The organism is Solidesulfovibrio sp. DCME (genome assembly GCF_049995385.1).
Taxonomy (GTDB): Bacteria; Desulfobacterota; Desulfovibrionia; order Desulfovibrionales; family Desulfovibrionaceae; genus Solidesulfovibrio.
In genome coordinates this window covers 4,183,605-4,636,715 of sequence record NZ_CP188261.1, presented here as the reverse complement: position 1 = coordinate 4,636,715, position 453,111 = coordinate 4,183,605, and the positions used below count along the sequence as shown (strand labels likewise).

401 protein-coding genes, 5 tRNA genes and 4 pseudogenes (2 of these 410 running past the window's edge) are annotated in these 453,111 nt (G+C 67.8%); 208 read left to right on the top strand and 202 right to left on the bottom strand.

Annotated elements, in window-relative coordinates; genetic code table 11:
- The 23 genes from ACP59X_RS20530 to ACP59X_RS20420 form a co-directional block, all read left to right on the top strand.
- A protein-coding gene (locus tag ACP59X_RS20530) for a phage major capsid protein (RefSeq protein WP_428562105.1) crosses the window boundary here: on the top strand, positions 1-429 show its final stretch. 543 nt of this gene lie to the left of the window's left edge; 429 of the gene's 972 nt are visible here — the last part of the coding sequence; the start codon falls outside the window, past its left edge; the stop codon is at positions 427-429.
- Between the two features lie 43 nt (positions 430-472).
- Positions 473-1,192 carry a hypothetical protein gene (locus tag ACP59X_RS20525; RefSeq protein WP_428562103.1) on the top strand — a complete coding sequence of 240 codons (720 nt, stop codon included), beginning with the start codon at positions 473-475 and terminating at the stop codon, positions 1,190-1,192.
- A gap of 49 nt (positions 1,193-1,241) precedes the next feature.
- Positions 1,242-1,973 carry a phage adaptor protein gene (locus ACP59X_RS20520; RefSeq protein ID WP_428562101.1) on the top strand — a complete coding sequence of 244 codons (732 nt, stop codon included), beginning with the start codon at positions 1,242-1,244 and terminating at the stop codon, positions 1,971-1,973.
- On the top strand, positions 1,970-2,878 hold the full coding sequence (locus tag ACP59X_RS20515; RefSeq protein ID WP_428562099.1) for a hypothetical protein: 909 nt from the start codon (positions 1,970-1,972) through the stop codon (positions 2,876-2,878). Before ACP59X_RS20520 ends, ACP59X_RS20515 begins: the two co-directional genes overlap by 4 nt.
- 39 nt (positions 2,879-2,917) lie before the next feature.
- Positions 2,918-3,376 (top strand): hypothetical protein, encoded by a 459-nt coding sequence (locus tag ACP59X_RS20510; RefSeq protein ID WP_428562097.1) that lies wholly within the window; start codon positions 2,918-2,920, stop codon positions 3,374-3,376.
- Between the two features lie 90 nt (positions 3,377-3,466).
- Entirely contained in the window at positions 3,467-4,030 is a 564-nt protein-coding gene (locus ACP59X_RS20505; RefSeq protein ID WP_428562095.1) for a hypothetical protein, read from the top strand.
- A 10-nt stretch (positions 4,031-4,040) separates the two neighbouring features.
- Positions 4,041-4,706, top strand: a complete 666-nt coding sequence (locus ACP59X_RS20500) for a hypothetical protein (protein ID WP_428562093.1) — start codon at positions 4,041-4,043, stop codon at positions 4,704-4,706.
- A 215-nt stretch (positions 4,707-4,921) separates the two neighbouring features.
- Positions 4,922-6,565, top strand: coding sequence for a transglutaminase domain-containing protein (locus ACP59X_RS20495; protein WP_428562091.1), 1,644 nt, complete (start codon positions 4,922-4,924; stop codon positions 6,563-6,565).
- Positions 6,562-7,029, top strand: a complete 468-nt coding sequence (locus ACP59X_RS20490) for a hypothetical protein (protein ID WP_428562089.1) — start codon at positions 6,562-6,564, stop codon at positions 7,027-7,029. Before ACP59X_RS20495 ends, ACP59X_RS20490 begins: the two co-directional genes overlap by 4 nt.
- A complete protein-coding gene (locus ACP59X_RS20485; protein WP_428562087.1) occupies positions 7,026-8,453 on the top strand; it encodes a hypothetical protein in 1,428 nt (475 codons plus the stop codon). Before ACP59X_RS20490 ends, ACP59X_RS20485 begins: the two co-directional genes overlap by 4 nt.
- The gene (locus ACP59X_RS20480; protein WP_428562085.1) at positions 8,450-10,369 is read left to right on the top strand and encodes a hypothetical protein; all 1,920 of its coding nucleotides are present in this window, start codon (positions 8,450-8,452) and stop codon (positions 10,367-10,369) included. Before ACP59X_RS20485 ends, ACP59X_RS20480 begins: the two co-directional genes overlap by 4 nt.
- Positions 10,370-10,470: 101 nt before the next feature.
- Complete coding sequence (locus ACP59X_RS20475) at positions 10,471-10,890, top strand: hypothetical protein (RefSeq protein WP_428562083.1); 420 nt, start codon at positions 10,471-10,473, stop codon at positions 10,888-10,890.
- 2 nt (positions 10,891-10,892) lie between these two features.
- Positions 10,893-11,396 (top strand): hypothetical protein, encoded by a 504-nt coding sequence (locus ACP59X_RS20470; RefSeq protein WP_428562081.1) that lies wholly within the window; start codon positions 10,893-10,895, stop codon positions 11,394-11,396.
- Between the two features lie 10 nt (positions 11,397-11,406).
- Entirely contained in the window at positions 11,407-11,700 is a 294-nt protein-coding gene (locus ACP59X_RS20465; RefSeq protein ID WP_428562079.1) for a hypothetical protein, read from the top strand.
- A gap of 9 nt (positions 11,701-11,709) precedes the next feature.
- A complete protein-coding gene (locus ACP59X_RS20460; protein WP_428562077.1) occupies positions 11,710-13,254 on the top strand; it encodes a hypothetical protein in 1,545 nt (514 codons plus the stop codon).
- A gap of 8 nt (positions 13,255-13,262) precedes the next feature.
- A complete protein-coding gene (locus tag ACP59X_RS20455; RefSeq protein ID WP_428562075.1) occupies positions 13,263-13,808 on the top strand; it encodes a hypothetical protein in 546 nt (181 codons plus the stop codon).
- Positions 13,809-13,984: 176 nt separating this feature from the next.
- Entirely contained in the window at positions 13,985-15,184 is a 1,200-nt protein-coding gene (locus tag ACP59X_RS20450) for an HD domain-containing phosphohydrolase (RefSeq protein WP_428562073.1), read from the top strand.
- Between the two features lie 42 nt (positions 15,185-15,226).
- A complete protein-coding gene (locus tag ACP59X_RS20445; protein ID WP_428562071.1) occupies positions 15,227-16,042 on the top strand; it encodes a tetratricopeptide repeat protein in 816 nt (271 codons plus the stop codon).
- 30 nt (positions 16,043-16,072) lie between these two features.
- Positions 16,073-16,882: a hypothetical protein gene (locus tag ACP59X_RS20440; RefSeq protein WP_428562069.1), complete on the top strand. Its 810-nt coding sequence runs from the start codon at positions 16,073-16,075 to the stop codon at positions 16,880-16,882.
- Positions 16,879-18,483, top strand: a complete 1,605-nt coding sequence (locus ACP59X_RS20435; protein ID WP_428562067.1) for a PAS domain-containing protein — start codon at positions 16,879-16,881, stop codon at positions 18,481-18,483. Before ACP59X_RS20440 ends, ACP59X_RS20435 begins: the two co-directional genes overlap by 4 nt.
- A gap of 30 nt (positions 18,484-18,513) precedes the next feature.
- The gene (locus ACP59X_RS20430; RefSeq protein WP_428562063.1) at positions 18,514-19,725 is read left to right on the top strand and encodes an HD domain-containing phosphohydrolase; all 1,212 of its coding nucleotides are present in this window, start codon (positions 18,514-18,516) and stop codon (positions 19,723-19,725) included.
- Positions 19,726-19,741: 16 nt separating this feature from the next.
- Positions 19,742-21,112, top strand: a complete 1,371-nt coding sequence (locus ACP59X_RS20425) for a tetratricopeptide repeat protein (protein ID WP_428562061.1) — start codon at positions 19,742-19,744, stop codon at positions 21,110-21,112.
- A gap of 13 nt (positions 21,113-21,125) precedes the next feature.
- Positions 21,126-22,598 (top strand): SPOR domain-containing protein, encoded by a 1,473-nt coding sequence (locus tag ACP59X_RS20420; RefSeq protein ID WP_428562059.1) that lies wholly within the window; start codon positions 21,126-21,128, stop codon positions 22,596-22,598.
- A 182-nt stretch (positions 22,599-22,780) separates the two neighbouring features.
- On the opposite strand, the gene ACP59X_RS20415 is transcribed toward ACP59X_RS20420, so the two are convergent.
- Positions 22,781-23,329, bottom strand: coding sequence for a hypothetical protein (locus ACP59X_RS20415; RefSeq protein WP_428562057.1), 549 nt, complete (start codon positions 23,327-23,329; stop codon positions 22,781-22,783).
- A 36-nt stretch (positions 23,330-23,365) separates the two neighbouring features.
- Entirely contained in the window at positions 23,366-24,163 is a 798-nt protein-coding gene (locus ACP59X_RS20410) for a DsbA family protein (RefSeq protein ID WP_428562055.1), read from the bottom strand.
- A gap of 192 nt (positions 24,164-24,355) precedes the next feature.
- Here ACP59X_RS20410 and ACP59X_RS20405 point away from each other — a divergent pair, with 192 nt between their 5' ends.
- Both ACP59X_RS20405 and ACP59X_RS20400 read left to right on the top strand, forming a co-directional pair.
- Entirely contained in the window at positions 24,356-24,643 is a 288-nt protein-coding gene (locus tag ACP59X_RS20405; RefSeq protein ID WP_428562053.1) for a c-type cytochrome, read from the top strand.
- Between the two features lie 72 nt (positions 24,644-24,715).
- Positions 24,716-25,672 carry a lysylphosphatidylglycerol synthase transmembrane domain-containing protein gene (locus tag ACP59X_RS20400; protein ID WP_428562051.1) on the top strand — a complete coding sequence of 319 codons (957 nt, stop codon included), beginning with the start codon at positions 24,716-24,718 and terminating at the stop codon, positions 25,670-25,672.
- Between the two features lie 258 nt (positions 25,673-25,930).
- Here the strand turns inward: ACP59X_RS20400 and ACP59X_RS20395 are convergent, their stop codons facing one another.
- The 3 genes from ACP59X_RS20395 to ACP59X_RS20385 form a co-directional block, all read right to left on the bottom strand.
- Positions 25,931-27,001, bottom strand: coding sequence for a hypothetical protein (locus ACP59X_RS20395; protein WP_428562049.1), 1,071 nt, complete (start codon positions 26,999-27,001; stop codon positions 25,931-25,933).
- A 394-nt stretch (positions 27,002-27,395) separates the two neighbouring features.
- Complete coding sequence (locus ACP59X_RS20390) at positions 27,396-28,664, bottom strand: HD domain-containing phosphohydrolase (RefSeq protein WP_428562047.1); 1,269 nt, start codon at positions 28,662-28,664, stop codon at positions 27,396-27,398.
- Between the two features lie 32 nt (positions 28,665-28,696).
- Positions 28,697-29,542 (bottom strand): PilZ domain-containing protein, encoded by an 846-nt coding sequence (locus ACP59X_RS20385; protein WP_428562045.1) that lies wholly within the window; start codon positions 29,540-29,542, stop codon positions 28,697-28,699.
- A gap of 209 nt (positions 29,543-29,751) precedes the next feature.
- Between ACP59X_RS20385 and ACP59X_RS20380 the strand changes: the two genes are divergently transcribed.
- The 4 genes from ACP59X_RS20380 (at position 29,752) to ACP59X_RS20365 (ending at position 33,223) form a co-directional block, all read left to right on the top strand.
- The gene (locus ACP59X_RS20380; protein ID WP_428562043.1) at positions 29,752-30,402 is read left to right on the top strand and encodes a GDSL-type esterase/lipase family protein; all 651 of its coding nucleotides are present in this window, start codon (positions 29,752-29,754) and stop codon (positions 30,400-30,402) included.
- Between the two features lie 154 nt (positions 30,403-30,556).
- Complete coding sequence (locus tag ACP59X_RS20375) at positions 30,557-31,120, top strand: EF-hand domain-containing protein (RefSeq protein WP_428562041.1); 564 nt, start codon at positions 30,557-30,559, stop codon at positions 31,118-31,120.
- A 235-nt stretch (positions 31,121-31,355) separates the two neighbouring features.
- Positions 31,356-32,774 (top strand): sigma-54-dependent transcriptional regulator, encoded by a 1,419-nt coding sequence (locus ACP59X_RS20370; protein WP_428562039.1) that lies wholly within the window; start codon positions 31,356-31,358, stop codon positions 32,772-32,774.
- A gap of 119 nt (positions 32,775-32,893) precedes the next feature.
- Positions 32,894-33,223, top strand: a complete 330-nt coding sequence (locus ACP59X_RS20365; protein ID WP_428562037.1) for a hypothetical protein — start codon at positions 32,894-32,896, stop codon at positions 33,221-33,223.
- 7 nt (positions 33,224-33,230) lie between these two features.
- Here ACP59X_RS20365 and ACP59X_RS20360 read toward each other — a convergent pair whose 3' ends face one another.
- Entirely contained in the window at positions 33,231-34,214 is a 984-nt protein-coding gene (locus tag ACP59X_RS20360; RefSeq protein ID WP_428562035.1) for a lytic murein transglycosylase, read from the bottom strand.
- 372 nt (positions 34,215-34,586) lie between these two features.
- On the opposite strand from ACP59X_RS20360, the gene ACP59X_RS20355 reads away from it, so the two are divergent.
- Together ACP59X_RS20355 and ACP59X_RS20350 are read left to right on the top strand one after the other, a co-directional pair.
- Entirely contained in the window at positions 34,587-34,844 is a 258-nt protein-coding gene (locus tag ACP59X_RS20355) for a hypothetical protein (RefSeq protein ID WP_428562033.1), read from the top strand.
- A 233-nt stretch (positions 34,845-35,077) separates the two neighbouring features.
- Positions 35,078-38,557 (top strand): PAS domain S-box protein, encoded by a 3,480-nt coding sequence (locus tag ACP59X_RS20350; RefSeq protein ID WP_428562031.1) that lies wholly within the window; start codon positions 35,078-35,080, stop codon positions 38,555-38,557.
- 9 nt (positions 38,558-38,566) lie between these two features.
- Here the strand turns inward: ACP59X_RS20350 and ACP59X_RS20345 are convergent, their stop codons facing one another.
- The 9 genes from ACP59X_RS20345 to ACP59X_RS20305 all read right to left on the bottom strand — a co-directional run bounded on the left by ACP59X_RS20345 (position 38,567) and on the right by ACP59X_RS20305 (position 50,200).
- Positions 38,567-40,201, bottom strand: coding sequence for a phosphate signaling complex PhoU family protein (locus ACP59X_RS20345; RefSeq protein WP_428562029.1), 1,635 nt, complete (start codon positions 40,199-40,201; stop codon positions 38,567-38,569).
- Positions 40,202-40,205: 4 nt separating this feature from the next.
- Positions 40,206-40,502, bottom strand: coding sequence for an amphi-Trp domain-containing protein (locus ACP59X_RS20340; RefSeq protein ID WP_428562027.1), 297 nt, complete (start codon positions 40,500-40,502; stop codon positions 40,206-40,208).
- 72 nt (positions 40,503-40,574) lie between these two features.
- The gene (locus tag ACP59X_RS20335) at positions 40,575-41,774 is read right to left on the bottom strand and encodes a hypothetical protein (protein ID WP_428562025.1); all 1,200 of its coding nucleotides are present in this window, start codon (positions 41,772-41,774) and stop codon (positions 40,575-40,577) included.
- Entirely contained in the window at positions 41,767-42,369 is a 603-nt protein-coding gene (locus tag ACP59X_RS20330; RefSeq protein WP_428562023.1) for a GAK system XXXCH domain-containing protein, read from the bottom strand. The genes ACP59X_RS20335 and ACP59X_RS20330 overlap by 8 nt, the downstream gene beginning before the upstream one ends.
- 96 nt (positions 42,370-42,465) lie before the next feature.
- Complete coding sequence (locus tag ACP59X_RS20325; RefSeq protein ID WP_428562021.1) at positions 42,466-45,660, bottom strand: ATP-binding protein; 3,195 nt, start codon at positions 45,658-45,660, stop codon at positions 42,466-42,468.
- A gap of 317 nt (positions 45,661-45,977) precedes the next feature.
- The gene (locus tag ACP59X_RS20320) at positions 45,978-47,183 is read right to left on the bottom strand and encodes a PhoH family protein (protein ID WP_428562019.1); all 1,206 of its coding nucleotides are present in this window, start codon (positions 47,181-47,183) and stop codon (positions 45,978-45,980) included.
- Positions 47,184-47,529: 346 nt separating this feature from the next.
- On the bottom strand, positions 47,530-48,408 hold the full coding sequence (gene pstA / locus ACP59X_RS20315) for a phosphate ABC transporter permease PstA (protein WP_428562017.1): 879 nt from the start codon (positions 48,406-48,408) through the stop codon (positions 47,530-47,532).
- An 18-nt stretch (positions 48,409-48,426) separates the two neighbouring features.
- Positions 48,427-49,320 (bottom strand): phosphate ABC transporter permease subunit PstC, encoded by an 894-nt coding sequence (gene pstC / locus ACP59X_RS20310; protein WP_428562015.1) that lies wholly within the window; start codon positions 49,318-49,320, stop codon positions 48,427-48,429.
- A 76-nt stretch (positions 49,321-49,396) separates the two neighbouring features.
- Positions 49,397-50,200: a phosphate ABC transporter substrate-binding protein gene (locus tag ACP59X_RS20305; RefSeq protein ID WP_428562013.1), complete on the bottom strand. Its 804-nt coding sequence runs from the start codon at positions 50,198-50,200 to the stop codon at positions 49,397-49,399.
- A gap of 291 nt (positions 50,201-50,491) precedes the next feature.
- On the opposite strand from ACP59X_RS20305, the gene rpe reads away from it, so the two are divergent.
- The 4 genes from rpe to fcl are packed head-to-tail and all read left to right on the top strand — an operon-like array spanning position 50,492 to position 54,475.
- Entirely contained in the window at positions 50,492-51,166 is a 675-nt protein-coding gene (gene rpe, locus ACP59X_RS20300) for a ribulose-phosphate 3-epimerase (protein ID WP_428562011.1), read from the top strand.
- The gene (locus ACP59X_RS20295) at positions 51,129-53,153 is read left to right on the top strand and encodes a PAS domain-containing hybrid sensor histidine kinase/response regulator (RefSeq protein ID WP_428562009.1); all 2,025 of its coding nucleotides are present in this window, start codon (positions 51,129-51,131) and stop codon (positions 53,151-53,153) included. The genes rpe and ACP59X_RS20295 overlap by 38 nt, the downstream gene beginning before the upstream one ends.
- Positions 53,140-53,481: an Hpt domain-containing protein gene (locus ACP59X_RS20290; protein WP_428562007.1), complete on the top strand. Its 342-nt coding sequence runs from the start codon at positions 53,140-53,142 to the stop codon at positions 53,479-53,481. Before ACP59X_RS20295 ends, ACP59X_RS20290 begins: the two co-directional genes overlap by 14 nt.
- A 34-nt stretch (positions 53,482-53,515) precedes the next feature.
- A complete protein-coding gene (gene fcl, locus ACP59X_RS20285) occupies positions 53,516-54,475 on the top strand; it encodes a GDP-L-fucose synthase (protein ID WP_428562005.1) in 960 nt (319 codons plus the stop codon).
- A 689-nt stretch (positions 54,476-55,164) separates the two neighbouring features.
- Here fcl and ACP59X_RS20280 read toward each other — a convergent pair.
- Positions 55,165-56,493 (bottom strand): sigma-54 interaction domain-containing protein, encoded by a 1,329-nt coding sequence (locus tag ACP59X_RS20280; protein WP_428562003.1) that lies wholly within the window; start codon positions 56,491-56,493, stop codon positions 55,165-55,167.
- A 135-nt stretch (positions 56,494-56,628) separates the two neighbouring features.
- Between ACP59X_RS20280 and ACP59X_RS20275 the strand changes: the two genes are divergently transcribed.
- The 3 genes from ACP59X_RS20275 to ACP59X_RS20265 all read left to right on the top strand — a co-directional run bounded on the left by ACP59X_RS20275 (position 56,629) and on the right by ACP59X_RS20265 (position 59,090).
- Positions 56,629-57,408: a hypothetical protein gene (locus tag ACP59X_RS20275; RefSeq protein WP_428562001.1), complete on the top strand. Its 780-nt coding sequence runs from the start codon at positions 56,629-56,631 to the stop codon at positions 57,406-57,408.
- Between the two features lie 88 nt (positions 57,409-57,496).
- Positions 57,497-58,147, top strand: a complete 651-nt coding sequence (locus ACP59X_RS20270) for a Crp/Fnr family transcriptional regulator (protein ID WP_428561999.1) — start codon at positions 57,497-57,499, stop codon at positions 58,145-58,147.
- A 280-nt stretch (positions 58,148-58,427) separates the two neighbouring features.
- Positions 58,428-59,090, top strand: a complete 663-nt coding sequence (locus ACP59X_RS20265) for an anaerobic carbon-monoxide dehydrogenase catalytic subunit (RefSeq protein ID WP_428561997.1) — start codon at positions 58,428-58,430, stop codon at positions 59,088-59,090.
- 75 nt (positions 59,091-59,165) lie between these two features.
- On the opposite strand, the gene ACP59X_RS20260 is transcribed toward ACP59X_RS20265, so the two are convergent.
- Complete coding sequence (locus ACP59X_RS20260) at positions 59,166-60,458, bottom strand: diguanylate cyclase (RefSeq protein ID WP_428561995.1); 1,293 nt, start codon at positions 60,456-60,458, stop codon at positions 59,166-59,168.
- A 2-nt stretch (positions 60,459-60,460) separates the two neighbouring features.
- The gene (locus tag ACP59X_RS20255) at positions 60,461-63,790 is read right to left on the bottom strand and encodes a PAS domain S-box protein (RefSeq protein ID WP_428561993.1); all 3,330 of its coding nucleotides are present in this window, start codon (positions 63,788-63,790) and stop codon (positions 60,461-60,463) included.
- A 268-nt stretch (positions 63,791-64,058) separates the two neighbouring features.
- Here ACP59X_RS20255 and ACP59X_RS20250 point away from each other — a divergent pair, with 268 nt between their 5' ends.
- A complete protein-coding gene (locus ACP59X_RS20250) occupies positions 64,059-64,832 on the top strand; it encodes a tetratricopeptide repeat protein (protein WP_428561991.1) in 774 nt (257 codons plus the stop codon).
- Between the two features lie 51 nt (positions 64,833-64,883).
- On the opposite strand, the gene murI is transcribed toward ACP59X_RS20250, so the two are convergent.
- The 4 genes from murI to ACP59X_RS20230 all read right to left on the bottom strand — a co-directional run bounded on the left by murI (position 64,884) and on the right by ACP59X_RS20230 (position 70,489).
- Positions 64,884-65,690 (bottom strand): glutamate racemase, encoded by an 807-nt coding sequence (gene murI / locus ACP59X_RS20245; protein WP_428561989.1) that lies wholly within the window; start codon positions 65,688-65,690, stop codon positions 64,884-64,886.
- A 79-nt stretch (positions 65,691-65,769) separates the two neighbouring features.
- Complete coding sequence (locus ACP59X_RS20240) at positions 65,770-66,246, bottom strand: EVE domain-containing protein (protein WP_428561987.1); 477 nt, start codon at positions 66,244-66,246, stop codon at positions 65,770-65,772.
- 13 nt (positions 66,247-66,259) lie between these two features.
- Positions 66,260-66,469 carry a hypothetical protein gene (locus ACP59X_RS20235; protein WP_428561985.1) on the bottom strand — a complete coding sequence of 70 codons (210 nt, stop codon included), beginning with the start codon at positions 66,467-66,469 and terminating at the stop codon, positions 66,260-66,262.
- Positions 66,470-66,502: 33 nt separating this feature from the next.
- The gene (locus tag ACP59X_RS20230) at positions 66,503-70,489 is read right to left on the bottom strand and encodes a PAS domain S-box protein (RefSeq protein ID WP_428561983.1); all 3,987 of its coding nucleotides are present in this window, start codon (positions 70,487-70,489) and stop codon (positions 66,503-66,505) included.
- A gap of 235 nt (positions 70,490-70,724) precedes the next feature.
- Here ACP59X_RS20230 and ACP59X_RS20225 point away from each other — a divergent pair, with 235 nt between their 5' ends.
- From ACP59X_RS20225 to ACP59X_RS20200, 6 genes are all read left to right on the top strand, one after another.
- The gene (locus tag ACP59X_RS20225; protein WP_428561981.1) at positions 70,725-72,371 is read left to right on the top strand and encodes a thiamine pyrophosphate-binding protein; all 1,647 of its coding nucleotides are present in this window, start codon (positions 70,725-70,727) and stop codon (positions 72,369-72,371) included.
- Positions 72,372-72,755: 384 nt separating this feature from the next.
- Positions 72,756-73,694, top strand: a complete 939-nt coding sequence (locus ACP59X_RS20220; RefSeq protein ID WP_428561979.1) for a Tll0287-like domain-containing protein — start codon at positions 72,756-72,758, stop codon at positions 73,692-73,694.
- A 49-nt stretch (positions 73,695-73,743) separates the two neighbouring features.
- Positions 73,744-74,547 carry a split-Soret cytochrome c gene (locus ACP59X_RS20215; protein WP_428561977.1) on the top strand — a complete coding sequence of 268 codons (804 nt, stop codon included), beginning with the start codon at positions 73,744-73,746 and terminating at the stop codon, positions 74,545-74,547.
- An 849-nt stretch (positions 74,548-75,396) separates the two neighbouring features.
- A complete protein-coding gene (locus tag ACP59X_RS20210) occupies positions 75,397-75,903 on the top strand; it encodes an NADH-quinone oxidoreductase subunit NuoE family protein (protein WP_428561975.1) in 507 nt (168 codons plus the stop codon).
- Positions 75,903-77,795 carry an NADH-ubiquinone oxidoreductase-F iron-sulfur binding region domain-containing protein gene (locus ACP59X_RS20205; protein WP_428561973.1) on the top strand — a complete coding sequence of 631 codons (1,893 nt, stop codon included), beginning with the start codon at positions 75,903-75,905 and terminating at the stop codon, positions 77,793-77,795. Before ACP59X_RS20210 ends, ACP59X_RS20205 begins: the two co-directional genes overlap by 1 nt.
- A gap of 2 nt (positions 77,796-77,797) precedes the next feature.
- Complete coding sequence (locus ACP59X_RS20200) at positions 77,798-79,870, top strand: [FeFe] hydrogenase, group A (protein WP_428561971.1); 2,073 nt, start codon at positions 77,798-77,800, stop codon at positions 79,868-79,870.
- A gap of 169 nt (positions 79,871-80,039) precedes the next feature.
- Here the strand turns inward: ACP59X_RS20200 and ACP59X_RS20195 are convergent, their stop codons facing one another.
- The 6 genes from ACP59X_RS20195 to ACP59X_RS20170 form a co-directional block, all read right to left on the bottom strand.
- Complete coding sequence (locus ACP59X_RS20195; protein WP_428561969.1) at positions 80,040-81,716, bottom strand: ABC1 kinase family protein; 1,677 nt, start codon at positions 81,714-81,716, stop codon at positions 80,040-80,042.
- A gap of 12 nt (positions 81,717-81,728) precedes the next feature.
- On the bottom strand, positions 81,729-82,610 hold the full coding sequence (gene folD / locus ACP59X_RS20190; protein ID WP_428561967.1) for a bifunctional methylenetetrahydrofolate dehydrogenase/methenyltetrahydrofolate cyclohydrolase FolD: 882 nt from the start codon (positions 82,608-82,610) through the stop codon (positions 81,729-81,731).
- Positions 82,611-82,806: 196 nt separating this feature from the next.
- Positions 82,807-84,114 carry a phosphopyruvate hydratase gene (gene eno / locus ACP59X_RS20185; RefSeq protein WP_428561965.1) on the bottom strand — a complete coding sequence of 436 codons (1,308 nt, stop codon included), beginning with the start codon at positions 84,112-84,114 and terminating at the stop codon, positions 82,807-82,809.
- A gap of 180 nt (positions 84,115-84,294) precedes the next feature.
- On the bottom strand, positions 84,295-85,023 hold the full coding sequence (locus ACP59X_RS20180; RefSeq protein ID WP_428561963.1) for a tetratricopeptide repeat protein: 729 nt from the start codon (positions 85,021-85,023) through the stop codon (positions 84,295-84,297).
- A 79-nt stretch (positions 85,024-85,102) separates the two neighbouring features.
- A complete protein-coding gene (locus ACP59X_RS20175; protein ID WP_428561961.1) occupies positions 85,103-85,912 on the bottom strand; it encodes a type III pantothenate kinase in 810 nt (269 codons plus the stop codon).
- A 9-nt stretch (positions 85,913-85,921) separates the two neighbouring features.
- The gene (locus tag ACP59X_RS20170; RefSeq protein WP_428561959.1) at positions 85,922-86,512 is read right to left on the bottom strand and encodes an arylesterase; all 591 of its coding nucleotides are present in this window, start codon (positions 86,510-86,512) and stop codon (positions 85,922-85,924) included.
- Between the two features lie 133 nt (positions 86,513-86,645).
- Between ACP59X_RS20170 and ACP59X_RS20165 the strand changes: the two genes are divergently transcribed.
- From ACP59X_RS20165 to rnhA, 3 genes are read left to right on the top strand one after another with little or no spacing between them, the layout of a single operon-like run.
- Entirely contained in the window at positions 86,646-87,314 is a 669-nt protein-coding gene (locus tag ACP59X_RS20165) for an ABC transporter ATP-binding protein (RefSeq protein ID WP_428569982.1), read from the top strand.
- Positions 87,311-87,832: a TPM domain-containing protein gene (locus ACP59X_RS20160; protein ID WP_428561957.1), complete on the top strand. Its 522-nt coding sequence runs from the start codon at positions 87,311-87,313 to the stop codon at positions 87,830-87,832. The genes ACP59X_RS20165 and ACP59X_RS20160 overlap by 4 nt, the downstream gene beginning before the upstream one ends.
- Positions 87,825-88,304, top strand: coding sequence for a ribonuclease HI (rnhA, locus tag ACP59X_RS20155; RefSeq protein WP_428561955.1), 480 nt, complete (start codon positions 87,825-87,827; stop codon positions 88,302-88,304). The genes ACP59X_RS20160 and rnhA overlap by 8 nt, the downstream gene beginning before the upstream one ends.
- Positions 88,305-88,494: 190 nt before the next feature.
- On the opposite strand, the gene ACP59X_RS20150 is transcribed toward rnhA, so the two are convergent.
- From ACP59X_RS20150 to ACP59X_RS20130, 5 genes are all read right to left on the bottom strand, one after another.
- On the bottom strand, positions 88,495-89,247 hold the full coding sequence (locus ACP59X_RS20150; protein ID WP_428561953.1) for an SDR family NAD(P)-dependent oxidoreductase: 753 nt from the start codon (positions 89,245-89,247) through the stop codon (positions 88,495-88,497).
- 96 nt (positions 89,248-89,343) lie between these two features.
- Positions 89,344-90,360 carry a glycosyltransferase family protein gene (locus ACP59X_RS20145; protein WP_428561951.1) on the bottom strand — a complete coding sequence of 339 codons (1,017 nt, stop codon included), beginning with the start codon at positions 90,358-90,360 and terminating at the stop codon, positions 89,344-89,346.
- A gap of 21 nt (positions 90,361-90,381) precedes the next feature.
- Positions 90,382-91,593, bottom strand: coding sequence for a rhamnosyltransferase WsaF family glycosyltransferase (locus ACP59X_RS20140; RefSeq protein ID WP_428561949.1), 1,212 nt, complete (start codon positions 91,591-91,593; stop codon positions 90,382-90,384).
- 108 nt (positions 91,594-91,701) lie between these two features.
- On the bottom strand, positions 91,702-92,844 hold the full coding sequence (locus tag ACP59X_RS20135) for an HD-GYP domain-containing protein (RefSeq protein ID WP_428561947.1): 1,143 nt from the start codon (positions 92,842-92,844) through the stop codon (positions 91,702-91,704).
- The gene (locus tag ACP59X_RS20130; protein ID WP_428561945.1) at positions 92,841-95,537 is read right to left on the bottom strand and encodes a bifunctional acetate--CoA ligase family protein/GNAT family N-acetyltransferase; all 2,697 of its coding nucleotides are present in this window, start codon (positions 95,535-95,537) and stop codon (positions 92,841-92,843) included. Before ACP59X_RS20130 ends, ACP59X_RS20135 begins: the two co-directional genes overlap by 4 nt.
- Before the next feature lie 227 nt (positions 95,538-95,764).
- Between ACP59X_RS20130 and ACP59X_RS20125 the strand changes: the two genes are divergently transcribed.
- A complete protein-coding gene (locus ACP59X_RS20125) occupies positions 95,765-96,562 on the top strand; it encodes an enoyl-CoA hydratase/isomerase family protein (protein WP_428561943.1) in 798 nt (265 codons plus the stop codon).
- A gap of 113 nt (positions 96,563-96,675) precedes the next feature.
- A complete protein-coding gene (locus ACP59X_RS20120; RefSeq protein WP_428561941.1) occupies positions 96,676-98,064 on the top strand; it encodes a M14 family metallopeptidase in 1,389 nt (462 codons plus the stop codon).
- A gap of 851 nt (positions 98,065-98,915) precedes the next feature.
- Here ACP59X_RS20120 and ACP59X_RS20115 read toward each other — a convergent pair.
- Genes ACP59X_RS20115 through cbiE form a run of 3 tightly spaced genes read right to left on the bottom strand, consistent with a single transcriptional unit; the run spans position 98,916 to position 101,332 of the window.
- Positions 98,916-99,314 carry a secondary thiamine-phosphate synthase enzyme YjbQ gene (locus ACP59X_RS20115; RefSeq protein ID WP_428561939.1) on the bottom strand — a complete coding sequence of 133 codons (399 nt, stop codon included), beginning with the start codon at positions 99,312-99,314 and terminating at the stop codon, positions 98,916-98,918.
- Positions 99,315-99,324: 10 nt separating this feature from the next.
- Complete coding sequence (cobM, locus tag ACP59X_RS20110) at positions 99,325-100,110, bottom strand: precorrin-4 C(11)-methyltransferase (protein ID WP_428561937.1); 786 nt, start codon at positions 100,108-100,110, stop codon at positions 99,325-99,327.
- Complete coding sequence (cbiE, locus tag ACP59X_RS20105) at positions 100,103-101,332, bottom strand: precorrin-6y C5,15-methyltransferase (decarboxylating) subunit CbiE (RefSeq protein ID WP_428561935.1); 1,230 nt, start codon at positions 101,330-101,332, stop codon at positions 100,103-100,105. The genes cobM and cbiE overlap by 8 nt, the downstream gene beginning before the upstream one ends.
- Positions 101,333-101,519: 187 nt before the next feature.
- Between cbiE and ACP59X_RS20100 the strand changes: the two genes are divergently transcribed.
- Entirely contained in the window at positions 101,520-102,221 is a 702-nt protein-coding gene (locus tag ACP59X_RS20100) for a hypothetical protein (RefSeq protein ID WP_428561933.1), read from the top strand.
- Here the strand turns inward: ACP59X_RS20100 and cbiD are convergent.
- Genes cbiD through ACP59X_RS20085 form a run of 3 tightly spaced genes read right to left on the bottom strand, consistent with a single transcriptional unit; the run spans position 102,184 to position 105,812 of the window.
- Positions 102,184-103,299 carry a cobalt-precorrin-5B (C(1))-methyltransferase CbiD gene (gene cbiD, locus ACP59X_RS20095; protein ID WP_428561931.1) on the bottom strand — a complete coding sequence of 372 codons (1,116 nt, stop codon included), beginning with the start codon at positions 103,297-103,299 and terminating at the stop codon, positions 102,184-102,186. The genes ACP59X_RS20100 and cbiD overlap by 38 nt on opposite strands.
- Complete coding sequence (locus ACP59X_RS20090) at positions 103,296-104,780, bottom strand: cobyrinate a,c-diamide synthase (RefSeq protein WP_428561929.1); 1,485 nt, start codon at positions 104,778-104,780, stop codon at positions 103,296-103,298. The genes cbiD and ACP59X_RS20090 overlap by 4 nt, the downstream gene beginning before the upstream one ends.
- 39 nt (positions 104,781-104,819) lie before the next feature.
- A complete protein-coding gene (locus ACP59X_RS20085; protein ID WP_428561927.1) occupies positions 104,820-105,812 on the bottom strand; it encodes an NAD(P)H-dependent glycerol-3-phosphate dehydrogenase in 993 nt (330 codons plus the stop codon).
- A gap of 133 nt (positions 105,813-105,945) precedes the next feature.
- On the opposite strand from ACP59X_RS20085, the gene ahbB reads away from it, so the two are divergent.
- From ahbB to ACP59X_RS20070, 3 genes are all read left to right on the top strand, one after another.
- Positions 105,946-106,434, top strand: a complete 489-nt coding sequence (ahbB, locus tag ACP59X_RS20080) for a siroheme decarboxylase subunit beta (RefSeq protein ID WP_428561925.1) — start codon at positions 105,946-105,948, stop codon at positions 106,432-106,434.
- Between the two features lie 154 nt (positions 106,435-106,588).
- Positions 106,589-106,867 (top strand): phasin family protein, encoded by a 279-nt coding sequence (locus ACP59X_RS20075; RefSeq protein ID WP_428561923.1) that lies wholly within the window; start codon positions 106,589-106,591, stop codon positions 106,865-106,867.
- Positions 106,867-108,417 carry an ABC1 kinase family protein gene (locus ACP59X_RS20070; RefSeq protein ID WP_428561921.1) on the top strand — a complete coding sequence of 517 codons (1,551 nt, stop codon included), beginning with the start codon at positions 106,867-106,869 and terminating at the stop codon, positions 108,415-108,417. Before ACP59X_RS20075 ends, ACP59X_RS20070 begins: the two co-directional genes overlap by 1 nt.
- A gap of 750 nt (positions 108,418-109,167) precedes the next feature.
- Here the strand turns inward: ACP59X_RS20070 and ACP59X_RS20065 are convergent.
- Entirely contained in the window at positions 109,168-109,650 is a 483-nt protein-coding gene (locus ACP59X_RS20065) for a hypothetical protein (protein WP_428561919.1), read from the bottom strand.
- A 222-nt stretch (positions 109,651-109,872) separates the two neighbouring features.
- Between ACP59X_RS20065 and ACP59X_RS20060 the strand changes: the two genes are divergently transcribed.
- The 8 genes from ACP59X_RS20060 to ACP59X_RS20025 all read left to right on the top strand — a co-directional run bounded on the left by ACP59X_RS20060 (position 109,873) and on the right by ACP59X_RS20025 (position 118,000).
- Positions 109,873-111,018, top strand: coding sequence for an ABC transporter substrate-binding protein (locus ACP59X_RS20060; protein ID WP_428561917.1), 1,146 nt, complete (start codon positions 109,873-109,875; stop codon positions 111,016-111,018).
- Between the two features lie 156 nt (positions 111,019-111,174).
- The gene (locus ACP59X_RS20055; protein ID WP_428561915.1) at positions 111,175-112,317 is read left to right on the top strand and encodes an ABC transporter substrate-binding protein; all 1,143 of its coding nucleotides are present in this window, start codon (positions 111,175-111,177) and stop codon (positions 112,315-112,317) included.
- Between the two features lie 11 nt (positions 112,318-112,328).
- Complete coding sequence (locus ACP59X_RS20050; RefSeq protein ID WP_428569979.1) at positions 112,329-113,204, top strand: branched-chain amino acid ABC transporter permease; 876 nt, start codon at positions 112,329-112,331, stop codon at positions 113,202-113,204.
- Positions 113,201-114,175, top strand: a complete 975-nt coding sequence (locus tag ACP59X_RS20045) for a branched-chain amino acid ABC transporter permease (protein WP_428561913.1) — start codon at positions 113,201-113,203, stop codon at positions 114,173-114,175. Before ACP59X_RS20050 ends, ACP59X_RS20045 begins: the two co-directional genes overlap by 4 nt.
- A complete protein-coding gene (locus ACP59X_RS20040; protein WP_428561911.1) occupies positions 114,172-114,951 on the top strand; it encodes an ABC transporter ATP-binding protein in 780 nt (259 codons plus the stop codon). The genes ACP59X_RS20045 and ACP59X_RS20040 overlap by 4 nt, the downstream gene beginning before the upstream one ends.
- A 445-nt stretch (positions 114,952-115,396) precedes the next feature.
- Complete coding sequence (locus ACP59X_RS20035; RefSeq protein WP_428561909.1) at positions 115,397-116,116, top strand: ABC transporter ATP-binding protein; 720 nt, start codon at positions 115,397-115,399, stop codon at positions 116,114-116,116.
- A 19-nt stretch (positions 116,117-116,135) separates the two neighbouring features.
- Entirely contained in the window at positions 116,136-117,449 is a 1,314-nt protein-coding gene (locus tag ACP59X_RS20030; protein WP_428561907.1) for a phenylacetate--CoA ligase family protein, read from the top strand.
- A 161-nt stretch (positions 117,450-117,610) separates the two neighbouring features.
- Positions 117,611-118,000 (top strand): gamma-glutamylcyclotransferase family protein, encoded by a 390-nt coding sequence (locus ACP59X_RS20025; RefSeq protein WP_428561905.1) that lies wholly within the window; start codon positions 117,611-117,613, stop codon positions 117,998-118,000.
- Here ACP59X_RS20025 and ACP59X_RS20020 read toward each other — a convergent pair.
- A complete protein-coding gene (locus tag ACP59X_RS20020; RefSeq protein WP_428561903.1) occupies positions 117,987-118,154 on the bottom strand; it encodes a hypothetical protein in 168 nt (55 codons plus the stop codon). The genes ACP59X_RS20025 and ACP59X_RS20020 overlap by 14 nt on opposite strands.
- Before the next feature lie 227 nt (positions 118,155-118,381).
- Here ACP59X_RS20020 and ACP59X_RS20015 point away from each other — a divergent pair, with 227 nt between their 5' ends.
- The 3 genes from ACP59X_RS20015 to ACP59X_RS20005 all read left to right on the top strand — a co-directional run bounded on the left by ACP59X_RS20015 (position 118,382) and on the right by ACP59X_RS20005 (position 123,081).
- Positions 118,382-119,785, top strand: a complete 1,404-nt coding sequence (locus ACP59X_RS20015; RefSeq protein WP_428561901.1) for a DUF1800 domain-containing protein — start codon at positions 118,382-118,384, stop codon at positions 119,783-119,785.
- 197 nt (positions 119,786-119,982) lie between these two features.
- Positions 119,983-121,245 carry a DUF1501 domain-containing protein gene (locus ACP59X_RS20010; RefSeq protein WP_428561899.1) on the top strand — a complete coding sequence of 421 codons (1,263 nt, stop codon included), beginning with the start codon at positions 119,983-119,985 and terminating at the stop codon, positions 121,243-121,245.
- Between the two features lie 87 nt (positions 121,246-121,332).
- The gene (locus ACP59X_RS20005) at positions 121,333-123,081 is read left to right on the top strand and encodes a diguanylate cyclase (RefSeq protein ID WP_428561897.1); all 1,749 of its coding nucleotides are present in this window, start codon (positions 121,333-121,335) and stop codon (positions 123,079-123,081) included.
- 421 nt (positions 123,082-123,502) lie between these two features.
- On the opposite strand, the gene ACP59X_RS20000 is transcribed toward ACP59X_RS20005, so the two are convergent.
- From ACP59X_RS20000 to hcp, 3 genes are all read right to left on the bottom strand, one after another.
- Positions 123,503-123,820 carry a cupin domain-containing protein gene (locus tag ACP59X_RS20000; RefSeq protein WP_428561895.1) on the bottom strand — a complete coding sequence of 106 codons (318 nt, stop codon included), beginning with the start codon at positions 123,818-123,820 and terminating at the stop codon, positions 123,503-123,505.
- Between the two features lie 97 nt (positions 123,821-123,917).
- On the bottom strand, positions 123,918-124,679 hold the full coding sequence (locus ACP59X_RS19995) for an ATP-binding protein (RefSeq protein ID WP_428561893.1): 762 nt from the start codon (positions 124,677-124,679) through the stop codon (positions 123,918-123,920).
- 58 nt (positions 124,680-124,737) lie between these two features.
- Positions 124,738-126,354 (bottom strand): hydroxylamine reductase, encoded by a 1,617-nt coding sequence (hcp, locus tag ACP59X_RS19990; RefSeq protein ID WP_428561891.1) that lies wholly within the window; start codon positions 126,352-126,354, stop codon positions 124,738-124,740.
- Between the two features lie 544 nt (positions 126,355-126,898).
- Between hcp and ACP59X_RS19985 the strand changes: the two genes are divergently transcribed.
- The 3 genes from ACP59X_RS19985 to ACP59X_RS19975 all read left to right on the top strand — a co-directional run bounded on the left by ACP59X_RS19985 (position 126,899) and on the right by ACP59X_RS19975 (position 132,201).
- Complete coding sequence (locus ACP59X_RS19985) at positions 126,899-128,878, top strand: methyl-accepting chemotaxis protein (protein ID WP_428561889.1); 1,980 nt, start codon at positions 126,899-126,901, stop codon at positions 128,876-128,878.
- 105 nt (positions 128,879-128,983) lie between these two features.
- A complete protein-coding gene (locus ACP59X_RS19980; RefSeq protein WP_428561887.1) occupies positions 128,984-132,034 on the top strand; it encodes a radical SAM protein in 3,051 nt (1,016 codons plus the stop codon).
- A 17-nt stretch (positions 132,035-132,051) separates the two neighbouring features.
- Complete coding sequence (locus tag ACP59X_RS19975; protein WP_428561885.1) at positions 132,052-132,201, top strand: hypothetical protein; 150 nt, start codon at positions 132,052-132,054, stop codon at positions 132,199-132,201.
- A gap of 6 nt (positions 132,202-132,207) precedes the next feature.
- Here the strand turns inward: ACP59X_RS19975 and ACP59X_RS19970 are convergent, their stop codons facing one another.
- Together ACP59X_RS19970 and ACP59X_RS19965 are read right to left on the bottom strand one after the other, a co-directional pair.
- Positions 132,208-133,518 carry a 4Fe-4S binding protein gene (locus tag ACP59X_RS19970; protein ID WP_428561883.1) on the bottom strand — a complete coding sequence of 437 codons (1,311 nt, stop codon included), beginning with the start codon at positions 133,516-133,518 and terminating at the stop codon, positions 132,208-132,210.
- Complete coding sequence (locus ACP59X_RS19965) at positions 133,515-134,144, bottom strand: 4Fe-4S dicluster domain-containing protein (protein WP_428561881.1); 630 nt, start codon at positions 134,142-134,144, stop codon at positions 133,515-133,517. The genes ACP59X_RS19970 and ACP59X_RS19965 overlap by 4 nt, the downstream gene beginning before the upstream one ends.
- Positions 134,145-134,232: 88 nt before the next feature.
- On the opposite strand from ACP59X_RS19965, the gene ACP59X_RS19960 reads away from it, so the two are divergent.
- Entirely contained in the window at positions 134,233-134,955 is a 723-nt protein-coding gene (locus ACP59X_RS19960) for a Crp/Fnr family transcriptional regulator (protein WP_428561879.1), read from the top strand.
- 606 nt (positions 134,956-135,561) lie between these two features.
- Here the strand turns inward: ACP59X_RS19960 and tmk are convergent.
- Both tmk and ACP59X_RS19950 read right to left on the bottom strand, forming a co-directional pair.
- Positions 135,562-136,197, bottom strand: coding sequence for a dTMP kinase (gene tmk, locus ACP59X_RS19955; RefSeq protein ID WP_428561877.1), 636 nt, complete (start codon positions 136,195-136,197; stop codon positions 135,562-135,564).
- Complete coding sequence (locus ACP59X_RS19950) at positions 136,173-137,201, bottom strand: 3'-5' exoribonuclease YhaM family protein (RefSeq protein ID WP_428561875.1); 1,029 nt, start codon at positions 137,199-137,201, stop codon at positions 136,173-136,175. The genes tmk and ACP59X_RS19950 overlap by 25 nt, the downstream gene beginning before the upstream one ends.
- A gap of 125 nt (positions 137,202-137,326) precedes the next feature.
- Here ACP59X_RS19950 and surE point away from each other — a divergent pair, with 125 nt between their 5' ends.
- The 3 genes from surE (at position 137,327) to ACP59X_RS19935 (ending at position 139,867) form a co-directional block, all read left to right on the top strand.
- Positions 137,327-138,094 (top strand): 5'/3'-nucleotidase SurE, encoded by a 768-nt coding sequence (gene surE, locus ACP59X_RS19945; RefSeq protein ID WP_428561873.1) that lies wholly within the window; start codon positions 137,327-137,329, stop codon positions 138,092-138,094.
- 173 nt (positions 138,095-138,267) lie between these two features.
- Entirely contained in the window at positions 138,268-139,233 is a 966-nt protein-coding gene (locus ACP59X_RS19940) for a diguanylate cyclase (RefSeq protein WP_428561871.1), read from the top strand.
- 139 nt (positions 139,234-139,372) lie between these two features.
- A complete protein-coding gene (locus ACP59X_RS19935; RefSeq protein ID WP_428561869.1) occupies positions 139,373-139,867 on the top strand; it encodes a hypothetical protein in 495 nt (164 codons plus the stop codon).
- A gap of 42 nt (positions 139,868-139,909) precedes the next feature.
- Here the strand turns inward: ACP59X_RS19935 and motA are convergent, their stop codons facing one another.
- From motA to ACP59X_RS19910, 5 genes are all read right to left on the bottom strand, one after another.
- Positions 139,910-140,776 carry a flagellar motor stator protein MotA gene (motA, locus tag ACP59X_RS19930; protein ID WP_428561867.1) on the bottom strand — a complete coding sequence of 289 codons (867 nt, stop codon included), beginning with the start codon at positions 140,774-140,776 and terminating at the stop codon, positions 139,910-139,912.
- A 24-nt stretch (positions 140,777-140,800) separates the two neighbouring features.
- Complete coding sequence (locus ACP59X_RS19925) at positions 140,801-141,823, bottom strand: flagellar motor protein MotB (RefSeq protein ID WP_428561865.1); 1,023 nt, start codon at positions 141,821-141,823, stop codon at positions 140,801-140,803.
- Between the two features lie 224 nt (positions 141,824-142,047).
- Positions 142,048-142,335: a 50S ribosomal protein L27 gene (gene rpmA, locus ACP59X_RS19920; RefSeq protein WP_428561863.1), complete on the bottom strand. Its 288-nt coding sequence runs from the start codon at positions 142,333-142,335 to the stop codon at positions 142,048-142,050.
- A gap of 27 nt (positions 142,336-142,362) precedes the next feature.
- Complete coding sequence (rplU, locus tag ACP59X_RS19915) at positions 142,363-142,671, bottom strand: 50S ribosomal protein L21 (protein ID WP_428561861.1); 309 nt, start codon at positions 142,669-142,671, stop codon at positions 142,363-142,365.
- A gap of 32 nt (positions 142,672-142,703) precedes the next feature.
- Positions 142,704-143,600, bottom strand: a complete 897-nt coding sequence (locus ACP59X_RS19910) for a PHP domain-containing protein (protein ID WP_428561859.1) — start codon at positions 143,598-143,600, stop codon at positions 142,704-142,706.
- A 101-nt stretch (positions 143,601-143,701) separates the two neighbouring features.
- Here ACP59X_RS19910 and ACP59X_RS19905 point away from each other — a divergent pair, with 101 nt between their 5' ends.
- The 4 genes from ACP59X_RS19905 to ACP59X_RS19890 all read left to right on the top strand — a co-directional run bounded on the left by ACP59X_RS19905 (position 143,702) and on the right by ACP59X_RS19890 (position 147,055).
- Positions 143,702-143,905 (top strand): Trm112 family protein, encoded by a 204-nt coding sequence (locus tag ACP59X_RS19905; protein WP_323429511.1) that lies wholly within the window; start codon positions 143,702-143,704, stop codon positions 143,903-143,905.
- A 13-nt stretch (positions 143,906-143,918) separates the two neighbouring features.
- Positions 143,919-144,344 (top strand): Hsp20/alpha crystallin family protein, encoded by a 426-nt coding sequence (locus ACP59X_RS19900; RefSeq protein WP_428561856.1) that lies wholly within the window; start codon positions 143,919-143,921, stop codon positions 144,342-144,344.
- A gap of 46 nt (positions 144,345-144,390) precedes the next feature.
- Positions 144,391-145,752, top strand: coding sequence for a trypsin-like peptidase domain-containing protein (locus ACP59X_RS19895; RefSeq protein ID WP_428561854.1), 1,362 nt, complete (start codon positions 144,391-144,393; stop codon positions 145,750-145,752).
- A 541-nt stretch (positions 145,753-146,293) separates the two neighbouring features.
- On the top strand, positions 146,294-147,055 hold the full coding sequence (locus ACP59X_RS19890) for a hypothetical protein (protein WP_428561852.1): 762 nt from the start codon (positions 146,294-146,296) through the stop codon (positions 147,053-147,055).
- Positions 147,056-147,080: 25 nt separating this feature from the next.
- On the opposite strand, the gene ACP59X_RS19885 is transcribed toward ACP59X_RS19890, so the two are convergent.
- Positions 147,081-148,031 (bottom strand): glycosyltransferase family 2 protein, encoded by a 951-nt coding sequence (locus tag ACP59X_RS19885; protein WP_428561850.1) that lies wholly within the window; start codon positions 148,029-148,031, stop codon positions 147,081-147,083.
- Between the two features lie 397 nt (positions 148,032-148,428).
- On the opposite strand from ACP59X_RS19885, the gene ACP59X_RS19880 reads away from it, so the two are divergent.
- The 7 genes from ACP59X_RS19880 to corA all read left to right on the top strand — a co-directional run bounded on the left by ACP59X_RS19880 (position 148,429) and on the right by corA (position 153,683).
- Positions 148,429-148,617: a ferredoxin gene (locus tag ACP59X_RS19880; RefSeq protein ID WP_428561848.1), complete on the top strand. Its 189-nt coding sequence runs from the start codon at positions 148,429-148,431 to the stop codon at positions 148,615-148,617.
- 116 nt (positions 148,618-148,733) lie between these two features.
- The gene (locus ACP59X_RS19875) at positions 148,734-149,561 is read left to right on the top strand and encodes a CxxCxxCC domain-containing protein (protein WP_428561846.1); all 828 of its coding nucleotides are present in this window, start codon (positions 148,734-148,736) and stop codon (positions 149,559-149,561) included.
- Between the two features lie 10 nt (positions 149,562-149,571).
- On the top strand, positions 149,572-149,931 hold the full coding sequence (locus ACP59X_RS19870) for a hypothetical protein (protein ID WP_428561844.1): 360 nt from the start codon (positions 149,572-149,574) through the stop codon (positions 149,929-149,931).
- A 17-nt stretch (positions 149,932-149,948) separates the two neighbouring features.
- Positions 149,949-150,578: a tetratricopeptide repeat protein gene (locus tag ACP59X_RS19865; RefSeq protein ID WP_428561842.1), complete on the top strand. Its 630-nt coding sequence runs from the start codon at positions 149,949-149,951 to the stop codon at positions 150,576-150,578.
- Between the two features lie 91 nt (positions 150,579-150,669).
- The gene (locus ACP59X_RS19860) at positions 150,670-151,374 is read left to right on the top strand and encodes a DVU0298 family protein (RefSeq protein WP_428561840.1); all 705 of its coding nucleotides are present in this window, start codon (positions 150,670-150,672) and stop codon (positions 151,372-151,374) included.
- A gap of 64 nt (positions 151,375-151,438) precedes the next feature.
- Positions 151,439-151,864, top strand: a complete 426-nt coding sequence (locus ACP59X_RS19855) for a hypothetical protein (RefSeq protein WP_428561838.1) — start codon at positions 151,439-151,441, stop codon at positions 151,862-151,864.
- Between the two features lie 736 nt (positions 151,865-152,600).
- Entirely contained in the window at positions 152,601-153,683 is a 1,083-nt protein-coding gene (gene corA, locus ACP59X_RS19850) for a magnesium/cobalt transporter CorA (RefSeq protein ID WP_428561836.1), read from the top strand.
- A 22-nt stretch (positions 153,684-153,705) separates the two neighbouring features.
- Here the strand turns inward: corA and ACP59X_RS19845 are convergent, their stop codons facing one another.
- The gene (locus ACP59X_RS19845; protein ID WP_428561834.1) at positions 153,706-154,917 is read right to left on the bottom strand and encodes a hypothetical protein; all 1,212 of its coding nucleotides are present in this window, start codon (positions 154,915-154,917) and stop codon (positions 153,706-153,708) included.
- 397 nt (positions 154,918-155,314) lie between these two features.
- On the opposite strand from ACP59X_RS19845, the gene ACP59X_RS19840 reads away from it, so the two are divergent.
- The 10 genes from ACP59X_RS19840 (at position 155,315) to ACP59X_RS19795 (ending at position 163,054) form a co-directional block, all read left to right on the top strand.
- A complete protein-coding gene (locus ACP59X_RS19840) occupies positions 155,315-155,764 on the top strand; it encodes a hypothetical protein (protein WP_428561832.1) in 450 nt (149 codons plus the stop codon).
- A gap of 46 nt (positions 155,765-155,810) precedes the next feature.
- Positions 155,811-156,350, top strand: a complete 540-nt coding sequence (locus ACP59X_RS19835) for a hypothetical protein (RefSeq protein ID WP_428561830.1) — start codon at positions 155,811-155,813, stop codon at positions 156,348-156,350.
- Between the two features lie 137 nt (positions 156,351-156,487).
- A complete protein-coding gene (locus ACP59X_RS19830; RefSeq protein ID WP_428561828.1) occupies positions 156,488-157,420 on the top strand; it encodes an exopolyphosphatase in 933 nt (310 codons plus the stop codon).
- 23 nt (positions 157,421-157,443) lie between these two features.
- Positions 157,444-158,547 carry a tRNA preQ1(34) S-adenosylmethionine ribosyltransferase-isomerase QueA gene (queA, locus tag ACP59X_RS19825; protein WP_428561826.1) on the top strand — a complete coding sequence of 368 codons (1,104 nt, stop codon included), beginning with the start codon at positions 157,444-157,446 and terminating at the stop codon, positions 158,545-158,547.
- A gap of 110 nt (positions 158,548-158,657) precedes the next feature.
- A complete protein-coding gene (locus ACP59X_RS19820; protein WP_428561824.1) occupies positions 158,658-158,897 on the top strand; it encodes an indolepyruvate ferredoxin oxidoreductase subunit alpha in 240 nt (79 codons plus the stop codon).
- Positions 158,897-159,958, top strand: a complete 1,062-nt coding sequence (locus tag ACP59X_RS19815) for a 3-methyl-2-oxobutanoate dehydrogenase subunit VorB (RefSeq protein WP_428561822.1) — start codon at positions 158,897-158,899, stop codon at positions 159,956-159,958. Before ACP59X_RS19820 ends, ACP59X_RS19815 begins: the two co-directional genes overlap by 1 nt.
- A complete protein-coding gene (locus tag ACP59X_RS19810) occupies positions 159,959-160,729 on the top strand; it encodes a thiamine pyrophosphate-dependent enzyme (RefSeq protein WP_428561820.1) in 771 nt (256 codons plus the stop codon).
- Positions 160,730-160,733: 4 nt separating this feature from the next.
- Positions 160,734-161,279 (top strand): 2-oxoacid:acceptor oxidoreductase family protein, encoded by a 546-nt coding sequence (locus ACP59X_RS19805; protein ID WP_428561818.1) that lies wholly within the window; start codon positions 160,734-160,736, stop codon positions 161,277-161,279.
- 289 nt (positions 161,280-161,568) lie between these two features.
- Positions 161,569-162,384: a shikimate dehydrogenase gene (gene aroE, locus ACP59X_RS19800; RefSeq protein ID WP_428561816.1), complete on the top strand. Its 816-nt coding sequence runs from the start codon at positions 161,569-161,571 to the stop codon at positions 162,382-162,384.
- 175 nt (positions 162,385-162,559) lie between these two features.
- On the top strand, positions 162,560-163,054 hold the full coding sequence (locus tag ACP59X_RS19795) for a DUF1499 domain-containing protein (RefSeq protein ID WP_428561814.1): 495 nt from the start codon (positions 162,560-162,562) through the stop codon (positions 163,052-163,054).
- Between the two features lie 316 nt (positions 163,055-163,370).
- On the opposite strand, the gene ACP59X_RS19790 is transcribed toward ACP59X_RS19795, so the two are convergent.
- On the bottom strand, positions 163,371-165,386 hold the full coding sequence (locus tag ACP59X_RS19790; protein ID WP_428561812.1) for a LysM peptidoglycan-binding domain-containing protein: 2,016 nt from the start codon (positions 165,384-165,386) through the stop codon (positions 163,371-163,373).
- A gap of 358 nt (positions 165,387-165,744) precedes the next feature.
- Between ACP59X_RS19790 and ACP59X_RS19785 the strand changes: the two genes are divergently transcribed.
- Complete coding sequence (locus ACP59X_RS19785) at positions 165,745-166,566, top strand: TrmH family RNA methyltransferase (RefSeq protein ID WP_428561810.1); 822 nt, start codon at positions 165,745-165,747, stop codon at positions 166,564-166,566.
- Here the strand turns inward: ACP59X_RS19785 and ACP59X_RS19780 are convergent.
- The 3 genes from ACP59X_RS19780 to ACP59X_RS19770 all read right to left on the bottom strand — a co-directional run bounded on the left by ACP59X_RS19780 (position 166,523) and on the right by ACP59X_RS19770 (position 170,815).
- Complete coding sequence (locus ACP59X_RS19780) at positions 166,523-167,596, bottom strand: RluA family pseudouridine synthase (RefSeq protein WP_428561808.1); 1,074 nt, start codon at positions 167,594-167,596, stop codon at positions 166,523-166,525. The genes ACP59X_RS19785 and ACP59X_RS19780 overlap by 44 nt on opposite strands.
- A 183-nt stretch (positions 167,597-167,779) precedes the next feature.
- Complete coding sequence (locus tag ACP59X_RS19775; RefSeq protein WP_428561806.1) at positions 167,780-168,949, bottom strand: ABC transporter substrate-binding protein; 1,170 nt, start codon at positions 168,947-168,949, stop codon at positions 167,780-167,782.
- Positions 168,950-169,216: 267 nt separating this feature from the next.
- On the bottom strand, positions 169,217-170,815 hold the full coding sequence (locus tag ACP59X_RS19770; protein WP_428561804.1) for an alpha-L-arabinofuranosidase: 1,599 nt from the start codon (positions 170,813-170,815) through the stop codon (positions 169,217-169,219).
- Positions 170,816-171,117: 302 nt separating this feature from the next.
- Between ACP59X_RS19770 and ACP59X_RS19765 the strand changes: the two genes are divergently transcribed.
- From ACP59X_RS19765 to ACP59X_RS19755, 3 genes are all read left to right on the top strand, one after another.
- Positions 171,118-172,782: an FG-GAP repeat domain-containing protein gene (locus tag ACP59X_RS19765; RefSeq protein ID WP_428561802.1), complete on the top strand. Its 1,665-nt coding sequence runs from the start codon at positions 171,118-171,120 to the stop codon at positions 172,780-172,782.
- Between the two features lie 91 nt (positions 172,783-172,873).
- Positions 172,874-173,743 (top strand): branched-chain amino acid ABC transporter permease, encoded by an 870-nt coding sequence (locus tag ACP59X_RS19760; RefSeq protein ID WP_428561800.1) that lies wholly within the window; start codon positions 172,874-172,876, stop codon positions 173,741-173,743.
- 2 nt (positions 173,744-173,745) lie between these two features.
- A complete protein-coding gene (locus tag ACP59X_RS19755; protein WP_428561798.1) occupies positions 173,746-174,654 on the top strand; it encodes a branched-chain amino acid ABC transporter permease in 909 nt (302 codons plus the stop codon).
- Positions 174,655-174,786: 132 nt separating this feature from the next.
- On the opposite strand, the gene ACP59X_RS19750 is transcribed toward ACP59X_RS19755, so the two are convergent.
- Positions 174,787-176,013 carry a YibE/F family protein gene (locus ACP59X_RS19750; protein WP_428561796.1) on the bottom strand — a complete coding sequence of 409 codons (1,227 nt, stop codon included), beginning with the start codon at positions 176,011-176,013 and terminating at the stop codon, positions 174,787-174,789.
- Positions 176,014-176,201: 188 nt separating this feature from the next.
- Positions 176,202-177,773, bottom strand: a complete 1,572-nt coding sequence (locus ACP59X_RS19745) for an alkaline phosphatase (RefSeq protein WP_428561794.1) — start codon at positions 177,771-177,773, stop codon at positions 176,202-176,204.
- Positions 177,774-177,942: 169 nt separating this feature from the next.
- On the opposite strand from ACP59X_RS19745, the gene ACP59X_RS19740 reads away from it, so the two are divergent.
- On the top strand, positions 177,943-179,109 hold the full coding sequence (locus ACP59X_RS19740) for a trans-sulfuration enzyme family protein (protein ID WP_428561792.1): 1,167 nt from the start codon (positions 177,943-177,945) through the stop codon (positions 179,107-179,109).
- A gap of 7 nt (positions 179,110-179,116) precedes the next feature.
- Here ACP59X_RS19740 and ACP59X_RS19735 read toward each other — a convergent pair whose 3' ends face one another.
- Entirely contained in the window at positions 179,117-179,305 is a 189-nt protein-coding gene (locus tag ACP59X_RS19735) for a hypothetical protein (protein WP_428561790.1), read from the bottom strand.
- A gap of 437 nt (positions 179,306-179,742) precedes the next feature.
- Here ACP59X_RS19735 and ACP59X_RS19730 point away from each other — a divergent pair, with 437 nt between their 5' ends.
- The 5 genes from ACP59X_RS19730 (at position 179,743) to rbr (ending at position 183,194) form a co-directional block, all read left to right on the top strand.
- Positions 179,743-180,654, top strand: coding sequence for a hypothetical protein (locus ACP59X_RS19730; RefSeq protein ID WP_428561788.1), 912 nt, complete (start codon positions 179,743-179,745; stop codon positions 180,652-180,654).
- A 223-nt stretch (positions 180,655-180,877) separates the two neighbouring features.
- On the top strand, positions 180,878-181,465 hold the full coding sequence (locus ACP59X_RS19725) for a peroxiredoxin family protein (protein WP_428561786.1): 588 nt from the start codon (positions 180,878-180,880) through the stop codon (positions 181,463-181,465).
- A gap of 159 nt (positions 181,466-181,624) precedes the next feature.
- Positions 181,625-182,233 carry a redoxin domain-containing protein gene (locus tag ACP59X_RS19720; protein ID WP_428561784.1) on the top strand — a complete coding sequence of 203 codons (609 nt, stop codon included), beginning with the start codon at positions 181,625-181,627 and terminating at the stop codon, positions 182,231-182,233.
- A gap of 44 nt (positions 182,234-182,277) precedes the next feature.
- Positions 182,278-182,595, top strand: coding sequence for a carboxymuconolactone decarboxylase family protein (locus tag ACP59X_RS19715; protein WP_428561782.1), 318 nt, complete (start codon positions 182,278-182,280; stop codon positions 182,593-182,595).
- 23 nt (positions 182,596-182,618) lie between these two features.
- Complete coding sequence (gene rbr / locus ACP59X_RS19710; protein ID WP_428561780.1) at positions 182,619-183,194, top strand: rubrerythrin; 576 nt, start codon at positions 182,619-182,621, stop codon at positions 183,192-183,194.
- A 199-nt stretch (positions 183,195-183,393) separates the two neighbouring features.
- On the opposite strand, the gene ACP59X_RS19705 is transcribed toward rbr, so the two are convergent.
- The 3 genes from ACP59X_RS19705 to ACP59X_RS19695 all read right to left on the bottom strand — a co-directional run bounded on the left by ACP59X_RS19705 (position 183,394) and on the right by ACP59X_RS19695 (position 185,214).
- Positions 183,394-183,891: a hypothetical protein gene (locus tag ACP59X_RS19705; RefSeq protein ID WP_428561778.1), complete on the bottom strand. Its 498-nt coding sequence runs from the start codon at positions 183,889-183,891 to the stop codon at positions 183,394-183,396.
- Positions 183,878-184,858 carry a 4Fe-4S dicluster domain-containing protein gene (locus tag ACP59X_RS19700; protein WP_428561776.1) on the bottom strand — a complete coding sequence of 327 codons (981 nt, stop codon included), beginning with the start codon at positions 184,856-184,858 and terminating at the stop codon, positions 183,878-183,880. Before ACP59X_RS19700 ends, ACP59X_RS19705 begins: the two co-directional genes overlap by 14 nt.
- 80 nt (positions 184,859-184,938) lie before the next feature.
- On the bottom strand, positions 184,939-185,214 hold the full coding sequence (locus tag ACP59X_RS19695) for a cysteine-rich small domain-containing protein (RefSeq protein WP_428561774.1): 276 nt from the start codon (positions 185,212-185,214) through the stop codon (positions 184,939-184,941).
- Positions 185,215-185,298: 84 nt separating this feature from the next.
- Between ACP59X_RS19695 and ACP59X_RS19690 the strand changes: the two genes are divergently transcribed.
- The 5 genes from ACP59X_RS19690 to ACP59X_RS19670 all read left to right on the top strand — a co-directional run bounded on the left by ACP59X_RS19690 (position 185,299) and on the right by ACP59X_RS19670 (position 191,140).
- Complete coding sequence (locus tag ACP59X_RS19690; RefSeq protein ID WP_428561772.1) at positions 185,299-186,612, top strand: VgrG-related protein; 1,314 nt, start codon at positions 185,299-185,301, stop codon at positions 186,610-186,612.
- 100 nt (positions 186,613-186,712) lie between these two features.
- Positions 186,713-188,062, top strand: coding sequence for a PP2C family protein-serine/threonine phosphatase (locus ACP59X_RS19685; RefSeq protein ID WP_428561770.1), 1,350 nt, complete (start codon positions 186,713-186,715; stop codon positions 188,060-188,062).
- The gene (locus tag ACP59X_RS19680; protein WP_428561768.1) at positions 188,059-189,168 is read left to right on the top strand and encodes a LysM peptidoglycan-binding domain-containing protein; all 1,110 of its coding nucleotides are present in this window, start codon (positions 188,059-188,061) and stop codon (positions 189,166-189,168) included. Before ACP59X_RS19685 ends, ACP59X_RS19680 begins: the two co-directional genes overlap by 4 nt.
- Before the next feature lie 83 nt (positions 189,169-189,251).
- Positions 189,252-190,487, top strand: coding sequence for an HD-GYP domain-containing protein (locus ACP59X_RS19675; protein WP_428561766.1), 1,236 nt, complete (start codon positions 189,252-189,254; stop codon positions 190,485-190,487).
- Positions 190,488-190,546: 59 nt separating this feature from the next.
- Complete coding sequence (locus ACP59X_RS19670) at positions 190,547-191,140, top strand: hypothetical protein (RefSeq protein ID WP_428561764.1); 594 nt, start codon at positions 190,547-190,549, stop codon at positions 191,138-191,140.
- Between the two features lie 61 nt (positions 191,141-191,201).
- On the opposite strand, the gene pgl is transcribed toward ACP59X_RS19670, so the two are convergent.
- The 8 genes from pgl to ACP59X_RS19630 form a co-directional block, all read right to left on the bottom strand.
- Positions 191,202-191,921, bottom strand: coding sequence for a 6-phosphogluconolactonase (gene pgl / locus ACP59X_RS19665; protein ID WP_428561762.1), 720 nt, complete (start codon positions 191,919-191,921; stop codon positions 191,202-191,204).
- The gene (gene zwf / locus ACP59X_RS19660) at positions 191,918-193,462 is read right to left on the bottom strand and encodes a glucose-6-phosphate dehydrogenase (RefSeq protein ID WP_428561760.1); all 1,545 of its coding nucleotides are present in this window, start codon (positions 193,460-193,462) and stop codon (positions 191,918-191,920) included. Before zwf ends, pgl begins: the two co-directional genes overlap by 4 nt.
- Positions 193,462-194,379: a phosphogluconate dehydrogenase (NAD(+)-dependent, decarboxylating) gene (gene gnd, locus ACP59X_RS19655; RefSeq protein WP_428561758.1), complete on the bottom strand. Its 918-nt coding sequence runs from the start codon at positions 194,377-194,379 to the stop codon at positions 193,462-193,464. The genes zwf and gnd overlap by 1 nt, the downstream gene beginning before the upstream one ends.
- Before the next feature lie 12 nt (positions 194,380-194,391).
- Positions 194,392-195,108, bottom strand: a complete 717-nt coding sequence (locus tag ACP59X_RS19650; protein WP_428561756.1) for a TVP38/TMEM64 family protein — start codon at positions 195,106-195,108, stop codon at positions 194,392-194,394.
- A gap of 9 nt (positions 195,109-195,117) precedes the next feature.
- Positions 195,118-196,470, bottom strand: coding sequence for a deoxyribodipyrimidine photo-lyase (locus ACP59X_RS19645; protein ID WP_428561754.1), 1,353 nt, complete (start codon positions 196,468-196,470; stop codon positions 195,118-195,120).
- A gap of 136 nt (positions 196,471-196,606) precedes the next feature.
- Positions 196,607-198,439, bottom strand: a complete 1,833-nt coding sequence (locus ACP59X_RS19640; RefSeq protein WP_428561752.1) for an alpha-amylase family glycosyl hydrolase — start codon at positions 198,437-198,439, stop codon at positions 196,607-196,609.
- A 266-nt stretch (positions 198,440-198,705) separates the two neighbouring features.
- Positions 198,706-199,497, bottom strand: a complete 792-nt coding sequence (gene mazG / locus ACP59X_RS19635; RefSeq protein ID WP_428561750.1) for a nucleoside triphosphate pyrophosphohydrolase — start codon at positions 199,495-199,497, stop codon at positions 198,706-198,708.
- Positions 199,494-200,276: a CvpA family protein gene (locus tag ACP59X_RS19630; RefSeq protein WP_428561748.1), complete on the bottom strand. Its 783-nt coding sequence runs from the start codon at positions 200,274-200,276 to the stop codon at positions 199,494-199,496. The genes mazG and ACP59X_RS19630 overlap by 4 nt, the downstream gene beginning before the upstream one ends.
- A gap of 156 nt (positions 200,277-200,432) precedes the next feature.
- Between ACP59X_RS19630 and ACP59X_RS19625 the strand changes: the two genes are divergently transcribed.
- Positions 200,433-201,551 carry an AAA family ATPase gene (locus ACP59X_RS19625; RefSeq protein ID WP_428561746.1) on the top strand — a complete coding sequence of 373 codons (1,119 nt, stop codon included), beginning with the start codon at positions 200,433-200,435 and terminating at the stop codon, positions 201,549-201,551.
- 196 nt (positions 201,552-201,747) lie between these two features.
- Here the strand turns inward: ACP59X_RS19625 and ribD are convergent, their stop codons facing one another.
- Complete coding sequence (gene ribD / locus ACP59X_RS19620) at positions 201,748-202,896, bottom strand: bifunctional diaminohydroxyphosphoribosylaminopyrimidine deaminase/5-amino-6-(5-phosphoribosylamino)uracil reductase RibD (RefSeq protein ID WP_428561743.1); 1,149 nt, start codon at positions 202,894-202,896, stop codon at positions 201,748-201,750.
- Positions 202,886-203,347, bottom strand: coding sequence for a deoxycytidylate deaminase (locus ACP59X_RS19615; RefSeq protein ID WP_428561741.1), 462 nt, complete (start codon positions 203,345-203,347; stop codon positions 202,886-202,888). Before ACP59X_RS19615 ends, ribD begins: the two co-directional genes overlap by 11 nt.
- Before the next feature lie 242 nt (positions 203,348-203,589).
- Between ACP59X_RS19615 and ACP59X_RS19610 the strand changes: the two genes are divergently transcribed.
- The 6 genes from ACP59X_RS19610 to cyoE all read left to right on the top strand — a co-directional run bounded on the left by ACP59X_RS19610 (position 203,590) and on the right by cyoE (position 209,114).
- Complete coding sequence (locus tag ACP59X_RS19610) at positions 203,590-204,219, top strand: hypothetical protein (protein ID WP_428561739.1); 630 nt, start codon at positions 203,590-203,592, stop codon at positions 204,217-204,219.
- 52 nt (positions 204,220-204,271) lie between these two features.
- Positions 204,272-205,186, top strand: a complete 915-nt coding sequence (gene cyoA, locus ACP59X_RS19605; protein WP_428561737.1) for a ubiquinol oxidase subunit II — start codon at positions 204,272-204,274, stop codon at positions 205,184-205,186.
- Positions 205,187-205,207: 21 nt separating this feature from the next.
- On the top strand, positions 205,208-207,175 hold the full coding sequence (cyoB, locus tag ACP59X_RS19600; RefSeq protein ID WP_428561735.1) for a cytochrome o ubiquinol oxidase subunit I: 1,968 nt from the start codon (positions 205,208-205,210) through the stop codon (positions 207,173-207,175).
- 121 nt (positions 207,176-207,296) lie between these two features.
- Positions 207,297-207,914 (top strand): cytochrome o ubiquinol oxidase subunit III, encoded by a 618-nt coding sequence (gene cyoC, locus ACP59X_RS19595; RefSeq protein ID WP_428561733.1) that lies wholly within the window; start codon positions 207,297-207,299, stop codon positions 207,912-207,914.
- Position 207,915: 1 nt separating this feature from the next.
- Positions 207,916-208,236, top strand: a complete 321-nt coding sequence (gene cyoD / locus ACP59X_RS19590; RefSeq protein ID WP_428561731.1) for a cytochrome o ubiquinol oxidase subunit IV — start codon at positions 207,916-207,918, stop codon at positions 208,234-208,236.
- 11 nt (positions 208,237-208,247) lie between these two features.
- Positions 208,248-209,114 (top strand): heme o synthase, encoded by an 867-nt coding sequence (cyoE, locus tag ACP59X_RS19585; RefSeq protein ID WP_428561729.1) that lies wholly within the window; start codon positions 208,248-208,250, stop codon positions 209,112-209,114.
- A 90-nt stretch (positions 209,115-209,204) separates the two neighbouring features.
- Here cyoE and ACP59X_RS19580 read toward each other — a convergent pair whose 3' ends face one another.
- From ACP59X_RS19580 to ACP59X_RS19540, 9 genes are all read right to left on the bottom strand, one after another.
- Positions 209,205-209,573 carry a carboxymuconolactone decarboxylase family protein gene (locus tag ACP59X_RS19580; RefSeq protein ID WP_428561727.1) on the bottom strand — a complete coding sequence of 123 codons (369 nt, stop codon included), beginning with the start codon at positions 209,571-209,573 and terminating at the stop codon, positions 209,205-209,207.
- 192 nt (positions 209,574-209,765) lie between these two features.
- Positions 209,766-210,965: a threonine ammonia-lyase gene (locus ACP59X_RS19575; protein ID WP_428561725.1), complete on the bottom strand. Its 1,200-nt coding sequence runs from the start codon at positions 210,963-210,965 to the stop codon at positions 209,766-209,768.
- Positions 210,966-210,993: 28 nt separating this feature from the next.
- Positions 210,994-211,488 (bottom strand): asparaginase domain-containing protein, encoded by a 495-nt coding sequence (locus ACP59X_RS19570; RefSeq protein ID WP_428561723.1) that lies wholly within the window; start codon positions 211,486-211,488, stop codon positions 210,994-210,996.
- Between the two features lie 358 nt (positions 211,489-211,846).
- Entirely contained in the window at positions 211,847-212,551 is a 705-nt protein-coding gene (locus ACP59X_RS19565; RefSeq protein ID WP_428561721.1) for an ABC transporter ATP-binding protein, read from the bottom strand.
- Positions 212,544-213,329 carry an ABC transporter ATP-binding protein gene (locus tag ACP59X_RS19560; RefSeq protein WP_428561719.1) on the bottom strand — a complete coding sequence of 262 codons (786 nt, stop codon included), beginning with the start codon at positions 213,327-213,329 and terminating at the stop codon, positions 212,544-212,546. Before ACP59X_RS19560 ends, ACP59X_RS19565 begins: the two co-directional genes overlap by 8 nt.
- Positions 213,329-214,366: a branched-chain amino acid ABC transporter permease gene (locus tag ACP59X_RS19555; protein ID WP_428569974.1), complete on the bottom strand. Its 1,038-nt coding sequence runs from the start codon at positions 214,364-214,366 to the stop codon at positions 213,329-213,331. Before ACP59X_RS19555 ends, ACP59X_RS19560 begins: the two co-directional genes overlap by 1 nt.
- On the bottom strand, positions 214,363-215,256 hold the full coding sequence (locus ACP59X_RS19550) for a branched-chain amino acid ABC transporter permease (protein ID WP_428561717.1): 894 nt from the start codon (positions 215,254-215,256) through the stop codon (positions 214,363-214,365). Before ACP59X_RS19550 ends, ACP59X_RS19555 begins: the two co-directional genes overlap by 4 nt.
- Positions 215,257-215,361: 105 nt before the next feature.
- Positions 215,362-216,495 carry an ABC transporter substrate-binding protein gene (locus tag ACP59X_RS19545; protein ID WP_428561715.1) on the bottom strand — a complete coding sequence of 378 codons (1,134 nt, stop codon included), beginning with the start codon at positions 216,493-216,495 and terminating at the stop codon, positions 215,362-215,364.
- Between the two features lie 52 nt (positions 216,496-216,547).
- Entirely contained in the window at positions 216,548-217,315 is a 768-nt protein-coding gene (locus ACP59X_RS19540) for an IclR family transcriptional regulator (protein ID WP_428561713.1), read from the bottom strand.
- A gap of 549 nt (positions 217,316-217,864) precedes the next feature.
- Here ACP59X_RS19540 and ACP59X_RS19535 point away from each other — a divergent pair.
- From ACP59X_RS19535 to ACP59X_RS19525, 3 genes are all read left to right on the top strand, one after another.
- Positions 217,865-219,664 (top strand): hypothetical protein, encoded by a 1,800-nt coding sequence (locus ACP59X_RS19535; protein ID WP_428561711.1) that lies wholly within the window; start codon positions 217,865-217,867, stop codon positions 219,662-219,664.
- Between the two features lie 505 nt (positions 219,665-220,169).
- Positions 220,170-221,492, top strand: a complete 1,323-nt coding sequence (locus ACP59X_RS19530; protein WP_428561709.1) for an anaerobic sulfatase maturase — start codon at positions 220,170-220,172, stop codon at positions 221,490-221,492.
- 20 nt (positions 221,493-221,512) lie between these two features.
- A complete protein-coding gene (locus tag ACP59X_RS19525; protein ID WP_428561707.1) occupies positions 221,513-223,192 on the top strand; it encodes a sulfatase family protein in 1,680 nt (559 codons plus the stop codon).
- A gap of 163 nt (positions 223,193-223,355) precedes the next feature.
- Here the strand turns inward: ACP59X_RS19525 and ACP59X_RS19520 are convergent, their stop codons facing one another.
- A complete protein-coding gene (locus tag ACP59X_RS19520; protein WP_428561705.1) occupies positions 223,356-224,282 on the bottom strand; it encodes an AraC family transcriptional regulator in 927 nt (308 codons plus the stop codon).
- A gap of 345 nt (positions 224,283-224,627) precedes the next feature.
- Between ACP59X_RS19520 and ACP59X_RS19515 the strand changes: the two genes are divergently transcribed.
- From ACP59X_RS19515 to ACP59X_RS19490, 6 genes are all read left to right on the top strand, one after another.
- Positions 224,628-225,254 (top strand): (2Fe-2S)-binding protein, encoded by a 627-nt coding sequence (locus ACP59X_RS19515; protein ID WP_428561703.1) that lies wholly within the window; start codon positions 224,628-224,630, stop codon positions 225,252-225,254.
- A gap of 4 nt (positions 225,255-225,258) precedes the next feature.
- Complete coding sequence (locus ACP59X_RS19510) at positions 225,259-227,751, top strand: xanthine dehydrogenase family protein molybdopterin-binding subunit (RefSeq protein ID WP_428561701.1); 2,493 nt, start codon at positions 225,259-225,261, stop codon at positions 227,749-227,751.
- A gap of 45 nt (positions 227,752-227,796) precedes the next feature.
- Positions 227,797-228,798, top strand: a complete 1,002-nt coding sequence (locus tag ACP59X_RS19505; RefSeq protein WP_428561699.1) for an FAD binding domain-containing protein — start codon at positions 227,797-227,799, stop codon at positions 228,796-228,798.
- The gene (locus ACP59X_RS19500) at positions 228,795-229,640 is read left to right on the top strand and encodes a cytochrome b/b6 domain-containing protein (protein WP_428561697.1); all 846 of its coding nucleotides are present in this window, start codon (positions 228,795-228,797) and stop codon (positions 229,638-229,640) included. Before ACP59X_RS19505 ends, ACP59X_RS19500 begins: the two co-directional genes overlap by 4 nt.
- Complete coding sequence (locus ACP59X_RS19495; RefSeq protein WP_428561695.1) at positions 229,637-230,053, top strand: hypothetical protein; 417 nt, start codon at positions 229,637-229,639, stop codon at positions 230,051-230,053. The genes ACP59X_RS19500 and ACP59X_RS19495 overlap by 4 nt, the downstream gene beginning before the upstream one ends.
- Positions 230,054-230,259: 206 nt before the next feature.
- Positions 230,260-231,078 carry an acyl-CoA dehydratase activase gene (locus ACP59X_RS19490; RefSeq protein ID WP_428561693.1) on the top strand — a complete coding sequence of 273 codons (819 nt, stop codon included), beginning with the start codon at positions 230,260-230,262 and terminating at the stop codon, positions 231,076-231,078.
- On the opposite strand, the gene purT is transcribed toward ACP59X_RS19490, so the two are convergent.
- Complete coding sequence (gene purT, locus ACP59X_RS19485) at positions 231,068-232,249, bottom strand: formate-dependent phosphoribosylglycinamide formyltransferase (protein WP_428561691.1); 1,182 nt, start codon at positions 232,247-232,249, stop codon at positions 231,068-231,070. The genes ACP59X_RS19490 and purT overlap by 11 nt on opposite strands.
- 325 nt (positions 232,250-232,574) lie before the next feature.
- Here purT and ACP59X_RS19480 point away from each other — a divergent pair, with 325 nt between their 5' ends.
- Positions 232,575-234,818 carry a diguanylate cyclase domain-containing protein gene (locus ACP59X_RS19480; RefSeq protein WP_428561688.1) on the top strand — a complete coding sequence of 748 codons (2,244 nt, stop codon included), beginning with the start codon at positions 232,575-232,577 and terminating at the stop codon, positions 234,816-234,818.
- An 84-nt stretch (positions 234,819-234,902) separates the two neighbouring features.
- On the opposite strand, the gene ACP59X_RS19475 is transcribed toward ACP59X_RS19480, so the two are convergent.
- From ACP59X_RS19475 to ACP59X_RS19435, 9 genes and pseudogenes are all read right to left on the bottom strand, one after another.
- Positions 234,903-236,903, bottom strand: a complete 2,001-nt coding sequence (locus ACP59X_RS19475; protein WP_428561685.1) for a glycosyltransferase family 39 protein — start codon at positions 236,901-236,903, stop codon at positions 234,903-234,905.
- 258 nt (positions 236,904-237,161) lie between these two features.
- The gene (locus ACP59X_RS19470; RefSeq protein ID WP_428561682.1) at positions 237,162-237,551 is read right to left on the bottom strand and encodes a PaaI family thioesterase; all 390 of its coding nucleotides are present in this window, start codon (positions 237,549-237,551) and stop codon (positions 237,162-237,164) included.
- Positions 237,552-237,745: 194 nt separating this feature from the next.
- Entirely contained in the window at positions 237,746-237,919 is a 174-nt protein-coding gene (locus ACP59X_RS19465) for a Flp family type IVb pilin (protein WP_428561679.1), read from the bottom strand.
- 411 nt (positions 237,920-238,330) lie between these two features.
- Positions 238,331-238,504 carry a Flp family type IVb pilin gene (locus ACP59X_RS19460; RefSeq protein ID WP_428561676.1) on the bottom strand — a complete coding sequence of 58 codons (174 nt, stop codon included), beginning with the start codon at positions 238,502-238,504 and terminating at the stop codon, positions 238,331-238,333.
- Positions 238,505-238,901: 397 nt separating this feature from the next.
- Positions 238,902-239,075 carry a Flp family type IVb pilin gene (locus ACP59X_RS19455; protein WP_428561676.1) on the bottom strand — a complete coding sequence of 58 codons (174 nt, stop codon included), beginning with the start codon at positions 239,073-239,075 and terminating at the stop codon, positions 238,902-238,904.
- 201 nt (positions 239,076-239,276) lie between these two features.
- Positions 239,277-241,466 (bottom strand): hypothetical protein, encoded by a 2,190-nt coding sequence (locus tag ACP59X_RS19450; protein ID WP_428561673.1) that lies wholly within the window; start codon positions 241,464-241,466, stop codon positions 239,277-239,279.
- Between the two features lie 9 nt (positions 241,467-241,475).
- Positions 241,476-242,813 (bottom strand): ArsB/NhaD family transporter, encoded by a 1,338-nt coding sequence (locus ACP59X_RS19445; RefSeq protein ID WP_428561670.1) that lies wholly within the window; start codon positions 242,811-242,813, stop codon positions 241,476-241,478.
- A gap of 6 nt (positions 242,814-242,819) precedes the next feature.
- Positions 242,820-243,281 carry a CBS domain-containing protein gene (locus ACP59X_RS19440; RefSeq protein WP_428561667.1) on the bottom strand — a complete coding sequence of 154 codons (462 nt, stop codon included), beginning with the start codon at positions 243,279-243,281 and terminating at the stop codon, positions 242,820-242,822.
- A 141-nt stretch (positions 243,282-243,422) separates the two neighbouring features.
- A pseudogene (locus ACP59X_RS19435) lies at positions 243,423-243,569 on the bottom strand (IS1595-like element ISPlba3 family transposase); the annotation flags it as partial.
- Between the two features lie 362 nt (positions 243,570-243,931).
- Between ACP59X_RS19435 and ACP59X_RS19430 the strand changes: the two are divergent.
- Complete coding sequence (locus tag ACP59X_RS19430) at positions 243,932-246,355, top strand: BACON domain-containing protein (protein ID WP_428561665.1); 2,424 nt, start codon at positions 243,932-243,934, stop codon at positions 246,353-246,355.
- Between the two features lie 296 nt (positions 246,356-246,651).
- Here ACP59X_RS19430 and ACP59X_RS19425 read toward each other — a convergent pair whose 3' ends face one another.
- Positions 246,652-247,641 carry a 2-hydroxyacid dehydrogenase gene (locus ACP59X_RS19425; RefSeq protein WP_428561662.1) on the bottom strand — a complete coding sequence of 330 codons (990 nt, stop codon included), beginning with the start codon at positions 247,639-247,641 and terminating at the stop codon, positions 246,652-246,654.
- Between the two features lie 41 nt (positions 247,642-247,682).
- A complete protein-coding gene (locus ACP59X_RS19420) occupies positions 247,683-249,431 on the bottom strand; it encodes a hypothetical protein (RefSeq protein WP_428561659.1) in 1,749 nt (582 codons plus the stop codon).
- A 1,116-nt stretch (positions 249,432-250,547) separates the two neighbouring features.
- On the opposite strand from ACP59X_RS19420, the gene ACP59X_RS19415 reads away from it, so the two are divergent.
- The gene (locus ACP59X_RS19415; RefSeq protein ID WP_428561657.1) at positions 250,548-251,402 is read left to right on the top strand and encodes a zinc metalloprotease HtpX; all 855 of its coding nucleotides are present in this window, start codon (positions 250,548-250,550) and stop codon (positions 251,400-251,402) included.
- Between the two features lie 180 nt (positions 251,403-251,582).
- Here the strand turns inward: ACP59X_RS19415 and ACP59X_RS19410 are convergent, their stop codons facing one another.
- From ACP59X_RS19410 to ACP59X_RS19400, 3 genes are all read right to left on the bottom strand, one after another.
- A complete protein-coding gene (locus ACP59X_RS19410; protein ID WP_428561654.1) occupies positions 251,583-252,164 on the bottom strand; it encodes an NYN domain-containing protein in 582 nt (193 codons plus the stop codon).
- Positions 252,165-252,661: 497 nt separating this feature from the next.
- Positions 252,662-253,285, bottom strand: coding sequence for a class I SAM-dependent methyltransferase (locus ACP59X_RS19405; protein ID WP_428561652.1), 624 nt, complete (start codon positions 253,283-253,285; stop codon positions 252,662-252,664).
- 44 nt (positions 253,286-253,329) lie between these two features.
- A complete protein-coding gene (locus tag ACP59X_RS19400; RefSeq protein WP_428561649.1) occupies positions 253,330-254,394 on the bottom strand; it encodes an ABC transporter substrate-binding protein in 1,065 nt (354 codons plus the stop codon).
- Positions 254,395-255,032: 638 nt separating this feature from the next.
- Here ACP59X_RS19400 and ACP59X_RS19395 point away from each other — a divergent pair.
- A complete protein-coding gene (locus ACP59X_RS19395) occupies positions 255,033-256,511 on the top strand; it encodes an outer membrane homotrimeric porin (protein ID WP_428561647.1) in 1,479 nt (492 codons plus the stop codon).
- Between the two features lie 225 nt (positions 256,512-256,736).
- On the opposite strand, the gene ACP59X_RS19390 is transcribed toward ACP59X_RS19395, so the two are convergent.
- From ACP59X_RS19390 to ACP59X_RS19380, 3 genes are all read right to left on the bottom strand, one after another.
- Complete coding sequence (locus tag ACP59X_RS19390) at positions 256,737-257,048, bottom strand: RNA recognition motif domain-containing protein (protein ID WP_428561645.1); 312 nt, start codon at positions 257,046-257,048, stop codon at positions 256,737-256,739.
- A 193-nt stretch (positions 257,049-257,241) separates the two neighbouring features.
- A complete protein-coding gene (locus tag ACP59X_RS19385; protein WP_428561643.1) occupies positions 257,242-257,607 on the bottom strand; it encodes a DNA alkylation repair protein in 366 nt (121 codons plus the stop codon).
- Positions 257,608-257,648: 41 nt separating this feature from the next.
- On the bottom strand, positions 257,649-258,602 hold the full coding sequence (locus tag ACP59X_RS19380; protein WP_428561640.1) for a hypothetical protein: 954 nt from the start codon (positions 258,600-258,602) through the stop codon (positions 257,649-257,651).
- 123 nt (positions 258,603-258,725) lie between these two features.
- Between ACP59X_RS19380 and ACP59X_RS19375 the strand changes: the two genes are divergently transcribed.
- Positions 258,726-258,801: transfer RNA gene (locus tag ACP59X_RS19375), tRNA-Lys, on the top strand.
- A gap of 11 nt (positions 258,802-258,812) precedes the next feature.
- Positions 258,813-258,888, top strand: a tRNA-Glu gene (locus ACP59X_RS19370).
- Between the two features lie 169 nt (positions 258,889-259,057).
- Here the strand turns inward: ACP59X_RS19370 and ACP59X_RS19365 are convergent.
- Genes ACP59X_RS19365 through ACP59X_RS19345 form a run of 5 tightly spaced genes read right to left on the bottom strand, consistent with a single transcriptional unit; the run spans position 259,058 to position 264,693 of the window.
- Positions 259,058-260,170, bottom strand: a complete 1,113-nt coding sequence (locus tag ACP59X_RS19365) for an ABC transporter permease (RefSeq protein ID WP_428561637.1) — start codon at positions 260,168-260,170, stop codon at positions 259,058-259,060.
- Positions 260,167-261,294: an ABC transporter permease gene (locus ACP59X_RS19360; protein ID WP_428561635.1), complete on the bottom strand. Its 1,128-nt coding sequence runs from the start codon at positions 261,292-261,294 to the stop codon at positions 260,167-260,169. Before ACP59X_RS19360 ends, ACP59X_RS19365 begins: the two co-directional genes overlap by 4 nt.
- Positions 261,291-263,033, bottom strand: coding sequence for an ATP-binding cassette domain-containing protein (locus ACP59X_RS19355; protein ID WP_428561632.1), 1,743 nt, complete (start codon positions 263,031-263,033; stop codon positions 261,291-261,293). Before ACP59X_RS19355 ends, ACP59X_RS19360 begins: the two co-directional genes overlap by 4 nt.
- A complete protein-coding gene (gene hlyD, locus ACP59X_RS19350) occupies positions 263,030-264,031 on the bottom strand; it encodes a secretion protein HlyD (protein ID WP_428561629.1) in 1,002 nt (333 codons plus the stop codon). Before hlyD ends, ACP59X_RS19355 begins: the two co-directional genes overlap by 4 nt.
- A complete protein-coding gene (locus ACP59X_RS19345) occupies positions 264,028-264,693 on the bottom strand; it encodes a CerR family C-terminal domain-containing protein (protein WP_428561626.1) in 666 nt (221 codons plus the stop codon). The genes hlyD and ACP59X_RS19345 overlap by 4 nt, the downstream gene beginning before the upstream one ends.
- A gap of 310 nt (positions 264,694-265,003) precedes the next feature.
- On the opposite strand from ACP59X_RS19345, the gene ACP59X_RS19340 reads away from it, so the two are divergent.
- The gene (locus ACP59X_RS19340) at positions 265,004-266,116 is read left to right on the top strand and encodes a carboxylesterase family protein (protein ID WP_428569971.1); all 1,113 of its coding nucleotides are present in this window, start codon (positions 265,004-265,006) and stop codon (positions 266,114-266,116) included.
- The gene (locus ACP59X_RS19335; RefSeq protein ID WP_428569968.1) at positions 266,059-266,691 is read left to right on the top strand and encodes a carboxylesterase family protein; all 633 of its coding nucleotides are present in this window, start codon (positions 266,059-266,061) and stop codon (positions 266,689-266,691) included. The genes ACP59X_RS19340 and ACP59X_RS19335 overlap by 58 nt, the downstream gene beginning before the upstream one ends.
- A gap of 88 nt (positions 266,692-266,779) precedes the next feature.
- Here ACP59X_RS19335 and ACP59X_RS19330 read toward each other — a convergent pair whose 3' ends face one another.
- The 6 genes from ACP59X_RS19330 to ACP59X_RS19305 form a co-directional block, all read right to left on the bottom strand.
- Positions 266,780-268,612 carry a radical SAM protein gene (locus ACP59X_RS19330; RefSeq protein ID WP_428561623.1) on the bottom strand — a complete coding sequence of 611 codons (1,833 nt, stop codon included), beginning with the start codon at positions 268,610-268,612 and terminating at the stop codon, positions 266,780-266,782.
- A gap of 13 nt (positions 268,613-268,625) precedes the next feature.
- Positions 268,626-269,432 (bottom strand): ABC transporter ATP-binding protein, encoded by an 807-nt coding sequence (locus tag ACP59X_RS19325; RefSeq protein ID WP_428561620.1) that lies wholly within the window; start codon positions 269,430-269,432, stop codon positions 268,626-268,628.
- A gap of 1 nt (position 269,433) precedes the next feature.
- On the bottom strand, positions 269,434-270,432 hold the full coding sequence (locus ACP59X_RS19320; RefSeq protein ID WP_428561618.1) for a FecCD family ABC transporter permease: 999 nt from the start codon (positions 270,430-270,432) through the stop codon (positions 269,434-269,436).
- A gap of 47 nt (positions 270,433-270,479) precedes the next feature.
- Entirely contained in the window at positions 270,480-271,541 is a 1,062-nt protein-coding gene (locus tag ACP59X_RS19315; RefSeq protein ID WP_428561615.1) for an ABC transporter substrate-binding protein, read from the bottom strand.
- A 391-nt stretch (positions 271,542-271,932) separates the two neighbouring features.
- Positions 271,933-272,676, bottom strand: coding sequence for a sulfite exporter TauE/SafE family protein (locus ACP59X_RS19310; protein ID WP_428561614.1), 744 nt, complete (start codon positions 272,674-272,676; stop codon positions 271,933-271,935).
- A gap of 7 nt (positions 272,677-272,683) precedes the next feature.
- On the bottom strand, positions 272,684-273,739 hold the full coding sequence (locus ACP59X_RS19305) for an Ldh family oxidoreductase (RefSeq protein WP_428561612.1): 1,056 nt from the start codon (positions 273,737-273,739) through the stop codon (positions 272,684-272,686).
- A 560-nt stretch (positions 273,740-274,299) separates the two neighbouring features.
- Between ACP59X_RS19305 and ACP59X_RS19300 the strand changes: the two genes are divergently transcribed.
- The 4 genes from ACP59X_RS19300 (at position 274,300) to ACP59X_RS19285 (ending at position 279,897) form a co-directional block, all read left to right on the top strand.
- Positions 274,300-275,160 carry an NAD(P)-dependent oxidoreductase gene (locus ACP59X_RS19300; RefSeq protein WP_428561609.1) on the top strand — a complete coding sequence of 287 codons (861 nt, stop codon included), beginning with the start codon at positions 274,300-274,302 and terminating at the stop codon, positions 275,158-275,160.
- Positions 275,161-275,226: 66 nt separating this feature from the next.
- On the top strand, positions 275,227-276,681 hold the full coding sequence (locus ACP59X_RS19295) for an NAD-dependent succinate-semialdehyde dehydrogenase (protein WP_428561606.1): 1,455 nt from the start codon (positions 275,227-275,229) through the stop codon (positions 276,679-276,681).
- Positions 276,682-276,950: 269 nt separating this feature from the next.
- Entirely contained in the window at positions 276,951-278,219 is a 1,269-nt protein-coding gene (gene larAH5 / locus ACP59X_RS19290; protein ID WP_428561604.1) for a nickel-dependent malate racemase, LarAH5 family, read from the top strand.
- 127 nt (positions 278,220-278,346) lie between these two features.
- The gene (locus tag ACP59X_RS19285; RefSeq protein ID WP_428561601.1) at positions 278,347-279,897 is read left to right on the top strand and encodes a sigma 54-interacting transcriptional regulator; all 1,551 of its coding nucleotides are present in this window, start codon (positions 278,347-278,349) and stop codon (positions 279,895-279,897) included.
- 24 nt (positions 279,898-279,921) lie between these two features.
- Here ACP59X_RS19285 and ACP59X_RS19280 read toward each other — a convergent pair whose 3' ends face one another.
- The 7 genes from ACP59X_RS19280 to ACP59X_RS19250 all read right to left on the bottom strand — a co-directional run bounded on the left by ACP59X_RS19280 (position 279,922) and on the right by ACP59X_RS19250 (position 286,159).
- Complete coding sequence (locus ACP59X_RS19280; protein WP_428561598.1) at positions 279,922-280,887, bottom strand: methyl-accepting chemotaxis protein; 966 nt, start codon at positions 280,885-280,887, stop codon at positions 279,922-279,924.
- 146 nt (positions 280,888-281,033) lie between these two features.
- On the bottom strand, positions 281,034-281,813 hold the full coding sequence (locus ACP59X_RS19275; protein ID WP_428561596.1) for an SDR family NAD(P)-dependent oxidoreductase: 780 nt from the start codon (positions 281,811-281,813) through the stop codon (positions 281,034-281,036).
- A 28-nt stretch (positions 281,814-281,841) separates the two neighbouring features.
- Positions 281,842-282,615 carry an ABC transporter ATP-binding protein gene (locus tag ACP59X_RS19270; RefSeq protein WP_428561593.1) on the bottom strand — a complete coding sequence of 258 codons (774 nt, stop codon included), beginning with the start codon at positions 282,613-282,615 and terminating at the stop codon, positions 281,842-281,844.
- Between the two features lie 10 nt (positions 282,616-282,625).
- The gene (locus ACP59X_RS19265; RefSeq protein ID WP_428561591.1) at positions 282,626-283,390 is read right to left on the bottom strand and encodes an ABC transporter ATP-binding protein; all 765 of its coding nucleotides are present in this window, start codon (positions 283,388-283,390) and stop codon (positions 282,626-282,628) included.
- The gene (locus ACP59X_RS19260; RefSeq protein ID WP_428561588.1) at positions 283,369-284,154 is read right to left on the bottom strand and encodes an ABC transporter permease; all 786 of its coding nucleotides are present in this window, start codon (positions 284,152-284,154) and stop codon (positions 283,369-283,371) included. The genes ACP59X_RS19265 and ACP59X_RS19260 overlap by 22 nt, the downstream gene beginning before the upstream one ends.
- Positions 284,151-285,029 carry an ABC transporter permease gene (locus ACP59X_RS19255; RefSeq protein ID WP_428561586.1) on the bottom strand — a complete coding sequence of 293 codons (879 nt, stop codon included), beginning with the start codon at positions 285,027-285,029 and terminating at the stop codon, positions 284,151-284,153. Before ACP59X_RS19255 ends, ACP59X_RS19260 begins: the two co-directional genes overlap by 4 nt.
- Before the next feature lie 68 nt (positions 285,030-285,097).
- Complete coding sequence (locus tag ACP59X_RS19250) at positions 285,098-286,159, bottom strand: ABC transporter substrate-binding protein (protein ID WP_428561583.1); 1,062 nt, start codon at positions 286,157-286,159, stop codon at positions 285,098-285,100.
- Between the two features lie 917 nt (positions 286,160-287,076).
- Here ACP59X_RS19250 and ACP59X_RS19245 point away from each other — a divergent pair.
- The 4 genes from ACP59X_RS19245 to ACP59X_RS19230 all read left to right on the top strand — a co-directional run bounded on the left by ACP59X_RS19245 (position 287,077) and on the right by ACP59X_RS19230 (position 291,471).
- Entirely contained in the window at positions 287,077-287,361 is a 285-nt protein-coding gene (locus tag ACP59X_RS19245) for a UxaA family hydrolase (RefSeq protein ID WP_428561580.1), read from the top strand.
- 2 nt (positions 287,362-287,363) lie between these two features.
- Positions 287,364-288,524 carry a UxaA family hydrolase gene (locus ACP59X_RS19240; protein WP_428561578.1) on the top strand — a complete coding sequence of 387 codons (1,161 nt, stop codon included), beginning with the start codon at positions 287,364-287,366 and terminating at the stop codon, positions 288,522-288,524.
- Positions 288,525-288,650: 126 nt separating this feature from the next.
- The gene (locus ACP59X_RS19235) at positions 288,651-289,712 is read left to right on the top strand and encodes an inositol monophosphatase family protein (protein WP_428561575.1); all 1,062 of its coding nucleotides are present in this window, start codon (positions 288,651-288,653) and stop codon (positions 289,710-289,712) included.
- Between the two features lie 427 nt (positions 289,713-290,139).
- A complete protein-coding gene (locus tag ACP59X_RS19230; protein ID WP_428561572.1) occupies positions 290,140-291,471 on the top strand; it encodes an MFS transporter in 1,332 nt (443 codons plus the stop codon).
- Between the two features lie 25 nt (positions 291,472-291,496).
- Here the strand turns inward: ACP59X_RS19230 and ACP59X_RS19225 are convergent, their stop codons facing one another.
- On the bottom strand, positions 291,497-294,604 hold the full coding sequence (locus ACP59X_RS19225; RefSeq protein ID WP_428561569.1) for a hypothetical protein: 3,108 nt from the start codon (positions 294,602-294,604) through the stop codon (positions 291,497-291,499).
- Between the two features lie 334 nt (positions 294,605-294,938).
- Between ACP59X_RS19225 and ACP59X_RS19220 the strand changes: the two genes are divergently transcribed.
- The 3 genes from ACP59X_RS19220 to ACP59X_RS19210 all read left to right on the top strand — a co-directional run bounded on the left by ACP59X_RS19220 (position 294,939) and on the right by ACP59X_RS19210 (position 298,243).
- Positions 294,939-295,313: a hypothetical protein gene (locus ACP59X_RS19220; RefSeq protein WP_428561567.1), complete on the top strand. Its 375-nt coding sequence runs from the start codon at positions 294,939-294,941 to the stop codon at positions 295,311-295,313.
- Between the two features lie 5 nt (positions 295,314-295,318).
- Positions 295,319-296,470: an NADH:flavin oxidoreductase gene (locus ACP59X_RS19215; protein WP_428561564.1), complete on the top strand. Its 1,152-nt coding sequence runs from the start codon at positions 295,319-295,321 to the stop codon at positions 296,468-296,470.
- Positions 296,471-296,626: 156 nt separating this feature from the next.
- Positions 296,627-298,243, top strand: coding sequence for a C10 family peptidase (locus ACP59X_RS19210; RefSeq protein WP_428561562.1), 1,617 nt, complete (start codon positions 296,627-296,629; stop codon positions 298,241-298,243).
- Here the strand turns inward: ACP59X_RS19210 and ACP59X_RS19205 are convergent.
- From ACP59X_RS19205 to ACP59X_RS19175, 7 genes are all read right to left on the bottom strand, one after another.
- Positions 298,222-298,770, bottom strand: a complete 549-nt coding sequence (locus ACP59X_RS19205; protein WP_428561559.1) for a hypothetical protein — start codon at positions 298,768-298,770, stop codon at positions 298,222-298,224. The two genes, ACP59X_RS19210 and ACP59X_RS19205, sit on opposite strands and share 22 nt — an antisense overlap.
- Before the next feature lie 2 nt (positions 298,771-298,772).
- Positions 298,773-299,210 carry a hypothetical protein gene (locus tag ACP59X_RS19200; RefSeq protein ID WP_428561556.1) on the bottom strand — a complete coding sequence of 146 codons (438 nt, stop codon included), beginning with the start codon at positions 299,208-299,210 and terminating at the stop codon, positions 298,773-298,775.
- 330 nt (positions 299,211-299,540) lie between these two features.
- Positions 299,541-301,829, bottom strand: coding sequence for a response regulator (locus tag ACP59X_RS19195; protein ID WP_428561554.1), 2,289 nt, complete (start codon positions 301,827-301,829; stop codon positions 299,541-299,543).
- A gap of 16 nt (positions 301,830-301,845) precedes the next feature.
- The gene (locus ACP59X_RS19190) at positions 301,846-302,667 is read right to left on the bottom strand and encodes a substrate-binding periplasmic protein (RefSeq protein WP_428561552.1); all 822 of its coding nucleotides are present in this window, start codon (positions 302,665-302,667) and stop codon (positions 301,846-301,848) included.
- A 91-nt stretch (positions 302,668-302,758) separates the two neighbouring features.
- The gene (locus ACP59X_RS19185) at positions 302,759-303,958 is read right to left on the bottom strand and encodes an iron-containing alcohol dehydrogenase (RefSeq protein ID WP_428561550.1); all 1,200 of its coding nucleotides are present in this window, start codon (positions 303,956-303,958) and stop codon (positions 302,759-302,761) included.
- A 387-nt stretch (positions 303,959-304,345) separates the two neighbouring features.
- Positions 304,346-305,563, bottom strand: coding sequence for a bifunctional nucleoside/nucleotide kinase/histidine phosphatase family protein (locus ACP59X_RS19180; RefSeq protein ID WP_428561547.1), 1,218 nt, complete (start codon positions 305,561-305,563; stop codon positions 304,346-304,348).
- Positions 305,564-307,543 carry a peptidase U32 family protein gene (locus tag ACP59X_RS19175; protein WP_428561545.1) on the bottom strand — a complete coding sequence of 660 codons (1,980 nt, stop codon included), beginning with the start codon at positions 307,541-307,543 and terminating at the stop codon, positions 305,564-305,566.
- A gap of 445 nt (positions 307,544-307,988) precedes the next feature.
- Here ACP59X_RS19175 and ACP59X_RS19170 point away from each other — a divergent pair, with 445 nt between their 5' ends.
- Positions 307,989-308,858: a sensor domain-containing diguanylate cyclase gene (locus ACP59X_RS19170; RefSeq protein ID WP_428561543.1), complete on the top strand. Its 870-nt coding sequence runs from the start codon at positions 307,989-307,991 to the stop codon at positions 308,856-308,858.
- A 54-nt stretch (positions 308,859-308,912) separates the two neighbouring features.
- Here ACP59X_RS19170 and ACP59X_RS19165 read toward each other — a convergent pair whose 3' ends face one another.
- Together ACP59X_RS19165 and ACP59X_RS19160 are read right to left on the bottom strand one after the other, a co-directional pair.
- A complete protein-coding gene (locus tag ACP59X_RS19165) occupies positions 308,913-309,524 on the bottom strand; it encodes a flavodoxin family protein (protein ID WP_428561540.1) in 612 nt (203 codons plus the stop codon).
- Positions 309,525-309,579: 55 nt separating this feature from the next.
- Entirely contained in the window at positions 309,580-310,146 is a 567-nt protein-coding gene (locus tag ACP59X_RS19160; protein ID WP_428561537.1) for a TetR/AcrR family transcriptional regulator, read from the bottom strand.
- A gap of 151 nt (positions 310,147-310,297) precedes the next feature.
- Between ACP59X_RS19160 and ACP59X_RS19155 the strand changes: the two genes are divergently transcribed.
- From ACP59X_RS19155 to ACP59X_RS19110, 10 genes are all read left to right on the top strand, one after another.
- Positions 310,298-311,485, top strand: coding sequence for a pyridoxal phosphate-dependent aminotransferase (locus ACP59X_RS19155; protein ID WP_428561533.1), 1,188 nt, complete (start codon positions 310,298-310,300; stop codon positions 311,483-311,485).
- Positions 311,486-311,635: 150 nt separating this feature from the next.
- Positions 311,636-311,932, top strand: coding sequence for an RNA recognition motif domain-containing protein (locus ACP59X_RS19150; RefSeq protein ID WP_428561531.1), 297 nt, complete (start codon positions 311,636-311,638; stop codon positions 311,930-311,932).
- A 161-nt stretch (positions 311,933-312,093) separates the two neighbouring features.
- Entirely contained in the window at positions 312,094-313,629 is a 1,536-nt protein-coding gene (gene ffh, locus ACP59X_RS19145) for a signal recognition particle protein (RefSeq protein WP_428561528.1), read from the top strand.
- 61 nt (positions 313,630-313,690) lie between these two features.
- Complete coding sequence (gene rpsP, locus ACP59X_RS19140; protein ID WP_029457454.1) at positions 313,691-313,930, top strand: 30S ribosomal protein S16; 240 nt, start codon at positions 313,691-313,693, stop codon at positions 313,928-313,930.
- 146 nt (positions 313,931-314,076) lie between these two features.
- Entirely contained in the window at positions 314,077-314,310 is a 234-nt protein-coding gene (locus ACP59X_RS19135) for a KH domain-containing protein (RefSeq protein ID WP_342464714.1), read from the top strand.
- 46 nt (positions 314,311-314,356) lie between these two features.
- Positions 314,357-314,908 (top strand): ribosome maturation factor RimM, encoded by a 552-nt coding sequence (gene rimM, locus ACP59X_RS19130; RefSeq protein ID WP_428561524.1) that lies wholly within the window; start codon positions 314,357-314,359, stop codon positions 314,906-314,908.
- Positions 314,909-315,261: 353 nt separating this feature from the next.
- On the top strand, positions 315,262-316,539 hold the full coding sequence (gene trmD / locus ACP59X_RS19125; protein ID WP_428561521.1) for a tRNA (guanosine(37)-N1)-methyltransferase TrmD: 1,278 nt from the start codon (positions 315,262-315,264) through the stop codon (positions 316,537-316,539).
- 78 nt (positions 316,540-316,617) lie between these two features.
- Positions 316,618-316,971 (top strand): 50S ribosomal protein L19, encoded by a 354-nt coding sequence (gene rplS / locus ACP59X_RS19120; protein ID WP_428561519.1) that lies wholly within the window; start codon positions 316,618-316,620, stop codon positions 316,969-316,971.
- 99 nt (positions 316,972-317,070) lie between these two features.
- On the top strand, positions 317,071-317,706 hold the full coding sequence (locus tag ACP59X_RS19115; RefSeq protein ID WP_428561516.1) for a ribonuclease HII: 636 nt from the start codon (positions 317,071-317,073) through the stop codon (positions 317,704-317,706).
- A 142-nt stretch (positions 317,707-317,848) separates the two neighbouring features.
- Positions 317,849-318,250, top strand: a complete 402-nt coding sequence (locus tag ACP59X_RS19110; protein WP_428561514.1) for a YraN family protein — start codon at positions 317,849-317,851, stop codon at positions 318,248-318,250.
- A 129-nt stretch (positions 318,251-318,379) separates the two neighbouring features.
- On the opposite strand, the gene ACP59X_RS19105 is transcribed toward ACP59X_RS19110, so the two are convergent.
- Positions 318,380-318,814, bottom strand: coding sequence for a hypothetical protein (locus ACP59X_RS19105; protein ID WP_428561511.1), 435 nt, complete (start codon positions 318,812-318,814; stop codon positions 318,380-318,382).
- Between the two features lie 146 nt (positions 318,815-318,960).
- Here ACP59X_RS19105 and ACP59X_RS19100 point away from each other — a divergent pair.
- Positions 318,961-319,036: transfer RNA gene (locus tag ACP59X_RS19100), tRNA-Phe, on the top strand.
- A 199-nt stretch (positions 319,037-319,235) separates the two neighbouring features.
- On the top strand, positions 319,236-319,469 hold the full coding sequence (locus ACP59X_RS19095; RefSeq protein ID WP_428561508.1) for a hypothetical protein: 234 nt from the start codon (positions 319,236-319,238) through the stop codon (positions 319,467-319,469).
- A 301-nt stretch (positions 319,470-319,770) separates the two neighbouring features.
- Here the strand turns inward: ACP59X_RS19095 and ACP59X_RS19090 are convergent, their stop codons facing one another.
- The 13 genes from ACP59X_RS19090 to ACP59X_RS19030 all read right to left on the bottom strand — a co-directional run bounded on the left by ACP59X_RS19090 (position 319,771) and on the right by ACP59X_RS19030 (position 327,626).
- On the bottom strand, positions 319,771-320,979 hold the full coding sequence (locus tag ACP59X_RS19090) for an IS256 family transposase (RefSeq protein ID WP_428558936.1): 1,209 nt from the start codon (positions 320,977-320,979) through the stop codon (positions 319,771-319,773).
- Between the two features lie 123 nt (positions 320,980-321,102).
- Positions 321,103-321,636, bottom strand: coding sequence for a hypothetical protein (locus ACP59X_RS19085; RefSeq protein ID WP_428561506.1), 534 nt, complete (start codon positions 321,634-321,636; stop codon positions 321,103-321,105).
- The gene (locus tag ACP59X_RS19080; RefSeq protein ID WP_428561503.1) at positions 321,633-321,830 is read right to left on the bottom strand and encodes a hypothetical protein; all 198 of its coding nucleotides are present in this window, start codon (positions 321,828-321,830) and stop codon (positions 321,633-321,635) included. Before ACP59X_RS19080 ends, ACP59X_RS19085 begins: the two co-directional genes overlap by 4 nt.
- 74 nt (positions 321,831-321,904) lie before the next feature.
- Complete coding sequence (locus tag ACP59X_RS19075; protein WP_323427486.1) at positions 321,905-322,120, bottom strand: helix-turn-helix domain-containing protein; 216 nt, start codon at positions 322,118-322,120, stop codon at positions 321,905-321,907.
- 559 nt (positions 322,121-322,679) lie between these two features.
- On the bottom strand, positions 322,680-322,889 hold the full coding sequence (locus ACP59X_RS19070) for a hypothetical protein (RefSeq protein WP_428561499.1): 210 nt from the start codon (positions 322,887-322,889) through the stop codon (positions 322,680-322,682).
- A gap of 21 nt (positions 322,890-322,910) precedes the next feature.
- The gene (locus ACP59X_RS19065; RefSeq protein WP_428561496.1) at positions 322,911-323,207 is read right to left on the bottom strand and encodes a hypothetical protein; all 297 of its coding nucleotides are present in this window, start codon (positions 323,205-323,207) and stop codon (positions 322,911-322,913) included.
- Positions 323,200-323,436: a hypothetical protein gene (locus ACP59X_RS19060; RefSeq protein ID WP_428561494.1), complete on the bottom strand. Its 237-nt coding sequence runs from the start codon at positions 323,434-323,436 to the stop codon at positions 323,200-323,202. The genes ACP59X_RS19065 and ACP59X_RS19060 overlap by 8 nt, the downstream gene beginning before the upstream one ends.
- Positions 323,433-323,888 carry a DUF5681 domain-containing protein gene (locus tag ACP59X_RS19055; protein WP_428561491.1) on the bottom strand — a complete coding sequence of 152 codons (456 nt, stop codon included), beginning with the start codon at positions 323,886-323,888 and terminating at the stop codon, positions 323,433-323,435. The genes ACP59X_RS19060 and ACP59X_RS19055 overlap by 4 nt, the downstream gene beginning before the upstream one ends.
- 10 nt (positions 323,889-323,898) lie before the next feature.
- Complete coding sequence (locus ACP59X_RS19050; RefSeq protein ID WP_428561488.1) at positions 323,899-324,375, bottom strand: ERCC4 domain-containing protein; 477 nt, start codon at positions 324,373-324,375, stop codon at positions 323,899-323,901.
- 128 nt (positions 324,376-324,503) lie between these two features.
- Positions 324,504-326,240 carry a toprim domain-containing protein gene (locus tag ACP59X_RS19045; RefSeq protein WP_428561486.1) on the bottom strand — a complete coding sequence of 579 codons (1,737 nt, stop codon included), beginning with the start codon at positions 326,238-326,240 and terminating at the stop codon, positions 324,504-324,506.
- Positions 326,237-326,908 (bottom strand): hypothetical protein, encoded by a 672-nt coding sequence (locus ACP59X_RS19040; RefSeq protein ID WP_428561484.1) that lies wholly within the window; start codon positions 326,906-326,908, stop codon positions 326,237-326,239. The genes ACP59X_RS19045 and ACP59X_RS19040 overlap by 4 nt, the downstream gene beginning before the upstream one ends.
- Positions 326,909-327,172: 264 nt before the next feature.
- A complete protein-coding gene (locus tag ACP59X_RS19035; protein ID WP_428561481.1) occupies positions 327,173-327,397 on the bottom strand; it encodes a hypothetical protein in 225 nt (74 codons plus the stop codon).
- On the bottom strand, positions 327,390-327,626 hold the full coding sequence (locus ACP59X_RS19030; protein ID WP_428561479.1) for a hypothetical protein: 237 nt from the start codon (positions 327,624-327,626) through the stop codon (positions 327,390-327,392). The genes ACP59X_RS19035 and ACP59X_RS19030 overlap by 8 nt, the downstream gene beginning before the upstream one ends.
- 244 nt (positions 327,627-327,870) lie before the next feature.
- Between ACP59X_RS19030 and ACP59X_RS19025 the strand changes: the two genes are divergently transcribed.
- The 4 genes from ACP59X_RS19025 (at position 327,871) to ACP59X_RS19010 (ending at position 329,352) form a co-directional block, all read left to right on the top strand.
- Positions 327,871-328,116 (top strand): hypothetical protein, encoded by a 246-nt coding sequence (locus ACP59X_RS19025; protein WP_428561477.1) that lies wholly within the window; start codon positions 327,871-327,873, stop codon positions 328,114-328,116.
- A 9-nt stretch (positions 328,117-328,125) separates the two neighbouring features.
- On the top strand, positions 328,126-328,572 hold the full coding sequence (locus tag ACP59X_RS19020) for a type II toxin-antitoxin system HicB family antitoxin (protein WP_428561475.1): 447 nt from the start codon (positions 328,126-328,128) through the stop codon (positions 328,570-328,572).
- A 78-nt stretch (positions 328,573-328,650) separates the two neighbouring features.
- Positions 328,651-329,007 (top strand): helix-turn-helix domain-containing protein, encoded by a 357-nt coding sequence (locus tag ACP59X_RS19015; protein ID WP_428561473.1) that lies wholly within the window; start codon positions 328,651-328,653, stop codon positions 329,005-329,007.
- Between the two features lie 3 nt (positions 329,008-329,010).
- Positions 329,011-329,352 (top strand): hypothetical protein, encoded by a 342-nt coding sequence (locus tag ACP59X_RS19010; protein ID WP_428561471.1) that lies wholly within the window; start codon positions 329,011-329,013, stop codon positions 329,350-329,352.
- A gap of 204 nt (positions 329,353-329,556) precedes the next feature.
- On the opposite strand, the gene ACP59X_RS19005 is transcribed toward ACP59X_RS19010, so the two are convergent.
- Positions 329,557-330,762, bottom strand: a complete 1,206-nt coding sequence (locus ACP59X_RS19005) for a tyrosine-type recombinase/integrase (protein WP_428561468.1) — start codon at positions 330,760-330,762, stop codon at positions 329,557-329,559.
- A 617-nt stretch (positions 330,763-331,379) separates the two neighbouring features.
- Between ACP59X_RS19005 and ACP59X_RS19000 the strand changes: the two genes are divergently transcribed.
- From ACP59X_RS19000 to traI, 3 genes are all read left to right on the top strand, one after another.
- Complete coding sequence (locus ACP59X_RS19000; RefSeq protein ID WP_428561466.1) at positions 331,380-331,937, top strand: hypothetical protein; 558 nt, start codon at positions 331,380-331,382, stop codon at positions 331,935-331,937.
- A 605-nt stretch (positions 331,938-332,542) separates the two neighbouring features.
- Positions 332,543-332,872: a plasmid mobilization protein gene (locus ACP59X_RS18995; RefSeq protein ID WP_428561463.1), complete on the top strand. Its 330-nt coding sequence runs from the start codon at positions 332,543-332,545 to the stop codon at positions 332,870-332,872.
- A gap of 19 nt (positions 332,873-332,891) precedes the next feature.
- Positions 332,892-334,145, top strand: a complete 1,254-nt coding sequence (traI, locus tag ACP59X_RS18990) for a TraI/MobA(P) family conjugative relaxase (RefSeq protein WP_428561461.1) — start codon at positions 332,892-332,894, stop codon at positions 334,143-334,145.
- 43 nt (positions 334,146-334,188) lie between these two features.
- Here the strand turns inward: traI and ACP59X_RS18985 are convergent, their stop codons facing one another.
- On the bottom strand, positions 334,189-335,241 hold the full coding sequence (locus ACP59X_RS18985) for a Fic family protein (RefSeq protein ID WP_428561459.1): 1,053 nt from the start codon (positions 335,239-335,241) through the stop codon (positions 334,189-334,191).
- 245 nt (positions 335,242-335,486) lie between these two features.
- On the opposite strand from ACP59X_RS18985, the gene ACP59X_RS18980 reads away from it, so the two are divergent.
- Positions 335,487-336,622 (top strand): IS3 family transposase gene (locus ACP59X_RS18980; RefSeq protein ID WP_428561456.1). Its coding sequence is split into 2 segments (ribosomal slippage): positions 335,487-335,762 and positions 335,765-336,622, totalling 1,134 coding nucleotides; the frame shifts between segments, so codons are not numbered across the junction.
- A 19-nt stretch (positions 336,623-336,641) separates the two neighbouring features.
- Here ACP59X_RS18980 and ACP59X_RS18975 read toward each other — a convergent pair.
- Genes ACP59X_RS18975 through ACP59X_RS18960 form a run of 4 tightly spaced genes read right to left on the bottom strand, consistent with a single transcriptional unit; the run spans position 336,642 to position 340,763 of the window.
- Positions 336,642-338,081, bottom strand: a complete 1,440-nt coding sequence (locus ACP59X_RS18975) for a zincin-like metallopeptidase domain-containing protein (protein ID WP_428561454.1) — start codon at positions 338,079-338,081, stop codon at positions 336,642-336,644.
- The gene (locus ACP59X_RS18970; RefSeq protein WP_428561451.1) at positions 338,071-338,259 is read right to left on the bottom strand and encodes a hypothetical protein; all 189 of its coding nucleotides are present in this window, start codon (positions 338,257-338,259) and stop codon (positions 338,071-338,073) included. Before ACP59X_RS18970 ends, ACP59X_RS18975 begins: the two co-directional genes overlap by 11 nt.
- A 1-nt stretch (position 338,260) precedes the next feature.
- Positions 338,261-338,788 (bottom strand): conjugative transfer signal peptidase TraF, encoded by a 528-nt coding sequence (traF, locus tag ACP59X_RS18965; protein WP_428561448.1) that lies wholly within the window; start codon positions 338,786-338,788, stop codon positions 338,261-338,263.
- Entirely contained in the window at positions 338,763-340,763 is a 2,001-nt protein-coding gene (locus ACP59X_RS18960) for a type IV secretory system conjugative DNA transfer family protein (RefSeq protein WP_428561445.1), read from the bottom strand. The genes traF and ACP59X_RS18960 overlap by 26 nt, the downstream gene beginning before the upstream one ends.
- 77 nt (positions 340,764-340,840) lie before the next feature.
- Here ACP59X_RS18960 and ACP59X_RS18955 point away from each other — a divergent pair, with 77 nt between their 5' ends.
- A complete protein-coding gene (locus tag ACP59X_RS18955; protein WP_428561443.1) occupies positions 340,841-341,095 on the top strand; it encodes a type II toxin-antitoxin system HicA family toxin in 255 nt (84 codons plus the stop codon).
- Positions 341,092-341,433, top strand: a complete 342-nt coding sequence (locus tag ACP59X_RS18950; protein WP_428561441.1) for a type II toxin-antitoxin system HicB family antitoxin — start codon at positions 341,092-341,094, stop codon at positions 341,431-341,433. Before ACP59X_RS18955 ends, ACP59X_RS18950 begins: the two co-directional genes overlap by 4 nt.
- A gap of 13 nt (positions 341,434-341,446) precedes the next feature.
- Here the strand turns inward: ACP59X_RS18950 and ACP59X_RS18945 are convergent, their stop codons facing one another.
- Genes ACP59X_RS18945 through trbG form a run of 3 tightly spaced genes read right to left on the bottom strand, consistent with a single transcriptional unit; the run spans position 341,447 to position 344,085 of the window.
- Positions 341,447-342,688 (bottom strand): TrbI/VirB10 family protein, encoded by a 1,242-nt coding sequence (locus ACP59X_RS18945; RefSeq protein WP_428561439.1) that lies wholly within the window; start codon positions 342,686-342,688, stop codon positions 341,447-341,449.
- Positions 342,689-342,712: 24 nt separating this feature from the next.
- Positions 342,713-343,195 carry a hypothetical protein gene (locus ACP59X_RS18940; RefSeq protein WP_428561437.1) on the bottom strand — a complete coding sequence of 161 codons (483 nt, stop codon included), beginning with the start codon at positions 343,193-343,195 and terminating at the stop codon, positions 342,713-342,715.
- A complete protein-coding gene (gene trbG, locus ACP59X_RS18935) occupies positions 343,195-344,085 on the bottom strand; it encodes a P-type conjugative transfer protein TrbG (protein ID WP_428561434.1) in 891 nt (296 codons plus the stop codon). Before trbG ends, ACP59X_RS18940 begins: the two co-directional genes overlap by 1 nt.
- A 104-nt stretch (positions 344,086-344,189) precedes the next feature.
- Here trbG and ACP59X_RS18930 point away from each other — a divergent pair.
- A protein-coding gene (locus tag ACP59X_RS18930; protein ID WP_428561431.1) for an IS3 family transposase occupies positions 344,190-345,325 on the top strand; the annotation gives its coding sequence in 2 pieces (ribosomal slippage) (positions 344,190-344,465 and positions 344,468-345,325; 1,134 coding nt in all).
- Between the two features lie 59 nt (positions 345,326-345,384).
- Here the strand turns inward: ACP59X_RS18930 and ACP59X_RS18925 are convergent.
- The 5 genes from ACP59X_RS18925 to ACP59X_RS18905 form a co-directional block, all read right to left on the bottom strand.
- Entirely contained in the window at positions 345,385-346,254 is an 870-nt protein-coding gene (locus tag ACP59X_RS18925) for a tyrosine-type recombinase/integrase (RefSeq protein WP_428561428.1), read from the bottom strand.
- 508 nt (positions 346,255-346,762) lie between these two features.
- Positions 346,763-348,241 (bottom strand): hypothetical protein, encoded by a 1,479-nt coding sequence (locus ACP59X_RS18920; protein WP_428561426.1) that lies wholly within the window; start codon positions 348,239-348,241, stop codon positions 346,763-346,765.
- A gap of 936 nt (positions 348,242-349,177) precedes the next feature.
- Positions 349,178-350,197: a GSU2403 family nucleotidyltransferase fold protein gene (locus ACP59X_RS18915; RefSeq protein ID WP_428561424.1), complete on the bottom strand. Its 1,020-nt coding sequence runs from the start codon at positions 350,195-350,197 to the stop codon at positions 349,178-349,180.
- Between the two features lie 100 nt (positions 350,198-350,297).
- Complete coding sequence (locus tag ACP59X_RS18910) at positions 350,298-350,543, bottom strand: helix-turn-helix domain-containing transcriptional regulator (RefSeq protein WP_428561421.1); 246 nt, start codon at positions 350,541-350,543, stop codon at positions 350,298-350,300.
- Positions 350,540-350,728 carry a type II toxin-antitoxin system RelE/ParE family toxin gene (locus ACP59X_RS18905; RefSeq protein WP_428569966.1) on the bottom strand — a complete coding sequence of 63 codons (189 nt, stop codon included), beginning with the start codon at positions 350,726-350,728 and terminating at the stop codon, positions 350,540-350,542. The genes ACP59X_RS18910 and ACP59X_RS18905 overlap by 4 nt, the downstream gene beginning before the upstream one ends.
- A gap of 525 nt (positions 350,729-351,253) precedes the next feature.
- On the opposite strand from ACP59X_RS18905, the gene ACP59X_RS18900 reads away from it, so the two are divergent.
- From ACP59X_RS18900 to ACP59X_RS18890, 3 genes and pseudogenes are all read left to right on the top strand, one after another.
- Entirely contained in the window at positions 351,254-351,808 is a 555-nt protein-coding gene (locus tag ACP59X_RS18900; RefSeq protein ID WP_428561419.1) for a hypothetical protein, read from the top strand.
- Positions 351,809-351,845: 37 nt separating this feature from the next.
- Positions 351,846-353,054 (top strand): IS256 family transposase, encoded by a 1,209-nt coding sequence (locus tag ACP59X_RS18895; protein ID WP_428558936.1) that lies wholly within the window; start codon positions 351,846-351,848, stop codon positions 353,052-353,054.
- 58 nt (positions 353,055-353,112) lie between these two features.
- A pseudogene (locus ACP59X_RS18890) lies at positions 353,113-354,027 on the top strand (reverse transcriptase domain-containing protein); the annotation flags it as partial.
- 257 nt (positions 354,028-354,284) lie between these two features.
- Here ACP59X_RS18890 and ACP59X_RS18885 read toward each other — a convergent pair.
- Together ACP59X_RS18885 and ACP59X_RS18880 are read right to left on the bottom strand one after the other, a co-directional pair.
- On the bottom strand, positions 354,285-355,514 hold the full coding sequence (locus ACP59X_RS18885; protein ID WP_428561417.1) for a tyrosine-type recombinase/integrase: 1,230 nt from the start codon (positions 355,512-355,514) through the stop codon (positions 354,285-354,287).
- Positions 355,515-356,226: 712 nt separating this feature from the next.
- Positions 356,227-357,780 carry a B12-binding domain-containing radical SAM protein gene (locus ACP59X_RS18880; RefSeq protein ID WP_428561415.1) on the bottom strand — a complete coding sequence of 518 codons (1,554 nt, stop codon included), beginning with the start codon at positions 357,778-357,780 and terminating at the stop codon, positions 356,227-356,229.
- A 471-nt stretch (positions 357,781-358,251) separates the two neighbouring features.
- Here ACP59X_RS18880 and ACP59X_RS18875 point away from each other — a divergent pair, with 471 nt between their 5' ends.
- The gene (locus tag ACP59X_RS18875) at positions 358,252-358,734 is read left to right on the top strand and encodes an ATP-binding protein (RefSeq protein ID WP_428561412.1); all 483 of its coding nucleotides are present in this window, start codon (positions 358,252-358,254) and stop codon (positions 358,732-358,734) included.
- Here the strand turns inward: ACP59X_RS18875 and ACP59X_RS18870 are convergent.
- The 3 genes from ACP59X_RS18870 to ACP59X_RS18860 all read right to left on the bottom strand — a co-directional run bounded on the left by ACP59X_RS18870 (position 358,700) and on the right by ACP59X_RS18860 (position 361,878).
- Positions 358,700-360,280 (bottom strand): MSMEG_0568 family radical SAM protein, encoded by a 1,581-nt coding sequence (locus ACP59X_RS18870; protein WP_428561410.1) that lies wholly within the window; start codon positions 360,278-360,280, stop codon positions 358,700-358,702. The genes ACP59X_RS18875 and ACP59X_RS18870 overlap by 35 nt on opposite strands.
- Positions 360,281-360,485: 205 nt before the next feature.
- Positions 360,486-361,355, bottom strand: a complete 870-nt coding sequence (locus ACP59X_RS18865; protein ID WP_428561408.1) for an amidohydrolase family protein — start codon at positions 361,353-361,355, stop codon at positions 360,486-360,488.
- A 37-nt stretch (positions 361,356-361,392) separates the two neighbouring features.
- Complete coding sequence (locus ACP59X_RS18860) at positions 361,393-361,878, bottom strand: MSMEG_0572/Sll0783 family nitrogen starvation response protein (protein WP_428561405.1); 486 nt, start codon at positions 361,876-361,878, stop codon at positions 361,393-361,395.
- A 439-nt stretch (positions 361,879-362,317) separates the two neighbouring features.
- On the opposite strand from ACP59X_RS18860, the gene ACP59X_RS18855 reads away from it, so the two are divergent.
- The 4 genes and pseudogenes from ACP59X_RS18855 (at position 362,318) to ACP59X_RS18840 (ending at position 364,179) form a co-directional block, all read left to right on the top strand.
- Positions 362,318-363,385, top strand: a complete 1,068-nt coding sequence (locus tag ACP59X_RS18855) for a beta-ketoacyl-ACP synthase 3 (RefSeq protein WP_428561403.1) — start codon at positions 362,318-362,320, stop codon at positions 363,383-363,385.
- Between the two features lie 77 nt (positions 363,386-363,462).
- Positions 363,463-363,813 carry a hypothetical protein gene (locus ACP59X_RS18850; protein ID WP_428561401.1) on the top strand — a complete coding sequence of 117 codons (351 nt, stop codon included), beginning with the start codon at positions 363,463-363,465 and terminating at the stop codon, positions 363,811-363,813.
- Positions 363,803-363,961: pseudogene (locus tag ACP59X_RS18845) on the top strand (4Fe-4S binding protein); the annotation flags it as partial. The gene ACP59X_RS18850 and the pseudogene ACP59X_RS18845, both read left to right, overlap by 11 nt.
- A gap of 80 nt (positions 363,962-364,041) precedes the next feature.
- On the top strand, positions 364,042-364,179 hold the full coding sequence (locus ACP59X_RS18840; RefSeq protein ID WP_428561398.1) for an LrgB family protein: 138 nt from the start codon (positions 364,042-364,044) through the stop codon (positions 364,177-364,179).
- On the opposite strand, the gene ACP59X_RS18835 is transcribed toward ACP59X_RS18840, so the two are convergent.
- The 20 genes from ACP59X_RS18835 to ACP59X_RS18740 form a co-directional block, all read right to left on the bottom strand.
- Positions 364,176-365,810, bottom strand: coding sequence for a sigma-54-dependent Fis family transcriptional regulator (locus tag ACP59X_RS18835; protein WP_428561395.1), 1,635 nt, complete (start codon positions 365,808-365,810; stop codon positions 364,176-364,178). The genes ACP59X_RS18840 and ACP59X_RS18835 overlap by 4 nt on opposite strands.
- 130 nt (positions 365,811-365,940) lie before the next feature.
- Positions 365,941-366,705, bottom strand: coding sequence for an ABC transporter ATP-binding protein (locus ACP59X_RS18830; RefSeq protein ID WP_428561392.1), 765 nt, complete (start codon positions 366,703-366,705; stop codon positions 365,941-365,943).
- A 2-nt stretch (positions 366,706-366,707) separates the two neighbouring features.
- The gene (locus ACP59X_RS18825; protein WP_428561390.1) at positions 366,708-367,463 is read right to left on the bottom strand and encodes an ABC transporter permease; all 756 of its coding nucleotides are present in this window, start codon (positions 367,461-367,463) and stop codon (positions 366,708-366,710) included.
- Positions 367,460-368,458, bottom strand: coding sequence for an ABC transporter substrate-binding protein (locus ACP59X_RS18820; protein WP_428561388.1), 999 nt, complete (start codon positions 368,456-368,458; stop codon positions 367,460-367,462). Before ACP59X_RS18820 ends, ACP59X_RS18825 begins: the two co-directional genes overlap by 4 nt.
- A complete protein-coding gene (locus ACP59X_RS18815; RefSeq protein WP_428561386.1) occupies positions 368,455-369,243 on the bottom strand; it encodes a hypothetical protein in 789 nt (262 codons plus the stop codon). Before ACP59X_RS18815 ends, ACP59X_RS18820 begins: the two co-directional genes overlap by 4 nt.
- A complete protein-coding gene (locus ACP59X_RS18810; RefSeq protein WP_428561383.1) occupies positions 369,240-370,208 on the bottom strand; it encodes a sll0787 family AIR synthase-like protein in 969 nt (322 codons plus the stop codon). The genes ACP59X_RS18815 and ACP59X_RS18810 overlap by 4 nt, the downstream gene beginning before the upstream one ends.
- Positions 370,193-371,116: an oxamate carbamoyltransferase subunit AllH family protein gene (locus tag ACP59X_RS18805; RefSeq protein ID WP_428561381.1), complete on the bottom strand. Its 924-nt coding sequence runs from the start codon at positions 371,114-371,116 to the stop codon at positions 370,193-370,195. The genes ACP59X_RS18810 and ACP59X_RS18805 overlap by 16 nt, the downstream gene beginning before the upstream one ends.
- Positions 371,113-372,297: a (Fe-S)-binding protein gene (locus tag ACP59X_RS18800; protein ID WP_428561378.1), complete on the bottom strand. Its 1,185-nt coding sequence runs from the start codon at positions 372,295-372,297 to the stop codon at positions 371,113-371,115. Before ACP59X_RS18800 ends, ACP59X_RS18805 begins: the two co-directional genes overlap by 4 nt.
- 18 nt (positions 372,298-372,315) lie before the next feature.
- Entirely contained in the window at positions 372,316-373,794 is a 1,479-nt protein-coding gene (locus ACP59X_RS18795) for an FAD-binding oxidoreductase (RefSeq protein ID WP_428561375.1), read from the bottom strand.
- The gene (gene fdrA, locus ACP59X_RS18790; protein WP_428561373.1) at positions 373,791-375,305 is read right to left on the bottom strand and encodes an acyl-CoA synthetase FdrA; all 1,515 of its coding nucleotides are present in this window, start codon (positions 375,303-375,305) and stop codon (positions 373,791-373,793) included. The genes ACP59X_RS18795 and fdrA overlap by 4 nt, the downstream gene beginning before the upstream one ends.
- Positions 375,306-375,336: 31 nt before the next feature.
- Positions 375,337-376,281: a carbamate kinase gene (gene arcC / locus ACP59X_RS18785; RefSeq protein ID WP_428561371.1), complete on the bottom strand. Its 945-nt coding sequence runs from the start codon at positions 376,279-376,281 to the stop codon at positions 375,337-375,339.
- Between the two features lie 31 nt (positions 376,282-376,312).
- Complete coding sequence (locus tag ACP59X_RS18780; RefSeq protein ID WP_428561368.1) at positions 376,313-377,713, bottom strand: YlbE family protein; 1,401 nt, start codon at positions 377,711-377,713, stop codon at positions 376,313-376,315.
- Positions 377,714-378,196: 483 nt separating this feature from the next.
- Positions 378,197-378,739: a DUF6790 family protein gene (locus ACP59X_RS18775; RefSeq protein ID WP_428561365.1), complete on the bottom strand. Its 543-nt coding sequence runs from the start codon at positions 378,737-378,739 to the stop codon at positions 378,197-378,199.
- A 40-nt stretch (positions 378,740-378,779) separates the two neighbouring features.
- Positions 378,780-380,075, bottom strand: a complete 1,296-nt coding sequence (locus ACP59X_RS18770) for an amidohydrolase (RefSeq protein ID WP_428561363.1) — start codon at positions 380,073-380,075, stop codon at positions 378,780-378,782.
- 76 nt (positions 380,076-380,151) lie between these two features.
- Positions 380,152-381,702: a DUF1254 domain-containing protein gene (locus ACP59X_RS18765; protein WP_428561360.1), complete on the bottom strand. Its 1,551-nt coding sequence runs from the start codon at positions 381,700-381,702 to the stop codon at positions 380,152-380,154.
- 77 nt (positions 381,703-381,779) lie between these two features.
- A complete protein-coding gene (locus ACP59X_RS18760; RefSeq protein WP_428561357.1) occupies positions 381,780-384,275 on the bottom strand; it encodes an arylsulfatase in 2,496 nt (831 codons plus the stop codon).
- 81 nt (positions 384,276-384,356) lie between these two features.
- On the bottom strand, positions 384,357-385,088 hold the full coding sequence (locus tag ACP59X_RS18755; protein WP_428561355.1) for a DUF6515 family protein: 732 nt from the start codon (positions 385,086-385,088) through the stop codon (positions 384,357-384,359).
- A gap of 12 nt (positions 385,089-385,100) precedes the next feature.
- Positions 385,101-385,865, bottom strand: a complete 765-nt coding sequence (locus ACP59X_RS18750) for a DUF2092 domain-containing protein (protein WP_428561353.1) — start codon at positions 385,863-385,865, stop codon at positions 385,101-385,103.
- A 133-nt stretch (positions 385,866-385,998) separates the two neighbouring features.
- A complete protein-coding gene (locus ACP59X_RS18745; RefSeq protein WP_428561351.1) occupies positions 385,999-386,784 on the bottom strand; it encodes a hypothetical protein in 786 nt (261 codons plus the stop codon).
- Between the two features lie 229 nt (positions 386,785-387,013).
- Entirely contained in the window at positions 387,014-388,021 is a 1,008-nt protein-coding gene (locus ACP59X_RS18740; RefSeq protein ID WP_428561349.1) for an AraC family transcriptional regulator, read from the bottom strand.
- 165 nt (positions 388,022-388,186) lie between these two features.
- Between ACP59X_RS18740 and ACP59X_RS18735 the strand changes: the two genes are divergently transcribed.
- Positions 388,187-388,507: a hypothetical protein gene (locus tag ACP59X_RS18735; RefSeq protein WP_428561347.1), complete on the top strand. Its 321-nt coding sequence runs from the start codon at positions 388,187-388,189 to the stop codon at positions 388,505-388,507.
- Positions 388,508-388,703: 196 nt separating this feature from the next.
- Here ACP59X_RS18735 and ACP59X_RS18730 read toward each other — a convergent pair whose 3' ends face one another.
- Positions 388,704-389,777 (bottom strand): hypothetical protein, encoded by a 1,074-nt coding sequence (locus ACP59X_RS18730; RefSeq protein ID WP_428561344.1) that lies wholly within the window; start codon positions 389,775-389,777, stop codon positions 388,704-388,706.
- Between the two features lie 437 nt (positions 389,778-390,214).
- On the opposite strand from ACP59X_RS18730, the gene ACP59X_RS18725 reads away from it, so the two are divergent.
- The 3 genes from ACP59X_RS18725 (at position 390,215) to ACP59X_RS18715 (ending at position 395,923) form a co-directional block, all read left to right on the top strand.
- Positions 390,215-392,176: a sigma-54-dependent Fis family transcriptional regulator gene (locus ACP59X_RS18725; protein ID WP_428561342.1), complete on the top strand. Its 1,962-nt coding sequence runs from the start codon at positions 390,215-390,217 to the stop codon at positions 392,174-392,176.
- Positions 392,177-392,793: 617 nt separating this feature from the next.
- The gene (locus ACP59X_RS18720) at positions 392,794-393,975 is read left to right on the top strand and encodes an iron-containing alcohol dehydrogenase (protein WP_428561340.1); all 1,182 of its coding nucleotides are present in this window, start codon (positions 392,794-392,796) and stop codon (positions 393,973-393,975) included.
- Between the two features lie 457 nt (positions 393,976-394,432).
- Complete coding sequence (locus ACP59X_RS18715; protein WP_428561337.1) at positions 394,433-395,923, top strand: outer membrane homotrimeric porin; 1,491 nt, start codon at positions 394,433-394,435, stop codon at positions 395,921-395,923.
- A 107-nt stretch (positions 395,924-396,030) separates the two neighbouring features.
- Here ACP59X_RS18715 and ACP59X_RS18710 read toward each other — a convergent pair whose 3' ends face one another.
- On the bottom strand, positions 396,031-396,240 hold the full coding sequence (locus ACP59X_RS18710; RefSeq protein WP_428561334.1) for a hypothetical protein: 210 nt from the start codon (positions 396,238-396,240) through the stop codon (positions 396,031-396,033).
- 152 nt (positions 396,241-396,392) lie between these two features.
- The gene (locus tag ACP59X_RS18705; protein WP_428561331.1) at positions 396,393-402,824 is read right to left on the bottom strand and encodes a PAS domain-containing protein; all 6,432 of its coding nucleotides are present in this window, start codon (positions 402,822-402,824) and stop codon (positions 396,393-396,395) included.
- A gap of 367 nt (positions 402,825-403,191) precedes the next feature.
- Here ACP59X_RS18705 and ACP59X_RS18700 point away from each other — a divergent pair, with 367 nt between their 5' ends.
- A complete protein-coding gene (locus tag ACP59X_RS18700; protein ID WP_428561329.1) occupies positions 403,192-403,509 on the top strand; it encodes a hypothetical protein in 318 nt (105 codons plus the stop codon).
- Positions 403,510-404,548: 1,039 nt separating this feature from the next.
- Here the strand turns inward: ACP59X_RS18700 and ACP59X_RS18695 are convergent.
- A tRNA-Met gene (locus ACP59X_RS18695) sits at positions 404,549-404,625 on the bottom strand.
- Positions 404,626-405,062: 437 nt separating this feature from the next.
- On the opposite strand from ACP59X_RS18695, the gene rpmH reads away from it, so the two are divergent.
- The 6 genes and pseudogenes from rpmH to ACP59X_RS18665 all read left to right on the top strand — a co-directional run bounded on the left by rpmH (position 405,063) and on the right by ACP59X_RS18665 (position 410,191).
- Positions 405,063-405,200, top strand: a complete 138-nt coding sequence (gene rpmH / locus ACP59X_RS18690; RefSeq protein ID WP_009107569.1) for a 50S ribosomal protein L34 — start codon at positions 405,063-405,065, stop codon at positions 405,198-405,200.
- 62 nt (positions 405,201-405,262) lie between these two features.
- Positions 405,263-405,574: pseudogene (gene rnpA, locus ACP59X_RS18685) on the top strand (ribonuclease P protein component); the annotation flags it as partial.
- A 4-nt stretch (positions 405,575-405,578) separates the two neighbouring features.
- Positions 405,579-405,965, top strand: a complete 387-nt coding sequence (gene yidD, locus ACP59X_RS18680; protein ID WP_428561327.1) for a membrane protein insertion efficiency factor YidD — start codon at positions 405,579-405,581, stop codon at positions 405,963-405,965.
- Positions 405,871-407,469 carry a membrane protein insertase YidC gene (gene yidC / locus ACP59X_RS18675; RefSeq protein WP_428561325.1) on the top strand — a complete coding sequence of 533 codons (1,599 nt, stop codon included), beginning with the start codon at positions 405,871-405,873 and terminating at the stop codon, positions 407,467-407,469. Before yidD ends, yidC begins: the two co-directional genes overlap by 95 nt.
- A gap of 64 nt (positions 407,470-407,533) precedes the next feature.
- Positions 407,534-408,658: an RNA-binding cell elongation regulator Jag/EloR gene (jag, locus tag ACP59X_RS18670; RefSeq protein WP_428561322.1), complete on the top strand. Its 1,125-nt coding sequence runs from the start codon at positions 407,534-407,536 to the stop codon at positions 408,656-408,658.
- A gap of 636 nt (positions 408,659-409,294) precedes the next feature.
- Positions 409,295-410,191, top strand: a complete 897-nt coding sequence (locus ACP59X_RS18665) for a DMT family transporter (protein WP_428561320.1) — start codon at positions 409,295-409,297, stop codon at positions 410,189-410,191.
- An 81-nt stretch (positions 410,192-410,272) separates the two neighbouring features.
- On the opposite strand, the gene ACP59X_RS18660 is transcribed toward ACP59X_RS18665, so the two are convergent.
- Positions 410,273-411,094 (bottom strand): alpha/beta fold hydrolase, encoded by an 822-nt coding sequence (locus ACP59X_RS18660; protein ID WP_428561318.1) that lies wholly within the window; start codon positions 411,092-411,094, stop codon positions 410,273-410,275.
- 243 nt (positions 411,095-411,337) lie between these two features.
- Between ACP59X_RS18660 and ACP59X_RS18655 the strand changes: the two genes are divergently transcribed.
- Both ACP59X_RS18655 and ACP59X_RS18650 read left to right on the top strand, forming a co-directional pair.
- On the top strand, positions 411,338-411,649 hold the full coding sequence (locus tag ACP59X_RS18655) for a MerR family transcriptional regulator (protein WP_428561316.1): 312 nt from the start codon (positions 411,338-411,340) through the stop codon (positions 411,647-411,649).
- A 527-nt stretch (positions 411,650-412,176) separates the two neighbouring features.
- The gene (locus ACP59X_RS18650) at positions 412,177-414,357 is read left to right on the top strand and encodes a glutamine synthetase III family protein (RefSeq protein ID WP_428561314.1); all 2,181 of its coding nucleotides are present in this window, start codon (positions 412,177-412,179) and stop codon (positions 414,355-414,357) included.
- A gap of 245 nt (positions 414,358-414,602) precedes the next feature.
- Here the strand turns inward: ACP59X_RS18650 and ACP59X_RS18645 are convergent, their stop codons facing one another.
- Both ACP59X_RS18645 and ACP59X_RS18640 read right to left on the bottom strand, forming a co-directional pair.
- Positions 414,603-415,988 (bottom strand): LysM peptidoglycan-binding domain-containing protein, encoded by a 1,386-nt coding sequence (locus ACP59X_RS18645; RefSeq protein ID WP_428561312.1) that lies wholly within the window; start codon positions 415,986-415,988, stop codon positions 414,603-414,605.
- 638 nt (positions 415,989-416,626) lie between these two features.
- A complete protein-coding gene (locus ACP59X_RS18640; protein WP_428561310.1) occupies positions 416,627-419,140 on the bottom strand; it encodes a heavy metal translocating P-type ATPase in 2,514 nt (837 codons plus the stop codon).
- A 121-nt stretch (positions 419,141-419,261) separates the two neighbouring features.
- On the opposite strand from ACP59X_RS18640, the gene ACP59X_RS18635 reads away from it, so the two are divergent.
- Positions 419,262-419,627, top strand: coding sequence for a hypothetical protein (locus ACP59X_RS18635; protein WP_428561307.1), 366 nt, complete (start codon positions 419,262-419,264; stop codon positions 419,625-419,627).
- 114 nt (positions 419,628-419,741) lie between these two features.
- Here ACP59X_RS18635 and ACP59X_RS18630 read toward each other — a convergent pair.
- Positions 419,742-419,819: transfer RNA gene (locus ACP59X_RS18630), tRNA-Pro, on the bottom strand.
- 166 nt (positions 419,820-419,985) lie between these two features.
- On the opposite strand from ACP59X_RS18630, the gene ACP59X_RS18625 reads away from it, so the two are divergent.
- The 19 genes from ACP59X_RS18625 to ACP59X_RS18535 all read left to right on the top strand — a co-directional run bounded on the left by ACP59X_RS18625 (position 419,986) and on the right by ACP59X_RS18535 (position 442,317).
- Positions 419,986-421,086 (top strand): protein-glutamate methylesterase/protein-glutamine glutaminase, encoded by a 1,101-nt coding sequence (locus ACP59X_RS18625; RefSeq protein WP_428561305.1) that lies wholly within the window; start codon positions 419,986-419,988, stop codon positions 421,084-421,086.
- 31 nt (positions 421,087-421,117) lie between these two features.
- The gene (locus ACP59X_RS18620) at positions 421,118-423,040 is read left to right on the top strand and encodes a HEAT repeat domain-containing protein (RefSeq protein WP_428561303.1); all 1,923 of its coding nucleotides are present in this window, start codon (positions 421,118-421,120) and stop codon (positions 423,038-423,040) included.
- A 4-nt stretch (positions 423,041-423,044) separates the two neighbouring features.
- Positions 423,045-423,923 carry a CheR family methyltransferase gene (locus tag ACP59X_RS18615; protein ID WP_428561301.1) on the top strand — a complete coding sequence of 293 codons (879 nt, stop codon included), beginning with the start codon at positions 423,045-423,047 and terminating at the stop codon, positions 423,921-423,923.
- Between the two features lie 40 nt (positions 423,924-423,963).
- On the top strand, positions 423,964-424,731 hold the full coding sequence (locus ACP59X_RS18610; RefSeq protein WP_428561298.1) for a ParA family protein: 768 nt from the start codon (positions 423,964-423,966) through the stop codon (positions 424,729-424,731).
- Positions 424,728-425,429, top strand: coding sequence for a chemotaxis protein CheW (locus tag ACP59X_RS18605; protein WP_428561295.1), 702 nt, complete (start codon positions 424,728-424,730; stop codon positions 425,427-425,429). Before ACP59X_RS18610 ends, ACP59X_RS18605 begins: the two co-directional genes overlap by 4 nt.
- Positions 425,430-425,442: 13 nt before the next feature.
- On the top strand, positions 425,443-425,811 hold the full coding sequence (locus ACP59X_RS18600; protein ID WP_323426499.1) for a response regulator: 369 nt from the start codon (positions 425,443-425,445) through the stop codon (positions 425,809-425,811).
- Between the two features lie 34 nt (positions 425,812-425,845).
- Complete coding sequence (locus ACP59X_RS18595; RefSeq protein ID WP_428561292.1) at positions 425,846-428,950, top strand: chemotaxis protein CheA; 3,105 nt, start codon at positions 425,846-425,848, stop codon at positions 428,948-428,950.
- A 34-nt stretch (positions 428,951-428,984) separates the two neighbouring features.
- The gene (locus ACP59X_RS18590) at positions 428,985-429,989 is read left to right on the top strand and encodes a zinc-binding alcohol dehydrogenase family protein (protein WP_428561290.1); all 1,005 of its coding nucleotides are present in this window, start codon (positions 428,985-428,987) and stop codon (positions 429,987-429,989) included.
- A 239-nt stretch (positions 429,990-430,228) separates the two neighbouring features.
- Positions 430,229-432,607: a glycosyltransferase family 39 protein gene (locus ACP59X_RS18585; RefSeq protein ID WP_428561287.1), complete on the top strand. Its 2,379-nt coding sequence runs from the start codon at positions 430,229-430,231 to the stop codon at positions 432,605-432,607.
- 105 nt (positions 432,608-432,712) lie between these two features.
- A complete protein-coding gene (locus tag ACP59X_RS18580) occupies positions 432,713-433,189 on the top strand; it encodes an acyltransferase (RefSeq protein ID WP_428561284.1) in 477 nt (158 codons plus the stop codon).
- A gap of 61 nt (positions 433,190-433,250) precedes the next feature.
- Positions 433,251-434,270, top strand: a complete 1,020-nt coding sequence (locus ACP59X_RS18575; RefSeq protein ID WP_428561282.1) for a Gfo/Idh/MocA family protein — start codon at positions 433,251-433,253, stop codon at positions 434,268-434,270.
- Entirely contained in the window at positions 434,267-435,376 is a 1,110-nt protein-coding gene (locus ACP59X_RS18570; RefSeq protein ID WP_428561280.1) for a DegT/DnrJ/EryC1/StrS family aminotransferase, read from the top strand. The genes ACP59X_RS18575 and ACP59X_RS18570 overlap by 4 nt, the downstream gene beginning before the upstream one ends.
- The gene (locus ACP59X_RS18565) at positions 435,373-436,416 is read left to right on the top strand and encodes a GDP-mannose 4,6-dehydratase (RefSeq protein WP_428561277.1); all 1,044 of its coding nucleotides are present in this window, start codon (positions 435,373-435,375) and stop codon (positions 436,414-436,416) included. Before ACP59X_RS18570 ends, ACP59X_RS18565 begins: the two co-directional genes overlap by 4 nt.
- Complete coding sequence (locus ACP59X_RS18560; protein WP_428561275.1) at positions 436,416-437,666, top strand: DegT/DnrJ/EryC1/StrS family aminotransferase; 1,251 nt, start codon at positions 436,416-436,418, stop codon at positions 437,664-437,666. Before ACP59X_RS18565 ends, ACP59X_RS18560 begins: the two co-directional genes overlap by 1 nt.
- A gap of 228 nt (positions 437,667-437,894) precedes the next feature.
- Positions 437,895-438,581: a flavin reductase family protein gene (locus ACP59X_RS18555; protein WP_428561272.1), complete on the top strand. Its 687-nt coding sequence runs from the start codon at positions 437,895-437,897 to the stop codon at positions 438,579-438,581.
- A gap of 10 nt (positions 438,582-438,591) precedes the next feature.
- The gene (locus tag ACP59X_RS18550; protein ID WP_428561270.1) at positions 438,592-439,347 is read left to right on the top strand and encodes a sulfotransferase family protein; all 756 of its coding nucleotides are present in this window, start codon (positions 438,592-438,594) and stop codon (positions 439,345-439,347) included.
- Complete coding sequence (locus ACP59X_RS18545) at positions 439,341-440,354, top strand: glycosyltransferase family 2 protein (protein ID WP_428561268.1); 1,014 nt, start codon at positions 439,341-439,343, stop codon at positions 440,352-440,354. Before ACP59X_RS18550 ends, ACP59X_RS18545 begins: the two co-directional genes overlap by 7 nt.
- Positions 440,355-440,416: 62 nt before the next feature.
- A complete protein-coding gene (locus ACP59X_RS18540) occupies positions 440,417-441,178 on the top strand; it encodes an SAM-dependent methyltransferase (protein WP_428561266.1) in 762 nt (253 codons plus the stop codon).
- Positions 441,175-442,317, top strand: a complete 1,143-nt coding sequence (locus ACP59X_RS18535) for a polysaccharide deacetylase family protein (RefSeq protein WP_428561263.1) — start codon at positions 441,175-441,177, stop codon at positions 442,315-442,317. The genes ACP59X_RS18540 and ACP59X_RS18535 overlap by 4 nt, the downstream gene beginning before the upstream one ends.
- A gap of 242 nt (positions 442,318-442,559) precedes the next feature.
- Here the strand turns inward: ACP59X_RS18535 and ACP59X_RS18530 are convergent, their stop codons facing one another.
- From ACP59X_RS18530 to ACP59X_RS18485, 10 genes are all read right to left on the bottom strand, one after another.
- Complete coding sequence (locus ACP59X_RS18530) at positions 442,560-442,805, bottom strand: hypothetical protein (RefSeq protein ID WP_428561261.1); 246 nt, start codon at positions 442,803-442,805, stop codon at positions 442,560-442,562.
- Positions 442,806-443,098: 293 nt separating this feature from the next.
- Positions 443,099-444,175 carry a 2,3-butanediol dehydrogenase gene (locus ACP59X_RS18525; protein ID WP_428561258.1) on the bottom strand — a complete coding sequence of 359 codons (1,077 nt, stop codon included), beginning with the start codon at positions 444,173-444,175 and terminating at the stop codon, positions 443,099-443,101.
- 75 nt (positions 444,176-444,250) lie between these two features.
- On the bottom strand, positions 444,251-445,057 hold the full coding sequence (locus ACP59X_RS18520; protein WP_428561256.1) for a sulfide-dependent adenosine diphosphate thiazole synthase: 807 nt from the start codon (positions 445,055-445,057) through the stop codon (positions 444,251-444,253).
- Between the two features lie 60 nt (positions 445,058-445,117).
- Complete coding sequence (locus ACP59X_RS18515) at positions 445,118-446,251, bottom strand: radical SAM protein (RefSeq protein ID WP_428561254.1); 1,134 nt, start codon at positions 446,249-446,251, stop codon at positions 445,118-445,120.
- A 59-nt stretch (positions 446,252-446,310) separates the two neighbouring features.
- On the bottom strand, positions 446,311-447,255 hold the full coding sequence (locus ACP59X_RS18510) for a radical SAM protein (protein ID WP_428561252.1): 945 nt from the start codon (positions 447,253-447,255) through the stop codon (positions 446,311-446,313).
- On the bottom strand, positions 447,242-448,306 hold the full coding sequence (locus ACP59X_RS18505; RefSeq protein WP_428561250.1) for a geranylgeranyl reductase family protein: 1,065 nt from the start codon (positions 448,304-448,306) through the stop codon (positions 447,242-447,244). Before ACP59X_RS18505 ends, ACP59X_RS18510 begins: the two co-directional genes overlap by 14 nt.
- An 8-nt stretch (positions 448,307-448,314) precedes the next feature.
- A complete protein-coding gene (locus ACP59X_RS18500; protein WP_428561248.1) occupies positions 448,315-449,880 on the bottom strand; it encodes a lipoate--protein ligase family protein in 1,566 nt (521 codons plus the stop codon).
- A gap of 27 nt (positions 449,881-449,907) precedes the next feature.
- A complete protein-coding gene (locus ACP59X_RS18495; RefSeq protein WP_428561246.1) occupies positions 449,908-451,095 on the bottom strand; it encodes a (Fe-S)-binding protein in 1,188 nt (395 codons plus the stop codon).
- A 1-nt stretch (position 451,096) separates the two neighbouring features.
- The gene (locus ACP59X_RS18490) at positions 451,097-451,522 is read right to left on the bottom strand and encodes a glycine cleavage system protein H (protein ID WP_428561244.1); all 426 of its coding nucleotides are present in this window, start codon (positions 451,520-451,522) and stop codon (positions 451,097-451,099) included.
- Between the two features lie 84 nt (positions 451,523-451,606).
- Positions 451,607-453,111, bottom strand: the 3' portion of a protein-coding gene (locus ACP59X_RS18485; RefSeq protein WP_428561242.1) for a cytochrome c3 family protein. It continues 334 nt past the right edge of the window; the window shows 1,505 of its 1,839 coding nt (coding positions 335-1,839); its start codon lies off the right edge, out of view; it ends in the stop codon at positions 451,607-451,609.

Here is a 453,111-nt window from a genome sequence, read left to right as displayed (position 1 = left end):
ACCGACGCCACGTCCGAGGCCGTGAGCCTCGAGGTGCTCCAGGAACTGCGCAGCGCCGCGAAAGTCTCCGACGGCCGGGACGGCAAGCCCAACATCGCCGTCACCACCGAGACCCTCTACAACAAGGTCTCCCGCATCCTCCAGGTGCAGCAGCGTTTCGTGACCGACGATGGCGTCTTGAGCGCCGGCTTCACCCACCTGGTCTACGAAGGCATGATCGTGGCCGCCGACGACTATTGCCCGGCCGGGTGCCTCTTTGCCGTCAACACCAACTACCTGGGTTTCGCCGTGCACCAAAACGGCTTCTTCGCCCGCCAGCCCTGGGTCGACCTGGCCGGCCCGGCCGGTCGCTCCATGAAGATCCTCTGGCACGGCAACCTCATCTGCTCCAACCGCAAGGCCCACGCCTGCCATTCGAACCTGTCCTAGGCCGCAACGAAACCACCGCAATCCGCCCAACTTGGAGGACACGATGGCCCAGCCCATGAAACTCTCCTTCACCCAGGACGTGACCGAAACCTCGCCGGCCAAGCGCGAGGCCGTAGGCGCCCTGCGCATCACCGCCGACGGCCGCAAGTTCCGCTACGCCAAGGCCGGTTCCACGGCCATAAGCGCCGGCAGCCTCGGCATGGCCCCGGCGGCCGTTTCCAGCCACCAGAACCTGGCCGCCACCCCGGCGGCCGTCGGCGACCGGGTGCTGTCCCTGACCGTGGGCGCCACGGCCGTGGCCGAAAACGCCTACGAGGACGGCTACCTGCAGGTGGCCGACGCGGCCGGCAAGGGCCGGCAGTGCCGCATCCTGTCCAATACCGCCTGCGCCGCCGGCGGCACGGTGGTGCTCACGCTGGCCGAGCCCCTGCGCGTCGCCCTGACCACGGCCTCCAAGGTGTCCCTTGTGCCCTCGCCCTGGGGCGGGGTGGCGGCCTCGGCCACGGAGGAGAACCTGCCGGTCGGCGTCGCCCCCTGCGACGTGCCGGCCGGGCACTACTTCTTCGCCCAGACCGGCGGCGTGGCCTGCTGCCTGGCCGCCGGCACGGCGCCGGTTGGCAGCATGCTCGTGCCCGGGGCCACGGCCGGCAGCGTCACGGCCATGAACGCCAGCCTGGACATCGACCAGCCCGTGGCCGGCGTGGCCTTTGCCGCCGCCTTCACCGACGGCCATTGCCAGCCCTGCTTCCTGACCCTGGACTAGCCCCCGCATCGGGAAACCGCTGCCAACGACACGGACGACGGAGGAACTCATGGCCCAGGCGCAATGCTTTCTGCCCCGGACGGCGGCCGAAGGAGCCCGCAACGCCTGCGACGACACCCTGGCCGGGCTTGTGGCCGAGGTGTCGGGCATCGTGGACGACCCGGCGGTTGGCGAACCGGAAATCGTCCGGGCGCTGTGGCGGGGGTTACTCGCCGCCAGCGCCGCCACCCGCCTGCCGGCGCTGGCCGACTGCGCGCAGCTCTCCTTCGGACCGGGACAGGAGTCCGCCGCGCTGCCGGCGGACCTGCAGCACGGCCCCACGGATGCCTTCCTCCTCCCCGGGCACGGCCGGATACGGCTTTTGCCGGATCCGGCCGCGCTGCGGCGGATGGCGGGCCAGGCCAGGGCCGGCCGGACCCGTTTCGCCGCCGCCGGGGCGGGGCGCCTCCATGTCTGGCCCGTGCCCGGGCAGGCCCTGGACATCGCCGTGGGCTACCACCGCCTGCCCGATGCCCTGGTCGCGGCGTCCGACAAACCGTCCTGCCTGCCGCCGCACCTGGTCGGCCGGCTCCTGGTGGGCTTTGCCTGCCGCGACCTCTTCGAACGCCTGGAAGAGGGCGCCGACGGCAAGAAACCGCAAACCCGGGCTTACGGCGCCCGGTTCGAGGCCGCCCTGGCCGAACTGGTCGGACTCTACGGGCCGGCCGTGACCCAGGACGAGGCAGTGGACATCGCGGCCGGCCCGGGTGGGCCGTGGGCCGGCGGCGGGGTCTGGCCGTGAGCGCCGCCTGCCGGTTGCACCGCTGCCTGGGGCTTGGCGCATCGGCCTCGCCCCTGGGCCTGGCCTGCGATCCGGCCAAGGGCACCTACGCCCTGGCCGAGGCCGTCAACGTGGACGTCCGCGACGGGCGTATCCTGCGCCGGCCGGGCCTGCGCCGGCTGGGGGAGGGGGGCTACACCGGCCTTTTCTCCCACGACGGCAGGCTCTACGGCGCCCGGGACGGCGCCATCCTGGCCATCCCGGCCCAGGGTGAGCCGATGGTGCTGCGCGACGGCCTGACCCCGGGCGCCCCGGTGGCCTTCCTGGGCGTGGGCGAGACGGTCTACTTCGCCAACGGCTTCGAAACGGGGTGCCTGCGCGACGGCGCGGCCCTGCCCTGGGGCGGCGGCGTCTGGCCCGGCCCGGACAGGGCCGGCCGCTACGTTCCGCCGCCGGCCGGGCATTTGCTCGCCTGGCATGCCGGCCGCGTTTGGATCGCCGACGGGGCGGTCGTGCGCTTCACCGAGGGCGCGGGCCTCACCGACTGGGTCGATTCCCTGGCCGGCTACCTGCCGCCGGCCACGGGCAAGGTGCGCCTGTTGCGGGCGATCGCCGCCGGCCTGCTCGTCGGCGACGCGACCGGGGTGACGCTGGCCCGGGGAAACGATCCCCAAACCATGACCTTCGAACGGGTCTGCCCGGTGCCGCCCCTGCCGGGCAGCGACGTGTCGCTGCCGGCCGGCCGCCGCGAGGCCGTGGCCGGCCGGGAACTGGCCGGTCAGGCCGCCGTCTGGGCCGGGGCCGACGGCGTCTACCTGGGCCTGGCCTCGGGACGGGTCGTGCGCCTGGCCGTTGCCAACATCCCGGCCGGCCAGGCCCGGGCCGTGGCCACGGGCAACCGCTATCAGCTCTTCGTGCGCCCCTAGGGCGCGTTCCGTAACCCTCTTGCCGCAAGGAGCGCCAGCATGGCCCTTCGCCTTTCCACCGGTCTTCGCAACAAGCTGCTTGGCACCGAAGGTTTCCAAACCATCATGCAACACGGCGTGATCCGCATCTTCCCGGGCGTGCAGCCCTCCAGCGCCGACGATGCCGAGGGCGCGACCCACCTGCTCGAAATCACCGTCTCCTCCGGCACCTTCACGCCGGGCACGGCCACAAACGGCCTCAACTTCGCCACCCCGGCCAGCGGCTCCTGCGCCAAGTCCTCCTCGGAGGTCTGGTCCGGGGCGGCCGCGGCCACCGGCACCGCCGGCTGGTTCCGCTTCTACGCCAACGACCGGACCACCGGCGCCGACACCAGCCACGCCCGCTTCGACGGTTCGGTTTCCACCTCCGGCGCCCAGCTCAACATGTCGAGCACCGCCATCACCGCCGGCGCCACCACCACCATCGACAGTTTCATCGTCACCATGCCCGCTTCGTAAGCCCAGCCGACCGTTCGGTCGCGGCGGAACCGGCACCTTCCCGGTTCCGCCGCCGGTGGCGCGCAAACGTTCAAGCCGGCGGGAGAGGCCATGCCCGACATCTACCCCCTTGCCATGCACTGCCGCTTCGAAGGCTTTCCGGCCCGCATCCGGGTCACCTGCGGCCAGGCCTTTGCCGAGGCCCGGGCCACGCCCTATTCCTTCGGCAGCCGCGTCGACCTCGTCCGCACGCCCCAAAGCGGGGTCTTGGCCGGCACGCTCACCCCGGGCCAGGCCCTGCCCGCCCTGGAGATGATCTACAGCGATACCGGCGCGGACGACGCTTTCGACCTCAAGGTCGCCCATTACGGCTACGGCCGCTTCTACCTGGCCCATGCCGGCGACGCCTCCTACACCCTGGCCGTCATCAAGGGCCTGCGGGTCGAGGCGACGGGCATCCGCCGTTCCTTCGAGACCGTGGATGTCTGGGACACCCTGGTCCCGGCGGAAGCGGACCTCACGGACCTTTCGGAGCTGCCCGACGCCGTGATCCTCCAGGACGACGACGGCACCAAGCGCACGAGCATCACCCTGTTCGTCGGCGACATGCCCACAGGCGGCCTCATCGTCACCGGGCGGCTCCAGCTCGGCGGCCAAGCCGCTCTCCAGCTCTAGGAGGCCCGCCATGACAAGCTATACCATCTACCATCAGACCGCCGCCGGGCTTGTGCCCGTGGTCCCCGACGCCGCCGATCCCCAACTCTACCGCGACCTGCTGTTGACCCGGCGCCTGGGCGATGTCTTCGGCCACGTGCCGGCCGAAGCCGACGGCCTGGTCATGACGCGCGGCGAGGTCTTCTATTCCACCCTGGGCGTGGACGAGGCCTGGGGCGTGCGCAACCTCATGATCGGCAACGGCGACCTGGACAACGCCTGTTGGGCGCCCGATCCGCGCAACGCCGTGCCCGAATACGTGGGCGTGCGTTTTGCCGCGCCGCTTCAGGCCACGGGCTTCCAGTTCGCCTCCAACGCCTCCATCTCCGATTCCTGCCCCTACAAGGCCGCGCCCTGCGGCCATCCCACCAGCTTTAGCCTGCAAGGCTCCAATGACGAGGAGACCTGGACGCCGCTTTTGGCCATGACGGACTTTACCGGCATGCGCGTGACCTTTACCAGCCCCTATCCGGCCGAGAACTGTTCGTGGTGGGACGACGGCGTATTTTTGTCCGACCGCATGGACATCGCCGACCCCCACTATTTCCTGGCCTACCGCTTGGTGGTTTCGGCCTTCAAGCCCGACATCTACGGCAACTATAACATCTCGGAACTGGTGCTCTACGGCACGTTCTAGCGTGTTTCCCAACGCATCGATCATGGAAGGCACAGGTGACGCCATGCCAAGCAACAATACCGCTGCCCGCGACGTCCCCCCCCTGGTGAGGCCGCAAACCGGCGACGACCCGCAGCCCGAGGCGGCAACGCACGCGGCGGCTGCGGCCCGCCCCGGGCGCGTCAGCCCGTTCGCCACGGCCCGCTGGGTCTGCGTCGCCCCGGGAAGGAGCGCCCATGCCCGCCCTTGAAGACTACATTTACGCCATGGAGGCCCTGCTCGAGGAGGCCTTGACCGCCTCGGGGCTGGCCGTCCTCGCCTGGGATGTCGCCGGCAGCGGCACCTGCGGCGTGACGACGCTGGAGGACGGGCTGGCCCTGCCCCTGCCGGAAATCGCGGGCATCGGGGACTGTCGCCCGGTTGGCACCTGTCCGTTGCCCTTGCCCGAGGCCATGGCCGCCACGGTTATGTGGCATCCGGCCTGGGGCACGCCGCTGTTTCCCTTGCCACAGGCCGCGGGCCAGGCTTCCCCGGCCATCCGCGTCCAGGCCGCCCTGATCCCGCTTTTCACCGTGGCCAGGGCCGGGGCGGCCGGATCGCTCGCCCTCGGGACCCTGTCGGCGGCGGCGATCAGCACCTTGGACCGCACCGGCGAGGCGGTGTGCCTTTGGCCGGCCGCAACGGCCACGGGCTATACCTGCGGCCTGGACAGCCCCGTGACCAACGCCACGGGTTCGGACGCGGTGGTGGGGCTTTTGTGCCAAGGCGACGCCGAGCTGGCCGGACTGGCCGTTGCCTGGGCCGGTTCGGCCGTTGGTGGCGATGCCGTGGCCGCCAGGCTCCTGGCCGCCGTGGCCGGTGCCGTGACCTATGTGGCCGAGGGCGACGGCGAGGACCGCTGGGCCTGCGCCCTGGCCACCGCCGCCATAGGAAGCGGCGACTGCGAGGACGGGGCGTTGCTGCTCCACGGCCTGCTGCTCGCCGCCGGGGTGGCCGCCGACCGCCTGGTCACGGCCTTTGGCCGGGTGGGCCTGGACAAGGCCGGCCATGCCTGGGTGGGCTACCGGCGCGAAAGCGACGGCGCCTGGGTTGCCCTGGATTGGACCCTGGGCACGCTCCAGGGGCCGGTGTCCGGCCTGCCGGTCCTTGGCGAATCGGCCTATTACGCCCTGGTCGACTATGCCCTGACCGCCGGGGCCTTTTTCACGGTGCGCCAAAGCGCGGCCGACTTCTTCGCCCGAAGCGAGGCCGGTTTTGCCCTGCCGTCGCTGTCCGTGGAGGCCGTGGCCAGCCTTGGCGCTCGGGGAAGCGCCAGCCTGGGCACGGGCTGGCTGGCCTGCGCCGCGGTCGGGGCTCCCGTGGGGCAATGCCGGCTGCCGGGGCTCAGGATGGCCGGCTCGGCCGGTTCGGCCCGAGGCGAGGGGGACTGGCCGGCCTTTTGGGCCTCGGCGTCGGCCGGGGCCGTGGCGGGGCTGGCGGCGCCGGTGTGGCGGGGAAGCGGCACGGCGGCGGGCGGGGGATCGGGCTTCGCGCGGTTGTCGCGCCCGGGCCTTGGCGGCGCGGCCCGCGTGGCCTGTCTGGTTGCCGGGTGTGCCTCCCTGGCCGCCTGGCGCGGCCAGGCCCGGGCCACGGCCGGGGCCTTGGCCGGGGCCGGTTGCCGGCTGCCCCGGCCGGTGGCCCGGCTCTGCGGGCTTGGCGGCGCGTTGGCCGATGGGCGGCTGCTGGCCCGGGTGCCCGTTTGCCAGGGGCTGGCCTTGCCCGAAGCCATGGCCGCCGCCCTGGCCCTGACCGCCTCCCTGACGGCGCGGGCCGAGGCGGACGTAGCCGGGGACGGGCAAGCCTTTGTCTTCGATCACGCCGCCGGGGAGGAATGGCGATGAGCACGGCGGGCTTTTCCCTGGAACTGGAAAGCGGCGCCCTGGCGACGTGCCGTGGCCTGCCCGGTGGGGCCGCCTGTGTCCACGACGGCGCGGTGTTTCTCGCCGACGCGGACGGGCTCTACCGGGTGGGCGGGGACGACGATGCCGGCGAGCCCATTGCCGTGCGCATCGCCCTGCCACCCACCGACGGCGGGCTGCCGGGTCCCAAGCGCCTGGTGGCTGTCGCGGTCGAGGGGTTTTGGGAAGGCGAAATCGCGGTTGCGGCGGCAAGCGACGAGGGCAGCGAACTGGCCGGCACCCTCGGGCCCGTGGGCAGCCGGGAGGCGGCCGGACGTGGCCTGGCCCGGCTCGGTCGGGGGCGCGGCAACGCCTGGCGGGTGACGCTTGCGGCCACGGACGGTGCGGCCCTGGATATCGGCGCCATAAGCCTCCTTTTGACGCCCCTGGACCGGAGGCGGCCGTGAACGGGGACTTCCGGCCCACGGTGCGGCTGCGCCTGACGGGCGAGCCGGAGGCTTTCGAGGACTTTTCGCGCCTGCGCGGCCTGGCCCTGCGGGAACTCGAAGCCATGCGCCTGGACAATGTCTACGATCTGTCGGTCTATACCCGGGAGGTGCGCCTTCCCGGCGGCGAACGCATCGTCTGTCGCCGCACGGGCAGCCTCGACTGTGTGGACATCGTGGCCGCGCCGCGCCGCGCGAGCCCGGTTGGGCCGCCTTCCCGGCCGGCGACGCGGCCGCAGCGGGAGGGCCTGTTCTACGCCATCCCGGACTGCCTGGCCCGCTACGAAGGACTGTACAGCCTGGAAAATGCCGTCACCGACGGCGACCTGGCCGGCTGGACCATGGGCCTGGGCAACGACGTGACCATCCTGTCCGCCGCCGAGGCCGGGCTGCCCGAGCCGGAGAACCTGCCCGAGGCCGGCATCGCCCGTGACCGGGGGGTGTTCGTGTTGCCGGGCGGCGCGGGTTCGGGGCTGCTTTTCGGGCGCGACCACATCCCGGACGCGGCGCCTTTTTCCGTCAGCTGCCTGGTGCGGCTGCACGCCGCCCTGGAGTACGACTACACCTACGACGACCGCGATGTGCAAAACCCCGTCCGGGCCTATTTCCTGCAAAGCGCGGACGGCGACACCTACACCTGGGACTGTCCGGGGAGCATCTCGCCGCTGCTGGGGTTTTGCTCGCCGCATCTCCACCCGGGCTGGTCGGCCGCGCTCACCTATCCCTGGGCGCCCTGGAACGAGGATTACGCCGCCCATACCGAAACCGTCACCGGCGTGCGGCGCGTGGAAACGGCCTGCGACGGCGCGCCGAAACTGGCCGGCCAGGCCTACCGCGACGCGCGCGGGGCGGACTACCCCAATCCCGACGGCTGCATCATCGGCCTGCAGGCGGCCGGGCTGTTCGTTTGTAACGGCAACCGGCTGCTCGGGGCACGGCTGTCAAATTTCGAGAGCCAGTTCGGCTACTCCCCGGCCGTCAGCGACCCCCTCGGCTACGGTATTTGGCACCATGTGGTCATGACCCACGCGGCGGACGGCGCGGTCCGGCTCTACCTGGCCGCCGCCGATGCCGCCGAGGCCACCATTTACGCCGGCAGCCAGCCCCTGTGCGCCATGGACGCGGACTGCGACTTCCAAAAAAGCGGGCACAACGCCTGGACGTTGCGCCTTGGCCGCTCGGGCGAGGCCATCGGCGCCTTTCGCATGAATCCGGTGATGGACGTGGCCCTGCCCCGGTTTTTCCACTACGCCCTTTCCCCGGCCCAGGCCTATCTGCTGCAACTCGAGGCCTTGACCGGGCTTTTCGTGGCCGATGACCCCGAGGCGGCCCAGGCCGCCGCCCTGGGCCTGACCCCTGTCACCATCGCCAAGGAGGCCTCATGAGCGATTCCACCGGTGCGGCCGGCATTGTCCGCAACAAGTTCGACACGGCCCAGAACTACGCCAACGAGGCCTGGTATGCGGCCATCGCCTTCCTGGACCGCCTGGGCGGCGTGGCCAAGCTCACCTATCCGTCCGTGGAGCTGCCGGAGCTGCCCGATACGCCGCAATACGCCGGCCTGCCCGACGCGCCGGCCCTGACCGGCGTGGACCTGGACCAGGTCGCGGCGCCGGCGCTGCCGGAACTGGCCAGCGCCGCCCTGGACGGCTTCGCGGTGCCGGCATTCGCGGTGCTGCCGCCGGAGATCGTCCTGCCCGGGGAGCCGGACCTGGTCTGGCCCGACGGCCCCGGGGCGGCGCCGAACCTGGCCGAGGTCGAAACACCGCCCGATCCGGCCATCGTGTTGCCCGAACCGCCGGTGTTCGATCCCGTGGCCATCCCGGAGCTGCCCGGGCCCATCACCCCGACCTTCGAGGGCGAGCGGCCGCCCCTGCCCGAGCTTGTCGCCCCGGGCAACCTGTTCGTCCTGCCCCGGGTCGGGGAGTACGGGTCGAGCCTGCGCCAGGCCTTGTCCGAACGCCTGGAAAACGAGGTGCGGGGCGGCGGGGCCGGGCATGGCGAGCAACTGGAGGAAGCCTTGTGGTCCCGGGCCAGCAAGCGCCTGGAGGACGAGCTGGCCAGGCGGCTTAAGGAGCTTGGCGACGGCTTCGCCGCCCGGGGCACGGCCGCCCTGTCCGGCCCCCTGGCCGACGCCTTGCGCCAGGCCTATGCCGATCACGCTGACAAGGTGGCCGCCGGCAACCTGGACATCCTGGTCAAGGAGGCCGACCTGGCCGCCGCGTCGGGCCAGGCCGCCGTGACGGGCGCCTTGGCCCTGGAGGCGCAGGGGATCGAACTGTTCAACCAGACCGCCGCCCGGGCTTTCGAAGGGGCCAAGGCCCTGGCCCAGTACGGTTACGAGGCCCTGGCCGCCGAAGTGGCCGTGCACAACGCCCAGCTCGCCCGCTACCAGGCCGACGCGGCCGTGTTCGAGGCCCGCATCCGGGCGGCCCTGTCCGACCTCGAGGCCTACAAGGCCCGGCTGGAAGGGGCGCGGCTGTCGGGCGAGGCCCAAAAACGCGCGGCCGACCTGTACCTGGCCCAATTGTCCGGCGCCTCCACCCTGGTTGCCCTGTACAAGGCCCGCATGGAGGGGGCGGCGGCCAAGGCGGCCCTGGGCCGCGACCGGGTGAGCGCCTACGAGGCCCAGGTCCAGGCCTACGTGGCTGCGGTCAACGCCAACACCGTCCGCTACAACGCCCAGGCCGCGGCCATGGCCGGCCAGGAGGCCAAGGCCCGCGTCTTTGCCGAACAGGTCCGGGCCTACGGTGCCCAGGTGGACGCGGCCAAGGCGGCGGCCGAAACCGCCCTGGCCGTGTCCGGCGAGGAAAACCGGGTGCGCCTGGAGGCCCACAAGGCCGATGTGGCGCGGTTCGAGGCCGAACTGGCCCAGGCCCGGGCCAAGGCCGAAACACTCCTCAAGGGCAGGGAGCTGTCCCTGCGCGCCTACGAAGCCGGGCTGGCCGTGCGGCGCGACGAGGCCCAGTTGCGCTCCAAGGATCACGCGGCCCAACTGGATGCCTACCTCAAGTCCGCCGAGGTCTCCATCAAGGAGGCCGACATGCTGCTGCAAAACTCCCTGGGCGAACTGCGCCTGGAGGCGGAAAAGATCCGCTCCGGCGCCCAAGTCTCGGCCCAGATGGCGGCCAGTGCCCTCAGTTCCGTCAACGCTTCGGCCCAGATCGGCTACAGCGAGTCCATCGGCCAGCGCACCAATACGAACACCTCGGAATCCACCCAGCGCTCGGTCAGCGAAAGCACGGCCAAGTCCAGCGGGTTCCGCGAAAGCTACAACCACAACTACAATTACAAGGTCTAGCCGGCCGCCCGCGCCCGGGCGGCAGGCCGTGGCCGGCCTTTCCCTGCGCCGCAGCGCGCCCGTCCCCTTGGAACACCAACGTGCAGCATACGGGAGGAACCATGGCCAATTGCATCTACAGCGCCTTCAAGGAAGGCCTCGGCAGCGGCGTCTTCGCCCTGGGCAGCGACACGCTCAAGTGCGCCCTGCTCACCGGCGCCTACACCCCGGATACGGCCCATGCGGTCTGGGCCGATGTCGCGGCCCACGAGGCCTCGGGCACGGGCTACGTGTCCGGCGGGGCGGCCCTTGGCGGCGTGAGCTGGGGGGTGTCCGGCGCCACGGCCGTGCTCGACGCCGCCGACCCGTCCTGGCTCGCGGCCACGGTCACGGCCCGCTACGCCGCAGTCTACGCCGCCAAGACGGCCGGCGGCCGGACCAACCCCCTGGTGTGCCTGCTCGACTTCGGCGCGGACAAGGGGGTCGTGGGCGGCACCTTCTCGGTCGTGTTCGACGCGGCCGGCATCCTGGTCCTGGAGTAGCCATGGCCAGGCCATGGGTGGATGCGGCCGCGGCCTGGACCGAGGCAACGCCCGGATTCGGTTCGAGCGATGTGGCGGCCGGGGTGTCGGCTTGCCGGGCCGGCCTTGGGGCCTTCGCCCCGCTGACGGGCGCGGCGGTGACCGGCCTGGCCTGCCGCCTGGGCGCGGCGGCGGCCGGGCCAGGCGGGCTGGCGGCTGTTGTGGCGACGGCGGGCCGGGCGACGGCGTACCCGGCCGTTGGAAACGGCGCGGGACGGGCCTTGGCCGGGGGCAGTGCCGCATCCGCGCGCCTGGGCGGTGCTGCCGGGGCGGTTGCCGCACCTGTTCGGACCCAGGCAAGCCTGTCCGCCTGCGCCCTGGCCGGCCTGGTCCGGGACGGGTTGGCCGGGACGGGCCTGCGCGAGGTGGTGCGGCTTTTCTCGCCCCTCGCCACGCGGCTTTGCCTGGCAAGCCCCGTGCGGGCTGCCGTTTCGCTTTCTTCCCTTGTGGAAACCGAACAGACCTGAGGCAACCATCATGACGGAAATCTACCAAGGCGACACGGGGCTCGAAATCCTCGTCGACTGCGGCTGCGACATTGCCGGGGCCGGAAGTCCGGGCCTGCTGGTGCGCACGCCATCGGGCGCGGTGCGCCGCTTCTCCGGGGCATTGGCCGCTCGCGACGGCGTGACGCGCTTGATCCGCTACGTCACCCAACCCGGCGACCTGGCCGAAGCCGGCGTCTACCGCATCCAGGCATCCCTGACCCTGGGCGACTGGTCGGGGCTTGGCAAAACCGCGCGGCTGACCGTCCGGCCGCGCTTCAATTAGGAGGAGAGCATGCAAGCCAGTTATGTCAGCGCCGCCTCCTTCACCGTCGCCGGCGACCAGACGGCCGTGTTCGCCGCCGGCCTGCGCATCCAGGCCGACTGCGGCGCGGACGGGGTGCGCTACGGAACGGTGGCGTCCTCGTCGAGCTATGCCTCGGCCACGGATGTGACCACCGTGACCATGACCCTGGACGGCGCCGGGCTGACCGCCGGCCTGACGGCCGAGCTCCACGGCAACGACCTGCCGGCCTCGCTGTGCCACCACGGCCACGCCGGCCCGGCCGACGGCGGGACGGTGGCCCACGGTACGCTTTCCGGCGCCGGAACGAACAGCCACGCCGCCCTCGATGCGTTTGTGGCTTCCAAGGCCGCCGCCTCCGGCCTGGCCAGCCTCGACGCCGCGGCCCTGGTCGTCCAGAACCCGGCCAATGCCACGGCCACGCCGGCGGCCGGGAAAATCCCCATTGCCAGCGCCTCGGGCTGGCTCACGTCCTGGATCGAGGCCGCGTCCACGGCCGTGGCCGGCATCGTCGAGTTGGCGACAAACGCCATCGCCTTGGCCGGCATGGACACGGCCAAGGCAATCACGGCGGCGGCTTTGTGGTACGTGCTGACTTTGGCCACAAGGTTGCGCATTTCGACCAATACCACCATCTGCGTCGCCACGACCGGCAGCGACACGACCGGCGACGGCTCGGCGGGGGCGCCCTACGCCAGCATCGCCAAGGCGTTGTCCAGTATTGCCGCGAAAGCGATCGACGACGGCGTGGTGGTCACCATCCAGTGCGCGGACGGCACCTACACGATCAACAGTACGGTACTGCTCGGTCATCCCGACCTGGACAAGATTCAAATCCTGGGAAACATTTCGGCGGAAACGACCGTATCGATATCAGCCATCGATACCACGGCAAAGACCATCACCGTGGCGGGCGACTACACCGCAACGCTGCTGGTCGGCGATGTCTTCGGCGTGACGGGGAGCTCCACGGCAAACACCAATGGCGCGTATAAAGCCACGTCCGTCTCCTATGCCGACGGCTATACCACCATCGGCTGCTCCGGCGACACGGTCGCTTCGGCGACGGTCGGCGGCGGCAGCCTGGTCATCAAGCCGTGCAACCGTTGCCTGCTCAATTTCACGGGCAGCCACGGCTTCACGTTCGCCAGCCCGCATGCCCTGTATGGACTCCGTGGCTTTCGAATCGTCGGTACGTCGTCATACCGTGGCATCTACTCGTCGAAAGCAGGATTCTCGACAGTGGGGAGTCGTGTAGTCCTTGAAGGATGGGGGCGAGGCATTTTTATTGGGGCTGGAAGTGTTTTTGATTTAACGACAGTCTATTTTTACAACACGGAATATGGCGCCGTTTGCTATAGTGCCATAGTAAATCTCAACGCCTCCTGTGTCTTCTCAAAATGCACGACGGCAATATCGCAATACAGGAGCAACACGAGCCTAGTCTCCAGTCCGGTTTTCCGCGAGGTGACCACGAACTATTCGCCCGCGCTCAATACGGTCGGCAACGGTAACGCCTACATCACAAACGCATAGGTCACGCCATGAAAATAGTCATTGCCACGGACGGATTGGTGAGGGCGACGCACGGCGACGCCCAATATATATCCGGCGTCCCCGGGTATGCCGGCTGCCTTGCCCTCACCGTGCCTGACAGCATGCCGGTGGAGATCGGGCAGGCCTGGTCGGTGTCGCTGACGGACGCCGTAACGGCGCGCGTGGCCGAGGCGGCGGCGGCCTGCGATGCGATCCTGGCCCCGCTGGCCGCCCGGTTCGGCGTCTACGAGCGCGACACCTGGCCGGCGCAACTGGCCGAGGCGCGGGCACTGCTGGCCGATCCGACGCTGGCCGACCTGCCGGCGGACACGACCGGCTGGGTGGACCCGATCCCGACCATTCGCACCATCACGGCCGTCACGGGCGAGGAGCTGGGGGGATTTGCGGCGGCGGTGGTCAAAAACAACGACGACTGGCTGCGCGTCACGGCCCATGTGGCCGGCCAGCGCCAGGCGGCCGTGGCCAGGCTCAAGGCCTGCGCCACGCTTGGGGCCGTGTTGGGGGTTTCCCTGGACTTCACCTTGCCGTCCTAGAAGGCTCGGGCGACTGGCCCGTTGACCTCTGTCCGGGTCCGTGGCGCAGGCCTTGAGCCTGGCCACGGGCCTTTTTCTTTGGCTGGGCACGGGTGCTTGCCTGGGGGTGTTGCCTTGAAAAAAGGGCGGCCATGGCCTAGGGAACACGTACGGCCGGTCCCGGCCAGGGGGCTTGCGTGGAAAAACCGCGTATCATGTTCGTCGACGACGACCAGGAGATCCTGGCCTCCTACACGCGCGCCCTGCGCAAGCGCTACGACGTGCAGGTGGCCGCCGGCCCCGAGTTGGGCCTGGACATGCTGGGCACAGGCCCCGAGGTGGCGGTGGTGGTCTCGGACCTGCGCATGCCGGGCATGGACGGCGTGGAATTCCTCGGCCGGGTGCGCGAGTTGCGGCCGGACGTGGTGCGCATGCTGCTGACGGGCTTCGCCGACATCGCCGTGGCCATGGCCGCCATCAACAAAAGCAAGATCTTCAGCTTTCTGACCAAACCCTGCCCCGTGGAGGACCTCGAGGAGGCGCTGGCCGCGGGCTTGCGCCAATACCAGCTCCAGGCCGCCGAGAAGGAGCTGTTGCGCGGCACCGTGCGCGGCACCATCAAGCTGCTGACCAACCTGCTCGAGATGGTCAGCCCGGAGGCGTTCGGCAAATCCTCCCGGGTCAAGCGACTGGCCATGGAACTGGGCACCTACCTGGGCATGGAGGACCTCTGGCGCCTGGAACTGGCGGCCATGCTGTCCCAGATCGGCTGCGCCGCCCTGCCGGCCGAGACCCTGCGCAAGGCCTACCGGGGCGAGCCCCTGCCCGGGGACAAGGCCTACGAATTCGCCATGCACCCCAAGATCGCCGCCGACCTCGTCTCCAACATCCCGCGCCTGCGCGAGGTGGCCGAGATCATCGGCTACCAGGAGAAGCGCTTCGACGGCGGCGGCCTGCCCCCGGACGGGGCCAAGGGCGAGCGCATCCCGCTGGGGGCGCGCATCCTCAAGGTGGCCCTGGATTTCGACACCCTGGAGGCCCATTACCAGCACCGGCGCGCCTCGGACAATCCCGTGTTCGAGAGCCTGTCGCGCATGCGGGACCGCGCGGGCTGGTACGACCCCCACATCCTGGACGCCCTGGAATCCCTGGCCGCGGTGCCCGACGGCTACAAGCCGCGCCTGGCCCTGGCCCGGGAACTGGCCCCGGGCATGCTGCTCGACCAGGACGTGACGGACCTCGGCGGGGAATTGGCCCTGGGCCGGGGACTCGAACTCAACGCCCTGTCCATCCGCCGGCTGCTCGACCTGGGGAACCTGACCGGCGGGACGGCGCGCTGGCGCGTGCTCGTGCCGCCGGCCGAGCGGCTGGCCTTCGCCAGGATGCTGGACGGTTAGCCCCGGCGCCGTTGCCACGACAACCCGAATCAGGCGTGCATCATGGAAGACGCTCCAGCCACGGACAACGAGGCCGCACAGCGGGCGGGGGAACGCTTCAAGGGCGTCTTTTCCACTCAAAGCCAGGCCGTCATCGGTTTCGGCACGACTCGGCGCAAGGTCAAACAGAACATCTTCGTGTTCGCCGAGGAACAGGCCGACGGCTCGTTTACGGTGCGCAACCTCAACAAGCACTTCATTCCCTCGGGCAGGCCCAGGCTCGTGACCAAGGACGAGTTGCTGGCCAGCTTTCTGCCCGAGCCGGACCTGTATCTCAACAAGGTCGTGCCCATGATGCGCCAGGTCCGTGAGGCCGTGGACGTGGCCGACCAGCACCGGGCACAGGGCGAGCACATGTCCGCCGAATTCGAATACAAAAACGCCCTGCGCGTGGACGAGGAACACATCCGGGCCACCTTCGGCCTGGGGCTGACCTACCTCGACCGGGGCGAGCTCGACAACGCCAACCTGGTGTGCCGGCGCATCATCACCCTGGAGTCGGCCTTCGGCGAGGAGCACAAGCACCTTTTCAACGAATTCGGCATCAAAATGCGCAAGCACGGCATGTACCCCCAGGCCTTGCGCTACTATTTCAAGGCCTACCGCCTGACCAAGGGCGACGAGAACCTGCACTACAACATCGCCAGGACCTACTACGAAAAGGGCAAGCTCAAACTGGCCAGGAAATTCCTGGAGATGGCCCAGGGCATCAATCCCGGCCTGAGCGAAGCCACCGGCTTGCTGCGTGCCATCGAGAAGAAAGAGGCCGAAACCGAGGCCGACGCCAGGCCGCTTGCACCACAGCGGTTTCAGTGGTGAGGCCCGGGCAGCCGGGCAAAGAGGGGAGCCATGAGCTTTTTGGGGCGATTTCTGGTGGAGCAGGGCGCCGTCAGCCAGGCGCAACTCGAGGAAGGCCTGCGCTATCAGGGTGAAAACAACCGCCGCATCGGCGAGGTGGCCATGGACCGGGGCGTGCTCACCGCCGAGCAGGTGCTGGCCATCCGCGACCGCCAACAGGAAGACCACCGGCTTTTTGGCGACATCGCCGTGGGGGATCGCCGCATGAGCCGCCGGACCCTGGACGAGCTCCTGTTTTTCCAGAAGGTCCATCATGTCTACCTCGGCGAGGCCCTGCTGCTGCTTGGCCATCTCGACCGGGACCGCTACCGGGAGCTCATGGGCCGCTACGGCGTCCTGCGCGAACAGGGACGGGTGGAGCTGCGCTATCTGCAGGAGTATTTCGCCGAAAACAGGGTGGCCGAGCTTTTTTTCACCGCCCTGTCCCGGGCGGTGGGGCGCCTGTCCGGCCAGGCCCTGCAACCGGCCGGGATCGGCCAGGTTTTTGACTGGCCCCGGGGCCGCGAAACGGCGGTCATCACGGGCCGGGTGCTCGGCTGCCGCGAACTGGCCGCGGCCGTGGGCCTCGACGCCGCGCTGGCCGCCCGCCTGGCCGGGGAGCCGGGCGGGGCCGACGTGTTCGAGACGACCCTGCGCTATTTCGGCGACATGCTCCCGGATGCCGGCCTGCGCCTGGCCGAGGCGCGCCTCGATCGGCCCGGGCGGTTCGGCCATCCCCCCGAGCAGTGCCTGTTTGTGCGGGGGCTGACCCCCCACGGGGAAGCGGCCGTGGTGTTCCGGATGGGGGAGGACGCGGTATGAGCCCGGCCGAAGGGGGCGACGCGGCCGGGGACCTGGCCCCCTATCTGCGGGCCCTGTTCGAGGCCGTGGACGTGGGGGTGTGCCTGCTGGACGCAAGCGGCCGGCCGGTTGCCGCCAACCCGGCCACGGCCCGCCTGTTCGGGGCGGCGGGCTGCGCGGGCGTTGGGGAGCACCCGGGCGGCCCGTGCGGCATCTGCCCGGTCCGGGAGGCCCTGGCCCAGGGGCGGGCCCTGGCCCGGGAAGCCTGCCTTGACGGCCCGGACGGGACGGCGCGCCATATCGAGAGCACTTGCTACCCCTTGTCCGACGCCGCCGGTGGTTTGATCGGCGCGGCCGCCATCAGCCGGGACGTGACCCCCCGCGTTGCCGCCCGGCGGGAAAGGGAGCTGGTCAACCAGGACATCGAGACACTGCTCGGCTCCATCCGCTCCATCCTGGTGAGCCTGGACGGCGAAAACCGCGTGCGCCGCTTCAACGCCAGCGCCGAGGCCGCCTTCGGCCTGGCCGCCGACACGGTCCTGGGCCGGGATTTTTTCGAGCTCGACATCGCCTGGGAAGGGCCGTGCGTGCGGGAAGCCCTGGCCGCGAGCCGGGAGTCGCTGCGCCCCGCCCGGGTGGACGAGGTGCGCTGCCGGCTCGCGGACGGCAGCGAGCGGCTGCTGGGCTTTACGGTCAACCCCGTGGCCGGGGCGAGAGGCCCGGCCGGCCTGCTCATCCTCGGCCAGGACCTCTCCGGCATCAAGGCCCGGGAGCTCAAGGTCCTGCACGAGCGCCGCATGCAGGCCATGGGCCAGCTGGCCTCGGGCATCGCCCACGAGATCAATACCCCCATCCAGTACGTGGGCTACAATGCCGGCTTCCTCGACGAGGCCTTCGACGACCTGCTGGCCCTGCTGGCCGCCCATGCCGACCTGGCCCGGGCCGTGGCGGCGGGGCCGGGCCCGGACCTGGAGGCGGCCCTGCGCCGGGTGCGCGACACCGAAGCGGCCATCGACCTGGGCTACCTGCGCGAAGAGATCCCCTCGGCCATCGCCAACACCCGCAAGGGCATCCGGCAGGTGTCCGAGATCGTGGCGGCCATGCGTCAGATGTCCCATCCCGGCACGGGCGAGCCGCTTTTTTTCGACCTCAACGCCGCCGCCCGCGACATCGTCACCATCACCCGCAACGCCTGGAAACATGTGGCCGAAGTGGATTTAGACCTCGCCCCGGACCTACCTTTGGTGTACGGTCTGCCCCACGAGGTGTCGCAGGTCCTGCTCAACGTGGTCTTAAACGCCGCCCAGGCGGTGGAGGACGGGCTGGCCCGGGGCGAACTGGCCCGCGGGCGCATCGCTATCGCCACCACGCTTGCCCAGGGAAACGTGGTGATATCGGTGGCCGACAACGGCCCGGGCATCGAACCGGCCGATGCCGGGCGCATCTTCGACCCCTTTTTCACCACCAAGGCCGCGGGCAAGGGCACAGGCCAGGGCCTGGCCATCAGCAACGCCATCATGGCCCGCCACGGCGGTTCCATCGACTTCACCAGCCGGCCGGGGGAAGGGGCCGTGTTTTTCATCCGGTTCCCGGTCGCGGAAGCCGGCCAAAACAAGCCGTGACGGGGCTGACGCGTCAGGGGTTGCGGACGCATGGGCGCAAAATACAAAATACTGTTCGTGGACGACGACGCGGAACTGGTCGCGGCGCTCAAGCGCGCGGTGCGGCGCAAATATGTCGTGGATGTGGCCGTGGGCCCCATCCGGGCGCTGGAGGCCGTCACCGAGCGCGGCCCCTACGCGGCGGTCGTGGCGGATTTGCGCATGCCGGGCCTGGACGGCATGGATTTTTTCGTCCGCCTGCGGCGGGTCTGCCCGGATACGGCCCGCATCATGCTGACCGGCTACGCCGATCTGCCCACGGCCATGGAAGCCATCAACGCGGCCGGGGTCTTCCGCTTCCTGTCCAAGCCCTGCGCCGAGGACGCCCTGGAGGAGGCCCTGGCCGCCGGCGTGGCCCAGTATCAGCAGGCCACGGCGGAAAAGGAATTCCTCAAGGCCGCCCTTCGCGGCATCATCAAGGTGCTCACCGACCTGCTGGCCCTGCAAAACCCCGAGGCCATGGGCCGGGCGAACCGGGTGCGGCGGCTGGTTATGGACATGGCCCGCAGCCTCGAGGCGCCGGAGCAATGGCGCATCGAACTGGCCGTCACCCTGTCCCAGCTCGGCGCCCTGGTCATGCCCGAAGCCATGTTCGCCGCCTTGCGCACCGAGGGCGACCTGGCCGGGGACCGGGCCGAGCTGTTTCGCCGCCATCCGGCCATCGGCGCGGACCTGCTGGCGAGCATCCCCAGGCTCGACGAGGTGGCCGACATCATCCGCCACCAGGAGCGCCCGTTTTCCGGCGAAGGCGAAGGCCCGAGCGGCCCGGACATCCCCCTGGGCTCGCGGCTGCTCAAGGCGGCCCTGGACTATGACCGGCTGCTGACCGCCGGGGCGGGGCGCGAGGCGGCCCTGGAGGCCATGCGGGCCAGGGAAGGGGTGTACGATCCCGAGGTCTTCGAACTGCTGCGGGTCATGGCCGGCTCGCGCGAGGGGTATGCCCCCCTGGAGACGCCGCTTTCCTGCTTGACGGCGGGCATGATCCTGGAAGAGGACATCCGTTTGGTCACGGGCGAGAAGGCGGCCGCGGCCGGACAGATGGTGGATGCGGGGCTTCTGGCGCGTTTGCGGGAACTCGGACCCTGCCGGCCGGAGACGCTGCGGGTGCTGGCCCCGGCCGGCGAGGAGCCGGCTTGCGGCCTCGTCGACCCCGAATTGCTGGCGCTGCTGCGCCGGGTGAGAAACGCGTCGCCCCTCGGGTGACGGCTGCGGGCGGGCCATGTCCAACAACATCGCGCGGGTGAGGGCCGAGCAGGCGGCCAAGCGCTACGAGCGCATCGTCATCGACTATTTCGCCGAGGGCGGCATGGCCGTGGCGGCCACGGACGACGAGAGCTTTTCCCGCCTGGTCAAGTTCACCCTGGGGGGGCTTCGGGTGGACGTGAAGGCGGCCTTTCGCGAAACCGCCGACTACGACGAGCTGGTGGCCTTCGCCAACAAGGTCTGCCAACGGGTCAGCGCGCCGCTGTTGCTTTTCATCGAGCGGCGCATCCGCAAGGCCACCTGCATCAAGCCCGTCAAGGTGCTCAAGACCTTTTACGGCGACCGGGTGCGGCTGATCGTGGCCGGCACGGAGATGTCGCGCGACGAGCTGGTGCTGACCCACGAAATCGGCGCCGACAGCTGCATCACCAAGCCCATCTCGGCCAATGCCCTGGTCGAGAAGATGGCCTTCGCCGTCAAGCCCAACAACCAGCTCGGCGTGCTGCTCGACCGGGCGGCGGAACTCATCGCCGCCGGCGACCTCGACCAGGCCGAACGGGTGACGGCCAAGGCCTTCGAGATCAAGCCCGACAGCCTCAAATGCCACCTGCTCATGGGCGACGCCTCCCGGAAACGCGGGGACTTCGCCGCGGCGGAAAAACACTACCTGGCCGCGGCCAAGGCGGAGAAGCTCTACATCGAGCCGTTGCAGCGCCTGGTTGGGCTGTGCCAGGAAGCCGGCGAGTTCGACCGGCGCCTGGCCTACCTGACCCGCCTGGACACGCTTTCGCCGCTCAATTTCGAGCGCAAGGTGGAGATCGGCGGCCTGCACCTGGCCAAGGGCGACTCGGACACGGCCAGGACCTATTTCGAGGAGGCCCGGCGCGTGGTCACCCGGGTGGCCTCGGACATGGTCAGCGATTCCCTCATGGAGATCGTCCGGGTCATCGGCGAAAAGGACCAGGAAATGGCCCTGCGCTTCGTCACAGAGGCCATCGCGGCCAAGGGCGAGGCCCTGGGCCAGGGCGACCTGTGGCTTTTCAACGACCGGGGCATCCTGCTGCGCCGCCAGGGGCTGTGGGCGCAGGCCGTGGACAACTACCGCAAGGCCTTGGAGATCGCCCCCGACGACCCGGGCATCCTCTACAACATCGGCGTGGCCCACGCCGAGGGCAAGCAGTTCGACATCGCCCTGCAGCATTTCGAGCGCGCCCTGGCCGTGGAGCCCAATCTGGCCCGCCAGGCCCCGTCCGTGGCCTACAACATCGCCACGGCCCACCACCGCTGCCGCAACCTGGACCAGGCCCGGGCTTTCCTCGGCATCGCCCTGGAACTCGACCCCGGCTACGAAGCGGCCCGGCGCATGCTCGACTATCTCACCGAGTGAGCCCCCACGCCCCATGTTCGCCCTCGCTTGCGCGCGCCGCCTTGTCGCGGCCGGCCTGATCCTGGCCGCCCTGGCCTGCCCCGGCCCTGCCCGCGCCGTGGTCCGGGCCGTTGCCCCGCCCGGGCCGACCGGCGAGGCCGGGCCGGTGGGCGGCGTTTTCGAGGCCTGCGGGGCATTGTCCGTGGAACCGGGGCTGGTCCAGCCCTGGCCCGGGGCCAAGGCCGTGCGGCTGGGCGAGGCGGTCCTGCCCACGGACAAGGGCCTGGGCTGCCGTTTCGTCCTGCCGGGCAAGCCCGGCGGCCTCCCCGTCGCGGTCGAGGCCCGGCTGACACGGCCGTCGGCGCTCGGCGACGAGCCGGCCGTGGACCGCTGGTTCGTGCCGGCCCGGCGCGGCGAGGCGGCGGTTGCGGCCTATGCGTTTTCGCCCTCGGGCTCGCCCGTGCCCGGGGCGTGGCGGCTGGAACTCGTGGCGGACGGTGCGCCGCTGGGTGCCTGGACGTTCGTCGTGCCGCCGCCGGCTGTCGGGGCCGAGGCCGGGGGCGTGGCCGCCGCCGCGCCGCTTGCGCCTGGGGCGGCCACGGCAGCGCCCGGGGGAGGCAAGCCGGCAGCGCCCGAGGGCAGGGGGATACCGCCCGAGGCCGTGACGGCACCACCCGAGGGGCTGGCCGCCGCGCCCGGACCGCAACCCAAGGAACGGCCGGTTCCGCCGGCCCAAACGCCTCCCCTGGCCCCGGCCAAGGCCGCATCGGCCCAGGCCGGAGACGACACCGCCGTGTCCTTGGCCGAGGCCGCACCGCCGGCGGCACGGGGCGCGACCGGGGCCGCGCCCGCCGCCAGGGCCGAGCCGGCATCGGCCGGAGGCGAGAACACCGCCGGCCGCAAGGCGGCAGGGTCCGAGACGGGCAAGAGCGCCGTCCAGGGCCGCGAAGCGGTTCCGGGCGCAACCGGAAGCCCCGTTGGGGCGGGCCGCGAAACGGCCACGACCGGCAGCGCCGCCGCCAAGTCCGAAACAGCCGCAACAGGCAGTGCCGCCGCCAAAGGCGAAACGGCCGCAACAGGCAGTGCCGCCAGCAAACGCGAAACGGCCACGGTCGGCAGTCCCGCCGCCAAGCATGAAACGGCCGCGACTGGCAATGCCGCCACGTCCCGAGATACCGCCACGGCCAAAGGCCGGGAGCCGGCCAAGGGCCGGGAACCGGCGCAAGGCCGACAGCCGGCCAAGGGCTTCGTTGCCCTGCAAACGGGCCTGTTCGCCGACGCCGGCAATGCCGCTGCCCAGGCCGCCAAGCTGCGGGCCCGGGGCATGCCGGCCTGTCTGGTCGAGGAGGGGGGGGGCGCCGGCACACGGCACCGGGTGCTGGCCGGCCGGTTCGGCGACAAACGGGCTGCCCTGGCCGCCCGCGCGGCCGTGGGCGCGGCCGTCGGGGTCACGCCGCTGATCGTCGCGGTGGATGCCGCCACGGCCGCCCGGCTGCGTTGCCACTAAGCCGCAAACGCCCGGTGCTGCGACGGGCAAGCCGCGCTGTCGCGGCCGCAACGGGTGTTTCCGGTGGGCCGGCGCAGTCCGTGGCGGCCCGGGCGCAACAGCCGCATCCACACATGCCGCGCCACGGTGGGCAGGCAACCCGCGCCGCCTCGGGCGCAACCCGTCGTCAGGAGGGGGCTGGCTTACTTGTGAAAATGGGCCAGGAGCTTGTTGAGGTCGTACAAGAGGGTGGTCAGGCGGACCAGGTAGCCTTCGTAGAGTTGCTGCACGTCCACGGAGGAGCCGAGCGCCATTTCCTGATTGCGGGCGGTCAGGAAGTAGACCATGTTGTTTAAGAAGGTGATGATGTTCTTGCAGCGGCTATAGAGGTAGTTGTTGAGTTCCTTGTCCTCGTAGTTGCCGTGCTTGAGCGAGATATAGAGCAGGTCGATGAGGTTGTTGAGGCTGGTCGTCACCTTCTGGTGGGTGTCGAACAGGAAGCGCAGCTTCTTGTATTCCAGGCTGTCCTTGTTTTTTTCGTAGGCCTGCAACAGTTCCAGGATCCGCCCTTCCGCCGGGCGGCTTTCATCGTAGTAGCGGACGACATCGTCCATCATGGCGACGAGGGTGGCCTCGTCGATGGCCTGGTCGGTTGCGGCCGCCGGGTCTTCGGCCGCAGCCGCGACCGGGGACACGAGGCCGGTTGCGGCCACAAGGACGACTATCGCAACGAGGCGCGGCAATGGCAGCATGGCGGTACCACGAGCGAACGGGGCGCGGTCGTCCCGTTACGGCTTCTTTTTGTTGCAGGTGTCGCAGGGGGCTTCCTCGCCGCCGCCCCGGGAAACCTGGCGCAATACGTCCTCGAATTCGCCGATGGGTGCCGCGCCGCGCACGGACACGCCATTTATGACAAACGTCGGCGTCCCTTCGATGCCAAACGCCCTGGCCTCGGCCACGTCGTCGTCGATGCGCTTGGCCAGGGCCGGGTCCTTGAGGTCCTTTTTGAGGCGCGGCACGTTGGCCCCGAGCTTGACGGCCAGGGCGTACAGGGCCGGTTCGCCGGCCTGCTCGACCTCGCGCTGGGCCGCGAAGACCGCGTCGTGGAAGGCGAAGGCCAGCTGCGGGTCCTGGGCGGCCAGGGCCTCGTAGAGCAGCGCCGTCTGCCGGGACAGGTCGTCGGTGGCGTAATGCTTGAAAAGCACGCGCACCGAGTCGGGGTGGCGGGCCATGAAGTCCTTGAGTGTCTTGGCGCCCTGGGCGCAGTAGGGGCACAGGAAGTCGGAGTAGACCACGATCAGGGTCTGGGCGCCCGCCGGCCCGCGTACGGCCCGGGCCGGGTCCACGGCCGGCGTCAGGGGCTTTTTGAGTTCCTCGGCCTGTTTGGCCTGGCGCTGGGCGTCCTGGTTTTCCTGTTGGCCGGCGACCACCAGGGCGAAGAGTTCGCCTTTGCGCTCGGACAGGGCGTCGAGGACCATGTCGGGGTGTTCCCGCAGGGTCTGGCGCACGGACTGGTCCGAAGCGGTGGGGGCGCAGGCGAAAAGGAGCAGGCTGACGGACAGGGCGGCAAGAATGCGGGGCGGCATGGGGCGTTCCTTTGGCAAAAGCGGATGTCCTCGACTGAAGAACCTACCTTGGGCAGGGTGAATTGCAACAAAAATCTCGCCAATGCAAGGGAAGTTCCCCGGGAGGATTGCCTTTTTTTCAGGCTGGGGTAGCATGGAGGCTGGCTTCGCCGCATGGGGCGGCGGGATGCACCGTGACGCCAAGGAGAGAGCATGAAACGTATCGCGACGGTTTTTTGCGCACTGGTCCTGTGCGCCGTGGCCGCGGCCGCCGTGGCCGCCGGCGACGCGGCCAAGGGCGAGGCCCTGGCCAAGGGCTGCGCCTGCCATAAGAGCAAGGGCGACCTCAACGGCGTGGACGCCGCGACCTTGACGGCCAAAATGCTGGCCTACAAGGACGGCAAGGGCGAAAACAAGGCCATGATCGCCATCATGCAAAAACAGTCTCCCGAAAATATCGACGATCTCGCCGCCTATTACGCCTCGCTCCCCAAAAAGTAACCCCGCCCTTGCTTCCCGCCGGGAAAAAGGCCATGGCCAAGGCGCCAAACCCTTTTTCCCGGCGGAGTCTCCATGCGCGCACGCCTGTCCTTGTTCCTTCGCCTGGCCCTCACCGGGGGCTGCCTGGCCTACGCCCTGTGGGGGGTGGACCTGGCTGGGCTCGCCCATGCCCTGGGCGCGTTTCGGGCCGGGCCCGTGATCGTTTATACCGCCTTGGGCCTGCTGGTGGTGGTCCTGCCGGGGTTGCGGCTGCGCTACCTCATGGCCGGGGCCGTCGGCCCGGTCACGGGCGTGTGGGCCTGCCTGATCGGGCTGGCCCTCAACAACGTCCTGCCGGCCAGGCTTGGCGAGATGGCCAAGGCCTTCTACCTGCGCAAGGAAAGCGGCGCCTCCCTGGGGCGGGCCTTGGAGGCGGTTTTCTGGGAGCGGTTTTTCGACCTCAACGCCCTGCTTGTCCTGGGCGCGGCCGTGGCGGCGCTCATGGGCCAGGGGCTGGTGCTCTTTCCGCTGCTGGCGCTTGTGGGCGGGGTCTGGTGTTTTCTGCTGCTGCTGCGGCTGCGCCCGGGCGCGGCGCACGGCCTGCTGCGGCTTGTGCCCATGGAGCGGCTGCGGCTTTTCGGCGCCGAGATGCTCGGGCTTTTGCAGGCCAACCTCCGCTTGGGTTTTCTTTGCCGCTTGGGGCTGTGGACCGGCGCGGCCTGGAGCGGCTACCTCGTCCTCTATGGCGTGGGCCTGTGCTGGATGGCCGGGCTGCCCGTGGATGCGCGCCTGGTGCTGACGGTTTTCGCCGTGGCCACGCTGGGGTTCGCCCTGCCGGGCGCGCCCGGGGGCATGGGCGTGTACGAGGCCTCCATGGTGCTGGCCCTGGGCTGGTTCGGCGTGGACCGGGACCGGGCCTTTGCCGTGGCCCTGGCCATGCACCTGCTCCAGTACATTCCCGTGACCGCGACCGGCCTGTGGCGGCTGGGGGCCAGCGGCCTGCGCCTTGACGAACTGCGCGGCCGGGCGTCGCCGGATGCCAAAGGTTGAGTTGTCAATTGGCGTAGGCGAACACCTGTCGCCGCTACAGTCAAGAACGATTTTGTTATAAGTTAGCTTTTTTAATGGAGTTTACTTTCAGACGATTTTGTCTCTCTGGAGATACGGCAGTCAGGTTCTTGTGACGTCCGTTCGGCTAGACGAGCAATTCACATATCTTGCCCCAACCATCCGATGAAAACGATTCTCGGTCAGGGCACGTCTTTTCCTTCTGGGCGTAGGTAGGCTGCAGTCCCTCAAAAGGTTGGGTTAATTCTCCTTGGTGGGCTTATAGCCAACTGTTCTATAAAATTTATGGTTGAAATAGTAGTGTCCGTGTACATCATTGCCAATAAAAGCACTCTCCGAATGGGAGGAGCTTCTACATAAATACTCAGGGGTATCCTTTTGCTCTGACCCGTCCAGCCTGCTGTAACTGCAGCCATTGGTGCAGGGTTCTGGTGAAGGGCAAAGGCAGTTTTCGTAGTTTTCAATGGTGTAATCGAAATGGCATCTGGTATTGCGCAGCAAATCATTTTGGTAACGATTTATGCCATTTCTTTTGTTGTATGCATCTTTTGAACAATCAAGTTGTCCGGATTTTGAACATGCATAAGTGGCTATCGCTGCTTGTAGTAGGTCGAATGCGCCGTTTATTGCCTTGCCGATGTTTTCAGTGCAGCTTATATGCGTCGGATTTTGTTCGCACAAGAAGTCTCCTGTAGGGAGTTCGAGGAACGCGTCGCACATAGTGTTCCAGTTGATGAGACCGTTATTCTTTTCGCATTGTTTTTTCCACTCTTCGTAATCGTCCGGTCCTGCTGCAACAACGTCGTTGCGTTGACGATGGTCTGTAGGGGTTTGGGGATAATTTGACTTGGCCGAAGCACTCGCAGTCATTGGAATATTGAAAACTGTCCACACGTCATTGTCTGCTCTCGTCGAAAAAACCTTTTTGACGATCTTCATTTCGCTATCATATTCCATTACCAGTGTTGAGTCTCCGTCAAATGCTATTTGGATTTTATTTCCAGTGATGAGTCCGCCTGTGAGATTTGCCTTTAGATTGTTGCCGTTGCTGTTTGTAAGATAAAACTGAAAACTGTTTCCGGAAGCGCAGCTGCCGTCGCTAGATTTTGATCCAGTTGCGTATGCCAAAGATGTATTTTTCTCTATGTACAATATATCGCTGTTATCAAAAACATAAGTAGCTGGTGCTTCTTGTTTTGTTGTGATTACCGGTGTTAATAAAAGCATGTCGAGGTCGTCGTTGGAAAAAGATTTTGAAGAGAAGCAATGAACCAGCATGACTGCAAGAACCATAACTCGAATAGTGTTCACCGTCACCTCCGTGTGTATGCTCTGCTATGATTTCTTGGTTCTGTCGCTATAGTGGGCTAAGCAGCTAGCATTGTGAGGGGAAAGGACGCCAGTGGTGTAGCTAGTATTATAATGAATTGTAACGTGTCTTCAATAGCTTGACGCATAAAATGCGCTCGCAGTCGCGTTTCCGCAAGAGAAATGGCAGTTGTTTTCTTATGGAGTCTTTCGCAGAAACTCGGCTGGAATACTGGTGCAGCCTCCTTCGTTTGGCTCAGTCAACAAGTTGAGCTTCATTCGCGGTGTCTAAGATGGCACTAGCCATCACTAAGCTCTGTATTAACGCCGCTTTGATAATTTATATTATAAAAATTTTTTATTAGATACTTCAGGCTGGGCCAAATGTCAATCTGCACTAGGCTTCCCGGTCAGGATACCTGGCCCGGATGGCCAGGATGACGTCGTGGATGGAGAAAAACGCCGCCACCGCCAGCGGGTCGAACTGGCCGCCGGCCTGGCGGTGCAGTTCTTCCAAGGCCTGGTCGTCGCCAAACGGCGGCTTGTAGATGCGCCGGCTGGTCAGGGCGTCGTAGACGTCGGCCACGGCCGTGATCCTGGCCGGCAGGGGGATGTCTTCCCCGGCCAGGGGCGGCCCGCCGGCCGGCACGTCGGCCGCGGCTGACCCGCCGGGGTAGCCCGTGCCGTCGAAGCGCTGGTGGTGGTGCAGGGCCACGTCGCGGGCCCAGGCGTGGACTTCGCTGACGGGATTGTTAAACAGCGAGGCCCCGAGCTCCGTGTGGCGCTGCATGACGGCGTATTCCTCGGCCGTCAGGCGCCCGGGCTTTTTGAGGATGGCGTCGCTCACACCCACCTTGCCCACGTCGTGGAGCATGGCCGCCACGCGCATCATGGCCTTGCGGCGCTTGAGTTCCCGCTCGGGCAGCCCCGCCCCCCGCTGCATGGCATGGTAGATTTCGGCGGCAAAGGCGCCGACCCGCTTGACGTGGGCGCCGGTTTCGCAGGGGTCGCGCAACTCGGCCATGCTGCACATGCGCAGGATGAAATCCTCGGTCACGATGCCGGTCTCGATGACCGCCGCCGCCTGGTCCGCTAAAAGGGACAGGGCGTCCACGTCGTGGCGGCCGAACACGGCCGGTGCGCCCGCCGCCGTCGCCGGGTTGATGATCTGGAGCACGGCGATGACTCGCCCCCGGCTGGAGGTGATGGGCAGGGAGAGCACGGCCCGGGTGCGGTAGCCGGTGCGGGCGTCGAAGGAGGCGTTAAATCGCACGGGATGGCCCGGGGGCAGGGCGTGGGCGTCATCGATGACCAGGGGCTGGTTGGCCACGGCGGTATACCCGGCCAGGGAGTCGCCGTTTATGGGCAGCCGGGCGGTCAGGTAGACCTGGCGGGCGATGTCGCGGTCCGAAAACAGGCTGTCGTTGTGCACGTAGCTGAAAACGAGGCTGTCGCCCTCGACCAGGAAGATGGTGCCGGAGTCGGCCCGGACCAGTTGCCGGGCTTCCAGCAGCAGGCGGTCGAGAATGCCGTCCAGGCTGCGCAGTTCCCGCAGCCCCTTGATGATGGCCAGGATGCGCTCCACCGTCGGGCCGGACCCGGCCGAGCCCGGGCCGGGGGGGCGACCCGGGGCGCCCGGGGTGTCGGTTGCCGGCTTTTCGTCCATATCCGAGCCATTATCGCCTCGGTAACGGGCCGTCAACGATGGAGATCGACGGATTTGGCCCGCCGCTTGTCCAGGTCCCAATGGAAAAAGATTTCCATGAGTCCTGGGATGATGTGGCCCTGCACGGGTTGCCAGCGGATCTTGCCGGCCTGGTGATCGAGCTGGCCGCTGGCCAGAAATTCCAGGCCGAGCAGCCTGTCGCCGGACAGGTCGTCCCGGGACAGGTGGCGCACCCGGGCCACGATCCAGAAATCGTGCTCCCCGGGCAGGCGCGGCTCGTTGAGTTCGAGATGGACCACCACCCGTTGCCCCTTGGGCAGCTCCAGGGGGCGTTGGCGCAAAAGGGCCGCGCGCAGGGCCAGGCGCAGGCCGCCGGCCGAGATGTCGGCCAGCCGGGCCTGGCCGGAACGGAAATCGACGTCGCGCAGGCTCGGTGCGTTCAAGGTGAAGCCCTCGCCCTTGTCGTAGCGCCATAAAAAGGCCGACTTGACCTGCCCCGATTCCGGTTCCAGGCGCAGGCTCTTGCGGCGTTGGCCGAAGACCAGGGCCCGGGGTTCGTCCAGGACGAGCCGGGCCGTGCCGGCGCGGCCGGGGGCGGCCTCGCGGATGCGGCTGTCGAAGGTGTAGAAGGTCTCTTCGGCCTGGCCGCGCCGCAGCTTGACCCGGAAAAAGCCCGTCACCGGCAGGCCCGCCCAATGGGGGCCGCAGGCGGCCTTGCCGACGCTTTCCAGCATCAGGCCGCGGCTGGAGGACTCCAGGATGGCGCACAGGAGTTCGCCAAGGCCGGTAATGGGTTCGGGCAGGGCCAAGAAACAGCGGGCTCGCTGGGCGATGGCTTCCTCCATGAGGCGGCGGGACGTCTTGGCATGCGCGTTCATGGGGTCTCGGGGGGGCGCGGCCGGTCGGGGCGGCGGTTGGGGTTGCGGGTCGGGGCGGTGTTTTCCAGGGCCGGCCCGCCCGGTGCCCTCGGGCGGCGGCCAGCGGCCGCGTGGTACCGGACACTTTTCAATCCCGGCCGGCCGTGCTATCCCGCGCTTGGCTCACGGGAGGCACGGGGGCCGGATTGTTCGCGCAAGGAGAGGGAGAAATGGTTTCGGCATGGTTTCGGATCGGCGTCGTTTCGGCGGCGCTTCTTTTTTTGGCCGCCGGGGAGGCTTGGGCCAAAACGGTTTTCCTGGGTGGCAGCCAGACGGCTGGCTGGAAATACGTAGGCGGCTTTTCCGAGGTGGTCAATAAGGCGGCCGTCAGTAATACCACAACAAAGATATTGAAAAGCCTGAATTCCGTGATCGCCCTGAAGCCGGAGAAGGTCTTCATCCTGGAAGGGATCAACGAAATATGGAGCCCCAACGCCAGCATCCTTTCGCGCTACCGCGAGATACTGCGGCGCATCCACCAGGGGTCGCCCAAGACGGTCGTTTTTGTGCAGAGCGTGCTGCCCGTGGTCAACAGGCCCGATCTGTCCAACGACAAGATCCGTGAGCTCAACGACGGCCTGCGGGCCTTGTGCGCCGAGCTGCCGGGCTGCGTCTACATCGACCTGTTCGGGCATTTCGCCGTGGCCGGCGCGCTCAACGAATCCCTGACCACCGACGGCGTGCACCTGCGCCCGGACGGCTACAAGCTGTGGCACGCGCTCATCGAGAAGTACGTCAGCCTGCCCAACGAGGAGTTGCTGCGGCCCGAGATCCTGGCCGGCCTGGCCGGCCAGCCGGGGGCGGCGCCCACGGCCAACTGAGGCATCGCTGCAACGTGACCGGAAGGCGGGCTTGTCCCGCCTTTTTTTTGGTGTTCGCCGCAAAACGGCTGCCCAAGTTCCCGCGGCTGTGCTAGCCTGGCCCTACGGTACAACCATCCGAAAACGATGCAACCATCCGAAGGAGGGCTCCCCGATGAAGCGCGCGCTCATGGCCTTGGTGGCGATTTTGATCCTCGGTTTGGCCGGAAACGCTTTTGCCTGGAAAAAACCACCCTTTGGCAATGTGGACAAAAACCACGACGGATTCATTGTGTTCGAGGAGATCGTTGTCTTCAACAACGGCCTGACCCTGGAGCAGTTCGCCATCCTGGACATCAACAAGGACGGCAAGATCGACAAGGCCGAGTACGCGGCCATGGGCAAGGCCAGGGCCTATGCGGGCAAGCGGGTGAAGAAGGCCTGGTGGAAATGCTCGGGCCGGGCCGGCATGGAACTGTACATGCGGGGAACGGATCTGCTCCTGGCCGGCAAAAACGCCGAGGCGGACGTCCTTTTGCGCCAGGCCGTGACCATGCCGCTTTGCGTCGACTATTTGAGCTTTGCCTACTACAATCTGGGGGTGGCCTGCATGCGCCTGGGCGACGACGCCTGCGCCAGGGCCAACCTGGAAAAGGCCCGGGCGCTCAACGTCAACAACGTGGTCCCGGAAAACGACTTCGGCCTTTCCGGCACGCCACGCAAGGCGGGCAAACCGTAAGCCGCGCCCCCGTGTGGCCAAGGCCTTGGCGTTCGTTGGAAGAAGCAACCCGTCCGGTGCGTTGTCCCTGAAGGGCGGTTGCCTGGCCGTGCCGGGAGGCGACAGGGCGGCGACGTCGCGAGGCGGGGGCGTGTCGGCCGCCCCCGCCGGCCCGCGCCCTTGACAGGCCGGCCCGCGATGCGCATGCACGAGGGCATGGCGGCGCCCACGGCGCCGGCGACCGTGGAGGCCAGACGTGGGCAACGTGCTCATCATCGACGACGACCAAAGCATACGCGACGCCCTGGCCCGGGTGGTGACGCGCCTGGGCCACGTGCCGGACACCGCCGCCACCCTGGCCGAGGGCCTGCGCCGGGCCGGGGACCGCGAGGTGGACGTGGTCTTTCTCGACGTGCGCATGCCCGACGGCAACGGCCTCGACGCCATCGGCGACATCCGGCGCGCGCCCTCGAGCCCCGAAGTCATCGTCATCACCGGCTGGGGCGACCCGGACGGGGCCGAGCGGGCCATGCGCCAGGGGGCTTGGGACTATATCGAGAAGCCGCCCACGGTCAAAACCATGACCACGCCCCTGGTCAGCGCCATGGAGCATCGGCGCCAGGGCCGGGCGGCCCGGGAGGCCGGCGGGCCGTTCCGCTTCGCCGGCATCGCCGGCGGCAACCCCAAGCGGGCCCACTGCCTGGAACAGGCGGCCAAGGCCGCGCCAAGCGATGTCAACGTCCTGCTCACCGGCCCCACGGGCGTGGGCAAGGAGCTTTTCGCCCGGGCCATCCACGACAACAGCCCCAGGCGCGGCAAGGCCTTCGTGGTGGTGGACTGCGCCGCCCTGCCGTCGGGCATCGTGGAAAGCGTGCTGTTCGGCTCGGAAAAGGGCGTCTACACCGGCGCCGACCGCCGGCGCGAGGGCGTGCTGCTGCGGGCCCACGAAGGGACGCTGTTTCTCGACGAAGTGGCCGAGATGCCCCTTTCGGTGCAAAAGGCCTTTTTGCGCGTGCTTCAGGAGCGGCGGGTGCGGCCCGTCGGGGGGCTCGAGGAGGCGCCCTGCCATTTTCGGCTGGTTGCGGCCACCAACCAGGATCTGGTGGCCATGGCCGCCGAGGGGCTTTTCCGGGAGGATTTGCTGTTTCGCCTCCAGGGCGTGGGCATCGAGCTGCCGCCCCTGTCCGGCCACATCGAGGACATCCTGGATTTCGCCGCCCATTTCGCCACCGAGGCGGCCCACCGGATCGGCCTTGCCGCTAGGCCCTTTTCCGAGGATTTTTCCCGGGCGCTTCTGGCCTATCCCTGGCCGGGCAACGTGCGCGAGCTCAAAAACACCCTGGAAGGGGCGGTGGCCCTGGCCGGGGGCGACGACGTGCTGCTGCCCGTGCATCTGCCGCTGCACATCCGGGTCTGCGCGGCCCGCAACCGGGTGACCGGCCGGGCCGGAGCCGGCGGCCGGGAGGACGGGCCCGGCGAGGGGGCCTGGCTCTCCCTGGACGCCTTGCCCCGCTTCCGGGATTTCCGCGACCAGGGCGAGGCCCGTTACCTGCGGGCCCTGGCCGAGCGTTTTTCCGGCGACGTGGGCCGCATGCTCGAAGTGTCGGGGCTGTCGCGCTCGCGCCTGTACGCGCTGCTCAAAAAACACGGCATCGCCGGCGTGCGGGCCTCGTAAATCGGGGGCAGCCGCCGGCCGGGCTAAAGATGGCCGGTCCCGGGGTCGAAAGGGATGGAAAGGGGGTGGCGCGTAACCGGCACGGTGCCGGCCGCGTCGCCGGCCTCCGGGGCGGCTGTGTGAAGTACTTGGTCATCCTCGCCGGCATCATCTGCCTGGTGGTCTACATCTTCCTGGGCGGCCCCAGGCTCGCCCAGGGCGACGTGCCCGAGACCAACCGCCGCGAACGCGTTTGGGAGCGCATCGCCAGCCTGGAGGCGCAACGCCAGGACATGCTCATCCGGGCCAATGGCCGGCTGGGCGGGCCTCCCCGCCGGGGCTGCGCGCCTCGCCCCGGGGCCTATGCCACCGGCTATTTCGCCGGGTTCGGCCAGGGCTATTTCGAAGGCAGCTTCCTGGCCGAGGGCCGCCGGCCCGATCCGCTGTTTTTCCCCGTCCCCAATCCGTAGCCGCCGGCTAGTTCTTCGCCGCCTTTTTGCCCCTGCCCGGACTTCTTGCCGGCGCGCTCCCTTCCCGTTGGGCCTTGATCCGATCGGCCACGGCCAGGACGGCCAGGACGTAGAGGTCGCTGTGGTTGTAGGCGTAGACCACGGCCCGGGTCTCTTCCTCGGTCATGCCGGGCTTCCAGCCGTGGCCGCGCAGGTAGCTGGCCACGCTGACGATGGCGTCGGCCGGGCAGAACAGGTCCACCACCCCGTCGCCGTCGGCGTCGACGCCGTAGCGCAGGGCGTTGGTGGGCATGAACTGGCAGATGCCGACGGCGCCGTAGATGGAGCCGGGAATGCTGCCGGGCTGGCGGTTCTTGGCACCGGCGTAGCGCACGAGCGCGGTCAGTTCGCGAAAGGCCCACTCGGCCCGGTCGGCGGCGGCGGTGGCGGCGAAGTCGCGCCGGGCCGGGTCGCCGGTCAGGCTGCGCATGAAGGGTGCTATGTCCTCCAGGCGCGAGGACCGGGCGAGGCTGGCCAGGACGCTTAAGGCGTCGCGGTCGCCGAGGTAGGCGCCAAGGCGGGTCTCGACCACCAAAAAGGCGGCCACCAGTTCCGCGGGCGGGCCGTATTCGCGGCTGGCCTTGTCGAAGGCGGCCCGGTTTTGCCCCACGAAGCGCACGGCCTCGGCGATGACCGCCGGGGCGAGCAGATGGCGGTAATTGCTTTGCTCCAGGGTCTTGCGGCTGGGCTTGGGGCGCGGCTCGAATTCCTTTTTCACCATGGCGTCGACCTTGCGGGCCATGATTTCCGGGGAATACGTCAGGGCGCCCGGGGCGAACAGGCGATCGAGCAGGGCTCGGTTCAAGCCTTCGGCGGCCAGCCGGTCCACCAGGGGCCGCCAGCCAGGGTCCACGGCCGGGGTGGCCGGGGCGGCCCGCAGCGGGGCCGGCCCAAGCAGGCAACACAGGCACAGCGCCACCAGGGCCGGAAAGGGAACGAGGATGTTGCGCATGTCTTCTCGCACTCGTGTCGCTTCTCCGCGCGGGGACGGCGGGCCGTCGCGGGGAAACGGATGACGCGGTTGTTGTCCGTGAGGGACGGCGGCAGGGTTGCCTGGGCCGACACTAGCGTCATGGCCGCGGCCCGGCAAGATGCCTGGCGGCGGCGGGACCGGCGGCCTTGCCGGGCTGTCGCGTCCGGCTTGCCCAAGCGATGGGACGTGAAAACGGGATGTTGGCGGGCAGGTATGTGTCAGGCGGCAGCCGGCGAGGGCCTCTTGCTTTTTTTGGCCGGGGCTTCTTGAAATACGGTTCGGCTTTGCTATAGTGCCGCCACAGGTGGTTTGGACGTTCGTCTGTTCGAAAAAACGCTGAGGAGGTCTCTTATGAAAAAGAAAATGCTCACGTTTTTGGGGGCCGTCGCCTGCGCCTGGACACTGGCCTTCGCCACGACCCCGGCCATGGCGGGGACGGCCGCGAATGTGGCGACCTCATGGGGGCTTACAACCACGCTTGAAGAGAACTTCAATTTCGGCAACCCGGCCAGCACCAGCGACGCCAAGCTGCCGACCCAGGTGCAGACGGCCATCGATCTGGGAACCCTGGCGGCCTATTTCAATGCCGCCCTGCTGTTCGGCTTCTAACCGGCGCGTCCGTCCATCCAAAAAAGCCCTCGCCCTGAGGCGGGGGCTTTTTTGATGGACGTCGTGGGGCGGTCAGCCGGCGAGGCCGGGGTGGGAGGCGATTTTGGCCTGGGCGTCTTGCGGTCGCCTGGGCATGCGGGTACAAAAGGGAGACACGGGGAAATCGTTTCCTCCCTGCGGCGAGCGCGGGCGCACGGCGCGAGCGCCGGATAGCCTCGAAGGATGCGGCCGTTATGATCCATGGCCTTGGACAAAGGGCCAAACTGTTGGTTTTGGCGTTGTTGGTGGCCTCGGTGCTCGTCGTGCCTGTATCCTGGCTGTTGTGGCGCCTGGAGGCCAGGCGTTTCGACGAAAACCGCCGGGCCGAGGTCAGCGCCCATCTCGGCGACATCCGGCTGTCCCTGCGGGCGGCCCTGGACGCCCGTCTGGCCTTCCTGCATGCCCTGGCCGCCTTTGCCGCCAGCGACCCCGAGGTGACCCGCCAGGCCTTCGCCGCCTTCGCCGCGAGCCTCATCGAGGGCGTGCCGGGCATCCGTTCCCTGCAACTGGCCCGGGACGGCGTGGTCAGCCACGTCTTTCCGGAAACGGGCAATGACGGGATCCTCGGCCTGAACCTGGTCCGGGACCTGCCGCCGGGCCAGCGCCAACCCTTGCGCGAAGCCCTCGAACACGGCCGCGTCGTGGTCACCGGCCCCGTGGACCTGCTCCAGGGGGGCCAGGGGCTGATCGCCCGGGAGCCGGTCTACCCGGCCGGCCCGCAGCCCAAGCCGGCCCGGTTGTGGGGGCTGGCCACGGTCATCATCGATACCGGGACGTTTTTCGCAAGCCTGCATCTGGACCAGGACATGGGCTTGCGCCTGGCTATCCGGGAGCAGGCCGCCGACGCCTCCCCGGGGGCCATGCTCTTCGGCGACCCGGCGATCTTCGCGGCCGATCCGGAAACGGCCGCCATGCCCGTGCCGGGCGGGGCGTGGCTGCTGGCCGCGGTGCCGCCGGGCGGCTGGTCGTGGCCGCCGCCCCAGGCGAGCCTCGTGGCCGCGGCCGGCTGCACCTGGCTGGCCCTGGGGGCGGCCTTTTTCGTATTCCTGTCCTGGCCGGCCCGCCTGTCCCGGGCGGTGGCCCGGGCCACGGCCGCCTTGGACGCGGCCAACACCGACCTGGAACGCACGGTGGCCTCGCGCACCGTGGCGCTCACCCAGGCCAACGCCGCCTTGCGCCTGGGCGAGGCCCGCTATCGGGCCTTCATCGACGCCACGGGCGACATGGCCTTCCTCAAGGATGCCGGCTTGCGGCACCTGGTGGCCAACAGGCCGCTGGCGGCCTTTTTCGGCAAGACGCCCGAGGAGGTGCTGGGGCGCACGGATTACGAGCTCATGCCGCCCGCCCTGGCCGGGCGCTGCCACGAGTCCGACCTGGCCGCCCGGGAGGGCGGCGAGATGGTCACGCTGCTCGAAACCGTGGGCGAGCGGACCTTCGAGGTGCGCAAGTTCCCGGTGCCCCTGGACGGGGGGCAGGTGGGCGTGGGCGGCTACATGCGGGACATTTCGGGCCGGCTCGCCGCCGAACGGGCCCTGCGTGAAAGCGAGGAGGCCCTGCGCGCCCTCTACGACAACGCGCCGGTGGGCATTTTCACCTCCACGGCCCAAGGCCGCTACCTCAAGGTCAACAACCACCTGGCCGCGATGTACGGCTATGGGAGCGCGGAGACCCTCCTTGCGTCCGTAACCGACATCCAGGCCCAGATGTATTTCGACCCCGACGAGCGCGACGCCTTCCTCGACGCCCTGGGCCGCCAGGGCCACCTGGTCGATTACGAATCCCGCCGGCTCACGCGGGCCGGACAGGTCATCTGGGTCTCCCTCAACCTGCGGGCCGTGCGCGATGCCGACGGCGGCATCGTCCGGCTGGACGGCTTTTGCACGGACGTCACCAAGCGCAAGGCGGCCGAGGCCGTGCTGGCCAGCCGGGAGCGGCAATTGCGGGTGATCTTCGACAATTCCCCCCTGGGGCTGGTCTTTTTCGACGAGACGGGCACCGTGGTCAACTGCAACGCCCGCATCCTCGAACTGCTGGGCCTGCGCCAGGACCAGCTCATCGGCCACAACCTCCTGGACCGGCTGCCGCCGCCGATCCGCGACACCTTGCAGCGGGCCCTGGCCGGCCAGCCGGCCTCGGCCGAAGGCCCGTACACCAGCCGCATCAGCGGCAAGAGCTGCCACGTGCGCAGCATGTTCAACCCCGTGGAGGCCGGGCGCAATCCCACGCCGGTCATCGCCTCGGTGGAGGACATCAGCGCCATGCGCGAAAAGGACGCCGCCCTGCGCCTGCTGTGGGCGGCCGTGGAGCAGTCGCCGGCCTCCATCGTCATTACCGACACCAAGGGCATCATCGAATACGTCAACCCGCATTTTTCCATCCTGACCGGCTACATGCCCGAGGAAGCCAAGGGGCTCACCCCTCGCGTGCTCAAAAGCGACGTCCATCCGGACGCCTTTTACCGCGAGATGTGGGAGACCTTGGCCGCCGGGCAAATCTGGCGGGGCGAGCTGTGCAACCGCAAGAAAAACGGCGAGCTGTACTGGGAGGATTCCTCCATCTCGCCCGTGCGCGACGATGCCGGGCAGGTCACCCATTACGTGGCCGTCAAGGAGGACATCACGGCCCAGCGGGAGCGCGAGGACCGGTTGCGGCTGCTCATGCGCGAGTTCGAGGCCATCTTCAACGCCTCCTCGGTGGGCATCGCCCACCTGGGCCCCGACGAAGGCCTGGTGCGGGCCAATCGCCGGTTCGGCGAGCTTTTCGGCCTCGCGCCCGAGTCCCTGGCCGGCCGGACGCTTTCGGACATCCACGGCGACTTGGCCCGGCTGGAGGCGGTGCGGCGGGAGCTGCTCGACAGGGTGGCGGCCGGGGAGGCGGTGCATGCCGAGGAGCGGTTGCGCACCTCGTCGGGCCGGACGTTTTGGTGTTCCATCCATGGCCGGCGCATCGATCCGGACAGCCCGGCCTCGGGCTCGCTGTGGGTCTTCGACGACGTGTCGGCGCGTAAGGAGCTGGAGGGGGTGCGCGAGGACGTGGAACGCATCATGCGCCACGACCTCAAGGCGCCGCTCAACAGCATCGTCAACCTGCCCGGGCTCGTTATGGCCGTGGGCGAGGTCAACGAGGAGCAGCGGGAGATGCTGGCCGAGATCGAGCGGGCGGGGCAGGCCATGCTGGAGCAGATCGAGCTGTCCCTGGACCTGTACAAGATGGAGACCGGTACCTACGTGCTGGCCGCCCAGCGCCTGGATCTTGCCCGCATCGTGTCGGGGGTGGCGGAGATGCTGTCTCCCGCCGCCCGGGCCAGGGGCGTTGCCGTGGGCGTTGCCGCCGCCGAGCCCGTGTTCGTCCTGGGCAATGCCCTGTTGTGCCAGAACATCGTCGCCAACCTGCTGAAAAACGCCATCGAGGCCGAACCGGCCGGCAGCGCCGTGACCGTGTCCGTGACCCGCCAGGGGGACCGGGGGGTCTTGCGCCTGGCCAACCCGGCCCCGGTGCCCGAGGACATCGTCCCGGTCTTTTTCGAGAAGTACGCCACCGGCGGCAAGCAGGGCGGCAGCGGCCTGGGCGCCTATTCGGCCCGGCTGATGACGCTTTGCCAAAACGGCGTCATCGACATGGAGACGGAGCCCGGCCAGGGTACCCGGGTCACCGTGGCCCTGCCCATCGGCTGACCCCCGGCCCTAATAGACGAGGACGGCGTCCGGAAAGGCCGTGCCCTCGAACGGCTCCCCCGCCCGGGCGGCCAGGCGCTCCAGCAGATAGGCCCCGCGCAGGAAGAGTTCCTGGGCGAAGGCGCGATTGACCTCGAACCGGGCCGAGGTGGCCAGGGCCCGGGCCACGCCGAAGGTGAGCCTGGCCTCGAAGGTGGTGTCGCCCTGTTCGGCGGCAAACCCCCGGGCGAACTCCAGGAACCGGTCCATGACCAGCTGGATGCGCCGGCGCAGGCGCGTCTCGAAGACGGGCAGCCGGAAGTTCGAGGCCAGAAAGACGGCCGTGTCCAGGGCGAAGTCGCCCTGGCGGGAGCGGTGCAGGTCGATGTAGTGGATGCGCTGGGCGGTGTGGTCGTAGACGATGTTGTTGAGGTTGAAGTCGCCGTGCAGGAAGACGGAAAACGGCGCGCAAAGCCCCTGCTCGGCCTTGGCGGCCGCGGCGATCAAGTCGGCCACGGAGCGCACGGCCAGGCCGCACAAGTTCTTGGGCCCGGTGGCGAAGCCAGGGTAGAGCCGAAAAACGTCGTCGAGGCGGGCGCGCATCTGGGCCATGAAATCCGTGGGCACGGGTTCCCGGGTCAGGGTCTGCTCCCAGACGCCGCCCACGGTCTGGGTGATCAGGAAGCAGGCGTTTTCCACGATCTCCCGGTCGGCGGTCAGGACCACCTCCTGGAAATTGCAGCCGCCCAGGTATTCGAGCAGCATGGAGGCCGAGTCGCCGTCGGTCTGGAAGGCCTGGATGCCCGGCGGCAGGCCCGGGGACAGGCGCTCCCAGCGTTCGATGTTCTCCTTTTCCTTGGCCAGCTTCGCGGCGTTGCCTTCCTTGAACAGCACGCCCTTGGAGCGCGGGCCGTGCTCCTCCACCCGGCCGATGCGGCAGCCCGAGCGCGTTCCCCAGATGGAGCTGAAATCCCCGGGGGACAGGGGGATGTCCTCGCCGCCGTGGGCCAGGGAATCCTGCAGGGCCTGGTACTGGTGGATCTTGAGCTTCTCGCCGATGGCGGCGAAGATGACGGCCTCGCCGATGTTGAGAAGGGCGTCGCCCATCCGTTCGAGATAGCGGAAGATGTTGAAGCAGGAGATGGCGTTTTCCGGGGATTCGCCCCGGCGCAGGTCGGCCAGCACGGCGTCGAAGGCGGCCTTGAACCGGTCGTCCAGGGAAAATTCCGCCCGGCAGATGCGCAGCGCCAAACGCACGTCCTGGCGGGTCAGGGCCGGAAAGACCAGCCCCAGGGCCTTTTCCACGTCCAGGAAGGCGTCGCGGTAGTCGTAGCGCCGGATGAACAGGGGGTCGGTCAGGTACTGGACCTGGGAGACGATGTTGACGGCGTAGTCGGCGATGCGTTCCAGGTTGATGTTGATGATGTTGGCCGCGCGCACCAGGTCGAGGGTGCGCTTGTTGCCGTCGCGCGAACCGTGGATGCGGCCCCAGCAGGTGTTCTCGATGACGCTTTTGAGGTTGTCGATGTAGTCGTCGCGGCTCTCGATGCGCTTGATATGGTCGGGTTCGGGCCGCTCCACCACCTGCAGGGCGCTGGCCACCTGCTTGGACACCTCCAGCACCATGAAGCGGAAGTTCTCTTCGATGCCTTCGAGTATGCGCATGGCGTCACTCGTCCGCGTCGTGGCCGGCGGTCTGGCCCGGGGCGATGGTCAGTCCGGGGTCGCCGTCCTCGCCGCCGTCCTCGCGCCAGGAGAACTTCAGATGGAGCTTCATGCGCCCGCCCATGGACTTGGCCTCGATCAGGAAGCCGATCACGCCCCCGGGATGCAGGGCCACCTCGCCTTCGCGGCTGGAAAAACGCAGTTCGCCGGCGGCGAAACCGTCCGTGACGGCCTGCAGGTAGCGGGCGAGCGTCTGCGCGTCCTGGACGGACTCGTACTTGAACCGTGTTTCCTTTTCCACGTCCCACTCCTTGCGGCGAAACGCAACGCCCCGGCCGCCCTCCCGGGCGGCGCGGCGTAGCGTCGGTGGCGGCTAGCCCAGTCGCGACCGGTATTCGTTGATGATCTTGCGGCGGCTGACGCCGTTGATGATCAGGCTCTTGCGGATGGCGAAATCGTGCCAGGCGGGCTGGAGCCCGATTTCCCGGGCCGCCTTGGCCGCGTCCTGTTCGGCCGGGTCGCGGGTCTTTTCGCTCATGTGGCAGTCGTCGCCCATGAAGATGAGCAGGGGGCGCTTGCCGTGCCAGCCCATGCGGTTGCGGCGGTTGACCACGTTGATGAGGAATTCCGTGTACTGCTGGGACTGGGGGTTCCAGACCTCGATGCCGTCCACGTCGTAGTCGGCCAAAAGGATCGGCCAGAACTGCTCGGGGTGGGGAATGACGATGCCGGCCCCGAGCGACCGGGCCTCCTCGATCACCTCCGTGGCCCGATAAAAATAGGACAGCGAAAAGGTTTCCTTGACCAGGTCCTTGACGGCCTTGGCGTAGACCTGCGCCTTGTTGACGATGCGCTCGCCGAAGCGGGAGCGCAAGGTGTCGAGGAAGTTGCGCACGAGCTTATTCTTGTAGGCGTCCTCGGGCAGGTCGGCCTCGTGGGTGAGGAGCAGGGCCTTGACCTTGGCCGCCTGGACGGCGACGAAGCCCACCAGTTCCTCCTCGGCGTTGGACCGGGCGGCGGCCTGTTGGCGGCGGGCTTCGCCGGCCGGCTCGCACAGGGCGTCGAGGTATTCGAACAGCTGGGAGGCCCGGTAGCGGTGGGTGTGGCGCAGCATGGAGGAAAGCACCTCGGCCCGCTCGGCGTCGAGGCCCCTGAAATGGAGCAGCAGTTGCACCTTGTGGTTGAACCCGCTGGAATAGCAGTCCACCTCCACGCCCTGGTAGCCGTCGTAGTCGAGCAGCACGTTGTGCTGGGTGGGGATGATCAGCTCGTCCACGCGGTTGGGGTAGAGCCGGTCGATGCGGGTCTTGAGCAGCTCCATGGGCACGTGTTCGGGGTGCCAGTGGGTGGCCAGGACGTATTCCTGGCGGGGGTAGGTGCGTGCCGGCGAGACGATGCGTTCGGTCTGCTCGGGCGAGAGCGAGACGTCGTTTATGCGTGAAAAGGCCTGCGCGTCCTCTTCGGTGACGGCCGGATCCAGGCGGGAGAGGTCGATCTCCACGCAACGGGCCTCCTCGGCGCCGGCCGGGCGGGGCGCGGCGCCGGGGGCCGCGACGGCGGCGGCATCAGGCATGGCGGCTGTGACACTCCTTTTTCATGCGGCCAAGGGCGGCCACGGAGGCGGTCATGGCGTCCAGGTCGCCGCCGGCGGCGGCGGCCTCCAGCCGGTCCACCTCGGCATCGTAGGCCGGATAGAAGTCGTCGCCCTTGCCGGGGTAGCTGGTCATCAGCCGGCTGTCGGCGACAAAAGCGGCCAGAATGTCGGCATCGGGGGGCAGCCCGGCCCGCAGCGACGTGACGATGGCCTTGAAAAAGTGCTTCATCCGTTTTTTAAGGCTCTTGTACCTGGGCTTGCCGCCTTCGTCCATGGGTTCCGGGGCGCTGTCGACGGCCTGTTCCCGGGGTGCCGCCTCCTCGGCGTCCATGCTGGCCGGCGAGGGCAGGGCGGCCACGCCCAGGGCGGGGTATTTGAGGCTCACCTTGAGCAGGCACGAGGCGCCCAGGTGCTTGATGCCGATCTTGAGGCTGGTGAAGTCTTCCAGGGCGACGGTTTCCTCCCCGATGACCAGGCTGCCTTCGCCGGCCTTGGCCGTCAGTTCGGCCAGGGCGCGCAGGGCCTCGACCCGGGGCAGGACCATTTCGAATTTGCGTTTGCGTGAAGGGGGCATGGCGGCATCTCCTTGTGTTGCCAGGCCGGGGTTCCGTCCTGGCCAAGCCGGTTGAGGGCAGTTTAATGTACGGTTGATGACGGTTTGATGGCGGCCTCAGGCATCCGTCGCCGGTCTCCGGGGCCGGGCCCCGGCCGGCGCCAGTGCCCGCCGTAACGCCTGGGCCAACGCTTCCAGGGGCGCCGGCTTGCCGATGTAGTCATCCATGCCGGCGGCCAGGCACTTTTCCCGGTCCCCGCTCAGGACATAGGCGGTCATGGCCACGATGGGCAGCTGCGACAGACCCCGGTCGCGGATACGGCGCGTGGCCTCCAGGCCGTCCATGACCGGCATCTGCACGTCCATGAAAACGCAGTCGAATGGTTCCCTTGCCACCGCTTCCACGGCCTCCTGACCGTTCTCGGCCACGCTGACCCGGCAGCCGAGCTTTTCCAGGAGCCGGGCCGTGCTTAACTGGTTGACCCGGTCGTCCTCGACCACGAGGACGCGGCAGGGGGCCTGGCGCGCTGGGGTCGCGCCCGGTTGCCAGGCGTCGTCCGGTTCTTCCCGGGGCAGGGCCAAGGGCAGCATGACGTAGACGTTAGTCCCGTGCCCCAGCTCGCTTTCCACGGTGAGGGAGCCCTCCATGAGGCGGATGAGCTCGCGGCTGATGGCCAGCCCGAGCCCGGCCCCCTGCTGGTTCTTGGTGTAGGAGTCGTTGACCTGGGTGAAGGGCGCCGCCAGGGAGCCCAGCTTGTCGTCCGGAATGCCGATGCCGGTATCGGAGACCTGGAAGAGCAGCCGCAACCGCCCGTCGGGCAGCGGCGGCAGCAGCGAAATCTCGGCCCGGACCTCGCCGGCGGCGGTGAATTTCATGGCGTTGCCGACGATGTTGAACAGGATCTGGCGCAGGCGCATTTCGTCCCCGACCAGCACCGGGGGCACGTCCGGGCCGATGACGCAGGTAAGCGGCAGCGCTTTCTCCCGGGACAGGGGGGCGAAGGTTTCGCACAGGGCGTCAAAGACCTCGGCCAGGCGCAACGGGGCCGGGTAGAGGGTCAGGCGGGCCGCCTCGATGCGCGAGAGGTCCAGGATGTCGCCGAGCAACTGGGTCAGGCGCTTGCCCGAGCGGATGGCCATGTCGGCGTATTCGAGTTGCTCGTCGTCGAGGGGCGTGGTCTTAAGCAGCTGCATCATGCCCATGAGCCCGTTGAGTGGCGTGCGGATTTCGTGGCTCATGTTGGCCAAAAATGAGCTTTTGGCCAGGTTGGCGGCCTCGGCCCTCCGGGCGAGTTCGGTGGCCTCCTGAGCAGCATGGCGCAGCTCGTCCCGGGAGCGTTGCAAGGCTTCCTCGGCGGTCTTGCGGCGGTGGATGTCCTCGACCACGGAGATGAAATAGTCCGGATTCCCCGCCGCGTCGCGGACCAGGGCCACGGTCAGGTTGACCCAGACCGCGGAGCCGTCCTTGCGGATGTATCGTTTTTCCTTGTCGTAGGCCGCGATGTCGCCGTCGAGAATCCGGCGCACCAGGGCGAGGTCCTGTTGGAGGTCGTCGGGATGGGTGATGTCCTGGAAGGTCATGCCGGTCAATTCTTCCTGGCCGTAACCCACGATGTCGCACAGTTTCCGGTTGACCCGAAGCCAGCGGCCGTCCGGGGCGACCAGGGCGATACCCACGGCCGCCTGCTCGAAGGTGGCCTGGAAGCGGCGCTCGCTGGCCCGCAGGTCGTGGTCGCGGCGGCCCTTGTCGGCCAGAAGCCGGTCGATGCGGGCCAGGAGTTCGCCGGCCTCGAAGGGCTTGACCATGTATTCCTGAACGCCTTCACGCAGGAGCGTGCGGCGCAGGGTTTCGTCGGCCTTGGCCGTGAGCATCACCACGAGCACGTCGTCCAGGCCGGCCTCGCGGCGCAGTTCGCGCACCATCTCCTGGCCGCTGACGACCGGCATCATCACGTCGCACACGATCAGGTCCGGGTGCAGGGCCCGGGCTTTCTCCAGGCCGTCGCGGCCGTCGAAGGCCGTAGCGAGCCGATAGCGGCCGCCAAGCACCGAGGTCAGATACGCGTTCATGTCGGCGTTGTCCTCGACGACCAGGACAAGGGGAGCGTCGTCCGCGGGCGCGACAGGACAAACGGGCCGCAGTCCGGCCGGGGCAATGGCGGCCAGGGGGTCGGCCGCGGCCGGGAAGTCGTCGTCGCCGGCCTCGTCCACGGCCGCGCCGGCCGGGGCGGCCAGGGGCAGGGTGACGACAAAGGAGGCCCCGCCGGCGGCGGACGTTTCGAGGGCGATGTCGCCGCCGTGGAGGAGCGCGAATTCCCGGGCGATGGCCAGGCCGAGGCCTGTGCCGCCATGTTGGCGGTTTTCCCCGCCGTCGATCTGGCGGAAGCGCTCGAAGACGGCCTGGCGCAGGGCCGGCGGCACGCCCGGGCCGTTGTCGGAAACGGTCAGGCGCGCCGTTGTCTCTCCTTTTTCCAGGCGCACCTCGACCTCGCCGCCCTCGGGAGTGAATTTGAAGGCGTTGGACAGCAGGTTTTGCAGGATGCGCCGGATCTTTTCCGGGTCCGCCTGGACGGGCAGGGTGTCGGGAACGGCCAGGCGCAGACGGATGGACTTGTCCCGGGCCAGGGACTCGAAGCACGAGGCCATGAAACGGGTCACGGCGGCCAGGTCCGAACGGACGTAGCCGAGTTCCATGCGGCCGGCATCCAGCTTGGCCACGTCGAGCAGGTCGCAGACGTGGTTGTGCAGCAGCCTGGCATTGCGCTCCATCACGGCCAGTTCGGCCCGGGCGGCCTCGCTTGTTTCGGGCGCGTGCAGCAGCCGCGTCAGGGGGCCGAGGATGAGTGTCAGGGGCGTGCGCAGCTCATGGCTGACGTTGGCGAAGAAGTTGGATTTGAGCGCGTCGAGTTCGAGCGTCTTCTCGTAGAGGCGGGTAATCTCCTCGTTGGCCTCGCGCAGGTGGTCGTTGGCTTGGCGCGTGTCGTCCAGGGCTTTTTCGGCGGCATGCTTGGCCCGGGACAGACGGGCGTGGGTGAGCGAAAACAACCAGCCCATGCCCAAAAAGACCAGGACGGAGATGAGGCTGACGGTATTGCCCCGCAGAAAAGAGAACGGCGGCGTCATGAAAAACGAGGCCAGGCCGGCGGAGAGCAGCGTGGCGGCCAGTCCCCCGGGCATGCCGCCGACCTGGGAACTGAAGAACACGGCGGGAAAGAACAGGAACCAGATATAGGGCCTGATCGCCGCCCAGAACACCCACTGGAGCGCAAAGGCCGCCAGCGGGATGAGCAAGGCCAAGGTCAGGCGCAACATGTTGAAATTTCGGTATTTATGATTATCCATGTCAAACCCGGGGAGGAGGCGACCGGGACCATCCTCGCTTGTTTCGGCACGGTACGGGGAGCCCGCGCGCAACATCGGCCAGTGGAAACGATTGTGTCCCAGAATATACCCATGCCGATGGCAGGGCAAGCGGCCGGCGTTTTTTCGGCGAGTCCTTGGAGGGTGGCGTCAGGGTTCCAGCCCGCGGTGCCTGCTGCCGGTGGACCGGAAATACGCCGGCAGCCGCAAGCACGGGGCGCACGGCGCCGGGGCGGCGGTCGCGGCGCGCCGCCCCGGGGCCGTCGGCATCAGAGTTTCGAACGCAGGACCATGTCGGTGATGGGCCCGCGCGAGCGTTCGCCCTTGAGCACGATGTGGGCGTAGTTGGCAAAGCCCTTGAACTTGCGCACGATCCAGTTGAGCCCGTTGTTGGCTTCGTTGAGGTAGGGGTTGTCCACCTGGGAGGTGTCGCCGAGGACCACGCACTTGACGCCCTCGCCCATGCGGGTGAGCACGGCCCGGACTTCGGTGCGCGACAGGTTCTGGGCCTCGTCGATGACCACGAAGGCGTTTTCGATGTTCATGCCGCGCACGAAGGCCAGGGGCAGGATCTCGAATTTCTTCGGGTTGATGCGCAGCATCTCGTCGTTGGGGTTGAGGAAGACCTTGTTGGCCGCCCGGCAGCGGTGGAGCTTGACCAGCAGGTCGAAGACGTATTTGACGTAGGGCTCCATCTTTTCGGACACATCCCCCGGCAGGTAGCCGAGCTTGGCCCCGATCTCGATGGTGGGCTTGAGCACGAAGATCTTGTCGTAGTGCTTTTTCTCCTGCACGGCGAAAAGCGCCGCGGCCAGGGCCAGGAAGGTCTTGCCGTAGCCGGCCTCGCTCTGGATGGACACCAGGTCGATGTGCGGGGACATGATGAGTTCCAGGGCCAGGTTCTGGTAGACGGTGCGCGGCCGCACGTTCCAGACGTCGCAGGTGTAGTTGATGACTTTTTCCCCGTCCGGGGCGTGGAGCACCGGCTTGCCGTCGCGCCAGGTGAAGCAGTTGGGCACGATCTCGCCGTTTTCCTCGGCGAAGCCGGTGTAGCGCTGGGATTCGGATTCGAAGGGCTTGGAGTCGCGCAGCTCCTCGCTTTTGATGCCGCGCAGCTCCGCCTGGAGCTTGAGGATGCGGTCGTTGGTCACGAGCACCGGGTCGTCGATGGTCGAGGCCTGGATCTCGTCGAGGATGTGGTTGTCGACGATGTCGGTGAAGGCCGAGTGGCTTTTGTCGTTTTGGATGAAGTGGATGTGCTCGCGGTTGTCGCCGAGGATCTGGATGACATTGGCCACGATGTGGCGCAGTTTCGGGGTTTTTTTGAGCGACTCCAGCTCCATGAGCACGTGGTAGGGAATGTGGATGGCGTTTTCCACGCCGTTTCGCAGCTTCAGCACGCTTTGGGGGTTTTCGATCAGGACGTTGGTGTCGAGCACGTAGTTCTTGCGTCCCGTGTCCTGCGCCTGGGTCATGAGGGCCTCCCTGCGATCCGTCGTCCGCGCCGGACGGCCCGGGGAACGCCCCCGCGCCGCCGGCGTCCGTTGGCCGCCCGGGCCAGGCCCGCCGCGTCCGCGCCCCGAAGCCAGCCTCCAGGCTTGGGGATCGGCCGGGCGGACCGCCCTGGCCGGGCGGCTTCCCAATGAAAAAGGCGGCGCGACGCCCCTTGCGCCACGCCGCCCCGTTCGGCTCATCTTGATCGCGGCGCAGCACCCCGGCCGCTGCCGCCGCCTGGACCGTGCGGTCCGGATTGCGCTCACGCCTGGCTCAACCCCGCTGTCGGAAGGTTGCATCGCATCGCCCGGGCCTTTCGCCTGGGGCCTAGCGCTTTTTTTGCAGCTTGGCCCGGTAGAGGATGGCCCCGAGGTTCATGCCCAGCACCAGGATGATCAGCACCAATGCCGTACCGTACTGCAGCGGCCGGGTCTTGTCGATATCGGTGCCGGCCGTGGCCAGGACGTAGATATGGTAGGGCAGGGCCATGACCGCGTCGGAAACGTTGGTGGGCAGGTAGGGGGTGAAAAAGACGGCGGCCGTGAACATGATGGCGGCCGTTTCGCCGGCCACCCGGGACAGGCCCAGGATGGCGCCGGTGAGCATGCCCGGCAGGGCCGCCGGCAACACCACCAGCCGGATGGTCTGCCACTTGGTGGCCCCAAGGCCCAGCGAGGCCTCGCGGTAGGTCTGGGGCACGGATTTGAGGGCCTCCTCGGCCGTGCCGATGATGACCGGCAGCACCAGGATGGACAGGGTCAGGATGCCCGACAAAAGGCTCACGCCGAAGCCGAAGAAGGTCACGAAAAAGGCCAGGCCGAAAAGGCCGAAGACCACCGAGGGCACGCCGGCCAGGTTGTTGATGCCCAGGCGTATCAGCCGCAGGGTGCGGCCCGGCCGGGCGTATTCGTTTAAGTACACGGCCGAGGCCACGCCCAGGGGAAAGGCCACGCACATGGTGCCCAGGCTCAAGTAGAGCGTGCCCAGGATGCAGGGCAGGATGCCGCCGGCGGTCATGGAGTCGCGGGGCATCTCGGTTAAAAAGCTCCAGGAGATGGCCGGCAGGCCCTTGATGAGCAAAAAGCCGCAGATGAGCACCAAGGCGGCCATGTTGATGAGCGAGGACAGGCCGAACACGCCCCACATGATCTTCTGGGTGCGGTGGCGGCGGGCCAGGCCGGCGTGGGTGATGGCGGAGGGGTTCATGGCGTGGCTCCTTGGCGGCTACAGGGTGGCCGCGCCGACCTGTTTGTGCTTTTCGGCCACGTGGCTGGCCACGAGGTTGAAGGCCAGGGTGAAAAGGAACAGCACGATGCCGATGGCGAAAAGCGCCCGGTAGTGGTTGCCCCGGAAGGCCGCTTCGGCCATCTCGGCGGCGATGCTCGACGGCATGGGCCGCACGGGCGAAAAGATGGAGGTGGGGATGATGGCCGCGCCGCCGGCGACCATCAAAACGACCATGGTCTCGCCGATGGCCCGGGACATGCCGAGCATGATGGCCGTGGAAATGCCGGACAGCGAGGCCGGCAGGACCACCTTGGCGATGGTCTCGAAATGGGTGGCCCCCAGCGCCAGGGAGGCTTCCTTGAGCTCGCGGGGCACGGCGTACAGGGCGTCCTCGGACACCGAGCAGATGGTCGGCACGGACATGAAGGCCAGCATGATGGCGGCGTTGAAGAGGTTGAGCCCCGTGGCCAGGTCGAAGGTTTCCTGGAGGTAGGGGGCGACCACGACCATGCCGAAAAAGCCGATGACCACCGAGGGCAGGGCGGCCAGGAGTTCGACGATGGGCTTGAAGATGTCGCGGGTCTTGCGGCTGGCGATCTCGGCCAAATAGATGGCGGTCATGACGCCCAGCGGTATGGCGATGGCCGAGGACAGGGCCGTGACGGCCAGGGAGGCGACGATGAGCGGAAAGATGCCGAAATCCGGCGGGTCGGACGTGGGGTACCACAGGTTGCCGAACAGGAAATCCGTCACCGAGACCACCTTGAAGATCGGCAGGCCCTCCACGAACAGGTAGACCATGATGAGCGCCAGGGCGACGATGGAGGACAGGGCGGTCAGGAAGAAGGCGTTGCGGATCAGGGTGTCCTTGGACTTGCGCGAAAGGGCCATGTGGTTCTCCCGAGGGCGCGCCCCGACGCCGCGTGGTGGCGGGCCGGGGCGCGTAGTGGACGTTTGCCGGAGCCGGCTAGTTCAGCGGCACGAAGCCGGCTTCCTTGACCAGCTTCTGGCCTTCGGCGCTCAGCACGAAGTCGACCAGGCCCTTGACCGCGCCGGCCGGGGCGCCGTTGGTGTAGAGGTAGAGGTCGCGGGAAACCGGGTACTTCTTGGACTTGGCATTCTCGGCCGTGGCTTCGATGCCGTCGACCTTAAGGCCCTTGGTGGAGGCGTCGAGGTAGCCGATGCCGATGTAGCCGATGGCGTTCTTGTTCTTGCTGACGGCCTGAACCACGGCGCCGTTGGAGGCCTGCATGAGCGCGCCGGGGAACACGCGTTCCTTCTTCATGACCAGGCCTTCCCAGGTCTCGTAGGTGCCCGAGGAGGTGTCGCGGGAAATGACAACCACCGGGCCTTCGCCGCCGAGGTCCTTCCAGCTGGTGACCTTGCCCATGTAGAGGTCCTTGAGCTGGGCCAGGGTGACTTCGGAAAGCTTGTTGGCCGGGTTGACCACGGGCACGATGGCGTCGATGGCGCACACGATCTGGTTGGGGGCGACGTTCTTGGTCTTGGCCAGGTCGATTTCCTTGGTTTCCATGGCCCGCGAGGCCATGGCCACGTCGGTGGCGCCGTCGATGAGCGCCTTGATGCCGTTGCCCGAGCCGCCGCCGGACACGGAGATCTTCACGTCCGGATGGGCCTTCATGTAGGCTTCGACGACTTTCTGCATGATGGGCAGCACGGTGGTGGAGCCGTCCACTTTGATGGTGGTGTCGGCAAAGGCGTTGGCGGCCAGCAACAGACACGCGGCCACGATACCGATCAGTTTTTTCATGGAACCCTCCTCAAAATTGGTTGTCGCGCCACGATTGGCGCGAAGCGCCCTTGTTCGCGTCGGAAAGCTAGGCATGCCATGTTACGGGTTGGTGACAGGGGGGCGGAAAACGCGTGACGCTTGGGCCTGTCGAAATTCCTATTTTATTGCGGCATGTTGCCTTATGTGTCTGTTACAACGGACCCAAGGCGCCGACAACCGGCGGCAGTGCCTTGACCCGGCCGGCAGGGGCGTCTATGTTGGGGCACGGCGTTTGAAGGGCCTGGATCCCCGCGCGCCGCCGGAGCCGCCATGACCGCGCCCTTTGTCCTTTCGCCGTCCTTGTTGTCCGCGGATTTCAGCCGGCTGGCCGACGAGCTGGCCGCCCTGGAGGAGGCCGGGCTCACCTGGGCGCACCTCGACGTCATGGACGGCCTGTTCGTGCCCAACATCACCTTCGGCCCGCCGGTCATCGCCGCCCTGCGCCGCCGCAGCCGCCTCTATTTCGACACCCATTTGATGATCGAGCGCCCCGAGCGCTACCTTTCGGCTTTCCGCGACGCCGGCGCCGACCTCATCTGCGTCCATGCCGAGGCCACGGCCCACCTGGAGCGGGCGGTTTCGGAGATCCGCCGCCTGGGCGCCGACGCCGCCGTGGCCCTCAATCCGGCCACCCCCCTGGCCATGGTCGAATACCTGCTGCCCCAGCTCGACATGGTCCTGATCATGACCGTCAACCCGGGATTCGGGGGACAGACGTTTATTCCGTTTTGCCTGGACAAGGTCAAGGACCTGGCCGCCCTGCGCCGGGAACGCGACCTGGCCTTCCGCATCCAGGTGGACGGCGGCGTCACCCCGGACAACACCGCCGCCCTGGTCGCCGCCGGGGCCGACGTGCTGGTTTCGGGATCGGCCTTTTTCGGGTACCCTCCCTACAAGGAGCGCCTGGATGTCTTTCACGCGGCGGCCGCGACGCGCACGACCTAAGGCCGCGGCCAGGCCGTGGCCGCCGGGGCGGACCTGGCGTCCGAGCCCGGCCCCCTCGCCGGCGCTGGACGACACGGGCCGCCTCTCCCGCCTTTCCTCCATTCTGGCCGCCCTGGATCAGGGCATCGCCTTCGTCACCGCCGGCGACAGGGTGGTCGAGGTCAACGACCGCTGCCTGGCCCTGCTCGGCAGCGCCCGGGAGGAGGTCCTCGGCCGGGGCATCGAGGCCCTGCGCCTGGAGACCGAAGACTACCAGGCCAGCGTGTTCCTGGGCCTGTTTCGCCGGGGGGCGGCCCACGCGCCCGTGTCCTTCGACAGCCGGCTGGCCGACCGGGACATCACGGTCAAGCTCCAGCCCGTTTTCGAGGACGGTGCCTTCCGGGGGCTGATCGTGTCGCTCATCGACGTCACCCCCCTGGTCGAGGCCCGGCTGTCGGTGGAGCGCGAGAAGAGCTTTCTCGAGCAGGTCATCACCATCGCCGGCGCGGCCATCTGCATCGTCAACCGTGACGACGTGGTCCTGACCATAAACGACGAATTCACGGCGATTACCGGCTACGCCCGGGACCAGGCCCTGGGCCGGCGGCGGGGGGCGCTGCTGCGCGAGTCGCCGCCGTCGGCCGGACCGGCCGAGGCCGGCCAGGCCCCCCTGCGCCAGGCCCAGGCCCGCATCGTCACCCGCGACGGCCGCCGCCTGACCATCCGCAAGAACGCCGCCCCCATCCACGACGACGCGGGCAACGTCACCGGCGGCATCGAATCCTTCGCCGACATCACGGACCTCATCCGGGCCCGGGTCGAGGCCGAGGAAGCCAGCCGGATGAAATCGGCCTTCCTGGCCAACATGAGCCACGAGATCCGCACCCCCTTAAACGCCATCATGGGCCTGGCCCAGGTGTTGCTGCGCACGCCCCTGACCGACGAGCAGCGCGAAAGCCTGGAAACCATGCGGGCCGCCGGCGGGGAACTCCTCGTCATCCTCAACGACATCCTGGATTTTTCCCGCATCGAGGTCGGCCGCCTGGAAATCCGGCCCGAAGCCGTGGATATCGACCGGCTGCTCGAGGAAGCCCGGCGGGTCATGGCCCCCCTGGCCGAGGAACGCGGCTTGCTGCTCGGGCTTTCCCGCGACCCGAGCCTGCCCCGGGTGCTGGTGTGCGATCCGGTGCGCCTCAAGCAGATCCTGCTCAACCTGCTGTCCAACGCCCTGAAGTTCACCGAGCGCGGCCGGGTGACGCTCAGCGCCTCGCTGATACAGGGTGGCAGCGGCGAAGCCGCCGCCACCACCATCCGTTTCGCCGTGGCCGACACCGGCCCGGGCATCCCCGAGGACATGCGCCAGCGCATCTTCGAGCCCTTTGTCCAGGCCGGCGAGGACGTGGCCCGCGAACACGGCGGCACCGGGCTTGGCCTGTCCATCTGCGACCGGCTGGTGCGCCTGCTTGGCGGCGTCGGGCTGGAACTGGAAAGCCGCCCGGGCCAGGGCAGCACCTTTTCCTTCACCCTGCGCCTGCGCGAGCCCGATACGGCCGCCACCGCCGTGCGGCCGCGACAGCCCCTGTCGCCGCTGTCCGACCTCGGCGGCATCCGGGTGCTGGTGGCCGAGGACAACCCGTTCAATCGCTTCCTGCTCCAGAAGATACTGGAAAAATTGGGCGTCGCCCGACAGGCTTTCGCCGCCGACGGTCGCCAGGCCCTGGACATGCTCCTGAGCGCCCACAAGGCCGAAACCCCCTACGACGTGATCTTCATGGACCTGCGCATGCCCGGCCTGGACGGGCTGGAAGTGGCCAGGCGGGCGCGCGAGGCCGGCATCGACACGCCCATCGTCGCCCTGACCGCCCAGGCCTCGGCCGACGACGCCGCCCGCTGCCGCCAGGCCGGCATGACCGCCTTTTTCGCCAAGCCCTACCGCATCAACGACCTGGAAAAAGTGCTGGTCGGCCTGGTGGGTGCGACCGGTCCGGACGGCCATGAACCCGGCTGAGGCCAGGCGCCGAGCCCACGCCTTCCTGCGCCGCAAGCAGCTGCTTTCCACCGCCGAAACCGAGCAGGCCCTGGACGTGGCCGCCGTCGTGCTCGGCGAGTCCCTGGCGCGGCTTGCCCAGGCCGCCGAAAGCCGGGACGGCATCGCCTGCGTCGAAGCGGCCCATGGCCTCAAAGGCAACCTCCTCAACCTCGGCCTGCCCGAATTGGCCGCGGCCGCCCAGGCCATCCAGGAACAGGCCCAAACCGGCGATTTCCCGGCGGTGACGACCGCCATCCCGGCCCTTTGCGCCTCGCTTGCGGCCCTGACCGGACCCCTCCGGGACTAGGCAGCCGGGCCACGGACTGCTACACATCCCGGCCATGAACATCGCCGAAGCCGTCAGCGCCCGAAAACCCATCTATGTCGCCGGCCATCGGGGCCTCGTCGGCGCGGCCATCGCCCGGGCCCTCCTCCGCCTCGGGGCCAACCTCGTCACCCGGACCCATCGCGAGCTCGACCTGACCGACCAGGCCGCCGTGCGGGCCTTTTTCGAAACCGAGCGCCCCGCCTGCGTCTTCCTGGCCGCGGCCAAGGTCGGCGGCATCCACGCCAACGATACCTATCCGGCCGATTTCATCCGCGACAACCTGCTCATCCAGACCAACGTCATCGACGCTGCCTATAAAAACGGCGTGGAAAAGCTTGTTTTCCTCGGCTCCTCCTGCATCTATCCCAGGCTGGCCACCCAGCCCATGCGCGAGGACCAGCTCCTGGCCGGCCCCCTGGAACCCACCAACCAGTGGTACGCCATCGCCAAGATCGCCGGCATCAAGATGTGCCAGGCCTATCGCCGCCAGTACGGGTTTTCGGCCATAAGCCTCATGCCGACCAACCTCTACGGCCCGGGCGACAACTTCACCCCCGTCAACTCCCACGTCATCCCCGGGCTCATGCGCCGCTTCCACGAGGCGCGCCGCGATGGCCTGGACAGCGTCGTGGTCTGGGGCACGGGCAACGCCCTGCGCGAGTTCCTCCACGTCGACGACATGGCCGCCGCCGCCCTGGCCTGCTTCGAGCGCTACGACGACGAGGAAATCATCAACATCGGCACCGGCCAGGAAGTCTCCATCCGCGAACTGGCCGAACGGATGGCCGCAGTGACCGGCTTTACCGGCACCATCACCTTCGATATCTCCAAACCCGACGGCACGCCTCGCAAAGTCCTCGACATCAGCCGCCTTGCCGCCCTCGGCTGGCAGCCGCGCCATAGCCTGGCCGAAGGCCTCGCCCAGACCTATCACTGGTTTTGCGACAACATCGCTTCCGCCCGCCTGGAATAGCCCGCAAGCCCCGCGGGCGTGCTCGCCTGCGCCTGCGCCTGCGCTCGTGCGCCTGCCTGACCTCGGTCTTGCCTGATCTTGGGAGATGCCTCCGGCGGGCAGGGCAGCGCCCTGCCCGCCGGAGGGCGTGACGCCCCCCGGTCCCCCCCATCGGCGTCGTTGGGCGGTGGTGGCTGCGGTCACCGGGAGGGTGGACGTGCGCAGCGCGAAGATGCGAGGCCGCAATGGCCCCTTTCGATGCCGTCGCTGCGCTCCCGGCTCGAAAGGGGCCATTGCGGCCTCGCCCAGCCGTCGGCCCTTCGGGCCGAGGTCTTGGATTTTTTGCTTTGAAAGCCTCTGGAAGGGCTTTTTCTTCAAATATGGCACTTCGCCGTTGGCGCTACGACGGGCGGTTGCCGGCCGGCTCCTTTTCTTCACCTGCGGCGCTTCGCCGCTGGCGCCCGTGGTCGCGCAATGGGGGCTGCCGTGCTGGCCGGCTTTGCGGCCAGTGTCGGCAGCCCCCATTGCGCGACCACAACGACCGACGCCCCGCCGCCCACCGTTCCCGACCGCATTGCCACCCGCCCCGTCGAGGGGGTCCGGGGGGCATCATGCCCCCCGGCGGGGCCTGGGGCAGCGCCCCAGTCTTCGCCTTCCGCTTTCCGCTTTCCGCTTGCTTCTATCTCCTTCCACCCTTTGCCGTTCCCTGGCTAATCTCCCGGTCCCAGTTCCACGATCCGGCGCAGCGTATCCTTGGTGACGCCCAGTTCGCGGCAGGCGGCCATGACCTTTCCGTCGTGCCGGGCCAGGGCTGCCTTGGCCGCGGCGTATTTGGCGGCGCGCATGGTCCGGGGGGGCTCGGTGTCGGCGGCGGCGGGCGAGGGGGCCGGGTGCAGGTAGTCGGGCAGGTGTTCGGGGCCGATGCGGCCGGCGGGGCAAAGGATGGTGGCGTATTCCAGGATGTTTTGCAGTTCGCGCACGTTGCCGGGGTAGTCGTGGCGCAGCAGCCGGCGCATGGCGGCGTCGGCGAGGCCCGTGACGGCGGTGCCGCGCAGGAGGTTTATGCGTTCGATGAAGGTGGTCACGAGCAGGGGGATGTCTTCCGGGCGTTGGCGCAAAGGCGGCAGGGCCAGCCGGGCGACGCTTAAGCGGTAGAAGAGGTCGCGGCGGAATTCCCCGGTCTGGGCCATGGCTTCCAGGTCGCGGTTGGTGGCGGCCAGCACGCGCGCGTCGGCGGGGACCGAGGTGTCGGCGCCCAGCGGCTCGTAGACGCGTTCCTGGAGCACGCGCAGCAGCTTGACCTGGAGCGCCAGGGGCAGTTCGCCGATCTCGTCGAGGAAGAGCGTGCCGCCGCTGGCCAGGGCGAAGCGGCCCTTGCGGTCGGCCTTGGCGTCGGTGAAGGCGCCGCGCACGTGGCCGAACAGTTCCGATTCGAGCAGTTCGGCCGGGATGGCGCCGCAGTTGACGGCGACGAAGGGGCCGGCCGCGCGGGGGCTCAGGTTGTGCAGGGCCCGGGCGAAGAGTTCCTTGCCGGTGCCGGATTCGCCTAAAAGCAGCACCGTGGCCCCGCTTTGGGCGATGGGCGGCAGCAGGTCCAGGTGGCGGGCCATTTCCCGGTTGCGGGTGACGATGTCCTCCAGGGTGCGCACGCCTTGGAGTTCCTTGCGCAGCCTGTCGAGGTCGGAGATGTCGCGGAAGGTTTCCACGCCGCCGACGATGCGGCCGGTGGCGTCGCGAAGGGGCGCGGCGCTGATGCTGACCGTGACCTTGCGGCCGTCGGGGCGCACGATGAAGATGGTTTGTTCCGAGAGCGTCGTGTCGTCGCGGATGCAGGCGCCCAGGGCGCAGGCGCCGTCGCACAGGCTGGAATGGAAGACCTCCCAGCATTTGCGCCCGAGCGCCTCGGCCGGGGCCAGGCCGGCGATGGCGCCGGCGGCGCGATTGAAAAAGGTGATGGTGAAATCCGTGTCCACGGTGAACACACCGTCGGCCAGGGATTCCATGATCGCTTCGCAGGGGATGTCGCGGGGCAGGGCCATGCTGGGGATGGTGATAGCCCAAGGGGGGGCGGCTGTCCAAGGCCGGCCCGGCTTGACTTCCCCCTGGCCTGACCGGATAACCGCCCCACGCATGGGGCCGGGTCTGCCGGCCGCCCCGTGCCCAGGGAGGTGCGCATGACCGAGGCCGTCGACCCCAAGGGGCGGATGCTCATGATCGGCACGCCGTGCTACAACGGCAACGTGACGGTCAACTACCTGCGTTCCGTCATCCCCATGGTGGGCTTCATGGAGCGCCAGGGCATCCGCACGGGCATGCTCACCCCGTCCCACGAGAGCCTGATCACGCGCGGGCGCAACCTCATCGCCAACGAGTTCCTGCGCCAGGCCGAATACACGCACCTGCTGTTCATCGACGCGGACATCGGCTTTCCGCCCGAGCTGCCCTGGAAGTTTTTGGAGGCGGACAAGGACGTGGTCTGCGGCATCTACCCGGTCAAACACCTGGACGTGCACAAGCTGCGCACCATCCGGGGCGACGTGCTGGAGCGGGTGGCCCAGGCGGCCTCGCTGCATTACGCCGTCAAGCTCAAGCCGGGCGGCCGGCCCGAGCCGGTCACCGGGCTTTTGCCGGTGGTCTACGGGGCCACGGGCTTCATGATGATCAAGCGCGAGGTGTTTACGCGCCTTGCCGAGGCCTATCCCGAGCTGGCCTACGACTACGCCTACACCAACGACGACCAGACGGGGAATTTCGCCTTTTTCGAGACGGCCATCGATCCGGCCAATAGGGACTACCTGCCCGAGGACTATGCCTTCTGCAAACGCTGGACGGACATCGGCGGCGAGATCTACGCCGACGTGCACAGCGTGTTCACCCACGTGGGCAACTACGAATACACCGGCAATTTCACGGCCTTTCTGACGCACCTCGGCGGCGGCCCCAAGGCGGGCTGAACCCGGGCCGGCCTTTTCCCGGGCCCGGAAAGAGGCTAGGCTCGACGGCGCGGCGGCCGCGGCCGCCAGCATACCCGGGGAAACGCCCATGCGGTTGACCGACGCCGATCTGCTCACGGAACTGGAACAGCCCGCTTTCGCCGCGCTGCGCCAGGCCTTCGTCACCAAGCGCTATCCCAAGGGGTGCCATGTCTTTTCGCCGCGCGAGGCCCGCAACCGGCTCTTCATCGTCGTGCGCGGCCGGGCCAGGGTGTACCTGGCCTCGCGGGACAAGGAATTCACCATGGCCATCCTGGACGCGGGCGACGTCTACACCACCCACACCCGGGCCCATGTGGCCGCCCTGGACGATCTGGAATTGCTCGTGGCCGACCTGGCCGAGGTGGGGCGGCTGCTTTTTTCCATGCCGGCCCTGTCCGCGGCCATGGTCAAGGTCCTGGGCGACCTGCTGGCCCACGCCTTCACGGTCATCGACGGCCTGGCCTTTTACGACGTGCGCCGCCGGCTGCTCCATCTGCTCGCCCTGGAAGCCGGGCGGGCGGGAACCGCGGCCGATGGTGCCGCCTGCTGCGACCTGGGGCTCAGTGTCGAACAGTTGGCCACCATCGTCGGCTCCTCGCGCCAGACCGTGTCCTCGCTGCTCAACAGCCTGGAGCGCGAAGGGGTCATCGCCCTGGAGGGCCGGGGCGTGATCCGCGTGCCCGATCTGGCCGCGCTCCGGGTCCTGGCCGACGCCTAGCTTTTCTTAGAGCCCGCGCCCCCGGCCGCATTGCCGACGCTGCCCGAAGCGGTGCCCCGCGACTTCGGACACGGGCTTGTAGAACTCCTCCGACGCCGCATTGCCGACGCTGTCCGAAGCCGCCCCGGTGCCGCTTTCCGCCCATCTCCCGTGACGGCGCCGTGGGGACGGCTGGGCCGCTGTCGGCTGGCTGACAGACACGCTTTTGACAAAAAAGTACGTTCCGGCCCGTGCAGGCCGCCGGTGGACCCCATGCGGCCGGCCTGCGCGGGAGGATCGCATGGGCAACGAGTTGAAAACCATCGAAGCATCCGTCCCGGGCGGCGCGGCCGGGCAGGCCGCCGACGCGTCGGGCCTGCTGGTCGCCTGCGGCGGGACGTTCGACCCCCTGGTCAAGGCGCTACGCATCGGCCTGGTGCGCGGCCTGGCCGGCATCATCGGCCAGGGCTGGGACCATGACCACGTGGTGGCGCTGGCCCGGGAGCTGGTCCGCCAGGACGTGCTGGTCCTGGTGGCGGCGAACGCGGCACCGGGCCTGGAAACGGCCGGCGGGCTCGAGGACTCGGTCGCGGAAGCGGTCGGGGCCGGGCTGGGGGATTTTTGCGATCACCTGGGCCTGGCGCCCGTGGTGCGCCTGGACGGTGACGGGGAAGCGGCGCCGATCCTGTGGTCGTGCGCCTGGCTGGCCGAGGCCCTGGGCGTGGCCGGCGAGGCCCTGCCCGTGGTCGTGTGCGCCCCCCAGGGGCCTTCGGGGCAGGCCGCCGGCATCGGGCTGCACGAAGCGGCCGCGGCGGCCGGCTGCGAACCGCGCTGTCGCCTGGGCGAGGCCTATGGCGTCGAAGCCGACCCGGCCGGGGCGGCGGCGGCCATCGGCCGGCGCATCACGGCCAGGCGGCTGGCCCTGGGGCTCAACGACCGCTACGACGGCACGGTCTATTCGTGAGGCGCGCGCCAGCGCCGACGCCGGCGCCGGCGCCGGCAACGGCGGACGGGGCGCGGCCTTTCGGCCGGTTGGCGGTTAGCCGGCGCAGACGCGGTTGCGGCCCGTTTCCTTGGCCCGGTAGAGAGCCTCGTCGGCCCGGGCGACCAGGGCGGCGGCGGATTCGCCGGGGCGGGCCTCGGCCAGGCCGAGGCTAATGGTCACCCGGCCGGCCGCCGGGAACAGGTGGTTTTCCACGGCCAGCCGCAGCCGTTCGGCCAGTCGCCGGGCTTCCTGCAGATGCGTCCCCGGGGCCACGATCAGGAATTCCTCGCCGCCGTAGCGGCCCAGGCTGTCGCCGGCCCGCACGTGGTCGGCGACCAGGCCCGTCAGCTCCACCAGCACCGCGTCCCCGGCCGGATGGCCGTAGGTGTCGTTGATGACCTTGAAGTGGTCGATGTCGAACATGGCCACGGCCAGGGCGGACTGTTCGCCGGCCGTGCGGCGCAGGGCGCCATCGAGGATCTCGTCGATGCCGGCCCGGTTGGCGATGCCGGTTAAGGCATCGGTTGCGGCCCGGATGAGCAGCAGTCGGCGTTCCTCGGCCAGGGGCGTGATGTCGGCGAAGGTCAGGATGCGCCGGTCGAGTTCCGGGAAGGCGGCCACGGACACGAGGAAGGTGCGCTGGCGGACGTCCTCGCCGTCCAGGCGGGAGAAAACAGCCTGGTGGGTGGCGTCGGACCGGGCGCCGATGTTGGCGATCCAGGAGAAATCGGCCACGGCGTGGCGGCGGCCGTCGATTTCCAGGCTGCGGCCGGTGTGGCGGCCTTCCTTGAGGGCGGCCAGGCTCGGGGCACCCAGGAAATCCAGGAAGGTCCGGTTGACGTAGTCCACCTCGGCGCCGTCGCAGGTCAGGATGAAATTGGGGTTGATGTCCAGGGTGAACCGGAACAACTGGGCGCGGCTGGCTTCGGCCCTGGCCGCCAGCAACCCGGCGCCCAGGCGGGAGAGCAGGGTCAGCAGGGCCTCGGCCTCCACGGGCTTGACCACGTAGCCGTCGATGCCCATGGCGATGGAGCGCAGGAAGTATTGGGCGTCGCTGTGGGCCGTGACCAGCACCACGGGCGTGCCCTTGTCCATGGCCTTGATGGCCTCGGCCATGTCCAGGCCGTCCATATGGGGCATGTTGATGTCCGTGATCACGATATCCGGGCGTTCGTGCTTGTAAAAATCCAGCCCCGCGATGCCGTCCGCGGCCGTGGACAGCCGGCCGGCGAAACGCGACAGCATGAGCCCCATCTGTTCCCGGGCCAGCCGGTCGTCCTCGACGACCAGGATGTGGAGGCGGGAAAGGGACCGGTACTTCTGGCGGGCGGACGGGGTCTTGGCCATGGTCAACTCCCGGTGGGCTGGTTGGGGGCGGTGGCGGCCACGGCAGGGGGGGCTGGGGGCACCAGGGGCACACGCACGCAAAAGCGCGCCCCGGCCGCGGTGTTGGTGGCGGTCAGGCTGCCGTGCATGTGTTCTTCTATGATGGTCTTGGACATGTACAGCCCAAGCCCCGTGCCGCCGGTTTCGGTCTTGGTGGTGAAGTAGGGGTCGAAGATGCGGGGCAGGGCCGCCGGGGGGATACCGCCACCGTTGTCGGTCACGGTGACCACGGCCCGGCCGTGGCGCTCCATGACCCGGATGGCGAGCACCCCGCCGGTTTTGCGGCCGGCCAGGATGGCATCCTTGGCGTTGCCGAGCAGGTTGAGCATGACCTGGGAGAATTCGCCGCGAAAACCGAAGACGCTGGGGTTTTTGCGGGCCGTGAAACGGACCGTGACGCCGTGCTGGGTGAGGCTCGCCTCGATGAGCAGCAAGGCGTCGCCGATGGCCTCGACCACGGCGAAGGCTTCCCGCTGCTTGTCGGGTTTGAAGAAATTGCGGAAGTCGTCGATGGTGGCCGACATCTTGCGCAGGATCTCGCCGGCCGTGGCGTGGGCGGCCAGCAGTTCCGGGGATTCGTTGTCGCAGGTGGCCTCGTATTCGAAGCGCATGTTGGCCAGGATGATGGACAGGGCGTTTAAGGGCTGGCGCCACTGGTGGGCGATGTTGCCGATCATTTCGCCCATGGCGGCAAGCCTGGTCCGGTTGAGCAGCAACATGTCCTTCTGGCGGTTTTGTTCGGTTTCCTCGCGCACCCGGTCGGCCAGGTCGTGGTTGAGGGCCGAGACTTCCTCCTGACGGGCGGCCAGGGCGGCCAGGATGCGCTTGCGTTCCGTGACGTCGCGCACGTTGGCCAGGATGACCGGCCGTCCGGCCAGATCCAGGCGGCGCAGGTAGACTTCCACGTAAAAGACGCTGCCGTCGTGGGGCCGCCTGGCCTTCCATTCGAAGAACCGGTCCTGGCCGGCCATGGCCTCGCGCCAAAAGGCCCGGAGCTTGCCCAGGGGGTTGTCCTCGGCGGAGTAGTCGCGTTCGATGGAAAAGGCGGCGGCCTCGTCGCGGCGCACGCCGTACAGTTCCAGGGCCTTGTCGTTGAGGTCGATGATGCCGCCGTCCTCGCCGTGGAGGAAAATGGCGTCGTAGGTGCCGTTGAACACCCGTCGGAAACGGGCTTCCGAGGCCTTGAGCGCCTCCTCGGCCTGGCGGCGCTCGGAGATGTCCCGGTAAAAGCCCAGGATGGCCGCCCGGCCGCCGTAGGTGATGGATTGGGCCGAGATGTCGGCGAAAAAGACCGAGCCGTCGGCCCGGCGGCAGGGGATGCCCTCCAGCAGGCGCAGCCGGCCGGCCACGATGGCGCCGAACTGCTCCAGGGACCGTTCCCGTTCCTCCAGGGGATGCAGGTCCCAGGGGGACAGGGCGGTCAGGGCCTTTGGCGCGTAGCCGAACATGCGGCAGGCGGCGGCGTTGACCCGCACGATGGCCCGGCTGGCCACGTCGGCGATGACCAGGCCGTCGGAGGTCTCGTTGTAGATGGCCTCCAGTTCCTGATTGCTTTCGCGCAGCCGCAGCAGGGCGTCGCGGTAGGCCGTGACGTCGCGCCAGACGCTGACCAGGCCCTTGGGTTTTCCGTCCTCGTGAAAAAGCGGCGCCTTGATGACGTCGAAGTGGCGCTCCCGGCCGTCGGGCAAGGGCAGGGAAAGGCCGAAGACGTTCGTTTCGCGGCTGGCCCAGACACGGCGGTCCGAGGCCGAGGCGATTTCGAGAATGTCCTTGTCCAGGCCGAAACGGGCGGCCAGTTCGGTGTTGGTCAGTCCCTGCCAGGCGCCCGGGGACAGGCCGAAGGTGTCGAGCATGGCCTGGTTGGCCACGATCCAGTGGCCGTCGGCGTTCTTGAAGCAGATCGGGTCGGGCATGGCCTCCACCAGGGAGCGCAGGCGCAGTTCGCTCTCGGCCAATTCCCGGGCGGCCTGGCGGCGTTCGGCCGCCTCCATGGCCAGGGCCAGCAGGTCGGCGGCCGAGCCGGCAAAGGCCTGCTCGTCGTCGGCGAAGCGGCGCGCCGCCCCGGTGTGTTCGAGCTTGAGCACGCCGGCCGGCCGGCCGGAAAACCGCAGGGGCGCGTCCAGCAGGGAGACGATGCCGCGCGGGGTGAGGTAGGGTTCGACCAGGGGCTTGGTCAAGGGCGAGGCGGCGATGTCGTTGACGACCAGCACCCGTTCGTGGGCCAGGGCCTCGAAATAGCCGGGGGCATCGGCCCGGCGCAGGGACGAGCCCTCGTCGGAGCGGGCCACGCCGTTGGCGAAACGGCAGATCAGGCGGCCGTCGTCCGGGGAAAGGAGCCAGACGCCGGAGCGGCCGACACCCAGCACGGCCATGGATTTTTCCGTCAGCGCGGTGGCGAAGGCGGGAAAATCGCCATTTTCCAGGGACGGCAATCCGGCCAGGTCGTAGATGGCCCGGGCCTGGGCGCCCAGGCGCACCATGCGCGCCGCCAGTTCCCGTTCCCGTCGCTGGATTTCGTCCAGGAGCATCTCGTGGGGCCGGTCCACGCCCGTGACCACGGCCACCCGGCAGCCGAGCCAGAACCCGACGAGCTTGGCCGCGTGGGCCACCAGGTTCGGCCACAGCCCGTACCCGCTCAGGGAAAAGGCCACCTCGGCCAGGGCCAGAAAAGCCAGCATCACCAGCAACAGCGCCGTCAGGCGCTGTCCCAGGCCCAGGCGGGCACGGGCCAAAGCCGTTGCGGCCAGGCAGGCCAGGGTCAGGGCATGGGCCGCCAGGGCGAGGTGTCCCTCGGCGTCCGGCAAGGCCTTCCTGGACACGACCAGCAGCGCACCCAGGACGAGATTGACCCCGGCCACGGCGGCAAGCGTCGGGACGGCGGAAAGTGTTCTGCCCGATGCCAACCAGGCCCCCAGGCTAAGCGAGACCGCCAGGCCAAGGGGGCCGGCGTAGGCCAGCGCCTCGAGGTCGGCTGCGGGCAAGGGGAAATGCATCAGCCCCAGCAGGCCCAGGATATGGAGGGACCCATAGCCGGCCGCCATCAGGAAGGCCGCGCCGAAAACCAGGAAAAAGCCCTGCTCCACAAAGGCCCGGGCATTCCAGACGACCAGGAAGGCGGCCGCCCCGGCCACCAGGCAGCCCAGTTCGGACAGGATGTGGAACGGCAGGTAGTCGAGCAGCCCCAGCCCGCACAGGACCAGCAGGGCCAGGGCCATGGACCGGCAGCCGCCGCAAACGGACGCCGGCCGATGGCGCTCGTGCAGGGCAAGTTCCTGGTGGGCGGGGCCTGTCATGGTGGCGGCATGGTCATGGCGGTCGGCCGGCAACGGATTCGGGCATGAAACTGGGACTTGGGACGGTACACGGCGACTCCGGGGACGCTCCGAACCGGGCACGGGACGGATGAATACGATTGCCTACGAAAAGAGTCGGTTGGCGTCAAGGACTGCGGCCGCGATCCATTGACACGACCCCTGGCCGGGGCTACAGGCCAGGCGCCGGGAGGTGCCGCCAACGCGCGGCGGTTCCCGGTGTTTGCTGCGCCGCAAGGAGTCACGCGCCATGTTTCGAAATTCCCCAGCCAGGGCGGCTTTCGGCGTCGCGGTCCTGGCCCTGGCCTTGTTCGGCTGCCAGAAGCAGCCGCCGGCGCCGGTGGTCGCCTCGCCGGCCCCGGCCAAGCCCGCGGCCGCCGCCCGCCTGGAGGCGGGCAAGCGGGCCGCCGCCGCCGGCCAGTGCGCCAAGGCCGTGGCCGATCTGGAAGAGGCCGCCCGCCTGGAGCCGCGCGGCACGGAGGCGTTACTCTACCTCGGCCTGTGCGCCGCCCGGTCCGGCGACCTGGCCAAGGGCCGGGAGTATCTCGGCCAGGCCGCCGCCCTGGACCCGGCCGACCCGCGTCCCCTGGAGGCCCTGGGCATCGCCCTGTACGAGGCCGGGCAGCGGGAGGACGCGGCCAGGCAATTGGCCGAGGCTTCCAGGCGCGGCTCGAAAAGCGCCCAGGTCCAGTACTATCTGGGCAACCTGGCCATGATGGCCGGGGATTGCCGCGAGGGGCTGTCAGCCTATCGCCGGGCCATGATCCTCGACCCGGCCTTCGCCCCGGCCGTGGCGGAATACAAAAACGCCCGGGTGGCCTGCGCCCAGGCCGAAACACCGCCGCCGCCCCCGCCGCCGCCCCCGCCGCCGCCTCCGGCGCCCAAACCCAAACCCGCGCCCCACACGCCGGCCGTGCCAGCCGTCCAACCAGCCGCCCAACCCGCCGCGCCACCAGCCGCCACACCCGGCGCATCGCCACCGGTCGCCAGCCCGGCCGCGGCCGCGTCGCCCGGGGCGCCCTAAGCCGCTTGCGCCGTTCGCACCGCCGGGCCGCCCCGGGCGCGGCCGTGGCGGCTACATCTTTTCCAGGCGCACGTCCTCCATGGGCCGGCCCAGGAAGCGTTCGCCGATCTCCCGGAAGCGCAGGGGCAGGTCCGTGACGTGAAAGACGTGGCGCGGCGCGCCGTCCCCCTGGGCCAGGCCCAGTTCGGCCAGGACGGCGGCGGCCCGCTCGGCCATGGCCGTGGCCGAATCCTGCAGGCGCACCCCCGGCCCGGCCACGGACTGGAGCAGCGGCGCCAAAAGCGGGTAATGGGTGCAGCCCAGGATCAGCGTGTCCAGGTCCTCGGCCAGAAGGGGCCGCAGGTATTCCTCGGCCACGAGCCGGGTGGCCGGATGGTCCAGCCAGCCCTCCTCGACCAGGGGCACGAACAGCGGGCAGGCCTTGGCCACCACGCGCACGTCCGGCCCGCCAAAAAGGGCCAGGGCCTTTTCGTAGGCGCGGCTGGCGATGGTCGAGGGCGTGGCGATGATGCCGATGCGCCGGGTCTTCGAGACGGCCAGGGCGCTTTTGGCCCCGGCCGTGACCACCTCGATGACGGGCACGGGCGAGAGGGCGGTGATGGCCGGCAGGGCCACGGCGGCCATGGTGTTGCAGGCCACCACGAGCAGCTTGACGTTTTTATCCAGCAGGAATTTCGTGATTTCGCCGGCGTAGCGGGCCACGGTGTCCGGGGACTTGACGCCGTAGGGCACGCGGGCGGTGTCGCCGAAATAGACGATGCGCTCGTGTGGCAGGCGGTCCATGACGGCGCGGGCGACGGTGAGGCCGCCGACGCCGGAGTCGAAGATGCCGATGGGGCAGGATGCGTCGCAGTGCACGGGGCAAGCCTTTGGGCGCGGATTGGGCGCCCTGGGGCGCCCGGCGCACGACCGGCTACACCCCGGCCGGGGGGCGGCGTCAAGCCTTTTGTGCGGCTTGCCGGCCCAGGCGGCAGACCAGGGCGAATTCCTCGGGCCCGACCGGCATGACCGACAGGCGCGAACCCTTGCGCAAAAGCTCCATCCCGGCCAGCCCCGGCTCCCGGCGCATGGCGGCCAGGGGCACCGGGGCGGCGAAGCGCTCGTCCAGGCGCACGTCGACCATGAACCACAAGGGTTTTTCGGCCGTGGCCCGGGGATCGTAGTGGCCGCTTTGCGGGTCCTGGGCCGTGGCGTCGGGGTAGGCCTCGCGCACCACGGAAACGATGCCGACCGCGCCCGGGTTGGTGACGCTGTGGTAGAAAAGGGCCAGGTCGCCCAGGGCCATTTCGCGCAGGAAATTGCGGGCCTGGAAGTTGCGTACCCCGTCCCAGCCGGTGGTCCGTCCCGGGGCGGCGGCCAGGTCGTCGAGGGAAAAGCAGCCCGGTTCGGTTTTCAGCAGCCAGTGTCGGGGCATGGGGCGGGCGCCTCTAGGCCAGGCGGCCGATTTCGCTGGTGCAGGCCTCGTCCCATTCCAGGCAGTCGAGGTCGGTGGTGGCCTCGAAGCGGCTCAGGCAGCGCTCGCAGGCGGCGGGAACGCGGGCCTTGCCGTCGGCGACCTGGTCGCGTTCGGCCACCAGGCGCAGTTTTTCCCCGCAGTTGGGGCAGGTCGTTTCGAAGGTAGCGGTCTGTTTGGCCATGGCGGTCTCCTCCCGAGGGGCTCTCGGGCCAGCTTACGCGTCGCGGCCGTGCGGGGCAAGCCGGCCGTCTTCCGGGGCGGCCTGCCGCCGCTTCGGCGCGGCCGCGCGCCGGGCCAGGACGCGTTCGATGGCCGCGGCCAGATGCTGGCCCTCCACGGGCTTGGACAGGTAGTCGTCGATGCCGGCGGCCAGGAAGCGGTCCCGGTCGGCGGCCATGGCGTGGGCCGTGAGCGCGATGACCGGGATGTCGGGCCGTGGGGCCTGGCCTTGGCGGATGCACCGCACGGCCTCCAGCCCGTCCATGACCGGCATCTGGATGTCCATGAACACCAGGTCGATGCCGCCCCGGGCCAGGCGGGCCAGGGCTTGCCGGCCGTTTTCGGCCGTGGCCACGGTATGGCCCAGGTTTTCGAGCAGGCGCTTGCCGGCCAGCATGTTGACTGCGTCGTCCTCGACCAGAAGGATGGAGCATGTGGCCGCGCCGGCGGCCGCGGGGGCGGGGCCGGCCGGCCGGTCGCGCCGGGCCGGCGGTTGCGGCAGGCGAAGCGGCAGGGACAGGCAGACCGTGGTGCCTTGGCCTTCCTCGGAGTCGATGTCGAGGCCGCCGTCCATCAGCCGCACCAGCCGGCGCACGATGGAAAGCCCGAGCCCCGCGCCCTGGAAGCGTCGGGTGTAGGTGCCCTCGGCCTGGACAAAGGGGTCGAAGATATCGCGCAGGCGTTCGTCCGGGATGCCGACGCCGGTGTCGGCCACGACGAAAAGGATGCGCGCCCGGGAATCGTCTCGCCGAAGCGGTGCCATCTCCACGAGAAGCCGCCCGTGGTGCGTGAATTTAAGGGCGTTGCCCACCAGGTTGAACAGGATCTGGCGCAGGCGGGCCTCGTCGCCGACCAGGGTCGGCGGCAGGTCCGGGGCGAGCGTCACGTCCAGGGACAGCCCCTTGTCCCGGGCCGGGGCGGCGAACAGGTCCAGGACTGCGTCGCGCAGCGCCGAAGGCGCAAAGGCGGCCTCGTGCAGGACGAGCTTGCCGGCCTCGATGCGGGAGAGGTCCAGGATATCGGAGAGAAGCCGCGTCAGGCGCAGCGAGGACAGCGTGGCCGCCCGGATGTATTCGGCCTGGTCGGCGTCGAGGGCCGTGTTGGACAAAAGCTGGAGCATGCCGAGCACACCGTTTAAGGGCGTGCGGATTTCGTGGCTCATGTTGGCCAAAAATTCCGATTTGGTCCGGCTGGCGCTCTCGGCGGCTTCCTTGGCCGCCACGAGGGTGTCCTCGGCCTTGCGTCGTTCCAGTTCGCTGCCGGCCCGGATGCCGACCAGGGTCAGGAGGGATTCGGCCAGGCGGACATCGCGGATGGGCTGGCGGCTGAGGCAGGCGATGAGGCCGTTGGGCCGGCCGGCGTTGTCCCAGAGGGTGACGCCGATGTAGCCGTCGGCTGCGATATCCTTAAGCATCCGGTCGTTGGGGAACAGCGCGCGCACGCCGCTGGGGTAGACGCACACGGCCTTGCCGACCGCCAGGCCGCAGGGCGTGTCGGCCAGGGCATAGCGGAAATTGTCCTCGACCCGCCCGTCGCTCACGAAGGCCAGGGTGGTGGCGGTCAGGCCGTCGCCTTCCAACCGGTCCACGCACACGTACTCCACATGCAGGGCACGGGTGAGATAGAGAGCCAGGGACTGGAAGAAGTCCCGTCCCTCCTGGTCGCGGCCGCAGGTGGCCAGGAAAGACAGGGCCTGCTCCAGGGTCTTGCGTTCGGTGATGTCCTGGATGGTGCGGCGAAGCCCGGTGATCCGGCCGTCGGCGTCCTTGACCACTTCGCACCGGGTGAAGATCCAAAACGGCTGGCCGTTTCGCCGGGCCTCGAGGTCCATGCCGAAGCCCTCGCCCGTGTCCAGGGCGATTCTCAAGGCTTGCCGCAGCTGCAGCCAGTTTTCCTCGGTGTAAAGCCAGCCCCGTTGCTCCTCCAGGCCGGGGAAGGGCCGGTCCGGGGCCAGGCCGAAGATGGCCTGGAGGCCCGGCGAGGTCGTGGTGGTGCCCGAACGGGCATCCCAGAACAGGCTGCCCATGTGGGCCAGGCGCTGGGCGTCGTGCAGTTCCCGCTCGGCCAGGCGCAAGGCGTCCTGGGCTGTCCTTTTTTCCGTGATGTCCTGGAAATAGACCGAAATGCCGCCGCCTTCCCGGGGGTAGCAGCGGTTGTGGAACCAGCGATCCAGGACCGGGCAGTAGTATTCGAAATCCCGGGGTTCGCCGGCGGCCGCCAGGCGGAATTCGGCTTCCAGTGGCGTCCCGACCGAGGATGGAAAGACCTCCCCATGGTTTTTCCCGAGCACGTCTTCCCGGTGGATGCCCAGCAGGCGTTCGGCGCAGGAATTGATGTAGAGGAAACGCCACTGGGCGTCGAGGACCTGGAACCCGTCGCCGATGCTGTCGAGAATGGTCTGGAGTTGTTTTTCCGCGTGCTTGCGGCCGGTGATGTCGAGGACGATGCCGTGGTAGCGCGCCACCCGGCCGTCGGCGTCACGCGAGGGCCGGCCGATGGAGAGCAGCCAGCGTTCCTGGCCCGGGGGCAGGGCGACGCGCCATTCGAAGGCGATGTCCCCGCCGCTGTCCAGGGCTGCCTTGGCGATGGCCACGGCCCTGTCCCGGTCCTCGGGGTGCACGGATTGCAGCCAGGCCTCGGCCGAGGGGGGCGCGTCGTTTGGCTGCCGCCCGTACAGGGCCCAGATCTGCTCGGACCAGATGTTGGCGTTGGTGCGGGTATCCCACTCCCAGATGCCGGCCTTGGCCGCCTCCAGGGCCAGGACCAGCCGCTCGGACGATTCCCGCAGGGCCGCTTCCAGCCGGCTGCGCTCGGTGATGTCCGCGAAGATGCAGTGGGTGCGCGCAAACCGCCCGGCGGCGTCGGACTGGACCCGGCCGTTGAAGCTGGCCCGGATACGGCGCCCGTCCCTGGTCAGCATGTCGAACTCGACCCCGTCGATGACGCAGGCCGCCTTGAACATGGGGAAGTTGCGGTCGAAGTGCTCGGCGTATTCCGGGGCCAGGAAGTCGCCGAAAAAGCGGCCCACCACCTCCTCCTTGGCATAGCCCAGGATGTCCAGCCACTTCTTGTTGACGTCCAGGAAAAAGCCTTTCTCGTCCAGGGACTGGTAGGCCAGGGGGGCGTTTTCGAAAAGCAGGCGAAAGCGGTTCTCGCTGTCCCGCAGTTCCTGGAGGAGGCGTTTTTGTTCGGTCACGTCGCGCCCCACCACCACCGAGCCGATGATGGCGCCGGCCTTGTCGCGGATGGGGCCGAAGCTGTAGCTGCCGGTCCAGCTCTCGCCGGTGTCGCGGCGGGCGATGCGGTACTCGGCATTGATGGCGGTCTCGCCGCGAAGGGCCCGGGGCACGGCCCACCGGTCGACGGGGGCCGGGCTGCCGTCCTCGAAACGGACGTCGAGAATGTCGTTATAGGCCTCGACGACCGTGGGGCAGGCGTCCTTGCCGGGGAATTTGTGGAACGTGGCGAAGGCGTCGTTTAAATGGACGAAGTGTCCCTCGGCGTCGGAAATAAAGACCGCGTCGGTCATGCTGGACAGGGCCGCCTCCAGGGTGGCCGCCCAGCGCTCGGACTCCTTGCGGGCCAGGTGGAGCCCCTCGTCATGGGCCTTGCCCGGTGTTTTGGCCGGGGCGGGCTCGAACACCACCAGCCAGCGCTCGGGCGCCGCGTCGGCCCCGGGCACGGGGTCCACGGCCACGGCCACGCCGGCGCCGGTCGCACCGTCCGGCCAGGCCGGCGGCATGGTCACGGGACGGCCCGTGGCGATGGCCTGGCGCAGGGCCTGGCCAAGGATGGGTTGGAGGCCGGGATGGGCCAGGCGCAGAAGATTGGGGCGTGCGCCCGGCGGGGCCAGCCAGGGGGCGAGGGTGCCGCGCGCACTGACGATGGCGCCTTCCCTGTCGACCAGGACGGCCGGCGGGTCGTAGCGCCGGCGCAAGGCCGCCTCCAGCAGCCTGGCCTCGTGGCAGTCACCAGGGGACACGGATGGTTCCCCTTTCCCGGACGCGGTTGCTGTGGCCATGGGTCTCCCCTGCGGTCGGGCCGGTAACAGCGCCCGGTCATGCCGCACGACGGCACCGTTGCCTTCACGGTAGCATCAATGCGCCGCCCGAGGCAATGCGGTGCGTGGCCGGGCCGGCCGGGCGGGATTGTTGACGCTGGCTGGCCGCAGGCGCATCATGCCGCATCCGCGAGGCTGCCATAGGGAGGAGGGGAGCATGCGCGCCGTGACCTGGCTGTTGCGCGTCCTGGCCGCCGAGGGCGTCCGTCACGTGTTCCTGGCGCCGGGGGCGGGCGGTGCCGCTTTGGCCGCCGAGGCCGCCGCCGCCGGCCTGGTGCCCATCGTGGCCGCTGGCGCGGCTGGCGCGGCCGTCATGGCCGACGGTTATGCCCGGGCCTCGGGACGCTTCGGGGTCTGCCTGGCCGGGAATGGCCCCGGTGTGGCCGGCCTGGTGGCGGCCGCGGCCGCGGCCCGGGCCGATGCCTCGCCGGTGCTGTTCGTCACGGACGCCCAGGGGGACGCGGCCTGGCCGGACCCGGCCGACGCCACGGCCCTGCTGCGTGCCGCCACGGCCGCTTCCGTGGCCGTGACAGCGCCCGACCGGCTCGCCTCCCGGTTGCGGGCCGGCCTGACGCGGCTGCTGGCCGGCCCCAAGGCCCCGGTCCACCTGCAACTGCCGTTTGCGGCGCCGGCCCCCGAGGGCGGGCCGGCCTGGGTGCCCCTTGACGCCGCGGTCTACGCCCCGCGTTTCGTGGATGGCCGGGCCGTGGAGCGGCTGTGGCGCATCCTCGTGCCCGAAGGCGGCGGCCCGGCGCCCACCCGGCTGGCTGTCCTGGCCGGGGCCGGCGTGGAGAAATCCGGTGCGGCCACGCAACTGCTGGCCTTCGCCGAACTCTTCGAAATCCCCGTGGCCACGACGCTTCGGGCCAAGGGGGCCTTTCCCGAGGACCATCGCCTGTCCCTGGGCGTCCTCGAGGCGGCCCGGCCCGGCCTGGCCGGCCGGGTCCTTTCGGACGAGGCCCTGGAGGTGCTCGTGGTCCTTGGCTGTTCTTTTGCCGAGGCCGAAGGCCCGTCCATGGCGGCCCGCCTGCGGCCGGGCCGGGTCCTGGCCCAGGTGGACGTGGACGCGTCCGTGCCCGGGCGGGACGTTTTCGCCGACGTGCCCGTGGTCGGGGACTGCCGCGAAGCCCTGGCCCTCATGATGGAGGGCGGTTCGGCCAGGATCAACCGTTTCCGGTCGGGCAACCAGGCCCGGGCGGCCTGGCTGCGGGAGAAACGGGCCAAGGGATCGGCCGGGGACGCGGGCGAGGCCGGGCAAGGCCGGGATTTGGCCCACGGGCCTGCGGCCAGCCCTGGCCCGGTCCAGGGCCGCGAACCGGATTTGGCTTTCGTGGCCGAGGCCCTGCGCCGGGCCCTTCCCCGGCGGGGCTGCCTGGCCGTGGATGGCGGCCCGCCGCGTGAGGTGGCGGCGCGCCGCTTCGCCGCCTTCGAACCGCGCACCTTTTTTACGGCCATGGGCGCGCCGTTGGCAGGCTGGGCCTTGGCCGCGGCGGCGGGCGTCAAGGCGGCCCTGCCCGACCGGCCGGTGGCCTGCCTCACGGACGCGGACGGCCTGCTGGGGTATGGCCTGGAAGTGGCCACGGCCGTGCGGCACGGCCTGGGCATCGCCTACGTGGTGGCCCACGGCCCGGGCCGTGACGACGCCCGGTTGCCTGCCGCGAGGGCTGCCGTCGATTTCGCGGCCCTGGCCCGGGCCATGGGCGCCCGGGGGCTCGTGGCCCAGCGGCCCCAGGACGTGGCCCCGGCCCTGGCCGAGGCCCTGTCCGGGCCGGGGCCGTGCCTGGTGGACGTGCGCTGCCGCTAGCCCGTCGCTTCCTCCTGCGACGCCGTCGGCCCGGGCCATGACCGCCGGGGATGACGGCGCCGGGATTCCTGGTTTCCTCCCCGGCCGGTCCTCTTCCCTGTGCCCTTCCCCCGCCCGGGGGACGCCTGCCTCGTGCCGGCCCATGCTAATGGGCATCGGCCGTGTGCTAACGGAAGTTGGCATCACAACCGTTTTCTTGGGTAAAAAACAGCATGATTTCAAGGGTAGGCCTGGCCATGCCGGCTGGTATCCCGTTTGCTAGGGGGAGCCTGCGGCCCGAAAAGACGCTGGGGCGCGGCAGGGCGCGGCCGCCAGGCCGGAGGAGCCCCGCCGCGGCGGCGTCCGGGGCGGTGAAGGGCAAGCTGGGAACACCGGGAGCACGCCATGAATCTGCAAAGGATGTTTCTGCTGATCACGGGTTGCATCTGCCTGGCCACCTTTGCCAGCATCGTGTGCATCGTCAAAAGCGAATTCGAAAAAAGCATCATCGCCCAGTACCAGGAAAAGGCCGACATCCTCCTGCAGAGCATGAAGGCCGTGCGCGCCCATGTCGGCGTCGTCGTGCGGCCCGAGGCCACGAAACTGATCGGCAAGGACGGCTTCGTCGTGTCCTTGCAGTCCACTTCCTTTGCCGCCAACAAGGTGTTCGCCGCCATCCCCGAAACCCACCGCTACGCCGTGACCTTCCGCACCCCGGCGACCAAGCCGCTCAATCCGGCCAACACGGCCAGCCCCGTGGAGGCCGAACGCATCGCCGCCCTGGATGCCCGGCACGCCGCCGGCGAAAAGGACCTCGTCTGGAAGGGCGTGCGGGCCGTGGACGGCCAGGACTGCTACGTCATTGCCCTGGGCGAGGTGACCAGGGAAAGCTGCCTGCCCTGCCACAAGGCGCGCCAGGACGCCCCGGCCGACCTGCGCGACAAGTACCCCTTCGACCAGCCGCCGCGCCAGGCCGGCCGGGTGGAAACGGCCGAGATCGTGACGATTCCCGTGGACAGCCTCTACGCCGCGGTGCGCCGTTCCTCGGCCGTGGCCGGCATCGCCGAAGCCCGCGACCTGGCCGCGGCCTCGCGGGACGTGCTGCGCGGCATCGCCTCCCAGGTGGCCGACGCCGCCGGCCGGGCCGAAGCCATCGTCGTGGCGGCCGCCCGCCAAAGCGCGGCCCAGGGGGCCGTGGCCACGTCCCTGGAAGCCATGGGCGCCGAGGCCGGCGGGGCGGCGGCGGCCATGGACCTGGCCGACGCGGCGGCCGGGGAGATGGTCGAACGGGTCGGGAACCTGCACGCCCTGCTGGCCTCGCTGGAGGACGGCGGGGCGAAATGACGGATTTCACCCGTGGAGGCACGGGAATACGTACAGGAAGGAGTTGCACATGGCACTGAGCAGACGCGAGATGTTGGCAAGCCTCGGCGGCCTGGCCCTGGGCTCGGCCCTGGCCGCAACGGCGGGCCGGGCAATGGCCGCCCCCTTCGACCAGGCCGCGCCGGCCTTCGGCTGGACGCCGCGCAAACTCGACCCGGCGGCCTGCGCCCGCACAGCCTACGCCGGCTACTGGCACGAGGACTACGGCTGCTGTTACGGGACCTTCTATGCCATCGTCGGCACCATGGCCGAGCAGTATGGCGCCCCCTACAACCAGTTCCCCTTCACCATGATGGAGGTAGGCAAAAGCGGCATCTCGGACTGGGGCACCATCTGCGGGGCGCTGCTGGGCGTGGCCTGCGCCTATGCCCTGTTTTGGGGCCGCAAGGAACGCAACCCCATGGTGACGGAACTGTTCCGCTGGTACGAGCAGGCCGCCTTTCCGGCCTTCGACCCGGGCGGCGCGGCCAAGGGCGCGCCCGGCCCCCTGCCGACCAGCCGGTCGGACTCGGTGCTGTGCCACATTTCCGTGAGCCGCTGGTGCTTCGCCTCCAAGATCGCCGAGGGCAGCAAGCAGCGCAACGAACGCTGCGCCCGGGTCACGGCCGACGTGGCCCAAAAGGGCATCGCCATCCTCAACGCCAAGATCGACGGGGCGTTCGCGCCGGCCGGCAAGTCCGAATCCGTGGCCTACTGCGGCGAATGCCACGGCCGGGGCAAGACGGCCGACGACACCAAGGGCCTGATGGACTGCAAGCCCTGCCACAGCGGCAGCGAGCACACCCAGGACAAGTTCCGCAACCATCCCTCCTGATCCCACCGCAAGCCCGGAGCCGCCACGGGCGGCGCGCGGGGGCCGGGCCGTCGGTTCGGCCCCCGCGCGTGTTTGCGGGACGCCGCCGCGCCTCAATGCCGCCGGGGGCGCCGCATCTTCTTGAGCCGCGCCCGGACCGGGAACGCATCCCCTTGGGGCGGGGTGCGGGACGGGTGTGGCCGGGCCGGCCCCAACGCCACACGCCCGGGACGGTCCCGGGCGGCGGCCGCCGGCCAGCCGGCCGTGCCGGGGGGCGGGGCGTTTGCGGTCCTCCCGGGAGTGGGGGGGCTGGGCGGCTACCGGCGTGAGGGTGATGTTGAAATTATGCAACATGACGCGCTTGTCTCGGGGTGAGGCGGTTGCAGAATCTCGCTTGTTTTTCTCGGATATGTTGCAAATTTGCAAATCTGATGCACATTCGCAACTCGCCGGGCCGGCCTGCCCCGGCCAAAGCCCCTGGCCCGCCGCGGCAGCGCCCCCCGATCCATATATTTTACTGTTTTAAATAAGCTTCTTGCGCAAATTCATCTGACGTTCTTTCCCGCGTAGCACGCATCTTGCTTGGGTGCCCCGGCAATGGTCCGGGAGCCGGCGCTCCGGATGGCCGTGTCATTTCGACCCTGATTCGTGACGACTGGTCTTTCGCGGCGACCCGTGGATGACGCGGCCTGGCCGTGCGCCCGGGGACCGCCGTGGGCGGCCAGGGGGGAGGCGGCTTGCGGGGAGGGCGCCTTGCCCCGACGGATCGTGGGATACCGTACCGGCAGGCCCGCCAGGGACCGCGCGACACCCCCGAAAACCGGCGTGAAGACTCCGAACAACGCCTGCAGTCGAAAAGGAGAGCAACGGATGGAGCCGAACCTGGCCGCCTCCCTGGCGGAAACCACCAAATTCCAGAAACTGTGCGGCATCCTCGACCACTACGGCCGACACCCCGCCCGCCTGGTGCCCATATTGCAAGCCCTGCAGGAGGAGTACCGCTACCTGCCCGAGGAGGTGCTGTCCTACGTGGCCACTTCGCTGGGCATCCCCGAAGCCAACGTCTTCGGCGTGGCCACCTTCTACGCCCACTTCGCGCTCACGCCCAAGGGCAAGTACATCGTGCGCCTGTGCGACGGCACCGCCTGCCACGTCAAGCACTCGATCCCCATCCTCGAAGCCCTGCGCGACCGCCTGGGCGTCAGCGAAGACAAACCCACCACCCCGGACATGCTTTTTACCGTGGAAACCGTGGCGTGCCTCGGCGCCTGCGGCCTGGCCCCGGTCATGGTCATCAACGAGGACGTCTACGGCCAGATCACCCCGGAGCGCGCCGTTTCCCTCGTCGACGCCATCCGGGCCAAGGAGTTGCAGTAATGGAAGGCCCCATCCTCGAATCCGTCTCCCCGGACGCGGTCGCCGCGGACCAGTCGGGGCTGCGTCGCGTCATCGTCTGCGCCGGCACCGGCTGCGTGGCCAACGGCTCGAAAAAGGTCCTGGCCGCCCTGGAAAAACAGATGGCCGCCGCCGGCCTCGACCTCGTCCTGGAATTTAAGCCCGAAGGCCACGGCGACGGCCTGCGCCTGTCCCACAGCGGCTGCCAGGGCTTTTGCCAGATGGGCCCCCTGGTCACCATCCTGCCCGAGAACATCCTCTACACCAGGGTCACCGAGGAGGACGTCCCGGACATCGTCCACCTGACGCTGCAAAAGGGCCAGCCCGTGGAGCGCCTGCTCTACGTCGAGCCCCGGTCCGGGGAAAAGTGCCTGGGCCCGGACCAGATCCCCTTCTACCAGCGCCAGCACCGCAGCGTGCTCAAGGAATGCGGCTTCATCGACCCCGACGAGATCAAGGAATACGTGGCCCACGGCGGCTACGCGGCCGCGCGCAAGGCCTTTGCCGCGATGGGCGCCAAGGCCGTGTGCGACGTCATTTCCGAATCGGGCCTGCGCGGCCGGGGCGGCGGCGGGTTCCCCACCGGCCGCAAGTGGGAGGCGGCCCGCCTCCAGGACAACGCCAAGAAATACGTCATCTGCAACGGCGACGAGGGCGACCCGGGCGCGTTCATGGACCGCAGCGTCATGGAGGGCAACCCCCACTGCGTCATCGAGGGCATGATGATCGCCGCCCGGGCCATCGGCGCCGACGAGGGCTACATCTACGTGCGGGCCGAATACCCCCTGGCCGTCAAACGCATGCGCCAGGCCGTGGCCGACGCCGAGGCCGCCGGGCTACTCGGCGACGACCTGTTCGGCTCGGGCCAGTCCTTCCGCCTGGAAGTCATGGAAGGGGCCGGCGCCTTCGTGTGCGGCGAGGAAACGGCGCTGATGGCCTCCATCGAGGGGCGTCGCGGCATGCCCGCCCCCAAGCCGCCGTTTCCGGCCCAGAAAGGGCTGTGGCGCAAGCCCACGGTCATCAACAACGTCGAGACCCTGGCCCAGGTGCCCCGCATCGTCCAGGCCGGTGCGGCCGCCTACCGCGAGCTCGGCACCGAGCGCTCCCCGGGCACCAAGACCTTCGCCCTGACCGGCCACGTCTGCAACACCGGCCTGATCGAGGTGCCCTTCGGCACCACGCTCGGCGAGATCGTGTTAAACATCGGCGGCGGCGTCACCGACGACCGGGGCCACATCGACAAGGCCGGCTTCAAGGCCGTGCAGATCGGCGGCCCCTCGGGCGGCTGCCTGACCCCGGACCTCCTCGAGTTGCCCCTGGATTTCGATTCCCTGCGCTCGGTCGGGGCCATGGTCGGCTCCGGCGGCCTGGTCGTCATGAACCAGAAGACCTGCATGGTCTCCGTGGCCCGGTTTTTCATGGAATTCACCCAGCGCGAATCCTGCGGCAAGTGCGTGCTGTGCCGCGAGGGCACCAAGCAACTGCTGGCGCTGCTCGACGACGTCATCGAGGGCCGGGGCACGGCCAGGACCCTGGAGCTGCTCGAGACCCTGGGCCGGGCCGTGCAGATCGGCTCGCTGTGCGGCCTGGGCAAGACCGCGCCCAACCCGGTGCTGTCCACCCTCAAGCACTTCCGCCACGAATACGAGGAGCACGTCTTCGAGAAGCGCTGCCGGGCCGGCCGCTGCAAGGCGCTGGCCCGCCCGAGCATCAATGCCGCCGTGTGCAAGGGCTGCCGCCTGTGCGTCAAGGCCTGCCCGGTCGGGGCGATCATGGGCGAGAAAAAACAGCCCCACAGCATCGACGAGGGGCTTTGCGTCAAATGCGGCGCCTGCGCGGTCGCCTGCAAGTTCGGCGCGGTGGAGGGAATCTAGTCATGACCAAGAATACGCAACCCATGGTCGTCATCGACGGCAAGGCCGTTCCCATCGAGGGGGAACGCAACCTGCTCGAGCTCATCCGCAAGGTGGGCATCGACCTGCCGACCTTCTGCTACCATTCCGACCTGTCGGTCTACGGCGCCTGCCGGCTGTGCCTGGTGGAGGTGAAGGACCGGGGCATCCTGGGCGCCTGTTCCACGCCGCCGGAACCGGGCATGGAGATCCGCATCCACACCAAGGAGCTGCGCGAGGTCCGCAAGATCGCCGTGGAGCTCCTGCTGGCCAACCACGACCAGAGCTGCCCGACCTGCTTTCGCAACGGCGCCTGCAAGCTCCAGGAGATCGCCCGCAAGCTCGGCGTGTCCCAGGTGCGGTTTCGGCCCGTGCAGGAGCCCGTGGCCGTGGACGTGTCCTCGCCGTCGCTGGTGCGCGACCCCAACAAGTGCGTGCTGTGCGGCGACTGCGTGCGCATGTGTTCGGAGATCCAGGGCATCGGCGCCATCGGCTTCGCCTACCGCGGCCACAAGACGGCCGTGCTGCCGGCCTTCGGCAAGGGCCTGGCCGATGTCGAGTGCGTCAACTGCGGCCAGTGTTCGAGCGTGTGCCCGACCGGGGCGCTGACGCCCAAATCCGAGATCGAGGACGTCTGGAACCTGCTGGCCGACCCCGACATGACCGTGGTGGCGCAGATCGCCCCGGCCGTGCGCGTGGGCATCGGCGAGTGCTTCAACACCCCCTCGGGCGACCCGACCATGGGCCGCATCGTGGCGGCCATGAAGACCATCGGTTTCGACCAGGTCTACGACACCACCTTCGCCGCCGACCTCACGGTCATCGAGGAGGCCGAGGAGTTCCTGGCCCGCAAGGCCGCCGGCGAAAAGCTGCCCCAGTTCACCTCCTGCTGCCCCGGCTGGGTCCAGTTCGCCGAGCAGTACTACCCGGAACTGTTGCCCAACCTGTCCTCGTGCCGCTCGCCCCAGCAGATGTTCGGCTCCCTGGTCAAGGAGATGCTGCCCGGGCAGATGGGCGTTTCGCGCCAGAAATTGGCCATTGTCTCGGTCATGCCCTGCACGGCCAAGAAGTTCGAGGCGCGCCGGCCGGAGTTCGCCAAGGACGGCGGCCCGGACGTGGACTGCGTGCTGACCACCCAGGAGCTGGCCCGGATGATCGAGCAGGCCGGGCTTCGCTTCAACGACCTGGAGCCCCAGTCGCGCGACATGCCGTTCGGCTTCGGCACGGGCGCGGGCGTCATTTTCGGCGCCTCGGGCGGCGTGACCGAGGCGGTGCTGCGCTACGCCGCCGAGAAGGTCACCGGCCAGACCCTCTATGACACCGACTTCACCGAGGTGCGCGGCGATTCGGGGCTTCGCGAGATCAATATCGAGGTCGGCGGGGCCACGCTGCGCCTGGCCGTGGTCCACGGCCTGGCCAACGCCCGGGTGGTGGCCGAGAAGGTCAAGGCCGGGCAGTGCGACTACGACCTCATCGAGGTCATGGCCTGCCCCGGCGGCTGCGTCGGCGGCGCCGGCCAGCCCGTCAACCTGGACCTGGCCGTGCGCAAGCGCCGGGCCCTTGGCCTGTACAAGAGCGACAAGGGTCGCCAGCTGCACAAGGCCCAGGACAACGTCTTCGTCAACCAGTGCTACGCCAAGTTCCTGGGCGATGTCGGCGGCCACAAGGCCCACGCGCTGCTCCACACCGCCTACGGCAGCCGCCGGCGCATCTCCGACGAGACGCTGGTGCTTCTGGGCGACACCCGGGAGCCGCGGCTGCAGGTGCGGGTGTGCCTGGGCACGAGCTGCCACCTGCGCGGCGCCCAGGACATCTTAAACGGCCTGCTCGCCCACATCGTGGACCAGGGCCTGGAAAACGCCGTGGTGGTCAAGGCCTCGTTTTGCCACGAGGCCTGCGCCAGCGGACCCAACGTGGAAATCGGCGAGGAGAGGATACACCGGGCCAGCCTGGAAACGGTCCTGGCCGCCCTGGACCGCCATCTGAAAAACCCCCTGCCGCCCACGGCCGGTGCCGGCCGCGACTGCGGCCACGACTGCGCCTGCGGCAAGGCGTAGGATTCCTCGCCCGGCTGGCCTTCGCGCGTGACGGAGGCCGCCGGGCGGGCCTGCTGGCGGGTCCGCTTCCCCACGGGGGCGGGCCCGTTTTTTTTGGGCCGCAAACGGCGCCATGGCCGCGCGGCCGCAGGGGGAAAGGGACGGGCAAACCGTGGCCCGGGGCACAGCCTTAGTCGCGCCCGCCGAGTTCGCCGCTGCGCTTGACGGCCCGCAAAAGCCGCAGCCCCAGGACGATGGCGCAGGCGCAGCCCAGGGCGCCGAAAAGCGAGACGTCGAAGAAAAGCGGCGGCACGCGGCTGGACAGCACCAGGCAGGAGCCGAGAAACAGCGCCGCCGTGACCAGCCCGTAGACCAGCCGGTTGACCGTGCCGTCCAGGCCCTTGTGGTCCAGGCGCACGTCGAGGCGGCCTTCGCGGCCCCGGCGCAGGATCTCGGCCGCGTCCCGGGGGAAGCTCTCGAGCAGGGCGTTCCAGTCCCGGTAGCCGCGCCGCAGCCTGGCGAACACCTCGCCCGGCGAAAAACGGCGCAGGAGGATCTTCGAGGCGTAGGGCGTGATGACTTCGATGAGCGAAAACCCGGGGTGCAAGGCCCGGGAGGCGCCTTCGAGGACGGCGAACACCTTGATGAGGTGGGCGACCGTGGGCGGCAGCAGGATGCCGTGGCGGCGCACCAGGGCCGAGACGTCGGCCAGGGCCCCGGTCAGGTCGAAGGCGCCCACGGCCTGGCCGGCGTAGTCGGCCACGAACTCCTCCACGTCGCCGGCCAGGGCCTGGCGGTCCAGCCCCGGCGGCAGGCGGCCCAGGCGCATGACCTGCTCGGTGAGCGCCCCCGCGTCGCCCGAGGCCACGGCCAACAGCGCCTCTTCCAGGGACCGGCGGGTGCGCTCGTCGATGCGGCCGACCATGCCGCAGTCGAGCAGCCCGAGCGTGTCGCCGGGCAGGATCAGGATGTTGCCCGGATGCGGGTCGGCGTGGAAGAAGTTGTCGCGAAAGATCATCTCCAAAAAGACGTCCGCGGCGTTGCGGGCGAGCCTGGTGCGGCGCTCGGCCTGCCCGGGCGAGGCCGGCGCGGCGGCCAGGGCGGCCACCGACACCCCGTCGAGCTCCTCCATGGTCAGGACGCGCTTGGCGCTCAAATGCGGGTAGGTCCGGGGGAAGGCCACGCGCCCGTCGCCGGCGAAATTGGCGGCGAAATGGCGCAGGTTGCGTTCCTCGCGGGAAAAATCGAGCTCCCGCAGGATGGTGCGGCGCATCTCGGCGGCCACGGCCAGGGGCTGGTAGAGGCGCAGCTCCACGATGCCGCGTTCGGCCAGTTCCGCCAGGCCCATGGCGATGTCCAGGTCGGCCCGGATGTTGTCCTCGATGGCGGCGTGCTGGACCTTGACCACCACCCGGCTGCCGTCGGCCAGGCGCGCCCGGTGGACCTGGCCGATGGAGGCCGAGGCGACGGGCGTGTCCTCGAAGGCGGCGAACAGGGTTTCCGGCGCGGCGGCCAGTTGTTCCTCGATGGTGCGGCGCACGGTCCGGGGCGGGTCCGGGGCGGTGTCGTCGCGAAGCCCGGCCAGTTCGGCCGCGGTTTCCGGGCCGACGAGGTCGGGGCGGGTGGACAGGATCTGGCCGATCTTGATGGCCGTGGTGCCGAGCTCGGTCATGGCCAGGCGCAGGCGCTCCTCGCGGCGCAGGCCGGCCAGGTCGCCGCCGGCCGGGCCCTTGAGGTGGTCGCGCAGGAAGGGGACGTCGGTTGCGGCCAGGAACTCGGCCAGGCCGTACTTGGCCAAAACGCCGGCGATTTCCGCGAACCGCCGGGCGTTTCGGGCCAGATGCGGGATGGAGGCCAGGGAGAACATGGCCGGGCGCGCCTAGTCCACCGGGCACAGCGGCCTTTCGCGCCGCCAGCGGAAGGCCTCCACGGTGTTGGCCATCAGCGTGGCGATGGTCATGGGGCCGACGCCGCCCGGCACCGGGGTGATGGCCGAGACCACGTCCAGGACGTTGTCGTAGTCCACATCGCCGCACAGTTTGCCGTCGGGCAGGCGGTTCATGCCCACGTCCACGATGACCGCCCCGGGCTTGACCATGTCGCGGGTGATGAGCTTGGCCTTGCCGATGGCCGGCACGATGAGGTCGGCCTGGCGGCAGATGGCGCCGAGGTCCGGGGTGCGCGAGTGGCACACGGTCACCGTGGCGTTGCCGAAGGGCGTTTGGGCCGACAGCAGCATGGCCATGGGCTTGCCCACGATGTTGCTGCGCCCAACGACCACGGCCTGTTTGCCGGCCGGGGACAGGCCGTAGTATTCGAGCAGCTTCATGACGCCGTAGGGGGTGCAGGGCTTGAGCCCCGGCAGGCCGATGGACAGCCGGCCGACGTTTTCCGGGTGGAAGCCGTCCACGTCCTTGCGGGGGTCGATCATCGCCAGGCAGCGGTTGGCGTCCAGGCCCCGGGGCAGGGGCAGCTGGAGCAGGATGCCGTCGATGTCGTCGCTTTCGCACAGCTCGGCCAGGTGCTTTTCCAGGGCGCACTGGGTGGTGGAGCCGTCGAGCCGCCAGATGCGCGAGACGATGCCCACTTCGTCGCAGGCCTTTTCCTTGTAGCGGACGTAGATCTGGGAGGCCGGGTCGTCGCCCACCAGGATGACGGCCAAGTGTGGCGCCCGGCCGTGTTCCCGGACGATGGCGTCCACGTCGTTGCGGACCTTCTGGCGCAGTTCGGCCGCGACTTTTTTTCCGTCGATGATCAACATGCTGTCTCTCCTTCGGCGCGGGCGGCGGGCCTCGCCCCCGCCATCGCCTGGTGTTTACCGGCGAGGGCCATTCCCGTCCACCGCAAATGCCGCAGCCCGAAGACGCGGGCAAGGCGGTCCTTGTCCGGCGTCCCCGGGCTGCGGAAACAGGCGGCCGGGAAGGGTTGCCTCCCCGGCGCGGATGGCGCGCGCGGTCTTATTCTTCGCCGTTTTCCTCGGTGTCGTACCAGTTGTCGGCCATGTAGGGGCCGTAGAAGATGGCCGCGTCCTCCAGCTCCTCCTCGATGCGCAGCAGCTGGTTGTACTTGGCCAGGCGGTCGGACCGGCACAGCGAGCCGCTCTTGATCTGGCCGGCGTTGATGCCCACGGCCAGGTCGGCGATGAAGCTGTCCTCGGTCTCGCCCGAGCGGTGGGAGATCACGGTGGTGTAGGCGGCCTGCTTGGCCATCTCGATGGTGTCCAGCGTCTCGGTCACGGTGCCGATCTGGTTGAGCTTGATGAGGATGGAGTTGGCCACGCCCTGGCGGATGCCCTCGTCGAGGATGTCGGGGTTGGTGACGAAGATGTCGTCGCCGACGAGCTGGATGCGCTCGCCCAGTTCCACGGTGAGCTTTTTCCAGCCGTCCCAGTCGCCCTCGGCCAGGCCGTCCTCGATGGAGATGATGGGGTAGCGGTCAACGAACCCGGACAGGTAGGCGACCATCTCGTCGGAGCTCATGGTGCGCTTTTCGCCGCCGAGCACGTATTTGCCGTTTTTAAAGAATTCCGAGGCGGCGGCGTCGATGGCCAGGGAGATCTCGTTGCCCGGCCGGTAGCCGGCTTCCTCGATGGCCTTGATGATGTACTTGAAGGCCTCGTCGTGGTCCTTGAGGTTGGGGGCGAAGCCGCCCTCGTCGCCCACGGCGGTCATGTGGCCGTCGGCGGCCAGGATCTTCTTGAGGGTGTGGAAGGTCTCGGCGCCCATGCGCAGGGCGTCGGCGAAGGTGCGCGCGCCGAGCGGCACGATCATGAATTCCTGGATGTCCAGGTTGTTGGGGGCGTGCGCCCCGCCGTTGATGATGTTCATCAGCGGTACGGGCAGGACCTTGGCGTTGATGCCGCCGAGGTAGTTGTACAGCGGCTGGCCGAGGAAGGTGGCGGCGGCGCGGCAGACGGCCATGGACACGCCGAGGATGGCGTTGGCGCCCAGGCGCGACTTGTTCTCGGTGCCGTCGAGGTCGATCATGGTGTTGTCGATGGCCACTTGCTGCAGGGCGTCCATGCCGATGATGGCCTCGGCCAGTTCGCCCTGGACATGTTCCACGGCCTTGGTCACGCCCTTGCCGCCGTAGCGGGAGGCGTCCTGGTCGCGCATTTCCAGGGCCTCGCGGGAGCCGGTGGAGGCGCCGGAGGGCACGGCGGCCCGGCCCGAGGCGCCGGATTCCAGGGTGACTTCCACTTCGACGGTGGGATTGCCGCGGGAATCGAGGATTTCCCTGGCCCAAACGGCGGCGATGGTGCTCATGCGCGTCTCCTTATGGATCGTTGGTGGATATGGCGTGCGGATGTGGCGGGCCGGGCGGCCCGGCTCCCGAGGCTGTAACGCAATTCGCGGCGATTTATAAGTCCCGGGCCACGGCGTTTTCGCGACGCGGCCGTGTCGCGTCCTCGAAAACAATGATCGAATGTATAAAGGGGCGCCGCACTAGACGGTGATGTCCGGAAAATCGGTCCGGCCCAGGGCGTCCTCGCGCCGGCGGACGTGGCGCAGGAATTTGCTCGCCTCGGAGAAATCCGGCGCGCTGGCCAGGGCTTTTTCCAGCAGTTCCCGGCAGCCGGACAGCTCGCCCTTGTCGTAGAGCACCCGGGCCAGGTTGAACAGGATCCGCTCGTCGCTCGGGGCCAGTTCCAGGGCCTTGCGGTAGTAGGCCGCGGCGGTGTCGAAATTTTTCTGCTTGCGCAGGTGGATGCCGAACGCGTTGATGGAGCGTTTGAGGGCCTCGCCGCCCTGGGCCGCGCCGCAGTGGGTGAGGACCTCCAGGGCGGCCGCGTCGTCGTCGGGCACCCCGGCGGCGGCCAGGGCCACCAGCAGCACGGTGAAAAGCGCCCGCTCGGCATCGGGCAGGGCGTTCTGGTCGAGCTTGGAGCCGACGTCGCGCAGTAGCCTGGTCAGCACCAGGGCGGCCGGCCCCAGGCGCTCGTTGAACACCAGGGGCGCCGGCAGGAAATGGCTCAGGAATTCCTGGGGCGTGACGGTTTTTTGCAAAGGCAGGGGCAGCTTCTTGTCGTCCAGGGGAAAGATGAGGATGCGGGCCACGTCCAGGCGGATGGCCAGCCAGTCGATGCGCTGGGTGAAGTCGCGGCCCGAGGCGGCGGACTTGCCCATCTTCTCGATTTTCTGGGACTGGTAGCAGCCGAGCATTTCCGGAAGCATGACGCCGTCCTGTGGCGCGCCGGCTTGGGATGAGGCGGCCGTCGCCGATTGCAGGGCCTATTGTGCGATGGCCGGATGATTATGACAACCTGTTTTTTGGGCCGCCCCGGCGCGGCGCCTGGCCCAGCCACAGCCGGCGCAGGCCCTCGAGCAGCAAATCCGGCCGCACGTCGCGCAGGGCCGGGCAGATGGGGGCGAGCTTTTCGGCGAACCCGCCCGTGGCCAGCACGCGCACCTCGCCGCCGAGGTGGGCGATGAGGCGCGAGGTCACGCCCTGCACCATGTCGGCAAAGCCGAAAACGAAGCCCTGGTTGATGCACTCCCCCGTGGACCGGCCGATGGACAAGGCCCCGTCGCTTGGCGGGTCGAGGGCCACGTGGGGCAGCTTGGCCGTCTTGGCCACCAACCCCGACAGCGACGTCAGCATGCCCGGGCAGATGAGCCCCCCCAGGAAGGCGTCGCCGCGCACGCAGTCGAAGTTGGTGGCCGTGCCGAAGTCGATGACCACCAGGCTCTCGGCGTCCACGAGCATGCGGCCGGCAAAGGAGGTGACCAGCCGGTCGGCGCCGACCTCGTGGGGCCGGCCGTAGAGGTTTTTCAGCGGCACCGGGATGTCGGTGGGGACGAAACGCAGCCGCACGCCCAGGTAGCGCGACACGGCGGCGGACAGCACCGGCGACAGCGGCGGCACCACCGACGAGGCGATGGCCGCCTCGATGTCGGCCGGCTTCACGCCGTGAAAGGACAGGGCCGAGACGATGGCCAGCCCCAGGCTGTCGGGCGTGGCCGCCCGGTCGGTGGGCAGGGCGAACGACGGCCCCAGCCCGGTGCGCTCGGCCAGGCCGAACTTGCTGTTGGTGTTGCCGACGTCGATGAGCAGGGCGGGCATGGCGAAGGCCTATTTGGCGGCGGCCGGCAGGCGGCCGAGGAAGGTTTCCACGGACGGCAGGATGCGCGCGACGATTTCGCCCACGCCGGCGGCGCTCGGGTGCAGGCCGTCGGGCAGGGTCATGCCGGGCTGGCCGGTCACGCCGTCGAGGAAGAACGGATAGAGCACGGCGTCGTATTGTTGGGCCAGTTCGGGATAGATGGCGTCGTAGGCGGCGGCGTAGTCGGCGCCGTAGTTTCTGGCCGCCCGCATGCCGCACAGCATGATGGGGATGCCGGCCTTGGCCAGGCGCGCGAGGATGGCGTCGAGGTTGGCCCGGGCCGCCTCGGGGTCCAGGCCGCGCAGCATGTCGTTGGCCCCCAGTTCCACCAGGACGCCGTCGGGGTGCGCGGCCAGGACCATGCCCAGGCGGGCCAGGCCGCCGGCCGTGGTGTCGCCCGAGACGCCGAAATTGGCGATGGTCACGTCGTGGCCCTTGGCCGCCAGGGCCGCTTGCAGGCGGGCCGGGAAGGCGTCGGCCGCCGGCAGGCCGTAGCCCGCGGTCAGGCTGTCGCCCAGGGCGGCCAGGCGGAGGGCGGCGGCGAATGCCGGTCGGGTCATGAGGCCCCCCGAAAGGAGGCACAGCGCCACACCAAGGGCCACAAGCCCAGTTTGTGTTTTGCGGGCAAGCTGGTATCCTCGGTTGCCGGCGTGGCCGGAGGTGGTGTTTTTCATGGATGCGACAGTGGAAGCGATGGTTGCGTTGACGGACGTCCGATTGACGTTACAAAGCCAGGCCGGCCCGGTCAACATCTTGCGCGGCCTGAACCTGGCCGTGGCCGACGGCGAGCGCCTGGCCGTCATGGGGCCGTCCGGGGCGGGCAAGACCACGCTGCTGATGCTCCTGGCTGGCCTGACAAAAGCCAGTTCCGGCACGGTCCGGGTGGCCGGGCGCGACCTCTCGGCCCTGTCCGAGGACGCCTTGGCCGCTTTTCGCCGGGACAACGTGGGCATCGTCTTCCAGGCCTTCCATCTGGCCCCGTCCATGACGGCACTGGAAAACGCGGCGCTCGCCCTGGAATTCGCCGGCCGGCGCGACGCCTTCGCCCGGGCCGAAGAGGCGCTGGCCGCCGTGGGGCTGGCCGACCGCCTGGGCCATTATCCGGCCGAACTGTCCGGCGGCGAGCAGCAGCGGGTGGCCCTGGCCCGGGCCATCGCCCCGTCGCCGCGCCTGCTTCTGGCCGACGAGCCCACGGGCAACCTGGACGGCGAGACCGGCGAGCGGATCATGGACCTGCTTTTTTCGCTGTCCGCCACGGCCACCCTGGTGCTCGTCACCCACGACGCGGGCCTGGCCGGGCGCTGCGGCCGGGTGGTGCGGGTGCGCGACGGCAAGGCCGAAAACGGCGCGCCGGATCGATGAAGCGGCCCTTTTTCGCGCCGAAGGGCCGCCGGCCCCTGGAGCGGCTGGCCCGGGGGGCGCTGCTGCTGGGGGTCTTCGCCCTGGTGGTCGTGGCCTTCCAGAAGCATTTCGAATCGGTGATCGATACGGCCCAGCGCTCGGGGACCTTGTCCGACCCCGGCCATGTGCTGGCCGACGCCGACCGGGCCTGGGTCCTGGAACAGGCCCGGGACCTGCGCGACCGCCACGGCCTGGAACTGCGGGTCGTCATCGGCGGCCCGGCGCCGGCGCCCGTGGCCGTCGGCCCGAAAACGGCTTTTTTATTCGCCGATGCGGCCTGCCAGGCCAGCAGCGTCCTCCTGGCGCCCCTGGCGGTGGCGGCGCTGCCGGCGGGATTTCCCGACGACCTCGGCCGGGAACACCTCGACGCGGCCTGCCGGCAAGGGCGGCTTCGCGAGGGTATCCTGGCTTCCCTTGGACTTTTGACCGCATCCCTGGACCAGGCGGCGGGCCGGGGAAAAGGAGCAACGCATGATTGAGGCAGCCATGGCGCCGCTGACCATCCACACCGACGGGGCCTGCCTGGGCAACCCCGGCCCGGGCGGCTACGCGGCCATATGGGAGGAAGGGGGCGAGCGCCGGGAACTTTCCGGCGGCAGGAAGCTTACCACCAACAACCGCATGGAACTGCTGGCCGTCATCGTGGCCCTGGAGGCCCTGGCCGGGCCGATGGCGGTGGTGGTGGTCACGGACTCGCGCTACGTCCACGACGCCATCGAAAAGCGCTGGCTGGCCGGCTGGCAAAAGCGCGGCTGGATCAACGCCGAGAAAAAGCCGGTGAAAAACCAGGACCTCTGGCGCCGGCTCATTCCCCTGCTGTCCCGCCACACGGTGAAGTTCCAGTGGGTGCGCGGCCACACCGGCCATCCCGACAACGAACGCTGCGACGTGCTGGCCAAGCGGGCGGCCAATTCCCGCGACCTGCCGGCCGACGAGGGCTATCCCGGCTAGGCCGGGTCATGGAACAGCCGCCGGGCCAAGGCCCGGCTGGGGACGGGGGCGCCACGGCGCCCCCGTCCGTTTTGTGGCGCCCGGCCGGTCAGGCCACCTGGCGGCAGCGCCGTAGGCCGGGCGTGCGGCAGGGCGGGGGCCGCAAGGTTCCCGCTGGCCGATACCTCCCTTCACAGGGAGCTGCCGCTCCTCACAGGTGGATGCCGCCGGAAACCTCGAGGCGCTGGCCGTTGATCCAGCCGGCGTCGTCGTCGAGGAGCAGGGACAGGGCACCGCCGATGTCGTCGGGCAGGCCCACCCGGCCCAGGGCCGTCTGGGAGGCGATGAAGGCGTTTACGTCGGCGTTGTCGCGCACCTGCCCGCCGCCGAAATCCGTGGCGATGGCCCCCGGGGCCAGCACGTTGACGGCGATGCGCCGTGGCCCCAGCTCCTGGGCCAGGTAGCGGCTGAGCACCTCCACCGCCCCCTTGGCCGCGGCGTAGGCGGCGTAGCCCGGATACGAAAAGCGGGTCAGCCCCGAGGACACGTTCACGATGCGCCCGCCGTCGCGCAGCAGGGGCAGCAGCGCCTGGGTCAGGAAAAAAGCCGCCTTGAAATGGACGTCCACCATCTGGTCGAACTGGTCCTCGGTGGTGGCGTCGAAGGGGGCATGGGCGCCGTAGCCGGCGTTGTTGACCAGGAAGTCGAAGTCCTCCCGGCCGAAGGTTTCGCGAAGCGCCTGGCCAAGCGCCGTGGCGAAGGCGGCGAAACCGGCGCTGCGGGACACGTCCAGGGGCAGGGCCACGGCCTTGCGCCCCATGGCCTCGATGTCGGCCACCACGGCCTTGGCTTGGGCCTCTTTTTCCCGGTAGGTCAGAACGATGTCGCGGCCCTTGCGGGCCAGGTGCTGGCACATGCTTTTGCCAAGGCCCCGGCTGCCGCCGGTGACCAGCGCGATTTTCATGACGGGCTCCTTGTTGCGTACGGGCCGTTTGGCGCGGGATTGCGCAGGGTGAGGATACGCGCTTGGCCGGTTGTGTCGATGCCCGGGCCGCGGGTTTCAGGCCCTGGCCGCCTTCAGGAACCGGGCGGCCAGGGCCGGGGCGGCCCGTTCGGCCTCGGCCCAGTGGAGGAACAGGGGCCGCAGGACCCGGGCCCGGATGGCCGGGGCGCGGAGTTGCCTGGCCGCGACAAGCCCCTCGTGGGGCAGGGCCAGGAACCGCTCGGCGAAGGCCCGGGCCCGGTGGATGTCGCGGTGGCCGGCGTCGACGGTGGCCAGCCCCGAGGCGGCCGCCCGGGCGCGGCGGGCCGGGTCGGCCAAAAGGGCCTCGACCAGCCGGCACAGCCCCGCGAAATCGTCCTGGTCGTAGGCAAAGAGGTCCCGGCCGTCGGTGAAAATCGCGTCCTGGCCGTGGCCGACGCGCGGCGTCACCAGGGCCGCGCCGCAGCCCAGGGCCTCGAAGACCCGGTAGTTGAGGTCGCCGTGCTCGGCGATATTGAGCACGAGCTTCGCCCGCCGGTAGGCCTCGCGGTAGGGGCCGGCCAGGGACCGGAAGCCGGGGAAGCGGTCCCGCAGCCGGAGAAGCAGGGCGCTGCGCACCGGGGTGAGCGCCGGGTCGTCCTTGCCGACGAAGACCATGTCCATGTCCTTTGGCCCGTCGAGCCCCTCGGGGCCGGGCCGGTCGGCGGCGGCGGCAAAGGGCGGCGACCACAGCAGCCGCGCCTCCGGCAGGAACGGGCCGGCAAACCCGGGCAGATGGTCGGCCAGCCCCACCAGGCACAGGTCGAAGGCCTGGGCGTAGAGCGGATACCAGGCGTGGATGTGGGAATCCACGCAGGCGAAGGCCGTCAGGCACGGGTAGCTTTCGAGCCCGAGCAGCATGGGCGGCACGCTCGTGTCGCCGTAGGCCAGGGCGTCGGGGACGAAACCGAAGGCGTCCACCAGTGCGTCAAAGGTGAAAAAGCGGTGGCCCGGCACCGGGAGGTGGTCCACCCGCCAGCCGGACGGGGCCAGGATCGGGCCAAGGGCCTGGGCGAAGAGCGGATTGGCCAGCCAGGCCAGGCGTTTGGTGCCCATGCGATTCGCCCGGCCTCGCGGTCACACGGCCGGCGTCAGGACGGGCAGGCCGGCCCGGCGGAAGTTGGCCTGCCAGCCGTCCGGGCAAAGCGACGCCGGCAGCACGGCCTGGCCGGGCCGGCCGGCCCGGGCCAGGGCGGCGGTTATGGCCTGGTCGAGGGCCGCCGCCGCTTCGGCCGGGCGATGGGGCGGGGCGTTGCGGATGGCCGGGTGGGTCCGCGACAGGTCCTTGCCGGCAAAGGCGTTGGTGACGACCTCCAGGCCGAAGGCGGCCATTTCCAGGGGCGGATAGGACGGATGCGGCGAGGCCATAAACGACAGGCCGACATGGCTTTGCAGCAGCGTGGCCGCGTAGTCGGGCAGGGACAGCATGCCCAGGCTCGCCAGTTCGCTGCCGTCCGGGAAGACCACGGTTTCGTGGGGCGTGCCGGCGCTTAAAAGCCGCACCGGCACGGCCAGGCCCGGCCGGTGGTCGCGCAGCCACCGCCACAGGCAGGAAAGCACGGCCGGGAAGCAGTTGCGCGGATGGCCGGGCCGGCCGTAGGCCAGGATGGTCAGGCGGTCCGCCGGCCGTGGCGGCAGCTGGCGGCCCAGGGCGGACAACACCTGGGCCAGGGCCGGGTTGAGGGAGGGCCGCACGGCCACCATGGCGCCGAAACCGTAGCGCTTGCGGGTCAGGAACCGGGCCAGTTCCTGGGAGTTGACCACGGCCAGGCAGGGCGCCCCGTGGCCGTAGGTCGTCTCGGCCAGGAGGTGGTCGGCGCCAAGGGGGTAAAACCCCGGCTCCCAGTCCTGGATGAAATAGTAAAAGGGGTTGGCCGGCCGGCCGTCGCGGCGCAGCAGGGCGGCGAAGGCCTCCCAGACCGGCACGGACCGCCAAAACGAGCACAGGAAGATGTCGCCGGCGTCCACCTCCAGGGGTTCCTCGTCGTGGAGGCCGACGAGGCGCGGCGGCGGGGCGTCGCGGCCGGCGGCGAAGGGGGACAGGTCGAGCCGCGAGCCGTCCTCGGGCAGGGGGGAAAGGCTCACGAAACGCAGGCGCGGATAGCGGGGAGCGAGAAACCGGGCCAGTTCCAGCACGGAGGTCAGCCCGCCGAACACGTGGCCCTTGTGGGCGTGGGGCAGGCACACGGTCAGGCGGGGCGCCGCCGGGCCGGGGACGAGCCGCAGCCGGGAGGTGTCCGGGGTGGCCGCGGCGAACGCGGCCGGATCGTAGGCCACGTTCGCGGACATGGCCTAGTGTCGCGTTCCCGGAATCCGCGCCTGCGCACTCCGGGAACGACGATTCGAACGAAGGATTTTTCCTGGAATAAAGGTGGCCATGTCGTTCCGGGTGCCGGGCTAGCCTGCCTGGCCGTTGGCGCGGGCGTCCTGGGCGGGCGTGGCCGGGGCCGGCGCGGCGGGCTGGTCGGGCGTGGCGGCCTGGGCCGTTTGGGGCGGCGGCGGCAATTCGCCTTTTTGAGCCGCCTTGCCGCCGCCCTTGAGCATCTCGGCGTCGGCCAGGATCATGATCAGCCGCTTGAAGAAGGCCAGATCCAGGGTTTCCTTGCGGGCCTCCATCTTGCGCAGGGCCTCGAAGGGCGGATAGGCCGGCCGCCAGACGCAGGCCCGGGTCAGGGCGTCGTAGGTGTTGCACACGGCCAGCGCCTTGACATAGTTGGGGATACCGGCCGAGGGCAGGCCGGCCGGAAAGCCCTTGCCGTCCTCCTGCTCGTGGTGAAACAGGATGCAGTGCAGGGTTTCCGGCGGCAGGGGCAGGCCCACGCACAGCCCCACGCCAAGCGCCGGGTGGGAGCGGAAGGCCGTTTCCTCCTCCGGCGCCCAGCCGTCCGGCCGGCGGTCCAGCAGGCCCTCGGGCAGCCCGAGCTTGCCCACGTCGTGCAGCAGCGCCCCCACGCCGACCTTGACCAGCAGGTCCTCGTCCACGCCCGGCCGGTCCATGAGCACGAGCGAGGTGAGGACCATGACGGCCAGGCCGTGCTGGTAGGCCTGGTAGCCCTTGCTGATGAGCTTGGCCACGTTTTTGACGGCGTCGGGGAGCTGGAGGAAGCCGATGGACTGGCGCACGAGCTTGCCGACCTGGTCGAAGCGGCTGCGGCTGACGCCGTGGGGGAGTTTTTCCTCGAGCACGCCCCGGGCCAGGTCCACGGCGCTTTCGTGCCAGACCTCGGCCCGGTCGGCCAGGGGGATGGACTCGTCGAGGAGCACGTCGCCCAGGGCCTCGCGCAGGTAGTTCTCGTAATGGCGCCGCTCGCCCTTGTGGATGTAGACCGTGGCCACGCCCATGGCCCGAAGCCTGGCCAACTGGTCGGCGGAAAAGGCCGCGCCGCGCGTGGAATAGAGCACCAGGCCATTTCCCTTGCGCACGTAGACGGAAAAGCGGCCCTTGCCCCAGGGGCGCAGGGACATGGTCTTGATGGGCAGGTAGGCCTTGAGTTCCTGGGCCGATATGGCCTCTTCGGCCGCTTTCTTGTCGGGGGTCAACGGATGGTTTCTCCGGGGCCGGGGTCGTTTAGGGGCAGGCGCATTTCCACCACATCCTCGTCGTAGTTGCGCACCACGGAAAAGCCGAGCTTTTCGGCCAGGCCCTGCATGCCGCCGTTTTCCATCAGCGCCTGCCCGGTCAGTTCCCTGGTGCCGCGTCCCTTGCAGTAGCGGATGATTTTTTCCATGAGCAGTCGCCCCAGGCCCAGGCCCTTGAGGTCCGAGCGGATGATGACCGCGAATTCGGCCGAGGCGTTGTCCGGCCGGGTCGAGGCCCGTACCACGCCCAGGGTCTCGGGCTTGCCTTCGGCGTCCGGGGCCGTGGCGATGAAGGCCATCTCGCGCTCGTAGTCGATCTGGGTGAGCTTGGCCATCTCGGTGTGGGTGAGTTCGCGCACCACGCCGAAGAACCGGAAGCGCAGGTCCTCGGGGGAGAGGTGCTTGAAGAACTCGAAATGGGCCGGCTCGTCCTCGGGCCGGATGGGGCGCAGCAGGGTGTGGCGGCCGCCTTTGAGCGTCACGCACTCCTCGAGTTCGCGCGGGTAGGGCCGGATGGCCAGGCGATGGGGGTCGGGCTCGGGCTCGGCGGTCAGGCGGATGGAGGCGCCGATGACCTGCACCCCGCCGGGCTGGGCCAGCACCGGGTTGAGGTCGATGGCCGCGATGCGCTCCTGGTCGGCCACGCACTGGGAGACCTGGTTGAGGGTCAGGCACAGCGCGTCCACGTCCACGGGCGGCTGGCCGGTGGCGCCCTGGAAATTGGCGGCCACGCGGGTGCGGCGAACCAGGTCGCGGGCCAGGGACATGTTGAGCGGTGTCAGCGCCACGGCCCGGTCCCGGGTGACCCGGGCGGCCAGGCCGCCCTGGCCGAAAACGATGTAGGGGCCGAAAACCGCGTCCACCCGGGCCTTGATGGTCACCTCGAAGGCGCCGGCCCGCCGGCCCATTTCCTGGACCACGTAGCCTTCGATGCGTGCCCCGGGCACGTGTTCGAGCACCCTGGCCCGGGCCGCGACGGCGGCCTCGCGTACGGCCTCGGGGCCGGCCAGGTCGAGGACCAGTCCGCCCACGTCGAAGGGCTGGGGCACCTGGGGGGAGACGACCTTGACGGCCACGGGAAAGCCCAGGGCCTCGGCCGCGGCCACGGCGTCGTCCACGTCCTCGGTGAACTGGGAGGCCACCGCCCGCACGCCGTAATAGCCGAGCACTTCCTTGGCCTCGGGGTCGGTCAGGGTCAGCCGGCCCTCGGCGAAGGCCCGGTCGATCACGGCCCGGGCGGCGTCCGGGTCCGGGACGTATTCCGCCGGCAGGCTGGCCGGCATTTCCATGAGCAGTTCCTGGTTGCGCCGGTAGCGCAGCAGGTGGACGAAGGCGGACACGGCCTGGTCCGGCGTCTCGTAGGTGGGCACGCCGGCGTTGTTGAGGGTGGCCAGGGCCGGCCCGGCGTCGGGGTCGTAGCCCATCCAGCAGGCCAGCACCGTGCGGTTGGTCTTGGCCAGGACCTCGGCCATGGCCTTGGCCGCCTCCTCGGCGCTGACCCCGGGGAAGGGCACGTGGATGACCAGCACGGCGTTGACGCCCGGGGCGCGCAAAAGCGCCCGCAAGGCCTCGGCGTAGTCGGCCGGCGCGGCGTCGAAGCTCATGTCCACCACGCCGTGGCGCAGCCAGTTGGGGCCAAGGAGCTTGGACAGGGCGGCCCTGGCCTCCTCGTCGAACATGGCCAGGGAGCCGCCGCCCTCGAGCAGGGCGTCGGCGGCCATGATGCCGATGGAGCCGCCGTTGGTCAAAATGGCCAGGTTCTCGCCGCGCAGGGGCCTCGAGCGGGCAAGCGTCTGGGCGGCGTCGAACAGGGCGTCGATCTCGCCCACCCGCAGCATGCCGGCCCGGCGGAAGGCCTCGTCGTAGACCTCGTCATGGCCCTCGGCCGGGTCGGGCGGAAAGATGGTCCACAGCTTGCGGCCGGGCTTGATGACCAGCACCGGCTTGTTGCGGGCCGCCGCCCGGGAAGCGCTCATGAACGACCGGGCGTCGGTGACGGACTCGACATAGAGCAGGATGGAGCGCGTGTTGGGGTCCTGGGCCATGTAGTCCAGGATGTCTGCGTATTTGAGGTCCACCCGGTCGCCCAGCGACAGGATGTGGGAAAAGCCGATGCCCTTGGTGCGGGCCCAGTCGAGGACAGCGGTGAAAAGCGAGGCGGACTGGGAGATGAAGGCGATCTTGCCGGGCAGGGCGTCGGAGGCGGCCAGGGAGCAGTTGAGCCCGATGCCGGGCACGACCAGCCCCAGCCCCGACGGCCCGAGGATGCGGATGCCCGACGGCGCGGCCGCTTCCAGCATGCGGGCCTGCAATTCGCGCCGGGCGTCCTTGGGCAGCTTGGCCCAGCCCGGGGGCAGCACCACGGCCGCGCCCACGCCCCGGCGGCCGAGGTCGCGCAGGTATTCGGGCACCGACGGCGGGTCGGTGACGATCACGCCGATGTCCGGGGTCAGCGGCAGGGTGTCCACGGACTTGTAGCACAGCACCCCGGCGATGGCGTCCAGGCCCGGGGCCACGGGCATGACCGGGCCCAGGAACTTGCCGCCGAGCAGGTTTTTCATGATGACCGCGCCGGGATGCCTGGGGTCCGTGGAGGCGCCGATCACGGCCACGGAATTGGGGCGAAAGAGGGCATCGAGGCTTCGGGCGCTCAACGGCGGCTCCAGGGGCAAGGGTTGCGAGGGTAGCGCCCAGGATAGAAGGCCCGCCCGGCCAAGGCAAGGGGTTTCGCGGTTTTGCGGACGCGGCCCGGCCGCGCTCCGGCGAGTTGACAGGGCGGGCCAGGGGTGGCACTTTCCAATAAAGACGGCTGGTTGTCTCCCGCCTTCCTGGGGTCCCGGCCGCGTTCATTCCCATCCCGTGCCCGCAAGGAGGGTCCTGTATGGAATACGCCACCAGCCTGGTCACGGACAACGAGTTCTTTTCCAGCGAACGCCGCGACAACATCCTGATCGTGCGGGGCAAGCCCCATTTCACCCGCCACGCCCGGGACCTCAAGAAGATCGACACCTTCTTCGATCACCTGGAGATCATCGCCCATACCGACCTGGTGCGGGTGGTGGTGTTCATCGGCTGCCTCGAAAAGCAGGGTGCCGCCGAAACCCTGGAGTTTTTCGACGAATTCCTGACGTCGCGGCGCGAGGACTACCTCATCCAGCGGCTGTTCAACCTCGTCAACAACTACACCGTGACCATGGCCGGGCTCAACAAGGTCACCATCCACGCCGACACCGGCAACATCTCGGCCTTTCACCTGAACATGAGCCTGGCCTGCGACTACCGCCTCGTCACCGAGCAGGCGGTCTTCGAAAACGCCTCGGCGGAGCTGGGCACCATCCCCAAGGGCGGCGGCGGCTACTTCCTGTCGCGCATGCTCGGCGGGGCCAAGGCGGCGGAAGTGCTGCAATGGCCGCGTTTTTCGGCCGAGGAGGCGCACAACCTCGGCATCGTGGACAAGCTCGTGCCGGTGGCCAGACTGGAGGCCGAGGCGCTCAAGGTGGCCGCCTACTACCAGGAGCCGCAGGTGGCCACCATGCTGGCCCTGCGCAAGCTTTTAAAAAGCGATATCAACGAGCTGCGCCGGTCCCTGGAGACCGAGGACATGCTGATCCTCAACCGGCTCAATTCGCCCGAGTTCAAGGCGGCCATGGTGGCGCGCCGGGCGGCCCGGGCGCAATGACGGCCGTGGCCGGCAAGCCCAGGCCACGGGTGACTTTGTCGGGCTTTTGGAGTACGTGACAAGGGCTTGCTTCCCCGGGCTGTGGCAGGCGAAACCACCCCCGTCGAGGTCCCATGCGTCTTTTTTTGACCACGCTCTGGCTCCTGGTTGCGGCCTCCACCGCCCAAGGCGGCAATCTCGATTTCACCCTGCACAAGCTCGATTCCGGCCGCCCCGGCCCGACCATCCTGGTCGTCGGCGGCATCCAGGGCGACGAACCCGGCGGCTTCTACACCGCCGCCCTGCTCGTTTCCCACTACAAGATCAAATCCGGGGCCGTCTGGGTGGTGCCCAACCTCAACTTCCTGTCCATGATCCACAACTCCCGGGGCATGCACGGCGACATGAACCGCAAGTTCGCCGACCTCGACCCCAAGGACCCGGAGTACGAGGCCATCCAGAAGATCAAGGCCATCATCACCGATCCCCGCGTCGAGGCCGTGCTGCACCTCCATGACGGCTGGGGCTTTTTCAGCCCCACCTACGTCTCCGAATGGCAAAACCCCAAGCGTTGGGGCCAGTCCGTCATCATCGACCAGGACCGCGTGCCGGCCTCGCGCTTCGGCGACTTGGCCGCCCTGGCCGAAAAAGCCGCCGCTGAGGCCAACGAACGCCTCTACGACCCCATGCACGCCTACCACGTCAAAAACACCCACACCCGGGGCCTCGACGACGAAACCGCCAAGGAGATGTCCAAGACCCTGACCTACTTCGCCATCAACAATGGCAAGCCGGCCTTCGGCATCGAGGGCAGCAAGAACGTCAGCCCCTTCCTGTCGGCCTACTACCACCTGGCCGTGGTCGAAAGCTTCCTGCGCTCCTTCGGCATCGCATTCGAACGCGCCTTCGAGCTGGCCACGCCGCAAGTGGCCGATGCCCTGCAAAGCAACGTGGCCGTGTCGTTTTTCGACAACAAGGTCTACCTGGACCTGCGCAATGCCCGGGAACGGCTGCGCTACATTCCGCTCAAAAAAGGCAGCGCCGTGGAATACCGCCCCGGCAGCCCCATCATGGCCCTGGTCTCGGCGGAAAAAAGCCTCAAGGTCTATTTCGGCAATAAAAACGTCACCGAACTCGATCCCCAATACTGCGAATACGACACCAGCCTCGAGGCCGTGCCCATGGAAATCGACGGTGTCAAACGCGTGGTGCCCTTCGGCCGGGTCGTGCCCGTGGCGAAAAATTTCCGCGTCGAAACCGGCGCCGACTACCGGGCCAACATCATCGGCTTCAGCAAACCCGGCCTGGCCAACGAGGCCGGCCTGACGCTGGCCCTGTCCGACCTCCAGCCCGGCTACTCCGTGGACAAGGCCGGCACCATCTTCCGCATCGAAATCTACAAGGGCGACAAATTCTGCGGCATGATCCTGGCCGCCTTCGACGCCAAGGGCCCGGCCCTGGCCGCAAGCGACAAGCTCCTGCGCAAGCTCAAGAAAACCGGCGAGATCGACCTGGGGCGCTAACCGTCAGGCAAGGCCACGGCAGCAGGAGCCTGCGGCGCCCTGAACTGGGGCGCCGGCCCGCACCTCATCGGGGCTTTGCCCCGAACCCCACCAGGGCGTTGCCCTGGACCCCATCGGGGCGTTGCCCCGGACCCCATCGGGGCGTTGCCCCGAACCCCATCGGGGGGCGTCACGCCCCCCGAGCCCCCCGGTCGGCTGTGGCGGGCGGGAGTGGCTGCGGTCACCGGGGTGATGGTCGTGCGCGGCGCGAAGATGCGAGGCCGGAATTTCGCCTTTCGATGCCGTCGCTGCGCTCCTGGCTCGAAAGGCGAAATTCCGGCCTCGCCCAGCCGTCGGCCCTGCGGGCCGAGGGGTGTGGATTTTTTGCTTTGAAAGCCTCTGTAAAGGCACTCTAAGGATTCTCTTGTTCTGCGGCGCGTTGCCACCGACGCTGCAATTGGCGGTTGCCGGACGGCCCTTTTTCTTCCCATGCGGCGCGTTGCCACTGACGCTGCTACTGGCGGTTGCCGGCCGGACGGCTCTTTTTCTTCCCATGCGGCGCTTCGCCGCTGGCGCCCTTGTTGGCGGAATTCGGGGCAACGTGCTGGCCGGCTTTGCGGCCTGCGGGTTGCCCCGAATTCCGCCAACAAACGACCGACGCCCCGCCACTCGACGTTCCCGACCACATCTCCACCCGCCCCGTCGGGGAGGTCCAGGAGGGGATCATCCCCTCCTGGCGGGTCCAGGGCAGCGCCCTGGCAAGGTCCGGGACAGCGTCCCGGCCGCCGGAGGCATCTTCATCCACCAGGCCCGCACGTCCACCTCCAACCGCCTCACCTGCGCCAGCAACCGCATCGGCATGCCCTGTCCCGCTACTGGCCGAGCCACTGCGCCCAGATCTTGCGGTTGCGCGGGCCGTCCCATTCGCACAGGAACACGCCTTGCCAGGTGCCGAGCTGGATGCGGCCGCCGGAGACGATCAGCGTCAGGGAGGGGCCGACGAGGGTGGTTTTGACGTGGGCGTCGCTGTTGCCTTCGACGTGCTTGTAGCCGGCCGCCTCCTTGGGGAGCAGGCGCGACAGGGCCAGGACGAGGTCGGCGGCCACGTCGGGGTCGGCGTCCTCGTTGACGGTCAGGGCGGCGGTGGTATGGGGGCAAAAGACCACGAGGGCGCCGTCGCGCCAGTTTTTTTCCGTGACGAGTTCCTGGAGGGCGCCGGTGACGCGCACGAGTTCTTCCCGGAGACCGGTACGGACTTCGAAGGTTTCCATGATGCCTCCTTCATCCGTCTTCGCGGGCCGGGCGGAAGCCGTGGCCGAAGGACGGATCGTAAAGATGGGAGGGGACGCCCCGCCCCAGTCCCGGCAGCACCAGGAAGAGGGTTTGCCGGTCGATGGCGGCGGCGCGCACGGTTTGCACCAGGGTGTCGATGGTGGCCCAGAAGCGTTTTTCGCCGGGCCAGCCCAGGCGGTGGGCCACGGCCACCGGGGTTTCGCCGGCCAGTCCCCCTTGGCGCAGCGCCTCGGCCAGGCCTTCGGGGTTGCCGGCGGCCAGGTAGACGGCCAGGCTGGCGCCGTGGCCGGCCAGGCTCGCCAGGGACTCGCCCGGCGGCATGGGCGTGCGGCCGGCCAGCCGGGTGAGGATGAGCGTCTGGGTGGCTTCGGGTTCCGTGACGGACACGCCGAAGGCGGCGGCCGCCGCCGCGGCCGAGGTCACGCCGGGGACGACGGTGTAGGGGATGCCGTCGGCGTCGAGCAGGCGGGCCTGTTCCGAGAGCGCGCCGAAAAGCGACGGGTCGCCGGTGTGGACCCGGGCGGCCAAGCCCCCCTGGCGGGCCGTTGCGACGAGGAGCGCGTGGGTCTCGGCGAGGCTTAAAGGCGCGGAGTCCACCACCCGGGCATCGGCCCGGGCCAGGGCCACCACGGCCGGGGAGACCAGCGAGCCGGCGTAGAGCACGAGGTCGGCCTGGCCGATGAGGCGGGCGGCCTTGACGGTCAGCAGGTCCGGGTCGCCGGGGCCGGCACCGATAAACGCCACACCGCCGTGGGGGAAAAGCGGTTCAGCCACGGGGGGCCTCCTTGGCGGCGGTGATGACGGTCACGGGGTTTTCGGCGCAAAGGCGCAGGTCGCCGGCCAGGGGCGCGGCCGTGGCGGCGTTGACTTGCAGCACCTCCACGCGCAACCCGGCCGCGGCGAAAGCGGCCAGGGTGTGTTGCAGGGTGCCGAAAAGGACGCTGTTGACCACGATCCTGCCGCCCGGGCGCAGCCGCCGGCAGAGGTAGGGCAGCAGGTCGGCGCGTACGGTCAGGCCGCCGCCGACGAAAATCCGGTCCGGATCGGCCAGGCCGTCCAGGCCGTCCGGGGCCTCGCCGCCGACCGGGGTCACGGTGAGCGCGCCGGTGAGGCGAATGTTTTCGGCCAGCAGCGCCAGCCGGCCGGGATCGCGCTCCACGGCGAAGACCGGGCCGCCGGCGCAAAGCAGCGAGGCTTCCAGGGCCACGGCCCCGGTTCCGGCCCCCACGTCCCAGACGACATCCCCGGCCCGGGGCGCCAGGGCGGCCAGGGCCACGGCCCGTATGGGCTTTTTGGTGAACACCCGGTCCAGGCGCAACAGCGCCTCGTCGTCGAGGCCGAGCGCCAGCGGCACGGCCACCGGGCGCACACGTTCGATAAGCAGCAGGTTGAGCGGGGAAAACGAAAGCCCCACGGCCTCGGCCAGGGTCAGCCGCCACAGCCGTTCGCCGGGCAGGCCCATGTCCTCGAACACGGTCATGGCGAAGGCGTCGCCGCCCCGGGCCAAAAGGGCCGCGGCGATGCCGGCCGGGGTGTGGGCGGCGTCGGTATGGACGGCCACGGCCTCGGTGCGGCACAGGGCGGCGAAAAGGGGCAGCATGTCGTCCCGGCCGTGCAGCGACACGGCCGGCAGGTCGTGCCAGGGCCGGCCCAGGCGGGCGGCGGCGGCGGCCACGGCCGTGACCCCCGGGAAAAAGACCAGCCGGTCCGGGCCGAAGCGTTCGGCCAACAGCCGGCCGATGCCGAAAAAAAGCGGGTCGCCGTCGGCCAGGACCGTGACACGCCGGCCTTCCCCCAAGGCCGCCGCCATGGCCTCGCACACGAGGCCCAGGGGACCGACGATGGGGATGCGCACGCCGCCGTGGTCCGGGAAGCAGGCGAGCTGGCGTCGGCCGCCGACCAGCACGTCGGCCTCGGCAACGGCCGCCGCCGCCGGCGGGGACAGAAAGGGCCGGCCGATGCCCAGCCCGACCACGCAAAGGGGATGGCCCGTCACGAGAGGTGCTCGCCGTACGACATGCCCCCCTGTACCCGTGACGGGGGCCGCGGTCAAAAGGACTGTGCGCACTGGCGCGATGACAAAACGGTCATGGGGCGGGGCCGCGCCGGACAGGCAATTGCGGCTTGCCCTTTTTCCCGGGCCGGGTCATTTCATGACAATCCAGCCTAAGGAGGGCGGTGTTATGGAACAACGACATGTCGGTGTGACCTTCACGGGAGGCGTTTGGGCGAGCCTGGGCTACCCGCTGCTTTGGCTCGTCCTGTCCCTGTTCATCATCCCCACCGCCTGGGGCGCGGTGGCGTTTTTTGGTTGGTGGTGCGCCGCGGCGCGCTTTTCCGACGGCACGCGGGCCGACTTCGAGGGCCGGGCGGGGCGCATCTGGCCGCTTTTCGCCGTGGCCACGTTTCTGGCCGTGCTGCCGCAACTGGCCACCTCGGGCATGGAACACGACGGCCGGCGCCTGGCCGTACAGGGGCTGCTGGCCCTGGTGCTCATTCCCTGCGACGCGGCGGTCAAGCTGCCGCTGTACCGCTGGCTCATCGAGAACATCCGTCTGTCACCCGGGGGCACGGCCCGTTTTCACGGCCGCTACCTGCCCTTTCTCGGCTGGTCGGCGCTGGTGACCGTCGCGGCCATGACCCTTATTTTTGGGCCATTCGCCGCCGTGGGCATGGCGCGCTGGGTGTGCCGCAACATCGAGGGCGAGGGCTTCGGCCTGGAATTTCACGGCTCGGGCTGGGGGCTTCTGGGCATGAGCCTCCTGTGGATGCTCGGCACGATGCTTGTCATCCCCATTCCCTGGGTCTTGCGGTCCGTGTTCCGCTGGTGGACGGAAAACCTCCGGCTCATCCGCTTCGAGACCGCGGGCGCGTCCCTGCCCTGACCAGCGGCGTGCCGTCGAAATCGAAGACGAAAAGGCGCAGCCGCGGCCCCGGGCCGGCGAAGCGGCGCATGTGGCCGAGGGCCTCCCCGGCCAGGACCTGGGCCAGGGCCGCCCTGGCCGGGGCGCCTTTGGCCAGCTCGAAGGCGTGGCGGGCGGTGTTGGCCGCCCCGGCCGCCCGGCAGGCCGCCTCGGGCCAGCCAGCCTCCCGGCACCAGCCGGCCAGGGCCGAAAAATCCATGTCCCCTTGGTGGGCGTGGGTGTTGGCCAGGCCCTGGGCCATTTTCACGAGCTTGCCCGGATAGCAGGCCCAGGCGATGTCCCGGAAGCCGCGCCCGGCGGCGGCGCCAAGGGCGAAGGCCAAGCAGTCGGCCGCCTGGACGCAGGCCGTTTCCGCCAGTTCCGGCAACTGCCGGCGCAGGAGCGCCTCGCTGCGCCGGCCCGTGGAAAAGCCGACGGTGTCGTGGGCGAGCGCCCTGGCCACGTCCAGGGCCTCGGCGATGGAGGCCTCCCAGGCGGCGTGGCTGAAGGGGCGCACGATGCCCGAGGTGCCGAGGATCGAAATGCCGCCCACGATGCCCAGGCGCGGGTTGAGGGTCTTGCGGGCCATGGCCTCGCCGCCCGGCACCGTGACCTCGGCCCGCAGGCCGCCGCCGTGGCCGGCCAGCGCCGCCGCCTCGGCCACGGCGGCCCGGATCTGGGCCAGGGGCGCCGGGTTGATGGCCGCCAAGCCAACGGCCACGGGCAGCCCCGGCAACGTGACGCGCCCCACGCCGGCCCCGCCTTCCACGGCGACGCCGCCCGGGCCGGCTTCGGGGCAAACATCCACCCGGCAGCCGATCACCGCCCCGTGGGTCACGTCCGGGTCGTCGCCGCCGTCCTTGACGATGGCGGCATAGGCCCCTTCCCCCGCAAGGCGCGCCTCGGCCACGGGCAGGGTCAGCCGGCCGGCGCCCGGCAGCGGCACGTCCACGGTTGCGGGGCGCTCCCCGGAGAGCAGCAGCAGCGCCGCCGCCTTGGCCGCGCCGGCCGCCGCCGTGCCGGTGGTGAAGCCCTCGCGCAGGCCCTGCCGCCGCCTCACCCCGCCTCCCGGCAGGCCCGGGCGAAATGCCAGGCCGCTTGGGGGCTGCCGGCCAGGTGCACGTGCACGTAGCTGCCAAGGGTCGCCTGGCGCAAAAAGCCGTGGCGGTCGGGAATGGGGCCCTTGCGCCCGGTCGCGGCGTAGACGTCCGGGACCTCGCCGGTGTCGCCGGCCAGGTGGGAGTAGTGGAATTCGTGGCCGCGAAGCCGCGTGCCGGACGGCCCCAGCGGCGTGTCGGCGGTGGTGGTCACCGCCCGGTAGCCCAGCGCCGCGAAACGCTCGCCCATGGCCGCCCGGAAGGGAAAAACGCCGGCCATGGGAAAGGTCCGGCCCGAAAGGTCGGCCAGGGACTCCATGAGGTACATGAAGCCGCCGCACTCGGCCACGACCGGCCGGCCCGAGGCGCAAAAGCCCCGCACCGCGGCCAGCATGCCCGCGTTTTGCGAAAGCGCCGCGGCATGCAGTTCCGGATAGCCGCCGCCCAGGTACAGCCCGGCCAGGCCCTCGGGCAGGCCGGCGTCGCCAAGGGGCGAAAAGGGCACGATCTCAAGCCCCGCCGCCTCCAGCAGCCGCAGGTTTTCGGCATAATAGAAGCAGAACGCCCGATCCCGGGCCAGGCCCAGGCGCGGAGGCGGCGGGGATGGGCGAGGGCGAAGGGACGGGGAAGGCGCGTGGGGGGGAGATGGGGGGAAGCCTCCGGCGGCCAGAGGGGGCGAGGCCCCCTCTGGACTCCCTATAAGGGGGAAGCTGGCGTCATCGTCACGGTCGATCATAAGCGGCGGCAGATCGGCCAGGAGGGCGTCGAGGTCGCAGTGGGCCTCGACCCAGTCGGCCAGGGCGTCCAGGCGTTCCGTCGCGGCCGCGTCGTCGGCGGCCGTGACCAGGCCCAGATGGCGCGAGGCCATGGCCAGCTCGGCCCGCCGGGGCAGCACGCCCCGAAGCGGCGTGGCGGGAAGGCTGGCCGCCATGACTTCGCGCAGCAGTTCGGCGTGGGAGGGGCTGCCGGCGTTGTTTAACAGCACGCCGCAAAAGGCCAGGTCCGGCTCGAAGGCCAGGTAGCCGCCCACCAGCGCCGCCGCCGAGCGGGCCATGGAGGCCGCGTCGGCCACGAGCAGCACCGGCAACCCCAAAAGCCTGGCCAGGGAAGCCGAGGAGCCGGCCGCGTCCACGGCGGCGTAGCCGTCGAAAAGGCCCATCACGCCCTCGACAATGGCCAGGTCCGCCCCGGCGGCGTGGCGGGCGAAGATGCGCCGCGTCCCCTGCGCGCCGCACATCCAGTCGTCGAGGTTGTGGCTGGGAGTGCCCGTGGCCAGGGCGTGGTGTCCGGGATCGATGAAGTCCGGGCCGGCCTTGAAGGCCTGCACGCGCAGCCCGCGCCGGGAAAAGGCCCGCAAAAGCCCGAGCGTCACGGACGTCTTGCCGCAGCCGCTGCGCGTGCCGGCCACGAGCAGGCCGCGCGGAGCGTGGGGAGGGGATGGCATGGCGCGCTGCCCGTACGGCCGGGAACCCCGTGGCCGGGGTTATTCGTCCTTGAGGGTGCGGGTCATGAGTTCGCGCACGGCCAGGGACGGGTCCTTGTCCTGGTAGAGGATGGCGTAGACCTGCTCGGTCAGGGGCATTTCCACGCCGATTTTTTCGCGCAGCGCATGGACGGCCTCGGTCGTCTTGACGCCCTCGGCCACCATTTTCATCTCGGCCAGGATGTCCAGGAGCTTTTGCCCCTTGGCCAGGCGCAACCCGACCTGGCGGTTGCGCGAGAGGTCCCCGGTGCAGGTCAGCACCAGGTCGCCCATGCCCGAAAGGCCCATGAAGGTCTGGCGGTCGCCGCCCATGGCCTTGCCGAGCCTACTCATCTCGTGCAGGCCCCGGGTGATGAGCGCCGCCCGGGCGTTGGCCCCGAAGCCCAGCCCGTCGGCCACGCCGGCGGCGATGGCGATGATGTTTTTTATCGCCCCGCCAAGCTCCACCCCGCGCACGTCCGAGGAGGTGTAGATGCGGAAATAGGGCGTGGACAGGGCTTCCTGGACTTCCTTGCCGGCTTTCTTGTCCTTGCAGCCCAGGGTCACGGCCGTGGGCATCTCGCGGATGACCTCGTAGGCGAAGGTCGGCCCCGAGAGCATGGCGAAGCGCGGCTTGAGGCTGGCCAGGGCGTCCTCGCACACCTGGGACATGGTCATGAGGCTGTCGAGCTCGATGCCTTTGCTGGCGCAGATGATCACCGGGTTTTTGGGCAGGTACTTGAAAAACCGTTGGTAGGCGCTACGGATGAACTGGCAGGGCACGGCGAACAGGAAATGGCGCGCGCCCTCGGCCACGGCCGCCGGGTCGGTGCTGACCTCGAGGGCCTCGGCCAGGCGCCTGTCGGGGAGGTACCAGGAATTCATGCGGGTGGTGCGCATCTCGTGCATCACCGCCTGCTCGCGCACCCACAACCGGGTTTCGTTGCCTTTTTTCGCCAACAGGTCGGCCAGGGTCGTGCCCCAGCTGCCGCCGCCGATCACCGCGATCTTCATGCTCTCCGCCTCCGGTTTCCCCCGCGCCGCCCTGCGGCCGGTTGCGCGCCTCGCAGCCGCGCCGTTGTTGCTTCTAGCACACAAAGCCGGTAGAGACAAAGGCTTTCCGGACACAGCCTCGGGAGGGGAAGTCATGGGCGGGACTGGCGCGGCCACGGCGCTTTCGGCACTGGACAGGGAAATCCTCAAACGCGTGCAGGGCTCGCTGCCGGATTCGGCCACGCCTTACGCCGACATCGCCGCCGCCGTGGGCACGGACGAGGCCCATGTGCTGGGGCTTTTGTCCCGCATGACGCAGACCGGCGAGATCCGCCGTTTCGGCGCCACCCTCAAGCACCAGAAGGCCGGCTTCGGGGCCAACGTCATGGTGGCCTGGTACGTGCCCGAGGAAGACGTGGACCGCATCGGCGCCATCATGGCCGAGCGACCCGAAATCAGCCACTGCTACCACCGCGTCAACTGCCTGGACTGGCCCTACAACCTCTACACCATGATCCACGGCCGTTCCCAGGAGCAGTGCCGGGAAGTGGTCGCCGCCCTGTGCGCCGCCACGGGCCTGGACGACTACGCCATGCTTTTCAGCCTCAAGGAACTGAAAAAAGTCAGCATGCGTTATTTCTAGGGCCGCCCATCCGCTACGCCAGCCCGGGCCGCGCGAGGCCGGCCGTGGCGGCAAGGTTCCATCGGCGTTCCTGCCCCTGCGCGCCGGGGATTGACGCCACGGCTCCCCTGCCCCATACTCCCATGAGAACTCCGCAAAAAGGCGAGGTATCCGCATGAAACCCGTCGATCTGCTGTACATGGGGCTGGGGGCGGCCTTCCTGGCCAAGGACAAGGTCGAATCCTTCGTCGAGGAACTGGAAAAACGCGGCGAAATGTCGCGCGCCGACGCCCAGAACTTCCTGGCGGACGCCAAGTCCCGAGCCAAACAGGAGGAAGAGGTCCTGCGCGCCCGCATCCGCGAGGAATTGCAGGGCGTCCTCTCCGACATGGGCCTGGCCACCAAGGACGACATCGCGGCGCTGAAGGCCCTCATCGAGAAACAGCCGTCCTGATGCCGGCCGCACTGGCCCCCAGGCGGGTCTGGCTGGCCTTCCGGTTCCTGCACACGGTCTTCGTGCTGGTGCGGCGGGCGGACAGCTTCCTGTTGTTGCGTCCGTTGCCGCCGCGCCGGCTCAAGGAAACCATCCTCACCCTGGGGGCCAGCTTCATCAAGCTGGCCCAGGTCCTGGCCACCCGGGCCGATTTTTTCACCGACGACTATCTGGCGGAACTCAAGGCCATCCACGACGAAGTGGCGCCCATGCCGCAGGCCGATTTCCGCCAGGCCTTCCGCCAGGCCTTCGGCGACAGGCCGCCCTTCGCCGCCTTCGACGAAACGCCCATCGCCAGCGCCTCCATCGGCCAGGTCCACGAAGCCAGCCTGCCCGACGGCCGGCGGGTGGCCGTCAAGCTGCGCCGCCTGGGCGTCGACCGCCAGGTCCGCCGGGACATCCGGCTCGTGCGGGCCATGCTCTCGGTCTTCACGCCCTTTTTCTCCCGGGCCACGAAAAATTCCGTGGAAGCCGTGCTGGCGGAATTTTCGGCCATGATCGTCAAGGAAGTCGACCTGTCCGTGGAACTGTCCAACCTGCGCAAGTTCACCGACGCCTACGGCGACGCCCCGGTGCGCTTCCCCGTGCCCGAGCCCGGGCTCTCCGGGCCGGACGCCCTGGTCATGAGCTTCGAAACGGGCCTGCGCATCGACGACAAGGACGGCCTGGCCGCCGCCGGCATCGACTTCCGCAAGGTCCTCGATACACTCATCGCCTTCTACATCGAACAGATGCTCGTGCGCGGCTATTTCCACGCCGACCCCCATCCCGGCAACATCCTGGTGCGGCCCGACGGCGGGCTCACCCTGCTCGATTTCGGCATGCTCAAGCGCCTGCCCGCCGACACCCGCGTGGCCATGATCGAGGTGGCCAAAACCGCCCACGACCGGGACTACGAAGGCTTCATCGTGGCCTGCAAACGCCTGGGCATCGTCGCCGCCGGGGCCGACCCGGCCGAGATGATGGAATTTTCCGAGCGCATGTTCGACATCTTCGGCGACGCCGGCCTGTCCGCCGCCTCCATGCAGGCGCTGGCCTTCTCCGTGCTCGCCTCCATGAAGGACCTGCCCTTCAAGGTGCCCCAGGACGTGGTCTACGTCATGCGCGCCAGCACCCTCATCGAGGGCCTCGGCACGACGTTTATTGAGAACTTCAACGGCGTCAAAGACATCCTGCCGCTTTTGCGCAAGAATCTGGCCCGGGCCATGGGCGCCGAGGCCGGGCTGTTCCCCACCCTGCGCTCGGAACTCATGAGCCTGCCGCTGACCATGCGCCGGGCCAAGACCGTGCTCACCGATCTGAGCGAATCCAACCTGCGCGTCAAGCTCTCCCCCGAAACCATGGAATACGCCGGCGAACGCCTGCGGCCCTACCTGCGCCGCCTGGCCCTCGGGGTGCTGCTGCTGGCCGCGGCTTTTTTGGCGGCCTTGACGGATGTGCCCCACACCCGTGAGGTGGCTTGGCTGCTGTTCGCGGCGGGGGCGGTGCGGGTGTGGCTGGCGTTGCGGTAAGGGACGCAGACGCAGAGGTTGTGGGTGAGGTGAAGGTGGAGATGGGGGTGGGGATGAAGATGCCTCCGGCGGCCGGGACGCTGTCCCGGACCCTGCCAGGGCGCTGCCCTGGACCCGCCAGGAGGGGATGATCCCCTCCTGGACCTCCCCGACGGGGCGGGTGGAGGTGTGGTCGGGAACGTCGAGCGGCGGGGCGTCGGTCGTGGTGGTGCCGGAAATGGGGCTGGCGACACTGGCCGCAAGGCCGGCCAGCACGCCAGCCCCATTTCCGGCACCACGGGCGCCAGCGGCGAAGCGCCGCATATTGAAGATTAAGGGCCGTCCGGCAACCGCCAATTGCACCGTCTGTGGCAACACACCGCGTGTGAAGAATAAAATCCCGGGATTGCCTTTACGGAGGCTTTCAAAGCAAAAAAATCCACACCCCTCGGCCCGAAGGGCCGACGGCTGGGCGAGGCCGGAATTTCGCCTTTCGAGCCAGGAGCGTAGCGACGGCATCGAAAGGCGAAATTCCGGCCTCGCATCTTCGCGCCGCGCACGACCATCACCCCGGTGACCGCAGCCCCTTGCGCCCACCGACGCCGCTGGGGGGGCCTGGGGGGCGTCACGCCCCCCAGTGGGGTGGTCCAGGAGGGGCAAAGCCCCTCCTGGTGGGGTCTGGGGCAACGCCCCAGTTCAGGGGCGCCGCAGGCTCCTGCTCTTGTTTCTGCTCAGGCCATGTGCAAACCGCCGCCCGTTCCCGGTCGCCGTCTAGAACAGATACCCGTAGGTGCTGGCCAGTTTGTCGGTTTTGCCGAGGATGGTTTCGGTGACCTGGTCGATGTCGGCGCTGTCGACGATGCCGGCTTCGCTGGTCAGGAAGTATTTGAGGGCGCCTTCCTTGGAGGAAAAGAGCCAGCTGATCGAATAGATGGAGCTCAGTCCCGAGCGGCCGGGGAATTCTTCCTTTGTTTTGAGCACGATGACGATTTTTTTCTCGTCCTTGTTGGTCGGTTGCATAAGCGACGAGCGCCCCAGCAGTTCCTTGAGCCGGTAGGCCAGGCGGGTGCCCACGGGGTCGTTGTCGTCGTGGTCGATGGCCACTGGGGTTTTGCGGCCCGAGGCATCGCTTTTTTTGGCCGGGGCGGCATCGGCTGCGGGCGGCGCCGGGGCGGCGGTCTGGGCCAGGGCGGGAAGGGCGGCAACTATCGTCAGGGCCAGGGCCAGCGACAGGACCCGCAAAATCGTCTGCATGGCGTGCTCCTTCATGGTACGATGGCGATTAGTTGCGGCATAATCCACCGGGTGCGCCATTGGCAAGCCGACGGGAAATCGGGATGGGGCGGCTGGCCGCATCGAAAAATTGGTTGTCTTTTGCAATTGTTAATATGATCTCATTGTGAAAAGCCGCTCCATGTCGTATGCAAGCCTGTTACAGCCCGAATAATCTTTGCCAACTTTTCGCCCGGAGGTCCCATGCCCCTTGTTTCCCTGATGATCGCCGTTTTGTGTCTGGCGTTTTCCGCGCCGTTTGCCGGGGCCGCCGACCCCATCCGCATCGGCGCCGTGGTTTCGGCCACGGGTCCGGCCTCGTTTCTGGGCGAGCCCGAGAAGAACACCCTGGCCATGCAGGCCGAGGCCATAAACGCCGCCGGCGGGCTGCTCGGCCGACCGGTGGAAGTGATCGTGCTCGACGACGAAACCGACGTGAACAAGGCCGTGCTGGCCGCCGACAGGCTGCTGAAAAAGGACAACGTCGTGGCCGTGGTCGGGCCGACGGTTTCGGGCAACACGCTGGCTGTCGCGCCCAAGTTCGTGGCCGCCAAGGTGCCGCTGGTGTCCATGGCCGCGGCGGAAAAGATCGTGAAGCCCGTGAGCCCCTGGGTGTTCAAGACGGCCCAGTCCGACCGCCTGGCCGTGGCCCGCATCCTGGCGCACGCGGGCAAGGCCGGCCACAAGAAGCTGGCCATCCTGACCGTGTCCGACGGGTACGGCCAGGCCGGCCGCGAGGTGCTCAAGGAACTCGTCCCGGCCGGCGGTTTCGAGCTGGTGGCCGACGAGGTCTACGGCCCCAAGGACACGGACATGGCCGCCCAGCTGACCAAGATCAAGGGCGCCTCCCCGGATGCCATCATCTGCTGGGGCACCAACCCCGGCCCGGCCGTGGTGGCCAAAAACCGGGTGCAGCTCGGCATCGCCACGCCGCTCTACATGAGCCACGGCGTGGCCAGCGCCAAGTTCGTGGAGCTGGCCGGCGAGGCCGCCGAGGGCCTGCTGCTGCCGGCGGGCAAGCTGACGGTCGTCTCCCAGCTTCCCGAGGCCGATCCCCAGAAGGCGGCCCTGGCCGCCTATGCCAAGGCCTACGAGGAGCGCTTCAAGACGCCGGCCTCGGCCTTTGGCGGTTACGCCTACGACGGCCTCATGCTCGTGGCCAAGGCCATCGCCGACGGCAAGGACGCCTCGCCGGCGGCCATCCGGGACAAGCTGGAGAAGATCAAGGGGTTTGCGGGGATCACCGGCGTGTTCGGCTTCTCGCCCGAGGACCACAACGGCCTGGACGAAAGCGCCTTCGTCATGGTCACCATCGCCGGCGGCGAATTCAAGTTGCTGGCCGACAAGTAGCCCGCTCGAGGGTGTCACGAAAACGAACAGGCGGGTCATTTTGGGTTCCCTTCGGACGCGTTCTCGACTATAGGGACGGGACGTGAACACCTAATGTCGACTGCTCGCGCGGCGGGGTCCCCGCCGCGCGAAACCTTTTCCAAACAGGAGCCTGCCATGCGACTGCACGCCGCCGCCTTGGCTTTTTGCGCCGCCATCCTCTCGGCCCTGCCGGCTTTCGCCGCCGATCCCGTGCGCCTGGGGGCCGTGCTGTCCGTCACCGGGCCGGCCTCCTTTTTGGGCGAGCCCGAGAAAAACACCATCCAGATGGAAGTGGACAAGATCAACGCCGCCGGCGGCGTGCTCGGCCGGCCGCTGGAAGTGGTGATCCTCGACGACGAGACCGACGTGAACAAGGCCGTGCTGGCGACCGACAGGCTGCTCAAAAAGGAGCAGGTTTCGGCCATCCTCGGCCCCACCACCTCGGGCAACTCCCTGGCCGTCATGGCCAAGGCCGCCGCGGCCAAGGTGCCGCTGGTTTCCTGCTCCGCCGCCGAGAAGATCACCAAGCCGGTCAACCCCTACATCTTCAAGGTCGCCCCGTCCGACCGCCTGGCCGCGGCCCGCATCCTGTCCCACGCCAAGAAGCAGGGGTACAAGAAGCTGGCCATCCTGACCGTGTCCGACGGCTTCGGCCAGGCCGGCCGCGAGGTGCTCAAGGAACTCGTCCCGGCCGGCGGCTTCGAGCTGGTGGCCGACGAGGTCTTCGGCCCCAAGGACACGGACATGACCGCCCAGCTGACCAAGATCCAGGGCGCCTCCCCGGATGCCGTCATCTGCTGGGGCACCAACCCCGGCCCGGCCGTGGTGGCCAAAAACCGGGTGCAGCTCGGCATCAAGACCCCACTGTATATGAGCCACGGCGTGGCCAGCAAAAAGTTCATCGAACTGGCCGGCGAGGCCGCCGAAGGCCTGCTGCTCCCGGCCGGCAAGATCACCGCCGCCGCCAAGCTGCCGGACAGCGACCCGGAAAAGGCCCTGCTCGTGGCCTACACCAAGGCCTACGGCGAGAAGTATAACGCCCCGGTCTCGACGTTCGGCGGCCACGGCTATGATTCGCTGCACCTGGTCGTCAAGGCCGTCGCCGACGCCGGCTCCGACAAGCCGGAAGCCATCCGCGACGCCCTGGAAAAAACGAAAGCCTTTCCCGGCATCGGCGGCGTCTTCACCTTCACCCCCGAGGACCACGCCGGCCTTGGCCCCGACGCCTTCATCATGCTCGGCATCGCCAACGGCGACTGGGTCATCGTCGGGGAGTAGTGCGGGCCTCGATGCTTTCCGGCGCGCCGCAATACCTCGTCTCCGGGCTCACCCAGGGGGCCGCCTATGGCCTCATCGGGCTCGGGTTCACGATGATCTTCAACACCACCGGCATCATCAACTTCGCCCAGGGCGAGTTCGTGATGCTCGGCGGCATGCTGGCCGTGTGGTTCACCGCCTCGGGCCTGCCGCTTGTCGCGGCCGTGCTGGGCGCCTGCCTGGCCACGGCCGTGGTCGGCGCGCTCATGGAACGCCTGGCCATCCGGCCCCTGGCCGGCGCTCCGGCCATTAACGCCGTCATCATCACCATCGGCGTCTCCATTTTGCTGCGCGGCGGGGCCATGCTGGTCTTCGGCAAGGACACCGTGGCCTTGCCGGCCTTTACGGGCACGGCCCCCATCCTGGCGCTCGGCGCGGCCATCCAGCCCCAGAGCCTGTGGGTGCTGGCCGTGACCTTGGCGCTTCTGGCCGCGCTCAAGCTCTTTTTTACCGCCACCATCCAGGGCAAGGCCATGCTGGCCTGCGCCTGCCAGAAAAAGGCCGCGAGCCTGGTCGGCATCTCCGTGGCCCGCATGGCCCTGCTGTCCTTCGGCTTAAGCGGGCTTATCGGCGCCGCCGCCGGGGCGATCCTGGCCCCCATCACCATGACCGCCTACGACGTGGGCATGATGCTCGGGCTCAAGGGCTTTGCCGCCTGCATCCTGGGGGGCCTGGGCAATCCCTTCGGCGCGGCCGCCGGCGGGCTGGTGCTCGGGGTGCTCGAGGCTTTCGGCGCGGGCTTTATCTCCTCGGGCTACAAGGACGCCTTCGCCTTTATCGTCTTGCTGCTGCTGCTGTTCGTCAAACCCTCGGGGCTGTTCGGCAAGGCCGGCGTGGAGCGGGTATGAGGCCGGCCTTTTTCGGCAGAAACGCCGCCCAGGCCGGGGCCTTTCTCCTGTTGCTGTTGGCCGTGCCGTATGCGCTGCCCAACGAATACTACCTGAGCATCTGCATTCTCGGCTGCCTAAGCGCCGTCATCGCCGTGGGGCTCAATCTGCTCATGGGCTACGCCGGCCAGATATCGCTTGGCCACGCCGCCTTCTACGGCATGGCCGCCTATGCCACGGCCATCGCCACCACGCGTTTTTCCCTGCCCATTCCGGTGGGCATGGCCATTGGCGTGGCGCTGTCCGTGGCCGTGGCCTGGGTCGTGGCCGCGCCCACCCTCAAGCTCAAGGGCCACTACCTGGCCATGGCCACGCTTGGCTTCGGCATCATCGTCTCCATCGTCTTCAACGAGGCCGTGGATTGGACCGGCGGCCCCTCGGGCTTCGTCGGCATCCCGCGCCTGGCCCTGGCCGGCTACGCCTTCGACACCGACCGCAGCTACTACAACCTCATGGCCGTGGTGCTGTCGCTGGTGGTCCTGTCGTCGCTCAACCTCATGCGCTCCCGCACCGGCCGGGCCTTACGCGCCCTGCACGTCAGCGAAAAGGCCGCCGCGAGCCTGGGCGTCGACATCGCCGCCCACAAGCGTTTCGTCTTCGTGCTTTCGGCCGGCCTGGCCGGGCTCGCCGGCGTGCTCTACGCCCACTACCTGAGCTTCATCGCCCCGGCCTCCTTCGGCTTCACCTTCTCGGTCCAGCTCGTGGTCATGGTCGTGCTCGGCGGCATGGCCAGCGTCTGGGGATCGGTGGCCGGCGCCTTCTTCCTGACCGCCCTGCCCGAGGCCCTGCGCGAATTCGAGGACATCGACATCCTGGTCTACGGCGCCATCCTGGTGCTGACCATCATGTTCTTGCCCGACGGCCTGGCCGGGGGCCTGTCCCGCCTGTCCCGCCTGTCCCGCCGGCTGCGGCGGCGCGGGGAGGGCGCATGACATCGCCTCCCGCCCCCATGCTCGACGTGGCCGGCCTGACCGTGCGCTTTGGCGGCATCCACGCCCTCACCGAAGCCGATTTCGTCATCCCCCCCGGCACGGTCACGGCCCTTATCGGCCCCAACGGCGCCGGCAAGACCACCATGCTCAACGCCATCACCGGCATGGTGCCCATAACGGCCGGGGCCATCCGCCTGGACGGGGCCGAACTCACCGGCCTGCCCACCCACGAACGGGCCGCGGCCGGTGTGGTGCGCACCTTCCAGAACCTCGAAGTCTTCACGTCCCTCAGCGTCCTCGAAAACGTCATGGCCGGCCGCCACGCCCACACGCGCTACCCGGTGTTCGCCAGCCTCCTGCGCACGCCGGGGTTTCGCCGGGCCGAGGCCACCTGCCGAGCGCGCGCCCTGGAATGCCTCGATTTCGTGGGCCTGGCCGACGTCGCCGACACGCCGGCCGGCGACCTGCCCTACGGCAGCCAGCGGCTGCTCGAAATGGCCCGGGCCCTGGCCGCCGACCCCAAGCTGCTGCTCCTCGACGAGCCGGCGGCGGGGCTCAATTCCAAGGAAACCGCGCGCCTGGGCGACGTCATCACCGCCATCCGCGACAGGCTCGGCGTCACCGTCGGCCTCGTCGAACACGACATGGACCTGGTCATGGGCGTGAGCGATTACGTGACGGTGCTCAATTTCGGCCATCCCCTGGCCGCGGGCACGCCTGACGAAGTCCAGGCCAACCCCGAGGTCGTGCGGGCCTACCTGGGCGAGGACGAGTAGCGAGGGCGAGTCGCGAGGGTGAAGCGGGGAAGGGAAGAGGGAAGATGCCTCCGGCGGCCAGGAGGGGGTGACCCCCTCCTGGACCTCCCCGATGGGGGATGGGAATGCGGGTGGCGGTGTGGCCGGCGGGCGGGCATCCGTCGGCGAGGCCGGAAATTTCCCGGCGCTGCCGTCGCTGCGCTCCCGGCTCGCCGGGAAATTTCCGGCCTCGCAGGGCCGTCGCCCCTTCGGGGCGAGGGTTTTGGACTTTTTGCTTTGAAAGCCTTTTTAAGGCTACAATGATGGAAATGGACGTGAAAGCATCGGGTGAGACAATGTCTCCTGGATTCCCTTGCCTGTGGGGCGCTCGTGCCGGGGCTGGCTTTGCAGCCCCGGCACGAGCGCCCCACAACCAAGGGGGTCCGGGGGGGATTATCCCCCCCGGCCGCCGGAGGCATCTTCCCTCATGCTGACCTTGCGCAATGTCGATGTCCATTACGGCCGGGTGCATGCCGTGCGCCGGGTGTCGCTGCACGTCGCCCCGGGCGAGATCGTGGCCCTTATCGGCGCCAACGGCGCGGGCAAGACCACGCTGCTTTCGGCCATATCCGGCGTGCAGCGGGTTTCGGGCGGCGAGGTGGCCTTTGCCGGTAAGGGCATCGCCGGCGAGAAGCCCGAGCGCATCGTGCGCCTGGGATTGTCCCAGGTACCCGAGCGGCGGCTGGTGTTTGGCCCCTTGAGCGTGGCGGACAACCTGCTTTTGGGGGCGTATTCCTGCTATGACAAACGCCGGGCCGGGGCCGACATGGACGAGGTCTACGCCATGTTCCCGGTACTGGCCGAGCGCCGGGCCCAGCCGGCGGCGGCGCTGTCCGGCGGCGAGCAGCAGATGCTGGCCTTGGGGCGGGCGCTCATGGCCCGGCCGCGCTGCCTGCTTCTGGACGAGCCGGGCATGGGCCTGGCGCCGCAGGTTTGCAAGGAAATTTTTCGCCACGTTTCGGAACTGCGCCGCGACAAGGGGCTGACCGTGCTGCTTGTCGAGCAGAATGCCAAGAGCGCCCTGGCCATCGCCGACCGGGGCTACGTGCTGGAGACCGGCCGGGTGCTTCTGTCCGGCACGTCTGAGGAGCTTTTGGCCAACCGCGATGTGCGCCGCGCCTATCTGGGCCGGGAAAAGGACGTTTGAGCGTCAGGGAGGAGAGGCCGTGCGCGAATGTTTCGAGCCCCGTTACGAGGCCATGGACCGGGCCGAACTGGCCCAGGTGCAATTGGAGCGCCTCCAGGAGACCCTGGCCAGGGTCGCCCGCAACGTGCCGCTGTACCGCAAGCGCTTCGCCGAGCACGACATCGACCCCGAAACCTTCGCCGACGTGGCTGACCTGCGCCGGCTGCCCTTTACCACCAAGGCCGACCTGCGCGAGGCCTACCCGTATGGCCTGTTCGCCGTGCCGCTGCGGGACGTGGTGCGCCTGCACGCCTCGTCGGGCACCTCGGGCAAGCCCGTGGTCGCCGGCTACACCCGAAACGACGTGAAGACCTGGTCGCGCCTGGTGGCCCGGGTGCTGGTCGCGGCCGGGGCCGGGCGCGACGACGTGGTGCAGATTGCCCTGGGCTACGGCCTTTTTACCGGCGGCATCGGTTTCCACTACGGGGCCGAGACCGTGGGCGCGGCCGTCATCCCGGCCTCGAGCGGCGGCACGCGCCGCCAGGTGGCCATCATGCAGGACTACCGCACCACGGTGTTCGTGGCCACGCCGAGCTACGCCCTGCACCTGGCCGAGACCCTCGATGCCATGGACGTCAACGTCAATTCCCTGTCCCTGCGCTACGGCCTGTTCGGGGCCGAAATATGGTCCGAGGCCATGCGCGGCGCCATCGAGGACCGCCTCAAGCTCACGGCCACGGACAACTACGGCTTAAGCGAAATCATGGGCCCGGGCGTGGCCGGCGAGTGCCTGGAGCGGGCCGGCATGCACGTCAGCGAGGATCATTTCCTCATCGAGGTCGTGGACCCGGCCACGGGCGAGGTCTTGCCCGACGGCGAGGAAGGCGAGCTGGTCATCACCACGCTCACCAAGGAAGCCTTCCCCATGATCCGCTACCGCACCGGCGACATCACCCGCATCATCCCCGAGCCCTGCCCGTGCGGCCGCACCCTGCGCCGCATCGCCCGCATCGTCGGCCGCTGCGACGACATGCTGATCATTCGCGGCGTCAACGTCTTTCCCTCGCGCATCGAGGGGCTGTTGTTGGAAATCGAGGGCACCACGCCCAACTACCGCATCGTGCTCGACCGCAAGGGCGCCCTGGACGAGGCACTGGTCGAGGTCGAGCCCACCGAGGAACTGCTCTTCGACCGCGTCTCCGAGCATCAGGCCCTGCTGGATAAGCTGGAGCGCCGGTTCGCCTCGGAACTCGGCGTGGGGCTGACCGTGCGCCTGGTGGAGCCGGGCAGCCTGGCCCGCAGCCTGGAAGGCAAGACCATCCGCGTCCTCGACCGCCGCAAGCTGGCGGGGTAGGGGCGGGATGGGGCTTGGGCGGGGGAGAAAGCCTGCGGCGGCCGGGACGCTGTCCCGGACCCTGCCAGGGCGCTGCCCTGGACCCGCCAGGAGGGGATGATCCCCGCTTGGACCTCCCCGATGGGGGGAAGTTTTCCGGCTGGCGGTTGGGAGGAAGGTCCATGGACGAGGAATCGCGCTCCTGGGATATCTTCGCCTACGGGACGCTGCGCCGGGGCTATCACAACCACCACTACGTCGCCGGCTGCCCGTGCCTGGGCGCGGCCGAAACAGCGGACGCCTACGCCATGTACGTTTCCGGCGGCATTCCCTACCTCGTGGCCGACGAGCCGCGCTGCCGCATCGTGGGCGAGGTCTACCGCGTGGACGCGACGCGGCTGCCGGCCATAGACGCCCTGGAGGAACACCCCCGCCTCTATTGCCGCCGCGAGGTCCCGGTGATGCTGGCCGGCGGGGAGCGGCGCCTGGCCTGGGTCTATTTCGCCCGCCGGCCCTTGGGGGCCGTGCCCCACGGCGCGGATTTCGCGACCTTTGGGCCTAGTAGGTCTTGAAGATCCAGGCGTACAGGACGTAGATCCAGCCCAGGATGCCGTGGATGATGGCCCAGAAGATGGATTTGTTGAGGGCAAACGACACGGCCATGGCCAGGGCCGAGCCGAAACCCACGCCGTACTTGACCACGGTCTGGTTCATGTAGACAGGCATATCGCACTCCTTGCTTACGGGCGACACTATCCTCTTTCGCGTTGAAACGCACGCCTTTGCGCACCCTTCGCGCAATTGACATTTGGCCATGGCGCGCGCACATTCCCCGTATGCCCGCCCTGCCGCCAGCCGGAAACCGTTTCCTTGCGCGATTGCTGCTTGCCCTCGCCTTGGGGCTGGCGGCTTTTGGCGCTACCCCGCCAAGCGTCGACGCGACCGGGCCGGCCGTGGGACCCGATGTGGTCCAGGCCGTTTCGCGCCTGACCTACGGCCCCGCTCCCGGCGACCTGGCCGCCGTGGCGGCCATGGGGGTTGCGGCCTTCGTCGCCGAGCAGCTTGCCCCCGAGGCCATCGAGGAACCCACCGCCCTGGCCGAGGCCCTGGAGAAACTGCCCACCCAGTCCATGGACACGGTGCGGCTTTTCCGGGAATACGGCCCGCCGGCCGATGCCGCCGCCGTGGCCGCCGCCGGCGGCAGGCCCGGGGCCGACACCATGCGCCAGGTCTTCGACCGGGCCGAGCTGGTGGCCCTGGAGGCGGCCAAGGCGCGCCTTTGCCGGGCCATCCTGTCCAAACGCCAGCTCGCCGAACTGATGGTCGCCTTTTGGTGCGAGCACTTCAGCCTCGGCGCGCCCAAGGGCCTGGCCCAACTGTGGCAGGGCTCCTTCGAGCGCGAGGCCATCCGCCCCAATGCCCTGGGCAAGTTCGCCGACCTGTTGGCCGCCACGGCCCGCCATCCGGCCATGCTCATCGCCCGGGGCAACTGGAAAAACGTGGTGCACCGGGAAACGGCCGGCGGCAAGGGCGAAGCCATCGACCCGGCCTACGCCGCGGTGCTTATCCACCAGACCCTGGGGCCGGGCGGCCCCCAAAAGCCGGCCGATACGTTGGCCCTGGCCCGCATCCTGACCGGCTGGCGCGCCGGCGCGGCCCGGGGCGCGGCCGATACCGGCGGGTTTTATTTCGACGTGGACCTCCACGACCCCTCGGACAAGACGCTCCTCGGCCACCCGGTCAAGGGCACGGGCCTGGCCGAAGGCGCGGCCGCCCTGGATATCCTGGCCGCCCATCCGGCCACGGCCAGAAACATCGCCCGCAAGCTGGCCGTCTATTTCCTGGCCGACGAGCCGCCGGCCCCCCTGGTCGCCCGCCTGGCCGAGACCTTCGCCAAAACCGGCGGCGATATCCGCGAGACCTTGCGGACGCTTTTCGCCGGCCCCGAATTTTTCGATCCCAAGTACCTGGGCAACCGCTTCAAGTCGCCCCTGCGCCAGGTGGTTTCGGCCGTGCGGGCGGCCGGCGGCGGCGCTGCCGACGCCACGGCCCTGGCCGGCGTGCTCGACGGCCTTGGCCAGCCGTTCTACGCGGCCGGCGGCCCGGAAGGCTATCCCGTGGCCGCCGGGCCGTGGCTCAAACCCGACGCCCTGGTGCGCCGGGTGAGCTTCGCCGGCGACCTGGCCGCCGGGCGCATCCCTGGGCTCGGGCTTTCGGCCGGGAAAATCAGCCGTGACGCCCTGGCCGCTACCCTTGGCCCGACCGTCGGCGAAGACACGCTGCAAACGGCCGCCAAGGCCCCGGCCGCGGTCGGCGCCGCCGTCATCCTGGCCGCGCCCGAGGCCATGCGGTACTGAGCGGTAGGGGCGGGCGCGGAGATGGATGCTGGAGAGCCTCCGGCGGCCAGGAGGGGGTGACCCCCTCCTGGACCTCCCCGATGGGGGAGGCCGGGGAGAATTGGGTCGCCCCAAGGGGCCGGGAGTGGACGGGCGAGTGGGGCCTCCCTAAAAGGGCCGGGTGAGCGTGACGTAAGGCGAGCAGGCGAGGTGTGACGGTGCGGCGACGCGAGGCGATGCGTTTTTTGGCCGGGTTGGGCCTGGTCGGGCTGGCGGGGCCGGGGGGCGTCCTGGCGGCGCGCTCGCGCAAGGCCGGCGGCCGGGAGGAAAAGGCTGCGGCGAGGGCCGAAGGCAAACCCGTCTGGCGGGCCGGCAAGCAACTCGTGGTGGTTTTTTTGCAGGGCGGGCCGGACGGCCTGTCCATTGCCGCCCCGGTCGGCGACCCCCTCTACCGGGCCCTGCGCCCGACCATTGCCCTGTCCGCGGACTGCGGCGGCGCGGATCTCGGCCGGGGCTTTGTCCTGCATCCGGCCATGGCCGCCTTGGCCCCGTATTACGCCCGGAAGCGGCTGGCCGTGCTGCCGGCCTGCGGCCTGGCCGGCGCGGCGCAAAGCCACGCCCCGGCCCAGGCCGATTTCGCCCGGGGGGCCTCGGCCAAGGCCGGCGGCAAAACCGGCTGGCTGGGCCGTCTGGCCCTGGCCCTGGGCGGCGCCTCGAGTCAGATGCTCGTGGCCACCCCCTCGCAAGCCTACGACGGCGCGCCGCACTACAACATGATCGCCCCGCCCGGACACGGCCCGTCGCTTCCCGGGCTGCCCGTGGAGGACCAGGCCCTCTATGACGACGTGGCCCGTCTCTACGCCGGCAAGGAACCCCTGGCCAAGGCCTTCGCCAAGGGCCGCGAGGACCGCCAGGACGCCCTGGCCAAGGTGCTGGAGGAATCCCGCAAGGCTTCGTCCGGAGCCATCCCGTCGCCGGCATTTCCGGATTTCGCCGAGCGTTTCGGCCGGGAACTGGCCAAGCGCCGGGACGCCGCCCTGGCCTACCTCGCCGTGGGCGGCTTCGACACCCACTCCGGCCAGGGCGGGGCCAAGGGCTACCTGGCCGACCGCTTGCAGGAGACGGCCGTGGGGCTGACCCATCTGGCCGAGGGCCTGGGCAAGGCCCTGGACGACACGGTGATCCTGGCGGTGGGCGAATTCGGCCGCGGGGTCCGGGAAAACCGTTTCGGCGGCACGGACAACGGCCAGGGCGGCGTGCTGCTGCTGCTGGGCGGGCCGGTGGCCGGCGGCCAGGTGCTGGGCGAGTGGCCGGGGCTGGCCGCCCATCGGCTGGCCGGGGGGCGCGACGTGGCCGTGGCCACGGACTGGCGGGAGGCGGCCGGGCAGATCGCCGTGCGCCACCTGGGCCTGCCCGAAAAACGCCTGCCCGACATTTTCCCCGGCATCTCGCCGTCCGGCGGGCTGTCGGTCCTGGCCTAGGCTTTTTGAGCGGCTGACGGTTTTGCGTTCTTCCCCCGTATCGGGCGGTTTCGGGCGCGACATGCCCTACAAATGCTTCGAGGTGGTATGGCCGCGCGCGGTGTTATTTCGTCTTTCGCCGGGCTGTTCCTGGTCCTGGCGCTTTGTTGCGGCCCCGCCCAGGCCGTGGTGCGCAAAAACGTGCTCGTGCTCCACAATTTCAACCAGGACCATCCGGCCGTGGCCCTGTACGACCAGGGGCTCCGCGAAGCGTTCCAGGCCAGAAAGGAATACGACGTCCGCGTCAGTGCCGAGTACCTCAATCTTTCCAGCCTGGAACGGGAGCCTGGCTACGTCGCGGACACGGCCGCCTATCTGGCCATGAAGTATTCCCTGTGGAAGCCGGACGCCATCGCCCTCGATAACGCGGTCGTTCCCCTGTACGAAGCCTTCTTGTCCCGGGTGTTCGCGAATGTGCCCCTGGTCGTTCCCATGGAATTCGAACCACAGGCCGGATATCGGCCGCCCGGCAACATGACCGCCGTCACCTGGGGCGTGACCGAGGGGGATATCGACGAGAACATGGCCTTGATCCTGCGGCTGCTCCCCGGGACGAAGACCGTGTACCTGGTGGTGGGCGCCTCGGACCAGGAGCGGCGCATCGCCCGCACCGCCGCGCCCGTTGTGGCGAAATACGCCAAGCGCCTGGCCGTGGTCGTCACCGATGGGCTGACCGGCCCGGCCCTGCTGGAAACGGTCGCCCGGGCGCCCCGGGACGCGGCCGTGCTCTACGTGCGGTTCGCCCGGGACGCCGTGGGCGAGACCTTCATTCCGGCCGCGATATCGCGCGAGTTGTGCCGGCGCTCGCCGGTGCCCGTGTTCGGCCTGGCCGCTCATCTGCTGGGCGACGGCATGGTGGGTGGGTATGTCCGTGACATCAAGGCCTTCGGCCGGTTCATGGGGGGGATGCTCCTGGAGGCGCTGGATGGGCGTCTGGCCGGGGGCGGCGCGCCGGTGCGCACGAAGACCAGCGAGTATGCGTTCGACTGGCGGGTGCTCGAGCGCTTCGGCATCGATGCGGGCCGGCTGCCGCCCGGCAGCCGGGTGGAGTTCAAGCCGGACACCCTCTGGGAAACCCATCGGGGCCTGGTGCTCGGGGGCGTGGCCCTGGTCGTGGCGGAAACTTTTCTGATCCTGGGGCTGGTGGTCAACCGGGCGCGGCGTCGGCGGGCCGAGGCCGCCCTGGCGACACTCAACCGCAACCTCGACCGCCGGGTGCGCGAACGCACCCGCGAACTCCATGATTCCAACCTGGCCCTGCGGGCGGCCAAGGAGGAACTGGAGGCCGTCAACGGCAAGCTGGAGACCCTGTCGCGCACGGACAGCCTGACGGGCCTGCCCAACCGCCGGCAGGCCGAGGATTTCGCCGCCGCCTGTCACGCGGCCTTCGAACACGGCGGGACGGGCTATTGCCTGGCCATGCTGGACATCGACCACTTCAAGCGGGTCAACGACGTCCACGGCCACGAGGCCGGGGACCGGCTGCTGGCCAGCCTGGCCCGGACCATGACCGCCCTGGTGCGGGCCGGCGACAAGGTGGCCCGCTGGGGTGGGGAGGAATTTTTGCTGGTGTTACCGGCAACGGGCATGGCGGCGGGCCGGGAACGGCTCGAACGCCTGCGCGCGGCCATCGCCGCCGGGCGTCACGACTGTCGGGGGGCCGTTTTTTCGGTGACGGCCACCATCGGCCTGGCCACGGCGGCGCCCGGCGAGGCCCTCTCGGACGTGGTGCGCCGGGCCGACGCGGCGCTGTATCGCGGCAAGCGGGCCGGCCGCAACCGGGTGGAAACCGGCTAGAAGCGCGTCGCGGCCCACAACCAAACGCCCCGGACGGGGCCGGGGCGTTCGGGGCGGACGATGCCGGGAAGGGGCGGGGCGAAGCCGGTGCGCCGAAGTCCTTGAGGTTTGGGGTCCGTTTGGGAGGCCGGCGGGTTCGCGTCCGCCGTGTGTGCCAAGGCGCTCCGTCCGGTTGCGGCGTGGTTGGCGGTACGCCGCCACCGGCGCCTCGCCGCGCCCCGTCCCCGCATCGTCGCCTGCGTCCCGCCGCCCGGATGGGGCCGGGTGGCGTTCACACTGCGTTTTGCGCTTTTTTTCACATAACCAGGCCCTTGGCAAGGGCAGCCCCGGTTGCAACCCCTTCAAATCATACGGCCCGAAAAGGAAATTTCGGGCCGTGCTTTTTTTTCGCCGTCACGCCGGGGAGCGCCCCGGGCCGGCCTTAGGGCGGCGGGGCGATGGTCACCAGCACCCGCATGTCCGTGATGGCCTTGATGCCGTGGGGCGTGGCGATGGGGCACACCAGCACATCCCCGGGCTTGGCCGGCAGGCTGGCCTCGCCTTCGCCCAAGAATTCCCCTTCGCCGGCAAGGACCACGATGGTCAGCTCCCCGTCCGTGTCGTGGGAATGCACGGGCAGGCTCTGGCCGGCCTTGAAGTTGAAGTTGACCACCCGGAAGTTGGGCGAATCATGCACCCAGAGCATGCCGTAGCCCGTGTCCTTGAAAGGCCCTTCCTCGAATAAGTTTATTTTCTTCATATCCCTAACCTTCTGTTGCCGATCCATTTCCCCCTTCGAGGGGGTCCGGGGGGCATCATGCCCCCCGGCCGCCGGAGGCATCTTTATCCTTCTTCGCCTATTCCCCGCCCAGTCCAAGCGGCTGGTTGGTCACAGGTCCCATGGACACGATCTCGCCGCGCCGGCCGATTACGACCTTGGTTATGGGCACGCGCTTGCCCGAGGCGGCCACGGAAGCCGTGGCGATGCGGGCCATGCCGGCGCAGCAGGGCACTTCCATCTGCAAGACCGTGATCTCGGCGAGGTCGTTTTCCCGGGCAATGGCCGTGAGCTTCTCCACATAGCCCTGGACGTCGTCGAACTTGGGGCAGCCCAGAAGGGCCACCCGGCCGGGCAGGAAGGCCGAATGGAAGGCCGGGAAGGCCGCCGGCACGCAGTCCGAGGCCAGAAGCAGCCGTGCCCCCTTGAAAAAGGGCGCCGTGGGCGGCACCAGGCGCAGCTTGACCGGCCAGGTGGACAGGCCCGCGCCCGCCGCCGCCGGCTGGGCCGTGGGAATGTTGGCCTGCTGGCAGGGGGAGAGCGTCATGGCCTGGGCCGAGGGGCAGCCGCCGGGCTGGTGGTGGGGCTTGGGCGCCTGGCCAAGGGAGGCCAGGCGCGCTTCCACGGCCTTTTCGTCGAAGTCCGGGGCCTCGCGTTCGATGATGGCGAGTGCCCCGGTCGGGCAGTGGCCGATGCAGGCGCCCAGGCCGTCGCAGAAATGGTCGGCCACGACCTTGGCCTTGCCGTCCACGATTTCCAGGGCCCCCTCGGCGCAGCCGGTCACGCACTGGCCGCAGCCGTTGCACAGGGATTCGTCGATTTCGATGATCTTGCGTTTCATGGCGAAATTCCTTGGGCGGCCCGGGCGCGCCGGGCCGCCGTCGATGGGGAGGGCGTCGTTAGCCGAGGATGGCCTTCAGGTCTTCCTCGGGCGTGCTGATGGGTTTGATGTCGTAGTTGGCGACCAGGAAGTTGAGGACGTTGGGCGTGAGGAAGGCCGGCAGGCTGGGCCCCAGGCGCATGTTCTTGATGCCGAGGAAAAGCAGGGTCAGCAGGATGGCCACGGCCTTCTGCTCGTACCAGGACAGGATCATGGACAGCGGCAGCTCGTTGACGCCGCAGTCGAAGGCCTTGGCCAGGGCCACGGCCACCTGGATGGCCGAGTAGGCGTCGTTGCACTGGCCCATGTCCAAAAGGCGCGGGATGCCGCCGATGTCGCCGAGCTTTTTGTCGAAGAAGCGGAACTTGCCGCAGGCGAGCGTCAGCACGATGGTGTCGGCCGGGGCCTTTTCCACGAACTCGGTGTAGTAGTTGCGGCCGGGCTTGGCGCCGTCGCAGCCGGCCACCAGGAAGAAGTGGCGGATCTTGCCGGCCTTGACCGCCTCGATGACCGTGCCGGCCACGCCCAGGACGGCGTTCCTGGCAAATCCGGTCATGACCGTGCCCTTGTCCTCGTCGGCGGCGAAACCGGGCATGGCCAGGGCCTTGGCGATGACCGGGCCGAAGTCGCCGTTTTTGACGTGGGTGGCGCCCGGCCAGCCGACCAGGCCCGTGGTGAAGATGCTGCCCAGGTAGCTCTCGGCCGGCTTCTGGATGCAGTTGGTGGTCATGAGGATGGCGCCGGGGAAGGCGGCGAATTCCTTGTGCTGGTTCTGCCAGGCCGTGCCGTAGTGGCCGTAGAAATGCGGGTACTTCTTGAGTTCGGGGTAGCCGTGGGCCGGCAGCATCTCGCCGTGGGTGTAGATGGAAATACCCTTGCCGGCGGTCTGTTCCAGCAGGTCCTTCAAGTCCTTGAGGTCGTGGCCCGAAACCAGGATGGCCTTGCCGGCCTTGTGGCTAAGGGGCACCACGGTCGGGGTGGGGTGGCCGTAGGCGCCGGTGTTGGCCGCGTCGAGCAGTTCCATGGCCCGCAGGTTCACTTCGCCGCACTTCAGTGTCAGGGCAACCCAGGCGCCCAGGTCCTTGTCCGTGGAGAAGGTGGCGGCCAGGCCCTCGTAGAGGAACTCGTACACGGCCGGGTCTTCCTGGCCCAGGATGGCGGCATGGTCGGCGTAGGCGGCCACGCCCTTGAGGCCGAAAAGCAGGGTGTGCTTGAGGGAGCGGATGTCGTCGTCGGTTTCGGGGATGTCCTTGAGGCCGTGCTTGGCGCCCTGGGCGACCAGGCCGTCGAGGTCGGCGGCCGGGCGGAAGGCGGCCGGGCCTTCGGGCAGCTTGGCCGCGATGATGGCGGCCAGGGCTTCGCGCTTGGCCACGGTCTCCTCGATCCAGGGCTTGAAGTCGGCCGGGTCGAAATTGACGTTGGTCAGGGTGGTGAAAAGCGCCTTGGCGAAGAAGCGGCCCGTCTCCAGGGGCACGGCCTTGCCCTCGGCCTTGGCGGCCACGGCGGCCTGGCCAAGGCCCGTGAGGGCGTAAACCAGCAGGTCCTGCAGGTCGGAGACCTCGGGTTTCTTGCCGCACACGCCCAGTTTGTCGCAACCGGTACCCTTGGCCGTCTGTTCGCACTGGTAACAAAACATATTTCGTCCTCCGTTAGGGGTTTCGATCGGTTTGTCCGTTTCCGTGGTTTCGGGTCTACGCGGGCCGGGGAAGAAGCGGTTTGACCTAAGTCAAAAAGCCGTTTTTTTCGGGCCGCGAAACGGCGTCCTCCCCGTGGGCGGATACCCCGGCGCGCCCGGGCCTTGCGTATGAACGATCTTTCCGCCGTGCATGGCCTGCGGGATACCCCGGCTCGCCTGGGCTTTTTCGCCAAACCGTCCGGGAAAAAGGCGCTCCTGCCCGGACGGGAAAATACCGGACGGCGGGCGGACCGGGCGGAGGAGGGATCTTCGGACTTACACCGCAGTACCGGAAAAAGGTCAAGCCGCCGAGGGACGAACGAACCTTGAATTGCGTGGACAGCCTGGGCGGCCGCGGCTATGTCTTGGCACTGGTGCGGTGTCTGAATGGCCATGACCAGGGAGGGGGTTGGCTGCGATGCGAAGCGTTCGTTCGACGATGATCGTCATTATCGGCATAGTGATCGTAATCATACAAGCCCTACTCATCTTCGGCGTATCGAAGATGAGTTTCGACGACAGCATTTCGGCGCGCCAGCACGAAATGGACCTCCTGGTTTCCACGATCTCCAAGGCGGCGGCGGAGTTCGGGGAACAGCAAACGGAACTGGTCAAGGCCGTTTCGCTGATGCCCGTCACACGGGAATTTCTCGCCTCCGGCCAATCCGAAGCCGCACTTGGCCAGATCACCGCGGCAATGTCTTTGTCTTCGGACAATATCAATACGTTCTACGTCTTCAACAAGGAAGGAACCCAGGCCATGTGCATGGCCCAGGGCAAGGCGACCAAGCGCAACGCCCTGGCGGACCGGGAGTACATACAGGCGGCCCTGGCCGGAAAACCGGGCATGAGCAGCGTGCCGACCAAGAGCATGGTCACCGGCAAGCTCATCGTCTCCGTGACGGCGCCGGTTTTCGACGCCGCCGGCAAGGTGGTCGGCGGGGTGGGCATGTCGTATGTCCTCGACGGGCTCATCGCGGATTATGTCGAGTCCGTGCGCATCGGCAAGACCGGCGCCCCGTTCATCCTGTCGCCCAAGGGCGTGGTGGTGGCCGACGTCAACCGCGAGTTGCTGCTCAAGGACGTGTCCCGGGAGCCGGGCGTGGCCGCCCTGCTGGCCGTGCCCTCGGGCAACGGGACCATGGTCCGCGACGGCCGGGAAAAACGGGTCGTCTGGGCACGGGTGCCGGGCTGGAACTGGGTCATGGCCGTGACCATGGACGTGGCGGAAATGGAGGCCCCGGCCATGGCCTTGCGCAACTCCATGGGGATCGCCGGCCTGGTCGCCGTGGCCGCCCTGCTGGCGGTGACCTTCTTCGCCCTGGAGCGCATCGCCGTGCGGCCGCTCAAGCGCCTGGAGGGCTACGCCTCCCAGGTTGCGGCCGGCAACCTCGACAGCCGCCTGGAGTTGCGCCAGGCCAACGAGATCGGCAAACTGGCCGACAGCCTGCGCACCATGGTGGCAAGCCTCAAGGGCAAGATCGCCGAGGCCGACGACAAGACGCGGCTGGCCAGCGAGGAGTCGAGCCGGGCCGCCCGGGCCGGCCGCGAGGCCGAGGAGGCCCGGGTCGCCGCCGAACGGGCCATGGCGCAAGGCATGCTCCAGGCCGCGGGCAAGCTCGAGCACGTGGTCGGGGTGATCGGTTCGGCCTCGGAAGAGCTGGCCGCCCAGGTCGAACAGTCCACGCGGGGGACGGAGGAACAGACGGCCCGGGTGGGCGAGACGGCCACGGCCATGGAGGAAATGACCGCCACGGTGGTGGAGGTGGCCAGGAACGCTTCCGAGGCCTCCCAGGCTGCCAACACCGCCAAAAAACAGGCCGAGGACGGTTCCGCCGTGGTTTCCCAGGTCATCCAGGGCATCGCCGACGCCCAGCGGCAGGCCCTGGAACTCAAGGCCGACATGACCGCCCTGGGAAGCCAGGCCGAGGGCATCGGCCGGATCTTGAACGTGATTTCCGACATCGCCGACCAGACCAACCTGCTGGCCTTAAACGCCGCCATCGAGGCGGCCCGGGCCGGCGATGCCGGCCGCGGCTTCGCCGTGGTGGCCGACGAAGTCCGCAAACTGGCCGAAAAGACCATGACCGCCACCAAGGAAGTGGGCGAGGCCATCGGCGCCATTCAGGCCGGCACGCGCAAGAACGTCGGCAACGTGGAACGGGCCGTGGACAAGATCGAATCGGCCACGACCCTGGCCGCCTCCTCCGGCGAAGCCCTCGCCCGCATCGTCGGCCTGGTGGAGGCCAGTTCGAGCCAGGTCTCGTCCATCGCCACGGCGGCCGAGGAGCAGTCGGCCACCTGCGAGCAGATCAACCGGACCATCGAGGGGATCAGCCGGGTTTCGGCCGAGACCGCCGACGCCATGCGCCAGTCGGCCGGGGCCGTGGCCGAGCTGGCGTCCCAGGCGCAAGTCCTGGCCGGGCTCGTGGACAGCCTCAAGGCCGAGGCCGGGGAGGAGTCCCGGCGGTCGTTGTCCGCGTAGGGCGGAGGCGCCCGGCGCCTCTTCCCGATGGCCTGGGGGGAGGCGCCGAAACGCAGGTGACGGCGGCCCTGAAATCGAGCAGGATGCGCCCCGCAAGGAGGCGCCATGAAAGTCTTGTGCGCGAATCCGCCCTGGTGGGTGGAACAGCCCGACGCCATCCACGGCGCGGGGCTCCTGGCCGGGGTGCGGGCCGGCTCCCGCTGGCCGTTCACGTCGGTGGTGCGCTCGCGGCCCGGCCAGTACCGCTTCGGCGACTACATCCCCTATCCCTTCTTCCTGGGATCGGCCGCCAGCTACCTGGCCCGGGAGACCGGTGTTTCCGTCGACTTCCGCGATTCCATCGCGCTGCGCGAGGACTACGTCGCCTTCGACAAGGCCCTGGCCGCCGGCGCCTACGACTATGTCGTCATCGAATCGGCCTCGCCCAGCTGGGGCCACGACGCGGAACTCATCGCCCACATCAAGAAGAACCATCCGGCCACCCGCGTCGTCGTGGCCGGCCCCATCGCCGCTTACGGCGAAAAGCTTTTGGAAGGCCATCCCCTGCACGCGGTCATCGCCGGCGAATACGAAAAGGGGCTGGTCAAGGTCCTCGGCGGGGCTTCGGGCTATCTGCCCCACGACTTGCTGACCGAAGCCGAGCTCAACGCCGCACCCTATCCCTATTTCGATCCGCTCCACGCCAACAAGTACTGGGATGCCAACCCCAAGGGCCAGATTTTTCCCCAGTTGCAGGTCCTGACCAGCCGGGGCTGCCCGTTCAAGTGCATTTTCTGCGTCTGGCCGGCGGTGATGTCCAACAACGACCCCGACGGCACGGGCGTGCGCCGGGTGCGCCAGCTTGCACCGGACTACCTGGAAGGCATGCTGACGGAGCTGGTCGGGCGCTACGGCTTCAAAAGCGTCTATTTCGACGACGACACCTTCAACCTGGGCGACCGGCACGTGGAGGGCGTCTGCGCCGTCATGGCCCGCTTGCACCTCCCCTGGTCGGCCATGTGCCGGGCCGACACGGTCTCCTGGGACACCTGGCGGCGCATGCGCGACAGCGGCTGCTTCGGCGTGAAGATCGGCTTCGAGAGCGGCAACCAGTGGGTGGTGGACAACATCGTGCGCAAGAACCTGGACCTGGAAAAGGCCCGGGACGTGGTCCATCACCTCAAGGCCCTGGGCATGACCGTCCACGGCACCTTCACCGTGGGCCTGCCCGGCGAGACGCCCGAGCAGGTGGCCGATACCCGGCGCTACCGGGCCTCGCTGCCGCTGGACAGCTTCCAGGAATCGGGCACGGCCGAGATCGAGGGCTCGCCCCTGTCGCACCTGCGCCGCTCGGGCCGCCTGGCCCAGTATGCCGGGGCCTCGCTCGACGGCTACGTGGCCGCCGCCGACGGCACGCGCAAGATGGAACTGGTGGCCCTGCGCGATTCGGGCCTGGCCGAGGCCAGCCTGTGCCTGCGCCACGGCCGGCCGGCCGTGGCCGAGTCCATCTGCCGCAACCTGCTGGAAACCGGCGGCGAGGACGCCGCCGTGCTCGACATGCTCGGCACCATCGCCGTGCGGGCGCGCAAGCTCGACGTGGCGGTGCGGTTTTTTTCCCGGGCCATCGCCGCCGATGGGCAGGCCGCCGCGCCCTGCCTGCACCTGGGCCTGCTTTTGCGCGACCAGGGCCTGGCCGAGGAGGCGGCCTCGTGCCTGCGCCGGGCCCTGGCCCTGGACCCGGATTGCGCCGCAGCCCGGGAAGCGCTGCTTGCCCTGGGGGCCGACCCCGAGGACGGCGAGGTCCCGGACGCCAAGGCCCAGGCCGCCCTGGCCCGGTCCCTGGCCATCACAGCCGTCACCAACTGGGGCCGGACCCTGCGCCGGGCCATGCGCGACGCCGACCAGAGCGAGGCCGGCCCGGGCGCGGCCGAGGCCGCCACCGGCCAGGGGGCTGCCCCGGCCTATCCCAGGGTGATCGTCCTGGACCACGGCCTGCGGTTTCTGGCCGGCCACCACTTCGCCTACGACCTCGGGGTGCTCGCCGCCTGCGTCAAGCGCGGCGTGCCGGTGGAATTTCTCGTCTACGCCGACTGCCAGCCCGAGGCGGTCAAGGTGCTGCGGGCCAGGGCCGTGCTCCAGCCCACCCAGTACGCCAGCCATTCCGGGGACAAGTACTGCGCCTGGCTGGAGGATTTCCTCATCGCCGGGACCATGGCCGAATTCAACCTCTTCAAGAACCTGCGCACCGACCTCGACCCGTCGGATATCGTCTTTTCCCACACCTCCGACCCCAAGGTCGTGCGCGGCATCGCCGCCTGGTACACCTCCCTGCCCAAGGACAGGCGGCCCTATCTGGTCCTCAAGTTCCAGAACCACTGCTACCGCTTCGTTTCCCCGGACCATCTGGCCCTGGCCAAATCCATTTTCCGGCTGGCGCTCAAGCCCTTCATCCATGAGCCCAAGGTCCGTTTCGCGGCCAGCAACAAGCTCATCGGCTCCCAGATCAAGGCCATGGCCGAAAAGCCCTGCCCGGTGTTTCCGGTGCCGCTCCAGTTGGAGGTGCCGGCCAGGCCCTACCGCAGCCGGGCCGAGAAGGGGATGGTGCGCATCGGCTATGCCGGCGAGGGCCGGGTGGAGCAGGGGGTGGGCTATCTGCCCGAGGTGATCGAGGCGATCTTGCCGGCCTATCCGGACGTGGTGTTCGAGGTGCAGTTCGCCTGCCGCTTCGTGGACGACGACACGCTTGCCCGCCTGCGCGCCTTCGGCGACCGGGTGCGCATCCACGAGAGCTGCTACGTGGGCGAGGACTTCCACCGGCTCATCGCCTCCTTCGACGCGCTGTTGCTGCCGTATCAGCCGCGTGCATACGTCGAGCGCTCCTCCCAGGTGGTCATCGAGGCCATGGCCCTCGGGGTACCGCTGATCGTGCCGCTGGGCACCTCGCTGGCCCTGGAGGTCAAGCAGTTCGATTGCGGCTATACGCTGATTCGCAGCCACGACGGGCTGTCGATCATCGAGGCGGTCTCGCGCTTTATCGACAATCACGATACGCTCACCCGCAAGTCCGTGGACGTGGCCCCGCGCGTGGCCGCTTTTCACAACGGCGACACGCTGGTCAAACTGCTGCTGGAGTCGTGCGGCGTGGCGGTCGGGAAGATGGACAAGCGGGAAACGTAGGGAAAGGAGGTTTTGCCATGCATGCCTGTGAAAAGTGTCCGCTGCGGCGACTGGCCGAGAAAAAACCGCAATCGTTTTTGGCCAGGCTCTGGCGCTGGCACACGGGCTGGTGCCCGGGCTGGAAGCGCTACCAGGCCTCGCTGGCCAAGGCCCCCAAGGAAAGCTGAGGGGTTTTAGATGCGCGCCACGCCCAGAAAGACGGCGTGCAGGGCCACCACCAGCGTGCAGTAGGCCCTTCGCGCCGTCTCGGGGGAGAGGCCCGGGAAACGGTAGCCCATCACCCCCTTGCCGCAGGCGCCGACGCAGTCGCCGCATAGCGTGCAGGAAAGCCCCGGCCGGCCCCTGGCCAGGTCTTGCGGCGTCAGCGCCAGGTAGCGGCAGGCCGTCGCGCACCGGCCGCAGGCGTCGCAGCCCGGCCCCATCCGCACCCGCCAGGGCGAAAGCCGGCCCAGCACGTTGCCCACGAGCCCGATGGGGCAGTAGGCCGCGCAGTGGACCATGACCCCGGTGCGGCGCGAGGCCGTGGCCATGACGCCCAGGCCGACGATCCCGAAAAGGGCCGCCCACCACGCCGCCGCCTCGGTGCCGACCCCGGCCAGGCGCAGCCCCAGGGCCAGCCCCACGGCCAGGGCCAGGGTCGCCGCCCGCAGAAAGGGCAGGCCCCGCCACAGGCGCCTGGGCACCTTGCGCCCGAGCCTGGCGCAGGCGTCGTCGGCCGCGCCGATGTAGCACAGGTGCGAACACCAGCCCGGCCCGACCAGCAGCAGCGTGGAGAGATAGAGGATGGGCATGAAGAGCCCCTCGCCCCGGTAGAGCGGGCCGGCGACGATCAGCGCCGGCACGGGCAGATGCAGGGCGCCGGTCATGAGAAACACGGTCGCCCCAGCCAGCCCCAGGCCGAGCTGGGCGAAAAAGACCAGGGAAAAAGCGGCCCAGTAGCGCGAGCGCACCACGCCCCAGCGCGGCGCGGCCAGCATTCGGCCGACCAGCCAGGCGGCGTAAAAACCGAGCAGCGCGATTTCCAGCCACCCCCAGCCCGGGAAAAACCGATCGGCCAAAAGGATCGGGAAGGCCACTTTGGCCCGGGCGACGGAGAGCAGCCCGGCCGCGAGCCAAAAGGCCGCCGCCTGGGGCACGGGCCTGTCGCCGCCCCGGCCGAAAAAGCCCGCCGCCCGCACCGACAATGCCCACAGCCCGCCGCCAAGGCACACCGCCACCACGCCGGCCATGATGGAGGCCAGCCGCAGCCAGGGCAGGCCGGTGGCCAGCCGGAAGCCGATGAAATCCCTGGCCGCGCCGGCCAGCAGCAACCCGGCCAGCAGCACGGCCGGGCCAAGGATATACGGCGCGAAACGCCGCCGCGAAACAAGCAACCCCAAAAGCGAAAGCACGGCCTCGCAAAGGCCGGCCTCGCCCAGGCGCAAGGCATGGGCGGCGAAGACGGCCAGCCCCAGGACGAGGGCGGAAACCCCGAGGATGTTCATGGCCAGATCCAGGCCGGCAGGCCGGGTTGGCCGGCCGGAAAGATGATGTCGCCGAAGCGCCGGCTCGGGCGTGCCTGCGCGCCATGGGCGGCCAGGCAGCGTGCGACGAGCCCCAGGGCCGCCTGCCCGTCCAGTCGCCGGCCCAGTTCCTGCCCGAGCCGTGGCCGCCGGCCCAGGCGGCCGCCGATAAGGGCGCGAAACCGCGTCGGCCCCGCCGCGATGGCCCCGGCCGGGCAAACCGCCAGGCATTGGCCGCAGCCCAGACAGCGTGAGTCGTCCAGGGCCGCAACGCCATCGTCCAGGGCAATGGCCCCGTCCGGGCACACGTCCCGGCAGGCCCCGCAGCCGGCGCAGGCCGCGGCGTCGATGGCCACGTCCCGGGCCGCGAGCAGCCCCACGTCGGCCACATGCGGCCTCACGCAGCCGTTGGGGCAGGCGCACAGGCTCAGGCGTAACCGCTCGTGATGGCGAAGCGGCCGCCCCAGCTCGGCCAGGGCCACGGGCAGCGCCGTCCCCGCAAGAGCCTCCAACTCCCCGGCGAATCCCCCGGGAAGCGGCAGGCCGAAACGGCACCCGCCCGGCTTCACGCCCCGGCAGGTTTCCAGTATACACGCATCCGACGACATAACGGCTCCTTGCGGACTCGGCTTGCGGCCACATCCTGCCCCAAGCCGTATGACGGGGCTTTGACTTACGTCAAAACGGAACGCGAACATGGACAAGACCCAGGCCGTGGCCGACATCAAGCTGTTTTCCGGGCTCGGTGAGCGCGAACAGGCCTCCCTGGCCGGCGTGGCCGAGGTGCGCCGCTTTGCCAAAGGTGAGGATATCTTCTTCGCCGGCCAGCCGGCCCAGGGCTTTTTCTCCGTGGCCTCGGGCAAGGTGCGCATCTACCAGACGTCGCTTTCCGGCAAGGAGCATATCATCCACGTCTTCGGGCCGGGCGAGGTCTTCGCCGAAGTGGCCGTCTTTTCCGGCGGCGTCTACCCGGCCAGCGCCCAGGCCATGGAGGACGGCCAATACCTGTTCTTCCCGCGCGAACGCTTCCGCCGCCTCATCGCCACCGAACCCGACCTGGCCATGAACATGCTGGGCCTGCTCTCCATCCGCCTGCGGCAACTCGTCAAGAAAATCGAGGACCTGAGCCTTCGCGAAGTGCCGGCCCGCCTGGCCGCCCACCTGCTGCTGCTGCGGGCCCAAAGCAAGAAAGACCGCCTGACCCTGGACCTGCCCAAGGGACAGCTCGCCGCCTACCTCGGCACCATCCCCGAAACCCTCTCCCGCGTGCTGCGCCGGTTTGGCGACGACGGGCTCATCGCACTTTCCGGCAGCAGCCTGGAGATACTGGACGTCGCCCGGTTGGAGGCCCAGGCCGGGATGTCCGGCCTGGAGGGCGGCTTGGAGGGAAGAATGCCTCCGGCGGCCGGGAGGGGGTGACCCCCTCCCGGACCCTCCTCGACGGGGCGGGTGGGGGAGCGGTCGGGAATGGTGGGCGGCGGGGCGTCGGTCGTGGTGGTGCCGGAAAGGGGCCTGCCGTGCTGGCCGCAAGGCCGGCCAGCACGGCAGGCCCCTTTCCGGCACCACGGGCGCCAGCGGCGAAGCGCCGCATGGAGAAATAAAATTCTTCGACTTGCGCCGATTCCTGGCGACGAGATCCCATTCTTGGCGAAACGCGGTATATGAAGATTCTTTGACTGCCTTTGAAGAGGCTTCCAAAGCAATAAAATCCACCCCCCTCGGCCCGCAGGGCCGACGGCTGGGCGAGGCCGGAATTTCGCCTTTCGAGCCGGGAGCGCAGCGACGGCATCGAAAGGCGAAATTCCGGCCTCGCATCTTCGTGCCGCGTGCGCCATGCCCTCCCGGTGACCGACGCCTTGTCCGCCCGCCACAGCCGACCGGGGGGCTCGGGGGGCGTGACGCCCCCCGATGGGGTTCGGGGCAAAGCCCCGATGGGTCCAGGGCAAAGCCCTGGTGGGGCCTGGGGCAACGCCCAGTAGGGAGGGGGGACGCCTTCCCCGGTCGGGGGTGTCCTTGCTGGGCTGCCTACCCGTCCAGGCGCTCGGCCACGGCTTGCCAGACGTCTTGGGCGACGTGGTCCACGTCGCGGCTGGCGTCGATGACGGCGAAGCGGTGGGGGTGCAGGGTGGCCAGGGCGAGGTAGCCTTGGCGCACGCGGCGGTGGAATTCGAGGTGTTCGGCTTCGAAGCGCCCTTCGTTGACGGCGGAGCCGTTTTCGATGTTGCGGGCCAGGGCGCGGCGCAGGCCTTGTTCGGGGTCGAGGTCGAGGAGGATGGTGCGTTGCGGCCAGGCGCCGGCCACGGCCACGTCGTTGAGGCTGTTGAGCAGGCTGACGTCCAGGCCCCGGCCGTAGCCCTGGTAGGCCACGGTGGAGTCGGCGAAGCGGTCGCAGATGACGATGTGGCCGCGCTGCTGGGCCGGGCGGATGATTTCGGCCACGTGTTGGGCCCGGTCGGCCAGATAGAGGAAGAGTTCGGCCCGGCTGTCGAGGTTTTTGGTCTTGGTGGACAGCAGGATGGCCCGCAGGGTCAGGCCCAGCTCGCAGCCGCCGGGCTGGCGGGTGACGCAGACGGTGTGGCCCGAGGCTTCCAGGCGCTGGGTGAGCCGGGTGATCTGGGTGGTTTTGCCGGACCCCTCTACGCCTTCAAAGGTAATAAGCACTGCGCGTCCTTTTCCCGGGGCTTGGGGGTTTTTTCCGGGAGTTCCCGTGGGGTGCGCTTGGGGTTGTAGAGGTAGCGGTCCAGGGTGCGGGCGAAGGGGGACCATTGGCCGGGTTCGTCGGAGTCGAAGGCCGCCTCGATCTGGTTGAGCTTGGCGTCGATGTTGTCCGCGAAGTGCAGCACGAAGGCTTCGGCGGTCTTGGGCCGGCGCGGCGAGCCGAATTCGTATTCGCCGTGGTGGGCCAGCAGGATATGCTTGAAGTGCAGGCCCAGTTCGGGGTCGATGCCGGCTTTTTTGAGCAGCGGCTCCACCAGTTCCAGGGTGATGACGATGTGGCCGAGCAGCCGGCCGGCGTCGGTGTAGTCCCGGGCCGGGCCGGCGGTCAGTTCCCAGGCCTTGCCCAGGTCGTGGCAGACGGCGGCGGCCAGGACCGTGTCGCGGTCGAGGTGGGGGTAGCGCTCGCAGATGGCCAGCACCAGCCGGGCCACGGACAGGGTATGTTCAAGCAGGCCGCCCCGGTAGGCGTGGTGGACGTTTTTCGCGCCCGGTGCTTCGAGGAGCCGGCTGTGGAAGTCGGGATGGGCCAGCACCTTGGCGCAGAACTTGCGCCAGGGGGCGTGGGAGATTTCCGCGCGGCAAAGCTCGGTGAGCTGTTCCAGGAGCGCCTCGGGCGGCTCGGCGCTGGTGGGCACGAACTGCGACAGGTCCGGGGTATAGGTTTCCGGCGGGAGCACCCGCAGCCGTTCGATGTTGACCTGCGGCTTGTCGCGGTAGGCGCCGACCTGCCCCTCGACGAAAACGAACTGGCCCGGGGACAGCTCGGCGTACTCGCGGGCGGCCGGGCTCCAGATCTTGGCTTCGATCTGGCCGGAGGCGTCCTCGAGGACCAGTGTCCAGAAGGGGCCGTTTTTGGCCTGGGCCAGCCTGGCCGCGCCGAGGCAGAACACGTCGGCGGCGGGCTGTCCCGGCACGAGGTCTTTGACGAATTGTGTTTTCGCGGTCACGAGGGCTTCACCGTGGTTAGAGGAAACAGGAAGGTGCCCGCGGCCGGGGCGGTTGTCAATGCCGCAGCCTTGACATGGCCGCAACCTCGGGCATAGTCCTCGACCGGGACTTGCGGGGAGAGAGCATGCGCATCCTGTTGACAAACGACGATGGCATTCATGCCGTGGGCATCCGCGATTTGTACAAGGGCCTGGTGGCCGCCGGGCACGACGTGCTGGTGGCGGCGCCGCTGTCCGAGCAGTCGGCCGTGGGCCATGCCATCACCATCGCCATGCCGCTTCGGGTCAAGGAATTCACGGAGAACGGGTTTCGGGGCCTGGGGGTGTCCGGCACGCCCGCCGACTGCGTCAAGCTCGCCCTGACCACCCTGTGCGACACCAAGCCCGACCTGGTCGTGTCCGGCATCAACGCCGGGGCCAACGTGGGCGTGGACATCCTCTATTCGGGCACGGTTTCCGCCGCCACCGAAGGGGCGCTGATGGGCTATCCGGCCCTGGCCGTTTCCTGCGACGATTTTACCCCCACGGACCTCACCGACCAGGGCGCCTACGTGGCCGATTTCATCGCCTCCCGGCCCTTTGAGGCGGCGCCGCCGCGTTGCGTGCTCAACCTCAATTTCCCGGGCATTCCCCTGGCCCGGGCCAAGGGCTTGTGCCTGTGCCCGCCGACGCCGGCCGTCTACGACGACTGGTACGTCACCCGCCAGGACCCGCGCGGGCGCAACTACTATTGGCTCACCGGCGTCATCCCCCCCGAGACGCTGGCGCCGCAGACGGACCGGGCCATGCTGACCGAGGGCCACATCACGTTGACGCCGCTTCGTTTCGATTTCACGGACCGCGAGACCATGGACCGGCTGTCCGGGCGGCTGGGGGCCCGGGTGTGCGGCTGACGGTTGCTTTTTTCGCGTATTGAGGCATGATGCAACCGGCAATGGCTATTGCTTCCGGCCAGATCGGACCGTTTGTCGGCGATTGCGGCGCGTGGGAATGCGAAGGGACAGGCGGTGGGTATGCCGCCGGCGCGCCGGTCAAGGGTGGTCAAGGAAGCTGCACCAGGATCGGCATGAACATCCTGATCGTGGACGATTCCGACTCTTCGCGTTTGCTGCTGTCCACCATTCTCAAGGGGGCCGGCTACGTGGAGCCTTTGCGCGCCGGATCGGCCGGGGAGGCGCTGGCCCTGCTCGACGAGCGCTGCCGCAAGTATGACGTGCCGGACGTGGACCTGGTGCTCATGGACGTGGTCATGCCGGACATGGACGGCATCGACGCCACGCGGCTGATCAAGGCCGATCCCCGGCTGCGCGACATTCCCATCATCATCGTCACGGTCAAAGACGACGCCGCGAGCCTCGAGCGCGCCTTCGAGGCCGGGGCCATGGATTTCCTGGCCAAGCCGGTCAACAGCATGGAGTTGCGGGCCCGGGTCCGCTCGGCGCTTAAGCTCAAGGAAGAGATGGACCAGCGCAAGGCCCGGGAACGGGAGCTCGAGGCGCTCACGCGCAAGTTCGAACAGCTCTCCAACCAGGACGGCCTGACCGGCGTGCCCAACCGGCGCTGCTTCGAGGACGTCTTCCGCAAGGAATGGCTGCGCTCGCGCCGCGAGGGCACGGCCCTTTCGGCCCTGATGATCGATATCGACTGCTTCAAGGACTACAACGACACCTACGGGCACCTGCAAGGCGATTTGTGCCTGCGCCAGGTGGCCGAGTGCATCGTGGCCGCCCTCAAGCGGCCCGGGGATTTCGTGGCCCGCTACGGCGGCGAGGAGTTCGTGGCCCTGCTGCCCTGCACGGACCTGGCCGGGGCGCTGTCCATCGCCGGGCTTATCCGCTCCAATCTGCGCGGGGCCGGCATCGAGCACGCCAGCTCCAACGTGGCCGACGTAGTCACGGTCTCCATCGGCATTTCCGGCGTGGTGCCCAACATGGACATCGAGCCCGAGGCCCTGCTCGCCGCCTCGGATGCCGCCCTCTACCAGGCCAAAAGCGCCGGCCGCAACCGCGTCGAGGTCCGCCCGGCCGCCTGATACGGTCGATGGGGAAAAGCCTCCGGCGGCCAGGAGAGGCGAGGCCTCTCCTGGACCTCTCCCTTGGGGGATGGGGCCATGTTGCGGGCCGGTATCGCGTCCGATATCCATTGTTGCTTGTTGCCCACGAGGAGGGCGTATGGGGCGGATGCCGTTGGCCGTTTGCCTGGTTGTGTTTTTCCTTGCCGGCTGTTTCGCGCCCCGGGAGCAGGTGGCCGCCCGCAACTGGCGGCCCATGGGCGCGTCCGGGCTGCCGCTCGGCCAGCTCGTGGCCCGGACCCCGGGGCTTAAGTCCGTCACCTGGGAGTCGTTCGTGGACGGCCGGGGCCGCACCGTGGCCCGCCTGGCGGCGGAATACGATCCGGCCGGGGCATCTTCCGGCTGCCCGGCGCCCGAACCGGGCCTGGCCCTGGCGGCCAGGAGCTTTTTGCTGCTCGACCTGACCGTGTCGCCCGAGGGGGCGGTGGAATTCCTGTCGGCCATGGCCCAAGCCTACGACGCGGCCGGGTATTACGAGGAATATACGCTGGACGCCGGTGTGGTGGCCGCCCTGGTGGCCGGGGCGTGCCCCATTCCCTGCGCCGATTTGCGCCTGCCGGGCTATCTGGAAAAGGGTCCGGGGCCGTCCTCCTGATTGCTTTGACCAGCCCCCGCCCGTGACCGCCCGGGGGCGCGCCTACTTGCCCTTGCTGGCCTTGATGGCCTGTTCGAGTTCCTCGAAGCTGGGCCGCTTGTGGATGGGGATGGCCCGGCGGCCGGCCTCCAAGGCCACGGGCGGCGGGTTGCCGCCGACAAAGGCCGTCAGCGAGGCCTTGGCCACGAGCAGGATGGATTCCGTCTCCTTGGCCCGGTGCTCGATGTTGGTGGCAATCGGCGCCACGAAGCCGTAGGCGGCCAAGACGCCCAGGAACGTGCCGACCAGGGCCGCGCCGATGCTGTGGCCGAGCACCTCGGCCGGCTCGTTGATCTTGCCCATGGTCAGGACGACGCCGAGCACGCAGGCGACGATGCCCAGGCCGGGCAGGGCGTCGGAGGTCTTGGAGATGGCGTGGGCCGGCACCAGGGCCTCGTGCACCGTGGCCTCGATGTCCGCCTCCATGATGGATTCGAACTCGTGGGCCTCGATGTTGACCGTGGAGAAAATGCGCATGGTGTCGCAGATGAAGTTCAGCACCTCGTGGTTTTTCTTGTTTTTCGCGAAGTTGCTGAAAATCGGGCTTTCGGCCGGCCGCTCCACGTCCTTTTCGATAGCCACCAGCCCCTCGCGGCGGATCTTCATGTACAGGCCCGACAGCGTGGTCAAAAGCTCCAGGTAATAGGCCTTGCTGGTGAGCATGCCGCCGAAGATCGACAGGGCGCCCTTGAAGGTGGCGCCGAGCACGTCCTTGGGCGCGCTGATGACCAGCTGGCCCAGCGCGCCGCCGAGGATCATGAGCATTTCCGGGGGGGCGGCCGAAATGAGCAGGTCGAAGTTCCCCTTTTCCAGAATGAAGCCGGCCAGGATGCAGCCGATGACGATGAGCATGCCGATTATCGCAAACATAGCCTCGCCATAGCGTCGCCGGGCCTAGAACTGGCCCTCGGTCGACTTGTCGTAGAGGTTGTTGATCTGCTGCTCCAGCACGTCGCCCACTTCCGGTGTCTTGGGCGCGGCCAGGCCGGGCGCGCCGCCCGTACCGCCGACGTCGGCCGGCTTTTCCCCGGCCTTGGCCGGGCGGTAGAGCAGCAGGCTGATGCGGCGGTTGCGCGGGTCGTAGACGTTGCCGGCCACGTAGGGCCGGGTGTCGGCGAACCCCGTCACCGCGGCCACTTGGTCCGGGGAAAGGCCCTGCTGGATCATCAGCCGCCGGGCCGCGAGGGCCCGGCCGGCCGAAAGGTCCCAGTTGGTGTAGGTGCCGGAATAGCGGTAGGCGTCGGTGTGGCCCTCGATGGCCACTTTGACCCCTTCCTTGCGGATGACGTCGGTGACGGCGGCCAGGATGCGCTGGGCGTCGGGGGTGGGGGTCACGCCGCCGAGGTCGAACAGCGGCCGGTCGGACTTGTCCATGATCTCGATGCGCACCCGGTCCTTTTCCCGGCTGACGGATACCTGGCCGGCCAGTTCGGGCACGGCCTTTTCCAGGGCGGATTCGACCTGCTGTTCCAGGGCCTTGGCCTGCGCTTCGGCGGCCGCCTGGGCCTTCGCCGCGGCCTGGGCCGCGGCCTTGGCCTCGGGCGACCGGCCGCCGTCGAGTTGGCCGGTGCCCTGGCCCTGGCCGCCGGTGGGCTGCTTGCCGCCCCGGTCGATGGCCACGTCGGGGCGTTCGTCCTGGCTGCCGACGATGGCCCCGGGCGGGCCGAGGCCGCCGCTGTCGAGGATGTTCGCCGAGGGGCCGGGGTTTTGGAACAGGCTGAAGTCGTTGAAATAGGAGGCGAGCTGTTCCTTTTTTTCCTGGGGGGTCATGTTGAGAAGCCACATCAGCAGGAAAAAGGCCATCATGGCCGTGACCAGGTCGGCGTAGGCGACCTTCCACGAGCCGCCGTGGGCGCCGCCGGCGACCTTTTTGACCCGCTTGATGATGATGTTGGCTTTATGCCCCTGCTCGGCCATGCGTCCTCCGCCTTGTCCCTATCGGCCGCACTGCGGCCGCCCTTAGGGTGGACGGGCGTGTTTTGCGGAAGTTACGCATGGATACGGCAAAGGGCAACAGGGGGGAAGGCTCTTGTGGCCAGGCCTGCCCAGGCCAGCACGAAAAGGGCGAAGGGAAAACCCTCCGCCCGCGCGAAAGCTGGCATGGCTGGCGCCGTCCCCGGGGGAAGGCCGCCGGCCCGGCGCTACTGGGTGGTGTCGGAACCGGCCGCGGTCGGCAGGACCAGGACGCGGGTCTTGACCTTCTTGTTGCGCAGGTACTTCTCGAATTTCACCACGCCGTCGACCAGGGCGAACAGCGTGTAGTCGCGGCCCATGCCCACGCCCTCGCCGGGGTGGAACTTGGTGCCGAGCTGGCGCACGAGGATGTTGCCGGCCAGGACGGCCTGCCCGCCGAAACGTTTGACGCCACGCCGTTGCCCGGCGCTGTCGCGGCCGTTTCTGGAGCTGCCGCCTGCTTTTTTATGTGCCATGTCGGGACTCCTTCGGGAAAAATGTGGCTAGGCCTGGATCGAGGTGACCTTGAGCTGGGTGTAGCTCTGGCGATGGCCCTGCTTTTTGTGCGAATCCTGCCGCCGGCGCTTGTGAAAGACCACGATCTTCTCGCCCTTGACGTGTCCGGCCACTTCGCAGGTCACGGTGGCGCCGGGGACGTAAGGCGCGCCCACCTTGACCTCGGGGCCGCCCACGAGCAGCACCTTGTCGATGACGTATGCCGCGCCGGCTTCGGCGGAGAGAAGGTCCACGGTGATGGTGGCCCCTTCCTGGACCTTGTATTGCTTGCCGCCAGCCAAAACGATTGCGTACATGGGTTTGACCTCCGATAGGGAAGAGGCGTCACTTACACCGGCGCGTCGGCCGGGTCAAGCCCTTTTTCGCCGTCCCCGGCCCGCAGCCGCTTGGCCCGCCTGGCCCGCAGCACGTCGAGCACGCTGATATCCACCCGCAGGTTGCCGCGCCCCCGGCCGATGTCCACGTCGGGCTTGGCCGCGCCGTGGAAGTCCGAGCCGCCGGACACGGCCAGGCCGAACCGCCGGGACAGGGCCAGGTATTCCAGGGTCTGGGCCTGGGAGTGTTCGGTATACAGGGCCTCGATGGCGTCGAGGCCGGCGTCGCGGTAGCGGCCCACGGCCTCGGCCAGGGCCGGACCGGCCAGGCCCAGCATGTAGGGATGGGCCAGGCTCGCCAGCCCGCCCTCGGCGTGGATGAGTTCCACGGCCCGGGCCAGGGGCAGCTTGTCCTTGGGCACGTAGGCCCGGCCGTGGGCGCCGAGGTAGCGGCCGAAGGCCTCCTTGAAGCTCGTGACCACGCCCATGTCCAAAAGGGCCTGGGCGATGTGCGGCCGGCCCACCGCCCCCTTGGCAAGGGCGGTGACGGCCTTATATTCCACAGGCACGCCAAGCTCCCGCAGCTTGTCGAGGATCAGCCGGTTGCGGTTGTGGCGGCGTTCCCGGAGATAGGCCAGGGCGTCGGCCAGGGGGCCTTCCCGGTCGGGCAGAAACAGCCCGAGCAGATGCACGCCCCGGTCGCCGTCGGCCACGGACAGTTCCACCCCGGCCACCACGTCGAGGCCGTGGGCCTCGCCGGCGGCCCGGGCCTCGGGCAGGCCGGCCAGGGTGTCGTGGTCGGTGATGGCCACGGCGGCCAGGCCCTTGCGCGCGGCCAGGGCCACGAGATCGGCCGGGGAGAGGCTGCCGTCGGAAGCCGTGGTGTGCGTGTGCAGGTCGATAAGCGCCATGGGGCCACCCTAGCGCGGTGCCGGGGAGTTGTCGAACGGCCGTTGCGCGCGGCCGGCGATTTGGCTATCACTGGCCCACATTGCCAAAAAGGAGTCCGGCCGTGACCATCCATCCCGATCTGCTCGCCATTCTGGCCTGTCCCAAATGCAAGGGCGAACTGACCCCGCCGGCCGCCGGCGAGGGCCTGGCCTGCCCGGCCTGCGGCGTGGTCTACCCCGTGCGCGAGGACATCCCCATCATGCTCGTGGAAGAGGCCGTGCCGGCCGCCGACTGGGAAGCCGGCAAGCGCTCGGTCAAGGACTAGCCAAGGAGGCCGCATGGCCAAGCTGCATTGGACGCCGTGGATGGCGCTCTCGGATCTGGCCCAGGAGGCCGAGCACCTGCTGACCGAAACGGACCGGGCCTTCGAGGCCGGCTATGCCTGGCAGCCGGTGGCCGATGTCCTGGAGACGGCGGAGGATTTCCGCCTGACCCTGGAACTGCCCGGCGTGGCCCGGGAGGATGTCCACCTGGAGGCCCAGGGCCGGGTGCTCGTGGTGTCCGGGGTGCGCCGCCTGGTCAAGGAGCCCGGCGGCGTCTACCAGGCCCTGGAGCGTTCCCACGGCCCCTTTGCCCGGCGTTTCGACCTGCCCAAGGGCGTGTCCCGGTCCGAGATCACGGCCGTGATGAAGGACGGCCTGCTCGTGGTCGTCGTGCCCAAGGTCCGGCCCGAACGCCTGCGCCGCCGCATCCCCATCAGTTGACGGGCCGTCCGGCCCCGTTTTCTCATCCCCAGTCAGGAGGCGTGCCATGCGACGTCTTGGCCCGTGCTTGCTTTTGTTTTGGCTCGTGCTGTGTTGCCTGCCGTCGGCGGCCCTGTCCGCCGCCGGCCGCGAGGCCCGCACCACACCGGTGGTTGCGGCCGTGCGGGCCGTGGCCCCGGCCGTGGTCAACATCACCTCGGCCCGCACCGTGGACCGCCGGGCCGGCCGGGGGCCCTTTTTCGACGACGAGTTCTTCCGCCAGTTCTTCGGCCCGGGCTTTGGCCCCGGTTCCGTCGAGCCCCGGCGCGAGACCCAGGAGAGCCTGGGCTCGGGCGTCATCATCGACGGCCAAAAGGGCCTGGTGCTCACCAACGCCCACGTCATCGCCGGCGGCACCTCCATCACGGCCCGGCTCCTGGACGGCCGGGAACTCGAAGCCAGCCTGGTCGGCTCGGACCCGGACTTCGACCTGGCCGTGCTGCGCCTGGACAGCGGCGGCAAGGCCCTGCCCCAGGCGGCCATGGGCGATTCCGGCAACATCATGATCGGCGAGACCGTCATCGCCATCGGCAACCCCTTCGGCTACACCAACACCGTGACCACCGGCGTGGTCTCGGCCGTGGGCCGGTCCCTCAAGCACGAGGGCGGCGCCTATGCCGACCTGGTCCAGACCGACGCGGCCATCAACCCCGGCAACAGCGGCGGGCCGCTGGTCAACCTGGCCGGCGAGGTCATCGGCATCAACATGGCCATCCGGGCCGAGGCGCAGGGCATCGGCTTCGCCATTCCCGTCAACAAGGCCCGCCGGGTGGTGGCGCAGATCGTCGGCGGCGGCGGGGTGACCCCGGCCTGGCTGGGGCTTTCCGGCCAGGACGTGGACGCGCGGGCGGCCCGCTATTTCGGGCTGGACCGGCCGCGCGGGGTGCTGGTGACCGAGGTGGCGCCGGGTTCGGCGGCCGAGCGGGCCGGGCTGCGGCCCGGGGACCTGCTCCTTGCGGCCGGCGGCACGGACCTCGACGACAAGGACCAGTATCTGGGCGTGCTGCGCACCTCGACCGTGGGCGAGCCCATCCCCCTGGTCATCCGCCGGGGCAAGGCCGAGGAGCGGCTTTCCGCCGTGCCGACGGCCTTCGGCGACCGCGAGGCGGCCGAGGTGGCCGGCCGGCGCTGGGGGGTCAGCGTGGCCTTTTCCCGGGGCGGCGTGACCGTGGCCGGGGTGGTGCCCAATTCGCCGGCGGCCCGGCTCGGGCTCAAGGCCGGCGACGTGCTGGTCCAGATCGGCGGCGAGAAGCTCGCCGGCCAGAAGGAATTCACCCGGGCCGTGTACTTAAGCCGCATGCACCGCACGGTGCTGGTCATGATCGAGCGGGGCGGCCGGGGCTACTACGCCCGCATGGCCGTGGACTGAGGCCGAACCGGCCGTTTGCTTGCCACGCCCGGCCGGCCCGCGCGGGTCGGCCGGGCGTTTCCTGTGGGACAGGCCGTCCTGGCCGACGCACAGCGCCTGCGGTGTGCCCGCAAGTTTCTCCGAATACGGCAGCGTGACTTTGCCTGCTGCTCGTGCGTAAGGCTTCTTGCGAACGAGCGCAGGGTGTTGGGTCTTGTGCCGCGTCGCTCCTGTGGTTCACCGGGATGCCGTTGTCTTGCCTTGCAATCCAGGTCTTGTTGGGTCTTGATTTCGAATATGCCTGACTTTGTTTTGGATTTTCGGTTATTGTTTGGCTGGCGTTTGCCGGGCATCGCGATACGAATGCGCACGGGACGATTGCAGGCTCTCGACGTGGACATGCTTTTTCGCGTGGTTGTGGCCGTGAGGCACGGTTGTGTGTCGTCAAAAAGTGTATTATGCTTTGTACGTCATGCGCAGGATGTCCGTTCTGCCTGGGCGAACCGTTTCCGGTTGCGGGGACGTGCGCCGGGGAGATCCGGAGCCGGAAAGGAGGAACGTCATGCTCCTGTCCGAGGGTTTGCCGAAAAGGCCCGGCAAGTGGCTTGCCGCGGCGGGTATTTGGCTTGCGCTTGCCGCGCCGTCGGCCGTGCTGGCCGATTGCCTCGTCTTGACGGTCAATTACCACTATACGAAAATCAGCGAGTTGAACCAGGCGGACATCACCGACCCGGCGATCGCCGACTACCGCCAGACTCTCCAACTGTGCGCCGCCAACATGACGGACCAGACCGCCGACATCCACTGCTTCTCCGGTCTCGGCGAAAGCTTCAATCCGGGCCTGCAACTGCCTGCCGTTCCCGGTTCCATGCTCGGTGCCGCGCGCAGTCAGAACGACGACTTGTACGCCACCATCATACCCGGCTCCCAGGTGACCATAGAGCGCAACGCCAAGGACAAATATTTCCGCTACACCACCTATCCGACCTGTCCGCACCAGGCCTGCATCACGTCCTGGACGTACACCCACGAAAACAAGTTCATGGATACGGAAATATTCGATGTCCCGGAAACCAGGCCGGACAACGTCGTGGCCTATCTCCAGACGTTTTTCACGGCCAGGATGGACGAGGGCACACGGTATGCGGGCACCGAATACGCCAGTTACACCTACGTGGACGATCCGCCGGAAGGCGAGATCGTCCATGAAACCTGGGCGTACAAGGGGTATTCTTACGAGGCGACCATCGTCGGGGTGCAGCGAACCGTCCAGGCGGTCCCGCTGAGCCCGGTGATCCTGCTGTTGCAGGAGTCGGGTCCGTAGCCGGCCCCCGGAAGGGCCGGGCGGCTCAGGTGCCGGCCCGCAACAGCGTCAATTCCGTCGCCCCGCCGACCGGGGCGCGGCAACGGCGGCCGGCTGCCAACGGCGCTTCGGCGATGCCCTGCATGTAGCGCCACACCGCCTCCAGGGGTACGTGGGAGCGCAGGTAGTCCTCGCACTTGGAAAAGCTGTAATGGTGGGCGAGGCTTCGGCCCAGCACGGCCACCTTCATGTGGTCCGTGGCCAGGGCCAGGTTGATGGCCTTTTCATCCGTGGTCGGCTGGCCGGCCGTCGGGGTGGTGGGGAAGGGCAGTACCCGGCGCATGAGCCGGCCGTCGAAGATCACGCAGTTGATGGTCAGGTAGCCGACGTAGCCGTACTTGGCCGGCGCGTCGCGCAGGTACACCTCGGCCAGGTTCTCGTGCAGGATCTTCTCCCACATCCAGCGGTGGTAGACCCAGTTCTCTTCGATGGGCGGCCCGCAGTACATGTGGCGCTCGGACGGGTAGGACACGCGCAGGAAGCGGTTGAGCACGTGGCGGCCCGGGGGGCTCACGGGCACCAGCGGCATGACCAGCGGCACGTCGGGGCGGTCGGCGTGGTCGATGTAGCCGTCGACGAGGTGCTCCAGCCAGTGCGGCGTGACGAAAAGGTCCTCGTCGATCTTGATGATGACGTCTTCAAGGTGGTTGGCCAGGATTTCGTTTTGGGCGGCGTGCACGGCCGGCACCAGCCCCCGGGGGCCGCGCTCGACCAGGCTGGCGTTGTCGTGCCGGGAGACGAAGCGCCTGGCCATGGCCAGGTGTTCGGGGCTTAAGGCGTTGGCCACGACATAGACGTGCTTGAGGCGTGAAAAATCCGTGAAACGCTCCAGGCAGCGTATGCAGATGAGGAAACAGTCGAGCCTGTGCGAGGTAAGCAGCAGCAGAACCGGCCGGATGTCGCCGCGACGCGGGCGTAAATAGGTGAGCTTGCCCATGGCCGTCCCTGGCTTTCAGGCATCCCTGCGTTAAAAGGTTAGATCACGCCTACATCACCCTTTTCGGCAAAGCCCACCAGGATCTTTAGCCCTGGATTTCAAAAAAAATATCATTTTTTATAAGGGGATGCAGCGACGCTGCCCATTGCTCCCGGTTACATGGCAATAAACGGGGCTTCGGAAAACGAAAAAAAAGTGCCGCCCGACCGTCACGAACCGGGCCGACGCGGTGGCTTGGGCTGGAGAGCCCTCCACCGGGCGGGAGCGTTCCCTTGACACGGGGGCACACCGAGGCTAAGGCAGCGTATGCCGTCGGAGCCATGATTGCCTGCGTTGGGTAACGCATTGGAATGCTTTTCTAAAATTGCTCCGGCCGCTTGAGTCGCGGAGGGATTTCATGGGATACAAAGTCATTGTCGACAGCCAGAAGTGCATCGGTGACGGCGAATGCGTGGATGTGTGCCCGGTGGAAGTCTATGCGTTGCAGGGCGGCAAGGCCGTGGCCGTGCACATGGAAGAATGCCTGGGCTGCGAATCCTGCGTCGAAGTCTGCGATCAGGATGCCATCATCGTCGAAGAAGAGTAAGGATTGCAAAAGATTAACCGGCAGCGGGAGCGGGCGGGCACCGTCCGCTCCCGCTGCCGTCTCCGTCCCGGGCCGCCGCCGCGCGCGGGCTGGCCGGGGCGAACGCGGAGTGCCCGATGCCCCTGGATTTTTCCCCTGCCTTTGCCCGCTACGAGGCCATCGCCGCCGAGGCTGACGCCGCTTTCGCCAAGGTCGCGGCCGCCTGCCCGGGCCTGGTCACCTGCGGCGAGGGCTGCAGCGACTGCTGCCACGCCCTGTTCGATTTGAGCTTCATCGAAGCGCTCTACCTCAATCACCGATTCAACCAGGCCTTTCCCCCGGGCCCCGAGCGTGACGCCATCCTGGAGAGGGCCAATACGGCCGACCGCGAGCACTACAAGCTCAAGCGCAAGGCCTTCCGGGCCGGCGAGCAGGGCGTGCCGACCAGCGAAATCCTGGCCGACCTGGCCCGCGAGCGCATCCGCTGCCCGCTTCTGGGCGACGACGACCGCTGCATCCTCTACGCTTTCCGCCCCGTCACCTGCCGCCTCTACGGCGTGCCCCTGGAGATCGGCGGCGCCGCCCACACCTGCGGCAACACCGGCTTTGCGCCCGGCGGGCGCTACCCCACGGTCAAGATCGAAAAGCTCCAGGACCGGCTCATGGAGCTGTCCCAGGAAGTCGTGGCCGCGCTGCCGACCAAGCTGCCGCTGATGGGCGAGATGCTGGTCCCGGTCTCCCTGGCGCTGATCACCGAGTACGACGACGAATACCTGGGCATCTTCACCGAGGACGACCTGGTGCGGCTGCCCGAGCCCCCCGCGCCGCCGGCGGCGCCCCTGGGCGCGTCCTGCGGCTCGTGCGGCGAATCGGCCGGCTCCGATGCCTGCGCCTCCTGCTCCGGCGGCCAGACCACCTGGGTCCTGCCCGGCCCCGACGGCCCGCCCCAAGGCGAAGACAAGTAAGGAGGCGTGCGTGGCCCATTCCCCGGAGGAACTGGCGACGCTCAAGCGCGCCATCTACGACAAGCTCAAGCCCCGCCGCCGGCGGTTCATCGACAAGATCGGCTACGACGCCTGGGATCCCTTCCAGGAACCCAACGACCCGCTGGACATGCGCGAGGACGCCTCGCGGCGCACCGGCCAGCAACTGGTGACGGAATTCCTGGCCGCCACCCCCGGCGCCTCCGAGGAGTTCGCCAAGGGCGCCTGGGAGCTGTGCATGGGCGTCATGAGCGGCTCGGAGCGCCACCGGGGCATGTACGCCTTTTGCAAATGGTACAAGGACCTGCTGTCCCGGGAAGGCATCGCCGCCGAGCTGGGGCCGTCCAAATAAGACCCGAAGGATCATTCATGGAATACACCGCGCAGACCCCTGACGAATTCATCGCCGAACTCAAAAAGCGCCTGTCGCAAAATCCCGGCTGCGGCGTGTCCCACTACAACCTGGGCACGGCCTACGTGGCCAAGGGCCGGCTTATCGAGGCCGAGGCGGAATTTTTGTCCGCCGTGGAATGTTCGCCGAGCCTGGCCGAGGCCTACGTGCAGCTCGGCGGCCTGGCCATGAACAAGGGCAACCTCGACGGCTGCCTGGAGTGGAACGAGAAGGCCAGCCGGGCTCGGCCCCTTTTTGCCGTGCCGTTTGGCAACATCGGCTTCGTGCACCTCCAGCGCGGCGAGGTGGACAAGGCCGAGAAGGCCCTGCGCCGGGCCGTCAAGATCGACCCCAAATACGTCCAGGCCCTGGCCACGCTTGGCAACGCGCTCTATATGAAGGGCGACGTGGACGGCGCGGAGTTCCACAGCACCAAGGCCCTGGAGGTCGAGCCCAATTTCGGCCCGGCCATCAACACCCTGGCCCTGGTCGCCCTGGACCGCGGCGATTTCCCCAAGGCCAAGGAATTCGTGGACCGCGCCCGGGCCACCGGCTTCGAGCCCCATCCCGGCCTGGTCCAGGAAATCGAGGCCGGCCTGGCCAAGTAGGGGCGGGGAAGAGGAAGACTGGGGCGCTGCCCAGGCCCCGCCGGGGGGCATGATGCCCCCCGGGCCCCCTCGCAAGGGGAGAGGGTTTATTATGCCGTCACGCAGGCAATTGCTCGGGGAGATGCGGCAGGCGCTTGCCGGGGACGACCGGGCGGCCGCCCTGGCAACGCTGTCGGCGATCCCGGCCAAGACGCGGCTGGGGCCGCTTTTCTCGTTGCTCCTGGACAAGGAGCCGTTTGTGCGCTGGCGGGCCGTCACGGCCTTCGGCGCGGCCATGGCCGACATCGTCGCCGCCCGCCCGGAAGACGCCCGCGACGTCTGGCGCAACCTCATGTGGCGCGTCAACGAGGAGTCGGGCAACATCGCCTGGGGCATCCCCGAATGCATGGGCGAGACGCTGGCCTGCTGCCCGGTGCTTGCCCGCGACTACCACCGCATCCTGCTTTCCTACGTCCAGGACCTGCCCGGCGATTGCACCTTCATCGATCACCCGCCCCTGCGGCGCGGCGCCTGGTGGGCCATCGCCCGCCTGGCCGAGGCCGCCCCGCAGCTGTGCCAGCCGGCCCTGCCCGAACTTACGGCGGCCCTGGCCGACTGCGACCCCACCGCCCGAGGCCTGGCCTGCCTAGCCGTGGCGCGGATGCGGCCGCAGCCCGCGCGCACCCTGCTCGACGCCCTCTCGCGCCTGGCCGCCGATACGGAGCCCTTCCAATGGTACGACGGCTGGCGGCTTGAAGCCGCAACCGTCGCCCACATGGCCAAACAGGCCTTGGACGCCTGCCGCGGGGGCCTGTAACCGGCCCGATCCTTCTCGCGACCTCCTCCCCAGAACGGGGACGCCGTCCCCTCGGAGGTTCGCTTTGCGTAACAAACCGATCGTCACCGCGCTGCTCGTGCTGGCCGTGCTGGCCCTGGCCGCCGCCGCCGGCCGGGCCGCCGAATTGCCGCCCCAACTGACCACGTCGCCCGAAACCCTGGCCGACCAATTCCTGCGCGGCCTGTCCGGACAGGTCACCCTCTCGCCCGAGGAACTCGCCGCCGTGCGGCCCATCCTCGTCGAACAAACCCGCAAGCGCCAGGAAATCGCCCGGGCCCGACTGGCCGCCAACCCCGGCCTGGCCGGTATGCTCGCCCTGCGCGAGGATATGCGTGCCGTGACCAAGGAAACCGACGTCAAACTCGCCGCCATTCTGCCGCCCGACAAAATGGAAAAAATTCGGGCCTACCGCGAACGGCGCCGCGAAGAAATCAAGGCCGTGGCCAAGAACATGCGAAACGGCGATTGATATTCCCATCGTTCCCCCCGTTTATTGTCCCTCTCCTCATGGTTGGGCGCGGCTTCCCCCGGTCGCGCCCTTTTTTATGGCGCGCGGGAATGGTGGGAAGGGCAAGGAAGGGATGGCGGGGACGAATGCCTCCGGCGGCCAGGAGGGGATGATCCCCTCCTGGACCTCCCCGGCGGGGCGGGTGGGGAAACGGTCGGGAACGTCGGGCGGCGGGGCGTCGGCCGTTGTGGTCGCGGAAATGGGCCTGCCGACACTGGCCGCAAGGCCGGCCAGCACGGCAGGCCCATTTCCGCGACCACGGGCGCCAGCGGCGAAGCGCCGCATGTGAAGAAAAAGGCCTTTAAGAGGCTTTCAAAGCAAAAAAATCCACACCCCTCGGCCCGCAGGGCCGACGGCTGGGCGAGGCCGGGATTTGGCCTTTCGAGCCAGGAGCGCAGCGACGGCATCGAAAGGCCAAATCCCGGCCTCGCATCTTCGCGCCGCTCCCGCCAAGCCTCCCGGTGACCGCAGCCCCTTCCGCCCGCCGCAGCCGATCGGGGGGTTCGGGGGGCGTGACGCCCCCCGATGGGGTCCGGGGCAAAGCCCCGATTCGTCCAAGGCAAAGCCCTGGTGGGACCCGGGGCAAAGCCCAGATGGGTCGAGGCCCAGGCGCAGCTTGCCGGGCGACGGCCGATGCGTCTAAAGCGTCCGTATCAGGCTGCCACGGGCCGCCGAGACGACCATCGAGGAGCCGAGCATGCTGGAGCGATTCAAGCGGCGGGCGCGCGGGGCCGGCCAGGCCGCCGTGGGCGAATCCGCCTTTCCCGGGCCGCAGTCCTTTGCCCCGTATGTGCTGGTCTATTCCTACGACGCCACCGCCGTGACCGTGCGCCGCTACGACACGCTCGGCGAGGGCGACCCCGAGTTGGCCCCGGGCAAGGTCAACTGGGTGCGGGTGGTGGGCGTGCATGACGAGGCCTTTGTGCGGGCCGTGGGCAAGCGCTTCGGCCTGCATCCGCTGCTTATGGACGACGTGCTGGCCCGGGGGCATCGGCCGGTGCTGGAGGAATACGACTCCGGCATCTTCGTTTTGTTGCGGCTGTTGGGGTATGACGAGGCGCACAAGCGGGTGCTGGCCGAGCAGGTTTGCCTGGTGGCCTCGGACGGCTATGCGCTGACGTTCCAGGAGCGCGAGGCCAACCTGTGGGACGCCCTGGCGGCCAAGCTGGAGAAGGGTGGCGGCCGGCTGACGAAGCGGGGGCGCGAGCATTTGACCCATGCCCTGATCGCGGCCGTGCTCGACGAGTACATTTTGACCCTGGGCCGGCTGGCCGAGGACATCGAGGAACTGGAACAGGCCGTTCTGTCCGGTGTGGATGGCGACACCCTGACCGAAACCTATAGGCTCAAGCGGGAGGTGCTTTTTTTGCACCGGTCGCTTTGGCCGTTGCGGGAGGTGCTGGGCCGCTATCTGGCCGACGAGTCCAATACGGCCGACCCGGGGGCGGCTTTTTTGTGGAACGACATCCGCCAGGACGTCTACCAGGTGCTCGACGCGGTGGAGACCTTGCGCGAGATGCTTTCGGAAATGGTCGGGCTGTCAATGACCAAGGCCGAGTTGCGCATGAACGCCGTGGGCCAGTACCTGACGCTGGTGGCCACGATCTTTTTGCCGCTCAATTTCCTGGTCGGCTTTTTCGGCATGAATTTCGACAACCTGCCACTCAAATCCGAGGAGTGGGGCATTTACGGCCTGATGGGTTTCATGGCCCTGACCATCATCGGCATGACACTCTATTTCTACCGCAAGCACTGGATCGCCAACACCAAGGTGGAATGAGCCCGGCCCGGCCGGCAAGTGGTCAGGGCGCGGCGGCGGAGAAAATGGCGGCGGCGATGTCGGGGTGGGCGACCACGGTGGTGGTGGGGCACAGCTCCCTGGCCTTGCGGCCGAGTTCCTCCCGGTCGGTGACGAAAAGGCAGCGCACGTCGCGGGTGTGGGCGACCAGGGCCTCCAGGAGTTCGAGGCCGGCCGGGCCGCCGCAGCAGGCCAGGTGCGGCCCTTGGCCCAGGTCGCAGGCCAGGCTGTCGGCCAGGGCGCGCAGGCCCTCGTCCGGGCTGAAGGCCCAGCTTGTTTCGCCGCCCGGGGCCGTGGGGCTCACGGTCACGTCGCGGCCGTCGTCCTCGACGCGGAAGTGGTCGCGTTCGGGGTCCACGGCGTCCACGATGTCGTGGACGTGTTCCAGAAGGGCCAGGGAGGCGTCCTCGTCCAGGCTGTCGCGGCCGTCCTGGCGGGCGATGACGGTCTCGCCGCGCCGAAACTGCAATCCCGACCCCACGTAGGCAAAACCCCGCCAGTCCGGTTCGGCCAGCAGCATGGCCAGCCGGGCGTTGATGGATTCGAGCAGGCTGGCCTGGGCCAGGGGCAGGGGCCAGGCGCTTTCGCGGCCCGTAGTGTCGACGATCTGGCGGCCCATGGAGGCGGCCAGGGTGAACTCCTGGGGCGGTACGGCGCACAGGTCGGCCAGCCCCGGCCCGGACAGGGGCCCGGCCGACCACAGCACGGGCCGTTTGGCCCGGGCGGCGGCGAACCGGCCCAAGGCCACGGCGTTCCAGGCCGGCTGCACGGCCGTGAGCCGGCGTTGCCCCGGCGCCCGGAAAAGCGCCCCGGCCTGGCACACGAGCAGGTTCACGCTCGGCGGCGCCAGTTCCCGCAAGGCCCGGCGCACGGCATCGCGAAAGCCGTGATGGCGCTTGGCCAAGTGTTTGAGCAGGGCTTCGCGGCCTTCCTCCAGATAGACGATGTCGTTTTCCAGTTGGGCGCGTTCTTCGTCCATTTCCAGGTGGAGCAGCTGTTCGTCGCCGAGTTCCAGGACCAGGCGCTCGTCGCGTTCGATGGCCGCGTCCAGGGCGTCGCGGACCCGGCCCAGGTCGGCGGCGAGGCCGGGAGGCACGGGCCGGCCGGCCAGGATGGCGCCGGCCGCTTGACGGCGCAAAACGGCCGTCTCGCGCACCAGGGCGGAGAAGTCCTCCAGGGGCATGGGTACGGCCCGGACGGGAAAGCGGTGTCTCATGGGGCGACTCGTCAGGTATTTCACAGGAAAATCGACTTGTTGGCAAAGGAAAAAAAGCTTGCCGGCGACTGCAGCAAGTCTTGCAGTATCTATTCGACTAGTCTATATGTATTGACAGGTATACCTGGGGAGCTTGTCGTAATCTCCGTTGGAGCACGGCATGGGGGAGACGTCATGATTTATGATCGACATGTTATGACGTGGCACGCGTGGCACGCGACATGAATGAGTAGGCGCGTCGATGATATGGGAGGAAGCTATGAGGTAACTGGTATTGTTGTCGGTTGGCATGTCCATATTTCGAGCTGGTTGCGGCCGACGAGTGATGGATTTCATAAAAATAATTTACGTCTACATTATTTATCGCTCGATGTAGAGAAGGTATGGAAATATGTCCATGAATATTGCGCAAAAAACATGCCTGGACAATGCTTCAACGAGCAAAGATCCTTCCTGGTTTCAATTCTATCTGTCTTGTTTCTTTTCAGTGCTCCTGACATTGGCTGTAATATTCTGGCAATCCTATGTTGGACGTCAAACTGTCAAAGATATAGAGTCGTACAGGGATGAGGAGATTGCTTCTCATGTCTGCGCCAGCAGGGAGATGGCCGAAAATTTGAAAGGTGTGATTGACAGTCCGTATATGAATGTGTCCGAGGCTTCTAGGGATGATATGGTCTCGGAGAGAAATAAAAACATTCGTGTCCTGCTCGAGCAGATTCATGTCCAACTCGCGGCGCTGTGTACAAAAATGCAGACGCGAAACGAGGACCGCCTGAAAGAAGCACAGCCGGACGCAAAGCCGCAAGCAGACAAAGGCGCCGGGTTTCATCCGGTCAAACCGTAGTCGGATGATTTGTAGCCAGGACCGTGGCCTGGGTGAGGAGAGAGCCATGCACAAGCAGGGAAGAATGTCCGGGGGATGTCGGAGAGTGTTGTTGACGATGGCAGCCGTTGTGTGCGGATGGTGCTGGTGCCATTCGCTGGCGCAGGCGCAGCAGGCTGGAAATAGCCCGGGCGCCAATAGGGCCATGCATATTGAAATAACCCAGACAAGCCCGGAAGCGACGAGGACAGAGCCCCTGTTGACATTCTCCAAGCCGCTTCCCGTGCAACTCTTGGGGAGAATAGTGAATTATCAAGAGGTTCCTGAAGAATTAAGAAATGGCATGCATCTGTATATCCTGCAAAAAAGCCAGCAAGATCAGGTATATGCCATTCAACCGGAATGCAGCGTTTCGAGTGACGGGACATTTGGCGCCTCTGTCTGGCTGGGCAATGACCTGATGGGAAGTAACCAAATTTTCGAACTTGTTTTCGTCATGAAGAGGACGCCTTACGTCTTGCAGGGTAATATCAATACTACCCGGATGCTTCCTTCCGGCGATGACCTGTATTGGCACCAGGTGCTGATGGTTTCCAGGCTGGATTGAGCGCCCTCCGGGGTGGAGATGGGGGTTCGCTCCCGCCACGTTTGCGGCGGTTGCCTCGCGGCCGGCCCTCGGCTATGAAATACCGTTTGGAGCCGCCGGCACGGGCGGCCCCGCAACGGGTTGCCAAGGAGGCGGACATGCGGCTGCTGACGCGATCGGATTTCGACGGGCTCATCTGCGCCGTGCTGCTCAAGGAAGCCGGCATCATGGACGAATGGGTGTTCGTGCACCCGAAAGACGTCCAGGACGGCAAGGTGGCCTGCGGCCCGGACGACATCCTGGCCAACGTGCCCTATGCCCCGGGCTGCGGCCTGTGGTTCGACCACCATTCCAGCGAAGCCGACCGCCTGGGCGACATCGAATTTACGGGTGCCTCCAAGCACTACCCGAGTTGCGCCCGGGTCATCTGGGAATATTACGGCGGCCACGAGACCTTTCCGGCCCGCTTCGACGAGATGCTCGCCTTCGTCGACCGCTGCGACAGCGGCAACCTCACGCCCGAGGAAGTGGCCAAGCCCGAGGGCTGGATCCTGCTGAGCTTCATCATGGACCCGCGCACCGGCCTTGGCCGCTACCGCGACTACCGCATCAGCAACTACCAGCTCATGATGCGCCTGGTGGATTTGTGCCGCCACGAGCCCGTGGAAACCATCCTGGCCGATCCCGACGTGGCCGAGCGCGTCAAGCGCTATTTCGAGCAGGAGGCGCAGTTCGCCGCCATGCTGCGGCGGCGGTCCATGGTCGTGGGCAAGGTGCTGCTGATCGACCTGCGCCCCCAGGAAGAGATTTTCACCGGCAACCGCTTCACGGCCTACGCCCTGTTCCCGCACTGCGACGTCAGCGTCCAGGTGATCTGGGGCAAGGCCAGGCAGAACGTGGTGCTCACCGTGGGCAAGTCCATCTTCGACCGCTCCAACCCGGTGGACATCGGCCGGCTCATGCTGTCCTACGGCGGCGGCGGCCACCGCAACGTCGGCACCTGCCAGGTTCCGGAAGCCGAGGCGGAAACGGTCATCGCCGACGTGCTGGCCGTGCTCAACGGCGACACTCCGGCCGGCGGCGCGGTCTAGGGGGCATCCTCTTTCCGGAACGCATGTTGTCCCACGCCACGCCCCCCGCGCCCGACGACCTGCTCGAATCCTACCGTTTCGAGCTGCCCCCCGAACGCATCGCCGAGCGGCCGTGCCGCAAGCGCGACGCCTGCAGGCTTTTGACCCTGGACCGGGCCGGTGGCGCGACCGGGCATGCCGTCTTTTCCGACCTGCCGGACCTGCTGCCGCCCGGCGCCCTGCTGGTGGTCAACGACACCAAGGTGGCGCCGGTGCGGCTTTTCGGCCAGAAACCCAGCGGCGGCGCGGCGGAATTGCTGCTGCTGACCCCGGTGGCCCTGCTGGCGCCAACCGTCGACGCGGCCACCGGCTGGGCGAGCGCCCAGGCGGCCGGGCTCCTTCGCGTCTCGCGCCCGCCAAGGCCCGGGGACCGCATCGATTTCGCCCCGGACCTGCATCTGACCGTCACCAGCCGGGGCGCCTTCGGCCACACCGACTTCGTGCTGTCCTGGCGAGGGCGGCTTCCCGACATCCTGTCGCGCATCGGCCACATCCCCCTGCCGCCCTACATCCGCCGCGCCGACGACGCGGCCGACCGCGAGACCTACCAGACCGTCTACGCCCGCGACGACAAGCTCGGTTCGGCCGCCGCGCCCACGGCCGGCCTGCACTTCACCGAGGAACTGCTGGCGGCTCTGGCCGGCCGGGGGTTCGAGCGCGTCGCCGTCACCTGCCACGTGGGCATCGGCACCTTTTCCCCGGTGCGCGTGGCCGATATCCGCGACCACGCCATGCACAAGGAGTGGATCGAGGTGCCGGCGGAAACGGCCGCGGCCGTGCGGGCGGCCAAGGCCGAAGGCCGGCCCGTGGTCGCCGTGGGCACCACCGCCGCCCGGGCGCTGGAAGGGGTGGTGCGCGAGGCCGGGGAGATGACGGCCTTTGCCGGCGAAACCGACATCTTCATCCGCCCTGGGTATCTGTTTCGCGTCGTCGACGGCATGGTCACGAATTTCCATTTGCCTGGATCCTCCCTGGTGATTATGCTGGCCGCCCTGGTCGGGCGACAGAATCTCCTGGCTGCCTACGGTCAGGCCATCGCCTCCGGCTACCGCTTTTTTTCCTACGGCGACGCCATGTTGGTGCGCTAGACGCTGCCTGGCGCCGCACACCGCAAGGAAATTTCGGGCAGGGGGAGCGGCGGGCTCCCCCGTGCATGGGCTTGCGCCCAGGCCCGATCCGCCCGCAAAGGAGTGAACCGATGTCGCGGATTGCCATCGACGAGGAACGGTGCAAGGGCTGCCTGCTGTGCGCCCAGGTCTGCCCCAAGGCCATCATTGCCGTGTCCTCGCGTTTCAACACCAAGGGCTACAAGGTGGCCGAGGTGACCGAGTCCGGGAAGGACACGTGCACGGGCTGCGCCGCCTGCGCCCAGATGTGTCCGGACGTGGCCATAAAAGTCTGGCGCAGCGTCAAAAGCACAGCCAAGGAGAACGACTGATGTCGGCCAAGCGCGTCTTCATAAAGGGCAACGAGGCCATCGGCCAGGGCGCCTTGGCCGCCGGCTGCCGCTGCTACTTCGGCTATCCCATCACGCCCCAAAACGACATCCCGGAGATGCTCTCCTCGGCCATGCCGGCCGCCGGCGGCCAGTTCGTCCAGGCCGAGTCGGAAGTGGCCGCGGCCAACATGCTGCTCGGCGCGGCGGCCTGCGGCGTGCGTGCCATGACCACCTCGTCGAGCCCCGGGGTTTCGCTCATGCAGGAGGCCATCTCCTACATGGCCGGCTCGGAGCTGCCGGGCGTGGTCGTCAACATGAACCGGGGCGGCCCGGGCCTCGGCGACATCGGCCCCTCCCAGGGCGACTACTTCCAGTCCGTCAAGGGCGGCGGCCACGGCGACTACCGCACCCTGGTCCTGGCCCCGGCCACCTGCCAGGAGTGCTACGACCTGACCTTCACCGCCTTCGACCTGGCCTTCAAGTACCGCAATCCGGTCCTGATCCTGGGCGACGCCATCGTCGGCCAGATGAAGGAGCCGGTCACGCCCCGCGAGCCGCTGCCCATCGACCCGGCCGAGGGCGGGGACTGGAAGCTCACCGGGCGCGGCGAGCGTGCCCCCCGGCTGCTCAAGTCCCTGTTCCTGGAGGACGGCGCCCTGGCCGGCCAGAACCGGCTGCTCCAGAAAAAATACGAGGCCATGCGGTCCGAGGTCGTGTTCGAGGATTTCGAAACGGCCGACGCCGAACTGGTGGTCGTGGCCTACGGCTCCATCGGCCGTATCGCCAAGTCCGCCGTGCGCACCCTGCGCGCCGACGGCGTCAAGGTCGGCCTGCTGCGCCCGGTCACCCTCTATCCCTTCCCCGAGGACAAGCTGCGCGAGCTGGCCGGGGCCGGCAAGCGCTTTTTGACCATCGAGCACAACCTCGGCCAGATGGTCGACGACGTGCGGCTTGCCGTGCGGGGTCTGGCCGATTCCGCCTTCTACGGCGTTTTTCCCGGCAACCTGCCCACGCCCGACGAATTCGTGGAGCCCATCCGGGCGGCCGCAAAGGGGGCCTAAATGTCTTCCATGCCTGCAATCGAAGAGAAACTGGTCTTTGACCGGCCGTCCGTCCTGGCCGACGTGCCCACCCACTACTGCCCGGGCTGCCAGCACGGCGTCATCCACCGCATGGTGGCCGAGTGCCTGGAGGAGTTCGGGCTGGTCGAAAAGGCCATCGCCGTCAGCTCCATCGGCTGCTCGGTGTTCCTGTACAACTACATCCTCGTCGACACCGTCGAGGCCCCCCACGGCCGCGCCCCGGCCGTGGCCACGGGCGTCAAGCGCGCCCGCACCGACGCCTTCGTCTTCGCCTACCAGGGCGACGGCGACCTGGCCTCCATCGGCATGGCCGAGATCATGCACGCCGCCAACCGGGGCGAGCGCATCTCGGTCGTTTTCGTCAACAACACCGTCTACGGCATGACCGGCGGCCAGATGGCGCCCACGACCATGATCGGCCAGAAGACCACCACCTGCCCCGGCGGGCGCTGCGCCGAGCGCGAGGGCGGCCCCATCCGCATGGCCGAGATCATCGCCTCCCTCGACGGCGTGGCCTACTGCGCCCGCACGGCGGTCAATTCCGTCAAAAACATGGCCCAGGCCAAGCGCGCCCTGCGCCGGGCTTTCGAGGTGCAGATCAACGGCGAGGGCTTCGGCTTCGTGGAGATCCTCGCCACCTGCCCCACCAACTGGAAAGTCTCGCCCGTGGCCGCCAACGAGCGCGTGGCCAAGGAAATGATCCCGGGCTTTCCGCTGGGCGTCTACAAAGACGTCGCCAAGGAGGACTAGGGTCATGGGCATATACCAGGACGTGATCATGGCCGGCTTCGGCGGCCAGGGCGTGATGCTCATCGGCAATTTGCTCGCCTACGCCGGCATGGAACATGGCCTCAATGTCACCTACATCCCGGTCTACGGCCCGGAGATGCGCGGCGGCACGGCCAACTGCACGGTCGTCGTCTCCGACGACGCCATCGGCTCGCCCATCATCCGCAGCCCCAAGAGCCTCATCATCATGAACCGGCCGTCGCTGGACAAGTTCCAGCCCCAGCTCGTGGACGGCGGTGTGCTCGTGCTCAATGCCTCGCTGATCGACCCCGACCTGGCCGACAGCGCCCGGGTCAAGGTCGTGGCCGTGCCGGCCAACGAAATCGCCGACGGGCTGGGCAACACCCGCATGGCCAACATGGTGGCCCTCGGCGCCTACGTCCAGGCCACCGGCATCCTGCCCCTTGCCGTGGTCGAGGAGAGCCTCTCCCACGTCATCTCCAAGCATTACAGCCACCTCATCCCCAAAAACGCCGAAGCCCTGCGCGCCGGCGCAGCATACAAGCAGTAGGGAAGAGAGAGGGGGAGAGGCGAAGAGGAAGATGCCTCCGGCGGCCGGGGGGCCTTAGGCCCCCCGGTCCCCCCTTCTCCCGAGGCGGCTGGGCCGGTCCGGCAGGGGCGCTGCGCTTCCCTGCCGGACCGGCCCAGCCGCCTCGGAAAAATGGGAAACCGAGAATACCCCCTTGAAAAGTTTTGGGGGGAGGGTGGGGGGCCGGGGGGAGGGAACCCCCTTTTTTCCAAAAAGGGGGTTCCCTCCCCCCGATTCCTCACCTTCATCCTCCCTCCCCCAAGGAGCGGCCATGACGGGACTGTATGGTATCATCGGGCATCCGTTGGCGCATTCGCTCAGCCCCCTCGTGCACAACTGGGGGTTCTCCCGTTTCGGCATCGACAGCCGCTACGAGGCCTGGGACACGCCGCCCGAGGGCCTTGCCGCCTTCATGGACCTGTTGCGGCAAACGCCGATCCAGGGGCTGAGCGTCACCATTCCCCACAAGACGCCGGTCATGGGGTACGCCGACGCCGTGACGGACCTCGGCCGCGAAGTCGGGGCCGTCAATACGCTCTATTGGCGCGGCCAGGTGCTGTGGGCGGAAAATACCGATGTGGAGGGCTTTTGCCGCCCCCTCATCGAGGCCGCCGACATCCCGGACACGGCGCTTGTCCTGGGCGCGGGCGGCGCGGCCCGGGCGGCCGTGGTCGGCTTGAAGCGCCTGGGCCTGACGCGTATCGGCGTCACGGGGCGCACGCCCGAAAAGGCCGCCGCCCTGGCCTGGGAGTTCGAGTTGGACAGCGTGGGCTGGGAGGCCCGGGCCGGTTTTTTGGCGGGGCTGCTCGTCAACGCCACGCCCATGGGCATGTCCGGCCGGTATGAAGCGCTTTCGCCCTTTCCGGCCGAGGCCCTGCGCGCCGGCCAGGTCGTCTACGACCTCGTGTACAACCCCCGGGTCACCCGGTTCGTGGCCGAGGCCACGGCGGCCGGGGCGCGCATCGTTTCCGGCCTGGACATGTTCCTGTACCAGGCCATCGAGCAATTCCGGCTCTGGACGGGCCGGGTATTGCCGGTCGAGGAGCTGCGCCCGCTGTTGGAAAAGGCCCTTTACGGCGCGGCCTGAGCATGGCCTAAGCGTGGCCTGAGTAAGGCCTCAACGCGGCCTGAGCGTAGCCTGAGCAGGTCCGGGCGCGGCCTGAGCGTGGCCTGAACGCGGCCCGGGAGCGGCCCGGGCGAGGCCGCAACCGGCCGATCCGTCGGCTCCGGTGCGGCCGGCCGGCCAGGGGAGGACAGGACAGATGGAAACATTGCGGCGCATTCTGGGTTTTTTCGAGGCCGTGGGCCAGGTGGCGGCCGTGGTCCTGCTGGTGGCCGTGATCGTGGGGGTGGCCTGGTTCGCCTGGCTCGGCCGGGTGAGCCGCCGCCTGCCGGCCGTGGTCTCGCCCACGGGCGGGCCGCTGCGCCCGGGCGGCCCGAAACCCAATTGGGTCGCCTCCACGGCTCCCAAACGGGACGTGCTGCATTATATCGCCCCGCGCCCGGCACCGGAAAACCCCATTGCCCGACTGGCCGCCGTGCTGCCCGCCCAGGGCCTGACGGTGCGGGACGTCACGGAACGCTACCTCCACGCCACGGCCTCTTCGCCGCGTTTCGGTTTCGTGGACGACATCGAGTTCCTCTACGATCCCGCCGCCGGCCTGCTCCATGCCCGGAGCGCCTCGCGCGTGGGCTACAGCGACTTCGGCGCCAACCGCCGCCGCCTGGAGGCGATCTACCGGGCGCTTGGGCAATAGGGGAAGGGGCGGGGGAAAGCCATTTCAAGCAGGCGAATGGCCGGAGCCGGAGGCTGTCGCCTCGGCAACCCCCTTGCAATTGCAAGGGGCGGTCGTTTTTTCCATGCGTCGCGGGTTGTCGCGGGGTTTCCCCCGGGCCGCGGCACAAGGGGCCGGATATGGGAAACGGGGCGATGCCGCCGTGGCATCGCCCCGTTGGCGTCGGGCGGGTGTTGTGGGGGCGCCGACCTGGCAGGGCGCGTCGCTGCCGCCAGTGCCCGGGCCGGAACGCTCGCTTCGCGGGCTCCGTCCGTACGGACGCGGCCGAAAGGGAACCCTAATCCTTGCGGATGGTGATCTGGGAGCCGGCTTGCAGGGAGCCCGGGGTCTTCATGTTGTTCCAGGCCATCAGCGACGAGGGCTCGACGTTGAATTTCTTGGCGATGCCCCAGACCGTCTCGCCCGGGCCGACCTTGTAGTTGACGGCCTTGGCCGGGGCTTGCTTGGCGGCGGCCGGGGCGGCCGGTTTTGCCGGTGTTTTGTCGGCCTTGGCCGCGAGTTGGACGGGGGCCGGGGCCTTGGCTGGCGGGGCCTTGGCCGCGCCGGCGGCCTTGTCGCCGAAAAGTCGCCCGGCCGTGGGGGCGGGGGAGAGGTCCGCGGCCATGGGCGCGCCTTTGACCGCCTTGGTGTCGCGGGCGGCCTGGACCGGCTCCCTGGACGGCGCCACCGCCACGGCGGCCGGCGCGGCCGGCTTGCCCTTGCCCGGGATGGTCAGGCTGGCCCCGGCGCGCAGGTCCTTGGGGGAGCGCAGCTTGTTGGCGGCCATGAGCGTCTCGGCGCTTATGCCGTACTTGGCGGCGATGCCGCTGACGGATTCGCCTTTCTGGACGCGGTGGCTGGCATCGGCCACGGCGACGGCCTGGGCGGCGGGCGCGGCCGGCCCGGGGCCGGATTTGGCGGCGGCCACGGCGGCCGGCTGGGCCGGGGCGGCGCCGGGGATGACGATCCAGGAGCCCAGGGTCAGGCGGCGCTCGGTTTTCATCTTGTTGGCGGCCAGCAGTTCCTTGGTGGACACGCCGTACTTTCTGGCGATGCTGCCGATGGATTCGCCCTTGTTGACCCGGTGGCGCGCCGGCTTGGCCGCGGCCACGGGCTTGGGCGCGCAGGCGTCGGGGCCTTCGGCCAGGGCGGTGTTGTCGACGCCCGAGGCGCTTAAGGCCACGCGCACGGTCTGTCCGGGCGGCAGTTCCTCGGGCAGGGCGGCGTTTAATTGCCGCAGTTCGGCCACGGGCATGCCGGCCCGGCGGGCGATGGCCCACCAGGTGTCGCCGGCCTGGGCCGTGACGGTCTGGACGCCCCCGGACGGGTAATTGCCGGGGTTTTGCAGGAAGGCCAGCACGACCTGTTCCTTGGCCACGGGCACGTAGACGTTGACCGTGGCGTCGGGCGGGCTGACCTGGCGGCGGAACCCCGGGTTGTAGTCCCGGAACTGCTCCCAGCTCATTTCGCAGGCCTTTGACAGGGCGAGCAGGTCCGTGCCGCCCGGCACCGGCACTTCCTTGAGGTTGGGGCCGGCCTGCCAATTGATCTTCTTGAAACCCAGGCTGTCCAGGTTCTGGAAGATTTTCAGCACGGCCAGGAATTTCGGCACGTAGTGGCGGGTTTCCTGCTTGAGCAGCTTGGGGTCCTTGGCGATGTCGAAGAAGTCGCACTGGCCGCTGGCGGCCATGACCCGGGAGATCTTGCCCTCGCCGGCGTTGTAGGCGGCCAGGGCCAGGTTCCAGTCGCCGAACATCTGATAGAGCTTGGTCAGGTACTTGGCCGCGGCCACGGTGGACTTGTAGGGGTCGCGGCGTTCGTCCACCCACCAGTCCACGGTCAGGCCGAAGCGGCGGCCGGTGTAGGGCATGAACTGCCACATGCCGCCGGCACCCACCGGGGAATAGGCCATGGCGCTGTAGCCCGACTCGATGAACGGCAGCACGATGAGGTCCGGCGGCAGGTTGTAGCTGGCCAGCACGGCCCGGACATAGGGCAGGTGGGGCTCGGCCCGTTGCAGCCACTTCTCCATGGTGCCTTTCTTGTCCATGGTGAAGTATTGCAAAAACATTTCCACTTCCTCGTTGTCGGCCACGTCCAGGTTGAACTGGATGGCGCCGCGCGAGGCCAGGGCTTTTTTCTCCTGCTCGGTCAGGGGGCGGCCGCGCTTCAGATCCTTGAGGATCTGCGACGTGTCCCAGACCTCGGGTTCGAGGTTGGCCTTCATATCGTTATTCTTGTCGTATTTGTTGCCGGCGCAGCCGGCCAGGGCCAGCAGCAGCGACAGGATGAGGCACGGGAAATAACGGACCATGCGGGATCTCCAGGGAACAAAACGGCAACCGGCCGCCGGGGGAGGGGCTTCCGGAAGGTTGTCGTCGGTATTTCTAACTGCCGTGATTTTTTAACAATTAAGGAGTAGTTAGTCCAAAGTGGATGAAAACGCAAGGGAAAAAAAGACTTGTGGTCCCGCAGGCTTTGGGCCACCAAGGGCCATGTCTCAGCATGATCGCCCTCGTCGGCCAGCCGCATCGGCGCGGCCGCGTAACCGGACCGCGTCCCCCCCCGCCGCTTCCCCTGCCTCGCGCCGACCGGACGCCGTGGCTGCTTCCCCGTCGCCGCGCCGCCCGCCGAACGTGGCCGCTTCTTCGTCGCCGCATCGGCCGGACGCCGTGTCCGCTTCTGCGTCGCCGCGCCGGCCGGAGGCCGCAGCCGCAGCCCCGCAGACACCGCCTTCCCCCCGGGCCGCCGGGCCGGACGACGTGCTGCCCGGGCGCAAGCCCGTGCGGGAGCTCTTGGCCGACCAGCCCCGGACCGTGGAGGACGTGCTGCTGCGCCAGGGGTTGCGCGGCCCGGACATCGAGGCCATCGTGACGGCCTGCCGGCAGGCGCAGGTGCGTTTTCGCTTCGTGCCGGCCGGCGACCTGGACCGCATCTACCCCGGCAACCACCAGGGCGTGCTGGCCCGGCTCGTGGCCGGCGAACTGGCCAGCGTGGCCGACGTGCTGGCCGCCACGCGGGGGGCGCCCTTGCCCGTGGCCCTGGCGCTCGACCGGGTGCAGGACCCGGGCAACGTGGGGACGCTGGCCCGCACGCTCTACGCCCTGGGCGGCGGCGGCCTCGTTTTGCCGCGCCACGAGGGGGCGCGCCTGGGGCCGGCGGCGGCCAAGGCGGCGGCCGGGACGCTGTCGCGCCTGCCCGTGGCCAAGGCGACCAACCTGGCCCGGGCCCTGGACGAGGCCCTCGAGGCCGGTTTCACCGTGGTTGGCGCGGCCGGGGAGGCCGGGGCGCAAAACGCCTTCGCGGCCACTCCCGCCTTCCCCCTTGTATTGGTGCTCGGCAACGAGGAGGAGGGCCTGCGGCCGGGCGTGCGCAAGCGCTGCGAAACGTTGCTGCGCATCCCCCAGGCCAGGCCGCTCGATTCCATGAACGTAGCCCAGGCCGGGGCCATCATTCTGGGTCGGCTGGCGGCGTTGGCGTTTCCCCGGGACTAGGCTCGGCCTGGCGGCAGGCGTCGCGCACGGACCGGCGCAGGCGCTGGACGCCCCAGGGCGCCGCCCAGTCCGGCGGGGCGCAAAAGGCCGCCTCGGGCAGGGTCAGCCGCCAGGCGTGCAGGAGCAAGGGCGGCGCGCCGCCGCCGTACTTGGCGTCACCGACGATGGGGTGTCCGCGCCCGGCCAGCTGGGCGCGGATCTGCTGGGTGCGGCCCGTTTCCAGGCGCACTTCGAGCAGGCTCGCCGTGGGCATGTGGGTGAGCAGGCGCACCTTGGACACGGCCTCCTTGCCTTGCGCTCCCGCTTCCACCCGCTGCCGGCCCGGCTCGCCCGTCTTGGCCAGGCGGTCGCGCAGGGTCAGCCATTCGTTGACCTCGCCCAGTTCCCATTTCCCCCAGACCCAGGCGAAATAGTCCTTGTGGGCCTCGCCCGAGGCCATGGCCTCGTGGAGGCGGCGCAGGGCGCGGTAGCTTTTGGCCACGAGCAGGATGCCCGTGGTGTCGCGGTCCAGGCGGTGGGCCGGGGTGGGGCGGAAGGGCGCGTCCGGGGAGCGGGCGTGCAGGATGGTGGTCAGGGCCAGGGCGTGACCGGAGCCCGGGTGCACGGGCAGGCCGGCCGGCTTGACCACCACGAGCAGTTCCGCGTCCTCGTGGAGGATGTCCAGGGCCGGCAGGTCCGGGGTGGCGGCCGGGTGCGGCGCCCGGGCCGTGGACGGCGCGCTGGCCCTGTCCCGGGCGGCCGGCGGGCTGCCGGTCGGGGGCGGGGTGCCCGGTGCGGTGCCGGGGCGGGGCGGGGCGGTTTTCGCCGGGGCGGCTTCGGTTTCGTAGGGCGGCACGCGGACTTTCTGGCCCTCGTCGACGCGGTCGAAGGGCTTGCAGCGCTTGCCGTCCAGGCGCACCTGGCCGGTGCGGATAAACCGCTGCAAGGCGGCTTGCGGCACCACGCCGTCCAGGCGCCGCACCAGGTACTGGAGCAGCTTCTGGCCGGCCTCGGCCGGCGTGACGACGAACGTCTGGACCGGGGTTTTCATGCGGCACCGCCAAGGCGCGGCGGGCAGGCGGCCAGGGCACTCGGGGACGCGAGTCTGGCCGCATCGGTGGCGCGGGACATAAACCACCCTTGGGCATTTTTCGGGAGGGGAGCGCGCGGGGAACCCCTTTTTCCAAAAAGGGGTTCCCCGCGCATCGTCTTTCCGTTTCCGTTGCCGGACCGCCTACGGGGCGAGCTTGAAGCGGCCGGAATCGACGATGAGCATGACCATGGAGTCCTCGTGCAGGCCGTTGTGGTCCTGGGAGGACAGGGTGTAGACGCCGGAGACGCCGACCACGTTCTGCAGCTTTTCCAGGGCAGCGCGCAGTGCCTCGGGATCGGCCTTGCCGGCCTTTTCCAGGCCCGCCCGCAGGAGCGTCAGCGCGTCGTAGGCGTAGCCCGAGTGGGTATTGAGCGGGAACTTCTCCTGGATGCCGGCGTCCTTGTAGGCCTTGATGAAGGACTCGATGACGATTTTCTGGGGGTCCTCGTCGGGCAGGGATTCCGGGGCCATGAGCTTGGTGCCGGGCATGACCGTGCCGCCGGCGGCCTCGCCGGCCAGTTCCAGGTAGCTCGGGCCGGGCTGGCCGTGGCTTTGCACGAGCAGCGGCCGCTCGCCGGGCAGGGCGGCGAAGTTCTTCGAGGCGATGGCCCCGGCCGGGCCGATGGTCCAGACCACCACGGCCTGCGGCTTGGCCGCCTGCAGCTTGAAGGTCTGGGCGGAAAAGTCCGTGCCCTTGGGGTCGAAGCTTTCCTCGGCGATGATGTCGATGCCGTATTTGCCGGCATTGGCCTTGAGCTCGGCCAGGCCGTCCTGGCCGAAGGCGTCCTTGGAGCTCATGACCGCGATCTTGGCGATGTTCTTGCCCTTGAGGTACTCGTAGATCTTGCCCACGGCCGTGGCCGTGCGCTGGGGGGCCTTGAAGGTCCAGTCGTAGGGGCCAAACTTGCCGCCGGAGATGATGGCGTCGCCGCCCACGGTCATGATGACCGGGACTTTCTGCTCCTCGGTGTACTTCTTGACGGCCAGGCCCTCGCCGGTGGAGGTGGGGCCGATAATCGCCAGGACCTTGTCGCCCTCGACGAGCTGGCGGGCCTGGCGCAGGGCCACGTCGGGAGACGATTCGGTGTCGTAGCTGACGAGCTTGACCGGGCGGCCGAGAATGCCGCCCATGGCGTTTAACTGGGCGATGGTCATTTCGGCCACGAGCTTGCTGGGGGTGCCGACCACGGCGGCGGGGCCGGACTGGGCGAAAAGCCCGCCGATGACGATGGGTTCGGCGGCCGGCTGGGCCGTGGCAAGGGCCGCCGGCACAAGGAGCAGCGCGGCGAGAAGGAGCAGGGTTTTGGCCATTCGGGGAGCCTCCGGGGCGTATTGGCCGCCATGCGGCGACAGGGATTTTGTACCGCAACCGGAGGCGTTGTAAATCCTTTTCGCAAGGTGGCGGCCAACCCGGGCGCGGGCCGGGCCCATTCGCGAGGCGGCGGCCGCCCGGGCCGGCCCGGGCCGGACTCAGGCGGCGTCGTCGCCTGGCGAAAGGAGGGTCGCCGCCCGGCGAAAGGAGGGTCGCCGCCCGGCGAAAGGAGGGTCGCCGCCCGGCGAAAGGAGGGCTGCCCCTGGCTAGCCCAGCCGCCTGGGCTTGCCCCGAGGGGCGCTTTTGCCGGCCAGGGCCGGCTGGCCCTTGGCCACAACCGGCAGGCGCAGGATGGTCAGGGACTGGGCCGGCAGGGCCAGGCTGGCCCGGCCGTCGCGCAGGGCCACGTCGGGCTCGGCCGCCAGGCGCGGCCGGGTATCGTCCGGGCCGGTGCCGCTCCAGACCTGGCGGCTGGCGGCCCCGCCGGCCTTGGCGCCGGCCACGCGCACCTCTACGGTGCGGGCGGCGTCCTTGTTGAGCAGGTAGACCGTCAGCCTGCCCTTGCGGTCGTCGCAGGCGGCCACGACCCGCACCCCGGGCGCGTCGGTCGCGGCCACGATGCGGTCGCCCAGGCCCTGGGCCAGCAGTTTCACGGCCATGCCCGTGGCCAGGGGCTCGTTTTTGCGGTCCAGGGCGTCCCACAACTCGGGCTGGACGTCGTTTTGCAGCCAGCGCGTGGCCCAGATCTGCACCGTGACCACGCGCGGGTCGCTGACCGCCTGGCCGAGCATGTCGAAGAGCACCAGCCCATGGCCCAGGGTGTTGACGTGCTTCCAGCCGAGGTTTTGGGGATGGGCGTACCAGTCGGCGGAATTGGTCTCGGTGATGAGGTAGCGCAGCCGCTTGTCCAGCCCCGGCGGGCCGTAGCGCCGGGCCGCCGCGTCGATGGCGTCCACGGCCTGCATGCGTACCGGGTTTTGCCGGTAGTAGTCGTAGCCGTACCATTCGTAGCACGGGTATTCGTGGACCGAGACGAAGTCGATGCTGCCGGCGGCCTTGCCGAAGACCTCGCGCCACCAGGGCGTGGCGTCGCCCTGGAGGTTGTCCAGGGCGCCCACGTCGTCGGTGCCGGCCGGGCCGCCCGCCCCGACCTTGATGGACGGGTCCACGCCCTTCATGGCCGCGGCGAAGGTGACGAAATCCCGGGCGTAGTCGGCCGCCCGGGCGCCGCCGTTGTAGACGTAATAGTAGGATTCGTTGCCGATTTCCCAGTACTTGATGCGAAAGCGCCGCTCGATGTTGGCGTAGCGCACCAGGGACACGGCGTTTTCGAGCAGCCTGGCCAGATCCGGCACCGTCTCCCCGGGCGTGCCCGGCTTGTACATGGAGTCGTAGGCCACCACGATGACCGGTTCGGCGCCGGTGCGGCGGCACAGGCGGATGAAGGCGTCGAGGTCCAGGGGGCGGTGGACGAAGCGCTGGCGCCCCAGGTCGAAGACCCGGGCGTCGTTGGAGGGCCACTCGTCGGGGCCAAGCCGGGCCAGGGTCGGCTCGGGCTTGCGGAAGGGCGGCCTGGACCAGAGCATGCCGTCGGCCTTCTCGCCCCCGGGGTAGCGCAGGGTGCCGACGCCGAGGTCCAGGATGGCCCGGGCCAGGGGCTTGGCCCCGGGGCGGCGGTTGGCGTCGGCGTCGAGGAGGTAGTTGACGTTGATGCCGAGCAGTTCCCGGCTGGTGGGCCGGATGGTCCGGGAGGCGTCCACGGCCACGGTTTCGGCCGCGTCGCCGGCCCGGGCCGGGCCGCCTTGACAGGTCAGGGCAAAAAACACGGACAGGGCCAATAAACGGAAAATCGAAAACAGAGGCATGTGACCGCTCCCAAGCATAAGCGGCAAGCGTCTACCCTCGGGAGGCGACTCTGGCAAGCGCGGGCCGGCGACGTTTCGGCGACAGCGCGGCGACAGCGCCGGACGTAACCCGGTGCGGCGCCGGACGACCACACCACAGCGCCTTGCCGGCGCAACCATCGATTGCCGCTTGGCAAGGGGTGCATCCCGCCCTTGCAAGGGCCTCGGCTTTGATAGTAATGCAGGGCGCGCGGCCGCCGGCCCCAGTCCCTGGCCGCGTCCCCGGACAAATCGGTCCCTGGCGGGACCCGGAGGAACCCCTTATGACGCTTTTCCGACGCCTCGTCCTGCTGGTCGCGGCCGTGTTGTGCCTGTCGTCCACGGCCCTCGCCGCCGACGTCAAAACCTACGCCGTGGCCCCCTTCGCCATCCACGGCCCCGAAAAGTACCAGTACCTGGGCCAGGGCGCCCAAAGCATGCTCGAATCGCGCATGAACTGGCCCGGCCACCTGGCCCCGGTGGACAAGGCCAAGGTGACGGCCCGCCTGGCCAAGGCCCCGGCCTCGCAGGCCGAAGCCCAAAAGGCCCTGGCCGACATCGGCGCCGACTTTCTGGCCTACGGCTCCCTGACCATCTCCGGCGAACAGGCCAGCGTCGACATCACGGTGCTTGGCCGCGACGGCAAGAAGTGGCCGAAAAATTTTTCCGCCAAGCTGGCCGAGCTCATCCCGGCCATGGAGCGGGCCGCCCAGTCGCTCAACAACGAAATCTTCCAGCGCCCGGCCGCGCCCGGTTCGGGCCAGGCCGGCGGCCAGACCATCAACCAGATGAACCCGGATTTCGTGGTCAACCAGACCAGCGAAAACCAGAAGGTCTACCTCAACCCGGCCTTCCGCTACGCCGGCCCGTCCGACACCCCGGGCGTGTGGCGCAGCCAGTCCATGCCCATCGTGTCCAGCGGCATCGCCATCGACGACATAAACGGCGACGGCAAGAACGAAGTCGTCATCCTGGCCAAGGACTCCATCGAGACCTACACCTACAAGGACCGCCAACTGCTGCCCATCGCCCGCTACCAGGTCTCGCCCAACCTCAAGCTGCTCAAGGTCAGCACGCTCGACATCAACGGCGACGGCAAGGCCGAAATCATCGTCTCGGCCAGCTACTTCAAGGAGCCGCGCTCGTTCATCCTGTCCCTGGACGGCAACCACCTCAAGGAACTCTACAAGGACATCAAGCTCTACCTCAACGTGGCCGCCGTGCCGCCCGACTTCACCCGCCAGCTCGTCGGTTCCAAGGGCGAGGAGAAGGAACTGTTCGCCCAGGGCGTGCACAACGTCATCTTCTCCGGCGGCCAGCCCGCGCTGTCCACCAGGCTGAGCCTGCCGAGCAAAGCCAACCCCTTCAATTTCGTCTACCTGCCCGAGAAAAGCGGCTACAAGGTCATCTTGAATGATGACCGCGACCACCTGGTCGTCTACACGGCCAAGGGCGAACGCGTGGCCGCCACCGAAGAGGAATACTGCGGCTCGGCCATCGGCCTGGAGTTCGACCCGCTCATGGCCCCCATGGAAAAGCCCAAGACCGACCACCTCTGGACCTACTACTACATTCCCCTGCCCATGCTCGTGGCCGACCTGGACCGGGACGGCCGCACCGAACTGCTGGTCAGCAAGAACATCTCCCTGGCCGCCCAGTTCTTCGAGACCTTCCGCACCTTCTCCCAGGGCGAGATCCACGCCCTCTACTGGGACGGCGTGGGCATGAACCTGCTGTGGAAGACCCGGCGCATCAAGGGCACCATCACCGGCTACGCCCTGTCCGACATCGACAACGACGGCCAGAAGGAGCTCGTGGTCTGCATCAACACCTGGCCCGGCGCCGTGGGCGTCTACGCCCGGCGCACCATCGTGCTGGCCTACAAGCTCGACACCACGAGCATGAACCAGCCCGGCGAGTTCGGCATCGACCAGGGCGCGGAGCAATAGCCTTCCGCCTCCCCTGACGCCCCCGGGGGAACCGCGCCGCGCCGCGGTTCCCCCGTTTTTCGTCAAAGCGCCAAGGCCCAACGAGGTCGCCTTGCTTGCCCTGTACCTGGCCCAGATCGTCAATTCCGGCCTGGCCCTGGGAGCCGTCTACGGCCTCATGGCCCTGGGCTTTTCGCTGATCTACTGCGCCAGCCGCCTGATCAACTTCGCCCAGGGCGAGTTGCTGCTGCTGGGGGGCCTGGGCATCGCCAGCCTGGCCGGCGTCATGCGGCTTTCGCCGCTCGTGGCCGTGGCGGCGGCCGGCCTGGCCGGCTTCCTGCTCGGCCGGGTCCTGTTCGCCACCACCCTTGGCCTCACACTGCGCGCCTCGCCCCTGCGCCAGCTCATGCTGACCGTGGCCGCGAGCCTCGTCTTCCAGGGCGTGGCCATCCTGGCCTGGGGGAAAAATCCGCTCATGCCGCCGCGCCTGCTGCCCCTGCCCGACCTTCGCCTGGGGCCGCTGTTTCTCGGCCGCGACACCGTGACGGGGCTCGTGCTGGCCCTGTGCGCCATGGCCGTGCTCGGGGCGTTCCTCAAGTACGCCCGCCTGGGCCGGGCGCTGCGGGCCACGTCGCAAAACGCCGTGGCCGCCCGCCTTATGGGCATAAACCCGGTGCTGTGCCATTCGTTGTCCTTCGCCCTGGCCGGGGCGCTGGCCTCCCTGGCCGCCCTGGCCGTCGGGCCGCAGACGGGGCTGCGCTACGACATGGGCCTGGGCCTTGGGCTCAAGGGCTTCGCCGCGGCCACCATCGGCGGCTACACCTCCCTGGGCAAGGTCTTCGTCGGCGGGCTGGCCTTGGGGCTGTGCGAGGCGGCCCTGGTGCTGCTGCTGTCCGGGGAGCTCAAGGAAACCGCCACCTATGCGCTGATCATCCTGCTGCTCGTGGCCGCCCCGGCCGAGAGCGAAGCCGAGCGGCCCTGACCATGCCGGCCGTTTCGCGCAAGGCCTCGCTGGCCGTATTCTTCGCCGCCCTGGTGGCTGTCGGCCTGCTCACGCCGGCCCACAAGCTCCTGGGCGTCAACCAGCACATGTTTTTGGCCGTCAACGTCCTGGCGCTCAATTTCTGCCTGGGCCTGGGCGGCCAGATCTCCCTGGCCCAGGCCGCCTTCGCCGGCCTGGGCGCCTACGCCTCGGTGCTGCTCCATGCCCGCTACCCCGGGGCCACCCTGCTGATCGTGCCCGGGGTGGTCATCGGCACGGGGCTTTTGGCCGCGCTTGTCAGCCGGCCCATGGAGCGCCTCGGCGAGGGGTTTCTGGCCATGGCCACCTTGTGCGTGTCGCTGGTGTGCGTCAACGTGGCCCTAAGCCTCGAGGGCCTCACGGGCGGCGCGGCCGGGATGATGGTGGAGCGCAAGCTGGCTGTGCCGTGGATCGGCGAGCTGGGCGGGGACCGGGTGACCTTTTTCCTGTTCACCCTGCTGCTGGCCCTGGGGGCCTATCTGTTCCTGGCCATCCGCGACAGCCGGCTGGGGCGGGCTCTGGCCGCCTGCCGCGACGACCGCCATGCCGCCTCGAGCCTGGGCATCGACCGGGCGGCCACCCGGGCGGTATCCTTCGGCCTTGGCGGCGGGCTCTCGGCCGCGGCCGGGGTGGTGCACGGCCATTACACGGGCTTTATCAGCCCCGAGCAGTTCAGCCTGGAACTTTCGCTCAAGGCCTTGCTTTTCCTGGTCATCGGCGGCCCGGGCAACCTCTTGCGCCCGGTCCTGGCGGCGCTTTGCCTGGAGACGGTCATGGGCTGGCTCCAGTTCCTCGGCGACGCGCGCACCCTGGTCAACGGGGCGCTGCTCGGCGCGGCCCTGCTGGCCGGCTATTGGCGGCTTCGCCGCTGACGTCGCGCCCCGTGAAAAAGACGGAGGGTTTTGCAACAAGAATCAGGGGAGGAGCCTCCGGCGGCCAAAGGGCTGCCGCCCTTTGGAATCCCATAATGATTCAAGATGGTTGCTCTCCAGGCTAGCGGACCGTCAGGGCCGCCCCGTGGCCAGGCGCGCCCGGCCGCGCAGTAGCATTCCCCCGGCCACGGCCGTCAGCGGCGCGGCCGTGACCAGGCCGAAACTGCCCACCAGCGTGTTGGCGATCTCGGCGGCCACGTGGGGCATGGTGGCGACATTGACCAGCGGCACGCCCTGGGCCATGACCACCATGAGCAGCGCCAGCCCCCCGCCGCAGTAGGCCAGCAACAGCGTGGTGGCCATGGTGCCCACCACCACCCGGCCCACCCGCAAGCCCGACAGGCACAGCGGCCACGGCCCGATGTCCGGATGGTGGGCGGCCACCTCGGACTGGCTGGCGGCCACGTCCATGGCCACGTCCATGATGGCGCCGCTGGCGCCCAGGCAAATGGCGGCCAGAAACATCCGGCCCAGGTTCAGGTGGGCGTAGCCGGTATAGAGCAGGGTCTCGGCAAAGGGCATGACCGCGCCGGGCAGGGCAAAGCCCCGGGACGTGGCCAGTGAAAGCAGGCAGGTCACGGCCACGCCGCCAAGCGAACCCAGGTAGGCGGCCAGCGACCGCCGCGACAGCCCGCCCACCAGGAAGACGATGCCGGCCATGAGCACGGCCAGTACGCCGAGGACCACGAAAAGCGGATCGAAGCCGCGCAGAAAAAGCGGCACCAGCACCTTCCACAGCAGCAGCGCGGCGAACATAAACGACAGCACGGCCTTGACCCCGGTCCAGCCGGCGTAGACGGCCAATGCCAGGGCGAAAAGCCCGAGCAGCGCCCCCTGGAGCGTCAGGCGCCAGTGGTCCTGGGCCACGGCCGAGACGATTTCGCCGTTTCGCAGCGACAGGACGAGGAGCGCCGTGTCGCCCGGGGCGAAGACCTTGTCGAACTCCAGCTTGCCGAGCAGGAGGTTGTCCGCGACGATGGGCCGGCCGGCGAAGGGGCCGGACAGCGGCTCGGCCGTGACCCGCTGCTCGCCCTCGCGCACGATGCCGTACTGGCGCACGTGGGCGTCGTCCACGGCCAGCACCCTGGCCTTGACCTGCACGGCGTCGGCCGGCAGGCGCTCCTCGAAGCCGGTGGGCGCAAACCACAGGCCCACGGTGAGGGCGGCGACGACCAGCACGAACAGCGCTTCGCGACGCGGCAAGACGCGTGCGGGACGCCGGCGGCGCGGCGGCTCGGCCGGGCCGGGGCCGGCTTCGCCGGGCCGTGGCCAGGAACAGTGGGTGTCCTTTGTTTCCATCAGGCCTCCGCAACGGATCGTGGGGTTGGTCCGGCCGGCGCCTTCATCGACGCCGGCCGGACCAACCCCACGCATCGCATCATCTCTCTTCCCGGATGGGGTGGTCCAGGAGGGGCCCTCGGCCCCTCCTGGACGCCGGAGGCATTTTTCCTCCGGCCTTCCCGTATTCCTTCCTTCCGTCCGTCCGTCTAGTTGCTGGCCACGGCCTTTTCGCCCAGGGCGGCCATGATTTTCTTGGCCAGCTCGGTGTTGTCGTAGTAGCCGGCGAAGGCCTGGCAGCCGGGGCCCATGGCCGAGGTGACCACGGGCACGCCGGTGTGGGAGTAGCTGGTCCAGCCGATGCCGGCCTTGTTGTCGAGGATGTGGGTCAGGGCCACGGCCAGGGGCTCGTAGCCGCCGTAGGCCCGGTAGTCCATCTCGTCGTCGCCTTTCTCCTTTTCACCCTGCATGGTGCGGGCGAAGGCCTCCTTGACGGCGACCAGCTCGAAGGGCTTCAAGTACATGCCGTGGGGATCGGCCGGGGAGGTGTTGTCCTCGTTGGGCTTGGGCGCGGATTTCATGGCTTGGAGGTCGGCCTCGGTCGGCACGAGCAGGCCGAAATGCTCCGTGATCAGGGGCGCGACGTCCTCGAACCTAGCGTTTTGGGCGTCGTGGGTCTTTTTGTATTCCTTGAGGGCGGCTGTGAACTTGAGGAAGGAGGCCTTCTGGTTCTTGAGGTAGTCGTAGTAGTTGCCGTAGCGGGTGCCGGCGAATCCCAGGGTCAGGCCGCCGGTTTCGTGGTCGCCGGTGACCACGATGAGGGTGTCGTCGGGGTGGGCTTCGGCGAATGTGACGGCCTGGGCCACGGCGGCGTCGAAGGCCAGGGTGTCGGCGATGGAGGCGGCGGCGTCGTTGGCGTGACAGGCCCAGTCGATCTTGCCGCCTTCGACCATGAAGAAGAAGCCCTTGGGGTTGTCGAGGAGCTCGATGCCCTTGGCCGTGTAGTCGGCCAGGGAAAGCCCAGCCTTTTCGCCGTCCAGGGCGTAGGGCAGGGCCTTGTCGGCGTCGAGCACCGGGTTTATGGCCACGAGCCTGGCGCCGGGCTTGGCGTCCTTGACGGCCTGGGCGTCGCTGGTCACGGTGTAGCCGGCGGCCTTCATGACCTCCAGGGCGTTTTGCTTTTCGCCTTCCTGCTTGGACTTCTTGCCCTCGGGGTCCTTGAAGCCGCCGCCGCCGAAGTAGTCGAAGCCGCTTTTGGCCACGTCCAGGGCGATTTCATAATAATTGTTGCGGCTGGCCTGGTGGGAGTAGAAGCAGGCCGGGGTGGCGTGGTCCAGGGAGACGCTGGAGACGACGCCGACCTTCATGCCCTTGTCCCGGGCCTTTTCGGCCATGGTGGGCACTGGCTTCTTGGCCCCGTCCACGCTGATGGCGCCGTTGTAGGTCTTGACCCCGGCGGCCAGGGCCGTACCGGCGGCGCCGGAATCGGTGATGATGGAATTGAGGGAATAGGTGCTGGTCAGGCCCTGGGCCGGCATCTTGTTCATGGTCAGCTTGACGATGCCGGGCTCTTTTTTGCCGTCCTTGGCGGCGGCGTAATACTCGGCGGCGCCGCGCTGGGGCATGGCCATGCCGTCGCCGATGAAGAAAAAGACGTATTTGGGTTGGGGGCCGGAATCGGCATGGCTGACGGCGGCGCAGACGAACAGGGCGGCCAGCACCAGCCAGGCCACGCGGTTGATGGTGGCCGCGGCAAAAGGCGGCAGGGCGGATCGGCGCATGGGTGTTCCTCCGTGGGCGGATGTCGGTACGAAGGTAGAACGGCCCGCGTGACGCCCGTGTGGCGGGGCCGTTGCGATTGCCGCAACCCGGGAATCGGATCCGGCGGGACTGGCAACCTGGATGATGACCATGTACATGACCGGGAAAACGATGTGAAGGAGTCGCGTCATGGACACTTCCCGGATGGGCGAACATACCCGGTGCGTGCGGGCCGGGGAACGGCTCGACCGGGCCGTGGGCGGCGTGACCACGCCCATCCATACCGCCGCCGCCTACATGGCCGCCGCGGACGTGGAAGGGGCCTACCGCTATCCCCGCTACGGCAACATTCCCACCCAGGAAGCGCCGGCCGAAAAGATCGCCGCCCTGGAAGGGGCGCAGGCGGCCCTCGTCACGGCCTCGGGCATGGCGGCCATTTCCGCCGCACTTTTATCCGTGCTCGGCGCGGGCGACCACGTGGTCCTGCAGGCCGACCTCTACGGCGGCACCCACCGGTTCCTTTTGGCCGAACTCACCCGTCTGGGCATCGGCTTCACCCTCGTGCCCGAGGCCGACCCGGCCCGCCTGGAAGCGGCCGTGACGCCCCGCACCAGGGCCGTCTACGTGGAAACGCCGAGCAATCCGCTGCTGCGGGTGGTCGACCTCGAAGGTGTGGCGGCCATGGCCCAAAGGCGGGGGCTCGTGTCCATGGTGGACAACACCTTCGCTTCGCCCATCAACCAGAAGCCGCTGGCCCTGGGCATCGACCTGTCCCTGCACAGCGGCACCAAGTACTTAAACGGCCACAGCGACCTCAATTGCGGGGCCGTGGCCGGTTCCCGGGCGCTGCTGGCCCCGGTGCGCGAGCGGGCCGTCAATTTCGGCGGCACCCTCAACACCTACGACTGCTTCCTGCTGGAACGGGGCATGAAGACCCTGGCCCTGCGCATGGCCAAGCACAACGACAATGCCATGGCCGTGGCTCAATTCCTGGCGGCGCGGCCGGGCGTGGCCGCCGTGCACTATCCGGGCCTGCCAGGCCATCCGGGCCACGACATCGCCAGGCGGCAGATGCGGGGATTCGGCGGCATGCTGTCCTTTACGCTGGCCTGTCCGCCCGCGGCGGCCCGGGAATTCGTGGACGGCCTGGAACTGGCCCTCGAAGCGGTGAGCCTGGGCGGCGTGGAGACGCTGGTGTGTTTCCCGGCCGTGACCTCCCATGCCAAAATGTCGCGGCAGGACCGGCTGGCGGTCGGGGTCACGGACACCCTGGTGCGGCTGTCGGTGGGCTGCGAGGACGCGGCCGACATCATCGCCGACCTGGGCCGGGCTCTGGATGCGGCGGGAATAGCCTAGGCGGCGGTCACCATTTGGCCCGGTCGAGCAGGCCCCGGCGCAACAGTTCCCGTTCCTTGTACTGGTCGAAGTCGAAGAAGCCGGTGGACGGCCGTTGCCTGCCGCGCCGGGACCGGAAAAAGAGAAAGACCGCCAGCAGGATGAGGTCGACGACAAGGACGACGGACACAACCCATTTCGTCGAAAGCTCGAACATGGCGTTTCCTCCCGGTTTCCGATCCGTAAGGGCAAGACAGCGGCCGGGCGCTTCGGGCGCGGGCGGGCGTTGTCGCTTTGGGGGGGAATGGCACCTGGGCTTGCGCAACAGCGGATGCGTGACAGGGGCGGACCGGCGGCAAGCCTTTGTCCGCGCCCACACGGGATGCCGCAATCGTGGCGGCGGGCCTGGCGACGCGTACGCCACCGCCCGGCCGCGCCCGATGCGCCGCGCCTGGTGGATGCCTCCTTCCCCGATATACCTATGCCGCCGGAAGGGCCTATGGTGCAAGATGTCTTTGTTGGGTTTGTCGCCTCAGGAAAACACAGGAAACCCAGCCGGCGGCGGCGCGGCCTGCCCCGGCCCGCTTTACAGGCCGGCCAAGGTTTGGCACACACCAACAAGGACGCAACCTTAGCGGAAAATCACGGCGCGCCATGGCTCACGCTGTCAAAACCGGCCGGCCGGCCAAGTCCCGCCACCCCGTGGCCGGGGAACACCTGCGCCAGGCGCTCAAGGTGCTGGGAAAAACCTGGCGCAAAAACGTCCACGATCCGGACCACGTTCGCAACTGGGAAGCCTGGTCGGCCCAGGCCCTGCCCCGCAGCCCCACCACCATCGACGCGGACATGCGCCTGGGTGTTCCCGAGGAGCGCCTGGTGGCCTACGCCCAATGCCTGGGCATCTCGCCCCGGACGCTGCTGTCGCCGGGCACGGACATCCGGGCCGCCCTGGGGATGTCCCGGCCGGCCCGGTTCGCGGGCGCGGCCGCGCCGGGGCTCGGTTTCGCCCCGCCGTTTACGGACGACTACCTGGCCTACAACGCCGCGCCGGCCCTGAAAAAGCTCTTCGAACTGGTGGGCGGGGTCTACCGCGCCCATTACCTGCTCTCCATCACCGAGGAGGTGCACCATTGCGCCTTCTGGTTTGCCGGCACCGAGAACCATCGCCTCCTGGGGCACGGCTTTTTCGTGCGCTACGGCCTGGACACGTTTTTCCGTTCGACCACGTTTCGCTGGCACAACAACCTGCATACCCTGTATCTGTGCGACAACAACAAGGAGTTGGGGCACTTCCTGCTCGTCGACCCTTCGCGCCACAATCTCATCGCCAGCCGCCGGCCGTTTCGGCTTTTCGGCCAGGGCGTGACGGACAGCGGCCTGGCCGACAACGCGCCGGTGCTTTTTACCTTCGGCATGGAACGGCTCGACATCCCGGGGGGGCTGTCCCCGGGCACGGCCTGGGACCGTGCCTGCGACGCCGTGCGCGAGCGCCCGTCCGTCCGCCCGGGCGAGGCCGACTACGAAACCGCCCGGGCCGCGGTCAGCGCCCAGCCGTTTACGCCCTGAGCGGGGCGCCAACCGCAGGGCTTCCGGCGACCCTAGGCCGGTTGCGGCCGCTTCCCGCCGGGTCGGGGAGGCAGCGGCCCGTGCGCGCGGCGGGGGGGCGGCCCGCCGAGGGGAAGACACGGCGGTCCCGATCGCCCGGCGGGCCTTTGACTGGCGGCCAAATAGGATTATCACAGCGAAACGGCGGCCCGGCGTCGCCGGCAATCCCGTTTACGGAGGAGCCATGAAACGTACCGTCTTTGCCGTCGCCTTGCTGGTGGCGCTTGCCGCCGCCGCGCCGGCCCTGGCCGTGGAGGCGTCCGAAGCCCCGCGTTCCAAGCCCTTGGCCGTGGGCAGCGCCTTTCCCGACGTGCCTCTGATCGGCCCGGTCTCGCCCGAGGCGGCCGCGGCCCTGGGCATCGCCCCGGGCAAGGCCCAGACGCCCATCAACGCCCTGACCGCCGAGGTCCTGGTGGTCGAGATCTTCAGCATGTACTGCCCGTACTGCCAGAAGGACGCGCCCACGGTGAACGCGCTTCACGACCTCATCGGCAAGCGCGGCCTGTCCAACCGCATCGCCGTCATCGGCATCGGCGCGGGCAATTCCGACGCGGAAGTCGACATCTTCCGCAAGAAGTACGCCATCCCGTTCCCGCTTTTTTCCGATGCCGCCTTTGCCGTGCATGTCCGGGTGGGCGAGGTGGGCACGCCCTTTTTCTACGTGCTCAAAAAGCAAAAGGACGGCAGCTACACCGTCCTCGACGGCAGCCTCGGCGTCATCAATTCGCCGGCCGAGTTTCTTTCCTTCATCACGCGCAAGGCCGGCATCTAGTGTTGCGTCCCTTGAAAAATACGATAGTATTTATTAAGGAAAATTTGTTTTCCTCATTCGTTGCGCTTCAATGAGTATATGTCCTTTTTCAGGACGCGACACTGGTGTGGCGCGGGGTGGTAACGTCGCGGGCGCAGCGGGCGTCCGCAAGGAGCGAACATGCTGGGAGCGTTGATGGGGGCCGCGCTTGCGGCCTTGCTGCTGGCGGCCGGGCCGGCCCTGGCCACGCACACGCCAAGCGAAAGCCTGGCCGAGAACATCTGTCCGGTGGGGCCGCTGCCGGCCACGGACAGCACGCTTGCCGTGGCCGTTGGCGAGGCGATGCCGGATTTCGACCTGCCGGCCGTGGGCGGCGGCCATGTCCGGTTGTCCGACTACCTGGGCAAAAAGAACCTGGTGCTTTCCTTCGTCCCGGCCGCCTGGACGCCGGTCTGTTCCGGGCAGTGGCCGGGCTACAACATCGCCCGGGACATTTTCGAGGCCAACGATGCGGCCCTGGTCGGCATCTCGGCGGACAACATCCCGACGCTGTACGCCTGGACCAGGCAAATGGGCGGGCTGTGGTTTCCCGTGGCCTCGGATTTCTGGCCCCACGGCGGCCTGGCCCGCAAGCTCGGCATCCTGCGCAGTGACGGAACCATCGAACGGGCGCTTTTTGTAGTGGACAAAAAAGGGGTGATCCGTTTCATTGGCGTGCACGACATCAATACGCGCCCGGACCTGGGCGAACTGATCAAGGCCCTGGAGGCCGTGCACGCCGCTCCGTGAAGCCCGTGCCTTCCGGCGACGCCGGTGTCGTAGAGGAGTACCCCATGCGGGATGAATCCCTTCCCCGGCACTACGAACGTCTGGCCCGCAACTATCCCCGTTTCATGTCCGCCCTGGACGATGTGGCCGTGGCCTCGCGGGAGCTCGGGCCGCTGGAGGAAAAGACCATCCAGCTCGTGCAGCTCGGCGCGGCCGCCGCCCTTGGCGCGGAGACGTCCGTGTCCAGCCATGCCCGGCGGGCCGCCCGGGCCGGGGCCACGCCGGCCGAAATCAGCCAGGCCCTGCTGGCCCTGACCACCACCATCGGCTTCCCGGCCGTGGCGGCGGCACTCAAATGGGCCGAAAAGTATCTGGACGAGTAAACCGAAGCGAACATGGAGGTTGTATGAAATCGCTCAGGGGATCGAAGACCGAAAAGAACATCCTGACCGCCTTTGCCGGCGAGTCTCAGGCCCGCAACCGCTACACGTATTTCGCCTCCGTGGCGAAAAAGGAAGGCTACGAACAGGTCAGCGCCATTTTCACCGAAACGGCCGACCAGGAAAAGGAGCACGCCAAGCGGCTGTTCAAGTACCTGGAAGGCGGCGAGGTCGAAATCACGGCCGCCTTTCCGGCCGGCGTGATCGCCGGCACCGTGGCCAACCTGCGCGAGGCCGCCGGCGGCGAGGCCTACGAAGAGGACGACATGTATCCGTCGTTCGCCACCGTGGCCAAGGAGGAGGGCTACGACGAGGTGGCGGCCACCTTCCTGCACATCGCCAAGGCCGAGGGCTTCCACAAGCGCCGCTATGCCAAGCTCGCCGACAACATCGAGCAGGGCCTGGTCTTCAAGCGGCCCTCCAAGATCCTGTGGCGCTGCCGCAACTGCGGCTACCCCATGGAAAGCGACCACGCCCCGGACAAGTGCCCGGCCTGCGAACATCCGCAAGCCTATTTCGAGATCGCCCCCGCCAACTGGTAGCCGACCGCACGGCCGGACCGCGCTTTCGGGCGCGGTCCGGCTTCCCGCCTCCTGTTGTGGCATCCCTTCCAAAAGACGCCTGCCTCCGTGTCGTCCCCGAAAAAGCGGGCCTGTTGTGCGAGGACGCCTGGCCGCTTCCCGCGGCGGCCGACAGGGCCGGCCTGCCCGCAAGGCGGGCGCCTGCTTCGAGAATGGGGCGCTAGCCCCATTCCTTGCCGGGCTTGCCGTCCGTCGTCAGGGCGGCCGGTTGCGTGGCCGCCTGGCGCCCCCAGCCCAGGGCGAAGGCGAGCAGCCCCATGGCCAGGGCCAGGTGGCCCCAGTCGAGGTAGCGCACGGCGCCCGGGCCAAGCGGTGGCGCGGCGCCGTTTTGCAGCACCCGCACAAGGCCCGTGGCGGCGATGGCCGCGTACAGGGCCACCCGCCACTTGCCCGGCCCGGTGAGCATCGGCCGGCCGCGCCCGGCGCCGAGGTAGGCCGTGGCCATGGCGCCGAGGACAAACAGCAGCACCGCCGCCAGGGCCAGGTGCAGGGCGGCCGTGACCCGGAAATCCCCCAGCCAGGCCAGTCCGGGCAGGTCGGCGATGTAGTAGCGCGAGAAAATGGGCATCTGGCCCATGCCCGTGAGGCCAAGGCCCAGGGCCGAGGCCAGCAGCAGCCGCTTTTGCCAGCGCGGGAAAAGCCCCCTAGCCGTGGTCATGGCCGTCCTCCTTGGCGCCACGCCCCTTGGCGCGCGCGTACAGTTTGAGCGCCCCGGCCACCACCCCGGCCACCGGGGCCAGCAGCACCGCCCCGGCCAGGTTGGCCTGTTCGCCCATGACGTCCGCCGTTCGGGCCAGCCCCGGCCGGCCGGGGCCCTTGGCCAGGGCGGCGTCGAGGTCGGCGAAGGGCACGGGCGAGACGTAGAGGGTGTTGGTGCCGCCGTTTTCCGTTTCGCCGTAAACGTACCCGCCGGTGGCGCGGGCCAGCTCCCGGGCGGCGGCCACGATTTGCGAGCGCGGCCCGATGGTCTGCGCGCCTTGGGGGCAGGCTTCGACGCAGGCCGGCTCCAGGCCCTTGGCCGCCCTGTCCTGGCAGCGGTCGCACTTGTACATGACGCCGTTGCCGGCAAAGCGCGGCAGCAGGTCGAGGTAGAGGCCCACGCCCGTCTGGCGCTGGGGGATGTGCCAGGGGCACACGGACCGGCACTTGGCCCCGCCCAGGCAAATGCCCGTGTCGATGCGCACGGCCCCGTCCGGGTATTTCGCGGCCGCGCCCCAGGGGCACAGCTCGGCGCAGGGCGGATGGGCGCAGTGCATGCAGCGCCGGGGGATGTGGACGGTCAGGGGCCGGCCGTCCTTGGTGACGGTGGCGGACTGGATGAAGAGCCAGTTGTAGGGGGTCAGCCGATCGTCGACGTCGCGGGCCTCGGAGAAGTCCTCGGCCGCAACCCGGGCCGGGGACATTTTCGGAAAGGGCTTCTGGGGTTCGGGATAGGCCCCGGCGTGGGCCTCGCGGCAGGCGGTCACGCAGGCGCCGCAGCCGATGCATTTCGCGAGGTCGTAGAGGGTGGCCAGGGGTTCGGTTTGCGGTTTCGCGTCCCGGGCCAGCACGGTTGCCGCCGTCCCGGGCGCGGCCAGGCCGGCGGCGGCCGTGCCGAGGGCGGTGAGGAAGGCGCGCCTGTTCATGGATGCTGTCTCCTTGGCCGGGGTGGCCGGCCGTGGGGACGAGTCCTACGCCAGGGGCCTGGGCCGGGCATTGATCGGGATCAACGCGGCGGGTTTTTTTCGGCTGCCTGGCGTTTGCGGGCCGCTTCCTCCCGCAGCCGGGCCAGGATTTCGTCGTAGCCCTCGGGCCGGTGGGGCCGCAGGCAGGCGGTGCAGTCCTTGACGCCCTGGCGCAGCACGCCCTCGCCGCCGCAGTCCTCCAGGAAATAGAGCGGGCAGAAGCAGAACAGGCAGTTGAAGGCCTGGCTGTCCGCGCCCGGGTGGCAGGGGAAGTAGCGGCAGGCGGTATTGGCGAAATAGCGGTGGCTGGCCTCCATGGCCCCTCCGTCGGCAGGTTTGGGCATGGGGCTTGCAGTACCCTTGGCGCGCCCCAGCCAAGTCCGAAACACCGGGAACCTCCCATGGCCATACAGACCACCGACAACGCCGCCCAGAACTTCTTCAAGAAAGCGGCCTCCCTTGCCCCGGGAACCTCCCGGGCCGGCAAGGATTCGCGCCTGTTCGCGACCATGCTCAAAAGCGGCTACGGCATGGACGGCGAACTTGGCAAGTCGGGCAAGCTGGCCATTCCCAAGGAAAACATGATCACCGGCCTGGAGATGCTGTCCTCGGGCGGCAATTCGGACCAGGACGCGGCCCTGGCCATGCTCGGCTACGACGTCGGCGCCAAGGGTTTGACAGCCGGCCAGGGGGCCGGCCAGGGCGCCTTGGACAAATTCCAGGGCAGCGCCCTGGCCACCCTGTCGCGCCTGGCCATGGAGCAGGCCGCCGCGGACAGCGGTTCGAGCCCGGCCCGCCCGGCCCCGCCGTCCCATCCGACCCCGGCCGCCTCGGGCGGTCCCAGCCTGCGCCGGGCCGTGGACAAATCCGCGGTGCGCATGGCCGCGAACTCCGCCGCCCGCCACCCCGACGACCTGGGCCACCTGTCGCGCACGGCCGGCACGAGCGCCAGCGGCGGGTTCACCAAGCGCGAGGAGGAACTGCTCCTGGCCGCCGCCGGGGCCGAGAACATCCTGGCCGAAAGCAGCCGGGTCGAGGCGGCCAAGGCGCAGGCCGCGGCCACGAGCAAGGTCCTGCCCTCGGCCCTGGAACACCGGGCCGGGCGCCTGAGCGCCCAGTACGAATCCAACGCCGAGATCGACTGCATCGGCTACGACAGCCGGGGCGGCACCTCCTACGGCCAGTACCAGATCGCTTCGAAAACCGGCACCATGGACTATTTCCTCAAGTTCCTGGACGACAAGGCCCCGGATGTGGCCGCGCGCCTGCGGGCCGCCGGCCCGGCCGACACCGGCGGCACCACCGGGCGCATGCCCAGTGTCTGGAAACAGCTCGCCGCCGCCGACCCCAAGCGCTTCGAGGCCCTGCAGCACGAATTCATCCGCTCCAACAACTACGCCCCGGCGGCCAAGAGCATCGTGCTGACCACGGGCCTGGACGTGACCAAGCGGTCCTACGCCCTGCGCGAGGTGCTGTGGAGCACGGCCGTGCAGCACGGCCCCTACGGCGCGGAACGCATCTTCACCCAGGCCATCGAGAAGGCCGAGAACGGCGCCGGCCGTCAGGACTTTGACAAGGCGGTCATCGAAGAGGTCTACCGGTTGCGCGGCCAGAAATTTTTCCGCCACAACAAGCGGGTGCGCGAGGCCGTCCAGTCGCGCTTCCGCGACGAGAAGACCACGGCCATCGCCCTGCTCGACGGCCCCCGCGTCTGATTGCCGCCGCTTTCCCCGGAAACCGAAAATCCCCCCTGGCGGCTTTGCCCCCCAGGGGCTTTTCATGTAGGGGGGAGGACATGAAGAAGCGGGTAGTGTCATGACCGCCTCGGCCTGCGCCGAGGCACCGCGCCTGGCCGAACGGCTCCAGGCCCTGACGCGCTGTTTCGCCTTGTCGCGCCTGGTGACCGAGTCGCTGGAGTTGTCCGAGGTGCTCGAACGCATCATGACCACCTCGCGTCAGGCCCTTGGCGCCGAGGCCTCGAGCCTGCTGCTGGTGGACGAGGCGCCCGGCCCGGGCCAGGGCCAGCTCGTGTTTACCGTGGCCCAGGGACCGGCCAGCCGGGACCTGCGTTCGGGGTTTCGCCTGGCCCCGGGCGAGGGCGTGGCCGGCTGGGTGGCCAAGGAGGCCCGGCCGGTGCTGCTCGTCGACGCCTACGCCGATCCCCGCTTCAACCGCGATGTCGACCGCCTGACCGGTTACCGGACCCGGTCCATGGCCTGCGTGCCCCTGTCCTACCGGGGCCGGGTCATCGGCGTGGCCCAGTGCATCAACAAGGAAGGCGGCGGCGTTTTCACCGAAGACGACATCGAGATCTTTTCGCTGCTGGCCGCCCAGGCCGCCGTGGCCATCGTCAACGCCCGGCTGCACCGCGAGGCCCTGGTCAAGCAGCGCATGGATTTCGACATGGAACTGGCCGCCGGGGTGCAGCAGAGCCTGCTGCCCCGGGCGGCGCCGCCCCTGCCGGGCATCGACGTGGCCGGGCTGAGCCTTTCCTGCGACGCCACGGGCGGGGACTACTACGATTTCCTGCCGCGCGGCGACGCGGCCGCCGGCACGGCGACGCTGCTCGCCGTCATCGGCGACGTCACCGGCCACGGCGTCCAGGCGGCGCTTTTGATGACCACGGTGCGGGCCTTCCTGCGGGCCAGGCTCCTGTCCCCGGGCGCGCCGGCGGACATCGTCGGCGACGTCAACCGCTTGCTTGCCCGCGACATGGGCGACAGCGGCCGGTTCATGACCCTGTTTCTGCTGGAGATCGGCCGGGGGAGCCGCGAGGCCCGCTACGTCCGGGCCGGCCACGACCCGGCCCTGCTCTACGACCCGCGAAGCGGCGCCTTCACGGAACTTTCCGGCCGGGGGATACCCCTCGGCATCGACGCCGACTGGCGTTACGAAGACAATGTCGTGCCGGCGCTGGCCCCCGGGGCCGTGCTGGTTCTGGCCACGGACGGCATCTGGGAAGCCCGGGGGCCGTCCGGGGAAATGTACGGCAAGGACCGGTTGCGCCGGGCCGTGCGCCGCGCCGCCGGTTGCGACGCCGCCGGCCTGGCCCGGGCGGTGCTGGCCGATCTCGATGGTTTTCTGGCCGGCGAGCCGCGTCATGACGACGTGACGCTTGTCGTCATCAAGGCGTCCGCGGGCGCCGGCGAAAAGGAGGATGCATGAGGTACGCAACGGCCGTGGGCCTGGTCCTGGCGCTGGGCGTCGGGTTGTTCGGTTGCAGCAAGGAGGATCCCCAAAGCTTTGCCAAGGTGGATCACGACAAGGATGGCAAGGTCATTTTCGAGGAGCTCATCCTGGTGTTTCCGGATTTGACCGTGGAGGAATTCCTGGCCGCCGACGCCGACCACAACGAAAGCCTCAACGAAAAGGAATACCAGCGCCTGCGCGAGGCCCGGGCAAGCGGCAAGAAGCTCGACGCCGCCGTCGCGCCCCCGGCCGCCGCCCCGGACAAGGCCGCCGAGCCGGCCAAGACTGCCGCGCCGCCCGCGGCCCCCGCGCCGGCCAAGGCCGAAGAGCCGGCCGCCCCCGCGCCCACTGCGCCGGCTCCGGCCGCCCCCGCGCCCGCCGCTCCAGCCCCTGCCGCGTCGGCTGCCCCGGCCCCGGCCGCTCAGGCCCCGGCCGCGCCGCAAAGCCCGCCCGCGGCCGAGGTCGTGGAAACCGTGATCGTGGATGCGCCGGCGCCGGCCGCCCCCGCCCCCGCGACCCGGACCTACACCGTGGCCCGGGGCGACTCCCTGTCGCGCATCGCCAAGAAGTTCGACGTGTCGGCCAAGGCGATCATGGCCGCCAACAACATGAAAAACGCCGACCACCTGGAGGCCGGGGCGGAAATCGTCATTCCCGGGCCCGCCGCCGGGGCCGCGCCAGCCGGGTCGGCTGCGCCGTCCGGTGCGGCCGCGTCGCCGGTGGTGCGGGATTTCGTGGCCGCCTTTTTCGACAAAAGCGCCTCGGGCGATGTCAACGGCCTCATCGACCTCTACGGCGAGCGGGTCGACTATTACAAGAAAGGAAAAAGCGGCAAGGACATCGTGCGCCAGGACAAGGTCGATTACTTCCAGCGCTGGCCCAAGCGGACCTATGCCCCGGCGGCGGCGTCCGTGGAAACGTTGCCCGGCGGCGACCTGCGCGTGACGGTTCCGACATCGTTTACCGCCCAGAAGGGCGACAAGCAGGTGCGCGGCCAGGCCAGGTTCACGTTTCTCTTGCGCCCGGCCGGTGACGGCTACCGCATTGTCGGTGAACAAAGCGTGGTGACGGAAAAGAAGTAACCCCTGGGGGATTGGAGTGCTGTACAAGCCGGGGGGCGCGATCCCCCCGGCTTTTTTCGACGCGTCGCGCAAGCGGGGCTCCCATGCTGCGAAAAATCGGGATCGCCGAACTGGCCGTGGGCATGTACGTGGTCGATACCGGGCTGTCCTGGCTCGAACATCCGTTCCTCTACAGCCAGGAAGGCCTGGTGCGCACCGCCGGCGCCCTGCGGGAGATCGTCGCGGCCGGCTACGAGGAGGCCTTTGTCGACACGGACAAGGGCGGCTTCGGCACGGCCAGGGCCATGGTGGATTCACGGCAGGCCGCGCCGCTTGTCGCCGCGGCCGCCGCGTTGACGGACGCGGGGCGCGAGGCCGAAGAGGAGGGTCCCCAGGCCCTGCCCCTGGCCCAGGGCCTGGCCGAGGCCGGGGTGCTCTACCGCGACTGCCTGGCCATCGCCCATGACATCCTGCGCGAGGTGCAAAGCGGCGGCGAGCTCAACGTCGAGGCCTCGCGCCATCTGGTCGACGACGTCATCGCCAGCGCCGTGCGCAACCGCGATGCCCTGCTGGCCCTGACCAAGCTGCGCGTCCACGACGCCTACACCTTCACCCACGGCGTCAACGTGGCCGTGGTGGCCGTGGCCTTCGGCACGGCCCTGGGCTTTCCCCCCAAGGGGCTCAAGGCCCTGGGCTTGGCCGGGCTGTTCCACGACGTGGGCAAGACGGGCGTGCCCGACGCCATCCTCAACAAGCCCGGGCGCCTCACCCCGGAGGAGTTCGAACAAATCAAGGAGCATCCGGCCCTGGGCTGCCGCATCCTGGCCGGGCGGGGGCTGGGGGAGGACGTGTTGCGGGGGGTGGGCGAGCACCACGAGAAATGCGACGGCTCGGGCTACCCGAAAGGGCTGTCGGGCGGGGCGGTGCATCCCTTTGGCCGCATCCTGGGCGTGGCCGACGTGTTCGATGCCCTCACCAGCAAGCGCTCCTACAAGGATGCCATGCTGCCGACCCGGGCCCTGGGCGTGCTCTACGGCATGCGCGACCGGGATTTCCCGGCCAACCTGGTCGAACGCTTCATCAAGTTCCTGGGCCCCTATCCGGTGGGCAGCTTCGTGCGCGTCAGTTCCGGCGAATGCGGCTTCGTGCGGGGAGCCAACCCCGGCCGGCCGCTTTTCCCCGAACTGCTGCTGGTCCTCGACGCCACCGGCCGGGCCATGCCCCACCGGCTCCTGGACCTTTGCGCCGAGGCCGGGCGGGGGCTGTCCATCGCCTCGGCCCTGGACCCCGAGCCCTTCGGCCTGGACGCCCTGGCCTGCCTGTCCGGGGGGGCGGGGTAGCAGGTATTTTTTTCCACGCACGGTTATTGCATGGCCCACGGCGTCCCCGGGAGGGCGCCATGGACATCGCCACCAGCTACGACAGCCTGACCAAACTGCTCAGTATCCAATCCAGCGCCACGGCGAATTTCAACGCCGCCGACGCCTCGGGCACGAGCACCGTCTGCGACTCCGCCGACGGCGGCGGCGCCGACAGCGCTACCTGGTCCAAGGTGGCCAAGGCCCTGTCCGAGACGGATTCGGACTTCGTCAGCCCCATCCTCAAGCTCAAAAGCCAAAACGAGGCCCTGCAACAGCAGCTGACCCAGACCCTGGCCTCGAAGTTCGAAGCCCTCGGCATCGACACGAGCCAGACGATCACCTTGTCGCAGCAAGCCGACGGCAAGGTGGTCGTGACCAACGACCATCCGGACAAGGAAAAGATCGAATCGCTTTTCGCCGACACCGACGTGCTCAGCCAGGCCTTTTCCGCCCTGGCCCAAAACAGCGCCAGCCTCAAGTCCCTGACCAGCCAGCAGGTGAGCTCCCGGGTGCGCACCAGCGGCTACGCCGCCTACCTGACCCAACTCTCCCAGCTTTCCGACAGCTCCTCCACGGGCGACTTCGTCATGAGCCTTTTGGGCGACGCCTCCACCACCTATTTCAACGGATAGCCGGCCCCGCCCCCGCGGACGGGCCAGGCCGGCCCCCAGTCGGGCCACGCCACCTGCTGCCCTAACCCTCGACGATAAGCCAGGTCAGCGCCCCGTCGGGCCGCACCAGCGAGGCCGGCACGGCCGGGTCGGGCCTGTCGCCGAGCGCCTTGCTCAGGGCGGCTTCCTTGCCCTTGGCCACGGCCAGGAAGAGCACGTGCCGGGCGGCGTTTAAAAGCGGCAGGGTGAAGGTCAGCCGGGGCACGTGGGGTTCGGCCGTGGTCGGGGCGGGCACGGCGGCCACGAGGGCCGTCGTTTCGCCAAGGGCCGGGCTGCCCGGGAAAAGCGAGGCCGTATGGCCGTCCGGGCCAAGGCCCAGCAGGACCAGGTCCAGGGCCGGCACCTCTCCCGGCCCGGCGCCGAGGGCCTCGCGCAGTTCGGCCTCGTAGGTCTCGGCGGCGAGCCCGGCCGGCCGGATCTCCACGGGCATGGGCCGGATGTTGCCCACGGGCACCGGGGTCGGGGTGAACAGGATGGGGGCCACGGCGCCGAAGGTGCTGCGGCTGTCGGAGACGGGCACCAGGCGTTCGTCGCCGAAAAAAAACAGCGTGGACTCCGGCGGCGCGCCGAAGCCCTGCCGGGCCATGGCGGCATACAGGGCCAGGGGCGTTGCGCCGCCGGACAGGGCGATGGCGAAGCGGCCGCGCGCGGCCATGGCCGCCCGGGCCTCGGCGGCGACGAGGCCCAGGGCGGCCCGGGTCATGGCCGCGGCGTCGGGGAAACGGCGGATGGCGGCGTTCATGGCGTCAACCCGTGGGCGGCCAGGAACTTGCCGGCCTCCTGCGGGCCCCAGGAGCCGGCCTTGTACAGGAACAGCCGGTTGGGGTCGGGCTCGCTCAGCAGGGGGGCCAGGAATTTCCAGCACAGCTCCACCCCGTCCTGGCGCCAGAACAGCGTCTGGTCGCCGAGCATGCAATCCAGCAGCACCTTGGCGTAGGCGGACAGGGCCGGGCCTTCGTAGCCCTGGTAGTAGTTGAAGTTCATGGTCACGGAGCGCAGGCACATGGGGCCCGGGGCCTTGGCCTGGAAGGTCAGGCTGACCTGCTCGTCGGGCTGGATGCGCAGTGTGAGGCGGTTGGCCTTGATGTGGTCGCCAAAGATCTCCCGGAACATGGAGTAGGGCACGGGCTTGAACTGCACGGCGATCTCCGTGCGCTTCTCGGGCAGGCGCTTGCCCGAGATCATGTAGAACGGCACGCCCTGCCAGCGCCAGTTGTCCACGTAGACCTTCATGGCGGCGAAGGTGGGGGTGGACGAATCGCCGGGCACGCCTTCCTCGTCGAGGTAGGCCGGCGCGCGCTGCCCGCCGACGAGCCCCGAGGCGTACTGGCCAAGCACCAGGTTCTCGGCCAGGGCGGCGGCGTTGAAGGGGCGCAGCGCCCGGAAGACCTTGCTTTTCTCGTCGCGCACCAGTTCCGCCTCGAACAGCGACGGCGGCTCGATGGTGCACAGCGAAAGCAACTGCATCATGTGGTTCTGGAACATGTCGCGCAGCACGCCGAAGTGGTCGTAATACGAGGCCCGGTGTTCGACGCCGATGGATTCGGCGGCCAGAATGCTCACGTAATCGACGTAGCGGCGGTTCCAGACCGGTTCGAAGATGGCGTTGGCGAAGCGCAGCATCAGGATGTTCTGCACCGTCTCCTTGGCCAGGTAGTGGTCGATGCGAAAGATCTGGTGCTCGGCGAAGCGGGTGTGCAGGGCCTGTTCCAGGACCTTGGCCGTGGCCAGGTCGCGGCCGAAGGGTTTCTCGATGACCAGCCGGGCATGGCCCTTGGTTTCGTCGGCCAGGCCGGCCATGGCCAGGTTGACGGCGATGGCCTCGTAAGCCGTGGGCGGCACGGCCAGGTAGAAGATGCGGTTGCCGCCCAGCTCCTGGGCCTGGGCCAGGGCGTCGAGGGCGGCCGACAGCGCGGTGAAGGAGGCCGGGTCGTCGTAGTGGACGCGCTGGTAGCTGAGCCGGGGGGCGAGGGCGTCCCAGACGGCCAGGGCGGGCGGGTCGTATTCGGCCAGGGCGGCGCGCATGCGTTCGCGGAAGGTCTCGTCGGTGAGGTCGGTGCGGCTGGCCCCGACGATGGCGAAACGCTCCGGCATGTTGCCGCCGGCGTACAGGGCGGCCAGGGCCGGCATGAGCATGCGGCCGGCCAGGTCGCCGGTGACGCCGAAAATGACGAAGGTGACCGGCCCGTCCACCTGGTCGAAGCGGCAACTGGCGTCCGGGGCGGGGTTTCTCGGCCGGCCGAGGACCACCTCGGCCAGGGCGGGATCGGCGGCGTCGGGCATCAGTCTTCCCTCCTTTTCACGGCGTGGCCGCCGAACTGGTTGCGCAGGGCGGCCAGGACCCGGTCCTGGAAGGCGTTGTCCTGGCGCGAACGGAAACGCTCGAACAGCGACAGGGTGATGACCGGCGCGGACACGGCCGTTTCCACGGCCGCGGCCACCGTCCAGCGGCCCTCGCCGGAGTCGTCCACGTAGGCCTCCAGGGATTCCAGGCGGGGGTCGGCGGTGAAGGCGCGCTGGGCCAGCTCCAGAAGCCAGGAGCGCACCACCGAGCCGTGGTTCCACAGGTCGCAGATGGCGGCGAAATCGAGCGTGTCGCCGAACTGCGAGGCGGCCAGGATCTCGAAGCCCTCGGCGTAGGCCTGCATCATGCCGTATTCGATGCCGTTATGGACCATCTTGGTGAAATGCCCCGAACCGATGGGGCCGGTGTGCAGGTTGCCGCCCGGGCCGGTCAGCACGTCCAGGGCGGGTTTTATGGGCGCGACCACCTCGGGCTCGCCGCCGATCATGATGCAGTAGCCCTCGGCCAGGCCCCAGATGCCGCCGCTGACCCCGGCGTCGCAGTAGCGGATGCCGCGGGCTCCGGCAGCGGCGTGGCGGCGTAGGTCGTCGCGGTACATGGTGTTGCCGCCGTCGACGATGGTGTCGCCCGGGGCGAGCAGGGGCAAGAGCTCGTCGATGTGCTCGTCGGTGGCCGCGCCGGCCGGGAGCATGAGCCAGACGATGCGCGGCGCGGGCAGGTCGGCGACCAGCGCGGCCAGGGTTTCGGCAGAGCTGGCCTTGGGGGCGTCCTCGGTGGCGAAGTCCTTGGCCTTTTGCACCGTGCGGTTGTAGGCGACCACTTCGATGCCGCCCCGGGCCAGGCGCCGGGCCATGTTAAGCCCCATGCGTCCAAGACCGATCATGCCGATTTTCATGGCGATTCTCCTTTAGGCGGTTGGCCCCTTGCGGGTGTTTCGGGCACGGCGGTCGCGGGCCAGGGCAATGGCGCGCTTGGCTGCCAGGGGAAAAAGGCCCAGCAGGGCGAAGGACACGACAAGCCCGGGCGAGACGATACCGGCCAGGGAATCGAGGCGCCCGAGCTGCGCCCCGGCGTTGACGTAGACGGCCGTGCCGGGGAGCATGCCGAGTTGGGACACGACGTAGAAGGTTGTCAGCGGCATGGCGGTCAGGCCCATGGCCGCGTTGATCACGAAAAACGGGAACAGGGGGATCAGGCGCAGGCTGAAGAGGTAAAAGGCCCCTTCGCGGCGAAGCCCCTCGTCGATGGCCTTCAGTTTGCCGGTCAGCCGCCTGGCGATGGCCTCCCGAAACAGGGTCCGGGCCAGGGCGCAGGCGGCCGTGGCCCCGATGGTGCTGGCGAAGGAGACGACGACAAGCGTGGTCCAGAAGCCGAACAGCGCCCCGCCGGCGAGGGTGAGCACCGTGGCCCCGGGCAGGCTCAGGGCGGCGACCAGCACGTACAGCCCGAAATAGACGGCCAGGAACCGGACCGGCGCGCCGGCGTAGGCCGCGGCCAGGGCCTCGCGGGAGGCCTTGAGGAAGGACAGGGTCAGGTACTTGTCGAGGCCGAAGCCGAAAAAGGCGGCCACCAGGGCCAGGGCCAGGGCGACGAGGAGGATCTTGCCGAGACTGCCGCGCAGCATGCGCACTCCTTACGAAAAGCGGTTCACGTAGGCGTCCACGTCGAACTTGCGACGGCAGCCCCGCTCGTTCATATAGCGCACCTGGCCGAAGACCGGGCGTGAGGCCCAGGGCCGGTCGTGCAGGCCGCCCACCGACCACAGCACGCCGGTTTCGCCATTGGGGTCCCGGCCGTCCAGGCCGTAGCGGTCGTTGAGGAACAGGGCCGTGTCCAGGGCCTGGCGCGGCGTGGCCGACCATTCCAGGATCTTTTTGGCCCAGTACATGCGCATGTAGCCGTGCATGTGGCCGTTTCGCGTCAGTTGGCGCTGGGCGGCGTTCCACAGGGCGCTGTGGGTCCGGGCCGCCTCGAAGGTTTCCCGGTCGTAGAGGGAGGGCCGCTTGTCGGCGGCATGTTCGGCCAGGGTCTTGCGGGCCCAGCCGGGCAGGGCGTCGTAGAGGTCGGCCTCGGGCGGGGTGTGGTGGCGGAAGTTGTCGGCCAGCTCCCGGCGCACCACCAGTTCCTCCAGGAAGGCGTCGGCCCCGGCCGGGGCGTCCTTGCGGGCCGCGAGGGCGTCCAGGGCGGCGCGCTGGGGCGCGAGCTGGCCGAAGTGGAAATAGGGCGACAGGTTCGAGGTCGCCTCGGCGTTGGGGTCGTTGCGGCGCTCGGCGTAGGCGGCCAGGCGGTCCTTGAGGAAAAGCGCCAGGGTTTCCCGACCGGCGGCCGGGCCGGGGACGATGTCCGCAACCGGCGCCACGGACGGGTCGGCGGTCACCGTGGCCGCCGCCGCTTCCCAGGCAACGGGGGGGAAACCGGCCAGGTTGGAGGCCGGAAACGCGGGCAGTTCGGGGAAGGGCTCCAGGAATTCGGCCAGGCGGCGGTGGATTTTGGGGCGAAAGGTGGCGGCGGCGTATTCGCGCTTGTCCGAGGCGATACGGCAGGGGACCACGTTGTGGGCGTCGACCTCGAGCAGGGCGCCGGCAAAGGCCGCGGCCACGGCCTGGCGCCAGCCGGCCATGACCGGCATGGGGTCGAAGTCGGTGACGCACACGCCGGCGCCGACGTCGCGCAGAAAGGCCGGCACGGTGGCGGCTGGGTCGCCGGGCAGCAGGGCCAGGGGAATGCCGGCCGCTCGCAGGTCGCCCTCGGTTTCGGCCAGGCCGGCCAGCAGGAAGTCGTAGGCCCGGCGGGTGGCGCCGGGAAAGGTCGGGGCCAGGGCGAAGGCCGCAAGCAGCGGGGAACCGCTGGCCTTGGCCAGGTCGGCGGCGGCAAGCAGCGCCCAGTTGTCGGCGGCGCGCTGGTCGCGGTGCATCCAATACACCACCGGCCCGGGGAGGGCGGGCTTGTCGGACAGGGGCGTCACGCGGGCGGGATGGACCAGCATTTGCCCGTTGTAGGCGGTCGGGCGGCCGGTGGCAAGTCGTACCGACGGCAAGGGCACAACCCGGCGCCACCGGGGCGGCCGCCATCCCCTGCGCCGGGGCGGCGGCCGCGTCGCGTCCCTGCCGCGCACCGGCGGTTCAGGGATTGTTCTGGGACAGGATGATCAGGGAATAGGGGCCGATACCGATATTGGCCCGGTAGGGCATGCCGTCCTGGGGCAGGTCTTCCGTTGTGGTATCATAACTGAAGGAATTCCCGAAGTCGGGGGAATAGACGTAGCCGTCGGTGTTGAGCCGCACCCGCCACAGGCCGGGCCTGGGAAAGCCGATGGTGTAGCTGGGGTAGGCCCGGTTGGCGAAATTGGCCACAACGACGACGTCGTCGCCCGGGCCGCCGTTTTCGAAGCGGTGGAAGGCGATGCACTTGTCGGTGTTGTTGCTGTGATGGACGTTTATATGGTGGCCGCGCAGGCCGCGCGTCTCGTTGTACCAGTTGCGACGCAGCCGGATCATGTCGCGGTAGAGCGTGCTGATACCGGAATAGGTGTGCAGCAGGGACCAGTCGAGGGGCACGTTGTCCTGGAAATAGCCCGGGGCGAGCATCTCCTGGCCCTGGAAGAGCATGGGGATGCCGGGGGCGGTGAAGACGAGGCCCGCGGCCAGGGTGGAGCGCTTGCGGGCGAACCAGCCGCCCGGATCGGCGGGGCAGATCTCCTGGGGCACCCGGGAGTGGCCATTGGCCACCTCGTCGTGGGATTCGGTGTAGATGACCCGCTTCATGGCGTCGGTGAGGCCGCGCAGCCGTAGCGCCTCGGCCACGGCCTCCATGTCCCGGTCCTCGTCGCGGAGCGCGACGACGGCCCGGCGCACCGGGTGGACGAAACCCGGGTCCCACTGGGCGCCGAAGCCGGCCCCTCCTTGGCCGGTGTCCTTGGTGATCCAGGGGTTTTGCTTCATGTCCTCGGCGATGACGATCTTCCAGGGCTGGCTGGCCCGGACCTCGTCGTTGATCCAGCGCAGCAGGCCCCAACCGTCCGCCAGGTCGTTCGCGGGGTCGTTGTCGTTACCGCAGCAGTTGCGGATGGTGCAAACCGAATCCAGGCGCAGGCCGTCGATATGGTACTTGTGGAGCCAGAACAGGGCATTGTCGCGGATGAACTGGCGCACTTCCGCCCGGCCGTAATCGGGCCGCGGCCCCCAGGGCGTGTTGCGGCGCGGGTTGTCGTAGAAATAGATACCGTCCTCGTTGGTGGCGTTGGACCAGCCGTCGAAGCGGTAGAGGTCGAGGTCGTCCGGGCCGAAATGGTTGTAGACCACGTCCAGGATGACGGCCATCCCCAGGGCATGGGCGGCCTTGACGAGCTTGTGCAGGGCTTCGGGGCCGCCCAGGGCCTGTTCCACGGCAAAGGGCTGGGCCGGGTTGTAGCCCCAGGAGACATCCGTGGGGAACTCGACAACGGGCATGAGTTCGATGGCGTTGACGCCAAGCAGGGCGATTTCCTTCAATTTGCCGATGATGGAGTCCAGCGTGCCCGGGCCGCTTGGGCTGACGTCGTTGAAGGTGCCGGTGTGCAGTTCGTAGATCACCAGTTCGTTCCAGGGCGGCATGACGAAGTCGTCCCCGCCCCAGTCGAAGGCGGGGTCGTGGACGACGGCCACGCCGGCGGAATGGGAGACTTGGCTGGCGTAGGGGTTTTTTTTCCGCAGCACCGTGTCGCCATGGCGAATGACGAACATGTACGCATCCCCCACGCTCACCTTGTCCACGTCTGTGGACCAGTAGCCGTTTCCTTCGTGGGCCAGGGGGGCGGCCGCCTCGTCCCAGGCATTGAAGGTGCCGACAACGGAAACCGATTGGGCAAAGGGGGCCCAGACGCGAAATCCCGCCCCGCCGTTGCCGAGCATGGTTCCCATGCCTTGCCGTTGGGACGGTTGGGGGGCTTTGGGGGTGACGACGGCTGTCGACGACATTGTGTCTCCTTTCCCGGGCCGTCGGGGCGGCCCGGGGGAACCGCCCGGCGGCAGGGGTTCGCGCGGCCGCCGCCAGGCCCGCTGCCAAGCGGCGGCCGCGCCGAATCCCCCACGGGCCGGCCGGGCGCCAAGGCCCGCGGGGTTCGGGTGCGGCAACGGAAAACGGGAGGGCGATACGTATAGTCTGTACGAAATGATAAAATAGAAAAGACGTCAACCGAAATAACGGTGACAGGGGCGATGGCGCGGGCAGGCCCGGGGAGGGCTTATGGGGTCGGGCCCTTTTTGACCTCTTCCCACAGGGCGTTTTTGGCGGCCATGTCCAGGCTGTCCAGGGAAAGGCCGCGCTGCCTGGCCAGGCGCTCCATGGCCTTGTAGCGGGTCAGGAACTTGTTGTTGGCCGCGTCCAGGCAGGCGTTGGCCTTGAGCCCCAGCCGGCGGCCGTACTCGGTGACGATAAAGAGGTAGTCGCCGAACTCCTCGGCCATGGCCGCCTCGTCACCCGAGGCCACGGCCGCCTCGAACTCGGCCCGTTCGGCCAGCAGGCTTTCCTTCATGGACGCGTCGGTCTCCCAGGTGAACCCGGACCGGGCCGCCTTGGAATGGATGCGGTAGGCTTTGAGCAGCGACGGCAGGCCCTTGGGCAACGAGGCGAAGAGCCCCGCGTCCTTTTCCTTTTCCGCCCGCTTGATGCGTTCCCAGTTGCGCAGCAGTTCCTCGCGGCTGCCGATTTGGAGGTCGGCGAAGACATGGGGATGGCGGCGCACCATCTTGGCCGCGGCCGTTTCCAGGGCTTCGGACAGGCTGAAGGCGCCGTGCTTTTCGGACAGGGTGGCCACGAACAGGAGCAAAAACAGGACGTCGCCGAGTTCCTCGGCCGTGCCCGGCACGTCTTCCGAGCGGATGGCGTCCACCAGTTCGAAGGATTCCTCGATGATGTAGTCGCAAAGCGTCTGGGGGGTTTGGGCCTTGTCCCAGGGGCAGCCGTCCTGGCCGAGCAGGGCGTCGAGCACGCCTTGCAGTTCGGCCAGCGCTTCGGCCGGGGATTTCTCGTTCATGGTTTTTTCTCGGCGTTGTCGGCCTTGGGGGCCGTCTTGTCCGGGGAGGCGGGTTTGGGCTTCCCGTCGGACTTGGCGTTGGCGGAATCCTTGGTGGACTCCGGTTTGTGGGGTTTTTCGGCCGGTTTCTTCTCGGTGTCGGGCTTTTTGGCTTCCGGGGCCTTGGCTTTTTCGGCGGGCTTGTCGGCTTCGGCCTTTTCAGGCGGTTTCTTGTCCATGGCGGCCTTGGCCTGCTCGGCTTTTTTCTCCACCGCTGCCTTGATCGGGTCGATGGCGTCCTTGTGGCTGAATTTGCGCAGCTTCTCGTTGAGGTCCGGCGGGATGTAGTTGGCCAGCTTGGCGCTGACCTTCTCCAGCAGGGGCACCAGCATGGAGCCTTTGAGGAAATCGGGGTTGGGCGCGGCCAGGTGGATGAGGAACAGCAGCGCCGCGGTCAGCACCACGCCCTTGGCCAGTCCGAAACCGCCGCCGAAGAAGCGGTCCGCCCATTGCGTCATGGTCACCCGGACCATGCCCGAAATGGCCAGGGCCAGAAACCAGACGCCGAGGAGCGTGACGGTGAACAAGATGAGATAGGCGGCCGTGCCGGCGTAATTGCCGGAGATATACTCGGTCAGGTGGGGGGTCAGGGTCTTGTGGTAGGCGCCGGCCACGTAGAATCCGAGGACGATCGCCGCCAGCGACCCGGCTTCCTTGACGATGCCGCGCATGTAGCCCCGGATGGCGAAAAAAAGCCACACGATGGCCAGGGAGAGATCGGCGATGTTGAGCGTCGGCATGGTGCTCCGGGGTCGCCAAGGGCAACCGTCTTGGGCAAGCGGGTCATAGCAAATGCCCTTCCAAAAACCAAGGGCGGCCGCCAAGCCCTCCCCGGCCGGCTTGTCCAGGGCCGGCGAAGGGGATAGGACGGGAAAAAAACGCCAAAGGACGCCCGGATGCAACAAGCCCTTCTCCCCGTGGACATCGACGCCTTCCTGGCCAAACGGGTGCTCGGCCAGGCCGACCTGCTGCGCCGCATCAGCGTTTCCCTCTACAAGCACATCCACGGCCTGCCCGCTCCCAACGTGCTGCTCGTCGGCAACTCCGGCACGGGCAAGACCACCCTCATGCAGGCCATCGTCGACCTCTACGACGCCTACGACGACCTGATGCGGTTTCGGGTCATGGTCATCATCAACGCCAACACCCTGTCGGCCGAGGTGGAGGGCGAGGACCGCACCACGCGGCTTTTCCGCAAGCTCGAAGCCCGGGCCCGGGTGCTGTTCGGTTCGGCGCTCTCGGCCAAGGAACTTTCGGACTACCTGGAAAACGCCACGGTGTGCGTGGACGAGGTGGACAAGATCTCGGGCCGGGTGTCGGAAAAGGCCAACGTGGCCGGCATCACCACCCAGTACGCCCTGCTGACCCTGCTCGAGGGCGAGCGCTTCCTGTACCGGGCCACGGTGGTGGAAGACGGCCGGGAGGTCGAGACGGAACTGGCCCTGGATACCGGCAAGCTCCTTTTCATTTGCGGCGGGGCCTTCGAGGAGCTCTACGACCAGGTGTATACGCTCGTGGTCAACCGCCGCGACGACAGGCGCCTCAAGGAAGTCTCGGAAGTGGAGCGCCGGCCCGACGGCAGCGTGTCCGTGCGCACGGTGACGCGGTTCAAGCTGCGCGACTATTTGCGCCTGGCCGACCTTTTCACCTACGGCATGATGCCGCAGTTCATCTCGCGCTTCGGTTCCATCGCCATGCTCGACGACCTGGGTAAGGACGAACTGCGCCAGATATTTTTAAGCGCCCCCAATTCGCCCCTGCGGCTTTGCCTGGAGTACTTCCGGCACATGGGCCTGGAGCTGCGCCTGACTCAGGAAGCGGCCACGGCCATCGCCGAGGCGGCGGCCAAAAACAGCCGCATCGGCGCCCGGGCCCTGCGCGAAATCTTCAACGGCCTGATCGCCCCCCACGAGTTCGACCCCTTCCATTCGCCGCTGCTGCGCCAGACCGACCAGGGCCCGGTCCTGGCCCTGGACCTGGAAACCGTCACCCAATACCTGACACGCATGGATTAAGGGCGGCACGGCCCGGTCGGGAGACGCCCGGGCCAGGTTGCGGCGGCGCGTGGCGTCCCGATGCAGGTCGCAGCGGTGCGTGGCGGCCCGGCACAGGCTCCGGCGGTGTGCGGCGGCCGGTCGGTGTCCGAGCCGCGACGGGCGCAAGGAAACCGCGCGGCGTCGCGGCGCTGGGGCTCGCGGCGGCCGGCCCGGTTCAGCGCCGGTACGGCTGGGGGCCGGGCTTGCGCGGCCTGGCCCTAAGGAGCAGGTCCTCGCCGCAGCGTTCGGTGGACAGCAGGCGCAGGGAAACGGCGTCGGCCATGCGGGCGATGTCCCGGCCGCGAAAGGCCGGCAGGGCCACCTCGTCGCCCAGGATCTTGGGCGCGTAAAAAAGGGCCAGTTCATCGGCCAGCCCCTGGGTCAGCAGGCTGCCGGCCAGGCCGCCGCCGCCCTCGCACAACAGCGCATAGACGTTCGCCTCCTCCCGCAACCGGCACAGCCCGGGCAGCAGGTCCAGGGAGCCGTCGTCGTACTCGGGCAGGCCCCAGACGCGCACCCCCCGCGCGGCCAGGCGTTCGGCGGTCAGCCCCTTGACGTTGGCCGCGTCGGTGAGGAGCACCAGTTCCCCCGGCCGGTCGGTCAAAAGGGAAAGCGGCGCTTCCGGGGCCGGCAGCCGCCGGGTGACCACCACGGCCAGGGGTTGGGGATTGGCCGCCAGGGGGCCGGCCAGGCCCCGGTGGGTGAGCCTGGGGTCGTCGGTGTAGAGCGTGCCGCCGCCGACCATGACGGCCTGGGAACAGGCGCGCATGACATGGACCCGGGCCCGCGAGGCCTCGCCGCTCACCCAGCCCGAATCGCCCAGGCGCGTGGCGATGTGCCCGTCGAGGGTCATGGCCAGCTTGAGCGTCACGAACGGCCGGCCCAGGGTCTTCCAGGTCACGAAATCGGCGATGGCATCCCGGCATTCCTGTTCCAGCACCCCGACCACCACCTCGACCCCGCCCTGGCGCAGCAGTTCGGCCCCGCCGCCGGCCACGGGGTTGGGGTCCAGGCAGCCGACGACCACCCGCGACACCCCGGATTCCAGCAGCGTGCGCGAACACGGCGGCGTCTTGCCGAAATGGTTGCACGGCTCGAGCGTCACGTACATGGTCGCCCCGGCCACGGCGACGCCTTTGGCCTCGGCCTCGCGCAGGCATTCCACCTCGGCATGCGGCCCGCCGAAGACCTTGTGCCAGCCCTCGGCCACGATCACCCCGTCGCGCACGAGCACCGCCCCGACCCGGGGATTGGGCGCGACGCCGCCCCGGCCGCGCTCGGCCAGTTCCAGGGCCCGGGCCATGAAGGAAGCGTCATCCGTCATGGCGCCCCTCCAGTTGGTCGAAGCCGATGCCGGCCTCGGCGATCATTTTGGCCGAAAGGGGGTCGGGATAGCCCTGGCTGAAAGAGATGTGGTTGACCTGGCAGTTGATGAGCATTTTCGTGCAGATCAGGCAGGGCTGGGTGGTGCAGTAGATGTCCGCGCCGGCGATGGGCACGCCGTGCAGGGCGCACTGGATGATGACGTTTTGCTCGGCGTGCAGCCCCCGGCACAGCTCGTGGCGCTCGCCCGAGGGGATGCCCAGCTCCTCGCGCAGGCAGCCGATGTCCAGGCAGTGGGCCGTGCCGGTGGGCGAGCCGTTGTAGCCCGTGGCCAGGATGCGGCGGTCCCGCACGGCCACGGCGCCGACCTTGCGGCGCAGGCAGGTGCTGCGCTCGGCCACCAGGTAGGCGATGCGCATGAAGTAGTCGGGCCAGGGCAGGCGTTTGTCCATGATGACTCCGGAATACGGGGCAGGGCTGGCCGGAGAGTGAACCAGGCCGGGCCGGCGCGTCAAGGCGCCCGAGGGCCGGGGGCCATCGCGGGCTGTCCTGGGGCCGGGCCGGGCGGCTGCCCGCCGGGCGCAAAAGGGGCCTGCCTGGCCGCGCACGGGGCTCTTTCGAGCCGGCCGCGGCGATTGACTTGGCTGCCGGAAAGTGGAAGAGACTGAAATAACATTCCTTGCCAGGGGGCGGTATGGGCGCGACCGAGGGAAAACTGGGACGGATCACGAATTTTTTCATTCAGCACGCGGTGGCCATTTTCCTGGTCGCCACCCTTGTCTGCCTCATTTTGGCCGCCTCGCTCACGAGCAGCCTCAAGCCCAATGTCGTGGGCGTGTGGCTGGTGGTCGGCATCCTCACCTCGCTGCTGTTTTCCGGCGTGGCCCTGGTGGTGGTCCTGGCCGTGGCCGCCGTGGACAAGGCCAGGCGCTTGCGGCTGATCAGCTACGAGCCCAAGGCCGAAACCCTGCGCCGGGGCCGTTTCGAGCGGGAAAAGCTGGCCGTGGCCGATTTCCATTCGCCGCTGCTCGTTGCCCACGACGGGAAACGCTTCGAGGAATGCGGCCTGTCCGGCCCGGGCTCGGTCTATCTCGACGACTCCTGCGAGGCCGGCACCAGCGCCTTCCACCTGTGCGACCTCATCGTCGTGCCGGAAGGGGAAAAACCCTATACCGCGGCGTACTTCTCCAACTCGGTCTTCCGGTATTGCCGCTTCGACAACCTGGTCGTCTACATGACGGAAGCCGGGGCGGAAAAATGGCTGCAAGGGCGTGAGGCGGCCGGCATCGAGGAACTGTGCCTGGTCGGCCGGCGGGCGAAATAAGGGAAGGCCGCGGCCTGGTGCCGGCATTCCCGCAACGCGTCGAGGTGGGCGGATGAAAAAAGAAGCGGCGTTCGCGCGCGGCCTGCTGCTGGCCGGCCTGGCCCTGGCCCTGGAAGGGTGCAGCCATGTGGCGCTGCTCGACCCCAAGGGGCCGGTGGGCGAGGCCGAGCGCACCATGATCCTCATCGCCTTCGGGCTCATGCTCCTGGTGGTCGTGCCGGTCATCGTCATGGCCGTGTGGTTTCCGCTCAAGTACCGGGAATCCAACACCAAGGCCGCCTACGAGCCCGAGTGGGGCGAGTCGAAAAAAATCGAAACGGTCATGTGGCTGATCCCCCTGGCCATCGTCGTGGCGCTCTCGGCCATCCTGTGGCGCGAGACCCACCGCCTCGACCCCTACAAGCCCCTGGCCGGGGAGGGCGAGCCCGTGGAGGTCGAGGTGGTCAGCCTCGACTGGAAATGGCTCTTCATCTACCCCAGGCTCGGTATCGCCACGGTCAACGACTTCGTCTTTCCGGCCAAGGCGGCCCTGGGGTTTTCCATCACCTCCGACACGGTCATGACCTCCTTTTTCATCCCGCGCCTGGGCAGCCAGATCTACGCCATGGGCGGCATGCGCACGCGCCTGCACCTGCTCGCCTCCGAGGAAGGGGACTATGTCGGCCAGAACCAGCAGTTCAGCGGCGCCGGCTACCCGGACATGGTCTTTCGGGCGAGGGCCGTCTCCCGCCAGGATTTCGAGGCCTGGCTGGCCGAGGTCCGCCAGGCGCCGCGCACCCTCGACGCCGCCGCCTTCGAGGAACTGCGCCGGCCCGGCGTGCCGGACGGCCCGATCCGCTACTCCGCGGTCGCCCCGGGCCTTTTCGACCGCATCCTCAACCAGTACGACCCGTTGACGAAACATGCCGGCCATGGCGCCGCGCCCGCCGCGCCCCATGCGCCGGGCCACGCCGGCCACGCCGACTGAGGCGGCAGGAGGACCGAAAAAATGCTTGGAAAGCTCAGCCTGTCCGTCATCCCCTACCACGACCCCATCGTCATGGGCGCCGTGGTCGGCTCGCTGCTGGCCGGCCTCGGCATCGTCGGCGCCATCACCTATTTCCGCAAATGGCCCTCTCTCTGGGCCGAGTGGCTCACCAGCGTCGATCATAAAAAGATCGGCATCATGTACGTCATCCTGTCGCTGGTCATGCTCCTGCGCGGCTTTGCCGACGCGCTGATGATGCGGGCCCAGCAGGCCATGGCCATGGGCGCCTCCCAGGGCTTTTTGCCGCCGGACCATTTCAACCAGGTCTTTTCCGCCCACGGCACCATCATGATCCTTTTCATGGCCATGCCCTTCCTTTCGGGCCTCATGAACATCGTCGTGCCCCAGCAGATCGGGGCGCGCGACGTGGCCTTCCCCTTTTTAAACGCCCTGAGCCTGTGGCTGGCCGTGGCCGGGGCGCTGCTGGTCATGGTCTCCCTTGGCGTGGGCGAATTCTCCAAGGCCGGCTGGTCGGGCTACACCCCCCTGACCGAACTGGCCTACAGCCCGGATTCCGGCGTGGACTACTGGATCTGGTCCATCCAGATATCCGGCCTGGGCACGCTTTTGACCGGCATCAACTTCCTGGTGACCATCCTCAGAATGCGCGCCCCGGGCATGACGCTGATGCGCATGCCCCTTTTCACCTGGACCATCCTTTTCACCTGCGTGCTCATCGTCTTCGCCTTCCCCATGCTCACCGCCGCCCTGGCCATGCTGACCCTGGACCGCTACCTGGGCCTGCACTTTTTCACCAACGACCTGGGCGGCAACACGATGATGTACGTGAACCTCTTCTGGACCTGGGGCCATCCCGAGGTCTACATCGTCATCCTGCCGGCCTTCGGCATCTATTCCGAGGTGGTGGCCACCTTTTGCCGCAAGAAGCTTTTCGGCTACGATTCCCTGGTCTACGCCACGGCGGCCATCATGTTCCTGTCGTTCGCCGTCTGGGCCCACCACTTCTTCACCATGGGCACCAGCGCCAACGTCAACGTCTTTTTCGGCATCTCCACCATGCTCATCGCCATCCCCACCGGGGTCAAGGTCTTCAACTGGCTTTTCACCATGTACCGGGGCCGGGTGCGGCTGGCCACGCCCATGCTGTGGACCATCGGCTTTCTGACCACCTTCGTCCTCGGCGGCCTGACCGGCGTGTTGATGTCCATGCCGCCGGCCGACTACGTCATCCACAACAGCCTCTTCCTCGTCGCCCACTTCCACAACACGCTCATCCCGGGCACGCTGTTCGGCTTCATGGCCGGGTTCGTCTACTGGTTCCCAAAGGCCACGGGCTTCAAGCTGGACGAAACCTGGGGCCGGCGGTCCTTCTGGTGCTGGCTGGTGGGCTTCTACCTGGCCTTTGCCCCCCTCTACATGCTGGGATTCATGGGCATGCCCCGGCGCATGCAGCACTACGACAACCCGGCCTGGCAGCCCTTCCTCATCGTCGCCGCCCTGGGCACGCTGGTCATCATGGCCGGCATCGGCTGTCTGCTGGTCCAGCTCGCCGTGACCTTCCTTCGGCGCGAGGCCCTGCGCGACACCACCGGCGACCCCTGGGACGGCCGCACCCTGGAATGGGCCACGTCCTCGCCGCCGGCCGTGTACAACTTCGCCGTCATCCCCGAGGTGCGCGACCGCGACGCCTTCTGGGACATGAAGCGGCGCGGCCTGGCCCACGCCTGTCCGGACCATTACGACGACATCGAGATGCCCAAAAACGGCTGGCACGGCTTCGTGCTCGGCGTGCTTTCCTTCTTCTTCGGTTTCGCCATGATCTGGCACATCTGGTGGCTGGCCGGGGCGACCTTCGCGGCCATGGTGGCCGTGGTCATCGTGCGGGGCAGCGACGACGACACGATGACCGTCATCCCGGCGGCCGAGGTGGCGCGCATCGAGGCCGCGCGCTGCCGGGGGACGGCCTGATGCGGGCCGCGGGCATGGCGGGATTCGGCGCGGACAAACACGGATGGCAACGCCGCCGGCCCGGGCCGGTGGGGGAATGGCCGATGCCGGGGCGCGACGAGCGCCCGGACCGGAGGTGGCTATGACGGCAAGCGAGGCGGCGGCCCTGGCCGCGCCCGGAAGCGGGGAACACGGCGGCCATGACGCCGAGGCCCTGCGCTCCCTGGGCTTCTGGCTCTACCTGATGAGCGATTTGGTCATTTTTTCGGCCCTTTTCGCCACCTACGTGGTCATGGCCGAAAACTTCGCCGGCGGCCCCACGGCCAAGGAGCTGTTCCACCTGCCGGGCGTGCTGGCCGAAACGCTGTTGCTGCTGACCAGCAGCGCCGTCTACGGCCTGGCCATGATCGCCCTGCACAAGGGCGACGCCAAGGGCGTGCGCCTGGGCCTTGTGGTCACCTTCCTGCTGGGCCTGGGCTTTCTGGTCATGGAACTGCGCGAGTTCGCCCAGATGATCGCCGATGGGGCCACGCCCCAGCGCAGCGGCTTCCTCTCGGCCTTTTTCACCCTGGTCGGCACCCACGGCGCCCACGTGGCCATGGGGCTGTTGTGGATGCTGGTCATGCTGGCCCAGGTTGCGGCCAAGGGCCTGACCGGGCCGGTGGCCGGCCGGCTGCTGCGCCTGGGCATGTTCTGGCACTTCCTCGACATCGTCTGGATCGGCGTGTTCACCGTCGTCTACCTGCTGGGGGTGGTCTGAGATGCACCAAGCACAGCAACAAAACGGAGCCGGAGTCGGCTCGGTGCGGTCCTACGGGGCGGGGTTCGCCCTGTCCATTCTCCTCACCGCCGTCTCCTTCGGCCTGGCCATGACCGGCGCCCTGCCCAAGGGGGCCACCATCGTGTGCCTGTTTACGGCGGCCATCGCCCAGATGCTCGTGCAGTTGCGCTATTTCCTGCACCTCGACCGGTCGTCGGCCATGTACTGGAACGTCATGTCGCTTCTGTTTACCTTTTTTATTATCTTCCTGTTCGTGGGGGGCTCGATCTGGATCATGTACGGCCTGCATTACCGGATGTAGAACGGCACGCCGTGTTCGGGAAGTATCTGCTCGCCACGAAACCGTGGCTCGTGGCCGCCAACGTGCTGTCGGCGGCGGCCGGCTACCTGTTCGCCGCCGGGGGGCGCCTTGAAGCCTGGCCCTTCGCGGCGGCCATGGCCGGCATCACGCTGTTCGTGGCCGCCGGCTGCCTGTGCAACAACCTCATCGACCGCGACCTGGACCGGGCCATGGACCGCACCCGGGGCCGGGTGTTGGCCACGGGCCGCCTGTCCGGCCGCGACGGCCTGCGCTTGGCCCTTGGGCTCATGGCGGCGGGTGCGGCCCTGCTCCTGGCCGGGGCCAACCTGCTGAGCCTTGGTGTCGTGGCCGCCGGATTTGCGGTCTATGTCGGCGTCTACAGCGCCTGGCTCAAGCGCCGTACGCCTTACGCCACGGTGGTGGGCAGCCTGGCCGGTGCGGCGCCGCCCGTGGCCGGGGCCTGCGCGGCCTCGGGCGCCTTCGACGTCCAGGCGATCGTTCTCCTGGCCCTGTTCAGCCTCTGGCAGATTCCCCACTCCTACGCCATTGCCATCTATAGGCTCGACGACTACGCCGCCGCCGGCCTGCCGGTCATGCCCGTGGCCCGGGGCGTGGCCGCGACCAAACGGTTGCTGGCGGGCCACATCCTGGCCTTTGGCCTGGCCACACTTGTGCCGTGGCTGTGCGGCTACGCCGGCCGGGCCTATCTGGCCGTGGCCGTGGCCCTCGGCCTCGGCTGGCTCGGCCTGGCCGCCTGGGGTGGCACCGACCCGGACGACCGGCGCCAGGCCCGGCGGCTGTACCTGTTTTCCATCCTGGTCGTGTGCGGCCTAAGCGTCATGCTGGCCGCCGACGCCGTCCCGCGCGTCGAGCCGTAACGGGGCGCACGGACCGCGACGCGGCGGGACGGCGCCGCACGGCAACGACGTCGGCCTGTCGCCGGGAAACCGGGAAGCGGGTTTGCCAGGCTAGTCCGCCGTGCCCCGCAGGGCCTCGGCCCCGAAAACCTCCTCCATGACCTCCAGGGCGAAGCGGGCCGAGACCGTGGCCGGGCCGCCGCCCATCTCGATGCCCACTTCCACCGCCTCCAGGACTTCGCGGACGCCGGCCCCGGCGGCGGCCGCCTGCTCGATGTGCCACTGCATGCAGGAGCGGCAGTCGATGACCACGGAAATGCCCACGGCGATGAGTTCCTTGGCCATTTTGGGCAGGGCGCCGTCGGCGTAGGCGGCTTTTTCCATGTCCAGGAAGGCGGCGTAGACCGGGGAGCGCAGGTCGAGCAGGCGTTTGTGGGCCTTTTTGCGGTCCCGGGACAGCTGGGCGAGCGTTTCGTTCATGGCGTGCCTCGCGGGTGTTTGGCGGCACGAAACGGTCGGGCCGCCGATATCTGGTATGGCGGCAACATAGCCCGCAACAGCCCGGCTGGACAAACGAATTGCTTTGAATGGTGTGTTCGGGAAAAGCGAACGGCGGCCGGCGGCGCCTGTCGCACCGCCGGCCGTCGTGGGGAGGATGTCTGCTCGGGCCGCTCAGACGATGGTCGGCAGGAAGCCGGCGGCGCGCAGCGCGTCCACGATGGAGTGGGCGTGTTCGCGTTCCCGGGTCTCGAAGGTGATCTCGATGCTGGCCTCCTTGGCCGGCAGGGCCAGCAGGGTGCGGTGGTGCTGGATCTCGATGATGTTGGCCCCGAGGTCGCGCAGCACGGCGGTGACCTTGGCCAGGCCGCCCGGGCGGTCGCTTAGGGGGATGCGCAGCGTCACGATGCGCCCCTCGCGGATGAGCTGGCGGGTGATGACCTGGGCCAGCAGGCGCGGGTCGATGTTGCCGCCGCTTAAAATGAGCCCGACCTTGCGGTTGCGGAATTTGCCCGGCCGGGCGAGCAAGGCGGCCAGGGGCGCCGCCCCGGCCCCCTCGGCCACGGTCTTTTCCACGAACAGGTACAGGGCCACGGCCTCTTCGAGCTGGGACTCCTCGACCAGCAGCACGTCGTCCACCCGGGCCCGGATGACCTCGGTGGTGAGCTTTCCCGGATACTTGACGGCGATGCCCTCGGCGATGGTGTTGCCGCCGCCCTGGAGCGGCTCGCCGCGAAGCGCGCACAGCATGGACGGGTAGCAGGCGGCCTGTACGCCCACGACCTCGATGCCGGGCCGCACGCCCTTGGCCGCCGTGGCCACGCCGGAAATGAGCCCGCCGCCGCCTATGGGCACCACGATGGCCTCGAGGTCCGGCGCTTCCTCGAGCATCTCCAGGGCCACCGTGCCTTGGCCGGCCATGACTTCCGGGTCGTCGAAGGGGTGGATGAAGACCAGCCCGCGCTCTTCGGTCAGGCGCAGGGCCTCGGCCGTGGCCTCGGCCAGGGTTTCGCCGGCCAGCACCACCGTGGCGCCGTGGGCCCGGGTGTGCTCCACCTTCACCGTGGGGGTGGCGGCCGGCATGACGATGGTGGCCGGGATGCCGAGTTTTTTGGCGTGGTAGGCCACGCCCTGGGCATGGTTGCCGGCGGACATGGCGGCCACGCCCCGGGCGCGCTGGTCGGCGTCGAGGGTGAGCAGCTTGTTTAAGGCGCCGCGTTCCTTGAACGAGGCCGTGAACTGGTGGTTCTCGAACTTGACCAGCACCTGCGCCCCGGTCATCTCGGAGAGCACGTGGGAAGGCAGAAACGGCGTGGGGCGCAGCCGGGGGGAGAGCCTGACGGCGGCCGTACGGACATCGTCGAGGGTGATCATGGGAGGCTTCCTTGTTGAGGGGAAAACTTCAGGGCAGGGGCTCGAAACGTCCCTTGTCGCGGTTCTTGCGCACGCTCCCGGCCGGAAACACGCGGCCGTTCATGGCGATATAGACCCCGGCAGGCAAGGACTGGACCGCGCCCACGGCGCAGCCGACGTTGAAGGTGGCGTCCGAGGCGGCGAAGCGGGCCGGGCTCATGGCACCGGTGAGCACGATGGTCTTGTCCGCAATGCCCGCCAGCACCCGGGCGGTTTCGGTCATGGTGTCCGTGCCGTGGGTGATGAGCACGTGGCGCCTGGGATCGGCCGCGACACGCTCCCGCAACGCTTCCCGCTCGGCGTCGGTCACGTACAGGCTGTCCTTGCGGGCGACCTCCATGACTTCGTAGTCGATGTCCACGTTGGCCCCGGCCAGGATGGCCGCGACTTGCGGCTCGCCCACGGTATAATCGGACAGGTCGTCGAAATAGACCTTGTCGATGGTCCCGCCCATGGAAAAAACGGCTAATTGCATGGAATGCATGGAAGAGTGCCTCCGGCGGCCGGGGGGGATAATCCCCCCCGGACCCCCTTGACGGGGGTGGCGCGGTGGTGGCGGCTGCAAAGCCAGCCGCCACCACCGCGCCACCCCAACAAAGGGTTCCAGAATGTTCTTAACATGCGGCGCTTCGCCGCTGGCGCCCTTGGTGGCGGAAATGGGGGCAACGTGCTGGCCGGCTTTGCGGCCTGCGGGTTGCCCCCATTTCCGCCACCAACCGGCCGACGCCTCGCCGCCCGACGTTGTCGCAGGGTCGCCACTCGCCCCGTCGAGGGGGTCCGGGGGGCATCATGCCCCCCGGCCGCCGGAGGCATCTTCTCTTCTCTTCTCTCCTCGCCCCTCGCTACCCGCCCAGATAGGCCGCGCGCACGCGTTCGTCGGCGGCCAGTTCCTCGCCCGTGCCGGACAGGGTCACGAGGCCGGTTTCGAGCACGTAGGCGTGGTGGGCGACTTTCAGGGCGGCGTGGGCGTTTTGCTCGACGAGCAGCACGGTCATGCCCCGGTCGTTGATTTCGCGGATGATGTCGAAGACCTCGCGCACGAGCAGGGGGGCGAGGCCCAGGCTCGGCTCGTCGAGCATGACCAGGGCGGGCGAGCTCATGAGCGCCCGGCCCACGGCCAGCATCTGCTGTTCGCCGCCGGACAGCGTGCCGCCTTTCTGGTTGCGCCGTTCGCTTAAGCGCGGGAACAGGTCGAAGACCCAGCCCATGTCCTTGGCGATGCCGTCCTTGTCGTTGCGGCTGTAGGCGCCGAGTTCCAGGTTTTCGAGCACGGTCAGGTGGGGGAAGATGCGCCGGCCCTCGGGGGACATGACGATGCCGGCCTTGACGATGGAGACCGGGTCGCTGTGGGTGATGTCCTTGCCGTCCCAGGTGATGGTGCCCTTGCGGTTCTTGCACAGGCCGGCGATGGCCCGCAGGGTGCTGGACTTGCCGGCGCCGTTGGCGCCGATGAGCGTGACGATCTGGCCGGTGGGCACGTCGAGGGAGATGCCCTTGACGGCCTTGATGCCGCCGTAGCTGACGTGGAGGTCGCGGATACTAAGCATGGGCTTGCTCCTCGCCGAGGTAGGCCGTGATGACCTTGGGGTCGGACCGGATGGCCTCGGGCGGGCCGATGGCGATGGTCTGGCCGTAGTCCAGGACGTAGAGGCTTTCGCAGATGCCCATGACCACCTTCATGTCGTGTTCGATCAGCAGGATGGTCAGCCCGAAGGTGTCGCGGATGGCGCGGATAAACCCCATGAGGTCCTCGGATTCCTGGGGGTTCATGCCGGCGGCCGGCTCGTCGAGGAGCAGGAACTTCGGCTCGGTGGCCAGGGCCCGGGCGATTTCCAGGCGGCGCTGGGCGCCGTAGGGGAGGCTGGCGGCCTTTTCCCCGGCCAGGTCGGCCAGGCCCACCGTGTCCAGGAGTTCCAGGCAGCGGGCGCGGATTTCCCTGTCCTCGCGCCGGGAGGCCGGGGTGAAGACCAGGGTTTGCAGCCAGCTGGTCTTCTGGCGCAGGTGGCGGCCGATCATGACGTTTTCGAGCACGGTTTCGTTGGTGAACAGGCGGATGTTCTGGAAGGTGCGGGCGATGCCGGCTCGGCAGAGCTTGTGCGGGGGACGGCCCTCGACGTTTTCGCCGCCGAAGACCACCTGGCCCGAGGTCGGCTTGTAAAAGCCGGTGATCATGTTGAAGCAGGTGGTCTTGCCGGCGCCGTTGGGGCCGATGAGCCCGGTGATGCTGCCCCTGGGGAAGGCGGCCGAGAAGTCGGACACGGCCAGCAGCCCGCCGAAGCGCATGGTCAGGTCGCGGGCCTCGAGGATGATAGCGTCGTTTGGCATCAGGCCTTCTCCCGGGTGAAGAAACCGGCGACGGTGCGCCAGGACAGTTCGCGCGTGCCCATGAGGCCTTCGCGGCGAAAGAGGATGATGACGATCAGCGCCAGGGAAAAGACCACCATGCGCATGCCCGGGATGCCCGGCAGGGAAAAGCCCAGGATGTCCACCGGGTTTTCCACGATGCGCAGCCATTCGAGCAGCACGGTGATGCCGATGCCGGCCAGGACCGAGCCGGTCATGGAGCCCAGGCCCCCGGCGACCACGATCATGAGCACGTTGAAGGTCAGCGTGAACAGGAACATCTTCGGGTCGATGGTGGTGAGCAGGCTTGCCAGGAGCGCCCCGCCTACGCCGGCGAAAAACGAACCCACGGTGAAGGAGACGAGCTTGTAGCGGAAGACGTCCACGCCCATGGCCTTGGCCGCGATCTCGTTGTCGCGGATGGCCTTGAGCACGTTGCCGGTGTTGCTTTGCAGCAGGCGCACCAGGACGTAGAGGGTGAGCAAGGCCCAGCCGTAGTTCCACCACAGGTTGGCGAAGGCCGGGATGCCCTTGAAGCCCAGGGCGCCGTTGGTCAGGCGGGGGATGTTGTTGGCCACCACCCGGATGATCTCGGCAAAGCCCAGGGTGGCGATGCCGAGGTAGTCGTCGCCCAGGCGCAAAAGGGGAATGCCGACCAGGGCGCCGAACAGCGCGGCCACGGCCCCGCCGGCCAGCACGGCCACGAAAAACGGGGCATGGGCGGCGGCCACCCAGTCATAGGCCGGCTGGAGCAGAAAGAGCATATCCTTTTGGTCCGGGGTCATGATCAGGATGGAGCAGACATAGGCGCCGATGGCCATGAAACCGGCGTGGCCGAGGCTAAAAAGGCCGGTGAAGCCGTAGATGAGGTTGAGCGACAGGGCCAGGATGATGTTGATGGCGATGAGGTTTAAAATCTGGATCTGGTAGCCGTCGCAATACGTGTCGGCCAGGTAGAGCAGTGCCCCGAGCACGGCGATGGCCAGGCAGTTGAGGGGGATGGTGCGGCCGCGCATCAGACTTTATCCTCCGGTCGTTCGCCAAGCAGTCCGGTGGGTTTGACCATCAGGACGAGGATGAGCAGGACGAAGGCGAAGGCGTCCCGATACCCGGCCAGATCCGGGAAAAAGGCCACGGTCATGATCTCGATGAAGCCCAGGGCGAGGCCGCCGATGACCGCGCCCTGGATGGAGCCGATGCCGCCGAAGACGGCGGCGATGAAAGCCTTGAACCCGGGGATGGTCCCCATGATGGGCTGGAGCTGCGGGTAGCGCAGGGCCCACATGATGCCGCTGGCCGCGGCCAGGGCCGAGCCGATGCCGAAGGTGATGGCGATGACCCGGTTGACGGGCACGCCCATGAGGTAGCTCGTCTCGATGTCCTTGCTGATGGCCCGCATGCCAAGGCCCGTCTTGGTGCGGTAGACGACGTAGACCAGGCCGAGCATGAGCGCCAGGGAGAGCAGCGGCACGAACAGCGTCAGCGGCAGCACGCGCACCCCGCCCATGAGGATGGGGTCTTCCAGCCAGGAGGGGCGGTAGACCTCGCGGGGGATGGCCTGGAAAAAGACGATGGCCACGTTTTGCAGGAAAAAGGAGACGCCGATGGAGCTTATAAGTGCCGAGATGCGCGGGGCGTCGCGCAGGGGGCGGTAGGCGACCTGGTCGACCAGCACGCCCAGGCTGGCCGTGACCAGGATGGCCAGGACCATGGCCACGGGCCAGGGCAGGTGGACCAGGGTGATGCCCCAGAAGACGAAGTAGGCCCCGAGCATGAAAATTTCGCTGTGGGCGAAGTTGATCAGGCGCAGGATGCCGTAGACCATGGTGTAGCCGATGGCCACCAGGGCGTAGAGGCTGCCGAGCGTCAGGCTGTTCAAGACATTCTGGATGAACGTGGCCAGATTCATGGGAAGTCCTTGTGGCGTGTTGCCGCCCCGGTGGGGCCGGGCGCGCGGCCGTGGCCGGCCGGGCCGCCCACGTGGGCGGCCCGGCTGGCGGGTACGGCTGGCGGCCTAGAGTTCGGGGACGATCTCGCCTTCGTAGATCTTCTTGCCGTCCTTGATCACGACCAGGCCCACGGGCTTTTCGGCGTCGTGGGTGGCGTTGATGGTGGTGGCGCCGGTTGCGCCCTCGAAGCCCTTGGTCTCGGCCAGGGCCTTGGTGATGGCTTCGGGGTCGGCCTTGCCGGCGCGCTTTATCGCGTCGAGGATGATCATGTAGGCGTCGTAGCCGAGCGCCGCGTTCACGTTGGGCTCCTTGCCCGGGTACTGGGCCTTCCAGCCGTCGGTGAACTTTTTCGCCATGGCGCTCATGTTCTTCATGGACGGGTCATAGGGGAAGGTGGTGTGGGTAAATCCCTCGACCGCCTTGCCGCCGATGTCGGTGATCTTGGGGTTGTCCATGGCGTCGCCGCCCATGATCTTGAAGGTGGCGCCCAGTTCGGCGGCCTGCTTCATGATGATGGCGCCCTCGGCGAAGTAGGAGGGGATGAAAAGGACGTCGGGCTTTTCGGAAATGATCTTGGTCAGCTGGGCGGTGAAGTCCTGGTCGCCGGACTGATAGTTGAGGGTGGAGACGACCTGGCCGCCGAGCTTGGTGAAGGAGCGCTCGAAGAACTTGGCCAGGCCCACGGAGTAGTCGTTGGCCACGTCCACGAGCAGGGCGGCCTTTTTGAGGCCCAGGGTCTTGTAGGCGTAGGTGGCGGCGCCGGCGCCCTGGTAGGGGTCGATGAAGCAGACGCGGAAGATGTACTTCTTGCCCTGGGTGACCAGCGGGTTGGTGCAGCTGGTGCCGACCTGGGGAATGTGGGCCTTTTCCGAGACCTCGCCGCCGGCCATGGCCAGGGACGAGCCGTAGGTGCCGATGATGGCCTGGACTTTCTCCTTCTCGATCAGGCGCTGCACGGCGTTGGCCGCCTCGACCTTGTCGGATTTGTTGTCCACCACGAACAGCTCGACTTTCTTGCCGAGGATGGTGCCCACTTCCTTGTGGGCCATCTGCACGCCCTCGAGTTCGAGCTGGCCGCCGAAGGCGTTCTGGCCGGTCAGCGGCAGGAACACGCCGATCTTGACGGTGTCGTCGGCGGCGAAGGCCAGGTTGGCCAGGCCCACGACCAGGGCGAGGCTCAGCAGAAGCAATTTGCGCATGACACTCCCTCCACGTTGATGTTGGTTCCCGATGGTTCCCAAGCCTTTTCGCTCACAGCGAGACCACGGCCGACACTTTCTTGGCCAGTTCCACCAGATAGCCGGAGAACCGGTCCTCGAAGGCTTTCATGGAATAGTTGGCCGTGGACGAGTCGAAGCTGACGGCCCCGACCACGGCGCTTGTGCGCAGGGAAAAAAGCGGCGCGCCGATGGCGATGAGCCCCGGCAGCGATTCCTCGTTGTTGCGGGCAAACCCCAGCTCCCGGGCCTGGGCCAGTTCGGCCAGCAGCGCCTCGGGCTCGGTGATGGTCCGGGCGGTCTTGGGCGTAAGCTCCAGCCGGCCGACCAGTTCGGCCAGTTCCGCCGGGTCCAGGAAGGCCATGGCCGCCTTGCCGGCGGCCAGGTAATGCAGGGCCGAGGCGTAGCTGAAGGACCGGAAGGCCCGGGTGTCCTGGGAATCGTGGCGGTAGATGAGATAGATGGCGTCGCCGGACAGGATGCCCACGTCCACGTGCAGGCCGTGGCGGGCGGCGGCTTCGTCCACCAGCGGCTTGACCAGGCCGACCAGTTCGCTGTGCTCCACGATGGCCTGGGACAGGGCCAGGCTGCGCACGCCCAGGTGGTAGAGCCCCGAGCGGGGGGAGCGGTGCAGGTAGCCCTGGTCGCACAGCATGCTGACATACCTGTGGGCCGAGGTCTTGCTGATGCCCACCCGGTCGGCGATTTCCCGCAGCGTGTAGCCGCAGTCCTCGACGCCGAGCAGATCCAGGATGGCCAGCCCCTTGGACATGGATTCGGAAATTTTGCCTTTTTTGTCCATTAATCCATCCTGGCCGCCGGTATTTCGCAACGGCCGTTCCGTAAATCGGAACGATGGGTCCGCTTCCCGCGCTGATACCCCTGGTTACGGCCCGTGTCAAAGCCCTTTTTCACCCCCGGCCGAAGCTTTCCTGCCGGACGCAGGTCGGCGCGGGCACAAGGCTTGGGCCGCGCCCGGAGATGCTGCTGGCCGGGGGCGCGCCTGTAGCGGGCGGGGCGCGAAGCCGATGGGAAAAGAGTGTTTTGCGTATTGTCGCGATCAGGATATGAAATGGCGAGGCGGCGGGTAGGCTCGATTTGCATGCGGCGTCCCCGGTTCCGGCTTGACCTTGGCCGCAAAGGACTGCAACAACGGCACGCAACCGAAGATGCGGGTGGGAACGGTTCGCCGGCCGGGCCGTGGCGATGCCCTGTCGGCACCGTTTGGGTCGCGGGCGCCACGCGGCTTGGCCGGACCGGGACGCTGCGCCCGGTGAGGGGGGATGCCTGGCCTGCGGGCGATACGGGCCTGGTCGCGGACGATCCCGCCGGGCGAGGGGAGATGGGCGATTTGAAGCGGAACAACGCCGGCTGGTGGCTGGGGGCGGGGGCCTGGGGCGGCTGGGCCGGGCTTGCGGGGGCACTCCTTTTCGGTTGCGCCGTTTTCCTCCTTTTATCCCACAAGGACTACTCCATCAGCGGCCAATGGGCCGCGATTTTTTCCTTGGCCCTTGTCGGCGGCGCCTGGGCGGCGCTTGGCCGGCGCGGCCGTGACGGGCTGTTTTTCTGGCTCGGCCTGGCCGGCGCCCTGGCGGCCGTGGCCGTCATCTGCCTGCCTCTGACCCGGGCGAGCTGGGCCGTGGCCGACGACTACATCATCCCCATGATGCTCGGCGATTCCGGCCACATGACCTTTCAGGAGTTCCTGGCCCATTGCCGCAAGGTGGATTCGCTCAGTGTCGTGGTCGGCAACACCTCGGGCCGGTTCCAGCCGTTTTTCGTGCTGTCCTACGCCGTCAACGCCTTCCTTTGGGGCAATGCCATCGAGCTGTGGTACGTCCTGTACGGCCTGCTGTTCCTGGCCGCCGTGGTGCTTGCCTTTCTCAGCCTGCGGCAGTTTTTCGACGGGGTCACGGCCGTGTTGTCGGGCTGCCTCGTGCTGACCGTGCTGCAATGGCATTGGCTGTTCCGGGACACCGGGGTGGTGGAGGTCTACGCCCTTTTCTGGCTGACCCTGATGGCCTACCTCCTGGCCCGAAGCTGGAACCGGGAGCGGGTCGGCCTCGGCGCCCTGGGGGGGATTGCGCTGTGCAACCTCTGCCTGCTCGGCACCAAGGAGACGTTCGTCCTGGCCGGGCTGTTGCCGCTTGCCTTCGCCGCCTGCCGGATCCGGCGCGGGGGGGCGGGGCAACGGGGCAGGATGCTGGTTTTCCTGGCCGTGGTCCTTGTCTCGGACCTCTACGTCCTGTGGGGCATCGGGGCCACCCTGGCGGCCAAGGGGGCGGATGTCCACGGCCGGGCCATGGACTGGCGGGCGTTTTTCGACGACATCCATCTGGACGTGCGGACCTTTGCCGCGCTGGCCGGCCTCCAATGGTATGTCGCGGCCGCGGCCGGGCTTTTGGGCCTCAATGCCTGGATCGGCGCGGCAGGGGGCCTGGGCCGGCCGGCTGGAAACAAATCCCTGGGTTTTTGCGCCATGGCGGCCTTTGTTTTCCTGTTTGGCCTGTCCCAGTTCGTCTTTTACGACGGCCAGGTCGGCAACCAGCATTACGCCGTTCCCTTTTCCATGATCCCGGCCATGCTGTGGCTTGTCCTGGGCTGGTTCGCCCTGGCCACGGCGGCGCGTCTGCCCTGGCTGGGCCCGGCGCGTGCGGCGCGGCTGGCCGTGGCCCTCGCCTGCGCCTATTGCTTCGTGGTCACGCCGTCGTTTTCCAGGGATCTGGTGCGCATCCTCGTGGACACCAACCGGGGCTACCAGGGGCGGCTGGCCGGAATCGCCGCGCGCCTTGCGGCCGAACCCGGCCGGCCGCTGCTGCTCGTGGCCGGGGCGGGGGAAAACGACGAACTCGTGGTCAGCCCGGCGGTCTACCTCAAAAAGGTGTTTCATGTGCCCAATGCGATCCATGTGGCCGTGACGGCCGCCCCGGGGGCGCCCGAGGCGGGGCCGTCACCGGTGTCGCAACTGGCCCGCAACGGCTACGTGGACAGCATCGCCGCCGGCGAAGCCCCTGGCGGCGCGGCCGGGTTGCGTCTGGGCATCACGTCCGCGCCGCCTGGCGAGGCCGGCAACCTGGGCCAGCTCTTCCCCCTGGCGGCAGCCGACCCGACATTGAAGCTCCATCCGGTCTTCTCCCGCAACATCCGCTGATCCCGCGGGTAGGCGGCCTCTGGCGGCGCCGGGAGGGAATTCCGACCGAAGACCTCGAGGCCGTGTTTATTGAGCCGCTGGCGGGGCTGGCCCCGGGAGAGGCCGGACAGGCGGGCCGCTTCGCTGCTGTTGGCGGCCACGGCCAGCAGGCCTTGCAGGCAGGATTTTTCCGAGGCGTCCTTTCTTGCGACCATCGCTGGGCCGCCCGCCCGGGAAACCGGGCGGGCGTTGTGCATTGTCGAGCCCTTCTCCGTAATACTGGTAACAATCGCAAGTGGGGGAACCATCGCGGCCAACGGCGGCTGGTAACGGCGTTGTCGTGTCGCTATGGCATTGGACTTCTTTCCCATAACGAGGCCAGCAGGCCGGCTCTCGTCGCACTGCATTGACAGCGCCGCCGCTTGCTTGGTACAATAGGCCGATGTTTGTTACGGCGAGGCATCGCTGGCTTTGACACAGGCCGCTCTCCCGTATCGAGGGCAATGACGTCCGGTTCGGAGCAACTGTGAACGACCTGGTTCGGGACGGATTCTCCATCATGGCCAAGCCGGCCGGGCCGGACTGCAACCTGTCCTGCGCCTACTGTTTCTACCGGCCCAAGAAACGGCTGTTTCGCCAGCCCCATCCGCGCATGCGCCGACCGGTGCTGGAGCGCTTCGTTAAAAGTTACATGAAGCTCCATCCCGGCCCCCGGGTGCCGTTTGCCTGGCAGGGCGGCGAGCCGCTCCTGGCCGGGCTGGATTTTTTCGAGGCGGCCGTGCGCCTCCAGCGCCGCCATGCGCCGCCGGGCAAGACAGCCCATAACGCCCTTCAGACCAACGCCACCCTGCTCGATCGGGACTTCGCCCGGTTTTTCGCCCAAAGCGGCTTCCTGCTCGGCATCAGCCTGGACGGCCCGGCCGCCTGTCACGACGCCTACCGCCGCCGCCGCGACGGAGGCCCGACCCATGGCGCGGTCATGGCCGGCCTGGAGCTGGCCCGAAGCCACGGCCTGGCCTTTAACATCCTGTGCGCCGTCCACGCCGCCAACCAGGACAGGCCCGAGGAGGTCTACCGTTTCCTGCGCGATACGGCCGGGGCGACCCACATCCAGTTCATCCCCATCGTCGGCTGCGGCGAGGCGGCTGGAGCCGGCCCGGGCGGTGCGGGCAGGGTCGGCCCGGATGGCGCGGGTGGTCCCAACCCGGACGGCGCGGGCGGGGTCAACCCGGATGGCGCGGGCTGGGTCGGCCCGGGCAGCGCAGGCGGGCTCAGCCCGGATGGCGCGGGTGGTTCCAACCCGGATGGCGCGGGCGGGCTCGGCCCAGCCAGCGTCGATGCGGCCGCCTTCGGCGCCTTTCTGGCCACGGTCTGGGACCTCTGGCGCCGCGAGGACGTGGGCCGGGTTTTCGTCGGCCATTTCGACGCCGCCCTGGCCGCCCACCTGGGCCAGCCCGGGGGGCTTTGCGCCATGGCCCGGGACTGCGGCCGGGCGCTGGTGCTCGAGCACGACGGCAGCCTGTATGCCTGCGACCATTTCGTGGACGCCGACCACTGCGCCGGCAGCCTTGCCCGCACCCCCCTGGCCACGCTTTTGGCCAGCCCGGCCCTGGCCGCTTTCGGCCGGGCCAAGGCCGGTGGGCTGCCCGAGCCCTGCCGGGCCTGCGACATGGTTGTCGCCTGCGGCGGCGGCTGCCCCAAGGACCGTTTCGCGGCCGGCCCGGGCCGGCCGGCCGGCCAGTACCTGTGCCCGGGGCTGCGGGCGTTCCTGACCCATGCCGCACCGGAACTGGCCGCCATGGCGGCGGTTATCCGGCAACAGCCCGCCTTTCGGCTCGTGACGGCCTGACCCTCAAAGGAGAAGCGACCATGCCCGACAAGGACAAAACCACCGTTTCCCGCCGCGAGTTTTTGAAAAACACGGCCCAGGCCCTGACCGTGGGCATGGTGGCCTCGGCCCTGCCCGGGCTGCCGTCCCTGGCCGGCGGCCCGGCCCCGGCCAAGGCCGCCAGCCTGCCGGACCGGCCCAACCTGCTCATCCTCGTAAGCGACCAGGAGCGCTACCCCCGCAACTGGCCGGCCGGCTGGGCCGAGGCCAACCTCGACAAGGCCCGCAAGCGCCTTTTGACAAACGGCCTGGATTTTTCCCGGGCCTTTTGCAGCGCCTCCATGTGTTCGCCGAGCCGGGGCAGCCTTTTCACCGGGCTCTACCCGGCCCAGCACGGCGTCACGCTCACCCTCACCGAAGGCGGCCCGCTTTCGCCGTCCGAAGCCACCCTCTCCCCGGACCTGCGCAACCTGGCCCACCTGCTGGTCGAGGCCGGCTACGACGTGCAACTGCGGGGCAAGTGGCACCTGTCCAAGAGCGCCGAGGGCGGCACGCCCACATCCGAGGACCTGGCCCAATTCGGCTTTGCCGGCTGGGTGCCCACCAATGTCGGCGAGGCCCTGGACGTCGACACCCTGGGCGGCGGCTGCGCCGACATGGACCAGCCCACCGTGGACCAGGCCGTGGCCTACCTCCAGACGCTCACCCCGGAAGCGACCCGGGCCAAACCGTTCTGCCTGGTGGTTTCCCTGGCCAACCCCCACGATATCCTGGCCTATCCGGGCCTTTGGGACGACGAGTCCTGCCCGGCCAGCTACAAGAACACGGCCAGCCTCCGCATGGGCTTGCCCGTGCCCGACTCGCGCAATACCGACGACCTGTCGCTCAAGCCCGAAGTCCAGAAACAGGCCCTTGACCTGTACGCCCTGGGCCTCGGCACACTGGCCAAGGAGGAAAAACAGCTCGATTACGTCAACTTTTACGGCTACCTGCAAACGATCATCGACGCCCAGTTCGATGCCGTGCTGCAAACCCTGGCCGATCAGGGCCTCACGGACTCCACGCTGGTGGTGCGCACCGCCGACCACGGGGAAGTGGGCCTGGCCCATGGCGGAATGCGCCAGAAGATGTTCAACGTCTACGAGGAATGCATCAACATTCCCCTGATCTTCTCCAATCCGCTGCTGTTCCCCCAGGCCCGGGAGTGCGCGGCCTACGCCACCCTGGTGGACGTGGTGCCCACCCTGGCCAGCCTGTGCGGCATCCCCAAATGGAAATGGTCGTACCTGCCGGGCAAGGACCTGTCGCCGGTGCTTGCCGGCACCACGGCCGCGGTCCAGGACACCGTGCTTTTCACCTTCGACGACCAGTACGCCGGCCAGAGTTCGGTGCCGCCCTACATCACCGAGCCCTGCCACATCCGCTGCATCGTCCACCAGGACGCCGACGGCGAATGGAAATACGCCCGGTACTTCGATCCGGCAGGGGAAGCGACCGAGGTCTACGAAATGTACTGCCTCAAGGACGGCACGGGGGCGGCCGTGGACCCCGAGGAGCTCGACAACGTGGCCAACCCCGGCAGCCCCAACTACGCCGCCTACGCGGCCAAGCGGGCCGAACTGGCCGCGCTGCTGGCCACGGTGGAGGCGCAGCGCCTGGCGCCGGTCACGCCGCCCGGGCCGCCCCTGCCCGCGCGCGACCTGCTGCTGCTGGGCGGGTAAGCGCCGGCCGGGCCGGTCCTGCCCCGCGACGGGCCGGTTTGGTTGCCTTCCGGGTGGGGGGGGCGGCCGGGAGCAAGCGGCGAGGGGGGCAAGTGGTGCGGGCGGCCGTCGGAGCGTTTCCGTCCGAAGCCTCGCGCCAGGCCGCCGGCCGGCCCGGGAAGGCCTAGGCCTCCAGTTGCAGGTGGCGCACCCGGGCCGTTTCCTCGCCGGGGCTGGCCCCGAAAAAGCGCTTGAATTCCCGGCTGAACTGGGACGTGCTGGCATAGCCCACGGCCACCGAGGCCGACTTGGCCGAATGGCCGGCCTTGGCCATGAGCAGCCGGGCTTTGTGCAGCCGGATGCTCTTGATGTACTGGATGGGCGAATTGGCCGTGACCGTCTTGAAGTGCTGGTGAAAGGCCGAGACGCTCATGCCGGCCGTGTCGGCCAGGCTCTCCACGTCCAGGGCCGAGGCATATTCGACGTGGATGCGTTGCAGGGCCCGGGCGATCTGGCCGAAATTGCCGCCCACGCCGCTTAAGGCCCGCAGGGCCAGGCCCTGGTCGCTTTGCAGCACGCGGTAGAGGATCTCGCGCACGAGCTGGGGGCCGAGCACGCGGCTGTCCTGGCGCGAGGACAGGCAGGACAGCAGCCGCAGGGCGGCGTCGCGCAGCTGCGGCGGCAGCCGGCTGGAACACACGGCCGGTACGGGCGACACGCCCGGCCCCTCCGCCTCGAGCGCCATCATGAGCTCGCCCAGCACCACCGTGTCCACGGCCACCTTGAGGCCGAGGAACGGTTCCTGGGGCGTGGCCAGGGCGATCTCGCACTCGAAGGGCATGAGCACCGACAGCACCAGGTAGTGGTCGCGGTCGTAGACGTGGACCGTCTCGCCCACGTAGCCGACCTTGCGGCCCTGGGCCACGATGACCACGCTCGGGGTGTAGACCACGGGCCGGCGGGGCTGGGCCCGGTTGCTGCGCATGACCGACACGCCCGGGATGTCCGTGGCCACGATGCCCTCGTTTGGGGCAAGGGCGGCGATCAAATCCGCCATCCGCCTGTCCACGGGCAGGTGCGGCAAGGCACCGAGTCCGGCATCCGATGTCATAAGCCCCCCTCGGGCGCCAGGGCAGGCATGGGCCGGCCGGGGCGCCGCTGTGCCTTGCCTGCATGATTTCGGAGAAAGAGGCAAGCGTCCCGCGGCCCGGCCGGGCGTGGGGCGGCCTGGCGCTTGCGGGCGTTGGCATCCCGTCCCGACCGGCGCGGGCAAGGAGGGGAGATTCGTTTTCCACGCCTTTCACGATATTGGAGGATCAGGCACACCTCGCGGAGGATCGGGCGTCCCCGGGGCGGATGAAATCGCGTAAACGGGGATTGGCGTGACCGGACCTGTCCGGCCGCGAAGCGAAAACCCGTAACGCCTGGCCCGTCCAGGCCCGCAAGGTGGAACGCGATGCGCCCAATCGATGTCGAGGCCCTGCGACCCGGCGGCATGAACCGGCGGCAGTTCCTCAAAAGCGTGATCGCCGCCGGTGTCGTCTCCTGCGCCGGGGTCTTGTTTCCGGTTCCGGCCGGAGCCGGCCCCAAGCCCCCGGTCGGCGCGGTGGAGCGCCTGATCACCCTGTCCGTCAACGGCCAGAAGCGCCGGGTGGACGTGCTGCCCCGGGAAACCCTGGCCCGGACCCTGCGCGACAAGCTTGGGCTCACGGGCCTCAAGATCGGCTGCGACCGGGCCGAGTGCGGCGGCTGCACCGTGCTCGTGGACGGCGTGCCGCGCTATTCCTGCTCCATCCTCACCCACGGCGTCCGGGGCCGGGACATCCTGACCGTGGAAGGCCTGGCCCGGCCCGACGGCCGGCTGCATCCCCTGCAACAGGGCGTGCTCGACGCGCAGGGCTTCCAGTGCGGCTACTGCGCGCCGGGCTTTCTCATGGCCGCCCTGGGCTTTCTTAAGGAAAACCCGGACCCCACCCGGGAGGAACTGGCCCGCGGCATCTCGGGCAACCTGTGCCGCTGCCAGGACTACGACAAAATCCTCACCGCGCTGCTGCGCGGCGCGGCCAACATGAGGCAGGGCTGAAATCATGGCGGACAACAACGCGCCTTTCACCCCGAAACTGACCGGCCACGACTACACCACGCCGGACTTGCGGGCCAAGCTCACCGGCGCCGCCCGCTTCGCCGAGGACTTCCGGGCCGAGGGCATGCTGGTGTGCAAGCTGCTGACCAGCCCCATGCCCCACGCCAAGGTGACGCGCCTGGATACCCGGGCCGCCCTGGCCAGCCCCGGCGTGCGGGCCATCCTCACCGCCGACGAACTGCCCGCCCCGGCCGACACCGTCACCGACACCGGCGCCGTGATCCGGGCCAACAAATGGGCCGAGCCGGCCCTGACCATGGAACCCCTCTACATGGGCGAGCCCATCCTGGCCGTGGCCGCCGAAACCGAGGAAGCCGCCGCCGCGGCCATCGCCGCAATCGACATCGCCTTGACGCCCCTGCCCTTCGTCATCGATCCCCTGGACAGCCTGCGCCCCGGCGGCCCCGTGGCCCGGGCCGACGGCAACGTCTGGCTCGAGCCGAACCAGGCGCCCGGTGGCGCCGCGGTGGGGCGGCTGGCCTGGTCCGAGGCCGATTTCGCCGCCGCCGGGCCGTCGCGGCTGCCCCTGGGCCAGCCCTCGCGGCAGTGGGCCTACGGCGACCTGGAGGCCGGTTTCGCCAAGGCCGCCCTGATTCTGGACGAGACCTGCGTCACCCCCAACGTCAGCCACCAGACCCTGGAGACGCGCTCCACCCTGGCCTATTGGCAAAACGGCAAGGTGTTCATCCACACCGGCACGCAAAGCACCATGCAGACCGTGCCGGCCATCGCCCGCTGGCTGGGCATCGGCACGGACAAGATCGTCTTTATTAGCGAATACACGGGCGGCGGTTTCGGCAGCAAGGGCACGGCCGGCATTTCACTGATTATCCCGGCGCTGTTGGCCAAAAAAGCCAATGCCCCGGTCATGCTGCCCGTGTCGCGCGAGCTCGAGCAGTCCATCGGCCGGGCCCGGCCGAGCCTGATCGGCCGGCTGCGGGCCGGGTTTGCCGCCGACGGCCGCCTGCTGGCCCTGGACATGTACGCCCTGCAGGACAACGGCCCCTACGAGGAAAACCACGACGCCGTCCTGGCCGGGCGCATCGTGTCGCTGCTCTACCAGCCCGAGGCCATGCGCTGGCGGGGGCTGTCGGTTTTGACCAACACCCCCACGCGCATGTACCAGACCGGCCCGGGCGGGGTGCAGGGGGTCATGCTCATGGACCCGGTCCTGGCCAAGGCGGCTCGGGCCTTGCAGCTCGACCAGGTGGCCATCCGCCGGGTCAACGCCCCGGCCGGCAAGGCCCTCCTGGGCGCCCCCGGCCCGGACGGCAAGCGGCCTCACGCCACCAGCGCCTTCGTGCGCGAGGCCCTGGACCTGGGCGCCAGGGCCTTCGACTGGGAAGGGCGCAAGGCCGGCCCGGCCAGCCCGGCGCCCGGCAAGCGCCGGGGCCTCGGCGTGGGGCTGGGCTGTTTCGTGGCCGGCACCATCGGCTTCGACGGCCTTTGCGTCATCACCCCCGAGGGCCGCATCCGCATCCACTGCGGCATCGGCAACCTGGGCACGGAATCGTTTAGCGACGTGCAGCGCGTGCTGGCCGACGCCCTGGACGTGCCCTGGGAAGCCTGCGAGATCATTTGGGGCAATACCGGCAAGCACCTGCCCTGGAGCTGCATCTCCGGCGGCAGCCAGACCATCCACGCCATGTCCCGGGCCGCCCTGGCCGCGAGCCTGGACGCCAAACGCAAACTCGCGGCAATCGCGGCCCGCGACCTTGGCGGCGCACCCGGGGACTACGTGGTGGCCAAGGGCCGGGTGTTTCGCCCGGACACCGGCCAGGGCCTGGATTTCGGCCAGGCGGCCAGGCGGGCCGTGGCGCTTGGCGGCGCCTACGACGGCCACGAATGCCCGGCCGAGGTCCACCCCCTGACCAAGGCCTCGGTGGCCGCCCTGGCCGGGCAGGGGCTTGTGGCCGTGGCCAAGGACACCTTCCCCCGCGACGGCCAGAGCTTTTCCTACGTGGCCAGCTTTGCCGAGGTGGAGGTGGACACGGCCACGGGCGCCTACCGCATCGTGGATTTCCACGCCGCGGCCGATGCCGGGTTCGTGGTCCATCCCAGGGCCTTCGGCGGCCAGCTCGTGGGGCGCTCCATGCTCGGCTTCGGCCACGCCCTGGGCCAGCGCTGGGTCTACGACAAGCACTACGGCCTGCCCCTGGCCACCCGTTTCCACCAGACCAAGCCGCCCACCATCCTCGACCTGCCGGCCAGGTTCGGCTGGTCGTCGGTGGGCATCCCGGACCCGGAAACGCCCATCGGCGCCCGGGGGATCGGCGAGCCGCCCACGGGCGCGGCCTGCGCCGCCGTGCTCAACGCCCTGGCCGACGCCCTGGGCGGCGCATCGTTTCGGCGGGCGCCGGTCATGGCCGACACGGTCCTGGCCGCCCTGTACCCGCAAACGCCGGTTTCGCAAGACGGGCTTTCGGCCAACGTCTGAACCGCAAGGCAAGCCGCCGGCGACGACCGGCGGCGGGAGTGGAATATGGCCACGGTACGCGACAGCATGCCTTCCTTCGACCTCTACCAGCCGGCGGACCTGGACGCGGCCCTGGCCCTGGCCGGGCGCCTGGGGCCGGACGGCTGGCTTTTGGCCGGCGGGCTCGACAGCCTGGAACGCTTCAAGGACCGCCACAAGACCCCCAAGGCCGTGATCGACCTCGGCGGGGTGGCCGAACTGGCCGGCATCCGTGCCGACGGCGACGATCTGGTCCTCGGCCCCATGACCACCCTGACCGACGTCGCCCGCCATCCCCTGGTGCGGGAGCGCTTCGGGCTGCTCGCCCGGGCGGCCGGGGAGGTGGCCTCGCCCCAGATCCGCAACCAGGGGACCCTTGGCGGCAACATCGCCCAGGACACCCGCTGCTGGTATTACCGGGCCGGCTGGACCTGCTACCGGGCCGGCGGCAACCTCTGCTACGCCGACACGCCGCAGGGCCGCAACCGCGAGCACGCCATCCTCGGCGCCAGCCGCTGCGTGGCCGTCTCGCCCTCGGACACGGCCCCGGCCCTGGTCGCCCTGGAGGCCCGGCTGGTCATCCGCAACGCCGCCGGCCGCCGCGAGGTGGCGGCCGAGGACTTCTTCGTCGGGCCGGACCGCGACATCACGCGCCTGACCATTCTCAAGCCCGGCGAGGTGCTCGGCGAAATCCGCCTGCCCCCGGCCTGGGCCGGGGCGCCGTGGGCTTTCGAGAAGGTCCGCGACCGGCCGGTCTGGGATTTCGCCCTGGTCAACTGCGCCGCCGTCCTGCGCACCACCGGCGACCGCCTGGATAAGGCCCGGGTGGTGCTCGGGGCCGTGGCCGCCCGGCCCTGGCGGCTGGCCGCCATCGAGGCCGCCGTGGCCGGCCGGCCCAGGGCCGAGGCCGCCGCCCTGGCCGGGCGCCTGGCCGTGGCCGAGGCGCGGCCGCTTAGCCACAACGGCTACAAGGTCACCCTGGCCCAAAACCTCGTGTTCCGCGCCATCGCCGGCAAGGAGGCCGCATGAACCTGGTCGTTCGGGGCGCTTCCCCCTGGGGGCAGCCCATCATCCTCCACGCCGCCTGGTCCCTGTTGTGGCTGTGTCTGGCCGGCGCGGCGGCTTTCGTCGTCGTCCATGCCCTGTGGGCGGGCCGGCGGGCCGGCGCGCCCGCCGGCCCGGTCCCGCCCGAACTGGCGGGGGCCTTTCCCGGGGCCGTGGCGCGCCACTCCTTCGTGGCCCGGGTTTTCCACTGGCTCATGGCCGCCTGCGTGCTGACGCTTCTGGCCACGGCCTTTTCGCCCAGGTTCGGCCTGGCCTTCGACTGGGTCGGCCCCCATGTCCTGGCCGGGGCGGTGCTGGTGGCGGCCATCGCCTTTCACATCGCCCATGCCATAACCTGCCAGGACGTGGGGGCCATCTGGCCGGTGCCGGCCGACTGGCCGCAGCTGCGCGCCGTCCTTTTCCCGCCGCGAGACGGCGCCGCAATGCCCAGGGCCGGGAAATACCCCCTGGGCAACAAGCTCTTTCACCTGGGCGCCGTGGTCGTGGGCCTGACACTCGCCGCGACCGGCACGGCCATGCTCTGGCGGGTGCGCACGCCCTTTGTCACGCGCGATCCGTATCGCGTCTTCGGTGACGGCGGCTGGGGTGTGGTCTATGCCCTGCACGGCCTGGCGGCCATGGCCCTGGCCGGCCTGGTCGTCATCCACGTCTACTTCGCCATCCGCCCGGAAAAACGGCCCATCACCCGGTCCATGCTCGTTGGGACCATGGACCGGGATTTCTACCTCGGCCACCACGATCCCGCCCGCTGGGGCGGCGAGGGCCCGGCCCCGAAAGAGCCCGCCAAGGAGGCGGGCAGCGCATGACGGCACTGACGGACATCAAACGGCGCTGCGAGGCCGTGGAGGCCTGCTACGAGTTCCTGCTGGCCTACGCCGCCCAGGGCGTGGACGACGACCGGCAAAGCCGCAACGGCGGCCAGTTGCGCGAGCTGCTGGGCGCGGCCGTTGCGGCCGCCGCCGGCCTGGCCGAGGCCTGCCAGGCCGCCTTTGCCGCCCTGGGCCTGGATGCCGACCGGCGCTCCCTGGCCTTTTGCGACCTGCTGCGCCAGGACGCGGCGAAGGCCCTGGCCGTCCTGGAACTGGTGCTGGCCCAGCCGCGCATCGGCTCCCAGCTCATCGACAACTGCAACGCCTCGCTGCACCTGCGTACGCTGCTCACCGACATCTTCCTGCTCGACGAGGTGCTGGCCGGCCATCTGCCGCCCGAGGCGGGGTAGAAGCCCGGTCAGGCCTGGCGGCCCGGCGCGGCCAGGCAAGCGCACTGCGGCGGCCGGGGCAGGGTCCAGTCCGCCGGCTGGCCTGGGTTCGATGCGTCCCGCCAGAACCCATCGGCATTATCGATTGTACGGCAACCTCCCGTGCGCGTAAGGAAAAGGGCATTCCCCCACGGCGCCGGCGCCTGCCGCTGGCGGACAGGCTTGCCATGGACGAGACCAAGCGGACATTTCCCGGGCGCGTCATGGGCGTCGATATCGGCTCGCGCAGCATCGGGCTGGTCGCCCTCGAGGACGGCCGCACCGCCCGGGCCCTGACCGTGCCCACGACCTACGACCTGCTGCGCCAGTGCCGCCGGGTCCTTGAGGGCGAGCAGGCGGCGCGCGTCGTGGCCACGGGCTATGGCCGCAAGCTCTTCACCCAGGAATTCGCCGGGGCGCCCACCCTCGGGCATGTGTCGGACATCACCGAGATCCAGGCCCACGCCCTGGGCGCCAGGGCGCTTTTCCCGCAAGCCCGCACGGTCCTGGACATCGGCGGCCAGGATACCAAGGTCATCTCCCTGTCCGAGGCCGGCAAGGTGGTCAAGTTCGAGATGAACGACCGTTGCGCCGCCGGCACGGGCAAATTCCTGGAATTCATGGCCGTGGCCTTGCAGGTGCCCTTGGAGGAGTTCGGCGCCTTTGCCCTGGGGGCCGACAAGCGCCTGCGCATCGGCTCCATGTGCACGGTTTTCGCCGAAACCGAGGCCACCACGCTCATGGCCATGGGCGAGCGGCCGGAAAACATCGCCATGGGACTGCATCTGGCCATTGCCGGCCGGGTGTCGGCCATGGCCGGCCGGGTCGGCGGCCCCGGCCCCCTGGTTTTCTCCGGCGGCGTGGCCCGAAACGCCTGCGTGGTGCGGCTATTGGCCGAATCTTTGGGCGAGGCGCCGCTGATCCCGGACGAGCCGGAGCTCGTGGGGGCGCTGGGGGCGGCGTTGGCCGGCCTGGCGCGGTGCCGGGCGGCCGGGCCTACAGGCTGACGGTGACGTGGGAGGCGGCCCGGATGGCCTTGGCCTTGGCCTGCTCCACGTCGTCGCCCAGGGCCAGGGCCACGCCCATGCGGCGCAGGCCGTGGACCTCGGGCTTGCCGAAGAGCTTGATGGCCGTGTCCGGCTCGGCCAGGGCCTGGGGGGCGATGGCGTAGCGCGGGGCCGTGGAGTCGCCCGCGGCCAGGATGACCCGGGAGGCGGCCGGCCCGTACAGGCGTATGGCCGGGATGGGCAGGCCGAGGATGGCGCGGACGTGCAGGGCGAATTCCGACAGGTCCTGGGAAAGAAGCGTCACCATGCCCGTGTCGTGGGGACGCGGCGAGACCTCGGAAAAAAGCACCCGGTCGCCCTTGATGAACAGTTCCACCCCGAAAATACCGCGCCCGCCCAGGGCGCCGGTGACGGCTTCGGCCATGCGCCTGGCCTCGGCCAGGGCGGCTTCGCTCATGGGATGGGGCTGCCAGGACTCGCGGTAGTCGCCCTTTTCCTGGCGGTGGCCGATGGGGGCGCAGAAGGTCGTGCCGCCGGCGTGGCGTACGGTTAACAGCGTGATCTCGTAGTCGAAATCCACAAATCCTTCCACGATGACCCGCCCGGCTCCGGCCCGTCCGGCCGTCTGGGCGTAGTCCCAGGCCGCCTCGGCCTCGGCCGCGTCGCGGGCCAGGCTTTGCCCCTTGCCCGACGAGGACATGACCGGCTTGACCACGCAGGGAAAGCCCGCGGCGTCGCAGGCGGCCAGGAATTCCTCTTTGGTGTCGGCGAAGCGGTAGGGCGAGGTGGCCAGGCCCAGTTCCTCGGCGGCCAGGCGGCGGATGCCCTCGCGGTCCATGGTGAGCCTGGCGGCCCGGGCCGTGGGCACCACGGTGTAGCCTTCCTTTTCCAGGGCCAGCAGTTCCTCGGTGGCGATGGCCTCGATCTCCGGCACGATGTAATCCGGCTTTTCGGCTTCGATGATGCGGCGAAGGGCGGCGGCGTCGAGCATGCTGACCACGTGGGAGCGGTGGGCGACCTGCATGGCCGGCGCGTTGGGGTAACGGTCCACGGCCACGACCTCGACGCCCAGGCGCTGGGCCTCGATGGCCACTTCCTTGCCGAGTTCGCCGCAGCCCAGCAGCAGCAGTTTGGTCGCGGAAACGGTCAGCGGCGTGCCGATGGTGGTCATGGAAGCCTCCTGGGTGCGGGTGAGGGAAGGAAACCTACAAGGACACGGCCCCAAGGACAAGCCTTTTGGCGCCGGGCCACGGGGCCGCGCCGCGGTCGGCGAGGGCCGTGGCTTCGGGGCGATTCGGGCGTGAAGGCCTTGTGGCGCCGTGGGCTGGCCGTGCATCGCGCGGTATTTGCCAAAAGCACGACATGTGGTTAACACTCGATATGGGCAGATAGAGGGTATTCCCGCGTCAAACAGACGCAAATTACCTGTCTTGCCGACCAGAAAACCCGCCTGGCGGCTTCGTTGTGCAACCGTGTTTCCTGCATGGGAAAGTCGTATGCCTACCCCGCCTCCGTTGGCCAGAATCGCCCTTGCGCGCATTGCCTTGCGATTGTGCATCGTGGCCTTTCTCGTCACCGGCATCGGCTTCTGGTACGCCTACGCGGCCTATCGGGATGCCTCGCTTGCAAATATGGAGCGCAACATCAGCCTGCGCCTGGAACGGGAAAACCAGCTGTTCCGCCTGGCCGAGGACAACCTGCTGCTGTTGCGCGACCGCTACGTCAAGGCCCTGGCCGCCCCCCCGCCGAGTGACCTGGACGCACGGTTCGCCGCGCGCTTCGAGCGCAAGCCCGACGGCACCATCCGCCACCTCCTCCCCGGGCACGACACGCACCTGCTGGCCGGCGGCTATGTGTCGCGCAACGTGCCCGTCACTGCGGCGGTCAAGCACAGGCTCCTGGTACAACAGGACATGGCCACGCAGTATGGCCTGGCCTGGGAGCCGCGCTTCGTCAACACGTACATTGCCTCCCTCGACGGCGTGTTCGCCACGTTTTTGCCCGATACCGACTGGGCTGCGGTCGCGCCGCCGGAAATCGAAAAGGTGATTCGCGACTACCCCTGGGTTCGCGTGGCCACGCCCGAGGCCGACCCGAAGCGCCGGCCCGCCTGGACGGCGGTCTACCTGGACGAAGTGGCCAAAAAGGCCGGGGCCGCCGAATACTATTACATCACCTGCACCGTCCCCATCGACGAGGGGGGCCGTTTCGCCCACTACGCCGGCCTGGACCTCAGCCTGCACGACATCATCGCCCACAACGAGGACGCCGTCGTCCCGGGGGCCTGGAACCTGATTTTTACCAGCAAGGGGCAGCTTATCGCCCACCCCGGCCTCACCGAGGCCATCCTGGCCCACGACGGGGATTTTCAATTGCTGCGGGACGGCGACGACACCCTGCGGCGGATCTGGCGGCTGGTCGGCGGGTTGCCGGCCGGCTCGGCCGTGATTTACGACCAGGCCGGCGGCCAATACCTGGGCTACGGCTTTTTGCCGCATACGGGCTGGTATTTCGTCACGGTGCTGCCCGAAAAGGCCGTCACCGGCGTGGCCTGGCAGGTAGCCCAGGTGCTGCTGGCCTTGGGCGGCTGCTCGCTTGGGCTGGAGTTGGCGCTGTTTCGGATGGTGTTGCGCCGGCAGGTGGAAAAGCCCCTGGGCACGCTGGTTGCGGCCAGCGGCCGGCTGGCCGGCGGCGACTGGAGCGCGCGCCTGCCCCCACAACGCAGCCTGGAACTGGACAAGGTTGCCCAGGCCTTCAACGCCATGGCCGAGGCGCTTTCCCTGCGCGACGGCATCATCCGCAACCATGCCAGCGAGCAGGAAGCCCTGGTGGAGGAACGCACCGCCGAATTGCGGGCGGTTTTCGATTCCGGCCCGGTGCCCATGCTGCGCATCCTGGGCGAGCGCATCGCGGACGCCAACAAGGCCAGCGAACAGATGTTTGGCCACGGCCTGGGCGAGTTGACCTCCCTGTCCCTGGCCGACCTGCTGCCGCGGGCACCCGGCACCGGGCAGCCCGATGCGGCCCTGCTCGAAACGCTGCGCCTCGACGGCGTGCGCCGCCTGGAGACACCCATGCGCCGGGCCGACGGTTCGACGTTTTGGGGGCTCGTCTCCACGGCCCATGTGGACCGGCACCGCCCTGGGCTGGGCTACGTCCTTTTGTGCGAGGACATCTCCGACCGCCTGGCCAAGGAGGAGGAGAGCTTTCACAAGGCCACCCACGATGCCCTGACCGGCCTGCCCAACCGGCTGCTCCTGGAAGATCACCTGGCCCAGGCCTTGGCCAGTGCGGCCCGGAATCAATCCCTGGTCGGGCTGCTTTTCATCGACCTGGACCGGTTCAAGGCCGTCAACGACCGCAAGGGCCACGAGGCCGGTGACGCCGTGCTGCGGGAATGCGCCCGGCGGCTGCGTGCCTGCCTGCGGGTCAGCGACGTGGTGGCCCGGTGGGGCGGGGACGAGTTCGTGGTGTTGCTTGTCGCGTTGCAGGAGCGCAACCAGGCCATGGAAGCGGCTTCCCGGGTCATCCGGGCCCTGCGCGAGGCATTCGTCTGGGACGATGGCGAAGCCTCCATCGGGGCCAGTGTCGGCATCGCCATCGCCCCGGCCCATGGCGGCACGCCCGAGGGCCTCATCCGCAGCGCCGACATGGCCATGTACCGGGCCAAGATGGCCGGCGGCGGGCGTTGGGTGGTCAGCGACGGCTGGCGGGAGGACGTGCGGGGCGGTTGCGACTGAGGTGGGCCGGCCGGCGAAGCAAACACTGTGGCGCCGCCGCGTCGGGGACGGGGCGGCCGGCCGCCGGGACTGGCCGGGGCGGCGTCAGGGCGCGGCCGGGGCCGTGTCCAGGGCCTGGGCCTCGGCGTGGACCTGGAAGTCCTTGAGGCGCAGGCTCTCCAGGTTGCCGCCCGGGTACATGGGCCGGCGCGAGGCGCACACAAGGACGAAGCGCAGGCGAAAAAGCCGGTAGGGCGTTTGGCGCTCCACCGCGAAGCTGGCATCGCCTTCGCCGAGCGGTTTGTCGAGCCCGAAACCCTCACGCCAGGGCTCGTCGTCGAAGGCGTAGTCCACGGACAGGCGGTTGCCCGGGGCGGTGACGGAAAATCCCAGGTACACGGTCAGGCGCTGGGGCACGGGCGCGGTGTTGGCAAAGGCGAAGGTCGCCTGGCCGGGGGTGTCGTTTTGGGTGGCGATGAGCCCCCCACCCCAGAGCGGCAGGCTGGCGACGTTTTCCAGGGACTGGGCCGCGACGTAGGGCTCGGGCGGATAGAAGCGCACCAGCCGCTTGGCCGGCAGCGGCCCCAGGGGCAGCACCGGCCGGCGGGGCAAATCGAAGTAATAGACCCGGGTGCCGAGCACCTCGGCCACGGCCGAGGCTTCGCCCATGTGGGCCAAAAACGTGGCCTCGTCGGTGGCGAGATGGCCGTAGCCCCCGGCGGCGACGAAAAAAAGCCCGACCTTGGCGTCCCCGGCCTCGAGGCGCGGCCGGGCCAGGCGCCCGCCGTCCGGGTCGGTTTGGGCGGCGTACCAGTTGACGGCGTTGGCCAGGCCCTGGTCCGAAAACACCACGCAGTCATGGGGATCCATGGTCCGGGTGAGCAGTTGGGCCAGGGATTTGTACGGCCCGGTGTGGCTGCCCACGGCATAGAAGCGTTCGTGGAGGAACAGCGGATAGGGCGCGGCCAGGGCCAGGCACAGCAGGCCCGCCACCAGGGGCCGGGGGCAGCCGGCCGAAAGGAGCACGGGCAGGCCGTTGCCGGCCAGGATCAGCGCGGCCGGCAGCAGCACCGTCAGATGCCAGGGATTGAAATAGGTGGTGAAGCGCGCGGCCAGCAACGCGGCCATGGGCAGCAGGGCGAAGCCGGCCAGCAGCAGGCTGGTTTCCTTGCTTTGCCGCCACAGCCGGACCGCGCCGACGACGGTCAGGGCCGTGACGGTCAGCCGGGCCACGAGGTTGGGCAGGTACCAGAACGTTTCGCCCAGGCGCGTCGAGGTCATGGCCGCCATGGCGGCCAGGGTCTTGCGGGCGCCGGAGGCGTCCACATTGGCCCCGAGCGCGCCGAAAAGAAATGGCAGGCTGGCCCCGGCGGCCAGGGCGGCGCCCAGGGAAAAGAGAACCAGCCGCCACAGGTTGGCCCGGCTGCGCGTCGTCGCCGCCAGGCACAGCAGCATGGCCCCCTCGGCGCCGATGACCAGCAGGGCCGTGAAATGGAGCAGGGCCAGGGCCAGGTTGGCCGCCCACAGGCAGGCCATGGCCCGCCAGGTGCCGCCCCGCAGCAGGCTGGCGAAGGCCCACAGGGAGACGAGCGACAGGTCGAAGACCAGTGTATAGGGCCGCACCTGGCGGGAGAGCAGCAACAGCAGCGGGTTGACCGCGGCGAGCACGGCCGCGAACAGGCCGGCTTCCCGGGACAGGATCGCGGTGCCGGCCAGGTAGAGCAAGGGAATGGCGGCGATGCCGGCCAGGGCGGCCGGCAGGCGCAAGGCCCAGTCGGCCTGGCTTGCGGCCATGACGGCCTTGATAAGGAAATAGAAAAGCGGCGGATGGATGTCCTGGCCAAGCGCCCGTTCCACGATGGTGGCCAGGGGCAGCCGGGCGGTCATGGGTACGAGCACCTCGTCCCACCACATGGAGGGCAGGCCCAGATCGGTCAGCCGCAGCCAGGCGGCAATGGCCGTGATGCAACACAGGGCCAGCAGGTCGCCGGGGCGGATGTTGCGCCCGCATGGGGGACCCCAGGCGGATGGGGCGGCGGCAGCGGGCCGGGCGTCATCGCCGCAAGGCGGGGGGGGCGCGGGAGGGTCGCGGCGAAAAACGTTCATGGCTGGCGCTTAGGCGCGGCTAGCGGTCGGCGCGGGAGCGGGTCGCCGTACGCGCGGCTCCCGCGCATCATGATCATGGTTGGTTTTCCTGGCGGCGCTGTTGGGCCATGACGGCCACCGGCCGCCCTGTCGCCGTCGCCCGGCGGTGCCCAGGCCGGCAACAGCCGCCACGATGCGACTTTTCAGTCGAAAAGTCCACGGAACTCCGTCGCCTGGGCCATGACGCTACGGTGTCATAGCCCCCTCGCCCCCGGCCGGCTACAGGTCGAGCACGTGCTGTTGCAGCACGAAGCAGGTGAAGGAGCCGGTGAAGACGGCCTTATCGCCCCGGCGCACCGTGACGGACACGCGGCGTTTCTTGCCGGCGTCTTCGTCCTGGACCGCTTCGGCTTCCAGGGTTTCGCCCACGGCCGTGGGCGCGGTGAAGCGGACTTCGGCCGCGCCGAGGACCACCAGTGGGTCGTTGACGGCCAGCATGGCGGCATAGTCGGCCAGGCCGAAGACGAATCCGCCGTGGACGAGGCCACGGTCGTCTACGGCCATGGCCGGGCCGAGGGTCAGGCGCACCACGGCGCGCCCCGGGGCGAGGGCAACGGGGGTGCCGCACAGGGACGGGGCGATGCGGGGGTGGGTGTTGGGCTCCTGCATGGGCGGACTCCTTTGGCCGAGCATGCCAAAAGGCGTTTACCGGGGCAAGGCGGCGGCCGGGAGCGGCGAGGCAACCAACGGCGAGGCGGCCACTGGCGAGGCGGCCACTGGCGAGGCGGCCAAAGGCGAGGGACGCCCCCGTTTCCGGAGGCGGCCCAGGCATGGTGCGCGAAATTCGCGGGATCGCGGCGGCCTTAGCTGCCGGTGCCGATCTGGCCGGCGAGGTTCGTGAAAAGAGTGCTCAGGTTCGAGCCCAGGGTGGTGACGGCGCCGATGATGACGGCGGCGATCAGTGCGGCCATGAGCCCGTATTCCACCGCGGTGGCCCCTTCCTCGTCCCGAATGAAGTTGGTGATGGTGCGCAGCATGGTCTTTCTCCCCTTGGAAATATGTGGATGGTCGTTACGCCCGTTGTCCGTTCCTGACCAGAGAGATAGCAGGGGGCGTGCCATGTCGTGCTGGCAGTGTAATATCTTGAAATAAATTGATGTATGTTCCTTTTGTCGCGGGGCGCTCGACGAATCGTGGAATCGGGGCGCGGTGTTCCCGTATTCATGGAACCCGTGCCGCCGGCCAGGGGCTGCGCCGGTCAATACGACGCCGTGGCGGTGGAGCCGGCGGCCGCACCGGGCAATGCGACGCCATGGCAGCCTGGCCGGCGGCCGTGCCGGGCAATGCGACGCCGTGGCCGCCCGGAGCAACGGCCAGAAGCGAGGGCCGCCCCCGTTTCCGGAGGCGGCCCAGGCATGGTGCGCGAAATTCGCGGGATCGCGGCGGCCTTAGCTGCCGGTGCCGATCTGGCCGGCGAGGTTCGTGAAAAGAGTGCTCAGGTTCGAACCCAGGGTGGTGACGGCGCCGATGATGACGGCGGCGATGAGCGCGGCCATGAGCCCGTATTCCACCGCGGTGGCCCCTTCCTCGTCACGAACGAAATTGGTGATGGTGCGCAGCATGGTCTTTCTCCCCTTGGAAATATGTGGATGGTCGTTACGTCCGTTGTCCGTTCCTGACCTGGGAGATAGCAGGTGGCGTGCCAAGGCATGTGTTCAGATTAACACGCTGAAATAAAAAGATATATATCCGGAGAAGAACGAAGCGTTCGCCAAATCGTGGAACAGGGGGGCGGCGTTCCTGGTTTTATGGAACCCTGCGTCCGGGCAGCCGGGCGAGCCGGTCGCAGAGGCCCACGAATCCCAGGGCAAGGCGCGCTTGCGAGGCCAGCCGCTGCCGTGACGCTTCGGGCGGCAGGCTGCGCCGTGACGCTTCGGGCAACGGCCAAAAGCGAGAGCCGCCCCCGTTTCCGGAGACGGCCCAGGCATGTTGCGCAAAATTCGCGGGATCGCCTCGGCCTTAGCTGCCGGTGCCGATCTGGCCGGCGAGGTTCGTGAAAAGGGTGCTCAGGTTCGAACCCAGGGTGGTGACGGCGCCGATGATGACGGCGGCGATGAGCGCGGCCATGAGTCCGTATTCCACCGCGGTGGCCCCTTCCTCGTCACGAACGAAATTGGTGATGGTGCGCAGCATGGTCTTTCTCCCCTTGGAAATATGTTGCTGGTCGTTGTGTCCGTTGTCCGGTCTTGACAAGGGAGAAAGCAGGCGGCGTGCCAAGGCGTGTTGTCGGCGCAATTCATTGAAATTGAAAGGGATGTTTTTTATGGACCGGGGGTCGCTCGACGAATCGTGGAACCGGGGCGCGGCGTTCCCGCCTTCGTGGAACCGCCTGCTTCAGGGCAACGGGGTAAGCCCGGCGCCCAGAAGGCCGAAGCGCTTGGCCGTGTCGCCGGCCGGGGCCAGGACCCGCAGGTCGAAGGCGGATTCCCCCGGCGGCAGGGTCAGTTCCAGGGAAATGGGCGTGGTCGCCCCCTGGGAAGCGATTTCCCGGGCAAGCCCCGGCCCGGTGAGAGCCAGTCGCACCGGGGACAGGGCGATGAGGGTCGCGAACAGCCGCGCCCCGACCGGGGCGGCCGTGCCGTTGACCAGCCGCAGTTGCCCGGCCTGGCCGGCCCAGGCGATGTCGCCGGTGATGGCCCGCTCGGGCGGGGTAAATCCCTGGCCGAAGCGCAGCAACACCGGGGACGGCGCGAAGGGGGTAATGGCCCGGGCCGGGACCAGGGCCAGGGAGTCGAAGGCGATGGGCTCGGCGGCGCCGCTGTCCAGAGTCGTTTCGGCCAGCCCCCGCCGGCCCACGGTATTGGCCGGGACCAGCCGCCACTGCTCCCCTTGTTGGTAGATCGCGTCGCAAAACCGGTTGCCGGCCTCGGCCACGATGGCCACCGAGGCGGCAAAAAGGGTCGGCGCATCCGGCGCCGGGGCGTAGGGGTCGGCGTTTGGCGGGCCAAGGCGCGTGACGCGGGCGAGCGCCAGGGCCGTGGCCGGGTCGGTCGGCCCGGACAGGCGGCGCAGGGCGAAGACCGGCCTGTCCCCGGGCAGGGCGGCGGGGGCGGTCGGGGCGACGGACAGCCGCTTGCCGGCAAAGTGGCCGAACCAGTCCTCCCAATAGCCTTCCCGGGTCTTTTCCTCGTTTACGGCCGTAAACAGGTCCGGGGCGACGAGGAGCGCGCCGTCCGGCACGGCGGCGAAGGCCGGGCTGGCCACGGCCAGGGCGGCCTCGCGCCAGCGGGCGCCGGCGGCCACCTTGCTGGCCCCGACCGAGGCGTTGACCGAGGCCGTCACCAGGCCGAGGCCCGCGACCAGCACGGCCGCCACCCCGGCCGCCAGCCGCCTGGCCCCCGGACGGCCGGTCAGCCGGGCCGCGCCCCACAGGCACAACCCGGCCAAACCCACGGCCACGGCATAGCCGGAAAAACTCGAGGTCACGTACCAGGCGACCCCCGAGGCCGCCGGCCCCTGGTACTTGGGCGACAGGGCGATGAGCAGGTTGGGGCAGACCACGGCGTACAGCGCCATGCACGCGGGCAAAAGCCGCCAGCGCATCGGCTCCAGGGATTCGCGGGCCAGCACCCGGTAGGTCAGCCCCCCGGCGAGCAAGGCCAGGGCGAGCCAGGCCGGGGACAGGCGCGGCCACTGGCCGTCAAGGGCCGCGAGGTACTGGCCCAGGTCCAGCACCAGATGGGTGGTGATCACGGGGAAGCGGTTGATGCTGTTGCAGTTTAAGGGAAACGAGCCCAGGGGCAGGGCGGAAAAGCTGTAGGCGGCCACGGTTTGCGCCAGGCGCAGCGGGCTCGACAGGTCCAGGGCGTTGCCGGCGTACTGGGTCGGGTGCAGGGCGCGGTAGGCCAGGCTCAGGGCGAGAAAGGCGCCGAAGCCGACCGAGGCGGCGGCCATGGTGGCCAGGCGCCGGCGGGGGGTGCCCCGCCGGGAAAGCCAGACGATGCCCCACAGCAGGGGCGCGTAGGCGAGAAAGGCCTCGAAATGGCAGCAGGCGGCAAAGGCGAGCAGGTTGGCGCCGATAAGGAAGCCGCGCCCGCCGCCCCGGCCGTGGCGCCACAGGCAGGCGCCGGCGAGGCTCATGCAGATAAGCCCGGAGTGGAAGACCAGCGGATAGGCGGTCAGGATGTTGTGGTGCCAGTTGTCCTGGTAGAAGGCCAGGGCAAAAAGGCCGGCCAGGCAGCCGAGCCAGGGCTTTCCGGCGATGCGGCCGGCCACGGCGCAAAAGGTGGCCAGGCCGGCCAGGAAGGCGCCCAGGGACAGGGCCTTGCGCAGGGGCGGGCTGTCCAGGAAATAGGGCAGGGCGGTCAGCCCCACGTGCAGGTAGTGGTGAAAGCGCCCCGACCCGGTGGCCAGTTGGGTGGTCAGCTGGCCCAGGCGGCCGGCCAGGACGTTTTGCTCGTAGTAGAGGTCGTCGCTGGTGGTCGGGCCGGTGGTAAGCGTCCCCCAGAAGGCCAGCACGGCCACGGCCGCCAGGCACAGGGCGGCGCAGAAGCGGGTCGCCCGGGGTCCGCTCGGCCGTCTCATGCCTGCCGTCTACCCGGTGAAGGCGTAATAGCGCAAGTAGATGTAGGCCATGGAGATCACGATGGTGCCGAGCGTCACCGGCGCGCCGTATTTGAGGAAACGGGCGAAGGAGATGTGGTTGCCGGCCTTTTCGGACAGCCCGACCACGATGACGTTGGCCGAGGCGCCGATGGCCGTGCCGTTGCCGCCAAGGCAGGCCCCGAGCGCCAGGGACCACCAGACCGGCAGCATGGTCGGATGGGTGTAGAGGGCCTGGCCGGAAAGCCCGGTGGACGGGCCGAGGACCTTGTCGGCCAGTTCGGCCAGAAGCGGGTTCATGGTGGCCACGAAGGGGATGTTGTCCACGATGGCCGAGGCGATGCCGGAAAACCAGACCATGACCATGGACAGCACCAGCATGGAGTCCTTGGTCGGGTGGGTCAGGGCGATGACCTTCTGGGAAAAGTATTCGATGAGCCCGGCTTTGACCGTGCCGCCGATGATGATGAAAAGGCCCATGAAGAAAAAGATGGTGGGCCACTCCACTTCCTCCAGGACCTGCTGCGGGTCCGCGCCGGAAATGAGCAGCAGGGTCGAGGCGCCGAGCAGGGCCACGGTGGCCGGTTCGTAGCCCAGAAAGCCGTGGAGCATGAAGCCGAGGATGGTCAGGGCCAAGACGGCCAGGCTTTTGGCCAGAAGGACGCGGTCCTTGATGAGCGCGCCTTCGTTCATGGCTAGGATGCGGGCCTTTTGCACCTCGCCCACGCGCAGGCGCCGGCCGAAGAGCACTTTCCACACGAGCATCCAGGCGGCCATGATGACGATGATGGCCGGGGTCAGGTGGACGAGGAAGTCCATGAAATCGAGGCCGGCCTTGGAGGCGATCATGATGTTGGGCGGGTCGCCGATAAGCGTCGCCGTGCCGCCGATGTTGGAGGCCAGGGCCTCGGTGATCAGGTAGGGCACGGGGTCGATTTCCAGTTCCTTGGCCACGAGCAGGGTGACCGGGGCCAGCAGCAGCACGGTGGTGACGTTGTCGAGAAAGGCCGAGGCCACGGCCGTGACCAGGGCGAAGATGGCCATGATGGCGAAGGGTTCGCCCCGGCCGAGCTTGGCCGCCTTGACGGCCACGTACTGGAACACGCCCGTCTTGGTCATGATGCTCACGATGAGCATCATGGAAATGAGCAGGAAGATGACGTTCCAGTCGACGCCGAGGTCGATGTCGTGCAGGGCGTCGTGCTGGGAGAGGACCTTCAGCGCCAGGGTGAGCGCGGCGCCGAACAGGGCCACCTTGGTCTTGTTGATCTTTTCCGAGACGATGACGGCGTAGGCACAGACGAAGATGGCGGTGGCGGTCCAGAACATGCGGCGCTACTCCCCGGATTCCAGGCCGCAGCGGCTGGCGATGTACTTGAGGATGGCCCGGCGGGTCACTTCGCCGACGAGCTTGCCCTGGCCGTCGAGCACCGGCAGGACGTTGACGCCGCGCTCGGCGATGAGCGCCTCGGCTTCGAGGAACAGGTCGTCGGGCCCCACGGCCACGAGGTCCGTGGTCATGATTTCGGACACGGGCCGGCCCTGGCAGCCGAGAAAGGCCTGGCGGATGATGGATTCGTCGTCGGGCAGGGCTTTGATCAGGTTGGAATCGAGGTAGAACGGCAGCATGGCCCGCAGGATGTCGTAGCTGCTGACCACGCCGAGGAGCTTGCCCTGGGTATCGACGACGTAGACGAGGCGGGAATCCGTGTCCCGGTAGACCGCAAGCATCGCGGCGAAAGTGACGTCGGGCCCGACGACGGCCAGGGACTCCTGCATCATGTGGCGTATGCGCATGGGCGCTCCTTGCGGGTCGCAAACCCGTCATGTGGCTGTTTTCGGCCAGGGCAATGCGCCTTTTTGCCGAAAAATGTCAAGATCGGCCCTCGTGTTGCGCGCTTTAACAATGCGATAGTATTTTTTGGAAAAAATACGTGGCTATCCCCTTAACTCGGCATAGGTCATTGGGCCTGCCCGTGAGCAGGCCAGCAGTAGACGATCTAAATCTTGGCCTGGCCAGAAGAGACAATTGAAACGATAGCAGAATTCATCAAGATATCGTTGCAAATGTTTCTTCTGAACCCCGTCCTATGTGTCCTGTATGATAGCTTTTGCGTGGATACGAAAATGTTGACCTACTTTAAAATGTCATGCCGAGGCGCCGTGCTTAGGGTAGGTCATCGCAATTTGAAAAGTCACTCGCGACAAACCTCTTGTGTGGAGAACATCACCTGGAAAGCAATGAGGTCCATCTCAGTGTAGGGCTCAGGCATAAATATTCATCAATATACTGAATTCTTGGACATTATGCTAGGAAGCAGAGTGAAGGCATGAACCACGTGTTTATAATTGACAGCGCATTGTCTGTGACCTAATAAATACGGATAGTGCGTATTTAAACATTATTTAAAGCTGTAAGCAAAATAATTTCACAGGAGGTTATCGCCATGACTAAGCATAACCAACTAAAACAACTACTTGTAACACTGGTATTGATATTTCACGCATCTTCAGCTTGGAGTGCATCTCCTCTTGTATTGAATGCCGTTATCGAGCCGCTGAATCCTATTCCTGGTGATTTTTCCATGAATAAAGTCGTTAGGGATGGCCAGGATGTCTACATCCCTTCCAGATGCGGCATATTATATAAATATTCAAACGCCAAGCTCACTACATATATCACAGGAAATTCCACAGCCAACTTGCGTGGATTCAAAAAATTTTCGGACCCAGACATGTATGTTGTTGGAGAGGGCTATGATAGCGAGCACACCCAAGGCTCAATACCGATAGTCATGCATTACGATGGAACTCGCTGGGAAACAATGTCTGTTGATCTTACTGGATTTTCTGATCTTGTGGGCTATAATTTCACTATGTACTCCATTGGTGGAGCAAGTCCGACCGATCTCTACGCCGTGGGTAAGGTTCAATACGCCTATAGTGGTATTTATCCATGGAAAGGGGTTATTTTACATTACGATGGCTCTATTTGGTCCCCTGTCGCCGATTTTCCGTATACACCAATAAATCAATACCAAACGCTCAAGGATATAGCCTATGTCGATGGAAAACTGTTTGTAACGTGCGACATCTATACTTCTGGCTATTTAGGGTCCAAAACTTGGCCGATCGGCTCTGGCAACAATTTTGTATATCGCTATGACGGTAATGTATGGACACAATTTCCTGTCGGAATCAGCGATCCTAACGCAGAGATCAATGCTTTATTAGCGTTTAGTGAAACAGATATGTTTGTTTCGCAAGGAAATGGCATTTATCGATTTGACGGAACACAGTTTGTTGCCATGCAAATGGACGGAACGGAAGCGCCGATTGATTTTTGGGGAAATGCTGTCGATGATGTTTACTCGATTGGACCAGGCGGCGAAATACAACATTGGGACGGCCTGCATTGGAACAATATTGTGGTTTCGAATCTCAGCCAAGGCTATGGCGGACATTTCACTGGAGGTTGGGGTGATATATCTACTGGCATATTCACCACAACGGATCGCTATGGCGTGCTGCAAAAATACTATACCGAAAATTGGACAATACTGAACACTTTTTTCTCTAAGCATTATCTTGGAAGTGCCTATACGAACTCCAACTATTTCAACTTCATTGTGGCTACAAGTCCGTCACAAATATACGTTGCTGGAGGCGGAGATTTTGGTGGCCAAGAAAAGAACACCATTTTTTCTTACGACGGGACGCAGTGGACACCCCTGATGCTCAATGGAAATGCAATCGATCTCTCTCGAATTCCTTCGCCACCTCCCTATGGTCTTAACTCGGCAAATGTTCAAACCGGGATAAGAACAAAGGATGGTACATTTTATCTAGGTGGTAATGATTACGGCATTTGGGGTGCTGTCAAAGTTGACAATAATGGCGCAGTAATGGAACTTATGCCAGCTGTTGGCACTTGGGGTTCAGATCAGCCATCAAATCCAAAGACTTTTTTTGATATTGACGACGTTCTTTTGGCCGGGGGTCATGTAAACAATGACATTCCAGTAGTCCACGTGAAGTCCGCCGACACCTGGGTCGAAATGGATATCGACAAATCGTATCACAAGGTAATCAACGGATTATGGGGAAATTCCAAAACGAATATCTATGCCGTAGGCGAATCCAAGGACGCCAGAACAACCAGGGTGCTGCACTTTGATGGAACCCAATGGACTGCAATCAACACCTATCTACCGTCGGCAAATCTTCGAGCTATATGGGGATCAGACTCGAACAATATCTACGCTGTCGGTAACGAAAAATCACTCTATCACTATAACGGAAGCGCATGGGAACAGCTAGAGTTTAACAACATCGACTCGGTAGTTAGCGATATAACGCATATCACAGGCTTCTCCGACCGCGAGGTCTTCGCTGTCACCTACTCAGCCGGCAGTTCCGAAGACGGACGGTTATATTACTATAACGGTACGGCCTGGATTCCCTTGGTAAAATGCTTTCAAATTACAGGAGTCTACACAGACAAGGCTAATAAAATTATTTACCTCTGTGGATTCCAAGGACAAATCCTCAAGGTCTCGATCACGACACCCTGTAGTGTGGTTATCGATAGCACAAGTGCTACATTCGATAGCCAGGGAGGTTCTGGAGTAGTCAATGTCACTGCCGCGGCGGATTGCGACTGGGTTGCCTCTGCCAGCGATCCGTGGCTCACCATCACGGAAGGAGCATCCGGCACGAGCAATGGAAAGGTTGTCTATACCGTCGCACCCAACACGACTCACCGCACGCGCTCCGGAACAATCAATATTTCCGGCTCCATTTTTACCGTAAATCAAAAGCCGTCGTCAACAATTCAAAGTATTATTACGATATTGCTAAACGCACAATGAATCTGGTTTGAATTGCATTGCCCCTCTTGGGGAGGGCACCAGATGAGGCCTGGACTGCAGCACGCAGCCCAGGCCTTGGTGTTCCCGCCTCCGCCCCAGCCCCCTCAAGCGGGCGGCATGTGCCCTTTCAGTGGCTGCACTCGCAAACTGAGTTCGCTACTCGCCACAACGTCCTTATGGAGGCACAGTCCCTAGTGTTGCGTCCCTCAAAAAATACGATCGTATTTTTTAAGAAAAAGTAATTATTCCTTGGTGTTGTACTTGAAGAAGTAAATGTCCTCTTCGCGGACGCGACACTAGGCTCCCGGCTCGAGGACCTCGGGGTTGAGGCAGCTCGGCGGGCGCCCGCCGGTCAGCATGGCCAGGAGGTTGCGGGCGGCAAGCGTCGCCATGCCGTCGCGGGCCGTTTGCGTGGCCGAGCCGATGTGCGGGGTGATGACGATATTTTGCAGGCTGGTCAGGCTTTCGGGCAGGGGCGCCTCGACCTCGAAGACGTCCAGGCCCGCGCCGGCGATGCGGCCTGCCGCCAGGGCCGCGGTCAGGGCGGCCTCGTCCACGATGGGCCCCCGGCCGGTGTTGACCAGGATGGCCGTGGGCTTCATCCGGGCAAAGGCGGCGGCGTCAAAGGCGTGGCGGGTCTCGGGCGTCAGGGGCGCGTGGATGCTCACGATGTCGGCCGCCTCCAGAAATTCCTCGAAGGGCAGGCGCCGGGCGCCCAGTTCCTTTTCCAGGGCCTCGTTGGGCCGCCGGCCGCCGGTGTAGACCACGGGCATGGAAAAGCCCCGGGACATGCGGGCCATGGCCGTGCCGATGCGGCCCGGGCCGTAGATGCCGAGCGTCTTGCCGGTGATCTCCTGGCCGAGGAAGGTAAACGGCCCCCAGGCCGGCCAGATGCCCCGGCGCAGGAGCGTGTCGGTCTCGGCCACGCGCCGGGCCACGGCGAAAACCAGCGCCCAGGCCATCTCGGCCGTGGCGACGGTGAGCACGTCCGGGGTGTTGCACACGGGGATGCCGCGCCGGGTGGCCTCGGCCACATCGATGTTGTCGAAGCCCACGGCGTAGTTGGCGTAGCCGCGCAGCCTGGGCGCGGCGTCGAAGAAGGCGGCGTCGATGCGGTCCACGAGCTGGCCCAGGACCCACTTGGCCTCGGCCGCGCCGGCCAGCAGTTCCTCGCGGGTCATGGGCCGGTCGTCCGGACCCAGGCGCAGGTCGCAGCGCTGGCGCAACAGCGCCAGGCCGGCTTCGGGAATCATTCGCGTCACGAGGACGACGGGGCGGGCAGCCATGACGGGCCTCCTGCGGGTTGGCGGGTCGGTTGGGCGCCGGGTCAGGGCGTCGACAGCACGCGCCGGTATAACGCCGCGCCCGTGGCCGTGTCGAGCCAGCGCTTCTCCGGGCGCTCCACGGTCTCGGCCAGGAGGAGGGCCCCGACCGGCAGGAAGGGCGGCAGGGGGGTGATGACCGAAGCCCGGCGCGTAAGGGCCGTGGTGTCGGTCTTATCCAGCAGGGCGATGGTGAAAAAGCCATGGGGCTTCATGGCCGCGTCGGGGTTGTCGATGCGCAAAAAGGCCAGGCGCTCGGGTTTGTCCAGGGCGCAATTGAGGTAGTAGTGGTTTTCGTCGGCAACCAGCGACACGGCCACGGGCTCGACCCGCTCCACTAGCGAGAAAAAGACGATCAGCGCCAGGCCGGCGGCCTGGAGGGCCGCGCCCGTGGCCTTGTGGCGCGTGCGGGCGGCGACGGCCTGGCCGGCGGCGAAAAGCCCGAGCACCCCGGCGACGCTAAGCCCCAGGCCCAGGGAGGCGTTTAGGCCCGCGCCTTCGTGGTCCAGGAAGTCGTAGGGCAGCAGGTAGCCGAAGTGGAAGTGGCCAAGCAGGGTGAAGAGCTTGTCGTAGGGGACCGAGTAGTTGCGGCTGTCGAGAAAGGCCTCGGGCCAGCGCACGAACACGCACAGCAGGCAAAACGACAGCAGGAAAAAGGGCAGGGCCAGGAATTTGCCGGCCCGGTCCGGCTCGGCCAGCCAGCGGGCCAGGCCCCAGGCCACGAGCGGCATGGCCGCCATCCAGTTGCGGGCGGCGTAGGCCTCGCTGCCGTTGGCCCAGAGCATGGTGAAAAAGTAGGCCGCCAAAAGGCCCAGGACGATGCGGCCGGTGCCCTCGCGGTCCCGCCAGACGAAAAAGAGCCCGACCAGGGCCAAAAGCAGGTGGGGGGCGTTGGGCAAAAGCCCGTGGCGCATGTCCAGGAGGTTGACCACGACCCGGTCGGGGATGGCCAGGGGGCTGACGGGGAAGGCCGGGTTGCCGCCGCCGATGGGGGCGCCGAACAGGGCCTGGTTGTAGAGCAGGAACAGGCCGAACATGGCCCCGGCCAGGCCGAGCATGGCGGCCTGGCGAGCCCGGGGCAGGGCCGGGCGCAGCGAAAAAAAGACGATGCCGAAGGCGGTAGCCGCTTCCAGGGAGAGTTTGACGTGGACAAAGGGCAAAAGGCACAGCCCCAGCGCGGCTGGCAGGGCGTTTTCCGGGCGTTTGTACCGGCCCGAGACGAAAAAGAGCAGGACCACGGCGTTTACGGTAAAAAGCAGGACCTCGGCGAAAAAAAGCCGCAGATAGGGCAGGACCGGGCAGGCGAAGGCCACGGCGGCCAGGGTGGCGAGGCAAATGCCGCGGTCGAAACGGCGGGCCAGGGCCGCGAACAGGGTGGCCAGGCCCAGGCAGCCCACGGCAAAGGACAGCCAGCGCGCGCCGTCGAGCCCGAACAGCGCCAGGGCCGGCGCGCCGAGAACGGGGTAGACCACGGAATGGATGATCCGCCCGGCCCGGCCGACCGGGCTTTCGGCCAGGGGGGAAGAGACGCCCGCGTCGGCCAGCATGTCCCGCCACAGGGCGTCGGAGGGATGGAAGCCCTGGCCGTGGAACAGGCCCAGGCCGTAGGCAGCGTAGCGGACCTCGTCGCCGGTGAAGCGCAGCGGCCCGATAAGCAGGGCGTGCACGGCCCACAGGGCCAGAAAAAGGCAGGTCAGCGGCAGGGCGGCGTCGGGTCGGCCGGGGCGCGGCGCGGCGTTTGGAAGGTGGTGCATGCTGACGGGAAAGCCTTATGCAAAGCGGGGTTGGCGCTTGGCGCAAGGTGGCGTAGGCGGCCGGGCTTGTCAATGGGGAGGCGTCGGGAGAGGCGCCGGGCGGCGGGGTGGTGAACTTTTTGCGAAGATTTTGCTTTACAAATTTGGCGGAGGGATTATTTCTGGAATCAACGGCAACCTCGAATATGAGGTCGAACCCGAGCAGGAGGGAACGCCGCGACGAATGCCATCTCCCATACCCGGCGAAGCGAGTCGCCCCGCAAACTTGGCAAGATACGACGCACGTCGTAGCCACAAAGGCGAAAGGACATATCCGATCGCCAGGAAAAGCGAAGCGGTACGGCCAAAACGGCCGAGAAAGACCGTCGCAAGCGAGTTGGGTGCAAAGGACCTGGATTCGACAACGCGCAAGACACCTGAAGCCGGAGGTCAATCCGATGGGCCAGAAACGCCCATATCCGGCGAAAAGAGTCGCCTTTTGACGGCGGCCGCCCGGCGGCCGCGAGCGCGGGGGCCCTACCACCCCCGCCGGGAGAGGCGCGACCGGTACGGCCACGGGGCCGATAATTCCGGCGCGAAATTGTCGGAACTGTAAAAAGTTGCAACCGGTAACGCCACGGACGAACGCGTACCGGAGGTTTAAGCCAACGGGTTTTATGACGCCATATCCGGCGAAAAGAGTCGCCCTGAACTGACGGCCGCCCGGTGGCCGTAACGGCGAAAGGACTTCCCCGATCGCGGGCGAGGCGGCCAACCCCCCGCCACAAGGCGGCAGGCCGCTTCGGAAACGGGATAAGTGATTCGGATTCCGGAAACCGAGTGGATAATCGGGTCCCAGCGGCCCGCAAGCAAGACGAGAGTTCCCTCTCCGGCGAGATGCCTCGCCGCGCAGCCGCGGAACCGGAGGTTCTCTCCGGAACCCGCTTGGCGGGAGCAACCGCACTCCCGCCAGCGCCAGGGCGCGGACCGGTTGCAATGACCGGATCTGTCCGCCGCCCGTAACGGAAGGGTAACGGAATACGGTTTAGAGCAACGCGCAAACATGACCCATCCGCCTCGCCTGGCCCGCAAAAGGACCGGGCGAGGCTTTTTTCATACGGGAGGACGGAAGCCATCATGAGCAGCCAGATCAAGACAGCCCTGCTTCTCGGACTGCTGACCGCGCTCATCCTGATCGTCGGGCAGGCCATGGGCGGACGCCAAGGCCTGGTCATCGCCTTTGTCATGGCCCTGGTCATGAACCTCGGCAGCTACTGGTTCTCGGACAAGATCGTGCTGTCCATGTACGGCGCCCGGGAACTCTCCCCGGCCGACGCCCCGGGCCTGCACGCCATGGTCGAGGAACTGGCCCGCAACGGCGGCATCCCCAAGCCGCGCGTCATGATCGTGGACCAGGAAGCCCCCAACGCCTTCGCCACCGGCCGCAACCCCGAACACGGCGTGGTCTGCGTCACCGCCGGCATCATGCGCCTGCTGTCGCCCGAGGAACTGCGCGGCGTGCTGGCCCACGAGCTGGGGCACATCAAAAACCGCGACATCCTGGTGCAGTCCATTGCCGCCGTGCTCGGCGGCGCCGTGGTCATGATGGCCAACATGCTGCAATGGGGCGCGATTTTCGGCATGGGCCGGCACAGCGACGAGGAAGGCGGCGGATCCGGGCTGCTCGGCGGGCTGCTCATGGCCATCTTGGCCCCCATCGCGGCCTCGCTGATTCAGATGGCCATCTCCCGGTCCCGGGAATACCTGGCCGACGCCACCGGCGCCCGGCTTTCCGGCACGCCCCTGGCCCTGGCCGGGGCACTGGGCAAGCTCGACGACTATGCCCACCGCATCCCCATGAATGCCAACCCGGCCACGGAAAACATGTTCATCGTCAATCCCTTCGCCGGCATGTCCATGGCCTCGCTGTTCTCCACCCACCCGCCCACCGAGGAACGCATCCGCCGCCTGCGCGAAATGGCCGGCCGGTAGAACAGGGCACGGCAGGACGGGAAAGGGAAGCCTCCGGCGGCCAGGAGGGGCGACGGCCCCTCCTGGACCTCCCGAAAGGGGGCGTCGCGGGGCCGACATTGCCGGGCGGCACGCGCCGGTCAAACAAACAAGCCCCCCGCAACGCCGTTGCGGGGGGCTTGTTGCGTGTGAAGGGTTGGGTTAGCGGGCGACTTCCTGGGCGAACTCGTCGATCCAGTAGATGCGGTCGGCCCGGCATTGCAGGTCCGTGGACACGCCGTTTTTGAAAACCAGCAGCTCGAAGCGCTTGTTTTTCTCGGTGATGAACTCCACGGCGTCGAGCAGATCGCTGTCGCCCGAGGACAGGATCAGGGTGTCGTAGTTCTCGATGTGGGTCAGGGCCAAGGTGGCCAGGCCCACGTCCACGCCTTTTTGCTGTTCGCGGCTGAGGCGGTGCTTGTGGTCGTTGGGGCAGGTCACCGGCACCTTGCGCCGGCACTGCTCGCAGTAGAGGTCGGTGATCTCGCTGGCCCGCAGTTCGTAGAGCTTGGTGATGATCTTCGGTCCCAGAGGCGGGGCGCTGCGCATCCAGTTGTAGAAGGCGACCTGGGAATCGGGCGTGGGATTCGGCACGGAATTGAGATAATAGGCGCGCCAGAGTGGCTCTTCGATTTCCAATTTGTTTCTCAGTTTGACATAGTCAATGCTGTACTCGCGACTGTAAATGGATTGTCCCCGGTACATGTAGCCGGCATCGATCAGCCAGAGTTTTCGATTGATCATAGGCAAATCCTTTAGGTTTATCTGTTCTTTATCAAAATGGCAGGAAGTTGCAGACGTGATGGCCGCACAGCGCCATAGTTTTATATACGCGAAATCCGACCTGGCGGAAGGAAAATCTCAAGGAATATTATTCTTGTAATTTTAGGTGGATAGTAAATATCGCGTCCGCAAGGCCGGCGCCCGCAAGGCGAGTGGCCAAGCGGTGGGCGTCCGCAAGGGAAGCGCCCAAGCGGCAAGCGCCCGCAGGGCAGGCAACCGGGAGGCAGGCGTCCGCAAGGCAATCGACCGCAAGGCAGTTTTCCGCACGGCAAGCATCCGCACGGCAGGCGACCGGGCGGCAGGCAACCGGGCGGCAGGCGACCGGGCGGCAGGTGACCGGGCGGCAGGCGACCGGGCGGCGGGCGACCGGGCGGCAGGCAACCGGGCGGCGGGAGGGTGGGGCGGCCGGGATCGGCGCGGCGCTCGGATGGCGCCGATCCCGGCTGGCCCGGGTGAGGTCAGGCTTTGCGCAGGGACACCCACACGCCATAGGCGTCCTGGGTCACCGTGGCCTGGGCGATGCCCGCCGCTTCGAGCACCCGGGGCAGGTAGCCCTCGGCCTTCCAGTCGTTGCGTTCGTCCTTGACGCCGTCGCCGGCCCATTTGGGCCGCATGGCCCGCACTTCCTCGATGGGCTGGTAGCGGCTGAAGCCGCAGCCCACCAGCCCCGCCCCGCCCGGGGCCAGCACCCGGTACAGCTCGGAAAAGGCGGCCACGTGGTCGGCCCAAAACGGCACCGAACCCCGGCTGATGAGCAGGTCCACGGACCCCGCCTCCAGGGGAATGGCCGTGACATCGGCCTCGAGGAAGCGGAACCGCGCCTCGGGCAGGCCGTGGCGGGCGACGTTTTCCCGGGCCATGTCCAGCACTTCCGGTTTGGCGTCGAGGCCGACCATGTCCAGGTCCGTGATCTTGGCCAGCTCGATGATGACCGCGGCGCTGCCCGTGCCGACGTCGAGGCACAGGCCCTGGCGCACGCCGCAGTCGTCCACGATCTGGCGGGCCAGCAGCGGATACATGGACGCGAAACGGTGGTTGGCGTCGTAGATGTAGAAATCCCGGTCGAAGGTGGCTTCGGCCATGACAGCTCCTTGGGGGTTGTCGGGTTGCGGCTTTGGGGCGGGCGTCAGGGCACCGCCGGGGCCTTGCCCTGGAGCAGGGCGGTGGCCTGGGCGTCGGTCAGGTCCACCTGGAGGAACAGTTTGAAGAAGGCCTTGGTTTCCTGCGCCATGTCGTAGGGGAAGGCCTCGGGGTAGAGGATGTTGGCCAGCCATTTGAGGCACAGCAGGCGCATGAAGGAGGGCGGGCGGTCGAACCAGCCGAAGGGCGCGTCCGGCAGCAGGTAGACCCGCCCGGCCTTGACGGCCGGGATCTCCCCCCAGGCCGGCGAGGACAGGATCATGTCCCGGCAGGCGGCGTCCTGGGCCAGGATGACCTGGGGGGCAGAGGCGACCACCGCTTCCATGGGCACCCGGTCCATGCCCTTGCGGTCGGTGGGTGGCTGGGTGTGGACGTTGATGCCGCCGGCCAGGTCCAGGACCACGGTGTGGAACGAACCGCCGCCGTCGGTGTACAGGCCGTCGCCGCCCTCGGCATAGTAGACGGTCAGGCGCTTGTCCTGGGGGATGCCGGCCAGTCCCCGGCGCACGGCGGCCAGCGTCTCCTCGGCCGCGGCGGCCAGTTCCGCGGCCCGCCCCCGGCGGTCCAGGGCCTCGCCGAGCAGGCGCCAGGCGGCCGGGTAGTCGTTGGGGGATTGGCTTGCGACATGGACCACGGGGATGCCCCGGGCGGCGAAGAAGGCCTCGAAGGCGGCCTGGGGCTTGGCCATGGAGCCGCTGACGACAAGGTCGGGCTTGGCCGCGGCCAGGGCCTTTTCGTCGGGGGTTTCGTCCTTGCCGAAAAAGCCGCCGAGCACGGGCAGGTCCTTGGCGCAAGCCGGCAGGAAGGGCAGGGTCGGCGGCAGGGGGGCATAGTTCCAGCCGGCCAGCAGGCAGGGGTCGAGGGCATAGACGAGCAGGCTGTCCGGCGGGGAAAGGGCATAGACCCGCTTGGGCGCGTCGGGGAGGGTCAGCCGCTGGCCATCGGCATCGGTCAGCGACCGGGCCTGGGCGGTTGCGGCCCAAAGGGCCGCCACGGCGACCAGGGTCAGGCTGGCCAGGACGGCGGGACGTCGGCGGCGATGGTGCGGCATGGCGGTGGCTCCCTTGGGCCTGGGCGGTTGGCGGCACAGGTCCGGGCCAGCATACCGCGAGGCCCGCAAAGCGGGCAACGGGACAGTGGATATTGGTTCTTTCGTTATTCCAGGTGGATAAAAAGTTATTTCCAGACAAGTCCTGTCACGCGAAGGCCGCAAAACGGGCGAGTGCCCCCTGGGCAGGGCATGTTGCCCTGGCGCGACTGGAATGGTGGGCGTGAGGGAGCGATCGGCCGATGCTCTGCCAGGTATTTGGGCGGAGCACGGATTGGTCAGCCTGTGTTGCGTGGGGGAGTGGAAGGCATTTGATGTGATCTTGTGGGTAAAGGTGATGTCGCTATGAAGCTGTTGCTCGTGCATGGATCACGAAAATCAGGAAATCGTGACTGTAGTTATGTTGTATTATATTGTAAAAGTATGAATACTGCATTCATGACACAGAAATTACAAGGTGCGTGACGGTGGCTTTTCAGTGGTCATTTTATAATATGCTGAAATTATAGTATATAAAACCGTATTACGATTTGCTGTCAATCTTTCCGATCTATAATCTTTCCTTCTGGCCTCAGTGCCAGAGGCCAGGGCGCGGCGGCGCGAGGCAACGGCGGCGTAGCATCGCCAACGAGGGAGGAAAGATGAAAAAAGCATTTGTCTGGGCTTTGGCCGTCATCGGGTGTCTCGGCATGTTGGCCGAGGCCCGGGCGGCCACGGAAGTGAAAATTGTCGGCGACGCCCTGGTCTACGGCGTCTACTACTCCAACCGCAACTTCACCGGCTGGAACGCCGGCACCTGGACCTCGGCCACGCCGACCTGGAAGGGCGCCGGCACCAAGACCGAGGAAAGCTTCCAGATCTGGGAGCGGTTCCGGTGGCGCACGGACTTCATCGCCAGCGAGGCCGTGAAGTTCCGGCTGGCCCTCAAGGTTGAGGACACCTGGGGCCACGGCACCTTCACCGCGGCCAACCCGGCGGTGTCGATCATGCCCTACCAGGCCTATCTGCAGTTCAAGGTGCCGGGCTGCGCCTTCGAGGCCACGGCCGGGTTGCAGCGGGTCGACCTGCCGCAAAGCAGTCTTTTCTACGCCTCGCCGGTGTTCGGCGACAACGCGGCCGCCCTGGTGGTCCAAGGGCCGCTGATCGACAAGACCTTGTCCATCCTGGCCGGTTTCGGGCGCCTCATCGACACCAACCGCACCTACGACACCACCACCACCCAGGTGGCCGACGAACTGGACCTGTATTTTCTGGCCGTCCCGGTGACGGTGGAAGGGTTCAAGGCCACGCCGTGGGGTGCTGTGGCCGTGGCCGGCCGCAACGCCGACTACTTCATCAACAAGGGTTCCCAGTACGGGTCGTCGTATTACGCGGACACCCTGACCTCGGCCGGCACGTACATTTCGCCCAAGCTGTGGAAAAACGACCAGAATCCCTTCTGGTGGGTGGGCGGCGCCTTCGAGGTCAGCGCCCTGGATCCGGTGCGCTTCTACGCCGACGTGATCTACGGGGCCGGCGCCCAAAGCGACCGCAAGAAAAACCGCCGCGAAGGCTGGTTCCTCGACCTGGGCCTGGAATACACGGGCTGGGACGTGCTCACGCCCCAGGCCTTCGGCTGGTGGTCCACGGGCGAGGACAAATCGACCCGCAACGGTTCCGAGCGCATGCCCCTGGTGCGGCCCAACTGGGGTCCGGGCAATGGCTTCCTGTTCGACGACAGCCAGGAACTGGTCAAGGATTCCAACGTGGGCATGAGCCCGGTCGGCTCCTGGGGCCTGGGCGCGAGCCTTAACAATATCAGCTTCATGGAAAAGCTGACCCAACGCCTGACCTTCATGTACGTGGCCGGCACCAACTCGGCCAAGGCCATCCGTTTCCTCAACGACGCCATGGGCAGCAACCCCTATTTCCAGATGGGCCGCGACCTGACCGTCAACGAATACGTCCTGGGCGTCAACCTGGACACCAAGTACATGATCTACCAGAATTTGGCCGCGATCGTGGAAACCGGCTGGGCCCACGGCGAGTTCCAGCAGAGTGTGTGGGGACACCGGCTGGTCAGCCAGTCGCGTGACGGCGACACCTGGAAAGTGGCCTTCGGTCTGTCGTACAAGTTCTAGCCGGCTTCGGATCCGGCGACGGTGTTCGCCGCGTTGTTGTCGCCACGCCGCGCACGGCCGGGGCCTTCGGGCTCCGGCCGTTTTGCTGCGGCCTTTTGGGCAATGAAAAAGGCCGGAACGGATGTTCCGGCCTTTGCAGTGCGCAACGGCGAAGGATCCCGGCGCGCTGTCCGTTACGATGCGCGCATGCCGTCGGACAGGCAGGGATCGTCGAGGCAGCGAATGCTACCAGCGACCGCCGCCGCCACCGTAACCGCCGCCGCCGCCGCCGCGACGCGCGCCGCCGGTACGGGGTTTGTCCTGGGCCTCGTTGACCTTCAGGGTGCGGCCGCCCAGTTCCTTGCCGTCCAGGGCTTGGATGGCGGCGTTGGCGCCCTCGTCATCCATCTCCACGAAGCCGAAGCCGCGCAGACGGCCGGTCTCCCGGTCGGTAATGAGGTTGACGCTGATCACTTCGCCGTAGGAGGCGAAATGGTCGCGGACGTCGTCTTCTGTGGAGGAGAAGGACAGGTTGCCAACATAAAGTTTCTTCGACATGTACTGTAGCTCCGGTCTTTGGCGTGATTCGTTTTCGGCGTTTTGGGGGTGGACTTCCATCGGGGGCAAAGCGGCGAAAGGAGACATGCGCGTTGATAATATTATCCCATTATACACACGCCGAATACAAACACAACAACAATGTGGCCGGTGGAGCGTTTTTTTTCGGATTTTTTGCAAGCGAAAACGCCGCTTAGGCCAGGCCTTGCCGGGCGGCGGCGCGCTTGTCCGCCGCAGGCGGCCGGGTCAGTTCGCGCAGGGCCTCCCGGGCGGCGAACCGGGCTGCGGGTTCGCCCCGGGCGAGCAGGCCCCGGGCCGTGTCCAGGGCGGCCTGGCGCAAGCTTTCGCTGCGCTTGCCGATCTGGCGCAGGACCCAGCTGGCGCCTTTCCTGACCGGTTGCCGGTCGTCGGCGGCCACGGCGGCCACGGCCGCGAGGTCGGCCCGGAACACGGCTTCGTCGGCGGCCTTGTCGTGCACGGCCAGGCTGGCCAGGCAGGTCAGGCCGGCCCGCTTGACGAAGGGCGCCGGGCGGCCCGGGCAGCGGGAGTTCGTGCCCATCCCGCCGCGATCCGCTGCCGTGCGGTTCCTGGGCATGCGCCCTAGCCGAGAAGCCCGTAGCCGACGGTCACGGCCAGGATGCTCGCCGCCCGCAGGGCCTGGTTGTGCACGATCAACCGCATGGCGTTGCCGGGCGAGAAGATGCCGGCGTAGTACGGGAACTGATGCCGGAAAGCCCGCATGGGCGTGGACAGGATGTTGCCGATGAGCAACGCCAGCACGACCTGCCGGGTGGTCAGGTCGCCGGCCCCGAGCATGGCGCCAGCGGCGGCCAGCCCGGCCGTGAATTCGGCCACGACCTGGAACATGACGATGCTCACGGCCTGGGGCGTCATGAAGGACAGGAAGGCGAGGTGCTGGGAAAGCCACTTTTCGGCGGCGTCGAAGGCGCCGTACACAGTCAGGTAGTGGATGCCGACATAGATGGGCACGGTGAAAAGGACCATGGAGCGGATGCGGCGGGTAAAGCGCTTCCAGCCCTTGGCCAGGGCTTTTTTCCAGGAAAAGGTGTTGTCGCCCAGGTGGCAGACGACGCAACCCTCGGCCAGGGGGGGCAACAGCAGGCGGCCGTAGACCAGGATGGCCGCGGTGCGCAGCAGGGCGGCGAGCAGGGTCAGGCCGACATAGACGAGGGAAGGACGGGTGCCGAGAAAGGGCACGGTGATGAAAAACATTTGCGGCAGGTGCAGGAAATAGGTGGGCAGGCTGTTGAAGAGGTTGGCCAGGACGAGTTCCCGGTCGTCGAGCTTTCCGGCGGCATAGGCCTCGGACAGGAGGGAGTTGGCGGCCAGTCCGGAGAAGAAGGCCATGGAGAAGCTGGCGCCGACAACATCCTTGAGATGGCCCAGGCGGATGATGGGTGCGGCCAGCCGGGCCAGGAACCGGGTCCAATTGAGGGCCTCGATGCAGTTGGCCACGAGCAGTCCCAGGGCCAGGGACGCAAGCAGCCTGGCCAGGGGCCAGAGCAGGGAATGCCAGAGGTGGGCGATGTCCATGGAGGGGCAGCTATAGTCAGGGGTGGCGGATTTGGGAAGCCTGGCCGGGGAAGTTTTTTTGATGGACGCGAAATAAAACGTTGACAGTCCGCGAGGAAGGGCATAGTGACATTCTTCCCGTGTGGGCCGTTAACTCAGACGGTAGAGTATCTGCCTTTTAAGCAGAGAGTCGCTGGTTCGAGCCCAGCACGGCCCACCAGCGCCAAGTCCGTCCCCATCGTCTAGTGGCCTAGGACGTCGGCCTCTCACGCCGATAACAGGGGTTCAAATCCCCTTGGGGACGCCAAGAAAGTTCAAGGGCTTACAGCAAAAACCGCTGTAGGCCCTTTTTCTTGCCCCAGGCTATCCCCAGCAAATGCCGGCATTTTTGGCCCCGCCCCGGGCGGCGGCTTGGCCTGCGCCCTTGGGCAGGCCCCAGAAAGGGCCGCCGGTCGGGGCGGGCGGGGTTGCTGCCGTCAATCCAGACCGCGGCGGAAAAACCAGCCGGCCAGGGCCAGGGTGACGACCGCGATGACCGCCAGGGGCCAGACCGTGTCGACGACCATGGCAAAGGGCATGCCCTTGAGCATGATCCCGCGCACGGCCAACAGGAAATGGCGCATCGGGTTGGCCAGGGAGAGGAGCTGCAACACCTGGGGCATGGTTTCCAGGGGCGTGGCAAAGCCCGAAAGCAGGGTCGCCGGGATCATGAAGGTGAACGTGCCCAAAATGGCCTGCTGCTGGGTGCTGCACAGCGACGAAATAAACAGCCCAAACCCGACGACCGAGAACAGGTAGAGCACCAGGCAAAACCCCAACGCCCCCAGCGAGCCCACGCAGGGGATGCGAAACAGGCCGATCGCCACGGCCACGATGGCGATGCTTTCCACCGTCCCGAGGATCATGGCCGGAAGCGTCTTGCCGGCCAAGATCTCCCAGGGGGAAAGCGGCGAGACGAGCAGTTGGTCGAAGGTCCCCAGCTCGCGTTCCCGGGCGACCGACAGGGCGGTGACGATCAGCCCGACGACCATGCTGAGCATGCCGATGAGGTTGGGCACCGTGAACCAGAGGTAGTCGAGGTTGGGGTTGAACCAATTGCGGGCGACCAGGGTCGCGGGCAAGCCCGTTTGCCCGCGCGCGGCGGCCAGGTCGTCGTTATACTGTTTCACGATGAGCCCTGCGTAGCCTTCCACGATCTGGGCGGTGTTGCTGCGCCGCCCGTCCAGGATGAGCTGCGCGGCGGCCTGCCGCCCGGCGGCCACGTCGCGGGAGAAGCCCTGGTCGAGGACCAGGACGGCCATGGCCCGGGCATTCTCCATGGCCGGCGCGACGCCGGCCTGGCCGGGCAGCCGGAAAACCTTGGTGAAGTAGGGCGAGCCGGCGAAGCGCTGGGTCAGTTCCACCGCCGCCTTGCCCCCGTCCTTGTCGAGCACGGCCAGGGAGATGTTTTTCACCTCGAGCGTGGCGGCAAAGGCGAAGATGCCAAGCTGCAGGATGGGCGGCATGATCAGGGCCATCCGGCTTTTCCTGTCGCGCAGCACGGCCAGCAGTTCCTTGATGACCAGGGACCGGATCCGCCCGATGTTCATGTCAATGTCCGGCTCGTGTTCTTGAGGGTGAGGCCGAACAGGACGGCGGCGATGCCGGCCATGCCGGCCATGTTGGGCAGCAGCAGGTCCCAGGAGTCGCCGACGAGGAACAGGGTTTTCAGGCACGAGACATAATAGCGGGCCGCGATGCAGCGCGAGAGGAGCTCGATGGGCAGCGGCATGCCGGACGTCTCGAAAACGTAGCCGGAAAGGAAATAGGCCGGCAGGAAGGCGGCCAGGATGGCCGACTGGGAGGCCACGAACTGGCTGTTGGACAGCGAGGAGATCAGAAGCCCAAGCCCCAGGGCCGAAAGCAGGAAAACCGAGGAAACGATGACCAGCGCGCCCACCGAGCCGCGAAACGGCACGTGAAACACGGCCAGGGTGATGGCCAGGCACAGGAACATGGCCGCCATGCCCAGCAGGAAATAGGGGATGAGCTTGCCAAGCAGCATTTCGAAGCGCCCCACCGGCGTGGCGAGCATGGCTTCCATGGTGCCGCGCTCCCATTCCCGGGCCACGACCAGGGCGGTGAGCAGGGTGCCGATCAGGGTGAGGTTGATGGCCATGCCGCCCGGCAACAGGCTGTTGAGGCTCACGAGCTCCTGATTGTACCAGGTGCGCGGCAACAGTTGCACGAGCGGGGCCGGGGCGGCATGACGTTCTTGGTCCCGCAGCGCAAGCCAGGTCTGCCAGACGCCCATGGCGTAGTTCTGGAGGAAGGTGGCCGTATTGGGCACCGAACCGTCGGCGATGACCTGGAAGGGGGCCGCTTGCTCGGCCCGGGCCAGGTCCCGGCTGAAGGTCGGGGGAATGATCACCAGGCCGTAGAGCGAGCCGTTTGTGAGGCCGTCCATGAATTCCCGGCGGTCGTTGCCCTGGCGCACCGCGAAAGACTTGGTGGCCCGAAAGGAAGCCGCCAGGTCCCGGGCGGCCGGGGAATGGTCCTCGAGGGCCAGGCCGATGGCCAGGTGCTCGATGTCCAGGTTGGTCGAGTAGCCGGCCAGGAGCGTCAGGAAGACCGGCAGGACGAGACCGATCAGGATGGAGGAGGGATCGCGCAGGATTTGCAGGGCTTCCTTGACGAGGATGGCCCGAAGCCGGCGCCAGGCTGCGGTGTTCATGCCGCTGTTTGCGCCTCCTGGGCCTCGTCGCTGCGGCTGACCAGGCGGATGAAGGCTTCCTCCAGGCCGGGGTCGGCCGTTTCCGGTGAGCGGGCCGCGTCCTTGAGGTCGTCGGGCGAGCCGATGGCGATGACCCGGCCCCGATAGACCAGGGCGATGCGGTCGCAGTATTCGGCCTCGTCCATGAAGTGGGTCGTGATCATGATCGTCACGCCGCGTTCGACCATCCCGTTGATATGCGTCCAGAATTCCCGGCGGGTGAGGGGGTCGACGCCGGAGGTCGGCTCGTCGAGGAACAGCACGGCCGGCTCGTGCATCACGGCGCAGGCCAGGGCCAGGCGTTGCTTGAAGCCCAGGGGAAGGGTGTCGGCCGAATCGGCCAGGTGGGGGCCGAGGGCGAAGGTCTCGATCATGTTCGCCATGGCCGCCTGGCGCCGGGAACCGGCCAGGCCGTAGATGCCGGAAAAAAACTCCAGGTTCTGGCGGGCGGACAACGTGCCGTAGAGGGAGAATTTCTGGGACATGTAGCCGATGCGCGCCCGGGCCGTGCCGGGGCTGTGGGCCAGGGACAGCCCGTCGACCAGGGCCTGGCCGGCACTGGGCGTAAGCAGCCCGCACATCATCTTGAAGGTGGTGGACTTGCCCGCGCCGTTGGGGCCGAGCAGGCCGAAGATTTCGCCTTGCCGGATGGCGAAGTCGATATCCTTGGCGGCGGTGAAGGCACCGAATTGCTTGGTCAGCTTCCTGGCCTCGACCACGGCGGCCGGGCTTGGGCTTTTGGGCGCCATGTGCTGGGCCAGAGCCGAAACCCCGCCCGGGCCGCCGCCGAGGATGTCCAGGAAGGCATCCTCGAAACGGGGGGGCACGGGGACGAGCGCGGCTTGCGGGCCGGCGCGCAGGGCGGCCAGGTCGATGGCCGGCGCCCCCTTGGCCGCCACGAGGCGGACATGGCGCCCCTGGATGACGCCGTCGAGGATGCCGTCTTGGCCCAGGGCCCGGCGCAGGACGGCCCGGCGGTTGCCGGCGATGCCCCGGACCTGGAAAACCCGGTCGCGCACCCGGCCGGTCAGCGTCGCCGGCGGCCCGTCGAACAGCAGGCGGCCCCCGGCGAAAAGCAGCACATGGTCGCAGGCCTCGGCCTCGTCCAGGTAGGAGGTGCTCCACAGCACGCCGATGCCCTGGGCGGCCAGGGCTTGCACCATGCGCCAAAGTTCGCGCCGGGAGATGGGGTCCACGCCGACGCTGGGTTCGTCGAGGAGCAGGAGTTCCGGCTGGCGGATCATGGCACAGGCCAGGCCGAGCTTTTGCTTCATGCCGCCGGAAAGCTTGCCGGCCAGGCGCCGCGTGAACGGCCCCAGGCCGGTGAAGCCGAGCAGCCGCCCAAACGCCGCGTCGTAGTCGGCGGCGGGCAGCCCGCGCACCTCGGCGTAGAGCCGCAGGTTTTCGATGACGCTCAAGTCTTCGTACAGGCCGAATTTTTGGGGCATGTAGCCGATGCGGGCATGGATCGCCTCGGCCTGGGTCGCGGGGTCGCAACCGAGCACGGCGAGGCTCCCCTGGGTTGCCCGCAGCAGCCCGGCCAAAAGCCGCAGAAAAGTCGTCTTGCCCGCCCCGTCGGGGCCGATGAGCCCCGTGACCTGGCCGGCCCGGATGCTTGCCGTGACGGCTTCGAGGGCCGGCGGCGCGCCCCGGCCGAAGCGCATGGTCAGGCCTTGGGCCGTGACCAGGGGCGGGGTCATGGCCTCGCCCCCGGGCCGGGTTGCGGCACCGCCCGGACGGTGACCGGCATGCCCTGGCGCAGGCCGTCGTCGGGGGCCTCGATCACGATGCGCAACCGGTAGACCAGGTCCGTGCGCAGGGCCTCGGTCTCCACGTTTTTCGGGGTGAATTCGGCCACGGGCGAGATGAAGCCCACGGTCCCGGCATAGGGCGCATCCGGCCGGCTGTCGGTGAAGACCTGCACGGGCAGGCCGAGATGGACCCGGCCCAGGTCCGGCTCGGGCACGTAGGCCCGCACCCATACCGGCTTGTCGAGGGAGACGGACAGGACCGTGGTGCCGGCCGCGACAACGGCGCCCGGCTCGCGGACCCGGGACAGGACGCGGCCGTCGCTTGGGCATACCAGCCGGGTGTCGGCCAGGTCCGTCGCGGCCAGGTCCGCCGAGGCCTGGGCGGAACGATAGGAGGCCTCGGCCGCGGCCACGTCCTCGGCCCGAAAACCGGCCAGCTGCAGGGCCAGCGCCTTGCGGGCCTTTTCCCGTTCCGCCCGCAGGGCGTCGCGGCTGTAGCCGGCGGATTCGCTTTCCTCGACGGAAACGGCGTCGCTGCGCAGCAGGCTGTGGCGGCGGCGGGCCAGGCGGTCGGCGTTTTCCACCTGGGCTTCGAGCTGGGCGACCTGGGCCCGGGCCTGGGCGATATCCTCGCTACGGGAGCCGGCGTGGTACTTGTTCATGGCGGCCAGGGCCACGTCCCGTTCGGCCGTTGCCTTGGCCAGGCTCTCCGCGTAGGGCTGCCCGTCCAGTTCGGCCACGACGTCGCCGGCGCTGACCCGGTCCCCCTCGTCGACACGCACCGCGGCGATTTTGCCGGGCACGCGAAAGGCCAGGTCCACCTGGCGGATGTCCACGTTGCCGTAGAGCCGCAGGCCGTCGGTGCGGTGGCCGTTGCGGCTGGCGGCGTACCAGGCCAGGCCGCAGACGACGAGGCCCACCAGGAGCCAGAGGGATTTGCGCCTCATAAACCACTCCCGCGCGGTGTCGGCCCAAACCCGGCGACCAGGGCCTCGGCCTGCCTGACGCAGACCGCGACGATCGCCATCACCTGGGCTTCGGACAGCCTGTCGCTGCCCACCAGGGCAAGCAGGCTCGGCATGCCCACCCGAAAGATGAACATCTGCCCCATGAAGGACATGGTGTGCAGGTACAGTTCCAGCGACCCGGCCGGAAGGTCCAGGAGACGGCCGAGCAGGTCGCCGAGGGCCGTGTGGATTTGCACGAGGAATTGGTCGTGGACGATGCCGAAACCGGCCGTGGGCGCGATTTGTTCCTGCAGGATGATCTGGGCGCAGCTGCGCGACTCCGGGCTGTCGAGCAGCGCCAGCACCAGGATCCGCACCACCTCGCGCAGGGATTGGAGCAGCTCTTCGCGTCCGGTCGCGGGTGTGTCGCAAACCGCGCGCAATCGTTCCAGGCAGGGGGCGATTTCCTTGAGCTTGATCCGGACGATGTGTTCCAGGACCGCCCGATAGAGCCCTTCCTTGCCGCCAAAGTGGTAGGGGATGGCGGCGAGGTTCACGCCCGCCTTTTGGGCCAGGGCCCGGGTGGTGGTGGCTTCCAGGCCGTGCAGGCCGAAAAGCAGCAGGCCGGCCTCGACAAGTCGCCGTTTGGTTTCACTTTCCATGGGATGCGCCTGAGTGGGCCGGGTTGTGTGACGACAATTTCATTCATTCGAATGAATAAATGCCGTCGGTTTGTCAAGCCCGGCCGCCGGCCAGGGCGTCACGCGCGGCTGGTCGCTGTCTGACGGACCCGTTTCATCGGAATCATCCCGGCCCGGCTGGTGGTGCTGGTGAAGGCCGGGCGTCGCACTCTCGGTGCGTTGACCCGCCCGCTTGGCGTATGCCAAGGTGCGGCTCCGCAAAAAGGAGCCTCACCTTGGCCTGGTTCCACTTTCAGAAGGCCCTGCGCGCCCTCACGGGCCGGCGCACCGGATGCTGGCGTGGGGCCGAAGTGCCACTGCGCCCCGAAATCGTTGCCTTACCCCCTGCCGCCGTTTCCCGGACGATCCGGGCGCCTCGCCGCAAGGAACTGCCGGGGGGAAGCGTTTGGCGGTCCTTGCTGCTGGCGGCGTGCCTCCTTGGGCTCCGCGTCCCGACCCGGTCCGGCGGCGCGGCCGCGGCACCTTCCGGCCGGGTCGCCCTGGACAGCGGCCCGGTGCTCGGTCTGGAGGAGGGCGGGGTGCGCCGTTATCTGGGCATACCCTATGCCGCCGCGCCGGTGGCGAGGGCCGTTTCCGGCCACCCCGGCCGGTGACGGCCTGGACCGAACCGCGCCAGGCCGTGGCTTTCGGGCCCGCTTGTCCCCAGGGCGGACCGTTGGCGGGCGGTTGCGCCGAGGATTGTCTTTTCCTCAACGTCTGGGCCCCGGCCGGGGAGACGGCGGGCGAAGCCCTGCCGGTCATGGTCTGGATGCACGGTGGCGGGTTCAACTTCGGGGCGGCTTCCCAGGAGGAATACGAAGGGAGCAACCTCGCCCGGCAGGGCGTGGTGGTCGTGACCCTCAACTATCGCCTCGGTCCCTTGGGTTTTCTGGTGCATCCGAAGCTGGCCGCTGCGGCAAGCGGCGGCGTCTCGGCCAATTACGGCCTGCTGGACCAGATGGCGGCGCTGGGTTGGGTCCGACGCAATATCGCCGCTTTTGGCGGCGATCCCGGGCGGGTGACCATTTTCGGCCAATCCGCCGGCTCGCGCTCGGTGTCCTTGCTGTGCCTGAGCCCCATGGCCCGGGGGCTGTTCAACCGGGCCATTGCCCAAAGCGGCGGTCCCCTCAACGGTTCGGAATACCTGGCCGCGGCCTTTGACGGCGACCCGGGACACGCCGCCGCCATGGGGCGCGAACTCAGCGCCCGCCTCGGCTGCGCCACGGCCCCGGACGAGGCGACCTGCCTGCGGGCCGTCCCGGCGCGGGAGGTGGTCAAGGCCGCCGACTGCCGCACCGGCCTTTTCGATGAGGGCCTTTTTTCGCTCCGGTTTTCGACGGCCAGGTTCTGCTCCATGATCCCGCGACTGCCCTGGGCGACGTCGGCCACTCCCGGGTGCCCATGATCCTGGGCAGCACGGGCAACGAAAGCACGACCTCCCTGCGGGGTGAAACAGGACTCGACCGGGCCAAGTACCAGGCCTTTCTCAAGGTCCGCTTTGGCGACCGGACGGGCGAGGCCGAGCGGGTGTTTCCCGCTGCCGCCGACGCCGACGTGCCCGGGGCCATCGACCGGGTGGTGACCGTGGCCGTCAATGCCGCCCCCGCCCGTCTCATGGCCCGGTCATTGGCCGGCGCCCGCACCGACGCCTTCCTCTACCGGTTCACCCGGCGGCCGGATACGGCGCGCGGCCGGGAACTGGGCGCTTTCCACGGCGTGGACCTGGCCTACGTCTTCGGCAATATGGCGGACCCGGGCTACACGGAGCTGGACCGGGAACTGTCGCGCCTGGTCATGGCCTATTGGCTCAATTTCGCCAAAACCGGCGAGCCCAACGGGCCGGGGCTGCCTGCCTGGCCCGTTTACGAGGCCGCCACCGAGCAGAACCTCGATTTCGGCGACACGATCCGGGTCGAAGCGCGGTTGTACCGGACGTCGTGCGATTTCAGCGACCAGGTGTCGCGGTTTCGTCCGAAATGACGCCATCGTGCGGTCTGCGGCCAGATCATCGTCGGACGGCCCCTTTTGCAGGCTGCGGTGGTATCCGCCGAAGCGGCCCCTGGCTGTCTCAGGAGAACCGCGCCTCCCCGCCAGCGCTTCCCGGCGTCGCGACTGCCTGCCGAAACCGCCACAACCGGCTGGGCTTGGCAAAGGACCGGTTGATCGTGGCCAGCGGATAGGCCTGGCCGAAGACGAAGGCGTGATAGGCGGCCGCGTCGGCCTCGATGTCGCAGGTAAACCGGTCCGGGTGCAGCTTGCTGGCCAGGTAGCGCAGCCCCAGCACCCATTTGGGCGCGCCGAAGTCGCTGGCCGGCACCGGGGAGGTGTACACCCGCCCGGTGCGCACCGCCGCGACGTCCAGGCGAAGGGCCCGGCAGTCGGCCAGGAAGGCCTCGGGCGCGTTGGACAGGAACGCCGAGATGAAGATGACCTCCGGGTCCAGGCGGGCCAGGGTCTCCACGTCGATGCTGCGCCCCGGCCGGCCCCGCAGGTCCAGGCTGGCGTTGACGCTTTCCCCGCCGGCCACGCCGACGAGATGGTTTTCCAGGCGGCTGCCCATGATGGCGAACAGGGGCTTGCCCATGGCGTAATAGGTCCTGGGGCGGCGGCTGACACCGGCGACGGCTTGCCGGGCCGGCTCCATCAGGGCGGTCAGGTAGTCCACAAGCCGCTCCGCCTGGGACCTACGCCCGAGGACCTCGCCGAAATGGCGGATGAGGCCGAGATAGCCGTCGATGGTCTGGATGTCGTGGTGCAGCCGGGTGAGCATGCCCTGGCCAAGCAGGTGTTCCCAGGCCAGGACCACCTCGGCCTGCTCGTCGACCCCCATGGCCAGGCACATGGCCTCCACGATCTCCAGGCCCCGGGTGAAGGGATAGCCGCCCTGAAACGCCCCCTCGCGCAGCTGTGGCGGCGAGACCGGGCCGGTGATGGCCGCGTCCCGGCCGCAGCGGCCGCAGCGCACGTCCCCGTGCGCCGTCTGCGGCGCCGGCGACAGCAGCCGCGCCCCCATGGGGCCGTAGAAGTCGCGGGCGACGATGCGCTCGCCGCAGTCCGGGCAGACCGTGTCCAGGTCGCGGGAGCCGGGGGCATTGAAGACGTAGGTGAAGGGGAGGCTGCCTTGGCGCAGCTCCCGGGCGAAGGCCTCGGTGTCGGCGATGGCCGGCTCCAGGGCCGGGTCGGCCGCCTCGATGGGCACGTAGCGCATGAGCTGCAGGGCCATGTCCGGGGAGATCTCCGCCAGCAGCCTGGCCAGCAGCCGGGTGTCGTCCCGGTTGTCCAGGCGGTCCATGCAGGCGACCTCCACGTGGGTGCCGGCGGCGGCCAGGGCTCGGATGTTGCGCACGACCACCCGGGGGTCCCCGCCGCCGCAGGCCCGGATGCCGTCTGGCCCGGCGCCCTTGACGCCGATGTTGACCGCGTCGAGCAGCCCGAGAAGCGGCGCGAGGGACGCCTCGGTGAAGTAGGCGTTGGTGGCGCAGGCCACCAGCAGCCCCCGGGCCTTGGCCAGGCGGGCCACGTTTAAGAAGGTGTAATAGGAGGCCAGGGGGTCGTTCATGAGAAAGGCGATGCCCCGGCAGCCCTGGGCCTCGGCCATGTCCACCACGGCCTCGGGGGCGAGGTGGCGCAGGGCCGGGCTGTCCGGGGGCATCTCCCGGGCCGTGACCGTGGCGATGCAGCCCGGGCAGTCGAAATTGCAGCCGATGGTGCTTATCTGGAAAAACGGCGCGCCCGGGTGGAAATGGAGCAGGGGAATGGTTTCCACGGAAATGGGGGCGGTGATGAGGTAGCGGTCCGGGTAGCGTTCGACGACCGTGTCGCCCTGGCGGGCATACCGGCCGCAGGCGCCGCTTTGGCCGGGGGCAAGCGCGCAGCCGCGCGCGCAGACGGGGCAGTGCATGGGGACTCCTTGGTTAGGGGCGGCCGGGCGCCTCCCGGCACAACCGGCTGATCCGGTCCGGGACGCAGACCCGCAGGGCCGCGGCAATGGGGAAAACGGACACAGCCAGGCCGTAGAGGCGGCCCAGCGCCTCCCCGGTGACCACCGCCGCCGGCGGGCCGTCGGCCTCGATCCGGCCGTCGCGCAACAGAAGCACGCGGTCGGCCACCCACAGGGCATGGTCCGGGAAGTGGGTGGTCATCACGCAAGTGTAGCCTTCGCGGCAAAGCCCGCGCAGGATTTCCAGGAACCGGGCCTGGTGGCCGAAATCGAGGCCGGTTATGGGCTCGTCGAGGACCAGCGCCTTGGCGCCCTGGGCCAGGGCCCGGGCCAGCAGGGTCAGTTGGCGCTGGCCGCCGCTTAATTGGGTGACGGGCGTGTGCGCCAGGTGGGCGATGGCGAAGCGGTCGAGGGCTTCCAGGGCGATGTCCCGGTCCCGGGCGGTCGGGGGTCCGAAGAAAAACGACCGGGCGGCGCGGCCCATGAGCACGGCCTCGAGCACGCTGTAGGCGAAGGCGGGCTGGTGGGCCTGGGGCACGTAGGCCACGGCCGCGGCCAGTTCCCGGGGCGGCGTGGCGTGGGCCGGCCGGCCGCGCACCAGGGCTTGGCCGGCGGTCGGCGGGAGCAGCCCGAGCAGGAGCTTGAGCAGCGTGGTCTTGCCGCAGCCGTTTGGCCCGAGCAGGCAGACGAGCTCTCCCGTACCCACCGCGAAGGACACCCCGTCGAGCACCGGGGTGCCGTTGTAGGCGAAGGCCAGGTCTTGCGCCGCCAGGATTCCCATGTCAGCCCCAGGTCCGGCGCGAATGCCTGAGCACCAGCGGGAAGAAGGGAATGCCGGCCAGGGCCGTCAGGATGCCCAGCGGAATCTCCACGGCGAAGGCCAGCCGGGAGATGTCGTCGACGAGCAGCAGGTACAGCCCGCCGAGCAGGGCGGCCGTGGGCAGCAGCCGCCGGTTGGACGGCCCGACCAGCAGCCGGCCGGCATGGGGGATGATCAGCCCCACCCAGCCCACGAGCCCGGCGATGGAGACCGTGGCCGCGCTTAAGACCGTGGACAGGACGATGAGCCAAAGCCGCACCGCGCCCACGGACAGCCCGAGACTTCGGGCCTGCTCGTCGCCGAGGCTCAGCAGGTCGAGCTGGCGGGAAGAGAGGAACAGCCCGGCCAGCCCCAGGACAAACAGCGGCGCCGCCTGGAGAACCGTGCCCCGGTCGGCCCGGGACAGGCCGCCCATGAGCCAGTAGGTGATGGCCGGGAGCTGGTTGGTGGGGTCGGCCACGTATTTGACCGCCGCGAGCAGCGCGGTGAACAGGGCGGTGCTGATGACGCCGCCAAGGACGAGCAGCAACAGCCGGTCGCCACGGCTGACCCGGGCCAGCCCCAGGGCCAGGCCCACGGCGGCGATGCCCCCGGCGAAGGCGCAGCCCTGGACCAGCGTCCAGGGAAGGCCCGCCAGCATGCCCAGGGCCGTCCCGAAGGAGGCGCCGGCCAGCACTCCGAGCAACCCCGGCGAGACCAGCGGATTGACGAACATGGACTGGTAGGCCGCGCCCGAGGCGGACAGGGCCGCACCGATGAGCACGGCCGCCGCAAGCCTCGGGGCGCGGATGTCGCCGAGCACCACGCCGACGAGCCTGGCCCGGTCCGTGGCCGGCGGCGCGGACGGGTCCCAGGCGGCCAGCAGGCAGTGCCATTGGTCGGCCAGGGAAATGGGGTAGTTGCCGACCGTCAGCGACCAGACAGCCGCGACGAGCAGCAGCGCGGCCAGGGCCCAGGGCATGGCGTTCGTCCGGCGGGGTGCCTGGCCGGGGAGGGGGCGGCGCGGGCTCACGGCCTGGCGGCTGCGCCCGATTCCAGCAGGGCCCGGGCCTGGGCTTCGGTCAGGTCCTTGTCCCAAAAAAGCTTGCAGAAGGCCTGGGTCTCCCGGGCCATGTCATAGGGAAAGGCGTCCGGATACAGGGTATGGGCCATCCACTTGAGGGCCAGCAGGCGCATGAACGAGGGCGGCCGGTCGAACCAGTTGATGGGCAGGCTCGGCAGGCCGACGACCCGGCCGTCGCGCACGGCCGGGATGACCCGCCAGGTCGGCGAGGCCTGGATGGCGGCCTGGACCTTGGGCGTTTGGGCCAGGATCAGCTGGGGCGCGTAGCCGATCACCGTCTCCATGGTGACCTTGTCCATGCCGTAGCGCTGGGTTTGGGGCGTGGCGTGGACGTTGATGCCGCCGGCCATCTCCAGCACCTGGGTGTGGAACGAGCCCCTGCCGTCGGTGGCCAGGCCGTCCTCGCCCTCGGCGTAGTAGACGCGCAGGCGTTTGTCCTCGGGGATGCCCGCCACCCCCTTGGCGATGGCTTCCAGGGTGTCCTGGGCGTAGGCGCCCTGGGCTTCGCCGCGCGCCGGGTCGCCGAGGAGCCGCCCGAGCAGTCGCAGGGCCTTGGGATAGTCGGCCACGGTGCCGCTGTCGATATGCACCACCGGGATGCCGAGGCCCGTGAAAAAGGCGTCGAAATCCCGGTTGGACCTGGCCATGGTGCCGCTTATGACGAGATCGGGGGCGGCGGCGAGCAGCGCCTCCTTGTTGGGGGTCATGCCCTGGCCGAAAAAGCCGCCCAGCACCGGCAGGTCGCGGACGCAGGCCGGATACCAGGCCTTGGCCGCCGGCGGCTGGGGCATGTTCCAGCCCACCAGCAGGCAGGGGTTGATGGCGTAGACCAGCAGGGCGTCCGGCGGGGACAGGGCGTAGACCCGCTTGGGCGCGTCGGGCACGGTGACGGTCGCGCCGAGGGCGTCGGTGACGGTGGCCGCCCGGGCCTCCCACGCGCAGCAGACGGCGACCGCCAGGGCCAAGGCCGGGAACACACGGAAAACGGGCGGCAACCGCAAGGGCATGGCCGGCCTCCTTCGGGTCTGGGATGTTGATGGCTGGCGCGCCGTCCGCCGCGGGCCGGGCCCGTGGGACCCGGGCGCGGCCACGTCTTCGCCACGGCGCGTAAGCGTGGAGGATACGCCGGGGCAACCGCCGGAGACAACCGGACAGTGCCGCATCTTTTGCCTTCTATTCCAGCCTGATGGTTGCGCCGTTCCGTCTATTTGCGCTCACGTGGATTCCAAAAATACGGCCAGTGACCCCAAAGGCCCAGCCTGGCCTGCCTGTTCGTCACCGGCGGGCCAAGGGGAGGTGGCCTCGTTCGAAGCCGGAGCGGCAAGCTGGCCCCGCCCGTTCGGAGCGGGCGCGGCAGGGCGCCCGGGAAGGCGCCTGACCGGGAGAGGAGGAAGCGGCCTACCCGTGCCCGAGCACGTCCGCCAGCAGGGCCGCCCCGGACAGCACCAGCAGCACAAGGACCAGGCGCCGGAAAAGATCGGCGCTCACCCGGTGGCAGGCCCGCGCCCCCAGCCAGGCGGCAACCGCCACCGCCGGCAGCATCAGGCCGAAAGCCTCCCAGGCCGGCCGGGTCAGTTTGCCGGCCACGCCGTAGCCGAGGAAGGTTACGACCTGGATGGCCAGGATGTAGGATTGGACGATGCCGCGCTGCACGTCCTTGTCCCAGCCCCGCACCGTGCACCACAGCACGGGCGCCGGCCCGTTGAGGCCGGCCAGCCCCCCCATCACCCCTCCGACGAATCCGGCCGCGCCGTCGGCCAGCCTGCCTCCGAACCGGACGGCCGGGCGGGGGGGAGCCAACAGAAGATAGGCGCCGTAGGCGACGAGCACCACGCCCACCGTCGCCTTGAAAAGCCGCAGGTCCAGGACGCCGAGGAGCAGGACGCCGATGGGTACGCCAAGGACGCCCCCGGCCAGAAACGGCCGCAGCCGGGGCCAATCCAGGCGGGCCCAGATGGCGGCAAGGGACGTGGCCTGGGTGACGATGGAGCCGAAGACGACCATCGGCCCCAGCAGCGGCGGGTCGAGCTGCCAGGCCCAGAAGGACAGGGCCACGAGCCCGAAGGCGAAGCCCGACACCCCGGACACGAAGGCGCCGGCCAGGGCGCCGGCCAGGATGGCCGCCGTGGCGTCGCAGCTCATGCCCGCCTCACCGGTCCCGGCCCCATCGCGACAAGGCGTCCAGGCCGGCCTCGGCCTCCAGGGCGCGCAGGCGCTCCACCAGGGCCGGCGGCAGCGCCACGCCCGCCACGGCCGCCCGGGCCGCCCGGGCGTGGCCGCGTTCCCCGGGCAGGCGCACATCGGGGCCGGATTGGCGCAGGTCGTCCACCAGCCGGTCGACCTCGGCCAAAAACCGCTCGCGGCCGCAGAAAAAGGCCGGGTCCAGGGCCAAAAACAGGAACCCCGCCGTGCAGGGCGTGTCGGCGTCGAGCGTCCCGCGCACCCGCAGCCCGGTGGCCGCGCCGGCCAGGGCGCCGCCGAGGATGTCCACCATGATGGCCAGGCCGGTGCCCTTGTAGCCGAACAGGCCGCCGAGGGGCAGCAGGAACCCGGCCAGGGCCGCGTCGGGATCGGTCGTCGCCCGGCCGTGCGCATCGGCGGCGATGTCCGGGGGCAGGGGGTCGCCACGCAGCTTGTGGGCCAGGATGCGGCCCCGGGCCGCCGCCGTGGTGGCCATGTCCAGGCTGATGGGACGGCCGTCCGGCCGCCCGGTTGGGCAGGAAAAGGAAATGGGGTTGGTTCCCAGGGCCTTGCGGCGTCCGCCAAAGGGGCCGGCGGCGGGCTGGGTATTGCACAGGACCAGGCCCAAAAGGCCCGCGGCCGCGGCCATGTCCGCGTAATAGCCGCCGAAGCCGAAATGGGACAGCCGACTGGCCGTGGCCAGGCACAGCCCGTTGGCCCCGGCCCGGGCGATGACCGCCTCCATGGCCAGCCGGGCGGCATGGGGGCCTGGGGCGTAGCGGCCGTCGACACGCAGGCCGCACGGGGAGGTGGCCTCGATGACCGGCTCGGCCGCCGGGTCGATGGCCCCGGCGGCGATGCCGGCCACGATCCCGGGCAGGCGCAGCAGGCCGTGGGAGGCGAAGCCCCGGGCCTCGGCCGTAAGCAGGACGTCCATGACGCTGGCCGCCGTGCCGGGGGGCATGCCGTGGGCCATGAGCACGGCTTGCCCGGCTTCGGCCAGCACACGGAGAGGGTAGGCCATGGAGGGTCCTTTCCGCGGGGCTGTCGGCCGGCCGCGGGCCGGCGGGGCATGGGAAGGCGAGCGCCCTGGCCGGGTGGCCTGCAGCAACCGGGCCAGGGCACAGTAACGGGGCGCGCCCGGCGGCCCGGGTGTCGCCGCTATCGTGGAACACACCGGGAAAATTGATTTTTATCAAACAGTGCCTGTTTGTTCAAGGCCGCCCCGCACCGGGCGCAGCTGCCGGCCGTCGGCCCGATATTGGGCGGTGCGCCCGGCGTGCGCCGCCTCTCCCCTGCGGCCCGATGCGGCGCGGGCTGCCCAGAGTCGGGCGCGACGCTGGTATTTGGGCTGCCACGGCCGGGGGCTTGCCGGGAGGGTTTTGAAAATACTATTTGATTAGAGCATGTTGCGGCAGCGCGTTGCGCCAGCACGATTCTTGATGGGGCAAGGCCCGGACGCCGGCGGGAGCGCCGGCGGGCAGCTCGAAATCCACGCGCGCGGCAAGCGCGAGAACCGGTCCCGTGGCAGATAGAAGTCCGCAACCGTGCGGCGGCAACGCCAACGCCTCAAGGAGAAGGCCTATGCAGATCGGATTTATCGGTGTCGGGCTCATGGGAGGGCCGCTGGCCCGCAACCTCATCCGAGCCGGCAAGGATGTGACCGTCTACGACCTCAGCGCCGATGCCGTCAAAAAGACCCTGGCCGCCGGGGAAACCGGCAAGGCCGCCACCGTCCTGGCCGACCTGGCCGACAAGGACTTGGTCTTCACCAGCCTGCCCCTGCCCAGGCATGTCCTGGACGTCATGCTCGGCCAGGGCGGGCTCATGGAAAAGCTCAAGCCCAGCGCGATCCACATCGAACTGAGCACCATCGACCCGCAGACCTCGGTGGAACTGGAGGCCGCGGCCAGGGCCAGGGGCTGCCGCTTTCTCCAATGCACCCTGGGCAAGACCCCGGCCCATGCGGAAAAGGCCGAGGAGCCCCTGTTCGTCGGCGGCGACAAGGCCGTTTTCGACGAACTGGCCGGGCTGTGGCCGATCATCGGCGCGCCGGCCTACTACATGGGCACGGTGGAAGCCGCCTGCGCCATCAAGCTCATCAGCAACATGGTGGGCATGACCAACCTGGCCGTTTTGGCCGAGGGCATCCGCATCGGCGAAAAGGCCGGCATCAAGCGTTCGGTGCTCATCGAACTGCTCCAGGACACCGGCGCGCGCAGCTTCCAGATGGACGTGCGCGGCCCGTGGATCGCAAACGACGATTTCGCCAACCGTTTCGGCCTGGACCTGGCCCTCAAGGACGTGCGCCTGGGCTGCGAAATGGCCGTGGCCTGGGGCATGAAGATCCCGGCCATCATGGCCGCCCTGGGCGTGTTGCGCAAGGCCAGCGCCGCCGGGCTCGGCACCGAGGACTGCAACGCCGTCTACAAGGTCACGGAATAGCCTGCCCTCCCGACCGGGGAGAGTGAAGGCCAACCAACGGGATGCGTAACAAAGGAGTGGTGCATCGTGTCAGCCAAACCCGAACTTTTGCGTGAGGCCTGCTTCATCGGCGGCGAATGGGTCGCCGCCGACGGCGGGGAGGCCATCCCCGTCACCAACCCCGCCACCGGCGAAACCCTGGGCACCGTCCCCAAATGCGGCCGGCCGGAAACGGCCCGGGCCATCGCCGCCGCCGCCGAGGCCTGGCCGGCCTGGCGGGCCATGACCGCCATCGAACGGGCCGACATCCTGCTGCGCTGGCGGGAGCTCATCATGAAAAACCAGGAGGAACTGGCCCGGCTCATGACCCTGGAGCAGGGCAAGCCCCTGGCCGAGGCCCGGGGCGAGATCGGCTTCGGTTGCAGCTTCCTGCGCTGGTTCGCCGAGGAGGCCCGCCGGGTCTACGGCGACATCGTGCCGGCCCCCTGGCGCGACAAGCGCATCCTGGTCACCCGCGAGCCCGTGGGCGTGGTCGGCATCATCACCCCCTGGAACTTCCCCATGGCCATGCTCGGTCGCAAGGTCGGGCCGGCCTTTGCCGTGGGCTGCCCGGTCATCGTCAAGCCGGCCACCCAGACCCCCTATTCGGCCCTGGCCTTGTGCGACCTGGCCGCCGCGGCCGGCGTGCCCAAGGGCGTGTTCAACGTGCTCACCGGCGATTCCCGGGCCATCGGCGCCGAGCTGACCGAGAACCCGGCCGTGCGCAAGATCAGCTTCACCGGCTCCACCGAGGTCGGCAAGACGCTGATCCGCCAGTGCGCCGGCACCGTGAAGAAGGTCTCCATGGAACTGGGCGGCAACGCGCCGTTTCTGGTCTTCGACGACGCGGACATCGACCTGGCCGTGGCCGGCGGCATGGCCAGCAAGTACCGCAACACCGGCCAGACCTGCATCTGCACCAACCGCTTCTACGTCCAGGAAGGGGTCTACGACCGGTTCGTGGACAAGCTGACCCAGGCCGTCGCCGGACTCACGGTCGGCAACGGCCTGGAGCCCGGCGTGACCCAGGGGCCGCTGATCGACGCCAGCGCCCTGGCCAAGGTCGAAGGGCAAGTGGCCGACGCCCTGGCCAAGGGCGGCAAGCTCGTGTGCGGCGGCAAGCGCCACGCCCTGGGCGGCACCTTCTTCGAGCCCACGGTCATCGCCGAGGCCACGCCGGCCATGGCCTTCGCCAAGGAAGAGACCTTCGGCCCCCTGGCCCCGGTTTTCCGCTTCAAAACCGAGGCCGAGGCCGTGGCCATGGCCAACGACACCGAGTTCGGCCTGGCCGCCTACGTCTACACCAAGGACCTGGGCACGGCCTTTCGGGTGTCCGAGGGCATGCAGTACGGCCTGGTCGGCGTCAACGAGAGCATCATCTCGGTGTGCGAGGCCCCCTTCGGCGGGGTCAAGGAAAGCGGCATGGGCCGGGAAGGCTCGCGCCACGGCATCGACGACTACACGGTCATCAAATACACCTGCATCGGCGGCCTCGGCGCCTAGCCGGCGTTTCCCGGCAGCCTTGGCGGCGGTTTGATGCCCGAGGCTCATGCCCGCCTGCGGCGTCCGCGGCCGACCCATAGGCAACGTTCGCGGACAGGCCAGGCGGGACGCGCCGGGACAGGCGCGGGCGGGACGTCCAGGCCCTCGTGGCTCATCCTCCCCCACGGGGATGCCGGGTAACGGCCCGCCGGAACTGTCCACGTGCGGCGCGGGGGGAGCGGCCCCTCCCGCGCCGCCTTGTCACGGCGGCCGCAATGGAGGCTTGCGCCATGGATATTGCCTTGCGCTACGGCCACGAGGAGCGGCGGGTGCGTTTTCCGGACACCGTGACGGTGGACGTGCTGCGGCCAAGCCCCCTGGCGCCCCTGGCCGACCCCACGGCGGCCCTGGAGGCGGCCCTGGATGCGCCGCTTGGCACGGCGCCTTTCGCCGCCCGGCCCAAACCGGCCAGCGTGGCCATCGCCGTGCCGGACGAAACCCGGCCGACGCCCCTGGGCTTGCTGCTGCCGCCGCTTGTGCGGCGCCTGTTCGACGCCTGGCCGCAGTTGGCCCCCCGGGACGTCGTTGTCATCATGGGCGGCGGCCTGCACCCGCCGGCCAGCCAGGCCGACCTCGACAGGCTCCTGCCACCGGAGGTCGTGGGCGGCTGCCGCACCATGGCCCACGACGCCCGTCGTTCGCCCCTGGCGCGTTGCGGCGTCACCAGCCGGGGCACGCCGGTGGAGGTCAATGCCGCCTATGCCGCGGCCGAGCTGAAAATCGTCGTCGGCCAGATCGATCCCCACCAGTTCGTGGGCTTTACCGGCGGGGCCAAGGGCGTGGTCGTGGGCTGCGGCTCGGTGCGGGCCGTGCAGGCCAACCATTCCCTGATGTTCGGCCAGGGGGCGCAGGTGGGGGTGCTGGGCGCTAACCCCGTGCGCCAGGACCTCGACGAGGCCGGCCGCCTGGCCGGGGTCGATTTCGCCGTCAACGTGGTCCTCGACCCGGCAAAGCGCGTGCTCGGGCTGTGGGCCGGGCGGCCCGAGGCGGTGGTGGCGGCCGGGGCGCCGCTGTGCGACAGCCTCTACGGCGTGCCGGTTACGGGCGGCGGCTACGACCTGGTGGTGGCCTCCTGCGGCGGCCATCCCAAGGACATTTGCCTGTACCAGGCCCAAAAGGGGCTCAACCTGGCATCGCTGTGCGCCCGGGAGGGCGGGCGCATCCTGCTTCTGGCCGCCTGCGAACAGGGCATCGGCGACGAGGCCTACGAGGACTACGTCCGCCGGTTCCCAGGTCCCGAGGCCCAGTTGGAGGAGTTTCGGGCCAAGGGCTTTCGCATGGGCGCCCACAAGGCCTTCCTGTTCAGCCGGACCCTGACCCGGTTCACGGTGGGCGTGGTCTCCAAGCTCGACGAGGCCAGCCTGGCCCGCTGCCATCTGCGCAAGGTCCGGCTCCAGGAGACGCTGGACCGGTGGCTGGCCGAGCTCGGGCCGCGGGCGCGCCTGGCCGTGGTGCCAAGCGCCAACACCACCTATTTCCTGCCCCGCCCCGCCCGCTGAACGCCGGGGGAAAGAGGGTTTTGCATCGGGGCGATTTTCCCTATGGTGGCGCCCCGGGCGGCCGGGGCCGCCCCCGTCCGAGGGGCCGCCCGGGGCCGCCATCCCGACGCCCGGAGGCTTCGCCGGTATGCCGCAAACGAAATCCGCCATGGCCGTGGACCTGCGCAACGTCGACGTGCTGCACCAGGTCATCCGGCGCCTAAACGACGCCGTGCTGACCTCGGTGAGCCGCAAGGGCTATTTCAAGGTCCTAAGCAACGAACTGCGCCGGATTTTCGCCTACGACCGCCTGGCCATCAACCTTTACGACTCCGACATCCAGATCCTCAGCTACTTCACCTCGGCCGAGGGCGTGGTGGTCGGCGCTCAGTCGAGCGTGCGCAACGCCAGCTCCCGCACCGTGGCCGGCCTGGTCATCACCTCCCGCGAGCCGGTGGTCATCCGCGACCTGGCCAACCAGTTCAAGGACGAGCTGGACAATCCCCTGGCCGAGGCCGGGCTCAACGTCACCATCGCCTTTCCGCTGCTGGTGCGCGACAATGTGCTCGGCACCCTGCACTGCTCGTTTCGCCAGGAACCGGCGCGGCTCATGGACATCGTCGATTTCATCGCCGCACTCACCCCCTTCGTCTCCTCCGGGGTGGACGCCATCCTGTCCCGGGAGCGGGTGGCCGTGCTGGAATCCGGCCCTCTGGCCGGCGCGCCGAGCCCGCCGCCGGACACGGTCGAGGGGCCGGTCTTCGAGAGCCTGGCCATGAAGGCCATCATGCAGCAGATCCGTCGGGTGGCCCCCCTGGAGGTGCCCATCCTCATCCAGGGCGAGACCGGCACGGGCAAGACCATGATCGCCCGCTACATCCACGACCGCAGCCGCCGGGCCAAGCACAATTTCGTCAAGGTCAACTGCCCGGCCTTAGTGACCACGCTTTTTGAAAGCGAACTGTTCGGCCACGGCAAGGGGGCCTTTACCGGCGCCACCAGCCAGCGGGTGGGCCGCATCGAGATGGCCAGCCGGGGGACGCTTTTTCTCGACGAGATCGGCGAGCTGCACCTGGACCTGCAAAGCAAGCTCCTGCAAGTCCTGGAGGAGAACAGCTTCGAGCGGGTGGGCGAGTCCTTTTCGCTCAAGGCCGACATCCGCCTCATCGCGGCCACCAACATCGACATCCGCAAATCCTTGCTGGACGGGCGGCTGCGCACGGACCTCTATTACCGCCTGGCCACCATGATCATCACCATCCCGCCCCTGCGGGAGCGGCGCGAGGACATCCCGGTGCTGGCCAAGCGCATCTCCGGCATCCTGTCCGCCCAGATGCGCGTGCCGGACATCACCTTTTCCATGGCCATCATGTCCCTGCTCCAGGAATACGCCTGGCCCGGCAACATCCGCGAGCTGCGCAACACCATAAGCCGCCTGCTTATCGCCAACGTCCATCGGCCGTTAACCCCGGGCGACGTGCGGGGGCTGCTCGGCGAGGTGCGCGTGCGCCCAAACGAGGAGCCGGGCGGTTTCGCCACCCTGCGCCAGATGGAGAAGCGCCACATCCAGGAGGCCCTGTCCCTGGCCAAGGGCCGGGTTTCCGGGCCGGACAGCGCCGCCGGCCTGCTCGGCATCCCCCGCACCACCCTCCAGTACCGCATGCGCAAGCTCGGCATCCAGCCGGGCCGCGACGACTGAGGCGGCGCCCCGGGGCGCCGCTGGCTAGGCCCCGGCCGGCAGGGCGGGGGCGTGGCCGTCGTGGCGCATGGCCCCGATGAGCTCCCGGATGTCGTGGGCCTGCCTGGCCAGCCCCTGGACGGCCCCGGCCGAACGTTCCATGGCGGCGTCGGTTTCGAGGCTGACGCGGTCGATATCGGCCACGGCCTGGCTGACCGCGTCGCTGCTGGCGGCCTGCTGTTCGCTGGCCGAGGCGATGCCGCCGATCTGGCCCGAGACGCGCTCGGCCAGGCCGACGATGGCCGCGAGTGCCAGGCCGCAGTCGCGGGTCAGGGCGCTGACCGTGCCGATGGCCTGGGCCGCTTCGTCCACCCGGGCCACGTTGTCCCGGGTGCCCTGCTGGATGCCGTCGATGGTTTCGTCCACCTGGCGGGTGGCGGCCATGCTTTTTTCGGCCAGCTTGCGCACCTCGTCGGCGACCACGGCGAACCCCCGGCCGGCCTCGCCCCTGGCCAGGGCGGCCCGCACGGCGTCCATGTGGGCCTTGGTTTCGCTTTTGGAGGCGAAGTCGATGACCCGGCCGATGTCCTCGAAGCGCAGCAGGGCGCGGCGCAGGTCGATGAGCCGTTCGGACTCGGGCAGGATGCCCTGGCGGTAGGTGCGCTCCAGGGCGTCGAGGTCCTCGCGTTCCCCGGCGCTCTCGCCGAGGAGCTGGCGCAGGGTGGCCAGGTGGGCGTCGAAACGCTCCTTTCCGGCCTCGTAGGGGGCCAGGTATTCGTCGCGGCCGGCCAGGGCGTAGCCGCGCTTGCCGGTTTCCATGTCCACCAGGTCGGTCAGGATGGCCTGGCGCAGGGCCTGGGCCTCGAAGGTGCGGGCGCTGATCCGGTTGGCTTGGCTGACGCTTTCGAAATAGCCGAAGGACACCGCGATGACGCACAGGGACAGGCAGATGATGCCGCCAAATCCCAGGCCGAGCTTGCGGGCGAAAGACAAATTCCCCAATCGCGGCATGGCGACCTCCTTGGCGTGCGCGCCTGCGTTGCGGGCCGGCCCGCCCGGGGTGGCGGGCGGCCGGTGGCGGGTTTGCCCGCCGGGCCGTGCTCCGTCCGGCCTGGCGGGTACGGGGTGGTCGAAGCGGTGCGGAAAACGACTGGCCCTCAGACGGCTGACCAGCCGCCGTCGCAAAAAACGACCTGGCCGGTGACGTAGGCCGCGGCCGGCGAGGCCAGAAAGACCGTCAGGCCCTCGATGTCCTCGGGTTCGCCGCTGCGGCCGACGACGGTCTGGCCGGCCAGTTCCCGGGCGGTTCGTTCGTCGGCGAACAGCGAAGCGGTCAGGGCGGTGCGGAAAAAGCCCGGGGCGATGGCGTTGGCCGTGATGCCGCTGGCCGCACCGGACCAGGCCTGGGCCATGGCCCGGGTGAGCTGGGCCACGCCGCCCTTGGAGGCGCCGTAGGGCGCGCCGTTGGCGAAGGCCCGCACGCTTTGCAGGGAGGCCAGGTTGATGATGCGGCCAAAGCCGCGCCGGCGCATGCCCGCGACGAGCTCCCGGGCCAGGAAGAACGGGACGGTGAGGTTTAAGCGCAACGTCGCGTCCCAGGCCTCGGGCGTGACCGCTTCCCAGGGCAGGCGCGGGTTGACCCCGGCCGCGTTGACCAGGATGTCCGGCGCCTCGCCGTCCGCGGCGGCGAGCCTGGCCAGGTCGGCCAGGGTGTCGCCGGCGGCCAGGTCGCACGGGATGGCCCGCACCGACCCCCCGGCGGCGGCGAGGTCGCGGGCGGCCGCGTCCAGCCGGGCCGGGTCCCTGGCCACCAGGACCAGGGAGGCCCCGGCCTGGCCCAGGGCCCGGGCCATGGCCCAGCCCAGGCCGCCGCTGGCGCCGGTGACCAGGGCCGTGTGCCCGGTCAGGTCGAAAAGGCCCTTCAGATAGGCCGACATGCCTGCCTCCCGGCGGCCGGCCGGCCGCCTACCACCATTTGATGCATTCGGTGACGTAGTCGCGGATCTTGACGAATTCCGGGTCGTCGAACTGGCGCGGCCGGGGCAGGTCCACCAGCACCTCCTCCTTGATGGTGGAGGGCTTGGGGGACAGGATCAGGATGCGCTCGGCCAGGTAGACGGCCTCCTCGATGTTGTGGGTGATGAAAAGCACGGTGCTGCCCACTTCCTTCCAGATGCGGATCAGCTCGTCCTCGAGGTAGTAGCGCAGCTTGATGTCGAGCTGGCCGTAGGGCTCGTCCATGAGGAGCAGGTCGGGGTCGATGGCGAAGTTGCGGGCGATGACCACGCGCTGCTCCATGCTGGCCGAGAGCTGCTTGGGGTAGCAGGCCCGGTAGCGGCGCAGGCCCACCAGGTCGAGCATGCGTTCGACCTGCTCCTCGATGCGCTCGGGGCCAACCCGCTTGACCCGCAGGCCGAAGCGGATGTTGTCCTCCACGGTCAGCCAGGGGATGGCCGAGGGCTCCTGGAAGACGAAGGCGATGTTGTGGCGGGTGGGGTCGGCCGGCGTGCCGTCGACCAGGATGTCGCCCTTGGTCATGGGGATGAAGCGGGAGAGGCAGTTGAGGAAGGTGGTCTTGCCGCAGCCCGTGGGGCCGACGATGCACAGCATCTCGCCCTTGTAGATGTCGAAGCTGATGTCATCGAGCACGAGCAGGTCATCGTAGCACTTGGTCAGGGTGTCCACCTTGACCTTGATGTCCCGGCCTTCCTTGTACGATGCGAACGATTGGGTCTGCACGGCCTTTCTCCTACAGGACAAGGTCGGTATCGTTGGAGATGCGTTTGCGCATTTCGAGGAATTCCGGGTCGGTGTAGTTGCGCGGCTTGGGCGTGGTGATGGCGTAGCTGCTTTTCACCTTGCCCGGCATGGCCGACATGACCACGACCCGGTCGCCGAGGTAGATGGCTTCCTCGATGTTGTTGGTGACGAAGACCACGGTGCGCTGTTCCTTCTGCCAGATGGCCAGGACGTCCTTTTCCATGGCGTAGCGGGTCTGGGCGTCCAGGGCGCCGAAGGGCTCGTCCATGAGCAGGATGTCCGGGTTGACGGTATAGGCCCGGGCGATGCCCACCCGCTGCTTCATGCCGCCGGAGAGCTGGGCCGGGTAGGCCTTCTCGAAGCCCCCAAGCCCCACCAGGTCGATGTAGCGGTGGGCCACGGCCAGGCGTTCGTCGCGGCCCACGCCCTTCATGGCCAGGCCGAAGGCCACGTTGTCCTCCACGGTCTTCCAGGGGAACAGGGCGTATTGCTGGAAGACGATGCCCCGGTCGGTGCTCGGGCCATACATGTCCCGGCCGTCGATGCGGACCTCGCCGGCATCCGGGGCCATCAGGCCGCCGATGATGTTGAGCAGCGTGGTCTTGCCGCCCTGGCCCGGGCCGAGGATGACCAGGAACTCGTTTTCATGCACGTCCAGGCAGATGTCGCTGAGGACATGCAGGACGTCGCTTTGCACGGTGAAGGACTTGGTGATGCCCCTGCATTCGATTTTCACACCAGCTCTTTGCGCCATGGACACAGCCCCCTCTCCAGTAAGCGTAACATGACGGCCAGGGCGGCGCCGATCAGGCCGATCAGCGCCATGCCGACGAGGATCATGGCCGGCTTGTTGAGGTCCATTCCCTGGATGATGAGGAACCCGACGCCTTCGCGGGCGCCGACCATTTCCGCGGCCAGCACGCACATCCAGGACATGGACAGGGCGTTTTGCACGCCGGCGAAGACCGACGGCAGGCTGGCCGGTATGGCCACGTTGAACAGCTGCTGGCGGCGGCTGGCCCCGAAGGCCCGGGCCGCGTCGATGAGCAGCGGGTCGACGTAGCGCATGCCGATGTAGGAGTTGAGCACGAAGATGACGAAGGAGCCGACGAAGCAGATGAAGATCTTGGGCCCCTCGCCGATGCCCAGCCACAGGATGGCGATGGGGATCCAGGCGATGGGCGGGATGGGCCGCAGCAGCTCGAAGATGGGCTTGACCACCTTGTCGCAGGTCCGGTTCCAGCCCATCATCAGCCCCAGGGGCAAGCCGAACAGGCCGGCCCAGAAGTAGGCGATGAGCACCCGCCGCATGCTGTAGTAGACGTGCATCCAGACGCTGTTGCCGCCGATCTTGATGGAGAACAGGCGCAAGGCCTCGGCCAGGACCATGGCCGGCGAGGGCAGGGCCTGGCTGCCGACGGCCAGCACGGCCGCCTGCCACAGCGCGAGGAAGATGACGGCGGAACCCAGGGGCGCGGCCAGGGACAGGGCCCTGTGCCTCATGGTGGCGGCACTCATATGTTGAGCTTCCTGGACGAGGCGAACCGGGATTCGATGAAGGTCAGGGCCACGGACATGAGCGCGCCGGTGAAGCCGATGGTCAGCATGCCGACGATGATGATGTCCGGCCGGGCCAGGCGCCGGCCGATCTGGATCATGTAGCCCAGGCCCTGGGAGGCGGCCAAAAGCTCGGCGGCCACCAGCGTGGTCCAGGCGGCGTTTAAGGACAGCTTGAGCCCGGTGAAGATCATGGCCACCGACGACGGGGCGCCGATCTTGAGGAAGGTCTCCCAGTTGGAGGCGCCGTAGATGCGGGCCACCCGGATGAGCACGGGGTTGGTCAGCCGGATGCCGGTGTAGGAGTTGATGACGCAGGGCACGAAGGCGGCCAGGAAGATGATGAAGGCCTTGGCCCACAACCCGATGCCCAGCCACAGGATGGCGATGGGGATCCAGGCGATGGGCGGGATGGGCCGCACGGCGTCGAAGAGGGGCCGCACCAGCATGTTGACCGGCTTGTACCAGCCCATGAGCAGCCCCAGCGGCACGCCGATGACCGCGGCGGCCCCGAAGCCGGACAGGGAGACGATCAGGCTCGTGACGATGTGGTGCTGGAGCACGGCGCCGTCCGGGTTGGGATTGACGAACTTGTCGAAGAACACCCAGATGACCTGGCTTGGCGGCACGAGCTGGTAGGGGCCGATGATGTCCAGGCGGCAGATCAGCTCCCAGGCGGCGAGAAACAGCAGGAAGCTGACGATGGATATCCAGTTCTCGCGCGCGGCGCGGCGCAAAAAGGCCAGGCGTTCCTGGGTTTGCCGCGCGTCCTGGCCGCAGGCGGGGTTGCCCAGCGGCAGGCTGTCGCATTGGCACGAAGGATCGGTGGACTGCATGGTGCGCTAACCTCGCAAGCTTTGGCTGGGCGCCGCCGCGACCGGCCGGCGGCGCCGGGTTGCGGTCGCTATTGGCCGGCCTTTTTGGCTTCGAGCGCCTTCATGAAGCTGGCGTCGATGTAGCAATTGGCCTGCACGTACTTGTCGAACTCCTTCTGGGTGATGCGCCCCTGATTGAGCAGGAACTGGGCCACGCCGCGCATCCAGGTGGCGGCCTTGCCGGGGTCGGTCAGCAGCGCGACCTGCTCCTTGACGTCGAACAGGGGGCGCAGCTTGAACTCCTGGGCCACCATCTCCTTGTTGAGCTCCAGGCCGCAGTATTCCGTGAAGTACTTGTACAGGGGCTCGATGTTGCCCTGGGGGTCGGCCTGCATCTTGTGGATGTAGTTCATGTAGATGCCAAGCCAGGCCGTGACCAGGTCGGGGTGCTTCTCGGCGAATTCCTTGCGCACCATGATGCCGCCCGGCACCGTGGCCCCGGCCCGGCGGCCCGAGGAGACCTTCACCCAGCCCTTGGCCTCGGCCAGGTAGCTGGAGGGCGCCCACAACTGGATGATGTCGCCCTCGCCGGCGCCGAAGGCGGCCAGGGCCTGGCCCTGTTCCATGTGGACGATCTTGACGTCGCTGTCCTTGAGCCCCAGGGCGGCCAGGCTGGCGCTTAGGGCGTAGTGGCCGGTGGACACGGTGGTGGCCAGGATCTTCTTGCCTTTCCAGTCTTCGGCCGTGCCGTAGAGGTCGGGGAATTTCGGGTTGGCCCCTTTGTGTTTGAGCAGGGGAGAGTCCGGGCGGACCCAGATGTCGTTGGTTTCGGATTCGTCGTTGGAGATGCCGATGAGCAAGGCGCCGTAGCGCAGGCTGGCCATCATGCACGGAATGGTGCCCATGGCCCCGACATCCCACTGGTCCGCGGCCATGGCCTCGACCTGGGGCGCGCCGGAAGTGAAAAGCATGAATTGCAGTTCGAAGGGCTTGTCCGCGTCCGCCTTTTCCTCGATGGCAAGCCAGGTGGGCATGCCGTGCAGGCAGGGCTGGCCGCTGACGCGGATCACGGGCTTGGCCGCCAGGGCCGCGCCGCCCGCGAAAACGAGAAGACAAAAACCCAAAACCAAAACAAGCGTGCGTCTTTTCATGTGTGCTCTCCCTCGCCGAAAGGTGATTCTCTACGTGTACGCTGGTCGCCTCGTTCGGCCGTCAGTTCCGGAAGCTCCCTCCTTTCTTGCTTGGTTGACGAGCCCGGCGCCGTCCGTGATCGGGGCGGGCCGGTCCGTGCCCAGGGTCGTTTCCCCGGGCGGGCCGGTCGGTACGGCGGGAAAGACTCCCGCCCGGACTTGATTTTCGCCTTTCGAGCAAGACATATGCCACTGGTTGGGGCGTGTTTATCTCTTGGATTTGCAAGGCATTTCTGACGGTGTCCCAGGCCTGGCCCGGGTTGGGCGACCAGTATTGGGCACAAAACCCAAAAGCTGGCGCAGCGGCGGCCGCGACGGAGGGGAAGCGGCCAGTGTCCGCAAAAGAGTGTTATAAATCAATGGGAAGACAGTTGCTCCGGGCCGCGGGCGCGGTCCTTGGGGCCGCGTTCGGGCCCAAGGCCGGCTGGCCGGCGACGGGTGCCCCGGGCAGAGCCAGGGCCGGCCGGGAACACGACCAATATTGGGCTTGAAGTCGAATATTCAGCTTGCCGCCGGTGGCCCGATGCGGTCGCGATTTCCGTAACGCGTATTATTCCAATTGGTTGGCTGTCAGTCCGAGCGCAGGCACAGCCCTTGCTCAGGCTGGACCCCAGAAGGGACCGGCCAGCCGAAACGACACGGCCGGCGAAGAGGCGCGGGTTTGGCTCACCCTGGTGCGGCAGCGTGGATACGCCGTGGGGCGCGGGGAAGAGAAGGGAAGCCAGGCGGTATGCGGCGCCTTCGCCGGCAATGGCAAGCGCCCGCGCTTGCCCGGTCGGGGGAATTGCCTGGCGATGCGCTGGATGCATTGCCATGGCGCGAGCGGCGGCAGCCTGGCCGGCCAGCCGCGACATGAACAACACTGTCAGGAGGAATGCATGGCTATTCAATTTCTTGTCCATGAGCCCGGCGACTCGGTCGGCGTCGTTGTGGTCGAGGGTGTCGAGGCCGGTCAGGAACTGACCGGCTGGGTCATGGAAAACGACGCAACCATCACGGTCACGGTCAAGGACGCCATTCCCATCGGCCACAAGCTGGCCCTCAAGGACCTGGCCGTGGGCGACACGGTGATCAAATACGGTACCGACATCGGCAAGGTGGTCGCTCCGATCGCCTTTGGCGGGCATCTCCACGTCCACAACGTCAAGACGAAAAGGTGGTAGGCATGAAGACCAAGTTCATGGGGTATCGGCGCGAGAACGGACGGGTCGGCGTGCGCAACCACGTCGTGATCCTGCCCCTTGACGACCTGTCCAATGCCGCCTGCGAGGCCGTGGCCAACAACATCAAGGGCACCCTGGCCCTGCCCCACCCCTACGGCCGCCTCCAGTTCGGCGCCGACCTCGACCTGCATTTCAAGACCCTCATCGGCATGGGCTGCAACCCCAACGTGGCTGCCGTGGTGGTCATCGGCATCGAGCCGGTCTGGACGAACCGGGTGGTGGAAGGCATCGCCAAGACCGGCAAGCCCGTGGCCGGCTTTTCCATCGAGCAGCACGGCGATCTGGAAACCATCTGCGCCGCCTCGCGCAAGGCCAAGGAATTCGTGCAGTTCGCGACCGAACTGCCGCGCACCGAATGCGACGTCAAGGACCTCTGGGTGTCCACCAAGTGCGGCGAGTCCGACACCACCTCGGGCCTGGCCACCAACCCCACCGTGGGCGACGCCTTCGACAAGCTCTACGCGCTCGGCTGCACCCTGCTGTTCGGCGAGACCACCGAGCTCACCGGCGGCGAGCACCTCGTGGCCGCCCGCTGCCGCACCCCGGAAATCCGCGACCAGTTCCAGGCCATGTTCGACCGCTACGCCGCCCTGGTCGAGGCCCACAAGGTCGACGACCTGTGCGACTCCCAGCCCACCAAGGGCAACATCGAAGGCGGCCTGACCACCATCGAGGAAAAAGCCCTGGGCAACATCCAGAAGATCGGCAAGAAATGCATCGTGGACGGCGTGCTCGACAAGGCCGACGCCCCCACCGGCCCGGGCCTGTGGTTCATGGACTCCTCCTCGGCCGCCGCCGAAATGGTCACCCTGTGCGCCGCCGCCGGCTTCGCCGTGCACTTCTTCCCCACCGGCCAGGGCAACATCATCGGCAACCCCATCCTGCCCGTGATCAAGCTCAGCTCCAACCCCCGCACCGTGCGCACCATGAGCGAGCACGTCGACGTGGACGTCTCCGGTGTCCTGCGCCGCGAGTGCAACCTGGACCAGGCCGGCGACCAGTTGCTGGACATGATGCTGCGCACCGCCAATGGCCGCGCCACGGCCACCGAGGCCTTGGGGCACCGCGAATTCGTGCTCACCCGCCTCTACGAGAGCGCCTAGGCGCCCAGCCCACCCTTTGGGGTTCCGGCACCGCTCCTCCACGGTGCCCGGCCCAGCCCATCCGGGGCCGGCGGTTCGCCGCCGGCCCCTTTCGTGGCCCGCGATGGCGGCGCCACGGGAGGCCCCATGACGCATCCCAAACCCGGCCAGCCCAGGGCCGGCACCGGCAACGGCTACGATACGCCCCCCGGCCAGGCCGTGGCTGGCGGCGGACGTGGTTTCGATTCGATATCCGGCCAGGCAGTGGCCGGCAGCGGCTTCGATCCGACCCCCGGCCAGGCCGTGGCCGGCTCCGGCAGCGGCTTCGATCCGATGTCCGGCCAGGCCCTCTCCGGCAACGGCAGGGGCTTCGATCCCATCCCCGGCCAGGCCGTGGCTGGCAGTTGCAGCGGCTTCGATACGCGCGCGGCCATGGACGTGGCCGCCGAGGCCGTAGAGGCCGCCTGCGCCATACTGCTCGCGGGCCAGGCCGACCTGGCCGGCCTGCGGCACACGGTCAAGGCGCCGGGCGACATCGCCACGGACATCGATCGCCGGGCCGAGGAGGCCATCCGCCGGCGCATCCGCCGGGCCTATCCCGGCCATGCCTTCCTCGGCGAGGAAACCGGCGCCTCGGGCACCGCCCCCTTCCGCTGGATCGTCGACCCCCTGGACGGCACGGTCAATTACGTGCGCGGCTTCCCCTATTACGCCGTGTCCGTGGCCCTGGAACACGAAGGGCGCCCCCTGCTCGGCTTGGTGGCCGATCCGGCGCGGGCCGAGTGTTTCGCGGCCATCGCCGGGGGCGGGGCCTTTTGCAACGGCCGGCCCCTGGCCGTTGCGGGCCGCACCCGCCTGGACGAGGCCGTGGTCGGCACGGTCGTGCCGCCGCCCCGTTTCCCGGGCCTGGACGACTATCTGGCCCGGTTTTGCGCCGTGGCCCGCCAGGCGGCGGGGGTGCGCCGGGCCGGGGCGGCCGCCCTGGACCTGGCCGCCGTGGCCGCCGGGCGGCTGGACGCCTTTTTCGTGGTCAGCCTGGCCCGCTGGGACGTGGCCGCCGGGACGCTGCTCGTGACCGAGGCCGGCGGCGCCGTGGCCGACATCGACGGTGGCGACGACCCCCTTGGCGGCAACCGGCTGGTGGCGGCCAACCGGCACCTGCTGCCGGCCCTGCTGCCGCTGCTGTCCGGCAAGGCCGGGCGGCCCTGAAATCCTTGGCGGCAACCGGCCGGTGGCGCGCCACGGGCAGCCGCTGCCGGCCCATGGCCGTTTCCGCCCGACAAGGCCGGGCGCCCTGAATGCCTTGGCGGCAACCGGCTGGTGGTTGCCAACAGGCAGCCGCTGCCGTCCTTGTTGCCGCTTTTGCCCGGTCTGGCCCGGACACCCGCCACGCCGCCCGATGCCGCCGAGGCCGGCCCTGACACCCTCATGGTCGCCCGGCGCCGGTCAGGCCCTGGCCGGCTCCCCCCTTTCCCAATCGCCGCAAAACGAATAGGATAACTTTGCAATATGCCTAAACCTTTTGATTCGGGCAGGATGTTCGGAGCACGGTCGGTTCCGGGGGCCCGGCCGGCGGGCCGGTGTGGCGCGTTCGGCGCTTTCGCGGGGGGAGAGGGACGGCGAAGGAGTGCGGGCGATGGATGTCGCGGGCAAGAAGATGTTGCGGCGGGTGGTGGTCTCCAGTGTGGTGGGGGCGACCATCGAGTGGTACGATTTTTTCCTGTACGGCGTCCTGGCCGGGATCGTGCTCAATAAGCTCTATTTCCCGGCCGACCAGCCCCTGGTCTCCACGCTGCTTTCCTATGCCACCTTTGCCGTGGGCTTTGTCGCCCGTCCCGTGGGCGGGCTGGTCATCGGGCATTTCGGCGACAAGCTCGGCCGCAAGAAGATGCTGCTTTTCACCCTCCTGCTCATGGGCACCTCCACCGTGTGCATGGGCCTGGTGCCCACCTACGACCAGATCGGCCTCGCCGCGCCGGCCCTGCTCCTGCTGCTGCGCGTGCTCCAGGGATTTGGCCTTGGCGGCGAATGGGGCGGGGCGGTGCTGATGACCTACGAATTCGCCGAGCCGGCCCGGCGCGGCTATTTCGCCAGCCTGCCCCAGGTGGGCCTGTCCATCGGGCTGTGCCTGGCCTCGGGCGTGGTCGGCCTGCTGTCGTGGGGGCTGACCGAGGCGCAGTTTCTGGCCTGGGGCTGGCGCATCGGCTTCCTGCTCAGCGTGGTGCTGCTGTTTCTGGGCTCCTGGATCCGCAACAACGTCAACGAGACGCCGGAATTCGCCAGGGTCATGGCCCGGCGGCGGCGCGGCGCGCCGGCCCTGCCCCTGGCCGCCATCTGGCGGGAATCCCGGGGACTGGTCTTGGCCGGGCTGGGGGCGCGTTTTATCGACGGCGTTTTTTTCAATATCTTCGCGGTATTTTCCATCACTTTCCTGACCGGGACCCTGCACGTGGACAAGACCGTGGCCCTGCTTGGGGTCATGGCCGCGTCGCTGGTGCTCATGGCCTGCCTGCCCGTGGCCGGCCGCCTGTCGGACCGCTACGGCCGCCCGAGGGTGTTCATGCTGGGCTGTGTGTGTACCGGCCTATCGGCCTTTCCGGCGTTTTGGCTCATGATGGCCGGCCCGGACAACCCGGTTTGCGTCTTCGCGGCCCTGGTCATCCCCCTGGGCGTCTTCCACGCCCTGGTCTACGGCCCCATTGCCGCGCTTTTCGCCGACATGTTCCGGGCCGAGGTCCGCTATACCGGCATCTCGTTCGTCTACCAGGTCTCGGGGGTCTACGCCGCCGGCATAACGCCCATGATCGCCACGGCCCTGCTCGGCCTTGGCGACGACGGGCCGTACTTCGTGGCCGGCTATGTGCTGTTGGCCGGCGTGGTCAGCTTCCTGTCCACCTGGTGGATCGGGCGCCATCCGGCCGGGGCGGCGGCGCCGGTGGTCCTTGGCGCCGCCCGCGCCGAGACCTGACGGCAGGCGCGTCGCGGCCGCCGCGTCAGGAGACGTCCGAGGCTTCGTGGCGGCCGGGCAGGGTGTTTTCGAGGCTTAGGCTGGCGGCCGGCGGATAGCGCTCGGCCAGGGCGCGCATGTCGTCCAGGTAGCGGCGGGCGTTGCTCAGGTAGAAGGCCAGGGCCGGGGCGAAGTTGCGGCCGACCAGCCCGTCGATGAGCAGCCGGCTGATCTCGCGTTCCCGCAGCAGCACGTCCTGGGACAGCAGGAAAATCCGCCGCTCCTCCAGGGTCATGCCGCGTATGGTCCGTTCGGCCACCGGCCGGGCTTGGGGCTGGTGCATCCAGAAATAGAGGAAATCCAAGGCATTGACGATGACGATCTTTTCCAGGTCGCCGCGCCGTTCGCGAAGCGAAGCAATCAGCGCCTTGGGCGTTTCCAGAAGCCGCGTGGCGTCCGCGTCGGGATAGGCCCGCTCCAGCTGGGCATGGGCCTCGAAGAGCTGGCGGCATTTATGGCGGTAGTCGCGGATGCGCATGCGCACGTAGCGGGTGCGGTCGGCCAGGCCCTCGATGGCCGCGGCCACGCTGTCCGAGGCGCACTTGGACACGATGGCCGCGAAGGGCTCCAGGGCCGCCTGGGGCGAGGCCACCCCGGCCCCGGCCAGCACGGCGGCCAGGGCCTGGTTGAGGGCCAGGGCCAGGGGAATGGACAGGATGGTGCGAAACAGGTTGCCCACGGCGGCGGCGGTGGGCAGGCCCCGGTAGAGGTTGTGGCTGGCCAGGTACAGCCCGTTGGCCAGGGCCATGACCGCATAGAGGGCCAGGGGGTTGGTGGCCGTGGTGATGCCGAGCCCCCGTTCGAGGAGGGCCAGGCGCACGAGGATGTCCAGCAGCGGCACGGAAAAGCCGGTGAAAAAAAGCGAATCGGCGATGCGGTCGGCGCTGACGTAGTCCCGCCACACGACCAGGGGGCTGCGGCGCACCCCGCCGCAACCCACGGCCGCCTGGAACAGGTTGCGCAGGCCCGTGATGCCAAACCAGATGCAGGCGCCGCCGTAGGCCAGCACCCACCAGGAGTTGACCGCGGCGAAGGAGGCGGCGGCCACGGCGAAGCCGGTGAGGATTTTCAGCGTGTTTTTGAAATTGCCGTTGACGTAGCGCCAGCGGAATCGGGCTCGGCGCTGACCGGCCTCCTCGGCCAGGCGTTCGCTGGCCGTTTCCTGGATGCCGCCCAGGGTGTGGATGTTGGCGGTGCGGGCGTCGGCCTTGTAGGTGCGCCGCCACAGCCAGGTGCGCCGCCAGCGGTAGCCGGAAAGCCGCAACCCGGGCAGTTCGCGCAGTCGCCGCAAAAGCCTTGTCAGCGGCCCCGGCGTGAAGGCGTCGGCCAGGGCGGTCTCGCGCGGGGTGACGGCCGCGCCCACCGGAATGGCCCGCCGCAGGCTCTGCCTGGGGTGACCGGCCCGCCGGGCCAGATGGCGCCTGGCGCCCACGGGCAAGGTGTCGGCCACCACCAGCCCCATGCCCCGGGTGCGGGTGGAGCGGCCGGCGGAATCCGAGCCCAGGCGCACGCCAAGGGGCGCATGGCGGTAGATGGCGCAAAGCGGGGCCGCCTCCTGGCGCAACTCCAGCAGCCGGGCCGCGGCCGCGGTGTCGCCGGCGGCCTCGGCCTGGTTCGCCGCCGCCACGAGCCGGCGCTTGACGGCCGAGACGTCGCCGGCGCCCAGGGCCGTCAGCAATTCCAGGGCGTCCTCGCTGGAGCGGCCTTCGGTCTCGAAGACGCGCAGGTTGAACAGCTCCAGGTGGGTGATGGCGCCGTGGCAGGAAAATAGGACCGTCAGCGCGTCGGCCCGGCTGATTTCCGTGACCACCAGCGTGAGGTGGTTGTCCCGGTGCAGGTGGCCCAGGCGGCGGGCCAGGGCGGCCGGGGACTGGGTCAGCCGTTCGGGCGGGGCCTCGTCCGGGGCCGGCTCGTCGGGCGGCCGGATGCCGGGGTTGGCCTTGGGCGAGAGCATGCCCGTTAAAAGCGTCTCCACCTCCACGGCGTCGCGCCGGGCCAGGTGGGCCTTGCGGGCTTCGGGGTCGTCGAGGTCCGGCGTTTCGGCGTCGAGGACCCGCGAGGCCGCGTCGTGGACGAACCGGGCCAGATGGAGCACGCTGGGTTGGCCGGTGCCGATAAAGGCCAGGAAGTCCTCGGGGGAAAGGCGCGGCAGGGCAAGCCCCACGGCCTCCCGCAACGCCGGGGCGTGGCGGTCGTTGACCGCTTCGAGCAGGGCCAGGGCGTGGTCGCGCCAGCGCAGGGCCAGCGCCCGGCCCTCCTCCATGAACCGGCGCACGTTGGGCCGGCCGAGGAAGGCGGCGAAACGCCACGGCTCGCCAAGCCCGACCGGGGTCCACAGCAGCTTGACCACCCGGCCCTCGTGGCGGGTGAGGCACTCGATGGCGATGTCCGCCTCCATGCCCATGATGGCCGCCGCCTCCAGCAGTTCGGCCGCCGTGTCCTGGCGCACGTAGTGGTAATGGACCACGGTCAGGCGGCGGATGCCCTTGATCCAGGCGTCCATGACCAGGTGGGTGGGCGATTTGCGGCCCTTGGAATTGGCGTCGTGGACGTGGTCGTCGAAGGCCAGCTGATTCCAGGCCTCGGGCATCTCCAGCAGGTGGCGCTCGGCCAGAAGCCGGCGCACGACGCGCGGCTTGCCCTGGGCGGCGGTGCGGAAGTCGTGGGCCAGCTCCAGCCGGCGGCGGGCATCGCCACCCGCGCGCACGAGCTCCTTCATGATCTGCAACAGGACCCGGGCCGTGTTTTTTTGCAGGGCCGACGCGGCCGAGAAAAGCACCTCGTCGCGCAGCGACCGCAGGGCCGACAGCCGGGCCTCGGCCTGGTCCGCCTCCAGGGAGCCGAGCAGCCTGGCCGTGGCGTAGGCGATGCGCATGGCCGGCGGCGCGGCCATCTCCTTGATGCCGTGGGGATGCAGGTACGGGGCGAGCAGGCGGCGCAGGCTGGTGGACGGCTTGGCCAGCACCTCGTCGACGAGTTCCAGCAGGCGGCGGTCGCCCCGGTCGAAGTGCAGGCGGCCGAAAAGGCCGCCGTCCCCGGCAGCGGGGCGGACAGGGCGGGGCGCGGCGGCTGGTTCGGGCACAGGGGGCGTCATAACAGCCTTGCATCCTATGAAAAAAGAACCGTCTTGGGAAGTGGGGCGCCCCAGGCCGCAAGGGGGCGCCGGCCGTCGCCTGGGGGACGCGCGGTCCCGGCCGGGGCGGACGGAGCCGGTCGGAGCGTACGGTCCCGGCCGGGGCGGACGGAGCCGGTCGGAGCGTACGGAACCGGTTGGGGCGGACGGTGCCGGCCTGGGCGGAGGGGGTCGATGGGCGGCCGCACGGGCCGGGGCATGCCCCGCCGTGCCGGCGAGGGTCTTGGCCTGGGGCCGGCCTTTTGTTACCACGGATTCTGGCCCCCGGCCGCGGCCGGCGGGCAAGGGAGGAACGATGGGCAAACGCAAGGTGCCGCAAACGGCCCTGGAATTGGCCGGCCAGGCGGCCCGCGACGTCCGGCGGCTCGAGGCCGAGGCGGCCAGGGCCCTGCACGAGGACGGCGACACGGCCGCGCATCGGGCCAGGCTCACGGAAAAATGCCTGGTCCTGGAAGCCCTGCCCGAGGATGCCGGGCCGGTGCTGGCTGCAAGCAGCGCCGACGGGGCGGCGGCCTTCGCCGCGGGCCTGGAGGATTTCGCCCGCCGGGCCGCCATGGCCCTGTCCCTGGAAAGCATCTTTTTCATGGGCGCGCTGCTGTATCCCGAGGACTACAAGGACGGCGAGCCAAACGACCTGGAGCGGTTTATGGGCCGCTTCGAGGCGGCCTGACCCCCGTGCGCGCCTTTTCGCCCATCGTCATCAACGGCATGCGGCTGCGCAACCGCTTCGTGCGCTCGGCCACGGCCGAGGGCCTGGCCGCGCCCGACGGTTCGGTCACGGACCGGCTGGAGGCGGCCATGAAGGCCTTGGCCGTGGGCGGGGTGGGGCTGGTGATTTCCGGCCATGCCTACGTGGAAAAGCGCGGTCAGGCCGGAATCGGCCAGATGGGCGTCCACAAGCCGGAAATGGAGGCCGGGGTGGCCAGGCTGGCCCGCCGCGTCCACGCCCATGGCGGGCGGTTCGTGGTGCAACTGGCCCATGCCGGCTGCCGGGCCGATCCGGCCCTGTCCGGCGAACCGGCTGTGGGGCCTTCCTCCCCGGACAATGCCGACGCGGCCGCCTGTCAGGCCATGACCGCCGAGGACCTGGCCCGGCTGGAGGCGGCTTTTGCCGCGGCGGCCTCGCTTTGCCGCGACGCCGGGGCCGACGGCGTGCAGATCCACGCCGCCCACGGCTACGGCATCAGCCAGTTCCTGTCGCCCCGCACCAACCGCCGCCAGGGGGCCTACGGCGGCTCCCTGGAGAACCGGGCCCGGCTGCTCCTGGAGGTCGTGGGCTCCATCCGAAGCCTGGTCGGCCGGGACTATCCGCTGCTGGTCAAGATCAACAGCGAGGATTTTCTCGACGGCGGCCTGACCGCCGCCGAGAGCCGCCGCATCGTGACCTGGCTGGAGGCGGCCGGGGTGGACGCGGTGGAGCTCTCCGGCGGCACCCTCGATTCGGGCAAGCTCTCGCCCATCCGGCCGGGGCGGTTCCCCATTCCCGAGGGCGAAGCCTGGTACCGGGAGGCCGCCCAAAGCCTCAAGGCGGCCGGGCTCGGCCTGCCGCTGGCCCTGGTCGGCGGCCTGCGCAGCCTGGAGACGGCCGAGGAGCTGCTGGCCTCGGGCACGGCCGATTTGCTGGCCCTGTCGCGGCCGCTGATTCGCGAACCCGGCCTGGTGGCCCGCTGGCAGGCCGGCGACCGGCGGCCGTCGGCCTGCGTGAGCGACAACCTGTGTTTCGTGCCCCTGCGGCGCGGCGAAGGTGTTTCCTGCCTGACCGAGGCCCGGCAGCGGCGGCCGGCGGCGGCCGGCGGCGGGGAGGAGGCGCAGGAAGCCTGCGAGTGACATTTCGGGTGTGGTCGGGCCGGGTGACGGGAAGTTCTTGACCGACGGCTTGGGAAAACGGCAAACCTTACCCTCCGGCGAATTTTTTCGACGCCGCCACGGGGAGCCGACCGCGCGGCCCGGACGTTTCGCGGCCCCGGCGTCAGGGAGTGTCGCATGACCCTGGTTGCCCGCCTTGTCCTCCTGTTTTGCCTTTGCGTTTGGCCCCTGGCGGCGAGCGCCGCGCCGGTTTCCCCCCAGATCGCCCTGGCGGCGGCCACGGCCTGGCTGGGGTTGCCCGAGCGCGCCCTGGCCCCGGCCACGGCCGGCCCGACCGGCAGCGTCACCGCCCAGGCCGATACCGACGGCACGACCCTTTTCTACACGGTCGCCCTGGCGCCGGCCGGCTTCGTGCTGGTGGCCGGCGACGACACCATGGAACCCATCCTGGCTTTTTCCGGCAGTGGCGCCTACGACGGCGACCCGGCCAGCCCCCTGTACTTCCTGGCCACCACGGACGCGGCGGACCGCCTCGCCGCCGGCCGGACCAGGGGGACCTCGGCCGGGCAGGCGGCCGAGGACAAATGGCGCCTGCTCCTGGACGGAGCCGAAAACCGGGGCGCCGCGGCGCGCCAGCACAGGGACACGGTCTCCACGGTGCGCGTGGCGCCGTTTCTTCAGACGAAATGGGGGCAAAGCAACGACAAGGACGACCAGCCCCTCTACAACCTCTACACCCCCAAGACCACCGGGGGGCAAAACACCCTGACGGGCTGCGTGGCCACGGCCATGGCCCAGGTCATGCGCTTTTTCGAGTTCCCCACCAGGGGGGTGGGCACGACGGCCCGGCCGGTCAAGCTCTGCCAGTCCTGCTCCGGCTCCGCGCCGCAGCAGTGCGGGGAAATGCAAATGGCCACCCGGGGCGGCGACGGCCAGGGCGGGGCCTACGATTTCGCGGCCATGCCCCTGGCCCCGGGCACCTCCACCCCGGACGCGGCGCGCCAGGCCATCTCCGCCCTCATGGCCGACGCCGGGGCGACGGTGCAGATGGACTATTCCACCTGCGTGTCCGGGGCCTACCAGTGGTTCGCCGCCTCGGCCCTCACGGACGTGTTCGGCTTCTCCAACGCCGTCTGGAACAGCGGCGGGCCAACGGCGGCGTATTCCATGAGCGCCGAGCAGTACCGCAACGCCATCAACACCAACCTCGACGCCGGGCTGCCGGTCATGCTGACCATTTCCAACAGCAGCGCCGGGCACGAGGTCGTGGCCGACGGCTACGGCTACGAGGACGCCACGCCCTATTACCACTGCAACATGGGCTGGGACGGGCTGTGGGACGTCTGGTACAACCTGCCCGTCATCGATCCCGAGGGCTCGCCGTTCACCACCGTCTGGACGATCATCTACAACATCTACACGACCGGCGGCGGCGAGGTCGTCAGCGGCCGGGTCAGCGACAAGGACGGCCAGGCCATCGCCGACGTGGCCGTGACCATCACCAACCAGCGGGACACCAAGGATGCGCTGACGGTCAAGACCAACGCCAACGGCCTCTTCGCCTTTTCCAAGCTGGCCTCCAATACCGCTTTCGCCCTGACCGCCGCCAAGGCGGGCTGGAGTTTCCCGCCGCAGTACGCAACCACCGGCGTGTCCCTGTCGCCGACCGGGGACAACCAGGGCAACATCACCAACTACGGCCTGAACCTGTGCGGCAATTTCTGGGGCGCGGACTTCACCGGCCTGGCGGTTCCCATCCCCATCCCGCCGGTCTACCTGATTCTGGGGCCGTAGGCGTCGGGCTGTCCGGAAAGCTCGTCGCTTTCCTCCTGGATGAAGGCGATGGTCTTTTCGGGCAGGGCCTTGGCGGACTGGCCGTCGCCCAGGGCGGCCAGGTCCTCGGTGACGGTGAGCATGAACCGGGTGAAGCGGGCCTGCTTTTCCACCCGGTCCCGGGCGTCGGGGCTGTGCCAGGCCTCTTTGAGGAGTTCCGCCGCGTGGTGGTGGATCATCAGCGCCAGGGGCTTGGGCATGGTGGCGTAGTATTCCAGCATGTTGGCCTTCATCTCGTCGATGCTGGACAAAAATTCGGCGAACTGCTCGGTTTGCCGCTCCTCTTCCATGCGCGTGCGCCGGCATTCCTCGCGGAAGCGGATCTCCATGAGCTCCAGGCGGTTTTTGAGCTCCGAGGCGGCCATGAGCTTTTCTTCCTTGAGCCGGTCGAGTTCCGGCTGGTGCTCCCGGCGCCAGGCGGCGGACTCGCCGCGAAAGGAGTTGATGAGCCGGGAAAAAAACTGGCCGATGTTTTCCGGAAACGCCATGGTTACCTCGTTTGTTCGAAAAAAATGTCCATGACCAGCGGCAGCCGGCTGGTGTCGTTTTCCGCGAAATAGCGGTGCAGGGCCAGCAGCCTGGCGAAATCCACGGTGGTGACGGCCTTTTCGATGAAAACCGACGTGCGCTGGTGCATGGAGGGGCTCATGCGGGCCTTGTTGGCTTCGAGCTGTTCGGAGACGATGGCGGCCAGTTCGCGGATGTTTTGCCGCTGGTGGGCAAGGGCCAGGCGTTGCCGTTTGGCCTGCGCCCTGGCCGCGATCTCCTGCCGGACGCGCTGGTGTTTCTCCTGCCGCCGGGCCAGGCGCGTCTTGCGCCGCGTCATGAACATATAGAGGCCGAAAACCGCCAGCAGGGCCGGGGCGTAGAGGGCGACGACGGAAAAGGAGAAATAGATCAGAGGTGTCTGGGCGGGATGGGGCGACATGGAGGCACTGCTTGCACGGCCACGCCCGGCAGTCGGCGGGAAGGGGCGGGGCCGGTTGGACGCGGGACGATGGGTCGAGCCGGTCGGGGGATTGGGCGCGAAAAGGCGTCGCCGGGGCAGGGGGCAGGGCCTGGGCGGGAACGGGCCGCGCGGGGGAGCGGGCAGGAGGCGACGCGTCGCGGGAATGGTGATGCCGTCATGATGTTGCCGCCGCCCGTACGTGGCCGAAGCGCCCTGGCGCCCCAGCGCAGTAAGCGGCTATGCCAGTTTCCTGCTATGACAAAGCAGGGGCGACGTCAAGCCGGGGCGGTTTTCGGCATGGGCTTGAAATCATACGGTTTGACCCGAGGGGCTCGGCGCCAGTGCGGCGGTGCGGCCCTGGGTCGCCCGGCGCACAACGGTCAGGAGTTCCGCGACATCCACCGGCTTGGAAAGGTAATCGTCCATGCTCGCGGCCAGGAATTTCTCCTTGTCGCCGTCCATGGCGTAGGCGGTCATGGCGATGATGGGCACGGCCGCCTTGCCGCTTGCCGGGTCCAGGCCGCGTATGGCCCGGGTCGCCTCCAGGCCGTCCATGACCGGCATCTGGACGTCCATGAGGACGCAGTCGAAGTCGTTTGCGGCCAAAAGGCGCACCGCCTCCTGGCCGTTTCGGGCGCAGGTGACGGCAAACCCCAGCTTTTCCAGCAGGCGCCTGGTGGCGATGCGGCTGACGTCCTCGTCCTCGGCCAAAAGGAGGCGCAGGGCCGGGCCGGCGGCCTGGCCGCGGGTGTCGGGGGGCGGGGGGGCTTGCGCCTGCGCCGGCGCGACCAGGCCCAGGGGCAGGGAAACATAGGCCGTGGTGCCCGCGCCGGGCGTGCTGTCGATGGCGATACTGCCGCGCATCAGGGCGACGAGTTTTTGCACGATGGACAGGCCCAGGCCCGCGCCCTGGTAGCGGCGGGTGAAGGTGTTTTCCGCCTGGCCAAAGGGCGCGAAGACTTCCGCCAGCTGGTCGTCGGGGATGCCGATGCCGGTATCGGCGACGGTCAGCAGCACCCGGGCCGCGCCGCCGGGGGACAGGGGCAGCCGGGTCGCCGCCACGGCCACCTGGCCGGATTCGGTGAATTTGACGGCGTTGCCCACCAGGTTGAACAGGACCTGGAGGATGCGGGCCTCGTCGCCGACGAGCCGGCCCGGCAGGGATGGGTCGATGTCGAAGGTCAGGGCGAGCCGTTTTTCGGCGGCGCTTGGCGTAAACAGGTCGAGGATGGACTTGCGCAGGTTCTCGACCGGGAAGGCCGTTTCCACCAGGCGCATCTTGCCGGCCTCGACCTTGGTGATGTCCAGGATGTCCGACAACAGCCGGGTCAGGCGGTTGGTCGATTTGATGGCCGCCAGGACGTATTCGGTCTGCTCCCCGGACAGCTCCGTCATCTGGAGCAGGCGCAGCATGCCCAGCACGCCGCTTAAGGGGGTGCGGATCTCGTGGCTCATGTTGGCCAGGAAGGCGGATTTGGACTGGCTGGCGATCTCGGCCTGGCTTTTGGCCTCCAGCAGCCGGCGCTCGGACAGGATGCGTTCGGTGATGTCCTCGTAGACGCCGAGGACGCCGATGATGCGTTCGGCCGCGTCGGACATGGGCAGCTTGGTCGTGTCCAGCCAGATTTGGACCCCGTCGGCCCGGCGTAGCGTCTCCACGATGTGGGGCTTGGCCTGGCCGGAAGCCATGACCTCCCGGTCGTCGGCCAGGAAGCCGGCCGTTTGCTGGGCGGACCAGGGCAGGTCATGGTCGGTCTTGCCGATGATGCCCTCCGGGGCGTCGAGGCCGGCATCCCGGGCGAAAGCGGCATTGCAGCCGAGGTAGACGCTGCGGGCGTCCTTCCAGAAAATCGACTGGGGAACGGCGTTGAGGATGTCTTGGAGGAGCCGTTTGTGGTCGTTTAAGAAGGTGTAGGCCTGCTTGCGCTCGGTGAGCATGCGGTTGACGGAATCGACGATGTTGTCGAGTTCGTCGTTGTGGCGGGCCGGGCGGCCGATGGCCAGGGCCGGGGCTTCGTGGCCGGTTTCGCGGCCCCGGAAGTAGCGGTCGATCTCCGTCAGGTGGCAGGTGACCATCTTCCTGAAAAAGCGCAGCGTCAGGGCCGTGACCATGGCCACGATGGCGCAGTACACGAGCAGGTTGACGGCGGCCTGGCGGGCCGTCTCGGCCAGGATGCCCGAGGTGTCGGCCTGGACGGTGAGGTTGCCGAGGGTCACCAGGCCCGTCGGGCCGGCATGGTGGATGGGGATGTCGGCGGTGGTGACGTCGTGGTCCCTGGGCTGGCCGGCCTGGGCGTAGGGCGAGCCGTCGGAGGAGACGGCGGCGTGGACGATGCGCGGATAGTGGAGGATGCCTTCGAGCTGGGCCTCGAGCTGCGGCCGGTTGAAGGCCCACAGGGATTCGCCGATGCCGTTGACCTGGGTGGTTTCGATCAGCCGCAGGGTGTTGCCCACGGCGCGCCGTTGCGACTGGTAGGTGAGCAGCGCCTGGGCGACGGCCAGCACCAGGGCGACGGCCAGGCTCACGGCCGCCACGGGGCGCAGCAGCCGGCGGCTGATGCTGGTGCCTTTGGCAGGCGGCGGGGGGGGCGTGTCCATGCGGGTTCCGGGGGCGCTACTTCGGGGTCTCGGCGACGTGCTCCTGGTAGCGCCGCAGGGAGGAGTGCAGCAGGGCTTCGGGAACGCCCTGCGCGTCGAGTTGCGCCAGCGCGCGGCTGATCCGGTCGAGCAGGGCCAGGCACGGCGAACGCTTGCTCATGGCGAAATGGATGTCCTGGTTGGAGATGGGCGGTTCGAGGGCGACGATGGCCTGGGCAAGGGGGTGCCTGGCCAGGTAGGCCTGGCCCACGTAGAGGCTGGTGACGCAGTAGTCGATGCGCCCGGCGGCGAGTTTGCGGAAGTTTTCCTCCATGCTCGGGGCCTGCTCGACCCGGAGATTGGCGCGCAGGTATTCGTCGAAGCCGCCGCCGAAGGTGTCGCCGAGGCTGACCCCGCCCAGGCGGCCGCGCAGGTCGTCCCAGCCGTGGTAGGGAAAGGCCCTGTCCTTGCGCACGAAGGCCACGATGGGGTTGGGAAAGGCCCGGTGGTTGGTGAAGTCGAGGTACTGCTCCCGTTCGGGCGTGATGCGCAGGCTGACCAGGAGGTCGATCTCGCCCTGCCCGGCCAGGTACAGGGCCCGTTTCCAGGGCAGGACCAGGGGCTTGAGGGTGACGCCCTCGGGTACGACCCGCGTAAGCAGTTCGATGCTGGCCCCGTCGAAGGCGGCGTCGCTGACGGCCCAGTCGTACGGGGGATAGTGCGGATTGGTCGAGTAGACGATGGCCTGGCAGGTGTTCCCGTTGGGGCCGCCGGCAAGGGAGGGGTCGGCGCCCCGAAGCGCCGCCGGGAAAAGGGCGGCAACAAGCCAGCAACAGCCCAGCAGGGCGAGTCTTTTCATGTACCGGAAGCATACCACACAAGCAGGGCCGATAGCCAGCCCCCCGTGGCCGGGCGGAACCGGGCCACGGGGGGCTGGCATGGGCCAGGGCTCACAGGGAATTGCGGAAGATGCGGGCCACCACCTCCTCGGTGACCGGGATGGGGGCCAGGGGGAAGAGCATCTTGGACAGCGACGAGGCCAGGGCCGTCTTGGTCAGGGCCGGGATGTCGGCCTCGGTGTAGTAGCCGGCCATGGAGGTGGACTGCCCGACGCCATGGCACCACTGGCGCAGCTTGGCCACCACGAAGTCCGTCTCGCTGGGCACGCCCTTAAGCCCCGGGATGATGGGCTCAAACAGGGCGGCCACCACCTCGGGCACGGCCGGGTAGATCTCCTGGACCATGGCCGGCATGAGGATGCCCAGGCCGTCGCCGTGGGTGACGGCGGCATTGAGGGTGCTCATGGCATGCTCCATGGCGTGGGTGATGTGCAAAAACCCCAGGTCGAAGCTGATGCCGGCGATGGCCGAGGCGTACATGAGCCAATAGCGGGCGGTGAGGTTGCCCGGCTCCACCACGGCCGTGGGCAGGTAGGTGGCGACCAGGCGGATGGCGTCGCGGGCCAGGCCAATGGAGTAGGGCGTGGTGGTGATGGTGGTTGCCGCCTCCAGGGCGTGGTTGACCGCGTCGATGGAGGTGGAAATCGTCTGTTTGGTCGGCATGGTGGCCGTGAGCTGCGGGTCCTCGATGGTGTAGGTGGCGTAGATGTGGGGCGAATTGATGGCCGGCTTGTCCTCGCCGTCGGACTGGGCCACGGCGAAGGCGTCGCATTCCGAGCCCGTGCCGTGGGAGGTGTTGATGAGCACGAGCGGCACGGCGCCGTCGATGGGGGCGCCTTTTTCGTAGAAATCCACGGATGTCTTGCCGGGATGCTGCATGAGCACGGCGGCCGTCTTGGCCGTGTCCATGGCGCTGCCGCCGCCGATGGCGAGGATGGCCTTGGCCCCGAAGTCCGTGCCCAGGGCGGCGGCTTCCTCGCAGTTGGCGTAGGTGGGGTTGGGGCGGACCTTGTCGTAGTGTTTCCAGGCCACGCGGGCGTCGAGGGCGGGCTTGACGGTGTCCCAGGCGCCGCTGGCCTTGTAGGCGATGGCGTCGGTGACCACGAGGACCTTGTCCAGGCCCTTGCCGGCCAGGGCGGCCAGGATGTCGCCGACCTTGGCCACGGCGCCCACGCCGAAGTAGGTGGTGGGGCGGGTGGGTTGCAGGACGAACACTTTGCGGATGTCGATCTTCTTTTCCCAGTCAGCCATGTCGTTCCTCCTTGTGTAGCGTTGTTACACAGTTCGATGACGCGCCAGAACCTCAAATGCGAAAAGAAGCGCGAAACCGCGCTGTTGGTATCTGTATCGTTGCAGTATGCATTATGAGTTTGGGAAAGTGTAGCACGACAACAGGGAAAGACAAGGGACATTTTGTCCCCTGGCGACAAAACGCAGGCGGCCCGAGCGCAGAACTTGCCCGGGAATGGGGCGCCAGGCCGGGGAGAGGACCCCGGCGGGGCGGCGCGGCCACGGTCGGACGGAGAGCTTGCCCAGGGAAGGGCACCAGGGCCGGGGAGAGTAGCCCGGGCGGGTAATGCGGCCCCGGCTGGGCGGGTGTTCCGGTTGGCCCAACGGGGCGGCCGGCGCCCGCCGGCCTCAGTACTTGCGCAGCTCGAAGAGCTTTTTCGTCTGCGTCGAGACGATGTGGAAGTACTTGTCCTGGGGGATGAAGATGTAGGGCACGTCCTCGGCCCGGCGGAACAGGAAGTCCGAGAGGATCATGCGGTTGACCGCCTGGTGGCCGATGATCATGATGTGCTCGGAGTTGCCGCTTAAGTAGATGGCCTTCTTGATGCCCCGGTAGACCCGGCCGGCCATGGTGGCGTAGCCCTCGCCGCCGGGATAGACGAAGTTGTATTTGTTGCGGGCCCGGGCGGCGAACAGTTCCGGCATGTCCCGCTCGATCTCGGCATAGGACATGCCCTCGCAGGCACCCACGCCGATCTCGTCGAATTCCGGAAAGGCGTGATGGATGGTCTGGCCCTTGCGCGTCTCCAGAAGCGGCTCGGCCATCTCCAGGGTGCGCCGCAGGGTGCTGGTGAAGATGTAGGGCAGGGGCGTGCCGATGAAATGGCGCGACAAGGCCCAGGCCTGGCCTCGGCCCTTGTCCGTGAGGCCCGAATCCCCGCCGACCCGGTCCTTGACGTTGTATTCGCTCTGGGCGTGGCGCACGAGAAAGAGGTTTTTTATCCAGTCGGACATGAGCAGGTCGCGGATGCGGCCGTAGTAGGGCAGTTCGGCCGGGACGCGCTCGGCGATGATGCGGTTGTTGAGGGTATCGAGGCGCACGAGGTCGCGCACCTCGACCGGCGGCTCGTAGATGTGGCGGTAGTAGCCGATGCGGGTCACGAAGCTGGCCTTGGCCTCGGCTTCGCTTACGTGGGCGAATTCGGGCAGCCGGGTCTTGCGGGCCACGGACAGGGCCAGCAGTTCCGGGTCGTCGTTGATGCATTCGACGAAAAGCACCGGATGGTTGGGCAACTGGTCGCACAGGGTCTGGCGGCGCTTTCGGGAGACGTTGGTGGCGTCGAGGATGGCGATGTCGCCGCCGGTGGAGAGGTAGGCCTTGGCCTCGGCGATGTTGACGGCGGCGATGCGCTCGCGAAGCGCCACCGCCTCGGCGTTGGCCGGGTCGTAGAAGCCGGCGTGGGAGGTGTTGCCCGGGACCATGCGCCGCCGCACGTCCCCGTTGTTGAAGATGCCGACCTTGATGTCGTCCTTTTCCAGGTTTTCCTTGATCTTGGCGGCGACCGTGGATTTGCCCATGGCCGGCAGGCCGACCATGGCGATGTAGAGCTTGCGCGGCCTGGCCATCTACAAGAGTCCCACTTCCCAGTTGAAATGGCTGGTGCGTTCCCTTCTGGCGACATCCTTGGGCAGCGGCTCGCGCAGGTCGGCGAAGACCACGTAACCGGCCTTTTCCAGGGCTTCGCGGTGCTTGTAGAGGTCCATCTCCCAGTTGGCGTAGAGCCAGTAGGTCTTGTCGTACTTGACGGCCCACAGCCCCTCTTCCTTGGGGCTCACCACCGGCAGGCAGGTCTTGACCTCGCCCGAGAGCACGCGCGACAGCCCCAGCGGCCAGGCGCCCTTGTACACGAGGCCAAGCGGCAGGGGCGAGAGCGCCGGCAGGGCGAGCAGGTCCTCGCCGGACAGCTCCGGCGTGACGAACGAACCGGCGAAGCCGAGCCGGGCCAGTTCGCCCAGGGCCAGCGGATTGGCGATGTTGCAGAAAGGCCCGGCCCAGAAATCGAGGCCCTTGGCGCCCTTGGGAAAAAGCCCGACCTGCCAGGGCGCGCCCAGAACGAAGCGCTTGCCGCCGCGCGAGACGATGGCGGCAACGAGGCTGACGAACTCGCTTTCCTCGTCCGGCCAGATCACCGGCGGCAGCCACCACCAGACCGTGGCCGCGCGCTGCAGGGGCAGGTTGTGGGCCCGCTTGGTGGAAACCCAGACGCCGAACGCCCCCTTCTCCTTGCGCATGTCCGGATGGCGCCAGACACTGAGGGAGAGCGGCTCGACCCGGCCGGCCTTGCGGGGCTTGGGCAGTTTGGGGGTGAATTCCACCGGCCCGGCCTCGCGTTCGGGCAGTTTGGCCAGGGCCTCTTCCAGGGGGCGGATCTTTTCCAGGAGCCCGGGTTCGCGGCGGTCGATGAGGTAGGCCGGCATGCCGGATTCCGGGCGCGGGCCGTCCTCGAAGGTGAGCGTCAAGCGGCCGCCCTTGGGCACGCTGCGGGTGACCTTGACGATGCGGTGGCCGGGCTCGTCCTCGGCGCCCAGGCGCACCAGGTCGCCGTGGGCCAGGGACACCCGGGTGGACAGGTTCCACTGGCCGGGCTTGACGCCGCGGGTGAGCTTGCCGGCCGGCATGCCCGAACCGGTGCGTTCCTTGGTGTCCACGGGGTTTTTGGGGCGCTGGGGCAGGAAGTTGTAGTTGGTGGTGGCCCGGCCCAGGGACTGTTCCAGGAAGCTCGCGGCCATCTTTTTGGCCGAGGCGTCGTCCGGGGCGTCGCGCAGGAGCCTGTAGGCGGCCACGGCGTGGTAGACGTAGTGGGGGCCTTTCTTGCGGCCCTCGATCTTCCAGGCCGTGATTTGCGGGATGGTGAGCAGGGCCTTGGTCAGGACGTCGAGGCTCAGGTCCTGGCAGGAGAAATAACGGCCCTTTTGGCCCCGGTGGTCGTAGAGGCGGCGGCAGGGCTGGACGCAGCGGCCGCGAAGGCCCGATTTGCCGCCAAGGAAGCTGCTCCAGTAGCAGCGGCCCGAGACGTTGTAGCACAGCGCCCCGTGAACGAAGGCCTCGAGGGACAGGCCCTCGGGCGCGGCCTCGGCCATCTCGCGCATCTCGTCCACGGATAGCTCGCGCGGCAGCACGGCCCGGGAAAAGGACATGCCCGGCAGCATGGCCAGGCCCGTGGGGCTCGACACGTTGGCCAGGGTGGACAGGTGCAGTTCGCCCTTGTAGCCGGCCTGGCGCGCGACCACGGCCATGCCGATGTCCTGGACGATGAGCGCCTGGGGGCCGACGTCGGCCACCAGCCGCTTGACCAGCCGGCCGGCCTTGTCGGCCTCGTCGGGCTTGAGCAGGGTGTTTATGGCCACGTAGGTGCGGGCGCCCCGGCCGCGGGCCAGTTCGGCCAGGCCGGCCAGCTCGGAGAGGGAGAAGTTGCGGGCCAGCATGCGGGCGGAAAAATGTTTGAGGCCGCAGTAGACGGCGTCGGCGCCGGCGGCCAGGGCGGCCAGAAAGGAATAGGGATCCCCCGCGGGGGCCAGGATTTCAGGCTTTTTCGCCTCGGTCATAGGGATACTCGTTTGCAGGGATTGTCGGCGGGAGATGCCGCGAGACAGGCATGATAGGCGAATATCACCAGGAGGGGAATCGTTTTTTTGGACACCCCCGGGGAGGGGCGCCTGGGGCATGGGGTTTGGGCGGCGGTTGCCCACCGTTCGCGGCCGGGGCTGCTGCGGCCCTGGGCGACGTGAACCGGCCGGGCCAGGGGATCGTCGGCGCGACAGGGGCTTACGGATGCCCTTTCGTCCGCTTCGATCCTTTGCTATACGAGGAAAAGGCCGGGAATCGCCTTGGGGCGCGCCGCTCGCTTGGGGGGGCGCCGGGGGATGGGCAAGGGAAGTTTTCCGGGGTTGGCGGCGGGTGAGGTGCCGTATGTCGTCGCATCACATGGCGGAGAGCCAGGCCGGGGGCGCGTCAGGCCCCGCCTGTGCCTGGGATGGCTGGAGCGTCGGTTTGGCCAAGAGTATCCTGGCCGGGTTGCCCATGCCGTTTTTGCTGGTCGATGCCCAGGAGCGCGTGGTCAAAACGAACCAGGCCTGCCTGGACATGCTCGAAATCCGTTCCCCGGTGGCGTCCTGCTGCGGGAAGACCTTGGCCGAGGTGTTCTACAACGACCCGTCGCGGAAGACCTATGTCGGGCAGAGCATCAGGACGGGGGAGGTCTTTCGCGATATCGAGGTTCCCATCGTCAATCACGGGGCGGAGGAGCGCCATGTCCTGGCCAATGTCTTTCCGCTCTTCGACGCCGACGGCAGGTGCATCGGCGGCATGTGCATCTATGTGGATTCGACAAAGGATAAGCAGGCCAAGCGCAGGCTCAGGGAACTGGCCACCAGGGACAGCCTGACCGGGCTGTGCAACCGGCAGCACGCCCTGGAGCTGGCCGGGGCGCTGTTCGAGTCGGCCAGGCGCCGGGGCGCGGACTTCAGCGTCGTCATTTTCGACCTCGATCATTTCAAGGCCGTCAACGACACCAGGGGCCACGACGCCGGCGATGCGGTGCTTCGAAACATCGGCGAGGCGGCCCAGGCCCATTTTCGGTGCGAGGATGTCCTTGGCCGCATCGGCGGGGAGGAGTTTTTGGTGGCGATGCCGGACACGGCCGGCCGGGAAGCGGTGGACGCCATGGAACGGTTTCGCCATGCCGTCGCTTCCGTCCCGGTCCCTTACGAAGACGCCCCGGTGCGGGTCACGATCAGTTCCGGGGTCGCCCCCCTGACCCGGCACGACAAAACCTTCGAGGCCCTCCTGCGCAAGGCGGACACGGCCTTGTACCTGGCCAAAAGAGGCGGCCGCAACGCCGTCGTGGCCTGCCCCGGGTAGCCGGGCCCGCCTTCGCCGGCCGGCCGGCGGGCTCCCGCCGTTCCCGCCGCCTTCCTATTGCCCGCGAGCCAGGCCCGCCCCGAGCCGGTCGGCCAGCTTGCCGGCGAAGTCCCGGGCCTGCTGGGCCGATTCCGGGTCGCACGCCGCCTCGCCGGGCGGGAAATGGCAGAACGGAAACAGGCAGGATAAAAACGGCATGCCCATCCGCTCGGCCGGCACGCGCCACTGCTTGGCCAGGATGTCCAGGTTTTCCTCCTCCTCGCCGCCGCCCGTGGCGAAAAGGGCCAGGACCTTGCCCCGCAGCGGCGAGCGGATGACCTCGTCCTCGCCGAACTTGATGAGGCTAAACATCCGGTCCACCAGCATCTTCATCTGGGCCGGTGCGCTGAACCAATACACGGGCGTGGCCACGACCAGGGCGTCGTAGCCGGGCAGGCGGGAAACCGCCTCGGCCAGCCCGTCGGGCACGTGGCAGCCGAAGTCCGGGCTTTGCTGGCACTTGAAGCAGGCGATGCAGCCCGGATGGGCGTAGTCGAGCCGGGGGACGTCGATGGTGTCCGAGGCGATGCCCCGCCGGGCCAACTCCTCCATGACGAGGCCGGCCAGGGCGCGGGTGTTGCCGTTTTTGCGCGGGCTTCCGTGCAGGAAGACGACACGTTGCGACATGGGGTACTCCAGGCATGTTTCCCCGCCGCCGGGCGGACGGGGGGCGGGCGGCCCCTTACAGGGTGTCCGCCAGGTCCAACAGCCGGGCCACCACGGCCCGGCGGTCCTCCGGCAAGCATCCCGCCTGTTCCGTGGCCATCTCCAGCCACATGCCGTCCGCCGCGTAGCGGATCAGCCGGCCGGCCACGTCGGCCGGGTCCTCGCCGTAGGCCGAAAACTGCCGGGCCAGCCAGCCCTCCCACAGGCCGGTGATGGCCGGGTCGTGGCACAGGGCCAGGGCGCAGGCGCCCAGGAGCTTGCCGTCGAAGGCGCCGAAGCAGGGGGTCAGGATGGCCGCGACATAGGCCCGGGTGAACCGGCGGCGGGACGTGGGAACGTGGTCGGCCGCGGCGGCCAGGCCGGCCTCGAAGGCGGCCAGCATCTCCAGGAACAGCCCCTCGATGAGGGCCTGCTTGCTGGGGAAGTGGTGGATGAGCCCCCCCTTGCTCAGGCCGGCCTCCCGGGCCACGAGGTCCAGGGTCAACCCGGCCAGGCCGCGGGCCACGACAATGCCGGCCGCGGCCGCGAGCAGCTGCGACCGGACCAGCTGGGGCTGCTTTTTCTTCCTGTGCGATGGGCACATGGCCGCTCAAGATACCAACCGGTCGGTTTTGTCAAGGCCTCGGCGGCCTGGCCGGCCTGGCGACGAGCCCATGCCGAACTCGTTACCATATTGCGTCGGGTCGGGTTTGGTGCCAAGGTCCCGCGACACACTTTTCGTGGGAGGGCGGGCCGTGAAGCTGGTCACCGAACAGATGGAACAGTATTTGTCGGGCGGGGCCTGGATTCGCAAGATTTTCGAACAGGGCCTGGAACTGAAGAAACAATACGGCGAGGAGGCGGTCTGCGACTTTTCGCTGGGCAATCCCGACCTGCCGCCGCCGCCCGTGGTGGGGCAGTGCCTGGCCGAGCTGTCCGGCCAGATGGATAAGCCCTTCGCCCTGGGCTACATGCCCAACCCCGGCTACCCCGAGGTCCGCGCCGCCCTGGCCGGGCACCTGACCAGGGAGCAGGGCGTACCCGTCGGCCCCGGCGACCTGCTTCTCACCTGCGGCGCGGCCGGCGGCATCAACGTCTTTTTCCGCACCGTGCTCAGCCCGGGCGACGTGGTCATGTGCCCCTCGCCCTATTTCGTGGAATACGCCTTCTACGCCGCCAACCACGGCGCGACGCTCACCCCGGTGCCGACCCGGCCCGGCGATTTCGACCTCGACGTGGCGGCCATGGAGGCGGCCATCACCGACCGGACCAGGGTGGTGATGATCAATTCGCCCAACAACCCCACCGGCCAGGTCTATAGCGAGGCGCGCCTGCGGGAGCTGGCGGACATGCTTGCGCGCAAAAGCGCCGGCCGGGAGCGCCCCATCTACCTGCTGGCCGACGAGCCCTACCGCTTCCTGGCCTACGACGGGGCGGCGGTGCCGTCGGTGTTGCCGCTGTACCCCTATTCCCTGGTCATCGGGTCGTTTTCCAAAAACCTGTCCCTGCCCGGCGAGCGGGTGGGCTATGTGGTGGTCTCGCCGGACATGCCCGGCCGGGAGCAACTCGTGGCCGGCATGGTCTTCGCCAACCGCATCATGGGCTTCGTCAACGCCCCGGCCGTGGGCCAGGCCTTGCTGCTGCGCGCCCTCGGCCAGGAAGTGGACCGCGAGGTCTACGCACGGCGGCGGGCGGCCATGGCCCGGGTGCTGACCAAGGCCGGCTATGAATTCTTCATGCCGCGCGGGGCCTTTTATTTCTTCCCCAAATCGCCCGACCCGGACGAGGTGGCCTTTGTGGCGCGCCTGGCGAAGGAGCGCGTGCTGGCCGTTCCCGGGCGCGGCTTCGGCCTGCCGGGCTATTTCCGGCTGGCGTTTTGCGTGGACGAGGCGGTCATCGACCGGTCGGAGCCGGGGTTTGCCCGGGCCATCGGTGAAAAATAGCGGTTGACAGATGCGGGCCGGGCGTTTAACTCCCGGCCATCCCATGCGGCTAAGTCTTTGCCTACCGTCCCCGAGGATCTTTGCGTTTGCCAAGCTCCCGTACGATTTGAAAAAGAATTAGCCGAAAATACAAGCCTGGAGCTTTTGCAAATGTCCAAGAAACTCTACGTCGGCAACCTGCCTTTCTCCACCAACGAAGACGAAATCCGCGACCTGTTCGCCGCTTACGGCGATGTGCAGTCGGTCAACCTGATCGTTGACCGCGAGACCGGCCGCCTGCGCGGCTTCGGTTTCGTCGAGATGGCCGACGGCGCCGACGCCGCCATGGAAGCCTTAAACGGCAAGGCCTTCGGCGGCCGCGACCTGCGCATCAACGAAGCCAACGAGCGTCAGCCCCGCACCGGCGGCGGCGGCGGCTACGGCGGCGCCCGTCGCAACAGCTGGTAGTCCCCGGACCACCGGCAACTTTCGATGCCCAAGCCCCGTCCCCAGCCGGACGGGGCTTTTTTTTCCGACAGCCCGCGACCGGGCCGGCCGTCTCCCTTGACGCCTGGACGGCGTGCGGTTATGAATTCAAACTTTGCCCTTTACCGAGGTGCGCCAGGACCATGTTCGACAACCTGACCGACAGACTTGAAGACGTCTTCCGCAAAATCCGGGGCCACGCCCGGCTGACCGAGGAGAACGTCCAGACCGCCTTGCGCGAGGTCCGCCTGGCCCTGCTCGAGGCCGACGTCAACTTCAAGGTCGTCAAGGACTTCATCGAACGCGTCCGCGAACGGGCCATGGGCCAGGACGTGCTCAAGAGCCTGACCCCGGGCCAGCAGGTCGTCAAAATCGTCCACGACGAGATGGTGGAACTGCTCGGTGGCCAGGCCCAGGAAATCGACCTGTCCGGCAGCCCGGCCGTCATCATGTTCGTCGGGTTGCAGGGTTCGGGCAAGACCACCTCCTGCGCCAAGCTGGCGCTGAAGCTGCGCCGCGAGCTCAAGCGCAAGCCCTACCTCGTGCCGGCCGACGTCTACCGCCCGGCGGCCATCGACCAGCTCCACAAGCTCGCCAGCCAGCTCGACATCGAGGCCTACCCCTCGACGCCGGACATGAACCCGGTGGACATCTGCGCCGCCGCCCTGGAAGAGGCCAGGCGCACCGGCCACGACGTGGTCCTGCTGGACACCGCCGGCCGGCTGCACATCGACGAAACCCTCATGGACGAGCTGGTCGCCATCAAGGAAAAGGCCGCGCCCGGCGAAATCCTGTTCGTGGCCGACGCCATGACCGGCCAGGACGCCGTGACCGTGGCCAGCGCCTTCGACGACCGCCTGGACCTCACGGGCATCGTGCTCACCAAGATGGACGGCGACGCCCGGGGCGGCGCGGCCCTTTCCGTACGCCAGGTCACGGGCAAGGCCATCAAGCTCGTGGGCACGGGCGAAAAGGTCTCGGACCTCGAAGTTTTCCATCCCGACCGGGCCGCCTCGCGCATCCTGGGCATGGGCGACATCCTCACGCTCATCGAGAAGGCCCAGGCCGACGTGGACGCCGACGAAGCGGCGGCCATGGAAAAGAAACTGCGCAAGGCCCAGTTCACCCTGGACGACTTCCGCACCCAGATGCGGCGCATCAAGAAGCTCGGCTCCATCGAGGGCCTGCTCAAGATGATCCCGGGCATGTCGCAAATCCGCAAACAGCTCGGCGAAGTGCAGATGCCGGAAAAGGAGATGGCCCGCGTCGAGGCCATCATCAATTCCATGACCAAGGCCGAGCGGGCCACGCCCAAGCTCATCAACGTCAGCCGCAAGGAACGTATCGCCAAGGGTTCGGGCACCACGGTGGTGGAAGTCGGCCAGCTGCTGAAAAATTTTTCGCAGATGCAAAAGATGATGCAGCGCATGATGGGCGGCAAGGGCATGCCGAGCATGCCCAAGGTGCCGCCCGGCATGAAGCTGCCCGGCGGGATGCCCGGCGGGATGCCGCAGATGCCCCCGGGCATGGGCGGGATGCCCGGCATGCCCGGCATGGGGGACATGCCCCCCGGTGGCGGCATGCCGCTCGACCCCGAAGCGGTCAAGGCCGCCCGGGTCGCGGCCAAGGCCGCCGCCAAGAAGAAAAAGGAACAACGGAAGAAACGGAAAAAGCGCTAGCCCACGCGAAAGCGCCGCTTCCACAACAACGATCACGCATCGCAATAAAGGGAGATACGTCATGGCCATGAAACTGCGTCTGACCCGCATGGGTTCCAAGAAGCGCCCGTTCTACCGCATCGTCGCCATGGACTCGGCCACCCGCCGCGACGGCCGGGCCCTGGAGTACCTCGGGCATTACAACCCCATGGTTGACCCGGCGGAAATAAAAGTGGATAGTGAAAAGGTGCGGTTCTGGCTTGAGCGCGGCGCCAAGCCGACGGATACCGTGCGCGCCCTGCTGCAGAAGGCTGGCGTCTAGCCCACCGGCCGAAACCGCTTTGGAAGGAGAGGTCCGGGCCGGTTGCCGCGACGTCGCCGCGTTCGTCCCCGGGTACGGCCCGGGGGCATCCGGAAACGGAGGCGGAAGTCCTTCGCTTGCTCTTACGGTTGCCTGAGGAGGTGCGTATGTTGAAGGACTTGATCGAGTACATGGCCAAATCCCTGGTGGACAACCCGGATCAGGTGCAGGTGTCGGAAATCGAGGGCGAACAGACCTCGGTCCTCGAACTGAAGGTGGCCAAGGAAGACCTCGGCAAGGTCATCGGCAAACAGGGCCGGACCGCCCGCGCCATGCGCACCATTCTCGGCGCGGCCTCCACCAAGGCCCGCAAGCGCTCGGTGCTGGAGATCCTCGAATAACCCGGCCGGCGCGCCCGGCCCGCGCCGCACCCACCCATCGCCTGCCATGGCCGAGGAAAAATACATCATCGTGGGCCACGTGGCACGTGCCCACGGCATACGGGGGGAAGTCTGCGTCGACAGCCACGCCGACTCCCCCTCCTATTTCGAACGCGGCGCCGTGGTGCGCCTGTGCCCCCCCGGCGCGCCCGGGCGCGGCCGCGACTACGCCGTGCGCGCCGCCCGCGTCCACAAGGAACGCCTGCTCGTCACCCTCGACGGCGTGCCCGACCGCAACGCCGCCGAAACCCTGCGCGGCCTGTCCGTCTGCGTCCCGGCCTCGAAACTGGCCCCGCCCGATCCCGACGAGGTCTTCCTCCACGAACTGCTGGGCCTTCGCGTGCGCCTGGCCACCGCCGCGCCGGCCGACCCCGACCTCGGCGTCCTCGAGGACGTGCGCGACTCCGGCGGCGCCGAACTGTGGGTCATCCGGGATAGGCAGGGGCGCGAGATCCTGTTCCCGGCCGCCGACGAACTGGTGCCGGCAATCGACCTGGAGGCGCGGGTGGTCGTCATCGACCCGCCGCCGGGGCTGCTGGAGCTGTACCAGGGCGAGTAGGGGGGAGAGGAAGAGGAAGAGGCCTCCGGCGGCCAGGAGGGGATGATCCCCTCCTGGACCTCCCCGATAGGGCGAGTGGGGGATGCGGCGGGAACGTCGGACGGCGAGACGTCGGTCGTGGTGGCCGCGCAATCGGCCCGGCCGATGCAGGCCGCAAAGCCGGCCAGCTCGGCCGGGCCGATTGCGCGGCCACGGGCGCCAGCGGCGAAGCGCCGCATTTCAAGAATGTTTTGATAAGGAAGCTGCGACATTTTTTCGCATATCTTCCTGGAACCCTTTGTGGGGGGCGCCGCCCCCCATCAAGGGGGTCCGGGGGGGATTATCCCCCCCGGCCGCCGGAGGCATCTTCATCCGTGCTTTTCAATATCCTGACCATCTTCCCGGAATTTTTCGATTCCTTCCTGTCCTGCGGGCTGATGGCCAAGGCGGTGGAAGCCGGCGTGGTGACGGTCGCGCGGGTCAATCCGAGGGATTTTGCCCAGGATAAGCACCATACCGTGGACGACCGGCCGTATGGCGGCGGGCCGGGCATGGTCATGGGATTGCCGACCTTGGTGGCGGCGTTGCGGGGCCTCAAGCGGCCGGGCAAGCTGCTCATGCTGTCGCCGGCCGGCCGGCCGCTGACGCAACGGCTGGCCGGGGAACTGGCCGGGCAGGAGGCGGTCACGCTTCTGTGCGGCCGCTACGAGGGCATCGACGCCCGCCTTTTCGACCTCTTCGACATCGAGCCCGTATCCGTGGGCGATTTCGTGCTCTCGGGCGGCGAATCAGCCGCCTGCTGCCTGATGGAGGCCGTGGCCAGGCTCGTGCCCGGGTTCATGGGCAAGGACGCCTCGGCCGAGGAGGAGAGCTTCGCTTCGGGGCTGCTCGAGTACCCGCATTACACCCGGCCGGAGGTGTTCGAGGGCCTGGCCGTACCGGCGGAACTGCTTTCCGGCCATCACGCGGCCATTGCCGCCTGGCGGCGCAAGCGCTCCCTGGAGACGACCCTGGCCCGCCGTCCGGACCTGTTCGACGCAACCCCCCTTTCCAACGACGATATTCAGCATTTGCGAGGTGTTGCCCGGGTGCGGCCGGGGCGCAACATGCATATCGGCCTGGTGCACGGGCCGGTGATGCTCAAGGACGGGAAAGTCGGGACGGTGTCTTTGACAAACCTCGACGTTCACGATATAGCGCGCGTTTCCCGTACCTATGGGCTGGGCGGCTTCGAGGTGGTGACCCCGCTTCGCGACCAGCTGGCCCTGGCGGCGCGGATCGTGGACCATTGGCGGGAAGGGCCGGGACTGGCGGCCAACCCCGACCGGGCCGAGGCCTTGTCCCTGGTGCGGCTGCACGAGGGGCTGGACGCGGCCCTGGCGGCGGTTGCGGCCGATCACGGCCGTCCGGCCGCCCTGGTGGCCACGAGCGCCCGGGGGCCGGCCAGCCTGTCGTTCGCGGCGGCGCGCGCGTTGCTCGCTTCCCGGCCGGCGCTGGTGGTCCTCGGCACGGGCCACGGGCTGGCCGACGAGGTGCTGGCCCGGGCCGACGGGATATTGCCGCCGCTGCGGCCGTTTTCGGACTACAATCATTTATCGGTGCGGGCCGCGGCCGGCATCCTCACCGACAGGCTGCTCGGGGACGCCCGGTAGGGCGCCCGGCGGCGACAACGACATTCCAAGGCTTTCGGCGGCCAAGCGCCCGGGGCCTTTACCCGAGGAGAAAGTGTCATGAACGTGATCGAGCAGCTTGAGCGGGAGCAGATGCGCCTGGACATGCCGGCTTTCCGCCCCGGCGACACCATCAAGGTGCACCTGCGCATCATCGAGGGCGAAAAAGAGCGTATCCAGGTCTTCCAGGGCGCGGTCCTGCGCCTGCGCAAGGGTGGCGTCAACTCCACCTTCACCGTGCGCAAGGTGTCCGACGGCGTGGGCGTGGAGCGCGTGTTCCCCATGCATTCGCCGTTCATCGAGCGGGTGGAAGTGGTGTCCCAGGGCAAGGTGCGCCGCAGCCGCCTGTACTACCTGCGTTCGCTTCGCGGCAAGGCCGCCCGCATCAAGACCAAGACGTCCTGGGAATCCTAGGCCCCGGCGTTTCGCCGTGGACCGTCCGGGAATCCTTTTTCAGGCCGCCGCCTGTCCGTTGCCGGTTGCCCGGCCGGACAGGCGCGGCCGTCTTTTGCCATGCCCGTTGCCCCGCCTGACGCCGGCGGCCTGACCGCCGGGGTGGACGAGGCCGGGCGCGGCTGCCTGGCCGGGCCGGTCGTCGCCGCGGCCGTCATTCTGCCCGCCGCCTACGACCTGCCGTACCTGGCCGATTCCAAGAAGCTTTCCGCCGCCCGGCGCGAGGCCCTGGCCCCGGCCATCAAGGCCCAAGCCCTGGCCTGGGGCGTGGGCATGGCCTGGCCGGCGGACATCGACCGGATCAACATCCTGCAGGCCACCTTCCTGGCCATGTCCCGGGCCGTGCGGGCCATGGGGCGAGCCGTGACGCTCCTGCGCATCGACGGCAACAAGTGCATCCCCGTGGGCTATCTCTCCCGGCTCCCGGCCCTGCCCGGCCAGGAGGCGGTAATCGGCGGCGACGCCAGCGTGCCGGCCATTTCCGCCGCCTCGATCCTGGCCAAGACCAGCCGCGACCGCTTGATGACGGTTTTCGACCGCCAGTTCCCGGGCTACGGCTTCGCCGGCCACAAGGGCTACGGCGCGGCGGCCCATCTGGCCGCCCTGCGGCGCCTGGGGCCGTGCCGCATCCACCGCCTGACCTTCCGGGGCGTCCTGCCCGAAAAACAGCGCCAACTCGGCCTGCCCGGCCTCTAGACGCCATGGCGCATCCTGTTGGCCACCGCCTTTCATCCGTTCCCCTGTCCCCCCTTCCGGGGGGCCCGGGGGGGATGATCCCCCCCGGTGGGGAGGTCCAGGAGGGGCGACGCCCCTCCTGGCCGCCGGAGGCACTCCACCCATGACCGCGCCGCACCTGCGCCGGGGGCGCGAGGGCGAGGCGGCGGCCGAGGCCTTCCTGGTGGCCAAGGGTTTCGCCGTGCTCGACCGCAATTACCGCACGCGCGGCGGCGAGGTGGACCTCGTGTGCCGCGACGGGGACACGGTGGTGTTCGTGGAGGTCAAAACGCGCGCGTCCGGCGGGTTGGCCCGGCCCGACGAGGCCGTCACCCCGGCCAAGCGGGGGCGACTGGTCAAGGCGGCCATGGCCTATTTGTCCGAGCGGGGGCTGTGGGACCGGCCGTGCCGTTTCGACGTGGTGGCGGTGGTGGCCCGGGGCGATACCCTGACGGCCAGCCATCTGCCCGATGCTTTCGGCCTGGGGGACGTCCCCGGTGCGGGGCGTTTCTACCAGCCGGGCTAGGCCCATTTTTCGGCGCGGCCTTTTTATGGCTGGCCCGCTGTCCTCAAGGCCGCTCCCGGCTCGTCAGGCCAAAAAAAACGTGTCCCCGAAAGCGCTTGGGCCGTTCGGGGACACGCGACGGGGCGGGCCTTAATCGTTCTCGTCGACTTCGGCGCAGGGTCCGTCTTCGGACAGGGAGAAGGCGGCGGCGGCTTCGAGGATGCGGGCTTCGACGTAGCTGACGTGATCGTCGTCGTTGGAGTCGATGTCGAAGCAGTAGCCGTCGTTGGAGAGCAGGCCGCCGGGGATGAGGTCGCCGCGTTCCTCGGGGTCGGTGATGGTATCGGCGTAGAAGCACACGGACAGGAAGCGTTCGCCGTCGAGGCTGGCCACGTCGACCATGGTGATGACGGGCCGGCCCCGGGGCGGTTCGGCGCGCAGGCTGTAGGTCGCCGGGGGCCTGGGCACGAAGCTGACAGTGGCTTCGCTGAGGCTGTCCAGGACGTTTTTGAGGCGCAGGAAGGCGTCCTTGACTCCGTTGGAGTCGTCTTGCCAGCCGGTGAGAAAGGCGTCGAGTTCGGTCATGTCGGGTCTCCTAGAGGTAGAACAGGACGAGGAGATAAAAGGATAGCCCGAGGAGGGAAAAAATAAAATCGCTTCTTTTCACGGAAACCTCGCAAAAAAAGGTTGCCAAGCCCAAGGGAGTGATATAAATACCGTCTCTCGCCGCCGCCGAGGTAGCTCAGTCGGTAGAGCAGGGGACTGAAAATCCCCGTGTCGGCAGTTCAATTCTGTCCCTCGGCACCATAGAAATCAAAGGGTTAGCTGCAAAGCTGGCCCTTTTTTCTTTTGTCTGCGCCATTTTGTGCCACTCCTGTGCCACTTTTTTACGTGAAGGGACGTGAGACGAAGTGAAAATAGCTCAGGGCCGCTGGGATGGAAAGCGGGAAAGCCTGGGGCCAAGTGCTCATGAGTTCTGGAAGGACATAATGAGAGGAGGTAGAGAATGGACCCGAAATTGATGGATGACGACGACCGGCTTCTTCGCTGCAATGACGCTCGGAAGTTCCTGGCCGATATGCCCATTTCGACGTTCTACCTCAACATCGATCGGGGCATCATCCCCAAACAGCGCTATATCGGTGCCACTCCTGTCTGGCGCTTGGGGGATCTCCGGACGGTCATCAAGCAGCTTCCTGGCAAGCCCTACAGCGCCGAAGACCTCAACTCGTCAAGGTAGTCAGCCCGGTATGGTTGATTGGTGGTTTCCGAAGCTTCCGGGTGCCATTTTTGCGGTCTTTTTGGGACAATGGGCAAGGTGCGATTTGAAAAGGCTGCTTTTGCCCTCCCCAGAATGCCCCCACGCCATATTCGGGTTCCCGAACCAGTCATCAGGACACGAAAACGGGCACTTTGGGCCTCGGCAGTCCGGCAGGATGACAACCACCTAAAAAACGATTCGCCCCGTCAGCCTTGGACCAAAAACTAGGTCACGTCCGTCAACGTGGTGTAAATTCTGGTGTGCTTGAGGTGGCCCTCGGTCAGGCTGCTCTTGGTGGAATTTGGGCTGGCTGCGCCTCGTTTGGTTGGGTGTTGAGTTCGGCCATGGCCTCGACCTGCATGTAGCGGCTTTGCAGCTGCCACTCGTCGTTTTGCTCCAGTAAGATGGCCCCGATGAGCCGGATGATGGACTGTTCGTTGGGGAAGATGCCGACTACGTCCGCCCGCCGCTTCACTTCTTTATTGAGCCTTTCCAGCGGATTGGTGCTGTGCAGCTTGACCCGATGCTGCGCCGGGAAGGTCATGTAGGCCAGCACGTCGTGCTCGGTTTCGTCCATGAAGCTGGCGAGCCGTGGCCATTTTCCACGAAGCTGATCGGCGACATGCCGCCAGGTCTGGCTGGCGTTGGCCGCATCCGGCTGTAAAAAGGCCTGGCGCAGGGCGGCCGAGACCATGGCGTGCTGGGACTTGGGAACCCGGGCCAAGGCGTTTCGCATCCAGTGGACCCGGCAGCGTTGCCACGTGGCCCCGAACGTCTTGGCCATGGCGGCCTTGAGGCCTTCATGGGCGTCGGAGACGACAAGCCTCACGCCGCCAAGTCCCCGACGAAGAAGGCTTTTGAGGAAAAAAGACCAGAACGGCTCGGCCTCGCTGGGGCCGATGTGCAGTCCCACGATTTCTCTGCGGCCTTCGGTGTTCGCCGCCACGGCGATTATGGCGGCGACGCTGACCACCCGGCCGCCTTCGCGCTGCTTGAGGTAGGTTGCGTCCAGCCACAAATAGGGCCATTCGCCGGTCAGCGGCCGAGAAAGAAAGGCATGGACCCGTTCATCAATGTCCTTGCACAGCTTGGACACCTGGGACTTGGAGATGCCGGAAAGGCCCATGGCCTGGACCAGATCATCCACGCGCCGCGTGGAGATGCCGCCGATCCAGGCTTCCTGGATGACGGCCACCAAGGCGCGTTCGCTGGTCTTGCGTGGCTCCAGGAAGGGCGGAAAGTAGCTGCCCTGGCGCAGCTTGGGGATGCGCAGTTGCAAGGAGCCGATGCGGGTATCAAGGCTGCGGTCACGGTAGCCGTTGCGGTAGCTGACTCGCTCGGGGCTTCGCTCGTGGCGGCTGGCCCCGATGAGGCCGTCCACATCGGCTTCCATGAGAAGCTGCAGGACGGCTTCCGCCAGGGAGCGGAGAAAATCGCCGCCGTCGGCCTTTTGCATCAGCTCGATTAATGCCATGCTGTCCTCGGCCATCGTGGTCTCCTTTGGTTGCAGGTGCGGCGTCGTAACTTCACCTTACAGCCAATTGACCCGATGGCCACCTCGCCCATTCCGTCCGGGCCGGAGGCTCTCCCCCGGCCTGGACGACTTCAGAATTTACACCACCTCCGTGGACGCTACCGATGGCGCGGTTTCTTCGATTTCGGCCAAGTGTGCATCGGCCCCTGGCAGCAGCGGCATCTCCTTCCCGGGGTATAGGACCTCCCGGGCGTGTCGGTCGGCTCGGGCCTCGGCCAGCCGGTAGACGCGGCGCTTGATGTCCATGGGCGTGGCGTCCATGTCCATGTTGAAGTAGGTCAGCGCGTCCAGATGGACCGTGTGCGCGATCTCGTGCCATGTCAGAAAGCGATAGAAATCCTCGGCAGGGATGGCGGGCCAGTCCAGCACCCGGGAGGGATTCTTGCCGAGGCTGCCGAGGTCCACCTTGTTGGCGATGGTGATGCAGCTTCGCTCCGTGCGGTCAGGCTCCCCCAGGCGGATCACGAGGCCCATTGCCCAGGCGGAAGCGAACCCGTAGCAGCCTTTCATTTCCTCGGCGCGCTTCACGATGATGGGCTTGCCGGCGAAGGTCCGGGCCAGGGCGTCCAGTTCACGGAACAGGGGCGGGGTCAGGTAGGTGAAGCGGTTCATGCCACCACCTCCGCAGCGCCCGCGAGAACGGGGCAAATCGGCGCGCAGGGCTCCACAGGGAGAGAGTCCGGGCCATCGTCGAAGTAGCCGATAGAGTGGCCGCACAGGGCCTTCAGGAGCGTCCAGGCGTGGACCTCGGCCAGGGCGTAGGATTGAACACGGGACGCGGACAGGGTAAGCGGATGCTCAGCCATGACACTACCTCCTTGGGGTAGGGTTGTGGTCAGGCCCGAGCGAGAGGGGACCAGCCTCTTGCCCGGGCCGTTTGTTATTCTTCGTCTTCAGCCAGCGGGCGGGGGCCTTGCCCGTCAACGAAGTCTTCCAAGGCTTTTTTGGACGTCCTCCATTCGCGGCCGATTTTGACCCCCCGCACACGGCCGTCTTGAAGCAGCTTTGCCAGGGTGTTTTCGTGGACCCTGAGCATCGCCGCAGCTTCCTTGAGGGTTAACCCGATCGGCTCTTGCCCTTCTGGGCTGTCCTTCATCGCGGTGCCTCCTTGATCTTTTGGAAAAGCTATTCTAAGTTAAAAATGACGTCAACTAATTTAAACAAAGTCAAAAGTGGTAAATACGAAGTTTACATAACACCCAATACGTGACAAATTTTTGAAAGTGGTGAGACGTCATCGTTTAAGGGCTGATTTTGAGGGCTGAGTGGGAAATATTTCATGGACACGAAAAACACCCAATATTTCAACCTGCTGCATCGGAAGAAAATCACTGTCGAAGCCCGAGAAATTCACCCGGCAAGGGAAAGGCCGTGCGCTTCCCACCTGCCGGGCCAGGATGGCCCTACCCTTGGGACACTCCCGGTCTACTCCCGGTCTACTCCCGGTCTACTCCCGGATTGCTCCCGGATTGCTCCCGGTTTTCCCCTGGGCTTGTTTTCGTTCGCGGCCGGGATGGGCAAGGCATGGCGCGGATTGTCGCGGACCTCGGCCAAGGATTCGCGGCCGGGCGGAGAACGATACCTTTTTCCCACGAAAAGGCCCCGGTATTCTACCGGGGCCAAGTAGGGGGCTCAATTTTGCGCAGTTTTCGCCGTTACGGGATCATTCGCTTGTCCGCCTGCCCCAGGAAGACGAACGTCTCTTTCCGGCCCTGGACGCCGGGCAATGCGTCGAGGGTGGAGAAAGATTGACCGCCAAGTTGAAAGGTCCCGTCGGGGTTTTGATCCACCTTAACCGTTGCTGTGCCGAGTCCACGCCCGGGAATAGTGACCATCTTGCGCGAATACAGCTTCATGTCTTCCATTTTCCCTTCTCCTGTGTTTGTTCATTCCTGCCAGGGCTGCCCGACAGGATGCTTCCTATAGTGTTCCGCAACATCAGCAACCCATTCTTCTTCGGTCAGAGCCGCGTTGACCATAAGGAAGTGTGCCCCGTTGCGTTGGGCCTCGATACGGACTTGGAACTCATCGGGTGTCTCATCCGGTCTGCGTTCGAGAAGTATGCCATTGGCCCGAACACGGGGGCAGTCCCGGCCGGCAAAGTTCAGGTAGTAACGTGGTGCGTCGTCCTTGGCCTTTTTAAGTGCCTCCAGATGCGCGAGGCGATTGGATAGCTTAGGCATTTGCAGTCGCCTCCTTGTGTGGCTTGCGCCCATCCACGACTTGCACGCAAACGAAGAACTCCGAATAAGGGAAAGCGGCCCTTGCGTCTTCTTCAGTGGCGTAATGGATACCACGGCAAAGGAAACCGCCATCAGTATCCGGGAAAATGACAGGAACCGACTTGAATGGCACTTCGGGTTCCAAAAGACGTTCTAATTGCGCCAGTCTCTTTATCAGTCCTTTCATCATTGCTTGTCCTCCTCCCTTGCCTCCAGAGCAGCCAGCCGCACTTCGATGTCAGCGGTTTCAAGCGTTCGCCTGTGCGCCTCCACCAGCCCGGCCACGGCTTGGGCCTCGGCAGGGGTCAACTGCCCCTTGGCCACGGCGTCAATGACTGCGGCGGTCACAGCGGGAAGATCGGCGGCGCTTTCGATTTTCGGCAAGGTCACGAGAATAGGGGCATCCCGTTTCGCTGGACACAGCCTGTCCAAAATTGCCCGCAAGACAGGCCCATCCCCGGCAAGCGCAAGCTCGATGGCCTTTTTCACCAAAGCGCCGGCCTGTCCGTCGATCAAGCTTTGAGCCATGAGAGTGACCTTATTTTTGGCCCCCTTCGGCTTCCCGCTCGGGTTGCCCGATTGCCCAGGCTTCCACGCTGTCGCCGGTGGCTTTCGTGCTTTTTTCGGTGAAATTTCAGACATCCTCCCCCCCCTATGCCGCCGCGCTTTTTGCCGGGGACTGGGCTTTGGTAGCCATCCGGTGGCGTTGTTCGATTTCGTAAAGGTACTTCGACAAAAAGCTGTGCGTGTAATACTCGCCAGCCTTACGTGACCCGGCAAAGATGAATGGTGTCCCGTAGCGTACCTGCCATGCGATAATGGACTGACATGCACTGTGTGGGCGCATCTGAGAGCGATACATGCCTTTAGCTAAATCCTCGAAACTCGCTTCAACGATCACACAGAAACGGTCAAGCGCCCTTGCGCGGGCAAGTTCTTTCTCGAATCTTCCACGGCCAGAAGTGAGGCAGCCAAGCAAGTCGTCAATAGACTTTCGCTCACAAGCGATCTTATCAGTGAAACCTATGATGCTATAATCGCCTACATTGAGCGTTGCAGCTTCGACTGTGCAATCATAGTCCTTGAAACTGTAAGCAAGTTGTTCGCGGTTATCGATTGCGATTATCATAGGTTCCTCGCTGCGTCTTGCCCTGACTCCGTTTCCGATCCAACTTTCTGGCCATCCGTTCACACCATGCCAAGCCTTCGCGCTCCCGCTGGGCTTCAGCCTCATTGCTTCTCTCAGGTAGCGACGGGCTAATACCGTTCTTCGTAACTCTTTCCCTGTTCATGATACGTCCCCGTTTCCCGGCAGTAAGCCAGTGTAGCTTTTCCTCGCTGCCCGACCTCACGAAAACGGATTTTCCCAACGTAGATATCCGTCAAGTCTGCTTCCATGTGCCGAAAAACCGTGATTCCGTTGTCGGCTTTGTTGTACCAGTGAGCCGAACCAGAAATGTCATAGAGGGTTGGCACAGGGTATTCCCCTGTCTCTTTATCCTTCTGTAGTTTTGTAGGATGAGCAACGATCCAGACATGGACGTCGTTGATGCGAGCGAACCGACGCACCTTAGAAAGCGCCTGGGAAATGTATTCGGTTTCGGAGAGCCCGGCCGGACGGGAGTGTTCAAGCTCGTTCCAGGGGTCGAGGATCACGCCCTTGACACCATGGCGAAAGATCGCGGCCCGGACCTTGGATAGAATCATGTCCAGGTTCATTTCCTCATCGCCGAGCATGATGAAATTGAAGTAGCCGTCCATCTGGCCCAGGGCGAATTCCATTTCCTCGGCCCGCATGCGATCCAAAATGCCTCGGGAAGGTGCGAACGGCTTGCTCACGATCTTTTCCAAGATCGCGGCGGCATGACGTTGGACAGGCCAGTTTTCCGGGCTACAGAAGCAAAAGGACCATGAGTGCAGATTGAACAGGTTCACGGCCAGGGCATCCAACCAGTTTGACTTGCCGCTCCCCGGAATGCCGGTGATGATGGTCATCTCGCCAGTGCGCACGGTATAGAGCTCGTCTACCGCCGGCCACCCCGTGGACAAACCGCGGCGGAAACCTTCGGCGTACAGAAGCTCTACGTCGCCCTTGATGTCGGCGGCCGTGTACAGCCCCGCGATGGGCATGGGCCGGGCCTCTTCGATGACCTGTCGGGCGGCATCAGCGCCGTATTTGACCAAGACCTCGTTGATGTCCTTGCAGCCTTCCGGGTAGGTGACGCGCCAGCACTTTTCAAAGCCGATGCGCCGGGCAAGCTCGCGCTCCAGGGTCTGTCCCGGCGCGTCGTTGTCCACGGCCAAGATGACGCGGCCGTACCGGGCAAGCAGGTCCTCCGCGCTTTCGAGGAAGGAAAATTTCTTCTCGTAATTCTTCGTTCCTGGGCTCGGGGCTCCCTCGGGCACGCTGGTTACGGCCTGATAGCCGATGGTCACCAGGGCCAGGGCATCCATTTCGCCCTCGGTGATGATCAATGCGCGGTCGGCTCCGGCGCGCTTTTCGATCTCGTCAAAGCGGTAGAGGCACTTCTCAGCGTCCTTAGCTTGGCGAAAGTTCTTGTGACCGTCGCGGTATTTGACGTTCACGACCTCCCCGCTCTTCAGATACGGGAACTGGATGCACGTCACTTCGGCATTGGGCCCGGGCATCCAGGCGGGGCCGTACCCGACTTGATTGGACGTCAGGACCTCCGGGGTAATACCGCGCGCCTGGAAGTATTCGACAACCTTGGGCGGCAGAGACAGGCGGGAAGGGTCCCAGGAGGGCTTCACGGGCTTTCTGGGGCGGGCATCGGCCCTTTCGGCACCGCTCTTAAGGCTTCCGCTCCACTCGCAATGCCAACAGTGCCACACGCCTTCCTCGACGTTGACGCTCAGGCACGGGGCCGTGCTCTTTTTCCGGGAAGGGGAACACTGCGGACAAGTGGTCTTCACGTCACCTGTGGCACCGGCCGGGACCTGAATACCGAAGTCAGCGAAGGTCTTCATGGTCATACCGCCGCGAGGTCGCCCCGATTTATCCGGGACATGGTTGTGCCGCCCATCTTCATGACCAGGGCGTCGAACTGCTGGCGTAGTTTGGACGTGCTGAGAATGTTTCTCGACCAGAAAGGATCCCTAGCTGTCCACCGGATGACCTCTTCGATGCGCTCCGGGGACCTGGCATCCACCCTGATCATCAAGTCCACATGTCGCGCCCAGGCCTGAAGGTCCGGGGCCTTGTGGTCGGGATTTCGCTGGCGGATGAGGTCGAAAAGAAGCTCAGCAAGTCGGACCTCGGCAGAGTCCGACGAGAAGGTCTTCTTCTTTTCATTCTTATCATTCTTGTTTGTGCACGCGTGCTGCACACTTGCTGCACACTTGCTGCTCGTTGCGGGCTCATTTTGCTGCACACAATTCCCATCTCCTGATTGGTAACGCTCCCAATTAACAACAGTTATTATGGAAAACTTGTTGCACGATTTGATGCACAGATTTTCGAGCGTTTCGAGTGTTTGCAACCACCGCCACACCGTGTACGCCGCAGGATTTGATTTCCTTTTTTTCGGGTACATGGCTTGGTGAAACTCGAAACGGCCGGTGATGAACTGGCCGGCCTCAACGCGGATTGGCGCAGCCAACCCAGGCACCTTGACCCACGCGGACTGGTGGTTCACCAGCATGAGGCAGCACGTCCAGACCCTCCACAAGTCCGGGTCAGCCCAGACTTGGGAGTGCATGGCCTTCCGCCAGAGTTTGACGTAGCCTCGATGGGATAATTCATCAGTATTCATGCCTGCACCCCTGGCCTTCTCGCAGTGCCTCGGCCCGAACCTCGCACCAGTTCACGGCGCGATGCGCCCACCCCCAGCGGGGCCACCCGGCGGCAGCGACCAATCCGATCACGATGTCACGGGACCAAAGGACGACGGCAACCCGCAGGGCGGTCATAAGGCCCCCTGAAGTCGCCGCATCTCCTCCAGGAGGGCCGCGTTTTCCTCACGCAGCCAGATGATCTTTTTGAGGTTCCGATCGAATTGCCCCAGGGCGCGCCACAGGCGGGGATCGGAGGTGTTGACCACGGGGGCAGGGGATGGCAAAAGCGTCTTGCTGGTTTCATTTTTTGCGCCGTCTCCCTGGCCGGGGAGGCGGCGCTCTTCGTTTTCAGACATGGCATCCTCCGGCCGGCTGGAGCTTTTCTCGCAAAAAGGCAACAAGGTCTTCCCGACGATAAACCGCCCGCGCCCCTGCCCGGAAAACAGGAGGCCCCTGCTTCAGACTGGCGATGTTCGCCATATGGCCATCGGACCATGGCCAGCCATGCTTCTTGAGTTCGGAGCGGGGCACGATTGCCGGTGCCTCGCGCTCGAAGTCGGCGATGATAGCGTCGATCCCTTCCATATCTCTGTCTCCCTTCTCGTCTGCATCGCGCCTGTGGAGGACAAGCGCCGCCCTCAGGTTGGAAAGCTACTTAGCCCCGGTGAACCAACGGGTTCCTCGCCAACCTATGGCCCCCCATGGACACGCGCCGCCCCCTGCGTGAGAAAATTTTCAGGGCGGGCGAGGGAAAAGACATGAACGGAGGAGAGGGGAGTCGTGTGCATGGCCCCTTGACATTGGCCCCGCATGTGGTACTAGTATTCCCATGAGCACGGCGGACAAACTTCTGGCCCGGATGCGCCAAAACCCACGCGATTGGCGGATTGAGGACGTGGACGTTCTGGCCAGGAGATTCAACCTACGCCGCCGCCGGGGCGGGACAAGCCATGTGATCTACTCATTCCCTGGCGTGCTTGGTGAGGCGACTGTACCGGACCACAAACCGATCAAGTCGATTTACATCAAGGCGTTTGTGCGGTTGATCGATGACGTGCTTGCCCTGGAAGAATAGAGGTGCCACATGGATATGGATTTTCACGGATACCCCTTCAACCTGACGCCGCTTTCCGAAGAGGATGGCGGCGGCTGGCTGATTGTGTTCCCGGACTTTCCCGGCGCGGTCATGTCGGACGGCGAGACGCCGGAAGAGGCTTTGGCCAATGGCCGGGACGCCCTGGAAGGCGTGATCGCCGTTTACCGCGAGGATGGCCGGGAGCTCCCCGCCCCTGGCAGTGGCGGCCCGGCCTCGGGCAAGTTCAACCTGCGGACGCCGAAAAGCCTTCATGCCAAGCTGGCGAAGCAGGCCGAGGCCGAGGGCGTCAGCATGAACACCCTGGCCGTAGCGTTGCTGGCGGAAGGGTTGGGCGTTCGTCTGCGCGCCAAGAATGCCGGAGTATTTCCGGGAGCGTCATTCGCTGGGACTTGCTTTTTCGGGCCGGGGAAAGATGCCGAAGGGGAAATGAAGTAACGGCCATGGCCGCCTGTGGCAGAAGTAATCGGAATCGAACCGGAATAGTTGAGGCTGTAGGCCAGCAGTGGAGATGTTATGAAGCGCATCACGACAGAAGCGGACTACGATGAGGCGCTGAAAACTGTCCTGTCGCTCATGCACGCCAGAGAAGGCACAGAAGACGCCAAGCGCCTGGAGCATTGGTCCAAACTCGTCGAGGCATACGAGGACGAGCGCTACCCCATCCCCAAGCCGAGCCCCCTTGAAGCCATCCAATTCGCCATGGAGCAGCAAGGACTGACTCCGCGCGTCCTGGAACCGTTCATCGGCGGCGAAGGGGTTGTGTCCGAAGTCCTGGCCGGGAAACGCCGGCTGACCCTGGACATGGCCCGCGCCCTGCATAATGGTTTGGGCATCCCGCTCGATACCCTGACGCAGGGAATAAGGGCATAAGCCATGAAACTCGGCTTCCGCACCCCTTCCTTCACGAAGCGCATCGCCGCCCGCACGTCGCCGGCCCTGGCCGGGCTGTTGTTGGTGGCGCTTTTCGCCGGGCTGGCCTTTGCCCAAACCGCCACCGTCTACGGCCCCTCCGGGGCCTACATGGGCTATGTGACCGTCACGCCGAGCATGCCGCCCGGGGCGATACCCGAGGCGACTGCGGCCGGCATACCCACGGCTAACGTCAGGTGCGGGGAGGATCTGCCGAAGGATCAGTATCGGAGGTTCCTGCCGGCGGGGATGGAGCCGGCCCCGGGGTTGGGGATTTGTGAGGGAATGAGGAGGATGAAGAGGTGAAGGGTTTTATTTTTTTTGTCTTGATTGTGCTTGCCGTGCTTTATGTTTTCGCGAAATACGATTTATTTTATCCACTACTGGTGTTCTTTAAAGGGATATCTGAGCCCGTCGTCGTTCGATAGGCCTCAACACACCTTCCCCTCAACCTCCATCCCCGCCAGCTTCCGCCGGCATGACCGCCGCGTAGTATGCCGCATCTCGAGACTACCCGTCGGCATGTTTGCGAATGGGCAGCACCTTACCCGGCTTGGCCGCCACGGCAGCCCCAAGGGCGGCGACGGCCCGGGCCTTGGCCTCGGCCCCCGGGTGGGTGTACCTCTGCAACATGGCCAGCGTGGACCAGCCGAAAAGCTCCATGATGGTCCGGGCGTCCACCCCAGCGGCCAGCATGAGGCTTGCGGCGGTATGGCGCAGGCTGTGAAAGACGATTTTTTCCCGGCGATCATCGCGGCCGTCATTGAAGCCGAGGGCCACCAGTGCCTTGCGAAAACACGTGGGCATGAGCTTCCACCGGCCGCCCTCTGAATTGATGAAAACCAAGTCGCCGGGTTCCCCGTGCTGTTTCTTGTCCAGCATATCGAAAAGCTGCGGCGTCATGGGGAAGGCCCGAGGCTTGCCCGTCTTGGTATGGACCAGGGTCAACGTCTTCTCCTCCATGTCTACGCACCCCCAGGTCAGAGCGGCAAGCTCACTGAGACGCGCTCCTGTATGGGCGGCGGCCAGAACAAATTCCCAAGCGTTTGGGTCGCGGCGCTCCACCTCGGCAAGCAAGGCTTGAAGCTGGGCCGGGGAGAGGAAGCGGTGTCGGGCATTGTCGATGCGGCCAAGCTCCACGCCGACGGTGGGCGGTTCGCCTTCCAAGAGCCCCCACTTCTTGCCGTGCATCCAGACGGCGCGAAATGTGGCGAAAACATGCTGGATCGTCCGGGGGGCTTTGCCTGCCTCGCGCATCTCCTGGCGCAAGGCCTCCAGGTCTCGGGGGCGGATGTTTCGCAGGGCCAGCTTGCCGAGGCGCGGGGCCAGCCAGACGCGATAGCCCTTTTCTTCACCGCGCCAGGTCTCGGGGCGCTTTTCTTGCTTGGCGTAGGGCTCGTAATGGTTGGTCCAGTAGTCCCCCAGGGAAATGTTGCGCTCGGCTTCCTGGCGGCGCTGTTCGGTGGCAATCTGCCGGGCCTCGGCAAGGGTGACGGCCCCCTGTCCCGTCCGGGCGGCTTCCTTCAGGCGGGCAAGCTCGGCTTGGGCCTTCGCCAGGGTCCAGCCTCCGCTTGCCCAGCCAAGGGACTCCTGGCGCTTCTGGCCGTCCACGGTGAAGCGCAGGACGAAATATTTGTCAGGCTTAACCCCGTGCTTGCGAGTTGGATGCAGGCGGCAGCGGATGCCCGGAGCCAGCTTTTCCCATTTGTCGGCCATGGCCTTTCACCTCCAAAAGGAAATCCCCGTCCCAAAAAGTTGTGCCACTTTTGTGCCACCAAAATGGATGAAAGAAGGGGATTCGGCATGAATCCGTGTGAAAGACGGTAGGGACTACTGCTTGGAAATGCAAGGATTTTATGAGTCAAAGTGAAGCGGCGTGAAAGGCGAGATGGCGACTGAAAATCCCCGTGTCGGCAGTTCAATTCTGTCCCTCGGCACCATTAACAATAACGAAGGGTTACATACGGGAAACACCCCCCGAATGTAGCCCTTCTTTTTTGCCCAAAATCACGTTCAGTCCCGGAATAGTCCCGGAACGAAAAAAATCCCCAAAAAATTTCTAGGGGGCGGCATTGTCTGCTGGCAGTGTCGTTACCCATCCCGTTCCTCCTTGTCTTGTTCGCGAGAGGAGTGGTAATCGGTGCGGCCATGATCCAGGCCACCCAAAACTAACGCCGGACGTTCCCATCCGTAAAGGGAAAGGCGGGCTTCCCCGCATCCTCTCTCTGGCCGCCGAGCGAACTAAAGCTTGGTACAATCATCCCCAAAAGTGCCCATCGCTGCTGACCAAGGGCAATCGGAAAACCCGAAGCGAACGCCGTGAGGCCTGCCTCGTGGTCCTGGAGGCACTGCTCTCTCATCTTGACTTGGCTTCCCTGTGCCTCGGCGTCCCGACCCTGGCCAACGGGTTCATCGACATCGATATGAAGATCATCGTTCGCGACTCCGGTCTCGGCCAGCGCCGTTGCGAACGTGCCATAAGGCAGCTCAGAGAGGCCGGCTTCATGCAGGTGACCCAGCCGAGGGGGCGAAGCGACGAAGGCCAGTACTTTGGCTGCCGGGCCATCCGCGTCATCACCACAGTCTTTTTTGAATGGCTGGGCTTGGGATCGATGCTTCGGCGGGAACGGGCCAGAGCTTCGGAGGCGCTTCGCCACAGAGCGCAAAAAGCCAACCGCAAACTGGCGGATTTTATGCGCCGGGTGGTGGCCGGCGCACGGCCCATATTCAAACATCATCAGGGCGGGAAATCCAAGGAGCAGCGCATCGCCCTTTGGAACGTCACCTGGGCGGGCCATGTCCGGGTTGGCCTGGACGTCCAGGCAGCCCAACGGCGAACGAATGAGACCCTGGGCTACCCACCAGGCTACAGTCCAGGGTTAGAGCAGTAGCCAAGCGTCTTCCCGCTCGCTTCCAACCTCCGCACCGCGTTGTTTGTTTTCTCTTGGGCGCACTCCCCTCGTATTTGGCGTGAACTCTTTTCCTCTTGAGCGGTCCGAATAGGGCCGTTCGGCATTTTTGGGGTAGCTGCCATCTGCTCAGGCCATGGGTGTTTGAAATAAGTGTCGCTAGGTTGGCTTACACGTGTCGGGCATAAAAACCAAAAACAAAAATTGAAATATGTCATTCAAAGAAAACTCGGTAAGGTGTAGTTTTTGTAAGTGGCAAGATTGGCTGACTTTTCCCAAGATGTATTGGGCAGAATGTTCTCATGTTGAGCAGAGTTTAGTAATATACAAGTCAATATCGTCTAGTATTGTCCTTTGTTGGTGACGAAGTATGCTTTATTCATAATTTATGGAGTGTTGTTCAAACTAACAGAATGAAATTGTAGGACCTAGAGAAATGCACAAAAGATGTAGTACGGAATAACGACATCAGAAGGCAGGACAGGTGAAGTAGGCCCACTGAGGTGGTCCCTACTTCACGTCCTGCCCTGCGGGGCCGGCTTATTCGCCTGCGGCTCAACGCAGATCGCCATAGGGAGATAGACGCCATGCCTTCAAAGAAGACCGTGCTGAAGACCTATTTGACTCCAGAGGAATACGGAAAAATCATCGAGAGCGCCGACAGGACCGGCCTGTCACTTTCCACCTTCGCCAAGCGCGTATGTCTGGGGCTGCCGGTGCCGAGTTTGGAAAACCAGATGGCTCGGCGGGAGTTGCTCAAGGTGAATGCCGACCTCGGACGGTTGGGAGGACTTTTCAAGCTGTGTCTGTCCGAGAAGGAGGGGCCGCTTGTCTCCCTGCACCAGGAAGTCCGGCGAGTGCTGCGTGAAATCGAAGCCCGGCAGCGGGAAGTCAAAGCTGCCGTGGCCAGAATCTGATCTGCTCTCGAGTCCGAATATGATCAGTCGTCGCATCGCCCGAAAGGCCGAAAACGACAATTACCGCCGTCTGGCCAACTACATCGCCGACGCCGGTCGGGCCGGGGAAAAATGCCTGCGGACCTGGTGCGCGGGCTGCTGGGACGGCGACGACTACGATCTGGCCATTCAGGAGGTCGCCGACACCCAGGGCCTGAACACCCGGACCGCTAAGGAGAAGACCTATCACCTCATCGTGAGCTTCCGGCCTGAGGACGAAGCCAAGCTGACGCCAGCCGTGCTCAAGGAGATTGAGGTCGAGCTGGCCAAGGCCTTGGGTTTCGGGGAGCACCAACGGCATTGCGGGGTGCACAAGAATACCGCAAATCTGCACCTCCATGTGGCCTACAACATGATCCATCCGGAAAAGCTGATCCGACATGAACCGTTTCGGGACTACCTCACTCGGGATCGGGTTTGCCGCGAGTTGGAGAAACGCTTCGGCTTGACGATTGATAATGGTCGCGGTCAAGGTAGTGCGCAACATCTCAGCGATAGCGCTGCCACTCTGGAGGCGCATACCGGGCAGGAATCCTTCGAGAGCTACGCCAAGAACTTCCGTGCGAGCATCCTGGCCAGCCTAACTGCGGAGGTTGTAGACTGGCAGTCCCTGCACCAAGTCTTTGCACGGCATGGTCTGGTCATCAAGCCCTACGGCAACGGCTTGGTCATCCAGGACAGGCACGGCAAGCACAGGGTCAAGGCAAGCAGCCTGGACCGGAATCTGGCCAAAGGGAGCCTTGAAAAACGCTATGGCTGGTTTCAGCCAGCCGGCATGGCTGCAGACGCGGTCAAGTCCCAGGACCACTATCAGGCCAAGCCCTTGCATCGGCAAAGCCCAGAACGAGACAGGCTATACACCGAGTATCAGGTAGGCATGGTCAAGCGGAAGGAGGCGCTCGCGGCCCTCAGGAAAGAATGGATTCTCCATCGGGAATCACTCGAGCGGGCTTGGCAGCATCGGCGGCGGGAGATTGAAAGTATGCCCCTGACCAAGCGGGACCGGTTCTCCCTGCTTCAGCAGGGCAGGCAGCTCAAGGCGAAGGCCAGACACACACTAAGCCGGGAAATGGAAGAACTACAGAAGAAACTACGGGAGGCTTTTCCTTATTCTTCGTGGAGCACCTTTTTATGTTGGCGGGGCGGGCAAGGCAACGAGGTGGCCCTGGCCGTCCTGCGATCACGGCAGAGAACAGCCGCGCTTCGAAGGAACGGAGTAGACAGAAGCGGTTAGGAACGCGATAGCGTAGGTGGTCGGCGAACGGCATTGGAGACGATCAGGCGAGGCCATACCACGCTCCACGCCCGGCACCGTGCAGGACCAAATGACCTTGCTCGACAAGCGATTTTAAATGGTCCTTGACCGTATGCCGGCTCGCACCGCTCACTTTGGCAGCTTCCGCCACTGTGATCCGGCCATGTTCCCGCGCCAGCTCAAGGATCAGCACCGACAATTCGGGCATCTCGGCAAGCATGATCCGCTCGCGCTCCATCTTCTTTTCAAGCCGCTGCTTCTGGCGTTGCAAGGCCCGCAGGAAGAACTCCAGCCAAGGATTCCAGTCCGGCTCAGCCGTGTGGATTGTCCCCTGGGTCCGCCGCAGAGAAAGGTAATAGCCTTCCTTGCTCTGCTCGATCACGCTTTCCAGCGAGCTATATGGCACATAGGCATAGCCTGCTCGCAGCAGGAGCAGCGTCGTCAGGATGCGCGACAGACGGCCGTTGCCGTCCTGAAAGGGATGGATTTCAAGAAACACCACCACGAAGATCGCGATAACCAGCAAAGGATGAAGGCTCTTGTCCTTCTCCCGTTCAGCCACCCATTCGAGCAGCTCCGCCATGCGGCGTGGTGTGTCGAAAGGCGTGGCCGTCTCGAACACAACGCCAAGGCTCTTGCCATTCTCATCGAAGGCTTCGACATGGTTAGCGAGAGTCTTGTATGACCCGCGATGCCGCTCATCCTTGGACGAATGAACCAGGAGATCACGGTGGAGCTGCCGGATATAGTTCTCCGTCAAGGGTATGGCGTCATAGGCGTTGAAGATCGTCTCCATGACCTCGGCATAACCAGCGACTTCCTGCTCATCCCGCGTGGAGAACGAGCCGACGCGAATGTTTGCTAATAGCTTCTCCACTTCGCGGTCGCTGAGCCTCGCACCCTCGATACGGGTTGAGGAACCGATGCTTTCGATCGTGGCGACACGGCGCAGGCTGGAGAGGCGCTCTGGCGCGATCCGTCCAATCGCACGCCAAGCCCCTTTGAACTCGTCGATCTCTGCGATGAGCGACAAAATTTCTGTCGTGATGCGAAGCGTTGCGGCGTTGAGCGTCATGCTATTGATCCATCCATTTTCATCCAATAATTATGTCCCAACCATTGCCATTTATCCATCCATTTCCATCCGTTTATTAAATAAGGAGGCGACGGTCAACTAAAAGTCAGCTCCCCATGTTGGCAAATTTGACTCTTAGCGCACTACGCGGCGCGCTGAGGAGAGCCTTCCGCCCAGCTGAGCTGGTCGCGGAAAATTGGACAGTCTGCTAAGCTATAGTCCTCAAACGAGGAGGACGGTTTTCGATGTCCCATCGACGCAAGTTTTCAGCGGAGTTTAAGGCCAAAGTGGCGCTCGAGGCCCTGTCCGGCGAGTTGACCTTGGCCGAGTTGGCCAGCAAGTACGACGTGCATCCGACGCAGATTGCGGGTTGGAAGCGTCAGGCCAAGGAAGGTATGGTTGCTGCCTTTTCGGGGAGGGCTGCGACCGTGCAGAAGGATGCCGCCGCCGAAATCCGGGAACTCCACGCCAAGATCGGCCAATTGACCGTGGAAAAGGATTTTTTAGAGCGAGCCTTCGCCAAACGGTGAGTCGCGGGCGAAGGCGTGGGATGGTCGAACGCGAGCATCCCCGACTCAGTATTTGCCGGCAGTGCAACATCCTCGGACTGGCCAGGTCGACTTGGTACCATCGCCCTAAAGGCGAGTCGGCCATGAATCTGGACCTGATGCGGCGCATCGACGAGCAGTTTCTGGAGACGCCGTTTTACGGTTCGCGCCAGATGCGACGGCACTTGCGGCATCAGGGCATCGAGATCGGACGTGGCCGCGTGCGGCGGTTGATGCGCAAAATGGGACTGATGGCGATCTACCAGAAGCCCAAGACCAGCCAGCCACATCCCGGGCACAAGATCTATCCGTATCTGCTGCGAGATCTTGCGATCAAACGGCCGGATCAGGTGTGGTGCGCCGACATCACGTATGTCCGCATGAAGCGGGGCTTTCTGTATCTGGTGGCGGTCATGGACTGGCACAGCCGGGCGGTGCTGTCCTGGCGGCTATCCAACACCCTGGATGCCGATTTCTGCGTTGCCGCCTTGGAAGAGGCCATGAATCGTTACGGGGTGCCGGAGATCTTCAACACGGACCAAGGCTCGCAGTTCACTGGCCAGGACTTCACCCAGGCGCTCAAGGATGCCGGCGTCGCCATCTCCATGGATGGCAAAGGCCGGTGGATGGACAACGTCTTCATTGAACGCCTGTGGCGCTCGGTGAAATGGGAATGCGTCTACCTGCGGGAATTCGAAACCGGCAGTCAGGCTCGCCAAGCGCTTGGAGACTGGTTCCGCTTCTACAACGAGCAGCGGCCGCATACGGCTTTTGACGGTCGCCGCCCCATGGACGTATACCGGGATGGCCACTCGGCCTCCAAGGCGGCATGAGCACCAACCGGACTATAGCTTAACTGCGCCGCCAACCTGTCCAACCTACCCGGACCACCTCAGAGAGCACGTGCCCGGTCGCTTTCCAGTTGGTTTTCTCGCCGGTCTTATGGTTCTGGATGAACCCGGCCGGGATGCCGTCCAGGTAGCCCACATAGGCACCGTCGAGTTTGCCCGCTACCCCGTCCAGTAAAGGCGTTCGGTGAATCTTCCCGTCCATGACCGGTTCCTGGCCGCCAAGGTCGAGGCCAGCGGCCTTGAGTGCCTGCGTGAATTCCACCTGTGGCGGTATGGCGGGGGCGACCTCCGGCGTCTTCTCCGGTAACCACGCCTTGAGCTTGGCCATGTCCGCGCCTTCGGGGGCGTACCAGAGCTTGGCCTCGGGGTCCCATCTGGCCCCGGCAGCCTTGGCTCGTCCCTTTTCCCGGTAGGGCACGGCCAGGAAGACCTTCTGATCGACTGGTTCCCTGCCTGCCTCCTGGCCGGAATCCTGGCCAACCAGCGGCGCGCGAGCCGCGACATCTTCTTCACGCCCTCCAACCAACTCCTGACGCTGTTCCTGCTTCTGTTCCATAGCGATGACGAAGTGTTTGATCCGTTCGGCATCCCGGCAGGCCCGGACGATCTCGAAGGGATCCTTCTCCAGGGCCTTGATCCAGGAACCCACATACGCCAGATGCTGGCCCGGATCGTGCCCGATGCCCAGGTCCTGGCCGAGCATCCAGGAGGCGATTTCCGCCCGTAGTTCCTCCCGGGCATAGACCTCGGAGCCAAACGGGCCAAATTCCCGGGCCAAACGCGAGACATGCCCGGTCCAATGGCCAAGCTCGTGCAAGGCCGTGGCGTAGTAAGTGTCCTGCCCCATGAAGTGGTCTTTGGGCGGCAGGCAGATCTCGTCCGTGCTCAGACTGTAGAAGGCCCGGTTGCGCTGGTTGTGCTTGATGACCGCACCGGAGTTTTGAAGGATGGCCTCGGCTTTTTCGTTCGGGTTCCAGGGCGGCACCAGTGACGGTTTGTCCAGGGGAGGAATCTCGCCGGCAAGCTGGCTCACGTGGAAGACTGATGAAAAACGGACAATGGGCCGGGTCAGCTCGACCTTCTCCATGACCTGATTGCCCTCGCCGTCCAGGACCGGCTTCCCGTCGTCGTCCCGGGCCGGTTCCTCCTTGGAAAATTGCCAGTAGACGATGCACTGGGATTTCTCGCCCTTCCTGACCCGACAATCCAGGGTGTTGGCTTGGCGTAGCGTCATCCAGCGCGGATCGTCGAAGCCGTACCGGGAAAGCATGACCCGATTGATGCCACTGTAGACCGTGCCGGAAACCGGATTCATGGGCGCAAGCACCTCGCCGGGCCGCCAGGGCTTTTGCCAGGGGGCCACACCGCGCTTCAGGTCCTCAATGATCTTTTCGGCAAACTCCTCATGAAAGGGTTTGCGGTTTTTCTTGTCATCGGCCATGGCCGGCCTCCACCGCGTCCCCCTCGGGATCGTCCAGGTCATCAAGGCCAACGGCCGTTTCTTCGAAAGCCCCCATGAAGTCCGCCACGTCGGGATCGACCGGGATGCCGAGGTCAGGGAATTCCGAGGCCTCGGCGTCCACCACAGTGGCCGCAGCCATGAGACGGTTCTTGTCCATGTCATTCTCCTTTGGGGACAATAAGGAAGACGGGCTCGACCTTTCGCAGGCTGGCCATGGGGACCAGCCCGAAGTAGCGACTGTCAAAGCCGCCGGGATGCCGGTCGGAGAGCACCAGCGCCAGGCCCTCCGGGATCGTCCGCGATCCGAAGTTTTCGGCCTCGGGCATGGGGCGGCCAAGGCTGTCCCGCGACAATGCCCGGCTTTGGGGCCACAACCGGCCATTGATGGCGATGCCATCCTGGTCAGCCTCGATATGGTCCCCCGGCATGCCGGCGGCGCGCTTGAGCAGGGGCTCCAGGCCATTGGGGCAGGAACCGGGTCGCAGATAGTTCCGCTTCAGGGCCAGGGTGGCGAAAGCCCCATCCTCCAGACAGACGCTGACCAGATCGCCGCGCTCCGGAGCGCCAGGAGCAAGGAGGTAGACGCCTCGGGGCATAGAAGCCGTGGCGTTGATCCGCAGGCCGAAGACCCAAAAGAGGCCCAAGGCTGCCAGTGTGAGGCTACACGCGCTCAAGATAACTTTCATACCCCTTGCTCTTGTCCGACTGATCTGCTGTGGGGGCGTGCTCGGGCTCGACAACCGTATGGATGGTGATTTCGCGGTAAAGGGAGTCCGAGACCAGGGGCGCTTCGATGCGCGCCCGGCGCGAGAAGACCGGGTCCAGAAAATACAGAATCTGGCGGCCGTAGATGGGCGGACGGCCGGCGCAGAAAACCAGCATGTCGCCCGGGGCGACGACCTTGCCCGTGGCATCTTTCTGGGGACCGGGCAGGCGCATGCACTCGTCTTCGGTCAAAAGCGGCCGGGCGGTTTCCGAGACGCTCACTGAGGCGTTTTTGAGCGAGCCGCTACGGGAGCCTGAAAGCGAGGTCTTCTTCTCCACCACCGTGGTTTTGCCGGTCATGGCCGAAAGCACCTGGGCGGTCTCAATGGTGTTGGGGGCGTAGGCCACGCGGATGTGGCAGTTGGCCATAAGCCCGTTGTCCTTGCCGTACACGGCACTTAACTGCACGATATCCTGGACGATAAAATAGCCTTTGATGCCGTAGCCGGCCATGTAGGCGATGGCCCGTTCGATGCTGTCGAGGCGGCCCAGGGCGGTGAATTCATCCAGGAGCAACAAGAGCCGATGCTTCGGAGCCGCGCCCTCGGACTTCCCGCCGAATTCCATGCGGGCCGTGGAGCGACTTAAAAGCAGGTTCACGACGATGCGAATGAGCGGGCGCAGGCGATCAATGTCCGCCGGGCTGATGACAAGATAGAGACTGACGGGTTTGTCATGGTGCATGAGATCGGCCAGCCGGAAATCCGAGCGGCCGATGTTCCGAGCCACCACCGGGTCGCGGTACAGCGCCAGGTTGGCCACGGCCGTGGAGACCACGCCGGAGAGCTCGTTGTCGGCCTTGTTTAAAATCTCCCGGGCGGCCGAGGCGATGAAGGCGTGCAGGTCCTGGCCCTGGTGTCCCTCGGGGAAGACCTTATCCAGCAAGGCGGCATGATCCGTGTCCAGCATCTCCTGGAACATCTCCCGGACGCCTCGGTGGGCGTCGGCCAGCGTGCGGGAGAGGTCAAAAAGCGTTGCCGTGCGCTGCTCCTTGTGCCTGACCATGACCATGCAGTGCAGCAGCGTTCCGCCGAGAAAGGCGAAGGCAGCTTTGTTCCAATAGTCGGCCAGCCCCTTGCCTTGCGGGTCCAGGATCATGCCGACGAGATTTTGGGCATCGGGTATGGCGTGGATGGTTTCCAGACGGATTTCTTCCAGGGGATTGAAGCAGGCCGAAGCACCCGTGGCGTCGGAGGGATCGAACTTGAGCACCGTATGCCCGATGGACCTCCGGTACCCGGCGGTCAGGCTCCAGTTCTCTCCCTTGATGTCGAAGATCACGGCGGAATCCTGCCAGGAAAGCAGCGTGGGCAGGATGAGGCCCACGCCCTTGCCGGACCTGGTCGGCGCGAAACACAGGATGTGCTCCGGTCCGCTATGGCGCAGGTAGCGCTGCACAGATGCCGGCTTCCCGCCAAGGGAACGCCCCAGAGCGGGGAGACCACGAAAGGTCTTGATCCAACCGCCGACATAGACGCCCTGGCCGCCGAGGAGTCCCATGGCCCGGATATCGGCCTCATCGGCCCAGCGGGCCGAACCGTGCAGGTCGTCGCGGCCATCGCTTAAGCGCATCCGGCCAAGCCACAACCCGAGAACCAGGAGCTGGGGCAGGATGAAGATGGCCTGGGCGATGACCAACGACTTCTGGACCTGGCCCTGCCGATCCGCAATCCGCTTCTGCCAGTCGAAGATCTTCCAGGGGGCATACCAAGAAATCCCGAAGGTCTTGGCCAGAGGAATCCCGAGAGCGGGCTGGAAACCATACAGGGAGGCCACGCGCTGGGTGGCGACGGACATGGCGAGCACGGCCAGGACGGCCACGAAAACGAGATACGGCCAGCGAGAACGGCGCTGGCGTCTGGCCTTCCCGAGGCCGTAGGGGCGGTCAGCAGGCACCTCGTGTTCCCCTAATGGCAGGTCGTTCTTTGGAGCGCCTGCCTTGACTTGTCACTAGGAAGTAGTACCATTTTGTCGTGAACAACAAACACCGCAAAACCCTGGCGGCGATCTTCGCGGACCCGGTCAGCCCGTCCATTCCCTGGGAAGACATCGAATCCTTGCTGCGGGCTCTGGGTGCGGAAATCCTCGAAGGCCGAGGATCGCGAGTGCGTGTGGATCTTAACGGCCGGTTTTCGGTGTTCCATCGACCGCACCCACAGCCCACGACGGACAAAGGCGCGGTGAAGTCGATGCGGCGTTTCCTTGAAAACGCGGGAGTCAAGCCATGAACGTTTTGACCTACGAGGGCTATCAGGGCCGGTTCGAGTACGACCCCGACGCGGATATTTTTCACGGCGAGGTGATGAACCTGGCCGACGTCATCACTTTTCAGGGGCGGTCCATCGACGATCTCAAACAGGCCTTGGCGGATTCCGTCGAAGATTACCTGGAATTCTGTGCGCTCAAGGGCAGGAAGCCCGAAAAGCCGTATTCCGGACGCTTCAACGTCCGAATCGCCCCGGAACTGCACCAGCGCATCGCCCAGAAGGCGAACGCCGATGGCAAGAGCCTCAACCATTGGGTGGCGGAGGCGCTTGACCGGGCCGTGGCGACCAACCACGCGTAAATAAGTCGACGGCTTACCGAAGCGGCACATACGGGGCCTTCATGACCATGTCCTTGGTCACGATGATGTTGAACTGATAGCCGGGTCGGATTTCGAGCGTCGGCTTGATGTTGAGATTTTTCTCCAGAAGCTTGGTGGTGGTCTGGCCGAGCTGGCTGGCCAGGGCCGAGGCCATCTCGTCCTGCATCGAGGGCACGCCACTTGAGGTGTTGCCCTTCACGTTGAGGGAGTCCATGGCGAAGGCGTTGCTACCGGAGATGAGCGACATGAGCACGGCGGAGCCGAACACACGGAGATAGTGGTTGTTCACCTCGTCGTTGAACCCTGCATACCCGCTCATGTCCGCGCCGGGCATGGCTCCCAGGGTGATCGCCGAACCGTCCGGGAAGATGATCCGGTTCCAGGCCACGAGCACCCGCGACTGGCCGTAGATGACCCGGGAGTCGTAGACCCCAAAAAGCTTCGCGCCCTGGGGGATGATGAGATAACGGCCCGTGGCCGTGTCGAAGACGTTCTGGCTGACCTGGGCGATGATCGAGCCTGGCAAATCGGAATTGATGCCTGTGATCATGACGCCGGGGATGACCGTGCCGGTTTTCACTTCAAAGGGCTGGCCGGGCGTGCGCGTACCGGGGAGCGTCCATTCCTTGTCCGCTCCCCCTTGCTGCCTGGCGCGAGAGAAAAACGCCTCCTTGTCCTTGTCGGCCGCCGGATTGTAGTCGCCGGGAGCGAGTCCGGCGAGGCTTGCCGCCAAACCCTTGGGCGCATCCCCTGATTCCGGTTGCCGAGCCTCCGGGGCGTTCGTTCCTGCATTTGCTTGTGCCGTCTGCCGTGTCTGTTCCCCTTTCTTGGCACTCAGCGGAGAAGACAGCGCACTGAGCTGGGCTTGCAGCTTGTAGCGGCGAAGCTGCTCCTGTTCCCTTCGCCAGGCTTCGGCTTGGTCGTTTTTCTTCGGAGCGACAACGACAATCGGCTTTTGGGGCTCAAGAATCGCCGGGCTTTTTTCCTTGGAAGGTGTCGTGGCTAGTCCCGGGCCGGCGTCCACAGGCAGCAACGGCTTGTCGGCGGCCGCATCCGCCGTCAGCCTCGCATCGTCCTTTTTGCGGCGTTCGGAGAAGTTGACCGAATAGATCAGAACCGCCGCCAGGATGAGGCCGACAAGGAGGACCAGGATGAGCGGTTTCTTGCTCATCCTGGCCACGGCCAGACCGGAGGCTCCCGGCGGCGTGAATTCGTTGGGACTGTTGTCGGACATGGTATTTCCGAGCCTCGTGGGAGTCTATTGCGGGAGCGCCTTGCCCTCTGGGGGATTCCCGGATTCCGATGCTTCCCCCTTCTCAGGCGAAACGGTCTGCACCATGCCGCCGTCGGGCTTGGTTTCAGGACCAAGGGAGTAGACCCTGGAGACGGAAAAACCGTCGGAGGCTTTGACGTGGAGGTACCAGACGCCGGGCTCGTCTTTTATGGCGTCGAGGGTGTAGGCCACGGTCAGGACGCCTGAGCCGCCGGCCGCTTCCAGGCGGAAGCCGCGTTCCCGCAACCGACCTTCCAGAGCGGCGTTGAAATGCCCGCTCTTGGAGGGCTCCAGGTGCAAGGCGGTCCGGCCCGGGGGATACTCGTCCGCGAGCTTGCCCGCCGCGTCCTCGGCAATGACCGTTTCCTGCTTCGGTGTGATCCCCTCGGCGCTAAACGACCCGACATGCCGGGGCGCGCAACCAGCCAGCAAAAGGCCCAACCAGAGAGATATGATGTAGAAGCGCATCAGCTTTTCTCCCGTGTGATTTCGATTTTCTCCTGATCGCTGCCCACGCCGACAATGAGCAGGACCCGGTCGAAGAGACCGTCCATGACCATGGTCCGCTCCTTCAACCGGTAGTTGACCAGCACGTTGCCCGAGGCTTTGCGCACGAGCAGGATCGGCATTTCCCCGGTAACCGTGGACTCTGGAAGGCGGATAAAGGTTTGCTTGCCGTCATCGTAGACCTGGGTGGGCCTCCAGGAGGCACGGCCCTTGAGGGCGTAGCCGAAGTTCAGCCTGCTCAAATCCATGTCCCGGCCACCCACCGAAGCCGTGCGCCAAAGCTTTTCCTTGGCGTCCTTGTCTGCCTGCTCCTTGAAATGGCGCACATGGTCTTCCTGGTAGGTGAAACCGACATACGGAGTATGGCCGGAACGCTCCGAAACCAGCCGCAGGTGATAGACCCGGCGATTGGTGGTGACCACGGCGGAGGTTTCCAGCCCCGCATCCACCGGCTTGATGAGCAGGTGCACGGTTTCGCTTTCACCCGAACCGGACTTGCTCACGTCCACGAGCCAGCGGGCCGAGTCGCCGACCACGACTTCGTTGAGGGTCTCGCCGGGCTGCAATTCCACGTCGCAGACTTGAAACGGCGAGGCGATGACCGTGGGCAGGCTCGCGCCGTGCACGTAGAGCACCCGGCCGTTGCCGTCGCGACTTGGCGTTACGGATTTGGCCGCCCAATCCTGGGCCAACTCCAGGGCCTTGCGTTCCTTGGCCGTGAGCTTGACCGGCTTGTCGCTGATGTAATCCGGCATGGGCGGCAGCGGCCCAGGCGTATCAACGCCGCCCTCGCCGTTTCCCGGCAGTTGGCGTTCCAGGGGCGCGTCCATGGTCTTTCGCGCCGCATACAAGGTGATCTTGTCCTTTCCGTCCTGGGCCAGGACCGATTGAGCTGGTCGCGGAAAATTGGACAGTCTGCTAAGCTATAGTCCTCAAACGAGGAGGACGGTTTTCGATGTCCCATCGACGCAAGTTTTCAGCGGAGTTTAAGGCCAAAGTGGCGCTCGAGGCCCTGTCCGGCGAGTTGACCTTGGCCGAGTTGGCCAGCAAGTACGACGTGCATCCGACGCAGATTGCGGGTTGGAAGCGTCAGGCCAAGGAAGGTATGGTTGCTGCCTTTTCGGGGAGGGCTGCGACCGTGCAGAAGGATGCCGCCGCCGAAATCCGGGAACTCCACGCCAAGATCGGCCAATTGACCGTGGAAAAGGATTTTTTAGAGCGAGCCTTCGCCAAACGGTGAGTCGCGGGCGAAGGCGTGGGATGGTCGAACGCGAGCATCCCCGACTCAGTATTTGCCGGCAGTGCAACATCCTCGGACTGGCCAGGTCGACTTGGTACCATCGCCCTAAAGGCGAGTCGGCCATGAATCTGGACCTGATGCGGCGCATCGACGAGCAGTTTCTAGAGACGCCGTTTTACGGTTCGCGCCAGATGCGACGGCACTTGCGGCATCAGGGCATCGAGATCGGACGTGGCCGCGTGCGGCGGTTGATGCGCAAAATGGGACTGATGGCGATCTACCAGAAGCCCAAGACCAGCCAGCCACATCCCGGGCACAAGATCTATCCGTATCTGCTGCGAGATCTTGCGATCAAACGGCCGGATCAGGTGTGGTGCGCCGACATCACGTATGTCCGCATGAAGCGGGGCTTTCTGTATCTGGTGGCGGTCATGGACTGGCACAGCCGGGCGATGCTGTCCTGGCGGCTATCCAACACCCTGGATGCCGATTTCTGCGTTGCCGCCTTGGAAGAGGCCATGAATCGTTACGGGGTACCGGAGATCTTCAACACGGACCAAGGCTCGCAGTTCACTGGCCAGGACTTCACCCAGGCGCTCAAGGATGCCGGCGTCGCCATCTCCATGGATGGCAAAGGCCGGTGGATGGACAACGTCTTCATTGAACGCCTGTGGCGCTCGGTGAAATGGGAATGCGTCTACCTGCGGGAATTCGAAACCGGCAGTCAGGCTCGCCAAGCGCTTGGAGACTGGTTCCGCTTCTACAACGAGCAGCGGCCGCATACGGCTTTTGACGGTCGCCGCCCCATGGACGTATACCGGGATGGCCACTCGGCCTCCAAGGCGGCATGAGCACCAACCGGACTATAGCTTAACTGCGCCGCCAACCTGTCCAACCTACCCGGACCACCTCAGACTTCGGTATTGATGAAGACTTTTCCCCCAGGCTTTCTATCGACTTCTTCGCGGACAGTGATGATACCGTGTGCCATATCGACGTCGATCCATTCCAGCCGAAGGATTTCACCCAATCGCATCCCAGTATTCAGCGCAATGACGATGGCTGTATGCAAATCGGCATGACCACATTCCTGGGCTGCTTCGAGAAGTTTGTCCGCCTCCGCATAACTGAGAAAGCGTTCCCTGGCATTTTTAGGTTTAGGCAGGGCTATACCATCGAATGGACTTGGTCCTGTAAGCAATGGAATTCCCTCAATCATAGTCGCGCGGGCCAAGTTAAAGGCTCTCCGCAATATTGCCATGTAATGGAGGGCGGTGGCTTCCGAAGCACCGCTTTTTCTCAAGAAATCCAGGAAGGTTTTGATGTCTTCCTTGGTAATGGCGCAGAGGGGGAAGGAGCCCAGCTTGGAGTGGATATGTTTTTCAATGCGCCCTTTATCATCCAGCCAGGTGCGCTTTGTTCGTTTGGCTTCGGGCAGGTAGAAATCGGTAAGAAAGGCGGAAAGTGTCATGGCTTGAACGCTGATCAATTTCGCTTCGTGTGCTTCAGCGACCTTACGCGCATCGGCCTCGGCGCGAAGGTCACTCAAGCTCTGGGCCCCTGTGCCGGTTGTCACGCCTTCCTTGATTTTGGCGAGCACCTTATGTGCTTTTTCGGGGTTCCAGCCATCGGATGCCCAACCCAGGCCTTCCTCGCAATCTTTATAGTTAATATAGTAACGTATACTGAAGTAGCGATCGGCTTTCCCGTTGTGCTTGCGAGAGGGGTGTTCACGAAATCGAATGCCGGGATAGTTGGTGCGGTTCCATCGGGTAGCCATGGTCCCGGAATAGTCCCGGAAAAAAACGGGGTCAAGGTAGGGCAGGGGAGATGTTTCTCATCTCAACAGTTTGTTATGATTATATTAGGTATGTTGAGGTATGCTTGCGGGGAGTCTTTCGCCGGACTGAAAATCCCCGTGTCGGCAGTTCAATTCTGTCTTTCGGCACCATAGAAATCAAAGGCTTACGGTTGAAAGACTGTAGGCCTTTTTTCTTTTGGCCCATTTGGTCCCGCCCTGGTCCCGCTGTTGAACGTTATGGGGAATGAAGTGAGGTGAAAATAGCCCAGGCCGACAGGGATGGGAAGCGGGCCGTGGAGGGCTGTGACGTCGGCTACCTCACTTTAGGGCGATTCCAATGTCCAGCCGCGCTGGACAAGTGTCGTCCGGTCCGTTTCGCTTGCAGCCGTACCTGACGAGTCGCTCCAAATGTGCCCGTTGGTCACTTGGCTGGCCGCGGCGTCGGCAAAAATTTGGTCCAGGGCCAGGGCGGAAAGGGCGGTTTCTTTTAAATGGTATTCCGCAGCCGAGTGGCGTTGGTGCGACCAAGGCTGACCAACTGGGACTCCTGGTAGGCATAGAGGATGCGCAACGCCGGGGTGTTGGCGAAGCCCGTCATGGACACAAGTCCCCCCGCGCCTGCTTCGCCGGCACCGAAACGGAGCAAGGCCGCTCCGTTGGAGATGCTTAGGTAATGGGCGTGCGTACCTTCTTCAAGGCCGTCTTTTATCACGGTCTGCCCGGACTCCGCCGGCGTGCTTGTGCCGTCGGACCAGTGCCACACCGCCACGGTATCAGAACCACGAAAATCGCAGCGCATGGTGGTGTTCGTCCCATTTGTTGAGAAGTCGACGCGCTGGGCGCCGTTGTTGGGCAATCCCGGCTCCAACGTCCAACTTGTAGCGGTCACGGTCCAGCCCTTGGCCGACAGGTTCTCGGCGTGCGTATAGCCCGTTTCGCCGGGATCGGCATTGCCCCGTATGTCGACCAGGAGGGCGATGTCTTCGGGGGTGTTGTCCGTATTGCGTCCCAGGTTGTCCAATTCGGCGAGAAGAGCGTCCAGGGCGGCGGAACTGAGTTGGTTGTCCTGCACGTCTAGCGCAGTCAACTGGCTGCAACCGGTGATGAACACGTCGGTCAGGCGGTTGCGACGCAACTGCACGATTGCTGTAGAGGTACTGTTTTGCAGGGCTCCGCGTAAGTCCAGGGTGGTGTAGGCGTTGTCATCGGCCAGGATGGAGACCGCTCTGTCGGGGTTGGTTGCCGGTATGCGCAGCGTTCCGTTTTGGTTGTCATTCCAGATGAACAGTTCCGCGAGCAGGGGAAACGGCGACGTGTCCTCGAAAAGAGCCCTGGTCGTGATCTGTGGATTGTCGCGCACGCAGATGTGCCAAACCTGGGAGCCGGTGCTGCCAAAGGTGATGGTCGGATAGTCGTTGAGGGCCCCTCGCAGGTCTTCCAGGTTGGGGCTTCCGGAAAGATCCAGGGAGGAGAGGGAGCAGTCCTCGAAACATGCCCGGCGCAAGGCCGGAGTGTTGGCCAAGTCCACCTGGGTGAGGCTCCCGGACCAATAGCATTCGATGGTGTCCAGGTTCGTGAAGTTGCGAAAATCCAGGTGAGCGATTCGGTTGTAGGAGGAGCACCACTGGGCCAGGGTCGGGGCAACCAGATGCAGGCCCCGGACCTCGGACACCTGTTGGTCGGGAACGAATTCGATGTCCGTGGCTCCGCCGTCCCCGGCGTCGTAGCCGATGTTAATACGCCGCACCGCGCTCCAGGGATCGACGACGAGGCGGTTTTCCCGTTTCGCAGCCGAGCCGTACTGTTTCGAGGGGGTGGGGGAAGAACTGGTCGTGCCATCGGCGAATAGCCAACGAATAGTCGGATTGCCTTCGACCACGAGCACTGGGGAAAAACTCTCGCCCTCGGTGACAAAGACCATGGCCGATTTCTGTCCGGCCAAGATGGCCGGAAGGAACAAGGGCATGTCGTCTCGGCCCTGGGGCCTAGCGGGGGAAGGCAGAATGATAAGCGAAGCTAGGATACATAAGAGGGAGAGGGCGCATGAACGCAAGCGGGGCATAGAACCTCCCGAGAAAGTTGCCGTTTCTAAAGAGCCTGTCCCACGGATGTTGACCGTTATGGAGCGACGATCCTGTAGCCAGCTTTCTCTCCAGACCTACGAACAACGCTCGGGTGCCCGAGGCGGGCGTTGGTTGATATTCGATCGTCTTTCACCCTGCAGATCGAACGCTCTCGCCGCTTCAGTGCCCTACACGCCAGCGAGTCCGGGCCTGTAGAACTCGAGCAGGTTGTGGGTCAGGCACCATAGCTCAAATTCTCCCTTCACCATAACCAGCCCGCGCAGAAGGGACAATGGCCGTGGCAAACGCGAATTTCCGGTCCCGGGGGACATCGAGGACAATGGGACCGACCATCAGGACAAGCTCTTTCTGACTGTAGCCTAGCGGCGATTGCCTGGGTCGACCCCGGGCACATGGAGCGGTCGTAGCCGAGAACGCTGGTCATTTTTGCTCCCATGGCAGTATCGACCACGTCCTAAGATCATCGAACCGAGAAGGGCTTGAGATCGTCGAGGCAGAGAATCTCTCCCTCAAGCATCTTTCTGGCCGGTTCATCACGGTGGATCAACACGGAAACCTTTTGAGACGTCTAACCCTAGTAGAAGTTACACGGACTTCGTTACGAACATGTTACAAGTCCGGCCCCCACGTGCTACCTGCCCGCCATGGAATGGATCATAGGCATCGCCCTTGCCGTGGGCGTTCTTGCCCTGGTGGCGGTCTTCGTCTTGAGGACCAAACGCCATGACGGCGGGACGGTTCGCGGCTGGTTCGAGTTCGACAAGTTCAAGGACGGCGAGAATTGTGCAATATCCGGCCTAGCCGGGGAAATGTCGGTATTATACGTCGATGATTTCCGCCCGCCGCAGAACAGCAAGTGCAGCGTCGAGGCCCACGCCGGCTTTACTGGCCGAGGCAACCATCTTTTTCACCCACTTCTTGTGCAGGCCGCCAGCGATGCGCTTCACGTCCTCGACCATGGCGGGGTCGGACAGGATGGCCTTGGCCACGGCCTCCACCTGCCGGTAGTCCTTGAGGCGCTTGTCTTCCTTGCGCCGCTCCGAGGCCACCAGCAGCTTGTGGAGAAAGAAGGCCGCCATGGATGGAACCACCACCCGGCCGAGGTCTCGGGCCTTGATCTCCATGGGGTTGGAAAGGAGAATACGCATGTAGGGGACGGCCACAGGGGCTATGCCGACGTCGGCTTCGTACACGCTGCCGCGCTCCCGGCCGTCGCCCACGCGGTCCTTGAGGAATTCCACGGATAGTTCGCCGCTCCGGTAGAAAACCGTTCCGTCCGCGTGATTGATGACCTCTTCGAGTCCCAGGCTTTTGAGCATATCGCCCAGGTTGACCTTCTTGCCACGGTAGGGGAGGCGAATGGCGAAATCCACGTCAAGGGTCCGCTCCGGGAAGAACTCCACGCCGCAATAGTTCTGGTAGACCTTGAAACACCAGGAGCCGACAAGCGTAACGCCCTCATCCCACAGGCCGGCCTCGGCCAGGGTTTGGAACAACTCCTGAACGATGGGGAAATAGTCCTCGGTCCTGATTACCTGGCTTGGCATTCCAAGTTCCTTCATGGCGGCTTTGGCTTCCCGGAGAGCATTTACAGCCTTGCTGTGCAAGGCAACGCCACGGATCGTGATGGCGGCATGCTCAGAATCATCCCGGCCGATGTAGATATGCCGCTTGGTCCCGCTCTCAAGTCGCCGCAGATAGATAAAGGAGCTTCCCCCTTCGTCCTTTCTGTATAAAGAGCCTCTCGGATTTATGAGTAGGCGGCCGACGCTTTCCCGCTTGAGCTTGCGGTAGTATTCTCGGCTTTCTTCGAGGATGCCATTGAGGACAAGGGCCATGGTTGCGGTTCTCCCTGGCCAGATTTACCGCCAGAAAACGGGAAAAGTCAATTTGTGGCGGTAGAGGAATCCTCTGTCCGGGGATGGGGCTGGCAAGCGGCTATCTGACGGTCACGGCCAAGTGCATCCCCAGGCCGTCGAGAAAGGGCTTGAGGCGGCACAGGGCTTCCAGGCCCTCGGCCGGCAGATCGGCGGATTGCAAAGACCGGGCTTTGACCACGCGCTCAATCGCCAGGGCCAGGGCCGGGCAATCGCCGTCTTCAAGGGCTGCGCTCAGGTACTCGGCAGCATGGGCGGGGTCGCGGAGCCATTCGGTCATGTGGTCGTCGTAGGAAATGTCCTTCATGGCCGGTCCCTCCAATCCGCCCAATATCGCCGGGCGGTCTTGATGTCTACCGATTGGGTCGTCTTGTCCCCGCCACACAGCAGGACGACCAACCTTTGCCCGTGCTGGCCGGAATAGACCCGATAGCCGGGGCCGTCGTCTATGCGGAGTTCTGGTGCGCCAGGCCAAGCCTGGAGAAGGAGGATGTAAGGAATGCTGAAACCTTCTTTGAAACCCTACGGGTACCCAAGCCCGTCCGGCCAAGTGTGCTGACAGCCGGAACCGAGTGTTGCGCGGACTGGAGCAATCCAGGACGTGAAGCGTACACAGGGAGTTTGTAGGCCTTGCTATTGAGCCCCGAAATTGCGTTCCCGCGGGAGCTGACGACTTCAGAATATCGGAAGGCACCATCTGGGGGCAAGACAGCATCGCTCTCAGGTCCCGCCGGGGTCGAAGAACAAGGCATGCGGACAGGGGGTTTCCCAGGAACCTGGGAGACCCTGTCGTCTCCGCTTGAGAATACGGAAGGGAAGAGCCGGTAATTTCTTCCAGGCCTATCCCGGGTTCGTCTGCTCGGGAACAGGAGCGAAAATCCAGACGACAAGCGGTATCCGAAGGCGAAGGAAACGAAGTCTGAGGAGATGGACGGCAGGGAGTCGGAACGCCTCATAGTACCGATGAATCAGGGGAACCCACCCGGGGACCCAGAGGAGGGAAGGAGGCGTCTGTTCATGGAACTTCTGGAGGGAAAGATGCATGGGAAATCGAGCCCGGAAAGCGTCTCAACGAAACTGCAGAAGGTAGCGGATCTGGCCAAGCAAGCGCCGGAAATGGTGTTCACGACGTTGGCCCACCATATCGACCTCGTCTTTCTGAAGGAAGCATTCCACCTCACCAGGAAGGACGCGGCGTCAGGCGTGGATCAACAGACAGCAGCGGAGTACGAGGAACAGCTGGATAGGAACCTGACGTCGCTTTTGGATCGTTTCAAGAGCGGAACGTACAAGGCCCCTCCGGTCAAGCGGGCGTATATCCCCAAGACAAACGGGGCGGCCCGTCCGATCGGCATCCCGACCATCGAGGACAAGGTACTGCAACGCGCGGTAACCATGGTTCTGGGAGCGGTCTACGAGCAAGATTTCCTCTCTTGCTCATACGGTTTCCGTCCCGGCCGGGGTAGCGTCCACGGAGGTGGTGTAAATTCTGAAGTCGTCCAGGCCGGGGGAGAGCCTCCGGCCCGGACGGAATGGGCGAGGTGGCCATCGGGTCAATTGGCTGTAAGGTGAAGTTACGACGCCGCACCTGCAACCAAAGGAGACCACGATGGCCGAGGACAGCATGGCATTAATCGAGCTGATGCAAAAGGCCGACGGCGGCGATTTTCTCCGCTCCCTGGCGGAAGCCGTCCTGCAGCTTCTCATGGAAGCCGATGTGGACGGCCTCATCGGGGCCAGCCGCCACGAGCGAAGCCCCGAGCGAGTCAGCTACCGCAACGGCTACCGTGACCGCAGCCTTGATACCCGCATCGGCTCCTTGCAACTGCGCATCCCCAAGCTGCGCCAGGGCAGCTACTTTCCGCCCTTCCTGGAGCCACGCAAGACCAGCGAACGCGCCTTGGTGGCCGTCATCCAGGAAGCCTGGATCGGCGGCATCTCCACGCGGCGCGTGGATGATCTGGTCCAGGCCATGGGCCTTTCCGGCATCTCCAAGTCCCAGGTGTCCAAGCTGTGCAAGGACATTGATGAACGGGTCCATGCCTTTCTTTCTCGGCCGCTGACCGGCGAATGGCCCTATTTGTGGCTGGACGCAACCTACCTCAAGCAGCGCGAAGGCGGCCGGGTGGTCAGCGTCGCCGCCATAATCGCCGTGGCGGCGAACACCGAAGGCCGCAGAGAAATCGTGGGACTGCACATCGGCCCCAGCGAGGCCGAGCCGTTCTGGTCTTTTTTCCTCAAAAGCCTTCTTCGTCGGGGACTTGGCGGCGTGAGGCTTGTCGTCTCCGACGCCCATGAAGGCCTCAAGGCCGCCATGGCCAAGACGTTCGGGGCCACGTGGCAACGCTGCCGGGTCCACTGGATGCGAAACGCCTTGGCCCGGGTTCCCAAGTCCCAGCACGCCATGGTCTCGGCCGCCCTGCGCCAGGCCTTTTTACAGCCGGATGCGGCCAACGCCAGCCAGACCTGGCGGCATGTCGCCGATCAGCTTCGTGGAAAATGGCCACGGCTCGCCAGCTTCATGGACGAAACCGAGCACGACGTGCTGGCCTACATGACCTTCCCGGCGCAGCATCGGGTCAAGCTGCACAGCACCAATCCGCTGGAAAGGCTCAATAAAGAAGTGAAGCGGCGGGCGGACGTAGTCGGCATCTTCCCCAACGAACAGTCCATCATCCGGCTCATCGGGGCCATCTTACTGGAGCAAAACGACGAGTGGCAGCTGCAAAGCCGCTACATGCAGGTCGAGGCCATGGCCGAACTCAACACCCAACCAAACGAGGCGCAGCCAGCCCAAATTCCACCAAGAGCAGCCTGACCGAGGGCCACCTCAAGCACACCAGAATTTACACCACGTTGACGGACGTGACCCCGGCCGGTCCTGTCACCAGGCGTTGGAGACGCTGTGGCGTGGCATCATGGGCATAGGTGGCGGGTACGTCTACGAAGTGGACATCCGCAAGTTCTTCGACACGTTGGATCATGGACATCTTCGGAGCTTTCTTGACCTGCGGGTGCGCGATGGTGTGATACGACGGGTCATTGATAAGTGGCTTAAGGCTGGAGTTCTCGAAGCAGGCCAGCTTGTGTATCCAGACGCCGGCACGCCACAAGGAGGAGTGATCTCGCCCCTTCTGGCGAACATCTACCTTCATGAAGTCCTGGACAAATGGTTTGAGCACGTCGTCAGACCGCGTATGCGAGGTGAGGCGTTCCTCATCCGCTACGCTGATGACTTTGTCATGGTCTTCAGCAACGAGATGGATGCCCGGAAGGTCGAGGAGGTGCTGCCGAAGCGACTTGGTCGGTTCGGTCTCGCCGTTCACCCAGAGAAGACTCGCTTGGTGCGATTCCTGCCGCCTTGTGGCGGATCAGGAGGTACTGGACACCAAGGGTTCAGCTTCGACCTGTTGGGTTTTACCCACTACTGGGGCAAGTCGCTCAAGGGAAATTGGGTTGTCAAGCGCAGGACGGCAAAAGATCGTCTTGCCAGGGCCTTGAAATCGGTAGGGGAGTGGTGTCGATTCAATCGGCATAGTGATATCGCCGATCAGTACCGGACTCTCATACTCAAAATCAAAGGTCATTGCCAATACTATGGGATAACCGGTAACTCCCGCAGGCTTAACGCCTTCCGTGATGGAGTGCAGAAGCTGTGGTGGAAGTGGTTGAACCGGCGATCGCAAAGAAACAACATGAGCTGGCAAAACTTCAACCTCATGAAGAAGACTTATCCATTACCAATTCCCGTAGCAATGCATTCTATCTGCCATCGTGTAGCAAGACCATGAACAGAGGAGCCGGATGCCTTAAAGGGGCACGTCCGGATCTGTGGGGGGCGGGGGAAGGAAACTTCCCTCGTCTACCCGACCCAATCCTTCACCAAGCGGTTTTACGTCGCCGGGGTTCCCGGTCGCCAAGCGGTCGAGGCGCTGGCCGATCCGGGCTTGAGCGCGAATATCCCGCAGGGCCTCCAGCCATTCCTTGTACGGGCAACGGCCATCTTCGGCCACATACAAGCGGACGTCACGGGCAACAACAATCGGCGTCACTGCGTCGCGCCTCCCAGGCGCACCACATGGCCGGGCTTGGCGTTGGCCGTGTCGGCTTCCATGGCCCGGAAGGCGTTGGCTATCGCGGCGTCGGCAACGTGGCTGTAGCGCTGCGTGACCACGGGCGTGGAGTGCCCCAGGGTCTTTTGCACCACGGACAGGTCCGTGCCGGCTTCGATGAGCCAGCTTGCACAGGTGTGGCGCAGGCAATGGAAGCTGAAAATCTGCTTGGGATCGTCCACGTCCTTGTTGAGGCCGAGCTTTTCCACGGCAAGGTCGAAGGACTTGGAGATTTTGCCTATCTGCCCACCCACGCGGCTTTTGAAGACCAGTTCGTTGGACGCGCCAGTCCTCATGGATGCGAAAAGCTCCTTCACCCTGGCGGTCATGGGAAGGGAGCGGTCTTTCTCACCCTTGGCGTTGAGGATGTCGATTCGCTCCCGGTCCAGGTCCAGGCATCCCCAGGTCAGGCCCGTGACCTCGGAAAAGCGCATGCCGGTATGCAGGGACAGCAAGGCGATGTCGTGGGTTTGCGGGCTGCGCTCGGCCAGTTCCGCCAGCAGGGCATCCGCCTCGGTCCGGGTCAGATAGCGCTTACGTTCGTTGTTGACCTTGGGCAGGGCCACGCCTTTGGTCGGGCTTTGCACCTGGACGAAGCCGTTATTGCGGGCATGGTTCCAGATGGCCCGGAAGGTGGCGAAGACATACTGGATGGAACGGGGCGACCGGCCGGCACCCGCCATGGCCAGCAGCACCTTTTGCATGTGCATCTGGCGAATGTTTTTCAGCGGCAGGCGACCGACGACGGGGCCGAGCCAGTTCTTGACGTGCTCCTCGGTCTTGCGGTTGGATTCGGGCTTTTTGGTGACGCGGGCGAGAGGAAGGTAGTCGTTGGCGAAGTAGGCGGCGAAAGTGATGTTGTCCCGGGCGCGGGCTTCCTCCTTCTGGCGCTCCTGTTCGCGACGGGCCTCGGCCTGCTTGCGCTTCTCGGCAAGGGTAACGCAGCCTTCGCCAGTTCGTTGCGCCTCCTTGAGCTTCGCCAGCTTCTCGGCTGCCTTTTGGGCGGTCCACCCTTGGCTTGACCAGCCCAGACCTTCTTCCTTGTCCTTGCCGTCCAGCTTGTACCGGACAGAAAAGTAGCGGTCAGGGCGGACGCCGTGTTTCCTGGTTTCGTGCTCGCGGAATCGGACGCCGACGAAGGATGTTTTTACCCATTGCCGAGCCATATTGCGCCCCCATCGGCGGGACTGGTCCCGCTTTGTTCTCAGGAAGACCTACAGAGTCCCCGGGTTTCTGGTCCCGCTCTGGTCCCGCTATTTTATGTGAAGCACAGGCGGGACAGGTGAAGGCCAGTGAAGAGAGAATTGGGTTTAATGCTTGGCAAGTCAAGGGGTTCGTGGCTTCGTGTGAACCGGAGTGAAGCTATTTGGCGGGGACTGAAAATCCCCGTGTCGGAAGTTCAATTCTGTCCCTCGGCACCATGGAAATCAAAGGGTTAGCTGAAAAGCTGGCCTTTTTTTGCCTCATGTTTTTCTCCCCACTCTCTCCCCACTTTGAAAATGATGGGGTATGAACTGAGGTGAAAATAGCCCAGGCCCGAGGGGATGGGAAGCGGGCCGTGGGGGACTGTCCCCCGGCGAAGGGCCGCCCGATCTTTCGGCGCAAATTTGCGCTCAGTGCCCGGCCTGCCCACCGAGTTGACGCTGGATCAACATGCCTGCCCGCCACAGGGAAGAATCCTTCACTCTCGGCCTGCCGGGGTATTCGCCAAAACCGGCGGAGACCTCCCAGGCATGTCCCAGCCTCCCGCATTAGCGCCTGATACAGCGCCGTTTTCTCGGCAGACGGTCAACGGCCATCCTTGCGAGAAAGGCCCGGCTGACGGGAGGATATGGCCCCAGCAAGGGGGGCGTGGCCAGGCAGGATGAAAGGTGCTTCTCACAGAGCCCGGGGCACGCCCGCAGGGCGTAACTCAATCGTGGCGGCTTTTGGAGAGGACATGGCGCGCCGCCGCGTCTCGGCCTGGTCGCGGATATTGCGCTCGAAGGAAAAAAGATTCTCCCCCATGCCGCAAAGGACAATATAGCGCCGCAGACGGCTGGGATTATGCCGGGCGACGATGGCCAGTTGCCGCCAAAATTGCCAGCGCGCCTCCCCTATCACCCCCTGCCGCCAGATCAGGCGCACCAGAGGCATGAAGTCCGGGCTGTTGTTTTTTGGGGGCACGGCCAGGGCTGGATCGGCTTTCGCCTTGGGGGTGGCCCCCGGCATGGAGGCCCGGGTCGGGCGCATGGCAAGCGTGGCCCGAAACGCCCGCCCCAGGTAGGCCCCCGGTGCGTAAAGGGCGCTTAGGGCCGCGGCCTGTTCGGCGAAGATCGTCTCGATGGGGCGCTGGGGGGTGAAATTGGTCAGGGCGTCCCAGCCGCTTTCCTTGATGCTGTCGTGCAGCCGGCCTTCCGCCTTGAGCCTGTCCCACAAGGCGGTGAGGGGAAGGGCGCGCAGGACGTTGACCATGACCCACGGCAAATCCGCCGTCTCGGCAAAGGCTCGCATGCGCTCTCCGGCTCCGGCCTTTTCGCCGTCCATGCCGAGGATGAAACTGCCGATCACGCTGAGGCCGTTGGCGTTTATGGCCCGCAGGGAATCCAGCAGCGGATTGCGCACGTTCTGGACTTTGTGCGCGGCGGTCAGGACGTCCTCGTCCGGGGATTCGATGCCGACGAAGACATAGGAGAAATTGGCGGCGGTGAGCAGGTCGATCAGCGGGATGTCCTGGCCCAGGTTCACCGAGGCCTGGGTGATGAAATCGAATGGCTCGTCATGCCGGGCCTGCCATTCGATGATGCGCTCAAGCAGGGCCACAGCCCGGGGGCGGTTGCCTATGAAGTTGTCGTCGGCCACGAACACCGTTCCCCGAAAGCCGAGCTGGCGGATGGCTTCCAGTTCGCCGAGGACCTGCTCCGGCGTCTTGTGGCGCTGGGCTCGGCCAAACAGGCTCACGATGTCGCAGAACTCGCAGGCGAATGGACACCCCCGGGAGGTCTGGAGGGACATGGATTCGTAATCTCCCGGGGCAATGAGGTCGAAGCAGGGCACGGGCGATGCGGCCAGGTCGGGTTTTTTCCCGCACACGAACGTACCGCTGGTGCGGCCGGCGGCAATGGCGGCGACCATCTCCGGGATGGTGTTTTCCCCTTCGCCTTGGATGAGAAAGTCGCAGCCGGCGTCCAGAACCTCCTGGGGCGAGGTGGTGGGATAGGCCCCGCCCGCCGCTGTGGCGACGCCGCGGGCCTTGGCCTCGGTGAGCAGCGCCAGCAGGCTTTCGCGCTGCACCAGCATGCCCGTGACGAGCAACAGCTCGATCCCGTCCCAGTCCGCCTCGACCAGCGGCCGCACGTTGAGGTCGACCAGCCGGATGTTCCAGTCCCTTGGCAGCAAGGCGGCCACGGTCAGCAGGCCCAAAGGGGGAAGAAGGGCCTTTTTTCCGGTCATAGCGAGGGTTTCTTGAAAGCTCCAAAACGACAAGGGCAATTGTGGGTTTACCATAAGGACATTTTTCATCGTGCCTACCTGCTAACACATTCAAAGCGCCCCCACTATGATTTATTTTCCTTGGTCCCATGCCGGTCGCTTCGACGTGGATCGGTTCAAGGAGGCTGTGTTTGGCCACGACAAAAAGCTGTCGCGCTCCAGGACGATCCGGCCTTCCGCTTTCGATGAAGAGGGCCGACGCCGGCGGAAATCGCGTTGTGAACAGTGTCAGTGGCGATGATGTCGGGAGCGAGCTTACGAAGGGCCGTGATGCCGAAGTGGGTGGGCCACTCACGGCGGGCCGTCTCAAAGAAGTCGGAAGCGGGTGTGGTTTTGAGTTGCATAGGGTTCCTCCTGTCGGGGAGCCTGTCCAAGATCGCCTAAACCGGCAACCGGGACGGATGCCTTCCTGGTCCACGCCGATCGCAGTCTGTGCTACCCCATGCTTTCCAACTGGTGCGAAACGCCTTGGAAGCGGCAGCCGTCGATTCCGGGGCCAACGCCGTCACTGTCGACCTGCGTGCGACGACGGCTGAGGCGATTATCCGCATTCACAACGGGCTGGCTATACCCCGGGAATCCGTCAAAGATTCCACGAAAAAATATGCCACCTCCGGCAAGCCTGGCGGCACGGGTCCCGGGGCCTATTCGGCGCGGCTCGCCGCTCAGGCGCATGGCGGAAATATTGCGTGGGAGACCTCGGAGGCGGACGGCACCCTGGTTACCGTACACCTGCCCCTGTCCCGGCAACCCCTGCAACAACGCACCGTCGGCGAGCCTGGATCACGCACCAGGAAGCGCATTTGCATCACTGAGCCCTACCCTGTACGGTGCGGCCCTGATCCGCTGACACGGCTGGGGGGAGGCCTGGTCGTGGCCCTTACGGGGCCTCCTCGCGCAGCTTGTTTTCCATGACCTGGTGTTTTCTGCCCTGCAGGAAAAAGGGCTTGCCGAGCTTCACCCAGCCGATGCGCTCAAAGAAGCGGACATTTTGGAATTGCACCGTGGCCAGGAACCGCCGGACGTCGGGCCTGGCCCGCATGAGCGCCACGGCCTTGCGCACGAGCAGCGCCCCGATGTTGACGCCGCCGCGAAATTCCGCCCGCACGGCCAGCCGCCCGCCGTACCAGACGCCGCCCCGGTGCCGGTAGCAGCGCACCACGCCGGCGACCTTGCCCCCGACAAGGGCGATGATGGGGATGGCCGTCGCGTCATGGGCGTCACGGTCGCTATCCGAAAAGAGGCCCTGCTCCGAGACGAACACCTCGTGGCGCAGGCGCAGGTATTCCTCGAATTCGTCCGGGCTCGCGGCGACCCGGAGGGTGACGGCCGCGGCATCGGCTACGGCGCCGGGCGCCGCCGGCTGGGCCGGGGTACGGCCCGGCGCGCTTTCCGTGAACTGGAGCAGCGAACAGGCCCGGCAACGCACGCAGCCGGCCGTGCTGGCCTCGGCCGAAAGCCCCGCCTGCCTAAGCAGCGTCCCGATGCGGCGGTACATGCGGCCCAGATAGGCCGGGTCCACGGGGTTCGCCTCGGCCAGGCAGGAATCGAGCAGCGGCCGCAACGGCACCACCACCGGATACACCCCCAAGGCGGCCGCCCGCCGGCAGCCGTCCAGGGTCAGGGCCTCGTCCTCGCCCAGGCCCAGGATCACGTAGGTGCTGACCTTGTTGCGCCCAAAGACCGCCACGGCGGCGGCAAAGGCCTCGAAATACGCCTCCAGGCCGATGACGGCCTTGCCCGGGGTCATGCGGCGGCGCACCGCCGGATCGAAGCTCTCCACATGGATGCCGACATCGGTGACGCCCATGCCCCGCAGCCGGGCATAGAGGCCGGGGTCGCGCAGGGGCTCGAACTGGATTTCCACCGGCAGCCCGGTGGCCGTGGCGATGGCTTCGGCGCACCGGCCCAGGGAGAGGGCGCCGTCGTCGGGGCAGGGCGTGGTGCCGGCCGTCAGGGTGACGTGGGTCACGCCGTCGAGCGCCTGGGCCGCCCGCGCCACTTCGGCCAGTTGTTCGGGTGTCTTGGTGTGGATGGTGGCGTCCTGGTCCAGGGAGGCGCCGATGGCGCAAAACCGGCAGCGGGTGCGGCGGCTGTTGTAGCGGGCGCATTCCTGGATGACCGTGGAGGCCAGGCAGTCCTGGCCGTGGAGCCGGGCGATCTTGGCGTAGGGGATGCCCGCGGCCGTGCGCCCGGCATAGAAGCGCGGGGTGGGCACCGCCCGGGCCCGGCACAGCGGCCGGCCCTGGCGTTCGATGCGCCAGCCGTCGCCGTCCGGGACGAAGGCGTAATCGGAAGCCCGGGCCGTGGCGCTTAGGGCCGGAATCATCACCGGGTGCCCGCCGATGACGTAGGCGGCGGCATCGGCCGGCCCGGCCCCGCCCCGGCGCACGCCGCCCTGGTCCACGATTTGGGCTCCGTAACTTTGCAAGGCGACGTAATCGGCAAGGGTCATGGTCATGGCGTCGCATCCGTAGGGTTTGGTGCCGGCAACGGGTTGCCTGGCTGCGGGAACGGAGCGGCCGCGCAGGCCGTCCGGGCTCCGTTCCCGCATGGGGCGGCAGGCGCGTGCCGCGCCCTGGCGCAACTCGCGGGGGGCGGGGGCAACAGGCCCGCAGCATTATTTTTCTTAAAAAATACGGCCGTATTTTTTAAGGGGCACAAGACTAGACGCCGTAGAGCTTCTCGGCGTTTTCCCAAAACAGCTTCTTCTTGAGCTCCTCGGAAATACCCAGTCCCTCGAACTTGTAGTATTCGCTCCAGAAGTCGCTCCAGGGTTCGTCGGAGCTGAACAGGACGCGGTCGTCGCCCAGGCCGTTTTTCTCGATCTCGTCGAACAGGTAGCGATTGCAAAAGCCGACGGCCCAGGACGTGTCGGTATAGACCTTGTAGCCTTCCTTCACGAACTTTATAAATTCCGGAATGAACTTGATGTGCCCGGAGACCCCTCCGCCGCAGTGGACGACATGGACCTTGACCCGCTTGCCGTAGGCGCGCACGAACTTGATGCAGTTGCTGACGTCGGAGCCGCCGCCGGGGCTGGTGTGCAGGTGGAAGACGTGATCATGCTTTTCACAGACGTCGATGATGCCTTCCCACATCGTTTTCGTTTCTTCGTCCCACTCCTCGGGGTTCCAGGTGCCGCCGAGCAGGCAGGTGGCCTTGAGCACCTTGATGCCCGGTTCGCCGGCCAGCTGCATGGCCGCCTCGTTGGCCTCCTTCATCTTGAGGGCGGGCGAGAACCAGACGCCGCCGAGGATGCGCTTGTCCGGATGGGCGCAGGCGTCGAGCACGACCTTGTTGAGGCCGAAGGGCTGGCTGGGGTCGGGGATGCCGTAGTTGGACATGACGATGGCGCGGTCCACGCCGAGTGTGTCCATGAGGGCGATTTTGGCGGCCCGGTCGTTGTCGCAGTAGACCGTGGGGTTCACCGGCTCGGGCAGGCCGTAGTACTTGAAGCCGTCCATGAAGCCGATGTGGTTGTGGACATCGAAGACCTTGCGTTTGACCTTCTCGCCGTGGTTGCAACGTTCCATGCGTGTCTCCTTTGGGCGTGAAAACGGACGGCCGGGGCTAGACGGTCCAGGTGGACAGGATCAGGGCGCCGGCGCGCTGGTGGGTGAGGATGCAGTCCAGGATGTCGAGGGGATGGATGGCCTGGACGCCGGCGAGCAGGTCGGTCTCGCGCATGCCGTACAGGGCGCCCATGGCGAAGCGGCAGGCCACGACCTTGCCGCCCTCGTTGATGATGGTGGTGAGCTGCTTGTTGTAGGCCAGGTTGCCGGCAAAGCCCTCGTCGCCCACCTTGGGGAAGCCGCGCGTGGCCGAGGCCATGAGCACGCCCGGCCCGTACAGCAGGAAGGTCACGTCGTAGCCCTTGCGGACGAGCCGCGTGGCGGTCAGCATGTTGATGAGGCCGACCGAGCCTTCGAAGGGCACGGTGTGCATGCAGATGAGCGCTTTTTCGCCGGGGTTGGCCTTGATGTCCTCATAGATCTTGGGGCCGTGGTTGACGATCTCTTCACCGATGGCGATGGGGGGAATGGAAACCATGGGCATTGCTGTCTCTCCTCTGTAACAGGTTTGAATACTGCAACTTGTTGATGAAAGAGCAAGGCCCGTGCCGCCTGGCCGGATTTGCGGGTTTGTAAAATCACTGCTGATTTCCGCCGCTTAGAAGGGCGTTGCCGCGCCCTGGCCAGGGCGGGCAACAGGATTTCGTGGAAACGGCCCGATGTTTCGGTGAAAACAGCGAGATTTCGCCTGGCGTTCCCGCCGTGCCGCTTGGCCACCAAGCCCTGTTTTTCCGGGGAAGGGTCCTTTTCGCCGAGGGTATGGGGCGGGTACGGCGCCAACGCGGCTTCCCGTTCGCTTCGGCCCCCTATTTGCTTGAGGAGCCTTGCGCGACAGGCGGCGGGTCACGGCCGGGGCCGGGGAGCCCGGCCGGAGCCCGCGTCCCTGGGCGCGTGGGAGCAACCGTCAACGGGAAACAGGGCCTATGAATTACGACCGCAACCGGGCCGGCATCGGATGCCAGGCCGTCGGCCAGGCCGGGCTACGGCTCGGCACCTGCCGCATCCTGGGGCTGGGCGGGCATCTGCCCGAGCAGGTGCTGACCAATACGGAACTGGCCCAACGCTTCGGGGTGACGCCGGAATGGATCGCCTCGCGCACGGGCATCCGGGAACGGCGGATCCTGCCCGCCGGCCAAAACGCCTCGGACATGGGGGTCCTGGCCGCCCGGGCCGCCCTGGCCGACAGCGGCGTCGCGGCCGGCGCCATCAGCCATCTGCTGGTCGCCAGTTGCACCCCGGACGGGTTGGTGCCCAACACCGCCTGCACCCTGGAGCACAAGCTCGGGCTCTTTGGGCTCGTGGCCATGGATTTCAACGTGGCCTGTTCGGGCTTTCTCTACGGCCTCTACCTCGGCGCCGGCATCCTGCGCCTGGAGCCGGAGGCCCGCATCCTGCTGGTGGCCACGGAGGCCATGTCGCGGCTGTGTGCCCCCGGCGAACGCAACGTCAACGTCATTTTCGGCGACGGGGCCGGGGCGGCCGTCCTTGGCGCCGGGACGGGCGCCGGCCTGGTGCTGGGCGATATCCTGCTTGGCTCGGACGGCCGCCAGGGCGACCTGCTCACCGCCGACGGCGGCGGCAGCCGGGCCGCCTATGCCTCGCCCGACAGCCGCGTCGGCGAGGCCTACTTCCTGCGCATGCGGGGAGGGGAGGTCTTTCGCCAGGCCGTGTGCCGCATGAGCCAGGCCTGCCTGACGCTGCTTGCCCGCAACGGGTTGTCCGTGGACGACATCGACCTGTTCGTGCCGCACCAGGCCAACGGGCGCATCATCGAGGCCATTGGCGAGCGCATTGGCCTCGGGCCGGACAGGACCGTGGTCACGCTTGGCCATTGCGGCAACACGTCGGCGGCCTCGATTCCCCTGGCCCTGGCCGAAACCCGTCAGGCCGGCCTGATCCGGCCCGGGCAGCGGATCCTGCTGGCCGCTTTCGGCGCGGGCTTCACCTGGGGCGCGGCGCTGCTGCGGGTCGAGGGAACGCGGGCGCCGTGACGCGGGCTTGGGCGGCCGGCGCGGCCAGCCCGTCGCAACGGCGGGGGGCCTGTACCACAACACGAAAGGAGGCAGGAATGGCGCACGCGAACCATGGCGACGGCGGCCCGGGCCGGGAGCGGGGTTTGGCCGCCGCAACCCCGCAGCCCGGGGGCAAGCCGCTGGAGGGGCCGGGGCGACCGGACGCAGGCGAGGACGCTTGGCAAGACGATTTTGCGCAAATGCAGGCCCTCATGGCGGCCTTGCCGGGGATGGGCGCCGGGCGCCAGGGCGGCCCTGGATGCGGTCCCGCCGGCACGACCCTGGCGACACTGGAAGCCAGGCTCGGCCTGCTGGAGGAGGCTTTCGGCCGCCTCTGCAACGTGGTCGGCCGGCTCGAACAGGAAGTGGCGGCGCTTACGGCCGGGGGAGCCGGCCATGGCCGGTGACGCCCAGGCGGCCTGCGCCCGCCCGGCCTCGCCTCCCGGGCCGGCGCGGCGGCAAGGCGCCAACCGGCGGCCCGGCGCCCGCGCGGTCGTGCATGTCGACCCGGCGCGCTGCCTGGGCTGCGGCCAGTGCCTGCCCAGTTGCCCCCGGGGGCTTCTCGTCATCAGGGGGCAGCAGGCCTGCCTGGCCGATGCCGGCCGGTGCGACGGCCGGGGGGTGTGCCTGGGCCATTGCAGCGCCGACGCCTTGTCCCTTTTGCCCTTGTCGGCGAGCAGCAGGGGGCCATGGCCGGGTTGGCCATGATCCTGGCCGGCATCCTCACGGCGGTGTTCGCGCCGCTGGCCGTCTGGCTGCTCGGCTTGGGCTAGGGCGGCGAGTCCTCCTCGCTTGCGCGGGGCAGGTAGATACCGAGCTTTTTGAGGCGCGAAATCAGGGTCGTGGGGTTGAGGCCGAGCAGTTTGGCCGCGCCGCGCGGGCCGTAGATGCGCCAGTTCGTCCGGCGCAGGGCTTCCTGCATGTTGGCTTTCTCCAGGTCGCGCAGCTCCCGTTCCGTCAGCACCTGCCTGGGCGTGGCCACGGCCGGCCGGGCCGGGGGCTGCTCCCGGGCGGCCGTGGGCGAGCGGTCGAGTTCCTGTAACACTTGGTCCGGCTGGGCCGTGATGACGATGCGCTCCACGATGTTTTGGAGTTCGCGGATGTTGCCCGGCCAGTCATAGGCGATCAGGCGCTTGAGCTGCTGTTCGGACAGCCGCGGGCGCGGCCGGTTCATCTTCTTGCTGCTCAGTTTGATGAAGTGCTCGGCCAGCAGCGGGATGTCCATCTTGCGTTCGCGAAGGCCCGGCACCATGACGGGAAACACCTGCAGCCGGTAATACAGGTCCTCGCGAAAGCGGCCGGCCTGGATCTCGGCATGCAGGTTCCGGTTGGTCGCCGAGATGATGCGGACATTGACCTTGCGGACGCTGTCCTCCCCGACGCGCTGGTATTCGCCCTCCTGGAGCACGCGCAGCAGCTTGCTTTGCAGGTAGGTGGGGATCTCGCCCACCTCGTCGAGGAACAGGGTGCCGCCGTCGGCGGCCTGGAAGTAGCCGATGCGGTTTTTGACGGCGCCGGTGAAGGCGCCGCGGGCATGGCCGAAAAATTCGCTCTCGAACAGTTCCCGGGGAATGGCCGAACAGTTGATCTTGATCATCGGCTTGGCGCAGCGATCGCTGTGATTGTGCATCTCCCGGGCGATCATCTCCTTGCCCGTGCCGGACTCGCCGTAGATGAGCACGTTGGCCTCGGTGGGGCCGACCATGCGGATGAGCTTGCGAATCTGCTCGATGCCGTCGCTTTGGCCGATGATGCCCTTGAAGGATTGGGCCTCGTTGATTTCCTCGCGCAGGTAGGCGTTTTCCAGCTCGATTTGCTGCTTGAGCCGGGCGACCATCTCGAAGGCCCTGGCATTGGCGATGGCATAGGCCAGATGGTCGGCCACCATGCGCAGCATGTCCAGGGTGCCCTGCTCCAACGGCTCGCGCGTGAACACCGACAACACCCCGAGCACTTCGTCGCGGCAGATCAGCGGCTGCCCGGCAAACCCCTTGATCTTTTCCCGCCGCACCCAGTCCGGGTCGGCCAGCCATTTCTCCCGGGCGTTGATCTCGTGGATTTCGATGGGCTGCCCGAGCTGGGCGATCTGGCCGACCTTGCGGATGCCGATGGGGAAACGGCTGAACGAGGAGCCCTCGATGCCGCACCAGGCCTTCTCCCGGGTCAGGAGGGACTTGCCGGAGCTGGCCATGAGGTGCAGGCAGCGGCTCTTGTCGAGGCATTGGCCGTTGTCCTTGCAGGTGGGGCAGAGGTCGCCGGCTTCGATGAGCCAGATCCGGACCAGGGCGACACTGGAAATATCCGCCAAGGTTTCCACGGCGATCTTGAGCACCACCTCCACGCAGTGGTGCTGGGCCATCTCCAGCAGGAGCTTCCTGACGTTGACGAATCCCAAAATGGCCATGGTCGATCCTCTCAGGCCCCTGGCCGCCTCACGCCGGTATCCCCGGCGGGTTCGCGCCGGCCCGTCCCCTGCCTTGGCGGCATCATTGCCCACGCCTCCCCATACCCAACCATGGTCGCATGGGGCAACGTCACTGGCGGCACAGGTGCCGCAGGGTGTCGATGATCCGGGCGCGCAGCGCGTTGACGCCGGCATCGGTCCGCGTGCGCGGGCGGGGCAAATCCACGGGCAGCACCGCTTCCACGCGACTGGGTTTGGGGGTGATGACCGCGATGCGGTCGCTTACAAGGACCGCTTCCTCGATGTTGTGGGTGACCAACACGATGGTGTCGCGCCGGCGGGCCCAGATATCGAGGAGGAAGGCCTGCATCCGGTTTCGGGTCTGGCAGTCCAGGGCGCTGAAGGGTTCGTCCATGAGCACGACGCCGGGATCGGCGATCAGGGTCCGGGCGATGGCCGCCTTCTGGCGCATGCCGCCGGAGAGTTCCCGGGGGTAGCGGCCGCTGGAATCGGCCAGGCCGAAGGCGTCCTCGTATTCCCGCACCAGGGCCAGGCGGGTGGCGGCCGGCACATGGCGCACTTCGAGGCCCAGGGCGATGTTGCCCCGCACCGTGCGCCAGGGCAGCAGCGCCACATCCTGGCAGACCAGGCCGATGCCCCGGGGGCCGCCCAGGGCGGGCGGGCGGCCGTCGATGGCGATCACGCCCCGCGTGGGCGCCTCGAGCCCGGCCAGGATGCGCAGCAAGGTGGTCTTGCCCGAGCCGTTGAGCCCCACCACGGAGACGATGGACCCGGCCGGGACGTCCAGGTCGATGCCGCCCAGCACCTGGGTTTCGCTCCCGTCCCCGGCCCGGTAGGCCTTGGCCAGGCCGCGTATGGTCAGGCTGCCGGCCATGCTCACTGCCAATGCAAAAGGGTTGCCGCCAGGCGCTTCATGCCGCACTCCATGCAAAGGCCGATAAGCCCGATGGCGGCCATGCCGGCCATGACCATGTCGGTGCGCTGGAGGTCCCTGGCGCTCATGATCATGTAGCCCAGGCCGTAGCCGCCCCGGACCCCGGTGCATTCGGCCGCAACCAAAGTCATCCAGCCGATGCCGAGCCCCACCCGCACGCCCGTGACGACCGACGGCAGCGCCCCGGGCAGCAAGACCTTGCCCCACACGGCCGCCCTGCCCCCGCCCAGCAGCCGGACCGCGTCCACGTACAGCGGGTCAACGGCCCGCACCCCGGCGCAAGTGGACAGCATCACCGGGAAAAACGCGCCCAGGAAAATGAGGAAGGCCGACGAGGCCAGGCCCAGGCCGAACCAGAGGATGGCCAGGGGAATCCAGGCCAGGGGCGGGATGGGGCGCACAAAATCGATCAGGGGCATGACCATGTCCCGGGCCTTGGCGCTGGCGCCGCAGGCGAGCCCCAGCGGCAGGCCGCAGGCCACGGCCAGCCCCGTCCCGGTCAGTACCCGCAGCAGGCTGTGCCAGGCGTGCAGGGGCAAGACCTTGCCCGGCGGCATGCCGGTGGCCCAGAGCTCCCCCAAGGCCGTGGCCACGGCCCCGGGCGAGGCGAGCATGGCCGGGGAGGTCAGGCCGAGCAGGCAGACGGCCTGCCACACGGCCAGGGCGGCAAGCACCGGACCGACCGCGCGCGGCTTCATTTGCCGTCCGCCGCCTCCCGCACGGCGGTCGCCATGAACCGGCGGGTAAAGCCCCTGGCGTCGGGGACCGAGACCAGGCCGAGCGACTGGAGAAAGTGCACGTAGGCCTCCTCGCCGTCCAGGCTCGGCTCCTCGGTATAGGTGACCTGGCCAAGGGCGCGGCGGACCACGGCCGCGTCCATGCCGGTGTATTTGACGGCCACGGCCACGGCCTCGTCGGGATGGTCGTGAATGAAGGCCGTGGCCGTGCGGTGGGCGCGCAGCAGGGCCTTGGCGGCGACGGGGTGCGCCTGGATGAAGGCGGTGCCGGCGACCAGGACGCAGCAGGGGTGCTCGGGCCAGATGGCGGCGGACGGTGCCAGCACCTGGCCGATGCCCTGGGCCACGGCCCGGGACGGGTAGGGTTCCCAGGCGATGAACCCGTCGATGTGGCCGGCCTGCAAGGCGGTCAGCATTTCCGGCGGCGAGAGCACCAGGATGTCCACGGCCTCGGGCGCGAGGCCAAGCCCGGGCAGGGCTTTGCGCAACAGGAAATCCTGGACCGTGCCGTTGCCGGGCATGGCCAGGGTGGGGTGGGCGAGGCTGCCGGCGGCCAGGGCCTTGGAGCCGACCAGGGCCGAGCCTTCGGTGTTGGCCTGGGCCAGCACCCGGATGTCGGCCGTGCCGCGCACGGCGGCGATGGTGGCCGGAGCCTCGCCGACATAGGCGGCGTCGAGTGCGCCGGCGCCGAAGGCGGTCATGAGTTCGGGGCCGGACCGGAAGACGCCGGCGATGGTCACGGGCACGCCTTCCGCGTCGAAGAAGCCCTTGTCCAGGGCCACCCACAGGGCCAGGTGGTGCAGGTCGTTTTGCAGGTAGGCCAGGCGCACCATGGCGGTTGGATCGTTGGCCTCGGCGGCGCCGTGGGCCGGGCGCGGGCCGGCCAGCAGGAGGCAGGCCGCAAGCGCCAGCCACGGGGCGAGGCGAAGGGGCGGGGCGGTCGGTCGGTGCGTCATGGGGTACTCCTTGCGTCTTGGGGCACGAGCAGGTGGACGGTGCCCGGCCGGTTCCAGGGCCGGGCGAGGCGCGGCGAGCCCAGGCCCCGGTTTCGGGCGTCCAGGCCTTTCGCGGCGGGATGGGGGGCGTAGCCGGCGGCTTCCCAGGCTTGGCGCACGGCCTCGGGGTCGGCGCAGGCGCTGGTCAGCAGCAGGTAGACCGGTGCGGCGTGGCCACGGCAGGCGGCGAAAAACGCCGCCAGGCCGTCCCGGCCCAGATAGTCGGGGACGTTGCTGGCATAGATGAAGTCGTGCGCTTGCGGCGTCGCGGCGAGGTGGCCGGCGATATCCGCCCGGACGGGGACCACGCGGTCGACGACGGCCTGGGCGCGGCGAAAAGCCGCCGGGTCGAAAAAGAAGCGGAGCCGGAAGGTCTGCCGCAGGGCCTCCAGCACTTGCTCCAGGCCGTAGGCGCGGCCGCGGGCCTGGTGGTGGCGGCAAAGCTCGGGGTAGACGGTATCCGCGAACCAGGTCCGCAATTCCCCGGGTGTGGCGCAACCGGCCAGGGCGCGCCGCAGCCGGTGGAAATAGTCGCACTGGAAATCGGCCACATCCACGAAGGTGGCGCGTTGCAGGCGCGGCAGGCCGGCCGCTGCTTCGAGCAGCATCATGCCCGAGCCGCCGACGAAAACCGGGCGGCGGGCGCGGGGGCGAAAGTAGCCGAGCGCGGCGCGCACCACGCCCGCGTCCTCGTTGGGCAGGTAGAAACGGCTGCCGCCGCCCCAATCGGGGCCTGCCGGGTTCATCGCGCCACCCCCGCGAAAGGCTGGGCCGCCAGGTCCCACAACACGGCCTCCTCCGCATCCCGGCGCAGCACGATGCGACGCTCCCGGCAAAAGGCGCCGATGGCGGCCGTGGCAAGGCCCGGGACGGCGAACAGGGCGCGTACGGCCTCCAGCCGGCCGGGCGATACGGCCAGGAGGAAGCCGTAGGACTGAAAGGCCAGCAGCCAGGGGATAAGGGGCACGCCCGCCGGCGGCGCGATCCGGTCGAGGTCGAGCCGGCAGCCGACATGCGAGGCCTCGGCCAGCATGATGGCCGTGCCGGCGATGCCGGCCATGCTCACGTCCTTGCCCGCCAGGGCCAGGCCCGCCTCGGCGCAGCGGGGCAAAAGCTCCAAATGGGGCACCAGGCTCGCGTCGTCCTCGGGCAGGGTGGCGTTCCAAAAGCCCATGTCGGCCAGCCACTGGCCATGTTCCCTGGTGACGAGCACCAGCAGGTCGCCCGGGCGGGCGTCGAAGCTGGTGATGCAGGCCTTGGCCCGGCCGAGGATGGCCAGGGCCACGGAACTGTCCCGGCTCGTGCGCAGCAAATGCCCGCCCACCACGGGCACGCCGTAGCGGGCGGCGTTGTCGCGCATGCCCCGGCACAGCTCCCGGGCGCTGGCCTCGTCGGGCGTGCCGATGACGTCCACCATGGCCAGGGGGCGCCCGCCCATGGCGTAGATGTCGTTGACGTTGGCCAGCACGGCGCAGCGTCCGGCCAGATAGGGGTTTTGCCGGACGAGGTCGGCCGTGATGCCCTCGGCGGCCAGGAGCAGATAGCCGTCGCCGTCGGGGATGGCCGCCGCGTCGTCGCCGTTTGGGATGCCGCAGGCGCTGGCGAGCGCCGCGAAGGTCTCGGCCATGGGCCGGATGCGGCACTTGTTGCGGAAAACCTCCGCCCCGCGAAGGGCCTTGACCAGTTCCGGCAGCGTCAGGCTTCGATCCATGCCCGTTCCCCCATGAGGATTTGCAGCGAAAGCAGCAGGCCGGCGAAAGTGTCCAGCCCGCTGGAATGGCCCAGGCTTTCCAGTTGGCCGAGGCGGCGCAAGGCCGTGGTTGCGTCCCCGGCATGGACGGCGGCCAGCCAGTCGCCGACCGGTGCGGCCACCTGCCCCGAGGCGGCGCCGCGCAGCAAAAACCCGGAAAAAGCCGTGGTGTGCCCGGCCCAGTCCCCGGCCAGGGCGGTCAGGCGGGCCTGGGGCAGCAGGGGCTGGGCCAGGCAGGCGCCGTGATAGTGCAGGCTGGCCAGGATGCCGGCCAAAACGTCGTCGCCGGCCGGCGTCAGGCCGATGCCCAGGCCGGCCAGGGCGCGCCCCGCCCCGGCCAGGCCGTCCCAGTCGCGAAGGCGCAGCGGCCGGGCCAGGGCCAGGACCAGTCGCCTGCCCCGGCCGGCCAAGGCCCCGGGGAGGCCTTGGGAGGCCTCGACGCACGCCGGGCTCAGGCGGCCCAGGCAGCCCAGGAAAACGTCGTGGAAGCCGCCTCTGGCCGGCATCGCCGCCGCCCGGGCCTGGCAGGCGGCCAGGGCGGCGGCGATGCGCCCGGTCGCGGCCAGGGGCCGGCAGGCCGGGGGCGGGGCAAAGCGCTTGAGGGAGCGCAGGGAAACCAGCCGGCCGCGCGGGCCGAACACCCCCTCGGACGTGACGGCGACCGCCTGGCCCATGGCCCAGTCGCCCGGAAATCCGGGCCAGAGGATGGAGTGGGGATGGGCGGGCAGGCTGGCGTCGCCGAGCGTCAGGCAGCGGCCGTCGCCCCAGGCATGGACGCTTCGCGCGAAAACCGCCCGCACCCGGGCGTGCCACACCGTGCCCGGCCCCGGCACGGCCAGCCAGCCGGCCACTCCGCTGTGCGCGCTCATTGGGGCAAGGCGGCCAGCAGCAGTTCTTCCAGGCCCGACAGGCCGATGCCGGCGCCGGTTTCCGCGATGGCCTGGCTGAAGCTGCCCTGACAGAACGGGCACATGGTCACCAGCATGTCCGCGCCCGTGGCCACGGCCTCTTCCAGCCGGTCCTTGGCAATGGCGGCGGCCATTTGCGGGTAGTTGGCCTTGACCCCGCCGCCGGCGCCGCAACAGCGCGACGTTTCTCGGTGGCGCGCCATCTCGACGAGGGTCAGCCCCGGGATGGCGGCCAGGAGCTCGCGCGGTTCGTCGAAAAGGCCCTGGGAGCGCCCGAGGTGGCAGGGGTCGTGGAAGGTGACGGTCTTTTCCACCGGGATGCTCGGCTTGATGCGGCCCTGGCGCAGCAGGTCCACATAGACTTCGCAGAAGTGGCGCACGCGGGCATCGAAGGGTTTGCCGAGCTTATCGGCCCACAGCGGATAGTCGTGCTTGAGGGTTTTGGAGCAGCCGCCGCAGGGCGTGACGATGGTGCGGGCCTTGGCGCGGGCGAACAGGTCGAGGTTTCGCCCGATCAGTTCCCCGGCCACGTCGATCTGGCCGGTGCGCAGCAGGGGGCTGGCGCAGCAGTGCTCCAGCCCGCCGGCATAGGCGTAGGCAATGCCCAGGCGCGTCAGGATGGTCACGCCGGTTTGCAGCATGGACGGCATGCGGTACGAGGCCGTGCAGCCGCCGAAGATGAGGATGTCGGCGGTTTTTACGGGGCGATGCTCGGGCAAAAGCCACTGCGACTGTTTGACCGCCGGTTCGCCATAGGGGTTGCCGTGGGCCTCGGCCAGGGCGCGCAACTTCTTGTGGGCCGGCATGGGCCCCAGGCCCTTGGCCACGATGTCCGCCCGGGCCGCCTCCCACAGCGCCACCAGGGGGATGGCCGTCTGGCACACGGCCTGGCAGCGCTCGCAGGTGGTGCAGCGGTAGAGCCGGTCCACCCACTGCGGGCTGAGCACGTCGCGCCCGGCGAAGTAATCCCGCAGGAAATACACCTTGGCCCGGGGGGAAAAGGTTTCGTAGCCGCCGCCAAAGGGGAAGGTCGGGCAGCTGACCTTGCAAAAGCCGCAACGGGCGCAGGTGGCGACGGCTTGAGCCAGGGCCCGGGTCAGGCCGGGGTCGCCGGCGATGGGCAGGGAGGCGTGGGTGGGCATGGCAACACTCCGAGGGGCTTAGGCGCGACGGCGCTGCTTGGAAGGGAGCCGGGAAGCCAGGGGCGCCAGGCAGGCCGTGGCCGCGAGCAGGCAGCGCGACAGGTCCAGGAAGGGCGCGAAGGGCAGCCGCGGCCCGGCGAGCTTGCCCGGGTTGAGCAGCCCCCGTCCATCGAGGGCCGCCTTCAACCGGCGCACCCGGTCGAGCTTGGCCGGGCCGAAGACTATTTTGGCCAGGGCGGCGAACCACATGCCCGTGGCATAGGGCCTGCCGCCATGGCGGGCGGCCAGGCGCAGGGGCAGCATCGCCTTGGCCAGGCGCAGCGGATAGAGCGGCGCGGCGGCGTCATCGAGGATGTAGGCCAGCACGGCCAGCCGGCCCCCGCGCACGGCGAAGGCTTCCAGGCCGAAGGCATCCCGCCGCAGGGCGTTTTGCAGGGCGGCGAAGCTGGCGGCGAAGGCGCTGGTCGGCAGGGTGTATTCCCCGACCAGGGCCGAGGGGCCGAGCCTGCGGATGCGCATGGGGTAGTAGCGCCCCGCCCACTCCGCCGAGGCCGCTTCCTCGGCAAGCAGTACCCCGCCGCACCGGGCGGCCAGGGCCGCCGCCTGGTCCCGGGCCTGGCCCACCGGGGAGACGGCCAGGGAAACGAGGAAGCCCGAGCCGATGGCCGGGGCATGCCCTTCGGCCGCCGCCCGCAGGGCGCAGTAGCCGGCGGATTGCAGGCTGGCGGAATAGGCGGCCGGCCAGGCTTCCAGGCCCTCCAGGAAGCGCCCGGCGCTGGCGGCGTCCGGCAGGTGCGCCGCCAGCGGCAGGAGGCGCTCGGCCGGCCGGCAGGCCAGGCGCAACCGGGTGATGATCCCCAGGCTGCCGCAGGTCTGGTGGTAGGGCTCCATGGCTTCGCCGCTGTAGGTCCGCACCAGGCCGTCGAGGCCGACCACGTCGATTTCGAGGACGTTGTCGCGGATGGAGCCGTAGCGCAAGCTGCCGATGCCGACCCCGCCCATGGCGAACCAGCCGCCGACCGTGGAGGACGGCGCGCTGGTGGGGCAGGCCCGGTTGTCCAGGCCATGGGGCGCCAGGTGCCGGGAGAGGTCTTCCCAGACCAGGCCCGGCTCCACGTCCACGGTGGCGTTCGCGGCGTCCACGGCCAATATCCGGTTAAAAGCGCTCAGGTCGAGCACCAGGCCGCCCTGGCTGGGGATGGCCCCGCCGTAGCCCGAGGAGGCCTGGGCGCGCGGCGTGATCGGGATGCCGTACCTGTCCGCCAGGCGCAGCGCTGCGGCCACATCCTCGCGGCTGCGGGCGATGACGACCGCCTGCGGTCGGTTGCGGACCAGGGCCATGAGCGCCCCGGGCATTTCGCCCAGGTCATGGTCGTAGCTGCGCAGGATCTCGGGGTCGAAGGAGACGGCCTCGCCGAAAGCCTGGCGGAATGCGTCCTGGTAGGGCCTGAGCCTACCTCCGTTGCCGGCCGGGGCCGCCGGCCTGTCGCGCCTCACAGGGTCCCCGCGACGATGGCCTGGGCGGCCCTGGCCGCCTGGGCGTTGGTGGCGAAGAGGTAGGCTCCGGCCTTGGACAGGAGTTCTTCCTGGGTCCGCCGTTGCTGGGGGTCGGCGTCGGTGCCGCAGACATGGGCGAGGACGGCGGGGCCGCCGTCGGCCTGTCCCCGGCGGGCGTGGTCGAGGGCGGCGGCCAGTGCGGCCGCCGGGTTGCGGTGGGCGCCGTAGCCGAGGACCAGGTCGAGCAGGATGACCTTGACCGTGGGGTCGGCCATGTCCTCGGCCAGCCGCTCCAGGCGCAGGCCCAGGTCGATGATGGGGTGGGGGCGGCCCCGGGTGAACTCGTCCTCGCCGAGGTCCACGCAGCAATGGGCCTGGCCCTTGACCGGGTAGGGCAATTTGAGTTCCGGCCGGATGGCCACGTTGGATTCGATGTCCAGGACGTCGCGCAAAACGAACAATGTCTCGTAGCACAGGGTGCCGCCGCTGTAGAGGCCGCGCAGGAAACGGCGTCGCGGCGACTGGCCGGCGACGTGGCGGCGAAGCCCCTCGGGGATCTCCGGCGGGGGAACGGCAAGGCCCAGGGCGCGGAAGGCGGCCTCTTCCAGGGTGGAAACGCAGGCCATGCCGTCGCTGTCGGCTGTTGCCCCGTCGGCCCCGAGCAGGCAGGCGATGACCTCCAGGCCGCTGGCCCGGGCCTCGGCCAGCACCTTGGCCATGACCTCGGGCGCGCCGGGCTTGGACAGGATGACGAGCTTTTTGGTGGCCGGGTCCTGGGCCAGGGTGCGGATGGCCTGGCACATCATGGCCCCGCCGACCTCCCGGCGCAGGTCGCGGCCGCCGACGCCGATGGCGTGGGAAACGCCGCCCCCGAACCGGTCGATGAGGCAGGTCACTTCCTGGATGCCGGTCCCCGAGGCCGCGGCCAGGCCGATGTCGCCCCGGCGCACCACATTGGCCAGGGCCAGGGCCACCCCGTTGATGATGGCCGTGCCGCAGTCCGGCCCCATGAGCAGGAGCCCTTTTCCCACAGCCCGGGCCTTGAGTGCCGCTTCGTCGGCCAGGGGGATGTTGTCGGAAAAAAGCATGACGTGCAGCCCTTGGTCCAGGGCGTCGGCCACGTCGAGCTTGGCCATCTGCCCGGGCAGGGAGATCATGGCGAAGTTGGCGCCGGGCAGGCGCCGGGCGGCTTCCTCCAGGGAGCGGGGCTTGGCCTCGGCGGCGCTTGCGGCCGTGGCCACGGCCTTGAGGCAGGCGTCCACGGTGTCCAGGGCGGCCGCGACCGCGGCCTCGGTTGCGGCCTCGATGCAGATGACCAGGTCGTTGGCGGTGGCCGCGGCAATGGCCGCCTGCATGAGGCCAAGGTCGGCGAGGACCTTCTTGTTGCTGTCCGTGCCGAGCAGGGCCAGGACCTTCCTGACGTCGGGCGTTTCGCTGGCCTGGCGGGAAATCTGCATGAGCCGCACGGAATCCTGGTACTGGTTCTTGCGCACGATGGCTTGCAATTGCATGGTCTTGTCTCGCTTGCGATTTGCAACAACCCTATTTGATGATCCTGGTGCATGTGCCGGATCGTTCCATGGCCGCGACGATGTTCTCCTGACAGGTGATGATGGCCTGGGCGCCGCCTTTTTCCACGTATTCGACGGCGCTACGGATCTTCGGCCCCATGCTGCCGGGCGGGAATTGGCCGGCGTCGAGCCAGGATCGGGCTTCGGCCACGGTCATGGCGTCCAGGCCACGCTGGGTCGGCTTGCCGTAGTCCAGGCTGACCTGGGCGACGCCGGTGAGGATGAGGAACAGTTCCGCGCCGATGTTGTAGGCGAGCAGGGCGGCGGTGGCGTCCTTGTCGATGACGCCGTCGGTGCCGACCACCCGGTCGGTCAGGTAGTTGACCGGAATGCCGCCGCCGCCGCAGGTGATGACCACGGTGTCGTTTTCGGCCAGGTACTTGATGGTGGACAGTTCCAGGACCTTGCGCGGCTGGGGCGAGCAGACCACCCGGCGCCAGCCCCGCCCGGCGTCCTCCACCACGTGCCAGCCCTCGGTCAGGCGGTACCCCTCGGCCTGCTCCCGGGTGTAGAACGGGCCGATGGGTTTGGTGGGGCGGGCAAAGGCCGGGTCGTCGGGGCTGACCACCACCTGGGTCAGGATGGTGGCCACCTCGCGCTGCATGCGGTCCTCTTCGAGCACGGTGCGCATGCTGATTTCGAGCATGTGGCCGAGCAGCCCCTGGGAGGAGGCCACGGCCACGTCGAGGGGGGGCACCGGGATGATGTCCCGGGCTTTTTCGAATTGAATGAGCAGGTTGCCGACCTGCGGCCCGTTGCCGTGGACCAGGATGAGCTGGTAGCCCTGGTGCAGGATGGCCAGCATCTGCCGGCAGGCCGCCTTGGCTTTTTCGAGCTGGGTGGTGAAGGAGCCGTCGTCGCCGGCATCGAGGATGGCGTTGCCGCCGAAGGCCACAACGGCAATGGGCTTGGTCATGGTCGTGTCTCCTGCCATGGGGTTGGGCGGCTCAGCACGGGACCGGCATGGCCTCCAGGGCCAGGCGGAAGGCGGCCAGGGGCGCGCGGGCGATGCCCGTGCCGATCTGGCCGACGCCCGAGGCCTTGTGGAGCACGCCGGTATCGATGATGGGCGTGAGGCCAAGGCGCGCGACCTTGCGGATGTCGATGCCGATGGGGGCCGGGGTGAAGTCCACGGCGCCCGGGGCAAAGGCCGGGTTGGCGCCGGCGCAGATGGCGCGCATGGCGGCCATGGCCTGGCGGGCATGCTGCATGGAACCGCCGACAAAGGAACTGATGCTCGGCGCGGCACCGATGATCATGCCGCCAAGGCCGACCGTTTCCACGATGGCGCTGTCGCCGATGTCGCCGGCCGCGTCCTGCGGGCCGTAGCCGGAATAGTAGATGGCCTCGTCCATGGACGCGGTGGGGGCGATGCACCACTGCTCGCCCAGGCCGCCGACGCGCAGGGCGAAGTCGACGCCGTTGCGGCTCATGGCCGTGACCACGGTGGAATGGGGGATGCCGTGGGCGGCATCGGCGGCGGCCTTGCAGGCGGTGAGCGTCAGGCTGAGGAACGAGTGGTTGTTTTGGCCAAGGAACTCCACGATCCTGGAGACGGCCTCGCGCTTGACGTCGGTGGCCAGCAGCATGGGCACGAGCTGGCGCAGCAGCAGCAGGGTGCAGGCGGCGCTGCGGGCATGCACCTCGTCGCCCATGAGCGTGCCTTCGGCGATGACCTTGAAGATGTCGAGGCCCTGGTCCCGGGTGCGCAGGGCGGCGCGCAGGCTCGGGCCCAGCACGTCGCGCATCCAGCCCAGGCGCTTGATGGTGCCTTTGTCGTAGGTCCCCATCCAGATGACGTTGCCTTTGCCTTCGTTGAAGGTGGACCAGGAGCGGTTGCCGTAGGTGGCGTTCTCGGTGACGATCACCGGCATGGACGGCGAGATGATGCCGCACATGGCGCCGACGCTGCCGAACTGGGAGTTGGGGAGGAGTTTGATGTCGCCGGTGCGGAGTTTCGCTTCGAGTCCCGCCCGGTCGGATACCCAGCCTTCGAAGATGGCGGCCGCTTCCACGGCGCGTTGCTGGGGGTCGCACATGTCGCCAAAGGCGATGGGGGGGCCGGAGTGCAGCAGGAAATGGCCTTCCAGGCCGGAGATGGCCTCGAGGGCCGGCTGGACGTCGATCCACAACGGCCGGCTGTCCATCATGCGGGCGATGGTTCGGGCGTTGGCCGCCTCGACGACCGGGTTTTGCAAGCGCGCCAGCTTGTCGATCAGCGCGCTGTCGCCGTCGGCGGGCGGCCGCCAGTCGACCTGGATGGCGGCGACGCCCTGTTCCCGGAGTTCCTCGTAGAATCCTTCCAGGCCGACATTGACGACGCGGATGTCTTGATGGAGATCTGGCACCGGATGCTCTCTTTTCAGGAGGTTGAGGTGACGAATTGTTTGCGCATGGGCACTGTATGGCGACAAAACAGTTGGCGTATATAATTGGTATGAATGGATGCGGTGTCTTTGTTGTGCAAAGGAAATCCGTGCTTATAGTTTGATATACATTGTGGTGCAGGCATTTTTCTTGTATCGTTCCCTCGGGGAAGGAGCTTTTTCTTTTGCGGCTTGGAAGGGAAGAATACCTTCCGAATTACAAATCCCGTGCCAGGGGAATGGCAAAAATAAATTAATTAATACGGTGAGTTGTCTTGACGGCCTGGCGTGAGGCGCCGCAGGTCGTCAAAGGGCGATGAAAGATCGTTGGCGGCAACGAAAAGTCGTTGTTTTCAGTGGCGGTTCATGCCTGGGCCGGGGCGGGCCACCCGGAGACGGTGTGGCCTGTCGCCGTCGGGGGGGCGCTGGCCGGCCGAGGCTGCGGGCCTTCCGCGCGGGCCTGGCCTAGGGCGCGCTTCGTTTGGCGGCCCGGCCCAAGGCGTAAAACAGGGCCAGCATGGCCAGGGGGCCGAGGATGTCGGTGTAAAAAATGACGCCGGCATTGTTGGGAGCGAAGTTGCCGGCCCGCATGGAGGCGATGTGCCCGCCCGCCGCGCCGAGCAGGAAGACGGATTGGGCAATGGCCAGGCCGAGCCAATAGCCCGGCCGGGTAAAGGGGGCCAGGAGGCCGGCGAGGCCGAATCCGAAATTGGCCATGCCCACCTCGAACTGGAAAGGGCTTGGCGCCCAACCGATGGACGCGGCGATTGTTTGGGCGAAAAAGACATGCCCGACCCCGCCCCAGACGCCGCCGACCCCGACAAAGAAGAAGATCAAGTACTTGAGGATGGCTTCCAGCCGCAAGGCACCGCGTGCCTTGTGGCTGGCGGCCACGGCCAGCCCGAAAAGCGGCCCCACGGCAAGCAGGATGCCGCTGCCGTAATCCGGCGCGGCCGCGGCGGCACACAGCGTGACCAGGGCCAGGGCAAAGGCGACGATCCGTTCCATGGCGACCTCGGGCTAGGTTGGGGGGCTGGAAAGGGCCTGCTCAGTGCCCGGCCTTGGCCGCGTCGAAGGCCTGGCGGATCTCCCGGACCGCGTCGGGGTGGCGCAGCAGGCCGTCGGCGGTCAGGGCCACGGCCTTGGCCGTGGCCACGGCGGCCTGCCAGCCCGCCGAGGAGCCGGCCGCCTCGCGCATGGCATCGGCGTGCAGGGACGTGCCGTCCGGGGCGATCTTGAACCAGACATTGACGGTGGGGTAGGCGTCGCCCACGGCGCCGAGGTCCGAGGAGACGAATTCGTCGAAATCCCGGATGGCCGCGTCGTCGATGCCGGCCTGGTGCAGGGCGTCGCGTATGCGGTCAATCAGCGGCGCCACCCGGACCGGGGCGGCGATGGACACGCGGGGTTCGGTGAATTCCAGCCCGGCCCCGGTGCCCAGCGCCCCGGCCCGGGCGCAGGCGCACACGCGTCCGTAGGCGTTCTCCATGGTGGCGGTATCCAGGGCGCGCACCCCGAATTCGGCCTGGGCCAGCTCCGGCACCACGTTCACCTTGTCCCCGCCCTTGGTGATGATGCCGTGCATCCGCACGTCCTGGCGCACGTGCTGGCGCAGCATGTCCACGCAGTGAAAGGTCAAAAGGGCCGCGTCCAGGGCATTGACGCCCAGTTGCGGCGCGGCGGCGGCATGGGCGGCCTTGCCCTGGAAGGTGAAGGTGGCCCGCTTCATGGCCAGCAGGCGCTGGTCCAGGCTGAAGCGGTCGGCCGGGTGGGTGGCGAGCACCACGTCGACGCCCTCGAAGTGCCCGCCTTCGAGCAGGGCGACCTTGCCGCCGCCGGCCGAGCCGCGTTCCTCGTCCGGGGTGCCCATGACCACGAGCTTGCCCGGGGTTTGCGGCATGCGCTGGGCCAGGGCGGCGGCGGCCAGCAGGCCGGTGCCGGCGATGAGGTTGTGGCCGCAGGAATGGCCGTTGGCCAGGGCGTCGTATTCGAGCATGATGCAGACGGTGGGCCCGGGGCCGCTGCCGGCCATCTCGGCCTTGAAGGCGGTTTGGGAGACACCGCCCGGTACCAGGTCGGCCGGCACGGCCAGGTCGCCGGTGACGGTGAAGCCGAGCCTGGCCAGCTCGTTTTTGAGCAGTGCGCTGCTTTGGAATTCCTTTCCGCTTTGTTCCTTGAGGGCGAAGATACGGTCCGCGATGTCCCGGCAGGCGGGGGCGGCCTTGTCCACCGCGTCGGTGACGGCATCGGCCCGGGCCGGTTGCGGGGCGGCCAACAGCAGGGCCAGCAGGAGGAGGTGGGCCAGGGCTGGCCAGGCGGGGGCGGGTTGGCGGGAAGCGTCCATGGCGTCCTCCGAGGAAGAAGTGCCAGGCCGTTTCCATCCCTCCCGACGGAAACGGCCCGGCCGTGTCCAGGCGCCCTTACGGCGCGGGAACGATCTCACCCGGCCGCCAGGCCTTGGCGAACCAGGGCTCCAGGGGGCCGTACAGGCGCAAAATGACGTTCCAGCCCTGGCCGGGCACGGTCTGCACCCAGTTTTTCTCCTTGCCCGCCGGGGCCTTGGGCCCGAAGTACACGTCCACCGAGCCGTCGGGGTTGACGGCCAGCCCCTGCGTCTGGCTGCTGACGCTGGGGAAGCGCTGGTCGGTTTGCAGCATGGACCGGGTCTGGTTGCTGTAGACGATGACCGACCAGAAATCCTTGACCGGGATGTTGGGCGGCAGGTGCAGCGTGTAGTTCCTGCCGCCGTCAAGGGGCTTGCCGTTGGCGTCGAGCAGGGCCCAGGCGTACTGCGAGCCCTTGCCGACCATCTGGATGTCCATGGCCGGGGTCACGCCCGTGGCCGCGAAGAAGAACATGATGGCCCCGTCGAGGCTGTCCACGCCGGGCTGGGTCTCGAACTTGTAGCCGCCCAGAAACGGCACGCGCCAGGCGCTGTTGGCGTAATAATAGGCGGCCTTCTCCCGCATCCGGTAGGCCACGGCCCGGGCCGTGCCGTCGCCCACGGCCGCGGCCTCGGCCAGGATGGCGCGCATGCGGGCGTCGGGCGCAAACGGCTTGCCCTTTTCGATGCCGATGGCGGCGAAGTACCCGAGCGTGACCGGATCGAGGGAGTCGGTGGGCTCTTCCTGCACGACCTGGTTGAGGAGTTCCCAGAAGCTGGCGTCGGCCGGGGCCACGGTATTGAAGTCCTTGCCCGACAGGTCCACATAACGCAGTTCGGGCGGCTGGCCTTTGTGGCCCAGGGGATAGATCTTGGTGAACTTCTTGACCAGGGCGATGCCGGGCTTGGGGTCGCCGTCCACCAGGAAGCTGCGCCAGGGAATCCAGAGGTTGAAAGTCGGGGACTGCACCACATGGTAGCCCTTGGGCGTCGCGCCCTTGTAGCCGGGGGGCAGCAGCAGGTACTTGCCGCCCTGGCCGTGGTCCGGGCCGGTGATGCCGACGTCGCCCACCCAGCGGTACCACATGTCGTCGATGAGCCCGAGCACCTTGGGCGGCACTTCGAGCACCAGCGGGCCGTTTTTGAGGTCGACCCAGGTCCAGCTGTAGACGGTGTTGTCGTTGGCCGTGAGAAAGATCGAACGCGAATCCACGAGCTGCTCGAAGATGGGCACCGTGCCGTTGACCGGGCCGAGGGTGCGGATGGCGTTGCGGTTGGCGGCCTGGTTCACGGCCGGCAGCCCCAGCAGGTAGGCCTGGACGGCGCGCTGGAAGTCCAGGTTGTCGTACAGCTTGGCCGTGGTCGCCTCGTCGGGGAAGCCGGAATCGTAGCGCAGGGTGCCCAGGCGCGTGTCCACGCTGGCCGGCGCGGCCACGCCCGGGGGCATGGGGGTGGTCATTTTGTAGCTTGGCGCGGCTGTGGCGGCCGGCGCGCCGGGCGCGGCCTGCTGCGTTCGGGCGCAAGCCGACAAGGCCAGCGCCAGGGCCAAAAGGACCAGGCCGGTCCGGCATTTTTCAGGCTGTATCATGGTCGTCTCCTTGGGGATGGGGTGAAACCAAGCGGGCCGGCGAGCCCTGCGGCGTCGCCGGCCCGCTTGGGGAAACGCTAGTCGCTGCTGCTTTTGGCGCGCTGGGCGGCGGCCAGTTTCTTTTCGTCCTCGGCCGTGAGCTTGGGCCGGTCCACGGTCAGGGTGATCTTGTCAATGGTGCCGGTAAACGTGAACGGCGTCTGGTAATCCGCGTCGGCAACCGGTGTCAGCGTATCCGAGCCGACGTCCAGGGACTCGTCCCATTGCAGGATAAACGGCAGGGTGTGCTCCATCTTTTGCGTGTCCACGGCCTGGCCGTCCACCTTGAGCACGCCCGTGCCGGCGCGGCCCACGCCCGAGAAGTTGTTGAAGGCCAGGGTGCCCATGCCCAGGCCGTCGTAGGCGAAGTCGAATTCCAGCACGTGCTTGCCGGCAGTCAGTTGCGGCCCTTCCCAGCGCACCCGTTTGAGGTCGACCAGGTTCCACAGGAACACCGGCTTTCCCTTGAGCACATAGAAGCCGTAGCCGCCGAAACGGCCGCCCTGGGTGATGAGCATGCCGTCGCCGCCGCCTTCGGGCACCTCGACCTCGGCCTTGAAGGTATAGGAGGTGTTTAACAGCGACGGCGCGTCGCCATTGGGCGTGCCGATAAGGGGCCTGGTCCAGGTAAAGACGTTGCGGCCGGCGGTGATGCTCGGGCGCGGCGCGATCAGGCGCGTGACCACCGAGGTGTCCAGGGGCAGTACCTGGTACTTCTTGGCTTCCTGCATGAAAAGCGCCTGCATCTGCTTGACCTTGTCGGGGTGCTTCGCGGCCACGTCCTGGAATTGGGTCCAGTCCTTGGACAGGTCGTAGAGCTCCCAGGGGAAGGTCATGGGGTCCTTGGCCGGGGAGGCCATGTCCCAGGGCGGCCGCATGACCTTGGTGTTGGCCAGCCAGCCGTCATGGTAGATGGCCCGGTCGCCCATCATCTCGAAGTACTGGGTCTTGTGGGTGGAGGGCGCCTGGGCGTTTTTGGCATCGAAGGTGTAGGCCAGGCTCACGCCCTCGATGGGGCTTTGCTTGATGCCGTCCACGGTCTCGGGCTGCTTGACGCCCGTGACGTCGAGGATGGTCGGCACGATGTCGATGACGTGGTGGAACTGGTGGCGGACCCCGCCCTTGTCGGTGATGCGCCTGGGCCAGGAGATGGCCATGCCCTGGCGCACGCCGCCGATGTGCGAGGCGATCTGCTTGGTCCAGGGGAAGGGGGTGTCGAAGGCCCAGGCCCAGGGCACGGCCATGTGCGGGTAGGTCTTGTCCGAGCCCCAGGCGTCGTAGAAGTACTTGAGCTGGTCTTCCACGGGCACGACCACGCCGTTGAACATGGCCACTTCGTTGGGCGTGCCGACAAGCGTGCCTTCCGAGCTCGTGCCGTTGTCGCCGTTGATGTAGATAATAAGCGTGTTGTCGAGCTTGCCCATGTCGGCCACGGCCTGGATCACCCGGCCGATCTCGTGGTCGGTGTAGGCCACGTAGGCGGCGAAGACCTCGGCCTGGCGGATGAAGAGCTTCTTCTCGTCGTCACTGAGCGTGTCCCACTTCTTGAGCAGGTCGTCGGGCCAGGGAGTCAGCTTGGCGTCGGCCGGGATGACGCCGAGTTTTTTCTGGTTGGCGAAAATCTCTTCGCGCAGGGCGTTCCAGCCCTTGTCGAACAGGTGCATCTGGCTGATTTTGTCGATCCATTCCGGGGTGGGATGGTGGGGGGCGTGGGTGCCGCCGGGCACGTAGTAGACGAAGAACGGCTGGTCGGGGTCCAGGGCGTTGATGCGCTGCATGTAGTCGATGGCATCGTCGGCCATGGCCGTGGTCAGGTTCCAGCCGGGTTTGCCCAGAAAGGGGTAGATCTGGGTGGTGTTGCGGAACAGGTTCGGCTCCCACTGGTTGGCGTCGCCGCCGACGAACCCGTAGAAGTAGTCAAAGCCCATGCCGATGGGCCACTGGTCGAAGGGGCCGTCCTGGCTGGCCTGGAAAGCCGGGGTGTTGTGGTCCTTGCCGAACCAGGAGGTGCGGTAGCCGTTGTCCTTGAGGATGCGGCCGATGGTGGCCTTGTCCTTGGTGATGAAGCTGTCGTAGCCGGGGTAGCCCGTGGCCTGCTCGGCGATGACGCCGAAGCCCACCGAGTGGTGGTTGCGGCCGGTAATGAGCGCCGCCCGGGTGGGCGAACACAGGGAGGTGGAATTGAAATTGGTGTAGCGCAGCCCGTTTTGGGCGATGCGGTCCAGGGCCGGGGTGGGGATCACGCCGCCGAACGTGCTCGGCACGCCGTAGCCCGAGTCGTCGGTCATGACGAGAAGCACGTTGGGCGCGCCCTTTCGCGGCATGACGCGCGCCGGCCAGTAGGGTTTCGACTGGGGCGCGGTGTCCTTGATGACGCCGCCGAATTTCTGGGGCGGGGCCGGCAGTTGGTTGCCCGGAATGGTGACGGTGGCGCTCGGCGAACCCGGCGTGCCGGTGATCTGGGCCGCCGCCGGGGAAAGGCCGAAGGCGGCCAGGGCAAGCGCCGCCGCAATGGTGGCGAGGATGTGTTTCATATTTTCCCTCCGTCGGTCCGAGGAGTGCCTGGCTGACGGGCGTACGTCACGGGACCGGGTCCCCGGCTGTGTTTTCGCCGCCTAGAACGGCGCGTTGACCTGGACGTAGACCGTGGTGCCGTCCTGGATCACAGGCTGGTAGTAGACGTCGCCCACGGAGTAGTAGGTCTGGCCGTTGACGAGGATGGGCGCCGCCGCCGGAGGCAGGGCGTAGAGGGTGGCCGCGGCCACGGCCGCGGTCGTTATGGCGGCGGCGGCCGCCACCGCCCCCGGGGCCATGACCGGCGGCGGGAGCACGCCCGGTACGGGCACCGGCACGGGCGCGATGGGGTGCGGCCCGAACCAGGGCCCGGGCGGCGGCGGCACCGCCGGGCCGAAGGCCGGGGCGAAGGGGCCAGGATGGGGGCCGGGCATGGGCGCCGGGCCGAAGGCACCCGGCATGGGGGCCGGGCCCATGGGATGGGGCTCGGGGCCGAAAGCGGCCGGCCCCATGGGCGCGGGCGGATGCATGGCCCCGGCCGGGGGCATGCCGGGCATGGCGCCGAAACCGGGGGCCGGCGGATGGTAGCCGCCGTCCATGCCGCCGAAGCCGCCTTCCGGGGGGTGGAACCCGCCTTCGGGCGGATGGAACCCGCCGAAGTCGCCGCCGCCATGAAAACCGCCGAAGCCGCCGCCGCCGAACCCGCCGTGGAAGCCGCCGCCGCCAAATCCCCGGAAGGCGTGTCCCTCCTGGGGAACGGCCAGGGCCAGGCCGGCGGCCAGGCCGATCAGGCCGGCCAGGCGCGCCCATTTTCGCGTGATGGTGCTACCCATGGTTGGCCTCCGTCAGGGCTTTTTGGTGCCGGCGGCCGCCGGCGGCGTGACGACCTTGGCCCGCACGGCTTCGGCCGGCGGCGTGAAATCGAAGGTCTTGGCGGGAAATCCCGAGGCCGCCTTCCAGTCGGCGTATTCGACCAGGGTGCGGGGATCGCCGTGGAGCGTCTTGTCGGTCACGGCCAGGCGCAACGGCCAGGGGGCCTTGCCGGCGTCGATCCACAGCTCGAAATCCCGGGTGAGCTGGCGCAGGGCGATGTGGTGGCAGGGCTTGCCGCCGACGGTGCTCTGGCCGATGTAGGCGGCTTCGAGCACGCCTTCCATCATGCTCTTGTAGGGGTCGGCGGCCAGGAAATCGACCATGGGGCCGACCAGGCGCAACCGGGCCAGGGCCGCGTCCAGGGCCGTCTCCAGGCGCGGCGGCACGTCCAGGGACACATAGGCCTTGGATTTGGCGTCGTAGACCTGGAACACCGGGCCGTTCTGGACCCAGGTCCCGGCCACGTCGTCGCCGGAGGCCTCGGCCCGCAGCTTGTCCGGCCGGGCGACCTTGATGGCCGTGCTGTGGGCAAAGGCCACCTTCTGGCCGTTGGGGAACACCCGGTCCACCAGGCTTTTTTCCGTGACGGAAAAGGCCGCCAGGGATTGCAGGTGGCTGGCCATGGCCCGAAGCCAGGTGTCGGCCTGGGGGTCGATGGCCGTGCCGGCCCGGGCCGGGGCGGCGAGCAGGGTCAGGCACAGCACGGCCAAGGCCGCGGCAAGGGAGCGGTTGCGCATATGTGGGCTCCTGTCCTTGCCGCCGCACCGGTGGCGGAAACGTCATGCCTGCCGGTCCGGCGGGTTTGCGGGGGCGCCTGAGTCCTCCCCCGCCGGTGGTGCGAATCGGGCGCGAGCCCGGTTGGTCCCGTGGCTAGAAGGTGAAGGCCAGGCCGAGGATGGGGCCGCTTAAGGTCGCGTCGAACTTGAAGGCGCTTTTGCCGCTGCCTTCGTCGTGGTTGACGCCCACGGCCCGGTAGCCCAGAAGCAGCGTGCCGTGCTCCCAGAAGGTGTAGCCGACGGCCGCCGTGGCGTCCCAGGTGATGGCCGAACTGATGGAAAAGCCGCCCACGCCGCCGCGCAGGGACAGCATCCAGGCCTTGTTGAAATGGAACTCGGCCCGGGCGCCGACGATGGGGTCGACCCAGGAGCGGTTCTCGAAGATGTTGCGCCCGCCCCGGGCTCGGTCGCCGTCGAGGAGAAGCGACAGGCTCCAGATGCGCGCCCCGGCCAGCAGGTCGCAGTTCAGGAAGCCGTCGGCCTGGCCCATGGGGAAGGTGCCGAGCCGGTAGAAGGCGGCGATGTCGGTGAGCAGGAGGCTGGTCTTGCCGTCCAGGGAAACGCGCTTGCCCGAGGCCTCGTCGCCGAGCAGCGAATAGTTGAAGTCCGTGAACAGCCCCACGCGGTCGCGGTAGAGGCCCTCGAGATGCACCATGGCCCCGATGTCCAGGTACTTTGCCAGGTTGACGAAGGGTGCGCTCACCGTGGTGTCGTAGCCCTTGGCGCCGATGGTGCCGTTTAGGCCGGTCAGCCAGGCGTAGGGGATGACCGCCCATTGGAAGTCGCCGGTCGTTGCGGGTGGGGTGGATTGGGCCCTGGCCGGGACAGCGCCGAGGATGCAGATGACGAGGAACAGGGACAGGAAGAGTTTGTAGCGCATGCCTGGCTCCAACGGTTTGCATGGCGAGGGCCGGCTCCCGTTGCGTCGTCGCGAACATCCGGTCCGTCTTGGCTGCCTGGCGGAAGCGTTCGCCATTTTGGTCGAGACATACCGAAAGCGTCAGCGGTTGTCTTATTCAAAGACGCAATGTTTGCAAAAAGAACGAAAGCGCCCGTTGCGGTGGCCGGGGCGAGGCCGGTGGATCGGCCCGGGACGGGGCGATGGCGGGTCAGCCTTTGGCCAGGGTCTCGGAGGGCTTTTCCCCGAAGCGTTCGCGGTAGAGGCGGCAAAAAAGGCTTTGGGAGGCGAAGCCGCAGGCCAGGGAGACCGCCAGCAGGCTCGTGCCCGGCTCGGCCCGGCGCAGCATCTCCCGGGCCCGGGCCAGGCGGCATTCCCGCAAAAAGCGCGACGGGCTGTAGCCGCGATGCTTGCGGAAGGCGAGCTGGATCGACCGCACGGACAGGCCGGTCAGCGCGGCCAGGTCGGCCAGGCGCAAGGGCTTGTCGGCATTGGCTTCGATGTAGGCCTCGGCCGCCAGCACCACCTTGGGCGGCGCGGGGGGCGGCGGGGTGCGCAGCAGGGCGGAGGCGTTGTGGTCCAGGCAGGTCAGCAGGGCCGTGAGCACGAGCTGTTCGTACTTGGCCACGAGCAGGGGCTCTTGGGTCAGGCCGGGGTCCTGCTCGAACAGGGCGATGACCTGGTCGACGATGGCCAGCAGCCGGCGTGGCCCGGGCCGGGTCAGGTCGAGCTGGTTTTCGAAACGCAGCGGCCCGCGCGGCGCCTGGCCGCTCAGTTTCGCCAGGGCTTCCTCGATGGCCGGCCGGGTGAAGCGCAGGGTGAGGTTGTTGTAGTAGGGGTGTACGGAAATGACGGAGCGGTGTTCGAAATCGAGGAGGCTGGCGGCCTTGCGCGGGCGACAGGCCAAGGTCGCGCCGTTGGTCCGGATATCGACCGCGCCGTGGCTCACAATGATGAGGGCGAAACTGCGGGGATCGCTGTCGCCGTGGAAAGCGCAGGCCGCGTTCGTGGCCGCGGCATTGAAGGAGACGGCACCGAGGTTGCAGTGATTGTAGACTATTTCAAAGGATTTTTTCCTGAGGATGTCGATGGAGCCGTTGTGAAAATTCGCTGCCAGGGCACTGTTTATGGCCTCCGGCTCGTTCGTGCGCAGGTAGGGGAAGGCTTGCAGGGGAACGGAAAGCCCGGTGAGGTCGAGGGTGGTGTTGGTATCCGCCATGGCTGACTGCGGTCGCACATGATACGACGGTTCGTGTGAACGGTTCTTCCCGTGCTATGGCAGATGTCGGCACGGCTTTCCAGGGGTATTCGCCAGGGAAGCCAGTTTTCACGGGCTCGGCCCCATGGGGTCCAGGACGCCGCCGTGGCCGGGCGGGGAGTGTGCATGAAGCAACCGGCGACATTGCCGTCCCTGCCGCCCCGGGTCCTGGCCCGGCTTTTGGGCTTCGCCTGCCTGTTGTCCCTGGCCGGGGGGGCGGTGCTGGCCTGGGACCTGGCCACGGCCCTGGCCACGGGCGCCTTCCATCTGGTGCGAAACCCCGTCACGCGGGAAACCGGCGGCCTGTTTACGGCCGTGGCGGTCATGGAGTCCCTGGGCATTGCCCTGTGCCTGGGGGTGGCGCTGGTCGAGGCCGTGTTGTGGCGGCGGTTTCGACGCGAGCGCGTCGCGGCCGGTGCCGCCCAAGGCCGGGGCCGGGGCGCCTGATGGCGCGGCCGGGCCAGGGCCTGGGCCATCCCGGCCAAAGGGGCGATCCCCGTGCCCGGCCCTACACCGAAAGAGCCGGGCACGGGGTGGCGGCGGCGCGGGAGCATTCCCGGCGCCCGGCGTTTCCCCGGCACAAGCCGCCGTGATTTCCCGTGGGGCGTGGGGCCGCTCCCCGCGCCCGGCCTTGCCCCGGGCGTCAGGGGGTGGGGGCCAGGGCCTGGGCCAGGGCCTCGGCCACCCGGCGGCGCCCAGCCAGGTCGAGGTGCTCGCAGGCGTATTCGCGGTCGACGAACCGGTCCGTGGGCAAAAGGGCGGACAGGTCCAGGCAGGTGGCGCCCTGGCCCCGCAACGTTTCGGCGATGCATTGGCTGTTGGCCGCGACGTTGGCCACGAGCGCCTCGCCGACGAGCTGCCGGCCGCCTTCCACATCGATGGGCGTGAGGTAGAAGACCGTGGGAACGCCGGCCCGGGCCAGGCGCTGGGCCGTTTCCGACAGGGCGGCCAGCATGGGGTGGTCCGGGGTGATTTGGGTCATGTAATTGTTGATGAAGTGGGTGCGCCGGCCGGCCTCGTCGGGGGACAGGCCCGGCGGGGCCGCGGCCAGGAGGGCGTCGCGCCCGGCGTTGAGGCGGGCGAAGAGCGCCTCGTGGCCGGCTTGGGGCCGGTCGGTGCGCTGCCGCCAGAAGGCGTCCGGGTCGGCCTTGCCCCGGCCCAGCCAGCCCGGCAGGTCGGCCGGGGTGGGCGGGGCGGCCAGAAGCCGCAGGTAGGCGGCGGTTGCGGCGTAGACCCAGCGGGGCGTGAAGAGCCAGTCGTCGGAAAAGCTGCGCAGGTTGACGCCGATGATGGCCAGGCGCGGTTTTTTGGCCGCCGTGGCCGCCAGGCCGGCGTATTCGCGGTAGAGCACGGCCGCGTAGCCGGCGCCGCTTACGGGATAGATGTCCAGGCCCACGGCCGGGCCGAGCATGGCGGCGATGGTGGTGCGCGCCTCGTCGTCGGTGTGGCCGCCCATGACCGAGTCGTTGCAGAAAAACGCCTCGACCCGGCCGCCCCGGAGGGCGTCGCGGAAGCCCAGGGCCACGGCGTTGTGGTAGGCGTCGAAGGATGGCCCTGGCGGGCCGCCCGGGTCCGGCGTGGTGGCGCCCGCCGCGACGGCGCGCTTGTAGTCGCGTTGCAGGGCCGTATATTCGTGCCACCCGTAGGCGGCCAGGCTGGCGATCGCGGCCAGCGTGAGGACAAGCAACCGTCGTTGCAACACGGAAAAGCATTTCATGCCGGAGGTCCTGCCACGGTGGACGCCCACGGACGCGGCAAGGGCCTGTCCGGGCGGCACGCACCTTGGCGTGTTCTTGCAGGGCGCAAAAGCCCCATGCCGCGGGCAGTATCCAACGCGGGCGGCAAAAGCGCAAGAGGCCCGGGGTGGGCCGCCATGGCTTGGATGCACCAGTGGCCTTGCCGGCCGCGCCGGCGGGCTGGCCCCGGGAAACGGGCGGCGCAAGGCGGAGGATAGGCCGTCCGGGCGGCACAGGGCGGCGGGAGGCAGCGGGTAAGCCGCCCGGCCGGCGAAACGGGGGGCGTGCGGCGCACGGCTTACCCTGCGCCGGCTTTTTTGCTATCCTCGTGTCACGCGGTCCCCGCAGCCGGTTCGCGACCGGGGGCGCAACCCATGCCGGGCGGCCCGGCCGGGCCGCCGCGCCAGGATGGTATCGTATGGAACGCCCCGTCTATCCTCCCCTGTCCCAGGAACGCATGGCGGACATCACCAGCCAGTGGCGGCGCTTCCAGGCCGGCGGCGTCGTGGACCCCTCCACCGTGCGCCCCATGATCCAGGCCTCGTGGCGTCGCTGCCGGGAGGCCGGGCTGCCCGGCGACAGCCTGGCCCTGTGCCCCATCGACACCCCGGCCCTGGAACTGGCCTCCAGCCGCCACCGGGACCTGGTGGAAAGCGCCAAGCACTTGATGGACAAGCTCGTGCTGTCCATCCACCTTTCCAAAAGCGTGGTCACCCTGGTGGACACGGCCGGGCTGGTGCTGCACGCCTCGGCCCGCAGCCAGGACCTGGAGAACGTGCCCTACGGCGTGCCGGGGCGGCGCTGCGACGAGGCGACCATCGGCACCAACGGCATGGGCCTTTGCATCATCGAGAAAAAGCCGGTCCATGTCGTCAGCTCGGAGCACTACAACGCCTCGCTGCATTACTTGAGCTGCGCGGCCGCCCCCATCCGCAACCTGGCCGGCGAACTCATCGGCGCCCTCAACCTGGCCATCAGCACCGAGAGCTTCCACCAGCACACCATGGGCCTGGTGGAGGCGGCCGCCCACGCCATCGAGGAGCACCTGCGGCTGCGAAGCCTCGTGCGCAACCAGAAAAGCATCCTGGAACTGCTCGACGACGGCGTCATCGTGCTGTGCCGCGACGGCGGCCTGGTCAGCATCAACCGCCAGGCCTGCGACATGCTGGGCCTGGAGGCCCCGCCGGTCGGCGGCAACATCCGGGCCTACCTCCCGGACAGCGACGCCCTGCGGGCCATCCTGGCCGAGCGCGCGGCTTTTTACGACCGGGAGGTGGCCTTCCAACTGCGGGAGGGCCGGCTCACCTGCGCCCTGTCCTGCGCCCCCTTCGGCGAGGACGGCGTGATCCTCACCCTGCGCGAGGCCCGGCGCATGCGCAAGTACGCCGCCCGGGTGGCCGGGGCCAAGGCCGTGTACACCTTCGAGAACATCGTGGGCGAGGCCGCGCCCTTGCGCGAGGCCCTGCGCCTGGCCCGGGCGGCCTCCCAGAGCGAGGCCACCACCTTGCTGCTCGGCGAATCCGGCACCGGCAAGGAGCTCTTCGCCCAGGCCATCCACAACGCCGGCAACCGCCGCAAGGGGCCGTTCGTGGTGGTCAACTGCGGGGCGCTGCCGCGCAACCTGGTGCAAAGCGAGCTTTTCGGCTACGTGGCCGGCGCCTTTTCCGGGGCGCTCAAGGAGGGCAGCCCGGGCAAGTTCGAGCTGGCCGACGGCGGGACGCTGTTCCTTGACGAGATCGGCGAGATGCCCTTGGAAGCCCAGGTCAGCCTGCTGCGCCTGCTCCAGGAAAGCGAGGTCACGCGCCTGGGCGGCAAGCAGGCCAAGCGCATCGACGTGCGCATCATCGCCGCCACCAACAAGGACCTGGCCACGGCCGTGCGCGACAATGCCTTTCGCGGCGACCTCTACTACCGCCTCAACGTGCTGACCATCCACATCCCGTCCCTGCGCCGGCGCGAGGGCGACGTCGCCTTGCTGACCCGGATCTTCCTGGAGAAGTTCGCCACCGCGCTGCACAAGCGGCATTTGCGGCTGTCCCGGGAGGCCATGGCCGCGCTCGAGGCCTACCACTGGCCGGGCAACGTCCGGGAGCTCGAGAACTGCATCGAGCGGCTGGTCAACGTGGCCCCGGACGACGGCATCGACGTCGCGGACCTGCCCCAGGACGTCGTGGCCGACCTGGCCCGGGGGCCGCGCGGCCCGGCCGGCGAGCCGTCCATGTCGCTCAAGCGCATCCAGAAGGCGCTGATCATCGACACCCTGCGCGAAACCGGCGGCAACTTCCGGCGCACCTCGTCGATCCTCAACATCTCCCGCACCACGCTCTACGCCAAGCTCAAGCAGTACGGCATCGCGGCGGACACCTTCCGGGCGCCCTGACCGTGCGGCCCGCTTGAGGCCAGGCGAACGTCCAGGCCCGGCCTGCCCCCGGCCGGCCACGCGTTCCCGCACGGCCGGTTTCCGGCCCGTCACGCATCGGCTTCCCGCCCCCGGCCCGGCCGTCCCCGGCCATGGCCTTTGCCCGGCCGGCCGGGGGTGTCCCCGGTGTCCGGCGGCATCGAAACGGTGCCGGTCACGGCCGCCCGGCGCCCCGGGTTGCCCGGGTGTCCAGTGGCATCACATGTCAAGCTGACATGTCCAGTTTCCGGACACTCCCTGCCCGGACGGGGCTTCGCCCGCTGTGCTTATTATCCTGAAATATCGGGAAATCATCGCCTAGCTCTGCATGCCGCCGGAATGGTCCGGCTTTTGCTAAAAACGTGATCGCAAGGCAGGATGTTGCGCATAGGCGAGAGACGGTATCCGGTGGTACGCCTTCCGTTGCGGCTTCAGCGGATGGGGAAACGCTCATGTATAACGCCGGAAACAAGAAGTGAAAACGAGATACTCATGCCTCTATTGTCGTGCGTTGCGTCCAATAATCGACCTTTCCGCCTGACGGCGGCTGGAAAATGGATTTATTGCGACAACAGGAATCAACAACTTCGGAGGATGTCATGGCAGTTCAAGAGCAAGTCTACGGCTTTTTCATCCCCAGCGTCACGTTGATCGGTATCGGCGCCTCCAAGCAGATCCCCGAGAAGATCAAGGCCCTGGGCGGCAGCAAACCGCTGCTCGTCACGGACAAGGGCGTGGTGGCCGTGGGCATCTGCAAGCAGGTCACCGACCTGCTCGACGCCGTCGGCATGCCCTACGTCGTCTACGACGAGACCGTGCCCAACCCCACGGACAAAAACGTCCACGACGGCGTGGAAATCTACAAGAAAAACGGCTGCGACAGCCTCATCACCCTGGGCGGCGGCTCCTCCCACGACTGCGGCAAGGGCATCGGGCTCCTCGTCTCCAACGGCGGCGCCATCCACGACTACGAAGGCATCGACAAGGCCACCAAGCCGCTGATGCCCTACCTGGCCGTCAACACCACCGCCGGCACGGCCTCGGAAATGACCCGCTTCGCGGTCATCACCGACACCTCCCGCCATGTGAAGATGGCCATCGCCGACTGGCGCATCACCCCGGGCATCGCCATCGACGACCCGGTGCTCATGGTCGGCATGCCCCCGGCGCTGACCGCCGCCACGGGCATGGACGCCCTGACCCACGCCGTGGAGGCGTTCGTGTCCACCATCGCCAACCCCATGACCGACGCCTGCGCCATCGAGTCCATCAAGCTGGTGTTCAAGTACCTGCGCAAGGCCGTGGCCAACGGCCAGGACCTGACGGCCCGGGAAGGCATGTGCTTCGCCCAGTACCTCGGCGGCATGGCCTTCAACAACGCCAGCCTCGGCTACGTGCACTCCATGGCCCACCAGCTCGGCGGCTTCTACAACCTGCCCCACGGCGAATGCAACGCCCTGCTGTTGCCCCACGTGGAGCAGTTCAACCTGATCGCCAAGGTCGAGAAGTTCGCCGAGATGGCCCAGATCATGGGCGAGAACACGGCCGGCCTGTCGCCGCGCGACGCCGCCGAACTGGCGCTCAAGGCCATCCGCCAGCTCTCCGCCGACGTCGGCATCCCGGCCACCCTGGTGGAATTGGGCAAGCGCTACGGCAAGGAAGTCAAGGCCACCGACATCCCGACCATGACCGCCAACGCCCAGAAGGACATCTGCAAGTACACCAACCCGCGCTGCGCCACGGACAAGGACATCGCGGACATCTACACCGGCGCGCTGTAAGGCACGCCTGCCGGCGGACGCGGCGGCCTGGCCGGCCGCGTCCGCCGGGCCGCGACGGGGCCGCGGCCCCGCCATCCGACAAGGGCTCGTCCCATCGCCGCGCCGGCGCACAGCCATGGTGCCAACCGATGGGTCGACGTTCGTGACGCGACGCCGGACGAGCCCTTCTTGCATGGCCTGAGGGCGCCCGTGCGCCGGTGGGGGCAGCCGAGAGCGGCGTCCTCGCGCCGGCGGCCGGGGCTAAAGCGGCGCCCTTGCGCCGGCTGGGCAGCCGAAACCGGCGCCCGCGCCATTCGCATCGAGGCCGTGGGGCTCCCCGCGGCAGGGTTCATGGTTCGCACCCGAAGGGGAGGGGTTTTTTCGGGCTTGTCCGCGCGGGACGGGCGGTGGGGATTGTTGCGCCAAGCGGCCGTCGCGCGCCGTCCCCGGCGGATGGAAACCTGCAAAGGAGGGGGATATGCGACGTTTGGGACTGCTTGCCGTTATTGTCGTCCTGGCCGGCCTGGCCGGGTCGGGCCGGGCCCTGGCCGCGACCGAGGTGCGCATGACCGGCGATGCCCGGGTCTACGGCGACTTTTTCGCCAACCGCAACTTCACCGGCTGGAACAACCCCTACTGGACCAGCGAAACGCCGACCTGGCGCCCGGCCGGGGTGCGCACCGAGGAGCGCTTCCAGATCTGGGAACGCTTCCGCCTGCGCACGGACTTCCGGGCCAACGAGGCGGTGCAGTTCCGCCTGGGCGTCAAGGTGGAGGACGTCTGGGGCCACGGCACCCTGACCGCCGCCAACCCGACCGCCTCCCTGGAGGTCTACGAGGCCTACCTGCAATTCAAATGGCCCGACAGCGCCGTGCAGGTCACGGCCGGGCTCCAGCCCTGCGGCTTCACCCAGAGTTCGTTTTTCAACGGCAGCCCCATTTTCGACGCCAAGGCCACGAGCCTGGTGGTGACGGCGCCGCTTGTGCCCGACCGGCTGACCCTGGTGCTCGCCTACACCCGCACCATCGCCAGCGCCCGGACCTACGAGCCCAACCTCCAGGAGGTCTACCGCAACCAGGAAGGCTACGCCCTCATCCTGCCCGTCACCCTGGAGGGGTTTACCGCCAAGCCGTTCTTCGACTTCTCCGTGGGCGGCAAGGGCGCCTACTACATCACCGAGGGCGGCTGGGCCGAGGGGCTCATATCGGCCGGGCTGCTGGCCCAGTCGCCGGCCGGCTGGAAGGACAACTTCATCAACGTGCTGTGGGCCGGCCTGCCCCTGGAGCTGACGGCCCTCGATCCCTTCCGGTTCTACGCCGACGTGCTGTGGGGCCACGTGGGCCTCAACGAGTACCAGAAAAACCAGCGCCGGGGCTGGTTCGTGGACGCGGCCGCCGAGTACGTGGGCTTCGGCTGGTTCGTGCCCCAGGCCTTCGGCTGGTGGTCCACCGGCGAGGACAGCTCCATGCGCAACGGCTCCGAGCGCCTGCCGGTCTATTTTCCTGGGCATTACGACGACAAGGAGAGCACCCAGGCCTGGAACGCCGGCAACAGCTTCCTGTTCGACGGCGGCCAGGAACTGGGCAAGGGCTCGAACATGACCGTCAGCCCGGCCGGGAACTGGGGCTTTGGCGTCTCCATCAACAAGGTCAAGTTCCTGGACAGCCTGGAACAGCGCCTGACCGCCGTGTACGTGCGGGGCAACAACGCGCCCCGGGCCATCCGCGACGCCAACGCCATCCTCGGCAGCAATCCGCTGTTTGTCATGGGCCGCGACCTGACGGTCAACGAGTGGATCGTGGGACTCAATTTCGACAGCAAGTACAAGCTGTACGAAAACCTGGCCCTGGTTGTGGAAACCGGCTGGGCCCATCCCGGGGCGTTCCAGACCAGCGTGTGGGGTTCCCGCCTGGCGCACAAGGCCGAGGATGCCTGGAAAGCGGCCCTGGGCTTTACCTATACGTTCTGAGGCACGGGCGCCGTGACGCCGTCGCGGCGCCCTGCGCCCTGGCCTGCGCCCTGGCCCGCGCCCTGGCCCGATGGTGGCCCGGCGGCGGGCCGGCGGTGGGCCGCCCGTCAGTCGGCCAGTTCCCAGCGCTGGCCGTCGGCGGACAGCCGGGTGGTCACGGTTTTGCGGGCCCCGCAGTGGCGGCAGAACACTTCCACGGTGCGGGTCGTGGCCGTGCTGCCCGCTTCCGAGGACCGCAGGGCCGGTTTTTCGCAAAAAATGCAGTCGAATTCCGGTTCGACGTTGGCGGGTGCCGGTTCGTGGATGGTGAAGTTCATGGGGGCTCCTGTTGCTCGGGTGGGGTGGGCCTGCGCCCACCGGGGCGAAGTCGGCCTGGTCCTGTCCTACGAGGCGATACGTCGGGCGGGGCGTCCTTGTCCAGTCGGATGCGGTCCCGGGCGTCGGGAAAAGCCGTGACGGTCACCCCGGGTTAGGCGCCGCTTCGCCTGGCCAGGGCCTGTTCGATGGCCAGCAACATGACCTCCCGGTCCACGGGCTTGGGGATATAGGCGTCCATGCCGGCCTTGAGGAAGATGTCCCGGTCGCCGCTCATGGCGTAGGCGGTCAGGGCCACGATGGGAATGTCGCGGTCGAGCGTGCCGCTGGCGTCGCCGCGGATGGCCCTGGTGGCGGTCAGGCCGTCGAGGACCGGCATCTGGATGTCCATGAGCACGCAGTCGAAGGGCTCCCGGCGCAGCGCCTCCAGGGCCTGGCGACCGTCGGCCACGGCGGTCACCCGGTAGCCGGCCTTCTCCAGCAGGCGCCGGACGCTCAGTTGGCTGATCGGTTCGTCCTCGGCCAGGAGGATACGGCAGCCGGTCCGGGGGCCGGGCGCGGGGGGCCGGGCGGCATCGGCCTCGCCGGTGTGCCCCTGGGGCAGCCCCAGGGGCAGCATGAGGTAGACGGTCGTGCCTTGCCCCTGGGTGCTCTCGATGGCCATGGTTCCGCGCATGAGGTCCACCAGGCGCTTGGTGATGGTCAGACCCAGCCCGGCCCCTTGCTGGGAACGGGTATAGGAGCCTTCCGCCTGGATGAACGGATCGCACACCGAGCCCAGCTTGTCGTCGGGGATGCCCGCCCCGCTGTCCGCCACGCAGAAAAGGAGCCGCACCCGGCTTGGCGAAACGGGAAGCAGGCCGGAGATGCTCAGGTGGACCGCGCCGCGGGTGGAGAATTTGAGGGCGTTGCCCACCAGGTTGAACAGGACCTGGCGGATGCGCAGTTCGTCCCCGAGCAGGGCCTGGGGCAGGCCGGGCGCGAGTGCGAAGGTCAGGCCCAGCCCCTTCTCGCGGCTTAAGGGCATGAAGGTGTCGCGCAGGGCGTCGACGAGGTCGTCCAGGCGCAAGGGGGCCTCGACGAGGGGCAAGCGCCCGGCCTCGATGCGGGAGAGGTCCAGGATATCGGAAAGCAGCCGGGTCAGGCGCGTTCCCGACCGGATGGCCATGTGGGTGTACTGATCCTGCTCCGGGTCCAGCGGCGTGGTGCGCAGGAGCTGGAGCATGCCCAGCAGGCCGTTGAGGGGCGTGCGGATCTCGTGGCTCATGTTGGCCAGAAATTCGCTTTTGGCCCGGTTGGCGGCCTCGGCCGCCTCCTTGGCCTGGAGGATGGCCATCTCGGCCTGCTTGCGCACCGTGACGTCCTCGCTGAAGCAGACGATGCCGCCGATCTCCCCGCCGGGCGTCCGCCAGGGCCGGATCTCCCAGGACACGAACTGGGTGCGGCCGTCCAGGCGCACGAAGGGATCGTTGTCGGCCCGCTCGACGTTCCCGGCCAGGCAGCGGCGGTGTATCGTTTTCCACCGTTCGGGGCTTTCCGGAAAGATCGCGTAATAAGACTGCCCCAGGATGGTCCGGCCGCCCAGGCCGTAGTCTTCGCTCCAGCGCTTGCTGGCGGCCAGGTAGACCATGTCGCGGTCGAACATGGCGATGGCCGCCGGGGCATGCTCCACGAAAAGGCGCAACTGCTCCTCGCGTTCGGCCAAGGCCTCCTCGAAGTGCTTGCGCGCGGTGATGTCCACGAAGCTGGCCAGAAAGCCCTGGCCGATGGCCATGCCCGAGATGAGCACGGACAGCGTCCGGCCGTCCTTGGCGGTGACGCGGTATTCGGCCTGGGCGACCTCGTGGGGGCCGGCCCCTTGCCCCTGCAGGGCCAGGTTCCAATGCTCGAAGACGTGCCGGCGGTAGTCCGGGTCGGGGTAGGCCCTGGTCCGCCAGGCCTCCAGGGTGGGGATGTCCTCCAGGGTATAGCCGAAAAGCGCGGTGAAGCGTTTGTTGAGGTTGAGGATGCGCCCTTCCTGGTCTACATAGCCCATGGGCACCGGCGAGAAGCTGAACAGTTCTCTGAAGCGCCTGGCGCTGCTTTCCTCGGCCTGGCGCGCTTCCCAGACTTCGGTCACGTCCTGGAACATGGTCACGAAGCGCTCGTCCTGGAGGGGAAAGGCGGAGACCCGGAAATGCTTGCCCAGTTCCGGGAGGGCGGTTTCGAAGGTGACCGGCTGGCGCGTTTGCAGCAGGGGGAGGTAGACATCCAGGTTGGGCGCCTGCACCAGGCCGAAGATCTCGCGCACCTCGCGCCCGACGGCGGCGTTGCGCCCGACGCCGAGAATGCGCTCGTAGGCCGGGTTGGTGTCGAGGACACGGTAGTCCACGGGCTGGCCGGCCGCGTCGCGCACCAGTTCCAGCACGCACAGGCCCTCGTTCATGGCTTCGAACAGGGAGCGGTATTTGGCCTCGCTTTGGCGCAGCGTCTCGCCGGCCACGTGCCGTTCGGTGACCTCGAAGGCCAGGATGAGCAGGCGGTGGACCTTGCCAGCGGCGTCCGCCAGGGGGATGTAGTCGGCGTCCCACCAGGTCGGACGCTCCGCCAAGGGAACCGGAAAGTCGCGCAACGAGGCGGTTTGGCCCGTGGCGTAGACGGAATCGAAAAGAGCGGTGACCTCCTCGGCCACCTCGGGGAACAGCTCGGCCACGCTACGGCCGATCATGGGGCCGGGGAGGGCCTTGGGCAGGGATTCGTAGACGGCGTTGGCCAGGACGTAGCGGTGCTGCGGGCCTTCCACCACGCCGATGAGGATGGGCGCGTTGCCGATCAGGCTTTCCAGGAAGGATTTCTGGCGCTCCACTTCCTGAAGGTAGTCGGCGCGTTCCCGTTCCAGGCGCTTGCGGTCGGTGATGTCCAGGGCCAGCCCGAGGTAGCCGGCGGCCTTGCCCTGGGAGTCGCGCTGCAACTCGCCCAGGGAGAGGATCCAGCGTTCCTGGCCGTCATGGGTGTTCACCCGGTATTCCACGAACAGCGGAGCCTCGTTTCGGGCCAGTTCCGTCACTTCGCGCCCGGCCCGCTCCCGGTCGCCCGGATGCACGGAACGCAACCAGGCGTCGTAAGAGGGTTGGTCCTGCTCCGGGTCCAGTTCGTAGAGCCGGTAGGTTTCGGGGGACCAGGTATTCGCGTTGGTGCGCAGATTCCATTCCCAGGTGCCGGCCTTGGCCGCGGCCAGGGCCAGGTGCAGCTTGTCCTCGGCCGCCTTGCGCCGGGTCAGGTCCAGGCAGTAGGCCAGCCGGGTCTCGGGCCGCCCCGCGGCGTCCGTGAGCACGGTGATTTCCACCAGCACCGGGAAGACGGAGCCGTCCTTGCGCCGGTGTTGGGATTCGAACAGGCCATGGCCGGTGCGGTCGGCGTCGGCGATGTGTTCGAGCAGGGCCGGGCGCACCGATTCGGGATAGACCGTCAGCAGGGAACGGCCGGCCAGTTCCTCGGGCGTGTAGCCGCGTTCCCGGGCGAACGAGGGATTGACGGAGACAAAGGTGTTGTCGCGGACCCGGGCGATGGCCAGGCCGAACCCGGCCTGCTCGAAGAGGTGCTGCCAGCGCAGGGCCCCGGCCTGGGCCTGCTTGAGGGCGGTGATGTCCATGAACGCGCCCACGGCTCCGTAGACCTGGCCGAGAAAGTTGCGCAGCGGCGCGGCGTTGCCGAAAATGGTGCGCCGTTGCCCGTCGGCGAAGGCCAGGTCGATTTCCTGGCCGGTGACGTACTCGCCCCGGGCGGCGCGCTGCATGGGCAGTTCGCCGGCGGGCAGTTCGACCTCGCCGCGCATGGGCCGGTAGGGGAGCCCGCCCGCGCTCTTGCTGACGTTCGATCCCGGGGCCATGCGCAACAGGCGGTAGCTGGCCTGGTTGCCGACGATGGTGGCCGCCTCGGAGTCCCGGCTGATCCAGACGGCGGCCGGCGCCTGCTCCATGATGGCTTCCAGTTCCACCGCCCGCTGCTCGGACTCCCGGCGGGCGGCCTCCAGTTCCCGGGTGCGGGCCGCGACCTGGGCTTCCAGGGTTTCGTTGCTGCGCCGCAACACCTCCTCGGCGGCCTTGAGCTTGGTGATGTCGGCATAGGTCATGACCACGCCTTCGGTCTGCCCATGGCGGCCGAGGAACGGGAACACCCGTTTGAGCAAGGTGCGCCCGTCGCGGTGGAAGACCTCGGTTTCCTCTTCCAGGCCCGTGGCCAGGGTGTTTTCCGCCTGGGCCAGGAGGGCTTCGTCCCGGACCTGGGCCTTGACCTCGCCGATGGCCCGCCCCTGGTCCGCCGGCGTCAGGTAGAACACCTCCATGGCCGAGGGGGTGAAGCGCAGGATGCGCAGGCGCTTGTCCAGGAAGACCATGGGGATGTTGGCGCCGCGCAGCAGGCTTTCCACAAAGGCGTTGGCCTGGGCGAGCTCCTCGACCTTGACGGAGAGCTCTTCGTTTAAGGATTGCAGCTCCTCGCGCGAGGCGTCCATTTCCTCGTTGGTGGACTGCAACTCCTCGTTGATGCTGGTGAGTTCCTCGTTGGAGGCCCGCAGCTCCTCGTTGAGCTTCTCGTATTCCTCCGTCACCGTGCCCACCAGTTCCTGGGCCTGGAGCAGTTCTTCCTCGTAGCGCCGCACCAGGCCGGATTCGCCCTCCCGTTGCGGCGCCAGGGCGTCGTCGGTGGGCTCGCCCGAGGGGCCGGGCTCGAAGATCACCAGCAGGAATTCCAGGCGGCCCTGGCCATCCAGGACCGGTTCCACGCGCAGGTCCAGGCGCAGGGGCGGCTCCTCGGCCAGGCGCAGGCCCATGGCCGCCGCCGGGGCCAAGGTCGCGGCGGCCTGCCCCAGCGCCGAGCGCAGGTGGCGCCGCAGGTCCGGGCGGGCCAACTGGAGCAGGTGGAGGCTGGGCTCCCCGGCGCCAAGGCCCAGGAAGGGGCGCATGTCCCCGTTGACGTGCAGGACCTTGAAGGCCGGGTTCACCAGCACGGCCGGCGGGTCGTACCGACGCCGGAACACCGCGCCGACCACCTCCGCCGGCGGTTTGGCCGACCCGGGCCGGCCGGGCGGCGGCGGGGCGGCCGCGGGCCGGAGGCGCGGCAAGGCCGCCGGGCGGCGCGGGCCGTTGTCCGGCCCTTCGGCCTTGGACCGGAAGATGCGCCACTTCCGGTCCACGACGGCCAGGCCCAGGTCGTCGGTCGGCAGGGTCTCGGCCGATCCGAGAAAGAGGAAGCCTCCCGGGTTGAGGCAGCCGACGAGCTGGGACAGGGCCTTTTCCTGGAGGGGCCGGGTCAGGTAGATCAGGAGGTTGCGGCAGATGGCCAGGTCGATGTGGACAAAGGGCGGGTCCTGCAGAAGGTTGTGGTGGACGAAGACGATGCGTTCCCGCAATTCCGGCCGCACCGTGCCGCCCGCCTCGTCTTTTGTGAAATGGCGTTCGCGGCGCGCGGGGGAGAGGCCTTCCAGGGCCTTGTCCGGATACCATCCTTTGCGGGCGGTCTCCACGGCCTTGGCGTCGATGTCCGTGGCGAAGAGCTTGACCGCCGGATGCGGGCTGCCCTCCGTGCGGAACTCGTCGAGGAGCATGGCGACGGAGTAGGCTTCCTCGCCCGTGGAGCAGCCTGCCACCCAGATCCGCAAGGGTTCCCCCTCGACGCGCCCGGCGGCGAGCCCCGGCAGGACCTTGTCGCGCAGGAGGTCGAAGGCCTCGGGGTCGCGGAAAAAGGAGGTCACGCCGATAAACAGGGATTGGTAGAGCCTGCGGCGTTCCGCGGCGCTTTTTTCCAGGAGTTCGAGATAGGTGTCGCGGTGGGCGTGGCCGGCCAGCAGCCGGCGTTTCTCGATGCGCCGGGCGATGGTGCTTTGCCGGTAGCCGGAGAGGTCCTGGCCCGTCTCGCTGCGCAGCAGATCGAGAATCCTGTGGTAGCGGGCGGCACTGTCCGCCTCGGTTTCCCCGGTCTGTTCGAAACACCGGGCCAGGCCTTTGGCGAGTTCGTCCGGGGGGAGCACGCTGTCGACGACGCCCGTGGTCAGGGCGCTTTCGGGCATGTCCGGATGGATGGCCGTGGCCGGGTCCTGGACCAGGACCAGGCCGCCGGCTCGGGCTATCTGCACGACGCCCTCGGTCCCGTCCGCGCCCGCGCCGGAGAGGATGACGCAACCGGCGTTGCCGCCTTGGTCCCTGGCCAGGGCTTCGAGGAATCGGTCGAACAGCTTGTGGTCGTGGACCCGGGCCGGAAGCAGGAGCAGGACGCCGTGCTGGATGTCCAGTTCCCGTCCGGGCGGCAGGACGTGGATGACGCCGGCTTCGAGGGGCGTGCTTTGGCCGATCTCGCGCACGGGGAGGCTGGTGAAATCGGCGAGCACTTCCGTCAGGTGGCTCGCCTTGTCCTTGGCCAGGTGCATCAGGACGACGCAGGCGGCATGGAAGGGGTCGGGCAGGCTGCCGAGGAGGGTATGGAGTGCCTGTATGCCGCCGGCCGAGGCGCACAGCGCCACCACGGGGAAAGGCAAAGGAGGGTGGGCTGGTATGGTGTTGCCTGTCTGGGCTTTGGGATGCGCGGACTCGTCAACGGGGCGTTCGTCCATAAAGCCGATCCCTGAAGCGTTCGAAAGATTGTCGTTAATTTAAAAGGAAGTAGATTCAACGAAATACAATATTCTGGGGTTTTCGTCCATCAGGAAAACCGATTTGGCTGGCAAAAAGGGGTATGTCGCCGGTATATAAGCAACCTCCGGAAAGCGTCCCACGGCCGCGGTGGTATGTTCGACCATGGGGTGTGGTTCGGACTGCGGATGGGGTGGTGTGACGGTTAGCCCCGCTACATAGCTTGTCATGGGCGGGCTGCTTCTTCGGAGGTGGACCGCTTTTCCGTTGCCGTGCTGTCCCCCGTCTGTCCCCGGCAGGATGGTAAGTGGCTGGAATCCTTCAAAGGTAACGAATCGCTACTTTTAGATGAGTACGCGCAAGCTGCTGGAATTATTTGAAAACGTCTATTTAACGGTTTTAGAATTATCTCGTAACATACTGGAATTGCTTAGAACCGGCGAATCGCCGTTTTTGAAATGGCGTTTATCCTGGCGGCCGACATCACCACTTCGTCTTGTCGAACAACCCGCGCTTGGAAAGTTCTTGGGACTTGTATTTATCAAAGTCGAAATGCCCGGGGATAGTCGCGCCATCATTGCTATTGGCAGCTATTGCGAAGATGGCCAACATGGCGATGAGGCCCACGGCAAGGCAGATAAAAATCCATTCCATGATCCTCAATAACAGGAACCAGGACACGTGTCATTAAGCAAGATTGCCGAGGTCCGTAGCGCCCTGTTTTCGCGTCCTGGCGATCGAGCGGGGCAAAGTGTTATGGGCGGGGCTGGCGTCGAGCCTGGGGGCGGATATGGCGCGTGGGGCAATGTTGAGAATCGTCAGCTTTGGAAATAGGGGTGGGGACCCCACTTGCCCAGCGGGCACGATTTTGCCCTTTGCCGCGCGGGGGTTCTAACGGTCCGATTTCGGACCTTTTGCCCCACTTGGGGGCGAAAGAAACCTCCTCTTTCGGAGTTTTTGACCGCCAGATCAAAAAGCGGGAATTCCCACCTTTTTCGCGACCGCCAGGATAATGCAACCCTGGATTGCAGTTGCGACGCCCGCAATTCTGTGTTGGTTGCCCGGCAGGATAAGGACGCCGCAGTTTTGCGGAGTCAGACGCCGAAATGACGCTGCAACGCCCGTATGGCTCTATAGCGCCTCACTTTTGCGGTTTTGCCGTCTGCATGGCCTTTGCATCGTCTGCCGAGAAAACAGGGCTGTATCAGGCGCTAATGGGGTCGGGGTGGGCATGGGCAGGGGGTGTCGGTGCTGACGACATCCTCTTGCCGGGGTGGTTGAGTTCCCCCAAGCCGGGGAGCGCAAATTCAAGCCGGGGAAGGCCGGGCACTGAGCGAACTGTTTCGCCGAGTGGTCGGCGGGCTGGTGGCGCAATTCTGCGCCGCGAGTGGCAGGGCTGAACACGGTTATGTGTCGAGCGGTCGGTGGGTACGGCAGGCGGGAACTCAGTCGGGCGGTCGATTCTGTGGGGGAAACCTTCCCGTCCTCCACAAGCCGTTTCACACCAGGAACGGTGAGGCGGTCAAAGGCAGACTGTCCCCAGCAAGTCCCCAGCATGGGGAAGCCGTTCGTGCCCATCTCAGCGGTGGACGCGGCCCTTACATTAATACTGGTTGCTACCCGTTATGGTCGTATCTGCTGGGGATAGTGCTGGGGAAAGAAAAAGGGCCTATAGCCTTTTTAGCTGTAAGCCCTTGAACTTCCTTGGTTGCGGGGGTGGGATTTGAACCCACGATCTTCGGGTTATGAGCCCGATGAGCTACCGGTCTGCTCCACCCCGCGTCAGTGGAGAAATGCTTCTAGGCCCTTCCCCCCTTCCCGTCAAGCGAAATTTGTGGAATTCTTTGGCCCGGCCGGAAATGAGAAAACTTCTTCCGCGATTATAAAGTATTATGGATCCATTCTGGCGAATTGCCCTGATTGGCGCCGGGTTTGGGCTCCTGGCCGCTTCCCTGGCAGCCAAAAAAAAGGCAGGATGCCTCGCCGTGGCCGGGGTGTGCCTGCTGACGGGCCTGGCTGTCCGGGACGCCGACCCCGTTCTGGCCCTGGGCGCTTTCGCCCTGGCCGCCGCCGGCCCGTGGCGGCCCGCCCGACGGGATGTGCCCCCGCAACAGACCGGCTCCAGGGGAACCCGCCGCAAGCGACCCGGTCAACATCCTTGACGGAACCCCCTTCGATGGGTATTGAAAAAAGTTCATCACAACTTTCGGAGATCATGCATGAGCAAGAAAACATACCAGCCCAGCAAAATCCGCAGAAAACGTACCCACGGCTTCCTCGTCCGCTCCAGGACCAAGAACGGACAGGCCATCCTGCGCCGCCGCCGCGCCAAGGGCCGCAAACGGCTGGCCGTCTAGGCTTTCCTCCGGCGCACAGGCTCCGGACGCGAAGAGAGTTCGCGGCCTGCTTCGAGGCGGGCCGCCGCTACCATGGCAAGACTTTCCTCCTGTTCGCCCTGCCGCGCAGGGAGCGCGAAGACCCCTGGCGCCTCGGCATGGCCATCGGCAAAAAAGTCGGCAATGCCGTCGTCAGAAACCGCGTCAAACGCGTCCTGCGCGAGTGCTTCCGCCTTGGCGCTCCGAAAGCCGTTTCCGCTCTGGATATCGTGGCCGTCGCCAAAAAAAACCTCGATCCGGCGTCCCTGACGCTGGATATGGCTTGTCGCGACCTTTGGCCGCTGTTGGCGCGCATGGCCAGGGACCTCGACCGCCCGCCCCAACGGGAAGCGTGAGTGCATGCGAAGCGTCCTCATCTGGGTCATCACCTTGTATCGGCTTGCCCTTTCGCCCCTCAAGCCGCCATGCTGCCGCTTCGTCCCCACCTGCTCCGAATATGCCCTGGAAGCGGTGGGGCGCTTTGGTGCATGCAAGGGGGGGCTATTGACCTTGTGGCGGCTGCTGCGCTGCCATCCGTTCGCCCGGGGCGGCTTCGACCCCGTTCCGCTCGCCCCTTGGCCGCGCCCCCGGACGCCTAAGGCCGCGTCCCCTGGCCGACCCATCCACTTCTATCGACGGGATTTGAAGGACAATGGAAAACAAACGCGTAATCGTGGCCGTAGTGCTCTCCCTTGCCGTCCTCGTGGGCTGGAACTTCCTGTTCCCGGCCAAACCCCCGGTCCCTAAGACCGACCAGGCGGCCCAAACCCAGCCCGCTCCCGCCCAGAAGGAAGCGACCGCCCCCACGGCCAAGGCCGAAACCCTGGCCGCCTTCGCCCCCACGCCGGGCAAGAAGGTCACCGTGGAAACGCCGCTGTATACCGCGGTCTTCAACGCCACCGGCGGTGTCCTGTCCCAGTTTTCCCTCAAGAACTTCCGTCAGACCATCGCCTCCGATTCGCCGCTCGTCGACCTCGTCAATATCAAGGCCCATGCCAAGGCCCCCCTGGGGCTCATCCTCAACGGCACGCCCACCTGGCAAAACGTCGACTGGTCCGTCGAGGGCGGCGACCTGCGCCTGGGGCCGGCCGATACCGGCACCCTCACCTTCGTCGGCCGCCTGGGCGACGTCGCGATCAAACGCACCATGACCTTTTCCGGCGCCGGCTACCTCGTCGACGAGAAGCTCTCCCTGTCCAACGCCGGCGCCACGCCCCTGCAAAGCCGCCTGTCCATGACCGTGGCCGTGGAACGCCTCTCGGCCGAGGGCGACAGCTACAACCCCACCCAGGCCGCCTTCTACGACACCTCGGGCCTGGAGCTCTTCAACAGCGAAAAGAAGCTGGCCGAGGGCGTTGCCGACGAAAAGCCCGTGCAGTGGGGCGCCGTCATGAGCAACTACTTCCTGGTCGGCGTCATCCCCGAGGCCGACAACCTGCGCGGCAAGGCCAAGATCGAGGAAGGCGTCTTCCGCCTGGCCGTGGACAAGGACGGCCTCGAAACCCCGGCCGGCGGCCGCACCGACCTGACCATCGACTACTACCTGGGGCCCAAGGACCCCAAGTACCTCGCCGCCGCCCCCCACAACCTGTCCGCGGCCATCGACTACGGCTGGTTCGATTTCATCGCCAAGCCGCTGCTCAAGCTGCTGCATTTCTTCTATGATTACGTCGGCAACTACGGCGTGGCCATCATCCTCTTGACCGTGCTCATCAAGGCCATCTTCTGGCCGCTGTCGCACAAGAGCTACAAGTCCATGGAGCAGATGAAAAAGCTCCAGCCCTTGCTCACCCAGCTGCGGGAGAAGTACAAGGACGACCGCCAGAAGATGAACGAAGAGATGATGCAACTGTATAAGACCTACAAGGTCAACCCGGCCGGGGGCTGCCTGCCCATGGTCGTGCAGATCCCGGTCTTTTTCGGCCTCTACCAGGCCCTGCTGCACTCCATCGAACTGCGCCACGCCGCCTTCATCCGCTATCTGCCCTTTACGGACATGGTCTGGCTGGCCGACCTCTCGGCCAAGGACCCCTATTACATCACCCCGCTGATCATGGGCGCCACCATGTTCCTGCAGCAGAAGATGACCCCGGCCCCGGGCGATCCGACCCAGGCCAAGATCATGCTGTTTATGCCCGTGATTTTCACCTTCATGTTCCTGAACTTCCCTTCGGGGCTGGTCGTCTACTGGCTGGTCAACAACGTCATTTCCATCGCCCAGCAGTATTGGATGCTCAACAAGAAATCCTGACGCCATCGTCGGAGAGCGTCCCGGGCCGCGTGGAAAGCGGCGCAAGTGCAATCAAGGAGCGAATATGAGCGAGTTCAAGACCTTCAACGGCAAGACCGTCGACGAAGCCATGGAGGAGGCTTGTCGGCATTTCGCCGTGCCCCGCGAAAAAATGGAAGTGGAGATCCTCTCCGGCGGTTCCTCGGGTATATTCGGCCTGGTCGGCAAGAAAAAAGCCCAGGTGCGGGCCAGGGTGCGCAAGGAAATCAACCTGCTCGAAGATATGGCGGCCAAGGATGCCGCGGACGAATCCGCCCGGCCCGAGGGCAATGGCCGGCCTTCCCGGCCGCCGCGCCAGGCGCCCCCCGTGGCCGAAAACAAACCCGCCCCCGAAACCGCCCCCGAACCGGCGCCCGAGGCTGCCGCGCCCGCCGCCCCCGAACCCGTGGCCCCCCCCGTCGCCGACAGGGCCGAGGCCGCCGCGTCCGTGTCGGCGTCCGACGCCGCTCCCGCCCTCGAGGACGAGGACTTCGGCGAGGACGATGAATACGAGGCCAGCGAAGCCGTCGAGGCCACAGAAGCCGTAGAGCCCCGGGAAACCCCGCGCCGCTCCGGCCGCGCCCCCCGCGAGGAACGCCGGCCCGCCGCCCCGGAAACGCCGCCGGCGCCCCTGACCCCGGAACTCGAAGCCATCGTGCGCGACGTCGTCGGCCGCATGCTCGACGGCATCCTGGGGCAGCTGCCCGAGTTCGAAATTTCCGGCCACAGCGAACGTGTCTCGGTGCTCATCCTCGACGAGGAGAACTCCGGCCTGCTCATCGGCCGCGAAGGCCAGACCCTGGCCTCCATCCAGTACCTCGTCAACCGCATCGTCATCCGCCGCCACGGCAGCCCGGTCAAAGTCCAGATCAATACCGGCGAATACCGTGAACGCCAGGACGACAACCTGCGCAAGATGGCCATCTTTCTGGCCGACAAGGCCAAAACCCTGGGCCGGCCCCAGTCCACCAAGCCCCTGTCCTCCTACCACCGCCGGGTCGTCCACCTGGCCCTGCAAGAGGACGAATCCATCTCCACCCGCTCCAAGGGCGAAGGGCCGCTCAAACGCGTGCTCATCGTCCCGCGCGGCGCGCGCGCCGGTAACGGCGCCCCCGGCGGCAACGGTGCGGCCGGGGGGAACGGCGCCCCGGGCAACGAGGCGCAGCGGTAGGACAGCAGGGCAGCAGGGCAGCAGGGCAGTAGGGTAGGAAAGAGGAAGATGCCTCCGGCGGCCAGGAGGGGATGATCCCCTCCTGGACCTCCCCGATGATGCGGGCGGGTGGAACGTCGGAGACAACGTCGGGCGGCGGGGCGTCGGCCGGTGTGGTGACGGAAATGGGCCTGGCGTGCTGGCCGCAAAACCGGCCAGCACGCCAGGCCCATTTCCGCCACCACGGGCGCCAGCGGCGAAGCGCCGCATTGGAAGAAAAGATTCCTTTGAAGGCCTCTTGAAGAGGTTTTCAAAGCGAAATTTCAAGACTTCGGCCCGAAGGGCCGACGGCTGGGCGAGGCCGGAATCGCGCCTTCGAGCCTGCCGCGCAAGCGGCGGCATCGAAGGCGCGATTCCGGCCTCGCATCTTGGCCCCGCACCGGACTAGGCAAACGGTGACCGTTGCCTCTCCCGCCCGCCCAAGCCGGCCGGGGGGGCTGGGGGGCGTGACGCCCCCCAGTGGGGAGGTCCAGGAGGGGCGAAGCCCCGCCAGGCGGGGTCCAGGGGCGGCGCCCCTGGCCGCCGGAGGCATCCTTCCCTGACCATGCCCAGGGTGGACTGCCAAGTCGTGAACTGATGCCCCAAGGAGGTGAGTACGTGCGCAACGCGGCGATACGGGCGGACATCCTGTGTTTGATTACCGCCCTGATCTGGGGGTTTGCCTTCGTGGCCCAGCGTATCGGCATGGACCACATGGGCCCCATGGGGTTCAACGGCATCCGCTTCGCCCTGGGGGCGCTGGTGCTGGCGCCGCTGGCTCTGCGCTCCATGCGGTATCCGCCGCCTGCGCCGTTTCTGGCCGGCGGCAATCCGGGGTTTCCCTGGCTGGGCGGACTGCTCGCCGGCTCGGTGCTCTTTGCCGGGGCGGCCTTGCAGCAGGTGGGGCTCAAGTACACCACGGCCGGCAAGGCGGGGTTCATCACTGGGCTTTACGTCGTGCTGGTGCCGCTTTTGGGCTATTTCATCGGCCAGCGGCCGGCCCGGGGCGACGTGGTGGGCGCGGTGGCCGCGGCCGTGGGCCTGTATTTCCTGTCCGTGACCGAACAGTTCACCTTGGCGCCGGGCGACGGGCTGGAGCTGGTGGGCGCCTTTTTCTGGGCCGGCCATGTGCTGGTCATCGGCTGGCTGTCGCCGCGCACCCGGGCCCTGCCCCTGGCCATGGCCCAGTACGTGGTGTGCGCGGCCTTGAGCCTGGCTTGCGCCCTGGCCCTCGAGGAGCTTTCCTGGGAGGGGGTACGGGGGGCGGCCTGGGCCATCCTGTACGGGGGGCTTCTCTCCGTGGGCCTTGCCTACACCTTGCAGGTGGTGGCCCAGCGCGACGCCAACCCGACCCATGCCGCCATTTTGCTCAGTTTCGAGACGGTCTTCGCCGCCATCGGCGGGGCGCTGGTGCTCGATGAATCGCTGGGGCCACGGGGGCTTTTCGGCTGCGCGCTGATGTTCGCCGGCATGCTGGCCTCGCAGCTGTGGCCGCGGTCCAAGGCGGCGGCCTGACGGGGGCCTGTGACCCGACGGGAAAAACGAAAGCCCCGGTGCCGGCGCATCGGGGCTTTCGCGTTTGGGCGGGGAAGGGGGCTAGCGGCGGATGAATTCCAGCAGGTCAGCGTTGACCTTGTCCTTTTCCGTGGTGCACATGCCGTGGGCGCCGCCGGGGTATTCCTTGAGCTGGCCGTTTTTGACCAGCTTGACGGCGGCCCGGGCCGCGGCGTCGATGGGCACGATCTGGTCGTCGTCGCCGTGCAAAAACAGGGTCGGCACATCGATTTTCTTGAGGTCCTCGGTCAGGTCGGTTTCCGAGAAGGCCTTGATGCAGAAGTAGGCGGCCGGAAAGCCGGCCATCATGCCCTGGCGCCAGAAGTCCGCGCGCACGCCCTCGGACACGGTCGCCCCGGGGCGGTTGTAGCCGTAAAACGGCAGGGTCAGGTCCTTGAAGAACTGGGAGCGGTCCTTGCGCACGCCCTCGCGGATGCCGTCGAAGACATCCATGGGCAGGCCGCCGGGGTTGGCCGGGGTTTTGAGCATCAGCGGCGGTATGGCGCCGATGAGCACGGCCTTGGCCACCCGGCCCGAGCCGTGGCGGCCCAGGTAGCGCACGACCTCGCCGCCGCCGGTGGAATGGCCCACCAGCACGGCGTCCTTGAGGTCGAGGGCGGTCAGCAGCGCGGCCAGGTCGTCGGCGTAGGTGTCCAGGTCGTTGCCGTCCCAAGGTTGGCTCGAGCGGCCGTGGCCCCGGCGGTCGTGGGCGATGGCCCGAAAGCCGTTTTGGGCCAGGAAGAACATCTGGTCCTCGAAGGCGTCGGCGCAAAGCGGCCAGCCGTGGCTGAAGACCACCGGCTGCCCGGTGCCCCAATCCTTATAATACAACGTGACACTATCCTTGATGGTGAGGGTGGCCATGTCGGGTACTCCTCACGGCCCGGCGGGCGATGGCGCCCTCGGGCCGAGGTTGGTGGGCGGGCAGGGCAAAAGGCCCCAAACCCGGGCCGGCCGCGACGGGCGGACGGATTCCGGGTCCCCTTTACCAGATAACCACTGTGGGCGCGAGTCCAGGGGGAGATTGCGTGACAAGCCGGTGGCGGCGCGGCCCGGACGCGGCGGCGGGCTTGACCGGGGGGGCTGCTTGGCGCATTTTGAGGCGCCATGCTCCAAAGAACCTACAAGATCGGCGAAGTCGCCAGTCTGACGGGGCTCAAGCCGTTCGTGCTGCGGTTTTGGGAAACGGAGTTCCCGCAGCTTGCGCCCGTGCGCACGAAAAAGGGGCAGCGGCTCTACACCGACGAGCACCTCGACCTCATTACCCGCATCAAGGCGCTGCTCTACGAGGAAAAGCTCACCATCGACGGCGCCCGCCGCCGCCTGGCCGACACCGGCCGCGACGCCTCGGTCCTGCGCCAGGTCTACGACGAACTCAAGGCCATCCGGCGCCTGCTCGGCGATACGCCCGGAGCCTGATGTCCGCCCGGTGCCGGCCGCGATGTGTCGGTCCTGGGCCAGGCCTGCGACGAAGGCAAGGCCATCCGGCGCCTGCTCGGCGACGGGGCCGGGGTGCGACGCGCGCCCGGTGCCGGCCGGGGCTTGGTCGATAGCGACATGTTTGTTCCAGGAACATTACTGTTTTCTCATCCCCCCGTGCCGACGGCCATGTCGCCGCGTCGTTGGCGCGATGCGCGAAGCGCGGGCGTGCGGGCACATAGTGCCGATTGGCTATGGACGTGTGGCGGATTTTACATTATTGGGAGTTCGCAGGCGGCCGTGGAGAGAGACTTGGCCGCGTGGTGAGAGGCGGAAAAATTTCGATTTCGCCGGCCGCGGGGAGGACGTACGATACGTCCTTTGGCGGCCGGTCCGGGGACCGGGCGTCGCCGTATCGTCATTTTCGGCTCCCTTCCGGCCTCCGGCCGGGAGTGCTTTCTGGCCGGCGGCCGGACGCGGCCCAGCCCCGACGTGTAACCTGTTCAACACAAATGCAAGAGGACCCTATGAGCGGAATCAAGGCTCGGCTGGACGCGATCTCGGCCATCATCAATTACAAGCCGTCGCATGCCCCCCTGAACTTCAGCGAGACCAAACCCACCGAGGTCTTCGGCTGCAACGTCTTCAGCGACAAGGTCATGCAGGAACGCCTGCCCAAGGCCGTCTACAAGTCGCTGAAAAAGACCATCGAACTGGGGCAGAAGCTCGATCCGTCCATCGCCGACTGCGTGGCCAACGCCATGAAGGACTGGGCCATCGAACGCGGGGCCACCCACTTCACCCACGTGTTCTACCCCCTGACGGGCCTGACCGCCGAAAAGCACGACGCCTTCCTGGTGCCCGACGGCAAGGGCGGCGCCGTGGCCGAGTTCTCCGGCAAGATGCTGATCCAGGGCGAGCCCGACGCCTCCTCCTTCCCCTCGGGCGGCCTGCGCACCACCTTCGAAGCCCGCGGCTACACCGCCTGGGACGTGACCAGCCCGGCCTACATCCTGGAGAACCCCAACGGCACCTTCCTGTGCATCCCCACGGCCTTCGTCTCCTGGACCGGCGAGGCCCTGGACAAGAAGACCCCGCTTCTGCGCTCCAACCAGGCCCTCAACAAGCAGGCCCAGCGCATCCTCAAGCTCTTCGGCGCCGCCACCAAGCTGCCCGTGGTCTCCTTCGCCGGCCCCGAGCAGGAATACTTCCTCATCGACCGCAACTTCGTCTTCTCCCGCCCCGACCTGCTCATTGCCGGCCGTACCCTGTTCGGCGCCAAGTCCGCCAAGGGCCAGGAGTTCGAGGATCAGTACTTCGGCGTCGTTCCCCGCCGCGTCCTGTCCTTCATGATGGAAGTCGAGCGTGAGCTCTATAAGCTCGGCGTCCCGGTCAAGACCCGCCACAACGAAGTGGCCCCCAGCCAGTTCGAGATCGCCCCGATCTACGAAACCGGCAACCTGGCCACCGACCACAACCAGATGGTCATGACCGTGCTGCGCACCGTGGCCAAGCGCTACGGCCTGATCTGCCTGCTGCACGAAAAGCCCTTCGCCGGCATCAACGGCTCGGGCAAGCACCTCAACTACTCCATCGGCAACGCCGACCTGGGCAGCCTCTACGATCCGGGCGACACCCCCCACGAGAACGCCCAGTTCCTGGTCTTCTGCGCCGCCGCCATCCGCGCCGTGCACAAGTTCAGCGCCCTGCTGCGCGCCACCGTGGCCACCGCTTCCAACGACCACCGCCTGGGCGCCAACGAGGCCCCGCCGGCCATCATGTCCGTCTACCTCGGCGAGCAGCTCACCGACGTCTTCGAGCAGATCAAGAAAGGCAAGATCGAGGGCTCCAAGCAGAAGGGCGTCATGAACATCGGCGTCGACACCCTGCCGCCGCTGCCCATGGATCCGGGCGACCGCAACCGCACCAGCCCCTTCGCCTTCACCGGCAACCGCTTCGAGTTCCGCGCCGTGGGCTCCAGCCAGTCCATCGCCGGCTCCCAGGTGGCGCTGAACACCATGATGGCCGAGTCCCTGGACTTCATCGCCTCCAAGCTGGAAGCCGCCACCGGCGGTGACGCGTCCAAGCTCAACGCCGCCGTCCAGACCGTGATCCAGGAGATCATCAAGGACCACGACGCCGTGGTCTTCAACGGCGACGGCTACTCCGAGGAATGGCACGCCGAGGCCGAAAAGCGCGGCCTGCCCAATCTCAAGACCACGCCCGACGCCCTGCCGGTGCTCACCAGCCCCGAGGTGGTCAAGCTGTTCACCACCTACGGTGTTTTTAGCGAGGCCGAGCTCAAGTCCCGCGAGGAGATCTACCTCGAGCAGTACGTCAAGACCGTCCAGACCGAGGCCGCCCTGGTCGTGCGCATGGCCAAGACCATCATCTTCCCGGCCGCCATGCGGTATCAGGGCGAGCTGGCCAAGACCTGCGCCGACCTCAAGGCCATCGGCCACGACTTCAAGATGGACACCCTGGAGTGCGTCACGACCAAGCTGCGCGACCTGCAGGCCAAGGTGGCCGAGCTCGAGAAGATCGTCGAGCACAGCGCCGACGGCACCCTGGCCGAGGCCAAGCACATGTGCTGCACCGTGCTGCCGGCCATGAACGAAGTCCGCGCCGTGGCCGACGCCCTGGAAGCCGTGGTGGCCGACGACCTGTGGTCCCTGCCGAGCTACCAGGAGATGCTGTTCATCCGCTAGACGGATGCGATATCCCAAGGGCCGCTTCCCCCGGAGCGGTCAGGATGTGCCCCCCGGCGGCCAGCCCGCCGGGGGGCTTTTTCGTGTGGCGCCCGCAGTCGCCTCGCCGCCAAACGCCGGCAGTCGTGATTGCGCGGCCCGGCCGGGCGTCCCCGGCCACGCCGGCCGCACGAAAAAAAGTCCCCGCCGAGGCGGGGACTTGGGAATGGCTGGGACCTTCCGGCCTGGCCGCGGGGCCGCGGCGGCTACTGGCAGAGCTTTTCCTTCTTGGCGCTGTCGAGCAGCTCGCAATCGCCCAGGGCGCACGACTTCTGGTAATCCTGGCACATGGGGCCGTACTGCTTGAGGTGCAGGTAGGTGAAGCCCCGGCCCTTGTAGTAGTCGGCCTCGTTGGGGCCGAAGCTGATGGCCTTGTTGAAGTCCTCGATGGCTTGGGGATAGCGGCCGGACCGGGTGCGGCTTAAGCCCCGCATGGAGTAGGCCAGGGCGAAATTGGGGTTTTTCTCGATGGCCTTGGTGTAGTCGTCGATGGCCTTGGGGTACTGCTTGAGGTAGTAGTTGGCATGGCCGCGGCTGGCGTAATAATCGGCCCGGTTGGGGTTGAGCTTGATGGCCCGGTCGAAGCTCTCCACCGCCTTCTGGAACTTGTTCTGCTTGCCGAATTCGATGCCCTTCTCGAAAGCCGATTCGGCGTCGGCGGTTTCCCTACTGTCGGGAAGCGACGGCGTGGCCTCGGCCGGTTCGGGGGTGCGGGCGGCCTTGGTCGGGCGTTCGGGCGCGGCTTCGGGTTCCTCGACCACCGGGGCGGCCTTGGACGGCTTGGCCCGCACCGGCGCCTCCTCGGCTTCCTCGACCGCAGCCGCCTTGCTTTTGGCAGGGACCACCAGCTTCTGGCCGGAATGCAGCTTCTTGCCCATGTCGGGGTTGAGGCGGGCGAGTTCCTTGGGGCTTATGTGAAATTTGCGGGCCACCGAATCCACGGTGTCCTTGCGGTGGGCGGTGTAGGTGGAGGTGCGCTCTTCGGGTTCGGGGGCCTTGTGGGATTTGGCCGCGGGTTTTTCCGCCGCTTCCGGCTTGGCCGCCGGGGCGCCGCCGGGCAGGGCCAGTTCCTGGCCGATTTTCAGGGTGCTGCTGTGCTTGAGCCCGTTGGCCTTGAGCAGGTCGTCCACGGATACGCCGTGCTTGCTGGCGATGGAGCCCAGGGTGTCGCCCTTTTTGACGGCATAATGCCCGCCGCCCTTGGTCGTCGCGGCCTTGTGGTCCTTTTCCTGGCTGCGTTCCCTGGACTCGGCGGCGCGTTCCTTGGACGAACTCGTTTCGGGTTTCTTGTCGGCCTTTTCCTTCTTGGTCTCCTTGGCCGGTTCCTTGGCTGGTTCCTTGGCTGGTTCCTTTTTCTCGGCCTTGCCCGACGTGCTTCCCGGGATCGTCAGGCTGTCGCCCACCTTCATCTTGTTGGCCTTGAGGCCCTTGTTGGCCTTCATCAAGTCGTCGACGGATATGTTGTGCTTTTTCGCGATGGAAAGCGGGGTGTCGCCGGCTTGTACGGTATAGGCCCAGGAGCTGGCGGGGCCGGCGGTGGCGAGCAGGCTTACGCACAAAAGAGCGAGACAGAAACGAGACAATCGAGGCATAGCACCACCTTAGCGCTGGCAGGGTTGAAGCGGAGCCGGATGGCGGCAGCGAAACCGAAGGCTTTTATGTAGACTACCTGGCGCATGGGGGCAATGCTTTTCAGAAGTTGAAAAATTACACGAACATGAATTATTTGTTCATGTTTAGTCGGAATTCAGGGCTCCGAAGCAGGTGTTGCCTGGCGCGAGCCAGGACACTGCCCAGGCTGGAGGATGCGGGGAGGTTGTCTCGGACCTCCCGGAGGCAGGGGCGCCCTCCCTCTGGTCCCTTTTCGCTGGGTCTTGCCTCTCCCGGTGCCACCCCGAACCGGGGCTTTGCCCCAGGCCCCATCGGGGGGAATCACTTCCCCCGACCCCCCGGTCGGCTGTGGCGGGCGGCAGGGGCTGCGGTCACCGGGCAAATAGATGTGCGCGGCCTCGCCCAGCCGTCGGCCCTGCAGGCCGAGAGTCTTGGAATTGTTTTTTGGGAGCCTCTTGAGAGGCAATCGAAGGATTTCGATCTTCCCCTGCGGCGCTTCGCCGCCAGCATACGGCCCGACGTCCCGCCGCCTGCCGTTCCCGACCATTTCCCCACCCGCCCCGCCGGGGAGGTCCAGGAGGGGATCATCCCCTCCTGGCCGCCGGAGGCGTCTTCGCCTTTATTCATGCAAAGTACCGATCGACCGGGGCGTGAAAACCCGCAGCCGCAGGGCGTTGGTCACCACCGTAAACGAGCTCAGGGCCATGGCCGCGCCGGCGATCATCGGGCTCAGCGTCGGCCCGCCGAAGAGGTGGAGCACCCCGGCGGCCACCGGGATGCCGATGGTGTTGAAGGCGAAGGCCCAGAAGAGGTTCTGTTTGATGTTGGCGATGACGGCCTTGGACAGGGCCAGGGCGGCCGGCACGCCGCGCAGGTCGTTGCGCATGAGCACCACGTCGCACGATTCCACGGCCACGTCGATGCCCGAGCCCATAGCCATGCCGAGGTCGGCCCCGGCCAGGGCCGGGGCGTCGTTGATGCCGTCGCCGACCATGGCCACCTTGCGTCCGCCTTGCTTGAAGCGCGCGATCTCCGCCGCCTTGCGGTCGGGCAGCACCCGGGCGATGACGGTGTCGATGCCGCAGCTGCGGGCCACGGCCGCGGCCGTGCGGGCGTCGTCGCCGGTGAGCATGGCCACCGAAACGCCGTCCGCGGCCAGGGCGGCGACCACGGCGGCGGCCTCGGGCCTGGGGCTGTCGGCCACGGCCAGGGTGCCGGCGCTGGCCCCGTCCACGGCCACGCGGATGGCGGTCTTGCCGGCCTCGGCCAGGCGGGCCTCGTCGGCGTCGGCGGCCGGGTCGGCCGCGACACCCTGTTCGGCCAGGAAGGCGGCCGTGCCCACCAGCACGTCGTGCCCGTCCAGGCGGGCGGCCACGCCCTTGCCCGGGTGGGCCTGGAAGGTTTCGGGCGCCGGCAGGGGGAGCTGCCGGGCTTCGGCCGCCGCGGCCACGGCCCTGGCCAGGGGATGTTCCGAGCGGGCCTCGGCCGCCGCGGCCAGGGCCAGCAGCCCGTCGGCGTCGCGGCCTTGGCCCGGGGCGATGTCCGTCAGTGCCGGTTTGCCGTGGGTGAGCGTACCGGTCTTGTCGAAGACGACCAGGCCGATGTCGCCGGCGGTTTGCAGGGCGGCGCCGGATTTGACCAGGATGCCCAGGCGGGCCCCGCGCCCCATGCCGACCATGATGGAGGTGGGCACGGCCAGGCCCATGGCGCAGGGGCAGGCGATGACCATGACGGCCACGAAGATGCGCAGCGAAAAGGAAAAGTCGGCTCCGCCCAGGAAGTACCAGCCGCAAAAGGCCACGATGGCCACGGCCATGACCGTGGGCACGAAGTAGAAGCTCACGGTGTCGGCCAGGTTGGCGATGGGCGCCTTGGAGCCTTGCGCCTGGCGCACGAGCGCCACGATGCGCGAAAGCGTGGTGTCCTCGCCCACCCGCGTGGCCCGCATGACCAGGGCACCGGTGGTATTTTGGGTGCCGCCGGAGAGGCTGTCGCCGGGGCCCTTGGCCACGGGCAGCGGTTCGCCGGTGAGCATGGATTCGTCCAGGCGCGAGGAGCCCTCCGTGACCTCGCCGTCCACGGGCACGCGGTCGCCCGGCCGCACGAGGAGGCTGTCGCCGACTTCGACCTCGTCCACGGGCACGGTTTGCTGGGCGCCGTCGCGCAGCAGGGTGGCCGTGTCCGGGGCCAGGCGCATAAGCGCGGCGATGGCGCCCGAAGTCTTGAACTTGGCCGAGGCCTCCAGGTACTTGCCGAGGCTGATCATGGCCAGCAGCACGCCGGCGGACTCGAAGTAGAGGTCCATGGCCCGGGCCACGGGATCGGAGCCGGCCAGGATCAGGACGAGGCCCGCCAGGCTGTAGGCCAGGGCGGCGCCCGTGCCCATGGCCACCAGGCTATCCATGTTGGGGCCGCCGCGCAAAAGCGCCGGGATGCCGTCGCGGTAGAAGCGCCGGCCGATCCAGACGATGGGGGCGGTCAGGGCCAGCTGGGCCAGGGCGAAGGTGGCGGGCGCGCTGTCGGGGTGCAGGAAATGGGGCAGGGGCAGGCCCAGCATGTGGCCCATGGACAGCGCAAGCAGCAGGGCGGCCAGGCAAAGGGCCGGGAGGAGGGCGCGTTTCTGGCGGGCCAGCTCGCCTTTGGCCTCCTGCTGGCGGGCGGCGAAGGGGCTTGCCCCGGCGGTTGCGGGCGTGGTGCCGAAGCCCAGGTCGGCGATGGCCTGGCGCAGGGCGCGGCGGGACAGCTGGGACGGGTCGAAGGTGAAGGTGCCGCTGGCGTCGGCCAGGTTCACGTCGGCCGCGCGCATGCCCGGGAGCTTTCGCGTGACGCGTTCGATGCGCGAGGAGCAGGCGGCGCAGTGCATGCCGCTGATGTCCAGGTTGACGGTGGTGTCGGTTGGCGGCGGCGGGCCGAGGCCGAAGCCGAGGTCGGCCACCCGGGCGCCGATGGCGTCGAGGCTTGTGGTTTGCGGATCGAAGCGCAGGCGCAGCGTGGCGTCGGCCAGGTTGACCGCGGCTTCCTCCACGCCGGGCGTGGCGGCGAGCACCCGTTCGATGCGGGCCGAGCAGGCGGCGCAGTGCATGCCCGACACCGGGACCTGGATGCTGACGGGGGGGGCGGCTGGTTTTTCCATGCCCAAAGGGGTTAGTCATTTCGCCGGCCGTGGCAAGCCCGGCGCGGCCCGGCCCGAGGCTGGCTTTCGGCCGCCTTTGAGGATATGGACGGAAAACGGTGACGGCAAAGGAGCCCGGCCCATGCAATCCGATCCGATGGCTTCCTTTTGGGAAGCGCAAAGCCGCGAGCCGAGCCGTTGGGAGCGGCTGCGCGAGGTCTTCGAGAAACTGCGCATGGTGTTGGACATGCCCGCGCTGTGTCTGGGCGGGGCCGACGATCTGCTGGAACAACTGGAACAACGTCTGGCCGAGGCCGAACAGCTGTTTCCCGAACCGGATTGGCTGTCGGTGGACACCGCCACCCCCGAAGGACTCGAACAGTATTGCGCCAACCATGTGGGCGCGTTGCTTGAGGTGCTGGTGCGGGCCGTGGAGCGGCTGGCCGAAAAGCGGGCCGAGGAGATGGCCGCCGGTCCGACGCCGCCGGCGCAAGCGCCCGGTGCCTGAGGCCCGGGCCCCGGATCGTGGGCACCCGTGGGCGGGCCGGCCCGGCCACGGCGGCAATTTGCTGCCGACAAAAGGAAAAAGGGGCTACGCTTGCGCGCAACCCCTTGAAATTCCTGGTCGGGATGAGAGGATTCGAACCTCCGACTTCTGCGTCCCGAACGCAGCGCTCTAGCCAGACTGAGCCACATCCCGACGTGAGAGAAAGGCTATTAGAGCATCGGGCGGGCTTTGGCAAGCACTAATCTCGGTTGTCAGAACGTCCGGAGTCATCTAATCATTGTCGACGGCACGGCCCGTCCGGAAATGCCGCCGTCCGGCGGGCCTCCGGAACCGGCAAGGACGCCGCCAGGAGATAGGCGTGATCAAGGTAGTGGTGGTCGATGATTCGGCCTTCATGCGCAAGGCCCTTGCGGCCATGCTGGATAAGGATCCGGAAATAGAGGTGGTGGCCACGGCCCGCGACGGCGAGGAAGGCCTGGAGATGATCCGGCGCCATCAGCCCGACGTGGTCACCATGGACATCGAGATGCCGCGCATGGACGGGCTTACCGCCCTGCGGCACGTCATGATGGAGATGCCGCGCCCCGTGCTCATGGTCAGCTCCCTGACCACCGAGGGCGCCGAAGCCACGCTCAAGGCCATGGAGCTCGGGGCCGTGGATTTCATCCCCAAACAGCTTTCCAAGGTGTCCCTGGACATCGTCAAGATCGAGGACGAACTGCGGGCCAAGGTCAAGACCATCGCCCGGCGGCGCATGAGCCACCTGCTGGCCCGGGCGTCCCTGGCCGGCCGGGTCCGTCCGGCCGCCCCGGCCCGGGACGGCGGCGCCGCCCCGGCCCAGCCGGTGGCGGAACGCCCGGCCCGCACCCGGCCGTCGGGCTCCCAGTGCCGCGACCTGGTGGCCATCGGCGTGTCCACGGGCGGGCCGCCGGCCGTGCAGAAGATGCTGTCGGTGCTGCCGGCCGATTTTCCGGCCGGCATCCTCATCGCCCAGCACATGCCGGCCGCCTTTACCGGCCCCTTTGCCAAGCGTCTGGACGGGGTGTGCCGGATCGCGGTCAAGGAGGCCGAGGACGGCGAACGGCTCCAGCACGGCGTGGCTTACGTGGCCCCGGGGGGGCGCCACCTGCGCATCGACCAGAAGGTCAGCCGCATCGACGTGCGGGTGGTCGACGAACCGCGGGACGCCCTGTACAAACCTTCGGCCTCGGTGCTGTTCGACGCGGTGGCCGCCGGCGTCGGCCGCCGGGCCCTGGGTGTGGTGCTCACCGGCATGGGCAGCGACGGCCTGGAAGGGATGCGCACGCTCAAGGCCAAGGGCGGGCGCGCCCTGGCCCAGTCCGATTCCACCTGCGTGGTCTACGGCATGCCCAAGGCCATCGTGGACGCCGGGCTTGCCGACGAGATCGTGGACATCGACGAGATGGGCGAAGCCATCCTCCAAAACCTCTACAAGTGACCGTTCCCGGGGAACGGGCGGGGAAAGCGGCATGGTGGACTGCAAGGACCTTTGCCAAAGGCTCGGTGGCGACGATCCGGACGTGCTGCGGGACGCGGCCTACGAGGCCGGGGAAGACGGCTGCGTGGCGGCCGTCCCGCTGCTGGCCGGGCTGCTGTGCTCGCACAACCTGGGCGTGCAGGAGGCGGCCGACAGGGCGCTGCGCAAGATCGGCGGCAAGGAAGTGGTGGCCGCGGTCAAGCCGCTTCTGCGTTCCGACGACGCCCCCATCCGCAACGCCTCCATGGACATCCTGCGGGCCGTGGGCGCCCAGGATTTCCCTACGCTCATCGAACTGCTCCACGACGCGGACCCCGACATCCGCATTTTCGCCTCGGACATCCTCGGCTCCACGGATTCGCGCCTGGCCGTGGCCCCGCTGTGCGAGGCGCTGCTGAAAGACCACGAGGTCAACGTCCGCTACCAGGCGGCGGTGAGCCTGGGGGAACTGGCCTTCGTGGACGCCGCCGCCTGCCTCGGCAAGGCGCTCGGCGACGAGGAATGGGTCCAGTTCGCGGTCATCGAGGCCCTGGCGAAAATCCGCGACGCCGCCTCGGTGGGGGCCCTGGTCAAGGCCCTGGACAAGAGCTCGGACCTGGTCGCCTCCATGATCGTCGACGCCCTGGGCGAGATCGGCAACATCAAGGCCGTGACCATGCTTTTGAAACGCATGGACGCCTCGCCCGAGGTCCTGCGCAACAAGATCGTCAAGGCCGTGGTGCGCATCCTCGGCGGCAAGGCCCTGACCCTGCTGTCGCCCACCGAGCGGGAGCGCTTCCGCACCTATTTGCTGGCCGCCCTGTCCGACGACGAGGACGAGGTCCAGGACGCGGCCGTGTCGGGGCTGGGCTCCGTGGGCGGCGAGGAGGCGGCCGCCGCCGTGCTGGGCCACGCCGCCCATATCGACAAGGACCGCCATCCCGAACGCTACGAGCACGCCGTGGCGGCGCTGCGCGACATGGGCCTGACCGAGGCCCTGGGCGAGGCCCTGCGCCACGGCGGCGAGGGGCGGCGCCTGGCCGCCCTGGACGTGCTGGCCGGGCTGCCCTGCCCGCAGTGCGCCGGCCTGATCATGGCCGCCTTCCCGGACCTGCCCCCGGCCATCCGGCCCGTGGCGGCCAAGGCCCTGGCCGCCATCGCCGGCGAGGAAGCCACGGCGTTTTTCCTGGACCTCCTGGGCGACGACGACGAGGAACTGCTGCTCGAGGCCGTGTCGTTTCTGGGCGACAAGCTGCGCCTGCCCGAGGCCGGCGAGGCCATCTTCGCCCTGCTGGGCCATCCCTCGGACGCGGTCAAGGAAGCGGCCCTGGAAGCCTGCGTGGCCATCGGCGGCGAGGGCCTCGACGCCCGTTTCCGCGAACTTTTCGGCAGCGAGGAGCCCATGGACCGGCTCATGGCCGTCTACGCCCTGGGCAAGATGGGCGTGCGCGACCACATGGACGTCATCCGGGAGGCGCTCGGCGACGAGGTGCCGGACATCCGCAAGATCGCCCTGGAGGCCCTGGCCGACATGTGCGGTCACGAGGAGGAGGGGCTGCCGCTGATCGTGGGTGGGCTTTCCGACGAGAACCGGGACGTGCGCCTGGCCGTGGTGGAGCTTTTGGGCGGCTGCGACAGCGACAAGGTCTACCCCTACCTGGAGCAGGCCCTGTCCGACCCCGACGACTGGGTGCGCATCCGGGCCGTGGAGGCCCTAGGCCACCGGGGCGAACGCGAGGCCGTGACGCGGCTTTTGGAACTGGCCGGGGAGGACAGCAAGCTGGTGGCCCTCAAGGCCGTGGAAACCCTGGGCGAACTCGGCGGGCCCGAGGTCTTCGAGGCCTTGTTGCAGCTGGCCTCGGGCGATGACCCGGAACTCGTGGCCGCGGCCGAGGCCGGCTTGGCCAGGCTGCGGGACGAGCAAGGGGAGCGTTAAGTCCATGACCTCGCTTTTTTCCAAGACGATTTCCCTGCGCAAGGACCTCAAGATCTCCGACGCGGAGTTCGCCCAACTGCGGGATTTCATCTACGCCCAGTCCGGCATCTACGTGGCCGACAACCGCAAGTACCTGGTCGAGAACCGGCTGGCCACGAGGCTTAAGGAGCTCAACCTCAAAAGCTTCGCCGAGTACCACGCCTACCTCAACTACGACGCGGGCCGCCGCCAGGAGCTCAACCGCCTCTTCGAGGTCATCACCACCAACGAGACGAGCTTTTACCGCAACCCGCCCCAGCTCAAGGTCTTCCAGGACATGGTGCTCAAGGACGTCCTGGACAAGCTGCGGGCCGCCCGGCAAAAGCGGCTGCGCATCTGGTCGGCCGGCTGTTCCACCGGCGAGGAGCCCTACACCATCGCCATCATCCTCCACGAGGTGCTGCGAACGGAACTGGCCACCTGGGACATCCGCATCACGGCCAACGACCTGTCCGAGGCCGTGCTGGCCCAGGCCCGGGAGGGCGTCTACACCGACTACAGCCTGCGCACCACGCCCAAGGAGATCGTGGCCCGCTACTTCATCCCGGACGGCCCCAATTTCAAGGTCAAGCCCGAGGTCAAGCGGCTGGTCAGCTTCGGCCAGATCAACCTGAGCGACCGGATGATGCTCAAGCGGGTGGAGCGCTCCCACATCGTGTTTTGCCGCAACGTCATCATCTATTTCGATGATGAAATGAAAAAAAACGTCATCGCCGCCTTCTACGACAACCTGCTGCCCGGCGGGCAGTTGCTCATCGGCCATTCGGAATCCTTGCACAACATCTCCCGGGCCTTTCGCCCCAAGCACTATCCCGGGGCCATCATCTACGGCAAGGAGGAATAGCGGACATGGCGGCGGGCGCCACGGACGGGGAGTGCCGGCGTTGCCACCGCGTATTGTGGCCATAGCCAACCAGAAGGGGGGCGTGGGCAAGACCACCACCGCCCTGTCCCTGGCCGCGGCCCTGGCCCTGGCCGGGAAGCGGGTGCTGGTCATGGACCTCGATCCCCACGCCTGCGCCTCGGCGCATGTGGGCATCTTTCCCGAGGCCGTGGCCGCCACCGTGGCCGAGGTGTTCCGGGCGGATACCCCGTCGGCGGTGCCCTGGCGGCGGCTGGTGGTGCGGCCCGAACAGGCCGGTTTCGACCTGGCGCCGAGCCAGGCGGGATTGGCGGACATGGATTGGGAGTTGCGGGATCGCAAGGGGAAGGGTGTGTTGCTCAAGGATGCTTTGGCCGCGGGACCGGCCTACGACCACGTGCTGCTCGACTGCCCGCCCCATACCGGGGTGGTGCTGGTCAATGCCCTGGTGGCGGCCGATGTCTGCCTCATCCCCATCCAGACCGATTTCCTGGCCCTGCACGGCGTGCGCAACCTCTTCGAGACCATGCGGGCCTTAAACGCCGTGTTGCCCCAGCCCATCGCCTACCGGGCCCTGGCCACCATGTTCGACCGCCGCGCCCGGGCCTGCCTGCGGGTGCTGGCCCTTTTGCGCGAGAAATTCGCCTCGCGCCTGTTCGAAACGGTCATCGGCCTCGACACCCAGTTCCGCGAGGCCAGCGCCGCCGGCCGTGTCATCCAGGACGTGGCCCCGGACAGCCGCGGCGCCCGCGAATACGCCGCCCTGGCCCGGGAGGTGCTGGCCCTATGAGCCCGAGCCTGGAACAGTATTTCAAGGAAAGCGTGCCGTTGCCCGAGACGCGATCCGGCGCCTTCACCGAGGCCGAACGGGCCTTTCTGTCGCGCTATGTGGGCGAGGACTACGAGGTGGTCCTCGCCCGGCAGGGGCTCACCCGCCCGTCGGCCGTGACCTCGGTCACCGGGCCGCTGGCCGGGGCCGAGGCGGCGGGGCCGCCGGGCGCCTCGGGCGGGGCCGGGTTGGACGAGGATGCCGCCCTGGAGCAGGCCCTGCGGGAGGCCGGGGAATTCAAGCTGGTCGGCTTCCGCCTGGCCGGGCAGGAGCTGTCCGTGCCCATCGCCCAGGTCCAGGAGGTGTTGCGGGCCCTGCCCGCGACCCGGCTTCCGGCCGCGCCGGCCCACGTGAGGGGCATGCTCAACCTGCGCGGCCGCATCGTGCCCATGATCGACTTGGCCGGCGTCATGGATTTTTCCGCAGCACGCGGCGAGGACCGCTTCATCGTCGTGTGCCGCTGCCGGGGCCTGCTTCTGGGACTGCCCGTGGAGGCCTTGACCACCATGCACCAGGCCAAGGCCCAGGACGTGGAATGGGGCCTGGAAGCCCGGGCGGGCGTGGCCTCGGACCTGGTGTCGGGCCTGCTCAAGGTCGGCGACGCCCTGGTGGCCATCCTCTCCGTTGACAGTCTTTTTCAAAAGGTTTTGAAGAGTTGAGGAGGTAGGTCGGATGCCCAAGCATATCCTCATCGTGGACGATTCCAAGACCGTGCGCAACCTGGTGGCCTTTATCATGCGCAAGGAAGGCTTCAAGGTGACCGCGGCCGAGGACGGCCTGGACGGTCTGGAGAAGCTCTATACCGATCCCCAGGTGGATTTGATCATCACCGACATCAACATGCCGCGCATGGACGGTATCACCTTCATCAAGACCGTGCGCGAGCAGGAAGTCTACCGGGATACGCCCATCGTGGTGCTCTCCACCGAGGGCGAGGAACGCGATATCCACGCCGGGCTGTCCATCGGGGCCAACCTCTACATGGTCAAGCCGGCCCAGCCCGAAGTAATGGTGCGCAACGTCAAGATGCTGCTGGGGTAGGACGAACGCCGTTCGACAGCCGCGAGGTGCTTTGATGAGCCAGGATTTCATGGATCCGGAACTGTTCGCCGACTTCATCGTGGAGGCGCGGGAGCATCTCGAAACCATCGAGCCCAACCTCCTCGAACTGGAGCGCAACCCGGGCAATTTAAGCCTCCTCAACGACATCTTCCGGCCCATGCACTCCCTCAAGGGCGCTTCGGGATTTCTGGGCTTAAACGCCATCAACGGCCTGGCCCACAAGGCCGAGAACATCCTCGACGAGCTGCGCAAGGGCAACATCCCGGTCAACCCCGAAATCATGGACGTCATCCTGGCCGCCACGGACATCCTGCGCACCATGATCGAAAACCTCGAGCAGACCGGCAACGAGGGCAACCTGGACACCGCGCCGGTCATCGCCCGCATCGCCACCCAGCTCGAAGGCGGTGCCCACGCCGCGCCGGCCGCGCCGGCCGTAACGGGCGCCGGGGATTTCCCGGCCGAGGACGAACCGAAACAGCCCGAGGCCACGCCCGAACCCGCTGCGGCGGCCGATCCGGTCGCGGCCGCGCCCGACCTGCCCGAGGCCGACGGGCAGCCCGCGCCGGCCCCTGCGGCCGCGCCTTCGGCCGCAAGCCTGGCCGCGGCCAAAATCGCCAGAATTTTCGAGGAACTGCCGCCCTTTGCCCCCGACACCTATCCGCTGACCTCCATCGGCGAAGGCCACATGGCCGACTTCCTGGAAGAGGCCCGGGAGATCATCGAGCGCTTAAACGCCGCCCTGCTCGAACTCGAATCCGCCGGCGACGGCCGCTCCGAAAGCATCAACGACATCTTCCGCTACTTCCACAACCTCAAGGGCAACAGCGGCATCATCGGCCACAAGGAACTCAACGGCCTCACCCATGAGGCCGAAACCCTGCTCAACCGCGTGCGCAAGGGCGAGATCACGGCCACGCCGGCCATGGTCGACCTGCTGTTGGCCGTGGTCGACCAGGTCGAGGCCCTGGTCTCCCACATCGAGCCGGCCTCGAGCACGGCCAAGCCCCTGGATATCCGCCCCCTGGTCGCCCGCCTCAAGCAGGCCACCGAAGACGGCGAAGTGGCCGAGCCCGAGCCCGAAGCCGCCCCCGAACCCGAACCGGAGCCCGAACCCGAGCCCGAGCCGGAACCCGAGCCCGAGCCCGAACCCACGCCAGCGCCCGAACCCGAGCCTGCGCCCAAGCCGGCCCCGGCCGCCCAGGCGCCGGCGCCCGCTGCCCCGGGCTACGACCCCGAGGACGTGGCCGTCTTCGAGAGCACCATCGACCAGCAGCTCGTCTATATGACCCAGGCCCTGGCCGGGCTGGCCGACAATCCCGACTCCAAGGAGATGGTCGACGGCCTGTACCGGGCCCTGGTCACCATCCAGAATTCCTCGGGCTACATGGGCCTGGCCGACCTCAAGGTCCAGGCCGAGCGCACCGCCGGCATCGTGGCCCAGGCGCGCAAGCAGGGGCTTCCCTTCGACCTGCTCCTGGACATGCTGCGCCAGGAATGCGCCATCCTGGCCGACATGCTGACCGCCGCCCTGGCCGGGCTGCGCGCCGGCAAGGCGCCGGCCGCCCCGGCCGCGCCGCCGCTGCCCGAACCGGCCCCGGCCGCCGCGCCCAAGCCCGCGCCGCAGGCCCAACCGGCACCCGAACCGGCGGCGCCGCCCAAGGCCGAACCGGAAGCCAAAGCCGCCCCCCAACCGGTGGCGCCCCCCCAGGCCGCGGCCCAGCCGGCCCCGGCCCCCGCGCCCAAGGCCGCACCGCAAGCCACGCCGCCCAAGGCCGCCGAACCGGCCCCCGCGCCCAAGCCGGCTGCCAAGCCCGCCGTCGCGCCGAAACCCGCTGCCGCGCCCAAGCCCGCCGCCGCGCCCGAACCGGCCGCCTCGGGCAGCGACACCGCCGCCAAGCCCAAGGTTTCGGCCACCATCCGGGTGGACCACGAAAAGCTCGACCACCTCATGAACCTCATCGGCGAGCTCATCATCAACCGCAACCGCTTCGCCATGCTGGCCCGCTCCCTGGAGGAGGGCAAGAACGACGTGGCCCACATCGGCCAGCAGCTCACCGAAACCACCTATTCCATGGCCCGCATTTCCGACGATTTGCAGGACACCATCATGAAGGTGCGCATGGTGCCGGTGTCCACGGTCTTTTCCCGCTTCCCCCGGCTGGTGCGCGACCTGTCGCGCAAGTCGGGCAAGGAAGTGAACCTCATCACCGAGGGCGAGGAGACCGAGCTCGACAAGTCCGTGGTCGAGGTCATCGGCGACCCCCTGGTGCACCTCATCCGCAATTCCGTGGACCACGGCATCGAGACCGAGGCCGAGCGCGTGGCCGCCGGCAAGCCGCCGGTGGGGCGGGTGTGGCTGCGGGCCTACCACCGCGGCAATTCCGTGGCCATCGAGATCGAGGACGACGGCAAGGGCATCGACCCGGCCAAGATGCGCGAGGTGGCGGTCAAAAAGAACCTGATGACCCCGGAAGAGGCCAAGGCCCTGGACGACCGGGACGCCATCGACATCATTTTCATGCCCGGCTTTTCCTCGGCCGAAAAAATCACCGACATCTCGGGCCGGGGCGTGGGCATGGACGTGGTGCGCACCAACATCAAGAACCTCAAGGGCACGGTCAACGTGACCAGCGAAGTGGGCAAGGGCACCAAGTTCACCCTGGCCCTGCCGCTGACCCTGGCCATCATCGACGCGCTGATGGTGGTGGTCGCCGGCCAGATCTACGCCCTGCCGCTCGATTCCGTGTCCGAGACGACCAAGATCGAGCTCAAGCGCATGACCGAGGTCAACAAGCGCAAGTGCGTGACCCTGCGCGGCGAGGTCCTGGGCATCGTGGAACTGGCCGAGGTCCTCGAACTGCCCGTGGACCAGGGCGAGCGGGACATCGTGCCCATCGTCATCCTCCAGGACAACGAGCGCCGGCTGGGGCTCATTGTCGAACGGCTGCTGGAGCGCCAGGAGATCGTCATCAAGCCCCTGGGTGCCTACCTCTCGGAATTCGACATGCGCGGCATCTCCGGGGCGACCATCATGGGCGACGGCTCGGTGGTGCTCATCCTCGACCCCCACGAAATCTACATGATGTCCACCCCGGGCGGGCGGTCCAAGGCCTAGCGACCGCCCCCCCGGCGGCCAAGGAGGGCCGGCCGTGCACGCCGTCATCGCCACCGGCGGGTTCGCCCCCGCCGACCCCGGAGCCTTCCGCGACGCGACGCGCCCCACCCCCAGGCCGACGGGGCGCGACGTGCTGGTCGACATCCAGGCCGTGGGCGTCAACCCCGTGGACACCAAGGTTTTCGACCGCCTGGCCCCGGGCCAGGAACGCATCCTCGGCTGGGACGCCCGGGGTGTCGTGGCCGCTGTCGGGCCCGAGGCCAGGCGCTTTTCCCCCGGCCAGGCCGTTTTTTACGCCGGCGAACTCGCCCGCGACGGCAGCAACGCCGCCAGCCAGCTCGTGGACGAACGGCTGGTGGCCGCCGCCCCGGCCAGCCTGGCCCCGGCCGCCGCCGCCGGCCTGCCCCTGACGGGCCTGACCGCCTGGGAAGGGCTGTTCGACCGGCTGGGCTTCACCCCGGCGGCCGGGGCGAATCAGGGGGCGCGGCTGCTGGTTGTCGGCGGGGCCGGCGGGGTCGGCTCCATGGTCATCCAGCTGGCCGCCTGGGCCGGGCTGACCGTGGCGGCCACGGCCGGCCGGCCCGAGTCCGCCGCCTGGTGCCGGGAGCTCGGGGCCATGGCCGTCATCGGGCGCGAGGACCTGGCCACGGGCCTGCGGGCGGCCGGCCTCGAGCAGGTGGAGGCGATCTACTGCACCACCCACGCCGAGGAACACTGGGCGGCCATGGCCGAGGTGCTGGCCCCGCAAGGGGCGGTCTGCCTCATCGACGACCCGGCCGGGCCGCTGGACATTCGGCTGTTCAAGCAAAAAAGCGCCCGCATCTGCTGGGAATTCATGTTCACGCGGTCGCTTTTCGCCACCGCCGACCTGGCCCGCCAGGGGCTGATCCTGGAATCCGTGGCCAGGCTCGTGGACGAAGGGCACCTGCGCACGACCCTCGGCCGGACGCTGTCCGGGCTTACGGCCGAAACCGTCCGCCAGGCCCACCTGCGCCAGCGCACGGGGACGATGGTCGGCAAGCAGGTCATCGTGGCCTGAGGCCGCGCCCGGTGGGGCGGCCGCGATGTGGTGGCGGCGGGGTCCCCTGTGGTGGCGGCGGGGTCCCCTGTGGCGGCGGGGTCCCCTTGCCTGGCCGGGGCTTTTGGGATAAGCGCCACGGTCGGTATTTTCCCAAAAGCGCCAACGCCTTCCCCTGGCGCCAGCAAGCCGTGACCTCCATGGAGCCGAGTCAACAGCCGCGCACGCCGCCAGGCCTCCCGCCAGCCGCCGCCCCCCGGATGCCCTCCGGATCGGTCGCCGGGGCCGTGGCCCTGTGGCTGGTCGTGGCCACGGCGCTTTTCCTGCGCGTCTATCGCCTCGATGCGCCCTATTTGTGGGCCGACGAGATGTACAGCGTCTTAAACGCCGTCAAGCCCCTCGACCTGCTGTTGCGTTCCACCCTGAGCATCAGCGACAATTCCCCCTATTTCTATCTGCTGCTCAAGGCCATCTCCGCCTGCGGCCTTTCGGATTTCGCCCTGCGTTTCCCCTTCGCCCTGGCCGGCGTGGCCACGGTCTACGCCCTGTACCGGCTGGTGGCCCCGCGGCTCGGGCAGGCGGCCGCCCTGGCCGCGGCCGGTTATCTGGCCGTCTCGCCCTACCATATCTGGGCTTCGCGCCAGACGCGGCCCTATGTCCTGATGCTGCCGCTTTTCCTGTGGGCCTTGCAGCTTCTGGCCGACGGCCTGGCCGACCGGGGGCGGTTGCGCCCCTTTGCCCTGGCCCTGGCCAATGCCGGGCTCATGGCCCTGCATTACCTGGGGCTGCTCGTGGTTGCCGCCGAGGGCGTGGCCGTGGCCGCCTTCGCCCTGGGCGACTTGCGGCGACGCTGGCGCACGGCGGCCTGGTTCGCCGGGGCCAGCCTGGTTGGCGCGTTGCCGGTCTTGCCGTTTCTGGTCAGCTTCCTTGGCCGCAAGGAGGCCGGCTTGCAGGCCGACACCGTGGCTGCCGCCGCCGAGACGGCCCTGTCCGCCGTGGCCCTGGTGGCCTCGCCAACCGGCACCATGGCCGGGTTTTGGCCGTTCGCGGCCGTGGCCGCCGTGGGGGCCTGGCGCCTGGCCCGGCGCGACGCCCGCCTGGCGGCCCTGCTGGGCCTGGTGGTGGCCGTGCCGGTGGCGGCCCTGGTTGGCCTGCGTTCGGGCCGCACGGTCTGGCCGATCTATTTCCTGTTCATGCTCGGCCCGGCGGCCATGGTTTTCGGCGCGGCGCTGGCGACGCGGGGCCGCTGGCGCGCGCCGGCCGGCCTGGTCGTGGCCGTGGCCACGCTGGCGGCGGGCGGGGCGTTTTTCGCCCGCCACCGGGCCGATTTCTACGGGGGCGTCAACGGCTACGCGGCCGCCATTTTCCACTTCGCTTCGTTTAAGGACGTGGCCCGAAAGTTGCCGGCCCTGATCGACGCCTCCCAGGTCACCACCGTCTCGGAGAGCCTTTTTCGCGAGGGGGTCGGCTGGTACCTCGACCGCTTCACCGCGCCCAATCCCCTCGTCCGCCAGGGCCTGGCCCCGGGGGAGACGGTCGGGCGCTTCAACTTCCTGACCTCGGGCAACGATTTCGCCCACTTCGGCCACGACGAGGCCGAGGTGTTCGCCCGCCTGGGCCAGCCCGAGCGGGTGGTGCGCGACAGGGAATGCACCCTCTATACCTTCGCCTATCCGCGCCAGGGCACGCTTCGGGTCGAGGCCACGCCCTTTACCGCCGTCCTCGGCGCCGACCCCGGGTCCGTGTGCCGCCAGGCCCATGCCCTGCGCGACCTGACCATCCATCCGTTCTGGGGGTACGGCCTCGTGGCCACCCGGCGCGGCCAGCCCGGCAGCCTGGAATATGTCCTGGAAAACCAGGCCGGAGGCGACCGCCACAGCATCCAGGTCTGGTTCCGCTTCGCCAACGAGGCCCCGGGCAACCGCCTGCGCTGCGAATACGCCTTCGACGACGAGGCGCCGGTCGCCCTGCTCGAAAGCCTGGGCAAGGACCCCAGAAGCTCCTTCGCCGCCACTATCCGGCGCGATAAGCCCTACCGGCGCCTGACCGTGCGGTTTGTCCTGCGCGTGGACACCGACGAGGAGCGGCCCAACCTGGCGATCCTGCGCACCCTGCAACTCAAGGAAACGCGCCTGGCCGTGTGCGCGGCCGACGAGGAAAGCGACTGCGCCCAGTGGCTCTATACCTCGACCTTGCCCCAGGGTTTCGTGGACACGGCCCTGCCCGGCCAGCGGACCCTGGGCGAGGACAACCTGGCTGTGGAACCCCCCGACGCGGCCGGCTTTGCCACGGTGAGCCCGGTGGACGCCGCCCGGCCCGGAAGCCTGACCGTGGCGGTCGGTGCCGCCGGCCCGGGGACGCTTTTCTTCCCGCGCCTGTGCGGCCCCAATGCCAGCTTGCAGGTCCTGCGCCAGGAGCCGGACGGCGGCTTTCGCGAGCTATTCGCCATGAAAAGCCCGCCCTCCGGCTGCACGCCCGTGGGCCTGCAATGCCCCCTGGACCTGGGGCCGGCCGGGCCGGCGGACACCGTCCTGCGCTTTGCCCTCTACGGCCGGGGCGCCCAACTGGCGCGCCGCCAGGGGGATGTGCTCTTTCAGCTGGGCGATCAGGCCGGCCAGGGCGCGCTTTCCAAACCGTAGCAAACTTGCTAGAACGCCAGCCGTCCCTTGCCCGGAAGCGGTGCCGCCCCAGGCGGTGCCGGCGACGGGCGCGCGGCCGGGCCGGGCGGACGAACCGAGGTGGAGATGCCCATAAGCGCCAACGTGCGTATCGGTGAAGGCAGCATTGTCTTTCACCCGGAACTGGTGAACCTCTACGGCTGCACCATCGGCGAGATGACCAAGATCGGCACCTTTGTCGAGATACAGGCCGGCGCCTCGGTCGGCAGCCGCTGCAAGATTTCCTCCCATACCTTCATCTGCGAGGGCGTGGTCATCGAGGACGATGTCTTCGTCGGCCACGGGGTCCTTTTCACCAACGACCGCTACCCCCGCGCGAGCAAAAACGGGCAACTGCTCACGGCCGAGGACTGGGTCATGGAACCCACCGTGGTGCGCCGGGGCGCCAGCATCGGCAGCGGGGCCGTGATCCTGTGCGGCCTGACCATCGGCGAGGGCGCCATGATCGGCGCCGGGGCCGTGGTCACCAGGGACGTGCCCGACCATGCCCTGGTGGCCGGCGTGCCGGCCAGGCTGGTGCGCCGCCTGGGTTCCCCGGCCTGAGGCCATCCCGCCATGCGGCAACAACGCCCAGCACCGGCACTACAGTGCCTTGGATGACGACATGATAGGAATCGGAGTCATCGGTTACGGCTATTGGGGGCCGAACCTGGTCCGCAATTTCATGGCCCAGCCGGATTGCCGGGTGGTCATGGTCAGCGACCTGCGCCCCGGCCGGCTGGCCGCCGTGCGTCGGGCCTCCCCGTCCGTGGCGGTCACGCAAGATTACCGCGAACTGCTGCGCAACCCGGACATCCACGGCGTGGCCATCGCCACCCCGGTGGGCAGCCACGCCGCCCTTGCCATGGAGGCCCTGGCCGCCGGCAAGCACATCCTCGTGGAAAAACCGCTGACCGACAACAGCGACGACGCCAAGCGCCTGGTGGACGAGGCCGCCCGGCGAAACCTCACGCTCATGGTGGACCACACCTTCGTCTACATGGGCGCGGTGCGCAAGATCCACGACCTGGTCAGTTCCGGCGAGCTCGGCGACCTGTACTATTACGACTCCACCCGGGTGAACCTGGGGCTGTTCCAGTGCGACGTCAACGTCTTCTGGGACCTGGCCGTGCACGACCTGTCCATCATGGACTACATCCTGCCGGAAAAACCGGTGCGCGTGGCGGCGACCGGCATCCGCAACGTCCCCGGCCGGCCGGAAAACCTCGGCTACCTCACGGTCTTTTACGACTCGCCGCTGATCGCCCACATCAACGTCAACTGGCTTTCCCCGGTCAAGCTGCGCCAGACGCTCATCAGCGGCACCCGCAAGATGGTGGTCTTCGACGACCTCCATCCCAGCGAAAAAATCAAGATCTACGACAGCGGCATCACCATGGAATGCGGCAGCGACGACGCCTACGCCATCAGCATCGGCTACCGCACCGGCGACATGCTCGCCCCGTGCTACGACCGCACCGAGGCCCTGGCCCGGGAAACCGGGCATTTCCTGGAGTGCCTGCGCGGCCAGGCCACGCCCTTTACCTCCGGCGAAATGGGCCTTCGCATCGTGCGCATCCTCGAAGCCGCCAACCGCTCCCTGGAGCAGGGCGGGAGCCCGGTCCCGCTGGGAGATTCGATATGATTCCGTTTCTGAATCTGCGCGCCCAGTGGGAGGCCATCAAGGACGAGGCCCTGCCCGCGGCCGAACGCGTCCTTGCCAGCGCCCAGTACGTCCTTGGCCCGGAAGTGGCCGCCTTCGAGAACGAATTCGCCGCCCTGTGCGGCGTGGCCCACGGCATCGGCGTCAACACCGGCACGAGCTCCCTGCACCTGGCCCTTTTGGCCGCCGGCGTCGGCCCGGGCGACGAGGTCATCACCGTGCCCCACACCTTCGTGGCCACGGTTGCGGCCATCCTCTACGTTGGCGCGCGGCCCGTGTTCGTGGACGTCGAGCCCGGCCGCATGACCATGGACCCGACCCTGGCCGCCCAAGCCATCACCCCCCGCACCAAGGTCCTCCTGCCGGTCCACCTCTACGGCCAGACCGCCGACATGGACCCGCTGCTGGCCCTGGCCGAGGCGCACGGGCTCACGGTCATCGAGGACGCCTGCCAGGCCCACGGCGCCGCCTACAAGGGCCGGCCGGCCGGGTCGCTCGGGGCCATGGCCTGCTTCAGCTTCTATCCGGGCAAGAACCTCGGCGCCTGCGGCGAGGGCGGCATGGTGGTCACGGCCGACGCGGCCCTGGCCGAAAAGCTGCGCATGCTGCGCGACTGGGGCGCCAAGAAGCGCTACCACCACGAACTGCTCGGCTACAACTACCGCATGGACGGCATCCAGGGCGCCATGCTGCGCGTAAAGCTCAAGCGCCTGCCGGCCTGGAACGACACCCGCCGGGCCCATGCCGCCCTCTACGGCCAGTGCCTGGCCGAGGCCGGGGTGACCATCCCCTGGCAGGCCCCGGACTGCCGCCACGCCTTCCACCTCTACGTGGTGCGCCACCCCAGGCGGGACGCCCTCCAGGCGCGCCTCCAGGAAGCCGGGGTGCAGACCGGCCTGCACTATCCCGTGCCGGTCCACCTCCAGCCGGGCTACGCCGGCCTGGGCTACGGCCCGGGGGATTTCCCCGCCTCCGAGGCCGCCGCCCGCGAGGTCCTGTCCCTGCCCATGTGCCCGTTCCTCACGTCGGACCAGGTCCGCGAGGTGGCCGGGCAGGTGGCCCGCATCACCCGGGAGCTTGACGCATGAGCCAAGGATTTTGTGTTGTCACCGGCGGAGCCGGCTTCATTGGCAGCCACCTGGTCGACGCCCTGGTCGCCGCCGGCCGCGACGTGCTGGTGGTGGACGATTTTTCCAGCGGCAAGCGCCAGCACCTGGCCCACCACGCGGCCAACCCCCGGGTGCGGGTGGTCGCGGCCGACATCCGCGACGCAGCCGCCCTGGACGGTCTGTTGGAAGGCGCGCAGGAGGTCTTTCACCTGGCCTGCCGCAACGTGCGCCTGAGCTTGCGGCGGCCCACCGAAGTCCACGAGGTCAACGCCACGGGCACGCTCAACGTGCTCAAGGCGGCGGCCGGGGCGGGCGTGCGCCGGCTGCTGTACTGTTCGAGCTCCGAGGTCAACGGCACGGCCGACATCGTGCCCATGCCCGAGCTCTACCACTACAAGCCCGAAACCATCTACGGCGCCTCCAAGCTCACCGGCGAATACTACGCCGAGGTCTTCCAGCGCGCCGGCTGGCTGGAAACGGTCATCGCCCGGCCCCACAACAATTACGGCCCACGGGAGCACTATGCCGGGGTCCTCGGCGAACTCATCCCCCGGGCCATTCTCCTGTCCCTGGCCGGCCAGCCCTCGGTCATCTACGGCGACGGCAGCCAGACCCGCGATTTCACCTACGTCACCGAGACGGCCGCCATCCTCATCGGGCTCATGGACTGCCCGCAAGCCGCCGGCCAGACCGTCAACGTCTGCCACGGCGAGGAAGTGAGCATCCGCCGGGTGGTCGAGGCCATCCTGGCCGCCATCGGCGGCGGCGTCGCGGCCGTGCACCTGCCGGGCCGGCCAAGCGACGTGCTGCGGCTTTTCGGCGACCCGGCCAAGCTGCGCGGCTTGCTTGGCACCTCGCCTCAAATCGGTATCGAAGAGGGGCTTGCGCGCACCATCGCCTGGTTTCGCGAGCACGTGGCCCCGACCGAAGCGGTGCTGGCCTCCATGCAGCCGCAAAACTGGAACGACGTGCCGGCGGAGCCGTGGCTTGCCGCCCGGGACGCCAGGGGAGGGCGGTGATGGCCGACATACCCGTGGCCCTGCCGGACCTGGGCGAGGCCGAGGCCCGGGCCGCGGCCGAGGCCGTGGCCTCCGGCTGGGTGACCCAGGGCCCGCGCGTGGCCGCCTTCGAGCGTGCCTTCGCCGCCGTGGTCGGCAGCCCCTTCGCCTGTGCCGTGTCCAGCTGCACGGCCGCCCTGCACCTGGCCCTGGCCGCCGTGGGCGTGGGCCCGGGCGATGTGGTCGTCACGGTCAGCCATTCCTTCATCGCCACGGCCAATGCCGTGCGCTGTTGCGGGGCCGAACCGGTTTTCCTGGATATCGACCCGGCCAGCGGCAACCTCGACCCCCGGGAGCTTGGCCGCTTCCTCGAGGCTTCCTGCACGCTGCGCGACGGCCGGCCCTGGTACGGCGAGGCTTCCCGCCTGGCCGCCTGGCCCCAAAGCCCGCTGCACGGCCTGGCCGGGCCGGTGGGCCGGGTCGGGGCCATCCTGGTCGTGCACCAGATCGGCATGCCGGCCGACATGGCCGCCATCCTGGGGCTGGCCCGGCCCCTGGGCATCCCGGTGGTGGAGGACGCGGCCTGCGCCGCCGGCAGCGCGCTATTGGGCGCCGACGGCACGACCCTGGAACCCGTCGGCCGGCCCCACGGCGACGTGGCCTGCTTCAGCTTCCACCCCCGCAAGGTCATCACCACCGGCGACGGCGGCATGCTGACCACGGCCAACCCCGACTATGACCGCCGCTTCCGGCTGCTGCGCCAGCACGGCATGAGCGTGTCCGACGCCGAGCGCCACAAAAGCGCCTCGGTCGTGTTCGAGCGCTACCTGGAGACCGGCTACAACTACCGCCTGACCGACATCCAGGCCGCCGTGGGCCTGGTCCAGCTCGGCCGCCTGGCCGGCATCGTGGAGCGGCGCCGGGCGCTGGCCGCGCGCTACCTGGAGCAACTGCCCGGCCTGCCCGGCCTGACCGCGCCCGGCGAGCCGGCCTGGGGCCGCACCAATTGGCAAAGCTTCGTCGTCGGGCTGGCTGAACCGGCCCGGCGCACGGCCGTCATGCAATCGCTCAAGGACCAGGGCATAAGCACCCGCCGGGCCGTGATGTGCGCCCATCTGGAACCGCCCTACCAGGACGCCTGGCCCGAAGGCTGCCTGCCCCACAGCGAGTGGGCCAGTGCCTCGGGCATCGTGCTGCCGCTGTACGCGTCCATGGCCGAGGCGGACGTGGACCGGGTCGTGGAGGGCCTTGGCCGCGCCCTGGCCGGCTAGGCTTGCTTCCTCGGGGAAATACGGTAGTCTCGGCCGAAAAAGGCATACATCCGCCTGCGTTGCCTGCGGGGAGCGCGTCGGCGCGGCTGGAAACGGGGCGTGCCGCGTCCTCGAAAAGAAAATGGGTTTGTTCCGGTGCAACGCCTGGGCATAACAATCTTTTCTTAAATATTTCGATTTCTTTTGAAAGGGGCGCCACACGGGCGCCGGTTGGCACAGGGAGGGGGCATGGGCAAGGGCTATACGCCGTTTTATCAGTATCCGACCGAGAAAACGGGCTTTTTCGAAGGGGAGCTTGCCGACGGCAAGCGCGTCAAGGATATCAAGGACGTCCCCCACGAGGCTTACGGCGGCTGGTGGCCGAGCTTTTTCCCCAGCTCCGTGGGCCTGCTCGCCACAGGCGACGGCAGCCGCGACAACGTCATGTCCGTGGCCTGCACCGTGGTGGTCAACGCCTACCCCTTCATGCTGGGCTTTCCCATGTTCACGAAGGGCGAATCCACCCGAGGCGACGGGCCGCGCTACTCGTTGACCCTGCTTGAGGCCAGCCGGGAGTTCACTCTCAACGTGCCGGTCATTTCCCCGGAGATGACCAAGAAGGTCATCATCTGCGGCTCGCTTTCCGGCCGCGACGGGCTGGACAAGTTCGCCAAGGCCGGGCTGACCCGGGTGGCCTCCAAGCACGTGCGCCCGCCCGTGCTCAAGGAATGCCCGCTCAATTTCGAGTGCGCCGTGGAGCACATGCAGTTTCTGGGCAGCCATACCTGGGTCATCGGCAAGGTGCTGGCCGTACACCTCGACGAGGACATGGCCTCGGGCGAACACCGCCTGCTGTGGCGCAGCATGGCCGAACGCATCGACCCGGAGAGCCCCGCCGCCCCGGCCGCCCCGGCCGGTGGCACCTCCGGCAAGTAGCCCGCGCGCCATGACCGACATCCCCCAGTTCATCATCGGCGGCGCGCCCAGAAGCGGCACCACCTGGTTCTGCCACGCCCTGGACCGCCATCCGGCCATCGTCATGGCCAAGCCGTTCATTCCCGAGCCCAAGTTCTTCCACCGCGACGAACTCTACGCCAAGGGCCTCGACCACTACCGGGCGACCTGGTTCCCGGACCCGGACCCGGCCTGCGTCTATGGCGAGAAGGGCTCGTACTACCTGGAGAACCCGGAATGCGCCCGGCGCATCCGCGACTGCCTGCCCGGGGTCAAGCTCCTCTTTACCCTGCGCGACCCGGTGGAGCGGGCCTATTCCAACTACGTCTGGTCGCGCATGAACGGCCATGAGGACGAGGATTTCCAGACTGCCCTGGAGCTGGAGGAAACCCGCGAGGCCAACCTCGACGCAAGCCTGCGCTTCGTGCACCCCAACGCCTATTTCTCCCGGGGCCTCTACGCCAGGTTGCTGGCCCCGTACTACGCCCTGTTTGCGGCCGAGCGCATCCTGTGCCTGCGCTTCGAGGATCTCTGCGACGGCCCCGAGGCGGTCCTCAGCCGCGTCCACGCCTTTCTGGGCGTGCAGCCGCGCCCCAGCGACGCCCTGGACCTGGGCCGGATCAATCCCAGCCGCGAGCCGGACGCGCCGCCCCTGACCGAGGAAACCCGGCAGTGGCTGCGCGGGCGCTACGCCGAGCCCAACCGCGAACTGGCCGCGCTGCTCGGCCCGGAGTTTCGGCCATGGTAACCGCCGACCGCTTGCCCGGCGACCCGGCCGACCGGGAGGCCCGGCCCCGGCTGGTCATCATCACCCCGGTTTTCAACGAGGAAGAGGGGCTGCCCGCCTATGCCGAGGAGGTGCGGCGGGTGCTTCTGGACGGCTCGGGCTGCGACGCCCGGGTGCTGTTCGTGGATGACGGCAGCCGCGACGGCAGCTGGACCGTGATCAAGCGCCTGCACGCCGAGGACCCCCGGTTCCAGGGCGTGCGCCTTTCCCGCAATTTCGGCGCCCACATCGCCCTGTGCGCCGGCTTCGACCTGGCCGAGGCCGACGTCTACTGCACCCTGGCCGCCGACCTCCAGGACCCGCCGGAAGTCGTGCTCCGGTTCCTGGAGGCCTGGGCCGCGGGCGCCAGCATCGTCTGGGGCAAGCGGGCCAGCCGGGAGGACGCCTCCTGGCGGGTCTTCGCCAGCGACCTGTTCTTCCGCCTGCTCCAGCGCTACGCCATGCCCCGGGGCTCGAAATTCACCACCGGCAGCTTCCTTCTGGCCGACCGGGCCGTGGTGGAAAACCTGCGGCGCTTTCGCGAACACAACCGCATCACCTTCGCCCTGGTCGCCTGGACCGGCTTCGACCAGGAGGTGGTGGCCTACGAGCGCCGGCGTCGCCTGGCCGGCAAGTCCGGTTGGACCGTCAGCCGGATGATCCGGGCCATGTACGACGCCTTCATCGGTTTTTCCTCGGTGCCCATCCGGCTCATGACCCATCTGGGCCTGGGGGTGGCCGTGTGCAACCTCGGCTTCCTGGTCTATCTGGTGGCCCAGTGGCTCACCGGCACGCCCATGCCCGGCTGGACCAGCTTCATGTTCGTCATGACCTTTTTCTTCGGCATCCAGTTCCTGCTCATGGGCATCCTCGGCGAATACCTGTCGCGCATCTACCAGGAAACCATGCGCCGGCCCCTGTATTTCGTCAGCGGCAGCCTCGGCCTCGACCAGGGCCGGGGCAAGCCCGGGAACGGCCCCAGGCCCTGAGGCCGGCGGCGCCCATGGGGCGGACGCCATCCCGCACCCCCAGCCGGAGGACCGACACGACCATGCCCATGCCCCAGGCCGAGGCCACCTACACCGACAGGACCTTCCGGGCCATGCCCGGCGGCTGCGCCCAACTGCTCGCGGCCGCGGGGCCCCTTTTCCCCGCCGCCAGCCCCCTCCGCGTCCTGGACATCGGCTGCGGCACGGGCGAACTGCTCTTCGCCCTGGCCGGGCTCTTTCCCGAGGCGCGCATGGTCGGCGTGGACATCTCCGAGGACAATATCCGCCAGGCGGCGGCCCGCCTGGCCGGCTCCGGGCTCGGCGACCGGCTGGAATTCGTGTGCGGCGATTACCTGCGCTTCGACGGCACGGGCTTCGACCTCATCTGTTCGGTGTCCACCCTGCACCTGATCCCGGCCGCGACCGAAACGCTTTTCGCCAAGATCGCCGCGGAACTGCGCCCGGGCGGCCTGGTCCTGGCCACCCTGCCCGTGGACGGCCCGCACAACCGCTTGCTCTGCCTGGCCAGGCGCGCCTTTCGCGGCCTGCGCGGCCCGGCCCTGGAGTGGGCGCTGCTTAGGCTGGCCCGGCTCGTCTACGGCGCCTCGGTGCCGGCGGCCGTGCTGGAGGACCGCCTGGAATACATGTTCATCCTGCCGCGTTTTCTGGCCGGCCGGGCCTTCGAGCAGGCCCTCGCCGCCGGGCCGGGCCTGGTGGTTGCCCGGCGCGAGGCCGAGGTGCCGCACCGGTTCGGCAAGCTGCGCCACGACCTGCTGACCCTTGCCCAGGCCCGGCCGGCCAGGGCCGCCGGGGAGGCCTCATGATCGCGCTTGCCGACATGATCCCGGTGCGGCCGGTGCGCATCGGCGACAACCCCGGCTTGGCCTGGGCCGAGGGCCTGACCCTGTCGCTTCCCCGCCCGTTTCTGGAGGCCAGCGGGCTTGCCGCCGGCCTGGACAGCCAGGGCAACCTGCGCCTGCCCGATGGCCTGGCCCTGCCCGGGGCGGCGGCAGCCGCCGCCGCTGTCCGGGAATGCCGGGCGTTTCCCGAGGAGCGCCCGGTCAGCAGCCGGCTGCCCTTTTCCTACCATGTCCTGCCGGCCGTGGTGCGCCAGTTCGTGGCCAAGGCCATGGGCCGGCGCCTGCGCGGCCGGCAGGATCACTGGGCCCGTTTTCCCCTGTGGCCGCTGGACCTCGGGGCCGATTTCCTGGCCGACCTGGCCGGCCCGGAAGCTGCGGCCCGGCCGGCCGGCCCGACCCCGGTCGTGCTCAGCCACGACCTGGACTCGGCCGAGGGGCTGGCCAACGTGGTCGAGCTGTTCTTGCCCCTGGAAGAGGCCCACGGCGCCCGGTCCATGAATTTCGTCGTGCCGCAGGCCTGGCCCCTGGATGAGGGGCTGCTTGGGGAGATCGCGGCCCGGGGCCATGGCCTGGGCATCCACGGCCACGACCACGGCAACACCACCTGGTTGCTGGAGGGGCCGGCCCGGCGCCACCGCCTGGAGCAGTCGTTGGATCTGGCCCGGCGCTTCGGCATGGCCGGCTACCGGGCGCCGTCGCTGCTGCGCAGCCGGGGGCTTTTGCACGACGTGGCCGCCTGCTGCCGGTTCGACAGCAGCATTCCCACTTCCGGCGGCCCCTTTCCCGTGCCCAACAACGGCTGCGCCACGGCTAGGCCCTTCGCCCTGGAGGGCCTGCTGGAGATACCCCTCAGCCTGCCCCGGGACGGCAGCCTGCTGTTTATGGGGTACAGCCCCGGGGACATCCTGGCCCTGTGGAAGGAAACGGCCGCGGCCATCGCCCGCAGCGGCGGCGTGGTGGTGCTTCTGACCCACTGCGAGAAGCGGTTTTCCGGCAACGCCCCCATGCTTGCGGCCTACGCGGCCTTTCTGGAGCACCTCGCCGGCAGCGGCGCCTACCGCTTTGTCCGCATGGACGCACTGGCTGCCCTGAACGGCTCCTGATAGCGTGCCCAGACGGCCCATCGGCGCGGCCTGGCCCGGGCCGAATCCAGTCGTACCTCGTATCGGCCGCAGTACCGAATGGCGGCGGCAAGACCCGAAGCCCGGGACGCAACCTTCCGGGCGCGCATCCGTCATCGGACCCGCCGGTCGGGACGGCCGCCATGCCGGCAGCCTCGGGACAGGAGGGTTGCCTCCTTCCGCTCCGGTTGGGGAAACGGCCGTTTCGTCCCGAGGGTGAGGCCTTAGGGCGTGGTCGGCCTCTCTGTTTTCCATTTATTCTGGTAGGGCGGCCGCGAGTCGGGCTTGAGTTTGAGGCCGTCGGCGGTTTTCTCGCGCGTCGGCAAGACCTTGCGATCGATTTCGCCCTCCAGGGGCATGGCGAGGCCCAGGGCGAAGACCGGGTCGCCGATGAGCCAGGAATGGCAGAAGGTACCGCAATCCGGCGACTTGTCCGGATCCTTGGTTTCGAAATACGCCGAACAATCCACAGTTGCGGCCTTTTGGTGCGCCTCGGCCGGCAGGCCGACGCGCCCTGCCCGGGGGGCGGTCCCCAACCGCTTGGCAGGGGAGACGGGGCCGTGCGAAGCGTCAGGCGAGTCGGGATGGCCGGTGAAGGCGAACCCGGTCTGCCAGGCGGCGTCGGCCGACGGCAAGGCACGGTGGTTTGGCGCAAAAGGCTCCGGCCGATGACGGTGACTGCCGGCCGGTTTACAAGTGCTCGATCGTGGTGGCCTTGGGGGCGCCCGCGCCCACGGTCGGCGCGGGCGCCCCGGCGGGGCGGCTAGTCCTCGGGCTTGACGAGGATCTTGATGTTTTCGTCCTTGTTGTTGATCAGCTCCAAAAAGCCCTTTTCCACGATGTCTTCCAGGCCGATGCGGCCGGTGATGAGGGGCTCGGCCTTGATCCGGCCGCTGGCCAGGTGGGTGGCCACGCCCTTGAAGTCGCGGATGGTGTAGGCCAGGGTGCCGATGACGGTCTTGTCCGTGCCGCTTAGGCTGAAGAAGTTAAACGAACTGGGCTCCTCGAAAATGCCCACGATGATGGCCTTGCCGATGTTGCGGATGAGGTCCACGGCCAAGGGGCCGGTCAGCTTGTGGCCGACGCATTCGAAGGAAACGTCGGCGCCGCTGCCGCCGGTGAGCTTTTTCACCTCGGCCACGGGGTCGCATTCCTTGGGGTTGAGCACCACGTCGGCCCCGCATTCCCAGGCCTTGGCCGTGCGGGCGGCCGACATCTCCAGCACGATGACCTTGCCCGCGCCGGCGGCCTTGGCCGCCTGCAGCACGCCCAGGCCAATGGTGCCGGCGCCGATGATGGCCACCGTGTCGCCGAGGATGGAACCGGCCTCGCGAACGGCCTTGAATCCCGTGGCCAAGGGCTCGATGACCGCCCCGGCCTCGAAGCCCACGCCCTCGGGCAGGATGTAGCACAGCTCGGCCGGTACGTTGACGTAGGGGGCGAAGGCGCCGTCGTTGTGCAGGCCGGTGAAGGCCAGCTTTTCGCAGACGTTGTAGCGGCCGACCTGGCAAGGGCCGCACACCCCGCAATGCTGGCAGGCATCCGGCGCCACCCGGTCGCCCAGCCGCAGGCTGGTCACGCCTTCGCCCACTTCCACCACCGTGCCCGTGAACTCGTGGCCGAGGATGAGGCTGCCCTGTTTGCCGGTCAGGGGATGGGGGGCGCCCACCGGGATGAAGATCGGGCCGGCCTGGTATTCGTGCAGGTCCGAGCCGCAGATGCCGCACCAGGCGACCTTGATCTTGACCCAGCCCGGGGCGGGGGGCGGCGGAACAGGCACGGTCTCCACGCGGACATCCTTTTTCCCATGCCAGACGGCGGCGCGCATCGTTTCGCTCATAACAAACCCCTTTGTTGTGGTGTCGGACCCATTGTCCTTGGTGTCGTTGCGAACGTTTCCGAAAATACGGTTCGGTCAGACGCGTTCATGGCGGTCGCGCAGCCGGCAGGCGATGTCCCGGGCGACTTTCTCGCCGGACAGCAGCATGCCCCCGAAGATGGGGCCCATGCGGTAGGAGCCGAAGCTGGCGTTGGCGGCCATGCCGGCCACGTACAGGCCCGGGAAGACCTCCCGGGTGTTTTTGACGGTGTTGGCTTCGGCCAGTTCCGCCCACATGGACTGCTCGCCCTCGATGCCGCCGCTTGGCGTGAACAGCTCCACGTCGTTTTTGCGCACAAGTGTCTTGAGCACCTCCACGGCATGGCCCGTGGCCTCGATCACGTACCGGGCGCCCACCACCACCGGGTCCACGTGCAGGCCGGCCATCTCCACGGGCGAGGCGTTGAGCACCAGCCCCGTCACCCGCTTGGCCCCGTCGGCCTCGCGCAGCACCACGTCCTCGACGCTTACGCAGTTGAAAACCTTGACCCCGGCCTGGCAGGCGGCCGCGGCCAGGGTGGTGGTGGCGGTCACGGCGTCGGCCGTGTAGTAGGCGTCGCGAAACCGGGTCACCGGCACACCGACGTCGGTAAGCAGCCGTACGCTTTCCTTCTGGACCACGATGGTGTTCCAGGTCATGCCGCCGCCCCACATGCCGCCGCCAAGGGACAGCTTGCGTTCGTACAGCGCGACGTTGAACCCCTCCCGGGCCAGGAACATGGCGGCCACAAGCCCCGAGGGGCCGCCGCCGACCACGGCTACGTCGAGGTCGAGGCAGGATTTGAACTTGGCGAAATAGGTCTCGAGAATGGCTTCGGTGATGATGCGTTCGTCCAGGGACATGGCGGCATTCCTCAAAAGCGTTGCGGGTTGCTGGTACGGTTGCGGCGGTGGGCCAAGCCTTCAGGAGGCGCCGGCCGCAGCGGCCGCCTGTTCAGGGGCCAAGGTGGCCGTGTCCCGGGCCTGGCCGGCCGGGTCCGCTTCCATCTGCCGGCGGATGCGCCGGATGTCGTTGCGGTCGGGCTTGAAGGGGTAGTTGCGGATGTCCGGGCCGGGCCGCGAATTGGCGTAGGGCCGGTTGCAGGCGACCTGGCCGTCGTAGCCGGTGCAGCCGCTGGTGCGGAAAGGCTCGCCCGAGGCGGCCACGGCGGCGACGATGTCCTCGGGCAGGCCATAGGACACGATCCGGCCGGCGTCGTCGTAAACGAAGCGCTCGGCCCGGGCCCGGCCGGCGTCGATGAGGTAGCGGGCCAGCTGGACCCGGCGGTACTGGGCCATGGGCGGCTGGGGATGGCCGGCCATGGCCGAGGCCGGCTCGGGGAAAAAGGAGAACAGGTGGGTGTTGCCGCCCATCTCCCGCACCCGGGCCATGGCGGCGCACATCTCCGCCTCGGTCTCGCCCATGCCCACCATGAAATGGGCGCCGGCGAAGCCTCGGCCGAAGGTGTCGATGGCCTGGCCCAGGCGTTGCCAATAGGCGTCCCACTGGTGGGGGCCACCCACGCCGGCGCCCCGGTAGCGGTCGAAAAGCTCCGGGGTGGCCAGGTCGATGGCCACCCCGACCTTGTCCGCGCCGGCCTTTTTGTACGCCGCCAGGTCGTTCCCATCGATGACCGTGGGCGAGACCAGGAGCGACACCGGGATGTCGAAGCTTTGGCGCAGCCGGCGGCAGACCGTTTCCGTGTCCTCCACGCAGCGGCGGTTGGTCAGCATGGAGATGCAGATGCGCTTGACCCTGTCCTGGCGCTTGGCGATGGCCGCGATGATGTCGCCCAGGGCATGGCTGGGCCAGGCGACGCGGATGAAGCTCGTGGCGGCCGCCTCGCCCGGCCGCTTGCCGGACAGGCCGCAGTAGGCGCAGCGGGCGGCGCAGCCCGAAGGGTAGGTCAGCAGCAGGTTGACGCAATATAGGCGCGCGTCGCGGTAGAAAAGCCCGGGGGAAAAGCCCAGGGTCATGGCGGCGGCCAGGCTCAGGCGGAGATAGTCCGGGCTTTCCCGGGGGTGCTCGCGTTGCGTGGCGTGTTGCGACGCTTCCATCGGTATGGGCTCCAGGGGCGCGGTGGCCCCGTCCGGGCGAGGTCCGGCCGGGCCGGCTGTCACCACGGGTTTTCGGTCGGGCCGTGGCGCACCGAACAGCAGGTCCGGCGGTAGTCGACGGCCAGTCCCAGTTCTGCGGCCCGCTGCCGGGCCGCGTCCGAAGGCAGGGCCAGGCGGTTGACGCCGGCTTCCACGGCCAGGATTTCCAGGCGCTCGACGCCCCGGGGCCGGGCGCAGCCCAGGCTCATTTCCGCCCGGGGCAGGCGCAGCCGCGCGGCGATAAGCAGTTCGGCCACGGCCTCGGGCGGCGGGGGGGCCACGGCGGCCATGGGCGTGCCCGGCAGGTTGGCAAGCGACAGGAGGACCACGAGCGGCGGGTCGATGGCGGCCACCATGTCCAGGGCGCGGGCTTCGCCGCGCAGCGCGCCGTAGTGCAGGCCGCAGACGATGTGCGGGATCACGGGCAGGCCGGCCTCGGCCAGGGCGGCCAGGGAAGCCTCCAGGCGGGCCAGCCCGTTGTCCAGGTGGTAGACCTCCCGGTAGGTGTCGTCGCTGCCGATGACATCGACCAGGGCCTGGTCCACGCCGGCCGCCTTGAGGCCCCGGGCCGTCTCCCGGTCGACGAAGCCGCTGTGCACCGAGACGAAAAGCCCGGTTGCGGCCTTTATTTCGGCCAGGGCCGGCAAGAACGCCGCCCAGGGCAGGCTGCCGTCCGGGCCGCAGCCGCCGCTGACCAGTACGCCCAGATGACCGTCCGCCTCCAGGGCGCGGCATTTGTCCACGAGGGCCTGGGGGCTCGTGGCCTTGAGCATGGGCGCCAGGAGCTTGCCCCGGCAGTGGTCGCAGGAAAGCGCGCAGGCCTCGCCGGTGATGGAAACGGCCGGATAGCGGCCCCGGGTCCGGCCGGCCAGGAACATGCCCGGCAGGTGGAAACTGATCCGGCGGCCGTGGTGCTCGAAGGAGCGTTCGCGGGCGGCCTCCAGCCGCGACTTACGCTTCGGCATAATACTCCCGAAACCCCACCCAGCAGCGCCGGATGACGGCGTCCAGCCGCCCCGGGCTGCTTTCCAGGAGCTGTCGCCTCGCGTGGGCCCGGGCGAGGGTTTCGCCGTAGAAGTCGTCCCATTCCTCCTGATAGCCCCCCAGCAGCCCGGTATCGCCGGCCAGGGCCGCCCGGGCCGCCCAGCGGCCGGCCAGCTTGCCGCCCATGACGGCCTGGAAGATGCCGGCCCCGGTGATGGGATGGGTGTGGCCGGCGGCGTCGCCGGCAAGCAGCACGCCGCCGGCAACGACCCGGCGCGGCGCCTCGGCCGGAATCCAGCCGGCGCGGCTCCCCAGCGGTTCGCCGGCGATGCGACCCTTGGCCCGCAGTTCGGCGAAAAGCGCGCGCAGCACGGCCACGATCCCGGGCAGGCCCGGGCCCGGGCGCAGCATGCCCAGGCCCAGGTTGGCCTGTTCGCCCTTGGGGAACAGCCAGGCGTAGCCGCCGTGGAGGCGGTCGTCGAAAAAGACCTCGGTGTGGGTGAGCGGCTTGGCCAGGCGCACCCGGAACTGCACGGCAGGCAGGCAGTGGCGGTTGACCGAGCCGATGGCCCGGCCCACCCGGGAGTGGGGGCCGTCGGCGCCGACGACCACCCGGGCGGTGATGGCCAGCTGCCGGCCGTCCGCGTCCGTGGCCGTCAGGCGCTGGCCGGACAGGGCGGTGGCGGCGGTGCCGAGGAGCAGGCGCGCCCCGGCCTGGCTGGCCGCTTCGGCCAGGGCCTGGTCGAAGCGGTCGCGGTTGATCATGAGCCCCGGGGCGGGCAGTTCCTGGATGAGGCCGCCCTGGAGCCAGGTGCGCATGCCGGCCACTTCCTGGACGACGTAGCCGCGCCCGACGCCGGCCTCGCCCACAAGCGGCGCCGGGATGTATTCGGCGCACTGCACCGGCAGCCCGACCTGGCGCCGGCGCTCGACGAGAAGCACCTCGGCCCCGGCCTTGGCCGCCTCCCGGGCGGCGCACGACCCGGCCGGCCCCGCCCCCACCACCAGCACGTCGCAGCGCAGCGTTTCCATGGCGGTCCTCAGGCCCGGGCCGCGTCCAGCACGGCGGCCAGCAGGCCGAGGTTGAGGTGGGTCTGGCTGGCGAAGCTGCCCTGGTGGGCCTCGTCTTCCTGGCTCAGGTCGTAGCAGGTGGTGTCGTCGATGTTGACCAGGATGCCGGGCAGGCCGGCCTTGGCGAAATCGTCCACGTGCTTGGTGAAAAAGGGCTGGCAGCAGCAGCCGATGAAGGCCTTGGCCCCGTCCCGGCGCAGGGCGGCGAGCTCGTTTAACAGGTCCTCGAAACTGGTGACGCAGACGTTTCGCATGTTGCGCTCCTGGCCCATGGCCCAGGCCTGGCCCACGGTGCATTGGCCGCAGGCCCGGCAGTCCTTGGAAAAGCGCAGGTCGCAGTCCTTGAGCTTGGAGCAGTAGGGCAGCAGCAGGGCCGAGGGCTTGTGGGCGATGACCTCGTCGAAGCTGCCGTTGGTCAGGCTGATCTGGTTGCAGTATTCGAGCGGGATGCCGTGGCGGGCGATGGCGGCCTTTTCCAGGGCCTGGCGTATGGGCTTGCACAGGTCCTCGGCCTCCATGCCCGGGATGGCGATCCGGCCGTCGTCGAAAAAGCCCCGGATGACGCCGCACAGGATGTCGGCGTTAAGCGGCAGGCCGCGCAGGGCCGCTTCCAGGTCAAAAAGCGCCCGGCTGGGAAAGGACAGGAAGTCGCCGGTGATAAAGACGTTTTTCAGCACCTTGCGGGGCAGGTTGACGGCCAGGGTGCAGCGGGCCAGGCCGTTTGGCGACTTGTAGGCGGCCTGGACCACCTCGGTCTTCTCGTATTTCGGGTTGACCAGGTCGATCCACTCCTTCGAGCGGAAATAGGGCAGGCGCTCGGCCAGGAGGCGTTTCTCCTCCGGGGTGAGCCCGGCCGGCTCCAGGCGCACGCCCAGGTGGCGGGCGAAGGCCCGGGCCAGGGCGGCCTTGACCGCGGCCGGCTCCGGGGCGCGCCCCAGTTCCCAGGCCAGGCAGGTCACGCGCTTTTTGACCGAGTCGACCTCCTTGGCCTTGAGCTTTTCCACCGGGATGCGCAGGCTTTTGAGCATGGTTTCGACGTCGAAGTCGGTCAGCAGCGTTCCCTGGAAGAGGAAGGCCCCCTCGTGGTCGGTGCCGCCCGTGCCCGAGAGCTTGCGGCCGGCCACCTCGATGTCGTTGCGGGGGCGGAACCGGGCGTCGATGCCCATGGCCCGCAAGGCCGCGACCACGGGCCGGCACAATTCCCGAAACAGCCGGTCCGTGGGCACCACCAGGTCGAAGAAGGCCTTGTCGCAGATGATTTCCCAGCCGATCTGGCTTTCGTCGAACAACAGGCCCCCGCCGCCGGTGATGCGGCGGTTGATGTCGATGCCGTTGGCCCGGCAGTAGGACACCCGGACCTCCTCGGCCACCGACTGGTGGAAGCCGACCAGCACGGCCCGAGGTGAAAATTGCAGAAACCGCAGGGTGTTGGGCACGTCGGCCCCCTCGCCCTTGAGCTCCAGCAGCACCTCGTCCAGGGCCATGTTCTCCGCCGCCGTCAGGGGCGGCAAATCCAGCAGTCGCCATGTCCGCATGATCGTCCTCCACGCTTGGCCCGCGGGCTAGCCGGCCAGGGCCCGCCGCACCAGCTGGGTCAGGTCCAGTACCTCGATGGCCACCTTGTTGCGCCGGGCATAGGTGGTCATGGTGCGCACGCATTGCTGGCAGGTGGTGACCACGGCTTGCGCCCCCGTGGCCACGGCCTCCTCGACCTTGCGTTTGGCCATGGCCGAGGACAGCTCGGCGTCGAGCATCTCCAGGTTGCCGCCGCCGCCGCAGCACAGGCAGTGCTCGCGGTTGTGGCCCATCTCCACCAGGGTCAGGCCCGGGATGGCCCGAAGGACGGCGCGCGGGGCGTCGAAAACCCGCGCCCCGCGCCCCAGGTCGCAGGGGTCGTGATAGGTCACGGTCATGTCCAAGGGGGCAAGCGGCACCTTGCCGGCGGCCACCAGGTCGGTGAGAAACTGCGAGGCGTGGAAGAGCTCGAAGCGCTGGGGATAGGCCTCGCGCCAGATCTGGTAGCAGGACGGGCAGGTGAAGACGACTTGGCGTGCGCCCTTGGCTGCCACGGCCGCCACGTTGTGGGCGATAAATTCCGGCAGCCCCTCCCCCAGCCCGGCGCCGACCAGCGGAAAGCCGCAGCACCATTCGTCGGCCCCAAGCAACGTGAAATCCACGCTGCTTGCCTGGAAGATCTCGCACAAGGCCACGGGGATCTTCTGGGCCAGGGGGAAATAGGCCCCCACGCAGCCCGTGAAAAAGACCACTTCGGCCGTGTCCTTTTGGAAACCGTCGTCCGGCGGGTCGCGCATGTCGTCGACCCAGTCGGCCCGTTCGGCGTTGTCCTCGGCGAAGACGTTGTGGCTTTCTTCGAGGTTGTCGCGGATCATCTCGATTTTTTTTGGGTTGTTGCCCGTGCGCACGAGTTCTTCCCGCAGCGACAGCCACAGCTCCTTGAGCTCGATGCCCAGGGGGCAGACCTCCTGGCAACTGCCGCACAGCGAGCAGCGAAAGACCGAGGCGCCAAAGGCCTTGATCTCCTCGGGCGTCGGCTCGGGCAGGCGCAAGAGCTTGCGCCACAGGCCGCCCCGGCGCCGCAGCAGGTCCGTAAGGCCCTTCATGCGCCCAAGGGCCGACAGGGAGCCGTCCCGCGTCGCGGCCACGGCCGGACAGACGTCGACGCACAGCCGGCAGGAGGCGCAAGCCGCCATGTCCAGGCGCCGGGCAAGGGGAAAGGCTGTCTGGCTCATGCTAGTCCTGCTTGAATTTCTTGATGTCTTCGGCCAGCCAGGGTTCGAGGACGTCCCGGCCGCCGTGGATGAGGCGACTGAGTTGCCCCGGGTCCTTGGGCCGAATCCGGTACATCCAGCCGGCGCCGTAGCAGTCCTGGTTGATCAGGGCCGGATTGGACTCCAGCTCCTGGTTGACGCCGACGATCTCGCCGTCCACCGGGCCGTAGACCGTGCCCAGCCACTTGCCGGATTCGATCTTGGCGAACTTCTTGCCGGCCACCACGGCCTTGCCCTCGAAGGGCAACTGCACGAACACGATCTGGCCGGCCAGCTTCTCGGCGAAGTCGTCCATGCCCATGACCAGGGTGTCGCCGTCGACGCGGGTCCAGAAGTGGTAGGTGTCGTAGTAGAGTTCCTCGGGCATGTTGTAGCCGGCGATGTCCATAAGCGGCCTCCTTGGCGGCGCGTGGCCTTGCGGTTGTCGGTTTCGCGCCCGCTGCCGCCACAGGGCGGCGCGCGGGCGCGTCGTTTATTGTTCCTTGCCGAGAGCCCGCGCCAGCAGGGCCAGGGGCGCGGTCAGGGCGTGGCGCAGCTGGCTGGCGGGCAGATAGGCCACCACCAGCCCGGTCAGGATGGCGTGGGCGTACCAGAGGGAGCCGTAGATTGCGGTCAGGCCGGCCGGGTCGGCGGCAAAGGCCCGGGACAGGGCGTAGCCCAGGAAGGCCCAGCCCGAGCCGGCCGGCCAGCCGGTCATGGCGATGCGCATCCCTTCCAGCACGAAGCCGACGAGCACCAGGGCGCCAAGCAGAACCAGGGCCGGCCAGTCGCGGCCGGGCAGGCCGGTCACCGGCGCCTCGCCGTCCCGGCGGCGCCGCCAGGACAGGGCAGCCAGGGTAAGGCCGGCCAAAAGGGCCAGGCCGCTTGCGTCGAACACCAGGGCGCCCACGGGGTTGTTCTTGTCCAGGAGCATCCACGGCCACTCGGCCCGGGGAGCCCAGAGCGACCCGAGCAGGCCGGCCAGGCCCCACAGGAAGCGCAGCACGAAGGGGTAGAAGATCAGCGCGTGGATGGCCCAGCGCGATCGCGATTGTCGGTAGAGCCGGCGTTGCAGGAAGATGTCGTAAAGGATCGTGTCGCCGACCCGCGCCCAGTCGATGGGGCGGGCGCCGTGGCCGCCGTGGCCGGCCCCGGGGCTGTCCCCGCCGTGTCCGGTTTCGGGCCGGGAGCCAAGCCCCGCGCCCGAGAACCAGGACACGGCCAAAACGGCCATGCCGGCCAGGAAGACCAGCAGCGACACCTGGTTCGTGGCATCGGCCACGGAGAAGGTGGCGGCGTGGCAGGGCAGGCAGATGACGCCCTTGGCCGGCAGGACCATGGCCGCCGCGCCCAGGGCGTTGCCCGGGACGTGGCAGCGGCGGCAGGAAGCATCACCGGCGGGCAGGGTCATGGCGTGCACGGCCAGCTGCCCCGGGGCGGCCTTGCCCAGCCTGGCGACGATCGTTCCCGTGGCCGCGTCCTTGACGGGCGTCGTCCCGGAGAGGTGGCAGGCCTCGCAGGTGACGCTTTGGTGGGCGTCGTGGATCGTCTTCTCGTCGTGGCGGGCGTGGCAGGTGGCGCAGGCGGCGCGTTGCTGCCGGTCGTGGGGGAAGCGGGCGCCGTCGGCGTGGCAGTCCAGGCACGACAACGTCTTGTGCGTGGCGGCGGCCAGTGTGGCCCTGTCCATGGTGGGCATCGCCGGCAGGCTGGCCGCGACCTGGGGCCCGGTGACGCCGTGGCAGGCCAGGCACAGCTTGTCCGTGGCCTCGCGGCGGCCGGGCTCGCCCGGGGCGGTCAGCCGGTGGCAGGAAAGACAGGCCGCGTCTTCCTTGGCCGGGGCCGGCAGGGACGGGCGCGCCTCGTGGCAGGCGCCGCACTGGGCCGTCACGGGCTTGGCCGGGTCGAAGCCGGCCGGGAGCTTGGAAGCCGGTTGCGTGTGCGGGTCGTGGCAGCCCAGGCATAGGCCGTAGTCTTGGCCGGGGGCCAGGGGCTTGCCGG

Bases quoted from the DNA above. Each gene is read 5' to 3' on its own strand.
- ACP59X_RS20525 (WP_428562103.1), top strand. From the start codon at position 473: ATGGCCCAGCCCATGAAACTCTCCTTCACCCAGGACGTGACCGAAACC.
- ACP59X_RS20520 (WP_428562101.1), top strand. From the start codon at position 1,242: ATGGCCCAGGCGCAATGCTTTCTGCCCCGGACGGCGGCCGAAGGAGCC.
- ACP59X_RS20510 (WP_428562097.1), top strand. From the start codon at position 2,918: ATGGCCCTTCGCCTTTCCACCGGTCTTCGCAACAAGCTGCTTGGCACC.
- ACP59X_RS20505 (WP_428562095.1), top strand. From the start codon at position 3,467: ATGCCCGACATCTACCCCCTTGCCATGCACTGCCGCTTCGAAGGCTTT.
- ACP59X_RS20500 (WP_428562093.1), top strand. From the start codon at position 4,041: ATGACAAGCTATACCATCTACCATCAGACCGCCGCCGGGCTTGTGCCC.
- ACP59X_RS20495 (WP_428562091.1), top strand. From the start codon at position 4,922: ATGCCCGCCCTTGAAGACTACATTTACGCCATGGAGGCCCTGCTCGAG.
- ACP59X_RS20490 (WP_428562089.1), top strand. From the start codon at position 6,562: ATGAGCACGGCGGGCTTTTCCCTGGAACTGGAAAGCGGCGCCCTGGCG.
- ACP59X_RS20480 (WP_428562085.1), top strand. From the start codon at position 8,450: ATGAGCGATTCCACCGGTGCGGCCGGCATTGTCCGCAACAAGTTCGAC.
- ACP59X_RS20475 (WP_428562083.1), top strand. From the start codon at position 10,471: ATGGCCAATTGCATCTACAGCGCCTTCAAGGAAGGCCTCGGCAGCGGC.
- ACP59X_RS20470 (WP_428562081.1), top strand. From the start codon at position 10,893: ATGGCCAGGCCATGGGTGGATGCGGCCGCGGCCTGGACCGAGGCAACG.
- ACP59X_RS20465 (WP_428562079.1), top strand. From the start codon at position 11,407: ATGACGGAAATCTACCAAGGCGACACGGGGCTCGAAATCCTCGTCGAC.
- ACP59X_RS20460 (WP_428562077.1), top strand. From the start codon at position 11,710: ATGCAAGCCAGTTATGTCAGCGCCGCCTCCTTCACCGTCGCCGGCGAC.
- ACP59X_RS20455 (WP_428562075.1), top strand. From the start codon at position 13,263: ATGAAAATAGTCATTGCCACGGACGGATTGGTGAGGGCGACGCACGGC.
- ACP59X_RS20445 (WP_428562071.1), top strand. From the start codon at position 15,227: ATGGAAGACGCTCCAGCCACGGACAACGAGGCCGCACAGCGGGCGGGG.
- ACP59X_RS20440 (WP_428562069.1), top strand. From the start codon at position 16,073: ATGAGCTTTTTGGGGCGATTTCTGGTGGAGCAGGGCGCCGTCAGCCAG.
- ACP59X_RS20435 (WP_428562067.1), top strand. From the start codon at position 16,879: ATGAGCCCGGCCGAAGGGGGCGACGCGGCCGGGGACCTGGCCCCCTAT.
- ACP59X_RS20430 (WP_428562063.1), top strand. From the start codon at position 18,514: ATGGGCGCAAAATACAAAATACTGTTCGTGGACGACGACGCGGAACTG.
- ACP59X_RS20425 (WP_428562061.1), top strand. From the start codon at position 19,742: ATGTCCAACAACATCGCGCGGGTGAGGGCCGAGCAGGCGGCCAAGCGC.
- ACP59X_RS20420 (WP_428562059.1), top strand. From the start codon at position 21,126: ATGTTCGCCCTCGCTTGCGCGCGCCGCCTTGTCGCGGCCGGCCTGATC.
- ACP59X_RS20415 (WP_428562057.1), bottom strand. From the start codon at position 23,329: ATGCTGCCATTGCCGCGCCTCGTTGCGATAGTCGTCCTTGTGGCCGCA.
- ACP59X_RS20410 (WP_428562055.1), bottom strand. From the start codon at position 24,163: ATGCCGCCCCGCATTCTTGCCGCCCTGTCCGTCAGCCTGCTCCTTTTC.
- ACP59X_RS20405 (WP_428562053.1), top strand. From the start codon at position 24,356: ATGAAACGTATCGCGACGGTTTTTTGCGCACTGGTCCTGTGCGCCGTG.
- ACP59X_RS20400 (WP_428562051.1), top strand. From the start codon at position 24,716: ATGCGCGCACGCCTGTCCTTGTTCCTTCGCCTGGCCCTCACCGGGGGC.
- ACP59X_RS20390 (WP_428562047.1), bottom strand. From the start codon at position 28,664: ATGGACGAAAAGCCGGCAACCGACACCCCGGGCGCCCCGGGTCGCCCC.
- ACP59X_RS20385 (WP_428562045.1), bottom strand. From the start codon at position 29,542: ATGAACGCGCATGCCAAGACGTCCCGCCGCCTCATGGAGGAAGCCATC.
- ACP59X_RS20380 (WP_428562043.1), top strand. From the start codon at position 29,752: ATGGTTTCGGCATGGTTTCGGATCGGCGTCGTTTCGGCGGCGCTTCTT.
- ACP59X_RS20375 (WP_428562041.1), top strand. From the start codon at position 30,557: ATGAAGCGCGCGCTCATGGCCTTGGTGGCGATTTTGATCCTCGGTTTG.
- ACP59X_RS20360 (WP_428562035.1), bottom strand. From the start codon at position 34,214: ATGCGCAACATCCTCGTTCCCTTTCCGGCCCTGGTGGCGCTGTGCCTG.
- ACP59X_RS20355 (WP_428562033.1), top strand. From the start codon at position 34,587: ATGAAAAAGAAAATGCTCACGTTTTTGGGGGCCGTCGCCTGCGCCTGG.
- ACP59X_RS20350 (WP_428562031.1), top strand. From the start codon at position 35,078: ATGATCCATGGCCTTGGACAAAGGGCCAAACTGTTGGTTTTGGCGTTG.
- ACP59X_RS20345 (WP_428562029.1), bottom strand. From the start codon at position 40,201: ATGCGCATACTCGAAGGCATCGAAGAGAACTTCCGCTTCATGGTGCTG.
- ACP59X_RS20335 (WP_428562025.1), bottom strand. From the start codon at position 41,774: ATGCCTGATGCCGCCGCCGTCGCGGCCCCCGGCGCCGCGCCCCGCCCG.
- ACP59X_RS20330 (WP_428562023.1), bottom strand. From the start codon at position 42,369: ATGCCCCCTTCACGCAAACGCAAATTCGAAATGGTCCTGCCCCGGGTC.
- ACP59X_RS20325 (WP_428562021.1), bottom strand. From the start codon at position 45,660: ATGTTGCGCCTGACCTTGGCCTTGCTCATCCCGCTGGCGGCCTTTGCG.
- ACP59X_RS20320 (WP_428562019.1), bottom strand. From the start codon at position 47,183: ATGACCCAGGCGCAGGACACGGGACGCAAGAACTACGTGCTCGACACC.
- pstA (WP_428562017.1), bottom strand. From the start codon at position 48,408: ATGAACCCCTCCGCCATCACCCACGCCGGCCTGGCCCGCCGCCACCGC.
- pstC (WP_428562015.1), bottom strand. From the start codon at position 49,320: ATGGCCCTTTCGCGCAAGTCCAAGGACACCCTGATCCGCAACGCCTTC.
- ACP59X_RS20305 (WP_428562013.1), bottom strand. From the start codon at position 50,200: ATGAAAAAACTGATCGGTATCGTGGCCGCGTGTCTGTTGCTGGCCGCC.
- rpe (WP_428562011.1), top strand. From the start codon at position 50,492: ATGACCGCGCCCTTTGTCCTTTCGCCGTCCTTGTTGTCCGCGGATTTC.
- ACP59X_RS20295 (WP_428562009.1), top strand. From the start codon at position 51,129: ATGTCTTTCACGCGGCGGCCGCGACGCGCACGACCTAAGGCCGCGGCC.
- ACP59X_RS20290 (WP_428562007.1), top strand. From the start codon at position 53,140: ATGAACCCGGCTGAGGCCAGGCGCCGAGCCCACGCCTTCCTGCGCCGC.
- fcl (WP_428562005.1), top strand. From the start codon at position 53,516: ATGAACATCGCCGAAGCCGTCAGCGCCCGAAAACCCATCTATGTCGCC.
- ACP59X_RS20280 (WP_428562003.1), bottom strand. From the start codon at position 56,493: ATGGCCCTGCCCCGCGACATCCCCTGCGAAGCGATCATGGAATCCCTG.
- ACP59X_RS20275 (WP_428562001.1), top strand. From the start codon at position 56,629: ATGACCGAGGCCGTCGACCCCAAGGGGCGGATGCTCATGATCGGCACG.
- ACP59X_RS20270 (WP_428561999.1), top strand. From the start codon at position 57,497: ATGCGGTTGACCGACGCCGATCTGCTCACGGAACTGGAACAGCCCGCT.
- ACP59X_RS20265 (WP_428561997.1), top strand. From the start codon at position 58,428: ATGGGCAACGAGTTGAAAACCATCGAAGCATCCGTCCCGGGCGGCGCG.
- ACP59X_RS20260 (WP_428561995.1), bottom strand. From the start codon at position 60,458: ATGGCCAAGACCCCGTCCGCCCGCCAGAAGTACCGGTCCCTTTCCCGC.
- ACP59X_RS20255 (WP_428561993.1), bottom strand. From the start codon at position 63,790: ATGACAGGCCCCGCCCACCAGGAACTTGCCCTGCACGAGCGCCATCGG.
- ACP59X_RS20250 (WP_428561991.1), top strand. From the start codon at position 64,059: ATGTTTCGAAATTCCCCAGCCAGGGCGGCTTTCGGCGTCGCGGTCCTG.
- ACP59X_RS20240 (WP_428561987.1), bottom strand. From the start codon at position 66,246: ATGCCCCGACACTGGCTGCTGAAAACCGAACCGGGCTGCTTTTCCCTC.
- ACP59X_RS20235 (WP_428561985.1), bottom strand. From the start codon at position 66,469: ATGGCCAAACAGACCGCTACCTTCGAAACGACCTGCCCCAACTGCGGG.
- ACP59X_RS20225 (WP_428561981.1), top strand. From the start codon at position 70,725: ATGCGCGCCGTGACCTGGCTGTTGCGCGTCCTGGCCGCCGAGGGCGTC.
- ACP59X_RS20220 (WP_428561979.1), top strand. From the start codon at position 72,756: ATGAATCTGCAAAGGATGTTTCTGCTGATCACGGGTTGCATCTGCCTG.
- ACP59X_RS20215 (WP_428561977.1), top strand. From the start codon at position 73,744: ATGGCACTGAGCAGACGCGAGATGTTGGCAAGCCTCGGCGGCCTGGCC.
- ACP59X_RS20210 (WP_428561975.1), top strand. From the start codon at position 75,397: ATGGAGCCGAACCTGGCCGCCTCCCTGGCGGAAACCACCAAATTCCAG.
- ACP59X_RS20205 (WP_428561973.1), top strand. From the start codon at position 75,903: ATGGAAGGCCCCATCCTCGAATCCGTCTCCCCGGACGCGGTCGCCGCG.
- ACP59X_RS20200 (WP_428561971.1), top strand. From the start codon at position 77,798: ATGACCAAGAATACGCAACCCATGGTCGTCATCGACGGCAAGGCCGTT.
- ACP59X_RS20195 (WP_428561969.1), bottom strand. From the start codon at position 81,716: ATGTTCTCCCTGGCCTCCATCCCGCATCTGGCCCGAAACGCCCGGCGG.
- folD (WP_428561967.1), bottom strand. From the start codon at position 82,610: ATGTTGATCATCGACGGAAAAAAAGTCGCGGCCGAACTGCGCCAGAAG.
- eno (WP_428561965.1), bottom strand. From the start codon at position 84,114: ATGAGCACCATCGCCGCCGTTTGGGCCAGGGAAATCCTCGATTCCCGC.
- ACP59X_RS20180 (WP_428561963.1), bottom strand. From the start codon at position 85,023: ATGCTTCCGGAAATGCTCGGCTGCTACCAGTCCCAGAAAATCGAGAAG.
- ACP59X_RS20175 (WP_428561961.1), bottom strand. From the start codon at position 85,912: ATGCCCGCCCTGCTCATCGACGTCGGCAACACCAACAGCAAGTTCGGC.
- ACP59X_RS20170 (WP_428561959.1), bottom strand. From the start codon at position 86,512: ATGACCCGACCGGCATTCGCCGCCGCCCTCCGCCTGGCCGCCCTGGGC.
- ACP59X_RS20165 (WP_428569982.1), top strand. From the start codon at position 86,646: ATGGTTGCGTTGACGGACGTCCGATTGACGTTACAAAGCCAGGCCGGC.
- ACP59X_RS20160 (WP_428561957.1), top strand. From the start codon at position 87,311: ATGAAGCGGCCCTTTTTCGCGCCGAAGGGCCGCCGGCCCCTGGAGCGG.
- rnhA (WP_428561955.1), top strand. From the start codon at position 87,825: ATGATTGAGGCAGCCATGGCGCCGCTGACCATCCACACCGACGGGGCC.
- ACP59X_RS20150 (WP_428561953.1), bottom strand. From the start codon at position 89,247: ATGAAAATCGCGCTGGTCACCGGCGGCAGCCGGGGCCTTGGCAAAAGC.
- ACP59X_RS20145 (WP_428561951.1), bottom strand. From the start codon at position 90,360: ATGGGCACCAAACGCCTGGCCTGGCTGGCCAATCCGCTCTTCGCCCAG.
- ACP59X_RS20140 (WP_428561949.1), bottom strand. From the start codon at position 91,593: ATGTCCGCGAACGTGGCCTACGATCCGGCCGCGTTCGCCGCGGCCACC.
- ACP59X_RS20125 (WP_428561943.1), top strand. From the start codon at position 95,765: ATGGAATACGCCACCAGCCTGGTCACGGACAACGAGTTCTTTTCCAGC.
- ACP59X_RS20120 (WP_428561941.1), top strand. From the start codon at position 96,676: ATGCGTCTTTTTTTGACCACGCTCTGGCTCCTGGTTGCGGCCTCCACC.
- ACP59X_RS20115 (WP_428561939.1), bottom strand. From the start codon at position 99,314: ATGGAAACCTTCGAAGTCCGTACCGGTCTCCGGGAAGAACTCGTGCGC.
- ACP59X_RS20100 (WP_428561933.1), top strand. From the start codon at position 101,520: ATGGAACAACGACATGTCGGTGTGACCTTCACGGGAGGCGTTTGGGCG.
- ACP59X_RS20090 (WP_428561929.1), bottom strand. From the start codon at position 104,780: ATGCCATCCCCTCCCCACGCTCCGCGCGGCCTGCTCGTGGCCGGCACG.
- ACP59X_RS20085 (WP_428561927.1), bottom strand. From the start codon at position 105,812: ATGAAGATCGCGGTGATCGGCGGCGGCAGCTGGGGCACGACCCTGGCC.
- ahbB (WP_428561925.1), top strand. From the start codon at position 105,946: ATGGGCGGGACTGGCGCGGCCACGGCGCTTTCGGCACTGGACAGGGAA.
- ACP59X_RS20075 (WP_428561923.1), top strand. From the start codon at position 106,589: ATGAAACCCGTCGATCTGCTGTACATGGGGCTGGGGGCGGCCTTCCTG.
- ACP59X_RS20070 (WP_428561921.1), top strand. From the start codon at position 106,867: ATGCCGGCCGCACTGGCCCCCAGGCGGGTCTGGCTGGCCTTCCGGTTC.
- ACP59X_RS20065 (WP_428561919.1), bottom strand. From the start codon at position 109,650: ATGCAGACGATTTTGCGGGTCCTGTCGCTGGCCCTGGCCCTGACGATA.
- ACP59X_RS20060 (WP_428561917.1), top strand. From the start codon at position 109,873: ATGCCCCTTGTTTCCCTGATGATCGCCGTTTTGTGTCTGGCGTTTTCC.
- ACP59X_RS20055 (WP_428561915.1), top strand. From the start codon at position 111,175: ATGCGACTGCACGCCGCCGCCTTGGCTTTTTGCGCCGCCATCCTCTCG.
- ACP59X_RS20050 (WP_428569979.1), top strand. From the start codon at position 112,329: ATGCTTTCCGGCGCGCCGCAATACCTCGTCTCCGGGCTCACCCAGGGG.
- ACP59X_RS20045 (WP_428561913.1), top strand. From the start codon at position 113,201: ATGAGGCCGGCCTTTTTCGGCAGAAACGCCGCCCAGGCCGGGGCCTTT.
- ACP59X_RS20040 (WP_428561911.1), top strand. From the start codon at position 114,172: ATGACATCGCCTCCCGCCCCCATGCTCGACGTGGCCGGCCTGACCGTG.
- ACP59X_RS20035 (WP_428561909.1), top strand. From the start codon at position 115,397: ATGCTGACCTTGCGCAATGTCGATGTCCATTACGGCCGGGTGCATGCC.
- ACP59X_RS20025 (WP_428561905.1), top strand. From the start codon at position 117,611: ATGGACGAGGAATCGCGCTCCTGGGATATCTTCGCCTACGGGACGCTG.
- ACP59X_RS20020 (WP_428561903.1), bottom strand. From the start codon at position 118,154: ATGCCTGTCTACATGAACCAGACCGTGGTCAAGTACGGCGTGGGTTTC.
- ACP59X_RS20005 (WP_428561897.1), top strand. From the start codon at position 121,333: ATGGCCGCGCGCGGTGTTATTTCGTCTTTCGCCGGGCTGTTCCTGGTC.
- ACP59X_RS20000 (WP_428561895.1), bottom strand. From the start codon at position 123,820: ATGAAGAAAATAAACTTATTCGAGGAAGGGCCTTTCAAGGACACGGGC.
- ACP59X_RS19995 (WP_428561893.1), bottom strand. From the start codon at position 124,679: ATGAAACGCAAGATCATCGAAATCGACGAATCCCTGTGCAACGGCTGC.
- hcp (WP_428561891.1), bottom strand. From the start codon at position 126,354: ATGTTTTGTTACCAGTGCGAACAGACGGCCAAGGGTACCGGTTGCGAC.
- ACP59X_RS19985 (WP_428561889.1), top strand. From the start codon at position 126,899: ATGAGTTTCGACGACAGCATTTCGGCGCGCCAGCACGAAATGGACCTC.
- ACP59X_RS19980 (WP_428561887.1), top strand. From the start codon at position 128,984: ATGAAAGTCTTGTGCGCGAATCCGCCCTGGTGGGTGGAACAGCCCGAC.
- ACP59X_RS19975 (WP_428561885.1), top strand. From the start codon at position 132,052: ATGCATGCCTGTGAAAAGTGTCCGCTGCGGCGACTGGCCGAGAAAAAA.
- ACP59X_RS19970 (WP_428561883.1), bottom strand. From the start codon at position 133,518: ATGAACATCCTCGGGGTTTCCGCCCTCGTCCTGGGGCTGGCCGTCTTC.
- ACP59X_RS19965 (WP_428561881.1), bottom strand. From the start codon at position 134,144: ATGTCGTCGGATGCGTGTATACTGGAAACCTGCCGGGGCGTGAAGCCG.
- ACP59X_RS19960 (WP_428561879.1), top strand. From the start codon at position 134,233: ATGGACAAGACCCAGGCCGTGGCCGACATCAAGCTGTTTTCCGGGCTC.
- surE (WP_428561873.1), top strand. From the start codon at position 137,327: ATGCGCATCCTGTTGACAAACGACGATGGCATTCATGCCGTGGGCATC.
- ACP59X_RS19940 (WP_428561871.1), top strand. From the start codon at position 138,268: ATGAACATCCTGATCGTGGACGATTCCGACTCTTCGCGTTTGCTGCTG.
- ACP59X_RS19935 (WP_428561869.1), top strand. From the start codon at position 139,373: ATGGGGCGGATGCCGTTGGCCGTTTGCCTGGTTGTGTTTTTCCTTGCC.
- motA (WP_428561867.1), bottom strand. From the start codon at position 140,776: ATGTTTGCGATAATCGGCATGCTCATCGTCATCGGCTGCATCCTGGCC.
- ACP59X_RS19925 (WP_428561865.1), bottom strand. From the start codon at position 141,823: ATGGCCGAGCAGGGGCATAAAGCCAACATCATCATCAAGCGGGTCAAA.
- rpmA (WP_428561863.1), bottom strand. From the start codon at position 142,335: ATGGCACATAAAAAAGCAGGCGGCAGCTCCAGAAACGGCCGCGACAGC.
- rplU (WP_428561861.1), bottom strand. From the start codon at position 142,671: ATGTACGCAATCGTTTTGGCTGGCGGCAAGCAATACAAGGTCCAGGAA.
- ACP59X_RS19910 (WP_428561859.1), bottom strand. From the start codon at position 143,600: ATGGCGCTTATCGACCTGCACACGCACACCACGGCTTCCGACGGCAGC.
- ACP59X_RS19900 (WP_428561856.1), top strand. From the start codon at position 143,919: ATGGCCAAGCTGCATTGGACGCCGTGGATGGCGCTCTCGGATCTGGCC.
- ACP59X_RS19895 (WP_428561854.1), top strand. From the start codon at position 144,391: ATGCGACGTCTTGGCCCGTGCTTGCTTTTGTTTTGGCTCGTGCTGTGT.
- ACP59X_RS19890 (WP_428561852.1), top strand. From the start codon at position 146,294: ATGCTCCTGTCCGAGGGTTTGCCGAAAAGGCCCGGCAAGTGGCTTGCC.
- ACP59X_RS19885 (WP_428561850.1), bottom strand. From the start codon at position 148,031: ATGGGCAAGCTCACCTATTTACGCCCGCGTCGCGGCGACATCCGGCCG.
- ACP59X_RS19880 (WP_428561848.1), top strand. From the start codon at position 148,429: ATGGGATACAAAGTCATTGTCGACAGCCAGAAGTGCATCGGTGACGGC.
- ACP59X_RS19875 (WP_428561846.1), top strand. From the start codon at position 148,734: ATGCCCCTGGATTTTTCCCCTGCCTTTGCCCGCTACGAGGCCATCGCC.
- ACP59X_RS19865 (WP_428561842.1), top strand. From the start codon at position 149,949: ATGGAATACACCGCGCAGACCCCTGACGAATTCATCGCCGAACTCAAA.
- ACP59X_RS19860 (WP_428561840.1), top strand. From the start codon at position 150,670: ATGCCGTCACGCAGGCAATTGCTCGGGGAGATGCGGCAGGCGCTTGCC.
- corA (WP_428561836.1), top strand. From the start codon at position 152,601: ATGCTGGAGCGATTCAAGCGGCGGGCGCGCGGGGCCGGCCAGGCCGCC.
- ACP59X_RS19845 (WP_428561834.1), bottom strand. From the start codon at position 154,917: ATGAGACACCGCTTTCCCGTCCGGGCCGTACCCATGCCCCTGGAGGAC.
- ACP59X_RS19840 (WP_428561832.1), top strand. From the start codon at position 155,315: ATGAATATTGCGCAAAAAACATGCCTGGACAATGCTTCAACGAGCAAA.
- ACP59X_RS19835 (WP_428561830.1), top strand. From the start codon at position 155,811: ATGCACAAGCAGGGAAGAATGTCCGGGGGATGTCGGAGAGTGTTGTTG.
- ACP59X_RS19830 (WP_428561828.1), top strand. From the start codon at position 156,488: ATGCGGCTGCTGACGCGATCGGATTTCGACGGGCTCATCTGCGCCGTG.
- queA (WP_428561826.1), top strand. From the start codon at position 157,444: ATGTTGTCCCACGCCACGCCCCCCGCGCCCGACGACCTGCTCGAATCC.
- ACP59X_RS19820 (WP_428561824.1), top strand. From the start codon at position 158,658: ATGTCGCGGATTGCCATCGACGAGGAACGGTGCAAGGGCTGCCTGCTG.
- ACP59X_RS19815 (WP_428561822.1), top strand. From the start codon at position 158,897: ATGTCGGCCAAGCGCGTCTTCATAAAGGGCAACGAGGCCATCGGCCAG.
- ACP59X_RS19810 (WP_428561820.1), top strand. From the start codon at position 159,959: ATGTCTTCCATGCCTGCAATCGAAGAGAAACTGGTCTTTGACCGGCCG.
- ACP59X_RS19805 (WP_428561818.1), top strand. From the start codon at position 160,734: ATGGGCATATACCAGGACGTGATCATGGCCGGCTTCGGCGGCCAGGGC.
- aroE (WP_428561816.1), top strand. From the start codon at position 161,569: ATGACGGGACTGTATGGTATCATCGGGCATCCGTTGGCGCATTCGCTC.
- ACP59X_RS19795 (WP_428561814.1), top strand. From the start codon at position 162,560: ATGGAAACATTGCGGCGCATTCTGGGTTTTTTCGAGGCCGTGGGCCAG.
- ACP59X_RS19790 (WP_428561812.1), bottom strand. From the start codon at position 165,386: ATGGTCCGTTATTTCCCGTGCCTCATCCTGTCGCTGCTGCTGGCCCTG.
- ACP59X_RS19780 (WP_428561808.1), bottom strand. From the start codon at position 167,596: ATGAAAACCCCGGTCCAGACGTTCGTCGTCACGCCGGCCGAGGCCGGC.
- ACP59X_RS19775 (WP_428561806.1), bottom strand. From the start codon at position 168,949: ATGGCCAAAACCCTGCTCCTTCTCGCCGCGCTGCTCCTTGTGCCGGCG.
- ACP59X_RS19770 (WP_428561804.1), bottom strand. From the start codon at position 170,815: ATGCCTCTGTTTTCGATTTTCCGTTTATTGGCCCTGTCCGTGTTTTTT.
- ACP59X_RS19765 (WP_428561802.1), top strand. From the start codon at position 171,118: ATGACGCTTTTCCGACGCCTCGTCCTGCTGGTCGCGGCCGTGTTGTGC.
- ACP59X_RS19755 (WP_428561798.1), top strand. From the start codon at position 173,746: ATGCCGGCCGTTTCGCGCAAGGCCTCGCTGGCCGTATTCTTCGCCGCC.
- ACP59X_RS19750 (WP_428561796.1), bottom strand. From the start codon at position 176,013: ATGGAAACAAAGGACACCCACTGTTCCTGGCCACGGCCCGGCGAAGCC.
- ACP59X_RS19745 (WP_428561794.1), bottom strand. From the start codon at position 177,773: ATGCGCCGATCCGCCCTGCCGCCTTTTGCCGCGGCCACCATCAACCGC.
- ACP59X_RS19740 (WP_428561792.1), top strand. From the start codon at position 177,943: ATGGACACTTCCCGGATGGGCGAACATACCCGGTGCGTGCGGGCCGGG.
- ACP59X_RS19735 (WP_428561790.1), bottom strand. From the start codon at position 179,305: ATGTTCGAGCTTTCGACGAAATGGGTTGTGTCCGTCGTCCTTGTCGTC.
- ACP59X_RS19730 (WP_428561788.1), top strand. From the start codon at position 179,743: ATGGCTCACGCTGTCAAAACCGGCCGGCCGGCCAAGTCCCGCCACCCC.
- ACP59X_RS19725 (WP_428561786.1), top strand. From the start codon at position 180,878: ATGAAACGTACCGTCTTTGCCGTCGCCTTGCTGGTGGCGCTTGCCGCC.
- ACP59X_RS19720 (WP_428561784.1), top strand. From the start codon at position 181,625: ATGCTGGGAGCGTTGATGGGGGCCGCGCTTGCGGCCTTGCTGCTGGCG.
- ACP59X_RS19715 (WP_428561782.1), top strand. From the start codon at position 182,278: ATGCGGGATGAATCCCTTCCCCGGCACTACGAACGTCTGGCCCGCAAC.
- rbr (WP_428561780.1), top strand. From the start codon at position 182,619: ATGAAATCGCTCAGGGGATCGAAGACCGAAAAGAACATCCTGACCGCC.
- ACP59X_RS19705 (WP_428561778.1), bottom strand. From the start codon at position 183,891: ATGACCACGGCTAGGGGGCTTTTCCCGCGCTGGCAAAAGCGGCTGCTG.
- ACP59X_RS19700 (WP_428561776.1), bottom strand. From the start codon at position 184,858: ATGAACAGGCGCGCCTTCCTCACCGCCCTCGGCACGGCCGCCGCCGGC.
- ACP59X_RS19695 (WP_428561774.1), bottom strand. From the start codon at position 185,214: ATGGAGGCCAGCCACCGCTATTTCGCCAATACCGCCTGCCGCTACTTC.
- ACP59X_RS19690 (WP_428561772.1), top strand. From the start codon at position 185,299: ATGGCCATACAGACCACCGACAACGCCGCCCAGAACTTCTTCAAGAAA.
- ACP59X_RS19685 (WP_428561770.1), top strand. From the start codon at position 186,713: ATGACCGCCTCGGCCTGCGCCGAGGCACCGCGCCTGGCCGAACGGCTC.
- ACP59X_RS19680 (WP_428561768.1), top strand. From the start codon at position 188,059: ATGAGGTACGCAACGGCCGTGGGCCTGGTCCTGGCGCTGGGCGTCGGG.
- ACP59X_RS19675 (WP_428561766.1), top strand. From the start codon at position 189,252: ATGCTGCGAAAAATCGGGATCGCCGAACTGGCCGTGGGCATGTACGTG.
- ACP59X_RS19670 (WP_428561764.1), top strand. From the start codon at position 190,547: ATGGACATCGCCACCAGCTACGACAGCCTGACCAAACTGCTCAGTATC.
- pgl (WP_428561762.1), bottom strand. From the start codon at position 191,921: ATGAACGCCGCCATCCGCCGTTTCCCCGACGCCGCGGCCATGACCCGG.
- zwf (WP_428561760.1), bottom strand. From the start codon at position 193,462: ATGCCCGACGCCGCCGATCCCGCCCTGGCCGAGGTGGTCCTCGGCCGG.
- gnd (WP_428561758.1), bottom strand. From the start codon at position 194,379: ATGAAAATCGGCATGATCGGTCTTGGACGCATGGGGCTTAACATGGCC.
- ACP59X_RS19650 (WP_428561756.1), bottom strand. From the start codon at position 195,108: ATGCTGCGCGGCAGTCTCGGCAAGATCCTCCTCGTCGCCCTGGCCCTG.
- ACP59X_RS19645 (WP_428561754.1), bottom strand. From the start codon at position 196,470: ATGCTGGTCCATCCCGCCCGCGTGACGCCCCTGTCCGACAAGCCCGCC.
- ACP59X_RS19640 (WP_428561752.1), bottom strand. From the start codon at position 198,439: ATGTCGTCGACAGCCGTCGTCACCCCCAAAGCCCCCCAACCGTCCCAA.
- mazG (WP_428561750.1), bottom strand. From the start codon at position 199,497: ATGAACGAGAAATCCCCGGCCGAAGCGCTGGCCGAACTGCAAGGCGTG.
- ACP59X_RS19630 (WP_428561748.1), bottom strand. From the start codon at position 200,276: ATGCCGACGCTCAACATCGCCGATCTCTCCCTGGCCATCGTGTGGCTT.
- ACP59X_RS19625 (WP_428561746.1), top strand. From the start codon at position 200,433: ATGCAACAAGCCCTTCTCCCCGTGGACATCGACGCCTTCCTGGCCAAA.
- ribD (WP_428561743.1), bottom strand. From the start codon at position 202,896: ATGACGGATGACGCTTCCTTCATGGCCCGGGCCCTGGAACTGGCCGAG.
- ACP59X_RS19615 (WP_428561741.1), bottom strand. From the start codon at position 203,347: ATGGACAAACGCCTGCCCTGGCCCGACTACTTCATGCGCATCGCCTAC.
- ACP59X_RS19610 (WP_428561739.1), top strand. From the start codon at position 203,590: ATGGGCGCGACCGAGGGAAAACTGGGACGGATCACGAATTTTTTCATT.
- cyoA (WP_428561737.1), top strand. From the start codon at position 204,272: ATGAAAAAAGAAGCGGCGTTCGCGCGCGGCCTGCTGCTGGCCGGCCTG.
- cyoB (WP_428561735.1), top strand. From the start codon at position 205,208: ATGCTTGGAAAGCTCAGCCTGTCCGTCATCCCCTACCACGACCCCATC.
- cyoC (WP_428561733.1), top strand. From the start codon at position 207,297: ATGACGGCAAGCGAGGCGGCGGCCCTGGCCGCGCCCGGAAGCGGGGAA.
- cyoD (WP_428561731.1), top strand. From the start codon at position 207,916: ATGCACCAAGCACAGCAACAAAACGGAGCCGGAGTCGGCTCGGTGCGG.
- ACP59X_RS19580 (WP_428561727.1), bottom strand. From the start codon at position 209,573: ATGAACGAAACGCTCGCCCAGCTGTCCCGGGACCGCAAAAAGGCCCAC.
- ACP59X_RS19575 (WP_428561725.1), bottom strand. From the start codon at position 210,965: ATGATCACCCTCGACGATGTCCGTACGGCCGCCGTCAGGCTCTCCCCC.
- ACP59X_RS19570 (WP_428561723.1), bottom strand. From the start codon at position 211,488: ATGCATTCCATGCAATTAGCCGTTTTTTCCATGGGCGGGACCATCGAC.
- ACP59X_RS19565 (WP_428561721.1), bottom strand. From the start codon at position 212,551: ATGCTTAGTATCCGCGACCTCCACGTCAGCTACGGCGGCATCAAGGCC.
- ACP59X_RS19560 (WP_428561719.1), bottom strand. From the start codon at position 213,329: ATGCCAAACGACGCTATCATCCTCGAGGCCCGCGACCTGACCATGCGC.
- ACP59X_RS19550 (WP_428561717.1), bottom strand. From the start codon at position 215,256: ATGAATCTGGCCACGTTCATCCAGAATGTCTTGAACAGCCTGACGCTC.
- ACP59X_RS19545 (WP_428561715.1), bottom strand. From the start codon at position 216,495: ATGCGCAAATTGCTTCTGCTGAGCCTCGCCCTGGTCGTGGGCCTGGCC.
- ACP59X_RS19540 (WP_428561713.1), bottom strand. From the start codon at position 217,315: ATGGACAAAAAAGGCAAAATTTCCGAATCCATGTCCAAGGGGCTGGCC.
- ACP59X_RS19525 (WP_428561707.1), top strand. From the start codon at position 221,513: ATGCCCGACAAGGACAAAACCACCGTTTCCCGCCGCGAGTTTTTGAAA.
- ACP59X_RS19520 (WP_428561705.1), bottom strand. From the start codon at position 224,282: ATGACATCGGATGCCGGACTCGGTGCCTTGCCGCACCTGCCCGTGGAC.
- ACP59X_RS19515 (WP_428561703.1), top strand. From the start codon at position 224,628: ATGCGCCCAATCGATGTCGAGGCCCTGCGACCCGGCGGCATGAACCGG.
- ACP59X_RS19510 (WP_428561701.1), top strand. From the start codon at position 225,259: ATGGCGGACAACAACGCGCCTTTCACCCCGAAACTGACCGGCCACGAC.
- ACP59X_RS19505 (WP_428561699.1), top strand. From the start codon at position 227,797: ATGGCCACGGTACGCGACAGCATGCCTTCCTTCGACCTCTACCAGCCG.
- ACP59X_RS19500 (WP_428561697.1), top strand. From the start codon at position 228,795: ATGAACCTGGTCGTTCGGGGCGCTTCCCCCTGGGGGCAGCCCATCATC.
- ACP59X_RS19495 (WP_428561695.1), top strand. From the start codon at position 229,637: ATGACGGCACTGACGGACATCAAACGGCGCTGCGAGGCCGTGGAGGCC.
- ACP59X_RS19490 (WP_428561693.1), top strand. From the start codon at position 230,260: ATGGACGAGACCAAGCGGACATTTCCCGGGCGCGTCATGGGCGTCGAT.
- purT (WP_428561691.1), bottom strand. From the start codon at position 232,249: ATGACCACCATCGGCACGCCGCTGACCGTTTCCGCGACCAAACTGCTG.
- ACP59X_RS19480 (WP_428561688.1), top strand. From the start codon at position 232,575: ATGCCTACCCCGCCTCCGTTGGCCAGAATCGCCCTTGCGCGCATTGCC.
- ACP59X_RS19475 (WP_428561685.1), bottom strand. From the start codon at position 236,903: ATGAACGTTTTTCGCCGCGACCCTCCCGCGCCCCCCCCGCCTTGCGGC.
- ACP59X_RS19470 (WP_428561682.1), bottom strand. From the start codon at position 237,551: ATGCAGGAGCCCAACACCCACCCCCGCATCGCCCCGTCCCTGTGCGGC.
- ACP59X_RS19465 (WP_428561679.1), bottom strand. From the start codon at position 237,919: ATGCTGCGCACCATCACCAACTTCATTCGGGACGAGGAAGGGGCCACC.
- ACP59X_RS19460 (WP_428561676.1), bottom strand. From the start codon at position 238,504: ATGCTGCGCACCATCACCAATTTCGTTCGTGACGAGGAAGGGGCCACC.
- ACP59X_RS19455 (WP_428561676.1), bottom strand. From the start codon at position 239,075: ATGCTGCGCACCATCACCAATTTCGTTCGTGACGAGGAAGGGGCCACC.
- ACP59X_RS19450 (WP_428561673.1), bottom strand. From the start codon at position 241,466: ATGAGACGGCCGAGCGGACCCCGGGCGACCCGCTTCTGCGCCGCCCTG.
- ACP59X_RS19445 (WP_428561670.1), bottom strand. From the start codon at position 242,813: ATGTTCTGGACCGCCACCGCCATCTTCGTCTGTGCCTACGCCGTCATC.
- ACP59X_RS19440 (WP_428561667.1), bottom strand. From the start codon at position 243,281: ATGCGCATACGCCACATGATGCAGGAGTCCCTGGCCGTCGTCGGGCCC.
- ACP59X_RS19430 (WP_428561665.1), top strand. From the start codon at position 243,932: ATGACTAAGCATAACCAACTAAAACAACTACTTGTAACACTGGTATTG.
- ACP59X_RS19425 (WP_428561662.1), bottom strand. From the start codon at position 247,641: ATGGCTGCCCGCCCCGTCGTCCTCGTGACGCGAATGATTCCCGAAGCC.
- ACP59X_RS19420 (WP_428561659.1), bottom strand. From the start codon at position 249,431: ATGCACCACCTTCCAAACGCCGCGCCGCGCCCCGGCCGACCCGACGCC.
- ACP59X_RS19415 (WP_428561657.1), top strand. From the start codon at position 250,548: ATGAGCAGCCAGATCAAGACAGCCCTGCTTCTCGGACTGCTGACCGCG.
- ACP59X_RS19410 (WP_428561654.1), bottom strand. From the start codon at position 252,164: ATGATCAATCGAAAACTCTGGCTGATCGATGCCGGCTACATGTACCGG.
- ACP59X_RS19405 (WP_428561652.1), bottom strand. From the start codon at position 253,285: ATGGCCGAAGCCACCTTCGACCGGGATTTCTACATCTACGACGCCAAC.
- ACP59X_RS19400 (WP_428561649.1), bottom strand. From the start codon at position 254,394: ATGCCGCACCATCGCCGCCGACGTCCCGCCGTCCTGGCCAGCCTGACC.
- ACP59X_RS19395 (WP_428561647.1), top strand. From the start codon at position 255,033: ATGAAAAAAGCATTTGTCTGGGCTTTGGCCGTCATCGGGTGTCTCGGC.
- ACP59X_RS19390 (WP_428561645.1), bottom strand. From the start codon at position 257,048: ATGTCGAAGAAACTTTATGTTGGCAACCTGTCCTTCTCCTCCACAGAA.
- ACP59X_RS19385 (WP_428561643.1), bottom strand. From the start codon at position 257,607: ATGGGCACGAACTCCCGCTGCCCGGGCCGCCCGGCGCCCTTCGTCAAG.
- ACP59X_RS19380 (WP_428561640.1), bottom strand. From the start codon at position 258,602: ATGGACATCGCCCACCTCTGGCATTCCCTGCTCTGGCCCCTGGCCAGG.
- ACP59X_RS19365 (WP_428561637.1), bottom strand. From the start codon at position 260,170: ATGAACATCGGGCGGATCCGGTCCCTGGTCATCAAGGAACTGCTGGCC.
- ACP59X_RS19360 (WP_428561635.1), bottom strand. From the start codon at position 261,294: ATGAACACCGCAGCCTGGCGCCGGCTTCGGGCCATCCTCGTCAAGGAA.
- ACP59X_RS19355 (WP_428561632.1), bottom strand. From the start codon at position 263,033: ATGACCCCGCCCCTGGTCACGGCCCAAGGCCTGACCATGCGCTTCGGC.
- hlyD (WP_428561629.1), bottom strand. From the start codon at position 264,031: ATGAGGCGCAAATCCCTCTGGCTCCTGGTGGGCCTCGTCGTCTGCGGC.
- ACP59X_RS19345 (WP_428561626.1), bottom strand. From the start codon at position 264,693: ATGGAAAGTGAAACCAAACGGCGACTTGTCGAGGCCGGCCTGCTGCTT.
- ACP59X_RS19340 (WP_428569971.1), top strand. From the start codon at position 265,004: ATGCTGGCGTGGGGCCGAAGTGCCACTGCGCCCCGAAATCGTTGCCTT.
- ACP59X_RS19330 (WP_428561623.1), bottom strand. From the start codon at position 268,612: ATGCACTGCCCCGTCTGCGCGCGCGGCTGCGCGCTTGCCCCCGGCCAA.
- ACP59X_RS19325 (WP_428561620.1), bottom strand. From the start codon at position 269,432: ATGGGAATCCTGGCGGCGCAAGACCTGGCCTTCGCCTACAACGGCACC.
- ACP59X_RS19320 (WP_428561618.1), bottom strand. From the start codon at position 270,432: ATGCCCTGGGCCCTGGCCGCGCTGCTGCTCGTCGCGGCTGTCTGGTCG.
- ACP59X_RS19315 (WP_428561615.1), bottom strand. From the start codon at position 271,541: ATGCCCTTGCGGTTGCCGCCCGTTTTCCGTGTGTTCCCGGCCTTGGCC.
- ACP59X_RS19310 (WP_428561614.1), bottom strand. From the start codon at position 272,676: ATGAGCTGCGACGCCACGGCGGCCATCCTGGCCGGCGCCCTGGCCGGC.
- ACP59X_RS19305 (WP_428561612.1), bottom strand. From the start codon at position 273,739: ATGGCCTACCCTCTCCGTGTGCTGGCCGAAGCCGGGCAAGCCGTGCTC.
- ACP59X_RS19300 (WP_428561609.1), top strand. From the start codon at position 274,300: ATGCAGATCGGATTTATCGGTGTCGGGCTCATGGGAGGGCCGCTGGCC.
- larAH5 (WP_428561604.1), top strand. From the start codon at position 276,951: ATGGATATTGCCTTGCGCTACGGCCACGAGGAGCGGCGGGTGCGTTTT.
- ACP59X_RS19285 (WP_428561601.1), top strand. From the start codon at position 278,347: ATGCCGCAAACGAAATCCGCCATGGCCGTGGACCTGCGCAACGTCGAC.
- ACP59X_RS19280 (WP_428561598.1), bottom strand. From the start codon at position 280,887: ATGCCGCGATTGGGGAATTTGTCTTTCGCCCGCAAGCTCGGCCTGGGA.
- ACP59X_RS19275 (WP_428561596.1), bottom strand. From the start codon at position 281,813: ATGTCGGCCTATCTGAAGGGCCTTTTCGACCTGACCGGGCACACGGCC.
- ACP59X_RS19265 (WP_428561591.1), bottom strand. From the start codon at position 283,390: ATGGCGCAAAGAGCTGGTGTGAAAATCGAATGCAGGGGCATCACCAAG.
- ACP59X_RS19260 (WP_428561588.1), bottom strand. From the start codon at position 284,154: ATGAGTGCCGCCACCATGAGGCACAGGGCCCTGTCCCTGGCCGCGCCC.
- ACP59X_RS19255 (WP_428561586.1), bottom strand. From the start codon at position 285,029: ATGCAGTCCACCGATCCTTCGTGCCAATGCGACAGCCTGCCGCTGGGC.
- ACP59X_RS19250 (WP_428561583.1), bottom strand. From the start codon at position 286,159: ATGAAAAGACGCACGCTTGTTTTGGTTTTGGGTTTTTGTCTTCTCGTT.
- ACP59X_RS19245 (WP_428561580.1), top strand. From the start codon at position 287,077: ATGGCTATTCAATTTCTTGTCCATGAGCCCGGCGACTCGGTCGGCGTC.
- ACP59X_RS19240 (WP_428561578.1), top strand. From the start codon at position 287,364: ATGAAGACCAAGTTCATGGGGTATCGGCGCGAGAACGGACGGGTCGGC.
- ACP59X_RS19235 (WP_428561575.1), top strand. From the start codon at position 288,651: ATGACGCATCCCAAACCCGGCCAGCCCAGGGCCGGCACCGGCAACGGC.
- ACP59X_RS19230 (WP_428561572.1), top strand. From the start codon at position 290,140: ATGGATGTCGCGGGCAAGAAGATGTTGCGGCGGGTGGTGGTCTCCAGT.
- ACP59X_RS19225 (WP_428561569.1), bottom strand. From the start codon at position 294,604: ATGACGCCCCCTGTGCCCGAACCAGCCGCCGCGCCCCGCCCTGTCCGC.
- ACP59X_RS19220 (WP_428561567.1), top strand. From the start codon at position 294,939: ATGGGCAAACGCAAGGTGCCGCAAACGGCCCTGGAATTGGCCGGCCAG.
- ACP59X_RS19210 (WP_428561562.1), top strand. From the start codon at position 296,627: ATGACCCTGGTTGCCCGCCTTGTCCTCCTGTTTTGCCTTTGCGTTTGG.
- ACP59X_RS19205 (WP_428561559.1), bottom strand. From the start codon at position 298,770: ATGGCGTTTCCGGAAAACATCGGCCAGTTTTTTTCCCGGCTCATCAAC.
- ACP59X_RS19200 (WP_428561556.1), bottom strand. From the start codon at position 299,210: ATGTCGCCCCATCCCGCCCAGACACCTCTGATCTATTTCTCCTTTTCC.
- ACP59X_RS19195 (WP_428561554.1), bottom strand. From the start codon at position 301,829: ATGGACACGCCCCCCCCGCCGCCTGCCAAAGGCACCAGCATCAGCCGC.
- ACP59X_RS19190 (WP_428561552.1), bottom strand. From the start codon at position 302,667: ATGAAAAGACTCGCCCTGCTGGGCTGTTGCTGGCTTGTTGCCGCCCTT.
- ACP59X_RS19185 (WP_428561550.1), bottom strand. From the start codon at position 303,958: ATGGCTGACTGGGAAAAGAAGATCGACATCCGCAAAGTGTTCGTCCTG.
- ACP59X_RS19180 (WP_428561547.1), bottom strand. From the start codon at position 305,563: ATGGCCAGGCCGCGCAAGCTCTACATCGCCATGGTCGGCCTGCCGGCC.
- ACP59X_RS19175 (WP_428561545.1), bottom strand. From the start codon at position 307,543: ATGACCGAGGCGAAAAAGCCTGAAATCCTGGCCCCCGCGGGGGATCCC.
- ACP59X_RS19165 (WP_428561540.1), bottom strand. From the start codon at position 309,524: ATGTCGCAACGTGTCGTCTTCCTGCACGGAAGCCCGCGCAAAAACGGC.
- ACP59X_RS19160 (WP_428561537.1), bottom strand. From the start codon at position 310,146: ATGTGCCCATCGCACAGGAAGAAAAAGCAGCCCCAGCTGGTCCGGTCG.
- ACP59X_RS19150 (WP_428561531.1), top strand. From the start codon at position 311,636: ATGTCCAAGAAACTCTACGTCGGCAACCTGCCTTTCTCCACCAACGAA.
- ffh (WP_428561528.1), top strand. From the start codon at position 312,094: ATGTTCGACAACCTGACCGACAGACTTGAAGACGTCTTCCGCAAAATC.
- rpsP (WP_029457454.1), top strand. From the start codon at position 313,691: ATGGCCATGAAACTGCGTCTGACCCGCATGGGTTCCAAGAAGCGCCCG.
- ACP59X_RS19135 (WP_342464714.1), top strand. From the start codon at position 314,077: ATGTTGAAGGACTTGATCGAGTACATGGCCAAATCCCTGGTGGACAAC.
- rimM (WP_428561524.1), top strand. From the start codon at position 314,357: ATGGCCGAGGAAAAATACATCATCGTGGGCCACGTGGCACGTGCCCAC.
- rplS (WP_428561519.1), top strand. From the start codon at position 316,618: ATGAACGTGATCGAGCAGCTTGAGCGGGAGCAGATGCGCCTGGACATG.
- ACP59X_RS19115 (WP_428561516.1), top strand. From the start codon at position 317,071: ATGCCCGTTGCCCCGCCTGACGCCGGCGGCCTGACCGCCGGGGTGGAC.
- ACP59X_RS19110 (WP_428561514.1), top strand. From the start codon at position 317,849: ATGACCGCGCCGCACCTGCGCCGGGGGCGCGAGGGCGAGGCGGCGGCC.
- ACP59X_RS19105 (WP_428561511.1), bottom strand. From the start codon at position 318,814: ATGACCGAACTCGACGCCTTTCTCACCGGCTGGCAAGACGACTCCAAC.
- ACP59X_RS19095 (WP_428561508.1), top strand. From the start codon at position 319,236: ATGGACCCGAAATTGATGGATGACGACGACCGGCTTCTTCGCTGCAAT.
- ACP59X_RS19090 (WP_428558936.1), bottom strand. From the start codon at position 320,979: ATGGCCGAGGACAGCATGGCATTAATCGAGCTGATGCAAAAGGCCGAC.
- ACP59X_RS19085 (WP_428561506.1), bottom strand. From the start codon at position 321,636: ATGAACCGCTTCACCTACCTGACCCCGCCCCTGTTCCGTGAACTGGAC.
- ACP59X_RS19080 (WP_428561503.1), bottom strand. From the start codon at position 321,830: ATGGCTGAGCATCCGCTTACCCTGTCCGCGTCCCGTGTTCAATCCTAC.
- ACP59X_RS19075 (WP_323427486.1), bottom strand. From the start codon at position 322,120: ATGAAGGACAGCCCAGAAGGGCAAGAGCCGATCGGGTTAACCCTCAAG.
- ACP59X_RS19070 (WP_428561499.1), bottom strand. From the start codon at position 322,889: ATGGAAGACATGAAGCTGTATTCGCGCAAGATGGTCACTATTCCCGGG.
- ACP59X_RS19065 (WP_428561496.1), bottom strand. From the start codon at position 323,207: ATGCCTAAGCTATCCAATCGCCTCGCGCATCTGGAGGCACTTAAAAAG.
- ACP59X_RS19060 (WP_428561494.1), bottom strand. From the start codon at position 323,436: ATGATGAAAGGACTGATAAAGAGACTGGCGCAATTAGAACGTCTTTTG.
- ACP59X_RS19055 (WP_428561491.1), bottom strand. From the start codon at position 323,888: ATGTCTGAAATTTCACCGAAAAAAGCACGAAAGCCACCGGCGACAGCG.
- ACP59X_RS19050 (WP_428561488.1), bottom strand. From the start codon at position 324,375: ATGATAATCGCAATCGATAACCGCGAACAACTTGCTTACAGTTTCAAG.
- ACP59X_RS19045 (WP_428561486.1), bottom strand. From the start codon at position 326,240: ATGACCATGAAGACCTTCGCTGACTTCGGTATTCAGGTCCCGGCCGGT.
- ACP59X_RS19040 (WP_428561484.1), bottom strand. From the start codon at position 326,908: ATGCTGGTGAACCACCAGTCCGCGTGGGTCAAGGTGCCTGGGTTGGCT.
- ACP59X_RS19035 (WP_428561481.1), bottom strand. From the start codon at position 327,397: ATGTCTGAAAACGAAGAGCGCCGCCTCCCCGGCCAGGGAGACGGCGCA.
- ACP59X_RS19030 (WP_428561479.1), bottom strand. From the start codon at position 327,626: ATGGAAGGGATCGACGCTATCATCGCCGACTTCGAGCGCGAGGCACCG.
- ACP59X_RS19025 (WP_428561477.1), top strand. From the start codon at position 327,871: ATGAGCACGGCGGACAAACTTCTGGCCCGGATGCGCCAAAACCCACGC.
- ACP59X_RS19020 (WP_428561475.1), top strand. From the start codon at position 328,126: ATGGATATGGATTTTCACGGATACCCCTTCAACCTGACGCCGCTTTCC.
- ACP59X_RS19015 (WP_428561473.1), top strand. From the start codon at position 328,651: ATGAAGCGCATCACGACAGAAGCGGACTACGATGAGGCGCTGAAAACT.
- ACP59X_RS19010 (WP_428561471.1), top strand. From the start codon at position 329,011: ATGAAACTCGGCTTCCGCACCCCTTCCTTCACGAAGCGCATCGCCGCC.
- ACP59X_RS19005 (WP_428561468.1), bottom strand. From the start codon at position 330,762: ATGGCCGACAAATGGGAAAAGCTGGCTCCGGGCATCCGCTGCCGCCTG.
- ACP59X_RS18995 (WP_428561463.1), top strand. From the start codon at position 332,543: ATGCCTTCAAAGAAGACCGTGCTGAAGACCTATTTGACTCCAGAGGAA.
- traI (WP_428561461.1), top strand. From the start codon at position 332,892: ATGATCAGTCGTCGCATCGCCCGAAAGGCCGAAAACGACAATTACCGC.
- ACP59X_RS18985 (WP_428561459.1), bottom strand. From the start codon at position 335,241: ATGACGCTCAACGCCGCAACGCTTCGCATCACGACAGAAATTTTGTCG.
- ACP59X_RS18975 (WP_428561454.1), bottom strand. From the start codon at position 338,081: ATGGCCGATGACAAGAAAAACCGCAAACCCTTTCATGAGGAGTTTGCC.
- ACP59X_RS18970 (WP_428561451.1), bottom strand. From the start codon at position 338,259: ATGGACAAGAACCGTCTCATGGCTGCGGCCACTGTGGTGGACGCCGAG.
- traF (WP_428561448.1), bottom strand. From the start codon at position 338,788: ATGAAAGTTATCTTGAGCGCGTGTAGCCTCACACTGGCAGCCTTGGGC.
- ACP59X_RS18950 (WP_428561441.1), top strand. From the start codon at position 341,092: ATGAACGTTTTGACCTACGAGGGCTATCAGGGCCGGTTCGAGTACGAC.
- ACP59X_RS18945 (WP_428561439.1), bottom strand. From the start codon at position 342,688: ATGTCCGACAACAGTCCCAACGAATTCACGCCGCCGGGAGCCTCCGGT.
- ACP59X_RS18940 (WP_428561437.1), bottom strand. From the start codon at position 343,195: ATGCGCTTCTACATCATATCTCTCTGGTTGGGCCTTTTGCTGGCTGGT.
- ACP59X_RS18925 (WP_428561428.1), bottom strand. From the start codon at position 346,254: ATGGCTACCCGATGGAACCGCACCAACTATCCCGGCATTCGATTTCGT.
- ACP59X_RS18920 (WP_428561426.1), bottom strand. From the start codon at position 348,241: ATGCCCTTGTTCCTTCCGGCCATCTTGGCCGGACAGAAATCGGCCATG.
- ACP59X_RS18915 (WP_428561424.1), bottom strand. From the start codon at position 350,197: ATGGCCCTTGTCCTCAATGGCATCCTCGAAGAAAGCCGAGAATACTAC.
- ACP59X_RS18910 (WP_428561421.1), bottom strand. From the start codon at position 350,543: ATGAAGGACATTTCCTACGACGACCACATGACCGAATGGCTCCGCGAC.
- ACP59X_RS18900 (WP_428561419.1), top strand. From the start codon at position 351,254: ATGGAACTTCTGGAGGGAAAGATGCATGGGAAATCGAGCCCGGAAAGC.
- ACP59X_RS18895 (WP_428558936.1), top strand. From the start codon at position 351,846: ATGGCCGAGGACAGCATGGCATTAATCGAGCTGATGCAAAAGGCCGAC.
- ACP59X_RS18885 (WP_428561417.1), bottom strand. From the start codon at position 355,514: ATGGCTCGGCAATGGGTAAAAACATCCTTCGTCGGCGTCCGATTCCGC.
- ACP59X_RS18880 (WP_428561415.1), bottom strand. From the start codon at position 357,780: ATGACCGGAAAAAAGGCCCTTCTTCCCCCTTTGGGCCTGCTGACCGTG.
- ACP59X_RS18870 (WP_428561410.1), bottom strand. From the start codon at position 360,280: ATGACCATGACCCTTGCCGATTACGTCGCCTTGCAAAGTTACGGAGCC.
- ACP59X_RS18865 (WP_428561408.1), bottom strand. From the start codon at position 361,355: ATGGAACGTTGCAACCACGGCGAGAAGGTCAAACGCAAGGTCTTCGAT.
- ACP59X_RS18860 (WP_428561405.1), bottom strand. From the start codon at position 361,878: ATGCCCATGGTTTCCATTCCCCCCATCGCCATCGGTGAAGAGATCGTC.
- ACP59X_RS18855 (WP_428561403.1), top strand. From the start codon at position 362,318: ATGAATTACGACCGCAACCGGGCCGGCATCGGATGCCAGGCCGTCGGC.
- ACP59X_RS18850 (WP_428561401.1), top strand. From the start codon at position 363,463: ATGGCGCACGCGAACCATGGCGACGGCGGCCCGGGCCGGGAGCGGGGT.
- ACP59X_RS18835 (WP_428561395.1), bottom strand. From the start codon at position 365,810: ATGGCCATTTTGGGATTCGTCAACGTCAGGAAGCTCCTGCTGGAGATG.
- ACP59X_RS18830 (WP_428561392.1), bottom strand. From the start codon at position 366,705: ATGGCCGGCAGCCTGACCATACGCGGCCTGGCCAAGGCCTACCGGGCC.
- ACP59X_RS18825 (WP_428561390.1), bottom strand. From the start codon at position 367,463: ATGAAGCCGCGCGCGGTCGGTCCGGTGCTTGCCGCCCTGGCCGTGTGG.
- ACP59X_RS18820 (WP_428561388.1), bottom strand. From the start codon at position 368,458: ATGACGCACCGACCGACCGCCCCGCCCCTTCGCCTCGCCCCGTGGCTG.
- ACP59X_RS18815 (WP_428561386.1), bottom strand. From the start codon at position 369,243: ATGAACCCGGCAGGCCCCGATTGGGGCGGCGGCAGCCGTTTCTACCTG.
- ACP59X_RS18810 (WP_428561383.1), bottom strand. From the start codon at position 370,208: ATGGATCGAAGCCTGACGCTGCCGGAACTGGTCAAGGCCCTTCGCGGG.
- ACP59X_RS18805 (WP_428561381.1), bottom strand. From the start codon at position 371,116: ATGAGCGCGCACAGCGGAGTGGCCGGCTGGCTGGCCGTGCCGGGGCCG.
- ACP59X_RS18800 (WP_428561378.1), bottom strand. From the start codon at position 372,297: ATGCCCACCCACGCCTCCCTGCCCATCGCCGGCGACCCCGGCCTGACC.
- fdrA (WP_428561373.1), bottom strand. From the start codon at position 375,305: ATGCAATTGCAAGCCATCGTGCGCAAGAACCAGTACCAGGATTCCGTG.
- arcC (WP_428561371.1), bottom strand. From the start codon at position 376,281: ATGACCAAGCCCATTGCCGTTGTGGCCTTCGGCGGCAACGCCATCCTC.
- ACP59X_RS18775 (WP_428561365.1), bottom strand. From the start codon at position 378,739: ATGGAACGGATCGTCGCCTTTGCCCTGGCCCTGGTCACGCTGTGTGCC.
- ACP59X_RS18770 (WP_428561363.1), bottom strand. From the start codon at position 380,075: ATGGACGCTTCCCGCCAACCCGCCCCCGCCTGGCCAGCCCTGGCCCAC.
- ACP59X_RS18765 (WP_428561360.1), bottom strand. From the start codon at position 381,702: ATGATACAGCCTGAAAAATGCCGGACCGGCCTGGTCCTTTTGGCCCTG.
- ACP59X_RS18760 (WP_428561357.1), bottom strand. From the start codon at position 384,275: ATGAAACACATCCTCGCCACCATTGCGGCGGCGCTTGCCCTGGCCGCC.
- ACP59X_RS18755 (WP_428561355.1), bottom strand. From the start codon at position 385,088: ATGGGTAGCACCATCACGCGAAAATGGGCGCGCCTGGCCGGCCTGATC.
- ACP59X_RS18750 (WP_428561353.1), bottom strand. From the start codon at position 385,865: ATGCGCAACCGCTCCCTTGCCGCGGCCTTGGCCGTGCTGTGCCTGACC.
- ACP59X_RS18745 (WP_428561351.1), bottom strand. From the start codon at position 386,784: ATGCGCTACAAACTCTTCCTGTCCCTGTTCCTCGTCATCTGCATCCTC.
- ACP59X_RS18740 (WP_428561349.1), bottom strand. From the start codon at position 388,021: ATGGCGGATACCAACACCACCCTCGACCTCACCGGGCTTTCCGTTCCC.
- ACP59X_RS18735 (WP_428561347.1), top strand. From the start codon at position 388,187: ATGAAGCAACCGGCGACATTGCCGTCCCTGCCGCCCCGGGTCCTGGCC.
- ACP59X_RS18730 (WP_428561344.1), bottom strand. From the start codon at position 389,777: ATGAAATGCTTTTCCGTGTTGCAACGACGGTTGCTTGTCCTCACGCTG.
- ACP59X_RS18725 (WP_428561342.1), top strand. From the start codon at position 390,215: ATGGAACGCCCCGTCTATCCTCCCCTGTCCCAGGAACGCATGGCGGAC.
- ACP59X_RS18720 (WP_428561340.1), top strand. From the start codon at position 392,794: ATGGCAGTTCAAGAGCAAGTCTACGGCTTTTTCATCCCCAGCGTCACG.
- ACP59X_RS18715 (WP_428561337.1), top strand. From the start codon at position 394,433: ATGCGACGTTTGGGACTGCTTGCCGTTATTGTCGTCCTGGCCGGCCTG.
- ACP59X_RS18710 (WP_428561334.1), bottom strand. From the start codon at position 396,240: ATGAACTTCACCATCCACGAACCGGCACCCGCCAACGTCGAACCGGAA.
- ACP59X_RS18705 (WP_428561331.1), bottom strand. From the start codon at position 402,824: ATGGACGAACGCCCCGTTGACGAGTCCGCGCATCCCAAAGCCCAGACA.
- ACP59X_RS18700 (WP_428561329.1), top strand. From the start codon at position 403,192: ATGAGTACGCGCAAGCTGCTGGAATTATTTGAAAACGTCTATTTAACG.
- rpmH (WP_009107569.1), top strand. From the start codon at position 405,063: ATGAGCAAGAAAACATACCAGCCCAGCAAAATCCGCAGAAAACGTACC.
- yidD (WP_428561327.1), top strand. From the start codon at position 405,579: ATGCGAAGCGTCCTCATCTGGGTCATCACCTTGTATCGGCTTGCCCTT.
- yidC (WP_428561325.1), top strand. From the start codon at position 405,871: ATGGAAAACAAACGCGTAATCGTGGCCGTAGTGCTCTCCCTTGCCGTC.
- jag (WP_428561322.1), top strand. From the start codon at position 407,534: ATGAGCGAGTTCAAGACCTTCAACGGCAAGACCGTCGACGAAGCCATG.
- ACP59X_RS18660 (WP_428561318.1), bottom strand. From the start codon at position 411,094: ATGGCCACCCTCACCATCAAGGATAGTGTCACGTTGTATTATAAGGAT.
- ACP59X_RS18655 (WP_428561316.1), top strand. From the start codon at position 411,338: ATGCTCCAAAGAACCTACAAGATCGGCGAAGTCGCCAGTCTGACGGGG.
- ACP59X_RS18650 (WP_428561314.1), top strand. From the start codon at position 412,177: ATGAGCGGAATCAAGGCTCGGCTGGACGCGATCTCGGCCATCATCAAT.
- ACP59X_RS18645 (WP_428561312.1), bottom strand. From the start codon at position 415,988: ATGCCTCGATTGTCTCGTTTCTGTCTCGCTCTTTTGTGCGTAAGCCTG.
- ACP59X_RS18640 (WP_428561310.1), bottom strand. From the start codon at position 419,140: ATGGAAAAACCAGCCGCCCCCCCCGTCAGCATCCAGGTCCCGGTGTCG.
- ACP59X_RS18635 (WP_428561307.1), top strand. From the start codon at position 419,262: ATGCAATCCGATCCGATGGCTTCCTTTTGGGAAGCGCAAAGCCGCGAG.
- ACP59X_RS18620 (WP_428561303.1), top strand. From the start codon at position 421,118: ATGGTGGACTGCAAGGACCTTTGCCAAAGGCTCGGTGGCGACGATCCG.
- ACP59X_RS18615 (WP_428561301.1), top strand. From the start codon at position 423,045: ATGACCTCGCTTTTTTCCAAGACGATTTCCCTGCGCAAGGACCTCAAG.
- ACP59X_RS18605 (WP_428561295.1), top strand. From the start codon at position 424,728: ATGAGCCCGAGCCTGGAACAGTATTTCAAGGAAAGCGTGCCGTTGCCC.
- ACP59X_RS18600 (WP_323426499.1), top strand. From the start codon at position 425,443: ATGCCCAAGCATATCCTCATCGTGGACGATTCCAAGACCGTGCGCAAC.
- ACP59X_RS18595 (WP_428561292.1), top strand. From the start codon at position 425,846: ATGAGCCAGGATTTCATGGATCCGGAACTGTTCGCCGACTTCATCGTG.
- ACP59X_RS18585 (WP_428561287.1), top strand. From the start codon at position 430,229: ATGCCCTCCGGATCGGTCGCCGGGGCCGTGGCCCTGTGGCTGGTCGTG.
- ACP59X_RS18580 (WP_428561284.1), top strand. From the start codon at position 432,713: ATGCCCATAAGCGCCAACGTGCGTATCGGTGAAGGCAGCATTGTCTTT.
- ACP59X_RS18575 (WP_428561282.1), top strand. From the start codon at position 433,251: ATGATAGGAATCGGAGTCATCGGTTACGGCTATTGGGGGCCGAACCTG.
- ACP59X_RS18570 (WP_428561280.1), top strand. From the start codon at position 434,267: ATGATTCCGTTTCTGAATCTGCGCGCCCAGTGGGAGGCCATCAAGGAC.
- ACP59X_RS18565 (WP_428561277.1), top strand. From the start codon at position 435,373: ATGAGCCAAGGATTTTGTGTTGTCACCGGCGGAGCCGGCTTCATTGGC.
- ACP59X_RS18560 (WP_428561275.1), top strand. From the start codon at position 436,416: ATGGCCGACATACCCGTGGCCCTGCCGGACCTGGGCGAGGCCGAGGCC.
- ACP59X_RS18555 (WP_428561272.1), top strand. From the start codon at position 437,895: ATGGGCAAGGGCTATACGCCGTTTTATCAGTATCCGACCGAGAAAACG.
- ACP59X_RS18550 (WP_428561270.1), top strand. From the start codon at position 438,592: ATGACCGACATCCCCCAGTTCATCATCGGCGGCGCGCCCAGAAGCGGC.
- ACP59X_RS18545 (WP_428561268.1), top strand. From the start codon at position 439,341: ATGGTAACCGCCGACCGCTTGCCCGGCGACCCGGCCGACCGGGAGGCC.
- ACP59X_RS18540 (WP_428561266.1), top strand. From the start codon at position 440,417: ATGCCCATGCCCCAGGCCGAGGCCACCTACACCGACAGGACCTTCCGG.
- ACP59X_RS18535 (WP_428561263.1), top strand. From the start codon at position 441,175: ATGATCGCGCTTGCCGACATGATCCCGGTGCGGCCGGTGCGCATCGGC.
- ACP59X_RS18525 (WP_428561258.1), bottom strand. From the start codon at position 444,175: ATGAGCGAAACGATGCGCGCCGCCGTCTGGCATGGGAAAAAGGATGTC.
- ACP59X_RS18520 (WP_428561256.1), bottom strand. From the start codon at position 445,057: ATGTCCCTGGACGAACGCATCATCACCGAAGCCATTCTCGAGACCTAT.
- ACP59X_RS18515 (WP_428561254.1), bottom strand. From the start codon at position 446,251: ATGGAAGCGTCGCAACACGCCACGCAACGCGAGCACCCCCGGGAAAGC.
- ACP59X_RS18510 (WP_428561252.1), bottom strand. From the start codon at position 447,255: ATGCCGAAGCGTAAGTCGCGGCTGGAGGCCGCCCGCGAACGCTCCTTC.
- ACP59X_RS18505 (WP_428561250.1), bottom strand. From the start codon at position 448,306: ATGGAAACGCTGCGCTGCGACGTGCTGGTGGTGGGGGCGGGGCCGGCC.
- ACP59X_RS18500 (WP_428561248.1), bottom strand. From the start codon at position 449,880: ATGCGGACATGGCGACTGCTGGATTTGCCGCCCCTGACGGCGGCGGAG.
- ACP59X_RS18495 (WP_428561246.1), bottom strand. From the start codon at position 451,095: ATGAGCCAGACAGCCTTTCCCCTTGCCCGGCGCCTGGACATGGCGGCT.
- ACP59X_RS18490 (WP_428561244.1), bottom strand. From the start codon at position 451,522: ATGGACATCGCCGGCTACAACATGCCCGAGGAACTCTACTACGACACC.